Source organism: Streptomyces griseus subsp. griseus (genome assembly GCF_003610995.1).
Lineage (GTDB): Bacteria > Actinomycetota > Actinomycetes > Streptomycetales > Streptomycetaceae > Streptomyces.
Genome location: NZ_CP032543.1, coordinates 5,840,103 through 6,301,475, shown reverse-complemented (window position 1 = coordinate 6,301,475; position 461,373 = coordinate 5,840,103). Strand labels below are relative to the sequence as shown.

Annotated in this window: 353 protein-coding genes and 19 pseudogenes (1 of these 372 cut by a window edge); 173 read left to right on the top strand and 199 right to left on the bottom strand. The window is 72.1% G+C overall.

Annotation, left to right across the window (positions count from 1 at the left end):
- Nucleotides 1–123: 123 nt before the first annotated feature.
- The 7 genes from D6270_RS28270 to D6270_RS28240 all read right to left on the bottom strand — a co-directional run bounded on the left by D6270_RS28270 (nt 124) and on the right by D6270_RS28240 (nt 6,672).
- The gene (locus D6270_RS28270) at nt 124–588 is read right to left on the bottom strand and encodes an anthrone oxygenase family protein (RefSeq protein WP_225976967.1); all 465 of its coding nucleotides are present in this window, start codon (nt 586–588) and stop codon (nt 124–126) included.
- 115 nt (nt 589–703) lie between these two features.
- On the bottom strand, nt 704–1,300 hold the full coding sequence (locus D6270_RS28265) for a hypothetical protein (protein ID WP_109162868.1): 597 nt from the start codon (nt 1,298–1,300) through the stop codon (nt 704–706).
- A gap of 135 nt (nt 1,301–1,435) precedes the next feature.
- Nucleotides 1,436–2,602, bottom strand: coding sequence for an ROK family glucokinase (locus D6270_RS28260; protein ID WP_109162869.1), 1,167 nt, complete (start codon nt 2,600–2,602; stop codon nt 1,436–1,438).
- Nucleotides 2,603–2,735: 133 nt separating this feature from the next.
- Complete coding sequence (locus D6270_RS28255) at nt 2,736–3,599, bottom strand: ATP-binding cassette domain-containing protein (protein ID WP_109162870.1); 864 nt, start codon at nt 3,597–3,599, stop codon at nt 2,736–2,738.
- A complete protein-coding gene (locus D6270_RS28250) occupies nt 3,596–4,642 on the bottom strand; it encodes an ABC transporter permease (RefSeq protein WP_109162871.1) in 1,047 nt (348 codons plus the stop codon). Before D6270_RS28250 ends, D6270_RS28255 begins: the two co-directional genes overlap by 4 nt.
- Nucleotides 4,639–5,613: a sugar ABC transporter substrate-binding protein gene (locus D6270_RS28245; protein WP_109167243.1), complete on the bottom strand. Its 975-nt coding sequence runs from the start codon at nt 5,611–5,613 to the stop codon at nt 4,639–4,641. Before D6270_RS28245 ends, D6270_RS28250 begins: the two co-directional genes overlap by 4 nt.
- 294 nt (nt 5,614–5,907) lie before the next feature.
- The gene (locus tag D6270_RS28240; protein WP_109162872.1) at nt 5,908–6,672 is read right to left on the bottom strand and encodes a GntR family transcriptional regulator; all 765 of its coding nucleotides are present in this window, start codon (nt 6,670–6,672) and stop codon (nt 5,908–5,910) included.
- Nucleotides 6,673–6,795: 123 nt separating this feature from the next.
- Between D6270_RS28240 and D6270_RS28235 the strand changes: the two genes are divergently transcribed.
- Nucleotides 6,796–7,809, top strand: coding sequence for a Gfo/Idh/MocA family protein (locus tag D6270_RS28235; RefSeq protein ID WP_109162873.1), 1,014 nt, complete (start codon nt 6,796–6,798; stop codon nt 7,807–7,809).
- Between the two features lie 217 nt (nt 7,810–8,026).
- Here D6270_RS28235 and D6270_RS28230 read toward each other — a convergent pair whose 3' ends face one another.
- The 3 genes from D6270_RS28230 to D6270_RS28220 form a co-directional block, all read right to left on the bottom strand.
- On the bottom strand, nt 8,027–9,199 hold the full coding sequence (locus tag D6270_RS28230; RefSeq protein ID WP_109162874.1) for a cytochrome P450 family protein: 1,173 nt from the start codon (nt 9,197–9,199) through the stop codon (nt 8,027–8,029).
- Between the two features lie 32 nt (nt 9,200–9,231).
- Entirely contained in the window at nt 9,232–9,969 is a 738-nt protein-coding gene (locus tag D6270_RS28225; protein WP_109162875.1) for a response regulator transcription factor, read from the bottom strand.
- Between the two features lie 114 nt (nt 9,970–10,083).
- Nucleotides 10,084–11,304 (bottom strand): sensor histidine kinase, encoded by a 1,221-nt coding sequence (locus D6270_RS28220; protein ID WP_109162876.1) that lies wholly within the window; start codon nt 11,302–11,304, stop codon nt 10,084–10,086.
- Between the two features lie 145 nt (nt 11,305–11,449).
- Between D6270_RS28220 and D6270_RS28215 the strand changes: the two genes are divergently transcribed.
- Nucleotides 11,450–11,698: a hypothetical protein gene (locus tag D6270_RS28215; protein ID WP_109162877.1), complete on the top strand. Its 249-nt coding sequence runs from the start codon at nt 11,450–11,452 to the stop codon at nt 11,696–11,698.
- Between the two features lie 10 nt (nt 11,699–11,708).
- Here D6270_RS28215 and D6270_RS28210 read toward each other — a convergent pair whose 3' ends face one another.
- A complete protein-coding gene (locus tag D6270_RS28210; protein WP_109167244.1) occupies nt 11,709–12,638 on the bottom strand; it encodes a DMT family transporter in 930 nt (309 codons plus the stop codon).
- Nucleotides 12,639–12,943: 305 nt separating this feature from the next.
- Here D6270_RS28210 and D6270_RS28205 point away from each other — a divergent pair, with 305 nt between their 5' ends.
- Both D6270_RS28205 and D6270_RS28200 read left to right on the top strand, forming a co-directional pair.
- On the top strand, nt 12,944–13,585 hold the full coding sequence (locus tag D6270_RS28205; protein ID WP_109162878.1) for a TetR/AcrR family transcriptional regulator: 642 nt from the start codon (nt 12,944–12,946) through the stop codon (nt 13,583–13,585).
- Between the two features lie 93 nt (nt 13,586–13,678).
- Nucleotides 13,679–14,509 carry an aldo/keto reductase gene (locus tag D6270_RS28200; protein WP_109162879.1) on the top strand — a complete coding sequence of 277 codons (831 nt, stop codon included), beginning with the start codon at nt 13,679–13,681 and terminating at the stop codon, nt 14,507–14,509.
- 67 nt (nt 14,510–14,576) lie between these two features.
- Here the strand turns inward: D6270_RS28200 and alc are convergent, their stop codons facing one another.
- Nucleotides 14,577–15,698 carry an allantoicase gene (gene alc, locus D6270_RS28195; RefSeq protein WP_109162880.1) on the bottom strand — a complete coding sequence of 374 codons (1,122 nt, stop codon included), beginning with the start codon at nt 15,696–15,698 and terminating at the stop codon, nt 14,577–14,579.
- 64 nt (nt 15,699–15,762) lie between these two features.
- Nucleotides 15,763–17,106: an allantoinase AllB gene (gene allB / locus D6270_RS28190; RefSeq protein ID WP_109162881.1), complete on the bottom strand. Its 1,344-nt coding sequence runs from the start codon at nt 17,104–17,106 to the stop codon at nt 15,763–15,765.
- Nucleotides 17,107–17,442: 336 nt separating this feature from the next.
- Between allB and D6270_RS28185 the strand changes: the two genes are divergently transcribed.
- A complete protein-coding gene (locus D6270_RS28185) occupies nt 17,443–18,243 on the top strand; it encodes an IclR family transcriptional regulator (protein WP_109162882.1) in 801 nt (266 codons plus the stop codon).
- Between the two features lie 3 nt (nt 18,244–18,246).
- Here D6270_RS28185 and D6270_RS28180 read toward each other — a convergent pair whose 3' ends face one another.
- The gene (locus D6270_RS28180; protein ID WP_109162883.1) at nt 18,247–18,927 is read right to left on the bottom strand and encodes an ABC transporter ATP-binding protein; all 681 of its coding nucleotides are present in this window, start codon (nt 18,925–18,927) and stop codon (nt 18,247–18,249) included.
- A complete protein-coding gene (locus D6270_RS28175) occupies nt 18,924–20,006 on the bottom strand; it encodes an ABC transporter permease (protein WP_109162884.1) in 1,083 nt (360 codons plus the stop codon). The genes D6270_RS28180 and D6270_RS28175 overlap by 4 nt, the downstream gene beginning before the upstream one ends.
- Nucleotides 20,007–20,116: 110 nt before the next feature.
- Between D6270_RS28175 and D6270_RS28170 the strand changes: the two genes are divergently transcribed.
- Nucleotides 20,117–21,463 carry a sensor histidine kinase gene (locus D6270_RS28170; protein ID WP_109162885.1) on the top strand — a complete coding sequence of 449 codons (1,347 nt, stop codon included), beginning with the start codon at nt 20,117–20,119 and terminating at the stop codon, nt 21,461–21,463.
- The gene (locus D6270_RS28165) at nt 21,460–22,104 is read left to right on the top strand and encodes a response regulator (RefSeq protein WP_109162886.1); all 645 of its coding nucleotides are present in this window, start codon (nt 21,460–21,462) and stop codon (nt 22,102–22,104) included. The genes D6270_RS28170 and D6270_RS28165 overlap by 4 nt, the downstream gene beginning before the upstream one ends.
- A 22-nt stretch (nt 22,105–22,126) precedes the next feature.
- On the opposite strand, the gene D6270_RS28160 is transcribed toward D6270_RS28165, so the two are convergent.
- On the bottom strand, nt 22,127–22,429 hold the full coding sequence (locus D6270_RS28160) for a DUF5955 family protein (protein WP_204117183.1): 303 nt from the start codon (nt 22,427–22,429) through the stop codon (nt 22,127–22,129).
- 202 nt (nt 22,430–22,631) lie between these two features.
- On the opposite strand from D6270_RS28160, the gene D6270_RS28155 reads away from it, so the two are divergent.
- Together D6270_RS28155 and aceB are read left to right on the top strand one after the other, a co-directional pair.
- Nucleotides 22,632–23,237, top strand: coding sequence for a nucleotidyltransferase family protein (locus tag D6270_RS28155; protein ID WP_109162888.1), 606 nt, complete (start codon nt 22,632–22,634; stop codon nt 23,235–23,237).
- A gap of 280 nt (nt 23,238–23,517) precedes the next feature.
- Nucleotides 23,518–25,137 carry a malate synthase A gene (gene aceB, locus D6270_RS28150; RefSeq protein ID WP_109162889.1) on the top strand — a complete coding sequence of 540 codons (1,620 nt, stop codon included), beginning with the start codon at nt 23,518–23,520 and terminating at the stop codon, nt 25,135–25,137.
- A 171-nt stretch (nt 25,138–25,308) separates the two neighbouring features.
- On the opposite strand, the gene D6270_RS28145 is transcribed toward aceB, so the two are convergent.
- Entirely contained in the window at nt 25,309–26,847 is a 1,539-nt protein-coding gene (locus D6270_RS28145) for a YfcC family protein (RefSeq protein WP_109162890.1), read from the bottom strand.
- A 96-nt stretch (nt 26,848–26,943) separates the two neighbouring features.
- Nucleotides 26,944–27,936, bottom strand: coding sequence for a fibronectin type III domain-containing protein (locus D6270_RS28140; RefSeq protein WP_109162891.1), 993 nt, complete (start codon nt 27,934–27,936; stop codon nt 26,944–26,946).
- Between the two features lie 160 nt (nt 27,937–28,096).
- On the opposite strand from D6270_RS28140, the gene D6270_RS28135 reads away from it, so the two are divergent.
- Together D6270_RS28135 and D6270_RS28130 are read left to right on the top strand one after the other, a co-directional pair.
- Nucleotides 28,097–28,705, top strand: a complete 609-nt coding sequence (locus D6270_RS28135) for a TIGR03086 family metal-binding protein (protein ID WP_109162892.1) — start codon at nt 28,097–28,099, stop codon at nt 28,703–28,705.
- 207 nt (nt 28,706–28,912) lie between these two features.
- Nucleotides 28,913–29,290, top strand: coding sequence for a VOC family protein (locus D6270_RS28130; RefSeq protein ID WP_109162893.1), 378 nt, complete (start codon nt 28,913–28,915; stop codon nt 29,288–29,290).
- Here the strand turns inward: D6270_RS28130 and D6270_RS28125 are convergent.
- Nucleotides 29,277–31,475, bottom strand: coding sequence for a HEAT repeat domain-containing protein (locus tag D6270_RS28125; RefSeq protein WP_109162894.1), 2,199 nt, complete (start codon nt 31,473–31,475; stop codon nt 29,277–29,279). The genes D6270_RS28130 and D6270_RS28125 overlap by 14 nt on opposite strands.
- Nucleotides 31,476–31,528: 53 nt before the next feature.
- Nucleotides 31,529–32,212: an alpha/beta fold hydrolase gene (locus D6270_RS28120; RefSeq protein ID WP_109162895.1), complete on the bottom strand. Its 684-nt coding sequence runs from the start codon at nt 32,210–32,212 to the stop codon at nt 31,529–31,531.
- Nucleotides 32,213–32,277: 65 nt separating this feature from the next.
- On the opposite strand from D6270_RS28120, the gene D6270_RS28115 reads away from it, so the two are divergent.
- Nucleotides 32,278–33,105: a chitosanase gene (locus D6270_RS28115; RefSeq protein WP_109162896.1), complete on the top strand. Its 828-nt coding sequence runs from the start codon at nt 32,278–32,280 to the stop codon at nt 33,103–33,105.
- Between the two features lie 192 nt (nt 33,106–33,297).
- Here D6270_RS28115 and D6270_RS28110 read toward each other — a convergent pair whose 3' ends face one another.
- The 10 genes from D6270_RS28110 to D6270_RS28065 form a co-directional block, all read right to left on the bottom strand.
- A complete protein-coding gene (locus D6270_RS28110; protein WP_109162897.1) occupies nt 33,298–34,764 on the bottom strand; it encodes a nucleobase:cation symporter-2 family protein in 1,467 nt (488 codons plus the stop codon).
- Between the two features lie 328 nt (nt 34,765–35,092).
- Entirely contained in the window at nt 35,093–36,481 is a 1,389-nt protein-coding gene (locus D6270_RS28105; RefSeq protein WP_109162898.1) for an 8-oxoguanine deaminase, read from the bottom strand.
- A 45-nt stretch (nt 36,482–36,526) separates the two neighbouring features.
- A complete protein-coding gene (locus D6270_RS28100) occupies nt 36,527–37,915 on the bottom strand; it encodes a nucleobase:cation symporter-2 family protein (RefSeq protein ID WP_109162899.1) in 1,389 nt (462 codons plus the stop codon).
- Between the two features lie 68 nt (nt 37,916–37,983).
- The gene (pucL, locus tag D6270_RS28095) at nt 37,984–38,907 is read right to left on the bottom strand and encodes a factor-independent urate hydroxylase (protein ID WP_109162900.1); all 924 of its coding nucleotides are present in this window, start codon (nt 38,905–38,907) and stop codon (nt 37,984–37,986) included.
- A 7-nt stretch (nt 38,908–38,914) separates the two neighbouring features.
- Nucleotides 38,915–39,304, bottom strand: a complete 390-nt coding sequence (gene uraH, locus D6270_RS28090; protein ID WP_030710199.1) for a hydroxyisourate hydrolase — start codon at nt 39,302–39,304, stop codon at nt 38,915–38,917.
- Between the two features lie 20 nt (nt 39,305–39,324).
- The gene (gene uraD / locus D6270_RS28085; RefSeq protein ID WP_109162901.1) at nt 39,325–39,861 is read right to left on the bottom strand and encodes a 2-oxo-4-hydroxy-4-carboxy-5-ureidoimidazoline decarboxylase; all 537 of its coding nucleotides are present in this window, start codon (nt 39,859–39,861) and stop codon (nt 39,325–39,327) included.
- A 155-nt stretch (nt 39,862–40,016) separates the two neighbouring features.
- A complete protein-coding gene (locus tag D6270_RS28080) occupies nt 40,017–40,415 on the bottom strand; it encodes a helix-turn-helix domain-containing protein (protein WP_109162902.1) in 399 nt (132 codons plus the stop codon).
- On the bottom strand, nt 40,412–40,663 hold the full coding sequence (locus D6270_RS28075) for a YkoF family thiamine-binding protein (protein ID WP_109162903.1): 252 nt from the start codon (nt 40,661–40,663) through the stop codon (nt 40,412–40,414). Before D6270_RS28075 ends, D6270_RS28080 begins: the two co-directional genes overlap by 4 nt.
- Before the next feature lie 84 nt (nt 40,664–40,747).
- The gene (locus tag D6270_RS28070; RefSeq protein ID WP_109162904.1) at nt 40,748–41,926 is read right to left on the bottom strand and encodes a lactonase family protein; all 1,179 of its coding nucleotides are present in this window, start codon (nt 41,924–41,926) and stop codon (nt 40,748–40,750) included.
- A gap of 122 nt (nt 41,927–42,048) precedes the next feature.
- Complete coding sequence (locus D6270_RS28065) at nt 42,049–42,888, bottom strand: GntR family transcriptional regulator (protein ID WP_109162905.1); 840 nt, start codon at nt 42,886–42,888, stop codon at nt 42,049–42,051.
- A 279-nt stretch (nt 42,889–43,167) separates the two neighbouring features.
- On the opposite strand from D6270_RS28065, the gene D6270_RS28060 reads away from it, so the two are divergent.
- The 17 genes from D6270_RS28060 to D6270_RS27980 all read left to right on the top strand — a co-directional run bounded on the left by D6270_RS28060 (nt 43,168) and on the right by D6270_RS27980 (nt 66,641).
- Nucleotides 43,168–44,430, top strand: a complete 1,263-nt coding sequence (locus tag D6270_RS28060; protein ID WP_109162906.1) for an extracellular solute-binding protein — start codon at nt 43,168–43,170, stop codon at nt 44,428–44,430.
- 43 nt (nt 44,431–44,473) lie between these two features.
- A complete protein-coding gene (locus D6270_RS28055; protein WP_109162907.1) occupies nt 44,474–45,454 on the top strand; it encodes a carbohydrate ABC transporter permease in 981 nt (326 codons plus the stop codon).
- Entirely contained in the window at nt 45,451–46,296 is an 846-nt protein-coding gene (locus D6270_RS28050; protein ID WP_109162908.1) for a carbohydrate ABC transporter permease, read from the top strand. Before D6270_RS28055 ends, D6270_RS28050 begins: the two co-directional genes overlap by 4 nt.
- 51 nt (nt 46,297–46,347) lie before the next feature.
- Nucleotides 46,348–47,934: a beta-N-acetylhexosaminidase gene (locus D6270_RS28045; protein ID WP_109162909.1), complete on the top strand. Its 1,587-nt coding sequence runs from the start codon at nt 46,348–46,350 to the stop codon at nt 47,932–47,934.
- 62 nt (nt 47,935–47,996) lie between these two features.
- Nucleotides 47,997–49,445: a cellulose binding domain-containing protein gene (locus D6270_RS28040; protein ID WP_109162910.1), complete on the top strand. Its 1,449-nt coding sequence runs from the start codon at nt 47,997–47,999 to the stop codon at nt 49,443–49,445.
- A 216-nt stretch (nt 49,446–49,661) separates the two neighbouring features.
- Nucleotides 49,662–50,501, top strand: a complete 840-nt coding sequence (locus D6270_RS28035) for a TIM barrel protein (RefSeq protein WP_109162911.1) — start codon at nt 49,662–49,664, stop codon at nt 50,499–50,501.
- Nucleotides 50,502–50,568: 67 nt separating this feature from the next.
- A complete protein-coding gene (locus tag D6270_RS28030) occupies nt 50,569–51,462 on the top strand; it encodes a 2-hydroxy-3-oxopropionate reductase (RefSeq protein ID WP_109162912.1) in 894 nt (297 codons plus the stop codon).
- Nucleotides 51,463–51,651: 189 nt separating this feature from the next.
- Entirely contained in the window at nt 51,652–53,109 is a 1,458-nt protein-coding gene (locus tag D6270_RS28025; protein ID WP_109162913.1) for a catalase, read from the top strand.
- A 539-nt stretch (nt 53,110–53,648) separates the two neighbouring features.
- Nucleotides 53,649–54,695: an iron-containing redox enzyme family protein gene (locus tag D6270_RS28020; protein WP_109162914.1), complete on the top strand. Its 1,047-nt coding sequence runs from the start codon at nt 53,649–53,651 to the stop codon at nt 54,693–54,695.
- Nucleotides 54,696–54,729: 34 nt separating this feature from the next.
- Nucleotides 54,730–55,422: a 2OG-Fe dioxygenase family protein gene (locus tag D6270_RS28015; RefSeq protein WP_109162915.1), complete on the top strand. Its 693-nt coding sequence runs from the start codon at nt 54,730–54,732 to the stop codon at nt 55,420–55,422.
- 66 nt (nt 55,423–55,488) lie between these two features.
- Nucleotides 55,489–56,391 (top strand): diaminopimelate epimerase, encoded by a 903-nt coding sequence (gene dapF, locus D6270_RS28010; protein WP_109162916.1) that lies wholly within the window; start codon nt 55,489–55,491, stop codon nt 56,389–56,391.
- Entirely contained in the window at nt 56,388–57,518 is a 1,131-nt protein-coding gene (locus D6270_RS28005; protein WP_225976965.1) for a pyridoxal phosphate-dependent aminotransferase, read from the top strand. The genes dapF and D6270_RS28005 overlap by 4 nt, the downstream gene beginning before the upstream one ends.
- A gap of 2 nt (nt 57,519–57,520) precedes the next feature.
- Complete coding sequence (locus D6270_RS28000; RefSeq protein WP_109162917.1) at nt 57,521–60,700, top strand: non-ribosomal peptide synthetase; 3,180 nt, start codon at nt 57,521–57,523, stop codon at nt 60,698–60,700.
- On the top strand, nt 60,693–62,105 hold the full coding sequence (glyA, locus tag D6270_RS27995; RefSeq protein WP_109162918.1) for a serine hydroxymethyltransferase: 1,413 nt from the start codon (nt 60,693–60,695) through the stop codon (nt 62,103–62,105). The genes D6270_RS28000 and glyA overlap by 8 nt, the downstream gene beginning before the upstream one ends.
- Nucleotides 62,102–64,513, top strand: coding sequence for a non-ribosomal peptide synthetase (locus D6270_RS27990; RefSeq protein ID WP_109162919.1), 2,412 nt, complete (start codon nt 62,102–62,104; stop codon nt 64,511–64,513). Before glyA ends, D6270_RS27990 begins: the two co-directional genes overlap by 4 nt.
- Nucleotides 64,510–65,325: a thioesterase domain-containing protein gene (locus D6270_RS27985; protein ID WP_109162920.1), complete on the top strand. Its 816-nt coding sequence runs from the start codon at nt 64,510–64,512 to the stop codon at nt 65,323–65,325. The genes D6270_RS27990 and D6270_RS27985 overlap by 4 nt, the downstream gene beginning before the upstream one ends.
- Entirely contained in the window at nt 65,322–66,641 is a 1,320-nt protein-coding gene (locus D6270_RS27980) for an MFS transporter (protein WP_109162921.1), read from the top strand. The genes D6270_RS27985 and D6270_RS27980 overlap by 4 nt, the downstream gene beginning before the upstream one ends.
- Before the next feature lie 54 nt (nt 66,642–66,695).
- Here the strand turns inward: D6270_RS27980 and D6270_RS27975 are convergent, their stop codons facing one another.
- Complete coding sequence (locus D6270_RS27975; protein WP_239476848.1) at nt 66,696–68,315, bottom strand: AfsR/SARP family transcriptional regulator; 1,620 nt, start codon at nt 68,313–68,315, stop codon at nt 66,696–66,698.
- Nucleotides 68,316–69,202: 887 nt separating this feature from the next.
- On the opposite strand from D6270_RS27975, the gene D6270_RS27970 reads away from it, so the two are divergent.
- On the top strand, nt 69,203–69,919 hold the full coding sequence (locus D6270_RS27970; protein WP_109162923.1) for a TetR/AcrR family transcriptional regulator: 717 nt from the start codon (nt 69,203–69,205) through the stop codon (nt 69,917–69,919).
- Here the strand turns inward: D6270_RS27970 and D6270_RS27965 are convergent, their stop codons facing one another.
- Both D6270_RS27965 and gcl read right to left on the bottom strand, forming a co-directional pair.
- Nucleotides 69,920–70,837 (bottom strand): pyridoxamine 5'-phosphate oxidase family protein, encoded by a 918-nt coding sequence (locus D6270_RS27965; protein WP_109162924.1) that lies wholly within the window; start codon nt 70,835–70,837, stop codon nt 69,920–69,922.
- 125 nt (nt 70,838–70,962) lie between these two features.
- Nucleotides 70,963–72,746: pseudogene (gene gcl, locus D6270_RS27960) on the bottom strand (glyoxylate carboligase).
- A gap of 275 nt (nt 72,747–73,021) precedes the next feature.
- Here gcl and D6270_RS27955 point away from each other — a divergent pair.
- From D6270_RS27955 to D6270_RS27945, 3 genes are all read left to right on the top strand, one after another.
- The gene (locus tag D6270_RS27955; RefSeq protein ID WP_109162926.1) at nt 73,022–73,732 is read left to right on the top strand and encodes a hypothetical protein; all 711 of its coding nucleotides are present in this window, start codon (nt 73,022–73,024) and stop codon (nt 73,730–73,732) included.
- Nucleotides 73,733–73,823: 91 nt separating this feature from the next.
- Entirely contained in the window at nt 73,824–74,405 is a 582-nt protein-coding gene (locus tag D6270_RS27950; protein ID WP_109162927.1) for a GNAT family N-acetyltransferase, read from the top strand.
- A gap of 9 nt (nt 74,406–74,414) precedes the next feature.
- On the top strand, nt 74,415–74,612 hold the full coding sequence (locus tag D6270_RS27945; protein WP_109162928.1) for a hypothetical protein: 198 nt from the start codon (nt 74,415–74,417) through the stop codon (nt 74,610–74,612).
- Between the two features lie 18 nt (nt 74,613–74,630).
- Here the strand turns inward: D6270_RS27945 and D6270_RS27940 are convergent, their stop codons facing one another.
- Both D6270_RS27940 and D6270_RS27935 read right to left on the bottom strand, forming a co-directional pair.
- On the bottom strand, nt 74,631–76,274 hold the full coding sequence (locus D6270_RS27940; protein WP_109162929.1) for an AMP-binding protein: 1,644 nt from the start codon (nt 76,272–76,274) through the stop codon (nt 74,631–74,633).
- Nucleotides 76,271–77,953 (bottom strand): AMP-binding protein, encoded by a 1,683-nt coding sequence (locus tag D6270_RS27935; RefSeq protein WP_109162930.1) that lies wholly within the window; start codon nt 77,951–77,953, stop codon nt 76,271–76,273. The genes D6270_RS27940 and D6270_RS27935 overlap by 4 nt, the downstream gene beginning before the upstream one ends.
- Nucleotides 77,954–78,086: 133 nt before the next feature.
- Between D6270_RS27935 and D6270_RS27930 the strand changes: the two genes are divergently transcribed.
- Nucleotides 78,087–78,935, top strand: a complete 849-nt coding sequence (locus D6270_RS27930) for a helix-turn-helix transcriptional regulator (RefSeq protein WP_109162931.1) — start codon at nt 78,087–78,089, stop codon at nt 78,933–78,935.
- Between the two features lie 12 nt (nt 78,936–78,947).
- Here D6270_RS27930 and D6270_RS27925 read toward each other — a convergent pair whose 3' ends face one another.
- A complete protein-coding gene (locus D6270_RS27925; protein ID WP_109162932.1) occupies nt 78,948–80,069 on the bottom strand; it encodes a winged helix DNA-binding domain-containing protein in 1,122 nt (373 codons plus the stop codon).
- Nucleotides 80,070–80,190: 121 nt separating this feature from the next.
- Between D6270_RS27925 and D6270_RS27920 the strand changes: the two genes are divergently transcribed.
- Nucleotides 80,191–81,072 (top strand): DMT family transporter, encoded by an 882-nt coding sequence (locus D6270_RS27920; protein WP_109162933.1) that lies wholly within the window; start codon nt 80,191–80,193, stop codon nt 81,070–81,072.
- 12 nt (nt 81,073–81,084) lie between these two features.
- Here D6270_RS27920 and D6270_RS27915 read toward each other — a convergent pair whose 3' ends face one another.
- Both D6270_RS27915 and D6270_RS27910 read right to left on the bottom strand, forming a co-directional pair.
- The gene (locus D6270_RS27915) at nt 81,085–82,122 is read right to left on the bottom strand and encodes a glutathione S-transferase family protein (protein WP_109162934.1); all 1,038 of its coding nucleotides are present in this window, start codon (nt 82,120–82,122) and stop codon (nt 81,085–81,087) included.
- Nucleotides 82,119–83,621: an MFS transporter gene (locus D6270_RS27910; RefSeq protein WP_109162935.1), complete on the bottom strand. Its 1,503-nt coding sequence runs from the start codon at nt 83,619–83,621 to the stop codon at nt 82,119–82,121. The genes D6270_RS27915 and D6270_RS27910 overlap by 4 nt, the downstream gene beginning before the upstream one ends.
- A gap of 89 nt (nt 83,622–83,710) precedes the next feature.
- Here D6270_RS27910 and D6270_RS27905 point away from each other — a divergent pair, with 89 nt between their 5' ends.
- From D6270_RS27905 to D6270_RS27895, 3 genes and pseudogenes are all read left to right on the top strand, one after another.
- Nucleotides 83,711–84,106, top strand: coding sequence for a VOC family protein (locus D6270_RS27905; RefSeq protein WP_109162936.1), 396 nt, complete (start codon nt 83,711–83,713; stop codon nt 84,104–84,106).
- Between the two features lie 177 nt (nt 84,107–84,283).
- Complete coding sequence (locus D6270_RS27900; protein ID WP_109162937.1) at nt 84,284–85,372, top strand: glycoside hydrolase family 5 protein; 1,089 nt, start codon at nt 84,284–84,286, stop codon at nt 85,370–85,372.
- 191 nt (nt 85,373–85,563) lie between these two features.
- Nucleotides 85,564–87,971 (top strand): annotated as a pseudogene (locus D6270_RS27895) (endonuclease/exonuclease/phosphatase family protein).
- 24 nt (nt 87,972–87,995) lie between these two features.
- Here the strand turns inward: D6270_RS27895 and D6270_RS27890 are convergent.
- Genes D6270_RS27890 through D6270_RS27880 form a run of 3 tightly spaced genes read right to left on the bottom strand, consistent with a single transcriptional unit; the run spans nt 87,996 to nt 90,445 of the window.
- The gene (locus D6270_RS27890; RefSeq protein ID WP_109162938.1) at nt 87,996–88,922 is read right to left on the bottom strand and encodes an alpha/beta fold hydrolase; all 927 of its coding nucleotides are present in this window, start codon (nt 88,920–88,922) and stop codon (nt 87,996–87,998) included.
- 24 nt (nt 88,923–88,946) lie between these two features.
- Nucleotides 88,947–90,215, bottom strand: a complete 1,269-nt coding sequence (locus tag D6270_RS27885) for a beta-ketoacyl-[acyl-carrier-protein] synthase family protein (protein WP_109162939.1) — start codon at nt 90,213–90,215, stop codon at nt 88,947–88,949.
- The gene (locus tag D6270_RS27880; protein WP_093686543.1) at nt 90,212–90,445 is read right to left on the bottom strand and encodes an acyl carrier protein; all 234 of its coding nucleotides are present in this window, start codon (nt 90,443–90,445) and stop codon (nt 90,212–90,214) included. Before D6270_RS27880 ends, D6270_RS27885 begins: the two co-directional genes overlap by 4 nt.
- A gap of 237 nt (nt 90,446–90,682) precedes the next feature.
- Between D6270_RS27880 and D6270_RS27875 the strand changes: the two genes are divergently transcribed.
- The 4 genes from D6270_RS27875 to D6270_RS27860 all read left to right on the top strand — a co-directional run bounded on the left by D6270_RS27875 (nt 90,683) and on the right by D6270_RS27860 (nt 94,519).
- Nucleotides 90,683–91,129 (top strand): nitroreductase family deazaflavin-dependent oxidoreductase, encoded by a 447-nt coding sequence (locus D6270_RS27875; RefSeq protein WP_109162940.1) that lies wholly within the window; start codon nt 90,683–90,685, stop codon nt 91,127–91,129.
- A gap of 85 nt (nt 91,130–91,214) precedes the next feature.
- Nucleotides 91,215–91,862: a GOLPH3/VPS74 family protein gene (locus D6270_RS27870; RefSeq protein WP_109162941.1), complete on the top strand. Its 648-nt coding sequence runs from the start codon at nt 91,215–91,217 to the stop codon at nt 91,860–91,862.
- Nucleotides 91,863–91,972: 110 nt separating this feature from the next.
- Nucleotides 91,973–92,704, top strand: a complete 732-nt coding sequence (locus D6270_RS27865) for a nitroreductase family protein (RefSeq protein ID WP_109162942.1) — start codon at nt 91,973–91,975, stop codon at nt 92,702–92,704.
- Nucleotides 92,705–92,965: 261 nt separating this feature from the next.
- Entirely contained in the window at nt 92,966–94,519 is a 1,554-nt protein-coding gene (locus tag D6270_RS27860; protein WP_109162943.1) for a peptidoglycan-binding protein, read from the top strand.
- Nucleotides 94,520–94,581: 62 nt separating this feature from the next.
- Here D6270_RS27860 and D6270_RS27855 read toward each other — a convergent pair.
- The 6 genes and pseudogenes from D6270_RS27855 to D6270_RS27830 form a co-directional block, all read right to left on the bottom strand.
- A pseudogene (locus tag D6270_RS27855) lies at nt 94,582–95,255 on the bottom strand (hypothetical protein).
- 75 nt (nt 95,256–95,330) lie between these two features.
- The gene (locus D6270_RS27850) at nt 95,331–96,473 is read right to left on the bottom strand and encodes an XdhC family protein (RefSeq protein ID WP_109162945.1); all 1,143 of its coding nucleotides are present in this window, start codon (nt 96,471–96,473) and stop codon (nt 95,331–95,333) included.
- Nucleotides 96,474–96,514: 41 nt separating this feature from the next.
- A complete protein-coding gene (locus D6270_RS27845; RefSeq protein WP_109162946.1) occupies nt 96,515–97,972 on the bottom strand; it encodes an NCS2 family permease in 1,458 nt (485 codons plus the stop codon).
- A 353-nt stretch (nt 97,973–98,325) separates the two neighbouring features.
- Nucleotides 98,326–100,761, bottom strand: a complete 2,436-nt coding sequence (locus D6270_RS27840; protein WP_109162947.1) for a xanthine dehydrogenase family protein molybdopterin-binding subunit — start codon at nt 100,759–100,761, stop codon at nt 98,326–98,328.
- Complete coding sequence (locus D6270_RS27835; protein ID WP_109162948.1) at nt 100,758–101,357, bottom strand: (2Fe-2S)-binding protein; 600 nt, start codon at nt 101,355–101,357, stop codon at nt 100,758–100,760. Before D6270_RS27835 ends, D6270_RS27840 begins: the two co-directional genes overlap by 4 nt.
- 2 nt (nt 101,358–101,359) lie before the next feature.
- On the bottom strand, nt 101,360–102,250 hold the full coding sequence (locus tag D6270_RS27830) for an FAD binding domain-containing protein (RefSeq protein WP_109162949.1): 891 nt from the start codon (nt 102,248–102,250) through the stop codon (nt 101,360–101,362).
- A gap of 313 nt (nt 102,251–102,563) precedes the next feature.
- Between D6270_RS27830 and D6270_RS27825 the strand changes: the two genes are divergently transcribed.
- The gene (locus tag D6270_RS27825; RefSeq protein WP_109162950.1) at nt 102,564–104,327 is read left to right on the top strand and encodes a PucR family transcriptional regulator ligand-binding domain-containing protein; all 1,764 of its coding nucleotides are present in this window, start codon (nt 102,564–102,566) and stop codon (nt 104,325–104,327) included.
- Nucleotides 104,328–104,489: 162 nt separating this feature from the next.
- Nucleotides 104,490–105,275, top strand: a complete 786-nt coding sequence (locus D6270_RS27820; RefSeq protein WP_109162951.1) for a hypothetical protein — start codon at nt 104,490–104,492, stop codon at nt 105,273–105,275.
- A gap of 128 nt (nt 105,276–105,403) precedes the next feature.
- On the opposite strand, the gene D6270_RS27815 is transcribed toward D6270_RS27820, so the two are convergent.
- A complete protein-coding gene (locus tag D6270_RS27815) occupies nt 105,404–106,162 on the bottom strand; it encodes an SDR family NAD(P)-dependent oxidoreductase (protein ID WP_109162952.1) in 759 nt (252 codons plus the stop codon).
- A gap of 147 nt (nt 106,163–106,309) precedes the next feature.
- Here D6270_RS27815 and D6270_RS27810 point away from each other — a divergent pair, with 147 nt between their 5' ends.
- The gene (locus tag D6270_RS27810; RefSeq protein WP_109162953.1) at nt 106,310–106,945 is read left to right on the top strand and encodes a TetR/AcrR family transcriptional regulator; all 636 of its coding nucleotides are present in this window, start codon (nt 106,310–106,312) and stop codon (nt 106,943–106,945) included.
- A gap of 40 nt (nt 106,946–106,985) precedes the next feature.
- Here the strand turns inward: D6270_RS27810 and D6270_RS27805 are convergent, their stop codons facing one another.
- Complete coding sequence (locus tag D6270_RS27805; protein WP_109162954.1) at nt 106,986–107,774, bottom strand: GntR family transcriptional regulator; 789 nt, start codon at nt 107,772–107,774, stop codon at nt 106,986–106,988.
- A gap of 156 nt (nt 107,775–107,930) precedes the next feature.
- On the opposite strand from D6270_RS27805, the gene D6270_RS27800 reads away from it, so the two are divergent.
- The gene (locus D6270_RS27800) at nt 107,931–108,779 is read left to right on the top strand and encodes a (2Fe-2S)-binding protein (protein WP_109162955.1); all 849 of its coding nucleotides are present in this window, start codon (nt 107,931–107,933) and stop codon (nt 108,777–108,779) included.
- A gap of 192 nt (nt 108,780–108,971) precedes the next feature.
- Nucleotides 108,972–110,072 carry a DUF2637 domain-containing protein gene (locus tag D6270_RS27795; protein WP_109162956.1) on the top strand — a complete coding sequence of 367 codons (1,101 nt, stop codon included), beginning with the start codon at nt 108,972–108,974 and terminating at the stop codon, nt 110,070–110,072.
- Between the two features lie 34 nt (nt 110,073–110,106).
- On the opposite strand, the gene D6270_RS27790 is transcribed toward D6270_RS27795, so the two are convergent.
- Complete coding sequence (locus D6270_RS27790) at nt 110,107–110,469, bottom strand: ATP-binding protein (RefSeq protein ID WP_109167246.1); 363 nt, start codon at nt 110,467–110,469, stop codon at nt 110,107–110,109.
- Between the two features lie 348 nt (nt 110,470–110,817).
- Between D6270_RS27790 and D6270_RS27785 the strand changes: the two are divergent.
- Nucleotides 110,818–111,192, top strand: a pseudogene (locus D6270_RS27785) (glycoside hydrolase family 38 C-terminal domain-containing protein); the annotation flags it as partial.
- 99 nt (nt 111,193–111,291) lie between these two features.
- Here D6270_RS27785 and D6270_RS27780 read toward each other — a convergent pair.
- The 3 genes and pseudogenes from D6270_RS27780 to D6270_RS27770 form a co-directional block, all read right to left on the bottom strand.
- Nucleotides 111,292–113,034 carry a pyruvate dehydrogenase gene (locus tag D6270_RS27780; protein ID WP_109162957.1) on the bottom strand — a complete coding sequence of 581 codons (1,743 nt, stop codon included), beginning with the start codon at nt 113,032–113,034 and terminating at the stop codon, nt 111,292–111,294.
- Between the two features lie 111 nt (nt 113,035–113,145).
- Nucleotides 113,146–114,987 (bottom strand): protein phosphatase 2C domain-containing protein, encoded by a 1,842-nt coding sequence (locus D6270_RS27775; protein ID WP_109162958.1) that lies wholly within the window; start codon nt 114,985–114,987, stop codon nt 113,146–113,148.
- 165 nt (nt 114,988–115,152) lie between these two features.
- Nucleotides 115,153–117,550, bottom strand: a pseudogene (locus D6270_RS27770) (S8 family serine peptidase); the annotation flags it as partial.
- 385 nt (nt 117,551–117,935) lie between these two features.
- Between D6270_RS27770 and D6270_RS27765 the strand changes: the two are divergent.
- Together D6270_RS27765 and D6270_RS27760 are read left to right on the top strand one after the other, a co-directional pair.
- The gene (locus tag D6270_RS27765) at nt 117,936–118,961 is read left to right on the top strand and encodes a helix-turn-helix domain-containing protein (protein ID WP_109162959.1); all 1,026 of its coding nucleotides are present in this window, start codon (nt 117,936–117,938) and stop codon (nt 118,959–118,961) included.
- A 36-nt stretch (nt 118,962–118,997) separates the two neighbouring features.
- On the top strand, nt 118,998–119,480 hold the full coding sequence (locus D6270_RS27760; RefSeq protein ID WP_109162960.1) for a DUF456 domain-containing protein: 483 nt from the start codon (nt 118,998–119,000) through the stop codon (nt 119,478–119,480).
- On the opposite strand, the gene D6270_RS27755 is transcribed toward D6270_RS27760, so the two are convergent.
- Together D6270_RS27755 and rsgA are read right to left on the bottom strand one after the other, a co-directional pair.
- On the bottom strand, nt 119,405–120,862 hold the full coding sequence (locus D6270_RS27755; protein WP_109162961.1) for a DNA-3-methyladenine glycosylase 2 family protein: 1,458 nt from the start codon (nt 120,860–120,862) through the stop codon (nt 119,405–119,407). The genes D6270_RS27760 and D6270_RS27755 overlap by 76 nt on opposite strands.
- A gap of 76 nt (nt 120,863–120,938) precedes the next feature.
- A complete protein-coding gene (gene rsgA, locus D6270_RS27750; protein ID WP_109162962.1) occupies nt 120,939–122,096 on the bottom strand; it encodes a ribosome small subunit-dependent GTPase A in 1,158 nt (385 codons plus the stop codon).
- 332 nt (nt 122,097–122,428) lie between these two features.
- Between rsgA and D6270_RS27745 the strand changes: the two genes are divergently transcribed.
- Entirely contained in the window at nt 122,429–122,929 is a 501-nt protein-coding gene (locus tag D6270_RS27745) for a DUF5949 family protein (RefSeq protein WP_109162963.1), read from the top strand.
- A gap of 167 nt (nt 122,930–123,096) precedes the next feature.
- On the opposite strand, the gene D6270_RS27740 is transcribed toward D6270_RS27745, so the two are convergent.
- The 6 genes from D6270_RS27740 to D6270_RS27715 form a co-directional block, all read right to left on the bottom strand.
- Complete coding sequence (locus tag D6270_RS27740) at nt 123,097–123,504, bottom strand: rodlin (RefSeq protein ID WP_109162964.1); 408 nt, start codon at nt 123,502–123,504, stop codon at nt 123,097–123,099.
- A gap of 134 nt (nt 123,505–123,638) precedes the next feature.
- Nucleotides 123,639–123,845 carry a hypothetical protein gene (locus D6270_RS27735; protein ID WP_109162965.1) on the bottom strand — a complete coding sequence of 69 codons (207 nt, stop codon included), beginning with the start codon at nt 123,843–123,845 and terminating at the stop codon, nt 123,639–123,641.
- Nucleotides 123,846–124,031: 186 nt separating this feature from the next.
- Nucleotides 124,032–124,442, bottom strand: a complete 411-nt coding sequence (locus tag D6270_RS27730) for a rodlin (RefSeq protein WP_109162966.1) — start codon at nt 124,440–124,442, stop codon at nt 124,032–124,034.
- A gap of 67 nt (nt 124,443–124,509) precedes the next feature.
- Nucleotides 124,510–124,800 carry a hypothetical protein gene (locus tag D6270_RS27725; RefSeq protein ID WP_109162967.1) on the bottom strand — a complete coding sequence of 97 codons (291 nt, stop codon included), beginning with the start codon at nt 124,798–124,800 and terminating at the stop codon, nt 124,510–124,512.
- A 248-nt stretch (nt 124,801–125,048) separates the two neighbouring features.
- Nucleotides 125,049–125,282 carry a chaplin gene (locus D6270_RS27720; protein WP_109162968.1) on the bottom strand — a complete coding sequence of 78 codons (234 nt, stop codon included), beginning with the start codon at nt 125,280–125,282 and terminating at the stop codon, nt 125,049–125,051.
- A gap of 302 nt (nt 125,283–125,584) precedes the next feature.
- A complete protein-coding gene (locus D6270_RS27715) occupies nt 125,585–125,986 on the bottom strand; it encodes a rodlin (RefSeq protein WP_093686514.1) in 402 nt (133 codons plus the stop codon).
- A 585-nt stretch (nt 125,987–126,571) separates the two neighbouring features.
- Here D6270_RS27715 and D6270_RS33850 point away from each other — a divergent pair.
- The gene (locus D6270_RS33850; protein WP_413251958.1) at nt 126,572–127,483 is read left to right on the top strand and encodes a chaplin; all 912 of its coding nucleotides are present in this window, start codon (nt 126,572–126,574) and stop codon (nt 127,481–127,483) included.
- A 363-nt stretch (nt 127,484–127,846) separates the two neighbouring features.
- Here the strand turns inward: D6270_RS33850 and D6270_RS27700 are convergent, their stop codons facing one another.
- Entirely contained in the window at nt 127,847–129,067 is a 1,221-nt protein-coding gene (locus tag D6270_RS27700; protein ID WP_109162971.1) for an acetyl-CoA C-acetyltransferase, read from the bottom strand.
- A 125-nt stretch (nt 129,068–129,192) separates the two neighbouring features.
- Nucleotides 129,193–130,095 (bottom strand): LysR family transcriptional regulator, encoded by a 903-nt coding sequence (locus D6270_RS27695; protein WP_109162972.1) that lies wholly within the window; start codon nt 130,093–130,095, stop codon nt 129,193–129,195.
- A gap of 110 nt (nt 130,096–130,205) precedes the next feature.
- Here D6270_RS27695 and D6270_RS27690 point away from each other — a divergent pair, with 110 nt between their 5' ends.
- From D6270_RS27690 to D6270_RS27675, 4 genes are all read left to right on the top strand, one after another.
- Nucleotides 130,206–131,159, top strand: coding sequence for a CoA transferase subunit A (locus D6270_RS27690; protein ID WP_109162973.1), 954 nt, complete (start codon nt 130,206–130,208; stop codon nt 131,157–131,159).
- Nucleotides 131,156–131,968, top strand: coding sequence for a CoA-transferase subunit beta (locus tag D6270_RS27685; RefSeq protein WP_382772497.1), 813 nt, complete (start codon nt 131,156–131,158; stop codon nt 131,966–131,968). Before D6270_RS27690 ends, D6270_RS27685 begins: the two co-directional genes overlap by 4 nt.
- Nucleotides 131,969–132,011: 43 nt before the next feature.
- Nucleotides 132,012–133,559 carry a 3-hydroxyacyl-CoA dehydrogenase NAD-binding domain-containing protein gene (locus tag D6270_RS27680; protein WP_109162974.1) on the top strand — a complete coding sequence of 516 codons (1,548 nt, stop codon included), beginning with the start codon at nt 132,012–132,014 and terminating at the stop codon, nt 133,557–133,559.
- Between the two features lie 310 nt (nt 133,560–133,869).
- Nucleotides 133,870–134,262 (top strand): VOC family protein, encoded by a 393-nt coding sequence (locus tag D6270_RS27675; protein ID WP_109162975.1) that lies wholly within the window; start codon nt 133,870–133,872, stop codon nt 134,260–134,262.
- Here D6270_RS27675 and D6270_RS27670 read toward each other — a convergent pair.
- Nucleotides 134,202–134,960 (bottom strand): helix-turn-helix domain-containing protein, encoded by a 759-nt coding sequence (locus tag D6270_RS27670; protein WP_109162976.1) that lies wholly within the window; start codon nt 134,958–134,960, stop codon nt 134,202–134,204. The two genes, D6270_RS27675 and D6270_RS27670, sit on opposite strands and share 61 nt — an antisense overlap.
- 22 nt (nt 134,961–134,982) lie before the next feature.
- A complete protein-coding gene (locus D6270_RS27665; RefSeq protein ID WP_204117044.1) occupies nt 134,983–136,215 on the bottom strand; it encodes a YihY/virulence factor BrkB family protein in 1,233 nt (410 codons plus the stop codon).
- A 17-nt stretch (nt 136,216–136,232) separates the two neighbouring features.
- Between D6270_RS27665 and D6270_RS27660 the strand changes: the two genes are divergently transcribed.
- The 14 genes from D6270_RS27660 to D6270_RS27600 all read left to right on the top strand — a co-directional run bounded on the left by D6270_RS27660 (nt 136,233) and on the right by D6270_RS27600 (nt 149,911).
- Nucleotides 136,233–137,882 (top strand): acyl-CoA dehydrogenase family protein, encoded by a 1,650-nt coding sequence (locus D6270_RS27660; RefSeq protein WP_109162978.1) that lies wholly within the window; start codon nt 136,233–136,235, stop codon nt 137,880–137,882.
- Nucleotides 137,883–138,198: 316 nt separating this feature from the next.
- Nucleotides 138,199–139,539, top strand: coding sequence for a helix-turn-helix domain-containing protein (locus D6270_RS27655; protein ID WP_151414732.1), 1,341 nt, complete (start codon nt 138,199–138,201; stop codon nt 139,537–139,539).
- 48 nt (nt 139,540–139,587) lie between these two features.
- Nucleotides 139,588–140,220: a GNAT family N-acetyltransferase gene (locus D6270_RS27650; RefSeq protein ID WP_225976964.1), complete on the top strand. Its 633-nt coding sequence runs from the start codon at nt 139,588–139,590 to the stop codon at nt 140,218–140,220.
- A gap of 175 nt (nt 140,221–140,395) precedes the next feature.
- Nucleotides 140,396–140,479, top strand: a complete 84-nt coding sequence (locus D6270_RS34080; RefSeq protein ID WP_376199678.1) for a putative leader peptide — start codon at nt 140,396–140,398, stop codon at nt 140,477–140,479.
- A gap of 114 nt (nt 140,480–140,593) precedes the next feature.
- Entirely contained in the window at nt 140,594–142,291 is a 1,698-nt protein-coding gene (locus D6270_RS27645; protein WP_109162980.1) for a nitrite/sulfite reductase, read from the top strand.
- Nucleotides 142,288–142,467: a hypothetical protein gene (locus tag D6270_RS27640; RefSeq protein WP_109162981.1), complete on the top strand. Its 180-nt coding sequence runs from the start codon at nt 142,288–142,290 to the stop codon at nt 142,465–142,467. Before D6270_RS27645 ends, D6270_RS27640 begins: the two co-directional genes overlap by 4 nt.
- A complete protein-coding gene (locus tag D6270_RS27635) occupies nt 142,464–143,180 on the top strand; it encodes a phosphoadenylyl-sulfate reductase (RefSeq protein ID WP_109162982.1) in 717 nt (238 codons plus the stop codon). Before D6270_RS27640 ends, D6270_RS27635 begins: the two co-directional genes overlap by 4 nt.
- A gap of 23 nt (nt 143,181–143,203) precedes the next feature.
- Entirely contained in the window at nt 143,204–143,749 is a 546-nt protein-coding gene (gene cysC, locus D6270_RS27630; RefSeq protein WP_237492663.1) for an adenylyl-sulfate kinase, read from the top strand.
- The gene (gene cysD, locus D6270_RS27625) at nt 143,746–144,681 is read left to right on the top strand and encodes a sulfate adenylyltransferase subunit CysD (protein WP_109162984.1); all 936 of its coding nucleotides are present in this window, start codon (nt 143,746–143,748) and stop codon (nt 144,679–144,681) included. The genes cysC and cysD overlap by 4 nt, the downstream gene beginning before the upstream one ends.
- Nucleotides 144,682–144,683: 2 nt before the next feature.
- Entirely contained in the window at nt 144,684–146,036 is a 1,353-nt protein-coding gene (locus tag D6270_RS27620) for a sulfate adenylyltransferase subunit 1 (protein ID WP_109162985.1), read from the top strand.
- Between the two features lie 236 nt (nt 146,037–146,272).
- Nucleotides 146,273–147,388 (top strand): ABC transporter substrate-binding protein, encoded by a 1,116-nt coding sequence (locus D6270_RS27615; protein ID WP_109162986.1) that lies wholly within the window; start codon nt 146,273–146,275, stop codon nt 147,386–147,388.
- A 57-nt stretch (nt 147,389–147,445) separates the two neighbouring features.
- Nucleotides 147,446–148,237 carry an ABC transporter ATP-binding protein gene (locus D6270_RS27610; protein ID WP_109162987.1) on the top strand — a complete coding sequence of 264 codons (792 nt, stop codon included), beginning with the start codon at nt 147,446–147,448 and terminating at the stop codon, nt 148,235–148,237.
- Nucleotides 148,224–149,150 carry an ABC transporter permease gene (locus D6270_RS27605; RefSeq protein ID WP_109162988.1) on the top strand — a complete coding sequence of 309 codons (927 nt, stop codon included), beginning with the start codon at nt 148,224–148,226 and terminating at the stop codon, nt 149,148–149,150. Before D6270_RS27610 ends, D6270_RS27605 begins: the two co-directional genes overlap by 14 nt.
- A gap of 8 nt (nt 149,151–149,158) precedes the next feature.
- Nucleotides 149,159–149,911 carry a sirohydrochlorin chelatase gene (locus tag D6270_RS27600; protein WP_109162989.1) on the top strand — a complete coding sequence of 251 codons (753 nt, stop codon included), beginning with the start codon at nt 149,159–149,161 and terminating at the stop codon, nt 149,909–149,911.
- 6 nt (nt 149,912–149,917) lie between these two features.
- On the opposite strand, the gene D6270_RS27595 is transcribed toward D6270_RS27600, so the two are convergent.
- The 14 genes and pseudogenes from D6270_RS27595 to D6270_RS27525 form a co-directional block, all read right to left on the bottom strand.
- A complete protein-coding gene (locus tag D6270_RS27595) occupies nt 149,918–150,535 on the bottom strand; it encodes a mycothiol-dependent nitroreductase Rv2466c family protein (protein ID WP_109162990.1) in 618 nt (205 codons plus the stop codon).
- 314 nt (nt 150,536–150,849) lie between these two features.
- Nucleotides 150,850–151,683 (bottom strand): ABC transporter ATP-binding protein, encoded by an 834-nt coding sequence (locus D6270_RS27585; protein ID WP_109162992.1) that lies wholly within the window; start codon nt 151,681–151,683, stop codon nt 150,850–150,852.
- A 3-nt stretch (nt 151,684–151,686) separates the two neighbouring features.
- Nucleotides 151,687–152,790 carry a FecCD family ABC transporter permease gene (locus tag D6270_RS27580; RefSeq protein WP_204117045.1) on the bottom strand — a complete coding sequence of 368 codons (1,104 nt, stop codon included), beginning with the start codon at nt 152,788–152,790 and terminating at the stop codon, nt 151,687–151,689.
- Nucleotides 152,787–153,812, bottom strand: coding sequence for a FecCD family ABC transporter permease (locus tag D6270_RS27575; protein ID WP_109162994.1), 1,026 nt, complete (start codon nt 153,810–153,812; stop codon nt 152,787–152,789). Before D6270_RS27575 ends, D6270_RS27580 begins: the two co-directional genes overlap by 4 nt.
- Nucleotides 153,813–153,912: 100 nt before the next feature.
- Nucleotides 153,913–154,971, bottom strand: coding sequence for an iron-siderophore ABC transporter substrate-binding protein (locus tag D6270_RS27570; RefSeq protein WP_109162995.1), 1,059 nt, complete (start codon nt 154,969–154,971; stop codon nt 153,913–153,915).
- A gap of 51 nt (nt 154,972–155,022) precedes the next feature.
- Nucleotides 155,023–156,905, bottom strand: a pseudogene (locus tag D6270_RS27565) (ABC transporter ATP-binding protein).
- Complete coding sequence (locus tag D6270_RS27560) at nt 156,902–158,590, bottom strand: ABC transporter ATP-binding protein (RefSeq protein ID WP_109162997.1); 1,689 nt, start codon at nt 158,588–158,590, stop codon at nt 156,902–156,904. The pseudogene D6270_RS27565 and the gene D6270_RS27560 overlap by 4 nt, the downstream one beginning before the upstream one ends.
- A gap of 235 nt (nt 158,591–158,825) precedes the next feature.
- Nucleotides 158,826–159,209, bottom strand: a complete 384-nt coding sequence (locus D6270_RS27555; RefSeq protein WP_109162998.1) for a nuclear transport factor 2 family protein — start codon at nt 159,207–159,209, stop codon at nt 158,826–158,828.
- Nucleotides 159,202–159,750: a DUF1697 domain-containing protein gene (locus D6270_RS27550; protein WP_109162999.1), complete on the bottom strand. Its 549-nt coding sequence runs from the start codon at nt 159,748–159,750 to the stop codon at nt 159,202–159,204. The genes D6270_RS27555 and D6270_RS27550 overlap by 8 nt, the downstream gene beginning before the upstream one ends.
- 130 nt (nt 159,751–159,880) lie before the next feature.
- On the bottom strand, nt 159,881–161,086 hold the full coding sequence (locus tag D6270_RS27545) for a S8 family peptidase (RefSeq protein ID WP_109163000.1): 1,206 nt from the start codon (nt 161,084–161,086) through the stop codon (nt 159,881–159,883).
- Nucleotides 161,087–161,619: 533 nt separating this feature from the next.
- Nucleotides 161,620–162,844, bottom strand: a pseudogene (gene mgt, locus D6270_RS27540) (macrolide-inactivating glycosyltransferase).
- Between the two features lie 30 nt (nt 162,845–162,874).
- A complete protein-coding gene (locus D6270_RS27535) occupies nt 162,875–164,197 on the bottom strand; it encodes an ABC transporter substrate-binding protein (RefSeq protein WP_109163002.1) in 1,323 nt (440 codons plus the stop codon).
- The gene (locus tag D6270_RS27530) at nt 164,197–165,036 is read right to left on the bottom strand and encodes a carbohydrate ABC transporter permease (RefSeq protein ID WP_109163003.1); all 840 of its coding nucleotides are present in this window, start codon (nt 165,034–165,036) and stop codon (nt 164,197–164,199) included. The genes D6270_RS27535 and D6270_RS27530 overlap by 1 nt, the downstream gene beginning before the upstream one ends.
- A gap of 70 nt (nt 165,037–165,106) precedes the next feature.
- Nucleotides 165,107–166,045: a carbohydrate ABC transporter permease gene (locus tag D6270_RS27525; RefSeq protein ID WP_109163004.1), complete on the bottom strand. Its 939-nt coding sequence runs from the start codon at nt 166,043–166,045 to the stop codon at nt 165,107–165,109.
- 125 nt (nt 166,046–166,170) lie between these two features.
- Between D6270_RS27525 and D6270_RS27520 the strand changes: the two genes are divergently transcribed.
- Complete coding sequence (locus D6270_RS27520) at nt 166,171–167,037, top strand: phosphotransferase (protein WP_109167249.1); 867 nt, start codon at nt 166,171–166,173, stop codon at nt 167,035–167,037.
- A gap of 174 nt (nt 167,038–167,211) precedes the next feature.
- Here D6270_RS27520 and D6270_RS27515 read toward each other — a convergent pair whose 3' ends face one another.
- From D6270_RS27515 to D6270_RS27505, 3 genes are all read right to left on the bottom strand, one after another.
- On the bottom strand, nt 167,212–168,102 hold the full coding sequence (locus D6270_RS27515; protein ID WP_109163005.1) for a S1 family peptidase: 891 nt from the start codon (nt 168,100–168,102) through the stop codon (nt 167,212–167,214).
- A gap of 338 nt (nt 168,103–168,440) precedes the next feature.
- On the bottom strand, nt 168,441–169,154 hold the full coding sequence (locus D6270_RS27510) for a 3'-5' exonuclease (protein WP_109163006.1): 714 nt from the start codon (nt 169,152–169,154) through the stop codon (nt 168,441–168,443).
- A gap of 149 nt (nt 169,155–169,303) precedes the next feature.
- Nucleotides 169,304–170,539, bottom strand: coding sequence for a DUF5919 domain-containing protein (locus D6270_RS27505; RefSeq protein ID WP_109163007.1), 1,236 nt, complete (start codon nt 170,537–170,539; stop codon nt 169,304–169,306).
- 394 nt (nt 170,540–170,933) lie between these two features.
- On the opposite strand from D6270_RS27505, the gene glgX reads away from it, so the two are divergent.
- Complete coding sequence (gene glgX / locus D6270_RS27500; protein ID WP_109163008.1) at nt 170,934–173,063, top strand: glycogen debranching protein GlgX; 2,130 nt, start codon at nt 170,934–170,936, stop codon at nt 173,061–173,063.
- Between the two features lie 103 nt (nt 173,064–173,166).
- Nucleotides 173,167–175,761 (top strand): malto-oligosyltrehalose synthase, encoded by a 2,595-nt coding sequence (gene treY / locus D6270_RS27495; protein WP_225976963.1) that lies wholly within the window; start codon nt 173,167–173,169, stop codon nt 175,759–175,761.
- Here treY and D6270_RS27490 read toward each other — a convergent pair.
- Together D6270_RS27490 and D6270_RS27485 are read right to left on the bottom strand one after the other, a co-directional pair.
- Complete coding sequence (locus D6270_RS27490) at nt 175,721–176,746, bottom strand: cytochrome P450 (protein ID WP_109163009.1); 1,026 nt, start codon at nt 176,744–176,746, stop codon at nt 175,721–175,723. The two genes, treY and D6270_RS27490, sit on opposite strands and share 41 nt — an antisense overlap.
- A 130-nt stretch (nt 176,747–176,876) precedes the next feature.
- The gene (locus D6270_RS27485; protein WP_109163010.1) at nt 176,877–177,443 is read right to left on the bottom strand and encodes a DUF1707 and FHA domain-containing protein; all 567 of its coding nucleotides are present in this window, start codon (nt 177,441–177,443) and stop codon (nt 176,877–176,879) included.
- 338 nt (nt 177,444–177,781) lie between these two features.
- Here D6270_RS27485 and D6270_RS27480 point away from each other — a divergent pair, with 338 nt between their 5' ends.
- Nucleotides 177,782–178,705 (top strand): GNAT family N-acetyltransferase, encoded by a 924-nt coding sequence (locus D6270_RS27480; protein WP_109167250.1) that lies wholly within the window; start codon nt 177,782–177,784, stop codon nt 178,703–178,705.
- Here D6270_RS27480 and D6270_RS27475 read toward each other — a convergent pair.
- Entirely contained in the window at nt 178,665–179,813 is a 1,149-nt protein-coding gene (locus D6270_RS27475) for an alpha-L-fucosidase (RefSeq protein ID WP_109163011.1), read from the bottom strand. The two genes, D6270_RS27480 and D6270_RS27475, sit on opposite strands and share 41 nt — an antisense overlap.
- A gap of 14 nt (nt 179,814–179,827) precedes the next feature.
- Nucleotides 179,828–181,225 (bottom strand): GH1 family beta-glucosidase, encoded by a 1,398-nt coding sequence (locus D6270_RS27470; RefSeq protein WP_109163012.1) that lies wholly within the window; start codon nt 181,223–181,225, stop codon nt 179,828–179,830.
- 210 nt (nt 181,226–181,435) lie between these two features.
- Between D6270_RS27470 and treZ the strand changes: the two genes are divergently transcribed.
- Complete coding sequence (gene treZ / locus D6270_RS27465; RefSeq protein ID WP_109163013.1) at nt 181,436–183,196, top strand: malto-oligosyltrehalose trehalohydrolase; 1,761 nt, start codon at nt 181,436–181,438, stop codon at nt 183,194–183,196.
- A gap of 18 nt (nt 183,197–183,214) precedes the next feature.
- Here the strand turns inward: treZ and D6270_RS27460 are convergent, their stop codons facing one another.
- The 3 genes from D6270_RS27460 to D6270_RS27450 all read right to left on the bottom strand — a co-directional run bounded on the left by D6270_RS27460 (nt 183,215) and on the right by D6270_RS27450 (nt 185,552).
- Nucleotides 183,215–184,354: an aminopeptidase P family protein gene (locus tag D6270_RS27460; RefSeq protein ID WP_109163014.1), complete on the bottom strand. Its 1,140-nt coding sequence runs from the start codon at nt 184,352–184,354 to the stop codon at nt 183,215–183,217.
- Between the two features lie 121 nt (nt 184,355–184,475).
- Nucleotides 184,476–185,123, bottom strand: a complete 648-nt coding sequence (locus tag D6270_RS27455) for a nucleoside/nucleotide kinase family protein (RefSeq protein WP_385104098.1) — start codon at nt 185,121–185,123, stop codon at nt 184,476–184,478.
- A gap of 108 nt (nt 185,124–185,231) precedes the next feature.
- Nucleotides 185,232–185,552, bottom strand: a complete 321-nt coding sequence (locus tag D6270_RS27450; protein WP_225976962.1) for an STAS domain-containing protein — start codon at nt 185,550–185,552, stop codon at nt 185,232–185,234.
- A gap of 111 nt (nt 185,553–185,663) precedes the next feature.
- On the opposite strand from D6270_RS27450, the gene D6270_RS27445 reads away from it, so the two are divergent.
- Nucleotides 185,664–186,056 (top strand): VOC family protein, encoded by a 393-nt coding sequence (locus D6270_RS27445; protein WP_109163017.1) that lies wholly within the window; start codon nt 185,664–185,666, stop codon nt 186,054–186,056.
- An 87-nt stretch (nt 186,057–186,143) separates the two neighbouring features.
- A complete protein-coding gene (locus D6270_RS27440; protein ID WP_109163018.1) occupies nt 186,144–187,424 on the top strand; it encodes a low temperature requirement protein A in 1,281 nt (426 codons plus the stop codon).
- 148 nt (nt 187,425–187,572) lie between these two features.
- Here D6270_RS27440 and D6270_RS27435 read toward each other — a convergent pair whose 3' ends face one another.
- The 6 genes from D6270_RS27435 to D6270_RS27405 all read right to left on the bottom strand — a co-directional run bounded on the left by D6270_RS27435 (nt 187,573) and on the right by D6270_RS27405 (nt 196,804).
- Nucleotides 187,573–188,496, bottom strand: coding sequence for a LysR family transcriptional regulator (locus tag D6270_RS27435; protein ID WP_109163019.1), 924 nt, complete (start codon nt 188,494–188,496; stop codon nt 187,573–187,575).
- A gap of 47 nt (nt 188,497–188,543) precedes the next feature.
- The gene (locus D6270_RS27430) at nt 188,544–189,746 is read right to left on the bottom strand and encodes a glycine C-acetyltransferase (RefSeq protein WP_109163020.1); all 1,203 of its coding nucleotides are present in this window, start codon (nt 189,744–189,746) and stop codon (nt 188,544–188,546) included.
- 95 nt (nt 189,747–189,841) lie between these two features.
- Complete coding sequence (tdh, locus tag D6270_RS27425) at nt 189,842–190,870, bottom strand: L-threonine 3-dehydrogenase (RefSeq protein WP_109163021.1); 1,029 nt, start codon at nt 190,868–190,870, stop codon at nt 189,842–189,844.
- A 308-nt stretch (nt 190,871–191,178) separates the two neighbouring features.
- Entirely contained in the window at nt 191,179–193,815 is a 2,637-nt protein-coding gene (locus tag D6270_RS33415; RefSeq protein ID WP_225976961.1) for a bifunctional serine/threonine-protein kinase/ABC transporter substrate-binding protein, read from the bottom strand.
- A gap of 1 nt (nt 193,816) precedes the next feature.
- Nucleotides 193,817–196,021, bottom strand: coding sequence for a bifunctional serine/threonine-protein kinase/ABC transporter substrate-binding protein (locus D6270_RS27410; RefSeq protein ID WP_109163022.1), 2,205 nt, complete (start codon nt 196,019–196,021; stop codon nt 193,817–193,819).
- Between the two features lie 9 nt (nt 196,022–196,030).
- Nucleotides 196,031–196,804, bottom strand: coding sequence for a hypothetical protein (locus D6270_RS27405; RefSeq protein ID WP_204117185.1), 774 nt, complete (start codon nt 196,802–196,804; stop codon nt 196,031–196,033).
- A 487-nt stretch (nt 196,805–197,291) separates the two neighbouring features.
- Here D6270_RS27405 and D6270_RS27400 point away from each other — a divergent pair, with 487 nt between their 5' ends.
- On the top strand, nt 197,292–200,321 hold the full coding sequence (locus D6270_RS27400; RefSeq protein WP_109163024.1) for a 3-keto-alpha-glucoside-1,2-lyase-like domain-containing protein: 3,030 nt from the start codon (nt 197,292–197,294) through the stop codon (nt 200,319–200,321).
- Between the two features lie 305 nt (nt 200,322–200,626).
- Nucleotides 200,627–203,086, top strand: coding sequence for a GTPase-associated protein 1-related protein (locus D6270_RS27395; protein WP_109163025.1), 2,460 nt, complete (start codon nt 200,627–200,629; stop codon nt 203,084–203,086).
- A gap of 83 nt (nt 203,087–203,169) precedes the next feature.
- Here the strand turns inward: D6270_RS27395 and D6270_RS27390 are convergent, their stop codons facing one another.
- The 3 genes from D6270_RS27390 to D6270_RS27380 are packed head-to-tail and all read right to left on the bottom strand — an operon-like array spanning nt 203,170 to nt 205,516.
- Entirely contained in the window at nt 203,170–203,655 is a 486-nt protein-coding gene (locus tag D6270_RS27390) for a nuclear transport factor 2 family protein (RefSeq protein WP_109163026.1), read from the bottom strand.
- Entirely contained in the window at nt 203,652–204,596 is a 945-nt protein-coding gene (locus D6270_RS27385; RefSeq protein ID WP_109163027.1) for an SDR family oxidoreductase, read from the bottom strand. Before D6270_RS27385 ends, D6270_RS27390 begins: the two co-directional genes overlap by 4 nt.
- A 14-nt stretch (nt 204,597–204,610) precedes the next feature.
- Nucleotides 204,611–205,516 (bottom strand): oxidoreductase, encoded by a 906-nt coding sequence (locus D6270_RS27380; RefSeq protein WP_109163028.1) that lies wholly within the window; start codon nt 205,514–205,516, stop codon nt 204,611–204,613.
- 65 nt (nt 205,517–205,581) lie between these two features.
- Here D6270_RS27380 and D6270_RS27375 point away from each other — a divergent pair, with 65 nt between their 5' ends.
- Both D6270_RS27375 and D6270_RS27370 read left to right on the top strand, forming a co-directional pair.
- On the top strand, nt 205,582–206,199 hold the full coding sequence (locus D6270_RS27375; RefSeq protein ID WP_109163029.1) for a TetR/AcrR family transcriptional regulator: 618 nt from the start codon (nt 205,582–205,584) through the stop codon (nt 206,197–206,199).
- 98 nt (nt 206,200–206,297) lie between these two features.
- Nucleotides 206,298–206,657, top strand: a complete 360-nt coding sequence (locus tag D6270_RS27370; protein ID WP_109163030.1) for a GvpU-like protein — start codon at nt 206,298–206,300, stop codon at nt 206,655–206,657.
- A gap of 76 nt (nt 206,658–206,733) precedes the next feature.
- On the opposite strand, the gene D6270_RS27365 is transcribed toward D6270_RS27370, so the two are convergent.
- Nucleotides 206,734–207,102 (bottom strand): VOC family protein, encoded by a 369-nt coding sequence (locus D6270_RS27365; protein ID WP_109163031.1) that lies wholly within the window; start codon nt 207,100–207,102, stop codon nt 206,734–206,736.
- A 74-nt stretch (nt 207,103–207,176) separates the two neighbouring features.
- Here D6270_RS27365 and D6270_RS27360 point away from each other — a divergent pair, with 74 nt between their 5' ends.
- A complete protein-coding gene (locus D6270_RS27360) occupies nt 207,177–207,710 on the top strand; it encodes a MarR family winged helix-turn-helix transcriptional regulator (RefSeq protein ID WP_109163032.1) in 534 nt (177 codons plus the stop codon).
- A gap of 30 nt (nt 207,711–207,740) precedes the next feature.
- Here D6270_RS27360 and D6270_RS27355 read toward each other — a convergent pair whose 3' ends face one another.
- The gene (locus D6270_RS27355; protein ID WP_109163033.1) at nt 207,741–208,208 is read right to left on the bottom strand and encodes an ATP-binding protein; all 468 of its coding nucleotides are present in this window, start codon (nt 208,206–208,208) and stop codon (nt 207,741–207,743) included.
- A 153-nt stretch (nt 208,209–208,361) separates the two neighbouring features.
- Here D6270_RS27355 and D6270_RS27350 point away from each other — a divergent pair, with 153 nt between their 5' ends.
- From D6270_RS27350 to D6270_RS27340, 3 genes are all read left to right on the top strand, one after another.
- On the top strand, nt 208,362–209,240 hold the full coding sequence (locus D6270_RS27350; RefSeq protein ID WP_109163034.1) for a helix-turn-helix domain-containing protein: 879 nt from the start codon (nt 208,362–208,364) through the stop codon (nt 209,238–209,240).
- Nucleotides 209,237–209,482 (top strand): DUF397 domain-containing protein, encoded by a 246-nt coding sequence (locus D6270_RS27345; RefSeq protein ID WP_109163035.1) that lies wholly within the window; start codon nt 209,237–209,239, stop codon nt 209,480–209,482. The genes D6270_RS27350 and D6270_RS27345 overlap by 4 nt, the downstream gene beginning before the upstream one ends.
- A 64-nt stretch (nt 209,483–209,546) precedes the next feature.
- Nucleotides 209,547–210,011, top strand: coding sequence for a hypothetical protein (locus D6270_RS27340; RefSeq protein WP_225976960.1), 465 nt, complete (start codon nt 209,547–209,549; stop codon nt 210,009–210,011).
- A gap of 38 nt (nt 210,012–210,049) precedes the next feature.
- Here the strand turns inward: D6270_RS27340 and D6270_RS27335 are convergent, their stop codons facing one another.
- The 5 genes from D6270_RS27335 to D6270_RS27315 all read right to left on the bottom strand — a co-directional run bounded on the left by D6270_RS27335 (nt 210,050) and on the right by D6270_RS27315 (nt 217,365).
- Nucleotides 210,050–211,483, bottom strand: coding sequence for an extracellular solute-binding protein (locus D6270_RS27335; RefSeq protein ID WP_109163037.1), 1,434 nt, complete (start codon nt 211,481–211,483; stop codon nt 210,050–210,052).
- Nucleotides 211,480–214,182: a substrate-binding domain-containing protein gene (locus D6270_RS27330; RefSeq protein ID WP_225976959.1), complete on the bottom strand. Its 2,703-nt coding sequence runs from the start codon at nt 214,180–214,182 to the stop codon at nt 211,480–211,482. Before D6270_RS27330 ends, D6270_RS27335 begins: the two co-directional genes overlap by 4 nt.
- A gap of 59 nt (nt 214,183–214,241) precedes the next feature.
- Nucleotides 214,242–214,781 carry a hypothetical protein gene (locus D6270_RS27325; protein ID WP_109163039.1) on the bottom strand — a complete coding sequence of 180 codons (540 nt, stop codon included), beginning with the start codon at nt 214,779–214,781 and terminating at the stop codon, nt 214,242–214,244.
- Between the two features lie 157 nt (nt 214,782–214,938).
- Complete coding sequence (locus tag D6270_RS27320) at nt 214,939–216,324, bottom strand: mycothione reductase (RefSeq protein ID WP_109163040.1); 1,386 nt, start codon at nt 216,322–216,324, stop codon at nt 214,939–214,941.
- 78 nt (nt 216,325–216,402) lie between these two features.
- Nucleotides 216,403–217,365 carry a DUF3159 domain-containing protein gene (locus D6270_RS27315; protein WP_225976958.1) on the bottom strand — a complete coding sequence of 321 codons (963 nt, stop codon included), beginning with the start codon at nt 217,363–217,365 and terminating at the stop codon, nt 216,403–216,405.
- A 212-nt stretch (nt 217,366–217,577) separates the two neighbouring features.
- Between D6270_RS27315 and D6270_RS27310 the strand changes: the two genes are divergently transcribed.
- Complete coding sequence (locus tag D6270_RS27310) at nt 217,578–218,048, top strand: hypothetical protein (protein WP_109163041.1); 471 nt, start codon at nt 217,578–217,580, stop codon at nt 218,046–218,048.
- A gap of 88 nt (nt 218,049–218,136) precedes the next feature.
- Nucleotides 218,137–218,283, top strand: a complete 147-nt coding sequence (locus D6270_RS33410; protein ID WP_202419099.1) for a hypothetical protein — start codon at nt 218,137–218,139, stop codon at nt 218,281–218,283.
- Between the two features lie 106 nt (nt 218,284–218,389).
- On the opposite strand, the gene msrB is transcribed toward D6270_RS33410, so the two are convergent.
- From msrB to D6270_RS27285, 4 genes are all read right to left on the bottom strand, one after another.
- The gene (msrB, locus tag D6270_RS27300) at nt 218,390–218,797 is read right to left on the bottom strand and encodes a peptide-methionine (R)-S-oxide reductase MsrB (RefSeq protein ID WP_109163042.1); all 408 of its coding nucleotides are present in this window, start codon (nt 218,795–218,797) and stop codon (nt 218,390–218,392) included.
- An 83-nt stretch (nt 218,798–218,880) separates the two neighbouring features.
- Nucleotides 218,881–220,281: a UDP-N-acetylmuramate--L-alanine ligase gene (murC, locus tag D6270_RS27295; protein WP_109163043.1), complete on the bottom strand. Its 1,401-nt coding sequence runs from the start codon at nt 220,279–220,281 to the stop codon at nt 218,881–218,883.
- Between the two features lie 71 nt (nt 220,282–220,352).
- Nucleotides 220,353–220,805 (bottom strand): indole-3-glycerol phosphate synthase, encoded by a 453-nt coding sequence (locus D6270_RS27290; protein WP_202419098.1) that lies wholly within the window; start codon nt 220,803–220,805, stop codon nt 220,353–220,355.
- A gap of 248 nt (nt 220,806–221,053) precedes the next feature.
- Nucleotides 221,054–221,896, bottom strand: coding sequence for a pyrimidine reductase family protein (locus D6270_RS27285; protein ID WP_109163045.1), 843 nt, complete (start codon nt 221,894–221,896; stop codon nt 221,054–221,056).
- 37 nt (nt 221,897–221,933) lie between these two features.
- Between D6270_RS27285 and zapE the strand changes: the two genes are divergently transcribed.
- The 4 genes from zapE to D6270_RS27265 all read left to right on the top strand — a co-directional run bounded on the left by zapE (nt 221,934) and on the right by D6270_RS27265 (nt 226,240).
- Nucleotides 221,934–223,028 carry a cell division protein ZapE gene (zapE, locus tag D6270_RS27280; protein WP_109163046.1) on the top strand — a complete coding sequence of 365 codons (1,095 nt, stop codon included), beginning with the start codon at nt 221,934–221,936 and terminating at the stop codon, nt 223,026–223,028.
- An 89-nt stretch (nt 223,029–223,117) separates the two neighbouring features.
- Nucleotides 223,118–223,543 (top strand): OsmC family protein, encoded by a 426-nt coding sequence (locus tag D6270_RS27275; RefSeq protein WP_109163047.1) that lies wholly within the window; start codon nt 223,118–223,120, stop codon nt 223,541–223,543.
- Nucleotides 223,544–223,817: 274 nt separating this feature from the next.
- Nucleotides 223,818–225,221, top strand: coding sequence for an alkaline phosphatase PhoX (locus D6270_RS27270; RefSeq protein WP_109163048.1), 1,404 nt, complete (start codon nt 223,818–223,820; stop codon nt 225,219–225,221).
- 284 nt (nt 225,222–225,505) lie between these two features.
- Complete coding sequence (locus D6270_RS27265) at nt 225,506–226,240, top strand: polysaccharide deacetylase family protein (RefSeq protein ID WP_225977084.1); 735 nt, start codon at nt 225,506–225,508, stop codon at nt 226,238–226,240.
- Between the two features lie 442 nt (nt 226,241–226,682).
- On the opposite strand, the gene D6270_RS27260 is transcribed toward D6270_RS27265, so the two are convergent.
- Nucleotides 226,683–226,865, bottom strand: coding sequence for a hypothetical protein (locus D6270_RS27260; RefSeq protein WP_109163049.1), 183 nt, complete (start codon nt 226,863–226,865; stop codon nt 226,683–226,685).
- Between the two features lie 66 nt (nt 226,866–226,931).
- The gene (locus tag D6270_RS27255) at nt 226,932–227,606 is read right to left on the bottom strand and encodes an AIM24 family protein (protein WP_109163050.1); all 675 of its coding nucleotides are present in this window, start codon (nt 227,604–227,606) and stop codon (nt 226,932–226,934) included.
- Between the two features lie 72 nt (nt 227,607–227,678).
- Here D6270_RS27255 and D6270_RS27250 point away from each other — a divergent pair, with 72 nt between their 5' ends.
- From D6270_RS27250 to D6270_RS27230, 5 genes are all read left to right on the top strand, one after another.
- Nucleotides 227,679–228,446: a peptidyl-tRNA hydrolase gene (locus D6270_RS27250; RefSeq protein WP_109163051.1), complete on the top strand. Its 768-nt coding sequence runs from the start codon at nt 227,679–227,681 to the stop codon at nt 228,444–228,446.
- Between the two features lie 231 nt (nt 228,447–228,677).
- Nucleotides 228,678–229,424 (top strand): DUF4142 domain-containing protein, encoded by a 747-nt coding sequence (locus D6270_RS27245; RefSeq protein WP_202419124.1) that lies wholly within the window; start codon nt 228,678–228,680, stop codon nt 229,422–229,424.
- Nucleotides 229,425–229,601: 177 nt separating this feature from the next.
- Nucleotides 229,602–230,927, top strand: coding sequence for an MbnB/TglH/ChrH family RiPP precursor modification enzyme (locus D6270_RS27240; protein ID WP_109163053.1), 1,326 nt, complete (start codon nt 229,602–229,604; stop codon nt 230,925–230,927).
- A 5-nt stretch (nt 230,928–230,932) separates the two neighbouring features.
- Nucleotides 230,933–231,955 (top strand): TIGR04222 domain-containing membrane protein, encoded by a 1,023-nt coding sequence (locus D6270_RS27235; RefSeq protein ID WP_204117046.1) that lies wholly within the window; start codon nt 230,933–230,935, stop codon nt 231,953–231,955.
- A 122-nt stretch (nt 231,956–232,077) separates the two neighbouring features.
- Entirely contained in the window at nt 232,078–233,643 is a 1,566-nt protein-coding gene (locus D6270_RS27230) for an alpha/beta hydrolase (protein WP_109167254.1), read from the top strand.
- A gap of 69 nt (nt 233,644–233,712) precedes the next feature.
- Here D6270_RS27230 and D6270_RS27225 read toward each other — a convergent pair whose 3' ends face one another.
- Nucleotides 233,713–234,345, bottom strand: a complete 633-nt coding sequence (locus D6270_RS27225) for a TetR/AcrR family transcriptional regulator (protein ID WP_109163054.1) — start codon at nt 234,343–234,345, stop codon at nt 233,713–233,715.
- 60 nt (nt 234,346–234,405) lie between these two features.
- Between D6270_RS27225 and D6270_RS27220 the strand changes: the two genes are divergently transcribed.
- Entirely contained in the window at nt 234,406–235,278 is an 873-nt protein-coding gene (locus D6270_RS27220; RefSeq protein ID WP_109163055.1) for a ketopantoate reductase family protein, read from the top strand.
- 253 nt (nt 235,279–235,531) lie between these two features.
- Here the strand turns inward: D6270_RS27220 and hemQ are convergent, their stop codons facing one another.
- Together hemQ and hemG are read right to left on the bottom strand one after the other, a co-directional pair.
- Nucleotides 235,532–236,260, bottom strand: coding sequence for a hydrogen peroxide-dependent heme synthase (gene hemQ, locus D6270_RS27215; RefSeq protein ID WP_109163056.1), 729 nt, complete (start codon nt 236,258–236,260; stop codon nt 235,532–235,534).
- 4 nt (nt 236,261–236,264) lie between these two features.
- The gene (hemG, locus tag D6270_RS27210; RefSeq protein WP_109163057.1) at nt 236,265–237,752 is read right to left on the bottom strand and encodes a protoporphyrinogen oxidase; all 1,488 of its coding nucleotides are present in this window, start codon (nt 237,750–237,752) and stop codon (nt 236,265–236,267) included.
- Between the two features lie 125 nt (nt 237,753–237,877).
- Between hemG and D6270_RS27205 the strand changes: the two genes are divergently transcribed.
- Nucleotides 237,878–238,894, top strand: coding sequence for a DUF4349 domain-containing protein (locus D6270_RS27205; protein ID WP_109163058.1), 1,017 nt, complete (start codon nt 237,878–237,880; stop codon nt 238,892–238,894).
- Nucleotides 238,895–238,937: 43 nt separating this feature from the next.
- Nucleotides 238,938–240,326, top strand: a complete 1,389-nt coding sequence (locus tag D6270_RS27200; RefSeq protein WP_109163059.1) for an FAD-dependent oxidoreductase — start codon at nt 238,938–238,940, stop codon at nt 240,324–240,326.
- A gap of 45 nt (nt 240,327–240,371) precedes the next feature.
- Here D6270_RS27200 and hemE read toward each other — a convergent pair whose 3' ends face one another.
- Nucleotides 240,372–241,457 carry a uroporphyrinogen decarboxylase gene (gene hemE, locus D6270_RS27195; RefSeq protein ID WP_109163060.1) on the bottom strand — a complete coding sequence of 362 codons (1,086 nt, stop codon included), beginning with the start codon at nt 241,455–241,457 and terminating at the stop codon, nt 240,372–240,374.
- Between the two features lie 92 nt (nt 241,458–241,549).
- On the opposite strand from hemE, the gene D6270_RS27190 reads away from it, so the two are divergent.
- The 7 genes from D6270_RS27190 to D6270_RS27160 all read left to right on the top strand — a co-directional run bounded on the left by D6270_RS27190 (nt 241,550) and on the right by D6270_RS27160 (nt 249,914).
- Nucleotides 241,550–242,209, top strand: coding sequence for a DUF3000 domain-containing protein (locus tag D6270_RS27190; protein ID WP_109163061.1), 660 nt, complete (start codon nt 241,550–241,552; stop codon nt 242,207–242,209).
- A 212-nt stretch (nt 242,210–242,421) separates the two neighbouring features.
- Nucleotides 242,422–243,084 carry a response regulator transcription factor gene (locus tag D6270_RS27185; protein WP_003965521.1) on the top strand — a complete coding sequence of 221 codons (663 nt, stop codon included), beginning with the start codon at nt 242,422–242,424 and terminating at the stop codon, nt 243,082–243,084.
- Between the two features lie 116 nt (nt 243,085–243,200).
- On the top strand, nt 243,201–244,475 hold the full coding sequence (locus D6270_RS27180; protein WP_109163062.1) for an HRDC domain-containing protein: 1,275 nt from the start codon (nt 243,201–243,203) through the stop codon (nt 244,473–244,475).
- Nucleotides 244,476–244,752: 277 nt separating this feature from the next.
- Nucleotides 244,753–245,979, top strand: coding sequence for a thiolase family protein (locus D6270_RS27175; RefSeq protein WP_109163063.1), 1,227 nt, complete (start codon nt 244,753–244,755; stop codon nt 245,977–245,979).
- Entirely contained in the window at nt 245,976–248,105 is a 2,130-nt protein-coding gene (locus D6270_RS27170; protein WP_109163064.1) for a 3-hydroxyacyl-CoA dehydrogenase NAD-binding domain-containing protein, read from the top strand. The genes D6270_RS27175 and D6270_RS27170 overlap by 4 nt, the downstream gene beginning before the upstream one ends.
- Before the next feature lie 288 nt (nt 248,106–248,393).
- A complete protein-coding gene (locus tag D6270_RS27165; RefSeq protein WP_109163065.1) occupies nt 248,394–249,473 on the top strand; it encodes an LCP family protein in 1,080 nt (359 codons plus the stop codon).
- A 39-nt stretch (nt 249,474–249,512) separates the two neighbouring features.
- A complete protein-coding gene (locus tag D6270_RS27160; RefSeq protein WP_109163066.1) occupies nt 249,513–249,914 on the top strand; it encodes a PIN domain-containing protein in 402 nt (133 codons plus the stop codon).
- On the opposite strand, the gene D6270_RS27155 is transcribed toward D6270_RS27160, so the two are convergent.
- From D6270_RS27155 to ngcE, 9 genes are all read right to left on the bottom strand, one after another.
- Complete coding sequence (locus D6270_RS27155) at nt 249,911–251,377, bottom strand: amino acid permease (RefSeq protein WP_109163067.1); 1,467 nt, start codon at nt 251,375–251,377, stop codon at nt 249,911–249,913. The two genes, D6270_RS27160 and D6270_RS27155, sit on opposite strands and share 4 nt — an antisense overlap.
- A 181-nt stretch (nt 251,378–251,558) precedes the next feature.
- Complete coding sequence (gene dxs / locus D6270_RS27150) at nt 251,559–253,472, bottom strand: 1-deoxy-D-xylulose-5-phosphate synthase (RefSeq protein ID WP_109163068.1); 1,914 nt, start codon at nt 253,470–253,472, stop codon at nt 251,559–251,561.
- Between the two features lie 164 nt (nt 253,473–253,636).
- Nucleotides 253,637–254,947 carry a sugar ABC transporter permease gene (locus D6270_RS27145; RefSeq protein ID WP_204117047.1) on the bottom strand — a complete coding sequence of 437 codons (1,311 nt, stop codon included), beginning with the start codon at nt 254,945–254,947 and terminating at the stop codon, nt 253,637–253,639.
- On the bottom strand, nt 254,944–255,732 hold the full coding sequence (locus tag D6270_RS27140; RefSeq protein ID WP_109163069.1) for an ATP-binding cassette domain-containing protein: 789 nt from the start codon (nt 255,730–255,732) through the stop codon (nt 254,944–254,946). The genes D6270_RS27145 and D6270_RS27140 overlap by 4 nt, the downstream gene beginning before the upstream one ends.
- Nucleotides 255,733–256,011: 279 nt before the next feature.
- Nucleotides 256,012–257,124, bottom strand: coding sequence for a sugar ABC transporter substrate-binding protein (locus tag D6270_RS27135; RefSeq protein ID WP_109163070.1), 1,113 nt, complete (start codon nt 257,122–257,124; stop codon nt 256,012–256,014).
- 120 nt (nt 257,125–257,244) lie between these two features.
- Complete coding sequence (locus D6270_RS27130) at nt 257,245–258,444, bottom strand: ROK family transcriptional regulator (RefSeq protein WP_109163071.1); 1,200 nt, start codon at nt 258,442–258,444, stop codon at nt 257,245–257,247.
- Nucleotides 258,445–258,683: 239 nt separating this feature from the next.
- Nucleotides 258,684–259,613 carry a carbohydrate ABC transporter permease gene (locus tag D6270_RS27125; RefSeq protein WP_109163072.1) on the bottom strand — a complete coding sequence of 310 codons (930 nt, stop codon included), beginning with the start codon at nt 259,611–259,613 and terminating at the stop codon, nt 258,684–258,686.
- Nucleotides 259,613–260,533: a carbohydrate ABC transporter permease gene (locus D6270_RS27120; RefSeq protein ID WP_109163073.1), complete on the bottom strand. Its 921-nt coding sequence runs from the start codon at nt 260,531–260,533 to the stop codon at nt 259,613–259,615. Before D6270_RS27120 ends, D6270_RS27125 begins: the two co-directional genes overlap by 1 nt.
- A 49-nt stretch (nt 260,534–260,582) precedes the next feature.
- Complete coding sequence (ngcE, locus tag D6270_RS27115) at nt 260,583–262,028, bottom strand: N-acetylglucosamine/diacetylchitobiose ABC transporter substrate-binding protein (RefSeq protein ID WP_109163074.1); 1,446 nt, start codon at nt 262,026–262,028, stop codon at nt 260,583–260,585.
- A 507-nt stretch (nt 262,029–262,535) separates the two neighbouring features.
- Between ngcE and D6270_RS27110 the strand changes: the two genes are divergently transcribed.
- Nucleotides 262,536–266,408 (top strand): GH92 family glycosyl hydrolase, encoded by a 3,873-nt coding sequence (locus D6270_RS27110; RefSeq protein WP_109163075.1) that lies wholly within the window; start codon nt 262,536–262,538, stop codon nt 266,406–266,408.
- 60 nt (nt 266,409–266,468) lie between these two features.
- On the opposite strand, the gene D6270_RS27105 is transcribed toward D6270_RS27110, so the two are convergent.
- A complete protein-coding gene (locus tag D6270_RS27105) occupies nt 266,469–267,086 on the bottom strand; it encodes a histidine phosphatase family protein (RefSeq protein ID WP_109163076.1) in 618 nt (205 codons plus the stop codon).
- Between the two features lie 98 nt (nt 267,087–267,184).
- On the opposite strand from D6270_RS27105, the gene D6270_RS27100 reads away from it, so the two are divergent.
- Nucleotides 267,185–267,799, top strand: a complete 615-nt coding sequence (locus tag D6270_RS27100) for a hypothetical protein (RefSeq protein WP_109163077.1) — start codon at nt 267,185–267,187, stop codon at nt 267,797–267,799.
- A gap of 70 nt (nt 267,800–267,869) precedes the next feature.
- Here the strand turns inward: D6270_RS27100 and acnA are convergent, their stop codons facing one another.
- Both acnA and D6270_RS27090 read right to left on the bottom strand, forming a co-directional pair.
- Complete coding sequence (gene acnA, locus D6270_RS27095) at nt 267,870–270,590, bottom strand: aconitate hydratase AcnA (RefSeq protein WP_109163078.1); 2,721 nt, start codon at nt 270,588–270,590, stop codon at nt 267,870–267,872.
- Nucleotides 270,591–270,910: 320 nt separating this feature from the next.
- Nucleotides 270,911–273,700, bottom strand: coding sequence for a hypothetical protein (locus tag D6270_RS27090; RefSeq protein ID WP_109163079.1), 2,790 nt, complete (start codon nt 273,698–273,700; stop codon nt 270,911–270,913).
- A 195-nt stretch (nt 273,701–273,895) separates the two neighbouring features.
- On the opposite strand from D6270_RS27090, the gene D6270_RS27085 reads away from it, so the two are divergent.
- Complete coding sequence (locus tag D6270_RS27085) at nt 273,896–274,750, top strand: alpha/beta fold hydrolase (protein ID WP_109163080.1); 855 nt, start codon at nt 273,896–273,898, stop codon at nt 274,748–274,750.
- Nucleotides 274,751–275,007: 257 nt separating this feature from the next.
- On the top strand, nt 275,008–276,537 hold the full coding sequence (locus D6270_RS27080) for a helix-turn-helix domain-containing protein (RefSeq protein WP_093686159.1): 1,530 nt from the start codon (nt 275,008–275,010) through the stop codon (nt 276,535–276,537).
- Nucleotides 276,538–276,907: 370 nt separating this feature from the next.
- On the opposite strand, the gene D6270_RS27070 is transcribed toward D6270_RS27080, so the two are convergent.
- The 3 genes from D6270_RS27070 to D6270_RS27060 all read right to left on the bottom strand — a co-directional run bounded on the left by D6270_RS27070 (nt 276,908) and on the right by D6270_RS27060 (nt 280,532).
- A complete protein-coding gene (locus D6270_RS27070; protein WP_109167256.1) occupies nt 276,908–279,208 on the bottom strand; it encodes an ABC transporter permease in 2,301 nt (766 codons plus the stop codon).
- A 113-nt stretch (nt 279,209–279,321) separates the two neighbouring features.
- Nucleotides 279,322–280,008, bottom strand: coding sequence for an ABC transporter ATP-binding protein (locus tag D6270_RS27065; protein ID WP_109163081.1), 687 nt, complete (start codon nt 280,006–280,008; stop codon nt 279,322–279,324).
- Nucleotides 280,005–280,532 carry a PadR family transcriptional regulator gene (locus D6270_RS27060; protein WP_109163082.1) on the bottom strand — a complete coding sequence of 176 codons (528 nt, stop codon included), beginning with the start codon at nt 280,530–280,532 and terminating at the stop codon, nt 280,005–280,007. Before D6270_RS27060 ends, D6270_RS27065 begins: the two co-directional genes overlap by 4 nt.
- Before the next feature lie 81 nt (nt 280,533–280,613).
- Between D6270_RS27060 and D6270_RS27055 the strand changes: the two genes are divergently transcribed.
- The 8 genes from D6270_RS27055 to D6270_RS27015 all read left to right on the top strand — a co-directional run bounded on the left by D6270_RS27055 (nt 280,614) and on the right by D6270_RS27015 (nt 287,019).
- Nucleotides 280,614–281,042, top strand: a complete 429-nt coding sequence (locus D6270_RS27055; RefSeq protein ID WP_225976957.1) for a SpoIIE family protein phosphatase — start codon at nt 280,614–280,616, stop codon at nt 281,040–281,042.
- A 183-nt stretch (nt 281,043–281,225) separates the two neighbouring features.
- Nucleotides 281,226–282,386, top strand: a complete 1,161-nt coding sequence (locus D6270_RS27050) for an acyl-CoA dehydrogenase family protein (RefSeq protein WP_109163084.1) — start codon at nt 281,226–281,228, stop codon at nt 282,384–282,386.
- Entirely contained in the window at nt 282,383–283,156 is a 774-nt protein-coding gene (locus D6270_RS27045; RefSeq protein WP_109163085.1) for a PIG-L deacetylase family protein, read from the top strand. Before D6270_RS27050 ends, D6270_RS27045 begins: the two co-directional genes overlap by 4 nt.
- Entirely contained in the window at nt 283,153–283,779 is a 627-nt protein-coding gene (locus D6270_RS27040; RefSeq protein ID WP_109163086.1) for a class I SAM-dependent methyltransferase, read from the top strand. The genes D6270_RS27045 and D6270_RS27040 overlap by 4 nt, the downstream gene beginning before the upstream one ends.
- Nucleotides 283,776–284,483: a glycosyltransferase family 2 protein gene (locus tag D6270_RS27035; protein WP_109163087.1), complete on the top strand. Its 708-nt coding sequence runs from the start codon at nt 283,776–283,778 to the stop codon at nt 284,481–284,483. Before D6270_RS27040 ends, D6270_RS27035 begins: the two co-directional genes overlap by 4 nt.
- Before the next feature lie 579 nt (nt 284,484–285,062).
- Entirely contained in the window at nt 285,063–286,016 is a 954-nt protein-coding gene (locus D6270_RS27025) for a helix-turn-helix domain-containing protein (protein WP_109163089.1), read from the top strand.
- Between the two features lie 14 nt (nt 286,017–286,030).
- The gene (locus D6270_RS27020; protein WP_109163090.1) at nt 286,031–286,492 is read left to right on the top strand and encodes a cupin domain-containing protein; all 462 of its coding nucleotides are present in this window, start codon (nt 286,031–286,033) and stop codon (nt 286,490–286,492) included.
- A complete protein-coding gene (locus D6270_RS27015) occupies nt 286,489–287,019 on the top strand; it encodes a sigma-70 family RNA polymerase sigma factor (protein WP_109163091.1) in 531 nt (176 codons plus the stop codon). Before D6270_RS27020 ends, D6270_RS27015 begins: the two co-directional genes overlap by 4 nt.
- Before the next feature lie 53 nt (nt 287,020–287,072).
- Here D6270_RS27015 and D6270_RS27010 read toward each other — a convergent pair whose 3' ends face one another.
- The 3 genes from D6270_RS27010 to D6270_RS33405 all read right to left on the bottom strand — a co-directional run bounded on the left by D6270_RS27010 (nt 287,073) and on the right by D6270_RS33405 (nt 290,318).
- On the bottom strand, nt 287,073–288,269 hold the full coding sequence (locus D6270_RS27010) for an FAD-dependent monooxygenase (RefSeq protein ID WP_151414730.1): 1,197 nt from the start codon (nt 288,267–288,269) through the stop codon (nt 287,073–287,075).
- 736 nt (nt 288,270–289,005) lie between these two features.
- Nucleotides 289,006–289,866 (bottom strand): glycoside hydrolase family 16 protein, encoded by an 861-nt coding sequence (locus tag D6270_RS27005; protein ID WP_109163092.1) that lies wholly within the window; start codon nt 289,864–289,866, stop codon nt 289,006–289,008.
- 176 nt (nt 289,867–290,042) lie between these two features.
- A complete protein-coding gene (locus D6270_RS33405) occupies nt 290,043–290,318 on the bottom strand; it encodes a hypothetical protein (protein WP_162600259.1) in 276 nt (91 codons plus the stop codon).
- Here D6270_RS33405 and D6270_RS27000 point away from each other — a divergent pair.
- A pseudogene (locus D6270_RS27000) lies at nt 290,307–291,118 on the top strand (IS5 family transposase); the annotation flags it as partial. The gene D6270_RS33405 and the pseudogene D6270_RS27000 sit on opposite strands and share 12 nt — an antisense overlap.
- A 270-nt stretch (nt 291,119–291,388) precedes the next feature.
- On the opposite strand, the gene D6270_RS26995 reads toward D6270_RS27000, so the two are convergent.
- Nucleotides 291,389–292,036, bottom strand: a complete 648-nt coding sequence (locus tag D6270_RS26995; protein ID WP_109163093.1) for a class F sortase — start codon at nt 292,034–292,036, stop codon at nt 291,389–291,391.
- Nucleotides 292,037–292,088: 52 nt separating this feature from the next.
- Nucleotides 292,089–292,706, bottom strand: coding sequence for a hypothetical protein (locus D6270_RS26990; RefSeq protein WP_109163094.1), 618 nt, complete (start codon nt 292,704–292,706; stop codon nt 292,089–292,091).
- Between the two features lie 184 nt (nt 292,707–292,890).
- Between D6270_RS26990 and D6270_RS33400 the strand changes: the two are divergent.
- The 3 genes and pseudogenes from D6270_RS33400 to D6270_RS26965 all read left to right on the top strand — a co-directional run.
- A pseudogene (locus D6270_RS33400) lies at nt 292,891–293,076 on the top strand (transposase); the annotation flags it as partial.
- 814 nt (nt 293,077–293,890) lie between these two features.
- Nucleotides 293,891–295,999 carry an eCIS core domain-containing protein gene (locus D6270_RS32605; protein WP_158650552.1) on the top strand — a complete coding sequence of 703 codons (2,109 nt, stop codon included), beginning with the start codon at nt 293,891–293,893 and terminating at the stop codon, nt 295,997–295,999.
- 89 nt (nt 296,000–296,088) lie between these two features.
- Nucleotides 296,089–296,241 (top strand): annotated as a pseudogene (locus tag D6270_RS26965) (transposase); the annotation flags it as partial.
- 231 nt (nt 296,242–296,472) lie between these two features.
- Here D6270_RS26965 and D6270_RS26960 read toward each other — a convergent pair.
- Nucleotides 296,473–297,051 carry a TetR/AcrR family transcriptional regulator gene (locus tag D6270_RS26960; RefSeq protein WP_109167259.1) on the bottom strand — a complete coding sequence of 193 codons (579 nt, stop codon included), beginning with the start codon at nt 297,049–297,051 and terminating at the stop codon, nt 296,473–296,475.
- 80 nt (nt 297,052–297,131) lie between these two features.
- Between D6270_RS26960 and D6270_RS26955 the strand changes: the two genes are divergently transcribed.
- Nucleotides 297,132–297,905: an SDR family oxidoreductase gene (locus D6270_RS26955; protein ID WP_109163095.1), complete on the top strand. Its 774-nt coding sequence runs from the start codon at nt 297,132–297,134 to the stop codon at nt 297,903–297,905.
- A gap of 31 nt (nt 297,906–297,936) precedes the next feature.
- On the top strand, nt 297,937–298,305 hold the full coding sequence (locus D6270_RS26950; RefSeq protein ID WP_109163096.1) for a VOC family protein: 369 nt from the start codon (nt 297,937–297,939) through the stop codon (nt 298,303–298,305).
- Between the two features lie 158 nt (nt 298,306–298,463).
- Here the strand turns inward: D6270_RS26950 and D6270_RS26940 are convergent, their stop codons facing one another.
- The gene (locus D6270_RS26940; protein WP_109163097.1) at nt 298,464–298,796 is read right to left on the bottom strand and encodes an SCO4225 family membrane protein; all 333 of its coding nucleotides are present in this window, start codon (nt 298,794–298,796) and stop codon (nt 298,464–298,466) included.
- Nucleotides 298,797–299,304: 508 nt separating this feature from the next.
- Between D6270_RS26940 and D6270_RS26930 the strand changes: the two genes are divergently transcribed.
- From D6270_RS26930 to D6270_RS26885, 11 genes and pseudogenes are all read left to right on the top strand, one after another.
- A complete protein-coding gene (locus tag D6270_RS26930; RefSeq protein ID WP_158650551.1) occupies nt 299,305–299,499 on the top strand; it encodes an RNA polymerase sigma factor in 195 nt (64 codons plus the stop codon).
- Between the two features lie 155 nt (nt 299,500–299,654).
- Nucleotides 299,655–299,783, top strand: coding sequence for a hypothetical protein (locus D6270_RS33710; RefSeq protein WP_264081535.1), 129 nt, complete (start codon nt 299,655–299,657; stop codon nt 299,781–299,783).
- Between the two features lie 269 nt (nt 299,784–300,052).
- Nucleotides 300,053–300,346, top strand: coding sequence for a hypothetical protein (locus D6270_RS26925; RefSeq protein WP_225976956.1), 294 nt, complete (start codon nt 300,053–300,055; stop codon nt 300,344–300,346).
- Nucleotides 300,347–300,551: 205 nt separating this feature from the next.
- The gene (locus D6270_RS26920; protein WP_109163099.1) at nt 300,552–302,021 is read left to right on the top strand and encodes an aldehyde dehydrogenase family protein; all 1,470 of its coding nucleotides are present in this window, start codon (nt 300,552–300,554) and stop codon (nt 302,019–302,021) included.
- Nucleotides 302,009–303,592, top strand: a complete 1,584-nt coding sequence (locus tag D6270_RS26915; RefSeq protein WP_376199345.1) for an APC family permease — start codon at nt 302,009–302,011, stop codon at nt 303,590–303,592. The genes D6270_RS26920 and D6270_RS26915 overlap by 13 nt, the downstream gene beginning before the upstream one ends.
- A 14-nt stretch (nt 303,593–303,606) precedes the next feature.
- On the top strand, nt 303,607–305,166 hold the full coding sequence (locus D6270_RS26910) for a GMC family oxidoreductase (protein WP_109163101.1): 1,560 nt from the start codon (nt 303,607–303,609) through the stop codon (nt 305,164–305,166).
- A 164-nt stretch (nt 305,167–305,330) separates the two neighbouring features.
- Nucleotides 305,331–305,960, top strand: coding sequence for an alpha-ketoglutarate-dependent dioxygenase AlkB (locus tag D6270_RS26905; RefSeq protein ID WP_109163102.1), 630 nt, complete (start codon nt 305,331–305,333; stop codon nt 305,958–305,960).
- Nucleotides 305,961–306,100: 140 nt separating this feature from the next.
- On the top strand, nt 306,101–308,605 hold the full coding sequence (locus D6270_RS26900; RefSeq protein WP_109163103.1) for a SpoIIE family protein phosphatase: 2,505 nt from the start codon (nt 306,101–306,103) through the stop codon (nt 308,603–308,605).
- 132 nt (nt 308,606–308,737) lie between these two features.
- Nucleotides 308,738–309,277, top strand: coding sequence for a hypothetical protein (locus D6270_RS26895; protein WP_109163104.1), 540 nt, complete (start codon nt 308,738–308,740; stop codon nt 309,275–309,277).
- A 75-nt stretch (nt 309,278–309,352) separates the two neighbouring features.
- Nucleotides 309,353–311,620, top strand: a complete 2,268-nt coding sequence (locus tag D6270_RS26890) for a hypothetical protein (protein ID WP_109163105.1) — start codon at nt 309,353–309,355, stop codon at nt 311,618–311,620.
- Nucleotides 311,621–311,997: 377 nt separating this feature from the next.
- Nucleotides 311,998–313,547: pseudogene (locus tag D6270_RS26885) on the top strand (sugar transferase).
- A gap of 71 nt (nt 313,548–313,618) precedes the next feature.
- On the opposite strand, the gene D6270_RS26880 reads toward D6270_RS26885, so the two are convergent.
- A complete protein-coding gene (locus D6270_RS26880) occupies nt 313,619–314,602 on the bottom strand; it encodes a GDP-L-fucose synthase family protein (protein ID WP_109163107.1) in 984 nt (327 codons plus the stop codon).
- A gap of 116 nt (nt 314,603–314,718) precedes the next feature.
- Between D6270_RS26880 and gmd the strand changes: the two genes are divergently transcribed.
- Genes gmd through D6270_RS26855 form a run of 5 tightly spaced genes read left to right on the top strand, consistent with a single transcriptional unit; the run spans nt 314,719 to nt 320,238 of the window.
- Nucleotides 314,719–315,732, top strand: coding sequence for a GDP-mannose 4,6-dehydratase (gene gmd / locus D6270_RS26875; protein ID WP_109163108.1), 1,014 nt, complete (start codon nt 314,719–314,721; stop codon nt 315,730–315,732).
- Nucleotides 315,729–316,403: a hypothetical protein gene (locus D6270_RS33395; RefSeq protein WP_225976955.1), complete on the top strand. Its 675-nt coding sequence runs from the start codon at nt 315,729–315,731 to the stop codon at nt 316,401–316,403. Before gmd ends, D6270_RS33395 begins: the two co-directional genes overlap by 4 nt.
- The gene (locus D6270_RS26865; RefSeq protein ID WP_109163109.1) at nt 316,400–318,661 is read left to right on the top strand and encodes a LamG-like jellyroll fold domain-containing protein; all 2,262 of its coding nucleotides are present in this window, start codon (nt 316,400–316,402) and stop codon (nt 318,659–318,661) included. The genes D6270_RS33395 and D6270_RS26865 overlap by 4 nt, the downstream gene beginning before the upstream one ends.
- 3 nt (nt 318,662–318,664) lie before the next feature.
- Entirely contained in the window at nt 318,665–319,402 is a 738-nt protein-coding gene (locus D6270_RS26860; protein WP_109163110.1) for an Rv1352/Rv1906c domain-containing protein, read from the top strand.
- Nucleotides 319,399–320,238, top strand: coding sequence for a glycosyltransferase family 2 protein (locus D6270_RS26855; protein ID WP_109163111.1), 840 nt, complete (start codon nt 319,399–319,401; stop codon nt 320,236–320,238). Before D6270_RS26860 ends, D6270_RS26855 begins: the two co-directional genes overlap by 4 nt.
- Nucleotides 320,239–320,250: 12 nt before the next feature.
- Here D6270_RS26855 and D6270_RS26850 read toward each other — a convergent pair whose 3' ends face one another.
- Entirely contained in the window at nt 320,251–321,414 is a 1,164-nt protein-coding gene (locus D6270_RS26850; RefSeq protein ID WP_109163112.1) for a glycosyltransferase, read from the bottom strand.
- Nucleotides 321,415–321,522: 108 nt separating this feature from the next.
- On the opposite strand from D6270_RS26850, the pseudogene D6270_RS26845 reads away from it, so the two are divergent.
- A pseudogene (locus tag D6270_RS26845) lies at nt 321,523–323,066 on the top strand (hypothetical protein).
- Here D6270_RS26845 and D6270_RS26840 read toward each other — a convergent pair.
- The 3 genes and pseudogenes from D6270_RS26840 to D6270_RS26830 all read right to left on the bottom strand — a co-directional run bounded on the left by D6270_RS26840 (nt 323,035) and on the right by D6270_RS26830 (nt 327,219).
- Entirely contained in the window at nt 323,035–324,279 is a 1,245-nt protein-coding gene (locus D6270_RS26840; protein ID WP_109163114.1) for an MATE family efflux transporter, read from the bottom strand. The pseudogene D6270_RS26845 and the gene D6270_RS26840 sit on opposite strands and share 32 nt — an antisense overlap.
- Nucleotides 324,276–325,961, bottom strand: coding sequence for a tyrosine-protein kinase domain-containing protein (locus D6270_RS26835; RefSeq protein ID WP_109163115.1), 1,686 nt, complete (start codon nt 325,959–325,961; stop codon nt 324,276–324,278). The genes D6270_RS26840 and D6270_RS26835 overlap by 4 nt, the downstream gene beginning before the upstream one ends.
- A pseudogene (locus D6270_RS26830) lies at nt 325,958–327,219 on the bottom strand (glycosyltransferase). Before D6270_RS26830 ends, D6270_RS26835 begins: the two are co-directional and overlap by 4 nt.
- Before the next feature lie 151 nt (nt 327,220–327,370).
- Between D6270_RS26830 and D6270_RS26825 the strand changes: the two are divergent.
- Nucleotides 327,371–327,820, top strand: a complete 450-nt coding sequence (locus D6270_RS26825) for an FAD synthase family protein (protein ID WP_015612087.1) — start codon at nt 327,371–327,373, stop codon at nt 327,818–327,820.
- Here the strand turns inward: D6270_RS26825 and D6270_RS26820 are convergent.
- The 9 genes from D6270_RS26820 to D6270_RS26780 form a co-directional block, all read right to left on the bottom strand.
- Nucleotides 327,789–328,517 (bottom strand): CDP-alcohol phosphatidyltransferase family protein, encoded by a 729-nt coding sequence (locus tag D6270_RS26820; protein WP_109163117.1) that lies wholly within the window; start codon nt 328,515–328,517, stop codon nt 327,789–327,791. The two genes, D6270_RS26825 and D6270_RS26820, sit on opposite strands and share 32 nt — an antisense overlap.
- A gap of 114 nt (nt 328,518–328,631) precedes the next feature.
- A complete protein-coding gene (gene mnhG, locus D6270_RS26815) occupies nt 328,632–329,003 on the bottom strand; it encodes a monovalent cation/H(+) antiporter subunit G (RefSeq protein WP_109163118.1) in 372 nt (123 codons plus the stop codon).
- The gene (locus D6270_RS26810) at nt 329,000–329,347 is read right to left on the bottom strand and encodes an MrpF/PhaF family protein (protein ID WP_109163119.1); all 348 of its coding nucleotides are present in this window, start codon (nt 329,345–329,347) and stop codon (nt 329,000–329,002) included. The genes mnhG and D6270_RS26810 overlap by 4 nt, the downstream gene beginning before the upstream one ends.
- A complete protein-coding gene (locus D6270_RS26805) occupies nt 329,344–329,970 on the bottom strand; it encodes a Na+/H+ antiporter subunit E (protein WP_109163120.1) in 627 nt (208 codons plus the stop codon). The genes D6270_RS26810 and D6270_RS26805 overlap by 4 nt, the downstream gene beginning before the upstream one ends.
- Nucleotides 329,967–331,622, bottom strand: a complete 1,656-nt coding sequence (locus D6270_RS26800; RefSeq protein WP_109163121.1) for a Na+/H+ antiporter subunit D — start codon at nt 331,620–331,622, stop codon at nt 329,967–329,969. Before D6270_RS26800 ends, D6270_RS26805 begins: the two co-directional genes overlap by 4 nt.
- Entirely contained in the window at nt 331,619–332,239 is a 621-nt protein-coding gene (locus D6270_RS26795) for a Na(+)/H(+) antiporter subunit C (protein ID WP_109163122.1), read from the bottom strand. Before D6270_RS26795 ends, D6270_RS26800 begins: the two co-directional genes overlap by 4 nt.
- Nucleotides 332,236–335,139: a Na+/H+ antiporter subunit A gene (locus D6270_RS26790; RefSeq protein WP_109163123.1), complete on the bottom strand. Its 2,904-nt coding sequence runs from the start codon at nt 335,137–335,139 to the stop codon at nt 332,236–332,238. Before D6270_RS26790 ends, D6270_RS26795 begins: the two co-directional genes overlap by 4 nt.
- Nucleotides 335,140–335,428: 289 nt before the next feature.
- Nucleotides 335,429–335,830 (bottom strand): RidA family protein, encoded by a 402-nt coding sequence (locus D6270_RS26785; protein WP_109163124.1) that lies wholly within the window; start codon nt 335,828–335,830, stop codon nt 335,429–335,431.
- Nucleotides 335,827–337,029, bottom strand: a complete 1,203-nt coding sequence (locus D6270_RS26780) for an acyl-CoA dehydrogenase family protein (RefSeq protein ID WP_109163125.1) — start codon at nt 337,027–337,029, stop codon at nt 335,827–335,829. The genes D6270_RS26785 and D6270_RS26780 overlap by 4 nt, the downstream gene beginning before the upstream one ends.
- A gap of 97 nt (nt 337,030–337,126) precedes the next feature.
- Between D6270_RS26780 and D6270_RS26775 the strand changes: the two genes are divergently transcribed.
- Both D6270_RS26775 and D6270_RS26770 read left to right on the top strand, forming a co-directional pair.
- On the top strand, nt 337,127–338,857 hold the full coding sequence (locus tag D6270_RS26775; RefSeq protein ID WP_109163126.1) for an AMP-binding protein: 1,731 nt from the start codon (nt 337,127–337,129) through the stop codon (nt 338,855–338,857).
- 9 nt (nt 338,858–338,866) lie between these two features.
- Entirely contained in the window at nt 338,867–339,688 is an 822-nt protein-coding gene (locus D6270_RS26770) for a PaaX family transcriptional regulator (RefSeq protein ID WP_109163127.1), read from the top strand.
- Nucleotides 339,689–339,705: 17 nt separating this feature from the next.
- Here D6270_RS26770 and D6270_RS26765 read toward each other — a convergent pair whose 3' ends face one another.
- Both D6270_RS26765 and D6270_RS26760 read right to left on the bottom strand, forming a co-directional pair.
- Entirely contained in the window at nt 339,706–342,006 is a 2,301-nt protein-coding gene (locus D6270_RS26765) for a bifunctional salicylyl-CoA 5-hydroxylase/oxidoreductase (protein WP_109163128.1), read from the bottom strand.
- 29 nt (nt 342,007–342,035) lie between these two features.
- Entirely contained in the window at nt 342,036–342,863 is an 828-nt protein-coding gene (locus D6270_RS26760; RefSeq protein ID WP_109163129.1) for an enoyl-CoA hydratase family protein, read from the bottom strand.
- 364 nt (nt 342,864–343,227) lie between these two features.
- Between D6270_RS26760 and D6270_RS26755 the strand changes: the two genes are divergently transcribed.
- The gene (locus D6270_RS26755; RefSeq protein WP_109163130.1) at nt 343,228–343,677 is read left to right on the top strand and encodes an ATP-binding protein; all 450 of its coding nucleotides are present in this window, start codon (nt 343,228–343,230) and stop codon (nt 343,675–343,677) included.
- On the opposite strand, the gene D6270_RS26750 is transcribed toward D6270_RS26755, so the two are convergent.
- The 11 genes from D6270_RS26750 to D6270_RS26700 all read right to left on the bottom strand — a co-directional run bounded on the left by D6270_RS26750 (nt 343,628) and on the right by D6270_RS26700 (nt 356,273).
- A complete protein-coding gene (locus D6270_RS26750; RefSeq protein ID WP_109163131.1) occupies nt 343,628–345,115 on the bottom strand; it encodes an amino acid permease in 1,488 nt (495 codons plus the stop codon). The genes D6270_RS26755 and D6270_RS26750 overlap by 50 nt on opposite strands.
- Before the next feature lie 184 nt (nt 345,116–345,299).
- Complete coding sequence (argF, locus tag D6270_RS26745; protein WP_109163132.1) at nt 345,300–346,304, bottom strand: ornithine carbamoyltransferase; 1,005 nt, start codon at nt 346,302–346,304, stop codon at nt 345,300–345,302.
- Between the two features lie 139 nt (nt 346,305–346,443).
- Nucleotides 346,444–347,676 carry an arginine deiminase gene (locus tag D6270_RS26740; protein ID WP_109163133.1) on the bottom strand — a complete coding sequence of 411 codons (1,233 nt, stop codon included), beginning with the start codon at nt 347,674–347,676 and terminating at the stop codon, nt 346,444–346,446.
- A gap of 64 nt (nt 347,677–347,740) precedes the next feature.
- Nucleotides 347,741–350,317, bottom strand: coding sequence for a polynucleotide kinase-phosphatase (locus D6270_RS26735; protein WP_109163134.1), 2,577 nt, complete (start codon nt 350,315–350,317; stop codon nt 347,741–347,743).
- Entirely contained in the window at nt 350,314–351,801 is a 1,488-nt protein-coding gene (locus tag D6270_RS26730) for a 3' terminal RNA ribose 2'-O-methyltransferase Hen1 (protein WP_109163135.1), read from the bottom strand. The genes D6270_RS26735 and D6270_RS26730 overlap by 4 nt, the downstream gene beginning before the upstream one ends.
- Nucleotides 351,802–351,880: 79 nt before the next feature.
- The gene (gene mmuM, locus D6270_RS26725) at nt 351,881–352,804 is read right to left on the bottom strand and encodes a homocysteine S-methyltransferase (RefSeq protein ID WP_109163136.1); all 924 of its coding nucleotides are present in this window, start codon (nt 352,802–352,804) and stop codon (nt 351,881–351,883) included.
- Nucleotides 352,805–352,841: 37 nt separating this feature from the next.
- Nucleotides 352,842–353,765 (bottom strand): LLM class F420-dependent oxidoreductase, encoded by a 924-nt coding sequence (locus tag D6270_RS26720; RefSeq protein WP_109163137.1) that lies wholly within the window; start codon nt 353,763–353,765, stop codon nt 352,842–352,844.
- A 34-nt stretch (nt 353,766–353,799) separates the two neighbouring features.
- Complete coding sequence (locus tag D6270_RS26715; protein WP_109163138.1) at nt 353,800–354,300, bottom strand: DUF6099 family protein; 501 nt, start codon at nt 354,298–354,300, stop codon at nt 353,800–353,802.
- A 124-nt stretch (nt 354,301–354,424) separates the two neighbouring features.
- A complete protein-coding gene (locus tag D6270_RS26710) occupies nt 354,425–354,784 on the bottom strand; it encodes a nucleotide pyrophosphohydrolase (RefSeq protein WP_109163139.1) in 360 nt (119 codons plus the stop codon).
- Nucleotides 354,785–354,914: 130 nt separating this feature from the next.
- The gene (locus tag D6270_RS26705) at nt 354,915–355,319 is read right to left on the bottom strand and encodes a cell division protein SepF (RefSeq protein WP_030572629.1); all 405 of its coding nucleotides are present in this window, start codon (nt 355,317–355,319) and stop codon (nt 354,915–354,917) included.
- Between the two features lie 156 nt (nt 355,320–355,475).
- On the bottom strand, nt 355,476–356,273 hold the full coding sequence (locus D6270_RS26700; RefSeq protein WP_109163140.1) for a DeoR/GlpR family DNA-binding transcription regulator: 798 nt from the start codon (nt 356,271–356,273) through the stop codon (nt 355,476–355,478).
- A 206-nt stretch (nt 356,274–356,479) separates the two neighbouring features.
- Here D6270_RS26700 and D6270_RS26695 point away from each other — a divergent pair, with 206 nt between their 5' ends.
- Nucleotides 356,480–357,364, top strand: coding sequence for an SIS domain-containing protein (locus tag D6270_RS26695; protein ID WP_109163141.1), 885 nt, complete (start codon nt 356,480–356,482; stop codon nt 357,362–357,364).
- A gap of 70 nt (nt 357,365–357,434) precedes the next feature.
- A complete protein-coding gene (locus tag D6270_RS26690; protein ID WP_109163142.1) occupies nt 357,435–358,091 on the top strand; it encodes a DedA family protein in 657 nt (218 codons plus the stop codon).
- Between the two features lie 164 nt (nt 358,092–358,255).
- Here the strand turns inward: D6270_RS26690 and D6270_RS26685 are convergent, their stop codons facing one another.
- The 6 genes and pseudogenes from D6270_RS26685 to D6270_RS26660 form a co-directional block, all read right to left on the bottom strand.
- A complete protein-coding gene (locus tag D6270_RS26685; protein WP_109163143.1) occupies nt 358,256–358,777 on the bottom strand; it encodes a hypothetical protein in 522 nt (173 codons plus the stop codon).
- Between the two features lie 83 nt (nt 358,778–358,860).
- Entirely contained in the window at nt 358,861–359,928 is a 1,068-nt protein-coding gene (locus tag D6270_RS26680) for a FecCD family ABC transporter permease (RefSeq protein WP_109163144.1), read from the bottom strand.
- The gene (locus D6270_RS26675) at nt 359,925–360,962 is read right to left on the bottom strand and encodes a FecCD family ABC transporter permease (RefSeq protein WP_109163145.1); all 1,038 of its coding nucleotides are present in this window, start codon (nt 360,960–360,962) and stop codon (nt 359,925–359,927) included. Before D6270_RS26675 ends, D6270_RS26680 begins: the two co-directional genes overlap by 4 nt.
- A gap of 50 nt (nt 360,963–361,012) precedes the next feature.
- Nucleotides 361,013–362,059: an iron-siderophore ABC transporter substrate-binding protein gene (locus D6270_RS26670; protein WP_109163146.1), complete on the bottom strand. Its 1,047-nt coding sequence runs from the start codon at nt 362,057–362,059 to the stop codon at nt 361,013–361,015.
- A gap of 370 nt (nt 362,060–362,429) precedes the next feature.
- Nucleotides 362,430–365,203: pseudogene (locus tag D6270_RS26665) on the bottom strand (molybdopterin-dependent oxidoreductase).
- Nucleotides 365,200–366,024, bottom strand: coding sequence for an FAD binding domain-containing protein (locus D6270_RS26660; RefSeq protein WP_109163147.1), 825 nt, complete (start codon nt 366,022–366,024; stop codon nt 365,200–365,202). Before D6270_RS26660 ends, D6270_RS26665 begins: the two are co-directional and overlap by 4 nt.
- Nucleotides 366,025–366,228: 204 nt before the next feature.
- On the opposite strand from D6270_RS26660, the gene D6270_RS26655 reads away from it, so the two are divergent.
- Entirely contained in the window at nt 366,229–367,773 is a 1,545-nt protein-coding gene (locus tag D6270_RS26655) for a helix-turn-helix domain-containing protein (protein ID WP_109163148.1), read from the top strand.
- A 37-nt stretch (nt 367,774–367,810) separates the two neighbouring features.
- On the opposite strand, the gene D6270_RS26650 is transcribed toward D6270_RS26655, so the two are convergent.
- A complete protein-coding gene (locus D6270_RS26650) occupies nt 367,811–369,154 on the bottom strand; it encodes an aminotransferase-like domain-containing protein (RefSeq protein WP_109163149.1) in 1,344 nt (447 codons plus the stop codon).
- Between the two features lie 196 nt (nt 369,155–369,350).
- Between D6270_RS26650 and D6270_RS26645 the strand changes: the two genes are divergently transcribed.
- Nucleotides 369,351–369,998, top strand: a complete 648-nt coding sequence (locus D6270_RS26645; RefSeq protein ID WP_109163150.1) for a LysE family translocator — start codon at nt 369,351–369,353, stop codon at nt 369,996–369,998.
- 200 nt (nt 369,999–370,198) lie between these two features.
- On the opposite strand, the gene D6270_RS26640 is transcribed toward D6270_RS26645, so the two are convergent.
- Entirely contained in the window at nt 370,199–371,158 is a 960-nt protein-coding gene (locus D6270_RS26640) for a glycoside hydrolase family 43 protein (protein WP_109167260.1), read from the bottom strand.
- 1,007 nt (nt 371,159–372,165) lie between these two features.
- On the opposite strand from D6270_RS26640, the gene D6270_RS26635 reads away from it, so the two are divergent.
- The 3 genes from D6270_RS26635 to D6270_RS26625 all read left to right on the top strand — a co-directional run bounded on the left by D6270_RS26635 (nt 372,166) and on the right by D6270_RS26625 (nt 375,563).
- Nucleotides 372,166–373,599 carry an endo-1,4-beta-xylanase gene (locus tag D6270_RS26635; protein ID WP_109163151.1) on the top strand — a complete coding sequence of 478 codons (1,434 nt, stop codon included), beginning with the start codon at nt 372,166–372,168 and terminating at the stop codon, nt 373,597–373,599.
- A 606-nt stretch (nt 373,600–374,205) separates the two neighbouring features.
- The gene (locus tag D6270_RS26630) at nt 374,206–374,994 is read left to right on the top strand and encodes a hypothetical protein (RefSeq protein ID WP_109163152.1); all 789 of its coding nucleotides are present in this window, start codon (nt 374,206–374,208) and stop codon (nt 374,992–374,994) included.
- 197 nt (nt 374,995–375,191) lie between these two features.
- The gene (locus D6270_RS26625; RefSeq protein ID WP_158650550.1) at nt 375,192–375,563 is read left to right on the top strand and encodes a hypothetical protein; all 372 of its coding nucleotides are present in this window, start codon (nt 375,192–375,194) and stop codon (nt 375,561–375,563) included.
- Nucleotides 375,564–375,924: 361 nt separating this feature from the next.
- On the opposite strand, the gene D6270_RS26620 is transcribed toward D6270_RS26625, so the two are convergent.
- The 11 genes from D6270_RS26620 to eccD form a co-directional block, all read right to left on the bottom strand.
- Entirely contained in the window at nt 375,925–376,542 is a 618-nt protein-coding gene (locus tag D6270_RS26620; protein WP_109163154.1) for a type VII secretion system-associated protein, read from the bottom strand.
- A 104-nt stretch (nt 376,543–376,646) separates the two neighbouring features.
- Nucleotides 376,647–403,355, bottom strand: coding sequence for a lonely Cys domain-containing protein (locus D6270_RS26615; protein ID WP_413251967.1), 26,709 nt, complete (start codon nt 403,353–403,355; stop codon nt 376,647–376,649).
- A gap of 1,448 nt (nt 403,356–404,803) precedes the next feature.
- Nucleotides 404,804–408,457 (bottom strand): WXG100-like domain-containing protein, encoded by a 3,654-nt coding sequence (locus D6270_RS26610; RefSeq protein ID WP_413251966.1) that lies wholly within the window; start codon nt 408,455–408,457, stop codon nt 404,804–404,806.
- A gap of 114 nt (nt 408,458–408,571) precedes the next feature.
- Nucleotides 408,572–408,940 carry a hypothetical protein gene (locus D6270_RS26605; protein WP_109163156.1) on the bottom strand — a complete coding sequence of 123 codons (369 nt, stop codon included), beginning with the start codon at nt 408,938–408,940 and terminating at the stop codon, nt 408,572–408,574.
- A gap of 2 nt (nt 408,941–408,942) precedes the next feature.
- Nucleotides 408,943–409,398 carry a YbaB/EbfC family nucleoid-associated protein gene (locus D6270_RS26600; protein WP_109163157.1) on the bottom strand — a complete coding sequence of 152 codons (456 nt, stop codon included), beginning with the start codon at nt 409,396–409,398 and terminating at the stop codon, nt 408,943–408,945.
- Between the two features lie 109 nt (nt 409,399–409,507).
- Nucleotides 409,508–413,140 (bottom strand): AAWKG family protein, encoded by a 3,633-nt coding sequence (locus D6270_RS33705; RefSeq protein WP_151414726.1) that lies wholly within the window; start codon nt 413,138–413,140, stop codon nt 409,508–409,510.
- A 47-nt stretch (nt 413,141–413,187) separates the two neighbouring features.
- Complete coding sequence (locus D6270_RS26590; RefSeq protein ID WP_109163158.1) at nt 413,188–413,649, bottom strand: type VII secretion system-associated protein; 462 nt, start codon at nt 413,647–413,649, stop codon at nt 413,188–413,190.
- 146 nt (nt 413,650–413,795) lie between these two features.
- Nucleotides 413,796–414,104, bottom strand: a complete 309-nt coding sequence (locus D6270_RS26585; RefSeq protein WP_109163159.1) for a WXG100 family type VII secretion target — start codon at nt 414,102–414,104, stop codon at nt 413,796–413,798.
- 87 nt (nt 414,105–414,191) lie between these two features.
- A complete protein-coding gene (locus D6270_RS26580; RefSeq protein ID WP_030081476.1) occupies nt 414,192–414,527 on the bottom strand; it encodes a hypothetical protein in 336 nt (111 codons plus the stop codon).
- 385 nt (nt 414,528–414,912) lie between these two features.
- Nucleotides 414,913–416,514 carry a type VII secretion protein EccB gene (eccB, locus tag D6270_RS26575; protein WP_109163160.1) on the bottom strand — a complete coding sequence of 534 codons (1,602 nt, stop codon included), beginning with the start codon at nt 416,512–416,514 and terminating at the stop codon, nt 414,913–414,915.
- Between the two features lie 45 nt (nt 416,515–416,559).
- Nucleotides 416,560–417,966 carry a type VII secretion integral membrane protein EccD gene (eccD, locus tag D6270_RS26570; protein WP_109163161.1) on the bottom strand — a complete coding sequence of 469 codons (1,407 nt, stop codon included), beginning with the start codon at nt 417,964–417,966 and terminating at the stop codon, nt 416,560–416,562.
- A gap of 396 nt (nt 417,967–418,362) precedes the next feature.
- On the opposite strand from eccD, the gene eccCa reads away from it, so the two are divergent.
- Nucleotides 418,363–422,370, top strand: a complete 4,008-nt coding sequence (eccCa, locus tag D6270_RS26565; RefSeq protein WP_225976953.1) for a type VII secretion protein EccCa — start codon at nt 418,363–418,365, stop codon at nt 422,368–422,370.
- Between the two features lie 61 nt (nt 422,371–422,431).
- Here eccCa and D6270_RS26560 read toward each other — a convergent pair whose 3' ends face one another.
- From D6270_RS26560 to D6270_RS26545, 4 genes and pseudogenes are all read right to left on the bottom strand, one after another.
- Nucleotides 422,432–423,685 (bottom strand): S8 family serine peptidase, encoded by a 1,254-nt coding sequence (locus D6270_RS26560; protein ID WP_109163162.1) that lies wholly within the window; start codon nt 423,683–423,685, stop codon nt 422,432–422,434.
- Nucleotides 423,682–426,992, bottom strand: a pseudogene (locus D6270_RS26555) (right-handed parallel beta-helix repeat-containing protein). Before D6270_RS26555 ends, D6270_RS26560 begins: the two are co-directional and overlap by 4 nt.
- Nucleotides 426,993–427,140: 148 nt before the next feature.
- Nucleotides 427,141–428,403 carry a ricin-type beta-trefoil lectin domain protein gene (locus tag D6270_RS26550; RefSeq protein WP_109163164.1) on the bottom strand — a complete coding sequence of 421 codons (1,263 nt, stop codon included), beginning with the start codon at nt 428,401–428,403 and terminating at the stop codon, nt 427,141–427,143.
- Nucleotides 428,400–429,063 (bottom strand): annotated as a pseudogene (locus tag D6270_RS26545) (type VII secretion system-associated protein). Before D6270_RS26545 ends, D6270_RS26550 begins: the two are co-directional and overlap by 4 nt.
- A gap of 219 nt (nt 429,064–429,282) precedes the next feature.
- Between D6270_RS26545 and D6270_RS33375 the strand changes: the two are divergent.
- From D6270_RS33375 to D6270_RS26520, 5 genes are all read left to right on the top strand, one after another.
- The gene (locus tag D6270_RS33375) at nt 429,283–430,515 is read left to right on the top strand and encodes a mannose-binding protein (protein ID WP_225976952.1); all 1,233 of its coding nucleotides are present in this window, start codon (nt 429,283–429,285) and stop codon (nt 430,513–430,515) included.
- A 464-nt stretch (nt 430,516–430,979) separates the two neighbouring features.
- The gene (locus D6270_RS26535; RefSeq protein WP_109167262.1) at nt 430,980–431,435 is read left to right on the top strand and encodes a helix-turn-helix domain-containing protein; all 456 of its coding nucleotides are present in this window, start codon (nt 430,980–430,982) and stop codon (nt 431,433–431,435) included.
- 176 nt (nt 431,436–431,611) lie between these two features.
- Complete coding sequence (locus D6270_RS26530; protein ID WP_109163167.1) at nt 431,612–432,139, top strand: M48 family metalloprotease; 528 nt, start codon at nt 431,612–431,614, stop codon at nt 432,137–432,139.
- The gene (locus tag D6270_RS26525; RefSeq protein ID WP_109163168.1) at nt 432,136–433,326 is read left to right on the top strand and encodes an MAB_1171c family putative transporter; all 1,191 of its coding nucleotides are present in this window, start codon (nt 432,136–432,138) and stop codon (nt 433,324–433,326) included. Before D6270_RS26530 ends, D6270_RS26525 begins: the two co-directional genes overlap by 4 nt.
- Nucleotides 433,323–434,513, top strand: coding sequence for a cytochrome P450 family protein (locus tag D6270_RS26520; protein WP_109163169.1), 1,191 nt, complete (start codon nt 433,323–433,325; stop codon nt 434,511–434,513). Before D6270_RS26525 ends, D6270_RS26520 begins: the two co-directional genes overlap by 4 nt.
- An 82-nt stretch (nt 434,514–434,595) precedes the next feature.
- On the opposite strand, the gene D6270_RS26515 is transcribed toward D6270_RS26520, so the two are convergent.
- From D6270_RS26515 to D6270_RS26500, 4 genes are read right to left on the bottom strand one after another with little or no spacing between them, the layout of a single operon-like run.
- Nucleotides 434,596–437,058, bottom strand: coding sequence for a beta-xylosidase/alpha-l-arabinosidase (locus D6270_RS26515; RefSeq protein WP_204117050.1), 2,463 nt, complete (start codon nt 437,056–437,058; stop codon nt 434,596–434,598).
- Nucleotides 437,055–437,876: a carbohydrate ABC transporter permease gene (locus D6270_RS26510; protein WP_109163170.1), complete on the bottom strand. Its 822-nt coding sequence runs from the start codon at nt 437,874–437,876 to the stop codon at nt 437,055–437,057. Before D6270_RS26510 ends, D6270_RS26515 begins: the two co-directional genes overlap by 4 nt.
- Entirely contained in the window at nt 437,873–438,853 is a 981-nt protein-coding gene (locus D6270_RS26505) for a carbohydrate ABC transporter permease (RefSeq protein ID WP_225976951.1), read from the bottom strand. Before D6270_RS26505 ends, D6270_RS26510 begins: the two co-directional genes overlap by 4 nt.
- Before the next feature lie 50 nt (nt 438,854–438,903).
- Complete coding sequence (locus D6270_RS26500) at nt 438,904–440,205, bottom strand: ABC transporter substrate-binding protein (RefSeq protein WP_109163171.1); 1,302 nt, start codon at nt 440,203–440,205, stop codon at nt 438,904–438,906.
- Between the two features lie 151 nt (nt 440,206–440,356).
- Between D6270_RS26500 and D6270_RS26495 the strand changes: the two genes are divergently transcribed.
- The 7 genes from D6270_RS26495 (at nt 440,357) to D6270_RS26465 (ending at nt 447,252) form a co-directional block, all read left to right on the top strand.
- On the top strand, nt 440,357–441,376 hold the full coding sequence (locus D6270_RS26495; RefSeq protein WP_109163172.1) for a LacI family DNA-binding transcriptional regulator: 1,020 nt from the start codon (nt 440,357–440,359) through the stop codon (nt 441,374–441,376).
- A gap of 307 nt (nt 441,377–441,683) precedes the next feature.
- The gene (locus D6270_RS26490) at nt 441,684–443,162 is read left to right on the top strand and encodes an ATP-binding protein (RefSeq protein ID WP_225976950.1); all 1,479 of its coding nucleotides are present in this window, start codon (nt 441,684–441,686) and stop codon (nt 443,160–443,162) included.
- Nucleotides 443,159–443,602 carry a roadblock/LC7 domain-containing protein gene (locus D6270_RS26485; RefSeq protein ID WP_109163174.1) on the top strand — a complete coding sequence of 148 codons (444 nt, stop codon included), beginning with the start codon at nt 443,159–443,161 and terminating at the stop codon, nt 443,600–443,602. The genes D6270_RS26490 and D6270_RS26485 overlap by 4 nt, the downstream gene beginning before the upstream one ends.
- Entirely contained in the window at nt 443,602–443,961 is a 360-nt protein-coding gene (locus D6270_RS26480; protein WP_109163175.1) for a DUF742 domain-containing protein, read from the top strand. The genes D6270_RS26485 and D6270_RS26480 overlap by 1 nt, the downstream gene beginning before the upstream one ends.
- A 61-nt stretch (nt 443,962–444,022) precedes the next feature.
- A complete protein-coding gene (locus tag D6270_RS26475; protein WP_109167265.1) occupies nt 444,023–444,571 on the top strand; it encodes a GTP-binding protein in 549 nt (182 codons plus the stop codon).
- Nucleotides 444,568–445,917 (top strand): cytochrome P450, encoded by a 1,350-nt coding sequence (locus D6270_RS26470; RefSeq protein ID WP_109163176.1) that lies wholly within the window; start codon nt 444,568–444,570, stop codon nt 445,915–445,917. The genes D6270_RS26475 and D6270_RS26470 overlap by 4 nt, the downstream gene beginning before the upstream one ends.
- Before the next feature lie 87 nt (nt 445,918–446,004).
- Nucleotides 446,005–447,252: a cytochrome P450 family protein gene (locus tag D6270_RS26465; protein ID WP_202546741.1), complete on the top strand. Its 1,248-nt coding sequence runs from the start codon at nt 446,005–446,007 to the stop codon at nt 447,250–447,252.
- A 323-nt stretch (nt 447,253–447,575) separates the two neighbouring features.
- On the opposite strand, the gene D6270_RS26460 is transcribed toward D6270_RS26465, so the two are convergent.
- Entirely contained in the window at nt 447,576–447,944 is a 369-nt protein-coding gene (locus tag D6270_RS26460; protein WP_109163177.1) for a hypothetical protein, read from the bottom strand.
- Between the two features lie 25 nt (nt 447,945–447,969).
- Nucleotides 447,970–448,242: pseudogene (locus tag D6270_RS33370) on the bottom strand (helix-turn-helix domain-containing protein); the annotation flags it as partial.
- Nucleotides 448,243–448,334: 92 nt separating this feature from the next.
- Between D6270_RS33370 and D6270_RS26450 the strand changes: the two are divergent.
- Complete coding sequence (locus D6270_RS26450; protein WP_109163178.1) at nt 448,335–449,333, top strand: NAD(P)/FAD-dependent oxidoreductase; 999 nt, start codon at nt 448,335–448,337, stop codon at nt 449,331–449,333.
- A 137-nt stretch (nt 449,334–449,470) separates the two neighbouring features.
- On the top strand, nt 449,471–451,084 hold the full coding sequence (locus tag D6270_RS26445; RefSeq protein WP_109163179.1) for an MFS transporter: 1,614 nt from the start codon (nt 449,471–449,473) through the stop codon (nt 451,082–451,084).
- A 107-nt stretch (nt 451,085–451,191) separates the two neighbouring features.
- On the opposite strand, the pseudogene D6270_RS34075 reads toward D6270_RS26445, so the two are convergent.
- Both D6270_RS34075 and D6270_RS26435 read right to left on the bottom strand, forming a co-directional pair.
- A pseudogene (locus tag D6270_RS34075) lies at nt 451,192–451,521 on the bottom strand (TetR-like C-terminal domain-containing protein); the annotation flags it as partial.
- A 799-nt stretch (nt 451,522–452,320) separates the two neighbouring features.
- Complete coding sequence (locus tag D6270_RS26435) at nt 452,321–452,893, bottom strand: TetR/AcrR family transcriptional regulator (protein ID WP_109163181.1); 573 nt, start codon at nt 452,891–452,893, stop codon at nt 452,321–452,323.
- Between the two features lie 238 nt (nt 452,894–453,131).
- On the opposite strand from D6270_RS26435, the gene D6270_RS26430 reads away from it, so the two are divergent.
- Both D6270_RS26430 and D6270_RS26425 read left to right on the top strand, forming a co-directional pair.
- Nucleotides 453,132–453,491: a darcynin family protein gene (locus tag D6270_RS26430; protein WP_109163182.1), complete on the top strand. Its 360-nt coding sequence runs from the start codon at nt 453,132–453,134 to the stop codon at nt 453,489–453,491.
- Between the two features lie 434 nt (nt 453,492–453,925).
- Nucleotides 453,926–454,609, top strand: a complete 684-nt coding sequence (locus D6270_RS26425; RefSeq protein ID WP_109163183.1) for a siderophore-interacting protein — start codon at nt 453,926–453,928, stop codon at nt 454,607–454,609.
- Between the two features lie 368 nt (nt 454,610–454,977).
- Here the strand turns inward: D6270_RS26425 and D6270_RS26420 are convergent, their stop codons facing one another.
- Nucleotides 454,978–455,124: a DUF6207 family protein gene (locus D6270_RS26420; RefSeq protein WP_202419281.1), complete on the bottom strand. Its 147-nt coding sequence runs from the start codon at nt 455,122–455,124 to the stop codon at nt 454,978–454,980.
- Between the two features lie 80 nt (nt 455,125–455,204).
- A pseudogene (locus D6270_RS26415) lies at nt 455,205–456,002 on the bottom strand (IS5 family transposase).
- Between the two features lie 369 nt (nt 456,003–456,371).
- On the opposite strand from D6270_RS26415, the gene D6270_RS34070 reads away from it, so the two are divergent.
- The 4 genes from D6270_RS34070 to D6270_RS26390 all read left to right on the top strand — a co-directional run bounded on the left by D6270_RS34070 (nt 456,372) and on the right by D6270_RS26390 (nt 458,551).
- Nucleotides 456,372–456,557: a toxin glutamine deamidase domain-containing protein gene (locus D6270_RS34070; protein WP_109163184.1), complete on the top strand. Its 186-nt coding sequence runs from the start codon at nt 456,372–456,374 to the stop codon at nt 456,555–456,557.
- Between the two features lies 1 nt (nt 456,558).
- Entirely contained in the window at nt 456,559–456,840 is a 282-nt protein-coding gene (locus tag D6270_RS26400; RefSeq protein ID WP_109163185.1) for a hypothetical protein, read from the top strand.
- A gap of 680 nt (nt 456,841–457,520) precedes the next feature.
- Nucleotides 457,521–458,285, top strand: a complete 765-nt coding sequence (locus D6270_RS26395) for a toxin glutamine deamidase domain-containing protein (RefSeq protein WP_225976949.1) — start codon at nt 457,521–457,523, stop codon at nt 458,283–458,285.
- Complete coding sequence (locus D6270_RS26390) at nt 458,285–458,551, top strand: hypothetical protein (RefSeq protein ID WP_109163186.1); 267 nt, start codon at nt 458,285–458,287, stop codon at nt 458,549–458,551. The genes D6270_RS26395 and D6270_RS26390 overlap by 1 nt, the downstream gene beginning before the upstream one ends.
- A 667-nt stretch (nt 458,552–459,218) precedes the next feature.
- Here the strand turns inward: D6270_RS26390 and D6270_RS26385 are convergent.
- Entirely contained in the window at nt 459,219–460,547 is a 1,329-nt protein-coding gene (locus D6270_RS26385; protein WP_109163187.1) for a class I SAM-dependent RNA methyltransferase, read from the bottom strand.
- 114 nt (nt 460,548–460,661) lie between these two features.
- Nucleotides 460,662–461,373, bottom strand: partial view of an APC family permease gene (locus tag D6270_RS26380; RefSeq protein ID WP_109163188.1) — the 3' end only. The gene runs 1,340 nt beyond the window's last position; the window shows 712 of its 2,052 coding nt (coding positions 1,341–2,052); its start codon lies off the right edge, out of view — the gene reads right to left on this strand; it ends in the stop codon at nt 460,662–460,664.

Below are 461,373 nucleotides of genomic sequence, written 5' to 3'. Positions count from 1 at the left end.
TTCATTAAAGTCTTCGCATTGCAGACGGTGAATAGCTCACAGACTCAGTTTCATTCGCCATCGTCTCATTCTCATGAAGCTTCACGTAGGCAGCACGTTGCAGCGACGACACTCGGGGTCCGCTCAGCCGGTGACGGCCGACGCGACCAGGACGAAGGCCGCGGTCGCGAACAGGGTGCGCAGGGCGTGCAGAGCGGTCCACCGGCCCTCGAAGGCGGTACGGGCATCCCGGTCACCACCCCGCCCCTTCGACGCCTCCAGCGCGTTGTTCAGCGGGACGTTCCCACCCGAGGTGATCAGATGCCCCACCAGAGCGCACACGGCCGCGACGCCCACCAGGGTGGTGTCGCCGCCGGCCCTGCCGTCCGGCTGGACGAAGAACGAGGCCGCGGGGAACGCGAGCGATCCGAGGAAGAGGAGCAGGAAGAGCGGGCCGGGAACCTTACGGTTCACCGACCGCATGACCTGGGTGAACGACGCGTCGTCCACCTCTCTGAGCGCGGGCATGACACCCGACATGAAAGCGGCCATGTATCCGGCGTACAGACCGGTGCAGGCGAGGGCGAGGATCTCCAGAGCTTCGGGCATGGCGATCATCATCGTTGTCCGGGGCGGCCCTTCGCAGGACATCTTTGAGACGGGCCGGGGACAAGCGGCCGGTTCTCGGCCCCTCGGGGCGCGGCAGCACGGCCCAGGAGGCGGGTCAGGGGGTCGCCGCGGATACGACATAGACGACAGGACTGGCCGGATCGGTCATATTGACCGTGATGGTCTGGGTGGGGCGCGGCTTCTTGTTGGTGTGCGTGGTGCTCGCCCAGTTCTCGCTCGCCCCGAAGTACCAGCCGGTGATGTTGATGTCCCGGGCGCCGATGTTGACGGCCCCCGGCTCCAGGGCGGCGCGGCCGGTGCCGATGCCGGTCAGGAAGCGGTCGAGTCCGGCGGAGGTCGTGCGGAACTTCGTATACATCCGGCTGGCTTTCCAGTTGTTCGTCTCGTAGTACTGGACGCCTACGGCGTTGCCGGGGATCGGGATCTCGAAGATCCGGCGCTGCATCTTGGAGGGCCAGCCCTCGCGGAGGCCCTGGGCGGCCGCCTCGGTCTCCTTGTCCTTGCCCGAGCGGCGGCTCTGGCCGGCGGAGACCAGGAGGTAGCCCGCCGGGATGCCGATCAGCAGCACGATGATCGTGGCCGTGATGAACCGCCGCCTGAAGACCCGCCGGGGGCTTTCGGGAGGCTTGCCCTCGCCGTCGCCCGGCGACTCGGACTGGGGCGGCACCACGGGGTGGTCGGCTGCGATCATGATCAGGTGGTCCCTCGTGCTGCGGAGCGGGTACGAAAGGCGCGGACGCCGGTCGGGTACGGAGTCGGGTTCGGCTTCGAGCGTACGGAGTCGGCTGCGGTACGGAGACTGGGACGCCGTGCGGGTGGCCGCGGTTCAGTCGACCGTGCGGGTCGGACGCGTGTTGCGGATGGTGCTCGCCGCCTGGTCGTAGATCTGCGCGTACCGCTCGTACCGCTCGACGCGGCGCCGGTTGGCCCGGCGGAAGCGGCGGGCCACCAGCCGGGCGAGGTCCGCGGCGCCGACCATACCGGCCTCGGGGCCCAGCTGCGCCTTGGCGATCCGGGCCTCGGGGCGGTAGCCGCGGCCCGTGAGGTGGCGCTTGAAGGCGTCCCGGGCGGGGCCGATCAGAAGGTCGTCGGCGGCGCTGACCCCGCCTCCGATGACGAAGCAGGACGGGTCGAGTGCGGCGGCCAGGTTGGCGATGCCGACGCCGAGCCACTGGCCGATGTCCTGGAGGAGTTCGATGCACATGGCATCGCCCTCGCGGGCCAGCTCGGTGATGAGCGGGCCGGTGATGTCGGGGATGTTGCCCTTCACCCGGTCCAGCAGATAGTGCGCGACCGGGGAGTCGGCGGCGGCCAGCTCCTTGGCCTCGCGGACCAGGGCGTTGCCGGAGCTGTACTGCTCCCAGCAGCCCCGGTTGCCGCAGGGGCAGCGGTGGCCCGAGGGCACGACCTGCATATGGCCGAACTCACCGGCCACCCCGTACTTGCCGCGCTTGACCTGGCCGTCCTCCAGGATCGCGCCGCCGATCCCCGTACCGAGCGTGATCATGACGAGGTGGTCCTCGCCGCGCCCGGCGCCGAAGCGCCACTCCGCCCAGGCGGCGGTGTTGGCGTCGTTGTCGACCATGACCGGGACGACGAGGCGGGAGGCGATGGCGTCGCGCAGGGGTTCGTCGCGCCAGGCGAGGTGCGGGGCGAACAGGACCTTGGAGCGGTCGGCGTCGACCCAGCCCGCCGCGCCGATGCCCACCGCGTGGACGTCGTGCCGGTCGGAGAGGTCCAGGACCAGCTCCACGATCGTGTCCTCGACGACCTTGGGGCTCTTGGACTTGTCGGGCGTCTCGGTGCGCAGCTGTTCCAGGATGTTGCCGTCGGCGTCGACGACGCCCGCCATCACCTTCGTACCGCCGATGTCGATCCCGACCGTGGGGACGCGGGGGGCGGTGAGGTGCGAGCGGCGTTCCTTGGTGCCGACGGTCTTGAGGACGGTGGCGCGGGCGGAGCCGCGGTGTGCGAAGTCGCGGTACGTGCTCATCGTCCCTGCGGGGTCTGGGGGGCCGGGCCGCTGTCGCGGCCGGCGGCGGACGGCGCCCGCCGCGCCCGATTCTGCCACTGCCGGGCCCCGGGGGCCGTCGGCCGGGGTCGGCCGCGCCGGTGCGGGTCTCCGGTCAGGAGGCGTCGCCGGCCGCGGTGGAGCTGCCCGGGAGGGTGGGGGTGGGGGTGCGTTCCAGCTCGTGGCTGAGCTCCTCCAGCTCGCTGCCGCCGGCCATCTGACGGGTGAGTTCGTCCAGCGTGACGTCGTCCTTGGTGTGGCTGCCGGACATCGCCCCGCGCTTGAGCAGGATGAACCGGTCGCCGACGAGGTGGGCGTGGTGCGGGTTGTGCGTGATGAGGACCACGCCGAGCCCGGCGTCGCGGGCGGCCGCGACGTACTTGAGCACCACACCGGACTGCTTGACGCCGAGCGCCGCGGTCGGCTCGTCGAGGACGAGGACCTTGGCGCCGAAGTAGACGGCGCGGGCGATGGCCACGCACTGGCGCTCACCGCCGGAGAGGGTGCCGATGGGCTGGTCGACGTCGCGCAGGTCGATGCCCATGCGGAGCAGTTCCGTACGGGTCGTCTCGCGCATCCTGCGGACGTCGAGGCGTTTGAAGGGGCCGACGCCCACCGTGGGTTCGGAGCCGAGGAAGAAGTTCCGCCAGACCGGCATCAGCGGGACGACGGCGAGGTCCTGGTAGACGGTGGCGATGCCCCGGTCCAGGGCGTCGCGCGGGTTGGCGAGGGTGGTCTCCTCGCCGTCGATCAGGAAGCGGCCCGCGTCGTGCCGGTGCAGCCCTGCGATGATCTTGATGAGGGTGGACTTGCCGGCGCCGTTGTCGCCGAGGACGCAGGTGATCTCGCCCGCGTGGACCTCCAGCGAGACGTGTTCCAGGGCCTTGATGTTGCCGTAGAACTTCGATACGTCGTCCAGCTCGACCAGGGGGCCCGCGCTCTTCCCGGGCGTGGCCGTCTTCTCTGACGTGGACGTCATGCCGTCGCCTCCGCGCGCTTGCGCACCCACGCGTTGAGCAGGGTGGCCAGGAGCAGCATCGCTCCCAGGAAGAATTTGAACCAGTCCGGGTTCCACTCGGCGTACACGATGCCCTTGCTGGTCATGCCGAAGATGAAGGCACCGACCGCCGAGCCGATCGCGGAGCCGTAGCCGCCGGTGATCAGGCAGCCGCCGATGACGGCCGCGATGATGTACGTCAGCTCGTTGCCGACGCCCTCGCCGGACTGGACGACGTCGTAGCTGAAGAGCAGGTGCTGGCCGGAGATCCAGGCGGCGAAGGCGACACCGAGGTAGAGCCCGATCTTGGTACGGATGACGGGCACGCCGACCGCGCGGGCGGCGTCCGCCTCGCCGCCGACGGCGAAGATCCAGTTGCCGAAGCGGGTACGGAGCAGGATCCAGGTGGCGAGCGCGACGAGCGCCACCCACCACAGGATCGTCACCTTGAACTCGACGCCGCCGAGGGTGAGCGTCGAGGCGAACAGGGCGCGGGCGGACTCGAAGCCCTCCATGTCCCCGATGGCCTTGGTGGAGACCGTGCCGCTGATCAGCTTGGTGAAGCCGAGGTTCAGACCGGTGAGCATCAGGAACGTACCGAGCGTGATGATGAAGCTCGGCAGTTTGGTGCGGGTCAGCATGAAGCCGTTGAACGCCCCGATGGCGAGCGTGACCAGCAGCGACACGAAGACGCCGACCCAGACGTTGGCCGTCATCTGGTAGCTGAACATCGACGAGATCAGCGCGGAGCTGGTCACCAGCACACCGGCGGAGAGGTCGAACTCGCCGCCGATCATCAGCAGCGCGACCGGGGCGGCCATGATGCCGAGGACGGAGGCCGCGTACAGCACGGTTCCGAAGCTGGAGGCCTGGAGGAAGCTGTCGGCGACGATCGCGAAGAAGAGGAAGACCGCTGCCGCGCCGACGACCGAGCCGAGCTCGGGGCGGCCGAGCAGCTTGCGCAGCGGCGAGGTGCGTACGAGGCGCTCGTCCAGCTGGCCGGGGGCCGCGGTGGAGCCGCTCATCGGGTGCCGCGCTTGGTGTAGTCGGCCAGGGCGTCGGCGTCGCTCTTGGTGATGATCTGCGGGCCGGTGAGGACGGGGAGGCCGCCGCCGAGCACGTTGCGGTTGTAGCGGTAGAGCCAGAGCAGGTCGACGGCCTCGTACCCCTGGAGGTAGGGCTGCTGGTCGACGGCGAAGCCGAGCTTGTCGGTCTGGAGGCCGGTGGCGACCTTGGCGTTCAGGTCGAAGGTGTCGATCTCGGCCTTGCTGCCCGCCGTCTGCTTGGCCTGGACGGCGGCGTCGGCGAAGGGGGCACCGAGGGTGACGACCGCGTCGATGCTCTTGTCGGACTGGAGCTTGGCCTCGATGGACGCGGTGACGTCGGGCATGTTGGTGCCGTCGACGTACAGGTTCTGCATGGTGCCGTCGAAGCTCTTCTTCGCCCCGGCGCAGCGCTGCTCGTGGCCCACGTTGCCCTGCTCGTGCAGGACGCAGAGGACCTTCTTGCGGTCCCGCTCGTTCAGCTCGTCGCCGACGGCCTCACCGGCGATCGACTCGTCCTGGCCGATGTGGGTGAGCGCGCCGAACTCCTTGGACTCGGCGGAGCCGGAGTTCACCGTGACGACCGGGATGCCCGCCTTGACGGCCTTGGCGATCACGGCCTTCATGGCGTCGGGCTTGGCCAGCGAGACGATCAGCCCGTCGACCTTCTTGTCGATCGCGGTCTGGACGAGCTGGGCCTGCTGGTTGGCCTCGTCGTTGTGCGAGTAGAGGAAGTTGATGTTGTCCTTGACGGCCGCCTGCTCGGCGCCCTTCTGCACGATGTCCCAGAAGGTGTCGCCGTCGCCCGAGTGGGTGACCATGGCGAAGGTCCAGCGGGGCGTGTTCACCGCGGCCCGGCCCTCGGCGGCCTCGGCCGCGCGCTCCTCCGCCCGCTTGCCGCCGGTGCTGCTGCATCCTGCGGCTGCCAGCACCACTGCCAGCACGGCGCCCAGTGCGCGTACCCCTGTCCGAACCCTTGCCACGACGCCGTGCCCTTCTACTGCTGCTCGCTGTGCTCTTGACCGGCCGGGGAGTGTACGGGGCCCCGGGCCGGCTGCCCAGTATCCCCGAGCGGTGCGCGCCGCTGCCCCGGGGGGCGCCCCGCCCTCCAGCCCGTCCGGCTCCGAGGACGGAAGCGCCGATGTGGGCGGCGGTCGCCCTCGGGGAGCCCGGTGCTCAGGATCATCTGCCTGCGGGCCCAGCCACGCAAGGGTTCCGTCCGCGAACGCCGGACAAGCTGCCGGGGGTCAGGCGCGGACCAGGAGCTGGAACTCGAACGCGTAGCGTGACGCGCGGTAGACGTGGGAGCCGAACTCGACCGCGCGGCCCGTGGCGTCGTAGGTCGTGCGCTCCATCGTCAGCAGCGGCGCACCCGGCTCCTCGTCCAGGGCCCGGGCCTCCCCCGCCGTGGCGGCCCGGGCGCCGACGGACTGGCGGGCGCTGTGCAGCGTGATGCCCGAGGTCCGCATCATCCGGTAGAGCCCGGTGGACTCCAGCTCCTGCGCCGGGAGGGCGAGCAGCTCCGGGGGCAGGTGGTTGCGCAGGAGGGCCATCGGCTCGTCGTGGGCGTAGCGCAGCCTCTCGACCAGGTGCACCTCGGTGCCCTCGGCGACCCCCAGCGCGGCGGCGATCTCGGCGGTGGCCGGTTCCGTGGTGGTGCGCAGGACCTTGGTGGCGGGGCGCTGGCCGGCCGCCTCCAGGTCGTCGAAGAGCGAGCTGAGCTCCAGCGGGCGGCGGACCTGGCTGTGCACGACCTGGGTGCCGACGCCCCGGCGGCGGACCATCAGCCCCTTGTCGACGAGCGACTGGATGGCCTGGCGGACGGTGGGACGGGAGAGGCCCAGCCGGTGGGCGAGATCGATCTCGTTGCCGAGCAGGGTGCCGGGGGCCAGCCGGCCCTGCTCGACGGCGGCCTCCAGTTGCTGCGCCAGCTGGAAGTAGAGCGGCACCGGGCTGGTGCGGTCCACGCTCAGCGGCAGCGGCTGCGGCTGATCAGCTCCTTGTGCGGTCACGGGGCGAGCCTAGTTCGTTTGTCCGGACAAAACCATGGCCGCTGCGTCAGCCGGCTCATTCGTCAGTTCATTTGTCAGGACAAACGCTTGACATGATGACCGGGCGAAGGCCACCTTGGGGCCATGCGCATCGGACTCATCGGAACGGGACGTATCGGCACTTTCCATGCGGAGGTGCTGAGCCGTCATCCCGCCGTGGACTCCCTGCTGGTGGCGGACGCCGATCCGGAGCGTGCCGCCGTGGCGGCCACCCGTACCGGGGCCTCGGCCGTCCCGGTGGACGCGATGTTCACCGGCGGGGGCCGGGAGCTCCCCGACGCGCTGGTGATCTGCTCGGCGACCGCCGCCCACGCCTCGCTCATCGCGCGCGCCGCGCGGGCCGGGCTGCCCGCGTTCTGCGAGAAGCCGATCGCGCTGGACCTGCCCGGCACGCTGGGCGCCCTCGCGGAGGTCGAGGCGGCGGGCAGCGTCCTCCAGCTCGGCTTCATGCGCCGCTTCGACGCCGGGTACGCCGAGGCGAGGGCGGCGGTACGGGAGGGCAGGCTCGGGCGGCTGCACACCGTACGGGCCGTCACCTCCGACCCCGCTCCCCCGCCCGCCGACTACCTCCCGCTCTCCGGCGGGCTCTACCGGGACTGTCTGGTCCACGACTTCGACATCCTGCGGTGGGTGACGGGCCGCGAGGTCGGCGAGGTGTACGCCACCGGGTCGGACGCCGGGCCCGCGATGTTCCGGGAGGCGGGGGACGTGGACACCGCCGCCGCCCTGCTCACCCTGGACGACGGCACGCTGGCCACCGCCACCGCGACCCGCTGCAACGGCGCCGGGTACGACGTCCGCATGGAGCTGGCCGGCGAGCTGGACCAGCTCGCCGTCGGCCTCGACGACCGTACGCCGCTGACCTCGGCCGAGCCGGAGGGGCCGGGCGCCCCGCCGAAGCCGTGGCCGGGGTTCCTGGAGCGGTTCGCCCCGGCGTACGAGGCGGAGCTGGACGCCTTCCTCCGGGTCGCCCGGGGGGAGCTGACCAACCCGTGCGACGGGCGCGAGGCCCTGCACGCGCTGCGGATCGCCGAGGCCTGCGAGGTCTCCCGCCGCGAGCGCCGCCCGGTGGCGATGGAGGAGATCCCGGGCGGGTGAGGGCCGGGGCGTTCTCCCGAAGGCCGTCCGTCGCCCACCCGGCCGTCGGCAGCCTCGGCGGTCCCCGCATCGCGATGCCGTGCCCGCAGACGATCAGGGCGCGGGTTCCCGGGCACGCCCCTCGTCGGTTTCCCGGCTCGCTCCCCCGTCGGTTTCCGGGCTCGCTTCGGTGGTCAACGCGTCTCCCCTTTCGGAGAGTTATGCGGAGAAGGCGGCCTCACCAGCGCACCGGCAGCCGCCGCACCCCGCGCATCAGCAGGCCGGGCAGCCACTCCGGCTCGCCGCCCGCCGGATCGCGGGCCAGCTCCGGGCAGCGCTCCAGCAGCGCCCCGATCGCGATGCGCGCCTCCATGCGGGCGAGCGGGGCGCCGAGGCAGTAGTGCGCCCCGTGACCGAAGGCCAGATGCCCCTGGGGCGCGCGGCGGATGTCGAAGGTGTCCGGGTCCTCGAACCGCTCCGGGTCCCGGCCGCCCGAGGCGAGGGCCACCAGCACCGGCTCGTCGTCGGGGATCACGGTGGACCCGATCGTCACCTCCTCACGGGTGAAGCGGAGGGTGGCGGTCTCCACCGGGCCGTCGTACCGCAGCATCTCCTCCACCGCCCCGTCGAGGAGTCCGGGATCGGCGCGCAGCAGGGCGAGTTGGGCCGGATGGTCGAGGAGGGCCCGCACGCCGTTGGAGATCAGGTTGACGGTGGTCTCGTGTCCGGCGACGAGCAACAGGAAGGCCATGCCGACCAGTTCGTCGGCGGAGAGCCCGTCGCCGCCGTCGTCGCGGCTTCTGATCAGCGCGCTCAGGAGGTCCTCGCCGGGCGAACTCCTTTTGTCCTCGATGAGTTGGACCAGATAGGCGCTCATCGCGCCGACCGGGTCGGCCTCCCGCTGGGCCGGGGTGGGGGTGACGATGCCGTTCGACAGCGTACGGAAGGTGTCCCGGTCGATGTCGGGGACGCCGAGCAGTTCGCAGATGACGGTCATCGGGAGCGGGAAGGCCAGCGCGTCGACGAGGTCGGCGGAGCCGGCCGGGACCATCGCGTCGAGGAGCTCCGTGGTGATCTCGGTGACCCGGGGGCGCAGCGCCTCGATCCGGCGGGCGGTGAACTCGCGGACGACCAGCCTGCGCAACCGGGTGTGGCGCGGGGCGTCCAGCTCCAGCATGTTGTCGCTGATCGGGTTCACCTGGGCGGCCCAGCGCCCGGTGGTCCGCCAGTCCTTGCCGAACCGGGGGTCGGCGAGGGCCGAGCGGGCCTCCTCGTATCCGACGACCAGCCAGAGCCGCTCCATGTGCTCGGTGCGCACCGGGTGGACCGGCCCCTCGGCGCGCAGCTTGGCGTAGTACGGATAGGGATTGGCCGTGAAATCCGGCAGATCCCGCAGATCGAGCACAGCCATCGTGGTCAGCCCCCTCTTCCGGTTCGGACCACTCACCCTAGGCCGCCGCCCTCCTCCCCATCCGGGTCGAGGAGCCCGGCATCGTGGACCAACAGCGCGATCTGGACACGGTTGTTCAGGTCGAGTTTGGCGAGAATCCGCGAGACCTGGGTCTTGACGGTGGCGACGCTGAGGTAGAGCTCGCCCGCGATCTCGGCGTTGGAGTGGCCCCGCCCGACGGCGACGGCCACCTCCCTCTCCCGCCCCGCCAGCTCCGCGAACCGCCTGCGGGCCCGCTCGGTCCGGCTGGTGCGGTCGTCCGGCGCACCGCCCGCCGCACGGGCCATGAGCTGGCGGGTGACGGCGGGCGAGAGCACCGGGTCCCCGGCGGCGACCCGGCGGACCGAGTCGACGATCCGGGCGGGCGGGGTGTCTTTCAGGACGAATCCCGCAGCCCCGGCGCGGATGGCCCGCAGGACCTGTTCGTCGGCGTGGAAGGTGGTGAGGACGACGACCTCGGGCGCGTCGGGGCGGCGGCGCAGCTCCTCGGTCGCGGTGAGCCCGTCCATGCCGGGCATCCGGATGTCCATCAGGACGACGTCGGGGCGCAGCCGTTCGACCAGGGCGGCGACCTCGCTGCCGTCCGCGCCCTCGCCCACGATGTCGATGTCGTCGGCCCCGCCGAGCATCAGGGTGAGCCCGGCCCGCACGAGCGGGTCGTCGTCGACGATGAGCAGCCTGACGGGCGGGGAGGGCGAGGCGGATGGGGTCGGGGAGGCCGGGGTGTTCATGACGGCCACCGTAGCCAGCCGGGCGGCGGGGCGGTCACCGTACGGGAGCGGACGGCGCGCGGGCCGCGCCCTGTGGGTTCCACACGCCACCGGCCACGGCAGCCGGTGCGCGCCTCATCCCGCCGGCCACGGCAGCCGGGCCCGCACGGTGAAGCCGCCGTCCGCCGTGGGGCCGTACTCCAGGGAGCCCCCGGCGAGCGTCGCGCGTTCGGTGAGGCCGATGAGGCCCTGGCCGGAGCCGGGGACCCGTTCGAAGGGTTCGGTGGGGGCCGGGTTCGCCACCGCGACGGTGAGCCCGTCCCCGGGGCCGCCGGTCACGGTGACGGTGACCTCGGTGCCGGGTGCGTGTTTACGGGCGTTGGTCAGGCACTCCTGGGCGATCCGGTACACCGTGCGGCCGGTGGCGGCGGGGGCGTCCTCCGGGGCGGCGACGCGCTGGTGGACGGTCACCTTCATGCCCGCCCCGCGGGACTCGTCGATCAGCCCGTCCAGGGTGGCGAGGGTGGGCTGGGGCCGCTCGCCCTCGCCGGAGTCCCCGGGTCCGCGCAGCACGCCGATGATCTCCCGTAGGTCCTGGAGCGCCTCGTGGGCGCTGTCCCGGATGACTCCGGCGGCCCGGGCGATCTCGGCGGTGGGGGCGTCGGGCCGGAATTCGAGGGCCCCGGCGTGGACGCTGAGCAGGGTGAGCCGGTGGGCCAGGACGTCGTGCATCTCGCGGGCGATGGCCTCCCGGGCCAGCCGCTGGGCCTGTTCGGCGCGGAGTTCGGCCTCGGCCTCGGCGCGGCGGGCCCGTTCGCGGAGCGTGACGACGAGCCGGCGCCGGGACCGTACGCCCATGCCCCAGCTCAGCGCCAGCAGGATCAGCAGCACCCCGAAGACGACCGAGGCGAGGAAGCCGGTCTCCGGGTCGGGACGGAGCCAGGGCTGGAGGGGCACGGCGGCCAGCGCGACCGCGCCGACGATCGCCACCGGCTTGAAGGGGCGGTGCACGGCGAGGGTGAACAGGGCCACCAACTGGGCGCCGCCCGCGACGGGTTCCAGGACCGAGAGGGCCGTCAGGGCGGCGGCGAGCTGGACGGGCCAGCGCCGCCGGATCCAGACGGCGCAGCAGGCCGCGGCGCCGACCACCGAGTCGACGACCAGCACGGTGTCGGAGGTCGAGCCCTCCGCGTCGATGGTCGCGAGGGCGATGAGGGCGATGCCCGCCGCGATGAGGAAGGCGAGGATGTCGACCACCCAGTCGCGTACGGTCCGCCTGCGGCGGGCCCGGTCGGCGGGCAGCTCGGGGTCGGCCATCGCCGAGGGGAGCAGCCAGCGGTACTCGGTGCGCGTCATGTCGACAAACCTACGCAGCCGGACGGCCGGAGCGCCGCCCGCGCCGCGCCTGGGGGACCGAAGTCGTCCGGCCCGCTACTTTCGTCGCGGCGGAGAAGCCGGGTGGCCGACGCGGCGGGAGCGACGCGACCGCCAGGCTCGGCGCATGAAGAAATTCATCGAGGCGGTCGGGCTCATCATCCTGCTGCAGGGCGTCGGAGGGCTGATCCACGAGTGGACCGGATGGCTGCGGCTGTGGACGCTGGCCCAGCACATCGGCTTCTTCGGGGACCGCGCGCTCTTCGTCAGCATCGTGCTGATCGTGACGGGCTTCGCGATCATGATCGCACCGGACGCGGTGGGCGAGAAGCAGGACAGGGGCGGCGAGAAGCGGGGCGGGGCCGGCGAGAAGTAGGGCCGGCTTCTCAGTCCGCCGCCCGTTGCACGCTGCGGCGCCCCCACCCGGTACCCACCAGGACGAGGGCGGCACCGGCCACCCCGAGGGCGCCGAGCCGTTCGCCGCCGAGGCTGATGCCGACGGCGGCGGCCCACAGCGGTTCCGTACCGAGCAGCAGGCTGACCCGGGACGGTGAGGTGCGGCGTACGGCCCACATCTGTACGAAGAACGCGAACAGCGTGCAGAACACCGAGAGGAAGACCAGTCCCGCCCACTCCCGGGGCCCGAAGTCCGCCGCCGCGCTCCAGGGCGAGGCGCCCGTCCCCGGGAGCGCGGCCAGCACGGCGAAGACGGCGACCGCGCTGCCGAGCTGGACGGTGGTCAGGGAGAGCGAGTCGGCCGTCCGGACCGCCTTGATCCGGGCCATGGCCAGGACGTGGACGGTACGGGCGAGGGCGGCGAGCAGCATCAGCAGATCCCCGCCCGAGGGGCTGGTGAATCCGCCGCCCTGGGTCAGGAGGACCACCCCGGCGACGGAGAGCCCGGCGGCCGCGACGAAGGGGGCCGGGGGCCGGACCCGGGTGACGGCCGCCTCGGCGAGCGGCGTGAAGATCATGGTGAGGCTGATGATCAGCCCCGCGTTGGTGGCCGAGGTGTGGACCACCCCGTACGTCTCCAGCAGGAAGATCCCGCTGAGCACCAGGCCCAGCAGCCCGGCCCCCCGCCACTGGGCGCCGGTCAGCGCCCGCAGCTTGCGCCACCCGGCCGCCACCAGGACGGGCAGCACGATCGCGAAGCGCAGGACGAGGACGGCGATGACGGTGTGGGTGGTGGTGATCCCCTTGGCGGCGAGGTAGCTGGCGCCCCAGACGACGGCGACCACGAGGACGGGAAGGTCGGTGAGCCAGGCTCTGCGGGGTGGTGCGAGGGCGGGCGCGGGCGCGACGACAGCGGACACCTGGTGCTCCTGGTTCTCCACGGCGGGACAGGCGGCGGAGAGCTCACCGGGTTCTCCACAGCGGACAGAGGGTGGAGACCGCACCGGCTCACACACGGAAACGATCACGCTACCCGCCGGGCGCGGCGGAAAGGAACACCTGTCTCACCGGTCGGATCCCGCCCCTATCGCCGGCCGGTATCGCCCGTGGTCAGGGGCGGACGCGCAAGTCGACGGGCCGGCCGGCCGGGCGCCGGGTGGTCCGGTGGCGCCTCCGGCCGTCCCTAGAATGACGCCTCGATAACTCTGAGGTACGGAGTGGTCACATGGCGGCAGTACGGCTGGACGGGCGGGTCGAGCGGGGCAACCAGACGCGGCAGCTGATCCTGGGGCGTGCGGTGCAGATCGCCTCGGTGGAGGGGCTGGAAGGGCTCTCCCTGGGGCGGCTGGCGACCGAGCTGAAGCTCAGCAAGAGCGGGGTGTTCGCCCTCTTCGGGTCGAAGGAGGAGCTGCAGCTCGCCACCGTGCGCGCCGCGGTCGCGGTCTACGTCGACCATGTGCTGCGCCCGGCCCGCTCGGTCCCGCCGGGGGTCGGCCGGGTCTGGCGGATGTGCGAGGCGTGGATCACGTACTCCCGGGAGCGGGTCTTCCGGGGCGGCTGCTTCTTCTACGCGGCCACCGCCGAGTTCGACGCCCGCGGCGGCAAGGTGCACGACGCACTGGCCGCCGCCCAGACCGGCTGGGTCACCTTCGTGGAGCAGACCATCGAGGAGGCGCGGGAGGCGGGCGAGCTGGCCGGGGACACCGACGTACGGCAGCTGGCCTTCGAGGTGATCGCCTTCCTGGAGCTGGCCAACGCGGAGTCGGTGCTCCAGAACAACAGCCTCGGCTACGACAAGGCGGCGAGGGCGATCCTGGGGCGGCTGCGGTCGGCGGCGACGGGGAGCGCGCGGCTGCCGGTGGCGTAAGGGCTTGGGGCTGCCGCGCGCCTACGCCGGCCGGGACGGGGCAGGACGTGACGGGGGGCTATCCGGGGGGCTACCGGAAGGACAGCACGGACCATGGGCGACGTACCCGTTCATACGCTCAACGACTCCACCACCCTCCCGGCGGTGGGCCTCGGCACCTACCCGCTGGACGACGCGGAGGCGGAGGAGGCCGTCGCGGGAGCCCTGCGACTCGGTTACCGGCTCATCGACACGGCCCTGAACTACGGCAACGAGACCGGTACCGGCCGGGGCATCACCCGCAGCGGCGTCCCGCGCGAGGAGATCCGTCTGACCACGAAGGTGCCGGGGAGGCATCAGGGGTACGAGCGGACGCTGGCCTCCTTCGAGGAGTCGCGGGCCAGGCTGGGCGTCGAGTACGTCGACCTGTATCTGATCCACTGGCCTCTCCCCCACGTCGACAAGTACGTCGAGACGTGGAAGGCGATGATCCGGCTCCGCGAGGACGGTCTCGTCCGCTCCATCGGGGTCTCCAACTTCACCGCCGCCCATCTGGAGCGGCTGGAGCGGGAGACCGGCGTGCTGCCTTCGGTGAACCAGATCGAGATGCACCCGCTGCTCCCGCAGGAGGAGTTGCGGGCGGTGCACACGGCGAAGGGCATCGTCACGGAGGCCTGGAGCCCGCTGGCCCGGGGCCGTGAGGTGCTGGAGGACCCGTCCACAGTGGCCATCGCCGAGGACCACGGGGTGACCCCGGGGCAGGTGGTGCTGCGGTGGCACACGCAGGTCGGTGCGGTGCCGATCCCGAAGTCGGCGGACCCGGGGCGGCAGCGGGAGAACCTGGACCTGTTCGGCTTCGAACTGACGGCGCGGGAGCTGACCACGATCGCGTCGGGGCGGCAGCGGCGGTTCGGTGGGGACCCGGACACGCACGAGGAGTTCTGAGGTACGGCGGACAGGCCGGTGGGCCACCGCGATCCCCCTGCGATCGCGGTGGCCCACCGGCCTGAGGTCAGCCGCCCAGCTCCCGGTGACGGGCCGCCAGCGCGTCGGCGCCGCCCTCGGTGAGGGACCCGAACAGCCTCAGCCGGGAGATCCCGCCGTCCGGGAAGATGTCGATCCGTACGTGGGTGGCGCGCACCGGCCCGTCCAGGACGAAGCGGTGGTTGGTGTCGGGCTGGAGCCGGGTCCGGGGCAGGACCTCCGACCAGTCGCCGTCCTCGCCGTCCCGGACCGACAGGGCGGCCCAGCCCGCCGAGTTGCCCTTGAGGTAGGCGGTGTCGATCTCGACGGCCCGGATCTCGGACCGGGCGGCGAGGCGGTAGCGGATCCAGTCGTTGCCCCGGTCGCGCCTGCGGCGGGTCTCCCAGCCGTCGTCCATCTTGCGGGAGCGGCCGGGCTGGACGGTGTTGGTGGCCGGGGAGTAGAAGCGGTCGGAGGCGTCCTCGACCTGGCCGCCGTTCTCCAGCGCGGCGAGGTCGAAGGTACCGAGCGCGGTGAGCCACGCGGGGTCCGGGGCGACCTCTCCGTACACGCGCAGCCGGGCGATCCCGCCGTCCGGGTGCTGGTTGATCCTCAGGTGGGTGAAGCGCTGTTCGGCGTCGACGGCGAAGCCGTTGGCCGCGTGGCCGCCGACCGGGGTGCGCGGCACGAGGACCGTCCACTTCACGTCCGGGGCGAGGAGGTCGTCGGGGGACGGCGAGCCGGGGAGGGATGTGCCCTCCACGGAGACGGCCTGCGGGTAGTTGCCCCGGAAGTGGGCGGTGTCCAGGACGACGCCCCGGATGACACCGGGGGCGCCGAGGCGGACGAGGGCCCAGTCGTGGTCGTCGGGGGTGGGGTGCGGCTCGGCGGCGCTCACCCCGCGTCGGCGCCGGGTCTCCCAGCCGTCCATGATCTTGCCCTTGTGGCCGAAGTGCTCCGGGTCGAAGACGGCGGGCTCGGGCTTCAGCAGGTTCTCGCGCTCGGCGAAGAACTCGTCGTTGGCGGCGATGACCCCGGCCCCCAGGCGCCGGTCGGCCAGGTCGACGAGGTGGGTGAACGGGAAGTCGGCGGTGCGGTGGTCGGCGTACGGGTCGCCGCCCGCGTACGGGCTGGCGTCGCCGGTGAAGCGCGGTATCGCGGCGTCCGTCATGGTGAGGGGTCCTTTCGGGGACGGTCGGTGGTCGCGTACGAGGGCGGGCGGCCGGGAGACGCGGTCAGTGGTCGCGTTCCAGCAGGCGGCCGGCGGGCTCGGCCAGGACGCCGTCGGCGGCGATGCGGACGCCGCGCAGCCAGCTGGAGCGCACCACGCCGTGCAGGGTCTTCCCCGCGTACGCGGTGACCTGGTTGCGGTGGAAGAGCTCGGCGGGGTCGACGGTGAAGGTCGCCTCGGGGGCGAGGACCGCGAAGTCGGCGTCGCGCCCGGCCTCGATGGCGCCCTTGCGGGCCAGCCCGGCGAGTTCGGCGGGTGCGGCGGACATCCAGCGGGCGACGTCGTCCAGGGAGTGGCCGCGCCTGCGGGCCTCGGTCCAGATGGCGGGCAGGCCGAGCTGGAGGGAGGAGATGCCGCCCCAGGCGGAGGCGAAGTCCGGGGTCTTCAGGTCGGTGGTGCAGGGCGAGTGGTCGGAGACGATGCAGTCGATCGTGCCGTCGGCGAGCCCGGCCCACAGGGCGTCCTGGTTGGCGGCCTCGCGGATCGGCGGGCAGCACTTGAACTCGGTGGCCCCGTCCGGGACCTCCTCGGCGGTGAGCGTGAGGAAGTGCGGACAGGACTCGACGGTGACGCGGACGCCCTCGCGCTTCGCGGCGGCGATCAGCGGCAGGGCGTCGCTGGAGGAGAGGTGCAGGACGTGGACCCGGGCGTTCAGCCGCTTGGCGTGGGCGATGAGCCCCTCGATCGCGGTGTTCTCGGCGTCGCGCGGGCGGGAGGCGAGGAAGTCGGCGTAGGCGGGGCCGGGGCGCTGGGGGGCGTCGGCGAGGTGGTGCGGGTCCTCGGCGTGGACGATGAGCAGTCCGCCGAATCCGGCGATCTCCGCCATGGACCGGGCCAGCTGCTCCTGGTCCAGCTCGGGGAACTCCTCCACCCCGGAGGGCGACAGGAAGCACTTGAAGCCGAAGACCCCGGCCTCGTACAGCGGGCGCAGATCCTTGACGTTGGAGGGGAGCGCACCGCCCCAGAAGCCCGTGTCGACGTGCGCCTTGGGGGCGGCGACCTGCTGCTTGATCCGCAGGTTCTCGACGGTGGTGGTCGGCGGGAGGGAGTTGAGCGGCATGTCCAGGAGCGTGGTGATGCCGCCGGCCGCCGCCGCGCGGGTGGCGGTCCAGAAGCCCTCCCACTCGGTGCGGCCGGGGTCGTTCACATGGACGTGGGTGTCGACCAGCCCGGGGAGCAGGACATCGTCGCCGAAGTCCTCCAGCCGGGCGCCCCCGGGCACTTCGGTGTCGTACGGCAGGACCGCGTCGATGGTGCCGCCCGCCACGGCGACCGTGGCCGGGCGGGTGCCCTCGGGGGTGACGACGCGCGTCGAGCGCAGTACCAGGTTCACGTCCACACCGGACACCTGTGCTCCTTCACTCCAGGAATTCAACGAACTGTTGAAGCTTCGATGGAGTCTTCACTCGGGAATCGCCCTCGTCAAGACCCACCTTCCGGCAGGGAGCGGCGGTGGGCCAGCCCGGCGACGCCGACTGGAGCTTTCCACAAAGTAAAAGTGAGATTTCGAATTGCGGAACGTAGCATGGGCCAGAAGAGACAGCGCCGAACCGCCCGTACCGACCGTCGGCACCCGGACAAAACAGCCCCTGACCGGCACGGACGCCAAGCGGACAGCTGTGGGCCGATCGGGCGGCGCCCGGTAGGCTGCTGCCTTGCCTTCCGCTTCGAAAGGACCGTTGACGTGCCGCCGTCCCACGCCAGCACAGCCGACTCCAAGCCCTCCGGTGCCAGCGGTGGGGTGCAGTCGCTCGAGCGCGCCTTCGACCTGCTGGAGCGGATGGCCGACGCCGGGGGCGAGGTCGGGCTGAGCGAGCTGTCCGCGAGCAGCGGTCTGCCCCTGCCGACCATCCACCGGCTGATGCGGACACTGGTCGTCTGCGGTTACGTACGCCAGCAGCCCAACCGCCGCTACGCCCTGGGTCCCCGCCTGATCCGCCTCGGCGAGTCCGCCTCCCGGCTGCTCGGCACCTGGGCCCGCCCCTACCTCCAGCGGCTGGTGGAGGAGACGGGTGAGACGGCGAACATGGCGCTGCTGGACGGCGACGAGATCGTGTACGTCGCCCAGGTGCCGTCCAAGCACTCCATGCGGATGTTCACCGAGGTGGGCCGCCGGGTCCTTCCGCACTCCACCGGGGTGGGCAAGGCGCTCCTGGCCGATACCCCGGCCGACGAGGTCCGCGCGCTGCTCGCCCGGACCGGCATGCCCGCCGCCACCGAGAAGACGATCACCACACCCGAGGGCTTCCTCGACGCGCTGGAGCAGGTGCGCCGGGCGGGGTACGCGGTGGACGACAACGAGCAGGAGATCGGGGTCCGCTGCCTGGCGGTTTCCGTACCCAACTCCCCTACCTCGGCCGCGATCTCCATCTCGGGCCCGGCGGGCCGGGTGACGGAGAGCGCGACGGAGCGGATCGTGCCGATCCTCCAGCAGGTGGCGGGTGAGCTGTCGGACGCGCTGGCGAGCAACGGGACGGGTGGCTGACGCCTAGATCCGGGCGGGCACGGTCAGCCGCCCGTCGTCCATCGTCACCGTGCGGTCCATCCGGTCCAGGTGCGCCAGGTCGTGTGTGACCAGCACCGTCGCGGTGGCGCGCTCCCGGGTCAGGGTGACCAGCAGGTCCAGTACGGCGGCTCCGCGCTCGTGGTCGAGTGCGCTGGTCGGCTCGTCGACGAGGAGCACCTCGGGCTCGTTCATCAGGGCGCGGGCGATGTTGATCCGCTGGCGCTGACCGCCCGACAGCTGGTGCGGACGCCGGTCCGCCCGGTCGGCCAGCCCCACGGCGTCCAGCAGCTCCACCGCGCGGCGCCGGGCCTCCCGGGTCCGGCCGCCCGACAGGTGGGCCATCACCTGCAGCTGCTCGGCGGCCGTGAGCGAGGGCAGCAGGTTCGGCTGCTGGAACACGATCCCCAGGTGCTCCCTGCGCAGGGCCGCCCGCGCCGCCGGAGTGAGCGGGCCCGTCCGCGTACCGGCCACGACGACCTCGCCGGAGTCCGGGGTGACCAGGGTCGCGGCGGCGGCCAGCAGGCTGGACTTGCCGGAGCCGGACGGCCCGACGACGGCGGTGAGCGTGCCCGCCGGAACCTCCAGCGAGACCCGGTCCAGGGCGGTGAGCCGCCCCTCGCCGTCCGGATAGGTGAGGGTCACATCGGTGAGGGTCAGCGTCATCGGGCACTCCCGAGTGCGGTGAGGGGGTCGACGGCGGTGATCCGCCGGATGGAGAGGGCGGCCCCGAGCGCGCCGAGCGCGATCATGACCGCCGCCGGCACCAGGACGGTCGCCCCGTCCAGCACGAACGGCACCGGCCCGCCGCCGATCAGCACCCCGGCCCCGGCGGCCAGCGCGGTGCCGAGCCCCGTACCGATGACGAGCATCACCACGGCCTGCCCGAGGGCGTCCCGCAGGAGATACGGGGTGGAGGCGCCGAGCGCCTTCAGTACGGCGACGTCGCCGCTGCGCTGGATGGTCCAGACAGTGAAGAAGGCGCCGATGACGAGGGCGGAGATGGCGAAGAGGAAGCCGCGCATGAGTTGCAGCGAACCGTTCTCCGCCTGGTAGGAGCCGATCGCGGTGAGGGAGTCGTCGAGGGAGAGCGTGCGGGTCTTCGCCGCCTCGTCCCCGGCCGCCAGGTCGACGCCACCGGTGGTGGTCAGGGCGATGACGGTCGCCTGTTCGGCGGGGCCCGCGCCGTCGTGGCCGATCTGCTGCCAGTCGTCGAGGGTGGTCCAGACGACGGGCGTATGGCTGTACGAGGCGTCTCCCGCGACGGCGGCGACCTCGCGCTCCGCCCGGCCGAGCGCGATCTTGTCGCCGGGGGCGGCGCCGAGCTCCTCGGCGGCCTTCCCGGAGAGCACGACGCGGCCGGAGGCGAGGCCCCCGGGTGCGAGCGTCCCGTCCGGTTCGACGCCGAAGGCCGAGACGGGGGCCGTACGGTCACCGGGGGCGGTGGCGTTCAGGGTCCGGATGCCCAGCGGCTGGGCGGCCTCGACGCCGGGGCGGTCGGCCCAGGCCCGCCAGTCGTCCTCGCGGACGGTCGAGTTGGTGAAGGAGACCGACCGGTCCCCGCGCGGGGCGGCGAACGCGAGGTGGTCGGCGTCCAGACCGGTGACGGCCGAGACGTTCTCCCGGGCCAGGCCGGCCGTCAGCCCCGACAGCAGGCCCACGAGCAGCGTGATCAGGACCACGACCGACCCCATGAGCGCGAACCGGCCCTTGGCGAACCGGAGGTCTCTCCATGCGACGAACATGGCTCCATCGTCGGTGGTCCGGGGCGGGGAAACATCGCGCGGGGGACGGTCGGCAGATCAACCTTTCGATTGACCGCCGCCGCGAGACCCGCCGCTACGCTGGACGAACCATGGATTCGCGTTCGCACACCCCTGTCGCCGCTGCCCTGCGGCTCTGCCTGCACGCACTGCTGCTGGGCCTGCTGGCGCTGGTGGCGGTGCGCGCGGTGAGCGAGGGCGCACCGCACGCGGGGGCCGTGGTGACGCTGACGCTGGTGACGGCGGGGGCGTACGGGACGGGGGCGCTGGCGGGGACGGGGGTGCGCGCGACCTCCGTACGGCGGGACGGCCAGGCGGAGGCGGCCACGGAAACGGCGGCCCGCGCCATCCCCGTACGGCAGCGGGTGCGCGCGGGAACGGCAGCCCGGCCCATCCCCGTACGGCAGCGGATGCTCGCCGCCTCCGTGCGCCCGGGCACAGAGGCCGCCGCCACCTGGCTCACCGCCCTCTGCGTCCTCTGGCTCGCGTTGCTCGTCCTCTCCCCCGACGCCCTCTGGGTCGCCTTCCCGCTCTACTTCCTCCAGTTGCATCTGCTCCCCACCCGCTGGGGCGTGCCCGCCGTCGTCGTCACCGCCGCCGCCGCGATCACCAGCTTCGTCGTGCACCGGCAGGAGATCGCCCCGGGCGCGTTCATCGGCCCGCTGATCGGTGCGGCCGTCGCCATCGCCACGGTGCTGGGGTACGACGCGCTGTTCCGGGAGAGCGAGCGGCGCCGGGAGCTGATCGTGGAGCTGGTCGCCACCCGGGCGGAGCTGGCCGAGGCGGAGCGTACGGCGGGCACCCTCGCCGAGCGCGAACGCCTCGCCCGGGAGATCCACGACACCCTCGCCCAGGGCCTGTCCAGCATCCAGCTCCTGCTCCGCGCGGCCGAGCGCACGCTGCCCGCCGGCGCTCCGGCCACCGCGCACGTCCGCGCCGCCCGGGAGGCCGCGCAGGCCAACCTGGCCGAGGCGCGTTCCTTCGTACGGGCGCTGACTCCGCCGGATCTGGAGCACGGTTCGCTGGCGGGCGCGCTGGAGCGGCTCTGCGCCCGGACGACCGGGCCGGATCTCACCGTACGGTTCGCGGTCAGCGGTGCGCCGGTGGAGCTGCCGACGCCGTACGAGGTGGCGTTGCTGCGGACCGCCCAGTCGGCGCTGGCCAACACGGTGCGCCACGCGGCGGCGGGGCGCGCGGAGATCACGCTGAGCTTCATGGACACCTCCGTGGCGCTGGACGTCGTGGACGACGGCCGGGGCTTCGACCCGTCGGCGGTGCCGGTGGACGAGCGCGGTGACGGTGGTTTCGGGCTGCCCGCGATGCGGTCGCGGGCAGCCACGCTGGGCGGCACGCTGAGCGTGGAGTCGGCGCCGGGCCAGGGCACCGCGCTGGCGGTCACGCTGCCGGTGGCGGCTCCGGCCGAGGAGCGTGCCGCGTGAGCGAGGAGAACGCCATCCGGCTGCTGCTCGCCGACGACCACCCCGTCGTACGGGCGGGGCTGCGCGCGGTCCTGGACACCGAGCCGGACTTCCGCGTCGCGGGCGAGGCGGCCACCGCCGAGGAGGCCGTGGCGCTGGCGGCGGCGGGCGGCTTCGACGTCGTCCTGATGGACCTCCAGTTCGGCCCGGGCCCCGGCATGCACGGCTCCGAGGCCACGGCGGCGATCACCGCCCTCGCGGCCGGCCCCCGTGTGCTCATCCTCACCACGTACGACTCCGACGCGGACATCCTGGCGGCGGTCGAGGCGGGGGCCGGCGGCTACCTGCTGAAGGACGCGCCCCCGCAGGAGCTGGCCGCCGCCGTGCGCACGGCGGCGGCGGGCCGCTCCGCGCTCGCCCCTTCGGTGGCGCACCGGCTGATGGACCGCATGCGCACGCCCGCCGAGGCGCTGACGCGGCGGGAGCTGGAGGTGCTGCACCTGGTCGGGGAGGGCCTGTCGAACCTCCAGATCAGCAAGAAGCTGTTCCTGAGCCAGGCGACGGTCAAGTCCCACCTGGTGCACATCTACGCGAAGCTGGGCGTGGACTCCCGTACGTCGGCGGTCGCGGCGGCGACGGCCCGCAGGCTGATCCGCCGCTGAGCCGACCGGCCGACGTCCCGGCTCACCCGCGCGGTGGCTCCCCGAAGAGATCCACCGCGTTGCGTACGTCGCGCAGGGCGGCGGCGAGCGCGCTGACCGAGCCGACCGACCCCGCGATCAGGAGTAGCGAGCTGCGCATGCGGGGGATCTCCACGGCCCCGCCGACCGCCATGGCGTCAAGTGCCGCAAGCTCTTCCTCGGCGATGGGGCGGTCGGAGAATTCGTAGGAGAGCGAGGCCAGTTCGCGGCGGAGCCGGGAGACCGCTATCCGGAGCTCAGCCACCCTCGGGTCCTCGCCGCTGCCGGTGACCCGCTTCTGCCCCACGCTTCGCAACACAGCACTCCCCCTCGCACGCCTCGTGCCGGTGTGACCCCCGGACCCCCGGGCGATGGCCAAGTACCGGGGTCCGCCCGCAAGTTAACGCCATGACAGGCTGTGTGCGCCACTCCACGGACAGAAATCAGGGTGACCCCTGAGAGTGACATGCGTGTCGCGTGTGCGAACGGCTCGGTGGTATCCAGGGCTCATGGCTTCTCAAGCGAAGAATCCCAAGGTGGCGGGGGTGCTGCTCGCCGCCGGCGGCGGGCGGCGGCTCGGCGGCCGCCCCAAGGCCCTGCTGGAGCACCGCGGCCGCCCCTTGGTGGAGCACGCCCTGCGCGCCCTGCGCAACGGTGGCTGCGGCCCGCTCCACGTGGTGCTGGGCGCGGCGGCCGGGGAGGTGCGGGCGCGGGCCGATCTGACGGGTTCGGCGGTGACCGTGAACCCGGGATGGGAGGAGGGCATGGGCTCCTCGCTCCGGCTGGGACTCGCGGCCCTGAGCGGTACGGGGGCGGACGCGGCGCTCGTCCTGCTGGTGGACCAGCCCGGAATCGGCGCGGAAGCGGTGGCGCGGGTGCGGGTGGCGTACCGGTCACGGACGGGCCTGGTGGCCGCCGCGTACGACGGGGAGCGCGGCCATCCGGTCCTGTTCGGGGCTGGGCTGTGGGCGGACATCGCGGCGGGGGCGGTGGGCGACCAGGGGGCGCGGGCGTATCTGCGGGAGCACCGCGACGCGATCACGCTGGTGGAGTGTTCGGATGTGGCACAGGCGTACGACATCGACACCGCGCAGGACCTGACCCACCTGGAATGACCCGATACCCGCCCGGAACGGCCCGGTGAACGCTCCGTACCCACCCTGGCACGCTGCGCCGCCGCACCCCGTTTCCGTGGACGTTTCTGTCGACCCGGAGAATCTCGACATCAACAAACGATTGAACTTCCACTATGAGGAAACTACTATCCACTGGTCAGAAGCCCTCTGAACCTCAGACGGCACCCACGGCCGTATCTCGGAGCCCATGGCACGCCGTGCCGTCTCAGGCGACCCGGCGGCCATGAGACGCCGCCGCCCGCTGAAGGAGTGACAGCTCATGTCCGCACCAGCGCCGTCCACGCTGGCCATCGTCGATGCCGAGCCCCTGCCCCGGCAGGATGAGGTCCTGACCGACGCGGCCCTCGCGTTCGTGGCCGAGCTGCACCGGCAGTTCACACCGCGCCGCAATGAGCTGCTCGCCCGGCGCACCGAGCGCCGCGCCGAGATCGCCCGTACCTCCACGCTGGACTTCCTGCCGGAGACGGCGGCGGTCCGCGCGGACGACTCCTGGAAGGTCGCCCCGGCCCCGGCCGCGCTGAACGACCGCCGGGTGGAGATCACCGGTCCGACCGACCGCAAGATGACGATCAACGCGCTCAACTCGGGCGCCCGCATCTGGCTCGCCGACTTCGAGGACGCCTCCGCTCCCACCTGGGAGAACGTGATCCTCGGCCAGCTCAACCTGACCGACGCCTACGAGCGCCGCATCGACTTCACCGACCCGAAGTCCGGCAAGTCGTACGCGCTGAAGCCCGCCGACGAGCTGGCCACCGTCGTCACCCGCCCGCGCGGCTGGCACCTGGACGAGCGCCACCTCCAGCTGGACGGCGTCCCCGTGCCGGGCGCGCTGGTCGACTTCGGCCTGTACTTCTTCCACAACGCGCAGCGTCTGATCGACCTCGGCAAGGGCCCGTACTTCTACCTCCCCAAGACGGAGTCGCACCTGGAGGCCCGCCTCTGGAACGACATCTTCGTCTTCGCCCAGGAGTACGTCGGCATCCCGCGGGGCACGGTCCGCGCGACGGTCCTGATCGAGACGATCACCGCCGCGTACGAGATGGAGGAGATCCTCTACGAGCTGCGCGACCACGCCTCCGGGCTGAACGCGGGCCGCTGGGACTACCTGTTCTCCATCGTCAAGAACTTCCGCGACGGCGGAGCCAAGTTCGTCCTGCCGGACCGGAACGCGGTGACGATGACCGCCCCGTTCATGCGGGCGTACACCGAACTCCTGGTCCGCACCTGCCACAAGCGCGGCGCGCACGCGATCGGCGGCATGGCGGCCTTCATCCCCTCGCGCCGTGACGCCGAGGTCAACAAGGTGGCCTTCGAGAAGGTCAAGGCCGACAAGGACCGCGAGGCGAACGACGGCTTCGACGGCTCCTGGGTCGCCCACCCCGATCTGGTCCCGATCGCCCTGGCCTCCTTCGACGCGGTCCTCGGCGAGAAGCCCAACCAGAAGGACCGGCTGCGCGAGGACGTCTCGGTGGCGGCGAGCGACCTGATCGCCATCGACACCCTCGACGCCAAGCCCACGTACGAGGGCCTGCGCAACGCCGTCGCGGTCGGCATCCGCTACATCGAGGCCTGGCTGCGCGGCCTGGGCGCGGTCGCCATCTTCAACCTGATGGAGGACGCGGCCACCGCCGAGATCTCCCGCTCCCAGATCTGGCAGTGGATCAACGCGGACGTGGTCTTCGAGAACGGCGAGCACGCCACCGCGGAGCTGGCCCGCAAGGTCGCCGCCGAGGAACTGGCCGCGATCCGCGCGGAGATCGGCGACGAGGCCTTCACCGCCGGCACGTGGCAGCAGGCCCACGACCTCCTGCTCCAGGTCTCCCTGGACCAGGACTACGCGGACTTCCTGACGCTGCCGGCGTACGAGCAGCTGCGCTGACCCCGCCGCCCCCGCGCACCGCACCGCCCCCGGCGCCACACAGCGCCGGGGGCGGTGCGGTCCGTCCGGGCCCTCGCCCGAACCCGTGACGCCGGTTCCTCTCCGCCATGCCCCGGGCCGCGTCGCCGCCGCCCCGGGACGAGGCACGCCCCCCGGCCCGCCCGGCCGCCCTCACGTCCACACCGCCCCCAGCGCCACGAACCCGCAGATCAGCACGGCCAGGATCGCCAGCAGCGGCCAGACGAACCGCAGGTACCGGTCGTAGCCGACCTTCGCCAGCGCCACCCCGCCGATGGTGACCGCCGTCGTCGGGACCCAGAGGTTCATCCAGCCGCTCGCCGCCTGCCAAGACGTGACGACCACCGCGCGGGAGACGCCCGCGAAGTCGGCGAGCGGCGCCAGGATCGGCATCGCCAGGGTGGCGTGGCCGGAGGTGGAGGGGATGAGGAAGGCCAGCGGCAGGTTGACGAGGAAGACGATGACGGCGAAGAGCGCCGACGACGTGCCCGAGACCACGCCCTCGATGGAGTGCAGCACGGTGTCCGTGATCTGCGAGTTGTTCATGATGACGGTGACGCCTCGTGCGAGCACGATGACGAGCGCCGGGGAGATGAAGTCGGCCGCGCCCTGGATGATCGTGGCGGTGAGCCTCTGCTCGCCGAACCGGGCGACGATGCCCACCAGGACCGCCGCGACCAGGAACAGTGCGGCCAGCTGCGGGAAGGACCAGCCGAGTTCGAAGCCGTACGGGGTGGCGTCGGCGTCGCCCGTGAGGGCGCTGGACCACGGGACCACCGAGAAGATCATGAACGCGAAGACCAGGGTCACCAGGATGAGGACGGTCCGGTGGAGCCGGGTCAGCTGCGGGGGCTCCCCCGCGTCCGCCGCGTCGTGCTCGCGGTCGCCGGGGAGGAAGCCGGAGAGCGAGCGTCCGGGGTTCCCGCGGACACGGTTCGCGTACCGGATGACGTAGGTGATCGTCACGGCCGTGAGGACCACCCACATGATCGCGCGCAGCACGATGCCGTCGCCGAGCGAGATGTCGGCGGCGGAGGAGGCCACTCCGGTGGCGAAGGGGTTGACCGTGGAGCAGAGCACCCCGATGCCCGCGCCGAGGATGATCGTGCCGGTGGCCACCATCCGGTCGTAGCCGAGGGCCAGCATCAGCGGGATGATCAGGCCGTAGAAGCCGAGCGTCTCCTCCGCGAAGCCCTCCACCGTACCGAGCAGGGCGAAGACCAGCATCACCCCGGCGATCAGGAGCGCGCCCCGGTCGCGCAGGCGGTGGGCGAGGCGGCCGATGCCCCGGTCCAGGGCGCCGGTGGCGAAGACCACGGTGATGAACGCGCCGATGGCGAGGACGAAGAGGAAGACGCCCGCGCTGCCGTACAGCTCGCCCGCCAGGTCCGGGCCGACCACGCCCGTCTCCGCGTCCTGGATGCCGTAGAGGCCGTTGACCGGGGAGAGGAAGAGGTCGTCGAGCCGGTCGACGAAGCTCCGGTCGGAGTCGACGCGGTGGTACGTGCCCTGGACCGGGGCGCCGTCCTTGTCGCGGTCGTAGGCGCCGGGCGGGACGAGGAAGGCCAGGGCCCAGACGGCGAGTGTGACGACCGCCAGGATGGTGAGGGCGCTGGGGAAGGCGAACGTCTTCCCGCCCGGGGGCCGCTCCTCCGCGTCGGCCCGTGTGCTCAGGTCGTCTCCCGGTCCCATGGCGCAGCCCCTTCGCTCCCTCCGGCCCCTTCCGGGACCAAGGGATCACGAGGGGCGAGGGGCCGCACGCCTGGGAGGCGGATGGAGCAGAAGGCGTCAGTCCGCCAGGACGATCGTGGGCTGGGCCGAGAAGTCGCCCCACTTGCCGTCCGGAAGCTTGGCCCTGAGCTTCAGGGAGTACCGGGTGCCGGGCGGGTCCGCGAGGTTCAGCCGGTAGGTGGCCCGGCCCTTCGGGGGCGTACCGCCCCAGACGATGGTGGTCGTCAGCTTGCCGTTCAGATAGAGCTGGTAGGCGGGGATCACACCACCCGTGTCGGGCTGGTCCCAGGAGAGGTCGACCGTGAACTCCGCCCCCTCCTTGCCGATCTCCGTGCGCAGCCCGGTAGGGGCCGTGCTCGCGGGGGCGCCGGGGGCCGACCCGGTGGTGAGGTCGAGGGCGTTGCTGTCGGCGGAGGACTTGTCGGAGGCGTCGCGGGCCCGGACGGTGAAGGTGTAGACGGTCCCGGGGCGCAGGCCCGTGAGCTTCGCCGTGGTCTCCGAGGCCGGGACGCTGTGGATCCTGGAGTCCTCCTGGTAGATGTCGTACGAGGTCACGCCGACGTCGTCCTTGGCCGCGCCCCAGGTGAGGGTGGCGCCCCGGCTGCCGTCGGCGGTGCCCGTCAGCTTCGTGGGGACGGTGGGGGGCGTGTCGTCCTTGGGCGGGGTGGCCTGGGTGGTGACGGGGACGGCCTTGCTGGGCGCGGAGAGGTTCCCGGCCGCGTCCTTGGACCGGACGGTGAAGGTGTACTCCGTGGAGGCCGTCAGCCCGTCGACGTCGATCATGTGCTTGGTCGCCGGAACGCTCTTGACCTTGGCCTTGCCCCGGTAGACCTCGTAACCGGCGACGGTCTTGTTGTCGGTGGCGGCCTCCCACATGACGTGCACGGACGTGGAGCTGCTGGCCTGCGCGGTCACCCCGCCGGGGGTGCTGGGGGGCTGCGTGTCGGCTTCGGCGTCACCGCCGCAGGCCACGAGGAGGGGGGCGATGAGCAGGGCGGAACAGGCCAACGCGACAGATATGTGGGGGCGTTGCACGGTGGTGCCTTCCATCCGGACAGCAATGGTCCAGACCTGTATGACATGGCGCGGGGGTTGCCGACAAGAGGACGGCGAGGAACCTTCCGCTATGTGACGGTGTGCGCCGCGCGACCTGCGCCGGTCCGACGGGTCCGTACCGATGAGTTCCCGGCCGCCGACCGGTCCGCCCTGTATGAACTCCGACAGCGCGCATGCCTCTACCGCCCTCGACCTGGAGCCGGCCGCCCGGCGGATCACCGGCCTGCTCGGTGCGATCGACGACGCCCTGCTGGACGGTCCCACGCCCTGCCCGGACTATGCCGTACGGGAGCTGCTCGGCCATCTGACCGCGCTGGCCACCGCCTTCCGGGACGCCGCCCGCAAGGACCTCGGGCCGAGCACGGCCGTCTCCCCCGGCACCCTCCTGCCCGTCCTCCACGGCGACTGGCGCGAGGTGCTGCCCCGGCGGCTGGAGGAGGTGGCGGCGGCCTGGCGCTCGCCGGACGCCTGGACGGGCATGACCCGGGCGGGCGGGGTGGAGCTGCCCGGCGAGGTGGCGGGGCTCGTCGCACTCGACGAACTGGTCATCCACGGCTGGGACCTGGCCCGGGCCACGGGACAGCCGTACGAGGCCGGGGAGACCGAGCTGCGTTCCTGCGCGGCCCTGCTCACCCCGGTCGACGACGCCCCGGACCGCGGGGGCATCTTCGGCCCGCCGGTCCCGGTGCCGGAGGAGGCCCCGCTGCTGGACCGGGTGATCGGCCTCAGCGGCCGACTGCCGGAGTGGCGGCCGAGGGGCTGAGCGGCAGTCGGCCGCAGGAGCGCTGAGCCGGGGCCGACCGCTGGGGCGCCGAGTGCGGGACGGGAGCTGACGGGCGCGGCCCGTGCGGGCCCGCGCCCCATGGGTTCCCTTTCGGTGCCCCTCTCACCGAAAAGTGCGTTCTTCCAGGTCAGGCACGCACGCGCCTACCGTCTCCCTGTCACCGTTCGAGACCACGGGAGCGCCGCCATGACCATCCTCAAGACCTACGCACGCCTCTGGACCGACGACCTCGACCAGGCGTTGCCGCTGCTGGAGGAGCTCACCGGCGAGCGGCCCCACCTGCGGCTGGCGTTCCACGAGATCGCCCTCGCCGCCCTCGGGAACTTCCTGGTCATCGCGGGACCGGCCGAGGAACGCGCGCGGTACGCCCACGCCTCGGCCACCGTCGTCGTCGACGACCTCGACGCCCTCCAGGCCACGCTGGCCTCCGCCGGAGCCGCCATCACCACCCCGACGACCGGCGGACCGACGGGGCGGTTCCTCTACGCCCGTCATGCGGACGGGGCCGAGGTCGAGTACGTCGAGTGGACCCCCGACCTGGTCCAGCGGATCATCTCCGGCTGACCGCCGCGCGCACCCGGGCGCGCAGCCGTTCGTCGGCCGCCTCGATCGTGCCGTCCACCCCGGAACTCACCACTCTCCGGTCCCGCTCCCCCAGCTCCGTGAGCCGCGCCCGGTGCTCCTCGGAGAGCGTGTCCACGCCGAGCGCCACCAGCGTGTCCACGGCCTCGAAGGGGGCGGTGCCCGCTTCCGCCGCGTCCAGCAGAAGACCGGTGACACGGCCGGTGTCCAGCCCGTCGGGGGCGATGGCGTGCAGCGCGCGGACCGCCGACGGCACCTGTTCGGGGTCGGTGAGCAGTGCTTCCAGTACGGGGACGAGCCCCCGGGCCGCCGGGCCGAGGTCCGCGGCGGCCTGTGCCGCGCGGACCAGCGTCCAGCGGCGCCAGAGCCCCTCGCCGTCACCGAGCACCCCGGCCAGCACCGGCACCACGTCCGTCGCGTCGCCGGTGATGCGGTGCAGGGCGACGGCGACCGCGATGTCGTCGTCCATCTGCGGGTTGTTCCGCTCGGTGCCGGGAGGGTTGAGCGCGGCGCGCAGTGCGGGTACGAGCGGTACGGCGGCGGGCCCGACAGCTCCGGCGGCCGTCGCCGCCTCACGTATCCTCGCGTCGGCGCCCCCGCCACCCCCGGCACTCCCCGCCAGCCGCTCGGCGAGCAGGGGCAGCAACAGGCTGTGGTCGCCGGTCAGTTCATGGAGGGCACGGGCCGCCTCGATCCGGTCCTCCGCCGGGCCGGTCCCCGTCCGTGTCCGCAGCGCGTCCGCGACCTCGGCGCGGCGCTCGGGCGGGCAGACGGCCACCAGCACCCCGGGCAGCAGCCGGGGGTGTGCCGGCAGTGCGGCGAGCAGCTCGGGCACGGCGCCCGCCGCGTCCCGGCCCCAGGCCGTGAGCAGCGCCGCCAACCGGAACGGGGTGGGGACGCCGGGCCCCAGCGTGGAGAGCCGCCGCCGGACGGCCACCAGCAACGCGGCGTCGTACGGCACGACCGGGGAGGAACCGGTGGGCCCGCCGCACGCCGCTCCCAGCGCCCGAGGCCGGCTCTCCAGCTCCCGGGCGAGCAGGGGCGCGGCCCGTACCGGGTCGACGGCGACCAGCACTTCGAGGGCGCGGTCCGCCGCATCGCCCTCCCCCGCCGCGCGGGCCGCCAGCACCTCGGCGGCGGGGGCCCCGTACGGCCCGAGCTTCCCGAGCGCGGCCAGGGCGCCGGACACGTCGTCCGCCCCGGCGGCCGCCCCGCCGTCCGTGGCCACCGATATCAGCGCGGGGCCCAGCCGCGCGGGCGCACTGCGGGAGAGCTCGCACGCCGTCGCGGCCGCCCACACCGCCTCCGTACGGGCCTGGGAGTCCTCTCCGCGCAACGCGGCATCCAGCAGCGCGAAGACCGCCTCCCGGTCCGCCTCGCCGTCCCGGTCCAGCAGGGTCAGGGTGATGTGGTGCAGGGGCTCGGCGCGGGAGAGGTCGAACCGGTCGGCGACCAGGCGGTCCAGGGGAAGCAGGGCCAGCACCGCCTCCTGGTGGGCCGGGGTCCAGGACAGCCCGCCGTCCACGCAGGCCAGCACGGCCGCGATCCGCAGCTCCGGCGGGCTGTCCGGGCCGACGGCCTCCATCGCCGCCGAGGCGGTGCCCTCGGGGTCCAACTGAGCCATGGCGGTGAGGAGTTCGGCACGGACCAGCGGGTCGCTCTCGACGGCCGTCCGGTCGCGGAGCACCGGCACGGCGCGGCCGGCCCCGGCCGCCCCCGTCGCCCCCACCGCCCAGGCCGCAGCCTGACGTACGGCACGGTCCTCGTGGACCACCGAGGCCAGGAGCAGCGGGAGTTGAGCGACGACGGCCCGGCGGCAGGCCACCTCGTCGCTCTCCTCGGGCGCGCTCCCGCCCGGGTCCGCGCCGCCCTCCGCTATCCCGCCGATCAGCAGGAGCACATCCGGCGTACGGATGCCCGCCGCCGCGATCCGGGCCAGGAACGGCACCGCCTTCGCCGACGCCTCGTACACCGAACCCTGGTGCAGGATGGAGCCGTACAGCTCGCTCTGCGCCTCCTCGGCCGCCTCGTCGTCGTCCCCGGCGAGGGCGCGCAGGCAGTCGGGGACGTCCTCGGCGCTGCCGTAGGCGTGGGTGTACGACGCCCAGGGTTGGGCGTCCAGTTCGGCGAGGAACCGGGCGTGGTCGAAGTCCATGGTGCCGATCATGGCAGCCACCACTGACAACGCCCTCGGCACCGCAGCCCGCAGCGGCCCGGCCCTCAGCTGGTGAAGAACTCCGTGATGTGGGCGGCCACCTGATCCGCCCGGGTCTCGTGCATGCGGTGGCCGCCGGGGACCGTGATCAGCCGGCAGTCCGGGATCAGGGAGGCCATGTCGGCCTGGCGCTCCTGCGGCATCCGGCTCTCCGGGCCGCCGGTGATGATCATCGTGGGGGCGACGATCTCGCCGAGCCCTTCGGGCGCGTCCGGGCCGGGGCCGGCGAGCTGGTCGCGTACGGCGGGCACCGCGTTCTCGTCGTAGTCCACCGGGCCCTCGGGCCGCCCGGCCGGGCCGGGGTCGCCGGGGAACGGGGCCGGGGTCTCGATCAGCACCAGCCGCTCCACCCGGTCCGAGTGCTCGTGGGCCAGCAGCCGGGCGACGACACCGCCCATGCCGTGGCCCACCAGGCCCACCCGGTTCAGCTCCAGCTCGTCGAGGAAGCCGACGACGTCCTCGGCCATCAGCTCCAGGTCGTACTCGTCGGGCCAGTCGCTCTCGCCGTGGCCGCGCAGGTCCAGGGCGAAGACCCGCCACTCCTGGCCCAGCAGGGGGCCGGCCGCCTCCCAGTCCGCGGCGGAACCGCCGAGGCCGTGCAGCAGCACGACGGGCGAACCGAACGGATCGCCCCAGGTCCGGTACGCGAGGCGCACATCGCCGACATCCACAACTGACTGATCTTCCATACCCCCGACGCTACAGCCGCCGGGCGGCCGCCCGCTCCACGGCCCCGGCCTGGCAGGCTGGGCGGGTGAACCGCATCGTCCGCGTCCTGCGCCTTCCCCTCACCGCCGCCCTCCTCACGGCCGCCACCCTGACCGGCTGCTCCGGACCGGCCTCCGAGGCGGGCGGTACGGAGGCCGGGCTGGCCGACCCGGCGAAGAAGCGGATCGCCATGCGGCTGGTCTCCAGCGCGGAGAACTCCTCGCTGGACTGGGAGGCGCAGTACCCGTACATCGAGGACATCGGTGACGGCCGGGGGTACACGGCGGGCATCATCGGGTTCTGCTCCGGCACCGGTGACCTGCGGAAGGTCGTCGAACGGTACGGGAAGGCCCGCCCCGGCAACCCGCTGGAGCGGTTCCTGCCCGCCCTGCGCGCGGTGGAGGGCAGCGACTCGCACGCCGGGCTCGGCGAACCGTTCACGCGGGCGTGGGCGGAGGCGGCGGAGGACTCCGCCTTCCGTGCGGCCCAGGACGGGGAGCGGGACGCCGCCTACTTCGATCCGGCGGTGGGCCGGGCGGCGGAGGACGGGCTCGGGGCGCTGGGACAGTTCATCCACTACGACGCGTACGTGATGCACGGCCCGGGTGACACGGAGGGCTCGGTCGGCTTCCGGACGATACGCCGCGAGGCGATGGCGGCGGCCCGGACGCCCGCGCGGGGCGGCGACGAGGAGGCGTATCTGAACGCGTTCCTCGACGCCCGGGTGGCCGCGATCGGCCGGGAGCCGTCGCACACCGACACCAGCAGGGTGGAGAGCGCCCAGCGGGTCTTCGTACGGGAGGGGAAGCTCGGGCTGGAGACGCCGTTGCGGTGGAAGGTCTACGGGGACAGCTACCGCATCGACGAGGGCTGACGTACGGCGGAGGCCGCGTACCCGAAGCCGGGGCCACCGACCGGCGAGGCCCGCACACGGCCGAAGCCGAGGACACCCACCGCCAAGGGCCCGCACACGGCCGATGCCCGGGCCACCCACCGCCAGGGCCCGCACACGGCCGAAGCCCCGTGCGGGGCACGGGGCTTCACCGGACGGTGGGCAGACGGTACGTCAGTGGACGCCCACCCCCGAGGCCGCCGGGACCACGTGTTCGCCGTTCGCCCGCTCCTCGTCCTCCGCGTCCAGCTTGCGGCCGAAGTGGTTGAAGGCGAGGTTCAGCACGATGGCGACCACGCACCCGGTCGAGATGCCCGAGTCGAGGACGACCAGCAGGCTGTCCGGGAAGGCGTGGTAGAACTGCGGCGCCGCGATCGGGATCAGGCCGATACCGAGGGCCGCCGCCACGATCAGCGCGTTCTCGCCCTTCTCCATCGCGGCGGTGGCCAGGGTCTGGATGCCGCTGGCCGCGACCGTACCGAAGAGGACGATGCCCGCGCCGCCGAGCACCGGCAGCGGTACGAGGGCGATGACGGAGGCGGCGACCGGGACCAGGCCGAGCAGGATGAGGATGCCGCCGCCCGCCGCGACGACGAAGCGGCTGCGGATCTTCGTCATGGCGACGAGGCCGACGTTCTGGGCGAAGGCACTGCACATGAACCCGTTGAAGATCGGGCTGATCGCGCTGCCCAGGGTGTCGGCGCGCAGGCCGCCCTCGATGATCTTCTCGTCGGCCGGGCGGCCGACGATCTTGCCGAGGGCCAGCATGTCCGCGGTGGACTCGGTCATGCAGACCAGCATCACGATGCACATGGAGATGATGGCGGCGATCTCGAACTGCGGGGCGCCGAAGGCGAACGGCGTCGGGAAGCCGACGACGTCGGCGTTCTTGATGGCGCTGAAGTCGGTGATGCCGGCGGGGATGGCGATCAGGGTGCCGATGACCAGACCGAGCAGGATCGCGATCTGCTGGAGGAAGCCGCGCAGCAGTTTGCGCAGGGCCAGCACGATCACCAGGGTCACGGCGGCCATGGTGATGTTGGTCATCGAGCCGTAGTCGTCCGCCGTCGCGTTGCCGCCCTGGGACCAGTTGAAGGCGACCGGCAGGAGCGAGACACCGATCAGGGTGATGACGGTGCCGGTGACGACCGGGGGGAAGAACCGGACCAGTTTGCAGAAGTACGGGGCGAGGAGGAAGCCCAGCACGCTCGCGACGATGATCGCGCCGAAGATCACGGCGATCCCGTCGTGTCCCCGGTCCTTGCCTATCGCGATCATCGGCGCCACACCGGCGAACGAGACGCCGTTGACGAAGGGCAGCCGGGCGCCGACCTTCCAGAAGCCGATGGTCTGGAGCAGGGTGGCGATGCCCGCGGTGAAGAGGCTCGCCCCCATCAGGAAGGCGGTCTCCTTGGCGGTGAGACCGACGGCCGGCCCCACGATCAGGGGTGGTGCCACCACCCCGGCGTACATGGCGGCCACGTGCTGGAGGCCGCTGGTGAACATCTTCAGTGGGGGAAGGGTCTCGTCGACCGGATGCTTCCGGTCGGCACCTGCTGCTTCTGCTGCTGTGACGGCATCGTCCGTCACGTCGGGGGCGGCTGCATCTGCGTCTTTGCGAAACCTGGGCTCAGCGGCCACGGCGGTTCCTCCGGTCGGTTACACGTCGTCGGCGACGTGGGGTTCAGGGAGGTGGTGCGTAAGGGGTGCGGCAGTGCTTGCGGCTCTCTCAGGTGGTGCAGGTCGTGCAGAGGGGGGTGCGGAGGGGCGCGCGCACGGTGGGGGCGTGCGGGCAGGGTTCATCACCGGTCCGGCGGGCGCCCACCATCGGGTGCGCGTCCGCCGGACCGGCTGCCGTGGACCCCGCTCGGGTCCACGGCGGCCGGTCTCGGGCCGTCCCCCTCGACCGGCCGGTCGGGGATGCCGCCGGGATCAGTGGTTCTCCGGCGGTTCGGGGATGCCGCCGGGGTCAGGCCCCGGCGGCGATCTGCGCGAGGCGGCGGGCCTCGTCGCGGGTGGTGCGGGCGATGGCGTCCTCGTCCACCGTGGTGAGGTGGTTGCCCTCGACGACCGGCTTGCCGTCGACGAGGGAGAGGGTCACCGGGGCTGCCGCGCCGAAGATGAGCGCGGTCACCGGGTCGGCGATCGAGGAGTGGGCCAGGGTGTCCAGCTTCCACAGGACGAGGTCGGCGAGCTTGCCGGCCTCCAGGGAGCCGATCTGGTCGGCGCGGCCCAGGACCTGGGCCCCGCCGAAGGTCCCGAGGCGCAGGGCCTGACGGGCGTTGAGGGCGGCCTCACGGTGGGCGCCGAGGCGGTTGATGAGGAGCGCGTTGCGCAGCTCGGTGTGGAGTTCGCCGGACTCGTTGGAGGCGGTGCCGTCCACGCCGAGCCCGACCGGGACACCCGCGGCGAGCATGTCGGGGACCCGGGCGATGCCCGCGGCGAGTCGGGCGTTGGAGGAGGGGCAGTGGGCGACGCCGGTTCCCGTACGGGCGAAGGCGGCGATGTCGGAGTCGTTCATGTGGACGCAGTGCGCCATCCACACGTCGTCGCCGAGCCAGCCGGTCGACTCGAAGTAGTCGGTCGGGCCCATCCCGAACAGTTCCTTGCAGAACTGCTCCTCCTCGACGGTCTCCGAGCCGTGGGTGTGCAGCCGCACGTTCCTGCGCCGGGCCAGCTCCGCTCCCTGGCGCATCAGTTCGGTGGAGACGGAGAACGGCGAGCAGGGGGCGACGGCGACCTGGGTCATGGAGCCGAAGGAGGCGTCGTGGTGGGCGTCGATGGTGGCCTCGGTGGCGGCGAGCGCCCCTTCGAGGGTCTCGACGGCGAAGTCCGGGGGCAGGCCGCCGTCCTTCTCGCTGCGGTCCATGGAGCCCCGGGCGAGGGTGAACCGTACGCCCATCTCGCGCGCGGCCCCGATGATGGCGCCGGACAGGTCGCCGGAGCCCTTCGGGAAGACGTAGTGGTGGTCCATGGCGGTGGTGACGCCGCCACGGGCCATCATGGCGAGCGAGCCCTGCGCGGCGGCGCGGGCCATCGGCTCGTCGATGCGCGCCCAGGTCGGGTAGAGGGCGACCAGCCAGTTGAAGAGGTTGTGGTCGGTGGCCAGTCCCCGGGTGATCCACTGGTAGAAGTGGTGGTGGGTGTTGACCAGGCCCGGCGTCGCGAGGTGTCCGGTGGCGTCGATGCGCCGGACGACTCCGGTGAGGCCCTCCGGTGCCTTGCCGGCGCCGACGGACTCGATGCGGTTGTCCGCCACGACGATGTACCCGGAGGCGTACTCCGTGTCGTGGGCGTCGACGGTGGCGATCGAGCAGTTCTCGATGACGGTGCGCTGAGGGTCTGCCGAAGCTGCCATGGCGCTTCCTTCTTCTCTCTGTGGCGATGTGGGCACGGCAGGACCCTAGGAGGATTTGAGTGCCACAGCGGGGCGGCTGTGGGTGCCGAGATGGTGGAAGAACAGGTTGAGCACGACCGCGACCAGCGCTCCCGCACTGATCCCGGAGCCGAGGACGGTCTGCGCCCAGGCCGGGAATCCGGCGTAGAAGGTGGGCGCGGCGAGCGGGATGATGCCCGCGCCGAGCGCCACCGCGACGAGGATGATGTTGGAGCTGTCGTCGAGTCCGGCCTCGGAGAGCGTACGGATGCCGCTGACCGCGATGGAACCGAAGAGAACGATGCCGGCGCCGCCGAGGACGGGCATCGGGACGAGCGAGACGACCGCGCCGAGCACCGGGAAGGCGCCCAGGATCAGCAGGGCGCCGCCCGCCGCCGCGACGACGTACCGGCTGCGTACCCGGGTCAGCGAGACGACGCCGACGTTCTGGGCGAAGGCGCTGGTGGGGAAGCCTCCGAAGACCGGGCCGAGGAGGGTGGCGATGCCGTCCGTGCGCAGGCCCCGGGTGATCGTACGTCCGTCGGTGCGGCGGTCGCAGATCTCGCCCAGGGCCAGCATCCCGGCCGAGGACTCAGTCATCAGGACGAGCATCACGATGCAGAGGGAGAGGATCGCGGCCGGGTGGAACTCCGGTGCGCCGAAGGCGAAAGGGGTCGGCAGGGCGGCGAGCGGTGCGGACCTCAGCGCGGAGAAGTCGGCGAGTCCGAACGGAATCGCGGCCGTCGTGCCGACGAACATGCCGACCAGCAGGGCGACTTGCTTGAGGAAGCCGCGTCCGAAGCGCTGGATGAGCAGGATGACGACCAGGGTGAAGGCGGCCAGCGCCAGGTACTTCATGGCACCGAAGTCGGCGGCGGTGGCGTCGCCGCCCTGCGCCCAGGCGACCGGCACGGGCATGAGGGTGACGCCGATGAGGGTGATGACGACACCGGTGACGAGCGGCGGGAAGAAGCGCAGCAGTCTGCCGAAGAACGGTCCGACCGTCAGGCAGAAGGCCCCGGCGACGAGCACCGCACCGTAGATCGCGGGGAGTTGGTGGCCGGGGGCGCTGGTCTCGGCGATGGCGAGCATCGGGGCGATACCGGCGGAGGAGGCCGCGTTGACGAACGGCAGCCGGTTGCCGGCGAAGGCGCCGATGCCGATGGTCTGCACGATGGTGGCGAGCCCGGCGATCAGGAGGCTCGCGGCGATGAGCCGCGTCATCCCGGCGGTGTCCAGGCCGACTGCCTGGCCGATGATCAGCGGAGGGGTGACGACGCCCGCGTACATGGCGGCGATGTGCTGGAGGGCCGCGGGGACGAGTCGTGCGGGAGGGAGCTTCTCGTCGCACGGGTGAACTGCGTTGCCGATAAGAGGTTTCGGGCCTTCGGCCGGCCCCGTTGCAGGCTGTGCCATGGGTGTTTCCTCCGGGATGACCGGCCCCCGCCCGACTGCGGGCGGGCGGGGGCCGGTTCAGTGCCGCGTCAGAGGTTGGTCATGTCGACCGGGATCTTCGGCTCGACGCCGTCGCGGAGCACGGTGGCCTCGATCAGACCGTAGGGACGGTCCGCCGCGAAGTAGACCTCGTTGTCGTTCTTGAGTCCGAACGGTTCGAGGTCCACCAGGAAGTGGTGGTTGTTCGGCAGCGAGAAGCGGATCTCGTCGATCTCGCTGCGGCTGTTGATGATGCGCGAACCCATCTGGTAAAGGGTCTGCTGGAGCGAGAGGGAGTACGTCTCGGCGAAGGCCTGGAGCATGTGCTTGCGCGCCTGCTCGTAGGACTTCTCCCAGTTCGGCATGGGCTGCTCGTCGCTGGTCCAGTTGTAGCGCCAGCGCGCGGAGACGTCGGTCGCCAGGATGCGGTCGTACGCCTCCTTCAGCGTCGTGTACTTGTCCTTGACGTAGCCCCAGAACTCGGAGTTGGTCGAGTTCATCACGGTGAGGTCCTTGAGGCCCGAGATGACCTCCCAGCTCTCCCCGTCGTAGGTGATCTGGGAGACGCGGGTCTCCATGCCCTTGCGGGCGAAGGAGTGCTTGACCTCGTCGGCGCCGATGAACTTGGAGTTGCCGTCGGAGGTCGCGATGCGCTCCCAGGCGTACTCCTCGATCCGGATGCGGGCGCGGTGGATCGGCTCCTGCGAGGAGACGAAGTGCCGGGCGAGGTGGATGCCGAACTGCTCGGCGGACTCGATCCCGTGCTCCTTGGCGAACGCGAACACCGTGTTCTTGGTGGTGTCGGTCGGCAGGACGTTGGCGTTGGAGCCGGAGTAGTGCACGTCGTCCATGTCGCCGGAGAGGGCGACCGAGACGTTCAGGTCCTTGATGTGGTGGGTGTCGCCGTCCCGCGTGATCTTAACGACGCGGTTCTCTGCTTTGCCGTACTGGTTCTGGCCGAGAATCGTGGGCATGTCGGTGCTAGCTCCCTCGGTAAACGGAGTAGCCGAACGGGTTGAGCAGCAGCGGTACGTGATAGTGCTCGCCCGGCACGACCGCGAAGGCGATCGTCACTTCCGGGAAGAACGCGCCGCTGTCCCTTACGCGGGGGGCGTCCTGCTGCGCCTCGGCTTGCTTCTTGGAAAAGTACGTCTCGGTGTCGAAGGCGAGGCGTACATGGGTGGTTCCCTCCGGCAGCGCCGGCAGGTCCTTGCAGCGCCCGTCCGCATCGGTCGCGGAGGCTCCGAGCGTCACGTACGGCGCGTCGCTGCCGCTGCGGGCGGCGAGCGAGACGGCGACGGACGCGGCGGGGCGGCCGATGGAGGTGTCCAGGATGTGCGTGGACACCGACGCGGTCGTGTCGGTACTCAAGACCGTCACTCTCCTTGATCTCAGGACTCCTGTGCGGGAGCTTCCTCTGCGAGGGTCTCCCGTACGAGACGGGTCAGCCGGATGCGGTTGATCTTGCCCAGTTCGGTGCGCACGATCTCCTGCTCCTGCTCGGGCGAGTTCCCGATCCGGGACCTCACCGCGTCGCGCATCTGCTCACCGGTGGCACCGGTGGCACAGATCAGGAAGACATGTCCGAACCGCTCCTGGTAGGCCAGGTTCAGTTCGAGCATCTCGGTCTTGAGCTCCTCGGAGGCGCCGGCCATCCCCCGCTGCTCGCGGGAGGAGGTCGGGTCGCCCGGCTTCGGGCGGCCGATCGGCGGGTGGCCCGCCATCGCCTCGGCCAGGTCCTCCGCGGTCAGCTCGGCCATGGCGGCGTCGCTGGCGGAGAGCAGGGCTTCCTCGGTGGCGTACGGACGACCGGCGAGGACGGTCTCTCCCCAGGCCGCACTGGCACAGACCTCGTGCAGTGCGGGGGTGGAATCACCGTCCGCCAGGGTGTTGAACCGGGTGAGGCCCGGTGTGGAGCTCGAAGTCACGGGAGCCTCCGTGGCTGTTTTTCGCTGTGCGTTGTTCGGGCTGCGGATAGCTAACGCCCTCCGCAACACGACGTCAACACTTTGTTGAAATCTCGCGAACGGAGAAAGCCGCCGTCCCGGCATCCGGACAGCGGCTTTCCTGTGCGTTCGGCCAACTACTCACCCTTGGCCGAATGTTCCCGGTTCAGGTAGTTGTACACGGTGAACCGGGAGACGCCCAGGGCGCCGGCCACGGTCTCCACCCCGTGTCGTACGGAGAAGGCACCGCGTGCCTCCAGGGTCCGGACGACGGACTGCTTGGCCTTCCGGTCCAGGTCGGCGAGCGGCATCCCGTGCCGCCGCTCCAGCGCGGCGAGGATGTGGTCCAACGAGTCGGAGAGCTGGGGCAGCCGTACGGCTATGACGTCCCGGCCCTCCCACGCGAGCACCACATCGTCCGGCTGGGCCTGGTCGGGGCCGAGCAGCTCGGCGCCCATCGCGTCGACGAGCGGTTTGACGGCCGATACGAAGGGGTGGTCGACGGTGACCGGAGAGTGATCGGCGGATTCGGTCACCGTACCTCCTCCCCGATCACATTGACCTGGAGCGAGACCCGGGTGGCACCCGAGGCCAGGGCCCGGCGCAGCAGGGAGTCCACGGCGGTGAGCACCTCGCCCGCGCCCCCTTCCGCCGTGTTGCCGAACGGCCCGACGTCCACGGCGTCGAGTTCGGCGCTCTGGATCACCTCACGGGCCACCACCGCGTGGGCGGGCGCCTCGTCGAGATCGAAGGGCTCGGTGGTGAATTCCACCCTCAAGCGCACTGTGCCTCCCTGATGTCCTCGCCGCGGGTGCGGGCGCGCGGCCGGGGCACGACTGTAACCGCTGGAACGGACCCGCCCCGGGCGTCACGGCAGCGGCAGGACGCAGACCGCGACCGGCGCCGGGAGCGCGTCGCCCGCCGAGGCCAGGGAGCCGTCGTCGCCCACCCGGAAGGCGGTGACGGTGGCGGAGCGCTGGTTGGCGGCGAAGAGCAGGGAGCTGTCCGGGGACAGGGCGAGCTGGCGCGGCCAGTCCCCGCCGACGGGCACGGTGTCCAGCAGTCGCAGGGCCGCTCCGCCGTCCTCCACCGCGTAACGGGTGAGGCTGTTGGGGCCCCGGTTGGCGAGGTACGCGTACGAGCCGTCGCCGGTGACGACCAGCTGGGCCGGGTAGCCGGTCTCCGCCCCGGTGGACTGGCCGGGGCCGGGCGTGAGGGTTCCGTTCCCGGGGTCGTACGCGCAGACGACCGTGGTGTTGTCCAGCTCGCAGGCCAGATAGGCGGAGCGCCCGCCGGGGTGGAAGGTGAGGTGGCGCGGGCCGGAGCCGGGGGCCAGGGCGGCGCGGGAGACCTCGGTGAGCGTTCCGGCGGAGGTGTCGAGTCGGTACGTGTACACCGTGTCGGTGCCGAGGTCGACGGCGAGGACGTGGCCGCCGTCGGGCGAGGTGACGATCTGGTGGGCGTGCGGCCCGCTCTGGCCGGGACCGGGCGGCGGGGAGCTGTGCGTGACCAGGTCGGTGCGCTCGCCGAGCGAGCCGTCCGCCGCGATGGGGTGCACGGCGACGCTGCCGGAGGTGTAGTTCGCGCTGAGGAGCCAGTCCCCGGACGGGTGGACGGAGAGGTGGGTGGGGCCGGAGCCGCCGGTGGGGCGGGTGCCGAGCACGTCGTACGTCCCGTCCGGCGCGAGCGCCACGGCGGTGACCGCGCCGGCGTCCTGCTCGGCGACGGCGTAGACGGTGGAGCCGGAGGGGTGGAGGGCCAGGTAGGAGGGGTTCTCGACGCCGGTGATCACGGCCCCCGGGGTCATCGCTCCGGTGGCGGTGTCGTACGTGGCGGTGCCGATGCCGGTGCCGCCGCCCTCGGCGGAGGTGTAGGTGCCGAGGAGGAGGCGGCGGGTGGCGGCGGGGGCCGGCCGGGCGGCGGCGTGGGCCGACGCGGAGAGGGCGGGGGCGGCCACCAGGGCGGCGGCTCCCGCGAGCAGGCCGCCGAGGAGGCTTCGGCGGCCGACGCTCGGGCGCCCGGAGGCAGGGTTGGGTACGGCGTTCATGCGAGGCACCTCGTGGGGGGATCGGTCGCTTCGGATGTGCCGCCACCTTGGCCCGCCGAGCCGCCAACGGCAAGAGGTGCAACCAGAGTTGCACTCTGCGCAACGCTGTCCGGGGGTGCGGCTCAGGCCCCCGTCTGGATGTCTCCCCTGGTCGAGGAGGTGATCGCGTCGCCGTGCGCGAAGTCGCCCGGCGGGATGCCCGGGTGGTGACCCTCCCGGTCCGGGAAGACCTCGGCGGCCCGGCCGAGGGCGAGGCGGGAGACGATCCGGTAGCGGTCGCCCCGGTAGAGCGAGTGGACGTACTCCACCGGCCGCCCGGCCGTGTCGGAGGTCAGCCGTTCGAAGAGCAGGGCCGGGGAGAGCTCGGGGACGTCGAGGAGCTTCGCCTCGGCGCGGGTGACGACCGTGGGTTCGATCGCCTGGACCGCCTCGTGGACGTGTACGTCATGGGTGGTGCGCAGGTGCTCGTAGAGATCCCCGCTCTCCAGCTCCTGCGCGCTGAGGCCGGGCACCAGCCCGGCCCGGATGTGCAGGTGCTCGATGGCCATCGGCGCCCCGTCGACCAGCCGCAGCCGGGCCACGTAGACGATCTCGGCGGCGGGTGACATCCGCAGCTTGCGGCCGACCCGGGCCCCCGCCTGGAGGGTGGTGAACTCCAGCAGCCGACTCGACCAGGCGCCCGCCGCCTGCGGCACGGCCAGCGACCGGTCCCCCGCCACCAGCTCCTGGGTGATCTTGGCGGGCGCGACGAACATCCCCCGGCCGTGCTCGCGCACCAGGAGCCCGGCGGCGACCAGCTCGTCGACCGCCGCGCGCACGGTGGGCCGCGACACACCCAGCAGGGAGCACAGGGCCCGCTCCGAGGGGATCGCGTCGCCGGGGCTGCGCGACTCGATCAGCTCCAGGACCGCATCGCGCGTCCGCTCCCGTTTGAGCACCGTCCCCGGCACATCCGTGTCCATGCGCTCCCCTCCCGACGGATTCACCTTCCTTACCAGTTGACCGGACTGCCGGACCAACTGGCCTGCTGGTCAGGCCAAGTGTAGCGCCTACCGCGGTCGGCCAGAGCGAGCATGTTACGTACGGATCACCAAATCACCTTTGTACGCAGGGGGTTGACGACCTCATTGGTCTATGCCACCTTCAACCCCCATCGAGAGGTGAGCTGTCCAGTGGACATCACTGGTCAGGTGGTCAGGTCGGACTCAGGTCGGGCTCAGTTCTGCTTTCCGAGGTGAACCGTGAAGTACCGCTTGCTTGCCGGTGGGTCCGTGCTCGTTCTGGCCGCCGCGCTCAGTTCCTGTAGTTCGCCGTCCGGCTCCGCGAGCGGGGACGGGCGGACGAGGGTGGACGTCTGGCTGATGCGCGACAGCGTCTCGGACACCTTTCAGAAGGAGTTCACGGCCGACTTCGCGAAGCGCCACCCGGAGATCGATGTGAAGATCCAGATCCAGGAGTGGGACGGCATCGGCCAGAAGATCACCGCCGCCCTGGCCAGCAACGACGCCCCGGACGTCATCGAGGCGGGCAACACCCAGGTGGCGCAGTACGCCGAGAGCGGCGGGCTTCTCGACCTCAGCGACCGCAAGGACGAGCTGAACGGCGCGGACTGGCTGAGCGGCCTGGCGGAGCCCGGGGCGTACGAGGGGAAGCAGTACGGCATCCCGTACTACGCGGCCAACCGGGTGGTCATCCACCGCACCGACCTCTTCGAGAAGGCGGGCGTCGACGCGAAGGCGATCAAGACCCGCGAGCAGTGGATCGACGCCACGACCAAGCTCAACACGGGCGGTACACAGGGCATCTACCTGCCCGGCCAGATGTGGTACGCGCTGGCCGGCTTCATCTGGGACGAGGGCGGCGACCTCGCCACCGAGTCCGGGGGGAAGTGGTCCGGCGCGCTGGACACCCCCGAGGCCCTGCGCGGTATGGCGTTCTACGAGGAGCTCCAGGCGCTCGGCAAGGGGCCCAAGGACTCCGACGAGGACGATCCGCCGCAGGCCGAGGTGATGGCGCAGGGGCAGGTGGCCCAGGTCATCTCCACCCCCGGCGGGGCCAACGTCATCGTGGAGAAGAACCCCGGACTCAAGGGCAAGCTCGCCTTCTTCCCCATCCCGGGCAAGACGGCCGACACCCCCGGCGCGGTCTTCACCGGCGGCTCGGACCTCGTCGTACCGGCCGCCGCCGCCCACCCCGAGGAGGCGGTCACCTTCATCAAGGAGCTGACCGGCAACGCCTGGCAGAAGAAGCTCGCCGTCGCCATGAGCTACGTGCCGAACCGCACCTCGCTCGCCTCCGCCGTGGCCGGTGACCCGGGGGCGGCGGCGATGGCGGTCGGCGCCGCCAACGGCCATGCCACGCCCAACACCCCGGGATGGGCGGCGGTCGAGGCGGAGAACCCGATCAAGGACTACATGACCGCCGTGCTCACCGGGCGCGACCCGGTCAAGGAGGCGGCGAAGGCCTCGCAGGACATCAGCCGGGCCATGAACGCCGGTTCCTGACCCGGCCCGCACCCGATCACCAGCCACAGGAAGGAGGCGTACCGTGCCGGTCGTCGCCGAACGGACCCCCGTACCCCGCACCCCCCGGCGGCGGCCGGTCCCGCGCCCCGCCCCACGCACCGGGCCGGCGGGCCGGGCGCACGGCCTCTGGCCGTACGCGCTGATCGCCCCCGCCGTCGGCGGCATGCTCTATCTGCTGGTCTATCCGCTGGCGCGGGCCGTCCTGATCTCCTTCCAGGACTTCCGGCTGCGCCAGCTGATCAGCGGTGACGCGGAGTTCGTCGGGTTGCGGAACTACCGGACACTGCTGTCGGACCCGCGGTTCTGGGAGGTGGTCCGCCGCACCTTCCTGTTCATGGCCGTCAACGTCGTCCTGATCATGGTGATCGCCACGCTGGTCGCCCTGATGGTGGAGCGGCTGCGGCGGGTGGGCCGGACGGTGGTGCTCTGCTCGCTGGTGCTGGCCTGGGCGATGCCGGTGGTGGCGGCGACCACGGTGTTCCAGTGGCTGTTCCACTCGGAGTTCGGCATCGTCAACTGGGCGCTGACCTCGATCGGCCTCGACTCCTTCGACCGCTACCCGTGGTTCGCCAACGGGAGCGCCGCCTTCGCCATCCTGGTGACGCTGATCGTCTGGCAGTCGGTGCCGTTCGCCGCGATCACCCTGTACTCCGCGCTGACCACCGTGCCGCTGGAGCTGTACGAGTCGGCGCGGCTGGACGGGGCGGGGGCGGGGCGGATCTTCCGCTCGGTGACCTTCCCGATGCTCCGGCCGATCTTCCTGCTGGTCTTCTCGCTGGAGGTGATCTGGACGTTCAAGGCGTTCGTCCAGATCTGGGTGATGACCCGGGGCGGGCCGGGCGACGCCACCACGATCCTGCCGGTCTACGCGGTGCAGACGGCCCTCTCCAGCCAGCGGTACGACCTGGGTTCGGCCGCCTCGATGATCACCGTGGTCCTGATGTCCGGGGTGCTCGTCCTCTACTTCCGCCAGATGTTCCGCCAGGAGGACGAGACCCGGTGAACGCCCGTACCGCACGCCCCCGACTGCGCCGCCTGCCGCTGAACATCGCCGCCGCCGTGACCGTCGTCATCTGCCTCTTCCCGGTGTACTGGATGATCTCCACGGCGTTCAAGCCGTCCAAGGACATCCAGTCGGCCGACCCGCAGCTCCTCCCGCACACCTGGACCCTCACCCACTTCCAACGGGCCGTGGACGCCGACGGGTTCGCGCTGTTCTGGCGCAACAGCATCCTCGTCACGCTGGGCGCGGTCCTGCTCGCGCTGCTGGTGGCGCTGGGCGCGGCGTTCGCCGTGGCCCGGATGCGGTGGAAGGGCCGGCGGCAGTTCATGCTGATGGTCTTCATCGCGCAGATGGCGCCCTGGGAGTCGCTGATCATCCCGGTCTACATCATCTCCCGGGACACCGGCATGCTGGACCGGCTGCCGACGCTGACGCTGATCTACTTCATGATCACACTGCCGTTCACCATCGTGGTGCTGCGGGGCTTCATCGGGACGATCCCGCCGGAGCTGGAGGAGGCCGCCCAGGTCGACGGCTGCACCCGGACCGGGGCGTTCTGGCGGGTGGCGATGCCGCTGCTGGCGCCGGGGCTGATGGCGACCTCGCTGTTCGGCTTCATCACGGCGTGGAACGAGTTCGCCTACGCCAACTTCCTGATCATCAAGCAGCAGGACAACCGGACCCTGCCGGTCTGGCTGTCGTCCTTCCAGAACACCTTCGGCACCGACTGGGGCGCCACGATGGCCGCATCCACGCTCTTCGCGCTGCCCGCCCTGGTGATCTTCCTGCTGCTCCAGCGCCATGTGACCTCCGGCTTCGCCGCCGGTGCCGTCAAGGGCTGAGAGGCCGGACCGCCCACCCCCGTAAGCCCGCGAACCGAACCCGGAGACCCCGTGCCCGCATCGCGCCCCGACCTCGCCCTCCTTCCCCGGCCCAGCAGGATGTCCTCCCTGGGCGGCCGGCTCACCCTCGACCGCGACACCGCCGTCCGCGCTCTCCCGGGCGCCGAACCGGCGGCCGACCTGCTGCGCTCCCTGGTCGGCCCGGCCGCCGGGCTGCCGCTGGCCCCGTCGCCGGAGGGCCGGATCGTGCTCGCGCTGGACGAGCAGCTCGGCGGCCTCGGCGAGGAGGGGTACGGCCTGACGGTCGGCCCGCAGGCGCTCCTGCTGCGCGCCGCCCACCCGACGGGGCTGCTCCGGGGCGTCCAGACCGTCCGCCAACTCCTGCCCGCCGAGGCGCTGTCGGGCGGGGCGCGGGGTTCCGGCTCCTGGGAGCTGCCGTGCGTGGAGATCACCGACATACCGGAGCTGCCCTGGCGCGGTTCGCTGCTGGACGTGGCACGGCACTTCCGGCCGATGGACTATCTGCTCCGGTACGTGGACCTGTTGGCGCTGCACAAGCTGAACGTCCTGCACCTCCACCTGACCGACGACCAGGGCTGGCGGATGCCGGTCGACGCCTACCCCAGGCTGACCACGGTCGGAGCCCGGCGGGCCCGGTCGCAGCGGGGCCCCGAGGGCCCGGGCCGAACGCGGTTCGACTCGACACCTCACGAAGGGGCCTACACCAAGGCCGAGTTGCGCGGGCTCGTGCGGTACGCGGCGGAGCGCGGCATCACCGTCGTGCCGGAGATCGAGATGCCCGGCCATGTGCGGGCGGCCCTCGCGGCCTATCCGGAGCTGGGCAACCATCCGGAGCGCCGGCTGGAGGTGTGGGACCGCTGGGGCGTCTGCGAGACGATCCTCGGAGTGCACGAGGAGGTCTTCGCCTTCTGCCGGGCGGTGCTGGAGGAGGTCATGGACGTCTTCCCGTCCCCGTACATCCACATCGGCGGTGAGGAGTGCCCGACCTCCGAATGGGAGAGCAGCCCGGCCGCCCGGGAGCGGGCGGCGGCCGAGGGGCTGGCGGACCCGGCGGCGCTGCACGGCTGGTTCATGGGCCGGATCGGCGCGTTCCTCGTGGAGCACGGGCGGACACCGGTCGGCTGGGCGGTGTCCGGAACCGAACTCCCGCTGGACTTCACGGTGATGGCCTGGCGCGATGCCTCCCACGCCCGGGCCGCCGCACGGCGCGGGCACCGGGTGGTCGCCGCCTACCACCGGACGACCTACCTCGACTACGTCCAGTCCGAAGCCTCCTTCGAGCCCGTGGCCCAGCCGGGCGATCCCGTCACTCTCCGCACGGTCCACGACTACGAACCCGCCCCCGCGGAGTGGTCGCCGGAGGAGCGGGACCGGATCCTCGGGACGCAGGCCCAGCTGTGGACGGAGTACGTCCGCACGCCCGAGGAGATCGAGTACCTCAGCTACCCGCGGCTCTGCGCGCTGGCCGACCGCTCCTGGTCCGGCGGGCGCGGCGACTGGCCGGGGTTCGTCGGGCGGCTGCGCCACCACACCGCCCGACTGGACGCCCTGGGCGTCCCCTACCGCCCGCTGGACGCACGGTCGCTCGCGACGGCCGCGTACGCGTCCCCCTCCTGAGGAACAGCGCGACCCCGCTCGTCACCACTCCCCCACCACCGTTCCGGAGAGGAACCCACCCCGTGAACACATCACGCAGCAATCCGCGCAGGAGCAGCTCCAGGCTCCGCACCGCCGCCGCCTCGGCCGCCGCCGTGGCCCTGGCCGCCACCGGGCTGGCCGCCCTGCCGTCCTCGGCCAGCGCCGCGGCGGACGGGATCGTCGTCCAGTACCGCACGAGCGCGTCGGGCGCGAGCGCCGACCAGAGCGAGCCGTGGCTGAAGGTGCGCAACGCCGGCTCCACCTCCGTACCGCTGAGCAGTGTCAAGGTGCGGTACTACTTCAAGGCCGACTCGGCCTCCGCCGCCTACCGGTTCGCCTGTTCCTGGGCGGTGAAGGGGTGCGCGAACATCACCGGCACGTTCGGGACGCTCGCCAACCCGACGGCCACCGCCGACCGCTACCTGGAGATCGGCTTCACCCCGGGCGCGGGTTCGCTGGCGCCGGGCGCGGACACCGGGGACATGCAGCTCCGCTTCCACCAGGCGTCCTGGGCCTCGCTGATCCAGTCCGACGACTACTCCTTCGGCCCGGAGCGGACGACGTACGGCGACTGGTCCAAGGTGACGGCGCAGGTGAACGGCTCGCTCGTCTGGGGCCAGGCGCCCGGAGGCAACAAGCCCACCGACCCGCCCACGAACCCGCCCACCGACCCGCCGGGAGACGGGGCCCGGCTCTTCGACGACTTCAACTACAGCTCGCACACCGACCCGAAGATCAGCGCCAACGGCTGGTCCGTGCGGTCCAACTCCGGCGGTCCGGGCGTGCCGGGGGCGACCTGGGCGCCGGAGAACGTCACCTTCGCCTCGCAGAGCGGGAATTCGGTGATGAACCTGGAGACCTCCACGGCCGGGACGGGGGCCTCGACCAAGCACACCGAGATCCTGACGAAGTCGATGAAGTTCAAGAACGGGACGTACGCGTCCCGGGTGAAGTTCAGCGACGCGCCGCGCTCGGGACCGGACGGCGACCGGATCGTGCAGACGTTCTTCACGATCAACGACCTCAAGGCGCCGATGGCGAAGGACTACGCGGAGTACGACTTCGAGTACCTGCCCAACGGCGGCTGGGGCGAGCCCGCCAACATCCTCTACACCACCTCGTGGGACACCTACCGGCCCGACCCGTGGGAGGCGGTCAACGCGCACACCGAGTCCCGGCGCTCGTACGCGGGCTGGCACGACCTGGTGGTGACCATCGACAACAACCAGATCACGTACTACGTCGACGGTCAGCACTTCGGGACGCACGGGGCGGCCTTCCTGCCCGAGCGGCCGATGTCGATCAACTTCAACCAGTGGCTGATCGACCTGGAGGGGCAGCCGAGCACCACGCCGCGCGCCTACGACCAGCAGGTGGACTACGTCCTGCATGTGAAGGACCAGGTACTCACCCCGGCGCAGGTGAACGCGATGGTCGGGTCGTACCGCAGTGCGGGGAAGACCTTCGAGGACACGGTGCCGGGCAGCTAGGGGCGGCAGTTACGGCGTGAGAGCCGGGCGGGGCGAGGGTCGAAGGCGGCCCCCGCCCCGCTTTCGTATGCCGGGACGATCTCCTGCCACCGATTCCGTACGCCGCCGGCCGGGGCGAATTTCGCGGCACCCCCTTGACAGCCCCGCCACCCTCCAGGCAATCTTCCGTTAAGCAGAAACTAACTTCCGCAATACGGAAGGAGCGCCGACATCCTCATGGGATACCCGGACCAGCGCTTCGATGTGAACCTTTCGATCCTCTTCACGGAACTCCCGCTCCTGGAGCGTCCCGCGGCAGCCGCCGCGGCGGGCTTCACGGCGGTCGAGCTGTGGTGGCCCTGGATCGAGACCCCCACCCCGCCGCAGGCGGAACTCGACGCCCTCAAGAAGGCGCTCGACGACGCCGGCACCCAGCTGGTGGGGCTGAACTTCTACGCCGGACAGCTGCCCGGCCCCGACCGCGGCGCGCTCTCCGTGCCCGGCACGGAGTCGGACCGCTTCCGGGCCAACATCGAGGTGGCGGCCGACTTCGCCGCCTCGGTCGGCTGCACGGCGCTCAACGCGCTGTACGGCAACCGCGTCGAGGGCGCCGACCCGCAGGCGCAGGACGCGCTCGCCCTGGAGAACCTGGTGCTGGCCGCCCGTGCGGCGGACCGCGTCGGGGCGATCCTCCTCGTCGAGACCCTCAACAAGCCGGAGTCGCCGCTCTACCCGCTGGTCAGCGCACCGGCCGCGATCGAGGTCGTCGACAAGGTCAACGCGGCGACGGGCCTCGGGAACGCCAGGTTCCTGCTGGACCTGTACCACCTGTCGATGAACGGCGAGAACCTGAGCCAGGTGATCAAGGCGTACGCCGCGAAGACCGGCCACGTCCAGATCGCCGACAACCCGGGGCGCGGCGCGCCGGGCACCGGCACCCTCCCGCTGGAGCGGCTCCTCGACGAGCTGAAGGACGCCGGCTACGCCGGCTGGGTCGGCCTGGAGTACAAGCCGGGCGACCGGCCGAGCGCGGAGTCCTTCGACTGGCTCCCGGCGTCGGCCCGAGCGGCCGGCTGACCGGCCGGGTCCACCACGGGGTGAGCCCGCCCCCTTACGTACACACGTTTTTCAGGAAGGCACCCTCATGAGCAACAACCTCCCCAAGGTCGCCTGGATCGGTCTCGGCATCATGGGCTCCCCCATGTCGGAGAACCTGGTCAAGGCCGGTTACGCCGTCACCGGTTACACCCTGGAGCAGGACAAGATCGATCGGCTGGTCGCGGCAGGCGGCAGCGGCGCGTCCTCCATCGCGGACGCGGTCAAGGACGCGGATGTCGTCATCACGATGGTGCCCGCATCCCCGCAGGTCGAGGCCATCGCCTACGGCCCCGAGGGCATCCTGGAGAACGCGAAGCGCGGCGCGCTGCTGGTGGACATGTCCTCCATCACCCCGCAGACCTCCGTGGACCTCGCCGAGAAGGCGGCCGAGAAGGGCATCCGGGTCCTGGACGCGCCGGTCTCCGGCGGCGAGGCCGGGGCCATCGAGGCGGTGCTGTCCATCATGGTCGGCGGTGAGCAGGCGGACTTCGACACCGCGAAGCCGCTCCTGGAGGCGCTGGGCAAGACCATCGTGCTCTGCGGGCCGCACGGCTCCGGCCAGACGGTGAAGGCGGCCAACCAGCTGATCGTCGCGGTCAACATCCAGGCCTGCGCCGAGGCCGTGGTCTTCCTGGAGAAGTCCGGGGTGGACCTGGCCGCCGCGCTGGACGTCCTCAACGGCGGTCTCGCCGGGTCGACCGTGCTGACCCGCAAGAAGGACAACTTCCTCAAGCGGGACTTCGCCCCCGGCTTCCGGATCGACCTGCACCACAAGGACATGGGCATCGTGACCGACGCCGCCCGCAACGTCGGCGCGGCCCTGCCCGTCGGCGGCGTGGTCGCCCAGCTGGTCGCCTCGCTGCGCGCCCAGGGCGACGGCGGGCTGGACCACTCGGCGCTGCTGCGCTCGGTGGAGCGGCTCTCCGGTTCCCAGGTCTGACCTCCCCCGCCCCGCGAGGGGCCCCTGATCTCCGGGCCGCGGCGGCGCTGACACCTGTCCTGTCGCGCCCAGGCGCCGCCGCGGCCCGGAACCACACACTTCGTTTTCAACAAACTGTTGACGTTTTATCTGCGGCGAACCTACGCTCCTCAAGCCGTCAGCAGCTCGTACGAAAGGTCATCCCGCCACATGGCTAAGCGTGTGCTCACGACCGAGTCAGGCGCCCCGGTCGCCGACAACCAGAACTCCGCCACCGCCGGTGTCGGTGGACCGATCCTCCTCCAGGACCAGCACCTCCTGGAGAAGCTCGCCCGCTTCAACCGTGAGCGCATCCCGGAGCGCGTGGTCCACGCCCGCGGCTCCGGCGCGTACGGCTACTTCGAGGTGACCGACGACGTCACCGGCTTCACCCGCGCCGACTTCCTCTCCCAGGTGGGCAAGCGCACGGAGACGTTCATCCGCTTCTCCACCGTCGCCGACTCGCTCGGCGGCGCGGACGCGGTCCGCGACCCGCGCGGCTTCGCCCTGAAGTTCTACACGAACGAGGGCAATTACGACCTGGTCGGCAACAACACCCCGGTGTTCTTCATCAAGGACCCGATCAAGTTCCCCGACTTCATCCACTCGCAGAAGCGCGACCCGTTCACCGGCAAGCAGGAGCCGGACAACGTCTGGGACTTCTGGGCGCACGCCCCCGAGGCGACACACCAGGTCACCTGGCTGATGGGCGACCGTGGCATCCCCGCCTCGTACCGCCATATGAACGGCTACGGCTCGCACACCTACCAGTGGACGAACGCCGAAGGCGAGGCCTTCTTCGTCAAGTACCACTTCAAGACCAACCAGGGGGTGCGCTCCCTCTCCGCCGAGCAGGCCGCCGAGCAGGTCGGCAAGGACGCCAACTCGCACCAGACCGACCTCCTCCAGGCCATCGAGCGGGGCATCAACCCGTCCTGGACGCTGCATGTCCAGGTGATGCCGGCCGCCGACGCCGCCGACTACCGGTTCAACCCGTTCGACCTCACCAAGGTGTGGCCGCACAGCGACTACCCGCTCCAGCGGGTCGGCCGCCTGGTCCTGGACCGGAACCCGGACAACGTCTTCGCCGAGGTGGAGCAGGCCGCGTTCTCGCCGAACAACTTCGTGCCCGGCATCGGCCCGTCCCCGGACAAGATGCTCCAGGGCCGGCTGTTCGCCTACGCCGACGCGCACCGCTACCGCCTGGGCGTCAACCACACCCAGCTGCCGGTCAACGCCCCCAAGGCGGCCGAGGCCGACAACTACGGCCGCGACGGGCTGCACGCCACCCGCTACGGCTCGCGCCACGACAAGAACTACGAGCCCAACTCGTACGCCGGCCCGGCGCAGACCGGTGCGGCCCTCAGCTCCCCGCTGGCGATCCACGGCTGGACGGGCACCTACGAGACCGCCGCCCACGCCAAGGACGACGACTTCTTCCAGGCGGGCGAGCTCTTCCGGCTGATGTCGGAGGAGGAGAAGGGCCGTCTGGTCGCCAACATCGCCGGAGGCCTCTCGCAGGTCACCCGCGACGATGTGATCGAGAAGAACCTCGCCCACTTCCACGCCGCCGACGCCGACTACGGCAAGCGCGTCGAGGAGGCCGTCCGCGCCCTGCGCGAGGACTGAGCCTCCCCCACAGACCCTGCCCGCACCGCGCACCCGGATGAGGGGTGCCGCGCGGCGCGGGCAGGACGACGAGGCCGCGGCGGCTGTGCGATGCCAGTGCGGTGGTGAAGGATCCGGGGACCGTCTTCTGACCTGAAGGAGACGCCCTCACCCGGCTCCGATCGCCGCCGCCGCGGTCCCTGTCAGAGCGAGCACCACAACTGCATCACCCCTGAACGAGGGCGCGGAGTACGGATACGGTCCCGTACTGCGCGCCCTCTTTGCCGTGCCTTGACCGGGGTGCCGGACGCCTCCCCCCGCGCCCCGCCCGATGGCTCGAATCCGTATAGACCGCGTACAGAGTCTGCCCAGAGACCTGCGTGCAGTATGGGCGGCGCATTGACCGCGTCTGCCGTTCTGGCACACACCCTGCCCGGCACCTCGAAAGCCGTGTGCGGTGCGACCCCCTTCCTCCTCCCTCCCCCCTCAGCGCGACAGACGGCTACCCGCACGGCACGTACGGCACGTCACAGTCATCAGGTGAATACAAGGGGAAGCAGATGCTCGAAGTTGGCACCTCCCGGGCCGGGACCGAGCCCGCCACCGGCTATCTGGCCACCGTCGACGAGGTCACCGCGATCCTCGCGACCGCGGCCGACAAGGTCGACTCGCAGTTCGCGGGCGAAGCGCGCACCGCCCTGCTCGGCCGGGTGGCCGAGATCAACAAGGCCGCGGCCGCCGACGACCAACAGGCTCTGTACGCACAGCAGTTCCTTCTCGACCGGGTCTACCGGCTGCACACCAAGCTGACCGACCAGGAGACCGCCGAGGGCTCGGTCGTCGTCCACGAGATCGGCCGGCAGCTGGAGGCCGCGACCGCCGAGGCGCAGGACCGGCTGATCGAGCCGGGGCTGCTGGAGGAGGCGCCCACCGAGCCGCGGGCCTACCTCTCCTGGCTCAAGAAGACCGCGCGTGAGCACCGGGTGTACAAGCACCCCTACTACCACGAGTTCATCCGCAACCAGGCCGACGAGTCCGACCTGCGCAACTACGTGATGCAGGAGTCGGTGGTCGACGGCCGCTTCGACGATCTGCTGGCGATGATGCAGGTCGGCACGGCCGGTGCGGCGAAGATGGAGATCGCCTCCAACTTCTGGGACGAGATGGGCAACGGGGACCACGCCCAGGTCCACACCACCCTCTTCAACAAGATCTTCGAGGTCTTCGAGATCCCGGAGGAGGAGCTGGAGCGCTCGCTCACCGCCAACTCGCTCCTCAACGGCAACCTGGCCGTCCTGCTGTGCCGTTACCGCGCCCTGTACCCGGAGGCCGTCGGCTACCTCGGGATGACCGAGTGGATGGCGCCGGACCGGTTCGTCCAGGTCGTGCACGCCTGGGAGCGGCTCGGCCTGCCCGACGTCGGCATCGTCTACCACCGGCTGCACATCACCATCGACTCCCAGCACGCCCAGGGCTGGTTCCACAACGTGGTGCTGCCCGCCGCCGAGTCCCCCCGGATGCGCCGGGCCATCGCCCGCGGCATCCTGTGGCGCCTCAACTCCTCGGCGACGTACCTGGACGAGCGCATGCCGTCGGTCACCGCCTGACATTCCGCCACCACCCACCAGGAGGGGAGAGCACATGCCGCTCGGCGCCGAAGGATTCACCGTCATCGACCTGCCCGAGGTCGCGCCCGACATCCTGCCCAGCTACGACCGGTGCCCGGTCGACGACTACATGGGCAACGGGACCCGGTTCAAGCGGTTCTCGCAGTACAAACTCACGCCCGCCGAGGACGAGAACTGGTCGTTCAAGCGGCTGCCGCACCGGGACTACACCACGTACAAGAAGTTCAACCCGGTCGGGGGCGGGATCCGCCGCGTCTACGAGCCGATCGAGGTGGACTTCACCCCGCTGATCTCCGAGGGCATCCGCGAACTGGGCCTGGACCGGTCCGAGCCGTGGCAGATCAACGTCCACCAGAACCGGACCCGCGCCGAGGGTGGCAGGCCCGGCCCACTCACCCCGGAAGGCGTGCACCACGACGGGCACGAGTTCGTCATGATCGCCATCCTGAACAAGGTGAACGTGGCGGGCGGCACCACCCGGCTCTGGAAGCCGGAGGCGGACGCGCCGTTCTGGTCGGGGACCCTCGACGCCGGCCAGGCGGTGCTGCTGGACGACCGGGGGCTCGCCCATGACGTCACCGACGTCCTCTCGGCCGACGGCGGCCCCGGCCACCGCGACATCGTGATCATCGCCTTCTCCCGCTGGGCGGAGAAGTGGTACGGCGAGGAGCACGACGCGGCGGCGCTGGAGGAGCAGGACGCCTGATGTGCGGGGCCGCTCCCGGCCCGACCGGGAGCGGCCCTGTCCCCCGCCACCTACCTGAGACGAGTCATGACCGACTTCTTCAAGTATCAGGCACTGGGCAACGACTACGTGGTGATCGACCCCCGCTGCACCGACGTCCCCGTCTCGCCGGAGTCCGTACGGCTCGTCTGCGACCGGCACTTCGGCATCGGCGCGGACGGGGTCCTGCACGGCCCGCTGGAGGAGCCCCGCCCCGGGGTGCCGGTCCCGCTGGCCCTCTTCAACTCGGACGGCTCCGTCTGCGAGCGCAGCGGCAACGGGCTGCGGATGTTCGCCCTGCACCTGGCCGAGCGGGAGCCGGAGAGGTGGGCGGGCGGTGCGCCGTTCACACTCCGCACGGCCGCGGGCGACAGCCCCGTACAGATTCTGGACCGGGCGGCGGGCGTCGTCCGAGTCGGCCTGGGGAAGCCCACGTTCGACGCCGCCGCCCTGCCGCTACTCAACGAGGACGGCAGCCCTGCCGAGGGGCCGACGCTCTCCGTGCCGCTGACGGTCGGGGAGCGGAAGCTGACGGTGACCGCGCTCCACAACGGCAACCCGCACACGGTGGTGCCCGTGGCCGAGCCGACCGCCCAACTGGCCCGCACCCTGGGTCCGGAGATCGCCGGACACGCGCGCTTCCCGCTCCGCACCAATGTGCAGTTCCTGCGGGTGGTGAGCCGGGGCGTGCTGGAGATCGAGGTGTACGAGCGCGGCGCCGGTTATGCGCTGGCCTCGGGGAGCAGCGCCTGCGCCGCCGCCTCCGCAGCCCGCGAACTGGGGCTCTGCGACGACCAGATGGAGGTTCGTATGCCCGGCGGCAGTGTGACCGTCGCTCTCGCCCCGGACGGGTCCGTGACCCTGACCGGGGACGCCCACCAGGTGGCGAGCGGTGTGTTCGCCCCGCCGCTGCGCGCCCTGCTGGACCACGTCGGGGAGACCGGCCGGTGAGCCCCGCGGATGAGTACCCCATGCAGCGGTGGGTCTTCCAGGACGCCGCCGGACGCTTCGACATCGACCTCGGGGACAGCAACATGCTCCCCGGCCGCCTCGACCAGCTCTCCGTACCGCCGGACCTGGAGCTGGACTACGGGCACGACCGGGGCATCGGCCCGCTGCGCGACCGGGTCGCGGGCCTCTACGCCGGTGACCCCGCCAACGTATTGATCACGCAGGGGGCGCAGCAGGCCCTCTACCTCGTCTACGCCTCACTGCTCTCCCCCGGCGCGCAGGTGATCGTCTACCGCCCGGGGTGGCAGCAGTCCTGGGACATCACCGCCGATCTGGGCTGCCGGGTCGACTGCGCGCCCTACCGCGAGGACCTGACCTTCGACGTGGAGGCCGCCGCCGCGCTGGCCGGTCCCGGGCTGCGGCTGATCGTCGCCAACTCCCCCTGCAACCCGACCGGTCGGCGGATCGCCGACGCCGATCTGCGCGGGCTGCTGGAGCTGGCGGAGCGGCGGGACGCCTATCTGCTGCTGGACGAGGAGTACGCACTCGACCTGCGGGACTCCCCCGCGCGCTCCGGCGACCGGGCGATCTCGGTCTCCAGCCTCTCCAAGGTGTACGGGTTCCCCGGCCTGCGGGTCGGCTGGCTGTACGGGCCGCCGGAGGTCGTCGAGGGGTGCGCCCGGCGCAAGTTCCTCTCCACCATAGCCAACTCGGTGCTCTGCGAGACGCTGGCCTGCGATGTGCTGGACCACCGGGACCACTACCTGCGCCGGTACGCGGACATCACCGGTCAAGGGCTCAAGCTGGTCCGGGAGTTCGCTGAGCGCAACGCGGACGCCGTGCAGCTCGTGGAGCCGGAGAACACCCCCTTCGCCTGGCTCCGGCTGACCACCGGGGAGCAGCCGCTGACGCTCTGCCGCCGGGTGCTGGACGCCGGGGTGCTGCTGATGCCCGGCGAGACCCTCGGGGCCACCGACGGCTTCCGGATCTGCTTCGCCCGCGATCCCGAGGCCGTGACCGAGGGGCTGAGACGGATCGAACCGCTGCTCCGCCCCGCTCCCCACGTTCCCCCGTCCGCTGCCCACTCCAGCGGAGAGAACAGCAATCTGCCGAACGGAGTCCTGTGACCATGAGCGCGTCGGACGCTGACGAGTCCCGTATGCACCTGTCCTTCGGGCAGGAGCAGTTGTGGTTCCTGGACCAGATGAACCCCGGGGAGACCACCTACAACGTCCCCACCGCCTACCGGCTGCGCGGCCCGCTGGACCTGCCCGCGCTGGAAGGGGCGCTCAACCTGCTCGTCGCCCGCCACGACCAGCTGCGGGTGACCCTGCACGCGGTGGACGGCGTCCCGCACCAGGTCGTCGCCCCGGCCGAGGACACCCCGCTGCCGGTCACCGACCTGTCCGGGCTCACGCCCGAGGAGCGGGAGCAGGCGCTCGACAAGGCGCTGAAGGCCGAGGCCGACACCCCGTTCGACCTGGCGGCCGGGCCGGTGCGCCGGTTCCGGCTGTTCCAGCTGGCCGACGAGGAGCACGTCCTCTCCCTCAACTACCACCACATCGTCACCGACGGCTGGTCCGGCGGGGTGATCAGCCGGGACATCACCGAGGCGTACCGGCAGCTGCGGGCGGGGCTCACCCCCGAGCTGCCGGCCCCGGCCGCCACCTACGCCGACCATGTGGAGCGCCAGCGGGAGCAGCGTGCCTCGGGGCAGTGGGAGAGCGAGCTGGACTTCTGGCAGGAGCGGCTGGCCGGTCTGGAGGCGCTGGAGCTGCCCGCCGACCGGGTCCGCCCGGCGGAGCCCACCCGTAACGGCGAGACCTTCACCGTCAGCTTCCCGGCCGACCTGCTCGGCCAGGCCCGCTCGCTGGCGCAGGAGCAGGGGGCCTCGCTCTACATGGTGGTGGCCGCCGCGCTCAAGGTGGTGCTGGCCCGGTACAGCGGGCAGGACGACATCGCGATCGGGGTGCCGATGCTCGGCCGCACCGATCCCGAACTCGAAGACGTGGTCGGCCTGTTCATCAATATGACGGTGCTGCGCTCGGACCTCTCCGGCCAGCTCACCTTCGCCGAGCTGATCGAGCGGATCGCCGACAACAACCTCGATGTGTACGACAACCAGGACGTGCCCTTCGACCATGTCGTCGACCGGGTGCAGCCGGTACGGGACGCGGGCCGCAACCCGCTGTTCCAGATCGCCGTGCAGCTGCTCGGCGAGACGACGACCGGGGACGCGCTCCAGCTGGAGGGGCTGGAGACCGAGTCGATCCTGGTCTCCGGCGGGCGCTCCCGCTTCGACCTCTCCTTCAGCTTCATCGAGGGCCCGGACCGGCTGCGGCTCATCGTGGAGTACGCCACCGACCTGTACGACCGCCGCCGGGTGGAGGCGATGGTCCAGCACTTCCGGACCGTGCTGGGCGCGGCCGCCGCCGACCCGGACACCCCCGTCTCCAAACTGCCGCTGCTCTCCGATGAGGAGCGGCGCGAGCTGCTGGAGGCCGGGCGCGGGGCCGACTTCGACTACCCGGCCGAGCCGGTGCACGCCACCATCGCCCGGATCGCGCGGGAACACCCGGAGCTGGTCGCCGCCGTGTGCCGGGGCAAGGAGATGACGTACGCGGAGCTGATCGGGCGGTCCGGCAAGCTGGCCCGGCACATCCGCTCGCGGGGTGTGAAGCAGGAGCAGGTTGTCGCCATCGCGATGGACCGGGACCTGGACGCACTGGTCGCGATCGTCGGCGTGATGATCTCCGGGGCCGCCTACACGATCATCGACCCGTCGCACCCGAACGCGCGCCTGGACCACATGCTGCGGGACACCGCCGCACCCCTCGTCATCACCCGGGACGCGAACGTCGGTGATCTGCCGCCCTCCAGCGGGTGGGAGGTGCTGCGGATCGACACCGAGTGGGAGACGGTGGAGGCCGAGGACGACGACGTACCGCTGGAGGAGTGGGCGGAGCCGACCTCGCTCGTCTATGTCCTCTACACCTCCGGTTCGACCGGCAAGCCCAAGGGCGTGATGATCGAACAGCGCGGGCTGCGCATGTTCATCGAGGCCTACCGGCGTACCTTCGGCGAGTGGGGCCACACGGACCGGCTGCTCCAGCTGCCCGCGCTCACCTTCGACATGTCGCAGGGCGAGATCTTCGCCGGGCTGATCAGCGGGTCGGCGATGGTGCTGGTGGCGCCGGAGGACGCCTCGTCGCCGGAGTCGCTGGGGGCGCTGATGCGCGACCAGCGGGTGACGTACGCGGGACTGTCCCCGGCGATCCTGTCGCTGGTGGAGGCCGAGCCGTACCCGGACCTGAAATACATCATGGGCGGGGCGGAGGCGCTCCCGGCCGAGCTGGTCAACAAGTGGAACCTGCCGGGCCGCCAGTTCGTGAACCTGTACGGGCCGACCGAGGCGTCCGTGGCGACCACCGAGTACCTGTGTGAGCACCGCGAGTGGAAGTCCTCGCCGCCGATCGGGCGCCCGGAGTTCAGCCGGCTGCACTACGTGGTCGACAAGGAGTTCAACCTGGTGCCGGTCGGTGTCCCGGGTGAGCTGCTGATCGGCGGGGACGAGGGGCTGTCGCGCGGCTACCTCAACCTGCCGGAGCTGACCGACGAGAAGTTCGTGCCCGACCCGTTCCTCGGCGAGGGGCGCGTCTACCGCACGGGCGACCTGGTGCGGTGGACGCCCGACCTCCAGATCGACTTCATCGGACGCCTGGACAACCAGGTCAAGCTGCGCGGGCTGCGCATCGAACTCGGGGAGATCGAGTCGGGGCTGCTGACCCACCCCAAGGTCCGGATGGCGCTGGTGCTGCTGCGCGAGGACGACGGGGAGAAGCAGCTCGTCGGGTACTACACGGTCCTCGGCGACACCTCGCCGACGGTGGCGGAGCTGCGGGACCACCTGGGCCGGACCATGCCGGAGTACATGGTGCCGACCGCGTGGGTGGAGCTGGAGGAGTTCCCGCTGACCCCGGCCCGCAAGATCAACCGGGCGGCGCTCCCCGCACCGGTCGGCGCGGGCGGTGCGGTGGACTCGTACATCGCCCCGGTCACCCCGACCGAGGAGAAGGTCGTCGAGGTCTTCGGGACCGTGCTGGCGCGGGAGCGCGTCGGGACCGGTGCCAGCTTCTTCGAGCTGGGCGGCAACTCGCTCCAGGCGATGCGGGCGGTCAGCCGGCTCAACAAGCACTTCAAGGTGAAGGTCAACGTCCGGCTGCTGTACGGCGGTGCCACGGTCGGCGCGCTCGCCACGGCCATCGACGAGCTGGTGGCGAAAGCCGGAAAGGCGGCCACCCGTGCCTGAACCCGTCTTCTCACAGGCGGAGTTGGCCCAGCAGGGAGCGGCCGCGCTGAGCGCGGCCGACCCGGAGCTGGCACGGCTCCTGGACGCCGAGGTGGTGCAGCAGCACGCGACGCTCGCCATGGTGGCGTCCACCAGCATCGCGGACCCCTCGGTGCTGGCGGCCGCCGGATCGGCGCTCTCCAACGTCACGGCCGAGGGGTATCCCGGGGCCCGCTACCACCCCGGCGCCGCGCAGTTCGACCTGGTGGAACGGCTCGCGGTGGAGCGGGCCAAGCAGGCCTTCGGCGCGGTGTACGCCAATGTCCAGCCGCACTCCTGCTCCTCGGCCAACCAGGCGGTGCTGGCCGCGCTGGTCCGCCCGGGCGGGACCATCCTCGCCCTGGACCTGGACTCCGGCGGGCACCTCACCCACGGCTCCCCGGCCTCGGTGACCGGGATGCACTACCAGGCCGTGCACTACGGGCTGGACGGTGCGGGGCGGATCGACTACGAGCAGGTGGCGGCGCTGGCCGAGCTGCACCGGCCGAGCGTGCTCATCGCGGGGGCCAGTGCCCACCCCCGTACGCTGGACTTCGCGCGCTTCCGGGCGATCGCGGACTCGGTGGGGGCCTACCTGGTCGCGGACATCTCGCACATCGCGGGGCTGGTGGCGGCCGGGGAGCACCCCACGCCGGTGGACCTGGCGCACGCGACGACGACCAGTACGTACAAGCAGCTCGGCGGGCCGCGCGGCGGACTGATCCTGATCGGGCGGGAGCACGCCACGCCCGGCCCCGACGGCCGCACCCCGCTGTCGCGGCTGATGCAGCGGGCCGTCTTCCCGCTGTCGCAGGGCACGCCGAGCCCGGCGGCCATCGCGGCCAAGGCCCGGGCGCTCGCGCTGGTCGCGGAGCCCGCGTTCAAGGAGACGATGCGGCTGGTCGTCGACGACGCGGCGGCCCTCGCGGACGCGCTGTCGGCGCTGGGCCACCGCGTCCTGACCGGCGGCACCGACAACCACATGGTGCTGATCGACCTCACGGGCCGCCCCATGACCGGCGTGGTCGCGGAACGGGCCCTGGAGGAGTGCGGCATCCTCGCCAACCGGAACCGGGTCCCGGACGACACCCGGCCGCCGCTCGTCACCAGCGGGCTGCGCCTGGGCACCAACATCCTGGCCCAGCGCGGCATGGGCCCGGCCGGGATGCGCAGCTGTGCCGCGCTCCTGCACCGGGTGCTGGAGGCGACGACGGTCCGCGGCGAGCGGGAGTACGTCCTCGACGCCGGGGAACGGGACGCGGTCCGGGCGGGGGTGGCGGAGCTGTGCGAGCGCCATCCGCTGCCGCTGGGGACGGTGTCCGTGGTGCCGGGCGCAGGGGCTCCGGCTCCGGCGGCCTCCGGCGTGCGGGCGGGAGGAGTGGCGTGACGCTCGATGACCAGGGCGGCTCGGCGCCCCCGGCTCTGCTGCCCACCGACCGGCCGCGGCAGAGCGAGCCCGCCGGGTGCACCGCCCGGCAGCGGGTGGTGCTGGACAAGGCGGCCGGGGCGGCGCCGGAGGAGCTGCTGCTCGCCGGATTCGCCGCGCTGCTCCACCGGTACACCGGCCAGGAGGAGTTCGGCTTCCGCGTCCGCACCCCCGGTGCGGGCTCCTTCCGGCTGAGCTGCGCCATCGGCGAGGGGACGACACCGGCGGAGCTCGCCCGGTCCGTCCTGGAGCGGCGCGAGCCGGTGGCGGACGGCGAGGGGCCGGCGACCGACTTCGAGCTGGTGCTCCAGGAGCGCAGCGGCGGGGCCTACGCCCATCGCATCGTCCAACTCCGTTATGACGCGAGCCTGTTCGACCAGGCGACCGTTCTGCGGCTGCTCACCCACTTCCGCACGCTGGTGGAGGACGCCCTCGGCCGCCCGGACACCGCCGTCTCGCGGCTGCGGCTCCTCACCGACGGCGAGCTGCACCGCACGCTGGTGGAGTGGAACGACACGGCTGCCGAACTCCCCTACGAGCGTTGCCTGCACGAGGCGTTCGAGGAGCAGGCGGCCGCCGACCCCGGAGCCGTGGCGCTGATCCGTGGCTCCGAGGAGTGGACGTACGGCGAGGTCAACGCGGCGGCCAACCGGCTGGCCCGCCATCTGCGCGGGCTCGGTGCGGGCGTCGGGGGCCGGGTGGGGATCTGCCTGGACCGGTCGCCCGACCTGCTCGTGGCGGTGCTGGGTGTCCTCAAGTCGGGCTCCGCCTATGTGCCGTTGGACCCGGACTATCCGGAGCAGCGGATCGCGGCGATGGTCACCGGCACCTCGTGTGCGGCGATCGTCTCCCGGAGCGGGCTCGCCTCCCGGCTGACCGGGGCCGGGCCACGGATCGTGGAGCTGGACCGGGACGCGGAGCAGTGGGCCGGCGCCCCGGCCGGGAACGTGAGCAGCGGGGTGGCGCCCGGCGATCTCGCGTACGTCATCCACACCTCGGGGTCGACCGGCGCGCCCAAGCCGATCGCGCTGCGCCACCGCGGGGTGATGAACAACATCGCGGACCTCAACTCCCGCTACTCCGTGGGTCCCGGGGACCGCGTCCTCGCGCTGTCGTCGCCCAGCTTCGACATGTCCGTCTACGAGTTCCTGGGGCTGACGGCGGCCGGGGGCACGGTCGTGCTGCCGGAGCCCGCGCTCGCCAAGGACCCGCAGCACTGGGCCGATCTGCTGTCCACGCACCGGATCACGGTCTGGAACTCGGCACCCGCCCTCCTCGAACTGGTCGTGGAACAGCTGGAGCAGAGCGGCGCCCCGCCTCTCCACGCCCTGCGGCTGGCCCTGCTGGGCGGGGACTGGGTGCCGCTCTCGCTGCCGGACCGGACGCGCGGGGCCGCTCCCGGGCTCCGGTTCGTGGCGCTCGGCGGGGCCACCGAGTCCTCGATCCACTCCACGCTCTACGAGGTGGGGGAGGTCGATCCCGGGTGGACGAGCATCCCGTACGGGCGTCCGATGGCCAACCAGCGGACGTACATCCTGGACACCCGCCTCCAGCCGGTTCCGCCCGGCGTCGCGGGGGAACTGCACCTGGCGGGGACCGGGCTGGCGACCGGCTACCTCGACCGGCCCGAGCTGACCGGGGAGCGGTTCTTCGACTGGTCCCACGGCGAAGTGAGCGGGGAGCGGCTCTACCGGACGGGCGACGTGGCCCGGTACGGCCCGGACGGGCTGATCGAACTGCTCGGCCGCTCCGACTTCCAGGTCAAGGTGAACGGCCACCGCATCGAACTCGGTGAGATCGAGGCGGTGTTGCGGTCGCACGAGGCGGTCAAGGAGGCCGTCGTCGCCACCCGCAGGGACGCGGCCGGTGATCTCCGGCTGGTCGGGTACGTCGTACCGCGACCGGGCCGGACGGTCCGCCCCCGGGTGATCGGCGCCCATCTGGCGGGCGCGCTGCCGCAGTTCATGGTGCCGGGCGCGGTGCTCGTCCTGGACCGGCTGCCGCTCTCCGCCAACGGCAAGACCGACCGCACGGCGCTCCCCGCACCGCCTCCCCCGGAGGACGGGGAGACCTCCTACATCGCGCCGAACTCCCCCACGGAGAAGGCGGTTGCCGATATCTTCGCCACCGTGCTGTCGGCCCCGAAGATCGGGGCGAACAGCTCCTTCATCGCCGCCGGCGGGGATTCCCTCCAGGCCATGCGGGCGGTCAGCCGCCTCAGCAAACACTTCGGGATCAAGGTGAACGTACGTCTGCTCCACAGCGGTGGCACCGTCGGCGGTGTCGCCGCCGCCATCGACCAGCTGCTCGCTTCCGCCTCCCCCGACGACGGAGGCCACAAGCTGAACGACGGAGGCCGCGACCGGTGAGCGACATCCCTACCGACAGCCTCGTCCCGCTCCGCACGGGCGGCGACCTGCCGCCCGTGTACTGCGTCCACCCGGTCTCCGGCTCGCCCTACTGCTACACGGATCTGGCGGCGCGCCTCGATCCCGGCTCCCCGGTGTTCGGCTTCGAGGCCCCCGGGTTCGACGGGGTCGATGAACCGGCGGATTCGATAAGGGAGTTGGCCGAGGTGCATACGGCCACGCTCCGGGCGGCCCGCCCGCACGGGCCCTACCAGCTGCTCGGCTGGTCGCTCGGCGGGGTCGTGGCCTTCGAGATGGCCCGGCTGCTGGCCGCGGAGGGTGAGGAGGTACCGCTGCTGGTCGTCATCGACGCGGCGCTGCCCGGCACCCAGCCCTTCCCGCCGGGGCCCGCGCTGGTGCGGTACTTCCTCCATGACTTCCTGGGGCTGGTCAGCGGCGGGGCGCCGGAGCTGGACAGGGCGCTGGCGAAGCTGGGCCCGGAGGCGGGGCCGCAGGAGCGGCTGGAGGCCATCGCGGACTCGGGGACCGTACCGGAGGAGTTCGACGCGGAGTTCCTGCTCGAACGGTTCACCCTGTTCCGGGCGCACGCCCACGCGATGGTCGGCCATGTCATCGACGGGGTCCACGACGGCCCGACCACCCTGGTCAGGGCCGCGGAGTCGGAGCCGCACCTGCTGCTCTGGGAGCCGTACGCGAGCCGCCTGGACCAGCACACCGTGCCGGGCGACCACCACTCGATCTGGCGGGAGCCGGGGCTCGTGGCCATCGCGGAGATCGTCAACCAGGCACTGCGCAGGGGAGCTTCGGTGTGAGCGAGGACAGCAGCCGCAGGGACGCGGGCACCGCCACCGCGAAGGTGGCCGAGCCCCCGCCACCCCGGAGCCTGTGGCACAACCGGGACTTCATGGTGTTCTGGGTGGGCGAGGGCCTCTCCCTGTACGGCACCCAGATAGCCAACCTCGCCCTGCCGCTCACCGCGGTCCTGGTCTTCCAGGTCGGGCCCGAGCAGCTCGGCATGCTCCGCTTCGCCCAGCTGGTGCCGTTCCTGGCGCTCGCCCTCGTCTTCGGCGTCTGGGTGGACCGGGTGCGCAAACGCCCGGTGATGCTGGGCGCCAACATCGTACGGATGGTCCTCATCGGCCTGGTGCCGCTGCTGTACCACTTCGGGCTGCTGACCCTGCCCCTGCTGTACGTGCTGGCGTTCGGGGTCGGCACGGCCGCGGTGCTCTTCGACGTCAGCTGGATGAGCTACGTACCGGTGCTGGTGAAGGACAGGCGCAGCCTCCTCGAGGCCAACACCAAGCTCAACGCGACCCTGTCGTCGGCCGATGTGGCGGGTCCCGGGATCGCGGGCACGCTGGTCACCGCCTTCTCGGCGCCCGCCGCGATGGCCGCCAACGCCTTCTCGTACGCCCTGTCGGTGATCTCGCTGCTGCTGGTCCGGGCGCCGGAGCCGGATCCGCCCGCCCGCACCGAGAAGCGGCGGCTGCGCGCCGAGCTGGCCGAGGGGCTGCGCTGGGTGTTCGGCAACCGGTGGCTGCGCGCGATCGGGCTCGTCGGCTGCTCCTGCAACTTCTTCCTGACCATGGTGCAGTCGCTGTTCCTGCTGTACGCGGTGCGGGACAAGGAGCTGTCGGCGGCGACCGTCGGCTTCGTGATGGGCGCGGCGGCGGTGGGCGGCCTGCTCGGGGCGCTGATCGCCGGGATGGTGGTGCGCCGCCTCTCGGTGGGCACGGCCTACCGGGTGTCGGTCTCCATCATCTTCCTGGGCCCGCTGCTGATCCCGGCGGCGGGCGGCCCCTCGTGGCTGCTGGTGGGGCTGTTCGTCGCCTCGTTCTTCCTCGAATACTTCGGCTCCAGCATCTCCAACGTGATCATCGTGAGCCTGCGGCAGAGCATCACCCCGCAGCCGCTGATGGGCCGGATGACGGCCGCGATGCGCATGCTGCTGTACGGCGGCGGGGCGCTCGGCGGGCCGGTCGGCGGGCTGCTGGCCGGGGTGCTGGGGCTGCACGCGGCGCTGTGGGTGGCGGGGGTGCTGTCGGCGGCGATGCTCGTGCCGATCTTCCTGTCGCCGGTCGGGAAGCTGCGCACGATGCCGACGGGGCCGGAGGAGCTTCCGGCCTGACCTCGCTGTGGTGGGGCGGATGCGGTGGACCGTGTCCGCCCCCTCGGCCGCCGGCTAGCGCAGGACGACGGTGCGGACGTCGCCCATGTCCACCTGCACGTGCGCGGGGGCCTCCCCGCCGGTCCCGGACTCCCACTCGACCAGGCGGATCAGGGCCGCCTCCCGGTTCCTGGGCGACTCGCGCTCCGCACACGCGGCGGCGAACCTCTCGATGATGGAAGCGAGCGGGACGGTGGGGTTGGCCGACAGCTCCTCGGCCGCGATCCGCAGGGCCAGCGGGAGACCGCCGCACAGCCGCACCAGCCGCACCGCGGCCGCCTCCTGCCCCCGGAGCCGGCCCCCGCAGAGGCTGGTGAGCAGGGTCGCCGCGTCATGGTCGGCGAGGGGGCCCATCGTGAGCACATGGGCACCGTCGCGGGCGGCCAGCCCGCTGAACCGCTGCCGGCCGGTGGCCAGGACACAGGAGGATCCGCGCGGTATGAGCGGCCTCAACTGGTCGGCGCCGAGGGCCTCGTCGAGGACCACGAGCATGCGGCGGCCGTGCAGCAGACTGCGGTAGAGGGTGGTGCGGCCGGCCACATCGGCGGGCATCCGGGAGCTCTCGACCCCGAGGCTGGACAGGAGTTGTTCCAGGGCGTCCGAGGCGTTCAGCGGCCGGCCCTGACGGCCGGTGCCGCACAGGTCGACGTAGAGCTGGCCGTCGGGGAAGCGGCCCAGCAGCCGGTGGGCCAGCTCCAGCACGAACGCCGTCTTTCCGACGCCCGGGGGGCCGTCGACGACGGCGATGGGTGTGCTCGCCCCGTACCCGCCGCGCTCGTCGTCCAACAGCTCCTCCAGCCGTTCCAGTTCCTCGGTCCGGCCGACGAATCCCCGTGCCAATGGGGGAAGTTGCACGGGTCTTGAGAGGTCGGGGGCGCTGCTCGCCGGTCTCCGTAACGGACGGGGCGCCGCCCCCTCAGCCTCGGGGCGCAGCGTGGGGTGACCGGCCAGGATCCGCTGGTGCAGGCTGCGCAGTTCGGCGCCCGGTTCGATGCCCAGCTCCCGGTCGAGGAGCTGCCTCGTCTCGGTGTAGACGGCCAGCGCGTGCGCCTGGCGTCCGCTGCGGTAGAGGGTGAGCATCAGCAGCCAGCGCAGCTTCTCGCGCAGCGGCTCCTCGCCCACGGCGGTGGAGAGTTCGGCGACCGCCTCCGCGTGGCGCCCCGCCTCCAGCATGTCGGCCGCCCACTCCTCGACGGCGGTCAGGCGCAGATCCCGCAGCCGGGTCCGCTCCACGGCGGCGAACGGGCCCGGCACCCCGGAGTACGCGTCGCCGCGCCAGAGCGCGAGGGCCTCCTCGTACCACCGCACGGCCTCGTCCGGGCTCCCCCCGGTCCGCTCCCTGCGGGCCCGCGCGTGGCGGCGGGTGAAGAGCGTGGCGTCCACCTGCTCCGGGTCCATCCGCAGGCAGTAGCCGCCGGAGACCGAGGTGAGGATCGCCCCGGCCTCGCGTCGGCTGCGCCCGGGCTCCAGCGCGCGCCGCAGCCCGGCGACATAGGTGTGGACCCCGTTCGTCGCGGTCTGCGGGATGTCACCCGCCCAGAGCCCGTCGACGATGTTGTCGACCCCGACCACCTCGCCCGCCCGGCTGGCGAGCAGGGCGAGCACCGCGCGCTGCTTGGGCGGCCCCAGAGGCACCTCCTGCCCCTGCCGCCATACCCGTACCGGCCCTAAGAGCTGTATGCGCAACGGTTCCCCCGACATGGCCAACACTCGGTCGCCTCCTGTGATCGTGATGCGTGCGCACCGCACCGCTCCGGTACGGCGGCCCTGCTGATGGTGTCCGGGCACGGCTCGCGCCAGGTCCCGGTGGGGCGCCCCGGAAGGCGCCGCGAAGGTGCGCCGGAGCCACGGGGTGGCTCCGGGACCGGCCGGTCCGGCCCGTGCGCCCTCCGGGAGGGGCGGGCCGGGTGGTGGGGCCGGACGGCTCAGGTGGTCGCGCCCGGGACGCGGGCGCGCGCGGCTCAGGGCCAGTGGCCCGGACATCCCCGGGGGATCGCGCTCCGCGTGGTCGCCGCCCCGGCGATTCCCTGCCGGGGTGAATGACATCGGGTGGAATTCAGACACCCGACAGGATTGCAGGCTCCGCGTTTCCTTTCGGAGTCCGTACCTGCCTCAACGATCAACACGGCCTCGCCGTCGATGACCACCTCAGGCGCCTCTCTTCCGGCCATTCCTGTATCCATGAGACGTACGCGTAAGATAACAGTAGCGGGACGATAGTGGGTTGTCACTGGCCCCATTTCATACTGCCGCAACAGCCCAACTCGGCCTGGACGGCGGGCCCGTGGCGGTACGCGAGGTGATCCCGACGCGTCCGCGCACCTCACTGCGGTGGACCGCGCATTCCCCGGCCGTCCAGTTTATGTGCAGCACTCGTCTGTCAAGCTTTCCCTCTCCAAGAATTCACCCGGCGGCATATGCCGCCGCGTTCCCCTGCCCAGGACGCGGATTCGCCCGAGTGGCCGGAACAATAGGCACGACAAGGCCGGTTCGCAGGTTGCCTCGCGAAGAAAGAGGGATGTATGGAGTCCCGCGGACACCGCTCCGGCCGAACCGGCCGCCCGCCCCGCCTCTCGCAGGAGGCGATACTCGTGGCCGCGCAGCACATTCTCGACACGGAAGGTCCCGAGCGCCTCTCCATGCGCCGGCTGGCCCGGGAGATGTCCAGTACGGCCATGGCCCTCTACCACCACGTGCAGGACAAGGACGAGCTGCTTCTGCTGCTCCTCGACGCGCATGCCCGGCGCTATCCGCGCCCGGTGCTGCCGAGCGAGCCCCGTACCCGCCTCCTCGCCGCCGCCCAGGTGCTGCACGACCTCCTCGCGGACTGCCCGTGGATCGTGGAGGTGCTCTCCTTCGACGACTTCGTCAGCGAGTCCTCGCTCTGGGTCGTGGAGAGCATCGTCGACGCGGCGGTCGGGTGCGGGATGACGCTGGAGGACGCCGTGTACGCGTACCGCGTGATCTGGCACTACACCACGGGTGAACTCGCCATCCGGGTCAGCCGGGAGCGCGTGCGGGCCCGGCCGGAGCGCCCGGAGTACCGTGAACACGCCCTGGAATTCCTGGACTCGGTGGACTTCCCCCGCCTCAACGCGGTCGGCAGACGGTGGGCGCGGCTCACCTCCCGGGACGACCACCGCAGGGGCCTGGAAGCCGTGGTCGCCGGGCTGCTGGAGCAGGAGGCCGAGGTCGTGGACGTGATGACCGATGCCGTGCGGGCCTGCCCGTGCTGCTGACTACCCGGGCGCCACCGGCGGGTTGAACCGGGAGAAGTCCGGATCGCTCCAGCGCAGCCGTACCGCGTCCCGGGTCTCCTGGACGGCCTCGATCCGGAACTCCACGATGCGCTGCGCCCCCGGTACGGCCGCCGCCCGCCCCCCGTCCCAGTCGGTGTGGGCGGTGCCGGAGAGCTGGAGGAGGTCGCCGGTCTCCCAATCAGGCACCAAGAGACCTGCCTGCGGATGGAGTTCGAGGTTTCCCAGGGTGAGGAACATGGCGTTGCCCGGGTAGTCGGGCCAGCGCAGCCGGGTGGGCGAGAGCACCTGGAGGAAGCCGGGGTTGCCGCCCCGGTGCGAGGCGTCCGCGTCGCCGTCCGGGGAGGCGGTGGCGATGAAGAAGCTGTCGGAGGTGGCGAGGGTGAGCTGCTGGACGGTGGTCAGCGCGTCCCCCCGGCGGACCGCCGCGCGCCGGCCGGTCCGGTCCGGCGGCAGCAGGGCGTACTGCCGTTTCTGGAGGTACTTGGGGCAGTTGCCGATCACCTGGTCGAGAACGACCCGTACGCCCTCACCCTCGGGTACCGAGGTGCCGTTGAGGCGGATACGGCGCCGGGTGGCCGGTTCGATGGCGATCATGCCGACCCGGGTGCCGGGCTCCCGGAGCACCGCGCCGAGCGGGTCGTCGTCGGCGGGCAGGGCGGCGACGGTCAGGGTCCGCGGATCCGGTACGCCCAGGAGGCCGGGCTCACCGGTGAGCAGGGTGGACCAGAGCCGCCCGGAGGCGTCGGCGGCACCGACGACGATCATCGGCTGGCGGGCGAGGAAGACCGCGGCCGCGTCGGGCACCGCGTCGCGGATGGCGCGGAGCGAGCCGGCCGCCGGGTCGCGCAGTCCGGCCCGGTGCTGCACGGCGAGTTCGCCGCGGTGGTAGTCGGCCATGGTCCGCTCCCCGCCCTTCGGCCACCGGTGAGGCCCCGGGGTGAGCGTACCTCCGGACAGGGGGAGGCCCCCGCCCCGGAGAGGAATCCGGGACGGGGGCCTGAACCAGAGGAGTTGACGGAGGGTCAGGACACCGTCAGCGGGCGGATTGCGGTGGGGCGTGGGACGGGTCCGTGGCGATGTCCTCGAACTCGTTGACCGAGGCGATGTCGGTGCCGCTCATCGCGATGTTGGTGACCCGCTCCAGGATCGCCTCGACGACGACGGGGACCCGGAACTCGGCGGCGAGCTTCTTCGCCTCCTCGAAGGCGGGCAGCAGCTGGTCCGGCTCGGTGACCCGGATGGCCTTGCAGCCCAGGCCCTCGACGACCTTGACGTGGTCGACACCGTAGACGCCCAGCTCCGGGGAGTTGAGGTTCTCGAACTCCAGGTTGACCTGGAAGTCGATGTCGAAGTTGCGCTGCGCCTGGCGGATGAGGCCCAGGTAGGAGTTGTTCACCAGGACATGGACGTAGGGGATGCGGTGCTGCGCGCCGACGGCCAGCTCCTCCAGCATGAACTGGAAGTCGTAGTCGCCGGAGAGGGCCACGACCGTGCCCTCCGGGTCGGCGGTGGCGACGCCGAGGGCGGCCGGGATCGTCCAGCCGAGGGGGCCCGCCTGGCCGCAGTTGATCCAGTGGCGCGGCTTGTAGACGTGCAGCATCTGCGCGCCGGCGATCTGGGAGAGCCCGATGGTGGTGACGTAACGGGTCTCGGGGCCGAACGCCCGGTTCATCTCCTCGTAGACGCGCTGCGGCTTGAGCGGCACGTTGTCGAAGTGGGTGCGGCGCTGGAGCGTGGCCTTGCGCTCCTGGGTGGAGGCGGCCCAGGCCGAGCGGTCCTTCAGCTTGCCCGCGGCCTTCAGCTCGCGCGCCACCTCGACGAAGAGCTCCAGCGCGGCCCTGGCGTCGGAGGCGATGCCGAGGTCGGGGGCGAAGATCTTGCCGAGCTGGGTGGGCTCGATGTCGACGTGGACGAAGGTGCGGCCCCGGGTGTAGACGTCCAGCTTGCCGGTGTGGCGGTTGGCCCAGCGGTTGCCGATGCCGAGGACGAAGTCGGACTCCAGGAAGTTCGCGTTGCCGTAGCGGTGCGAGGTCTGGAGGCCCACCATGCCGGCGTTCAGCTCGTGGTCGTCGGGGAGGATGCCCCAGCCCATCAGGGTCGGGATGACGGGGACGCCGGTCAGCTCGGCGAACTCCACCAGCAGTTCGGAGGCGTCGGCGTTGATGATGCCGCCGCCCGCGACGAGCAGCGGGCGCTCCGAGGCGTTCAGCAGCTCCAGCGCCCGTTCGATCTGCTTGCGGGAGGCGGCGGGCTTCTGCACCGGGAGGGGCTCGTACAGCTCGGGGTCGAACTCGATCTCGGTGAGCTGGACGTCGATCGGCAGGTCGATGAGGACCGGGCCGGGGCGGCCGGTGCGCATCAGGTGGAAGGCCTGCTGGAAGACGCCGGGGACCTGCGCGGCCTCCAGGACGGTGGTCGCCGCCTTGGTGACCGGCTTGGCGATCGAGGCGATGTCGACGGCCTGGAAGTCCTCCTTGTGCAGGACGGCGGTCGGGGCCTGGCCGGTGATGCAGAGGATCGGGATGGAGTCGGCGATGGCGGAGTACAGCCCGGTGATCATGTCGGTGCCCGCCGGGCCCGACGTACCGATGCAGACGCCGATGTTGCCGGCCTTGGCCCGGGTGTAGCCCTCCGCCATGTGGGAGGCGCCCTCGACGTGCCGGGCCAGCGTGTGCTGCACCCCGCCGGAGGCCTTGAGGGCCGCGTAGAAGGGGTTGATCGCCGCACCCGGCACACCGAACGCGTTGCTGACGCCTTCGCGCTTGAGGATCTCGACTGCCGCACGGGCAGCGGTCATACGAGGCATTGAGTGCTCCTGCTCGGGATTGGTGGAGTCGGGCTCTGTCGCGCCACCTGAGAGCACCAATTCCGTATCGCGGAAATTCAGTTCTGCTATACGGAAGCAATCTAAAACGCGGCGCTGTCGCCGTCAAGAGCGCACGCCCGCACCGCCTCCCGGCACCGTCCGACAGGAAGTGCGCCGATTCCCTCCTCGGAACCTCGCTCCTGGTGGACGATGGGGTGACGAGGGAGGCACGGAGCGCAGCCGTTCCACGCGTGAGGTGCCGGAGGGAGACGATCGTGGAATCCGTGCCGGTCCGGTGCCCGCTCTGCAACCGGGACCACGCCTATGTCGCACCGGCCTACCCATGCCCGTGCGGAGCGCCGACCGTCCCGCCGCTGGTGCCCGGCGCCCCGGCCGTCCAGGTCACCCGGCGCAGCTGGGACGAGGACTGGGTCACCGTCCGGTGCACCGACTGCGACCGGCGCGACCAGTGGCCCCAGCCGGAGCTCTGCTGCCCGTGCGGGGCCCTGCTGCGGATACCGGTGCGGCCGGTGGACGAGCCCGCGCCGCCGCCCGGCCCGGTCGCCCCGGCACACATCCCGCTGCCGCGCACCGCGGCCCACCCCCGCCCCTCGTTCCGGCCGCGGACGATCCGTACCGGCCATGACGCGGTGAGCGCGGCCGCCCTCTACCTCACCTGGCTCGGCTACCGGGAGGTGGCCCGGCCCCGGGTGCGCACCGCCGGCGGGATCGATCTGCGGGCCACCGGGCTCGTCGCCCAGGTCGACGCCACGACCCGGCCGGTGGAGCTGCGCGCGGTGGAGTGCCTCTGGCTGAACGCCCTGGGTGCCTCGGCGGCCGGGGTGTTCTTCTCGCTCACGGGGTACGAGGCCGAGGCGCGGGCCCGGGCGGACGGTATCGGTCTTCCGCTCTTCGTCATGGACCTCTCCGGGGCTCCGCAGCCGGTGAACAGCCCGGCCGACGAGTTGGTCAGCACCGGCGCCTGAGCACCGGTGACCGGACGGCAGACCCTCCCCGGAGGGGGCGTTTTCGGGCCACCCCATACCGGTGCCCCGCCCGGCGCGGCACACTGAGTGCATGCGTATCCGCTCCGCCAGACGCTCCGATCTCCGCCTTCTCCAGGACATCGAGCGCGCCGCAGGGGAACCCTTCCGCACCCTCGGCATGACCTCCGTGGCCGACGACGATCCGCCCCCTCTCGACCTGCTGGAGAGCTACCGGCGGGCCGGACGGTGCTGGGTGGCCACCGACCCCCTCTCCGCCACCGGTGACCGGCCGCTCGGCTATGTGATCGCCGACCCCGTCGACGGGGCCCTGCACATCGAACAGATCTCGGTGGACCCGGTGGCGGCCCGCCGGGGCATCGGCCGCACCCTGATCGCCCACCTCGCCGGACTCGCCGCCGGACAGGGGCTCACCGCGCTCACCCTGACCACGTTCACCGATGTGCCGTGGAACGCCCCGTACTACACGCGCATCGGCTTCCGGGTGCTGCGCGAGGGCGAGCTCACCGAGGGGCTGCGCAGGATTCGCGGGGAGGAGGCGCAGCACGGTCTGGACCGCTGGCCCCGGGTCTGCATGCGGCGCGACCTCCCGCCCGCGCTGCCGTCGGGGGCGGCACCGGCGTCGACGTCGGTCGCTGTCAGTGGCGCCCCGTAAGCTAAGGGCATGGATTTAACTCCACGTCATACCGCTCAGCCCACCGCCGCGTCCGCCGCCCAGGCGAACGAGGCCATCCGTGCGCTCGTCGACTCCCGGGCGGGCCAGGACTGGTCCGCCATGGAGTCCGCGACGTACGAGGTGCTGCTCATCGAGTGGGCGGCGGCGACCCGGTCGGACGGCTCGGACATCATCGAGGCCGCCTGACCGGGTCACCGGTCCCGCTCATCCGGCGTACGTCTCGCGCAACTCGATCTTGCGGACCTTCCCGCTGACCGTCATCGGGAAGGCGTCCAGGACCCGCAGCCCGCGCGGGATCTTGTAGTGGGCGAGCCGCTCCCGGCAGTACGCGGTGATCTCCTCCAGGCTCGGCGGGTCGGCCGGGTCCCGGGGGATGACACAGGCCAGGATCTCCTCCCCGTACCGCGCGTCCGGCACGCCGACCACCTGGACGTCGGCGATCTTCGGGTGGCCGTGCAGGAACTCCTCGATCTCCCTCGGGTACACGTTCTCGCCGCCCCGGATGATCATGTCCTTGATCCGGCCGACGACCTGCACGTAGCCGTCCTCGCGCATCACCGCGAGGTCCCCGGTGTGCATCCAGCGGCCCGCGTCGATGACTTCGGCGGTGCGTTCGGGCTGGTCCCAGTAGCCGAGCATCACGCTGTAGCCCCGGGTGCAGAGTTCGCCCGCGCCGCCGCGCGGCAGCGTGGTGCCGGTAGCCGGGTCGACGACCTTGACCTCGATGTGCGGCAGCACCCGGCCCACCGTGCCGGTGCGGCGCTCCAGGTCGTCGTCGCGGCGGGTCTGGGTGGAGACGGGCGAGGTCTCCGTCATGCCGTAGCAGATGGACACCTCCTCCATGTGCATCTCGGCGACCACCCGCTTCATCACCTCGGCCGGGCAGGGTGATCCGGCCATGATCCCGGTGCGCAGCGAGGAGAGGTCGTAACGGGGGAAGTCCGGCAGGTTCAGCTCGGCGATGAACATGGTGGGGACGCCGTAGAGCGAGGTGCAGCGCTCCTGCTGGACGGCGGCCAGCACGGCGGCGGGCTCGAAGGACGGCCCCGGGATCACGATGCAGGCGCCGTGCGAGGTGATGGCGAGGTTGCCCATCACCATGCCGAAGCAGTGGTAGAAGGGGACCGGCAGACAGACCCGGTCGGCCTCCGTGTAGGCGATCATCTCCCCCACGAAGTAACCGTTGTTGAGGATGTTGTGGTGGGAGAGGGTGGCGCCCTTGGGGAAGCCGGTGGTGCCCGAGGTGTACTGGATGTTGATGGGGTCGTCGCAGGAGAGCTCGGCCTCACGCGCCGCCAGTTGTGCGGGGGTGACGGCCGGCGCGGTGGCGGTCAGCTCGCTCCAGGACGGGTCGCCGATGTAGTGGACGGCTTGCAGGGAGGGGCAGTTGGCGCGGACCTGGTCGACGAGGGCGCGGTAGTCGCTGGTGCGGTGGGCGAGGGAGGCGACCAGCAGGCGGATGCCGGCCTGGTTCAGGACGAACTCCAGCTCGTGCGCCCGGTAGGCGGGGTTGATGGTGACCATGACGGCCCCGATGCGGGCGGTGGCGTACTGGAGCAGCACCCACTCGGGGCAGTTGACCGCCCAGATGCCGACCCGGTCGCCCTTCTCCACCCCCGCCGCCATCAGGGCGCGGGCCAGTTCGTCGATGTCGGCGCCGAGCTCCGTGTACGTCCAGCGGCGGCCGGAGACCACATCGACCAGGGCCTCCCGGTCCCCGTGGGCGGCGACCGCCCGGTCCAGGTTGCGGCCGATGGTGTCGCCGAGCAGTGCGGTGGTGCCGGTGCCGTGCGCGTAGGAGAGGCCGGTCCTCTCCGCCGGGCCGTTCCGGTAGGTCCGCTCGCTCATTTCAGGTCTCCCTCGTCGAACTCGGTTGCGCCTCCGGTGCCTTGGGCGGTGCGTTCGCGCAGTTCGATGCGGCGGATCTTGCCGGAGACGGTCTTGGGCAGTTCGGCGAACTCCAGCCTGCGCAGGCGTTTGTAGGGGGCGAGGACCGCCCGCGAGTGCTCGAAGAGGGCCTTCGCGGTCTCCGGTCCCGGCTCCCAGCCCTCCGCCAGCACGACATACGCCTTCGGGACGGAGAGCCGCAGCGGGTCGGGCGCGGGCACGACGGCGGCCTCGGCGACCGCTTCGTGTTCCAGGAGGGCGCTCTCCAGCTCGAAGGGCGAGATCTTGTAGTCCGACGACTTGAAGACGTCGTCACTGCGCCCCACGTAGGTGATGTAGCCGTCCTCGTCGCGCGCCCCGATGTCGCCCGTGCGGTAGTAGCCGCCCGCCATCGCCTCGGCCGTGCGCTCGGGGTCGCCGTGGTAGCCGGTCATCAGGCCCACGGGGTGGTCGGCGAGGTCGAGGGAGATCTCGCCCTCGCTCGCCCCCGGCCGGCCCGTGACCGGGTCCAGCAGGACGACGGTGAAGCCGGGGCTCGGGCGTCCCATGGAGCCGGACTTGAGGAGCTGGCCGGGGGTGTTGGCGACCTGGACGGCGGTCTCCGTCTGGCCGAAGCCGTCCCGGATGGTGACGCCCCACTCCCGCCGGACCGTCTCGATGACCTCCGGGTTCAGCGGCTCCCCCGCCGCGACGACCTCGCGCGGCGGGACCTTCAGCTGCGACAGGTCGGCCTGGATGAGCATCCGCCAGACCGTGGGCGGGGCGCAGAAGCTGGTGATGCCCGAGCGGTCCATCTCGGCCATCAGCCGGGAGGCGTCGAAGCGGGTGTAGTTGAAGATGAAGACGGTGGCCTCGGCGGTCCACGGGGCGAAGAGATTGGACCAGGCGTGCTTGGCCCAGCCGGGCGAGGAGATGTTGAGGTGGACGTCGCCGGGGCGCAGCCCGATCCAGTACATCGTCGACAGGTGGCCGACGGGGTAGGACACATGGGTGTGCTCGACCAGCTTCGGCCGGGCGGTGGTGCCGGAGGTGAAGTAGAGCATCAGCGGCTCGTCGGCGTCCGTCTCCCGGTCGGGCGTGAAGCCGGCCGGGGCGTCGGCCACTTCGGCGTACGGCCGCCAGCCCGCCACCTCCTCGCCCACCGCGATCCTGGTGTACGAGCCCGGCACCTCGTCGAACTTCCCGGTGTCCGCGTCCCGTACCAGCACATGGCGCACCCGCCCGCGCTCCACCCGGTCGCGCAGGTCGGCGGGGCCGAGCAGCGGGGTGGCCGGGATGATGACGGCGCGCAGCTTCATCGCGGCGAGCGCGGTCTCCCAGAGCTCCACCTGGTTGCCGAGCATGACGAGGATGCGGTCGCCCTCCCGTACGCCCTGCTTCTTCAGCCAGTTGGCGGCCCGGTCGGAGCGCTCGGACATGGCGGCGAAGGAGACCTCGGTACGCCGGCCGTCCTCCTCCACGATGTGCAGGGCGGTGCGGTCGTTGTCCTCGGCGATGACGTCGAACCAGTCCAGCGCCCAGTTGAAGTGGGCGGCCCGGGGCCAGCGGAATCCGGCGTAGGCACGCTCGTACTCCTCGCGGTGCTCCAGCAGGAAGTCCCGGGCGGCCCGGAACGTCTCCGTCGCACTCGATGCCGGCATGTGCCCTCCTCGTCGCGGACCGGACAGGTCGCTTAACATGATGTAAACAGTGACCCAGGTCTCACCACCCCCGGATGGGGGTGGTCCGCTCCCCCGGACGGGGGCCGGCGCGACCGGGTGGGAAGGCGTCGGAGTGCCCGAACCGGTCGATGCGGTCGAGATGCGGACGGCGCTGGCGGGGCTGCGCCGCACGAGCGGGCTGCCGGTGGCGTTCGGCGGCCTGTTGTCGGACGCCCGCCACGCGCGGATCGCCGAGCTGAGCGGGGCGCAGACCAGCGCGCTGCGGGGGCTCGTCATCTCGGCCGGGAGCGGCCTCGGCGGCAAGGCCATCGCGCTCGCCCGGCCCTGCGCGGTGACGGACTACCCCGCCTCGCGCCACATCAGCCATGAGTACGACCCGGCGGTGGCGGCGGAGGGGCTGCGCTCGGTGGTCGCGGTGCCCGTCGTCGTGCGGCGGACGGTGCGGGGCGTGCTGTACGGGGCGCTGCGTACGCCGGTGAGCCTCGGGGACCGGACGTTCGACGCGGCGGTGGCGGCTGCCCGTGACGTGGAGCAGGCGCTCGCGGTCCGCGACGAGGTCCGGGAGCTGCTGGCCGTGACCCGGGAGCAGGTGGCGGCCGGTCCGGGTGCGGCCCCGGGTGCGTGGGAGGACGTACGCGAGGCCCATCGGGAGCTGCGCGCGCTGGTGCCGAGGGTGGTGGACCCGGCGCTCCGGGAGGAGTTGCTGGCCGTGTGCGGGCGCCTCGCCTCGGCGTCCGGGGCGCGGGCCCCGGCACCGGCCATGGAGGTGCGGCTCGCCCCGCGCGAGGTGGACGTCATGGCGTGTGTGGCGGCGGGCGCGACGAACGCGGCGGCCGCCCGTCAGCTGGGGCTGCGCCCCGAAACGGTGAAGGGGTATCTGCGTTCGGCCATGCGCAAGCTGGGGGCGCACACCAGGCTGGAGGCGGTGGTGGCGGCGCGGCGGGCGGGGCTGCTGCCCTAGAACCGCGGGCCGTCACTTCCCGAAGTCCAGGAACGTGCCGAACCGTACGTCGTACGAGGTCGCGTCCGTCAGCACCGACAGCATCCCCAGCGCCTCCTCGGTGATCCCCTCCCGCTCGCCCCGCCGCAGGGTCCGCAGCGGCTGCACGGTCAGGAGCGCCGCGTCCCCGTCCCTCCCGACCCGCCAGATCGCCTCGAAGAACCCGTCGACCAGGACGGTCCCGTACGACTGGTTGCCCACCCCGTTGCGGCCCTTGTCCACCTCCGCGATCACGCGCGAGCGGTCGTCGTGGCCGAGGAGCACATTGTCGAACTCGGGCAGGAAGCGCGGCGGGGCGGGGGTGTCCGGGTCGGGGCGCGGGGCGTCGGGGAGGTCGAAGAGCTCGGTACCGTTCTCGTCGCGGAAGGTGCGGAGCTGGGGCCGCAGCCGGTCGAAGACCTCGCGCAGCCGGGTCAGCCCCGCCCAGCGCTGCATGTCCTTGACCGAGGCGGGGCCGAAGGCGGCGAGGTAGCGCAGGACGGTGGCGTCCGGCGCCGGGACCGGCGCGGAGGGCCGGCCGAGCCAGTGCTCCGCCGTGGTCAGCGCGACCTGCCCGCTCCGCTCCCACAGCCCGCGCGGAGTGACCTGGACCAGCGGCAGCAGACAGCGGGCGGCCACGGTGAGCGCGAGCGGGTCGGCCTCGGGCCAGTGGCCGAGCAGCTCCTCGCGCAGCTCCTTGACCGGGCGGGGGCGCTCCTCCACCAGCTCCCTGCTGACAGCGGCGAGCCGGTCGAGATCCACCCCGGCCAGCCCGCGCCGGAACGCCTTCAGCTCCCGGTCGCGCGCAGCCTGCACCAGCGGACGCAGGGTCAGGGCGTCGTCCGCCGTATGGGTGTGGAGGGTGGAGCGGAGGGTGACGATCCGGACCACGTCACGCGACTCCATGAGCGCGGACAGCTCGCCCGGGTCGAACCCGGCCAGCCGTGCGTGGAGCTGGAAGTACGGCGGTCTGGTGTTCTGCGCCTGGAGCCCGACGAGATGGGCGACCGCGTCCTTGGCGGACATCGTGGAGCGGCGCAGCAGGAGCTGGCGGTCCAGGGTCGCCCGGTTGAGCGCCCGGGTGGAGAGGACGGCGGGGTGCGTCGTCGCGGCCATGGTCCGTACGGTAGCGGCGCTCGCGGACAGGTACGGTCCGCGGAGCCGGGCCGTACGGCGGTTACGCCCACCGGCCCCACGCCCCGCGCGCCCCTCCCCCGCCCCACCCCATGATGAACCGGTGATCAGTGTCCTCTTCGCCGTCCTGACCGCCCTGAGCAACGGCTCCGCCTCGGTGCTCCAGCGCCGGGCGGCGATGAAGGTGCCCGACGGCAAGGCCATGCGCCTCTCCCTCCTGGGCCATCTGGTGCGTCAGAAGGGGTGGCTGGCCGGAATCCTCCTGGTGATCGTGGCCGCCGTCTGCCAGGCGGTGGCGCTGGCAACCGGGCCGATCTCGGTGGTCCAGCCGATCTTCGTCATCGAACTGCCCGCGACGCTGCTGCTGGCCGGCTGGATGATGCGGGTCCGGGCGCCGCGCTCGGTCCGGTACGGCATCGCCGCGGTGACCGTCGGCCTCGCCGTCGGGCTCGCGTCGGCCGCGCCGACCGGCGGCAGTGACGCCGTGCGGGGTGCGGACTGGGTCCCGACGCTGCTGCTGACCGGAGCGTTCGAGGCGGGGCTGATCGTCGCCGCGCTGCGACTGCGCGGCAACGCCCGGGCCGCCCTGCTGGGGCTGGCCGCCGCCTGCGGGTACGCGCTGACGGCGGCGCTGATGAAGGACGCGATGGCGCACCTGGGCCCGGGCGGCGGGGCCGTCGCGCTGCTGACGTCCTGGCAGCTCTACGCGACGGCGGCGGCCGGGGTCGGTGCCCTCTTCCTGCTCCAGAACGCCCTCCAGGCGGGCAGCCTGGTGGCGGTCCAGCCGATGCTGACGATCGGTGACGCGCTGATCAGCATCCTGTACGGCGTGACGCTCTTCGGGGAGCAGCTGCGCACCGGGTGGTGGCTGCTGCCCGAGCTGGCCGGGCTGGGGCTGATCGGTGCCGGCTGTGTGGTGCTGGCCCGCTCGTCCCTGGCCACCGACACGCTCGGCCCGCGACCGTCCCCGCCCCGGGTGCGGTGAGCGGGCCGCAGGTCACACCTGGCCGGCCGGGGTGACCCGCTCGTCCTCCCGTACGGGTCCCGGCGGGGTGCCGTCGCCGAACGGGCGGCCGCCGAGCTGTTCGCGGTGGTGCGGGGTGGTCCAGCCGGAGAGGTCGGGGCCGAGGGGGACGATGCCGGTCGGGTTGATGCCCGTGTGCACCTGGTAGTAGTGGCGCTTGATGTGGTCGAAGTCGACCGTGTCCCCGAAGCCGGGCGTCTGGTAGAGGTCGCGGACGTACGCCCACAGGACGGGGTCCTCGGTGATCTTCGTACGGTTGCACTTGAAGTGGCCGTGGTAGACCGCGTCGAAGCGGACCAGGGTGGTGAAGAGGCGGATGTCGGCCTCGGTGATGGTGTCGCCGACCAGGTAGCGGCGGTCCGTCAGCCGGGCGGAGACCTGGTCGAGGCGGGCGAAGAGGGCCTCGTAGGCCTTCGCGTAGTCCTCCTGGGTGCTGGCGAAACCGGCTTTGTAGACACCGTTGTTGATGTCCCGGTAGATGCCCTCCATGACCTCGTCGATCTCCGCGCGCAGCGGTTCCGGGTAGAGGTCGGGGGCGCCGGGGCGGTGCAGGGCGGTCCACTCGGTGGCGAGGTCCAGGGTGATCTGCTGGTAGTCGTTGGTGACCAGCCGCCCGCTCGGTACGTCGACGATCGCGGGCACACTGACGCCGCCGGGGTAGTCGCGCTCCCGGGCGTCGTACGCCTCGCTCAGATAGCGGATGCCGAGCACCGGGTCCTTGCCGCCGGGGTCCAGGGTGAAGCGCCAGCTGCGGTCGTCCTGGATGGGGTCGGTGACGGCGAGGGGCAGGGCGTCCTCCAGGCCGAGGAGGCGCCGGGAGACCAGGGCGCGGCTGGCCCAGGGGCAGGCGCGGCTGACGACGAGCCGGTAGCGGCCCGCCTCGACGGGCCAGCCGTCCCGGCCGTCGGCGGTGATGCGGTCGGCGAAGTGGCTGCGGGACCGCTTGAACGGCTTGTGGCCGTAGGAGGTGTTGCCGTCGCTCCCGGCGCTGTCCGCTGATGTGTCGCTCATGCCGCGCTCCTCGGTGGGTCGGTGGACTTGCTCTCTGCACGTCGTCTGCCCCGCCGGTCGGCTCCGACGTCGGCCAGCGCCACGATCAGTGCGGCCAGCACGAAGGCGACCGAGACGATCAGCCCGTGGTCGTAGGCGTCCGCCCAGCCCTCGGGGCCGACCTGGGCGAAGAACACCGCGCCCACGGCGGCGATCCCGATCGCCGAGCCGACCCGCTGACCGGTCTGGAGGGTGCCCCCGGCGCTCCCGGCCCGGGGTACGGGGACCTCGGCGAGGGTCAGCGTCTGGTTCGGGGCGATCACCAGACCGCTGCCGAGCCCGGCGAGGAGCAGCGGCGCGGCCATCGCCCAGCCCGCGCCGCTGCCGGGGACCAGGTGGACGGCGAGCGCGGTGCCCGCGAGGCCGAGGGCGACCATCGTGAGTCCGGCCGCCACCAGCGGGCGGCCGAAGCGCCCGACGAGCCGGCCGCCGATCGACGCGGCGGCCCCCGAACCGAGGGCGAAGGGGGTGATGGCGAGTCCGGCCTGGAGGGCGGAGTAGTGGAGGCCGGACTGGAGGTAGAGGGTCGTGATGAAGAAGATCGAGGTGAACCCGGCGAAGTAGAGCAGGATCAGCAGGCACCCCAGCCAGTAGGAGCGCAGCCGGAACAGTGCGAGGTCCAGCACCGGGTGGGTGGGCCCGCCCGTGCACCGCGCTTCCCAGGCGACGAAGGCGCCGAGCAGCGCGGCGGCGAGCACGACCAGGAGCCACTTGCCGTTGCCGGGCCACTGCTGGGCCTGGACGAACGGCAGCAGCAGGGCCAGGACACCGGCGCCCAGGAGCAGGACGCCGACCGGGTCCAGGTCGCGGGGGCGGACCCGGCCGGCGGAGGGGGTGTCGGGGAGGAGGCGGCGGGCCAGCAGGAGGCAGACGACACCGAGCGGGAGGTTGACGTAGAAGACCCAGCGCCAGCCGTGGTCGGGGCCCGCCGCCTGGATGAGCAGACCACCGAGCAGCGGGCCCACGGCGGTGGAGATCCCGACGACCGTGCCGAACATACCGAAGGCGCGTCCGCGCTCGCGCCCGGAGAACATCTGCTGGATCAGCGCGGAGATCTGCGGCGAGATCAGACCACCCGCGATGCCCTGGACCAGTCGGGCGATGACCAGCCACATGCTGGACTGGGCGGCTCCGCAGGCGGCGGAGGCCAGGGTGAACAGGGCGAGGCCCGCCATGAAGACGGCCCGCCTGCCGCGCGCGTCGCCCAGGCGCCCGGCGGGGATCAGGAAGAGGCCGAAGGCGAGGGCGTAGCCGGAGAGCACCCATTGGAGGTCGGACTCCGGGGTGTTCAGTCCCTCCTTGATGGAGGGGAGGGCCACGTTGACGATGGAGACGTCCAGCAGGGTCATGAACCCCGCCACCAGGCAGACCGCCAGTGCCTTCCAGCGTCGGGGGTCCGGTTCGCCGCCGGGGGCGGCGCCGCGTCCGGCCGGGCCGCTTCGCGCCGCGCTCTCTGCCATGGTTCGCACCTTAGGCCGGGCCGGGGATTTCCTCATCCGGACGTCCGGGGTGCGGCGTGTCCGGGACGGCCGGGGGTACCAGTTCCCCCATGACTGTGGAGAAAACGAGCGTTCTCGTCCTCGACTGTGCCGAACCGATGGAGCTGGCCGAGTTCTACGCCGGTCTGCTGGATGCGGAGATACGGATCGGCTCCGACCCCGACTTCGTGGAGATCGTCGGCAACGACGGCGTCCGGCTGGCGATCCGCCGGGACCACGGCTACGCACCTCCGAGCTGGCCCCGGCCGGAGGACTCCCAACAGGCCCACCTGCGGATTCTGGTGAGCCGCGACGACATCGACGAGGCCGAACGCGAAGCGGTCTCCCTCGGGGCCCGGCCCGTCGACACCGGTGACAGCAACAGCGGTCCGCGCGATGTCCGCGTGTACGGGGATCCGGCGGGCCACTCGTTCTCGCTCGCGGTGTACCCACTGCCGCAGGACTGAGGGGCGGCCGGGGGCCGGCGGCAACAGGCAGGGAGCAAGGGGCTCTTCGGGGCCCCTTCACTCCTGCGCCCAATAGACAGGAAAGTTTCCCAACACTGTTGACGCGAATTGGAAGGAAGCTTTACTTTCAGTCCTGCCGCCATGGCGTCTCCCCCCCCATCCGAAGGGAGCACCACCATGTACCAGCGCCCCACTCCCCCCACCGAGCCCGCCCCCACGGCCGGCCGGCGCAGATTCACCCGGAAGGCCCTGCTCGCCGCCTCGGCGCTCGGCGTGGTCACCGCACTCCTGGCCCCCGTCCGCGCCGGGGCCGCCCCCGCCCCGGCCCCCGCCGCCGCCCCCACGGCAGCGACACCGCTCGCCGCCAACGGCCAGCTCAAGGTCTGCGGCCGGCAGCTCTGCAACGCCTCGGGCCAGGCCGTCGCCCTCAACGGCATGAGCACCCACGGCACCCAGTGGTACGCCCAGTGCGTCACCGACGGGTCGCTCAACGCCCTGGCCAACGACTGGCGCGCCGACGTGCTGCGCGTCTCCACCTACGTACAGGAGGGCGGGTACGAGACCGACCCGGCCGGGTTCACCGCCCGGGCGCAGAAGTTCATCGACGCGGCGCACGCGCGCGGCATGTACGCGGTCATCGACTGGCACATGCTCACCCCGGGCGACCCGAACGCGAACCTCGCGCGGGCCAAGACCTTCTTCACCGCGATGGCGAAGAAGTACAAGGACCACCCGGGCGTGCTCTACGAGATCGCCAACGAGCCCTCGGGGGTGAGCTGGTCGGCCATCAAGTCCTACTCCGAGCAGATCATCCCGGTCATCCGGGCGCAGGACCCCGACGCGGTGGTCCTGGTCGGGACGCGCGCCTGGTCCTCGTTCGGGGTCTCGGAGGGCTCCAACGAGTCCGAGGTGGTGAACAACCCGGTCCGCGCCTCGAACATCATGTACACCTTCCACTTCTACGCGGCGTCGCACCGCGAGGAGTACCTCAACACCCTGGACCGGGCCTCGGACAAACTCCCCGTCTTCGTCACGGAGTTCGGCACACAGAACTACGCGGGCGAGGGCGCCAACGACTTCACGATGTCGCAGCGCTACCTCGACCTGATGAAGCGCAAGAAGATCTCCTGGACCAACTGGAACTACTCCGACGACCACCGCTCCGGTGCCGTCTTCAAGACCGGCACCTGCAACGGCTCCAACTGGACCGGGACCGGGGTGCTCAAGGAGGCCGGGGTCTGGATCCGCGAGCGCATCCGCCAGTGAGCCGGGCCCGCCCCGTCCGCCGCCGATAGGGCGGGGCGGCCCTTCCGTACCGCGTCCGGTGCGGTGCACTCCCCCACCGCGCCGCACCGGGCGCTCATGCACACGATGCGGGGAATTAACCTCCAACGCCTTGTCATGTCCCATCTACGCGCATAGCTTTTGGCCCTCAGACCTACGTTGGGGGCACCTCCGTGCAGATATCCAGATCCGGTTCCGTCCTGCTGACGGGCGCCGTCGCCGTCACGCTCGCGGTGACGGCCCTGCCCGCCGCCCAGGCGGCCCCGTCCACCACCGCGGTGATATCCGAGGTGTACGGCGGCGGGGGCAACTCCGGCGCCACGCTGACCCGGGACTTCGTGGAGCTGGCCAACGCCGGCTCCACCCCGTTCGAGGTCGGCGGCTTCAGCGTGCAGTACCTGCCGGGCGCTCCGTCGGCCGGTTCGCAGTGGCAGGTATCCGCGCTCACCGGTGCGATCGCCCCCGGCGGCCGCTATCTGATCGCCCAGGCCGCGGGCACCGGCGGCACCGTCGCCCTGCCCACCCCGGACGCCACCGGATCCATCGCCATGGCCGCCGGGAGCGGCACCGTGGCACTGGTCTCCGGCACCACGCCGCTCACCTGCAGGACGGCCGCGGAGTGCGCCGCCGAGCCCCGGACGTTGACCTGGTCGGCTACGGCTCCGCCGTCGTACGGGAGGGTAGCGGCCCGGCCCCCACCCCCTCGGCCACCGCGTCCGTCCACCGGTCCGCCTCGCTCGCCGACACCGACGACAACGCGGCCGACTTCTCCACCGCTGCACCGACCCCCGTCAACACGGCGGGTGAGACGTCGGGCGGCGGTCAGGGGCCGGAGGAGCCCGGCCCGACCGAGCCCGGCACCGTCCGCATCCACGACATCCAGGGCACCACCCGCGTCTCCCCGCTGGACGGCACGGCGGTCACCGGAGTGCCGGGTGTCGTCACCGGCGTACGGACCACGGGTTCGCGCGGCTTCTGGATCCAGGACACCGCGCCCGACGACGACCCGCGCACCAGCGAGGGCCTGTTCGTCTACACCGGCTCCGCCGCACCCACCGTGAAGGCCGGGGACTCCGTGCTGGTCAGCGGCAAGGTGGGCGAGTACTACCCGGGCACCGGCACCCAGTCGGTCACCCAGATCACCGCGCCCCGCACCACCGTGCTCTCCTCCGGCAACGCGCTGCCCGCGCCGGTCGTCCTCGACGCGCGCTCGGTGCCCGGCCGCTACGTGCCCTCGGCGGGCGGCGGCTCCATCGACGCGCTGCCCCTGGAGCCGAAGCGCTACGCCCTGGACCTGTACGAGTCGCTGGAGGGCGTCCGCGTCCAGATCGCCGACACCCGCGTGACCGGGGCGACGACGGCGTACGACGAGATCTGGGTGACGGTCAAGCCGAAGGAGAACCCCACCCGGCGCGGCGGCACGCTCTACGCCTCGTACGAGGACCAGAACACCGGCCGCCTGAAGGTGATGTCGCTGGACCCGGCGCAGCCGGTCCCCACCGCCGACGTGGGTGACGTGATCAAGGGCCGCACCACCGGTGTGCTCGACTACGCCTCCTACGGCGGCTACAACCTCCAGGCCACCGAACTGGGCACGCACGTCGACAAGAAGCTGCGGCGCGAGGTGACCCGCAAGCAGAAGAAGGACGAGCTGGCCATCGCCACGTACAACGTGGAGAACCTGGACGCACTCGACCCGCAGGACAAGTTCGACACGCTGGCCGAGGGCATCGCGAAGAACCTCTCCTCCCCCGACATCGTCTCGCTGGAGGAGATCCAGGACGACAACGGGCCGGTCAACGACGGCACGGTGGGCTCCGAGGCGACGCTGAAGCGGTTCACGGACGCGATCGTCGCCCAGGGCGGCCCGCGCTACGCCTGGCGCTACATCGCCCCCGAGAACAACAAGGACGGCGGCGAGCCAGGCGGCAACATCCGCAACGTCTTCCTCTACAACGCCCAGCGGGTCTCCTTCGCCGACCGGCCGGGCGGCGACGCCACCACGCCGGTCGAGGCGGTGAAGACCTGGAAGGGCGCCAGGCTCTCCGTCTCGCCCGGGCGGATCAACCCGGCGAGCCCGGCGTGGGATTCCAGCCGCAAGCCGCTGGTGGGCGAGTTCACCTTCCGGGGCAAGCCGGTCTTCGTCATCGGCAACCACTTCGGCTCCAAGGGCGGCGACCAGCCGCTGCACGGCCGCTTCCAGGAGCCGAACCGCTCCTCGGAGGCCAAGCGGATCCAGCAGGCCACCGAGGTGAACGCCTTCGTCACCTCGCTGCTGAAGGCGGACAAGTCGGCGCAGGTGGTGGCTCTCGGAGACTTCAACGACTTCGAGTTCTCCCCGACGTTCACGGCGCTGACCAAGGGCAGGGTGCTGAAGCCGCTGATCACGACGCTGCCCGCCTCGGAGCGGTACAGCTACGTCTTCGACGGTAACGCGCAGACCCTGGACCACATCCTGACGAGCCCGGCGATCCGGCGCTTCGACTACGACGTGGTGCACATCAACGCGGAGTTCGCCGACCAGGCGAGCGACCACGACCCGCAGGTGGTGCGGGTGAGGACCGGCGGCTTCTGGTTCTGAGGCCGGGCCCGGTGGGCCGGATCGTCAGGTCCGGCCCACCGGGGCACCCGCCTGGCGCGGCAGACTGACGGGAGCGGCTCCGGGCCGCCCATGCGTCTCCGTCCCCGTCCGCGCTTCCGTGAAGAAGGCTGACACCAGCTCCGCCACCTCGATCGCCCGCTCCAGGACCACCCAGTGGTCGGACTCGTCGATCGTCAGGAACCGGCTGCCCTCGATCGTCGCAGCGAACTCCCGCTGCCGCTGCGGCGAGGTGACCGTGTCGTGCTCCCCGGCGAAGACCAGCGCCGGTACACCGCTGAGCCCGCCGGAGAAGTCCGGCCGGTCGGCCAGCGCCCGGTAGAGCGAATTGGTCGCGTGCGGCGAGTGGGTGAGCGCGTGCAGGAACGAGCGGCGCACATAGCGGCGGGCCAACTCCCGCCTGTGCACGACCCGTTCGGGGTCCAGGCACATCAGCGCATCGGCGGCCAGCGCCGCGAACCCCTCACGGTCCCCGCCCGCCAGCACCTCCCGCGCCCGCTCCCAGCGCGCCACCTGGGCGGCGTCGATATGGACCGGTACGCCGCCGAGGACGAGCCGCGCCACCCGCTCGGGGTGGCGCTGGGCGAAGCCGAAGGCGATGGCGGTGCCGTACGAGAAGCCGAAGAGGTTCAGCCGGGGGGCGCCCAGGTCGTCGGCGATTCCCAGGACGGCCCGGCGCAGGATGTCGGCGCTGGGGCCGGGCGGCAACGGGTCGGCGGAGCCCATGCCGGGCAGGTCGGCGGTGACCACGTCGGTGGCCGGGCCCAGGTGGTCGTCCATCTGGGGCCAGCCGTACATGCCCTGGAGGGCACCGCCGAGGACGAGCGCGGGTTCGGTGACGGGGGCCGCGCCACCGCTGCGGTCGTACGGCAGGACGCGGTAGCCGTAACGGACTCCGTCCACGGACAGCGTCCGGATGATCTCCTCGGGCATGGCTGTTCACCCACTCCCTTCCGGTCAGGCCCTGGTGAGGACGAGTGCCGCGTTGTGGCCGCCGAAGCCGAGCGAGGTCTTCACCGCGCAGTCGAAGGAGGCGCTACGGGCCTCCTTGGCGACGACGTCCATCGCGATCTGCGGGTCGGGGGCGTCCAAGTTGACCGTGGGCGGGACCAGTTGGTGCTGGAGGGCGAGCACGGTCAGCGCGGCCTCGATGCCGCCGGCCGCGCCGAGGGTGTGGCCGGTCATCGCCTTGGTGGAGGTGACCAGGGGGCTCTCGCCGAGGACGCGGCGGAGCATGGTCGCCTCGATGAGGTCGTTGGAGAGCGTCGAGGTGCCGTGGGCGTTGACGTGTCCGACGTCGGCCGGGGAGAGCCCGGCGTCCAGGAGGGCGGTGCGCAGGGCCCGTTCGATGCCGAGGCCTTCGGGGTCCGGGGCGACGGCGGAGTGGGCGTCGCTGGAGGCCCCGTAACCGTTCACCTGCGCGCGGACGGTGGCACCGCGGGCGCGGGCGTGCTCGGGGTGTTCCAGGACGAGGAGGCCCGCGCCCTCGCCGACGACGAAGCCGTCCCGGTGGGTGTCGAAGGGGCGGCAGGCGGCCGTGGGGTCCTCGCGGCGGGTGGAGACGGCCTTGAGGCTGCACGCGCTGGCGATCAGGAGGCGGGTGCAGGTGGATTCGGCGCCGCCCGCGATGACGATGTCGCAGGCCCCGGAGCGGAGCATCTGGTGGGCGGTGCCGATGGCGACGGTGCCGGAGGAGCAGGCGGTGGAGACGGCCTGGCTGGGGCCCTGGACGCCGAGGTCCAGACTGACGCTGCTGGCCGCGCCGTTGACCACGCTGAGGGGCGCGAGCTTCGGGGAGACCCGGCGGGCGCCGCGCCCGGCGAGGACCGCGTGCTGCTCGTCGTAGAAGGGCAGCCCGCCGTGGGCGGAGCCGATGACGATGCCGACGCGGCCGCCGTCCCAGACGGCCGGGTCCAGACCGGCGTCCGCGACCGCCTCACGGGCGGCGATGACGGCGAGCTGGGCGAAGCGGTCCATCAGCCGCTGGGCGGCCACCCCGAGCACCTCGCGCGGGTCGCAGTCGGTGACGGAGTAGAAGAAGTCGCAGGGCAGGCCGTCGAGTTCGGGCCGGGGGCCGACGGAGGGGGTGAGGCCCTCGGTGACGCCGCGCCAGGCCGCCCGGGCGCCCGTACCGGCCGCGGTGACCAGACCGACCCCGGTGACGGCGGCGGCGAACGGGGCGAGCGGCGTGCGGCGGTAGGGCGCGGGGGCCGCCGGCGCGCTCATGCGGTCGCCTTGACGTGGACGACCTCGATCAGCCGGCCGAGGGTGTCGCGCGAGGTGAGCGCGACGTCCTCCAGGTCGACGTCCAGCCGGTCCTCGATGAGCAGCCGCAGCTCCTCCAGGGCGAGGGAGTCCAGCCGCAGCCGGTGCAGCGGAACGTCGGGGCGCAGCGCCTCGGGGTCGGTTCCGAACTTCGCTACCAGCAGGGCGCTGATCTCTTCCGAGGTGGTCATTGGCGCTCCTGGGCTCAGTGACGCGGTGACGCCGGCCGCGCGGTCGGGGGTGAGGTGGGGAGGGTCCATCGGAGGACGCCGGCTGCTCCGGAAGGACCCTTTATACGCCTTCACCGAGGGGTTCCCGGTCCGCGTTCCCCCGTGCGGTGGGAGCTCTGTCCAGGTGTACGAATCCCCGGTGCGGCCGGGCGGGGGTGCAGGATGGAGGGACGGACCGTACGAGGTGAGGAGAGGCCCATGGCGGCGGAAGCGGACGGAGCGGCGGAGGCCGAGGTCAGCCCCACCGGCTGGGTGGCCCGGCAGGCGGAGCTGTACGAGTCGTCCGGCGGCACGAAGGGCACGACGCAGCTCGGGGTCCCCTGTCTGCTGATGGACTACGTGGGGCGGCGCAGCGGGGTCGTGCGGCGGACGGTGCTGATGTACGGGCGGGACGGTGAGGACTATCTGATCGTGGCCTCCAACGGCGGCTCGGACCGCCCGCCGCTCTGGTACCTGAACCTCCGGGCCGACCCCGAGGTCGGGCTCCGCGTGGGGACCGAGCGCTTCCCGGCCGTCGCGTCGACCCTCCCGGCCGAGGAGAAGGCCCGGGTCTGGCCGGGTCTGGTGGCGCTGTTCCCGCGCTACGCGCAGTACCAGGCGGGCACCGAGCGCGACATCCCGGTGGTCCGGCTGACCAGGACCTGACCGGGGCCCGGCCGCCCCGGGCGGCGTGATACTGATCGACCGACCCTTGTCGACGCTCTGTCGATGTGTCCGAGAGGAGCCGTTCATGACGACGGCGAAAGACCTGTTCATCATCGCCATGGATCCGAGGCCGGAGCGTTCCGTGGGGCAGGGCGACCTGTCGCTCGCACTCGCGGGGGCCGAGCTGATCGATCTGATCGACGCGGGCGCCCTCACCGTGGACGAGGACCGCATCGTGCCGGGCGGGCCGTCGACGCCGCGGGACGGGCTCCTGGGCGAGGCGGCGGCGCTGCTCACCCGGCAGCAGCCGTACGAGCGCATCGAGGACTGGCTGTGGCGCCGGGGCCGGGACCTCTCGGCCGCGTACCAGGCCGCATTGGAGGAAGCCGGTGAGCTGACCCGGGAGCGGAGCGGCCTGCTCTCCTTCGGCTCGAAGCGCGTGGCGCCGGCCGACACCCCCGCCCGTCGCGGGGCGGCCGAGCGCTGGGAGGCGCGGGAGCCCGTCCTGGCCGCCCTCGCCTCGGCGGTGGGCGTCGAAGGCGGACGGCCCGAGGAGGAGACCGGGACCGACGGAACCGGCACCGGCGAACCCGGCTTCGACGAACCCGGCTTCGACGACGCGGTGACGGCCGTGGTGACCGCCGTCCACGACGCGGTGATGGAGCTGGAGGCGGTCCGCCAGCGGCGGACCATCGAGAACTCGGCCTTCGCCAACCTGTGGCGCGGCCCCTGAGCCGGGGAACACGCGGCCTCCGAGGCCGAGGGAGGACCACGGCCCCGCCCGGACCGGAGGCGAGCACCCCCCCTGCCCCGAGCGGGGAGTTCTGCCTAGACTCCGCGATCATGACCATCGAAACGGTTCAGGCCGACCCGTCCGCCCTCGGCGGCCCCGCTCTCTTCGACACCATGTCCACCATGCGCGCCATGCGCCGCCTCAAGCCGGACGCGGTCCCGGACGAGACGATCCATCAGCTCATACAGGCCGCCGTCTGGGGGCCCAGCGGCGGCAACATGCAGTGTTACGAGTACGTCGTGGTGACGGACCGCCAGGTGATGGCCCGGCTCGCACCGCTGTGGAAGCGGTGCGTGGACTCCTACCTCGCGACGACCGGGAAGCACGCGCCCCAGGGCATGGACGAGGCGGCGTACGGGCGGATGGTGGCGGCGATCGAGTACCAGCGCGACCACTTCGCCGATACGCCGGTGCTGGTCGTGCCGTGCTACCGCTTCCCGGAGCCGCGCCTCGACGAGGAGGGGCTGGCTCTCTCCGCGCGGGCGCTGGGCCCGGAGGCGAGTGAGCGGATGATGGCCTCTCAGACCCGGTTCCAGGCGCTGGCGGAGGGCTCCTGCGTCTATCCGGGCGTCCAGAACCTGCTGCTCGCCGCCCGGGGGCTCGGGCTTGCGGCGAACATCACCATCTGGCACCTGTTCCTGGAGCAGGAGTGGAAGTCGGAGCTGGGCATCCCGGAGGACATGGCGACGTTCGCCGCTGTTCCGGTGGGGTGGCCGCAGGGCAACTTCGGTCCGGTGCGGCGCCGCCCGGTGGCGGACGTCATCCACCGCGACCGCTGGTAGCGAAGGCGGGGCCGATCGGCCCATCACACCCCCTGTCGGGTGATTCACCCCGTCACCCGACAGGCCCTAATTGCCCATCAACTTCCTTACTTCGCAAGGCAGTTGTTCGGCGCGCCGCGACCCGGCCGTCATTGTCATGCCCTTCTCACCTCGCTAGCCTGGGTGCGCTCGCAGCCCCTCGGTCCCACACCCAGGGCCGAAGGCTTCTCTCTTCTCCTCCCGCGGATTTCCCCACAGATTCCCCACAGAGCAGGAGCACCCATGCCCAGAAGCCCCGTCCCCCGTACCCGGGCGCGCGCGTCCGTCCTGGCAGCCCTCACGGTCACGGCCCTGGTCGCCGCCGGCCAGCCCGCGTCCGCAGCCCCCGCCCCGCCCGCAGCCGAACCGCTGAACCGGGCCTTCGACCGGGCGGCGCAGGAGTACGGCGTACCGCGCGATCTGCTCGCCGCCGTCGGTTACGGCGAGAGCCGCCTCGACGGCCACGCGGGGCGGCCCAGCCAGGCGAACGGCTACGGCGTGATGCACCTGGCGAGCAACCCGGAGAACCGCTCCCTGGAGAAGGCCGCCGCGCTGACCGGCGAACCGGCCGACCGGCTGCGCCGGGACACCGCGGCGAACATCCTCGGCGGCGCCGCCGTCCTGCGCGACCACGCCGACCGCCTCGGCCTGGACCGCGCGGAGCGGCGCGATGTGAACGCCTGGTACCCGGCGGTCGCCCGGTACAGCGAGGCCGAGGGCCCGGCGGCGGCGCTCTACGCGGACACGGTGTTCACGTTCCTCGCCCAGGGGCTGGACGCGACGGCGCCCGGCGGCGAGAAGGTCCGCGTCCCCTCCCGCCCGGTCGCCCCGGAGAAGGAGGGGGTCTCCGCCACCGGGGTCTACGCGCAGAGCCCCGACTACCCCTCGGGCCTCTGGGTCCCCGCGTACTCCGGGAACTTCGTCGTCGGCCGCAAGGCGACCGTCGACAAGGTGATCATCCACACGACGCAGGGTTCGTACGCCGGCTCCATCAGCTGGTACCAGAACCCGGCCTCCGAGGTCAGCGCGCACTACACGATCCGCTCCTCGGACGGCGAGGTCACCCAGTCGGTCCGGGAGAAGGACACCGCCTGGCACGCCGGCAGCGTCAACTCCTCGTCCGTGGGGATCGAGCACGAGGGATACGTCGACAACCCGGCCTGGTACACGGAGGCGATGTACCGCTCCTCCGCCGCGCTCACCAAGCACCTCGCCGCGCGGTACAGCATCCCGAAGGACCGTTCGCACATCATCGGCCACAGCGAGGCGCCGGGGGCCACGCACACCGACCCCGGGCCCAACTGGGACTGGAACTACTACATGCAGCTGGTCGGGGGCAGCCCCGGCACCGGCGGTGACAGCCTGACCTTCCCCTCGTACGCCGTCCAGCAGTCGGGCTCGTCCGGCCCGCAGGTGAAGGCGATCCAGCAGCTGCTCAACGCCCAGGGGTACACGGCCGGCACGGCGGACGGCATCTTCGGCCCGACCACCAGGAGCGCCACCCAGGCGTTCCAGCGGGCCCGCTCCCTGACCGCCGACGGCGCGGTCGGCCCGAAGACCTGGACGGCCCTGCTCTCCGCCGGCACCACCCCCGCCCTCGCGCGCGGCAGCTCCGGCGACGCGGTGAAGCGCCTCCAGCGCTCCCTGACGGCGGCGCTCGGCACCACGGTGGGCGTCGACGGCAGCTTCGGCCCGACGACGGAGACGGCCGTGCGCGACTACCAGACCGGCCGCGGCCTGAGCGTCGACGGCAAGGTGGGCCCGGCCACGTGGGGGGCGTTGCAGGCCGGGCGCTGAGCGGGCAGGAGGTGACCGCGTGCCGGTGCGGCTCGGGGGCGGCCCCGCGCACCGGCACCGGATCACTCGGTGCCGCCGCCGACCGGGTATCCGATCTCCTTGATGTCCTCGGCCAGCTCGGCCGCCACCCGCTCGGGGTGGAGCGCGGCGACGACCTCGTCGGTCAGCGGCCGGAGCGCGTAGACGTGGCGTACGGCTTCGAGGTCGACCGGGACCTCGAAGTAGTCCTCCGCCCACTCCTGGTACGACTCGGGCGTGCCCGTGACGAGCAGCTGGAAGAGCCAGTCGGCACCGTCGGAGTCCTCACCGTCCTCCGGGAACTCGATGGTCCCCGCCCGCCAGCGCTCGTCGGTGCTCTCGCGCCAGAGGCAGGCGGTGACCACCGGCAGGCCGGACTCGTCGGTGAAAGCGGGCTCGTCCACGTACGGCCGGAAGGCGTCCGGGACCTCGTCGAGGACGCCGGGCCAGGGCGCGTCGTCCACGTAGGGGCTCATCGGCGACTCGTGGTCGAAGCCACGGGCGTAGACCCCGGCGGCGGAGAAGACCAGGGAATATTCCCCGCCCGAACCGTCGCGCATCGAGGCCATGGCCTCCGTGGGTGACCAGTGCGCGTCGAAGCTGTGCCAGCGGTGGTCCCATTCGGGGCACAGCACGGCATCCAGCATCGCCAGGGAGCGGCAGAGGTCGCTGAGGGGGATATGCCCGGCAGCCTGCGGGCAACGTCGTGAACGCTCATACGCTCATCCAACCGCATCCGCACACACCGGTATTCATGTGCTCCCCCGGGCGGGGCGGGGAGCCCTCGGAGGTGTCAGGCCACCGATGCCAGCGGCTGGCCGCTGCTGTCGTGGTGGATGGGGGTGTGGGCCCCGGTGAGCGGTACGCCGCTGCCGCCGCGCCGGACCGCGACGATCTCGGCGGCGATGGACAGGGCCGTCTCCTCCGGCGTACGGGCTCCGAGGTCGAGGCCGATCGGCGAGTGGAGCCGGGAGAGTTCGCGGTCGGTGAGGCCGACCTCGCGGAGGCGCTCGTCGCGCTCCAGGTGGGTGCGGCGCGAGCCCATCGCGCCGACGTAGGCGACCGGGAGGCGCAGGGCGGCCTCCAGCAGGGGCACGTCGAACTTGGCGTCGTGGGTGAGGACGCAGAGCACCGTACGGGCATCGGTCCCGGTGTCCGCGAGGTAGCGGTGGGGCCAGTCGACGACGATCTCGTCGGCCTCGGGGAAGCGGGCGGCGGTGGCGAAGACGGGGCGGGCGTCGCAGACGGTGACCCGGTAGCCGAGGAACTTCCCGGCCCGGACGAGGGCGGAGGCGAAGTCGATCGCACCGAACACGATCATGCGGGGCGGCGGCACGCTGGACTCGACCAGGAGCTGGACCGGGCGGCCGCAGCGGGAGCCCTCCGCGCCGATGGCGAGCGGTCCGGTGCGGCCCGCGTCCAGCAGGGCCCGGGTCTCGGCCGCGGCGGTCCGGTCCAGCGCCGGGTGGCCGCCGAGCCCGCCCTCGTAACTCCCGTCGGGCCGGACCAGGAGCGGGAGGCCGAGCAGTTCGCCGGGGCCCTCCGTGACGCGGGCCAGGGCGGCCGCCGCCCCCTCCGCGGCGGCCGCGAGCGCCGCGGCGAACACCGGGCGGGCTGGGTCGTCCGCCCGTACCGGTGTGACCAGGATGTCGATGACGCCGCCGCAGGTCAGTCCGACCGCGAAGGCGTCCTCGTCGCTGTAGCCGAAGCGCTCGCGGACGGAGTGGCCGTCCTCCAGGGCCTGTCGGCACAGCTCGTAGACCGCCCCCTCCACACATCCGCCGGAGACGGAGCCGATGGCCGTTCCGTCGGCGTCGACCGCGAGGGCGGCACCCGGCTGCCGGGGCGCGCTGCCGCCGACCGCCACCACCGTGGCGACGGCGAACTCGCGTCCCTGCGAGACCCACCGGTGAAGCTCTTCGGCGATGTCCAGCATGGCGTGTCTCCTTGAGTGAGGGAGGGGAAGGTCGGCCGGCCTCAGTGGACGCCGAGCCAGCTCTCGATCGGGTTGAGGGCGAAGAAGACGAGGAAGATCACCGTCAGCCCCCACATGAAGGCCCCGACCTCGCGGGCCCGGCCCTGGGCGAGCTTGATCGCGGAGTAGGCGATGACACCCGCGGCGACACCGGTGGTGATGGTGTAGGTGAAGGGCATCAGGACCACGGTCAGGAAGACCGGGATGGCGACGGAACGGTCGCTCCAGTCCACGTGCCGGGCGTTCTGCATCATCATCGCGCCGATGACGACGAGGGCGGCGGAGGCCACCTCGGTCGGCACGATCGCGGTGAGCGGGGTGAAGAAGAGGCAGGCGGCGAAGAAGAGGCCGGTGACGGCGGAGGCGAGCCCGGTCCGGGCCCCCTCCCCGACGCCGGTGGCCGACTCGACGAAGACCGTCTGGCCGGAGCCCGAGGCGACACCGCCGATGACGCCGCCGGCGCCGTCGATGAACAGCGCCTTGGACAGGCCCGGCATACGGCCCTTCTCGTCGGCGAGCTTGGCCTCGGTGCCGACGCCGATGATGGTGGCCATCGCGTCGAAGAAGCCGGCCAGCACCAGGGTGAAGACGATCATGCCGACGGTCATCACGCCGACGTCGCCCCAGCCGCCGAACTCGACGTTGCCGAAGAGCGAGAAGTCGGGGGTGGCGACCGCGCTGCCCTCCAGGGCGGGCGGGCCGCTGCTCCAGGACTTCGCGTCGATGTCGACGATCGCGTTGATGACGATGGCGACCAGCGTGCCGACGATGATGCCGATCAGGATCGCGCCGGGGATGTTGCGCGCCTGGAGCATGAAGATGAGGAGCAGGGTCACGCAGAAGATCAGTACGGGCCAGCCGGCGAGTTCACCGGCCGGGCCGAGGGAGACGGGGGTGGCCGTGCCCTGGTGGACGAAGCCGGCCTTGTAGAGGCCGATGAGGGCGATGAAGAGCCCGATGCCCATGGTGATGCCGTGCTTGAGCGCGAGCGGGATCGCGTTCATGATCATCTCGCGGAGGCCGGTGACCACCAGGAGGCAGATCACCACACCGTAGATCACACACATGCCCATGGCCTGCGGCCAGGTCATGTTCGGCGCGACCTGCGAGGCGAGCACACCGGAGACGCTGAGTCCGGCGGCGAGCGCCAGGGGCACCTTGCCGACGAAGCCCATGAGCAGGGTGGTCGCGGCCGCCGCGAAGGCGGTCGCGGTGATCAGGCCCGGCTGGCTGAGGAGGTTGCCGTTGACGTCCTCCCCGCCGAGGATCAGCGGATTGAGCAGGAGGATGTACGCCATGGCCATGAAGGTCGTGACGCCGCCGCGCACCTCACGCGCGACCGTGGAGCCTCGTTCGGATATGTGGAAGTACCGGTCGAGCCATGATCTTCCGGCGGGGACGCGCGAGCCGGGGCCCGCGGCTTCCGGACTGGTCTTCGGTTCCACTGACTGCTGGGTCATGATGCCTGACTCCCAAGGTTCACAGGGGCACCCGCTTGGAGATTCCTGAATGCGGGATTTGGGATGACTGCGTCGGCTGCACGACCCGGGGACGGCCGGGACGAACTGTTGAAGCAGATACGGATGTGCCGGCGGCACGGATGATCCGTGAGGCGCTGCCGTGCTGGTCGGGCACGGCGAAGAACCGCGAGCGGTGCGGTACTTGGTGCCTCCGGGCGGTGCGGGATGCGGAGAAGTGTGACGTTCTCGGCTCAGCACACCGCCCGGAGAGTCCGGGGGGGGCCGCTCGGGGCGCCGGGGCCGGGGATGACCCGGCCCCGGTCTCTCGGGCACCGGTCCTCCGGTGCCCGCTCTCAGGTACCGGTGAGGTGCTCGGGGCGTACCGGGGTCCTGTTGAGCTCCAGTCCCGTCGCGTTCCGGATCGCCGCGAGGACGGCCGGGGTGGACGACAGGGTCGGGGCCTCGCCGATGCCGCGCAGCCCGTACGGGGCGTGCTCGTCGGCGAGTTCGAGCACGTCGACGGGGATGGTCGGCGTGTCGAGGATGGTGGGGAGCAGGTAGTCCGTGAAGGAGGGGTTGCGCACCTTCGCGGTCTTCGGGTCGACGATGATCTCCTCCATCACCGCGACGCCCATGCCCTGGAGGGTGCCGCCCTGGATCTGGCCGAGGACGGAGAGCGGGTTGAGCGCCTTGCCGACGTCCTGGGCGCAGGCCAGTTCGATGACCTTGACCAGGCCCAGTTCGGTGTCGACCTCGACGACCGCACGGTGGGCGGCGAACGAATACTGGACGTGGCCGTTGCCCTGCCCGGTACGGAGGTCGAACGCCTCGGTGGGCCGGTGGCGCCACTCCAGCTCGATGTCGATCGCCTCGTCCTCCAGGACGTCGGCCACGTCCGCGAGGACCTCGCCGCCGTCGGTGACGACCTTGCCGCCCTCCAGGAGGAGTTCGGCGGTGGCCCAGGCCGGGTGGTAGGTGCCGAACTTGGTGCGGCCCAGCTCCAGGACCTTCTCGCGTACGGCTTCGCAGGAGTTCTTGACCGCGCCGCCGGTGACGTACGTCTGGCGGGAGGCCGAGGTGGATCCGGCGGAGCCGACCCGGGTGTCGGCGGGGTGGATGGTGACCTGGTTGACCCCGAGCTCGGTACGGGCGATCTGGGCGTGCACGGTGACGCCGCCCTGGCCGACCTCGGCCATCGCGGTGTGCACGGTGGCGACCGGCTCGCCGTTGATGACCTCCATCCGGACGCGGGCGGTGGAGTAGTCGTCGAAGCCCTCGGAGAAGCCGACGTTCTTCAGACCCACCGCGTAGCCGACACCGCGGACGACACCCTCGCCGTGCGTGGTGTTGGAGAGCCCGCCGGGCAGCGCCCGGATGTCGACGGAGGTGCCTTCGCTGCCCGCCGACAGCCACTCCTGCTCGGGCGGCAGCGGCCGGGACTTGACCCGGCGCAGCAGCTCGGCGACCGGGGCCGGCGAGTCGCAGGACTGTCCGGTGGGCAGCAGGGTGCCCTGTTCCATGGCGTTGAGCTGGCGGAACTCCACCGGGTCCATGTCCAGCTTCGCGGCGAGCTTGTCCATCTGCGCCTCGTAGGCGAAGCACGCCTGGACCGCGCCGAAGCCGCGCATCGCGCCGCAGGGCGGGTTGTTGGTGTAGAGGGCGACCGCCTCGATGTCGACGTCCTCGATCTTGTACGGGCCGACCGAGAGCGAGGAGGCGTTGCCGACGACCGCCGGGGAGGCGGAGGCGTAGGCCCCGCCGTCCAGGACGATCCGGCACTTCATGTGCGTGAGCTTGCCGTCCTTGGTGGCGCCGTGCTCGTAGTGGAGCTTCGCCGGGTGGCGGTGGACATGGCCGAAGAAGGACTCGAACCGGTTGTAGACGATCTTGACCGGCTTGCCGGTGCGGAGCGCCAGCAGGCAGGCGTGGATCTGCATCGAGATGTCCTCGCGGCCGCCGAAGGCCCCGCCGACGCCGGAGAGCGTCATGCGGACCTTCTCCTCGGGCAGGCCGAGGACGGGCGCGATCTGGCCGAGGTCCGAGTGCAGCCACTGGGTGGCGACGTACAGCTCCACCCCGCCGTCCTCGGAGGGCACGGCGAGACCGGACTCCGGGCCGAGGAAGGCCTGGTCCTGCATGCCGAAGACGTACTCGCCCCGGACGATGACGTCGGCGCGCTTGGCGGCCTCGTCGGCGTCGCCCCGGATGATCGGCTGGCGGTGCACGATGTTGGGGTGCGGGACATGGCCGATGTGGTGGTCGTCGCGGCCCTCGTGCACGAGCACGGCGTCGGGAGCGGTCGCCGAGGCCTCGTCGGTGATGAGGGGCAGCTCGCGGTACTCGATCTTGATCTTGGCGGCGGCGCGGCGCGCGGTCTCCGGGTGGTCGGCGGCGACGATGGCGACCGGCTCGCCGTGGTGGCGGACCTTGCCGTGGGCGAGGACCGGGGTGTCCTGGATCTCCAGGCCGTAGTTCTTCATCTCGGCCGGGAGGTCGTCGTAGGTCAGCACCGCGTAGACGCCGGAGGTGGCCAGCGCCTCGGAGGTGTCGATGGAGACGATCTCGGCGTGGGCGACGGTGGAGCGCAGCGTCTGGCCCCAGAGCATGTCCTCGTGCCACATGTCGGAGGAGTACGCGAACTCCCCGGTGACCTTGAGGGTGCCGTCGGGGCGGAGCGTGGACTCGCCGATGCCGCCCTTGGTGGGCGAGCCCTGGGTGATCTTGGTGGGGGTTCCGGCCGGTACGGTCTGCGCCGTGACGGGCGTCGTGGCTTCGGGGTGCGTCGTCATGACTGGACCGCCTCTCCCTGGCGGGCGGCCGCGAGGCGGACCGCGTCGAGGATCTTCTCGTACCCCGTGCAGCGGCACAGGTTGCCGGAGAGCGCCTCGCGGATGTCCTGGTCGGACGGGGAGGGGGTGTTCTCCAGCAGTTCGTCGGCGGCGACCAGCAGGCCGGGGGTGCAGAAGCCGCACTGGACGGCTCCGGCGTCGATGAACGCCTGCTGGATCGGGGAGAGTTCGACGGCCTCGCCGGTCTGGCCGTCGGTGGGCTTGGACTGCCAGCGCTTGGCGGCGTCCAGGGTGGTGCCGCAGGCGCCGGAGGCGCAGCCACCGCCGGGGTGGGCGTCCTCGCGGTGCTTGGCGTAGTCGGCCAGGCCCTCGACGGTGACGACCTCGCGGCCCTCGACCTGGCCGGCGGCGACCAGACAGGAACAGACCGGGACGCCGTCCAGGCGGACCGTGCAGGACCCGCACTCGCCCTGTTCGCAGGCGTTCTTGGAACCGGGCAGCCCCATACGCTCACGCAGCACGTAGAGAAGGGACTCGCCCTCCCACACGTCGTCGGCTTCCTGCGGACGGCCGTTGACCGTGAAATTGACTCGCATGGTTACGCAGCTCCTTCCAGCGTGCGGCCCGCGCCGCGGTACTGCTCCCAGGTCCAGCCGAGCGTGCGGCGGGCCATGATGCCGACCGCGTGCCTGCGGTACTTCGCCGTGCCCCGTACGTCGTCGATCGGGTTGCAGGCGCCCGAGGCGAGCGCGGCGAACTGCTTGGCGATGGCGGGGGTGATGATCTTGCCGCTCTCCCAGAACCCGCCCTCTTCGAGCGCGGCGTTCAGGAAGGCCTCCGCCTCCTTGGCCCGGACGGGCGTCGGGGCGGCGGAGCCGATGCCGGTGCGCACGGTGCGGGTCTCGGGGTGCAGGGCGATACCGAAGGCGCAGACGGCGATGACCATCGCGTTGCGGGTGCCGACCTTCGAGTACTGCTGCGGTCCGTCGGCCTTCCTGATGTGTACGGCGCGGATCAGCTCGTCCGGCTCCAAGGCGTTGCGCTTGACGCCTGTGTAGAAAGCGTCGATGGGAATCAGCCGTGTTCCGCGTACGGATTCGGCCTCCACCTCGGCCCCCGCGGCGAGCAGCGCCGGGTGGGCGTCCCCGGCGGGCGACGCGGTGCCCAGGTTGCCTCCGACCCCGCCGCGGTTGCGGATCTGCGGGGACGCGACGGTGTGCGAGGCGAGCGCCAGGCCCGGCAGCTCGGTGCGCAGGTGCTCCATGATGGCGCTGTACGGGACGGAGGCGCCGAGCCGCACGCTCTCCTGGCCCACCTCCCACTCGGACAGCTCACCGATGCGGTTCAGGTCCAGGAGGTACTCGGGCCGCCGGTGGTCGAAGTTGATCTCGACCATCACATCCGTGCCGCCCGCGATGGGCACAGCCGTGGGGTGCTCGGCCTTGGCGGCGAGCGCCTCCTCCCAGCTGGCGGGGCGAAGGAAGTCCATGAGTGGCTCTCTTCTTCTCAATCGGGTCGTTCACCGGGGCTGGGGACGGCCGGCCCTCGACTGGCTCGTGTGGCTCGTTCATGTGGTGTTCACGTGGTGTGTGGCCCAGTACACAAGCCAGGACCTGGTGGGTGCAGTCACCGAAACACTGAAGGAGTTGGCTGGTCTCCGTCCTCGTCTTGTAGATTCGAACGAATGGCGGGGATCAGTAACCTCGCCGTAATTCACAGGTACCCGTCCACCCCTGTGGCCCCCCACCCGACGTACCCCTTCACCCACCTGTTCCCCCCCTACAGAGATCGGCGGCGACGAGATGCGGCTGCGCGCACTGCTGGAGACCGACGCGCTGGGCCTGCGGCTGCTCGGCGGCGAGGACGAGCTGGACCGCACCGTCCGGGGCGTCATGACGACCGACCTGCGCGACCCCAGCCGCTACCTCTCCGGCGGCGAGCTGGTGCTGACGGGTCTGGCCTGGCGCCGGGACGCGAGCGACTCCGAGCCGTTCGTCCGGATCCTGGCGGGCGCCGGGGTGGCCGGGCTCGCGGCGGGTGAGGCCGAGCTCGGCGACATCCCGGCGGACCTGGTGGAGGCGTGCGTCCAGCACCGCCTGCCGCTCTTCGCGGTGCACGAGACCGTCGCGTTCGCAACGATCACCGAACATGTCGTACGCCAGGTCTCCGGCGAGCGGGCGGGTGATCTGGCGGCCGTGGTGGACCGGCACCGGCGGCTGATGACCTCGGGCCCGGCGGGTGGCGGCCCCGAGGTGGTCCTCGATCTCCTCACCTCCGACCTGGACCTCCACGCCTGGGTCCTCTCGCCCACCGGCCGCCGGATCGCCGGGGCCGGCGCCCCCCTGCCCGGCCCGCTGGGGGCGGCCCTGGCCGGGCACCACCTGGCCGCGACCCGCACCGGGCGGCGGGGGCCGTACCGGGCGGCCGTCGCCGGTACGACGTATTCGCTCTTCCCGATCCGGAACACCGGCCGGGGCGCGGTTCCGGCCACCCGTGACGTCCGGGAGTCGGTGCTCTCCGACTGGCTGCTCGCCGTCGAGGCCGACGCCTCGGACTGGCCCGCCGCCCGGCTGGACCTGCTCCAGGGCGTCACCCAGCTGATCGCCGTCGAACGCGACCGCCGGGACGCGGCCCGTACGGTACGCCGACGGCTCGCCCAGGAGGTCCTGGAGCTGGTCCAGACGGGCGCCGCCCCGGCCGAGATCGCCGCCCGGCTCCGGGTCGCCGCCCCGGTCCTGCTGCCGGGCCTCGGCGCCGCCCCGCAGTGGCAGGTCGTGGTGGCCCGGGTCGACTGGGCGGCCGCCGACGCGGCGGGCCCGGCGGGTGTCCCGGCCGAGCTGGCGGGCGGCCCGGTCGCCCAGGCCCTGCTGGAGGAGATCCTGGTCGACCCGGCGGTCAGCGGCTCCGACTCGGCCGACCGCATCGCCGTCGCCCACACGGGCGACGAGGCCATCGCCCTCGTACCGCTCCCCGCCGTGCCCGCCCCCCTCCCCGAGACGGTGGACGCCCCTGCCGACAACACGGCCGGGCCGGAGACCGGGTCCGGAGAGGCCCGGGCGGCACAGGACCCCGCGCTGCACGCCGACGCGCTGCTCGCCGCCGTACGCGAACCGCTCTCGGCGGGGCTCGCCGACGACGGGCGGCTGACACTGGGTGTCAGCGCGGCCGTCCACTCGGCCGAGGGGCTGCGCGGCGCTCTGGAGGAGGCCCGGCACGCCCGCCGGGTGGCGGCGGCCCGGCCGGGGCGGGTCTGCGCGGCCGGTCACCACGAGCTGGCCTCGCACGTGCTGCTGCTGCCGTTCGTCCCCGACGACGTCCGCCGGGCCTTCACCGCCCGGCTGCTGGACCCGCTGCGCGACTACGACCGGCGCCACCGCGCCGAGCTCATCGAGACGCTGGAAGCCTTTCTGGACTGCGACGGCTCCTGGACGCGGTGCGCGGCCCGGCTGCACCTCCATGTCAACACACTGCGCTACCGCGTCGGCCGGATCGAGCAGTTGACGGGCCGTGACCTTTCGCGTCTTGAGGACAAACTCGACTTCTTCCTCGCCCTGCGTATGAGCTGACCCGTGCGCCCCGCCGAGCTCCGGTGAGCTCCCCCCGTTTGTGAATTCCTTCACCTGACATCGGTCGGACCCCTTGGCCCGGCGTGCCAATCCGTGCTGAGATGCGGCCAGACTCAACAGCACAATGGCGCGCTCGGGGAGGGCAATGTGGCGGATACCGCCATGTCTGGTTCCGGAACGACAGCAGATGGCGATCCGCCGCTCCAGACAGCGGTATGGCGGTTGCGGTCCCGCGCCTGCTGGACGGATGCGGCCGCCCTGCTGGAGCCGTACGCGGCGAGCGACCCGGCGGCGGCCATCCAGCGCACCGCCCTGCTGACCGAACGGTGCCTCTACACCGGCGAGGGCTGGACCGACGCCGAGGACGCGCTGCGGAGCACGGAGGCGCTGGCCCGCAGCGACGACGAGCGCGGCGGGGCCGCCTGCGAGCGGGGCCACCTCGCCTACGCCTCGACCCTGCTGGGCGTACGGGACCGGGCCGACGAGGCGAGCGTGGCGCTGAGCCGGGCGGCGGCGCTGCTGGCGCCCACCGCGCCCGGACGGCCGCTGCTGGACTTCCGGCGCGGGCTGATCGCCCAGAACATCGCGGACTCCCCGCAGTCGGCCCGCGCCGCGTACCGCCGGGCGCACGCCGGGGCGGCCGCGCGCGGAGACGAGCTGCTGCTCTCCTTCACCTGGCGCCATCTCGCCGCTCTGGCGCTCCAGGAGGGCGAGCTGGCCGAGGCGCGGCACGGGTTCGCGGAGTCGCTGCGGATCCGGGAGGAGCTGGGCTATCTGGTCGGTACGGCCCCGGCGCTGATCTCCCTCGCGGAGGCGGAGCCCGAACCGGAGGCGGCGGACCGGCTGCGCGCGGAGGCGGGGCGGCTGTTCCGGCTGCTCGGCGGCGTGCCGACCTGGCTGGCGCCGCACCTCGGAGTCCCGGGGCCACGGCCGGCGGCGGCGAGCTGAGGACCGGGGCGCGGGGCCGGCACCCCGCGCCCGCCCCGAGGCCGGGCGCATCGGCACGAGGCGAGGACGGGGCCGGCGCAGGGGGAATCCGTCCGCGCCTGCGGCGTGGGCCGGGCTCGCGCGCCCGGTCAGAGCAGAACGCCCCCGGAGACCTCGACGCGCTGGGCGGTCATCCAGCGCAGGCCCTCGGAGGCCAGCGTGGCGATGGCGTCGCCGATCTCCTCGGGTTCGCCGACGCGGCCGAGCGCCGTCTGCCCGGCCAGGCCCTCGCGCATACCGGCGTCGTCCCGCATGGCACCGCCGTTGAAGTCGGTGGCGGTCGGCCCCGGGGCGATGGAGTTGACCCGGATGCCCCGGGGGCCGAGTTCCGCGGCCAGGGTGCGGCTCATGGCCTCGACGGCGGCCTTCGAGGCCGAGTAGACCGAGGTCGCGGGACTGGTGTGGCGCGTCAACGACGACGAGACGTTGATGACGTGGGCGCCTTTCGCCAGCATCGGCACCAGCGCCTGGACGAGGAAGAACGTGCCCCGCACGTTCGTGCCGAACACCGTGTCGAAGTCGGCGGCCGTGACCGCTTCCAGCGGACCGAAGACGCCCACCCCCGCGTTGTTGACCACGATGTCCAGCCGCGAAGCCCCCCAGCGCTCCAGCAGTCCGCTCAGCTCGGAGGTGAAGGCCCCGAAAGAGGCGAGGTCGGCGAGGTCGAGACGCACGACGGCCGTGCTCCCGCCCGCGGCGCGCACGTCCCGCGCCGTCTCCTCGGCCCCGGCCGCATCACCGCGGTGCGTGACCACGACCCGCACCCCGCGCGCCGCCAGCGCAAGAGCCGTACTCCGGCCCAGACCACGGTTGGCACCGGTCACCAGAGCGATTCTTCCGGCTGTCATCGGCTACTCCCTCATCGCGCGGCACCGGAGTGGCGTCGGGCACCGCCGCCAGTTACGAGTCACTTGACTCGCCTTTCACTGGCAGCGTAGGCACGCACGGAGAGGCGAGTCAAGTGACTCGCCTCGGAGCCAGGGCATACTGGGCGCATGGCAGCAGAGCTCTCCGCACACCACCGCCGTCTGGCCCAGCAGAAGCGTGCGGCGATCATCTCCGCGGCGACGGACCTCTTCCTGAACCACGGTTACGACGGCACGTCCCTCGCCCGCATCGCGGAAGGGGCGGCGGTCTCGAAGTCCACCCTGTTCAAGCAGTTCCCCACCAAGGCGGCCCTCTTCGAGGCCATCGTGACCGAGTCCTGGCAGCGCGATGCCGCCGGCGCCGTAGCGCGGCCCGAGGCCGGAGACCTGCGTTCCGGCCTGACCTCCATCGGCCACCGCTACGCCGACCTGATGGGCCGGCCCGGCATGACAGCCCTGTTCCGCATCGTCATCGCCGAGCTGCCCCGCTTCCCCGAACTGGGACGGATGCAGTTCCAGCTCGGCAAGCTGCCCTACTTCACCTCGGTCCAGCGCTACCTGGAGGCGGAGCACAAGGCCGGCAACGCCGACGTTCCGGACGCCGAGAGCGCCGCCAACCAGTTCCTCGGGATGATCGCCAACTACGTCCTGTGGCCCCGCATGCTGCTGACCGACTGGAACCCCACGGCCTCCGACATCCGCTACTCCGTCGAGCAGGCGGTGGAGACCACGCTCGCCCGCTACGCCCCCGGCCGTCGGACCTGACCCGCGGCCGGAGCGCGTACGCCGGAGCGCGCCCGCCGGGTCAGCCTTCCGCGCCCGTGAAGTGCTCCCGTACGAGCGCCTGGACGACGGCCAGGTCCTGGGCGGTCAGGGCGTCCAGCAGCGCGGTGTGCTCGGCGGCGTCCGCCAGCAGGTCGGCGCGGCGGGTGGCCGGACCGGCGACCGGCGGCCACTGCGAGCGGCGGTGCAGCTCGTCGGCGACGGCCACCAGCTGCTCGTTGCCCGCCAGGGCGAGGACCGCGCGGTGGAAGGCCCGGTCGCACTCGGCGTAGCCCGCCCGGTCGCCCACGGCCGCCGCCGTGACCGTCGCGTCGGCCAGCGGCCGCAGCGCGCACCACCGGTCCGCCGGGACGGTGCGGGCCAGTCGCAGCATCACCGGTACCTCGATCAGGGCACGCACCTCGGCCAGCTCCGCCAGCTCACGGGGCCCGCGCTCACTGACCCGGAAGCCCCGGTTCGGCACCACCTCGACGGCGCCCTCGGTGGCCAGCTGCTGCATCGCCTCGCGCACCGGGGTGGCGGAGACCCCGAAGCGGCCGCCGAGGGCGGGGGCTGAGTAGACCTGGCCGGGGGTCAGCTCGCCGTCGACGAGAGCGGCGCGCAGGGCCTGGAGGATCTGGCCCCGGACGGAGTGACGGACCACACGCGGTGCGGGCGGCTCGCCGTGGGTGTGCTCGCCCCGGACCACCGCCATGTCCTGCGGACGGTCGCCGCGCACCTGTTCGGGCACCCGGCCGGCCGCCGAGGCGTCGGCGCACGCGCCGGGCGCGTACGGCGGCCGTACGTCCTCACGCGCGCTGCTCTGCTCCACCCGGACCTCCTAGGGGTGTCTTGCCTGCCGCGCCGGCCGGCTCGCGCGGGCCCGGCCCCCCGTGCACGATAGAGGGAGGAGGCCGCAGTTCAAACATCGATCGCGTCGGGTAAGGTAAGCCTTACCTGCAAACGATCCCGATTCGGTGGTCCCTGCATGACCCTCACTCCGCTGCTCACCGGCGCCGCGACGTCCCCTGTGACCGCCGCGTACGCCCGTCTGACCGAGGTCTTCCCCGGGCTGCGCGCCGAGGTGCTGGACGAGGGCGCGAGCGCCCCGTCCGGCGCCGGCTGGGTCGGCGCGGCCGAGCTGGCCGCCGGCGGACCGGCCGTGGACACCTTCCTCGCCTGGGACAACGCCCAGGTGCTCCGGGACTACGGACAGCAGGCCCGCCCCGACGTGGTGGCCAGCTTCGGCCTCCACCGGTACGCCTGGCCCGCCTGCCTGCTGGTGACCGTGCCCTGGTTCCTCCAGCGGCGGGTGCCGCGCGTCCCGGTGGGGGACGTCGCCTTCCAGCGGGCGCTGGGACACCTGACCGTACGGGTCCGCGAGTTCGCCTGCCTGCCGGACGACCCGGCGGCCGGGCTGCCCGGCGCCCGGGTGGTGGCCGACGAGGAGGCGCTGCGGGCCGAGGTCCTGGCCGCCCTCACCGAGCACCTGGAGCCGGTGCTGACGGGGTTCGCACCGCGCATGCGGCGGGGGAAGCGGGCGCTGTGGGGGATGGCGACGGACGAGATCGTCGAGGGCCTCTGGTACGTCGCGCATCTGCTCGGCGAGGAGCGCCGCGCGATGGCCGAGCTGGAGCTGCTGCTCCCCGGCACCACGAAGCCGTACGTCGGCACCGCGGGCTTCCGCGAGCTGACCGGACCGGAGGGGCAGTCGCTGCCGACCCGGGACCGGGCGAGCTGCTGCCTCTTCTACACCCTGCGCCCCGAGGACACCTGTGTGACCTGCCCGCGTACCTGTGACGCGGACCGGGTGCGGAAGCTCGCCGCGGCTTCCTGATCCACACCGCCCGTCCGGATGACGTGGAATCGAATGCGACTCGGTTGAACCGCGCGGCCGTTCGAGAAGATTCCACCCATCGATAGCCTCTCCCACCCCCATGGCGTGCTCTTGTCCCGAAACCCGCGGAGCGGCACGGGAATTCCGTCACGATGGCGCACGAAACGCCCTACGTGACGCAAGGGACCGCGCATGAGACTGACCGACATATCGCTTGACTGGCTGCTTCCGGGCGCCGTGCTGCTCGTGGGAGTCATGGCGGCGGTGACGGTGGTCGCACGCGGCAAGCGTGCCGCCGGCAAGGCCGCGGCCGACGACTCCTGGGAACGCAGCGAGGAGCGCCGCAGGCGCAAGGAAGCGCTGTACGCCACCGCCAGTTACGTCCTGCTGTTCTGCTGCGCGGCCGTCGCCGCCGCGCTCTCCTTCCACGGCCTCGTCGGCTTCGGGAAGCAGAACCTGAATCTGAGCGGAGGCTGGGAGTACCTGGTCCCGTTCGGGCTGGACGGGGCCGCGATGTTCTGTTCCGTGCTGGCCGTACGGGAGGCGAGCCACGGAGACGCGGCGCTCGGCTCCCGGCTGCTGGTGTGGACGTTCGCCGGGGCCGCCGCCTGGTTCAACTGGGTGCACGCCCCCCGGGGCATGGACCACGCGGGCGCCCCGCACTTCTTCGCGGGGATGTCGCTCTCGGCCGCGGTGCTCTTCGACCGCGCCCTGAAGCAGACCCGCCGGGCCGCGCTGCGCGAACAGGGCCTGGTGCCCCGTCCGTTGCCGCAGATCCGGATCGTCCGCTGGCTGCGGGCGCCCCGGGAGACCTTCGGCGCCTGGTCGCTGATGCTCCTGGAAGGCGTCCGCACGCTGGACGAGGCGGTGGACGAGGTGCGGGAGGACCGCAAGGAGCGGGAGCAGGACCGGCTGCGCCGACGGGACCAGGAGAAGCTGGACCGGGCCCGTATCAAGGCCCTGAACCGGCAGAACCGGGTCTGGGGACGCAGCCGGGTCGGCCACCAGGTCGACGTTCCGGCCCTGGCCCCGGCGGCGGGCGGCTCCGCGCCACCCGTCGCGGAGCCCGCCATAGCAGAGCCGGGTCAGCTGCCTCTGCGACCCCGGCCATCCCTGCAAGCCGTCGGCCCGAAACAACCGGCGGACGGTTCGAGCTCGAAGAGCCTCGGCCCTTCGAACCCGGGGAGTGACGCACGGACGGTCGACCTCACCGCCGAGGACGACACCCAGACACTCCCCCGGCTCGACTCGCTGGAGCAGAAACTGAAGGACCTGGAGCAGCAGTTCGGCTGAGGAAGCTGACCGGCCGCCCCTGAAGGGAGGCCGGTCAGCCCGTTCCGCCGCGCAGCTCGAACCAGACCACCTTGCCCAGGGCCCGCGCCTCGACCCCCCAGGCGTCGGCCATGCTCCGCACCAGGATCAGCCCCCTGCCGTGCGTACCGTCGTCGGCGTTCGGTACGTACGGCGCGGGCAGATCCGCTTCGAAGTCCTGGACCTCCACCCGCAGGGCCACCGGGGTCGCCGTCGCGGTGACCACGGCCCCGTGCCGGGTGTGGATCAGCGCGTTGGTCACCAGCTCGCTCAGCAGCAGCTCCGCCGCCTCGATCTGTTCCGGGCCGGAGCGATGCCGGAGGAACTCCCGCAGCTCGCGCCGGACTTCCCCCACCGCCGACCGTTCCGTATGACCCACCCTGCGGTGCATCCGGTCCGGCTGCTGCGGCGCGACGCCCGGTCTCCGCCCCCGTGGGCCGCGCCCCTCGCCGGCCTGGGCCCTCTTCTGACGCTTCACCATGTCCCCCGCCCGCACCGCGATCCGACCTCCTCCGTTCCGGCCGTCCGTCGAACGGCCTCACGGGATGCATGCCCCTGTACGCACACGGTCACGCTTGGCGGGGCCGGTGAGTGGAGCGCGGGCAGAGGCAGCGGGGGGCGCACGGGGAGACTCGCCCCGCACACGGATTCAGGGGTGCTCCGGGCCGTGCCAGGGGAATGATCCCGGGCCACAGCGGCAGCCGGGCGGAGCCCCGGAAGAGCCGAGATGCACGACGACCGCACCCTGGTGGAGGGCCGTCCGGAACGGTCCCGGCACCACTTCATCCGCCCCGCGCGGTACGGGGCGGGGCCGCTGGACGGGGCGGCGGTGCCGGAGCTGCCGGTGGCGGTGGCCGGGGGCGGCGACATCGTGCTGGACAACGGGCTGCTGAGGGTCACCGTCGACCGGGACGGGCTGGTGTCGGGGGTGCGGGACCTGGTGGCCGGGCGCGAGGTGCTGGCCCCCGGCGGACGGGCCAACCCTCTTGAGCTGCACCCGGACCACCCCGATCACTGGGACGCCCGGGACATCGACCGGCACCACCGCCGCAACCGCACCGATCCGACCGGCGCCGGTACGGTGGCGCTGGTCGAGGAGGGCCCGCTCCGGGCGGTCACCGACGAGCGGGGCCTGGCCCTGGAGCTGCGGCCGTCCCGGATCCTGACGCTGCGGCTCACCCGGGCTGAGCGCTCACGAGCCTCAAGGGCGAGGCACGTTACGGAGGTTGGAGCGGGCCATCTGGAGCATCCGGCCCACTCCGCCGTCCAGCACGACCTTGCTCGCCGAGAGCGCGAAGCCGGTGACCATGTCGGCCTTGATCTTCGGCGGGATGGAGAGCGCGTTGGGGTCGGTCACCACATCGACCAGGGCCGGACCCTTGTGCTTGAAGGCGTCCTTCAGTGCGCCCTCCAGCTGCTTGGGCTTCTCCACCCGCACCCCGTACGCCCCGCAGGCGCGGGCCACGGCGGCGAAGTCCGGGTTCTTGTTGGTGGTGCCGTAGGCCGGCAGTCCGCCGACCATCATCTCCAACTCGACCATTCCCAGGGAGGAGTTGTTGAACAGGACCACCTTCACCGGCAGGTCGTACTGGACGAGGGTGAGGAAGTCGCCCATCAGCATGGAGAAGCCGCCGTCGCCCGACATCGCCACGACCTGCCGGTTCCGGTCGGTGAACTGGGCACCGATCGCCTGCGGCAGCGCGTTGGCCATCGACCCGTGGGAGAACGAACCGATCACCCGTCGCTTGCCGTTGGGCGTCAGATAGCGTGCGGCCCAGACATTGTTCATCCCGGTGTCGACGGTGAACACGGCGTCCTCGTCGGCCATGTCGTCCAGCACGGAGGCGACGTACTCGGGGTGGATCGGGGTGTGCTTCTCGACCTTGCGGGTGTACGCCTTGACGACGCCCTCCAGCGCGTCGGCGTGCTTCTTCAGCATCCGGTCGAGGAACTTGCGGTCGCTCTTGGGCTGCACGCGGGGCGTCAGACAGCGCAGCGTCTCACGGACGTCGCCCCACACCGCCAGGTCCAACTTGGAGCGACGGCCGAGGCGTTCGGGACGGACGTCGACCTGGGCGATCTTCACGTCGTCCGGAAGGAACGCGTTGTACGGGAAGTCGGTGCCGAGCAGGATCAGCAGGTCGCACTCGTGGGTCGCCTCGTAGGCCGCGCCGTAGCCGAGCAGCCCGCTCATGCCGACGTCGTAGGGGTTGTCGTACTGGATCCACTCCTTGCCGCGCAGCGCGTGCCCGACCGGGGACTTCACCTTCTCGGCGAACTGCATCACCTCGGCGTGCGCACCCGCCGTGCCGCTGCCGCAGAACAGCGTCACCCGTTTGGCCTCGTCCACCATCCGGCAGAGCTTGTCGATCTCGTCGTCGCCAGGCCGGACGGTCGGCCGTGAGGTGACCAGAGCGTGTTCGACGGTCTTCTCGGGGGCGGCCTTGGAGGCGATGTCGCCCGGCATCGTCACGACGCTGACGCCACCCAGGCCGATCGCGTGCTGGATGGCCGTCTGGAGGAGGCGCGGCATCTGCTCCGGGTTGGAGATCATCTCGTTGTAGTGGCTGCACTCCTGGAAGAGCAGCTCCGGATGGGTCTCCTGGAAGTAGCCGAGCCCGATCTCGCTGGAGGGGATGTGCGAGGCGAGGGCGAGGACCGGGGCCATGGAGCGGTGCGCGTCGTACAGGCCGTTGATGAGGTGAAGATTGCCCGGCCCGCAGGAGCCGGCGCAGGCCGCCAGGTTCCCGGTGATCTGGGCCTCGGCACCAGCGGCGAAGGCGGCGGTCTCCTCGTGCCGGACGTGGATCCAGTCGATGGCCGAGTTACGCCGAATGGCGTCCACGACGGGGTTCAGGCTGTCGCCGACGACGCCGTACAGGCGCTTGACGCCCGCCCTGGCGAGGATGTCGACGAACTGCTCCGCCACGTTCTGCTTGGCCATGGGTGTGCGCCCTTCCCTTGCCCCGTGCACTGTCGGTTGTCCGGACTCCGGAGGCCGAAACATCAGCCGGACATGCGGCCTCCGGAGTCCATCAACCCATGGCGTGCGCGGTTACGCCTCCCAGACGGCCGCGCAGGTGCGGTCGTCGGCGTACCCCTTGATCCGGAGCTGGGTGTCGGCGAGGAAGGCGGGCAGCCCGGGCGGTCCCGGCGGGCCCCAGCGCTCGGCGAGCTCGTCGGGAAGCTCCGGCTCGCCGCGCATCGGCTCGGCCAGCCCGTTGCTGCAGAGCAGCAGTGTGTCGCCCGGGCGGGCCACGGAGGCCCGGAAGCGGAAGAGTTCGGCGGGCGGCGGGGCGGGGCCGTCGCTGTACGGGGACGGGGGCGTGGTGATCTGGAGGTCCATGGTCAGCCGGTCGCCGTCCGGCCCCTCCTCGCTCACGCCGTCGCCGGATGAGGCGGACGCCTGCGGAATCACCGGTTCCAGGTCCTGCCAGAGCCCGTCGCGGAGCCGGAAGAGGCCGCCCCTGCCGACGCCGAAGAAGACGCGCGTACGGCAGTCGGGGTCGGCGGAGAGCAGCAGGCACCGCAGGCTGGCGGTGTACTCCCCCGGTTCCAGGCCCAGTTCGGCGGCGCGGGCCCGCAGTTTGCCGTACGTGCGGTCGGTGAGCCGGTGCAGCCCCGACTTGAGGTCGGCGCGACGGCCCGCCCTTATGTCCTCGGAGAGCCGGGCGTGGCTGCGGGCCACAGCCCCGCCGATCCACCGGCAGGCGTCGGCCGCCGCGAGATGCGCCCCTTCCCCGGCCCGCACGCCCCCGGCCACGGCGACGAGCACGAGCGCGCTCTCGGCCGCCCCGAACCGGGCCGTGAGCAGCGCGTCCCGCCGGGGCTCGCCCCGGAACCGGGCGGAGTCGCCCCGCACGGAGGCGGCCCGCAGGGTGTACGTCCCGTACCGCGCACCGTCCAGCACGGTGTCGGGGACCAGGGCGTCCAGGTTCTCCGAGGTGGCGGCGGGCAGGGCGGCGGGCTCGGCGTCATAGGTGGGCGGCCGGTCCCCCAGATGGTCGACGAGGGGCCGGGCCCCGCCACCATCGGCCGGTGCGTCGCTCGCGGCCCAGTCCGGGGGCAGCTCGTGCAGGGCGCTGGGGTCGGGCGCGCCGGCGGGTCCGGCGGAAGGCGGGGCGGGCGGCGGCTCGGGCTCGGGCGGCTTCGGCGCGGCGAAGGTGCGGGGGCCGGGCGGGGCGGCGGGGGCTTCCCAGGGGGCAGGGAAGACGGTGTTACGGGGTCCGGGGACGGCGACGGGACGCACGCCCGCCTCCGGCCTCTTCTCCTGCTCCTCGTACGACCCCCGCCCCTGGTAGCGGTCCCAGGCCGTACGGGGGTCAGGTTTCCGCTCCGGCGTCGAGGTCGGCTGAGCGTTCGGCCTCGGGCCCGGCTGCGGGTCCGGCCGTGGGGTCGGCCGTGGGGCCGGCTGCGGGTTCGGCTGCGGGTTCGGCCGTGGGTTCGGCTTCAGCTCCGACGACAGCTCCGGCTGCGACTCCGGTCCCGGCTCCGCCCGCAGGTCCGGCTTCAGCCCCGAAGACAGCTCCGGCTGCGGGTCCGGCTCGGACCGCAACTCCGGCTGCGGGTCCAATCCCGGCTCCGCCCGCAAGTCCGGCTGCGAATCCGGTCTCAGCCCCGCCCGCGGGCCCTGCTTCGGCTCCTCCTCCGCCTGCGGCAACGGCACCCGCTCCGGTCTCAGCTCCGGGACCGGCCCCGCGTACGCCTCCCGGTCGGCGGTCCCAGCGGTCTCCCGCTGGTGGCCCACCGCCCGGCTCACCGTGTCCGACACGGAGTCGAAGCGGTCGTCGAGGCTGTCGGGCGCGCTGCTCGGACCGGTGTCCGGCGCGGTGTCGTCGTACAGCTTCCGCCACCAGTCGTCCTCGTGGGCGGCGGGCTTCTCCCCCTGCTGACTCATGCCCTTATTGTCCACCGCGGACCCTGCCCGAAAACGGGGCATCCGGAAAAAGTGGCCCGGAAATGAGATCCGCCGGGCGGCCCCACCCCCCACGGGAAGGACGCCCGGCGGACCGGTCGGCGTGATCAGCGGATCACCGGTTCGGCGGCTGATCGGATCGACAGATCACCGCACGGCGTAGGCGTCGTTCACGGTCTGCACGACGGAGTTGCCGTGCGCGTCCGTGAGTTCGGTCCTCAGCGTGACCGTCCGCCCCGCCGCCCCGGCGTGGTCCACGGTCGCCGTCCACCGGCCGCCGTGCTGGGCCGTGGTGGCGGCGTGCCAGATCTCGCCACCGTCGTACGAGAAGGAGACGGCGGCCTTGCTGAGCCTGCCGGGGGTGTACCCGGCGTGCCCGGTGGCGGTGAGGCCGATGCGCTGCCTGTCCTGCGCGGGAACGGTCCTCATCCCGTCAGCGGGGACGTCGTAGCGCGGGAAGAGCAGCGGGAGTCCCTGCGATGCCACATCCGGCTTCCGCTCGGAACGGAACTTCCAGGTGGTCTCCGTCGGTGTGGACCGCTTCCAGACGGCGGCGGGTGAGCCGGTCTTCCTGGTCGTCAGGGTGAGTTCGTACGCGGCGTCCTCGGCGGGCACGGTGAAGACGCCGAACGGGTAGCCGCTGCCTCCGACGAGTTCGCCGTTCCGGCTGAGCTGTACGTTGCCGATGTCGCCGAACGAGCCCTGCTGCCCGATGTGTTCGATGTCGGTCATGAAGGCGGGAGCGACGCCGATCCGGTTGTCCTGCCGCTCCCCGGCGAGCAGCTCCTGGCCTGCCGCGTCGCGCGGGGCGCCGGGGACGACGAGACCCCGGTACCAGGCCTCGGTGGTGGCCCGACCCGCCTGCTGGGTACGGGGGTTGCCGGTCATCAGCTCGCCCCCCGGACCTTGTAGGTACGGTCCGAGGTGACCGGCCCCTTCTCCGGAAAGGACAGGTTGAAGACGAACGGGCTGACGGCGGTGGCCTTACAGGAGACCTCCGCCTTCCCCTTGCCGAGCGCCTTCGTCAGTACGGCGGCCTCCTCGGCCCGCAGGCCGAGGACCGGCAGCGGTGCCGCCCCGTAGCCGACGCCGGGCTTCCAGTCACCGGCCGAGGGGCGGTGGACCAGGAGCGCGGTGGCTCCGGCCTCCTGGGCGGCCCGCGCCTGGGCCAGGGCGTTGGACGCCCCGTCGCCCACCTTCACCAGGGCGACCTTGCCCCGCGCCCCGGCGGCTGCCAGCTCGGCCGGGGTGCCCGTACCCGCGTCGACGGCGTCGGCCCTCCCCGTGCCGTCCAGGTTGACCGAGCCGGTCGTGGCGGGCCTCGGGTGCAGGCCAGCGCCGCCGACGAGGGAGAACTTCCGGATCTGCGGGGCGTAGGCGCGCCAGAAGGAGGCGAACTCGAACTCCCCGTCCTTCGCCTTGCCTTGGACGTCCGCCCGGTACTCCTTCACGATCTCGGAGCCGGAGATGGAACCCGAGTGGAGCCAGGTGCTTCAGGGAGAGCTTCACCGCCTTGCCGCCCGTGTTGGTGTACGGCACCGAGACGGTGGTGCGATCGCTCTTGTCCTGGGGCCAGTCGAAGGTGCCGCCCTGGAGGGCCGGGGCGCCGAGCACCGGCGTACGGATCGCGCGGTCGACGCCGAGACGGCCGCCTCCGGTCTCGCGTACGTCGCCGGGCACCGTGCTCTTCGCGGAGGAGACCAGCGCCGCCTTGACCTGCTGGGCGGTCCACTCCGGGTGGCGCTGCTCGACCACGGCGGCGGCACCGGCGACGTGCGGGGCCGCCATCGACGTACCGGACATGGCCCGGTACGCCTGGGAGCCGCGTCCCCCGGCGGTTGCGGCCGAGATGGCGACGCCGGGTGCGGTGATCTCGGGCTTGAGGGTGTGCGAGCCGATCGTGGGGCCCGGCTGGAGAAGTCCGCCGTGGTGTCGTCGCGGTCGACCGCGCCCACCGTGAGGACGCCGGGTGCGCAGCCGGGCGAGGAGACGGTGTTCAGGGAGGGGCCGAGGTTTCCGGCGGCGACCACGAACAGGGTGTCCTTGCTCCTGCCCAGCTCCTCCGCGGCCAGGCCCGGTCGGCGCCGATCTGCTTCGTCGACTTGTCGAGAGTGGCCTGAACCTTGCGGTCCAGCCAGAGCTTCTTGAGCCGGTACCCGGCCCGGGAGCGGGGTGCGGTGATGTCGGACCAGAAGGTGGCGGTGTGCTCCTTGTCCGCCTTCAGCGCGAGGCCGTCGATCGCGTCGAGGGCCTGGCCCCGCTCGGCGCCGCGCGGGGTGGCGGGGGCGGTGCGGGCGGTGTAGGTGGCGATCAGCGGGACCGCGTGGGTGCGGCTGTCGTCGTAGCCCTGGCGGATCAGTCCGGTGACGTTGAAGAGTTCCTCGTCGACGGTGCCCCGGGCGAGCGCGGCGACGGCGGTGTCCGGGTAGACGTACAGGTCGCGGCCGGACCGCCGGGTCTGGACGAGCGGCGTGGAGCCGTCGGGGCGGGGCAGGGCCGTGGCTGCGGAGGCGCCCGAGGCGTCCGTGGTCACCAGCACCTTGTCGCCGGTGACCAGGGTCAGCGTGACGGGCTCCGGGCCGGCCGGGGCCGCACGGCCGGTGAGCGGTCGTTCGGCGTCTCGCTCGTCCGGTGGCGCCGCCACGGACGGTGCGATCGCGGTGACGGCGAGGACGGCGGCGGTCGCCGCTCCGAGTGCCGTACGCGATATCGGGCGCATCGCTCTGCCCAGGTCGTTCCGGAACGAAGCAGCCGAAGAGGCCCCATTCCGGAAGTTGTTGGTGCTGTGGTGGCGCCACACTGGCAGAGGGGCCAGCGGGACAGGGGATGATGTGCGCGGCGGGTTTACGCCGTGGCCCTTTTCCGCCACGGCCGACCGGCCGGAACGGGCGCTGCGACGCGTGATCACGACACCCGGGGAGGGTCGGGGAATGCTGGGGGCGATAGGTCTCGACGAGAGGCAGGAAGCCGCGTACCGCGCGCTGGTGGCGGCGGGAGCGGCGGAACTCTCCGCTCTCGCGCACCGGCTGGGCCTCCCGGAGGCGGAGACCGAGCGGGCGCTGCGTCGGCTGGAGCAGCAGGGGCTGGCCGCGCGGTCCTCGGCGCGCCCGGGCCGCTGGGTGGCGGCCCCGCCGGGGGTGGCGCTGGGGGCCCTGCTGATCCAGCAGCGCCACGAGCTGGAGCAGGCGGAGCTGGCGTCGGCGCTGCTGGCGGAGGAGTACCGGGCGGAGGCGAGCGAGCCCGAGGTGCACGATCTGGTGGAGGTGGTGACCGGGGCGGCGGCGGTCGCCCAGCGGTTCCGCCAGTTGCAGCTGGGGGCCGCGTCCGAGGTGTGCGCCCTGGCCACCGGGAGGCCGATCACGGTGACCGGGACGGAGAACGAGTCCGAGGAGCGGGCGGCCTCGCGCGGCGTCGGCTACCGGGTGGTCGTGGAGCGCGAGGTGCTGTCGCTGCCGTCGGGGATCCTGGAGCTGTCGGCCGCGCTGAGCCGGGAGGAGCAGTGCCGGGTGGTCGACCGGGTGCCGACGAAGCTGATGATCGCCGACGGGACCACGGCGATGGTCCCGCTGACCGGGCGTGATGCCGAGCCCGCCGCCCTGGTCGTGCACGCCAGCGGGCTGCTGGAGTCGCTGATGGGCCTCTTCGAGGCGGTGTGGCGGGAGGCGATGCCGCTGCGGCTCGGCGAGGGCGGTCGCGGGGTACGCGAGGACGGTGCCGGGCCCGACGCCACCGATCTGGAGATCCTGTCGCTGCTGCTGGCCGGACTGACCGACGCCAGCGTGGCCAAGCAGCTGGAGCTGGGGCTGCGGACCGTGCAGCGCCGGGTCAAGGGGCTGATGGAGCTGACCGGGGTCTCCACCCGGCTCCAGCTGGGCTGGCATGCGTACGAGCGCGGCTGGGTCGCCCGCTCAGGGCCGCCCGGCTCGCCGTCGGCGCAGGTCGCGGGGGTGCGCTGACGGGCGGAGCGGTGCACTCTCCGGCAGTCTGGTCGGATGAGTGTGTGGCAGCTCGTCGCCGTGGGCCTGGTCATGCTGCTGGGCCTGGTCGGGGTCCTGGTGCCGGGTGTGCCGGGGCAGGCGATCGTCTGGGCGGCAGTCCTGTGGTGGGCGCTGACGGACATGTCGCCGACGGCCTGGGGGGTCCTGATCGGCGCAACGGCCCTGATGCTGTTGAACCAGGCCCTGAAGCCGCTGCTGCCGCCGCGCCGCCCGGGTGAGTCGGGCGCGCCCCGCCGGACGGTGATGCTCGGCGGGGTCGCGGGGATCGTGGGGTTCTTCGTGGTGCCCGTGGTGGGCGGGATCGCCGGGTTCGTGGGGGCGATCTACGGGGCGGAGCGGCTGCGGCTGGGCAGCCGGGGCGCGGGCTGGGTGTCGGTGCGCTCGGTGATGCGGGCGACGGGTTACGCGGTGCTGGTGGAGCTGTTCGCCTGCCTGCTGGTGGCGGGTGCCTGGCTGGGCGCGCTGCTCTGGGGCTGACGCCGCCCGGCGCGCGGGGCGGGCTTCCGTACGGCCGTCTCCAGATGGCGTACGGCGTACGAGCGCCACGGCCGCCACCGCTCGGCCCCCGGTGTCCCGCACGGGTCCACGTCCGGATCCCCGAGCGCCCGCATCCGGATCAGTGCGGCGGTCGGCCCGTCCACCCCCGGCAGCGTGGCCAGCGTCCGCCTCGCCTCCTCCCGGTCGGCGCCCGCGTCCAGCCGCAGCGCCCCGTCGGCGAGCGCGGCTGCCAGGGTCCGCAGGGCGGGCTCGGTGGCGGCCGCGGCCAGGACGCCCGGCTCGGGGAAGACATGGGTGAGCGCGCCGCACGGCACGTCCACCGCCTTCCCGTACCGCTCCACCAGCTCCTGCGCCCGCTCCCGCCCCACCAGCGCCCGTACGGCCTCCTCCTCCGGGTCCGCCGCCCCCGGCGAGCGCAGTCCGGGGCGGGCGGCGACCAGCGGGGCGAGCCGGGCGTCGGCGGCCAGGGCCTCGTCCACGGCGTACGGATCGGCGTCCAGGTCGAACAGGCGCCGCAGCCGCTGTACGGCGGTGGTCAGGTCGCGCAGATCGGTGAGGTGGATCCGGGCCTCCAGCCACGGTCCGGGGGACGCCTCGTCGACTGCGGCGATCCCGGTCCCGTACGGCAGCCGGAGCGTACGCCGGTAGGTGCGGCGCCCCGGCTCCCCGGCCAGCTCCTCGACCCGGGCCACGGCCCCCGCCCCCAGCAGGTCGAAGACAGCGCCGGTGGCGTACGGGCCCCGATGGGCGAGCCGCAGCGCGATCCCGGCCCGCAGCCCCTCACCCCGGCCCCCGCCGAGCCCGGTCCCGGCCTCGGCGCGCAGGGCGCTGGGGGTGCGGGCGTAGATCCGGCGGATGGTGTCGTTGAACTGCCGCACACTGGCGAACCCGGCAGCGAAGGCGATCTCGGTGACCGGCAGGCCGGTGGTCTGGAGGAGCACCCGGGCGGTGTGGGAGCGCTGGGCGCGGGCGAGTGCGACGGGTCCGGCGCCGAGCTCGGCGTTGAGCTGGCGCTGGACCTGCCGGGCGCTGTAGCCGAGCCGCCCGGCCAGCCCGGGTACGCCCTCGCGGTCCACCACCCCGTCGCCGATCAGCCGCATCGCCCGGCCGACGACATCGGCGCGGACGTTCCACTCGGCGGAGCCGGGCACGGCGTCGGGGCGGCAGCGGCGGCAGGCCCGGAAGCCGCCCGCCTGGGCAGCCGCCGCCGTCGGGTAGAAGCGCACGTTGGCGCGCCTGGGGGTGACAGCGGGGCAGCTCGGCCGGCAGTAGATGCCGGTGGTCACGACGGCGAAGAAGAAGGCGCCGTCGAACCGCGCGTCGCGGCTGCTCACCGCCTCGTACCTGCTCCGGTCGTCCATCACACCGTCCAGTGTGCGGCAGCCGCCGCTGCCGCACTCGCGGTTTTCGGACGTCGAACCGTACCCGCTCCGGCGGCTACCGCACCCGGCCGCCGCGCTTGGCCTGCATCGCCGCACGCCCCTCGGCGCCCTTGCGCTTCCAGTCCTTCACCATCTCCGAGCGTGTCCGGGCGTCGGTCTTGGCGACGATCCGCCGGTTCTCGCGGAGCAGCTTGCGGTAGCTCTCCAGCCGCCGGTCGGGCAGGGTGCCGTCCTCCAGCGCGCCGAGGACCGCGCACCCGGGCTCGCTGCGGTGGGCGCAGTCGTGGAACCGGCACCGGGCCGCCAGCTCCTCGATCTCCGCGAAGAGCTCACCGACCCCGGTCCCGGCGTCGAAGAGCCCCACCCCGCGCAGCCCGGGGGTGTCGATGAGGATGCCCCCTTGCGGCAGGACCAGGAGGTTGCGGGTCGTGGTGGTGTGCCGGCCCTTGCCGTCGACCTCGCGGGCGGCCCGCACCTCCATCTCGTCCCGGCCGAGCAGGGTGTTGGCGAGGGTGGACTTGCCGGCGCCGGAGATGCCGAGCAGCACACTCGTACCGCCGGAGACGACGGCGCCGAACACGTCCAGCCCCTCGCCGGTGGTGGAGCTGACGGGGAGCACCTGGACTCCGGGCGCGACGGCCTCGACGTCCTGGACGAGATGGGACCGGGTCACCGCGTCGGGCACCAGGTCGGCCTTGGTGAGCAGGACGACCGGCTCGGGCCGGTGCTCCCCGGGGCCGTGTCCGTCGCCCAGCAGCGCGGCGCCGTCGGAGCTGGACAGGGCCAGTGCGAGGAAGCGTTCGATCCGCCCGAGGTCCAGCTCCACGGCGAGCGAGACGCAGATGACGATGTGGTCGATGTTGGTGGCGAGCACCTGGCCCTCCGACCGCTCCGAGGAGGTGGAGCGGACGAAGGCGGTACGGCGCGGCAGCAGCGTACGGACGAACCGCGGGTCGCCGTCCGCGTCGAGTGCCGCCCAGTCGCCGGTGCAGACGATCCGCATCGGGTCGCGCGGCACGACGAACGCGGTGTCGGCCCGGACCGGGCCGTCGGAGGTGATCACGTCGCACCGACCGCGGTCCACACGCACGACGCGCCCCGGCACGAGACCCTGCTCGGCGTAGGGGGAGAAGGCCGCGGCCCAGCGGTCGTCCCAGCCGTACGGAGTCAGCGGGTGCGGGGAGGACGGAACCGGAGGAAACGAGAAAGACAAGGGAAACCCTTCACAGGGTGGCCCCGGCACCGCGCGCTCGGCGCGGAAGGTACGTGGTGTGGGTCAGCCGGGGGCCACAGGGGTGAGAACGGAGCTCTTCTGGTTGTGGGCAGTGCCCATCGCAACGACAGCCATCAATGTCCTCACCTCCTGATTCCTCGGGTCCCGTGTTCTTAGGTCCCTTACGTGGCCGAGCTTAGCCGCGCCGCTCCTGGCGGCGTCAACAGGTTTTCCGTCGCCCGCGCCGGAGTTACCCCGCGATCTCCGCGATCTCCCACGATCGGGTGATACGCATGCATACCGACCGGTCCGGGGCCGTTAGGGTGCCGGTCATGACCACACCTCAGACCTCCACCGGCACCTTCACACCGGCCCAGTTGGGCACCCAGATCCTGATCGGCTGGAGCAGCCGGCTGCCCGACGCCGACCAGGACACCGCCTACCTCCTCGCCTACTCGCTGGGCGACGGGCAGGACGGCCCGGTGGTCGGCCGGGAAGCGCTGCGCACCGCGCTGGAGCGGGCGGGCCTCCAGGTCGGCGGCCCGATCCAGGACGCGGCGGAGGCCCCCGGCATCCAGGCGAAGCTCCTGGTGCAGGCGGGCCAGGCCGTCCTGACGATGCCTCACCTCAAGGCGCAGTACCCGGCCCCCGACGAGTGGCTCGCGGCCGCGCTGGGACAGGGCCAGGTGTACGGCATGTTCGCCACCACCCCGTGGCCGGAGGCCGTTCCGGGGCAGCCGGTCAGCGAGGACCAGCTGCGGGCGTTCGCGGCGAACGAGGAGGTCGTCCGTACCGCCGCCCACTGCCTGCTCCCGGTCCGCTCGCTCGGCTGACGCACCCCCGGCCACCGGCCGTCGGGACACGGCGATGCCCACCACCCCCCGTGGAGTGGTGGGCATCGTCGCGTCTCCGGTGGAGCGCGGTGCCGGGGGAACGAGGGCGGGCGGCCCGGGGAGTGACCCCCGGACCGCCCGCGCTCGAAACGTCAGGCTGTGGTGCGTCAGTTGTTGCCGACGCCGTTGCCCGAGAGGACCGGGATGCCGTCCAGGATGTGCGACAGCGGCTCGTCGCCCTTGGCCTGGGTGGAGTTGTCGGTGCACTGCTGGTTCTGCGGGTTGGACAGGACGTTGATGTCCTGGACCGTGACCGGCACGAGGCCGACGAGCGAACCGACGTTGACCTTGGCGGGCAGGCCGACGCAGAGCTTGTTCAGGGTGCCCTGGACGAGCTGGTTCTGCGGGCTCCAGTCGCCCTTGGTCGTGGCGTTGCCGATCTCCGACTCGGCACCGTTGCCGTTGACGGTGGTGGTGCCACCGTCGTTGCCGATCGCCATGGCCGTGGGAGCCGCGACTGCGGACAGACCGAGCAGGGACACGGCCACTGCAGCGCCGGCCATCATCTTCTTCATCAACTTCACCTTTCGGAGCGTCCCGTTGTGGAACGTACTGATCAACTGCCGAGGGTCCCGATCGGTTGCGCAGTACCACTCAAATGGGTTCGATCCGGCGCAAGGTCGACGCCACCGCCCAGTTCCCCCAAGCCTCAGCAGCCGGGGGCCTCGTCCGAGGTGCGTGCCGCCGGTACGAATCCGCCGCTGCGGCGGGGGACGGGCTCCTGGTGCGGTTCGGCGGCCGGGTGGCTGTGCCCGGCGGCCCGCCACTCGGCGACGAGCCGGTCGTAGATCGGTGTGCCGCCCGGTGCGGGCCACGGCTCTCTGCTCTGCGAGGTCTGACTGTCGTACGGATCCATGGAACTGCCCTACCCGGCGGGGCCCGGGTCGTCAGCCGGGTCTACGGCATCCGGCCCAACGGGGTACCCCGGCCGGAGGCACCGCCGCACGACGAAGGGCCAGTCCTCCGGTCCGGCGAAGAACGGTCGCCGTACGGGTGGACTGGCCCTACGAGGTCACGCGGCGCGGACCGGAGCTACCCGGTCTCAGCGGTTGCCGGTGCCGTTGCCCGAGAGGATCGGGATGTCGTTCAGCAGGTGCGACAGGGCCTCGTCACCCTTGGCCTGGGTGGAGTTCTCGGTGCACTGCTGGTTCTGCGGCGACGACAGGACGTTGATGTCCTGGACCGAGATCGGCACGAGGCCCACGAGCGAACCGAGGTTCGCCTTGGCCGGCAGGGCGATGCAGGGCTTGTTCAGCGAGCCCTGGATCAGCGCGAACTGCGGGCTCCAGTCACCGTAGGTGGCGGAGTTGCCGTACGCCTGCGAGGCGCCGTTGCCGTTGACCGTGGTGGTGCCACCGTCGTTGGCGATCGCCATGGCCGACGGGGCGGCCGCTGCGGAGACACCGACGACCGAGACGGCGACAGCTGCCGAGGCCATGATCTTCTTGAACATGAAAGAGCCCTTCTGGGGAGTGATGCTGATCGGTGAAGGAACCAGGGGAACGACTGCCCCGCGGCGGTCAGCGGCCGAGAGGAACTCCGCCGAGCAGCGGAGCCGCGCTCTCGGCCACCTCGGTCGCCTCGCCCGTCAGCTTGCCGACCGTGTCGTCCTGGGCGACCGTCATGGCGGTCTCGGCGACCGTGCCCACCACCGGGTTCACGACCTGCGGGGCACTGGCCATCACCTGGTTGAGGCCGCCGTCGAGGCTGAAGCTGGGGGCCGTGGGGGTAGTGACGGCGAAGGCGGGAGCGGCCGTTCCCAGGGCAGCCACGGAACCGACAACGAGTGCGGCGGTCTTCGCGTACTTCACTTTTCTGGTTCCCTTCTGCGCGGCGTCTGCTTCGGTCACGTCTCCGTGCCGCACACAAGCTTTCTTTACCTGTGACTTCTGCCGCTTTCCCCCGGGATAACGATCAGCTCGCGTACGGGAAACTGCGCCCGTGCGACTTTCTCCCACCGATGGCGGGGAAATTGCTGCGGGTACGGCAAAGGCCCCGGGCGGCCGATGCCGTCCGGGGCCGACCGGTTCAGGGCGCGAGGGCCCGGCCGGTCAGATGCTCACGCGTTGACGCAGGTGTTACCGAAGGCCGGGTTCAGCAGGCCGATCACGTTGACGGTGTTACCGCAGATGTTGACCGGGATGTGCACCGGGACCTGCACGATGTTGCCGGACAGCACGCCCGGGGAACCCGCGGCGATGGCCTCGGCGCCCGAGTCGGCCATGGCCGGCGCAGCGGCACCCATCGCCATGAGCGTTCCGGCGGCGACTGCGGCAACCTTGGTGTACTTCACTTTTTATCCCTTTCCTCGGCGGAGCCATGTGCGGTCACGACTGTCGTGACCGCCCGAGCCGGATACTGATGACTCGCGACTCCGGCGCTGTCCTACGTAACGATGAACGCCCGGGATCGAAACTGTTCGACGGGAAGATTCCCGGATATCCGCCCGAATGCCGCAACGCCCGTGGGGTGTGCGGCGGGAAATGCGGCTGGAAACAGGTGGAGAAACGATGCCGCATTCCCGGGAGAGCGACGGGCCCGGGCCGCTCGGTGGAGGAACGCCGAGGGCCCGGGCCCGAGTTGTGCGGCTGCGGATCAGCGGTTGCCGACACCGTTGCCGGAGAGGATCGGGATGTCCTCCAGGATGTGCGACAGGGCCTCGTCACCCTTGGCCTGGGTGGAGTTCTCGGTGCACTGCTGGTTCTGCGGCGACGACAGGACGTTGATGTCCTGGACCGTGACCGGCACGAGGCCCACGAGCGAACCGAGGTTCGCCTTGGCCGGCAGGGCGATGCAGGGCTTGTTCAGCGAGCCCTGGATCAGCGCGAACTGCGGGCTCCAGTCACCGTGGGTCTCGGAGTTCCCGTACGACTGCGAAGCGCCGTTGCCGTTGACCGTCGTGGTGCCGCCGTCGTTGGCGATCGCCATGGCCTGCGTCGAGCCGAGCCCGAGGATGGAGGCGGCGACAGCGCCCGTAGCCAGAACCTTCTTGATCACGATTAACCCTTCTCGTACTGGTCGCCCCGTAGCGGAGCGACCTGATCAACTCGGCACCAGGTGTTTGGTTTCGCGCGTTCACCCGAATGCCGGGCTCGGGGGGCGCAGAGCGCGGGAGCGCGACCGGTCCGCGCCTGCGCGCACCTATAACACCGCCTCTGTTCGCACGGCCATCTGTTCGTGAAGGAATTGCGGACGCACGGCACGGCACGTTCGCCCGATCGGGTCACCGGGCCACGGACGGCCCCCCTTCCCGCAACCTCCGTCGCGGCGTCACGAGGGAGGTCAACACCGGCCACCGAAGGCAAAGTTGGGGGTGAATCGTTTCCCTTCAACGGCAGCGAGGCGAAGGGGAGGTCCACTCGATCCATCCGTTCGGGTGATTACACAATTTGCACGCCCCCCGGAGTTTCCCGCCCGTCCCTCGATCGTTATGGCAATCGTCCAGCGCGCATGTGTAACGACTTTCACCATGGCTTCCCGTGGGGATCCGGGAGGGCCGCCACAGCAGCGGCACCGCCCGACGGCTCCGCGCGCGAAGCACCCACGCGAATCTCTCGCGAATGTCCTAAGGAAGGGCAAGTAATGCGACAGGCCTTGAACAAGAGCATGATCGTCATGGCGGCCGCGTCGGGCCTCCTGGCCGCGGCCGGCGGCGCGGCGCACGCCGACTCCTCGGCCGAGGGCGCCGCCGTCGGTTCGCCGGGCGTCGGTTCGGGCAATGCCGTGCAGGTGCCGGTGCACGTCCCGGTCAACGCGTGCGGCAACACCGTCAATGTGATCGCCCTGTTGAACCCCGCGTTCGGAAACTCCTGCGCCAACGTGAGCTCCAGCGGCCACGACGACGGTTACGGCAATGGTCAGGGCGGCAACCACACGGGCGGTTCCAGTGCCGAGGGCGCGGCGGTCGGCTCCCCCGGGGTGCTCTCGGGCAACCTCGTCCAGGCCCCGGTCCACGTCCCGTTGAACGTGTGTGGCAACACCGTGAACGTGGTCGGTGCGCTCAACCCGGTCTTCGGCAACAAGTGCGCGAACGTGAGCGGCCCGAAGGACGACTACCCGCCCACGGAGCCGCCGGTCGAGGAGCCCCCGACCGAGGAGCCCCCCACCGAGGAGCCGCCCACGGAGGAGCCTCCGACCGAGGAGCCGCCCACCGAGGAGCCCCCACGCAGGAGCCCCCGACCGAGGAGCCCCCACCGAGGAGCCGCCGACCCAGGAGCCCCCGGTCGACGAGCCGCCCACGCAGGAGCCCCCGACCGAGGAGCCGCCGACCCAGGAGCCTCCCGTCGACGAGCCGCCCACGCAGGAGCCCCGACCGAGCAGCCGCCCACCGACACCCCCGGACCGAACACCCCGGGTACGCACACCCCCGGCTCCGAGACCCCGGGCCTGGCCGACACCGGTGCGGCCGGTCTCGGCCTGGCGGGAGGCGCGAGCGCCGCGCTGCTGCTCGGCGGAACGATGCTGATGCGCCGCACCCGTAACGCGCGGGACTGACCACCCACCCGCCGCAGGACGAGGTCCGGCCGGACAGCGGGGACTGTCCGGCCGGACCTTTCGCACGCCCTGATGCGGGATGCCGGAAGCGGGGTGTGCGGTCGACGGACACCCCTCGCGCACGCGGCAGTTCCTCGCTCCAGGGCTGACTCCGGGGCCGGCCGGCCATCTGGTCCGGGGCGGGGCGATCCTCATGAGCGTGCCCACACGGCACCCCCGGGAGTTGGGGCGCCGGGTGGGCCGGGCCCCGGTGGCGGAGATCCCCGGCTGGGCGGACATGGGGCAGGACGACGTGGACGCCTGGTTCCGCGGGGTGCCGGCGGGGCGCGCCGCACCATCTCTACGAGCGGCCGACGGCCGGGGTCACGGCGTGACGCGCTCGAAGACGGCGGCGAGGGCCTGGCCGCCGCCGATGCACATCGTCTCCAGGCCGTAGCGGCCCTCCCGGCGGTGGAGTTCGCGGGTGAGCGTGGCGAGGATGCGGGCTCCGGTGGCGCCGACCGGGTGGCCGAGCGAGATGCCCGATCCGTTGACGTTGATCCGCTGTTCGTGGTCCTTCTCGCCGAGGCCCAACTCCCTGGTGCAGGCGAGGACCTGGGCGGCGAACGCCTCGTTCAACTCGATCAGGTCGAGGTCGGCGAGGGTGAGTCCGGCGCGGTCCAGTACCGTGCGGGTCGCGGCGACGGGAGCGATGCCCATGGTGGCGGCGGGGACGCCCGCGCGGGCGCAGGAGACCAGGCGGACGAGCGGGGTGAGGCCGAGGCGTTCGGCGGTCTCGGCGCTGGTGACCAGGCAGGCGGCTGCCGCGTCGTTCTGGCCGCTGGCGTTGCCGGCCGTGACGGTGGCCTCCGGATCCGACTTCGCCATCACCGGTCGCAACGCGGCGAGTTGCTCGGCGGTGGTGTCGGGGCGGGGGTGCTCGTCGGCGGTGATGGTGGTCTCGCCCCTGCGGGTGCGTACGGTGACGGGGACGGTCTCCGCCGCGTACCGGCCCTCGGCTGTGGCGGTGGCCGCCCGCTGCTGGGAGCGCAGGGCCAGGGCGTCCTGGTCGGCGCGGCTGATCCCGTACTCACGGCGCAGGTTCTCCGCCGTCTCGATCATGCCGCCGGGGACCGGGTGATGGATGCCTCCGGCGGTGACCCGGCCGCGGACGAGGGAGTCGTGGAGCTGGAGGCCGGGGCCCTTGATGCCCCAGCGTCCGTCGTGGGTGTAGTACGGCGCGGCGCTCATGACGTCGACCCCGCCCGCGATCACGACCTCGCTGAAGCCGGTCCGGATCTGCATGGCCGCGTCCAGGACCGCCTGGAGCCCGGAGCCGCAGCGGCGGTCGATCTGGGTGCCGGTGACGGTGGTGGGCAGCCCGGCGTCCAGGGCGGCGACCCGGCCGATCGCGGGGGCCTCGCTGGACGGGTAGGCATGGCCGAGGATCACCTCGTCGACCCGGTCGGGAGCGATGCCCGTACGGGCGACGACCTCGGCGATGACGTGTGCGGCGAGCGAGGCCGGCGTCTGCTGCGCGAACGCTCCGCCGAAGCGGCCGATGGGGGTGCGCAGCGGTTCGCAGATGACGACTTCGAGCGGCACGGCGGGGCCTTCCTCGGGGTGGCGACGGGCTCCATGGGCGGATGGCGGTGGGATGACCTTCGCATCACGTCACTGAGTCGGTCCAATATTGAATGCGTACGGCATTGAGTGGTCACCCGTCTCAATCATGGGCCGCGCACGGGCGTCGGCAGGGCGTCCTCCGCCACGGCGAGCACCGCGCGCAGGGCGGCGGAGGGGTTGTCGGGGCGCCAGGCCAGGGCCGCCCGGAGGCGGGTGGGCGGCCCGGCGAGAGGGCGGTAGACGAGGCCGTTCTGCTGGATGTGCTGGACGGAGGTGACCGTGAGGGTGATGCCGACCCCGGCGGCGACCAGGGCGAGGATCGTGTACGAGTCGGGGGCCTCCTGGACGACGCGCGGGGTGAACCCGGCGCTCTCGCAGGCCTCGGTCATGGCGTCACGGACGGTGGAGCCGGAGTTGGCGGGGAAGGAGACGAACGGTTCGCCGGCGAGTACGGCGAGGGGGACGGTCTCCCGCCGGGCGAGCGGGTGGTCGGAGGGCAGGGCGCAGACGAGCTCCTCCTCGTCGATCACGCGGTGGGCGACGCCGGGCCGGGCCACCGGCAGCCGGACGAAGCCGAGGTCGAGTGAGCCGTCCGCGACCCGGGACAGGGCGGTGTTGGCGTACGTCTGGCCGGTCATGACGAGTTCGAGCCCGGGGTGGGCGGCGCGCACCGCCCGGGTGAGCTGGGGCAGCGTCTCGTGGCTGGAGGCCCCGGCGAAGCCGATGGTGACCCGGCCGTACTCCCCGATCCCCGCCGATCGGGCGGCCCGTACGGCGGTGTCCAGGTCATCGAGGACGGTCCGCACGGGTTCGATGAACGTCTCCCCCGCGCTGGTGAGCCGGACCGAGCGGGTGTTGCGGTGGAAGAGCTGGACGCCGAGCTCCCTCTCCAGCTGGCGGATCTGCTGGCTCAGCGGCGGCTGGGCCATCTGGAGGCGTTTGGCGGCCCGGCCGAAGTGCAGCTCCTCGGCCACGGCGAGGAAGGCGTTCAGATGGCGCAGCTCCATGGGGACACCCCTTCCTGCCATTGATACTCCTGGCGTCTCGATACGACCTTAATTCGGTATTGGACAGCCATCAATGGGCGCTGACACCGTGGGTGGGTCGTATACGGACGATGAGGAGAACCGTGGACCGGACGGCCGGCAAGGTCATGTCGATGAGGGAGGCCGTCGCCGCCTTCGTCCACGACGGGGACACCGTGAGCCTCGAAGGGTTCACCCATCTCATCCCGACCGCCGCCGGGCACGAGATCATCCGGCAGGGTCGCCGGGGTCTCACGGTCATCCGGATGACGGCGGACATCGTGGTGGACCAGATGCTGGCCGCCGGGTGCGTGACGGGGCTGGTCTCCTCCTTCGTGGGGAACTCCTCGGCCGGTTCGCTCGGTGAGCTGCGGCGGCGTATCGAACACGCCGATCCCGAGCCGCTGGCGTTCGAGGAGTACAGCCACTACGGGATGATCTGCCGCTATCTGGCCGGTGCGCAGCGGCTGCCGTTCTACCCGCTGCGCTCGTACGCGGGGAGCGACCTGCCGAAGGTCAACCCCGGTATCCGCAAGGTCACTTCGCCCTATCCGGCCGCCGACGGGACCACCGAGCAGATCTACGTCGTGCCGCCCGTCAACCCGGACGTGACGTTCATCCACGCCCAGCGCGCCGACCGCCGGGGCAACACCCAGATCTGGGGCCTCACGGGCGTCCAGGCCGAGGCGGTGTACGCGGCGCGGAAGGCGGTCGTGGTGGTGGAGGAGCTGGTGGCGGACGAGGTGGTCCGCGCGGACCCGAACCGCACGCTCGTCCCCGCACACGCGGTCGACGCGGTGGTGGTCTGCCCGCGCGGGGCGCATCCGTCGTTCGCGCAGGGCTACTACGACCGGGACAACGCCTTCTACCGGGCCTGGTCCGCGATCAGCAAGGATCCGGTGCGGCTGGCGGAGTGGCTGGCGGAGTGGGTGTACGGGACGGCCGACCATGCGGCGTACGTGGCGAAGCTCGGCGAGGAGTTCTGGGCCGGGCTGGCGGTCGGCGAGGCGCTGAGCGAGCCGGTGGACTACGGGAGGCGGCTGTGAGCGTGGAGCGCACGGAGGCGGTGGGCGCCTCGGAGGCGGTGGAGGCCGTGGAGGCCGTCACCTCGTCGGAGCTACTCTCCGTCGTCGCCGCGCGCGAACTCGTCGGCCGCCGGACCGTGTTCGCGGGGATCGGGCTGCCGACGCTCGCCGCCGAGCTGGCGCATCTGACCGTCGCGCCGGAGATCGAGGTGGTGTACGAGTCCGGGGTCTGCGGGGCCCACCCCTCGCACCTGCCGGAGACCATCGCGGACGCCGTGCTGATCACGGGCGCCGAGGCGGTGCTGTCGATGCCCGCGCTCTTCGGCTCCGTGCTCCAGGGCGGCCACATCGACGTCGGCTTCCTGGGCGCCGCGCAGATCGACCGGTGGGGCAACCTCAACACCTCGGTGATCGGGGAATGGGAGAACCCGGCGGTACGGCTGCCGGGCTCCGGGGGTGCGGTCGAGGTGATGGCCAACGCCCGGGAGGTCTTCGTCGTGATGCGCCGCCACACCCCGCGCTCCTTCGCCGACGCCCTCGACTTCTGCACCACGCCAGGACCGGACCGGGCGCTCGCGGACGGCGTCCGTCCACTCGGCACCGGCGTCACCCGGGTCATCACCGAGCTGGGCATCCTCGCCCGCGACGGCGTCGGCGACGAGCTGCGGCTGGTCGCCGTCCACCCCGGGGTCACCGTCGACCAGGTCAGGGCCGCGACCGGCTGGGAGCTGGAGGTGGCCGACACGGTCACGACGGTGGAGCCGCCCACGGATGCGGAGCTGCGGCTCCTGCGCGACGATGTCGACCCGCACCGCGTCTACCTCCGCTGACACCCTCTTCACCACCAACCCCCGCCGGAAGGGCTCAACTGCCATGCGTATCAGGATCGTCGGAGCCGGGGCCATGGGCCGCGGCATCGCCCAGTGGGCGGCGAGCGCGGGACACACCGTGGAGCTGGGCGACGTACGGGCGGAGGCGGTGACGGACGCCGTGGAGTTCGTCGTCTCGATGCTGGACCGGGCGGTGGCCAAGGGCCGGATGCCCGCCGCCGACCGGGACGCCTCCGTGGGGCGGCTGGTCGCGCTGGGCGACCCGTGGGCGGCCGGGCCGGAGGTGGAGCTGGTCATCGAGGCCGTACGGGAGGATCTGGAGACCAAGGCCGAGGTGTTCGGGAAGCTGGAGCGGGCGCTGCCCTCCTCCGCCGTCTTCGCGACCAACACCTCCTCCCTGTCGGTGACCCGGATCGCGGCGACCCTCCAGGACCCTTCGCGCCTGGCCGGGCTGCACTTCTTCAACCCGGTGCCGCTGATGCGGATCGTGGAGGTGGTGCCGGGGGCGGCGACCCGTCCGGAGATCCCGGCCCTGCTGACCGGGCTGGTGGAGGGGTGCGGGCACAAGGCGGTGACCGTGGCCGACTCCCCCGGGTTCCTGGTCAACCACGCGGGGCGCGGGCTGGTGACGGAGGCGCTGGCGCTGCTGGAGGAGTCGGTGGCGGGCCCCGCCGACATCGACCGGATCGCGCGGGACGTGCTGGGGCTGCGGATGGGCCCGTTCGAGCTGATGGACCTCACCGGACTCGACGTCACGGCCGCGGTGATCGACTCGATCTGGCAGGGCTTCCGCCACGAGGACCGGCTGCGCCCCTCCTACCTCACGCCGAACCGGGTGGTGGCGGGGCTGCACGGCCGCAAGACCGGGCGGGGCTGGTACGCGTACGGGGAGGGCGCCGAGGGTCCCGCTCCGGAGCCGGCGGTGACCGGGAACGGTGACCGGCCGGTGTTCCTGGCTGCGAACGGGTCCGTGGAGACGACCTCGTACGTGGAGGCACTCGCCGGTGCGCTGGATGCGGCCGGAGTCGGCGTCGAGAGGGGCGAAGGGCCCTCGGCCGAGGCGCTGGTGCTGGTGCCGGTCTGGGGGACGACGGTGTCCGGGGCGATCCGGGCCGGCGGGCTGCCGCCGGAGCGGACGCTGGGCGTGGAGGTGCTGCCCGCGGCCGGACTGCGGCGGGTCCTGGCGGTGACGGCCGCCACCGATCCGACGGCGGCCCGGGACGCGCGGGCGGTGCTGGCGCGGGCGGCGGCCGGTGAGCCGCACGCGGTGACGGTGGTGCGGGACACGGCGGGCTCGGTCGCGCAGCGGCTGCTGTCGTCGGTCGTCGCGGTCGGCGCATCGATCGCGGAGCGGTCGCTCGCCACCCCGGCCGACATCGACCTGGCGGTGACCACCGGGCTCGGCTATCCGGCCGGACCGCTGGCCTGGGGTGAGCGGATCGGGGCCGGGCGGCTGCTGGAGCTCCAGCGGGCCCTGCACACGGCGACGGGCGACCCGCGCCACCGTCCGACGCGGTGGGTGAGCGAGCGGGCGGACCTGGGGCTGCCGCTGACGGAGGCGGGAACGCCGGTGGGCGACTGCTGGGGATGACCTCCGGCGGACGACCGCCTGGGGGGGAGCCCCGGTGGCCGGCTGAGGGGTCCCCGGTGGTCCGCTGCCTGGGCGACCCCGGTGGGCGGTTGCCCCGGGTGGGGGGCTGCCTGGGCGTGACCTGGGCTGACAGACGCCCCGGGCGCGGGCCGGTGGGCGACTGACCGGGCGTGGGTCAGTGGGCGGCTGACCGGGCGTACGTCGGTGGGCGGCTGCCCGCAGGCGACCCCGGCGCGGCGGGGACGCGGGGGCGGCCCGCACGTCCGATTCGTACAAGACCGTGGGGACGGCGGGTGCGTACCGTCGTTCCATGACTCCACGACTCGACGCGATCAGCATCGTCACGGCCGACCTGGCGGCCTCGCTCGCCTTCTACCGCAGGCTCGGCATCGACATCCCGGCCGGGGCGGAGTCCGCCCCGCATGTGGAGGTGGTCCTGCCGGGCGGGCAGCGGCTGCTGTGGGACACCGAGGACGTCATCCTCTCCTTCGACCCGAGCTGGGAGCGCCCGGCCGGCGGGGAGCGGCTGGGGCTGGCGTTCCTGTGCGACGGTCCTGAAGAGGTGGACGCCCTGTACGCGGAGCTGACCGGTGCCGGTCACGCCGGGCACCTCAAGCCGTGGGACGCGGTGTGGGGGCAGCGCTACGCGGTGGTGCTGGACCCGGACGGCAGCGGGGTCTCGCTGTTCGCCGCCGCGAAGTAGGCCCCGAGGGTCGTTCCGGCCAGGTCCCGCATCTCCCGCGCGAGGTGGGCCTGATCGGTGCAGCCCGCCGCGCAGGCCGCATCGGCGTACGGGAGGCCGGTGCGGATGAGCTCCAGGGCGCGCTGGAGGCGGAGGACCCGGGCCAGCGTCTTGGGACCGTAGCCGAAGGCGGCCAGGGAGCGGCGGTGGAGCTGGCGGGCGCCGAGTCCGGCCTCCGCCGCCGTCGCCGCGACGGACCTGCCCCGGCGCAGCCCCTCGGCGACGGCCACCGTCCGCGGGTCCGGTGGTCCGGTGTCGGTGATGCGGTCCAGGGCGAACCGTTCGAGGGCCGCGGCGGGGTCGGGAGCCTCATCGATCCGCTCGGTGAGGCGGCGTACGGCTGCCGGGGGCCAGAGGTCGGCCAGCTCGGCCCGGTGGTCGCGCAGCTCGTACGCCGGTACGCCGAGGAGTACGGGTGCGGTGCCGGGGGCGCACCGGATCGCGGCACAGGAGGCCCGGTTCTGCGGCTCCACCTCGAAGGCGTGGGTGTCCGGCCCGGCGACGACGATCCGGCCGTCGCTCCAGATCAGGTCCATGCAGCCGTCGGGCAGCACGGACCGGGGCTCGCTCAGGGGGCGGTCGGGGGCGTCCCAGGTCCAGACGACGGCACCGGGCAGCCGGGAGGGGCGTTCCCGGTACCGCTGCTGTGGCTGGGGCATGTCTCCACGCTAGCGCGCAGGCTCAGGAGGACGGCGGTCCGGAGTTGTCCCGGGGCTGCCCCGGCTCCTCGGGCCTGGTCCCCCTCGACTCCGTGGGCTCCCTCGGCTCCCTGGATTCCTTCGGTTCCTTCTCCCGGGTCGACTGGAGCCGCGACTTGACGTCGTCCGGCGGCAGGAAGCGGGACCAGCGCTCGGGGAACTCCGAGGGCATGTACGCCGGGCCGTCGTCCTCGTCCTCGTCGTCGTCCGCGCCCTCGTAGACGGCCGGGCGGGTGCGGGCGACGAGCTCGGCGGCCTGCACCGCCCGGACGCGTTCGGAGGCCTCGCGGGCGGCCGCGGTGGCGACTGAGGGCCAGACGCGGTCGATGGCGGCGTTGACCGCCGCGCCGACCAGGACGGCGAAAGCCGAGATGCCGATCCAGAGCAGGACGGCGATCGGTGCCGCCAAGGAGCCGTAGATCGTGGGGCCTTCGACCGTGCTCGTGAGGTAGATCCGCAGCAGGAAGCTCCCGACCACCCACATCGCGAGCGCCACCAGCGCCCCCGGGACGTCCTCGATCCACGGCGAACGCACGGGGACGGACACGTGGTAGAGGGTGGTGAGGAACGCGATCGTCAGGAGTATCACCAGCGGCCAGTACAGGACGGCGACGACCTCGGTGCCCCCGGGCACGAACTCGACCACCCGGTCCGGGCCGACGACGAGCAGCGGCAGCACCACCGCGCCCAGCAGCAGGGCGACGACGTACAGCAGGAAGGCGAGCAGCCGGGTCTTGACGATCCCGCGGTGGCCGTCGAGGCCGTACATGACGGTGATGGTGTCGATGAAGACGTTCACCGCGCGGGAGCCGGACCACAGGGCGATGGCGAAGCCGATGGAGATGACATCGGGCCGGGCGCCCGTGGTGACGTCGGCGAGCAGCGGTTTGGCGAAGTCGTTGACCCCGCGCTCGGAGAGCACGGTCTGCGAGGCGGAGAGGATGTTGCGCTCGATGGAGGCGACCGTGGTGGTGGCCGTCCACTCGTCGACGTAACCGAGCAGTCCGATCATGCCGAGCAGCAGCGGTGGCAGGGAGAGCAGGGTGAAGAACGCCGCCTCGGCCGCCAGCCCGAGGATCCGGTACTCGATGCACGAGTTGACGGTGTCCTTGAGCAACTGCCATGCCATCCGCCGCTTGGAGACGTTGCGGTAGAGGACTCGGGCCCGGTGGAGCCGGCCCGGTGGCCGCTCGGGTGTTTCATTTGCTGCCTGCACCTCCTTACCGTATCGGCATGGCAGCCACCACCCACACAGTGACCAATCAGGTTCCGCCGCTGGTCGGCTATGACGTCTTCACCTCCGACCGGGCCCTGTCCGAGGCCGTGGAGCGGCACATCGACCCGGCCGTCCTGCCCGAGGCGAGGCAGGAACTGGGGACGCTCGGGCAGTCCGCGGGCTCCGCGCAGGCCCAGGCGTGGGGTGCGCAGGCCAACGAGCATCCGCCCGTTCTGCGCACCCATGACCGGTATGGGCACCGCATCGACGAAGTCGAGTTCCATCCGTCCTGGCACCGGCTCCTGGGGCACGCGGTCACCGCCGGGCTGACCGGCGCCTGGGGCCGTCCGGCCGGTCATGTCCGGCGCGCGGCCGGGTTCCTGGTCTGGACGCAGGCCGAGGCGGGGCACGGCTGCCCGCTCTCGATGACGCATGCCGCGGTGCCCGCGCTGCGGACCGACCCGGCGCTGGCCGCCGAGTGGGAGCCGAAGCTGACCTCGTCCGTGTACGAGGAGGGGCTGCGGCCCCCGCTGGAGAAGGCCGGTGTGCTCTTCGGGATGGGCATGACGGAGAAGCAGGGCGGCACCGACGTACGGTCCAACACGACCCGGGCGGAGCCGGTCGCGGAGCCGGTCTCCGGGGAGGGCGAGTATCTGCTCACGGGGCACAAGTGGTTCTGCTCGGCGCCCATGTCGGACGGGTTCCTCGTGCTGGCGCAGGCACCGGGCGGGCTGACCTGCTTCCTGGTGCCGCGTGTGCTGCCCGACGGGACGCGCAACGTGTTCGCGATCCAGCGGCTGAAGGACAAGCTGGGCAACAGGTCCAACGCGTCCGGCGAGGTCGAGTTCGACGGGACCTGGGCCCGCCGGGTCGGCGAGGAGGGGCGCGGGGTGCGCACCATCATCGAGATGGTGGCGGCCACCCGGCTGGACTGTGTGGTGGGTTCGGCGGCGCTGATGCGGCAGGCGGTGGCGCAGGCGATCCACCACGCCACCTACCGCAGCGCGTTCGGCGGGCTGCTGATCGACAAGCCGCTGATGCGCAACGTCCTGGCCGATCTGGCGCTGGAGTCGGAGGCGGCGACCGTGCTGGCGATGCGGCTGGCCTCGGCGTACGACACGGACACCGAGGAGGAGCGGGCGTTCCTGCGGCTCGCGGTGCCCGCCGCCAAGTACTGGGTCACCAAGCGGTGCACGCCGGTGGTGGGCGAGGCGCTGGAGTGCCTGGGCGGCAACGGGTACGTCGAGGAGTCGGGGATGCCCCGGCTGCTGCGGGAGGCGCCGCTCAACTCGATCTGGGAGGGCTCGGGGAACGTACAGGCGCTTGATGTGCTGCGGGCGCTCCAGCGGGAGCCGCAGTCGCTGGACGCGTTCCTGCGGGAGGTCGGGAAGGCGCGCGGGGCCGATCACCGGCTGGACGCGGCGATCAAGGACCTGCTGACCGAGCTGGCGGACCTGGAGGGGATCGAGGCGCGGGCGCGGCGGCTGGTGGAGCGGATGGCGCTGGTGCTCCAGGGATCGCTGCTGGTGCGGTGGGCACCGCCGGGGGTCTCCGACGCGTTCTGCGCCTCGCGGCTCGGCGGGGACTGGGGCTCGGCGTTCGGAACGCTGCCGCACAGTCTGGATCTGGCCTCGGTGGTGGACCGGGCCCGGCCGGTCGCCGACTAGGGCGTGTCCGGCGCGGTCCGTCCGGCCCTGATCCGCCGGACACTCCCCAGGGCCGGTCTCCGACCGGGCGACGAGGGGGAAGCGACGGAGGGTGGTGCTGCGCCGACACGGCACCACCCTCCATGCTTGCACCGCGCCGATCGCCGGGCACGGGCCCGGCGTACGGCACGCTGCCACTCTCGTACGGTCCGGTGAGGCATCGCCAGAGTTGCAAAGGGTTGCAACCATTGTGTGGACTGCGCGGTGGGCGTACACGGGCGGCGGCAGGATGGGGCCGGAGCAGCTCGGAGTGTTTCGGGGGGAACGGGTGGGGACCATGAGGAAGACGGGTTCTGCCGGAGTGGTGCGGGTGATCGGCCAGGAGGCAGACCGCGCGACCCGGCTGCTCCACCGGGCCAGGGAGGCCCGGCTGGCGGGTGAGCGGTCCTCCCTCGCCCCGCGCGCGGAGATCGACGCCTCCTGGGAGCGGGTGGTGCGCAGCGGCATGGACCCCGAGCAGTCGCCGCAGAGCGAGCTGTTACAGGCCGAGGAGATAGAACACCGGCGGCACACCACGGTGCTCGGCGAGGTGATGCCGCTGCTGCGGGCGGGGCTCGCCTCGATAGCCGACGCGGCGCAGCAGATCATGGTGGTCACCGACATGGAGGGCCGGGTGCTGTGGCGCCAGGGCAACTCCGGGGTGCTGCACCGGGCCCATGACATCTGCCTGGCGGAGGGGGCGGCCTGGGCGGAGGGGGCGACGGGGACGAACGCGATCGGTACGGCGCTGGCGGCCCGCGCGCCCATCCAGGTCCACTCGGCCGAGCACTTCATCCGGGCCCTGCACAACTGGACCTGCGCGGCGGCCCCGGTCCGTGATCCGCGCGACGGGCGGCTGGTGGGGATCGTCGACATCAGCGGACCGGCCTCCACCTTCCATCCGGCGACGCTGGCGCTGGTGGACTCGGTGGCGCGGCTCGCCGAGGGCGAGATCCGCACCCGGCATCTGGTGGCGATCGAACGGCTGCGCGCGGTGGCGGCGCCGATCCTGTGCCGGATCGGGGGCCGTGCGCTGGCCGTGGACACCCACGGGTGGCTGGCGGCGGTGACGGGGATGCCGCCGGTGGACCGGCTGCCGCTGCCGAAGTCGCTGGAGGCGGGGCGGGTGTGGCTGCCCTCGCTCGGGATGTGCCGGGTGGAGCCGCTGCCGGGGGGCTGGCTGGTGCAGGTGTCGGACGGTACGGCGGAGGGGGCGCCGCGCCGGGCGGTGCTGGATCTGAGCCGGCCGCGGGCGCTGGCCGTGCATCTGGTGGGTCCGCTGGGCACCTCGACGCAGCGGCTCTCGCCGCGCCACGCGGAGCTGCTGTACGCGCTGGCGGTGCACCGGGAGGGGCGCAGCGCCTCCGAGCTGGCGCAGGACATCTTCGGGGACGCGACCCGGACGGTGACGGTACGGGCCGAGATCTCGCGGCTCCGGCGCCATCTGGCGGAGGTGCTGGCGCACCGCCCGTACCGCTTCGGGGACGGCGTGGAGGTCGAGGTGGTCCACCCGGAGCACCCGGCGGACCTGCTGCCGCACTCGAAGGCGCCGGTGGTGAGGGGGCGCGGCGGGGGGCGGCACCGGCCTGACCGGGGGCGACGGGCGGGGCGGGGCCCGGGGCGCTGGGCGGGCCGATGAGCGGGCCCGCTGTGCGCCGGCCGGGGGCCGCATGGTTTTCTGGCCGCCATGAGCAACCCCGCACAGCCCCCCGTACCGGCCGCCGAGGCGACGGAGACGCAGGAGACGGCCGGGACCGTCGAGGTCACCATCTGGTCGCTGGAGCAGACCTCGCCGGGCGATCTGCGGCCCGCCGCCGTACCGGAGGGCGATCTGCGCATCGTCCGGTCCGAGGTGGTGCTGCCGGAGTTCAGCCGGTTCCTCTACTCCGCCGTGGGCGGCGACATCCACTGGACCGACCGGCTGGCGCTGACGTACGCACAGTGGCAGGAGCTCCTCGATCGGCCCGGCTCGGAGACCTGGGTGGCGTACGTGGACGGGACGCCGGCCGGATACGTCCAGCTGGACGCCCAGGACGGCGGCGTGGTCGAGATCCTGTACTTCGGGCTGATCCCGGCGTTCCGGGGGCGGCGGATCGGCGGCCATCTGCTGTCGTACGGGGTGGAGCGCGCCTGGGACCTGGCGGAGCGGTGGCCCGGGCGGCCGCCGACGGAGCGGGTGTGGCTGCACACGTGCTCGAAGGACGGTCCGTACGCGATGGACAACTATCTGCGCCGGGGCTTCCGGCTCTTCGACACGAAGACTGAAGTGGAGCCGGACGTGGCGACCCCGGGACCCTGGCCGGGAGCGTACGGCGCCTGACCCCCGTCCCGGCCCCCGCTCGGGGCCCTCACCGGCCTCGCCCGGGAGCGATTTGCCCCCCTTGCGACGGACGCGACGTGTGACCACCACCACAATGTCTCACCCTTCGAGACCATCTCGTCCACATCATGGATAGTGGTGGACTGCCCCGAGATCCGCGTGACACGCTTCCGTCATGCCTGGAACTGGAATTGCCTTGGTGAGTCGACGCCACGTCGACCTCGGCCGCATGTCCAGCGCCATCTGTCCGGTGGGCTGAGAGACCCAGCACCGCCGCACCCTCTTACCTCTGCCGAACCCAGCGCACCGCCGCGCCTCAGCGCGAGTGCGCCGTTCAGAGCCGCCCTCCTGCAGTCCCGAAGGACGTACTGTCATGGCCGCTACCCCGGAACAGCCTGCGACCACCACGCCCCGCCGCAAGGCCGGACGCCACCGTGGCGAGGGTCAGTGGGCCGTGGGCCACCACACCCCCCTCAACGGGAACGAGCAGTTCAAGAAGGACGACGACGGTCTCAACGTACGGACACGTATCGAGACGATCTACTCCAAGCGCGGTTTCGACTCCATCGACCCCAACGACTTGCGCGGACGCATGCGTTGGTGGGGTCTGTACACCCAGCGCAAGCCCGGCATCGACGGCGGCAAGACGGCCGTGCTGGAGCCGGAGGAGCTGGACGACAAGTTCTTCATGCTGCGCGTCCGGATCGACGGCGGCCGGCTGACCACCCAGCAGCTGCGGGTGATCGGGGAGATCTCCCAGGAGTTCGCGCGCGGCACCGCCGACCTCACCGACCGGCAGAACGTGCAGTACCACTGGATCCGGATCGAGGACGTGCCGGAGATCTGGCGGCGCCTCGAAGAGGTGGGGCTCTCCACCACCGAGGCCTGCGGCGACACCCCCCGCGTGATCCTCGGCTCCCCCGTGGCGGGCATCGCCGAGAACGAGATCATCGACGGCACGCCCGCGATCGACGAGATCCAGCGCCGGTTCATCGGCAACCCCGACTTCTCCAACCTGCCCCGCAAGTTCAAGTCCGCCGTCTCCGGCTCCCCGCAGCTGGACGTGGCGCACGAGATCAACGACATCGCGTTCGTCGGTGTGAACCACCCCGAGCACGGCCCCGGCTTCGACCTCTGGGTCGGCGGCGGGCTCTCCACCAACCCCAAGCTCGGGGTCCGGCTCGGCGCCTGGGTGCCGCTGGACGAGGTGGCCGACGTGTACGGCGGGGTCATCGGGATCTTCCGCGACTACGGCTACCGGCGGCTGCGCACCCGCGCCCGCCTGAAGTTCCTCGTCGCGGACTGGGGCGCCGAGAAGTTCCGCCAGGTCCTGGAGGACGACTACCTCCAGCGCAAGCTGATCGACGGCCCCGCGCCCGAGCAGCCCGTCCAGACCTGGCGCGACCACCTCGGGGTGCACCGGCAGAAGGACGGCCGCTTCTACGTCGGCTTCGCCGCGCGGGTGGGCCGCGTCGACGGGGCCACCCTCACCAAGATCGCCGAGGTGGCCGAGGCCCACGGTTCGGGCCGGGTGCGGACCACCGCCGAGCAGAAGATGATCGTGCTGGACGTGGCCGAGGAGCAGGTGGAGTCCCTGGTCGCCGGTCTGGAGGCGCTGGACCTCAAGGTCACACCGTCCCCGTTCCGGCGGGGCACGATGGCCTGCACCGGCATCGAGTTCTGCAAGCTGGCGATCGTCGAGACGAAGGCGCGCGGCGCCTCGCTCATCGACGAACTGGAGCGCCGCATCCCGGAGTTCGACCACCCGATCACCATCAACATCAACGGCTGCCCGAACGCCTGCGCCCGTATCCAGGTCGCGGACATCGGTCTCAAGGGCCAGCTGATGCTGGACGAGAACGGTCAGCAGGTCGAGGGCTACCAGGTGCACCTGGGCGGCGCGCTCGGCCTGGAGGCCGGGTTCGGCCGCAAGGTCCGCGGCCTGAAGGTCACGTCGGCCGAACTGCCGGACTACGTGGAGCGGGTGCTCGGCCGGTTCCAGGAGGAGCGCGAGGACGGCGAGCGCTTCGCGGCCTGGGCGGCGCGCGCCAGTGCGGAGTCGCTGTCATGAGCGAGCGAGCCGCCCCGTTCTACTGCCCGTACTGCGGCGACGAGGACCTGCGCCCCAACGAGAGTGGCCACGGCGCCTGGGAATGTGCCTCCTGCAACCGTGCGTTCCAGCTGAAGTTCCTGGGTCTGCTGACCCGGGGCGTACAGCGCAACGACGGTGAAGGGGACCGGATATGACGGACACTCTGACCAGCGGGGAGCTGACCGACCGCGAGCTCCAGGAGCTGGCCGAGCGCGCGGGCCGGGAGCTGGAGGACGCCTCCGCCACCGAGATCCTGAAGTGGGCCACCGACACCTTCGGGCCGCGCTTCTGCGTCACCTCCTCCATGGAGGACGCCGTGGTCGCGCACCTGGCCTCGCGGATGATGCCGGGCGTCGACGTGGTCTTCCTGGACACCGGCTACCACTTCCCCGAGACCATCGGGACCCGGGACGCCGTGGACGCGGTGATGGACGTCAACGTCATCACGATCACCCCCCGGCAGACGGTGGCCGAGCAGGACGCGGAGCACGGTGCGAAGCTGCACGACCGCGACCCCGACCTGTGCTGCGCGCTGCGCAAGGTCAAGCCGTTGGAGGACGGCCTGACCGCGTACGCCGCCTGGGCGACGGGGCTGCGCCGCGACGAGTCCCCGACCCGGGCGAACACCCCGGTCGTGGGCTGGGACGCCAAGCGCCGCAAGGTGAAGGTCTCCCCCGTCGCCCGCTGGACCCAGGACGACGTGGACGCCTACGTCTCGGAGCACGGGGTGCTCACCAACCCGCTGCTGATGGACGGTTACGCCTCCGTCGGCTGCGCGCCCTGCACCCGCCGGGTGCTGGAGGGCGAGGACGCACGGGCCGGCCGCTGGGCCGGCCGGGGCAAGACCGAATGCGGGCTGCACGGCTGATGACGACTGATCAGGAGAGTTCGATGAGCGTGACGGAGACGGGAGCCACGATCTGGCTGACCGGTCTGCCGAGCGCGGGCAAGACCACCATCGCCTACGAGCTGGCGGGCCGGCTGCGGACCGAGGGCCACCAGGTGGAGGTACTCGACGGCGACGAGATCCGGGAGTTCCTCTCCGCGGGCCTCGGCTTCTCCCGCGAGGACCGGCACACCAACGTGACCCGGATCGGCTTCGTCGCCGAACTCCTCGCCGCCAACGGCGTGAAGGTGCTGGTCCCCGTCATCGCCCCGTTCGCCGACAGCCGCGAGGCGGTCCGCAAGCGCCACGCCGCCGAGTCCACCACCTACCTGGAGGTGCACGTGGCGACGCCCGTCGAGGTGTGCTCCGTACGGGATGTGAAGGGTCTCTACGCCAAGCAGGCGGCGGGCGAGATCAGCGGTCTCACCGGGGTCGACGACCCTTACGAGGCGCCCGAATCGCCCGACCTGCGCATCGAGTCGCACCAGCAGACCGTGCAGGAGTCAGCGGCGGCGCTCCACGCGCTGCTCACCGAGAGGGGCCTGGCGTGAGCACCGTCACCAGCGTGCCGGAGGGCACGGTCAACCCGTACGCGCTCAACCACCTGGACTCCCTGGAGTCCGAGGCGGTCCACATCTTCCGTGAGGTGGCGGGCGAGTTCGAGCGGCCGGTGATCCTCTTCTCCGGGGGCAAGGACTCCATCGTGATGCTGCACCTGGCGCTCAAGGCGTTCGCGCCCGCGCCGGTGCCGTTCACGCTGCTGCACGTGGACACCGGGCACAACTTCCCCGAGGTCCTGGAGTACCGCGACCGCACGGTGGCGAAGCACGGGCTGCGGCTCCATGTCGCCTCCGTGCAGGAGTACATCGACGCCGGGAAGCTCCGCGAGCGCCCCGACGGCACCCGCAACCCGCTCCAGACCGTCCCGCTCACCGAGGCGATCCAGCAGCACCGCTTCGACGCGGTGTTCGGCGGCGGACGGCGCGACGAGGAGAAGGCGCGCGCCAAGGAGCGGGTCTTCTCGCTGCGCGACGAGTTCTCGCAGTGGGACCCGCGCCGCCAGCGCCCCGAGCTGTGGCAGCTGTACAACGGCCGGCACGCCCCCGGTGAGCATGTGCGGGTCTTCCCGATCTCCAACTGGACCGAGCTGGACGTCTGGCAGTACATCGAGCGCGAGGGGATCGAGCTGCCGGAGATCTACTTCGCCCATGAGCGCGAGGTCTTCTCCCGCAACGGCATGTGGCTGACGGCCGGCGGCTGGGGCGGCCCCAAGGAGCACGAGGCCACCGAGACCCGTCTGGTGCGCTACCGCACGGTGGGCGACATGTCCTGCACCGGTGCCGTCGACTCCGACGCCACCACCCTGGAGGCCGTGATCACCGAGATCGCCGCCTCCCGGCTCACCGAGCGGGGCGCGACCCGCGCCGACGACAAGATGTCCGAGGCCGCGATGGAAGACCGCAAGCGCGAGGGGTACTTCTAACCATGACCACACCCATCCTCCCGGCCCTCTCCGCCGAGCGGCTGTCGGCCACCACCCTGCTGCGGTTCGCCACCGCCGGGTCGGTCGACGACGGCAAGTCCACCCTCGTGGGACGTCTGCTGCACGACTCCAAGTCGATCCTCACGGACCAGCTGGAGGCCGTGGAGCAGGTGTCGCTGAGCCGGGGGCAGGAAGCGCCGGACCTGGCGCTGCTGACCGACGGGCTGCGGGCCGAGCGCGAGCAGGGCATCACCATCGATGTCGCCTACCGCTACTTCGCCACCACCCGCCGCCGGTTCATCCTCGCGGACACCCCGGGCCATGTGCAGTACACCCGCAACATGGTGACGGGCGCCTCCACCGCCGAGCTGGCCGTGGTCCTGGTCGACGCCCGCAACGGGGTCGTGGAGCAGACCCGTCGCCACGCCGCCGTCGCCGCGCTGCTGCGCGTCCCGCATGTGGTGCTGGCCGTCAACAAGATGGACCTGGTCGAGTACGCGGAGCCCGTGTTCGCCGCGATAGCCGAGGAGTTCACCGCGTACGCCGCTTCCCTCGGCGTCCCGGAGATCACCGCGATCCCCATCTCCGCGCTGGCCGGGGACAACGTGGTGGAGCCGTCCGCGCACATGGACTGGTACGGCGGGCCGACCGTCCTGGAGCACCTGGAGACGGTGCCGGTCAGCCATGACCTCACCGCCTGCCACGCGCGCTTCCCCGTGCAGTACGTGATCCGCCCGCAGACCGCCGAGCACCCGGACTACCGGGGGTACGCCGGTCAGATCGCCGCCGGGGTCTTCCGGGTCGGCGAGGCCGTCTCCGTTCTCCCCTCGGGGCGCACCACCACGATCACGGGGATCGACGCGCTCGGTGAGAGCGTGGACATCGCCTGGGCGCCGCAGTCGGTGACGCTCCGGCTGGCCGACGACATCGACATCTCGCGCGGCGACCTGATCGCCCCCGCCGACGACGCGCCGCCGGTCACCCAGGACGTCGAGGCGACCGTCTGCCATGTGGCGGACCAGCCGCTCTCGGTGGGCAAGCGGGTGCTGTTGAAGCACACCACCCGTACGGTCAAGGCGATCGTCAAGGACATCCCGTCCCGGCTCACCCTGGACGACCTCTCGCAGCACCCGGCGCCCGGGCAGCTGGTCGCCAACGACATCGGCCGGGTCGTCGTGCGGACCGCCGAGCCGCTCGCCCTCGACGCGTACGCCGACTCCCGGCGTACCGGATCGTTCCTGCTGATCGACCCGGCGGACGGTACGACGCTGACCGCCGGTATGGCGGGCACCGCGTTCGCCGCCGCCCCGGAACCGGTCGTCGCCGACGCCGACGACGCCGAATGGGACTTCTGATGACCGGTGACGTCTTCTCCACCTTCGCGAAGGAGGGCGGCCGGGTGGGCAGCGGCGCCCTCGGCAGCGGCCAGGGAGGCGTGGGGCGATGTGCGTGATGACGTACGCGCACCGCTTGCGCGCCCACCCGCACCACCCGCGCCGCCCGTACCGCCGAAGACCTGCCGATCTCCCGGCCGCGCCCCCCTGACCATCAGCGGGACGCGAGCACCGGGCCAACGAGAGGAAAGCCTCCCGTGCCTGCCCCCCGTTCCACCCTTCGCCGCTCCATAGCCGCTGTCGCGGCGCTGCCGCTGCTCGCCCTGGCCGCCACCGCCTGCGGTTACGGTTCCGACGCCAAGGACGACGACGCGAAGAAGGCGAACGTCTCCAGCGGAGAGAAGAGGCTCTCCGCGGACACCGTGAAGATCGGCTACTTCCCGAACCTCACGCACGCCACCGCCCTGGTCGGTATCCAGGAAGGCACCATCCAGAAGGAGCTGGGCGGCACCAAGGTCGAGTCCACGACCTTCAACGCCGGCCCCTCCGAGATCGAGGCGCTGAACGCCGGATCGATCGACATCGGCTTCATCGGCCCCTCCCCCACCATCAACGCCTACGTCAAGTCCCAGGGCAAGGGGCTGCGGATCGTGGCCGGTGCGGCCTCCGGCGGGGTGAAGCTGGTCGTCAACCCGGAGAAGATCAAGACCCTGGACGACCTCAAGGGCAAGAAGATCGCGACCCCGCAGATCGGCAACACGCAGGACGTGGCCTTCCTCAACTGGATCTCCGAGAAGGGCTGGAAGGTCGACCCGCAGAGCGGCAAGGGCGACGTCTCCGTGGTCCGCTCGGACAACAAGGTGACGCCCGACGCCTACAAGTCCGGTTCGCTGGACGGCGCGTGGGTCCCCGAGCCGACCGCGTCGAAGCTGGTCTCCGAGGGCGCGAAGGTGCTTCTCGACGAGAAGGACCTGTGGCCGGACAAGAAGTTCGTGATCACGCACATCATCGTGTCGCAGAAGTTCCTCGACCAGCATCCCGATGTCGTCGAGGCCGTGGTCAAGGGTTCGGTCTCCACCAACAAGTGGATCAACGCCAACCCCGAAGAGGCCAAGGCGTCCGCCAACAAGGCGCTGGAGAAGCTGAGCGGCAAGCCGCTGCCCCAGGAGATCCTCGACCCGGCGTGGGAGTCCATCGAGATCACCGACGACCCGCTGGCCACCACGCTCAAGACGCAGGCGGGGTACTCGGTGAAGGCCGGTCTGCTCCAGGACCCGAAGCTGGAGGGCATCTACGACCTGGGCCCGCTGAACAAGATCCTCAAGGCTGACGGCCGGCCCGAGGTCTCCGACGCCGGTCTCGGCGTCAAGTAGCCCGCCCGCCCGTATCCGGATCCATCGGATACCCAGGATTCCCAGGAGGTGACGACCATGGCGACCACCACCCTCACCAAGGCCGAGGACCGTAAGACGGTCGAGTACGCCGCCCGTCTCGCGCACGTCTCGAAGTCCTTCGCCGGACCCACGGGGCAGCAGCTCGTCCTGGACGACATCACCCTCGATGTCGCTCCGGGTGAGTTCGTCACCCTCCTGGGAGCCTCCGGGTGCGGTAAGTCGACGCTGCTCAACCTGGTGGCCGGACTCGACCGCCCGTCCGCGGGGTCCATCGAGACCCCCGGCGGGCGGCCGGCCCTGATGTTCCAGGAGCACGCCCTCTTCCCGTGGCTGACCGCGGGCAAGAACATCGAACTGGCCCTGCGGCTGCGCGGGGTCCCCAAGAGCGAGCGCCGTACCGAGGCCGAGCGGCTGCTCGAACTCGTCCGCCTCGGGGGTGCGTACGGCAAGCGGGTGCACGAGCTGTCCGGCGGTATGCGGCAGCGGGTCGCGATGGCCCGCGCGCTCGCCCAGGACAGCCAACTGCTGCTGATGGACGAGCCGTTCGCGGCGCTGGACGCCATCACCCGCGATGTGCTGCACGACGAGCTGACCCGGATCTGGCGCGAGACGAACGCCTCGGTCCTCTTCGTCACGCACAACGTGCGCGAGGCCGTACGGCTCGCGCAGCGCGTCGTGCTGCTGTCGTCCCGGCCGGGCCGGATCGCCCGCGAGTGGACGGTCGACATCGAGCAGCCGCGCCGCATCGAGGACACCGCCGTGGCGGAGCTGTCCGTCGAGATCACCGAAGAACTGCGTGGGGAGATCCGCCGACATGGCCAGCACTGACATCACGTCCGGCCGGAAACGGGCGGACGGGACGGCCGGGCCCGTCGACGCGAAGCCCGACGACCTGGCCGGTCTGGAGGCCGGTCTCGACGCCCTGGACGCGGTGCAGATCCGCCGCACCCCGGTGCGCGAGGTCCTGCGGGGCAAGGTGCTGCCGCCCGTGGTGGCGGTGGCGCTGGTCCTGATCGTCTGGGAGCTGCTGGTCCGGGCCGAGGTCACCGAGGTCTACAAGCTGCCGCCGCCGTCCGCGGTGTGGGACAGCGCCAAGGACATGTGGCTCAAGGGCACGCTGCTGGAGGTCGTCTGGACCAGCGTCTCGCGTGGTCTGCTCGGCTTCCTCCTGGCGGTGGCCATCGGTACGCCGCTGGGGCTGCTGGTCGCCCGGGTGAAGCTGGTCCGGGCCGCGATCGGACCGATCCTGTCCGGGCTCCAGTCGCTGCCGTCGGTCGCGTGGGTGGCCCCGGCGGTGATCTGGCTCGGGCTGAACGACAGCATGATGTACGCGGTGATCCTGCTGGGCGCGGTGCCCTCGATCGCCAACGGGCTGGTCTCGGGCGTCGACCAGGTGCCGCCGCTCTTCCTGCGGGCGGGCCGTACGCTGGGCGCGACCGGCATCCGGGGCACCTGGCACATCGTTCTGCCGGCCGCGCTGCCCGGCTACCTGGCGGGCCTCAAGCAGGGCTGGGCATTCTCCTGGCGCTCGCTGATGGCCGCCGAGATCATCGCCTCCTCCCCCGAACTTGGTCTGGGTCTCGGGCAGTTGCTGGAGAACGGCCGCAGCAACTTCGACATGCCCGGGGTCTTCCTCTCGATCCTGCTCATCCTGTTCGTCGGCATCGCGATCGACCTGCTGATCTTCAGTCCGCTGGAGCGGTGGGTGCTGCGCAGCCGAGGCCTTCTCGTCAAGAACTGAGTCACGCCATGTCCCACCCCGTCCTCCTGGTCATCGCCCACGGCAGCCGCGACCCCCGGCACGCCGCGACCGTGCACGCCCTCACCGAGCGGGTGCGGGCGCAGCGGCCGGGGCTGCGCGTGGAGACCGGGTTCCTGGAGTTCAACGCCCCCTCCGTGCCCCGGGTGCTGGAGCGCCTGGCCGCGGAGGGGGTGGATGAGGTCATCGCCCTGCCGCTCCTGCTCACCCGGGCGTTCCATGCCAAGACCGACATCCCCTCGGTCCTGCGCGAGGCCCGCGCCCGGCTGCCGAGGCCGCACATCCGGCAGGCCGACGTCCTCGGCCCGTCCCCGCTGCTCAACGCCACCCTGGGGCGGCGGCTGCGGGAGGCCGGGGTCCACCCCGGCGACCTCCCCCGGACCGGGCTCGTCCTGGCCTCGGCGGGATCCTCCGACCCGGAGGCGATCGCAGTGATCGCTGAAATCGCGCGGGAGCTGCGGCACACCGGTTGGTGCGCCGTGCGGCCTGCGTTCGCCTCCGCATATCTCCCCCGCACCGAGGACGCGATACGTTCCCTGCGCGCCGAGGGCGTGGAGCGGGTGGCGGTGGCGCCGTACGTCATCGCTCCCGGCCGGCTCCCGGACCGTATCGCGGCGGGGGCCGAGGCGGGCGGTGCGGATGTGCTGGCCGATGTGCTGGGCCCGGCACCGGAGTTGGCCCGGCTGCTGCTGGACCGTTACGACGAGGCGCGGGTGCCGGTGGGGGCGTCGCTGTCGGCGTGAGGCTCGCTACTCGTAGGACAGGCCGCCCGACCGTGCGCGCTTGAGCTCGAAGAAGCCCTCGTGGTTGGCGAGCACCCGGAAGCTGTCGAAGAGTTCGGCCGCCTTCTCGCCGCGCGGGATCGCGTTCAGGACCGGGCCGAACCAGACCGTGCCGTCGACGTGGATCGTCGGGGTGCCCACGTACGCGTCCTGCTCCGGATCCTTGCCGGCATCGTGGCCGCGGGCCACCGCCTCGTCGTACGCCGTCGAGTGCGCGGCCTCCGACAGCGCGGCGGGCAGGCCCAGTTCGGCGAGGGAGGCGGCGATCACCGCGTCGAAGTCCTCCTCCTTGCCCTGGTGGATGCGGGTGCCGAGTGCGGTGTAGAGGTCCCGCAGGACTTCGTCGCCGTGGGCGGCGGCCGCGGCGACGGCCACCCGGACCGGGCCGATCGACTTGTCGACCAGCTCGCGGTACCAGGGGGCCAGTTCGTTGTCCTGGTTGTGCAGGTACAGGCTCATGGGGCGGAAGCGGAGGTCGAGGTCGCGCAGCTGCTCCACCTCCAGGATCCAGCGGGAGGCGATCCAGGCGAACGGGCAGGCGGGGTCGAAGAAGAAGTCGACGGTCGTACGGTCGTGGGTGCTCATGGATGCGAGCCTAGGCGGCGATTGGCGCGGACTCCCGGGCCAATCGTGGTCCGGTGCGGTGGGCCATTCCGGGCGATCCACCGGACGCCGCCGGAGGACGGGTCCCGCGGATCCAGGCCGATCCGAGGCCCGGGGAGCAGGAGCGGCTGAGGGAGGTCGCGGGCACGATCCGGACGCCCCGGCCGGCCGCCGGCCGGAACACGAACGCGTGCGCGGTCTCGACGGTGGCGTACCACCGCTCCATCATCGAGATGGCGTCGGCCGGCATCCGGGCCGGGACGGGCTGCCGTACGTGCGCGAGGTGCGGCGGCCCGTCAGGCGAGGGTCTTCCCGGGCCCGTCCGGCTCCGGGGTGTGGTGGCGGCCGACCGGGATCACCAGCGGGGTGCGGCTCACCGGGTCCGTGGCCACCTGGCAGCGGAGGCCGAAGACGTCCTCGACGGTTCCGGCCGTGATGACGTCGGCGGGGGCGCCCTCGGCGACGATGGCGCCCTTCTTCATCGCGATGACGTGATCGGCGTACCGGCAGGCCTGGTTGAGGTCGTGCAGGACCATGACGATCGTGCGCCCCTCGCGGCGGTTGAGGTCGACGACGAGGTCCAGGACGTCGATCTGATGGGCGAGGTCGAGGTACGTCGTCGGCTCGTCCAGGAGGAGGACCGGGGTGCCCTGGGCGACGGCCATGGCGATCCAGGCGCGCTGGCGCTGGCCGCCGGAGAGTTCGTCCACCGCACGGTCGGCCAGGTCGGTGGTGCCGGTGGCGGCGAGCGCGTCGTGCACCGCCTGCTCGTCGGCCTTGGTCCACTGCCGCCACCACGTCTGGTGCGGGGAGCGGCCCCGGTTCACCAGGTCGATGACGGTGAGGCCCTCGGGGGCGACCGGCGACTGCGGCAGGATGCCCAGCCGCTGGGCCAGCTCCCGGGTGGGGATGGAGTGCAGGGCGCGGCCGTCCAGGCTGACCGCCCCTTCGCGAGGCGCCAGCAGCCTGGCCAGGGCGCGCAACAGGGTGGACTTCCCGCAGGCGTTGGCGCCGACGATGGCGGTGATCCGGCCCGGCGGAACGGCGAGGTCGAGGCCGGAGACGACGGCCCGGTCGTCGTAGCCGAGGTGCAGGTCCTGGGCCCTCAGGTCGGGTTCGGCGGTGGACATCGGTCAGCCTCCTGAGCCCGCGCGGTTGACGCGGATGAGCAGCCAGAGCAGCACCGGGGCGCCGAGCACTCCGGTGACGATCCCGACGGGCAGTTCGGTACCGGGGATCAGTTCGCGTGCCAGGACGTCGGACGCGAGGACGATGACGGCGCCGGTGAGCCCGCCGGCGAGCGGGGGCGGCCAGGCCGTCCGGCAGAGCCGCTGCGCGATCTGCGGGGCGGCGAGCGCCACGAACGCGACGGGTCCGGCGGCCGCCGTGGCGAAGGCGACCAAGCCGACGCCGGTGAGCAGGACGGTGAGGCGGACGGCCTGGACGCGGGTGCCGAGCCCCTTGGCGACGTCGTCGCCGAGTTGCAGCGTACGCATCAGCCGGCCGATCAGCAGGGCGGCCGGCACCAGCACGACGAGCGAGGCGGCGAGGGGCGCGGCCTGTTGCCAGTCGCGGCCGTTGAGGTTGCCGACGAGCCAGCCGAGTGCGGCCTGCGCCTGGAAGCGGCCGCCCCGGGCGAGCAGGAAGTCGGTCATGCTGAGGCAGACCCAGGAGACGCCGATGCCGACGAGGATGATGCGGTAGCCGGTGGTGCCGCGCCGCCAGGCGAGCCCGTAGACGAGGAGTGCGCTGGCGAGGGCGCCGAGCAGGCCGAGGGCCTGGGTGCCGAGGCCGAAGTCCCAGCCGAGCACGATGCCCGCGACCACCGCGGTCCCGGCGCCCTGGGTGAGGCCGATCATGTCGGGGCTGGCGAGCGGGTTGCGGGTCATCGTCTGGAACAGGGCCCCGGACATGCCGAACGCGATGCCCGCGAGCAGCCCGGTCATGGCGCGGGGCAGCCGCAGTTCCTGGACGACGAGGAGGGTGCCGGGGTCGCCGGAGCCGGTCAGCGCGCGGGCGACGTCGGTGAGGGGGATGCCGTACTCGCCGATGGAGACGTTCCAGCACAGCGCCACGAACACGGCGACGACGAGCCCCGCGCAGACGGCGAGCTGGCGGGGGCGCAGGGTGCCGGAGACCGGCGGGAAGGCCAGGCGGAAGGGGCGGGCGGCGGTCTTTCCGGCCGGATCACCGGCCCCGGTGCTCTTCGGGTTCAGGGAGTGCGTGGTCACGGTCATACCTCCGCGAGCCGGCGTCGGCGGACCAGGGCGATGAAGAAGGGTCCGCCGATGAAGGCGACGATGATCCCGGCCTGGACCTCCACGGGCCGGGCGATCACCCGGCCGAGGATGTCCGCGCCGAGCAGCAGCCCGGCGGCCAGCGCGGCGGAGAGCGGCAGCAGCCAGCGGTGGTCCGGGCCGAGGCCGGCGGACTGGGCGAGGGCCCGGGCGACATGCGGGACGACCAGGCCGATGAAGACGACCGGGCCGATCACCGCGACCGCCGCCCCGGTGAGCAGGGTGACGGCGACGACGCCTTGGAGACGGACGAGGCCGAGCTTGCGGCCGAGCGAGGCGGCCACGTCGTCGCCGAGGGCGAGGCTGTTGAGGGCGGGCGCGCTCGCCACCGCGAGGAGGGCGCCGAGGCCGAGGAAGGGCAGGATGCGCAGCACGGTTGAGGCGTCCTGGTTGGCGAGCGAGCCCGCCGACCAGAAGCGGAAGCGGTCCAGCGCGGCCGGGTCGGTGAGGACGACGGCGCTGGTCAGCGAGGAGAGTACGGCCGTGACGGCGACCCCGGCGAGGGCCAGCTTCACCGGTGTCGACCCCGAACGCCCCATCCGCCCCAGCAGATAGACGACGATGCTCGCCGCCATCGCCCCGGCGAACGCGAACCAGATGTAGCCGAGCAGCGAGCCGATCCCGGCGACCCCGGCGGCCAGCACGATGGCGAAGGCGGCACCGGCGCTCACCCCGAGGATGCCCGGATCGGCCAGCGGGTTGCGGGTCAGCGCCTGCATCACACAGCCGGAGAGCCCCAATGCGGCACCGGCGGCCAGCCCCAGGGCCGTACGCGGGACGCGCACCGACCAGATGACGTCCTCGACGCGGGGCCCGGTCGGGCGGCCGGCGAGCGCCTTGAGGACCTCGCCGGGCGGGATCTGGAGGGCGCCGAGACCGAGCGAGAGCAGGCAGAGCACCACCAGCACGGCGGCGAGCACGGCCACGAGCAGGGCGGGGCGCCATCGGGCGGGGCGGGTCACGGGGCTAGCTCCACGGTCCGGTTCCTCAGGGGCGGTGGGGGGGGTGGTGCGGTCCGGCCCGCCGCGCGGCGGGCCGGACCGGGGGTATCGAGGAGAGGCGTCAGGACGCGGGCTGGACGACCTTCGTCTCCGGCTTGCCGTCGACGGCGGCCGACAGCATCGGGACCAGGCGGTCGACGGTGTACGGGATGCTCAGCGGGGTCACGAAGGAGATGGCGCTGCCGAAGTGGCTGCTCTCCTTGATCATGACCTCGCGCCCCTCCTTGACCGCGTCCAGCTTTCCGTAGAGCGGGTCGGCGTGGAGCTTCTTGGTGTCCTTGGCCGGGTCGGCGAGAAGCCAGGCGACGGCGTCCGTGTCGAGGAGGTCGGTGCGCTCCTTGCTGATGTTGGCGCCGAACGACTCACCGACGACCTGGTCGAGGCCGGCCGGCAGCTCGAAGCCGAGGCCGGTCAGCATGCGCGAGCGGTTGTCCTGCGGGCCGTAGACGTACATGCCCTCGTACGGGGTGGCCATGACGGCCGTCTTCCCCTTGAACTCCGGGTGCGCGGCGGCGGCGTCGGCGATGTGCTTCTCGGTCTTGGCGACCAGCGCCTTCGCCTCGTCGCTCCTGCCGAGCGCCTTGCCGACCTGGGTGGTCTGGTCCTGCCAGGAGATCCCCCAGTCCGCGCCTTCCTTCGGCTGGGCGACGACCGGAGCGATCTTGGAGAGGGTGCGGTACTGGTCCTTGGTGAGGCCCGAGTACAGCGCGAGGATCAGGTCGGGGCGGAGGGAGGCGATCTTCTCTACCTGGGGGCCGGTGCCGTCGTCGTGCAGGACGGTGGGGCGCGCCTTGTCGCCGAGCGCCTTCTCGGCCCACGGGCCGATGGCGCCCTTGAACTCGCCGAACCACTCGGTGGTGCCGACCGGAACCTTGCCGAGGGCGAGCACCGCGTCCTGGTCGGAGAGGCCGACGGTGACGATGCGCTGCGGGTCGTTCTTGACGGTGGTGGTGCCGTACTTGTGGTCGAGGGTGACCGGGAAGGCCCCCTTCGGCGCGCTGTCGCCGGACGGCGCGGCCTTGTCGTCGCTCTCGCCGGACCCGCAGGCGGCGGCTCCGAACAGCAGCAGGGCGGACGCGGCCACGGCGGTCAGCCGGGTGCGCTGGGACATGCGGGACATGGCGGGATTCCTTAGGGAGGGTGGGCGTGGCGGGGGACGGGGGCGTGGGGGTCAGAGGTGGGGTGCGGCGCGGCTGCCGGACCAGGCGTGCCAGAGGACCGCGTACGGGCCGTCGGCGGTGCGCAGTTCGTCGTGGGTGCCGCTCTCGACGACCCGGCCGGCCTCCAGCACCACGATCCGGTCGGCGGCGACGGCCTGGGTGAGGCGGTGGGCGACGACCAGCGCGGTGCGGCCGGAGAGGGCGGACTCGGCGGAACGCTCCAGGGTCCGGGCGCCCGCACTGCCCGCCTCGGCGGTCGCCTCGTCGAGAACGGCGACCGGGGGGTCGGCCAGGACGAGCCGGGCGAGGGCGAGTTGCTGGGCGCGGGCGGGGTCGAGGCGGTGACCGCCCTCCCCTACGACGGTGGCGAGCCCGTCGGGCAGGGCCTCGGCCCACTCCAGCGCGTGCACGGTGGCGAGGGCGGTGCGCAGGTCGTCGTCGGTGGCGCCGGGGCGGGCGAGGCGGAGATCCTCGGCGAGGGTGCCGGTGAAGACGTGGACCTCCTGGGTGACCAGGACGACGGAGGGGGCGGGCGGGGTCGGGGTGTTCGGTGCGCCAGGTGCGCTCGGTGCGCTCGGTGCACCAGATCCGCTCGGTGCGCCCCCTGGGCCCGCTGGGCCTGATGCGCCCACTGGCTCCTCTGTGCTCGCCGCCACGGTGACCGTGCCGCCGGTGGGTTGCTGGACGCCCGCGACGAGCCGGGCCAGGGTGGACTTCCCGGCCCCGCTGGTCCCGACGAGCGCCACGTGCTCGCCCGCGCGGAGGGTGAGGGAGACCTCATGGAGGACAGTGCGGCCGGGGCCGTACGCGTGGCTCACGGCATCGACGGTGACGGCCGCCTCGGACGTGCTCCCGGTCCGCTGATGCGGCAGCCGTACCGCGCTCTCCTCCAGATCGGTCACCCCGACCAGCCGCGCCAGTCCGGCCGCCGCCGACTGCGCGTCGTCCAGCAGTACGAGGGCGGCGTTGACGGGTCCGAAGAGGCTGTGGAAGTAGAGCGCGGCGGCCGTCGCCGTACCGATGGAGACCGACCCGTCGCGGACCAGGAAGAACCCGGTGACCAGGACGGCGGCCAGCCCGATGTACTCCGCGATGTGCAGCCGCGCGTAGAAGCCCAGCACCAGGTGCACGCTGCGCATGGTCAGGTCGACGGCCCGGCGCGAGCGCGCCGCGGTCTTCTCGGTGTGCTGCTCCTCCAGCCGGTGGCCGCGTACGGTGACCGCTCCCCCGATGGTCTCCAGGAGCTGTTGCTGCTGGGCTCCGTTGGCTACCCGCTGGTCGGCGTAGACCGTGGTGGCCCGGCGTACGTACCAACGTGCCGTGAGCGCCTGGACCGGTACGGCGAGGAGCGCGGCGAGGAGGAACCGTACGTCCAGCAGGGCCATCGCCCCGAGGGTCAGCAGGATCGCGAGGACCGAGCGGGCCATCTCGGGAGGGCGGAGCGGACGGCCTCCGCGACCCGGGCGACGTCTCCGGTGACCCGGGCGGTGAGGTCGCCCGCGCCGGCGCGCTCCAGGCGGTCGGCGGGGAGTCGGAGGGCGCGTTCGACGAACCGCTCGCGCAGCCGGGCCAGTACGGTCTCGCCGAGCCGGGCGATCTGGGTCAGGCCGAGCGTGGTGGTGAGGCCCTGGACGACGGCGACCGCGAGGAGGAGGACGACGGGCAGGGTGAGGGCGTCGGCGGGGCGGCCGTCGGCGACGATGTCGACGATACGGCCTAGCAACGGCTGGACCAGAAGCCCGACGGCGGTGGCGCCGACCAGGACGCCGAGGCCCAGGATCGCGCGGCCCCGGTCGGGGCGGATCAGGGTGCGCAGGGCGGCCCGGGTACGGGCTCCCGTGGCGATGGGCAGCAGCTCGGCGCTGTCGTCGGCTGTACCCGTGGGGGTCGTCATGTGAGCACCGCCGTGCGGTAGACGGGATGGTCGCGTACGAGGTCCTCGTGCGGGGCCTCGGCGGTGATGGTGCCACCGTCGATGAGGACGACGCGGTCGGTGGCGGCGAGGAGCGCGGGGCTGCTGGTGACCAGGACCGTGGTGCGGCCGGTGCGGGCGCGGCGGATGCCGGTGGCGATCCGGGCCTCGGTGGCGGCGTCGACGGCGGTGGTCGGGTCGTGGACGACCAGGACCGGGCGGTCGGCGGCGAGCGCGCGGGCCAGGGCGACGCGCTGGCGCTGGCCGCCGGAGAGGGAGCTGCCGCGCTCGCCGATCCGCCCGGCGGTGCCGCCGGGCAGGGTGGCGGCGACCTCGTCGACGGCAGCGGCGGCCATGGCCGGCTGCGGGTCGGCTCCGGCGGGGGCGGCGGCCGTGACGTTGTCGAGGAGGGTGCCGTCGAAGAGCTGGGCGTCGTGCTCGGCCACCAGCAGCGCGGAGCGCAGGGCGGCGGGGGCGAGTTCGGTGACGGGTGTGCCGTCGAGTTCGACGCGTCCCCGGTCGGGGTCGCAGCGGCGGGCGAGGCAGCGGAGCAGGGTGGCCGCGTCGGCGGTGTCGGTGACGACGATGCCGAGGTGTTCGCCGGGCCGGACTATGAGGTCGATCCCGTGGAGCCCGGCGTGGCCGAGGCCGTGCAGGCGCAGCTCCCCGGAGGAGGGGCCCGGCTCCGTGGTGCCGCCGGTGGTCTCGCCGGGCGCGGCCAGCACGTCGGCGATGCGGGCGGCGGAGGCCCGGGCCTTGGCGAGTTCGGCGCCGACCCAGGCCAGTACGGCGATCGGTCCGGGCAGGAAGAGGGCGAGGCCGACGGCTGAGACGAGAGCGCCGAGGCCGATGGAGCCGCTGAGCACCAGGCGGCCGCCGACGAGGGCGACCAGGGCGATGAAGGCGCCGGTGAGGGTGAGCATCAGGCCGGTCTGGAGGGCGGCGGCACGGGCGGCGCGCACGTTGGCCTCGCGGGATGCCTGGCTGGTGGAGCGGTACCGGGCGACGGCGGCGCTTTCGGCCCGGAGCCCCTTGAGTACGCGGACCCCGGCGACCAGGTCGGCCGCGACCCCGGAGGCGTGGGCGGCGCGCTCCTGTTCGGCCTGGCTGCGGTGTTCCAGGGGGCGGGCGAGGTAGTGGCCGAGCGCCATGAGGACGGGGGCGCCGATCAGGACGAGGAGCCCGAGGGGGACGGAGGCGCGGAGCAGGAGGACCGCGCCCGCGACGACTCCGACGACGGCGGCGATGCCGAGGGTGAGGGCCATGTTGAAGGCCCCGACCCGCCGGGCGTCCTCGGTGGCCACGTTGACCAGGGCGCCGGGCGGCCGTCCGGCCTCGGCGCCGCCGTGCGGGGCGAGGACCCGGCGTACGACATCCAGGCGCAGCCGGTGCGCGGCCTGTTCGGCGGCGCGCTCACCGGCCCGGGCGCCGAAGCGGAAGCCGTACGAGAGCATCGCGTAGACGACGGCGAGGACGACCAGCCACAGGGCGAGCGCTCCCCCGTCGGGGCGGACCACGGCCCGGTCGACGATCAGGCCGATGAGTACGGGGACGAGCGCTTCGCCTGTCTGGTGGGCGGCGCCCAGCAGCGAACCGACGACGACGTCCCGGCGCTGCCCCGCGACGGCGCGGCGGATGACACCGCGCCCGGACCTGTCAGCCCCCACTCACCTACTCCTCAGCGTGTACCGGACAAGAGCGGAGAGGCGACTTCCAGCCACCGTTCTCCAGCCAAACGAAGGCAAGGCTAACCTGCATCCGCTGCGCCCGGGACCCCCGCCCCCTGCAAAGTCCCCGGCCACGGGTCCCACGGCCCGGGGCAGGCCCGTGGGACCGGGCGGGTCAGACGGTGCCGGTGCGGCGGCTCTTGAGGAACCACCGCAGACCGCCGCCCGGGAAGGCTCAGTCCTCGGCGAACGGGTCGTCGACGAACGGGGTCGCCTGGTGGAAGTAGAGCCGCCACCCCGACCCGGTCAGCCGCCACAGGGAGCTGCGGTGCGAGCACAGCCCCCTGGACTCGGTGTCGAAGGTGAGGTGCACCAGGTCCGAGCCGAGCTCCGCGCCCCGCATCCGGGACGCCGTCAGCGGGCCGGGGCGCGGGCCGTCGGGCGCGGTGAGCGCCTCGATGATCGACTCCCGGGTCCAGGACCGTCCGCTGGTGCCGATCTCCCGGTACTCGGGGTGGAGCAGAGCGGCGAGGAGATCCACCGAGGCGCGTACCAGCGGGTCCAGCAGGCGGAGTTCGCCTTCGATGGCTGCGGCCACGGCGGGCGACGGCTCAGACACGGGTCATCTCCACGAGCTTCGCCACGGTGTTCCAGTTGCGGGTGGTGGCGGTGCGGCCCTCGGTCAGCCGGGGGCGCGCCAGCGCTTCGGCCAGCTTGGAGCGGCCCAGCCCGTCAGGGGCGTACAGGTAGAGGCAGCGGTCCCCGAGTTCGAAGGCCTCCGGCCGATAGGCCTGGGCGTCGAGTGCGGCGAAGCGCCCGGCGTCCACGGCCCGGTCGAAGTAGGTGACGTGGAGCTGCTTGCCCTCCAGCTCGGCGGCCGGGTAGGGGCAGGCCTCGGCGACGGCGGCGAGATAGGCGTGGCCGCGGACGACGCAGCCGACGGGGAATCCGAACCGCTCCTCGATGGCTTCCTCCAGGGCGGTGGCCAGCGCGTCCTCGTCCTGGTCGGCGGTGCGGAAGACGGCGTTGCCGCTCTGCAGGTGGGTGGCGATGTCGGTGTGGCCCAGCTCGCCGAGCACGGTGCGCAGTTCCGGCATCGGGACCCTCTTGTGGCCGCTCACGTTGATCCCGCGCAGCAGCGCCGCGTACTTCGTCGTCATGGCCCTACACACTAGAGCGATCCCTCCTCCGGCGCGCAGCCGCCGCGCCCCGTGGGGGAGGACGCGGCGGCTGCTGTGCGCGAGGGAGTCCGGACGGTGACGGTGGGGCGCCACCGTCCGGCAGCGGGTCCTACTCGACGATCTTGAGGAGCTTGTTCGCCGTGCCCTCGGTCGCGTCGGAGATGGCGTCCGGGGTGGCTCCCTCGGTGAGCGCCTTGGCGACCTCCTCCGGGGTGGCGTCCTGGTTGCCGGCCAGGTAGACGGCCGCCGCGCCGACGACGTGCGGGGTCGCCATGGACGTACCGGAGATGGTGTTGGTGCCGGTGTCGCTGTCGTTCCAGGTCGACGTGATGTCCGAGCCCGGGGCGTAGATGTCCACGATGGAGCCGTAGTTGGAGAACGAGGACTGCTTGTCGTCCTCCGTGGACGAGGCGACGGTGATCGCCTCGGGGACGCGGGCGGGCGAGACCTGCCCGGCGTCGCTGGACTCGTTGCCCGCGGCCACACCGAAGGTGACACCCGCGGCGATGGCCTTCTGGACGGCCGCGTCGAGGGCCGGGTCGGCACCGCCGCCGAGGCTCATGTTGGCGACGGAGGGGCCGGACGCGTTGGCGGCGACCCAGTCGATCCCGGCGACGACCTGCTCGGTGGTGCCCGAGCCGTTGTCGTCCAGGACGCGGACGGCGACGATCTTGGCCTTCTTGGCGACGCCGTGCTCGGCCCCGGCTATGGTGCCCGCCACGTGGGTGCCGTGCCCGTTGCCGTCGTCGGCGTCGTCGTCGTTGTCGACGGCGTCGAAGCCCGAGGTGGCGCGCCCCTCGAAGTCCTCGTGGGTGACGCGGACACCGGTGTCGATGACGTACGCCGTGACGCCCTCACCGGCGGTGTCGGGGTAGGTGTACGCGTTGTCGCCCGCGGTCTCGGTCTGGTCGATGCGGTCCAGACCCCACGACGGGGGGTTCTCCTGGGTGGCGTTGATGCTGAACTTCTTGTTCTGCACCACCTTGGAGACGGCCGGGTCAGCGGCGAGGCGCTTGGCTTCGGTCTCCGAAAGGCCGCTGGCGGAGAAGCCGTTGATGCTGGAGGAGTAGTTGCGCTGGAGCTTGCCGCCGTACTCCTTGGCGAGCTTCGACTTGTCCGCCTTCTCGCCCAGCATGACGATGTAGCTGCCGGAGACGGCGGTCGCGGCGTCCGCGCCGTAGACCGTGCCCATGGGAGCCGGCGCGGCTCCGGCGAACGAGGTTCCGAACAGCGTTACTCCGGCGGCGGCTGCCACGGCGGTGATCGCGGCGGTCAGCTTGGTCCGGCGGGTGGTGGTGCGCTGGTGCTTGGCCATGAAGAGGGGCCTCCTCGTCAATCTCTGTGGGGGGATTGACCTCCGGCCGGAAGATCTCCGGGGGTTGGCTCGAAACCCTGACCGATTGACGAGCACAGATCAAGACCCCCTTGCATCTGTGACTTACTCAACAAGGTTTCGGAATACGAAATCGGCCACGACGGCTCACTGCGGACGGCAGGCGCCGACACACCGTCAACGACGGCGGATCGGCGGTCCGGTAAGCAGCTCCCGCTCAAGAAAATGCCAGCTCACAGCGGTTCACGACCCTGAACGCCACCGCCCGGCTCACCCCCGGACGCCCGAGTTCCGGCACCACGGGGTGCACCTGGGCATGCGTGAAGACATGTGAACGTGCGTGAAGAAGTGCGCGAGAGGGGTGAAGTCCCTGCGGACATGTGGAGTCACCCAGGGGTGCGTGCAGATGCAACGACCACCGGCAGCGCACGGACGAACGCCCCGCCGCGGGCACCGCGCTGTACGGCGGGGCGAGGAGGGCGGACAACGTCCGGATACCAGTCCGACCGATCCGCTCAGAGCGACAGTTCGGCCTCGATGAGATCGGCCGCCCGGAGCGTGCCGCCCTCTTCACGCATCTGTTCGCGCAGCCGGGCGGACCGTTCCGCCACCTCCGGATCGCCGACCAGGGCGAGCACCGCCTCGCGCAGCGTCGCCGCGTCGGCCTCCTCCATCGGGACATGCCGGGCCACACCGAGCGCCTGGAGCATGTCGGCGTTGCCGAACTGGTCGACGGCCTGTGGCACCGCCACCATCGGCGTCCCCGTGGCGAGCCCCTCCTGGCTGCCGCCCGCCCCGGCATGGGTGATGAAGGCATCCGCCTGCCGCAGCACCGCCAACTGCGGCACCCACGCGTGCACTTCCACATGCTCCGGTACGTCACCGAGCTCGGCCGGGTCGACATGCGCACCGATCTGGAGCACCACGTGCCAGCCGGGCAGATCCCGGAAGGCGGCGACACACTCCCGGTAGAAGGCGGGCTGCTTGGTGAACGAGGAGCCGAGCGAGACCAGGAGCACTTTCTCGGCCCCGGCCGGCCGCACCCACTCCCCCTGGTCGGCGCGGTCGCCCTGGCAGGCGCCGACGAAGGTGTACCTCGCGCGGTCCACCCGGTCCGCGTGGGGCTGGAGCGCCTCGGGGATCAGCACGAGGCCGCGGCGCGGCCGGGCCACGAAGTCGTCGCTGGAGACATGGCCGAGGCCGTTGGCGGTGAGCCAGTCCGCGAACCGCTCGTAGTACGCCTTGCCGCGCCCGGTCTGCCGCAGATCAGCGGCCATCGGCTCGCCGACCTCCTCCGCGTACCCCTCCCAGGGCACCAGGTTGGGCCAGAGGGAGATGGCGGGCACGCCCCAGCGATGGGCGAGGACGCGGGCGGGATAGGAGGTGATGTCGTGCAGGACAAGGGCGGGTTCGTCACCGTCGAAGGCGGCGATCAGCTGCGGGAGGGCCTGGATGGCGTCGTCGAGGAAGGGTTCGATGTTGTCGATCAGCTCGGTGCCCCAGGCCTCGGGGTCGTCGTCCGTCGGCAGGGTCGAGGTGTAGATCACCGGCTCGGCGCCGGTGGCCGCGACCTTGCCGGCGAACGGGGCGGGGATGGCGTAGCTGACGCGGTACCCACGGCCGACGAGCTCTCGGATGACATCGAGGCTCGGGTTCACATGCCCGTGGGCGGCGATGGAGAACATGGCGATGTGGGCACGCGGCGATTCGGTCATGTCTCTCACCGTAAGCGAGACGCAACGTCTCGTCTAGTCTTTTGCGGTCTCCCCGTCAGCGCCGGTTCGATTCCCTCCACCGGCGCTGATAGCGGGCCAGGACCCGGTTCCCGTCATCGACCAGCCGTTTGCGCAGCTCATCGGTGGTGATCGCGCCGCTGTAAAACCCCTGGAGGGCCGGGGTCGCCACCTTGTCCTTCCACTCGGGGTAGCCGCGGACGGTCTGCGCGGGCGCCGGGCGCAGGTGCTGCGCGAGCGCCGTCCCGGTGGCCCAGCCGTGGTCGGCGGTGTGCAGGGAGGGGTGGGCCAGGGCGGTGGTGCCGGTGGGGAGCATCCAGTCGCCCCGGGCCAGGCGGACCATGTTCGGTGGCCGCAGCAGGAAGTCGATGAAGGCGACGGCCTCTTGCTTGTGCGGGCTGTCCTCGGCGACGGAGAGGGTCTGCGGGCTCACCCCCTGGGTCAGCCCTCCGCTGCCCGCCGGGGCGGGCAGGACCGTCCACGCGAACCCTTCGGGGGCCTGTTCGACGATCTGCTGGCGGTAGGCGAAGCCGAGCGGGAGCATGGCGTACCGGCCGCCGAAGAAGCCGGGCAGGGCGTCCGAGCCGCCCATCCCCAGCGCCGTACGGGCCGCGCTGCGGTCGGAGTTGACCTGGTCGCGGATGGTGCCGGCCACCACCCGGTCGCCCTCCTCGAAGCGCAGCTCGGCCTTGCCGTCCGGGTCGCGGTGGAAGAGCTGCCCGCCGCCGGAGAGGCCCAGGTTGAGGGTGACGGAGACGGGTTCCTTGAGCGGCCAGGCGACCCCGTAACGCCCTGTGCCCGTCAGCTCCTTGCTGACCTGGCGGAACTCCGCCCAGCTCCAGGGCCGCTCCGGCGTCGGGATCCGCACGCCCGAGGCCTTCAACAGCTTCGTGTTGGCGATCAGCACGCGGGGCTCCTGGAGGAACGGAACTCCGTAGACCCCGCCGTCGAAGGTGGTGGTGCGCCAGGACTGCTCGGGGATGTCGGCCTTCAGCCGCTCGGGCAGGAGGGGGCGGAGATCGGTGAGGTAGCCGCCGTACGCGAAGTCGGCGAGGTCGTCGGAGGCGTCGTGGATGATGTCGGGCGCCTCGCCGCCCTCGAAGGAGGTGAGCAGCTGGTCGTGGACGTTGTCCCAGCTGCCCTGGACATAGTCCACCTGTACGCCGGGATGGGCGGCGTTCCACTCCTCCACCAGCTGCTTGTTGGCGTCCACGGACTCCTTCTGCCAGGCCAGCGACTGGAACCTGAGCCGGATGGTGCCGTCGGCGTCGCGCCCGTCATCGGCGGACGAGCAACCGGTGAGGAGGAGGGCGAGGACGGTGGCGGCCGCTGCGGCCCGCCGGGTCAGGGCGCGGCGCATCAGCCCCTCACCGCCCCGGCTGTCATCCCGCCGGTGATCCGCCGCTGGATGAAGGCGAAGAGGAGGAGAGAGGGCAGCGTGGCGAGAAACGCGGCGGCGGCCAGCGGCCCGAGGTCGGCCACGCCCTCCGCGCCGAGGAAGTGGGTGAGGATGACCGGCAAGGTCTGCTTCTCCGGGGTCTTGAGGAGAACGAGCGCGAAGAAGAACTCGTTCCACGCGGTGATGAACGCGAAGAGTGCGGTGGCGACGATTCCGGGGGCGAGCAGCGGGGCGACGACCGAGACGAGCGTCCGCACGCGGCCCGCCCCATCGACGGCGGCGGCCTCCTCCAGCTCGGCCGGCACGGCCCGGACATACCCGGCGAGCATCCACAGCGCGAAGGGCAGCGACCAGACGACATAGACCAGGATCAGCCCCCACAGCGTGTTGATCAGCTGCAGGTTCTTCAGCACCAGGAAGAGCGGAATGATCACCAGCACGAACGGGAACGCCTGGCTGACCACGACCCACCCGGTGGCGGCGGTGGCGAGCCGGCCCCGGTGGCGGGCCATCACATAGGCCATCGGGGTCGCGATGACGACCGCGATCAGGGCGGCTGAGACGGCGGCGATCAGCGAGTTGGCGGCCGCCTGGAGCAGCGGCTGCTCGTCGAAGGCCTGGCGGAAGTTGCCGAGGGTGGGGTGCTCGGGGATCCAGGTGGGGTGCAGCGAGCCCAGTTCGCGGGCGGGCTTGAAGGCGGTGGAGAGCAGCCAGAGGAAGGGGAAGGCCAGGAACACCAGGTACGCGAGGAGCGCGAGGTACTGGCCGGTGCGGGCTGCCCTGCTGGTGGGAAGACTCATCGCGTGCCGCCTTTCCTGAGGAAGCCTCTCCTGGGGACGCCTCTCCTGGGGACACCGCCCCTGAGGATGCTCATCGCTCCTCGCCTCCTCCTCTGATGCGGCCGACGAGGTAGCAGGCGAGGATCACGGAGATCACCGCGACCATCACACAGCCCATGGCGGCGGCGTACCCGAACTGTCCGTAACGGAAGGCCTCCTCGTACGCGAAGAGCATCGGCAGCCGGGTCCGCCCGCCGGGCCCGCCGCTGGTCAGCACGTAGACGAGGGCGAAGGAGTTGAAGTTCCAGATCAGATTGAGCGCGCTGATGGCGAGCGCGATGGGTTTGATCGCGGGCCAGGTGACCGTGCGGAACCGGCGCCAGGCGCCCGCCCCGTCCAGAGCCGCCGCCTCGTGGAGTTCGTGCGGGGTGTTCTGGAGTCCGGCGAGCAGGGCGACGGTGGTCTGGGGCATGCCCGCCCAGATGCCGACGAGGATGACCGCGGGGAGCGCGGTGACCAGGCCGGTGAGCCAGTCCCGGCCGTCGCCGAGGCCGAGGTCGCGGATGGTCTCGTTGAGGATGCCCGCGTCGGGGTTGTAGACCAGACGCCACATGATGCCGACGACCACCTCGGGCATCGCCCAGGGGATGATCGCCAGCGCCCGGGCCAGCCAGCGCATCCGCAGCCTCTGGTTGAGGAGCAGGGCGAGGCCGAGGGCCAGGAGGAACTGCGGGACGGTGACACCGAACGCCCACAGGAGCCCGATCCGGAACGAGTCCCAGAACAGGGTGTCGTGCAGGAGGTCCTGGAAGTTGAGGGTGCCGATCCACCGGGTGGGGCGGGTGCGGCCGGACTGGGCGTCGGTGAAGGCGAGGGCGATGCCGTAGAGGAGCGGGCCGGCGCTGAGGATCAGGATGGGGAGGAGGGCGGGCAGGACGAGGAACCAGGCCGCCCGGTCCCGGGCGGCGTCCGCCGGTCCGTTACGTGGGTGCTTCGGCCCGGACCGCCTCTTCGCGGTCACCGATGTCACGAATAACCCTTCTTCATCACCTAGGAGGCTTTCATCCCGTTCTGGCCGTCCGGTCGGCCTTGGTCATCGTGCTGACGGGCCGCCGGTTCGTCAAGGTGGCCTGCGCGGATGCGAAAATCGCACCCATGGACGAGATGCGTGCGCGTGAGGTGCTGACGGTCGCCGGATTTCCGGGCGCGGCGGAGCTGCTGGCGCTGGGCGAGAACGCGGTCTTCGCGGCCGGCGGTCTGGTGGTGAAGGTCGGCCGGGACGCGACCGGCCATCCGGAGCTGACGGCCCGGGCGGAGCGGGAGGTGGCGGTCGCCGAGTGGCTCGCCGCGTCGGGCGTCCCGGCCGTGCGGGCCGCCGAGAACCGGGTGCGCCTGGTGGAGGGCCACCCGGTGACGGTGTGGCAGCGCCTGCCCGACCCCGTACGCCCCGCCGAACCGCGCGACCTGGCGCCTCTGCTCTCCCGGGTGCACGCGCTCCCGGCCCCGGCGGGCTTCACGCTCCCGCGCCGGGAGCTGCTCGGCGGGGTGGAGCGCTGGCTGACCCTGGCGGGCGACACGATCGACCCGGTCGACGCCGACTACCTCCGGGCCCGCCGCGACGGGTTCGCGGTCGCGGCCGCTGCCCTGACCCCGCACCTGCCGCCGGGTCCGATCCACGGCGACGCGCTCCCCCGCAACGTGCATGTCGGCCCCGAGGGACCGGTCCTGGTCGACCTGGAGACCTTCTCCACGGACCTGCGGGAACACGACCTGGTCGTCCTGGCCCTCTCCCGCGACCGCTACGGCCTGCCCGCCGCGGCCTACGACGCGTTCACGGCCGCGTACGGCTGGGACGTACGGGAGTGGGAGGGGTGCGCGGTCCTGCGCGGCGCCCGCGAAACGGCCAGCTGCGCCTGGGTCGCCCAGCACGCCCCGGCCAACCCGAAGGCGCTCACGGAGTTCCGCCGCCGGGTGGCCTCACTGCGCGAGGGGGACGCGGAGGTCCGGTGGTACCCCTTCTGAGCGAGGCGTGCGGGCAGGACTCCGGGCGAGGCTTCGGCGCAAAGCTCCCAGCGAGGCCTCCCTGGACGAGGCCGGGCCGGGCGTGTCCGACAACGCACACTGTCCCCGCCGGCGGACCGGGCGGGGACAGTGCTCAGGGCCGATGGCGCAAGACCCTGGCCGGTGCGGAGGTGATCAGATGATGCTCACACCGTAGGCGCTGAGCGCCTCGGTGACGGGCTGGAAGAACGTGGTGCCGCCGGAGGAGCAGTTGCCGCTGCCGCCGGAGGTGAGACCGAGCGCGGTGCTCCCGGAGAAGAGCGCGCCGCCGCTGTCGCCGGGCTCGGCGCAGACGTTGGTCTGGATCAGACCGGAGACGATGCCGTCGGCACCGTAGTTGACGGTGGCGTTGAGGCCGGTGACCGAGCCGCCGTGCAGGCCGGTGGTGCTGCCGCTGCGCTGGACGGACTGGCCGACCGAGGGGTCACCGGCGCCGGTGATCTCCTGGTAGCTGCCGTTGTAGAGGTAGACACGGCCGTCGGCCGCGCCGGGGTCGGAGTGCTGGATGATGCCGTAGTCGTTGCCGGGGAAGCTGGATCCGGCGGTGGTGCCGATCGACCACGAGCTGCCGATGTTGGTGCAGTGACCGGCGGTCAGGGCGTACTTGGTGCCGGCGCCGTCCTGCACGTTGAAGCCCAGGGAGCACCGGGCCCCACCCGTGGTGATGGCCTCGCCACCCGCGATGAGCTTGGAGAACTTACCGGGGGTGTGCTTGACCACGAGAGCGTCGGCGTTCCCGCCGGCCTCGTTCTCGATCTTGGCGATCTCGGCCTTGGTCACCGTGCTGTCGACGGTGACGACGACCTTGCCCGACTCGGCATCGACGTACCAGGCGGTGCCGCCGATGTCGGCGGTGCGCACGGAGTCGGCCGTCCGGTTGAGCTCGGTGGCGCTGAACGTCTTCGGGGCGGGCTGGGCGGACGCGGTGGCGGCGGGGATGACCAGTGCCGCCGCGGCGGCGAGGCCGGTCGCCCCGGCGATGAGTCGTGCTCGTCTCGACATGCTGTGGGGGTGAGAGAGTCGCACTGCAAGTCCTCCAGATCGTGGGGGGAACTCGGGGGCGTTTGGGTGGACGCCCATGACACGCCATCGGGAACACGATCAAGCCGACGTGTCCCTGACAACGTTATTCATGCTGGGTAGATGAGCGCGCCCACACAAGCCCCCGGGACGGTCGTGGCCGAGAAGTGGTTGCCTCGCGCGATCCAGACACCACCAAACTGGCGGATTAGCGACCACAGAAGGAGGGGAGATGGCGGAAAACGATCGGTGGAGTTCCGCCGGACCAGAAGATCGGCTTGGACATCAGGGCCGGAGAAACGGTCTCCCCCGCCGCGAGCCGACGTCGGGCCACCGCCCGCCGTTCACCTGCTCCGCGGGATCATCGGCCACGCCTGCTCCACCACCGCTGCCGGGTTGGCCGTGCGGCGGAGGTAGGCCTGGAGCGAGGCGGACTGTTCGGCGGCCGCGCGGACCTGGAGGGCGTGCAGCTCGGCCGGGGGCAGGGCGCTGACCGGGCGGTGGCGCTCGCCCATCCGCCGGACCACACGGACCGCCGCCACCGCGTCGGCGGTCGCGTCATGGGCGTCGGAGAGGGTCACGCCGTAGTGCTCGCACAGGGCTTGGAGGGCCCTCTTGCCCTTGCGGTACCTGTCCACGTGCTTGTCGATGACCAGGGGATCGATGACCGGCGAGGGCACCCCGCCGATCCGCTCGTCGACCGACTCCACCCCGTACCTCGCGCATTCGCGGTCCAGGAGCGAGAGGTCGTAGCGCGCGTTCATCACCACCAGCGGCACCCCGGAGCGGAGCACCTCGGCGACCGCGTGGGCGATCTCCTCGACGGCCGAGGCCGCCCGGGCGCCGTGCTTGCGGGCGTGGTCGGTGCCGATGCCGTGGATCGCGGACGCCTGCTCGGGTATCGCCACCCCCGGGTCCAGCAGCCAGCTCCGCTGCTCGGCGACCATGCCGTCCGGCTCCAGCCGGACCAGCGCGGCGGTGACGATCCGGTCGGTCTCGACGTCGGTCCCCGTCGTCTCCAGGTCGAAGCCGACCAGCGGTCCCTGATGCCAGCTCATCCCGATACCTCCTTCGTGGCGCTCCCCCGTGGTGCTCTCCCCCGAGTGATGACCACCTTCGCACGCAGCACTGACAACGGCGGGGACGGGTGGCGGGAGCCCCGCGACACCGGGACGTCAGCCCTCTGCCACCGGGCGCGAGTCCGCCCCTATGACACCGGGCGCGAGTCCGTCCAGACCGACTCGAACTCCTCACGGTAGGTCTCGAAGAGGCCGTGCTCGCTGTCCTGCCCGGCCCGCACCACCGTGCGCCGCCCGCCGCCGCGCAGCACCAGCACCGGCGCCTCCATGCCCCGGGCCCGCCGCAGATAGGGCTGGACGACACCGACCGCGTCCGACCCGTCGCCGTCCACCAGGTAGGCGGTGAAGCGCGGGGTCTCGTCGAAGACCTGGATCTCGAAGGCGCCCGGGTCGCGGAGCTTGGAGCGGACCCGGCGCATATGGAGGATGTTCATCTCCACCGAGCGGCTCAGCTCGCCCTTCTTGAGGCCCAGTTCCCGCTCCCGGCGCTTGACCGCGCTGCTGGCCGGGTTGATGAAGAGCAGCCTGACCCGGCACCCCGACTCGGCGAGCCGGACGAGCCGGCGGCCGGAGAAGTTCTGGACGAGCAGGTTAAGACCTATACCGATGGCGTCCAGCCGCCGCGCCCCGCCGAACAGGTCCTCGGCGGGCAGCTGGCGCTGGAGCCGGACCCGGTCGGGGTGGACGGAGACCACGTCCGCGTACCGGTCGCCGACCAGCTCCTCCACCGCGTCCACCGGCAGCCGGTCGGCGGACGGCACGCCCGCCCCGCTGCCCAGGATGTCCAGGAGCCGGGCCGAGGCCCGCTCCGCCTGCGCGAGCACCGCCTCGTTCAGCGCCCGGTTCCGGGAGACGACGTTACGGGCCACCTCCAGCTCGTCCAGGGCCAGCTCGACATCCCGCCGGTCGTCGAAGTACGGCTCGAAGCACGGCCAGTGCTGGACCATCAGCTCCCGCAGCTGCGGGAGCGTGAGGAAGCTGAGGACGTTGTCGTCGGCGGGGTCCAGCAGATAGCCCTTGCGGCGCGACACCTCGCGTACGGCGACGGCGCGCTGCACCCACTCCTGGCCGGCCGGTCCGGCCGCGGCCACCACCCAGTCCTCGCCGTGCACCGGCTCGTAGATCGGCCGGAGCACCGCGGCGACGACCGCGCGCAGTCTCTGTTCGACCAGATTCAGCCAGATATAGGCGCGCCCGGCCCGCTGCGCCCGAGTGCGTACCTCGCTCCAGGCCTCGGCGCCCCAGTCCAGCTCCGCGCCGATCTCCATGGGCTGCGCAAGGGACACCGCCCCGGGCGGCGCATCGGTCGGTTCCCCCTCGTGACCTGCGTCACCTGGGGGTAGCTCGAACCCTCCCGAGCTCACCCGCGTACCGCCTTCCACTCCCCCACCCAACGATCAAGGAAGGGTACTCCGGGAGCGGGATCCGGTGCAGCCCGATGGCCGGGCCGGTTTCTCAACTCCCCCTTCTCAGCGGCCTGTTCCTTGCGGCGAGATCGGGTGGAGTGAGCGGATTCATAGTGATTAGGCACCCTGACGAAGGCCGCGTTCCGGACGCCGGCCGGGCGGGCGCGTCCGCAATCGCGTCCGGGGCGGCACCCCGGTGTCCGAAGTTGACCGGAGTGGCCGGAGCCGGACGACGGGACCCGGCCGCACCGCGTGACCTACTAGGTGCGCGCCCCACTTTCGGGGAGTATTCGAGGAGTAATGGGCCGAGGAAAGCCACCGCACCCGGATCAGAAGTGGAAGAGTCTCATCTATGCAGGTCTGGCCGGGACACGCTTATCCCCTCGGCGCCACCTATGACGGCGCCGGAACCAACTTCGCGGTCTTCTCCGAGGCCGCCCAACGGATCGAGTTGTGCCTGTTGCACGACGACGGTTCAGAAACGGCGGTGGAACTCCGCGAGACCGACGCCTTCGTGCGCCACGCGTACCTGCCCGGGATCATGCCGGGGCAGCGGTACGGCTTCAGGGTGCACGGGCCCTACGAACCGCAGAACGGGCAGCGGTGCAACTCCGCGAAGCTGCTCCTGGACCCGTACGCGCGTGCGGTCGCCGGGCAGATCGAATGGGGCGAGGCGGTGTACGGCTACCCGTTCGGGAAGCCCGACGCCCGCAACGACCTCGACTCCGCGCCGCACACCATGAGTTCGGTGGTGGTGAACCCGTACTTCGACTGGGGCGACGACCGCCGTCCCCGTACGGACTACCACCGCACCGTGATCTACGAGGCCCATGTGAAGGGCCTGACGATGCTCCATCCGGGGCTCCCGCCCGAGCTGCGCGGTACGTACGCGGGGCTCGCGCATCCGGAGGTGATCGCCCACCTCACCGAACTGGGCGTCACGGCGATCGAACTGATGCCCGTCCACCAGTTCGTCCAGGACCACCGCCTGGCCGACATGGGACTCGCCAACTACTGGGGCTACAACACCATCGGCTTCTTCGCCCCGCACAACACCTACGCCTCCTGGGGCGACCGGGGCGAGCAGGTGCTGGAGTTCAAGCAGGCGGTGAAGGCCCTGCACCAAGCGGGGATCGAGGTCATCCTCGACGTCGTCTACAACCACACCGCCGAGGGCAACCACCTGGGCCCCACGCTCTCCTTCCGGGGCCTCGACAACGCCTCGTACTACCGCCTGACCGACGATCAGCGGTACTACATGGACACCACGGGCACCGGGAACTCCCTGCTCATGCGGTCCCCGCACGTGCTTCAGATGATCATGGACTCGCTGCGGTACTGGGTCACCGAGATGCACGTCGACGGCTTCCGCTTCGACCTGGCGGCGACCCTCGCCCGCCAGTTCCACGAGGTGGACCGGCTCTCCTCGTTCTTCGACCTGGTCCAGCAGGACCCGGTGGTCAGCCAGGTGAAGCTGATCGCCGAGCCGTGGGACGTCGGCGAGGGCGGCTACCAGGTGGGCAACTTCCCGCCGCTGTGGACCGAGTGGAACGGCAAGTACCGCGACACGGTCCGCGACCTGTGGCGGGGCGAGCCGCGCACGCTCGCCGAGTTCGCCGGTCGGCTGACGGGCTCGTCCGACCTCTACCAGGACGACGGGCGCCGCCCGCTCGCCTCGATCAACTTCACCACCTGCCACGACGGCTTCACGCTGCACGACATGGTGTCGTACAACGACAAGCGGAACGACGCCAACGGCGAGGACAACCGGGACGGCGAGAGCCACAACCGCTCCTGGAACTGCGGTGCGGAAGGCGAGACGGACGATCCGGAGGTCCTGGAGCTGCGGGGCCGGCAGATGCGGAACTTCATCGCCACGCTGATGCTGTCGCAGGGCGTGCCGATGCTGAGCCACGGGGACGAGTTCGCCCGGACCCAGAAGGGCAACAACAACGCCTACTGCCAGGACAACGAGCTGGCCTGGATCCACTGGCCCGACCCGGACGCCCCGGAGGACGAGTTCCGCCGGAACCTGCTGGAGTTCACCCGGGCCATGGTCTGGCTCCGCCGCGACCACCCGGTCTTCCGGCGCCGCCGGTTCTTCCACGGGCGGCCGGTGGAGGGCACGCACGACGAGCTCTCCGACATCGCCTGGTTCACCCCCGAGGGTGAGGAGATGGCCCAGGAGGACTGGCAGGCGGCCCACGCCAAGGCCATGACGGTGTTCCTCAACGGTCAGGCGATCTCGGAGCCCGGGCCGCGCGGGGAACGGATCTCCGACGATTCGTTCCTGCTCATGTTCAACGCGAGCGCCGAGACGCTGGAGTTCGCCGTTCCGGTGGACCACGGGGAGCAGTGGCAGGTCGTCGTGGACACCGCACGTGCGGAAGGGGTGCCTCCGGGGACGGGGCCGAAGGTGGCCGAGGGCGAACAGGTGACGCTGATCGGACGCAGCCTCACGGTCCTGAGGCGCCCCGGCTGAAACGTGCCGCGACTGCCCGCCCGACCCCCCGCCCGGAACCGGCAGGGGTGAGGGTCCCGCCCGGGGTGACACAGTTCGCCCCGGGCGGGGTACGTAGAAGTCCATGACGCCCACCGCCACGTACCGCCTTCAGATCCAGCCCGACTTCCCCTTCCCGGCGGCCGAGAAGGCGGTGCCCTATCTGGCCGCGCTCGGTGTCTCCCATCTGCACCTCTCGCCCGTCCTGGAGGCCGTCCCCGGCTCCACGCACGGCTACGACGTGGTCGACCACAGCCGCGTACGGGAGGAGCTGGGCGGTGAGGAGGGGCTGCGGAGCCTCGCCGCGACCGCCCGGGAGCACGGGCTCGGGCTGGTCCTCGACATCGTGCCGAACCACATGGCGGCGGTGCCCCGGCACAACCGGCAGCTCTGGGAGGTGCTCCGCGAGGGCCGGTCCTCCCCGTACGCCCGCTGGTTCGACATCGACTGGGCGGCGGGCGGCGACAAGGTGCTGCTCCCGGTCCTGGCCGGTCCGCTCGGCGGCGAGGTGGACGGCCTCTCCGTGGACGTCGGCGCGGAGGTGCTGCGCTACGGCGAGCAGGAGTTCCCGCTGCGGGCGGGCACGGCGGACCTTCCGCTTCCGGAACTTCTCGACGCCCAGCACTACCGGCTCGCCTGGTGGCGGCTGGCCCGCACCGAGCTGAACTACCGCCGCTTCTTCACCGTCTCCGAGCTGATCGGGGTCCGCGTCGAACACCCCGAGGTCTTCGACGCCACCCACGCCAAGGTCCTCGAACTGCTCCGCGACGGGGTGGTGGACGGCCTGCGCATCGACCACCCGGACGGCCTCGCCGACCCGGCCGCGTACCTGCGGCAGCTGGACGAGGCCACCGGCGGCCGGTGGACGGTGGTGGAGAAGATCCTCACCGGCGACGAGTCCCTCCCGGCCGGGTGGGCGGTGGCCGGGACGACGGGGTACGACGCGCTGCACCGGATCGACGGGCTGTTCACGGACCCGGCGGGCGCCGCGGAGCTGCTGGGCCACTACCGGGAGTTCGCCGGCCCGACCGGCGACCGGGGCGGCTACTGGAAGGCGACCGTCCGCCGCGCCGCGTACCGGGTGGCCACCCACGAACTGGCCTCCGAGACGGCCTGGCTGACCCGGCTGGCGGCCACCGTCTGCGCCGCCGACCCCGCCCTGCGCGACCACGCCCCCTGGGCGCTGCGGACGGCGATCCGGGAGCTGCTGGTACGGGTGCCGGTCTACCGGCCGTACGTCACGGCGGGCGTTCCGCCGACCCGGATCGCGGAGGAGACCCTTCCGGACGACGCCGTACGGGACGCGAAGGCGGTGTTCTCCGTGCCGGAGGAGGCGGCCGCCGTCGATGTCGTACGGGATCTGGCGCTCGGGCGGCTGGGCGACGGCGAGGAACAGGCCTCCTTCTGCGCCCGGTTCGCGCAGACCGCGTCCGCGCTGCACGCGAAGTCGGTGGAGGACACGGCGTTCTACCGGTATGTGCCGCTGATCTCGGCGACTGAAGTGGGTGGGGATCCGGGCCGGCCGGCGGTGGCGGTGGACGCGTTCCATGCCTTCGCCACCCGTATCGCCCGCGACTGGCCCGCCACGGGGACGGTCCTGACCACGCACGACACCAAGCGGAGTGGAGATGTGCGGGCCCGGATCGCGGTCCTGTCGGAGTGTCCGGAGCGGTGGGCGGGCCTGGTGGCCGAGCTGACGGACGCCACGCCCGTCGCCGCCCCGGACCCGCAGCTCGCCTGGCAGGCCTGGCAGTCCTCGTACGGCTGCGCGCCCCTGCCCGCCGAGGAGCTGGGCGGCCGGCTGGAGCCCGCGCTGCTGAAGGCGGTGCGGGAGGCGGGGCTGTTCACGAGCTGGACGGAGCCGGACGAGGCGTACGAGAGGGCGGTGACGGACTTCGTGGCGGCGGGGCCGGGCAGCGGTTCCGGTACGGCCCGGAGGCTGGTGACCGCTTTCGCCGAGTCGCTGGCCCCGCAGGTACGGGCCAATGTGCTGGGGGCGGCGCTGGTGCAGCTGACGATGCCGGGGGTGCCGGACCTGTACCAGGGCACGGAGAGCGAGTATCTGGCGCTGGTCGACCCGGACAACCGGAGCCCGTTCCGGCGGCCGGAGGAGGCGGCGGAGAAGCAGGAGATCACGGCGGCGGCGCTGCGGCTGCGGCGGGAGCTGCCGGAGGTGTTCGGGGAGACGGGGACGTACGTACCGCTGGAGGCGCGGGGCGCGGCGGCCGACCATGTGGTGGCGTTCTCCCGGTCGGACGAGGTGGCGGTGGCGGCGACCCGGCTGTCGCTGCGGCTCGCGGAGGCCGGGGGGTGGCGGGACACGGTGGTGGAGCTGCCGGACGGGGGGCCGTGGCGCGATGTGCTGGCGCCCTCGTCCGCACCGGGGCGGGAGTTCGCGGGGGCGGTGGCGGCGGGCGAGCTGTTCGGGGAGCGGCCGGTGGTGTTGCTGCGGCGGGTGCGGGGGGGAGGGGGCGGTGCCCGGTCAGGGCCGGACACGGTCGTCCGAGCGTCCGGGCAGGAGAGGGCGGGCGGGCGCGTGTCCGGGCATGACCGCGCACGGGCATCCGGTCAGGAGCGAAAGGCGGCCGAGAACCCGGGCATGACGGGCAGGCACGACGGTCAGGCGCACCTGCCCCCGGTCAGGACGGCCGGACCAGCAAGGCCCGTGGCCCCCTTGTGAGCACCCCGCTGGACGCCGGGCGGAAACCGTCGGCCCAGCGGATGCTCGGCATCGCCTCCAGCAGGGCGCGCAGGCCGTGTTCGGCCTCCAGCCGGCCGAGCAGGGCGGCGGGGCAGCCGGCCGGGCCAGGAAGCAGCGGGTCGGCGTCGGCGCGCAGCGGGTCGAAGCGGTCGGGGGCGGCGAACCGGGCCGGGTCCCGGCCCGCCGCGCCGATCAGACAGGCGACGGGCGCCCCACCGGGCAGCGTGCCGCCGCTGACGCGGACCTCGGTGCGGGTGCGGCGCAGCACGATCTGGACGGGCGGGTCGCGGCGCAGCGTCTCCGTCCAGGCCCGGCCGAGCAGCATCCCGGTCCCGGCCTCCGCTCCTGGCCCCGCTCCGCCCGCCACGGCGGCCAGCAGGTCGGGGTCGTCCAGCATGTTCGCGAGGAACGAGGCGAGGGCTCGTTCCCGGAGCCCGGTGTGCCGGGCGCAGTCGGCGGCTCCCCGGCCGGTCCGGACCGGGGCGTTCAGCTTCGGGAAGGAGAGCCCGGCGGGCAGCCACCGGCAGAACTCGGCGACCAGATCGGCCTGGTCGCGCCCGGCTATCCGGCAGGCCAGGACATAGGCGGCGCGCTCCACGGCGGCGGCGGGGGCCGGGTTGCTGCCGAGGGCCTGGGCCGTTCCGGTGCCGGGCAGCGGCGTACAGACGAGGCTGCCCCGGCAGAGCCCGAGCGGGGCGGGGACCGGGCCGCGCGGGGCCCCGTCGTGCGGGTAGCCGGTGAAGCGCGGGTCGGTGAGGGCCAGGGCCACGTCCGCGTACCGGCTCAGCAGCCAGGCGCCGAGGCCCGGGTCGTAACCGAGCGGGAAGTCGGTGCGCAGGGTCCGGTAGAGGCGCAGGCGGTACGGGTCGGTCGAGGCGCCCGGCTCCAGCAGTCCCGGTTGTCCGCCCGCGAGCCGGTGCGGGCGGCGGGCGGCGGGCAGGGCCTCGGAGCGGTCGGCCGGCATCCCTCGTCGCCCCCTGCGGTCGTGGCGTCGCCTGTCGACGCGCCTGCCTCTCAGCGGACCACTGCGGGGCGCTCACCGCAGCAGGCATACGCCCGTTCGGGTGAGGGGGTGCCGTGGCGCGGGGGCCGGATCAGGCGGGCGGGCGCAGTGACGGGGTGGTCAGGCGGAAGCTCATCCGGCCGAAGCTCACCTGGTCCCCGTCGCGCACCGGGATGGAGCCGACGAGCCGCTGGCCGTTGACGCAGGTGCCGTTGGTGGAGCCGAGGTCGCGCAGGATCCAGCGGCCGTGCTGGACGGTGAGTTCGGCGTGCAGCCGGGAGACCGTCTCGTGGTTAAGGCGCAGTCCGTTGCCCGGGTCGCGGCCGATGAGCAGCGGATACGGGCCCGGAGCGGGCAGCAGCAGCTTCGGGAGCCGCTCGGTCTGCCAGGCCCGGCGCAGCCGTCCGGGGAAGGCGGATATCCCGCCGACGGCCCGGACGAGCCCCTGCGAGAAGCGGCTGCCGGTGTCCAGGTCCGAGGTGAGGGCCGCCAGCTCCTCGGGACGGCGGGCGACGAGGGCGAGCTCCATGCGCCGCATGAAGGTGTCGTGCGACAGCTTGCCCTGTGCGGCACCCTCTCTGAGCACGCCGAGGACACGGTCGCGCTGGGCGTCCGACAGCCGCGCGGGATACGTGTGGAACTCGGAGGAGGACGTCACATCGACGATTGTCGGGCCGAGGGGGCCGACGTGTCCAGAACGGCCCCACTCCCCGCCCGTGCTGACCTGCACCAGGGCTCGGTGCGTTAATCGTTGGACAGGGTCTCCGGGCCGCGGCTACGGTCGCTACCGACATCGGCCCCGGCTCATGGAGGCCGAGGAAGTCGTGGAGGGAGGCGGGACCGTGCGTGACGACACCACCGGCGTGACCGGCATCCGCAGTTTCTCGTCCCCGCGCCCCCGCCCCGTCCACCGGGCGGTGCCGGACCCCGTCTGACGTCTTGGAACGTCCGACGTCCGGCCGGGAGCGCGGTCTCTCGTCCCCGGAGGACACCTTCATGACCGATCTGGTCATTCGCGCGCTCACCCCGAGCGACGCCGATCTCTTCCTTTCCCTGCACGACACCGCTCTCGTCGGCCGTGGCGCCTTCGGCCACCGTTACGCCACCGTGGCGGACGGCGGCGACTACCGCCCCGACTGGACCTGGGCCGCCCTGCGCGACGGCACGTTGGTGGCCAGGGCGGCCTGGTGGGGCGCCCCCGACGACACCGCGCCCATCGCCCTCGACTGGTTCGACTTCGCGCCGGGCGAGGAGGCGGCGGGCGCCGAACTCCTGCGCCGGGCCCCCTTCCGTAGCGAATACTCCCTGCTGGTGCCGCCCGGCTGGCGGGAGGCGCCCGACGTCCGGGCCGCCGCCGAGGCGCGGATCGACGCGGCGCGGGCGGCCGGGATGGAGGTGCTCGTGGAGCGCTACCGCTACACGTGGACGCCCGAGTGCCCGCTGCCCGAGCGGCCGGGCCGGCTCACCTTCCGCCCCGAGCCGGACGACGGCGTGATCCTCGACGTACTGCGCCGGGTCCACTCGGTCACCCTGGACGCCCACGCCCGGCGGGCGATCGAGGGGCCGGGCGGGCTGGAGGCGGCGGCCCAGGAGGAGTTGGACTTCTTCCGCTGGTGCCCCTCGCCCCGGGAGTGGTGGCAGCTCGCGTACACGCCGGACGGCGAGGTGGCGGGCATCCATGTCCCGGCGCACAACCCGTCCGGGCCGTGCATCGGCTTCATCGGGGTCGTCCCCGAGGCGCGCGGTCACGGCTACGGCTACGACCTGCTGGTGGAGTGCACCCGTTCTCTGGTCGAACGGGGCGCGGAGTCCATCGCGGGCGCGACCGACCGGGGGAACGCGCCGATGGCGGCCGCGTTCGCCCGCGCCGGTCATCCCGTCACTCAGGAGCGGATCGACCTGGTGTTCCCTCAGGGCTGAGTGATCCGCTCGCCGACTCCTCGGCGAGCCAGTCCAGGCGGAGTTGCTGCTCGGCGGGGATGGTCGCGTCCTCGCCGCGCGGTCCCACGTTGAGCAGCAGGTTCCCGCCGTCGGCCGCCGTGTCGCGGACCAGTGAGGTCAGCGCGCGGCGGTCGATGAAGGCGTCCGGGCCGGAGTTGCGGTTGTAGCCGAAGCTGTGGTCGATACCCCGGGTGATCTCGTACGGGTCGGAGCCGGTGTACCGGGCGTACTCCGGCGTACGGAAGTCGAAGTCCGGCGGGGTGCGCGGCACGAAGCCCTCGCCCTGCGCCACCGTGCGCCGGTCCCACCAGTTGTAGAGGGACTTGGCGCCCGGCAGGTTCAGTGCCCGCCAGTGCGGGGCGTACGGGAGCAGGCGGTCGTTGACGACGCCGTGCGGGACGGTGAAGCGGTAGAAGTCGGTGAGGGAGCGGATCTCGGTGGCGGAGGCCGGCCAGGCTATGTCGTTCCAGAGGATGTCGGGGCGGTAGCGCCGGATCAGCTCCCTCAGCTGGGCGTCGGCGTACGCCGGGTAGCGGCCGCGCGGGACGGCGGAGAACATGTCGGCGGCGGTGCCGATGGGCCGGTCGTCGAAGGTCCAGTCGAGTCCGCCGGAGTAGTAGACGCCGAACCGCAGGCCCTCGGCCCGGACGGCTTCGGCGAACTCGCCGACCACGTCCCGGGTGGTGTGCCAGCCGGTGCGGTGCGGGTTGCGGGTCTCGGAGGGCCAGAGGCAGAAGCCGTCGTGGTGCTTGGTGACCAGCACCGCGTACCCGGCGCCCGCCTCCCGGAAGGAGCGCGCCCAGGCGGCCGGGTCCCAGCCGCTCAGCCCGTCCTCGAAGTCGCGGCCGAAGCCGGTGTAGGGGCGGGTGCCGTAGGTGGCGCGGTGGTGGGCGGCGGCCGGGGAGCCGGGGAAGCGGAGGGAGTTCTCGTACCACTCGGCGTACGAGGTCCAGCCCAGCGGCGCACGCCGGCCCGCCGCCGGGAGTTCGCCCGGCGGGACGTAGGGCGGGGCCCAGCCGGGGACGGAGGCGGGTGTCCAGTGGACGAAGATCCCCAGTCGGGCCTGGGACCACCATGAAGCGACCATGGCGGGAGTATTGATCATTCGGGGGGCTGTGCGTAAGCCCCTTCGACCTCCCGGATTCCCGGATTCCGCTGCTTCTGGGCGCGGATCAGCTCGCGGTACCAGGCGTACGAGGCCTTCGGCGTACGCGTGAGGGTCTCGTAGTCGATATGGACCAGGCCGAACCGCTGCGAGGCTCCCTCCGTCCACTCCACGTTGTCGGTGAGCGACCAGGTGAAGTAGCCGCGTACGTCGACCCCGGCGTCCATCGCCGCGCGCAGGGCGGTGAGGTGGCTCTCCAGGTAGGCGATCCGGCGGTCGTCGGCGAGCGGCTCGTCCAGGGCGCAGCCGTTCTCGGTGATGTGGAGCGGCGGGAGGCGGTCGCCGTAGCGACGGTGCAGCAGGGTGAGGATCTCGGTGAACCCCTCGGGGACCACGGGCCAGCCGAAGCCGGTCTTCTCGTACCCCTCGATCTCGCGTATCCCGAAGGGGAGTTCGGCGGGCATCGCGAAGCCGGAGAAGGTCTCCAGGGCCTCCGGCCGGGGGGCGCCGACGAGGGTGGGGTTGTAGTAGTTGACGCCGTACCAGTCGAGCGGGGTGGAGATGATCTTGAGGTCGTCGGCGACCTGGCCGGGCATCAGGGCGGCGACGGCCTCGTCGGGGTAGCGGCCGGTGAGGACGGGGTCGGCGAAGAGCCAGTTGGTGAGGAGGTCGTACAGTCCGGCTCCGGCGCGGTCCTCGTCGGAGTCCCCGGCCGCCCACACCGGGGCGTGGGAGAGCGCGATGCCGATGTTGTCGGCGCCCGCCGCGCGCAGGGCCCGGACCGCGAGGCCGTGGGCGAGGAGCTGGTGGTGGGCGGCGGGCAGGGCGTCGAAGAGGAGGGTGCGGCCGGGGGCGTGCTCGCCCAGCGCGTAGCCGAGCATGGTGACCTCGGCGGGTTCGTTGATGGTGATCCACATCGGGACCCGGTCCGCGAGCCGTTCGGCGACGATTCCGGCGTACTCGGCGAAGCGGTAGGCGGTGTCCCGGTCCAGCCAGCCGCCGGCCTCCTCCAGCGGGAGCGGGGTGTCCCAGTGGTAGAGGGTGGGGGCGGGGGTGATGCCGTGGGCGCAGAGCTCGTCGACGAGCCGGTCGTAGAAGCCGAGGCCGTCGGCGTTGACGGCGCCGCTGCCGCCCGGGACGACACGGGGCCAGCTGATGGAGAACCGGAAGGCGTCGGCGCCGAGCCCGGAGAGCAGGGCGACGTCCTCGCGGTAGCGGGCGTGGAAGCCGGTGGCGCGGGTGGTGTCGGTGCCGTCCTTGATCCGGCCGGGCTGCGCGGCGAACGCGTCCCACCCCGAGGGCCCCTTGCCGTCGGCGTCCACCGCCCCTTCGGTCTGGAAGGCGGAGGCGGAGGCTCCCCAGAGGAAGCCGGGCGGGAACTGCGGTACGGGCATCGGGGCCTCCATGAGCCGTACGGATGAACGGAGCCTGTATGAGCGGGGAGCAGGCCGGGCAATGATCAGGACCAGACCTTAATGGCCGGTGACGGGCCGGTTCCAGGGGTGCGCGGTCGCGGGCCGGGTGCGCCGGTCGCGGGGCTGGCCCCGGGGCCGTGCGGGCCGCCGTCCGGCGGTCCGACGATCCGTTACGACGAGGAGTGGTGGATGCGGTTCGAGGTGTGGGCCCCCGAGGCGGACACGGTCGTGCTGGAGGCGGCGGAGGTCCGGTATCCGATGGAGCGCGATTCGGAGCGGGAGGGGTGGTGGAGCGCCGAGGCGGAGGCGGCGGACGGGGAGCGTTACGGGTTCCGCGTGGACGACGGGCCGCTGCTGCCGGACCCCCGTTCGCGGCGCCAGCCGGACGGGCCGGACGGCCCGAGCGCGGTCGTCGACCAGGAGGCGTACGCCTGGCGCAACGGCTGGGCGGGGCGGCGACTGAACCGCGCGGTCCTGTACGAGCTGCACGTGGGGACGTACACCCCGGAGGGCACGTTCGACGCGGCGGCCGCCCGGCTGGGCCATCTGGCGGAGCTGGGGATCACCCATGTGTCGCTGATGCCGGTCTGCCCGTTCCCCGGCACCAACGGGTGGGGGTACGAGGGGGTCTCGCTCTGGGCGGTGCACGAGCCGTACGGCGGGCCCGAGGGACTTAAGCGCTTTGTCGATACGGCGCACGGGCTGGGGCTCGGCGTGGTCCTGGACGTGGTCCACAACCACCTGGGCCCCTCCGGCAACTACCTGCCCGCCTTCGGCCCGTACTTCACCGACACCCACCACACCCCGTGGGGCGCGGCGGTCAACCTGGACGCCCCGGGCTCGGACGAGGTGCGGGCGTTCCTGCTGGGCAGCGCGCTGGCCTGGCTGCGGGACTACCGGCTGGACGGACTGCGGCTGGACGCGGTGCACGCGCTCGCCGACACCCGGGCGCTCACCTTCCTGGAGGAGCTGTCGACGGCGGTCGACGCGCTCGCGGTGGAGGCGGGGCGGCCGCTGGGGCTGATCGCCGAGTCCGACCTCTGCGACCCGCGCACCACCACCCCGCGCCCGGCGGGCGGCCTCGGGCTGCACGCCCAGTGGAACGACGACTTCCACCACGCCCTGCACACCGCGCTCACCGGCGAGTCCCAGGGCTACTACGCGGACTTCGCCCGGGCCCCGCTCGCCGCCCTGGCCAAGACGGTGACCTCTGCCTTCTTCCACAACGGGACGTACTCCAGCTTCCGGGGCCGCACCCACGGCCGCCCGGTCGACGTCTCCCGCTCCCCCGCCCACCGTTTCGTCGGCTACGCCCAGACCCACGACCAGATCGGCAACCGGGCCCTGGGCGACCGCCTCGCCGCCTCCCTCTCCCCCGGGCTCCAGGCGTGCGCCGCCACCCTCGTGCTGACCGGTCCCTTCACACCGATGCTGTTCATGGGCGAGGAGTGGGGGGCGCGTACGCCGTGGCAGTTCTTCACCGACCACACCGATCCGGAGCTGGCGGAGGCCGTACGCAACGGCAGGCGGCGGGAGTTCGGCGCGCACGGCTGGGCGGAGGAGGAGATCCCCGACCCGCAGGACCCTGCCACCCGTGACCGCTCCTGTCTGGACTGGTCCGAACCGGAGCGCGAGCCGCACGCCCGGCTGCTCGCCTGGTACCGCCAACTGATCGCGCTGCGGCGGACGCTGCCCGACCTCCACGACCCCGACCTGGCCTCGGTGAAGACCGCGTTCGACGAGGACGCCCGCTGGATCGCGTACCGGCGGGGTGATCTGCGGGTCGCGGTCAACCTGGCGGACCGGCCGGCCGCGATCCCGCTCGGCTCCGGCCGCCACCGCCGGGTCGGCGGACGGGTGGTGGCGGCCTGGGAGCCGGTCGAGGCGCCGGGGCCGGACGGGGTGCTGCATCTGCCGCCGGAGTCGTGCGTGGTGCTGGCGGACGACTGAACTGCCCGGCTCCGTCGGCTACTCGACGATCGCCAGCTCGCGCGCGGTGGCGTTGAGGCGGCGGCCGCCGTCCTCGGTGACGGTCACGATGTCCTCGATGCGGACCCCGAAGCGGCCGGGGAGATAGATGCCCGGCTCCACGGAGAAGCACATGCCGGGGACGAGCGGCTGCTCCTCGCCCTCGATCATGTACGGGGGTTCGTGGGTGGTGACACCGATGCCGTGGCCGGTGCGGTGGATGAACCGGTCGCCGTAGCCGGACTCGGTGATCACCGCGCGGGCGGCGCGGTCGATCTCCTGGCAGGCGACGCCGGGCCGGACGGCGGCGCACCCCGCCTGCTGGGCCTCGCGGACGATGTCGTGGACGCGCTGCTCCTCGGCGGTGGGCTCGCCGACATGGACCGTACGGGAGGTGTCGGAGCCGTAACCGTGCTTCAGGCCGCCGAAGTCCAGGACGACCATGTCGCCGCGCTCGATGGTGCGTTCACCCGCCTCGTGGTGCGGGTTGGCGCCGTTGGGGCCGGAGCCGACGACGGTGAAGTCGACCTGGGAATGGCCGAAGTGCCGCAGCAGGGCGGCGAGATCGGCGGCCACATCAGTCTCCCGGCGGCCGGAGAACCGCACCTTCAGGATCTCCTCGTACGTGGCGTCCGCCGCCGCCCCCGCCGCCGTCAGGCGCTCCAGCTCGGCGCCGTCCTTCACCGCCCGGAGCATCGGGAGCGCCTCGGTGAGGGCGGTGTACGTGGTGTCGGGGAGGGCCCGTTGGAGGCCGAGGAGGTGCATGGCCCAGGCGTTGTCGCTGACGCCGAAGCGGCCCTGGGCCGCGAGCAGCGGGGAGGCCACCGCGTACGGGTCCACGCCGTCGGTCCAGTCCCGCAGGGCGAGCGCGGGAGCCCCGGCGGCGGCCGCCGCGTCGGGCGCCTCCAGGGTCGGGACGACCAGGACGGGCTCCTCGCCGGCCCGCAGCACGAGGAGGCTGAGGCGTTCGGTGGAGACGGGCCGGTAGCCGGTGAGGTGGACGAGGTCGGGCCCGGGCGCGACGATCACCCCGGCCAGCCCGGCCGCGGCGGCGGACTCGGCCGCCTTCGCCATCCGGGCCCGGTAGACCTCGGCGGTGAAGGGCACGGGGGGCGGCGCGGGCGGGTTCGGGCTGGACATCGGGGCCTCCTGGCGGTGAGGGGGTGCGGGGCGCGACAGGGCACGGCTCCCTGCATCCTGCCCGCCGGGCGGGACGTATGCGAACGGGTTCGCACCCGTACGCCCTTGGCGGGCGGCGCGGTCACGACGGCAGCCGCACCACCACGTCGGCCCGCTCCCGGCCGCTCTCCACCAGGCGGGCGTTCGCCTCGTCGGAGCGCTCCACCCACGCCCGCGCGTACGCCGGAGGCTTCCCGTACCGCACATGGCGCTCCACGAGCCGGCGCACCCGGACCTCCGGGTCGAGGTCCAGGAACCAGACCTCGTCCAGCAGCCCGCGCACCTCCGCCCACGGCCCGTCTTCCAGCAGCAGGTAGTTGCCCTCGGTGATGACGAGCGGCACGTCGGGCGGCACGGCCAGGGCCCCGGCGACCGGCTCCTCCAGGGCCCGGTCGAAGGCGGGGGCGTACACCGGGTGGGCCGGGTCCGGGTCACGCAGCCGCCGCAGGAGTGCCGCGTACCCGGCGGCGTCGAAGGTGTCCGGGGCACCCTTCCGGCCGGCCCGGCCCAGCCGGTCCAGCTCGGCACCGGCCAGGTGGAAGCCGTCCATGGGAACGAGGGCGGCGCGCCCCTCCAGCCCCTCGGCCAGCCGCTGCGCCACGGTGGACTTCCCGGCCCCGGGAGGCCCCGCGATCCCGAGGATGCGCCGCCGCCCGGTCTCCGCGAGGCGGCGGGCCCGGTCGGCCGCGTCGGCGAGGCCGCGGGTGGTCGTGGCGTCGAGGATGTCCATGCGGGGCATTGTGCGGGGGCGGGGGCTCGTCCTCAAAGGCGCGGGGGCGTGGGAGGTTCACACCGCCACCGCGTTGAGCAGCCTGCGGATGCTCGTGGGTGCGTCATGTCAGGGCGTGCGGGCGGTATCCAGGGTCGGGTAGATCCGCAGGTAGGTGTCGACGCCCGCCAGGTCGAACAGCCGGGCGACCCGCTGGGTGGGGGCCGCGATGCGCAGGTCGGTGCGCTGGTGGACGTCGAGGATCATGCGCAGGAAGGAGGAGTCGGCGAACGTGATGTTGCTGGCGTCCAGGACCAGCCCGCCGTGGACGGCGGCCACCGTCTCGATCTCCGCTCCCAGCGAGGTGACGTTGTCCATGTCGAACTCTCCGCGCGGGGAGATCACGGGCAGGGGCTCGGGTCTGGAGCCCCGGGGGTCTGAAATCCTCATCGCGCGATTATCGCCAAGCGCCCGGGGCGCGCTGACGCCGGTGCCCGTCCTCATCGACGGCGCCGACGGTAGTGTTACGTATAACCACGTCTCGATCCCCTGGAGAGCCCCATGTCCCACATCGCCCTGGTCACCCTGGTCGTCCGCGACTACGACGAGGCCGTCGCCTTCTACCGCGACGCGCTCGGCTTCGAGCTGGCGGAGGACACCGACCGGGGTGACGGCTCCCGCTGGGTGGTGGTGCGCCCGCGTGGGGCGGCGGCCGGTACGGGGCTGCTGCTGGCCCGCGCGAAGGACGGGGCGCAGGTGGCGAGCGTGGGGGCGCAGACCGGCGGGCGGGTCGGCTTCTTCCTGCACACCGAGGACTTCGCGGGGGACCATGCCCGGATGAGCGCGGCAGGGGTGCGCTTCCTGGAGGAGCCCCGGCACGAGACGTACGGCTCGGTCGCGGTCTTCGAGGACCTGTACGGCAACCGGTGGGATCTGCTCCAGCCGGCGGGCTGACCCCACCGGAGCCCGGGCGGGGTGCGGGTCGCCATTCGGCCTACACTCGGCGCGCTTCGCGGGGCCGCCCGCAGTGACCATGGGCCCATGGAGCAGCCCGCGGACCCGAGCGCCTCCTCCGTGGCGGCCCAGCCCGAGCGGCACGCCGGGTGGAACGAGCTGTTCTTCGACCTGGTGGTCGTCGCCGGGGCCGGGCAGCTGGCCCACCTCCTGCACGACGGGCCGCACCTGGCGGACCTCGCCCTGTACGGGGTCCTCTACCTCGCCTTCTGGACCGTCTGGGCCGGGTTCGCCGTCTACGGGGACATCGCCGCCTCCGCCACCCGCGTCCGCACCCTGCTGATCGCGATGCTCGGCATGGCCGTGATGGCGGCCTCCGTCCACGCGGTCCTCACCCACCACGCGATCACCTTCGTCCTCGCCTATGTCGCCCTGCGCTGGCAGGCGGGCCGCGTCTGGCAGCGGGGCAGCGTCGTCGTGGACTGGCCACTGGCCCAGTTCGGCTCGGGGGCGCTGCCCTGGCTCGTCTCGCTCCTCGTTCCGACGCCGTGGCGCTACTGGCTCTGGGCGCTCGGCATCGCCGTCGACATCGTCACCCTGCTGGTCGCCACCCGCGGCCGCACTCTCCGGCGCGTGACCGAGCGGGCCGCCGCACACCGGGGTGACCGGCCGCCGCCGGGCCCGCCGCACACCGCCTCGCCCGGGCCCGCGCAGCCTCAGCTCAGCGAGTCGCGCATCGACACCGCGCACATGGGCGAACGGCTCGGGCTGTACGTGATCATCGTGCTGGGCGAAGGGGTCATCCAGATCATCGACGCCGCGTCGGAGCGCGACGACTGGGACCTGCCGCTGGCCGCCACCGGGCTCGGGGCGTTCGGGCTGCTGGCCGGGATCTGCACGCTGAGCCTGCTGTACGGCACCAACGGCATCCCGCACCTGCGCAAGGACGCGCTCCCGCCTCGGCTGGCGATGCTCCTGCACGCGGTGATGACCGGTTTCCTGGTCGCCCTGGCCACCGCCCTCGGCTCGGCGGTCGCCCACTTCGACGACGTACTGCCGAAGGGGCAGCACTGGCTGCTGTGCGGGGCGATGGCGGGGTATTTCGCGGCGGGCGTGGTCGCGACGCTGCCGTTGGCGGAGCGGGCCGACCGGGTGTGGGTGCTGGGCTGGGGAGTGCCGTGCGTGGCGGTGGCCGTGGCGCTCGCCCCGCTGGGCGTACGGCTGCCCGCGTGGGCGACGATCGGGATCCTGGTGGCGCTGGTGTGCTGGCAGATCCTCTACGACCCGGGGCGGGCGGAGGCGCCTGTGCCCGGCGGGCGGCGATGGGGCGCAAGAATCCGGCGCACGAGCCGAGCCGACGGGCCCTGAGCACCGCTCACGTCCGCGTCCCCCGCCCCCCGTCCTGAGCACCGCCCACCCCCATGAGCCCCGCCCGCGATGCTGAGCACCGCTCACACCTGCGCTCCCCGCCCGCAATGCTGAGCACCGCTCACAGCCGACGAGCGCTGAGCACCGCTCACACCCGCGCCAGCCCCGCCTCCCGTACCGCCACCGCCTCCATCGCGTCCAGCACCGGCCGGATCAGCGGATGGCCCTCGGCTCCCTGGCGTACGGCCGCGAAGACGCGGCGGGTGGGGGCGCTGCCCTCCACCGGGCGGACGACCACCCCGGTCAGCTCCATCCCGCGCAGCGCCGACCTCGGCACCAGGGCCACCCCCGCGTCCGCCCCGGCCAGCGCCACCACCGCCCGGAAGTCGTCCGACGAGTGCTCCAGACGGGGCGCGAAACCGGCATGCTCGCAGGCCAGGACCACCACGTCATGGCAGGGGTTCCCCGGGTACGGCCCGATCCACGGGTCCTTGGCGAGGTCCGCGACCGCCACGTGGTCCTGGTCCGCGAGGCGGTGGGCCACCGGGAGCACCGCGTCGAACGGCTCCGAGTAGAGGGGTACGCGAGTGAGGCGGCGGTCATCCTCGGCAGGGGCGCCCCGGTACTCCACCGCCACCGCCACATCCACCTGCCGGTCCAGCACCATCGGCACGCTCGCGTCGCCCTCCGCGTCCTGCACCTTGACCCGGATGCCGGGTGCGGTGCGGGCCAGCTCGGTGAGGGCGGGGGCGAGGACGAGGCCGATGCCGGTGGCGAACGCGGCGACCGTGACCGTACCGGCGACGCCCGCGCTGTAGTCCGCCAGCTCCGCCTCCGCCCGCTCCAGCTGGGCCAGGACCACGTTGGCGTGGCTGAGCAGGATCTCCCCGGCGGCGGTGAGCCGGGCGCCGCGCGCACCGCGTTCGACGAGGCGGTGGCCGGTCTCCTGCTCCAGGGCGGCGAGCTGCTGGGAGACGGCGGAGGGGGTCAGGTACACCGCGGCGGCGGCCGCGGTCACCGTGCGGTGGTCGGCCACCGCACGGAGGATTCGCAGCCGCCGCGCATCGATCATGTGCCCATTGTCCCAGGTCGCGGCGAGTCCCCGACCCGGTCGGCAGGTCAGGCGGTCTCCGCCTCCAGGGCCGCCCGCGCGTCCACGAACGCGTCCACGGCGCGGTTGACGTCGGCGGTGGAGTGCGCGGCCGAGAGCTGGACGCGGATGCGCGCGGCCCCCTGCGGGACGACGGGGTACGAGAACCCGATCACGTACACACCGCGCTCCAGCAGCAGCTCCGCCATCCGGCCTGCCTTCGCCGCGTCCCCGATCATGACGGGGGCGATGGCGTGGTCGCCGGGCAGGATGTCGAAGCCCTCCTCGGTCATCCGGGTGCGGAAGAGCGCGGTGTTGGCGTTGAGCTGGTCGCGCAGGTCGCCCGCGGACTCCAGCAGGTCGATGACCTTGAGGGACGCGGCGGCGATGACCGGGGCGAGGGAGTTGGAGAAGAGGTACGGGCGCGAGCGCTGGCGCAGCAGGGCGACGATCTCGGCGCGGGCGGCGACGTAACCGCCGGAAGCGCCGCCGAGCGCCTTGCCGAGGGTGCCGGTGATGATGTCGACGCGGTCCATGACGCCGTGCAGCTCGGGGGTGCCGCGGCCGCCGGGGCCGACGAAGCCGACGGCGTGCGAGTCGTCGACCATGACCATGGCGTCGTAGCGGTCGGCCAGGTCGCAGATCTCCTGGAGCGGGGCCACGTACCCGTCCATGGAGAAGACGCCGTCGGTGACGATCAGCCGGCGGCGGGCGCCGGACGCCTCCTTGAGCTGCTTCTCCAGGTCGGCCAGGTCGCGGTTGGCATAACGGTAGCGCCGGGCCTTGGAGAGGCGGATGCCGTCGATGATCGAGGCGTGGTTGAGGGCGTCGGAGATGACCGCGTCCTCGGGGCCGAGAATCGTCTCGAAGACACCGCCGTTGGCGTCGAAGCAGGAGGAGTAGAGGATCGTGTCCTCCTGGCCGAGGAAGGCCGAAAGCCGCGCCTCCAGCTCCTTGTGGACCTCCTGGGTTCCGCAGATGAAGCGGACCGAGGCGAGTCCGTAGCCCCAGCGGTCCAGCGCCTCGTGGGCGGCGGCGATGACCTCGGGATGGTCGGCGAGGCCCAGGTAGTTGTTGGCGCAGAAGTTGAGGACCTCACCGGCGCGGCCGCCGGAGGTGACGGCCACGGTCGCGGACTGCGGGGTGCCGATCACACGCTCGGGCTTGTGCAGCCCGGCGGCGCGGATCTCGTCGAGGGTGGTGCGCAGATCGTCGCGTACGGATTCGAACATGCTGGATTCCTTAAAAGGGACGCGAGAAGAGGTTCGAGGCGTTCGGGAGGTTCGAGAAGGCGAGAGGACGGTATTGCGAGAAGAGGCTCGGCGGTTCAGACGGTCCAGTCGAGGATGACCTTGCCGCCGAGTCCGCTCGCCGCGTCGTCGAAGGCCGCCTCGAAGTCGCGGAAGCCGTACCGGCCGGTGATCACGGGGGCGAGGTCGAGGCCGCCCTCCAGCAGGACGGACATGGCGTACCAGGTCTCGTACATCTCGCGGCCGTAGATCCCCTTGATCGTGATCATCGAGGTGACGATCCGGGACCAGTCGACGGCGAACTCCTCGGCGGGCAGGCCGAGCATCGCGATGCGGCCGCCGTGCGTCATGTTCGCGACCATGTCGCGCATCGCCTCGGGGCGGCCGGACATCTCCAGACCGATGTCGAAGCCCTCGCGCAGGCCCAGCTCACGCTGGCCGTCCGCGATGGTGCGGTCCGCGACGTCGAGGGCGAGGCTGACGCCGACCTTGCGGGCGAGGGCGAGGCGGGCCTCGCTGACGTCGGTGATGACGACGTTGCGGGCGCCAGCGTGCTTGGCGACGGCGGCGGCCATGATGCCGATCGGCCCGGCGCCGGTGATCAGGACGTCCTCGCCGACCAGCGGGAAGGAGAGCGCGGTGTGCACGGCGTTGCCGAACGGGTCGAAGATCGCCGCGATGTCGAGGTCGACGGGGACCCGGTGCACCCACACGTTGGAGGCGGGCAGGACCACGTACTCCGCGAACGCCCCGTCCCGGCCGACGCCCAGGCCGACGGTGGAGCGGCAGAGGTGGCGGCGGCCGGCGAGGCAGTTGCGGCACTTGCCGCAGACGAGGTGGCCCTCGCCGCTGACCAGGTCGCCCACCGCGATGTCCGCGACGTCCGAGCCGAGGGCCGCGACCTCGCCGACGAACTCGTGGCCGAGGATCAGCGGGGTGGTGACCGCCTGCTGGGCCCAGCCGTCGTAGGCGCGGATGTGCAGGTCGGTGCCGCAGATCCCGGTACGCAGGACCTTGATCAGGACGTCGGTGGGGCCGTACTCCGGCTCCGGCACGTCCATCAGCCACAGTCCCGGTTCGGCCTTCTGCTTGACGAGTGCCTTCACGGCTGCGGCTCCCTGCACGTGGTACGCGGGTGGTGGATACCCCGGGCCTTGGGGCCTGTCGGAGGAGCCCTGCGGCCCGGGGTGGTCTTCGGGGGTTCTCCACCCCCATGGTGGGGGCGGGGGTACGGCGGGACGGGACGGAACACGCCCGTGCGGCTCCACGTGCCGTCTCCGGCCGTCACCCAGAAGGCTGCCGTACGGCGGTGCCCCGGGTCCATCGAGGATTTCTTAAGCACGGCCGCAGGAGATCTTCACGCCTGGGCAACGGTTCACTTGCCGGTGCCCTCCGCAGGCCTTCGTTTCCGCGGTCACAGCTCGCCGTACGGCCCGAGAAAGCGGGGCCGGCCCTTCTCGATCCGGTAGAGGTGGATCCCGCCCGCATGCCGGACCTGGCGTGTCGAGGTCTGGAACGCCAGGGTGCGGACGATGCCCCGGTGCTCGGTCCGGATCAGCCGCTGTGCCAGCCCGCCGCGCTCCTCGCCGCCCGCGCTCGTCGCCGCCGAGGCCCGGGCGATCAGGCCGACCGCGTCGTACGCCTCGGCGGCCCAGGTGGCGGGCGGGACGCCGAAGCGCCTGCGGTGGGCGGCGGTGAACTTCGCGGCCGTCGGGAGCACCGCCGCGTCCGCGTACGCCTCGGCGAAGACCCAGCCTTCGGCCGCCCTCCCGGCGCCCCGGAGGAAAGCGGGCCCGAGGGCGGGTCCGGCTCCGGCCCTTGTACCGGTGAAGCCCTCGGCGGCGAGCGCGGTGGCGAGGCGGGCGGCCCGGGGTGCGGAGCCGCCCGTGTAGACCACGGCGTCGGCCCGGACGGCGGTGGCTCGGCGGGCCGCCGGGCGGAACCCCGACTCGCCGTCGGGAAGGGGGTGTTCGGTGAGGGTGGTACCGGTGAGGTTCGCGTCCCGGAAGGCTGAGCCGGTCTTCCAGCTCCGGTCGGGGTCGGCCTCGTCGACGACGAGGAGGATGCGTTCGGCGGGACGGGTGTGGACCAGATAGCTGACGAGGCCGGGGGCGAGGCTGTCGTCGTAGGGGCGGGTCACACAGAGCTGGAGGCCCGCGTCCCACGCCCCGGTGGCGGACCCGGCCGCGACGACGACCGTGGCGAGCCGCGCCTCTCCGTACCGCAGGACGACCGCCTCGGGCAGCACGTCACCGGTCGGCCCGAGGACGGCGATGACTTGGGGGTCGGCCACCAGCCGGTCGGCCGTGCGCACCGCCCGCGCCGCGTCCCCGGCGTCATCCTCGACGCGTAGGGCCAGGCGGAAGGCTTTGCCGGTACGGGAGTTGTGGTCGTCGACGGCGAGTTGCGCGCCACGCCGGTGGGCCAGGCCGGTGGCGCGACCGGGTCCGGTGAGATCGGCATGGAGGCCGATGGTGCGGGTGGGGAGGTCGTCCTGCGGTCCGGATGCGCTTCCGTCTCGCCGGCGCATGGCGATCCAGGCCGCCGTGGAGCCACCCGTCAGGAGCACGGCCCCGGCGGTGAGGAGCCTGCGGCGGGTGAGGGAGGGGGGCGGGCCGGCGTCCGGTGTGACGGTGGCGGGGAGGAGGGGCTCGGGGTCGGGCAGCGCGAGGGCGGCGGCCGAACGTTCGGCGATCAGGGCAGAGAGGCCGGGGAGCTGCCAGGGGGCCGGGGGTGTCGGGGCGGTGGCGGGGGTCAGGGCGGCGGGGTCGGAGGGCGTACGGAGGTGGGACGCGGGGTCGGAGGGAGTACGGGGGTGGAGTGCGGGGGCGGAGGGCCTGCGGGGGTGGGGAGGCGTACGGGGAGCGGGGTCGTCGGGCGTACGGGAGTGGGGAGGCGCACCGGAGACGGGATCGTCGGGCGTACGGGAGCCGCGAGCCCCACCGGAGACGGGGCCGTCGGGCCCACGCGAGCCGCGAGCCGTACCGGAGACGGGATCGTCGGGCCCACGCGAGCCGCGAGCCCCACCGGAGACGGGATCGTCGGGCCCACGCGAGCCGCGAGGCGCACCGGACGGGGAGGGCCTGGCCAGTGCCTCGCGCGGGTCGGGGCCCCGGGCGCCCTCCGCCGGCGCCTCGCGCGGGTCCCCTCCTCCGGCGCCGCCCGCCAGCGCCTCGCGCGGGTCCCGCCCCCCGCCTCCGCCCACCGACGCCTCGCCCCCGGCACCCCCCACCGGCTCGTCGCGCGCACCCCCTCCCCCCAACGCGTCCCGCACCTCCCCCGCCCCCGGCCGGGCCGCCGGGTCCTTGGTCAGGCAGGCCGTGACCAGGGGCAGCAGTGCGCGCGGTACGTCGTCGAGGTCCGGCTCCTCGTGGATCGTCCGGAACAGGACGCCCGCCGGGCTGCCGTCACCGAACGGGCGCCGCCCCGTCGCCGCGTACACCAGGACACAGCCCAGTGAGAAGACGTCGCACGCCGGGCCCACCACCGGTCCGGCTGAGGCCTGTTCGGGTGCGAGGTAGCCCGGGGTGCCGATCAGCGCGTCGGTGGCGGTGAGGGCGGTCGCGCCCTCGTGCCGGGCGATCCCGAAGTCGATGAGCCGGGGCCCGTCCAGGGCGAGGAGCACGTTTCCGGGCTTCACGTCGCGGTGGATCAGCCCGCCCTCGTGCACGGTGACCAGGGCCGCCGCGAGCCGCGCCCCGAGCGCGCGTACGGTCCCGGCGGGCAGTGCGCCCCCGGCCCCGACGAGCTCGCCCAGGGACGGACCGGGGACGAAGGCGGTCGCCAGCCATGGTTCCCGCGCCTCCGTGTCCGCGCCGAGCACCGGGACCACCCAGGGCCCGGTGATCCGCCCGGCGGCCTCCGCCTCGCGCCGGAACCGGGCCCGGAAGCCGGGGTCGGCGGCGTGCTCGGCGCGGATCACCTTCACGGCGGCGAGGGCCCCGCCCGCCGAACGTGCCAGGTAGACCACGCCCATGCCCCCCGCGCCGAGCCTGGCCAGCGTGCGGTACGGGCCGACCGTGCGGGGGTCCTGGGAGGTGAGGGGCCGCACGTCAGCTCTTCGGCTTCGGGGCCGGGCCGAGATAGCGGAAGCGGCCGCGCTCCACCCGGTGGAGGTGGGCGTCCTGGCCCACCAGTGTCTGCCGCTTGTCGAAGGCGTAGGTGCGGAAGGCGCCCTTGTACGTGGACGTGGTGACAGCGGCGGCGAGCGCGGAACGGGTGGGGCGGCCGTCGCCGGTGGGCCCGGATGGCGTGGCGCCCGGTGAAGTGGTGGGCCCCGCACCGCCCTTCGTGGCCGAGTCCACCAAGGCGGCCACCCGCTGGGCTACGAGCCCGGTGACGTCGTACGCCTCGGCCGACCAGGCGGCGGGGGCGCTGCCGAAGCGCTTGCGGTGCGCGGCCGCGAAGTCGGCGGCACCCGCTGCCGCACCGGCGTCCGTGAACGGCGTGACGAACTCCCACCCCTCGGCCGCCTCCCCCGCCCGCTCCAGGAACTCCGGTCTCATGGCGATGTGTTGGGCCACGCGCGGCCCCTTGAAGGGCGTGGCCGCCAAGGCATGGGCCGCCCCGGCGGCCCCCGCCGCGTCGCCCGCGTAGAAGAGTGCGTCGCTGCTATGGGCGAGGAGGTCCGCGATCACCGGCGCGAGGTCGGACGTCCCGGCCGGGACCACGCGTGGATGGGTGGTGCCGGTGGTGAGGCTGGGGGTCATCAGGTTGGCCGCGTACCCCGCCTGGTACGCCGCCTGCCCGCCGGACCGGTCGATCAGCACGCCGAGGCGCTCCACGTCGGGGCGCAGGAGGAGATGGTTGACGATGGGGACGGAGAGGGCCGCATAGGACGGGCAGGCCTGGAAGAAGGCGGAGTTGACGCGGGCCGGGTAGGCGATCTGGAGCGACGACACCGTCAGGAGGGGCAGCGCCGCCTCGTCGTACGCGGGCAGTGCGGCCGTGGTCGTCGCGTCGCCGGTCGGGCCGATGACCGCGAGCACATCCCCGTCGCGGGCGAACTCCTCGGCGACCCGCACGGCACGCGCCGGCTCGCCCCGGTCGTCGAGAACCTTCACGGTGAGCGTGAAGGGCTTGTCCGTACGGGAGTTGAACCTGTCGACGGCGAGTCGCGCCCCGCGCTCCTGCGCCCGCCCGGCCGCTTCCTGCGGACCTGTCAGGTCGGCGTGTACGCCAATTGTCCAGCGCCGCCCGGTAGGTGGGCCGCTACGAACCTCGGGCTCGTCGCCCATCAGCTGTACCGCGGCGAAGGCGCCCGCCCCGAGCGCCACCGCGCCGCCCGCCGCGAGCGCCAGGAACCGCCGCCGGGCCGGTGCGGGTTCCGTCGGGGGATCGCTCACCGTGGCGTCGATGTCGGGCAGTTCCAGCATCGCGGCGGACCGTTGTGCGATCATGCGGACGACACCCTCGGGCAGCCAGTCGACGCTCGCGCCGTCGCTCGGTACGTCCTCGGTGATCCTGGTGTCCAGGTCGGCGGCGGTGGGGCGGGCGGCCGGGGCCTTGGCCAGACAGCAGGACAGCAGGGTGCGGAGGCCGGGGTCGTCGATCCCGTCGAGGTCGGGCGCGTCATGGACCGTGCGGTAGAGCAGGGCGTCGACGGCCCCGCCGCCGAAGGGTGGCCGCCCCCTGGCCGCGTACGCCAGGAGGCAGCCGAGTGAGAAGACGTCCCCGGCCGGTCCGGCCACCGCCCCGCCCCCGGCGGCCTGTTCGGGCGGGAGGAAGCCCGGGGTCCCGACGAGGAGGCCGGTGGCGGTCAGTGCGGTGGCGTCGGCGGCGCGGGCGATCCCGAAGTCGATGAGCCGGGGGCCGTCGGCCGTGAGGAGGACGTTGCCCGGCTTGACGTCCCGGTGGACGAGTCCCGCCCCGTGTACGGCGGTCAGGGCGCGGGCGAGCAGTCGGCCGAGCACACGGACGCTGCGGGCGGGCAGCGGGCCGCATCGGGCGACGGCCTCCGACAGCGTGGGTCCGGGCACGAACTCCGTTGCCAGCCAAGGCGTTTCGGACTCGGTGTCGGCGTCGGTGACCGGGACGGCCCAGGGGCTGTCCACCCGGCGGGCGGCCTCGGCCTCGCGGCGGAAGCGGGTCCGGAAATCCGCGTCTCCGGCGTACTCGGGGAGGATCACCTTGAGGGCGGCGAGCGCTCCGGCGTCGGTGCGTCCGAGGTAGACGACGCCCATGCCTCCCGTCCCGAGGCGGCCCAGGAGCCGGTGTCCGCCGATGCGCGCGGGATCGTTCGGTCGCAGTGCGTCCATCGCCCGGCCTCAGCTCTGCTTCTCGACGGCGGATTCCAGCCGGACCAGCATCGTGGCCTGCGCCTGGGTGACCAGGGCGCCGATCTCCTTCTCCGTGCGCCCCTTCGCCCCTTTGCCGGTCACGGCGACGGTGACCTGGTGCGTCTGCGCCTGCTGCCAGGTGTAGGGGTGCGGCCCGCCCAGCTCGGTGGAGCGGTACTCGCCGAACTCCGTCAGCGCGTCGTCGGAGTTGCGCTGGACCTCCTCTTCCCCGAGGAGCGCGGCCGCGACCATGGAGCCGACCTGCTCGTCGGCGGTGAGCTGTTGCGTGGGGCAGCGCATGGTCTCCTCGATGGACTCCGCCATCTCCCACTCGGCGTCCTCGCGGCTGCGGTGGACGGTGACGACGGCGGCCAGCCGGACCGGCCCCTTGCCCGCGGCGGCGGGCACCTCGAAGTACCGGGTGCGGGTGGCCAGGACGGTGCCGGCCGGCCTGCCCCGCTTCCAGACGCAGTCGGCGCCGAGCACCGGCCAGGTGGCCGGATCACTCTCGTACGGGCTCCGCTTCACCACCCCGGGGCCGAAGCTGTCGGGACCGGCGATGACCTGGCCGATGAGGTCGAGAGCGGCAGCCCGGGTCCGGGGCAGGCGGGCGGGGTCGGGCTCGGCCGGTCCACCGGACCCGGCGGTGGCCCCCGCGCTCGGGCCGGCGCGGCCGGTGGCCTCGCGGTCCTCCGTACGAGGGCTGTCGGCGCCCCCGCCCGAGCAGCCGGCGAGCAGCACAGGGACGATCACGAGACCCAGAGCACGCCGCCCCCGTGCGCCCGACCACCCGGCATCTAATGGTCCTTGACTGCCCACAGCGCTCTCCCCCGCTCGCCCTCGATGCCATGGCCGATCATAGGTTCACCGGGTGTGTCCGCAGCGGCACGGTCAGAGACTGTTGCCCCATCGGGACGTAGGCAACTGATCGGCGCACCAGGGCAGTTCGGCCCGGTCCGGCGCCCCGGGCACCCACGTCCGCGGATCGCGGCGGATCTCCTCGGAGGCCCACAGCGGCGGGAGCACCGCGTTCAGACCTTTGCACGAAGACCGGCGAACTTTGAACACAGTGGTGACGAAGTATGGACGGAGTCAGCAGAAGCCTCCTACTGTTTCGGTCGCGACCCGCCGGAGTTACGCCGGGGTCACGCAGCCTGACCCGCACGAGCCGAACCGTTCACCCCCGGGCGACGGGTGGCCCCACCCACCGCCGCGACGTGCCTCTCGCTGCGAGGGGCCAGGAGGAAGAATGCATCCACGGCCGTTCCACCCCTTCCGCAGACCATCCGCATCGCGGCACCGACCGCTCCGCAGGCACCTGACCGGCCTGGTGGCCGCCTCGTTCCTCATCGGCGCCTTCACCGCCGTCCCGGCCACCGCCGCACCGGCGGCTCCGGCCGACCTCCCCCCGCAGGAACCGGGGGTGACCCTGCGCGTCTTCGATGTGCAGGTGCCCCTGGACGAGCTGTGCGACATCAAGGCGGGCCAGACGCCCAACGTCGACAAGCTGATGCCGCAGATCGACTGGGACTCGACGGACGACTTCGGCTTCAACGACCACTTCGTCTCGCAGGTGACGGGCAACATCGACGTGCCCGAGGACGGTTCGTACACGTTCCGCCTGACCAGCGACGACGGGTCGCGGCTGCTCATCGACGACCAACTCGTCATCGACCACGACGGGTTGCACGGCGCCGAGCCGAAGGACGGCACGGTCACCCTCACGGCGGGCTACCACTCCCTCCGGATCGACCACTTCGACCGCACCGGCGGCCAGCAGATCACGCTCGCCTGGCAGCCGCCGGGCTCCGGAGACTTCGCCGTCGTACCGAACTCCGTGCTGTCCACGGACGCCGATGTCGTACGGGTGACGGCGCCGGGCCGCAAGGAGTGCGAAGGCGCCCTCGACTCCCCCGGCGACGGGCTGCCGCTGACCGAGACGCACCCGGACTACGCGCTCACCGATCTGCGCCCGGCGGGCTTCGAGCCGCAGGTCTCCGCGATGGACTGGCTGCCCGACGGCCGCCTCGCGGTGACGACCTGGGGCGGCACGGACAACGAGACCGGCGAGGTCTACCTCCTCGACGACGTCCAGGGCGAGACCGGCCCGGACCGGGTGAAGGCGAAGAAGGTGGCCGAGGGGCTCAAGGAGCCCATGGGCATCAAGGCCGTCGACGGCAAGCTCTATGTCTCGCAGAAGCACGAGCTGACCGAGCTGACCGACACGGACGGCGACGACGTCATCGACGAGCGGCGGACCGTGGCCACCTGGCCCTACGGCGGCAACTTCCACGAGTTCGCCTTCGGCCTGCTCTACCGGGACGGGTTCTTCTACCTCAACCTGTCGGTGGCGATCGACTACGGCGGCGCGACGACGAATCCGCAGCCGGCCCAGAACCGGGGCACGACCATCAAGGTGAACAAGGAGACCGGCAAGGTCGACTACATCGCCGGTGGCCTGCGTACACCCAACGGCATCGGCTGGGGCCCGGACGACGACCTGTTCGTCCTGGACAACCAGGGCGGCTGGCTGCCGTCCTCGAAGCTGGTCCACGTGAAGCAGGACCGCTTCTTCAATCACTACACCAACCCGTCGGGCCCCTTCGACACGAAGCCGGTCACCAAGCCGGTGCTGTGGCTGCCGCAGAACGAGATAGCCAACTCACCCAGCACACCTCTTCAGTTGACCGAGGGGCGGTTCGCCGGGCAGATGCTGTTCGGGGACGTGACGTACGGCGGGATCCAACGTGCCTACCTGGAGAAGGTCGACGGCGAGTACCAGGGCGCGGTCTTCCGCTTCACCCAGGGCCTGGAGGCGGGCGTCAACCGGATCAGCATGGGACCGGACGGCGCGATCTACGCCGGCGGGCTCGGCGCGGGCGGCAACTGGGGCCAGGAGGGCAAGCTGACGTACGGGCTCCAGAAGCTCTCCCCCAGCGGGGACAAGGCGTTCGACATCCTGGCGATGCGGGCCAAGCCCGGTGGCTTCGAGCTGGAGTACACCGAGCCGCTCTCGGAGGAGACGGCGGCGAAGCTCGCCGAGAGCTACCAGGTCGAGCAGTGGACATACGCGCCCACCCCCGCCTACGGCGGCCCCAAGATCGACGAGGAGACCCTGAAGGTCGGCTCGGCGACGCTCTCCGAGGACGGCAGGAAGGTCATGCTCGCCCTGCCCGGCCTCAAGCCGAACCGGGTCGTGCACGTCCGCTCCCCGCGCCCCTTCTCCTCCGCGAGCGGCACGGAGCTGTGGTCCACGGAAGCCTGGTACACGCTCAATTCCCTCCCCGGTGACCAGCCTTCGCCGACCCTGTACGAGGCGGAGGAGGCGGCCCTCACCGGCGGCGCGGGCGTCGACACCGAGCACGCGGGCTACTCGGGCGGCGGCTTCGTCGACAACTTCGGCAACGAGGGCGCGGCCGTCACCTTCGACGTGCGGACGGAGAAGGCGGGGACGTACGACGTCGGCCTGCGCTACTCCAACGGGCCGAACCCGGCCCCCGGCACCAAGACGATCAGCGTCCACGTCAACGGCACGAAGGTCCGGCAGACGAGCCTGGCCTCCACCACGGACTGGAAGACCTGGGCGACGAAGAACGAGCAGCTGGAGCTGGAGGAAGGCCGCAACACCATCACGTACTCCTACGACAGCGGCGACACCGGTCATGTGAACCTCGACATGATCGCCGTCCACCCGAAGGGCGCCCGCATCCCGCTCTTCGACGGCACGAGCCAGGCGGCCTGGCAGCACCCGGACGGCCGCACCCCCGAATGGCCGGTGAGCGACGGGGAGATGGAGATCAAGAACGGCGATCTGCGCACGAAGCAGGGGTTCGGGGACTTCCGCGTGCACGTGGAGTTCTGGCTGCCGAACCTGCCGCCGGACGTGACCGGCCAGGACCGCGCCAACAGCGGGGTCTACCTCCAGGACCGGTACGAGGTGCAGATCCTGGACTCCTACGGTGACGACACGCTCGCCGACGACGAGGCTGGGGCGATCTACACGAAGAAGGCCCCGGACGTGAACGCGGCCACCGCGCCGGAGACCTGGCAGACGTACGACATCACCTTCCGCGCCGCCCGCTTCGACTCCTCCGGCAACAAGACGGAGGACGCCAGGATCAGCGTCGTCTGGAACGGTGTCACCGTCCACGACGACGTGGCGGTCGACGGCCCGACCGGCGGCGGAGCGGCCGAGGCCGCGACGGCGGGGGCGATCAGGCTCCAGGACCACGGCAGCAAGATCCGCTACCGGAACGTGTGGGTGGAGCAGCTGACGTAGGGCGATGGACCCAGGAGAGGGGCGGTGGCCGTTCCGGGCCGCCGCCCCTCGGGCGTGTGTCCGCCACCGCTGCTGCGGCACGTTCACGATCCACGCCACGGCCGCCGGGCCCGCGGCTCCGGCGCTGCCTTTGCGCAGGCAGCCGCGACTTCGGCGCGGTCTTCGGGCCAGTACCTGACGCAGCGTAGGGACAGCGCCCCGCTCCTTGATAACGTCGCCCCCGCGGCCGTGGACTTCTCCCCCGACCCGGTCGCGTGTGGGTGGGAACGGGGATCCGGTCGCGGCAGGACGAAGAGGGCCGACAGATGAGCCTTGCACAGGTGCACCACATCTCCGCCGCGCCGGAGGAAGAGTCGACGGGCCGGTTCACGGCGGTCGGGCCGGGAGTCTCGGCGGCGCTGCTCGCCGAGATGGAACCGCTGGTCGGATACACGCTCCCCGACGGGGCCTCGCACCGGCCCACGGACGCCGAACTGCGCTCCCTGCCGCAGGCGTTCACGTATGCCGTGCTCTCCGACGGCAGTCGCCTGGTCGGGCGTACGGCTCCGGCGCGTGGCGAGGGCACGGCGCCGGTCCGCTTCCACGCGCACGCGGTGCACATACCCGCCGGTGTGCCGCTGCCGGGCGACCGGCTGCCGGTGGAGGCGTGGCGGTCGCCGCACTGGGTCGCCGCCACTCCGGTCGGCGGTGCGCTGCCCGACCCGCTCGGCACGTTGCCGCCGGGCCCCGCTCCGGTACGGGAGGGTCTCGACGACTTCGCCGTCTCGCGCGGCCCGTGGCTGGCGGCCGTCCTCGCCGATCTGCGCCGGGCGAGCGAGGAGGCGGCGCCTGCGGGCGGGCCGGTGGTGCTGGTGGAGAGGCGGAGCGCGGATGTGGCGCGCTGGCTGGGGCTGGCGGCGGTCGCGCTGCCGAGGGAGAGCGTGGAGCGGCTGACGTTCACCACGTACACGCGGCGGCCGGGGAGTTCGGCGCTGCGGGTGGTGGGGGTGCCGCCCGAGGACGCGGCGGCGGCGCGGGAGGCGGGACTGCGGGTCCATGTGTGCGCGGACCGGCCCCCGGTGGACGGCGCGGCGGACGTGTGGGCGCGGACGGCGGCACGGGTGTGGCGGAGCCGGGCGCCGGAGCTGTTCGAGGAGGCGCGCGGGCTGCCCGGGGATCCCTTCGCCGCGGGGCCGTTGGCGGTGATCGCGCTGTGTGCCGGGGTGACGCTCGGGCCCGAGGAGCGCGCGGCGGGCGCCGGTTGGGCGGCGGAGCGGCCGTACGCGCTGGACGCGAAGCGGATCGGCCAGCTGGTGGAGGCGCTGACCTCACCGGGGATCGATGACCGTACGGGCTCCGAGTTCGACGCGGCGGGGCGGCTGTTCGGCGCGCTGGACGGGCGGTGCCCGGCCTCGGTCACCGCGCCGCTCGCCGCGATGCTGGTGACGGAGGCGGTGCGGGGCGGCAACGGTTCGCTGGAACTCCCGCGCCGGGACGCGTTCGTGGGCCCGGACGGGGAGGCGATCGCCGGGGTGCTCGGCCCGGAGATCCTGGCCGAGCTGGAGAGCGGTGCGGGCAGGGCGCGGCCGGTGGCACGCACCGTACAACTGCTGCGGGTCGCACGGCTGTTGGGTGTGAACGGTACGGAGGTGCTGCCGGAGGTCGTGGACCGGCTGGCCCGGACGATCCTGGCGGAGGCGACGGCGGGCGGAGAGGCGGAAGCGGACAGGGCCGCGGGGGCGCCTGCCTTCGCCCCGGCGCTGCTGGAGCTGCTGGACGAGCAGTTCGACGTGCGGACGGCGCTGCTGGGCTCGCTGGACCGGATCGCGCCCGAGGACCCCGGGGCGGTGGCCCGGTTCCTGGAGCGGGTCGCGCTGCCGTTCACCGGGACGCAGGCCCTGCCGCATCTGCGGATGTGCGCCGAGGTGCCGGGCGCGATGACCACGCTCGGCCGGGACCGGACGGCGGTCTGGCACCGGGTCCTGCGCGCGGCCGGCCTCTCCCCCTTCGCCGAGCCCCTGGTCCTGCGTACGGCGGTGGGCCTGGTCTGGGAGGACCGGGCGCCCACCATGGAGGAGGCCCGGCTGCTGCTGGAGGCGGCGACCTCGGACGCGCACCGGGCGGCCGGGACGTGGGCGCGCCTGGTCGACGCGGCGCTCGGCGCCCCGGCGGACGCGGAGGACGCCACCGCGCTCGCCCACGACCTGCTGCGGGGCTTCCCGCAGGAGATCGGCGGCCGGGAGCGGGCCGCGCTCCAGCTCCTGGACCTCTGCCGCGACCTGCGCACGGGGGCCCCGGAGCCCGGCTGGGCGGAGCAGGTCCGCACACTGCGTGACCGGGCCGAACCCCTCGAACCAGCGGTCCAGGAGCGGGCGTTCACGAGCCTGGTGGAACGCCTGCTGGCCCCGGACCGGCCGGGAGCTGAGCTGTACGACTTCGTCCGGAGCGACGACGCCGCCCTGATCGCCGCCTACGACCGGGCGGCCCGCGCCGAGCCGACCCGCGCGCGGCTGCGCACCCACCCCGCCTACGCGGCCGACTGCTTCACCCACTGGACCGCCCACCCGCACGCGGGCCCCGCCTGGACGACCACGGCCGCCGCCCTCCTGGAGGAGGTACTGCGCCCGGCGGTGCGCGGGATGACGGCGGAGGCCGTGGCGGAGGTCGAGGAGACGGTGGGCCGCACGGGCAGCAGCGGCCGGGCCAACGCCTTCCGCGACTGGAACCGGTCGCGCGCGCTGGGCCGGCTGGGGCGGCGGATCGCGGGGCGGGTGCGGCGGGGCTGAGGGCCGGACCCACCCGTCATCGACACCGCCGTGAGCAGCCAGGGGCCGTGGGCCGTCCACGGCCTCCTGACCGGTCGGGGGCCCTATTCACCCTGCTCGACGGCGTGCCCGTAGGACGGGGCAGGCCCTGGCAGCTGGGCGTTCTCCTGGTGCGTGGCGGTGAGCTTGACGCTGCTGAGGCGCCAGCCCCGCGGCGTCCGGACGGCCTCGTTGTCGTAGAAGCCGACGACCAGCCATCGGTCCGGGCCGCCGCCCGCCTGTTCTTCCGGCACCCAGTGTTCGGCGCGGACGTGTGCGTGGAGGGTGGCGCGGTCACCGTCGATCTCGACGACGTGCCCGGTGATGGCGTGGTGGGTGGCGGAGAAGGGGGCGAACGCCTGGTCCAGCACGTGGACGTACTCGTCGAGGGGCACGGTCATGGGCGGCAGACCGACGACCGAGGAGAAGTCGAGGGTCACGGAGTCCGTGTAGACGAGGGCGGGAAGCCTGTCGAACTCCTTGAGGTCGGCGATGTCGGCGTAGCGGCCCATCAACTCGATCAGTTCGATGCGATCGGCGAGCGTCGTCATGAGGAACTCCCGGTGGACTCAGGTGCGGGCGTGGGCGCGGATCTCGGGCTCCGGGACCGGTGGCTCAAGGCGAGGACGGCGTCCATCAGCCGGGCCGGCAGGAACCGCGCGAGGGGGATGATGAAGGCGGCGTCCGTGCCGAGGGTGTACCGGGCGCGCGGACGGGGCGTGGTCGCCACCCTGGCGATCCTGGCCCCCGCCTTCGCCGCAGGCAGGGCGCGCTCCAGGAAGGCCGTGTTGGACGCCACCGTCGCGTCGATGAGGTGACCGTAGAGCTGCTGGTGTTCGGTGCTCATCGCGGCGGCGAGTTCGAGGGAGAGGTCACCGCTGCGGGCGGCCATCTCGGTCCGGACACCGCCGGGCTGGACGATGACCACCTGCACGCCGTGCGCCGCGACCTCGCGGCGCAGGGAGTCGTTGGCCGCTTCGAGGGCGAACTTGGTTCCCGCGTAGGCCCCGAAGACGGGCAGCGCGGCCACTCCGCCCACCGAGCTGATGTTGACGATTCTGCCCCGGCTCTGCCGCAGGAAGGGCAGGAGCTCCTGGATGACGGCGATGTGTCCGAAGAGGTTCACCTCGAACTGCTCGCGCCACAGAGCCAGGGGGAGCACCTCGACCGGGGCGTTGATCTCGATCCCCGCGTTGTTGACCAGGACGCGCAGGGCGCGCCGCTCGGGGTCGTCGGCGATCCGCCGGGCCAAGGCCTCGATGTGTTCCGGGACGGTGATGTCCAGGGTGACCGGTTCGATGCCGTCGGCCCGGACGGCGTCCGCCTCGCTGTCGGTGCGTACCCCGGCGAGAACGTGGTAGCCCATCGAGGCGAGGGCGCGGGCCGTCGCCGCTCCGATGCCCGACGAGGCGCCGGAGACGACGACGAGTTCGTCGGGCTTCCGAGGGTTCTTCCGTCGGTCTTGCCGGGAGTCTCCGGGTGGACGGATCACAGCGGTGGGTCCTTTCACGAGGCGGGGGTCGCGAGCGCGTCCAGGGGGAAGCGCGTGCCGGTCAGGTCCTCCGACACCTCCCAGAGCCGCCGGGCCGCCGAGCCGTCACGTGCTCGGGCGGACCGTCCGACCAGCGCCGGTGCGCCGCGCATGCCCCAGAGCCGGCCGGGGCCGGCATAGCTGTCGCCGGGAAGGTCAGCGGTGGCGGCGTACAGGGTGGGCAGGGCGCCCTCCTCGGCGCTCTGGGCGACGAGCCCGACCAGGAACTTCTCGACGCGAAAGCCGAGGGAGGGCTTCCGCTCCGCTCGCATGAGGTTCGTCGAGGAGATGCCGGGATGCGCGGCCGTGGAGATGACGGGTGACCCCGCGCGGGTGAGTCTGCGCTGGAGTTCGGCGGCGAACAGGAGGTTGGCCAGCTTGGACTGCGTATAGGCGGCGTTGGGACGGTAGGGCCTGCGCTGCCACTGGAGGTCGGTGAAGTCCAGGGAGCCGATCCGGTGCCCGAGGGAGGCCACCGTGACGACCCGCTCCCTGATGCGCGGGAGGAGCAGGTTCGTCAGGGCGAAGTGGCCCAGGTGGTTGGTCCCGAACTGCAACTCGAATCCGTCCGCGGTCCGGGAGAGCGGCCCCAACGAGAGACCCGCGTTGTTGATCAGCAGATCGACCTGACCGGGGAGGTCACGGGCGAAGGCCCGTACGGAGGAGAGGTCGGCGAGATCGAGGGGGCGGACCTGGGCCGGTCCCGCCATGGTCGCCGCCGCTGCCTCCCCCTTCTCCGGATCGCGTACGGCCAGGACCACCCGCGCTCCACGCTCGGCGAGGGCACGGGCCGTGACGAGCCCGATCCCGCTGTTCGAGCCGGTGACGACGGCGGTGCGGCCGGTCAGGTCGGGCAGGTCGGCAAGAGAGAATCTGGACATACCGAGAGAGTAGACACTGCCAACATTGTTGTCAATGGAAACATTGGGTTGGGTAGGCTGCTCCCATGCCTGACACCACCGAGCGGCGGCCCTACCACCACGGGAATCTCCGCACGGATCTCCTCGCCGCGGCCGAGCGCAGCCTGAGGGCGCACGGGGCCGAGCAGCTCTCCCTGCGGGACCTGGCACGGGACGTCGGCGTGAGTCACGCGGCGCCCCGACGCCACTTCGCGGACCGCCGCGCGCTGCTCGATGCCCTCGCCGAGTCGGGCTTCATGCGCCTGGGCGCGGAGCTGCGGGCCGCGGTGGACGAGATCGGCGACGAGAGCGACCTGCCCGCCCGTCTGCACGCGTTCGCGTCGGCCTATGTCCGGTTCGCGACCGAGAACGCCGCGCTGACCGGGCTGATGAACACCAGCAAGCACCGCCCGGGGGCGACTGCGGTCGCCGAGGCCGCCGCGGCCGCGTTCGGCCAGATCAGCGACCTGATCGAAGAGGGCCAGGAGCGCGGCGAACTGGAGGGGGACGACCCGGAGGAGATCGGACTCGTCCTCTACGCAACCGTCCTGGGGATCACCACCATGCTCAACAGCGGCATGATCGAGCCCGCACGGCTCGAAGGCCTCGTGGGCACCGCGGTGACACAGTTCCTGCGAGGCGCCCGCCCGGCGGAGCCGCGCTGACCCATGGCGCGAAGGCGACCACCTCCGTCCGGCTGCCGGAGGGGGCCACTCCGCGCCCGCCTCCAACAGCCGGCCGCCGCCGACTAGACTCGGTTGCCATGTCGAAGCCTGACGCGTTGCTTGTCGATGTCGCTGCCCTGGTGGAGTCCGGGCACAGCAACCAGATGTCGCTGACCGTGGTCGCCGGAGGCGCCGTGATCACCGGCCGCCTGGCCCCCGAGGCCGTCTGGCGGCAGCGGGTGTCGGAGGTGCTGGCGGACTCGGACCGACTGAGCGAGTTCGCCGCCGCCTTCACCGCCGCCCCCCGCGAGGACGGCCCACCCACGCATCTGCACTTCCACGTGGCCCGCATCCTCCAGGGCTCGGTGGGAATCCCGGAGACGGGCGGCATGTACCGCGTGGCCATCGAGGATGTCAGCGCCTGGACCATGGGCGACTTCAGCTACTCCGACCACTGACCACCCCGCCCGGGCGGGACCGCGGAGAGCCTCAGGCGCGACTACGGAGACCGTCAGGCGCGGCCACGGAGACCCTTCAGGCCCGGTCGTGGAGCGTGACCTGGTAGCCGTCGGGGTCGGCGAAGGTGAACGTCCGGCCGAAGGGGCCGTCGGTGGGCGCGGAGACAATCGCGTGGCCGTCGGCGGCGAGGGCATCGTGGATGGCCTGGACGTCGGTGGCGTGCAGCCAGATCGCGGCGCCGATGCCGGGCTGCGGGATCGACGCCAGGTCGGTGCCGGGCAGGGCTTCGCGGACGGCGAACGCGATCGGCTTCGTCGCGAAGACCACGGCGTGCGGCGGCCCGGACTGTGAGCGGACCAGGCCGAGGTAACGCTCGTAGAAGGCCTGCGAGACGTCCAGGTCGCGCACCTGGAAGGAGATGAAGTCGGGGCCGGTGGCGGGCATGGTGGTGCTCCTTCACTTGACGTGAGTTTCATGTCAGCTTCCTGACACACACCACCGTATGTCAGAATCCTGACATGAGCCAACCGGGCGACGGCATCGACCTGACCACATCACTGGGCTACCTCCTGAAGGAGGCTTCGAGTGCCCTGCGCGCCGCCATGGAGGAGGTCCTGCGCCCCCTCGGCATGAGCGTGACGCACTACTCCTGCCTCGAACTGCTGGCCCAGCGTCCGGGCATGTCCAACTCCGAGCTGGCGCGGGGCGCGTTCGTGACCCGCCAGACGATGAACGTGCTGCTCCAGAACCTGGAACGCGAGGGCTACGTGACCCGGCCGACGGAGGCGCGGGTCGGAAAGGCCCTCCCCGCGCAGCTCACGCCCAGCGGGCGGCAGAGCCTGGAGCAGGCGACCGCCGCCGTCCGGTCCGTCGAGATCAGGATGCTGTCCGGCATGACCGAGACCGAGCAGTCCGACGCGTTCCGGTCCCTGAAAAGCATGATCCGCTCCCTGCGCGAGGACGGGAACGCGGGAGAGGACGGGAACGCCGGAGAGCGCGGGAACGCCGGAGACCACAGCGACACCGGAGACGACAGCGACACCGGCGGCTGACGGAGCTGCCGCCGAACAGTCCCGGCCCGCTCAGTACAGCAGGTCCAGCTCCGCGCGGACCGTCTTGCCCGGCGGTCGTTCTCGGTCGAGAACCGCCCAGCGGTCCGCCAGCGCGTCCACGATCAGCATCCCGCGCCCGCTGTCGAGGCCGTCCGCCGGTGCGGTGATCTCCCCCGGCCCCGGCGGCCGGCACTCGCCCCGGGTGTCGGACACCTCGATCCGCAGCACACCGGGGACCTGGCGATCCCCGGGTGCGTGCGTCAGCCGCAGCTCGAAGTCCCGCCCGGGGATGCGTCCATGCGTCGCCGCGTTGGCCGTCAGCTCCCCGATGATCAGGGCTGCCGACTCCGAGGCGTCACTGAGGTACGGGATGCCCCAGGCGTGCAGCCGGTAGAGGCCGACGCGGCGGGCGAGCCGGGCACCGCGCGGATTCGAGCTGAACTGCCGCCTGAACACACGTACGGTTACATCAGGTTGGGTCTTCGCAGGTGCTTCCATGCCCCCAGATTCCGGTCCTGGCGACCTCTCCACCAGGTCAGCGACCCGTACGCTGAGTCAGCGTACGGGCGCAAAGGGTAGACAGTACGAATCACGTTCCGTGAGCATGGACGGGTTGCGGACCAGGACAGGCGCACGGGGAGGTGGCCGTACATGACGCACGGCACGGATGACATCGACAGCACGACGTACGGGACCTTCGGCAACGGCGGCACGAGCCGCACCGAATCCGAACCGCACTACAACCTCAAGATGTTCGGGGAAATCGTCAAGACCTTCCGCAAGCGGGCGCGGCTCACGCAGGAACAGTTCGCACCGCTCGTCGGCTACTCCCTGGAGACCGTCGCCTCCATCGAACAGGGCCGCCGCCTCCCGCCTCCGGACTTCGCGGAACGCGCGGACAGTCTCCTCGACGCGTTCGGGGTGATCCTGGCCGCGGCGAAGCATCTGACGCGGCGGAAGGGGCTGGCGAGTTGGTTCCGGCAGTGGGCGCTGCTGGAGTTGGGGGCGCTGAGTCTGTACACGTACGAGTGCCGGTTGATTCCGGGGCTGTTGCAGACGCCTGAGTACGCGCGAACGCTGTTCACTGACCAGCTGCCGCCACTCGGGGACGAGCAGATCGAGGCACAGCTCGCGGCTCGGCTGGAACGTCAGGAGCTCCTGCGGAACCGGCCCAACACCGCGTTCACCTTCATCCTCGAAGAGCACCTGTTCCTAAGGGAATTGGGCGGCGAGGAGGTCACCAGGGAGTTGATCGACCACATCCTCGACCTGTCCGAGCTGCGCAACGTGGACATCCAGATCATGCCGCTCGTACGGCATCACCACGCGGGGCTGGACGGGCCGATGCGGCTGCTGGAGACCCCGGACCACCGGTGGCTGGGCTACTTGGAGGGACAGGAGCACGGGCAGTTCATCTCCGACCCCAAAGTGGTCAGCGCACTTCAGATGCGGTGTGCCAGTATGCGTTCACAGGCTCTCTCGTTGGACGACTCCAAGAGCCTGATGCGGCGTATGCGAGGAGCGAGATGAGCACCACAGACCTGGCCTGGTTCAAGAGCAGCTACAGCAGCGCTGAAGGCGACTCCTGTGTGGAGGTCGCGCTGGAGTGGCACAAGTCGAGCTACAGCGGCGGCTCCGGCGACGACTGCGTCGAGGTCGCCGCCTGCCCCTCCACCGTCCACGTACGCGACTCGAAGATCGAGGAGAGCCCGCAGCTCGCGCTCGCCCCGACCGCCTGGACGCGCTTCCTCTCGTACGCCGTCCAGGGCTGATCCCTGCGGCTCCCGGACAGGGAAGCATGACACGGGCACGCCGGGGCAGCCGTCATGCATGGGTATGGTCGGGAACCGTCGGTTCGAAGCTGTTCGGCGACGCTGGGCGCGCAGGCGGGGCCGCGCGCGTCTGCTGGATCGTCTGGAGTGGACGGCCTGTCCGCCCTCGGCCGGGACCAGCGAGCACCATCTCCTCCTGGTCCACCACCGCAAAGTGGTCGGTGAGTTCTCCTACCGGCTCTGCGACCGCTGCCCGGCCGGTCAGATGACCACCACACGCGTTCCCCTGTCCCTGTCCGAGGGACGCGTGGTGCGCCGGGCCATGTCGCACCTGCGCTTCCGGCACCCCGACCGGTCCTGGCTGCCCCAGCCCGCCGTCGCCGGGACCGGCACGGCACGGCGTCGGTATCTGGCGGACAGCCGCTTCTGCGAAGGCCACGATTCGGCGGGCTACTCCCTCCCCGCCTCCACCACCTTCGCCTCGGAGCCGTCCTCCAAGGCCGCCGCGCAGGTCACCGCGACGGCGTAGCTCCCGCGCGGTGACGCCACCGCGCCGCCCGGCGGCGGCTAGCGGCCTGCGAACGCCTCCCTCAAGGCTTCGTCCAGTCGCTCCGCCGCGTCATCCAGATCGGGCGATTCGTCCGTCAGGAGCCCGTACACCGCCGATTGCAGGGCCCGGGTGAACGCTCCGTAGTACGGCGTGCGCGGACGCTGCACCGCCTCCTCCAGTGCCAGCCGTACGCTCTCGATGTACTCCGACCGCTCCCGCGCGGACGGCGTGCGGGCGCTGCCCTCCCGTGGCCCCGGGTCCGTGGAGGCCGTGCCGGGCCGCAGCGCCTCGGTGACCGCCTCCCAGCAGGTCGGTGACCCGGTCTTCCCGGAGGTGTAGGACGAAAGACGCGTCGCGGCGAAACCCGCGTCCAGGAGGCAGCGTTCGCTGCGCGGCCCGGTGAGGAAGGCGAGCAGCTTCCGGGCGGCGTCGGATCGGGGGGACGCGGCGGAGACGGCGAGGTTCTGGCCGCCGAGCACCGAGCGGCCGGGCAGCGGGACGGCGGCGTACCGCTCCGGTGCCAGCCGGCTCTGGAGAGCACCGAACGCATAGGGCCAGTTCCGCATGTAGGCCACCCGTCCCTCCGCGAAGTCGTCCAGGGTGGCGTCCTCGTCGGAGGTCAGCGCCCTGGGCCGCAGTGTGCGGTTGTCGTCGACATGCGTGAGGAATTCCTGGAGGCCGTCCTTCAGGGTGTCCGGCGTGGCGGTGTACTCGCCGTCGGCGCTCGCGATCTCCACGTCGGCGGCGGCGAAGGCGTCCATCACATTGACCGTCAGCCCCTCGTAGGGGGCGAGCTGTGTGGTCCAGCCCTTCTCCGGGGCGTCGGCTTCCGGCACCCCGCCGCCGAGCGTGGCGATGGAGTCGTAGAGGTTCTGCCAGGACCAGTCGCCGGCCGGCCGGCGGTTCTCGTTGATGCCGCTCTGCTCGATCAGGTCCTTGCGGTAGTAGAGCAGGCCCACGTCGGTGTTGAAGGGGAGGGCGTAGGTGCGGCCCTTCCACCGGGTGGTGCTCAGTACCTCGGGGATGACGTCGGGGTCCTCGACATCGGAACCAGGCAGGGCCTGGATCAGTCCCGCCTCGGCGAACTCCGGTATCCAGGTGACGTCGAGGTTGACGATGTCGTACGCGGCGCTGCCGGACTGGAGTGCGCCGAGCAACTGGCTGCGTTGCTGGTCGGCGCCGCCGGGCAGCTCGACGATCTGGGCCCGCAGGCCGGGTTCGTCCTCGTGCCGGCGGTTCCACTCCGCGATCAGCTGTTGGCGTACCCCGCCGGAACCTGTCACGTCGAGGCCGCTGGCCACGATGATCGGTCCCGGCCCCGGTGCCGGCCCGCCGGCCGTCGGCGAGGGGCCGTCCGCGCCTTTCCCCGTACAGGCGGCCGACAGGGTGAGCAGCAGGCAGCCCAGCGCGACGCCGTGAGGAAGGCGACGGGCCCGCGTCGCGCCGCTCACCGGGCGTCCCCCGTCCCGGTCCTGGCGACCTCGGCGGTCAACTCGGTGGCCAGGTCGTCCGAGACGTCCAGGCAGCGGCCTCCGGTCGCCTCGGCGAGCCGCTGGTTCAGCTGGTCGGGCGCACAGCCGCCGCCGCGCAGCGAGACCGTGACCACGCGGACCGGCGGTCCCTCGGTCGCGGACTCCTCGAGCGCGAGGACGTCCTCGCGCTGGAGGTCGGCGGAGTCCTCGTCGTCGGTGACGAGCACGAGCAGCCGGGGCACGGGGCCCTGCGGGCCCGACCGGAGCTCGGAGAGTCCGTCGCGCAGGCCGTCCAGGACGCGCGCGTTCTTGTTCACGGCGGGAGCCCGGCCGACCGCCGCCCGGGCCGGGCCCGGTTCGGGGCGTCCGAAGGGGACCAGTTCCGTGTGGTTCGCCGCGCTTCCGGGTGAGAGCCCCCACACCCCGAACGAGTCCTCGGGGCCGATCGGGGCGGTGGACCGTGCCACCAGGTCCTTGGCGCGTCCCGGTCCCGACCAGACCCGGTTGTCCTCCATCGAGGTCGAGTCGTCCAGCAGGTAGAGGACGCGGCCGGGGCCGAGTGCCTGGCGGTAGTCGCGAAGCGTCGCGGTGACCTGTTCCGGCCGTGTCGCCGGGTTCGCGGGCGGCAGGAGAAGGCTCACCGCCCCTTCGTTGGCCTTCGCCTTGAGCGGCGAGGCGGCGGGGGGAAGCGACGGTTTCCCGCTCGGTCCGGTACGGAAGCCGTCGCGCACGAAGACCGTGCGGGCCTCGGGGGCCTTGACCAGCCAGTCGTAGAAGCCCCGCACCGCCCGCTCGCGCGCGGTCGCGTCCCGTTCGGCACCGGCCCAGGTGACGCGCAGGAAGGGAAGGTCGAGTACGGGAACGTCGGTGGGGTAGCGGGCCGTGCGGTGTTCCAGTATGTCGCTGGCGCAGGCGGGTCGTCCCACGGCGTCGGCCTCCCGGTCCGCGGAAGGCAGGTTGAACAGGGCCATGGTCTGCTCGGGGATCAGAACCGCGGCCTCGTCCTCCAGTTCGTTACGAGACCCGTCGGCGAGCCCGCACATCAGATCGCGCGCCGTGGGCTGCGCGGGAAGCCGGTCATCGGCCAGGGCGGCTTCGACGGCGGTGGGGCGGCGGTCGTCGGTCCCGTACAGCGCGGTGGTCGCCAGCAGGGCGCCGTCCCCGTCCTCGGGGTCGGGACGTAACACCTGGTGGTGCTCCGCGCCGCCGTCCCGGGCCCCGGCTACCAGGTCGGCCAGCGGTGCGGGGCGAACGGCGGGGGACGGCTCCCGGCCCGCGCCGGTGGGGACGGCGAGAACCATCGGGGTGTACGCCACGGAGCCCAGCCGTTCGAGCTCCGCGACCGCTCCGGCCGCCTCGCTCTGCCCGGCGAGCACGCGGCGCCAGGTGGCCGATGCGGCCGGGATCCAGACATCGGGCTGAGCTCCGAGATCACGTTGCGGCAGCAGGCAGTCGCCCGAGGGCGGGCACGAGGCGGGCGGGACCTGCCAGAGCGGGGCGGCCTGGAGCGCGTCGACGACATCGGTGGAACTGCCGGTGTACACGCTGACCCCCACGGCCCGGCAGCCGCCGGTACTCCGGCCCAGATAGGAGTCGGCGGCCTTCTGCACGGTGGGCAGGATGTCGGGATCCACCAGCACCCGCAATTCCAGAGGCGGCGCGCAGCCGCGATCCGGACCGCCGCCGAGGCTCAGCAGAACTCCGGCGCCGGCGAAGCAGGCGACCGCGATGGCGGCGCACAGCGCCCGGTAGCGCCGGGACGGCGGAGGCCGCTTCGGCGTCGCGCCGACGGTCCGGGCCGGGTGACCCTCGGCTGCGCTCCCCGTCCCGGACCCGGTCTCGCCCTCCAGGGGACGCGCCGGTGCCGCGGACGCGCCCTCCCCTACGGCGGACGGGAGCGCCGGAGGACCGGTCCCGTGTGCTGTTCCGGCCGGCTCCGACGGCTCGGGCTCCCGCCCGTGCTTCCTGCCGGGGACGGCGAGCAGCACGTCGTCGCCGTGCCGGCGCTCCCCCGGTACCCAGCGGTGATCGTGGACCGCTTTCAGCGGGGCCATCGCCTCGCGGATCTCCCCCACCAGCCGGGTGAAGGTGGCGGGTTTGGAGGCCCATGTCCGTGCGGTGAGCAGGCGGTGGAGTCCGACGGTGAAGTCGGTCCCGGTCGCGGGATCGCCCGGTGGGATCTCCACGCCCTGCTCGGCCGCCATCAGGAGCGCGAAGTTCTGCTGCTCCTCCGGGTGGAAGTCCAGCCGTGCGTTCCCGGCGAAACAGCAGTCGAGAACAACCACCACCCAGTCGGCCCGCGCACGCCGCAGCTCGGCCATGACCTGCTCGCGCCACGAGAGCGCGTCGACGAAGGGGTGGTGCGGATCGGCGATGACCTGTGAGGGGCTGAAGAGCAGGTGCAGATCTGTTCCGTCGGCCCGCACCATGCCGTGCCCGGCGAAGTAGACGATGAGGAGCCCGTCGACCTGTTCGCGGGCGTCCCGTAACGCACGGACCACCTCCAGCGAGTCGACCGTGCCCGGGCCGTTCCCGTTCGGGCCCGGCAGGACGACCAGCTCTCCGGGGGCCATGACGCCCGTGCCTTCGGCGGTCAGCGCCTCCGCCATGAGCCGGAGGCTGCGCGCGACCGCGGGCAGGTCGGCTTCATGGGTGTAGGAGTCGACGCCGATGAGCACCGCGCGATGGGTCTTCGACCGGTTCTGCGGACTACGCGCGTTGTACGGCGGCACAACGCCTAGCCCCGTCCGTCCGCGTCCCGTCCGGTGGTGTTCGGCCCGTCCGTGTCCGGCCCGTCCGCCTCGTCCGCCGGACGCCGCTCCGCCTCCCCGGAGCCGGGTTCGTCCCCGGCACCGGGCCCCGTCGCGGTGTCCCGTCGGAGCGTGGGGTCGCCGTCCCCGTCGCCGTCGTCCGCGTCGAGCGTGACCCGGGGAAGCTCTTCGGAGTTCGCGAGCCTGCGCCGGTTGCGGTGCCAGGCGAGGACCGCCCGCCAGACGTTCTCGATCACCGACCGGGCCACCTCGGCGGTGACGACGAGCAGGATGTCCTGCACCAACTCGCCGCCCATGGAGGGGCTCTGCCGGCGCGAGTCCACCAGCCTCAGGTCGAGCCCGCCCCCGTCCCGGGCCTCCGTCAGGATCGGAGCGTCCTCCAGCCACTGGTGCAGCGCCGCGAGGTCCTCCCGCCGCCGGTGCGTACCGCTGACCTCGACCCGGAACACGAGCTGCTCGCCCGAAGCCCCCTGCTCCCCCGCCGCCGCTTCGCTGCCGTCCGCCACGAAACCCGCCCCCTCCCGCCGCGAAACATCCGCTCGCGCCTGTAACTCACAAGTATTTCACGGGGATTGCGCCCGGGCATGGGTTCGGTGCCAGATCCACGCCCGTCCGCGTGCACAGCGTTCCGGTGCCCCGGGAACAGCCCCGGGCCCCGCCACGTCACGTCCCGGCGCCCTCCAGGTCCAGGTCCTTCAGCGCGTTCTCCACGACCTCGGTGAGCGCCGGGTGGATCCACAGGGGCTGCTGGGCCAGCTCCCGTACGGTCATGCCGGTGGCCAGCGCGATGACCAGGGGCTGTACCAGGGTGGCCGCCTGCGGGCCGAGGATGTGTCCGCCCAACAGGCGGCCGGTGCGCCGGTCGGCCAGCACCTTGCAGAAGCCTTCGGTCTCCTCCAGCGCCCAGCCGTAGGCGACGTCCGCGTACCGGTGGACCGCCACCGTGAAGTCGCCGCCCTGCTCTCGGGCCTCCTGCTCGGTGAGCCCGACCTGGGCGATCTGCGGGTGGGTGAAGACGGCCGACGGCACGGCGTCGTAAGCCATGGTGCGCGGATCGTCGGGGTGGAGGAGGTTGTGGGCGACGATCTCCGCCTCACGGTTGGCGACGTGTTTGAGCGGGACCTGGGTGGAGATGTCGCCGAGGGCCCAGACCCCGTCGGCGGTCGTCCTCAGGTGCTCGTCGACGGTGATCCGTCCGTCGTCACCGGTCTCGATGCCCGCGGCGGCCGCCTCCAGCCGATCGCTGTTGGGCCGGCGCCCCACCGCGACCAGCAAGGTGTCGGCGGCCAGTTCGGTGCCGTCGTCCAGCGTGATGCGCAGGTCGCCGGGGCGGCCGGAGACGTCGGTCAGCTCACGTCCGAGCCGCAGGTCCCACCGGTCGCGCACGGCCTCGGTGAAGGTGCGGGAGACCAGCTCGTCCTGCTGCTGTGCCAGCAGCCGGTCCGCCTGCTCGATGACGGTGACCCGGCTGCCGAGGGAGTGGAAGACGTGGGCGAGCTCGGCGGCGATGTATCCGCCCCCGAGCACGACGAGCCGCCGCGGCACCTCGTCCAGGCGCATGACCGTGTCGGACGTCTCGTACGGCAGTCCGGACTCGGCGACCGGCGGCGGGACGACGGGCCGGCCGCCCGCGGCGACCACGATCCGCTCCGCCTCGATCTCGACCGGCCCGTCATCGGTCTCCACCATGAGCCGACGCGGGCCCGTGAAGCGGGCCGTGCCCCGGTACACGGTGATGTGCTCGGAGTCGCGACGGCCCTTCTCGCCCTCCTCGGCCGCCGCGTCGAGCCGGCCGAAGACCCGGGTGCGGATGTCCCGCCAGCGGACACCCCGCAGTTCGGCGTCGATGTCGTGGCGTCCGGACTCCCGGACGGTGTCCACCACTTCGGCGGTGGCGGCGAGCATCTTGCTCGGGATGCAGCCCGCGTTCAGACAGGTACCGCCGAAGGGTCCGGCGGAGACCAGGGCGATGTCGAGGTCGGCGAAGCGGTCGTCGATGAGTGCGTTGCCGGTACCGGCGCCCAGAACGATCAGGTCATGTCGTCGCATAGCGGGAAGGTAACCGCTTTGGCCGGACGTACACCTGCCGCGCGCGGCAGGTGTACGCAGCGTGCCTCTCCCCCGGTCCTAGGGCTGCCGCGTGGTGGGCTCGGCGGCCTCGGAGGACCGGCGCGAGGCGGCGCGAGCGGCCCAGGCGACGGCCAGCACGCCCACGGCCAGCAGCGGATACCCCATGAGGATCTTCGCGGTGCCCAGCGAACCGACCTCGTCGGCCTGGTACAGGTACTGCTGGACGACGAAGCGGGCGGCGAAGATGACCGCGAGCACGATCGTCGCGGCGCCGAAGTACCGGCGCGCACGCCGGTCGTCCCGCCAGGTCGACTTCTTGCCCCTCATCGAGAACCACAGCACGCCGGCCAGCGGGCGGCCCGCGAGGACGGAGATGCCGAAGACCAGGGCGAGAGCGAGGTTCGACCAGATCCCGATGAGGAAGTAGTCCTTGGCCGACCCGGTCCACCAGGAGATACCGGCGGCGACGGCCACCCCGAAGACCCCGCCGACGGCGGGCACGACCGACTCCTTGCGGATCAGCCGTTCGGCGGCGATCACCACCGCGAGGGCGAGAGCGGCGATGATCGCCGTCGTGAGTCCGCCGATGGCGTTGCCGATGACGAAGGCGAGGACCGGCAGAGCGGAGTAGATCACGCCACGGACTCCGCCCGCCTGTTCCAGGGCCGACGGCCGCTGTCCCGGGGCGTGTCCGGGCTGTCCCGGCAGCCCGGTCCCCGCCTCGGCCGGGCCCTGGGGATCGATCGCGGACCGCCTCTCGGCGGGGTCCGGTACCGGCCGCCCGTCGTCCAGCGGTTGCTGCGTCTGGTTGATCGCCACGGTGACCTTCTTTCGGACGTGGGACGTGGTGAGGACCCGCCCGTCGGGCGACGTGGGAGGGACGGCGGTGATGCCCGCCGCACCCGGCCCGTTGCCGTAGGGCGCTCTGGGCCACCTGCTGTCCCGGAATCCGGGCACCATGTCGAAAAGACCGGACCAGGTCGGCGACTCGTCCGTCAGCTGCCCGGTCAGGCGCGGCAACGCTCCGGATTGCCGCCGCCCGGGCCCGGGTCGGGCCCGTTCCGGACGGCCGGGCGGGCGGGACGCGCACCACCCGGCCCCGTGGGCTCCGGAGCCCACGGCCGGACGCCGGGCCGCCCGGCCCTCGTACCGGTACCGGACAGGTACGGTAACGAGGTACCGATGTCACTCGTGGGCCTCCTGGCGGGCTGCGTGAACCCAGGAGGAGCCGCATGACGACCAACCGTGGACGCAAGGACGTCATCCGTGACCGGATGGCCGCCACCGGCGAGTCGTACAACGTCGCCGCCCGCAACCTCAAGGCCATGAAGGACACCGCCGCCACCCGCGACGCCGTCCTCGTGCAGCGCTGGACGCCCGCCGACTCCCTCGGCGTGCCCTGCCCGTGCGGCGGGACCTGCGAGCCCGGTGAGACCTGTGACCACTGCCACGCCCGCCACCGCCATGTGAAGCGCTACCCGGGCTCCACCACCGAGGTCGAGACCTGGGCCGACCGCTACGAGTGCACCGGCTGCTCCTCCTCGTACACCCTGACCATCCACCTGGCCGGGCGGCCCTGGGGCGTCGCGGAGACGGTCGTGCAGGGCGGGTCGGGCGAGGAGGTCGTGCAGGCGACCGTCTTCCCCGGGGTCATCCACCCGCTGCTGCGGTCCGAGGCGGCCAAGGACCCCGGCCAGGAGTGAGGTGCCCCTCGGTGAAGACGCGGTCACCGAGGGCGTGCGGCTGGGCGATTACGGGGTAGGCGGGAGGCAGGCCCCGCGAGGAGGAATCATGTCCCGTCTGCTCGATCGCATCACCCGCTTCACCCGCAGCCCCCAGGGGCGGCGGACCATCGATTCGGCCCGGCGCGCCGCGGCCGACCCCCGTAAGCGCGCCCAGGCCCGCAGCCTCTTCGGACGGCTTCGCGGACGCCGGTGACCCCGGCCGCTCCGGTCCACGGCCGGAGTGGTGCCGGTAGGAGAACGCGAAGATGCCCGCACAGGTCCCCCTGTGCGGGCATCTTCGCGTTCCGTCCGCGTGCGGCTCAGCTCTCGTCCGGCGCCAGGGTCAGCGAGATCGAGTTGATGCAGTAGCGCTGGTCCGTCGGGGTCGGATAGCCCTCGCCCTCGAAGACATGGCCCAGGTGCGAGCCGCAGCGGGCGCAGCGCACCTCGGTACGGACCATGCCGTGGGTGCGGTCCTCGATCAGCTCGACCGCGTCGGTGTCCTTCGGGTCGTAGAAGGACGGCCAGCCGCAGTGCGACTCGAACTTGGTGTCGGAGCGGAACAGCTCCGCCCCGCAGGCGCGGCAGGAGTAGACGCCCGCCGTCCTGGTGTCGGTGTACTCCCCACGGAAGGCGGGCTCGGTGCCGGCCTGGCGCAGGACCTGGTACTCGGCGGGGGACAGCTCCGCCCGCCACTGCTCGTCCGGCTTCTCGACGTCGTACGGCACGGCTCGCTCCCTCGGTTCGACGGGTCGTCGTTCGATCGGTCGTCGTTCGACGACCGGTTGCCGTTCGATCGGTGGTCGCTCGACTACCGGTCGTTCGACAGGTGGTCCAGGATGCGCGGGCCGAGGTCGGTGACATCGCCCGCTCCCATGGTGAGAACGAGATCGCCCGGCTTCGCCATTCCCGCGACGGCGGCGGGCACGTCCCCCTGGTCGTGGACGGCGGTGACCTCGGCGCCCGCCGCCTTCGCCGCGTCGATGATCAGGGCGCTGGTGATGCCCGGGATCGGGTCCTCGCGGGCCGGGTAGATGTCCAGGACCACGGAGGCGTCGGCCAGCGCGAGGGCCTGGCCCATCTCGGTGCCCAGCTCCTGCGTACGGGAGAACAGGTGCGGCTGGAAGACGACCAGGATGCGGGCGTCGGCGGCGGCGCCGCGCATGGCCTCCAGGTCGGCGGTCATCTCGGTGGGGTGGTGCGCGTACGAGTCGATGACCTGCACACCCGCCGCCTCGCCCTTGAGCTGGAGGCGGCGCTTGACCCCGGTGTAGCTGCCGAGCGCCGAGGCGAGGTTGTGCGCCGGGATACCGAGGGCGACCCCGGCGGCGAGGGCGGCGACCGCGTTGTGGGCGTAGTGGGCGCCGGGGACCGAGACGGTGAACGTGAGGAACCTACCGTTCAGCAGGACCGTGACCTCGCTGGTCAGGCCGCGCGGGGTGACCTTGTGCACGCGTACGTCGGCGTCCTCGGCGGAGCCGTATGTGACGACCTTGAGGTCGGCGAGGTCGCGCACCCGGCGGGTCAGCTCCACCGCGCCGGGCTGGTCGGCGGAGATGACCAGGGTGCCGCCGGGGACGACCTTGCCGACGAAGGTCTCGAAGGAGTCGTAGATCTCGTCCATCGAGGCGTAGTTCGCGTGGTGGTCCAGCTCCACGTTGAGGACGATCGCGACCTCGGGGTCGTACTTCTGGAAGCTGCGGTCGCTCTCGTCCGCCTCCGCGACGAAGATGTCGCCTTCGCCGTGCGTGGCGTTGGTGCCGGGGCCCTCCAGGTCGCCGCCGATGGCGTACGAGGGGGCCAGGCTCAGCGAGGAGAGGGCGACGGCGAGCATGGAGGTGGTGGTGGTCTTGCCGTGGGTGCCGGCCACCGCGATGGCGCGCAGGCCGTTCATCAGGGAGGCGAGCGCGTCGGAGCGGTGGACCACCGGGGCGGCCAGCTCGTTCGCCCGGAGCAGCTCCGGGTTGTCGGCGCGGATGGCACTGGAGACGACCACACAGGACGCGTCGTCGGCCAGGTGCCGGGCGTCGTGCCCGATGTGCACGGTCGCCCCCAGCGCCCGCAGCGACTCGGCGGTGGCGGACTCCTTGGCGTCGCTGCCCGCCACCTTCGCCCCGCGCTGGGCGAGGATCTTCGCGATGCCCGACATTCCGGCGCCGCCGATGCCGATGAAGTGCGGTCGTTCCATGGCGGCGGGAATGCCGGGTGCCATCTGTGATCCTCCGTGCTCGTGGTCGTGGTGGCGCGGTCCCGGCTTGCCTCCGGCGGCCGCGCGGCTTCAGCCTATTCGCTGTGCGCGAAGAGCTTGAGCACCGGGACGCCGACCTTGTGCCGGGCGCGGGAGGCCCAGTCGCGGTGGAAGAACTCCTCCACGTAGTGGGGGGCGGTCAGGACGATGACCTCGTCCGCACCCGCGTCGCCGACGACGGCCTTCAGCTTGTCCAGGGGGTGGTCCTCGATCACCTGTCCGACCGCTTCGGCACCTGCCTCGCGCAGCGCCCGTAGCGAGTATTCGAGGCCGATCTCGGCCGGTTCGCGGGCCTCCTTGCCCTCCGGTTCCTCTCCCTCGCGGACGGCTTCCTTGAGCTCCCCCATCGCCACGTCGTCGATCGCGCGCAGCAGGACATCGGCCTGGTCTCCGCGCGGCTGCAACAGAACGACGAACGAGATCCGCTCCTCGCCGTGGAGGGTGGTGACGAAGTCCACGTCCTCGGGAGTGAGCGGCTTCTCGATCATCAAAACGCTTGTGAACACGACAGGCGCCCTTCCGCTTCTGCGTCTCGCCGACAGCCGGCTCGGCCGTCGGCGGTCGTTTGCTGAAACCATCCTTCCCCGTGCTTCCACGGGGACTGCAGAGGTAAGTGTGCCCAGCCGAAGCTAACCGGAACGGGTAATTCCGCTAAGTGTCCCCACACTGGTGACACCGCGTCTACGTCGCCCTGCGCCGGGGAATCACCGGCTCCGCGCTCCGGCGCCCGCCGGGCTCACCGCCGGTAGCGGCCGAAGAGGAACCCGTCCTCCTCCAGCAGCGATGCCAAGGTGAAACGTTCCGGCACGGCGACCCCGGGGCCCCCGGCGATCCGCTGCGCGTCCCCGGCCGTGAGCATCGGGGAGAGCGTCAGGCAGAGCTCGTCCAGCGCCCCCGCCGCCACGAACTGGCCCAGCAGCCGGGGCCCGCCCTCGGTCAGCTGCCGCCGCAGCCCCCGGTCCGCCAGCTCCCGCACCGCGCGCGCCGGGTCCACCCGGGTGGCATCGCCCGCGATCACCACCTCCGCGCCCGCCTCCCGGGCCGCCGCGATCCGGTCGGCCGGAGCCCCGGCCGCGGTCACCACGAGGGTCGGGACCAGCGGCTCGGTGAAGAGCGGCAGCGAGAAGTCCAGGTCCAGCGAACCGCTGACCACCGCGATGGCCGGCGCCGCGCCCTGCCCGGCCGCCGCCCGCCGCGCCGCGAAGGCCTCCCGGGCGCGAGCCGGACGGTACCCCTCCTGGCGTACGGTCTCGGCCCCGGCGATCACGACATCGGCCAAGGCCCGCAGGGTGCCGAAGATCCGCATGTCGACGGCGCAGGAGATGGGCTGCGAGCGGCCGTCGTGCTGGGCGGCGCCGTCCAGGGTGGAGACCATGTTGGCGCGCAGCCAGGAGTTGCCGGGGCCCTCGACGGGGAGGTCGGTGGGGTAGGCGTACGCCTCGGCCAGCTCGTCGAAGCTCCACTCGCGGTCGGCGCGGCCCGGGTGGCCGGGGAGCGGCCCGGACGGTTCGGAGGCGGTCGGCGGAGCTGGGGCGGTGGCCGCTGTTGTCAGGTCCGTCACAGGGAACAGGCTTCGCATGGGTTGCAGTCTGGCACGGGCCTTAGGGTGGAGAGTTGTGTCGTCCTCCACCGCGTTTCCGGGGCAGAGCCCCCTTGCCGAAACGGCCCCGCTGTCCCTGTGCGCCCGCGAGCCGCGCGTCCCCGCCGACCGTCTGGTCGCCGAGATGGTGCCGCCGCCGCGCTTCGATTCGGTGCGCTTCGACACCTACGTACCCGACCCGAACCAGCCCAGCCAGAGCGAGGCCGTGACCGTGCTGTCCGGCTTCGCCGCCGGGCTCGGCGGGTCGCACGCGACGGGTTCCGGGCGCCGGAAGTGGTTCGGGAGCAAGAAGCCCGCCGCGCCGGCCGGTCCGCGCGGGGTGTATCTCGACGGCGGCTACGGCGTCGGCAAGACCCACCTGCTCGCCTCCCTCTGGCACGCCACGCCCGCCGAGCCGCCGCTGAAGGCGTTCGGTACGTTCGTGGAGCTGACCAACCTGGTGGGCGCACTGGGGTTCCAGCAGACCGTGCAGACGCTGAGCGGCCACCGGCTGCTCTGCATCGACGAGTTCGAGCTGGACGACCCGGGCGACACCGTCCTGGTCTCGTCGCTGCTCAGCCGGCTGGTGGAGCACGGGGTGGCGCTCGCCGCGACCTCGAACACGCTGCCGGGCAAGCTCGGCGAGGGCCGGTTCGCCGCCGCCGACTTCCTGCGCGAGATCCAGGGCCTGTCCGCGCACTTCCGCCCGCTGCGCATCGACGGTGAGGACTACCGGCACCGCGGACTGCCCGAGGCCCCGCCGCCGTACAGCGACGAGCAGGTGACCCGCGCCGCGTACGCCACAGCGGGCGCGTCCCTGGACGACTTCCCGGGGCTGCTCGAACACCTGGCGAAGGTGCACCCGAGCCGGTACGGGGCACTGACCGACGAGCTCGGTGCGGTCTGCCTGACCGGGGTGACGGCCGTGCCCGACCAGTCGACCGCGCTCCGGCTGGTGGTGCTGGCCGACCGGCTGTACGACCGCGAGGTGCCGGTGCTCGCCTCCGGGGTGCCGTTCGATCAGCTGTTCAGCGACGAGATGCTGAACGGCGGGTACCGGAAGAAATACTTCCGGGCCATCTCGCGGCTGACCGCCCTGGCGCGTGACGCGAAGGGTCTGGTGGCGCAGTAGGTTCAGGGGGTGGCACCGGGTGCCCGTTCGGCGGCGTACCCGTAACTCCACTTCCGTACAACCGCGTACACCGTTTGAAGGGATCCAGCATGGCTACCACGCGTCAGGCGCACACGGTCTGGGAAGGCAACCTGATCGAGGGCAAGGGTGTCGTCACCTTCGACTCCTCCGGCATCGGTGACTACCCCGTCTCCTGGCCGGCCCGCTCGGAGGCGGCGAACGGCAAGACCAGCCCGGAGGAGCTGATCGCGGCCGCGCACTCCAGCTGCTTCTCGATGGCGCTCTCGCACGGCCTCGCCGGGGCCGGCACGCCGCCCGCCAAGCTGGAGACGAAGGCCGACGTCACCTTCCAGCCCGGCACCGGCATCACCGGCATCCACATCACCGTCGTCGGCGACGTCCCCGGTCTCGACGAGGCGGGCTTCGTGAAGGCGGCCGAGGACGCCAAGGCGAACTGCCCGGTCAGCCAGGCGCTGTCGGGTACGTCCATCACGCTGTCGGCCTCGCTGGCCTGACGGGTCCCGATGGCCGGGCCTGAGGCCTGACCCGCCGCGCGGCCGGCCAGAGCCCAGAGCGGCGACCGGCCCCCTGGCGGCCTCCCCAGGAGCCATCCGGGCACTCCGGCGGCCGGCACCGGACCGACCGGCAGCGCGGCGGCCCGGCGGCCCGGCTCGGTGGGCCGTCCCAGCAGCAACACGAGGCGCGGGGGCGCGTATGGTTCCCCCGCGCCTCTGTGCGTGCTACACACATGCGGGTCACGTCACCTGTCCGCCAACAGGGAGTTGCCTCATGTCATCCGAGACCCGGAACACAGCGACCGCAGCGACCGACCCCCGGCACACCACGACACGACGACAGGTCCTGGCCGGCAGCGGCGCGGCGGCCGCGATCGCCTTCACCGGGGCCTTCTCCGAACTCTTCGCGGGTACGGCCGCCGCCCGCGGGCACAGCGGCTACGGCCCCCTCGTCCCCGACCCGGACGGCCTGCTCGACCTCCCGAGGGGCTTCCGCTACCGGGTGCTGTCCCGGGAGGGTGACCCGCTGCTCTCCGGCGAGGGCAAGGTGCCCAGCAACCACGACGGCATGGCCGCGTTCCCCGGCCGCCACGGCCGCGTCCACCTCGTCCGCAACCACGAGAACCGGGTCACGGCGAAGATCGGCGTCCCGACGGTCGACGGGCTGACCTACGACCCGGCTGCCAAGGGCGGCTGTACGTCCCTGGAGCTGGACGGCCGGAACAAGGTACTCGGCGAGCGGGTCGCCATCGCCGGTACGGCGGTGAACTGCGCGGGCGGGCCCACCCCCTGGCGCACCTGGCTGACCTGCGAGGAGACCGAGGACAAGGCCGGGACCAACGGGTACACCAAGGACCACGGCTTCATCTTCGAGGTGGACGGCGCCGACCCGCGCCGCACCGGGGCGGTCCCGCTGACCGCGATGGGCCGCTTCCAGCACGAGGCGATCGCGGTCGACCCGAAGACCGGGATCGTGTACGAGACGGAGGACGCGTTCGACAGGCCGTTCGGCCTCTTCTACCGCTTCCTCCCCGCCAAGCCGCTCGGCGGCACCGGTTCGCTGCGGGCGGGCGGGGCGCTGGAGGCGATGCGGGTGCCGGGGCTGCCGGACCTCTCCGTGGTCCAGGAGACCGGGGCGAGCTTCGACCGGGTGGAGTGGGTACCCGTACCGGACCCGCTGGCGGCCGAGACCCCGATCCGGCTCCAGGACTTCGGCCCCAAGGGCATCACGCACGCCCAGAAGCTGGAGGGCTGCTACTGGGGCGGCTCGTGCGTCTACTTCGTCTCCAGCTTCGCCCGCAGCGACGAGGGCTCGGCGGCCGACCACTTCGGGCAGATCTGGCGGTACGAGCCGAAGAAGCGCCGGCTGACCCTGGTCGTGGTCTTCGGCCCGGACACCGACATCCAGCTCCCCGGCGAGTCCCCGGACAACATCTGCCTGGCGGCCGACGGCGGGCTGATGGTCTGCGAGGACGGCGGCGGCGCGCAGCACGTGCTGGGGGTGACGCGGCGGGGCGAGGTGTACGCGATGGCGCGCGGGCGGCAGAACATCGGGACGCCCGAGGAGCCGGAGTGGGGCGAGTTCGCGGGGGTCACCTTCTCGCCGGACGGCGCGACGATGTACGTGAACTGCTACACGCCGGGGACGACGTTCGCGGTGACGGGGCCGTGGCGCTGAGAGCCGCACCGTCGGCACCGCACCACTGACGCCGCACCGGAGTGCCGCTATAACCATATAAGCGGGATGTCGGATATTTTCCGTGAGTGATCACTACTGCACGGAAGTGGAAGACAACTGCCCTGACGGTCGCGGCGGTGCTGCTCGGCGGTGTGCTGGCCGGGTGCGGGGACACCACCCCCGCACCCACCGCCCTCGCCCCCTCCTCCCCCGCTCCGTCCTCCCCCACGACCCCCGCCCCCTCCGCCGCCACCACCTCTCCCGCCCCGAAGAAGCCACCCACCATGGCCCCCGGCCCGGCGGGGCGCACCCCGGTCTTCGAGCGGCGGCCGGCGGGCGGGGCTGCGGCGGCCGGAGGCGGGGGTACGGCGGGAGGGGCCGCGGCGGAGAAGGTCGTCGCGCTCACGTTCGACGCCGACATGACGGCCGATCAGGGCCCCCGGGCGGCGGCGGGCGAGCGCTTCGACAACCCGGAGCTGATCGCCCTGCTGCGGCGGCTGAAGGTGCCCTCGACCGTGTTCATGACCGGGCGGTGGGCGGAGGAGTACCCGGCGCAGGCGAAGGGCATCGGAACGGACGACCTGTTCGAGGTCGCCAACCACTCGTACAGCCACCACGCCTTCACCGCCGACTGCTACGGCCTGCCGGTGGTCGCGAAGGAGTCGATGGCCCGCGACGTGGAGCGGGCCTTCTCCGCCTTCCGCGAGGCCGGTGTACGGAACGTGGTGCCGTACTTCCGTTTCCCCGGCGGCTGCTACGACGACGCGGCGCTGGGCGCGCTGGCCCCGGCGAACGTGACGGCGGTGCAGTGGGACGTGGTGAGCGGCGACGCGTTCGCGACGGACGCGGGGGCGGTGGCCGAACAGGTGCTGGACGGGGTGCGGCCGGGGTCGCTGGTGGTACTGCACTGCACGCGCAGCGCGGCGCCGGTCACGGCGGAGGCGATCAGCAGAATCGTTCCGGAGCTGCGGAAGCGGGGTTACCGGTTCGTGAAGGTGTCGGAGCTGATGGAGGGCTGACGGGTCGGTTGTGGCGGCTCCACAGCCGTCGGACAGGGGCCGGCCGGAGTGCCCGCTACCCGTCCCCGGGTCAGGACAGCGGACCCGGACTGCGCGGAGGCGGCACCGCACGCAGGAGTTCCCGGCGGGGCCGACCGCCACCGGCCCGGAGGGCCGGCGTCGCGGTCCACCAGAACGACGACGGTCGGAAACACGGCAACGTGGATGGTCGGCATCCCCCGCGCCTCTCCCCCGATCACCGGCATCGCGTGTCGCACGCGTGCGGAGCGGCGCCGTGCCGGGGTTGCCGGGAGTCGGCGCCATCCGGTGGTGCCCTGGCCGGAGATGCCTCGGCATGAAGGGCGACGGTGCGCTGCGGCGCCCTCCCGTCCCCCGATCCCCCCGTCCACGCCGAACGGAACGGGCCCTGGCGGAGTCCTCCGAGGGGGAGGCCGGACCGGACTCAGCCGGAGCAGGCCGAGCGCCCCGCCTCCTGCCAGGCGCAGACCGGGCAGAGCGTGGCGCCCTTGGCCGACTCCGGGTACTCGGTCGGCTCGCGGCAGAGCACGCACTCCGCGAACGGCGGGCCCGCGTCCGCCTCCGTGGTCACGGGTGCGGGCGTTTCGCAGTACGCGGCGGCGTCCATGCCCACAAGCGTACGTAACGGGGTCGCCGGACCGGGCCGTCGGATCGGGTCGGCAGAACCGGACTGTCAGTTGGCGGTCCGCTCCGGCCTGGCCTCGCTCGGCCGCACGATGACGAACCCCTCGCCCTGGAGCATCAGCTGCACGGCCTCGCCCGAGCCGCCGCGCACCATCGATCCGACGCTCTGGGAGCGGTGCAGGGACGTCGTGAGCTGCTGGCTCCAGCCGACGACCGCGTCCGTGTCGACGTACACCGGCTGGGCGCCCGTCACCGGGATCACGATGGGCGTGCCCTCACACATCAGGCCGAGCTTGCCGTAGCCGGAGAAGACGCTGTTGAACAGGCCGCCGCCGACCATCCCGGCGCCCTTCACCGTCTTGATCTCGTACGAGAGGGTGGCGTCGAAACAGAGGACGTTACGGCCGTTGATGGTGATCTGGTCGCCCTGGTCCATCTCCAGGATGAAGCAGTTGGCGGCCTCGTGCGCGAACCACGCCTCGCCCTGCCCGCGTACGGCCATGAGCGCGAGGCCCTCGCCGGTGACCGCGCGCTTGAGCAGGCCGCCGATGCCCTGGCCCTTGCGTTCGAACTGGAGATTGCCGCGGAAGGCGATCATCGACCCCTGGCGGGCGTGCATCTCGCCGTTGACGGCGTACTTGATCGACTTCGGGTTCTGCAGGGTCATGCCGGGGGCGGTGGCCGGCTGGGCCATGTGCTCGCTGGAGAAAAGGTCGCTCTTCATGTGGAGCATCCTCACCCGGGGCGGCCCGTCAAGCCAAGGAGCCGGCGAATCTCCGCCTGGCAGACTGGGACCGTGAGCAGCGACGACACCTCCCAGAACACCTCCTCCCGGACCACTGTCTCCCCGAGCCCCTTCCACAACGGTCCGACCGACCGGGACGAAGCCCCGCAGTACGTGCTCCCGCTCGTGGTGCACCTGGAGAAGACGGCCCCGCCCGCCCGTACGGACGCCCTGCGCACCGCCGCCCGCGCGGTGCTGACGATCCTGTCCGACGAGCGGTCCCTCGGCGAGGGCGAGTGGGCGGGGGCGATGCGGGACTGGGAGGACGCCCGGATCCGCAAGGTGGTGCGCCGGGCACGTGGGGCGGAGTGGCGCAAGGCGGCCGCGCTGCCCGGGATCACGGTGACGGGCACCGGCGCGGAGGTCCGGGTCTACCCGCCGATCCCGCTGGACGGCTGGCCCAAGGAGCTGGCCAAGCTCCAGGTGTCGGGCACCGACCTGGACGACCCCGAGCCGCCCGCCGCCCCCGACCCGGAGGGGCCGGTGCTGTGGCTCAACCCGGAGCTGGAGATGTCGGCGGGCAAGACGATGGCCCAGGTCGGCCACGGCGCCCAGCTCGCCTGGTGGGAGCTGTCACAGACCGAGCGCAAGGCCTGGCGCGAGGCGGGGTTCCCGCTCTCCGTGGCCACGGCCACCCCGGCGCGCTGGCGCGAGCTGACCACGAGCGGCCTGCCGGTGGTGCGCGACGCGGGGTTCACGGAGATCGCCCCCGGGCCCACCGTCGCCGTGGAGGGCGGCCGGCGGTTCTGTCCCCTCCCGGGCGTACGCCTCCGCCGCTGAACGCACGCCCCCTCGGAGATCCGCCGGCCGCCCTCCACGGCGCGGCGCCCCCGTAGGCCGGGACCGGCCCGCCCGCGGCTGAGTATTCCTGCGCCCGACTACGTATCTCCCGATACTGCCCCACCGGCATTACCGACAAGTAGCCTGCGCGGCGAGCCGGTCGGCGGTTGATTGACGCCTGATCGACTGACCGGCGCTGTCACGCCTCGCCTCGTCCCGGGAGACACCTTGTTGCGACGCATCAACGGAACGGCCCTCATCATCGCGGCACTGGTCGCCACAGTGGGCGCGCTCGCCTTCCCCGTCTGGTCCTACGCGGACCGTTCGGGCACCGGCGAGGCGAACCTGAACGCGTCCAGCGTCGCCACCCAGTGGGGCCCGCTCTCCGCGACCGACCGGGACTTCCTGGTCAAGGTGCGTCTCGCCGGGCTGTGGGAGCTGCCCGCCGGTCAGCAGGCGATCGAACGGGCGCCCAGCGAGGCGACGAAGGCGGCCGGGGACCATCTGGTGGTCGGCCACACGGACCTGGACCGGCGGGCCCGGGACGTGGCCGCGAAGCTCGGGGTGGAGCTGCCCAACCAGCCGACCGAGCAGCAGCGGGCGTGGCTCGCGGAGCTGACGGCGGCGAGCGGGGACGAGTACGAGCGGAAGTTCGCCAACATCCTGCGGGCCGCGCACGGCAAGGTGTTCGGGCTGATAGGCCAGGTCCGGCACACCACCCGCAACACCCTGATCCGGCAGCTCGCCAGCGACGCGAACCAGACCGTGCTGGACCACATCACCATGCTGGAGGGCACCGGCTTCGTCGACTTCGACGCCCTGGCGCGTGAGGCGGCCGGCGGGTCCACGGCCAGCCCCTCGGGCCCGTCGATGCCGCAGGGCGGGCAGGTGCCGCAGGTTCCGGTGCCGGTGACACCGACCGGCGACCAGTCGTTCACCTCGCGCCCGGTACCGCCGACGATGCCGCCGCTGCCGTAGGGCCTTCCACCCTGACGCGGCCTCCGAAGCCGCTCCCGCAGGACAGCCCTCCAAGCCGATGCCGTAACGAGACCCGCCCGCCCGGAACCTCAAATCCTCCTCTGAACGTCCCCTGTTCGGGTTGGGCACCGCTTCCCGGGGCCATCACCCGGACAGGGAGCGGAGGAGGGGGACACCATGAAGCTGGGCATCGGGATCGGCTGGCGGCCGGAGATCGCGGCCGAGGTGGAGGCGCTCACGGGGATCGACTGGGTGGAGGCGGTGGCGGAGAACCTCTGCGCCGACCACCTCCCGGACTCCCTAGTGCGCCTGCGGGAACGGGGGGTGACAGTCGTCCCGCACGGCGTCTCGCTCGGCCTGGGCGGCGCGGACCGCCCGGACGCCGGGCGGCTCGCGGGGCTGGCGGCGCGGGCCGAGCTGCTGGGTACACCGCTGGTGACCGAGCACATCGCGTTCGTACGGGCCGGGGGGCCGCTCACCGCGTCCGCGCGGCTGGAGGCGGGCCACCTGCTGCCCGTACCGCGCACCTGGGACGCGCTGGAGGTGCTCTGCGAGAACGTGCGCATCGCCCAGGACTCGCTGCCCGTGCCGCTGGCCCTGGAGAACATCGCGGCGCTGGTCTCCTGGCCGGACGAGGAGCTGACCGAGGGGCAGTTCCTGGCGGAGCTGGTCGACCGGACCGGCGTGCGGCTGCTGATCGACGTGGCCAACCTGCACACCAACCACGTCAACCTCGGCCAGGACCCGGCGAAGGCGCTGGACGAGCTGCCGGTGGAGGCCATCGCGTACGTCCATGTGGCGGGCGGGGTCGAGAAGGACGGCGTCTGGCACGACACGCACGCCCACCCGGTGACCGCCCCGGTCCTCGACGTACTGGCCGAGCTGCGCTCGCGGGTCGACCCGCCGGGCGTGCTGCTGGAGCGCGACGACGCCTTCCCGCCCGGCGCGGAGCTGGCGGGCGAGCTGGACACGATCCGGGAGACGCTGCGGTCCGCGGCGACCGGCTCACGCCGGGCCGTCCCCCGCACGGCGACGTCCCTGGCGTGCGAAGCCGCCCCTCGTACGGAGACGCCCTCGGCGCCCACCGCCGCCCCCGGAGCCCGCGACCGTACCGCCGTCGCCCAGACCGTACTGCTCTCCGCGCTCGTCGCGGGCACCCCGGCGCCCGAGGGCTTCGACCACCGGCGGCTGCGGGTGCAGAGCCGGGCGCTGGCCGCCAAGCGCGCCGATGTCGTCGCGAAGGTGGCGCCCGAGCTGCCGGAGATCCTCGGCGACGGCTACCGCGCCGCGTTCCTCGACTACGCCGAGGGCCGCCCGATGAGCGCCGGTTACCGGCGCGACGCCCTCGGTTTCGTGGAGCGGATCCTGGTCTCGGGCGGCCTTCCCGACCCCGTGGCTCAGCGCAGGCTGACGCACTGGTGGGAGGACCGCTCCGGGCCCCGGCCACCGAGCCGGACCACCCGTATCGTCCGGGCGGCCCGTGCCGTCCTCGCGGGGAAGTGACCGCCGTGAACACGCTCGCCCTGGTAATGAACCTCGTGGCCGCCCTCTCCACCGTGCTGCTCCTGGCGAAGGTGGCCGTCTCCCGGTCCCGCCGCCCGTCCGCCGACCCCTCCGCCACCGTCCACGACCTCTACGAGGCGGCGTTCCTGAACGGCGGTCCGGCCAGGGTCGCGGACACCGCGCTCACCGCCCTGTACACCGACGGCCGGATCCTCATCGGCGGCCCCGGCATCATCTCCGTACAGCGTGCGCAGGCGAACGACCCGGTCGAACGCGCCGTGTTCCAGGCGCTGTCGACCTCACCGAGCGGGGCTCTGCACGCGGTTCGGGAGGCGGTGATGCACCACCCGGCGGTGCAGGAGATCGGCGACGGGCTGGCTCAGCGCGGGCTGCTCGTCCGGCCCGCCGACGGCCGTCCCGTGCGGCGGTGGGGACTGATCCAGGGGGTGAGCTGCTTCGTCGCGTTCCCGCTCTCCATCCTGCTCACGGTCCTTCAGTACATCGCACACGACTCCCCGTTCGACATGCCGTTCCCCTTCGTCGTGAAGGTGCTGCCCGGCATCCTGCTGGGCGGGATCAGCGGGCTCGTCGTGGCCGCGTCCGGCGCCAAGCGGATCACCCGGGCGGGCCGCCGGGCCGCGCAGGCCTTTCGAGCCGCGAACGCCTACCTGCTGACCCCGCCGTACCTCGTCGCCAACCGGGGGCTGCACGCTCTCCCCGACCCGGTGCTCCAGGCCCAGCTGATCGCGGCGGCCCAGCAGCACCTGCGGACCCGGCGCTCACGGTCCGGCTTCTCGGGGGGCCGGTCGGCGGGGTACGTGGGAGGTGCGGCGGCGTCGGGCTTCGCGGCGACCACGGTGTGGTGCGCCGACTCGGGCCCGGGGCATACGAGTTGCGGGGGCGGAGGCGGCTGCGGCGGTGGGTCCGGGTGCGGCGGTTCGGGGTCCGGCTGCGGGAGCTCGGGGTCCAGCTGCGGGGGGTCAAGCTCCAGTTGTGGTGGCGGCTCCAGCTGCGGCAGCAGTTCCTGAACCGCCACCGGGAGAAGGAGTGCGGCAACCGGGTCGTTCCCCGCAACACACCGGCCCGGTGCTGGACTTCACCCGCTCCGCACCTCACCATCCCCTCTCCGCATCCGCAGAGAGGTCCCGCCGTGAGAGCAGTACCGCTGTACGCAACGATCGGCTCCCTGGTCCTGTCCGCCCTGGTGGCCGCCCCTGCCACCGCCTCGGACGGCCCCGCTCCGGCCTCCGCCGAGGAGCGCGGTACGACGGTGGCGGCGGTCCGCGCGGCAGCCGCCGGGATCTCCTTCGGCGCCTGCCCGGAGGAGGAGCAGCTGCCGGACACCCTGGAGTGCGGCACCGTCGGCGTCCCCCTGGACTACGCGGAGCCCGACGGCCGGACCATCGAACTCACCGTCAGCCGCGCCCTGGCCACCGGCGATGCGGCCGGCCGGCAGGGCTCCCTCGTCTACAACCCGGGCGGCCCCGGCGCCTCCAGCGTCACCTTCCCGCTGATGGGCGAGATGTCCGAGTGGAAGGAGATCGCCGAGGCGTACGACATGGTCGGCTACGCCCCGCGCGGTGTCGGCGCCTCCGCCCCGCTCTCCTGCCAGGACCCCGCGGCCTTCGCGCAGAGCCCCACCGACTCCCCCGTGCACCCCACGGCCGCGTACAAGAAGCAGCGGATCGCGCAGGCGCGGGCGTACGCGCGGGGGTGCGAGAAGCACGCGGGCGAGGCCCTGCGCCACTACACCTCGCTCAACAACGCGCGTGACCTGGAGGTGGTGCGGGCGGCGCTCGGGGACGAGCGGCTGACGTTCATGGGTGCCTCGTACGGCACGTATCTGGGTTCCTTGTACGCGACCCTCTTTCCCTCACGCGTGCGCCGTATGGTCTTCGATTCCGCGGTCGACCCGGACCCGGAGCAGATCTGGTACCGCTCCAACCTCGACCAGTCGCTGGCCTTCGAGTCCCGCTGGGAGGACTTCCGGCGCTGGGTCGCCAGGCACGACGACGTCTACCGGCTCGGCACCACTCCCGAGGCCGTGCAGCGTCATTACGACGACGTGCGCACCCGCCTCGCGGCCGAACCGGCGGGCGGGAAGGTGGGGCCCGGCCAGTTCCACGCGGCGTTCCTCCAGGCCGGTTACTACGACGACTACTGGGCGATGCGGGCGACCGCCCTCTCCGAGTACGTCCGGGGGAACCCGGAGCCGCTGATCACCCAGATGTCGCCGCGCGCGATCACGGCCAAGGGGGACGAGAACGCGCGGGCCGTCTACACCGCGATCGAGTGCAACGACGCCCCATGGCCCGAGGAGTGGGAGGTCTGGGACCGCGACCACAGCGACCTCGCGACCGTCGCCCCCTTCCAGACCTGGGACAACGCCTTCACCAACCTGCCGTGCGCCTTCTGGCCCGCGCCCCGGCAGCAGCCGCTGGACGTCTCCACCGGGTGGGGCGAGCTGCCGCCGGTGCTGATCCTGGCGGCGGAGCGCGATGCGGCGACCCCGTACAAGGGGGCGCTGGAACTTCAGCGGCGGCTGCGCGGCGCGGTGCTCGTGACCGAGCGGGACGCGGGGACGCACGGCATCGGCGGGGCCGGGAACACCTGCGTGGACGACCATCTGCGGCGCTACCTGCTGACGGGGGCGACACCGGACGGGGACGCGGAGTGCGCCCCGCACGCGGAGCCGAACCCCCTCTCGCTGGACTAGCCGTACCGGCGGCGAGGGCGTGCGCCGTGTCCGGCCCGCCGTGGCCCGGAACGCGGGCGGCGAAACGGCCTAGCGAACGGTTTCGGTCGCCGGGGCGCTCATCGCCGCCGTCAGGAACGTGATCGCCCAGCGCTTGGCATCCTCCCCCGCTGCCGTGGAGCAGCCGGGGGTCGGCTGGTTGTGGACCTCGACGCGGTCCACGGCCGTCACGGCGAGGACTCCCCGCAGCCGGAACCACAGCTCCTGCGGGGCAACGCCCGGCAGTGCGCGGGTGAAGGCCGACAGGAACCGCTCACGGACGGCGGCTTCGTCCGGTCCGGTCCAGCTGCGGGCCTCTTCGGCCGGATCGCTGAGGATCGTCATGATCAGCCGGGACGTGCGGGCTCCGTCGGCGTCGTCGGCGGGCATCTCGTCGAACAGGGGGCCGACGAAGGCTTCCACGAGGTCGGCGACGTCCGGGTCCGCGTTCTTCGCGAGAGCCTCGTCGAGCCGGGCGTGCTGGGCCCTGTTGATGGGCCCGGCGACGCGGCGGGCCACCGCCGCCATGAGTTCCGCCTTCGACCCGAAGTGATAGGCCACAGCGGCCAGGTTGGCCCCGGCGAGGTTGGTGATCGCGCGGACCGAGGTCCCGCGGTAGCCGTTCTCGGCGAAGAGGCGTTCGGCAGCGTCGAGAACGTTGCTCCGGGTATCGGGAAGCACCATGTGCCGTACTGTACAGACGACTGATTGAAACGAACGTTTGACTTAGGCGGATGTGATCGCATGAAACTGCTCGTCCATGGCGCCGGGGTGTGCGGCAGCCTGCTCGCGGCCCAGCTCCACGAGGCCGGGGCCGACGTCTCGCTGCTGGCCAGGGGCCGACGGCTGGAGTCCCTGCGGCGGCACGGTGTGCGACTCGCCGAGGAGGACAGCCCCGTCGTCCGGCAGGTGCCGGTCCCGGTGGTCGAGCACGCGGCGGACGGGTACGACCTGGCCGCCGTCACCGTCCGCACCCATCAGGTGGACGCGGTGCTGGAGTCACTGGCCGGCTTCGGCGGCGATGTGCTGTTCCTGCACAACTGGGCGGCCGGCGCACAGCCGCTGGAAGAGGTGGTCGGCCGGGGGCGCGTGCTGCTCGGCTTCCCTGCCGTCGGCGGCACCATGGACGGCGACGTGGTCCGCCACCGCGCGAGCAACCCCGTGACCGACCGGGTCGCCATGCCGATCGGTGAGCCCGACGGGCGCACCACCCCGCGGCTGGAACGGATCGTCCGCGTCTTCCGGGCCGCCGGCGTCAATACGAAGGCCGAGCCCCGGATGGACGCCTGGCTCAAGACCCACGCCGCGTTCTCGGTGCCGCTCGGCCGGGCCGCGTACACGGCGGGCGGCCCGGCGGCTCTGGCCGAGGATTCCGACGCCGTGCGCGCGATGCTCCGCCTCATGCGCCAGAACCTGGCCGCCCTGCCGACACCGCCGGTCCCGCGACCGTTCGGCGCACTGGACAAAGTGCCGGAAGGGGTGCTCGTGCCCCTGCTGAGGCGCTTCCTGCGCAGCCGGACCGCCGTCCGCAGCGGACTCAGCGACACCTCTCCCGCGACGGCCGCCGAGCTGGACCGGCTGGCCGGACAACTGCGCGCGCTCACGCAAGCCGGCTAGGCCCCGAGCCACCGGGCCGTTCCGGTTCCTTCGCCCCGCGACCGTCACCGGCGCACGGCCTCGACGGCCGGCCACCCGTCGGCCGCGTCGACAACCGAACCTGGAGCGCGGACGGGCCCTGTCGGAGTGCAGCGGGTGCACTCCGACAGGGCCCGAAGCCGAACCCGGTGTCGCTGGAACGGCGGGCGGCACGGTCGGTGCCTGGTGCCCGTCTTCTGATCTTCCGGGTTGGGGTGGTGCGGGAACTCGCTGGCTATGCGAGCCCGGCCACCAGGTCTGCGACGCTCCTCCTGCGGCCCGTGTAGAACGGGACCTCCTCGCGCACGTGGAGCCGTGCCTCGGAGGCGCGCAGGTGGCGCATCAGGTCGACGATGCGGTACAGCTCGTCCGCCTCGAAGGCGAGGACCCACTCGTAGTCGCCGAGCGAGAACGAGGCGACGGTGTTGGCGCGGACGTCGGGGTAGCCCCGGGCCATCTTGCCGTGGTCCGCGAGCATGCGGCGGCGGTCCTCGTCGGGCAGCAGGTACCAGTCGTAGGACCGTACGAAGGGGTAGACGCTGATGTAGTCGCGGGGCGTCTCGTCGGCGAGGAACGCCGGAACGTGCGACTTGTTGAACTCGGCGGGCCGGTGCAGGGCCATGTTCGACCAGACCGGTTCCAGAGCGCGCCCGAGCTTGGTGCGGCGGAAGAGGTTGTACGCCTCCTGGAGCTCGTCCGAGGTCTCCGCGTGCCACCAGATCATCAGGTCCGCGTCCGCGCGCAGACCGGAGACGTCGTAGGTGCCGCGCACGGTGATGTCCTCCGCCGCGAGCTGGTCGAACAGCTCCTGGACCTCGTCCGCGTATCCCGTCCGGTCCAGCGGCAGTACGTCGCGCAGTTTGAAGACCGACCAGAGCGTGTAGCGGATGACCTCGTTGAGGTCCTTGGCCTTCTTTCCGGCGTTCGGACTCTTGCTGGATGTCACAGTCTCAGGAGCACTCATACGGCTATTGTCCCGCCTCGCTCCCGGTGCCCTGAACCAGGGTGGGCGTGGCGATGATCTCCCCCGCGATCCTCTCCTCGAACTCGCCCGCGATCTCGTCGGCCGCCCGCTGGGCGCTCGCGATGCAGGCGGGGATGCCGACCCCGTCGTAGACGGCGCCGCAGACCCGCAGGGCGGGCAGTTTCGCCACCTCGTCGCGGATGCGGGCGACGCGGGTGTGGTGGCCGACCGGGTACTGCGGCAGTCCGCCGATCCAGCGGGTCACCTCGCTGTCGACCGGGCGTGCGGCCAGTCCGGTGGCCGCCGCGAGATCTCGCAGGGATACGGCGACGAGTTCGCCGTCCTCGCGGTGCAGGTGGTCCTCCTCGCCGTAGCGGCCGACGGAGGTGCGGAGCACGAAGAGGCCGGGGGCGGCGTCGGCCACCCACTGCCACTTGTTGCTGGAGAAGGTGGAGGCCTTGATGGTGCGGCCGTCGACCGGCGGGACGAGGAAGCCGGAGCGGCCGCGCAGGGCTTCGTACGCCTCGATGTCGGTACGCCGGAAGGCCAGGGTGACCAGGGCCATCGACGCGTACTCGACACCGGCCAACTCGGCGGAGGCCGCCGGGGACTCGGCGGTGAGCAGGGAGGCGGCGGACCAGGCCGGGGTGGCCAGGACGATGCCGTCGGCGGTGATCAGGCCGGTGTCGGTGCGGACCGCCCAGCCCGCCTCCGTACAAGTCAGGCCGAGGACCGGGGTCTCGGTGAGGATCTGCCCGCCGGAGGCCCGTACGGCCGCGGCCACGGCGGCCGGGAGGGTGCCGATGCCGCCCTCGATGCCCTGGAAGACGGGCCCGGTCTGCTGGCGGGCCGCGGCCCGCTCCTGGATGCGGCGGACGGCCTCCAGCAGCGGGCCGCCCTCCTTCACCGCTTCGAAGAGCTGGGGTACGGCGGCGCGCAGCGAGATCCGGTAGGCGTCGCCCGCGTAGACCCCGCCGAGGAGGGGCTCCACCAGCCGGTCGACGACCTCGCGGCCGAGCCGGTCGGCGACGTACGCGCCGACCGCCACGTCGTCGCCGACGGGCGTCGGGGTGAGGTCGCGCTCCTCGGCGATCCGGGCGAGGCCTTCGGGCGAGAGCACCCCGTCGAGGGCGGCCGGGTCGCCGGGGACGCCCATCACGTGCCCCTTGGGCATCGGGCGCAGCGCGTCGCGGGTCCAGAGGGAGGCGGTCGCGGTGGCGGGCGGCTGGAGGCGGTCGCCGAGGCCCACCGCCTCGGCCAGGCCGACGGCCTCGGGGCGGCGGGCCAGCACCGACTCGGCGCCGAGGTCGACCTGGACGCCCGCGACCTCGCCGGTCATGAGCTTGCCGCCGAGCCGGTCGGTGGCCTCCAGGAGCGTGACCCGCAGGCCGGTGGCGACCAGGCGGTGGGCGGCGGCCAGTCCGGCGATGCCGCCGCCGATGACGACGACATGGCGCACGGGCGGGTCCGCATCCTGATGTGAACGCTGCATGGGTCCACTCTCTCAAACGCCTGCCGGGTCCCGGCCGTGACCACTTCGAAACCCGCGCCCGGAAACCGGTTCGGGAGGGCCCACGTCGAACCGGCAGTACCGACAAGCGTCCTGGGGGACCTGCTGTGAACAGCGATATCGACGCTCGCTTCCTCGCCCGTCCGCCGCGTGCGGCACACCACCGCCGCTCCCGTCTCCGTGCCGCTCTGGCGGCGGGTGCGCTCGGCGCGGTGCTGCTCGTCGGCGGGTGCGGGGCCTCCGGCGACGCCGCGTCCGACGCGGGCGGGGGGCGGGACCTCAAGGCGGGCGCCGCGCAGAGGGGGATCGTGGGCGAGCAGTACGCCCCGGGCGACTCGGCGGCCTCCGCCGCTCCCGAGGTGGCGAAGAGCGGCGAGCGGCAGGACAAGGCGCCGAAACCGGGGGCCGCGGGGAGCCAGGTCATCCGGACCACCGAGCTCTCCGTCGAGGTGAGGAGCGCGCCCAAGGCGGCCGCGGCGGCCCGGAGCGCGGTGGAGGCGAGCGGGGGTCTGGTGGCCACCGAGAACACCGAGCGGATCGACGACGAGCACGAGTCATCGCACCTCGTGCTGCGTGTGCCGCAGGACAGCTACCATGAGGTGCTGCGCGAGCTCACCGGCGCCGGGAAGCTGCTCTCCCGCTCCTCGAACGCGAAGGACGTCACCGACCAGGTCGTCGACGTGGAGAGCCGGATCGCCACCCAGCGCGCGAGCGTGACCCGGGTACGGGAGCTGATGGACAAAGCGGAGAAGCTCACCGATGTCGTGGCCCTGGAAGGCGAGCTGAGCAACCGTCAGGCCGATCTGGAGTCGCTGCTGACCCGGCAGGCGAGCCTGAAGGACCGCACCTCGCTGGCGACGATCACGCTGGACCTGAACGAGCCGGACGCCCCGCGCACGGGCGGGGAGGACGACGACCCGGGGTTCCTGGACGCGCTGGGCGGCGGCTGGGACGCGTTCGTGACGATGTTCCGGTGGATCGCGGTGGCGATCGGCGCGAGCGCCCCGTTCCTGGTGACGGCGGCGCTGCTGGTGGTGGTGTGGCGGGTGCTGCGTGCCCGGCGCACGGCCCGGACGGCCCCGCCGGCCCCGAAGCCGGAGCCGGAGACCGCGCCCACTCCCTGAGCGCCGTAGCGTGGGCTCCCTGATACGGCGAAGGGGACCCGGAATGGCAGCGGAGCGACTCGTGGTCATCGGCGGCGACGCGGCGGGCATGTCCGCCGCGTCGCAGGCCCGCAGGCTCAGGAAGCCGGACGAGCTGGAGATCATCGCCTTCGAGCGCGGCGAGTTCACCTCGTACTCCGCGTGCGGCATCCCGTACTGGGTGAGCGGGGACGTGGCGGGGCCCGACGACCTCATCGCCCGTACGCCCGAGGAGCACCGCGAGCGGGACATCGATCTGCGCATGCGCACCGAGGTCACGGAGATCGACGTGGCGGGGCAGCGGGTGCGGGCGGTGGACCGGGAGAGCGGGGAGGCGTACTGGACGGGGTTCGACAAGCTGGTGATCGCCACCGGCGCCCGTCCGGTCCGCCCGGCGCTGCCCGGCATCGACGCGCCGGGCGTGCACGGGGTGCAGACCCTGGGCGACGGGCAGGCGCTGCTGGACTCGCTGGACGCCGTGGGCTCCGGGGGGCGCCGGCGGGCGGTCGTGGTGGGCGCCGGGTACATCGGCGTCGAGATGGCCGAGGCCATGCTGAAGCGCGGCTTCGAGGTGACGGTCCTCAACCGGGGCGAGCAGCCGATGGCGACCCTCGACCCGGACATGGGCGCGCTGGTCCACGAGGCGATGGACGGGCTCGGCATCACCACGGTCAACGGCGCCTCCGTCACGGAGATCCTCACCGGTCCGGACGGCCGGGCGAGCGAGGTGGTGACCGAGGGGCGGAGCTACCCGGCGGACGTGGTGGTCCTCGGGATCGGCGTGGAGCCGGAGGCGGAGCTGGCCCGGGAGGCGGGTCTCACGGTCGGGTCGCACGGCGGCCTGCTCACCGACCTGGCGATGCGGGCGGTGGGCCACGAGAACATCTGGGCGGGCGGCGACTGCGTGGAGGTCATGGACCTGGTGGCGGGCCGCACCCGCCACATCGCCCTGGGCACGCACGCCAACAAGCACGGCCAGGTCATCGGCTCGAACGCCGGCGGCGGCTACGGGACGTTCCCGGGTGTGGTCGGTACGGCGGTGAGCAAGGTCTGCGACCTGGAGATCGCCCGGACCGGGCTGCGGGAGAAGGACGCCCGGGCGGTCGGGCTGCGCTATGTCACGGCGACCGTGGAGTCGACGCAGCGGGCGGGGTACTACCCGGGGGCGAAGCCCATGACGGTGAAGATGATCGCGGAGCTGCGTACGGGGCGGCTGCTCGGGGTGCAGATCGTGGGCCGGGAGGGGTCGGCCAAGCGCGTGGACGTGGCGGCGGTGGCGCTGACCGCCGGGATGACGGTGGAGCAGATGACGGCGCTGGACCTGGGCTATGCGCCGCCGTTCTCACCGGTGTGGGACCCGGTGCTGGTGGCGGCCCGCAAGACGGTGGCCGCGGTGCGGGGCGCGGGGAGCTGACGGGTGGTCCCCGGGGGGCTCGGAAGCCCCCGGGGACCGGTGTCCTCAGCGCGCGGTCTGCTCCTGCACGTACCGGACGAGCCGGGTCAGCGCGTCGGGGTCCATCGACGGCATCACGCCGTGGCCCAGGTTGAAGATGTGGCCCTCCAGACCGGCGGCCTGGTCCAGCACCTCGCGGGTCTTCTCCTCGACCGCCGGGGTGGGGGCGAACAGCACGGCCGGGTCCAGGTTGCCCTGGAGCGCCTTGCCGGGACCGACGCGGCGGGCGGCCTCGTCCAGCGGGACCCGCCAGTCGACGCCGACGACGTCCGCCCCGGCCTCGCCCATCAGCCCGAGCAGCTCGCCGGTGCCGACGCCGAAGTGGATGCGGGGCACGCCGTACGGGGCGACGGCGTCGAAGACCTTGGCGGAGGCGGGGAGCACGGCGCGGCGGTAGTCGGCGGGGGCGAGTGCGCCGACCCAGGAGTCGAAGAGCTGCACGGCAGAGGCGCCGGCCTCGATCTGGACCTTGAGGAAGGCGCCGGTGATCTCGGCGAGCCGGTCCACGAGGTCGGCCCAGAGCTGCGGGTCGCCGTACATCATGGCCTTGGTGCGCTCGTGGTTGCGCGAGGGGCCGCCCTCCACGAGGTAGCTGGCGAGCGTGAACGGGGCTCCGGCGAAGCCGATGAGCGGGGTGGCGCCCAGCTCGGCGGTGAGCATCCCGATGGCCTCGGTGACGTACGGGACGTCCTCGGGGGTCAGGTCACGCAGCCGGGCCAGGTCGGCGCGGGTGCGGATCGGCTCGGCGATGACCGGGCCGACGCCGGGCTTGATGTCGAGGTCGATGCCGATGGCCTTCAGGGGGACGACGATGTCGCTGAAGTAGATCGCGGCGTCGACCTTGTGGCGGCGCACGGGCTGGAGGGTGATCTCGGTGACCAGCTCCGGGATCATGCAGGAGTCCAGCATCGCGATGCCCTCGCGGACCTTCAGGTACTCGGGCAGCGAGCGCCCCGCCTGCCGCATGAACCAGACCGGCGTGTGCGGCACGGGTTCGCGCCGGCAGGCCTTGAGGAACGCCGAGTCGCGGGTGGCGTCGTTGCTGGCGGCGGTCGTCGTCTGCTGGCCCGAGGGGCTGGTGTTGGCACTCACGCACCAAATCTTCGCACGCATGGCGAAGGAGCCCGGCGCCGCACGGGTGTCTCTCCCTGCACGAGGCCCGCGTTCCGCCTACTCTTCCCGGCATGGCTCCGGCTCAGGGACAATTTTCCGATCATTCCGATGGCGCTGACGGCAAGGACAGTGCGGAGGGTCCTCCCGTCCCGCCCGCGTTCCGGTCGGCGGTCGACGCGCTGCGCTCGGCCCGGCTCCGCCCGGAGCTGGAGGTGGAGGCCACGCGGCCCCCGCAGCGCCTGGCGCCCCACGCGTTCGCCCTGGAGGCGGCCGTGGTCGACGGCGAGGACGATCTCGCGGACGGCCGGCTCGTCCTGCTGCACGATCCGGCGGGGCACGACGCCTGGCAGGGCGCCTTCCGGCTGGTGACGCTGGTGCGCGCGGAGCTGGAGCCGGAGATGGCCGCCGACCCGCTGCTGCCGGAGGTGTGCTGGTCCTGGCTGACCGGGGCGCTGGACGCGCGCGGATTGTCGTACGGGGAAGCCGGCGGGACGGTGACACGCGCCGGATCGCACTACTTCGGAGCGCTGGGCGCGCGCCGTCCGGCGACGCAGATCGAGATCCGGGCCTCGTGGACGCCGCGCGAGGGCCGGGGCGGGGTGCCGGACGCGGCGTCGCACCTGATGGCCTGGGGTGATCTGCTCTGCCAGATCGCGGGGCTGCCGCCGTCGGACCCGACGGACGCGGCGGTGGTGACGCTGCCGCAGCGGCGCGGGCCACAGGTTTCGTAACACCCCGTCACCCATTTCGCACACATGCCGACTCTCTTTTCGTACAATCGATCGCGCGTCCTATTTGCCCGAATTGTTACTCACCAAATCGTGATCTTCCTCTAAAGGAGGACGGGTCTGCTGCCGAAGAGGTCAATGACCCTTCAAGCACGGTTCGCCCCGGCTTCATCCCCCGAGCCGGCCCCCGTCCCGCCACTCCCCCAGGAGGCCTGGTGTCCGTTCTCCTTGAGCAGCCCGCAAGCCTGGTCGCCTACCGCCCGAACAAGCCGACGGCCATGGTCGTCGTGGCCGACCCCCGCGTCCGTTCCACCGTCACCCGCCATCTGTGGGCCCTCGGAGTACGTGACGTCATCGAGGCGTCGTCCATCGCGGAGGCACGTCCCCGCGTCGGCAACCCGCGCGACATCTGCATTGCCGACGTCCACCTGCCCGACGGTTCCGGGCTGACCCTGCTGTCCGAGACCCGAGCCGCAGGCTGGCCCAACGGTCTCGCCCTCTCCGCCGCCGACGACATCGGCGCCGTTCGCAACGCCCTCGCGGGCGGTGTGAAGGGTTACGTCGTCACCGGCACCCGAACCAACATCGGCCACCCCACCCGCCCCGGCGTCGCCCCCATCGGCGCCAATGCCGCCCGTATGCACCGCCGGCCCCCCGGATCCCCGAGCCACCCAGGCGGCTACCGCGAACTGTCCGGCCGTGAGGTGGAGGTGCTCCGCCTGGTCGCCGAAGGCCAGTCCAACAAGGCCATCGGCGTCTCGATGGGCCTCTCCGCCCTGACCGTCAAGTCCCACCTCGCCCGCATCGCCCGCAAGCTCGGCACCGGAGACCGCGCGGGCATGGTCGCCGTCGCCCTGCGGACGGGCATCATCCACTGACCCCCACCCCCGCCGGGACGTGCACCGATGCGTCTCCGGCTGGAATACGCGCATGGCCACCCGTCGACGGAACGTTCCGTCGACGGGTGGCGCGTATACACAGATACCCTTGACGCGTGACCGACGCCCAAGAGACCGCAGCAGACAGTTCACTGCGAACCACCGGGGGCGCTCCCCCGGACGACGTCGCCCCGGCGCCGATCCCCTTGCTCGAACCGCGCGAGGGCATTCCCCCGGTGGTGGCCTCCGACGACGCCCTCGCCCGGGTGGTCGCGGCCTTCGCCGCGGGGACCGGACCGGTGGCCGTCGACGCCGAGCGCGCCTCCGGCTACCGCTACGGCCAGCGCGCCTACCTGGTGCAGCTGCGCCGCGACGGCGCGGGCAGCGCCCTGGTCGACCCGGTCGGCTGCCCCGACCTCTCCGGCCTCTCCACCGCCCTGACCGGCTCCGAGTGGATTCTGCACGCCGCCACCCAGGACCTGCCCTGCCTGCGGGACATAGGTATGGCTCCCACCTCGCTCTTCGACACCGAGCTGGCCGGCCGGCTGGCGGGCTTCCCGCGCGTCGGCCTCGGGGCCATGGTGGAGAACGTCCTCGGTTACGCCCTGGAGAAGGGCCACTCCGCCGTCGACTGGTCCACCCGCCCGCTGCCCGAGCCCTGGCTGCGGTACGCCGCGCTGGACGTGGAGCTCCTGATCGACCTGCGCGACGCGCTGGAGGACGAGCTGGAGCGGCAGGGGAAGCTGGAGTGGGCGCGGGAGGAGTTCGACGCCATCGCCTCGGCGCCGCCCGCCCCGCCCCGCAAGGACCCCTGGCGCCGCACCTCGGGCATGCACAAGGTCCGCCGCCGCCGTCAGATGGCGGTCGTGCGCGAGCTGTGGAACGCCCGGGACCAGGTGGCCCAGCGCCGCGACATCTCCCCCGGCAAGGTGCTCGGCGACGCCGCGATCGTGGAGGCCGCCCTCGCGCTGCCCGCCAACGTCCAGGCGCTCACCGCACTGCCGGGATTCGGCCACCGCATGGGCCGCCGTCAGCTGGAGCAGTGGCAGGCGGCCGTGGAGCGGGCGAAGGCGCTTCCGGAGTCGGAGCTGCCGCAGCCCGGCCAGCAGCCGGCCGGACCGCCGCCCCCGCGCTCCTGGGCCGACAAGGACCCGGCGGCCGCCGCCCGGCTCTCGGCGGCCCGCACGGCCGTCTCCGAGCTGGCCGAGCGGCTCCACATGCCCCAGGAGAACCTGATCACCCCGGACACCGTGCGCCGGGTCTGCTGGGAGCCGCCGAAGGTCGTGACGCCGAGCGCCGTGGAGGACACGCTCGCCGGGTACGGGGCCCGGCACTGGCAGATCGAGCAGGTCGGCCCGCTCCTGGTCCAGGCGCTCGCCGCCACCGCCTGACCCGCTCGCGCGGACGCCGCCCCCGGTCACCGGCCGGGGGTTCTCCGTTGTCCGAGCCCTGTTCAGGCGCCGAACCGATGGTCGAAATCACGCCAGGTTCTCCGGCCCCTCCCCCGTCTCACCGGCGCTCGGGCGGGTACCCGGGCGGTGTGACCTTCGACGCTCCGGCCATGAGGGGTGGGCAGTCTGGTTACCCGCAAGTAGCATGAAGGCAGGCGGTGCGCCCCACGGGCGTGCCCCGCAGCAGTGCCATCCCGCACCCTGGAGGAGAGCCATCGTGCCTCGTACCATCCGGGACGTCGTCTTCGTCGACGGCGTCCGCACCCCGTTCGGCAAAGCGGGCCCGAAGGGCATCTACCACGAGACCCGCGCCGACGATCTCGTCGTGAAGGCCATCCGGGAGCTGCTGCGCCGCAACCCGGACCTGGACCCGAAGAAGATCGACGAGGTCGCCATCGCCGCGACCACCCAGATCGGCGACCAGGGCCTGACCCTCGGCCGTACCGCCGGAATCCTGGCCGGTCTGCCGCAGTCCGTCCCCGGCTACTCGATCGACCGCATGTGCGCGGGCGCCCTGACCGCCGTCACCTCGACGGCCGGTTCCATCGCCTTCGGCGCGTACGACGTCGTCGTGGCCGGTGGCGTGGAGCACATGGGCCGCCACCCGATGGGCGAGGGCGTCGACCCGAACCCGCGGTTCGTGTCGGAGAAGCTGGTCGACGAGTCCGCCCTCTTCATGGGCATGACCGCGGAGAACCTGCACGACCGCTACCCCACGATCACCAAGCAGCGCGCCGACGCGTACGCGGTCCGTTCGCAGGAGAAGGCCGCCAAGGCGTACGCCAACGGCAAGATCCAGCAGGACCTCGTACCGGTCTCCGTGCGCCGCACCAACGCCGAGGCCGGTGAGACGGGCTGGGGTCTGGTCACCGCCGACGAGCCGATGCGTCCGGGCACCACGCTGGAGTCCCTGGCGGGCCTGAAGACCCCCTTCCGCGCCCACGGCCGCGTGACGGCCGGTAACGCCGCGGGGCTCAACGACGGCGCCACCGCCTCCCTGCTCGCCGCCGAGGACGTCGCCCGCGAGCTGGGCCTCCCGGTCAAGATGCGCCTCGTGTCGTACGCCTTCGCGGGCGTCGAGCCGGAGGTCATGGGCTACGGCCCGATCCCGGCGACCGAGAAGGCGCTGGCCCAGGCCGGCCTCTCGATCTCCGACATCGGTCTCTTCGAGATCAACGAGGCGTTCGCCGTGCAGGTGCTCGCCTTCCTGGAGCACTACGGCATCGCCGACGACGACGCCCGCGTCAACCAGTACGGCGGCGCCATCGCGTACGGCCACCCGCTCGCCTCCTCCGGTGTCCGGCTCATGACGCAGCTGGCCCGGCAGTTCGAGGAGCAGCCCGAGGTCCGCTACGGCCTGACGACGATGTGCGTCGGCTTCGGCATGGGCGCCACCGTCGTCTGGGAGAACCCGCACTTCAACGCTGACGGAGGCAACAAGTGAGCTCCACCACTGAGCTTCTGAAGGGCGCGGCCGAGCTGTTCCCGGGCGAGGTCGTCACGCAGGCGCACGTACGCCACCTGGATCTGCCGTCCGGCGCCGGGCGGTTCGCGCTCATCACGCTGGACAACGGCCTGGACCACACCAAGCCGACCACCTTCGGACCGCAGTCGCTGGCGAACCTGGACGCCGCGATCGACCAGGTCGAGAAGGAGGCCGCCGACGGCACCATCACCGGCGTCGGCATCACCGGCAAACCGTTCATCTTCGCCGTCGGCGCCGACCTCAAGGGTGTGGAGCTGCTCGGCCGCCACGAGGACGCGCTGGCCATCGGCAAGGGCGGCCACGACGTCTTCCGCCGCCTCTCCGGCCTCGCGGTCCCGACGTTCGCGTACTACAACGGCGCGGCGATGGGCGGCGGTGTCGAGGTCGGTCTGCACTGCGCCTACCGCACCGTCTCCACCGCCATCCCGGCGTTCTCGCTGCCCGAGGTCTTCCTCGGCCTGGTCCCCGGCTGGGGCGGCTGCGCGCTGCTCCCGAACCTGATCGGCGCGGACCGCGCGGTCTCGGTGATCATCGAGAACTCGCTCAACCAGAACCGTCAGCTCAAGGGCGTGCAGGTCTACGAGCTCGGGATCGCCGACGCGATCTTCGAGGGCGCGGACTTCCTGGAGCAGTCGCTGATCTGGACCGCGGCCGTCCTCAAGGGCGAACTGGCCGTGGAGCGCCCCGAGATCGACCGCGGCGAGGGCTGGGACGCGGCCGTCGCCCGCGGCCGGGCCATCGCGGACTCCAAGGTGCACGGCGCGGCCCCGGCCGCGTACCGGGCGCTGGACATCATCGCGGCGGCCAAGGACGGCGACCTGTCCGCCGGCTTCGACGCCGAGGACCAGGCGCTCGCGGACCTGATCATGGGCGGCGAGCTGCGCAGCGGCATCTACGCCTTCAACCTGGTCCAGAAGCGCGCCAAGCGCCCGGCCGGCGCCCCGGACAAGAACCTGGCCCGCCCGGTCACCAAGGTCGGCGTCGTCGGCGCCGGTCTGATGGCCAGCCAGCTGGCGCTGCTCTTCCTGCGCCGCCTGGAGGTCCCGGTCGTCCTCACCGACATCGACCAGGAGCGCGTCGACAAGGGTGTGGGCTACGTCCACGCCGAGATCGAGAAGCTCCTCGGCAAGGGCCGCATCAACCAGGACAAGGCCAACCGCCTCAAGGGCCTGGTCTCCGGTGTCCTCGACAAGGCCGAGGGCTTCGCGGACGCGGACTTCATCATCGAGGCCGTCTTCGAGGAGATCGGCGTCAAGCAGCAGGTGTTCGCGGAGGTCGAGGCGGTCGCCCCGGCGCACGCGATCCTCGCCACCAACACCTCCTCGCTCTCGGTGACCGAGATGGCGTCGAAGCTGAAGAACCCCGAGCGGGTCGTCGGCTTCCACTTCTTCAACCCGGTCGCGATCCTTCCGCTCCTGGAGATCGTGCGCGGCGAGCAGACGGACGACGCCTCGCTGGCGACCGCGTTCGGTGTGGCCCGCAAGCTGAAGAAGACCGCGGTCCTGGTGAAGGACGCCCCGGCGTTCGTCGTCAACCGCATCCTCACCCGCTTCATGGGCGAGATCCAGAACGTCATCGACGAGGGCACCCCGGTCGAGGTCGCGGAGAAGGCCGTGGAGCCGCTCGGCCTGCCGATGTCCCCGCTGGTCCTCCTGGAGCTGGTCGGCCCGGCCATCGGCCTGCACGTCTCCGAGACCCTGAACCGCGCCTTCCCGGAGCGCTTCACGGTCTCCGAGAACCTGGCGGCGGTCGTGAAGGCCGGCAAGCGCGGCTTCTACGTCTACGACTCCGGTGCGCCGGTCCTCGACCCCGAGGTCGCCGCCCTCCTCAAGCAGGGCGACACCGTCCTCACCGAGGAGCAGGTCCGCGACCGCGTCCTGGACGCGGTGGCGCAGGAGATCGGCCTGATGCTGGACGAGGGCGTCGTCGCCGAGGCCCAGGACGTCGACCTGTGCCTGATCACCGGCGCGGGCTGGCCCTTCCACCTGGGCGGCATCACGCCGTACCTGGACCGCGAGGGCGTCTCCCAGCGGGTGAACGGGAAGCCGTTCCTGGCGCGGGGTGTGGCGAGCGTTCCGGCGTAACCACCGATGTGGGAACGGCCCGGCGCACCGAGCGGTGCGCCGGGCCGTTCTGCGTTCCGCGTTCCGCGGGGCGGGGAGCCCGGAAGTCCGGAGGGGGGGCGGTCACCACCGTCCGTCGAACGGCGGGTGGTCGCACTTGTCCGGGCAGGCTTCGGCCCATCCACCCCAGGGGCCATCTGTTCTATAGTGCTCGGTCAGTCGAACATTCACGGACCGGCCACACCCCCCACCCGAGTCCCCCGCACTCCCCCGGTCCGCCGGGCGAAGAGATTTGAGGACTCGAGCACGATGACCCACGACGAGACGACATCCGAGTCCCGCGCCTCCCGCCGCGCCCCCAAGCCCCGCAAACGCCGCCGCGGCCTCAAGATCACGCTCGGCGTGATCCTCGTCCTGCTGCTCGCGGGCGGTGGCACCGTCTACTGGCTCTACAGCCGGCTCGACGGGAACATCAAGGGCGTCGACATCGACAAGGCGCTCGGTGAGGACCGCCCGGAGAAGCTGCCCACCAGCGGCCAGAACCTGCTGGTCCTGGGGTCGGACTCGCGGGCCGGGGCGGAGAACAAGGCGCTGGGCGGGGGCGGGAGTGTCGGTGGGGCCCGCTCCGACACCGCGCTGGTGGTCCACATAGCCGAGGGCCGTTCCAAGGCCGTCGCCGTCTCCATACCGCGCGACACCCTGGTGACCCGGCCCGAGTGCGCCAAGGACGGCGGGGCGACCGTGCCCTCCAAGGAGCGTGTGATGTTCAACTCCGTCTACGCGCAGGTCGGTCCGGCCTGTGTGGTGAAGACGGTGGAGAAGATGTCCGGCGTCCGCATCGACCACTACCTGGAGATCAACTTCGCCGGGTTCAAGGACCTGGTCGACGCCATCGGCGGCGTCACCGTGGACGTACCGCAGGACATCGACGACAAGGCGTCGGGGCTCAACCTCACCGCGGGTCCGCAGAAGCTGGACGGGACCGAGTCCCTCGCGTACGTACGGACCCGGCACGGCATCGGTGACGGCAGCGACCTCGGTCGTATCGGGCTCCAGCAGCAGTTCCTGATCGCCCTGCTGAGCGAGGTCAAGTCGCAGGACCTGCTGGGCAGTCCGGCCAGTTCGTACAGGATCGCCGACTCGGCCACCAAGTCGCTCACCACCGACTCGGGGCTCGCCTCGCTCACCTCGCTGGCGGAGTTCGGCCGTTCCGTGAACGGTCTCGACCCGGCCACGATGGAGACGATCATGCTCCCGGTGGCGTACGACAAGGTCGACCCGAACCGGGTGGTCGCCGCCGAGCCGCAGGCCGGTCAGCTGTGGAAGGCGCTCCGCGAGGGCACCGCGATCCCCGAGGAAGCGAAGAAGTCACCCGCCACCGGCGGCTGACGGTACGCCGGGCCGCGCGCCCCGTGACACCCTGCCGGGATGGATGACGGCGCGGTGGTACTGGTGATCGTGGACGGGGCCAATGTGGTCGGGTCCGTGCCCGACGGGTGGTGGCGGGACCGGCGCGGGGCGGCCGAGCGGCTGCGGGACGCGCTGGTCCCGTACGCCGCGCACGGGGTGCCGGGGGCGCCCGGCCCCGTCGAGATCCTGCTCGTCGTGGAAGGGGCCGCCCGGGGTGTCGCGTCCGTGCCGGGCGTCGAGGTCGCCTCGGCCCCCGGCAGCGGTGACGATCTGATCGCCGGACTGGCGGCGGCCGCCGCCCCGGAGCGCGGCTGCGTCGTCGTCACCGCCGACCGGGGGCTGAGGCAGCGCGTCGAGGCGCACGGGGCCCGGTGCGTCGGGCCCCGTACCGTACGGCCCGGTCCGGAAGGACAGCCCTAGCCGGCCTTCTTGCCGAGCAGGCTGTGGCGACGGCCGTACACGAAGTAGATGATCACGCCGAGCACCATCCAGGCACCGAACCGGACCCAGGTCTCCACCGGCAGGTTGAGCATCAGCCAGACCGAGGCGGCGACCGAGACGATCGGCAGTACCGGCACCCACGGGGTGCGGAAGGCGCGGGGCAGGTCCGGGCGGGTGCGGCGCAGGACCAGCACGCCGAGCGCGACGACGACGAACGCGAAGAGCGTGCCGATGTTCACCAGCGTGGCCAGCTCGTCGATGCTCGTGAACCCGGCGATGATCGCGATCAGCACACCGAGCAGGATCGTCGGGCGGTACGGGGTGCGGAAGCGCGGGTGCGTCTTGGAGAAGAAGCGCGGCAGCAGTCCGTCCCGGCTCATCGCGAAGAAGACACGGGTCTGGCCGAGCAGCAGGATCATGCAGACCGTGGTGAGGCCGACCGCCGCGCCGAAGCTGATCAGCCCGGCGTAGAACGGGTGCCCGGTGGCCTTGAAGGCGTCGGCGAGCGGGGCGCTGACGGAGAGTTCGCTGTAGTGCTGCATGCCGGTGACGACGATCGAGACCGCCACGTAGAGCACCGTGCAGATGACGAGCGAGCCGAGGATGCCGCGCGGCATGTCGCGCTGGGGCAGCTTGGTCTCCTCGGCGGCGGTGGCCACCACGTCGAAGCCGATGAAGGCGAAGAAGACGATGGAGGAGGCGGTGAAGATGCCCATGACGCCGAAGTTGGTGGGCTCGTAGCCGAAGATCAGCTGGACCAGCGGGGCGTCCCAGCCGGAGCCGGCGGACTGCTTCTCGGACGGGGGGATGAAGGGCTTGTAGTTCTCGGCCTTGATGAAGAACAGTCCGGCGATGATCACCATGAGGACCACGCCGACCTTGACCGCCACCACGACCGAGGTGACCCGGGCCGAGAGCTTCATGCCGATGACCAGGATGACGGTCAGGATCAGCACGAGGGCGAAGGCGAGGATGTCGAAGCCGAACCCCTCCGCCACGTCCGTTCCCGAGAGGACTTCGGGCATCGTCCAGTTGACGTTGTCCATCAGCGAGCGGACGTAGCCGGACCAGCCGACCGCGACCACCGCCGTGCCCAGCGCGAACTCCAGCACCAGGTCCCAGCCGATGATCCAGGCCACCAGCTCGCCGAGCGAGGCGTAGGAGAACGTGTACGCGGAGCCGGCCACCGGGACGGTGGAGGCGAATTCGGCATAGCAGAGCGCGGCCAGGGCGCAGACGACGCCCGCGACCACGAAGGCGAGGGCGGTCGCCGGGCCGGCCGTCTCCTTCGCGACCTTGCCGGTGAGGACGAAGATACCGGTACCGATGATGACGCCCACGCCGAAGACCGTGAGGTCCAGGGCGGAGAGGGACTTCTTGAGCGCGTGCTCCGGCTCCTCGGTGTCACGGATCGACTCTTCGACGGTCTTGGTGCGGAACATGCCGTTTCCGCGGGGTGGTGTGACCTGCGCGCTCACCTGCGTACCTCCACGCACTCGTTGTGAACGCCATGATGGGGACCGGCAAGCACGCGATCGCGCCATCTGGCCCGTTTCATGCGAATGGGCCGGGAGAACCACCCGTACAGGGGTCGTCTTCCCGGCCCAACGGCCCGAAAACAGGTCAGTCGCGGGCGGGCTCCACCGCGCGGCTCTCGAAGCGGCCGTCCAGCTTCGCGACCAGGCCGGTGACCTGGCGGGCGATGTCCGGGGCGGTCAGTCCGATCTCGGTCATGACCTCGCCGCGCGAGGCGTGGTCGAGGAAGACCGGCGGGATGCCGAAGTCGCGCAGCGGTACGTCGACACCGGCGTCGCGCAGCGCCTGGGCGACGGCGGAGCCGACCCCTCCGGCGCGGCTGTTGTCCTCGACGGTGACGACGACGCGGTGGCGCTCGGCGAGCGGGGCGAGCGCCTCGTCGACCGGTTTGACCCAGCGCGGGTCGACGACGGTGGAGGAGATGCCCTGGGCGTCCAGCAGATCGGCGATCTCCAGGCACATCGGGGCGAGCGCACCGACGGAGACGATCAGGACGTCCGGGCGGGCCGCCTTCGGCTCACGCAGGATGTCCATGCCGCCGGCCCGCCCGACGGCCTTGACCGCCGGGCCGACCGCGCCCTTGGAGAAGCGGACCACGGTGGGCGCGTCGTCGACGGCGACGGCCTCGCGCAGCTGGGCGCGGACCTGGTCGGCGTCGCGCGGGGCGGCGATGCGGAGGGTGGGTACGCACTGGAGGATCGACATGTCCCACATGCCGTTGTGCGAGGCGCCGTCGGTGCCGGTGACACCGGCCCGGTCCAGCACGAAGGTGACGCCGCACTTGTGCAGGGCCACGTCCATCAGGACCTGGTCGAAGGCGCGGTTGAGGAAGGTGGCGTAGACCGCGAAGACCGGGTGGAGGCCGCCGGTGGCCAGGCCCGCCGCGGAGACCGCGCCGTGCTGCTCGGCGATGCCGACGTCGTAGATCCGGTCCGGGAAGGCGTCCTGGAACTTGCCGAGGCCGACCGGCTGGAGCATGGCCGCGGTGATCGCGACGATGTCCTCGCGCTCCTCGCCGAGCTTGACCATCTCCTCACCGAAGACCGAGGTCCAGTCGAGGCCGGAGGTGGAGATCGGCAGACCGGTGTCCGGGTGGATCTTGCCCACCGCGTGGAAGCGGTCGGCCTCGTCCTGGAGGGCCGGGGTGTAGCCGCGGCCCTTCTCGGTGAGGCAGTGCACGATGACCGGGCCGCCGAAGCGCTTGGCGCGCTGGAGCGCGGACTCCAGGGCCTCGATGTCGTGGCCGTCGATGGGGCCGACGTACTTCAGGCCGAGGTCCTCGAACATGCCCTGCGGCGCGATGAAGTCCTTCAGGCCCTTCTTGGCGCCGTGCAGGGTCTCGTAGAGCGGGCGGCCGACGACGGGCGTGCGCTCCAGGATGTCCTTGCCGCGGGCCAGGAACCGCTCGTAACCGTCGGTCGTACGGAGCGTGGCGAGGTGGTTGGCGAGGCCGCCGATCGTGGGAGCGTACGAGCGCTCGTTGTCGTTCACCACGATGACCAGCGGGCGGTCCTTGGCGGCGGCGATGTTGTTCAGCGCCTCCCAGGCCATACCGCCGGTGAGCGCGCCGTCACCGATGACCGCGACGACGTGGTCGTCCTTCTTCAGGACCTCGTTCGCCTTGGCCAGGCCGTCGGCCCAGCCGAGGACCGTGGAGGCGTGGCTGTTCTCGATGACGTCGTGCTCGGACTCGGCCTGCGAGGGGTAGCCGGAGAGGCCGCCCTTCATCTTGAGGCGGGAGAAGTCCTGGCGGCCGGTGAGCAGCTTGTGCACGTAGCTCTGGTGGCCGGTGTCCCAGAGCACCTTGTCGCGGGGCGACTCGAAGACCCGGTGCAGGGCGATCGTGAGCTCCACCACGCCCAGGTTGGGGCCGAGGTGTCCGCCGGTCTTGGACACGGCGTCGACGAGGAAGGTGCGGATCTCCTCCGCGAGCTGGTCCAGCTCGTCGAGGCCGAGCCGGTCCAGGTCGCGCGGTCCCTTGATGCGGGTCAGCAGATCCACCCGTGCCTCCTTGCGTTTGAGCTGATCGAGCGTGCCGATCCGATGAGTCTAATGTTCCACCGCCGGACGTGGGCAGCGGGAGCCTGTGTTCGAGGGCGGGCGGACCGGGACGCGCAGGTGCCCGGCACCCCTGTGGGGCGCCGGGCACCTGCGCGGATCCGCGGTCAGGCGCGGCCCGCGGTCTTCTGGGTCTTCCGGGTGACGGAGTCGATGACGACCGTGGCGAGCAGCACGGCGCCGGTCACCATGTACTGGATCGGCGTGGCGATGCCCTCCAGCGACAGTCCGTACTGGATCGAGACGATCACCATGACACCGAGCAGCGCGTTCCAGGTACGGCCGCGGCCGCCGAAGAGGCTGGTGCCGCCGATGACGGCCGCCGCGATGACGTTCATCAGCAGGTCGCCGGTGCCGGAGCCCTGGTTGGCCGCCGCGATCTTGGAGGCCCAGAACAGGCCGCCGATGGCCGCGAACGTCCCCGCGATGGAGAAGACGGAGATCCGGATCGCGGTGACGTTGATACCGGCGCGCCGGGAGGCCTCGACGCTGCCGCCGAGCGCGAAGATCTTCCGCCCGTACGCCGTGCGGCGCAGCACGAAGTCCGTGCCGACCAGGACGACCAGGAAGAGGACCAGGGCGAGCGGCAGGCCGCGGTACTGGTTGAACATGTACGCCGCGGCGAACGCGAACACCGCGAGGACGCCGGTGCGCAGGGCGATGTCGGCGATCGGCCGGGACGGGATGCCCGCGGCCTCGCGGCGGCGGGTGTCCAGGAAGGCGGCGGCGAAGTAGGCGATCACCGCGACGGCGGCGAGCCCGTAGGCGGCGGCGACATCGGTGAAGTAGTACGTGGTCAGCTGGCCGACCACCCCGTCGCCGTCCAGGTTGATGGTGCCGGAGTCGCCGAGCAGCTGGAGCATGAAGCCGAGCCAGAACAGCAGACCGGCCAGGGTGACGGCGAAGGCCGGGGCGCCGATCCGGGCGAAGAAGAAGCCGTGGATCGCGCCGATCACCGCGCCGCTGACGATGGCGACGACGATCGCCAGCCACTCGTTCATGCCCTGGGTGACGCTGAGCACCGCGACGAGGGCGCCGGAGACACCGGAGACCGAGCCGACCGAGAGGTCGATCTCGCCGAGCAGCAGGACGAAGATGATGCCGACGGCCATCATGCCGGTGGCGACCATCGTGGTGGCGATGTCGCTGATGTTCTTCGCGGAGAGGAACTCGGAGTTCATGCTCTGGAAGACGATGGCGATGATCGCGAGGCCGACGACCACCGGGATGGAGCCCAGGTCACCGCCGCTGATCTTGCGCTTGAACTCGGTGATGTAGCCGCCGAAGCCCTGCTCACGGATGAGCAGGCGGGGGTCGACGACCGTGGCCGCGCCCTCGGCCGCGTCGGGGTTGCCGACCGGCGCGTCCGCCGGGGCGGGGGTCTTGTCCAGCGAGGCCGCGGACTTGTCGGTGGTCACTTGGAAACCTCCGCGTTGCGCGCCGCACGTCGGGTCACGGCGTTGTCCGTGGCGCCCGTGATGGCGGAGATGATCTCTTCCTGCGATGTGGTCTTCACATCGAAGACACCGTTGTTCCGGCCCAGCCGGAGCACGGCGACCTTGTCGGCCACGGCCTTCACATCGGCCATGTTGTGGCTGATGAGGATGACCGCGTGACCGCGCTCGCGGAGCCTCTCGACGAGGTCGAGGACCTGGGCGGTCTGCTCCACGCCGAGGGCGGCGGTCGGCTCGTCGAGGATGACGAGCTTGGGCTCACCGAGCATCGACCGGGCGATGGCCACGGTCTGGCGCTGGCCGCCGGAGAGCGAGGCGATCGGGATGCGGACGCTCGGGATCCGGATGGAGAGCGTGGAGAGCAGCTCGCGGGAGCGGCGCTCCATCTCCACCTCGTCCAGGATGCCGAACCTGCGCAGCTCCCGGCCCAGGTAGAGGTTGCCGACGACATCGATGTTGTCGCACAGCGCGAGGTCCTGATAGACGGTCGCGACGCCGAGGTTCTGGGCGTCGTGCGGCTTGTCGATCGCGACCGGCCGGCCCTCCCACTCGATGACTCCCTCATCGATGGGGTGCACTCCGGCGATCGTCTTGACCAGCGTTGATTTACCGGCGCCGTTGTCGCCCACCAGGGCGACCACCTCGCCGGCGTGGACCTCAAGCTCTACATCGGTGAGTACCTGGACGGCACCGAATCGCTTGGAGACCCCTCGCAACGCCAACACGGGCGTAGCGGTCACGTGAACCATCTCCTTCGCCGCCTGACCGGCGGGGATGCCGCGCCCGGGGGAAGGCGCGGCGGTCGAGCAGAAGAACAGAAAAAGGGGGGAAGCGTTCCGTCCGGCGCCCCGCCCGGTAGCGGGACGGTTGGTGGGCGGGGCACCGGACAGGCTTCGTGGCGCGCGCGGGCCGCCGTGCGGCGGGCCCGTGCGCGGGCGGTGATGCCGTGGCGCCTTCGCGAGGACGCGGCGGGCGTACGGCGGCGGGGGCGTCCGGTCGGCCGTGACCGGCGGGACGCCCCCGGGGGCCTACTTCAGGCCGATCTTGTCGCAGGAGGCCTTGTACTTGCCCGAGCAGATCTCGTCGAGCGTCCAGATGCCGTCCTTGACCACGGTGTCCTTGATGTTGTCCTTGGTCAGCGAGATGACCGGGACGAGGACCGTGGGGATGTCCTTCTGGCTGGCGTTGTCGACCTTCGAGGTGGCGATCGAGTCCAGCTTGTCGCCCTTGGCGAGCGCGACGGCCATCTCGGCGGCGACGATGCCCTCGGCCGGGTAGGACTTGTAGACGCTCATGAACTGCTCACCGGTGACGATGCGCTGCACGCCCGCCAGCTCGGCGTCCTGGCCGGTGACCGGCGGGAGCGGGGAGAGGCCGGCGCCCTTGAGGGCGGTGATGATGCCGCCCGCCATGCCGTCGTTGGCGGAGTAGACGCCGTCGATCTTGTCCTTGCCGAGCGCGGTGATGGCCGCTTCCATGTTGGCGTTGGCGTTCTCCGGCTTCCACTCCTTGGTGTCGTACTCCTTGCCGTACTTCACCTTGCCGTCGAGGACGGACTTGGCGCCCTTCTTGAAGAGCGCGGCGTTCGGGTCGGTGATGGCACCGTTCATCATCACGATCTGGGCGCCGTCGGCCTCGTCGCCCAGGGCCTCCAGGAGCGCGGTGCCCTGTGCGCGGCCGACCTCCTCGTTGTCGAACGAGGTGTAGGCGTCGATCGGGCCCTCGGCGAGGCGGTCGAAGGCGACGACCGGGATGCCGGCGTCCTTGGCCTTCTTGACGCTGTTCGCGATCGCCTTGGCGTCCACCGCGCCGACGATCAGCGCGTCGACCTTGTTGGTGATCATCGTGTCGATCTGCTGCGCCTGAAGGGTGGCGTCCTGCTTGGCGTTGTTGTACGTGACCTTCGCCTTGCCGCCCGTGAGCTCGTCGATCTTCTTCTCGATGATCGGACGGTCGAACTTCTCGTAACGGGCCGTCTGGTTCTCGGGGAGGAGCAGACCTATCTTCAGGTCGTCGCCCTTCTTCTCCGAGCCCTGTTCGGCCTTGTCGCCGGACTCCTTGGCGCTCCCGCAAGCGGCCAGCGAGATCGCCATCGTGGTGGCGGCAACGGCAACGGCGGCACGACGCATACGCGTGTTCATTCTCGAACCTCCCTGACGAGGCCGCGACGTTGCGGCCGAGGTGGCTGGAAGTCAACTCGGCCGCAGCGCCAGCGTCAAGGAGTAAATCCTTAACGAGATGACAACGGTGCCATTCGTTATCTAAGTGAAGGCAGGAGTCGCTGCGGGGAGAGTGCTCTCCAAAAGGGTTGAATCCCCCATCTCGCTCAGCACCAGGGCGAGGGCGCCCAGCACCTCGGCACGGCCGCCCAGGGCCCCGGGGAGCACCGAGAGCTGCCGGGCCGCACTGGGGATCGCGTAACGCGACACGGAGTCCCGTATGGGCCCCAGGACCAGCTCCCCGGCCTCCGCCAGCGAGCCGCCGAGGACGACCCGGCTGGGGTTGAGCAGGTTGCACAGGTTGGCGACACCGCTGCCTATGTGGCGGCCGACGTCCCCGATCACCCGGCGGCACCCCGGATCGCCCTCACGGGCCAGCTGGACCACCCGCTCCATGGTGAGCCCGGCGCCGTGGCTGGGCTGGAGCAGCGGCAGCACGTACCGGGCGGCGGTGAAGGTCTCCAGGCAGCCGCGGTTGCCGCAGCGGCAGACCGGGCCGGACTCGTCGAGGGTGATGTGCCCGATCTCGCCGGCCGTGCCGCCGGGGCCCCGGTAGATGGTCCCGTCGATCACCAGACCGGCGCCGACCCCGCTGGCGACCTTGATGTACGCGAGGTCCTTGACGCCCCGCCCGCTCCCCCAGACCAGCTCGCCCAGGGCTCCGAGGTTGGCGTCGTTGTCGACGTAGACCGGGACGCCGAGGCGGCCGGAGAGCTCCTCGCTGGGGTTGATGCCCGTCCACCCCGGCAGGATCGAGGTGGAGCCCAGCGTTCCGGACTCGACGTCGATGGGGCCCGGCACCCCGAGACCGATCCCGATGATCTTCTCCGGGCCTATCCCGGTGGCCTCGATCAGCCGGTTGACCAGCACTTCGGCCCGGTCGAACCCCTCCGCGGACGAGGCGTCGACATCCAGCGGCTCGGACTCCTCGGCCAGCACCTGGTGGGCCAGGTTGCCCACGGCGACCCGCAGGTGGGTGTGGCCGAAGTCGACCCCGATGACGATGCCCGCGTCCCCGCTGAGCGAGACGCTGCGGGCCCGCCGGCCGCCCGCCGAGGTGGGCGTCACCTCGACCGTTCCGCCGTCCTTCAGCTCCCGGACGATATTGGAGACCGTGGCCGCGGAGAGGCCGGTGCTCCGGGCGATCTCCGCCTGGGTGAGCGACCCCGCCATCCGTACGGCGCGTACGACCCGCTCCAGATTGGCCCTGTGCAGCGATGTCTGCGACCCGGGAGTCTCCATCGACTCATCCACTCCTGCCCTTGGCGGGCGGCCCAGAGGACCACCCCGGCCGGGGCAGCAGCGATGACACCCCGGCTTCCTCCAACATGTGAACTCTAAGCTGACCGTTCGGGGGTGCCTTCCGTCAAGACCTGAGCACCGGCGCGCACCGCGCAACGGCCCGGTGCCCCGGCGGAGACGATCTCCGCCGGGGCACCGGGCCGTTGTGGATATGTGGCCTTCCCCAGCCGGCCCGTGGCCTACTTGAGCGCACCCGCCGTCAGACCGGAGACGACCTGGCGCTGGAAGATGATGTACGCCGCCAGCACCGGCAGCATCGCGATCACCAGCCCCGCGAAGAGACCGGAGTAGTCGCCCTTGTACCCCTGGCTGGAGGCCAGCTCCACCAGCCCCTGGGCGAGCACCCGCTTCTCCGGGTCGGTGTTGAGCACCGTCGGCAGCATGTACTGGTTCCACTGCCCCAGGAAGTTGAAGATGCCGACGCTGATCAGGCCGGGCTTGGCCATCGGCAGCATCACCTGGAAGAACGTCCGGGTGTGCGAGGCCCCGTCGATGATCGACGCCTCCGCCACCGAGGTCGGCAGCGTACGGAAGAACGAGGTCAGGAAGAACACGGTGAACGGCAGCGAGTACGCGATGTACACGAGGATCAGGCCGTGGATCGTGTTCAGCAGCCCCATGTTGTCCATGACGAAGAACAGCGGGACCAGCGCCAGCATCACCGGGAAGCTCATGCCGCCGACGAACAAGAAGTAAATGAAGCGGTTGCCCGGGAACTCGAACCGCGCGAGCACGTAGGCGGCCATCGAGCCGAGAACCAGGGTGCCGGTGAGCGACCCGCCCACCACCAGGATGGTGTTGAGGAAGTACTCGCTCATGTGGGCCTGGCTCCAGGCCCGGCCCCAGGCGTCGAAGCTCAGGGAACTCGGGAGCGACCAGGGGGTGTTGAAGATGTCCGCGTCGGTCTTGAACGAGGACATCACCGCCCAGAACAGCGGCAGGACGACCATGATCGCCCACAGGATGAGCATCCCGTGCGAGAAGACGTTGAGGACCTGGCCCTCGCTGCTCTTCGCGGGGGCGGAGGAGCCCTTGGGGTCCGTGCCGGTGCGCTGGGCGGGCACCTTGGACACGCCGGGGCCGGATGCGGGGGTGTCAGTGGTCTTCATCAGAACTCCAGCCGCTCGCGCCGGCCCACCCGCATGACGATGGCGGCGAACGCCAGGGTCACGATGAGCAGGGCGACACCGATCGTGGTCGCGTAGCCCGCCTGTCCGTCACGGAACGCCGACTGGTAGACGTACAGCGGCAGGACGGTGGTCGAGTAGTCGGGCCCGCCGGGGCCGACGCTCATGATGTGGACGATGGCGAAGCCCTCTGCGCCGAGCGCCAGGATGCCCATGTAGACCCAGCCGGACTGGACCGTGTCCCACAGCAGGGGCAGCGTGATCCGGAAGAAGGTCGTGAAGCGGCTCGCCCCGTCCAGCAGGGCGGCTTCGTAGAAGTCCTTGGGGATGGAGGCCATACCCGCGGAGAACAGCACCACGAAGAAGCCGGTGGTGCACCAGACGAGGACCGCCATGATGACCCACAGCGCCAGGTTCGGATCGCCCAGCCAGTCCGGTACGTCGTCGAAGCCCACGGCCTTGAGCGTGCCGTTGATCATGCCCTGGGCCGGGTCGAAGGCGAACTGGAACAGGATCGCCACGATCGCGATCGAGAGCACCTGCGGGAAGAAGTAGGCGATCTTGTAGAAGCCGGAGCCCCGTACGCCGGTGACGGCGGCGCCCTTGCGGCGCCGGCCGCCCACGTTGAGCATGAAGGCGAAGAAGAGCGCGAGGCCCAGCGTCACCAGCGGCAGCAGAACCGCCAGCAGCACACTGTGCTGGAGCGATTTCCAGAAGATGTCGTCGTCGAGCATCTTGGTGTAGTTGTCGAACCCGACCATCCTGAAGTCGGGGCTCAGACCTGTCCAGTCCGTGAACGAGTAGTAGATGGACTGGATGAACGGCCAGATGACGAAGATGACATACAACGACATCGGGGCCACCAAGAACCCGACTATGAACCGGTATTTACCGTGTTGCATCGTTACCGACTCCGACCTTCCCCGAGCTGCTGCCGCTGGTGACGCGTGATCACTGGTGCCTGAAGTGCTTGATGGACTGGTCCTTGGCGGCCGCGTCGGCGAACGCCTGGATCTTCTTGATGGTCTCGGCCGGGGTGGCGCGGCCTGCCATCATCTCGCCGAGCGCGGCGACACCGATCTGCTCCTTCTGGAGCTTCACGTACCAGTCCTGGAGGCGCGGGTTGACCACGTTGGTGCCCGCCTTCTCCAGCGCGGCCACACCGGACTTCAGACCGTCCGACAACTCGATGCCGTCGGTGCCGCCGTTGAAGGCGGAGAGCGACTTGGTGTTGGTGGTGAAGGATTTGGAGGAGGCCTCGCTGAGCATGATGCGCAGCTGCTCCATGCCGCCCGCCGGGTTCTTCGCCTTGGCCGGGACGATGAACGGCTCGCCGCCGGACGCCCAGATGGTGCCGAAGGGCAGCTTGTCCGAGGAGTCGAGGGAGGAGGGGGCGCCCACGGACAGCTTGAAGTCCTTGGGGATGATGGCCGCTTCCTCGTTCTCGACCCAGGAGCCGTTCGGGATGAACAGCGCCTTGCCGCGGGCCCAGGCGCCCTGCGAACCGCGGTGGTCCAGGCCGGGGGTGCCCTTGAGGATGTAGCCCTTGGCGTAGAGCTCGTAGTACGCCTCGAAGGCGGCCTTGACCGCGGGGTGCTCCCAGGCCTTCGGCTCCAGGTTGTCGATGGCGTCCAGGACCTCGACGCCGCCGATCTTCCCGATGAACGGGTAGAGCGAGAAGGGGATGTAGTACGGGTGCTTGCCGGGGTAGGTCCAGCCGGCGATGCCCTGCTTCTTCGCCTTCGCGCAGAGCGCGAGCATGTCGTCCCAGTTCTCCGGGTACGTGGCGTCCAGCTTGTCCAGCGCGGTCTGGGAGTACCAGACGCCGTAGACCGTGTACGCGTAGTACATGATCCAGACCGGGTCGCCGTCGAACTGGCCCATCTCGACGATGCCGGGCCGCAGGGTGTCGCGGACCGTCTTGGCCGGGTCGTCGATGGACGGGGCGTCCAGCAGCGGGGTGAGGTCGGTGAGCTGCTTCTTGCCGACCAGGACGCCCATGTCCATCTGCTGGGCACCGGAGTTGTCGATCAGGTCCGGCGGGGTGCCGCCGTTGAAGCGCGGCTGGAGGACCGACTGGATCTTCTGCGTCGCGGAGAACTTGACCTGTGCCTCGGGGTAGGTCTTCTTGTAGACGTCCCGGGCCTCCTCCGCGTACTTGGTACCGAACCCGCCGTCGAAGATGACGATCTCCAGCGGGGCGCTGCCGTTGACGGCCAGCGGGTTCTTGTCGCTCTTCTCGCCCTTGGCGACCTTGTCGTCACTGCCGCTGTCGCCGCTCGCGCAGGCGGACAGGAAGCTCATCGTCGGAACAGCGATCAGGCCGAGTGCGGCAGAACGCTTGATCAGATCGCGACGGCCAAGGCCCTCTTTGTTCTGAGCGGAGGTGGATCCCATGCTCAAGTCCTCGCCTTCTCCAGGACTCAGGCGGTGTACCGGTCACCCGTCGAAAATTCGCCTCAGGCGAAGGGCCCCGCCACCGCGGTCGGTTGCGCTTGGGTGGTGCAGATATGCAGATGTACCGGAGATCAAGAACCGGCGGATCGGGGGTGGTCGGGGAACCGTACCGCCCGTGCGCGCACGACGCGCTCGCGGGCCACCCCTCTTTCCCCTTCGCGCCTCCGTCGAAACGACTGCGCGGATGGCGACAGGTATAGTCCACTCGTCACCAACTCAGCAAGATCGAATGCACGTTGGGACACCAGTCTTTCCCGAGTTGAGACCTCACGGACTCCTCGGCACCGTGCGCCCTGATCCAGGGGCGGCTTTCTCCCCTTACGGCCGATTCGCGCTCGGCGCCTGCGGCAACACCCTTGACACGTCCTGTCACTTGCATCCCTACTGGACCTTGCATCCCGCTATGACAACGTTGTCCAAGCACGCTCCGGGGAGGAATGGCTCGGTATGCAGCCACCACGAGGTCTCCACCATGGCGCTGGGAAGGTCTTCAGCAGCGCCACCCGTACGAGACGGAGCCGCACGGCCGCCGTCCTCGCGGCATCACTCGCCCTGGCCCTCGCGGCCCCTACGGCAGCCGTCGCCGGCCCGTCCGAGGGGCCCCGGAAGCCGTCCGGCGAACGGACGTTCCGCTCCTCCTTCGAGGCGGACGAGAAGCAGCCGGACTGGCGCAACACGGCCGAGGAAGGGCCGGACGGGACCGAGCGCTCGTCGGGTGTCGACGGCGGCTTCTCCTCCGGCATACCGGGCAATGTCACCGACCGGGTGACCGACGTCCGCGCCAGTGCCGAGAACACCGCCGGCGGCGAGGTCAAGGAGAACCTGGTCGACGTCGAACCGGCCTCCAAGTGGCTGGCGTTCGCGACGACCGGCTGGGTCGAGTTCGACCTGGACGAGCCGGTGAAGGTGGTGACGTACGCGCTCACCTCCGCCAACGACCACGCCCCGCGCGACCCGAAGGACTGGACGCTCAAGGGCTCGGCGGACGGCAAGGAGTGGACCGACCTCGACACCCGTAAGGGTGAGAAGTTCGAGAAGCGCCAGGAGACGAAGTCGTACGATTTCACCTCCGACACCGCCTACCGGCACTTCCGGCTGGAGATCACCGCCAACAACGGCGCATCCGACATCCTCCAGCTCGCCGACGTTCAGTTCTCGAACGGTGACACCTCCGCGCCCGTCCCCGACGAGATGCGCAGCCAGCCCGACCGGGGCCCCTCCGGCTCCCCCACCGCCAAGTCCGGCGCGGGGTTCACCGGAAAGAAGGCGCTGCGTTACGCGGGTACGCACAAGCCGGACGGCCGGGCGTACGCGTACAACAAGGTCTTCGACGTGAACACGGCCGTCACCAAGGACACCGAGCTCTCCTACCTCGTCTATCCGCAGATGGGCGAGACGGACCTCAACTACCCCGCGACCCACATCGCGGTGGACCTGGCCTTCACCGACGGCACCTACCTGAGCGAGCTGAAGGCCACCGACAGCCACGGCGGGCTGCTGACCCCGCAGGGCCAGGGCGACGCCAAGCGGCTCTACGTCAACCAGTGGAACAAGGTCGCCTCCCGCATCGGCACGGTCGCCGCGGGCAAGACGGTCGACCGGGTGCTGGTGGCGTACGACTCCGACAAGGGCCCGGCCAAGTTCCAGGGCTGGGTCGACGACATCGTGATCGAGCCGAAGAAGCCGGCGAAGCGCAAGGCGCACCTGTCGGACTACGCGCTGACCACGCGCGGCACCAACTCCTCCGGCGGCTACTCGCGCGGCAACAACATCCCGGCCACCGCCGTCCCGCACGGCTTCAACTTCTGGACGCCGGTCACCAACGCCGGTTCGCTGAGCTGGCTGTACGACTACCACCGGGGCAACAACGAGGAGAACCTCCCCACGCTCCAGGCCTTCAGCGCCAGCCATGAGCCGAGCCCGTGGATGGGCGACCGGCAGACCTTCCAGGTGATGCCGTCGGCGGCGAAGGGCACCCCGGACGCCGCCCGGACCGCCCGTGCGCTGCCGTTCCGGCACGAGAACGAGACCGCGAAGCCGCACTACTACGGCGTCACGTTCGAGAACGGCCTCAAGACCGAGATCGCGCCGACCGACCACGCGGCGCGGATGCGGTTCACCTATCCGGGCAAGGACGCCAGCCTGGTCTTCGACAACGTGTCGAACGCCGGCGGCCTGACCCTGGACCCGAAGACCAGCTCCTTCTCCGGCTACACGGACGTGAAGAGCGGCCTCTCCACCGGCGCGACCCGCATGTTCGTGTACGGCGTCTTCGACGCGCCGGTGACGGACAGCGGCAAGCTGAAGGGCGGGGGCGGCGACGATGTCACCGGCTTCTTCCGCTTCGACGCGGGCAAGGACCGCACGGTCAACCTGCGGCTGGCCACCTCGCTGATCGGCGTCGACCAGGCGAAGAAGAACCTGGCGATGGAGATCCCGGCGTCCACCTCCTTCGAGAAGGTGCAGCGCACCGCGCAGAAGGCCTGGGACAAGGTCCTCGGGACGATCGAGGTGGAGGGGGCCAACGAGGACCAGCTGACCACGCTCTACTCCAGCCTCTACCGCCTCTACCTCTACCCGAACTCCGGCCACGAGAAGGTCGACGGGAAGAACAAGTACGCGAGCCCCTTGTCCAAGCCGACCGGCACGGACACCCCCACGCGGACCGGGGCGAAGATCGTCGACGGCAAGGTGTACGTCAACAACGGCTTCTGGGACACCTACCGCACGACCTGGCCCGCCTACTCCTTCTTCTCCCCGAAGAAGGCCGGCGAGCTGGTGGACGGCTTCGTCCAGCACTACAAGGACGGCGGCTGGACCTCCCGCTGGTCCTCCCCCGGCTACGCGGACCTGATGACGGGCACCAGCTCGGACGTGGCCTTCGCTGACGCATACGTCAAGGGCGTGAAGTTCGACGCGGAGGCGGCGTACGACGCGGCGGTCAAGAACGCCACGGTGGCCCCGCCGTCCTCGGGCGTCGGCCGCAAGGGCATGGAGACCTCGGTCTTCACCGGTTACGCCAACACCGCGACGCACGAGGGCCTCTCCTGGTCGCTGGAGGGCTACCTCAACGACTACGGCATCGCGCGGATGGGTGAGGAGCTCTACAAGAAGACGAAGAAGGCGCGGTACAAGGAGGAGTCGGCCTACTTCCTCAACCGGGCGCAGAAGTACGTCAAGCTCTTCGACGAGAAGGCGGGCTTCTTCCAGGGCAAGAAGCCGAACGGCGACTGGCGCCTGCCCTCGGACCAGTACGACCCCCGCGTCTGGGGCTACGACTACACCGAGACCAACGGCTGGGGCTACGCCTTCACCGCCCCGCAGGACAGCAGGGGCCTGGCCAACCTGTACGGCGGCCGCGCGGGGCTCGGGAAGAAGCTGGACACGTACTTCTCGACGCCGGAGACGGCGGGCCCGGAGTTCGTCGGCAGCTACGGCGGGGTCATCCACGAGATGACCGAGGCGCGTGACGTGCGGATGGGCCAGTACGGGCACAGCAACCAGGTCGCCCACCACGCCACGTACATGTACAACGCGGCCTCGCAGCCGTACAAGACGCAGGAGAAGGTCCGCGAGGTGCTGAGCCGCCTCTACGTCGGCAGCGAGATCGGGCAGGGCATCCACGGCGACGAGGACAACGGCGAGCAGTCGGCCTGGTACCTCTTCTCCTCGCTCGGCTTCTACCCGCTGGTGATGGGCAGCGGGGAGTACGCGATCGGCTCGCCGCTCTTCAAGAAGGTCACCGTCCGCATGGACAACGGCCGCAAGCTGACCGTGAAGGCCCCGAAGAACAGCGAGACGAACATCTACGTGCAGGGCGTGAAGGTCAACGGCAAGAAGTGGACCTCCACCGCGCTCCCGCACGACCTGCTGGCCAAGGGCGGCACCCTGGAGTTCGACATGGGCCCGAAGCCGTCGGCCTGGGGCACGGGCAAGGACGCGGCCCCGGTCTCCATCCAGCAGGACGACAAGGCGCCGACGCCCAAGGGCGATGTGCTGAAGGGTGCCGGGGCGCTGTTCGACAACACCTCGGCGACCTCGGCGGAGGTCGAGTCGGTGGAGCTGCCGGTCGACTCGTCCACCAAGGCGCTCCAGTACACGCTGACGTCGGCTGCGGCGGACAAGGCCCCGAAGGGCTGGACGCTCCAGGGCTCGTCCGACGGCAAGAAGTGGACGGACCTCGACCGCCGCTCCGGCGAGTCCTTCGCCTGGGACAAGCAGACCCGGGCGTTCTCGGTGGGCAAGCCCGGCGCGTACGCGAAGTACCGCCTGGTGCTGACCGGTCCGGCGACGCTGGCGGAGGTGGAACTGCTCTCCTGATCCGTACGTGACGCAGGCTGGCGGCCGGTACCCCGAGGCGGGGTGCCGGCCGTCGGCGTCTCAGCCCTCCTGGAGGCTCTCGGGCAGGGCCACGTTGAGGGCGGCGATCACCGGTCGGCCGTGTTCGGTGCCGAGCCGGGAGACGGCGCCGGTGGCGAGCTGGAAGAGGCGCCCCTCGGCCGGGGTCAGCTCCAGGTAGCGGGCGGTGAGGACGCGCAGGAAGTGCGAGTGGGCGACGAGTGCGACGTCCGCGCTGCCGATCCCCTCGGCGGCCGACCGGACGCCCGCGAGCACCTGGTCGGCGCGCTGCCCGACCTCGGCGGGGCTCTCGCCGGGGTGCTCGTCGGAGCCGGGGTCGACGCCGTCGGTCCACAGGTTCCAGAAGGGGCGGGTGCGGCGGATCGCCTGGGTGGTGATGCCCTCGTACCCGCCGTAGTCCCACTCCCGCAGCTCGGGGGTGACCCGGGGGGCGTGGAGCCCGGCCAGCTCGGCGGTGCGGCGGGCCCGGACCGAGGGGCTGACGAGGGTGAGCCCGATGTTCCGGTCGGCGAGCAGGGGGACGAGGGCGCGGGCCTGGCGCTCGCCGGTGGCGGTCAGGGGAAGGTCGGTCCAGCTCGTGTGCTGCCCGGAGCGGGACCACTCGGTCTCGCCGTGCCGGATGAGGATCAGCTCGCCCATGGTGGTCCGTTCACTTTCTGTACGCGCGGTGCGGGTGGTGCGGTTGGGGCCACGTACCGTAAGTCCCTCACCTGGCCGACTTCCCGTGGGGGGACCGCATGTCCGACAACTTTCCGCCTCCGCCGCCCGAACAGCCGCAGCCGGAGCACCGGGTTCCGGTGGGGGCGCCGCACCCTTCGCCCTGGGCGGCGCCTCCGGTGCCGCCCGGCAAGCAGCGTACGGGGGTGGTCGTGACGCTCGCCGTGGGGGGCGGGCTGGTCGTGGCGGGGGCGATGGTGACGACCGTCTACCTTCTTCTGGATTCCGTCTCGGAGGCGATGGAGCGGCCGCCGGCACGGTCAAAGGCGCCTCACTCCGCCCCGTACGAGTACGAGGAGGAGCCGGGTGACGAGGAGCCGGTGGAGGAGCCCGTCGCGCCTGAGCCGGACGTGAAGAGGGACGTCACGATCACGGCGTGCACACGGGATCCGCGGATCGGGTGGCAGTCGGCCGATGTGACGGTCGTGAACGGGTCGTCCAGCCCGGCGGACTACTACATCGGCGTGGAGTTCCTGGACAGGGACGGCGCCACGGTTTCGGAGGGGGTGACCGGGGTGGCCGGCCTCGCTCCCGGCAAGACCTCCAGGAAGAAGGTCCAGGGCCTGGACGAGGTGCCGCAGGGCACGACGTGCCGGATCAACGACCTCTCGCGGACGCCCTCCTCGGAGGAGTGAGGGCCGGCGGGCAACGCGGAAGGGCCGCACCCCGGGTCTCCCCGGGGCGCGGCCCTTCCGCCTCTGCGGCCTACTTGCGGATCAGGCTGCGGAGCACGTACTGCAGGATGCCGCCGTTGCGGTAGTAGTCGGCCTCGCCGGGGGTGTCGATGCGGACGACCGCGTCGAACTCCACACCGGTGTCGGTGGTGACCTTGACCGTACGGGGGGTGGTGCCGTTGTTCAGCTCGGTGACGCCGGAGAAGGAGAAGGCCTCCTCGCCGGTGAGGCCGAGGGTCTCGGCCGTCTGGCCCTCGGGGAACTGGAGCGGGAGGACGCCCATGCCGATGAGGTTCGAGCGGTGGATGCGCTCGTAGGACTCGGCGATGACGGCCTTGACGCCCAGGAGCGCGGTGCCCTTGGCGGCCCAGTCGCGGGACGAGCCGGAGCCGTACTCCTTGCCCGCGAGGATCGCGAGGGGGGTGCCGGCGGCCTGGTAGTTCTGCGAGGCGTCGTAGATGAACGACACCGGGCCGTCATCCTTGGTGAAGTCGCGGGTGTAGCCGCCCTCGGTGCCCGGCGCGATCTGGTTGCGCAGGCGGATGTTGGCGAACGTGCCGCGGATCATGACCTCGTGGTTGCCTCGGCGCGAGCCGTAGGAGTTGAAGTCGCGGCGCTCGATGCCGTGCTCCGTGAGGTACTTGCCGGCCGGGGTGTCGGCCTTGATGGCACCGGCCGGGGAGATGTGGTCGGTGGTGACCGAGTCGCCGAGCTTGGCGAGGACCCGGGCGCCGGTGATGTCCTCGACCGGGGACGGGTCCATCGCCATGCCCTCGAAGTACGGGGGCTTGCGCACGTAGGTGGACTCGGCGTCCCACTCGAAGGTGTTGCCGGTCGGGATCGGGAGCGCCTGCCACTGGGCGTCGCCCGCGAAGACGTCCTGGTAGGACTTGTTGAACATGTCCTCGCCGATGGCGTTGGCCACGACGTCGTTGACCTCGGCCTCGGTCGGCCAGATGTCGGTCAGGAAGACCGGCTTGCCGTCCTGGTCGGTGCCGAGGGCGTCCTTGGTGATGTCGACCTTCATCGAACCGGCGATGGCGTACGCGACGACCAGCGGGGGCGACGCCAGGTAGTTCATCTTGACGTCGGGGTTGATCCGGCCCTCGAAGTTGCGGTTGCCGGAGAGCACCGAGGTGACGGCGAGGTCGTTGTCGTTGACCGCCTTGGAGACCTCGTCCGGCAGCGGGCCGGAGTTGCCGATGCAGGTGGTGCAGCCGTAGCCGACGAGGTTGAAGCCGACCTTGTCGAGGTAGGGGGTCAGCCCCGCCTTGTCGAAGTAGTCGGTGACGACCTTCGAGCCCGGGGCGAGGGTGGTCTTGACCCACGGCTTGCGGGTCAGGCCCTTCTCGACCGCCTTCTTCGCCACGAGCGCGGCGGCGACCATGACGTAGGGGTTCGAGGTGTTGGTGCAGGAGGTGATCGCGGCGACCGTGACGGCGCCGTGGTCGATCTCGTACGTGGAGCCGTCGGGGGCCGTGACGGTGGTCGGGTTCGACGGGATGCCGTTGGAGACGGCCGGGGCGTCGGAGGCCGGGAAGGACTCCTTGCCCGCCTCGTCGACACCGGTGTCGGAGACGTAGTTGCGCACGTCCGAGGCGAACTGCTGCGCGGCGTTGGCGAGGACGATGCGGTCCTGCGGGCGCTTCGGGCCGGCGATGGAGGGGACGACCGTGGAGAGGTCCAGCTCCAGCTTCTCGGAGAAGTCCGGCTCGGCGGCCGGGTCCAGCCAGAGGCCCTGCTCCTTGGCGTACGCCTCGACGAGGGCGACCTGCTGCTCGTCGCGGCCGGTCAGGCGCAGGTACTTCAGCGTCTCGTCGTCGATCGGGAAGATCGCGGCGGTGGAGCCGAACTCCGGCGACATGTTGCCGATGGTGGCGCGGTTGGCGAGCGAGGTGGCGGCGACGCCCTCACCGTAGAACTCGACGAACTTGCCGACGACGCCGTGCTTGCGGAGCATCTCGGTGATGGTCAGCACCAGGTCGGTGGCGGTGGTGCCGGCCGGGAGCTCGCCGGTCAGCTTGAAGCCGACGACGCGCGGGATGAGCATGGAGACCGGCTGGCCGAGCATCGCGGCCTCGGCCTCGATGCCGCCGACGCCCCAGCCCAGCACGCCGAGGCCGTTGACCATGGTGGTGTGCGAGTCGGTGCCGACGAGGGTGTCGGGGTAGGCCTGGCCGTTGCGGACCATGACCGTGCGCGCCAGGTGCTCGATGTTGACCTGGTGGACGATGCCGGTGCCCGGGGGGACGACCTTGAACTCGTCGAAGGCGGTCTGGCCCCAGCGCAGGAACTGGTAGCGCTCCTTGTTGCGGCCGTACTCCAGCTCCACGTTCTGGGCGAACGCCTCGTTGGTGCCGAACTTGTCGGCGATGACGGAGTGGTCGATGACCAGCTCGGCCGGGGCCAGCGGGTTGATCTTCGCCGGGTCACCGCCGAGCTCCTTGACGGCCTCACGCATGGTGGCGAGGTCCACGACACACGGCACGCCGGTGAAGTCCTGCATGATCACGCGGGCCGGCGTGAACTGGATCTCCTGGCTGGGCTGCGCCTGGGAGTCCCAGCCGCCGATGGCCCGGATGTGGTCGGCGGTGATGTTCGCGCCGTCCTCGGTACGGAGCAGGTTCTCCAGCAGGACCTTCAGGCTGTACGGGAGGCGCGCGGAGCCCTCTACCTTGTCCAGCTTGAAGATCTCGTACGACTCGTCGCCCACGCGCAGTGTGCTGCGGGCGTCGAAGCTGTTCGCCGACACGACAGTCTCCTTCTTCAATGTGCGCGTCTACCGCGCCGCGCCTCATTGGCAGCGGGCACCGCGTTGTGCCGCCTACGGCCCCGACCATCCGCTAAGGTAAGGCTTAGTTAGGCTTGCCTTACCGGGCGGCGGCTGTGGTGCGCCTCGGCACATATCTCGATGTCGAGATAACTCTAGTACATAGCCGCCGCTCGGTCATGCCCAGGTGCCCCTGTGCGCTCCTACCCGCGCTGCCGCAAAGGATGGGTACGCCCACCGCGGACAGAGCTCCGGCCCCACCGCACGGTCGCGGAGGGGCCGGAGCCGGTGCAGGGGACGGGTTACGGCGTGTCGCGAACCGTGCCCTCGAAGGGCGGGCCCAGCGGCGCGTCCTCCTCGTCCGTCAGCTGGAGGCGGACGTACTCGGTCGGCTCCTTCACCTGGTCACGGATGGTCGGAACGGTGAGGTCAGCGGAGGTCCGGCCTGCCTCGACCGTCGTCCACAGCGTCCCGTACTCGACCTTCGAGAGCGGGATCGCGGGGTTCGGGACCTCCTCGACGAGCTGCGACAGCCACTCCTGGTCGACGTCGGCCGTGGACAGCTCCGGGCGGCCGTCGGGGACGGGGATCAGCTGGGCAACGGTCCAGATGTCGACGTCCGCCTTCTCCGAGAGGGAGATCCGCCACGTCAGCGGCGAGCCCTCGGTGACGTCGTCGGCCACCGGCGTGACGGTCACCTTCGGCATCGGGTCGTCGTTCTCGGCGAGTACGCCACCGGCGTCGGCGCCGATGACCGTGCCGCGGACGGCCTTGACGAGGATGTCGTAGGCCTTGTCCCAGCCGTAACGCTTGTTGCCCTCGACCTTCACCCTGACGTTGATCCCGGCGGTACCGGGGCCGACCTTGACCAGGCGGCCGACCGACTTGCCGGTGTCGGGGTCGACGACGTACAGCCGGACCGCTCCGGCGTTCTTGCCGGTGGTACGGACCGGCACCTGGTACGTACGGAAGCCGGAGTCGCCCTCCTTGACCGTGAGGCGGCCGATGTCGACGCGGGCGAGCGGAGCGGCCTTCACCGCGGGGGTGCCCGGCTTCCACGACCAGGCGTCCATCAGCAGCGCCTTGCCGGAGGCGGACTTCGGGGTCAGCTCCAGGGACGCGATCCTGCCCAGGTCGAGCTTGGCGCGGACGGCGGCGGTCAGCGGGACACGGACCTCCTGGGCCCAGTACGAGCTGGTGCGGTCGGTGCCGGGCAGCCCGTCGATCTTGACGCTGCCCAGCTTGGCCCGCTTGCCCTTGGCGTCCTTGACGTGGACGTCGAAGCGGGTGCCGCCGGTGTTCGGCGGTACGGCGACGCGGAGCGCGAGGCTCTTCGCGCCCTTGACCGAGACCGGCTTCTTCGGGGTGACACGGGCGATGGTGCCCGGCTTCTTCCAGTCCAGGGCGACCGCGCGGCGGCCGGCCTCGTGCTCGGGGCGCCACTGGGCGAAGTGCGGCGAGGAGCCGGGGTCCTTCTCGCCCAGGCAGGCGGAGCGGCCGGGGGCGACGGCGTCGCACAGCCGGGCGCCGCCGACCTTGGGCCCGCCCTGCGGGTCGTCGGGAAGGAAGCCGGCGCCCCGGTTGCCGCCGACCGCGTGGGTCAGCACCCGGGCGGGGTCGGCGGAGGGGGCGCGGCGGCCGGTGCCGTCGACGAGCTGGCGTACGCGGTCGTCACCGCCGACGAACAGCCGTGCGGCGGCGGCGATGTAGGTCGCGCCCGCCTTGTGCTGCTGGTTGGCCGAGAGCCGTCCGGCGGCGCCGGGCGAGCAGAGCGGGTCGGGCGACTCGGGCTCGTGCCAGAAGTCGTCGTCGGCCGGGGCCTCGGCCTGGCCGGGCGTCCACTCGGTGTTGAAGTAGTTGTGGTTGGCACCGACCATGTAGACCGAGCTGTGCAGGGCCTTGCCCCGGCTGACACCCCGGGTGCCGTCCGTGAACACCTGGCCCTGGAGGTCGGAGACGTCACCGTCGCAGCCGGGCAGGATCGTCAGTGAGGGGACGTCCGGCACCGGGTTCTGGCCGAAGATGGTGGGGCCGATGTGGACGGTGCCGCGGATGTTCCAGCGGGCCTTGGAGCGGTAGCCGTCCTGGGCGGCCGGCGGCTTGTACAGGCTGTCCATCACCGCGCGGTTGACGCCCTCACCGCCGCGCGAGTGCCCGACGAGGAGCACCCGGGACAGGTCGGCCTTCGGGCCCTTGCGTACGGCGGCGGGCGCGGAGGCGGGCTTGGCGGCCCAGTCGGCCCAGCGGCCGAGGTGGTTGCGGATCAGCGAGGAGCGGGCCTGCGCACCGCCGTCCTCGGCGTTCCAGTCCTGGCCGTTGATGCCGTTGGCGGAGATGGAGACGGTCACGTACCCCTGCGAGGCCAGCAGCTTCTGGTCGCGCAGATAGCCCCGGTGGCTGGGGATCGGCTTGCTGCCCTTGGCGCAGGGCCAGTCGCCGGAGACCTCCCCGCTCTTGCCGGGGACGTAGCAGGTGGAGTGGCGGCCGTGCAGGAAGAGGGCGATGGGGCGCTTGCCGGGCGCCTTCTTCGGGGCGACGACGACTCCGCGCATCTCGACCGGTGCGGGAAAGCCGGGGAGCCTGACGGAGGCGAGGCTGTACTCGCCGGTGGTGGTGGCGTACGTGCCGGGCTTGCCCGGGTCGACGGCCCCCGCGGGCAGCTTGGGCGGGAGCTTCGGGGCGGGCGGCTTGGCCTTGCGGTGCGCGCCCGCGCCCGGGGCCTGGTCGAGTCGGCGCCCGGCCGCCTCGACCGCGAGGTCACCGAGGTCGGCGGTGCGGACCTCGTCGATGGGGAGCCGGAAGGTCCGGCCGTCGTCCTGCGGTTCGGGTACGCCCACGAGTTCGCCGTTCGCGCGGAACTCCACGCGGGCGTCGCCCATGGGGACCGGCTCGGGCGCACGCCACTCCAGGTGGCTGCGCCCGTTCTCACCGGCGATGCGCCAGCCGGGCGGCAGCGCGTCGCCCGCATGGGGTGTCGCGGTGGCGCCGGGTATCTCCGGCGGCGCCGGGGCGGCGTACGCCCCCGTAGGCGCCACCCCCGCCACCGTCAGCACCGCTATCGCGGTGGCCCATGCTCTCCGGCCACGTATCAAAGCTCCTCCTCAACCCTGGTCACCCGCGCGCCCGTTCCGGTGGTCTGCTCCGGGTCGAACGCGCTCTCGGACATCGAGACGGGGAGTCGAACCTCTGGGTTGCCTCCGAGAGCGGAGTGATCGCCGGGGCCTCTGTCGGAGGCGGTCGGTAGGGTCGTGCGGCGGATACGTGCTGCGTGGTGGAGGGGTGGCGGAGTGAGGGTCGAGGAGAGCGATCTGCGGCTGGAGGACGGCCGGGGGCTCCATGTGTACGACACGGGCGGCGAAGGCGGCTCCTCCGGCGACGGACTCGTGGTGCTCTGGCACCACGGCACGCCGAACATCGGCTCGCCGCCCGCGCCGCTCTTCGCCGCCGCCGAGGGGCTGGGCATCCGCTGGGTCTCGTACGACCGTCCCGGCTACGGCGGTTCGTCCCCGCTGCCCGGCCGGGATGTGGCGTCGGCCGCCGCCGACGCGGGGGCGGTCGCCGACGCGCTCGGCATCGACCGCTTCGCCGTCCTCGGCCACTCCGGCGGCGGCCCGCACGCGCTGGCCTGCGGTGCGCTGCTGCCCGACCGGGTCGTGGGGGTGGTGACGGCCGCGGGACTCGCGCCGTACGGCGCCGAGGGACTCGACTGGTACGCGGGCATGGTGCCGTCCTCGGCGGCCTCGCTGCGGGCGGCCGCCGCGGGGCGGGAGGCGAAGAGGGCGTACGAGGCGGGCGCCGGGTACGACCCGGAGATGTTCACCGACGCCGACCGCGATGCGCTGGCCGGCGACTGGTCCTGGTTCGACCAGGTGGTGGGGCCCGCCCTGGAGGCCGGTCCGGACGCCCTGATCGCCGACGACCTCGCGTACGTCGCACCGTGGGGCTTCGACCCCGTACGGATCACCGCGCCCCTGCTCCTGCTCCACGGCGGCCAGGACCGGATAGCCCCGGCAGCCCACAGCCGCTGGCTCGCCGACCGCTGCCCGACGGCCGAACTGCGGGTGCGCCCGGGCGACGGCCACATCTCCGTGCTCGGCGCGGGCGCGGAGGCGCTGGAGTGGCTGGCGGGACGGGCGGTCTGACGCCCGCCACGGCCCTGGCCCGGGCCCGTCCGGCCGGCGTCGGACGACGCGCGGGCCTCCCGGCCGAGCCGGGCCACGCCCCGTACGGCGGCGCGCTCCGTGCCCGGTCGCCCCACTCGGGGGACGATGGCGGCGCGGGCACGTCGCACGTTCCGCGAGCGGAGCGGTGCGAAGCCCTCCCGAACGGTTGCACGGCCGTCACTCGAATGGCACATCCCCACATCAGCCTCATCTCATATCTGAGATAACCTGCCGTCATGTCAGACGACTACCTCGCACGCATCGGCAAGCTCATCCGTGACGCCCGGCAGCACCGGGGCTGGACACAGACACAGCTGGCCGAGGCTCTCGGCACCAGCCAGAGCGCCGTCAACCGCATCGAGCGCGGCAACCAGAACATCAGCCTTGAGATGATCGCCCGTATCGGCGAAGCTCTCGACAGCGAGATCGTGTCGCTCGGTTACTCCGGGCCCATGCATCTGCGGGTCGTCGGCGGCCGTCGCCTCTCCGGCGCCATCGACGTCAAGACCAGCAAGAACGCCTGCGTCGCGCTGCTGTGCGCCTCGCTGCTCAACAAGGGCCGTACGGTCCTGCGCCGGGTGGCCCGGATCGAGGAGGTCTTCCGCCTCCTGGAGGTGCTGAACTCCATCGGGGTGCGCACCCGCTGGGTCAACGACGGCGTGGACCTGGAGATCGTGCCGCCCGCGCAGCTGGAGATGGAGGCGATCGACGCCGACGCCGCGCGCCGCACCCGCTCCATCATCATGTTCCTGGGCCCGCTGCTGCACCGGATGGAGCAGTTCACGCTGCCGTACGCGGGCGGCTGCGACCTGGGCACCCGCACGATCGAGCCGCACATGATCGCGCTGCGCCGGTTCGGCCTGGAGATCGCCGCCACGGAGGGGCTGTACCACGCCCAGGTGGACCGCTCGGTCTCCCCCGGCCGCCCCATCGTGCTGACCGAGCGCGGCGACACCGTGACCGAGAACGCCCTGCTGGCCGCCGCCCGCCACGACGGCACGACGGTCATCCGCAACGCCTCCTCCAACTACATGGTCCAGGACCTCTGCTTCTTCCTGGAGGCGCTGGGCGTACGGGTCGACGGCATCGGCACGACGACCCTCACCGTGCACGGGGTCCCGCAGATCGACGTGGACGTGGACTACTCCCCCTCCGAGGACCCGGTCGAGGCGATGAGCCTGCTGGCCGCCGCGGTGGTCACCGAGTCCGAACTCACCATCCGCCGGGTGCCGATCGAGTTCCTGGAGATCGAACTCGCGGTCCTGGAGGAGATGGGCGTCGACTGCGACCGCACCCCGGAGTACGCGGCCGACAACGCCCGCACCCGGCTGGTGGACCTGACGGTCCGGCCCTCCAAGCTGGAGGCCCCGATCGACAAGATCCACCCGATGCCGTTCCCCGGCCTCAACATCGACAACGTGCCGTTCTTCGCGGCGATCGCGGCCTCCGCGCACGGCCAGACCCTGATCCACGACTGGGTCTACGACAACCGCGCGATCTACCTCACCGACCTCAACCGCCTCGGCGGCCGCCTCCAACTCCTCGACCCCCACCGCGTCCTGGTCGAGGGCCCCACCCGCTGGCGCGCCGCCGAAATGATGTGCCCACCCGCTCTGCGGCCCGCCGTGGTGGTGCTGCTGGCGATGATGGCGGCCGAGGGCACCTCCGTACTGCGCAACGTCTATGTCATCAACCGGGGTTACGAGGAGCTGGCGGAGCGGCTCAACTCGGTGGGGGCGCAGATCGAGATCTTCCGGGACATCTGATACGAGGATGCTGCCGCACCCCGTCTGACCTGCCCTTCAGCGGGTCAGGGTGGGGTGCGGCGGCATGTCTGGGACGTCTCTGGGACTTTGGGCCTGCGGCGGGCTACGAGCCACGGGCCCGGCGGACGGTCGCGGCCACACGAAGATCGCGTCGATGGTGGCGCTTCCCCGTGCGCGCAGGGCAGCGTGACCGGCACCGGCGCGAACTGCTCCATATGCTGTCGGACGGCTCGGGCCACGCCGGCCGGCAGCGGCACGTCCCGGACCTTGCGGCCCTTCGGAAGCGCGAAGCACAGTTTCGCTCGCACCGTCCTGATCTGCCGTCGAGCATGGACGACTTCCTTCTCGAAGTCGACGTCGTCCGCCTGGGTTACTCCGTGCGCAGGCCGTCCGGGCGCATCAGGCGGAGTAGCGGGGGGATACTGAGAGCTGTTACGGCCAGGACCGCTGCTGCGCCGATGGCTGTCATGGCCAGCACGCTCGTCCAGTCCACGCTGATCGCGGTGTCCGTCATCTTGAGAAGGACGCTGCCCAGGGTGAGGCCCATGATCAGGGCCAGGGCCAGGCCCAGGGCGACCGGGATCGCGGTCTGCCAGAGCACCGACAGGCTCAGCGTGCGGCGCCGGGTGCCGAAGGCGACCAGCGCCGACAGCAGTTTCCTCCGCTCGCGCAGTTGTTCCAGCTGGGAGACCAGCAGGCTCGCCCCGATCAGCGCGAGGACGCAGGCCGCGCCGACGAAGAGGCCGGTGCGAAGGGAGTCGTAGCTCTGCGATCGTTCGTTCTGCGCGTAGATCGTGGGGCTGGCGAGCGGGTGTATCTCCGCGACTGCGTTGCGCACCACCTCGTGCACCTCCGGGGCCGACCGGTCGAGTCTGACGTAAATCACTCCGCTGATGTCGGAGGCGACTGCGGTGGGCAACGCCTTCGTGGTCATCAGGAAGCCGGTCCGCTCCCAGCCCGTCGGGCCCTTGTACGGGACGGCCCTCTTGATGTCCCGCGGTACCGTCCATGCCGCCTCGGTGCCCTTCCCGGAGCCTTCGATGGTCGGGTTGACGAAGAGTTCGCGGCCGGGTTCGGCGAGCTTCACGGTCTCACCGTCGGGCCAGGATCCGTGCAGGGTAAATGCGTCTCCCTCGCGGCATGATGGCAGTTTCGCCACCTCGCGCAGGGCGGCGCAGTCGCCGACGGTGAGTCCCACGGACGACTCGGGGTTCTCCCGGCCGGCACCGAGCGAGGTGGTGGACACCGCGACGGCGCCGCGCACACCAGGGGTGCCGGCGAGCTTGCGCTGTGCCTCCGCGAGGGCGGCGCCCTTCGGTATGGAGACCTCCATCTGGGCGCGCGAGACATCCTGGCCGGTGGGCTCCGTGAAGTTGTCCTGGACGCCGGAGAACAGCATCTGCAGAGCGATGGCTCCGGCCACCGCCACCGCGATGCCGTTGACCATGCGGGCCGCGGTGCCACTGCTCAGCTGGAGCCTGCGTACGGCCAGCTGCCAGGAGACCGGACCCGAGTTCAGGCGGCCCACGACATTTTCCACGACCCAGGGAAGCAGCGCGGTGACACCGACGAGGAGCAGGATGACACCACCGGCGACCATGTACTCGTTGAATGTGCCGTTGCCGCCGCCCTGGCCGATCATCGGGGCGAGCAGGCCGAGGCCGCCCAGCGGCAGCAGCAACCGCCACCACAGCCGGCGTCGCGCCGGCTTGGTCGTGCGCACCACGCCGAGCGGCTCGATGACCACTCCGCGCAGGGCCAGCAGCGTCACCGCGACCGCCGCCGCCGGGACCGCGACGGCGATCAGGACGGCGAGCGCGGGCGCCGGGTCGAGGTAGCTCGGGAAGACGCTGACCCCGAAGAGCTCGACGGAGCCGGCGACCTGGCGACCGATCAGGAAGAACCCGATGCCGAAAGCCAGCCCGAGAAGGGCGCCGCCGAGTGCCTCGCCCGCCGCGATCCGGCGGGTCATCCGGCTGTCGGCGCCGACGAGCCTGAGCGCGGCGAGCCTCCGGTCGCGCCGCTCGCCGCCTAAGCGCACGGCCGTGGCGATGAAGACGCCGACCGGCATCAGCAGCACCACGAAGACGAGGAGGACGAGCAGGAGCAGGACCGGATCCGTCTCCTGCGAGGGCGCCTTCGTCGCCCGGAAGGTGTCGATGCGTGAGATGGCGGAGTCATCGACGAACTCGGCCAGGCTCTGGCCGCCCGTGTAGTAGGCGAGTTCGGCCGAGCCGATCAGACCGCTCTCACCGATGCTGCCGGTGATGCGGTAAGGGATCCGTTCGCGCAGCAGTTCGGCGTCCTTGGAGTCCAGCAGTTCCTTGAGCGCGGGGGATACGAACATCTCGCCGGGTGCGGGGAATCTCTTGATCCCGGGCGGCAGCGGTGCCCGCAGGCCCTCGGGTTCCAGCTGGCGGCCGCGTACGTCCAGGCCGCGAAACTCGGTGTCGACGTTCGCGACCAGCACCGTGCTGTCGGACTTGGCCGGCTCGGCGTCGCCTATCGCCACGTCCATGCGCGCGTACTCGCGGTCCTCCCGCGCCTGCATCGCGTTCGGGATCGCGGTGGTGAGCAGCAGTAGCGCCACCCCGAGCCCCACGCCGACACCGGTGAGCAGGGCGCGTACCCAGCCCTCGCGGCCGCCGGTGAACGCGAACTTGAGGCCCATGGCCAGGTCTCCCGGCCACTGCCGGAGCTTGGAGGGCTTTTCCTCGGGATCTTCCCCGGCGTACCAGTCCGAGGGGCCCTCGGTCGGGGGAACCGTGGGCGATGCGGGGAGGCTCATACGGCGTGCTCCATGTCCCGGGACTTCCCGTCCCGCACGACGATCTCGCGGTCGGAGTACGCGGCCACCCGGGTCTCGTGCGTGACGAGGACGACGGCCGCGTTGGTGGACCGGGCGGCCTCCGTGAGCAGTTCCATCACGCGTTCGCCGTTGAGGGAGTCGAGGGCGCCGGTGGGCTCGTCCGCGAACAGCACCCGCGGGCTGGTGACCAGGGAGCGGGCCACAGCGACGCGCTGGCCCTGGCCGCCGGAGACCTCGCCGGGCCGCTTGCCCGCCAGATCGTCGACCTCCAGGCGCTCCATCCAGGCCAGGGCGGCGCCCTCGGCCTCCTTGCGCCGGACGCCGTTCAGCCGCAGCGGCAGGGCCACATTCTCGGCACAGGTCAGCTCGGGCACCAACTGGCCGAACTGGAAGACGAACCCGAACTCCGAGCGCCTCAACGCGCTGCGCTGGGAGTCGTTCATGGCTGCCATCTCCCGACCGCCGTAGGTGATCGAGCCCGAGTCGGGCGTCACGATGCCGGCGAGACAGTGCAGGAGGGTCGACTTGCCGGACCCCGAGGGGCCCATCACGGCGACGACCTCGCCCGGGTGGATGGAGAAGCCGGCGCCGTCGAGGGCATTGGTGGGGCCGTACGCCTTGCGCAGGTCGTGGGCCACGAGCAGGGAGCCTGCGGGCGTCATCGGGTCGTCACCGCCTCGGCGAGTCCACCCAGGCGCGCGGCGGTGAGTTGGAGCCATCGTAGGACGGCTTCGAGATGGAAGAGAGCGTGGTCGCAGATCAGCTGATCGGCGAGATCGCCCTTGAGTTTGCGGTCGGTGAGGATGCGCATCATGCGCAGGTGTTCGGAGCGCTGGGTGTCGAGGATCTCCGACGCGTTGCGGTGCGTCAGGAGGGCGAGGACAACCTTCGTGTAAAGGGTCGACTGGAGGTAGGGCTCGGGCTTCTCCGGTGTGGCGAGCCACCGCTGGACGTCGGTGACGCCCTCCTCAGTGATCGCGTACCGCTTGCGTTCGGGGCCTGTGCCCGTCTCTGTACCGTCGACCTCCACGAGGCCGTTCTTCAACAGCCGGGACATCGTCGAATAGACCTGGCCGTAGTGGAGCGGCCGGTCGTGACCGAACTTCTCGTCGAAGGCCCGCTTCAGGTCGTAACCGTGTCGGGGACCGGACTCCAGGAGCCCTAAGAGGGTGTGACCGATGGACATGCGGAGCACTATACACCGCGTGTATACGTGGCGCGTATACGTGAGGTGCATAGATTCTTCCCGACGGCCCGTTCCTGCAGGTTGGAGCTCAAGCTGGCCCGCCGGCCCTGCCGCCACTTCAGTACCTCATGGCAGCTGGTGGCGGTGGAGGCGCCCGCCCTCTTCCGCCGGGCCGACGTACGCGTGCACCAGGTCGGCACCCCGGGGACCCCTCTCGGGGTCCTGGACCGCGTCGGACTCGTCGACGTCCGCTTCCGGCCGGCCCTCGGCGATCTGCTGCCGCTCCGCACCGACGGCGCCTGCGAGGCACGTCCCCGCCCCGGCACACCGTCCGGCCGGTGGCAGCGGGTGTTCGGTGACGCCGAGCTCGCCGCCGCGCTGTCCGGCACGTGCGGACGGGACGCGGAAGCGACCGTGAAAGGCGTCGGTAAGGCCTTGGCCGACCACCATGACGGCTGGACCAGCGACGACACCGCCCTGCTCGCCTTGCGCGTACTCGCGTCCTCCTGACTCCCGGGTTCCGGGCGGTCCGCCACCGCCATCAGGTGTGGTGCCGCCATCCAGGGGCACCCAGAAGCGCGGGCCGCCGGAAAAGGTGAACGTGGAAACGCACACACTGCCGCCGACTTGCCCAGGGGCAGTGGGTCCCTGGCGGCCGATGGCCGGTGAGCGATGGAGCAAGGAGTGCCGCCGATGAATGATGCGATCCCTCTTACGGCAGGCGTCGAGACCTCCGAGGGCGGAGGTTCGGCCGCCCTCCCGGTCCGCCGTGCGGCGGACCGGTTCACCCGGTTCGTCGACGCCGTGACGGCAGGCACCGTCGAGGCGCCGTTGCCGGGCGGTGGCCGGACCTCCGCCCGGTTCGATGTGCTGTCCGCGGTGGCGGAGGACGACCTGTGCGCCGCCCGGCTGGTGGAGGGCCACCTCGACGCCGTGGCGATCCTGGCCGAGCTGGACGACGATCCGGTGGCGCCCGGCCAGTACTGGGCGGTGTGGGCCGCCGAACCGCCGGGCTCCGGGCTGACCGCGACCCGCGGCCCGGACGGCTGGGTGCTCAACGGTCTCAAGTCGTACTGCTCCGGAGCGCACAGCTGCACCCACGCCCTGGTCACCGCCACGGCGGAGGACGGCCGGCGGCTCTTCGCCGTCCGCACCGGCATCCCGGAGGCCGTCCGTACGGGCGTCCCGGAAAACGTCGGTACCGGCGCCCCGGAGGCCGTCCGTACGGGCGTCCCTGAAACCGTCGGTACCGGCGCCCCGGAAGCGGAAGCGGAGGCGGGTGAGAGAGGCCCAGGATGCACGCCGGTCCCCGGCACCTGGCGGGCCATCGGCATGGCCGGCAGCGACAGCCCCGACGTCCGCTTCACCGACGTTCCGGCCACCCCGGTCGGCGGGGTGGAGGCGTATCTGCGCCGCCCCGGCTTCCACCACGGCGGGGTCGGCGTGGCCGCGTGCTGGTACGGCGGGGCACGGGCGGTGGCCCGGGTGTTGTTCACCCGGGCGGAGCGGCGCGCTGACCCGTTCACCGATGCCCACGTCGGCGCGGTGGACCTGCGGCTGTACACGGCCGGTACGGTGCTGCGCCGGGCGGCCGAGGAGATCGACCTCGACCCGCTCGACAAGGCCGGAGCGGCCGGACTGCGTGCGCTGCGGGTACGGGCCCTGGTGGCGGAGGTGTGCTCCGAGGTCCTGGACCACGTGGGCCGGGCGACCGGCGCGGGGCCGCTGTGCCATGACGAGCGGCACGCGCGGGCCGTGACCGACCTCGGCGTCTACGTGCGCCAGCACCATGCGGAACGGGACCTGGCGGCTCTGGGCGGGCTGGTCGCCCGCGGACCGGAGGAGGGCCGATGAGCACGGTGGAGGGCAGGAGCCCCGAGGGCCACGCGGACGCGATCCAGGCGCCCGGCACGGACGAGGCGCTCTGGCGCGCGTGGCACGGCTGGGACCGGCTCCCGGACTACGCGCTGCCGGAGGAGGGGCGGGTGGTGGTGGTCGCCGCCCATCCCGACGACGAGGTGCTGGGTGTGGGCGGCACCATCGCCCGGCTGGTGGCGGCCGGTCTCGCCGTGACCGTGGTGTCGGTCACCGACGGCGAGGGCTCCCACCCGGACTCGCTCGTCCTCTCCCCCGCCGAGCTCGCCGAACTGCGGGCCCGGGAGCTGGAGGAGGCACTGGCCGAGCTGGGCGCGGCAGGGGCCGAGATCGTACGGCTGAGGCTGCCCGACACGGGGGTGGGCGATCACGAGGATGTACTCGCCCGCGAACTGGCCGCCCTGCTGCCCGGTGCGGCACTCTGCCTGGCACCGTGGACCGAGGACGTGCACGGCGACCACGAGGCGGCCGGCCGCGCCGCCCTGGCCGCCGCCCGGACGACAGGCGTGCCGTGCGCGCTGTATCCGGTCTGGATGTGGCACTGGGCCGAACCCGGTGACAGCAGGGTTCCGTGGGAGCGGGCCGCCCGGATCGTCCTGCCGTCTGCGGCGCAGGCCCTCAAGCGGGCCGCCGTCAGCCGGTTCGCCACGCAGATCCGGCCGCTGGGCCCGGCGCCGCAGGACGCGGCCGTACTGCCTCCGGAGGAGCTGACGCACCATCTGCGCGGCTGGGAGGTGGTCTTCGTATGAACCGCCCCGGCACGCCGGCCACGTACTTCGACGCCATGTACGGCTCCGCGGAGGACCCGTGGAGCCTGACCGAGCGGTGGTACGAGCGCCGCAAGTACGACCTGACCGTCGCGGCCCTGCCGCTGCCGCGCTACCGCCGGGCGTTCGAACCCGGTTGCTCCGTCGGGGAACTCACCCGCCGGCTGGCGGACCGCTGCGCCACCGTGCTCGCCTGTGACCGGGTGGAGTCCGCAGTCAGGACCGCACGCCGTCGCACCGCTGCTCTCCCCAACGTGTCGGTGCACCACATGCTGCTGCCCGAGGAGTGGCCCGAGGGCTCCTTCGACCTGATCGTGCTCTCCGAACTGCTCTACTACCTGGACGAGTTGACGCTCGGCACGGTGCTGGAGCGGACGGTGTCGTCCCTGGAACCGGAGGGCACTCTGGTCACCGTCCACTGGAACCATCCGGTGGAGGAGCATCTGACCACCGGCGCCGGGATCGCGCGACGCGTCGCGGACCAGCCCGGCCTCGCCCTCCTCGCCGACCACCGCGAGGAGGACTTCGTCCTCCAGGTCCACCGGCGGACCTCCGCGGACGGCGGACGGCCCGCCGGGGTCGCCGCGCGCGAGGGGCTGGTGTGAGCGCGAGGACCGTCGTCGTGGTCGTTCCCGCCCACGACGAGGAGGCGTTGCTGCCGGCGGCGCTCGCCGCGATCGGCCGGGCGGCCCGCCACCCCGCTCTCGGCGCGACGCGGGTCCTGACCGTCGTGGTGGCGGACGCCTGCCGGGACCGTACGGCAGCGGTGGCCAGGGACGCCGGGGCGCTCGTGGTCGACGCCGCCTTCCGCAATCCCGGCCGGGCCAGGGCGGTCGGCGTCCGCCACGCCCTGGCCCGGGCCGATGCCGCGGCGCCCGTCACCTGGATCACGACGACCGACGCCGACAGCGTGGTCCCGCGCAACTGGCTGGCCCACCAGTTGGCCGAGGCCCGCGAAGGCTGGCAGGCGGTCGTCGGAACCATCGCCCTGCCGTCCACCTCACCGCTGGCCACGCCCCACCGCATCCGGTACGAGGCCACCCGGCCGCCGGCCGGAACCCCCTGGGCGCACCCGCACGTCCACGGCGCCAACCTCGGGGTCGCCACCGCCGCCTACCTGGACGTGGGCGGCTTCCCCTCGCTGGCCACCGGCGAGGACCACGCCTTGGTCGAGGCCCTCGAACGCCGGGGCCACCGTGTGCTGCGGACCGCCCACTGCCCTGTCCTCACCTCGCCCCGGCTCCAGGCCCGCGCCCACGGCGGCTTCGGCGACTACCTCGCCGCGATGCCCCGCCCAGCGGAGGCGTGAGGGGCGGGCGGCACGGGTGCCCGGCCCCTCCGGCCTCCGGGCCACCTCTTGATCCCGTGCTCCGCCGCCCAGTCGTACACGACGTCCTCGGGGCCCTTCCGGTCCTTGTCCACCAGACGGTTGCCCTGGAGTGGGCGGCCGGGGCGGCCGTCCGGCGTTGCGGTGGATGATCTCCACCGCCGGCGCTGGGTGTCGGGAAGCGGGTGGTGTTCGTCGGCCAGGGCGTCTTCTGGAGAACCGTCGTCACCCCTCTCAGTGCCTAGGGCGCCTCCTGCAGGTCCGCACGCAGCCCTAGCACGGTGGCGCCGATCGCGCGGAACAGACCCGGCCCGCACAGCCGCGTCCACCAGCCGACTCCAGTCGATCGCCAACGAGCGTGAACACAGCTCGAAGTCCATCAAGGCGGTTAGCGCGATCTCGATACCGGTGCTGCGCCCAGCGTTCGGCCGTCGCACGCCGGCGCGACCGATCCGTCCATCGCGTGCACCGGCGCCCGGCCGGTCAGGTGTGGGCCGTGCGTCGTTGCGGCACCCGCCGAACACCGTGCCCGAACAGAAGTGTCCCCGTTACCATCGACCAGTGATCGGCAACCTTGAGTCGTTCCAGGACGAGCTGGCCTCCAGCGGGTTTCCGCCGCTGGTCAACAAGCTGGCCGGGGCCGGCTTCCGGGGCAGGGCCGCCATCCGTGACCTCGGGCCGCTGCGGCTGGTCTCCCTCGACACGCCCGAGAGCGCCTGCATCGGGCGGGAGCGCGACGCCTGCGGCGGCGAGAACCTGGCGGTCAAGGTGATGGCCCGGGGCCGGACGCGGATCGAGCAAGGGCGCGGCGACGCCGAACTCGGGCCGACCGACTTGGTGCTGCTCGATCCCACGCGTGCGCTCCGGTTCGAGAGCACCGCCGCGGCACACGTCACCATCCTGGTTCCGCGCCGTGAGCTTCGGATCCGGCCCGCGCAGATCGACCGGCTCATCGGCGTACGCATCGACGGCACCCATGGCCCGGGCGCCCTCGTCTCCGTGCTGGCCCGGGAGTCGGCGCGGTGGGCGACCGAGTTCCGCGAGGCGGAGGCGCTGAGGTCGGCGGCGGCCGTCGTCGAACTGATCGCGGTCGCGCTGGAGGCCCGGCTCGGCGACGATCAACCGGCCCCGGACGGACGGCTGCGGAGCCGGATCGCCGGCTACATCGAGGCCCGGCTGGCCGATCCCGACCTGTCCCCGCCCAGCATCGCCGCCGCCCACAACATGTCCGTACGCCGGCTGCACAAGCTGTTCGAGGACCAGCCGCTCACCGTCGCGGCCCTGATCCGCCACCGACGCCTGGAGCGCTGCCGGGCCGAGCTGACCGAAAGCGGACGTACGGTCACCGCCGTGGCCGCCCGATGGGGATTCTCCGATCCCACCCATTTCAGCAAGCTCTTCAAGGCGACTTACGGCTACAACGCCCGTGCACTGGTAACCAGCAACCGTGCACGGACGGCCAGGACGCGCACAGCCGGCCCGGATGAGGATGGTGGTGACCAAGGCAGGCACTAGCAAGAGGAGAGACCGTGGCTAAGGTGAACATCGTCCGACCCGGTGAGGGCGAGATCCTCGGCAGCGGGGCGCAGCAGATCCGCATCCTGGAGAGCGGCGAGCACACCGACCACCGGCTGGGGTTCGCCGAGGTCACCATCCCGCCGGGCACCCCAAGCCCGTTGCAGCATCGCCATGCCCAGCATGACGAGGGCTTCTACGTGCTGGCGGGAACCTTCCGGTTCACCGTCGGCGAGGACCAGTACGACGCCGGGCCGGGCACCTGGGTCATCGTGCCGACCGGGGCGCCGCACACGTTCGCCAACGTCGGCGACGAGAACGCGGTCATGCTGAACACCTTCACGCCGGACCTGTACGTGCAGTACTTCCGCGACTTCAAGGCCATGATCGATTCCGGGCAGCCGGTCAACGCCGAGACCATGCAACCGCTCTGGAAGAACTACGCCACCGAGATCTCGAAAGAGTACGCCCCGTGAAGCGCCTTCCGAACGACCGCTACGGCGGTCCGGAGGTGATGCGGCTCGCTGAGTTCGAGCCACCATGGCCGGGTCCGGATGAGGTACTCGTCGGCGTCGGAGCGGCGGCCGCCAACTCGCTGGGCTGGAAGATGCGCAACCGCCAGATGAAGCTGATGACCGGCCGCTCCTTTCCCCGGGCGATGGGGCACGACTCCGCCGGAGTCGTCGCGGCGGTCGGCACCGGCGTCACCCGCCTGAAGGCCGGCGACGCGGTACCCGGCCGGGCCCGTTTCCGCCAGGCGGGGACATTCGCCGGGATGGTGACGGCGCCGGAGAAGACGGTCGTGCTCAGACCGGTGGACCTCTCGTGCGCACAAGCCGCCGCCCTGGACGAACGCGAGCGCACCATCACCTCACTGCGCTTCGGACAGGGCATGACCCGGTCCGAGATCGGCAACCACCTCGGCATCTCCCAGATGCAGGTCTCCCGCATCCTCAACCGAACCCTCACCGGGCTCCGCACCAGCATGCTCACCGAAAGCTGAGGCACACGCCGGTAGATGGCCATGATGCGTACTGCCGGCGTCTCGTGCCGGTGTCATCGGCTGGCATCGGGGAAGGCAGGGAGCTGGCGCTCGGTGGCGGCGACCTGTGTGAGCTTCGCGGTCAGGGGCTTGAGCGGCGCAGAGGTCAGGAGTTTGTCGGCGAGGCGGCGTAGAGCCAGGCCGGTTTGGGTCTGTGGATAGGCGAAGTGCTTGATCCCGTGCGGCAGATGCTGAACACCGTCGACCAGAGGGCGCATCCAGGCTTGGTAGGCCAACAGGGCGGCCTCGGTGTCCCCGGGGTGTGCGGCGATCTGCGCGGCCAGGACGTATCCGCTGGTGAGAGCGAGTGATGCACCTCCCCCGCCCATCGGTGTGACACACCATCCGGCATCCCCCGCCACGACGATGTGCCCGCGGTGCCAGGTCGGCATCCTGATCTGGGTCAGCTGGTCGATGTAGAGGTCCTCGGCGGTATCGAAAGCGTCGAGGACACGGGGTGCCTGCCAGCCCGCGCCGGCATACCGTTCTCGAAGCCGGGCCAGAGCAGTTGTGCGGTCCAGGCCGGTGAGGTCGTCCCCCGGGCTGAACGAGAGGACTGCACGGGTGGTGCCGTGGCGGTCGGGCCGCAGATGGATCTGCCGTCCCCGGGTGGTGGTGTGCCAGCGCCACCGGTCGTCGTCATCCTCCGTGCGGGGGATCGTACCGAAGACCATGGTCACGTCGAGGTCGGTCCTGGTCACCTCCCCGGATGTGAAGACGCGGTCGCGCGTCGCCGAGCGCACTCCCTCGGCGACCACCAGGAGATCGCAGTCGATCTGTCGTCCGGCGGACGTGACGATGCGGACGCCTTCGGCGGAGTCCGTCACGGTCTCGATGCTGTCACCGTGAACGGAGACGACACCGGGCGGCAGGTGGTCGTGGACGGTACGGGCCAGGTCACCGCGCAGCACCTCCAGCTCGGCCGTCGCACCGTCCGGACCCACGGAAGGCAGCTCGGCCGTCACCCGGCCATCCGCATCGACGAAGACCGTCCCCCTCTCCGTCGTGTTCTGCCTCTTCACCGCCTCGAACAGCCCCATGCGGTCCAAGACCTCACGGGCAACGCCCCGCACGTCGACATTCTGCCCCCCGTCCCGGAAAGCGGGCGCCCGCTCGATCACCGTGACCTGCCACCCGAGCCGCCGCATCCAGAAAGCGACCGACAACCCGGCAATACTCCCCCCGGACACCACCACACGACGCTCGCCCATGACGCCACTCCTCTCCATCGGTGGGCCCCGGCGCGTACGCAGTACCCGCGCCCATGAACGGTCACCCGGGGACCCATGATCAACTACCCCGCAATCCCACCCGCTCAACGGCCGATCTGCCAGCGAGAGGGTGAGGCGGCGTCACGACACCCGGAGTGCGAGTCCCGCCGCAGGTGACCCATCTCTGGCACTGGGGCCAACACACCAGTTCCGCAACCGCCGCGCGTGTCGCTGTGGCGCGCGAGCGCCCAAATCCCCCCGCGGCCCAGGAATCTGGCCTCAGCCCCATCAGTAGACGGCGCTGCCTCTCGTCCGAGTGTGGCAACAACATCGCGAACTTCGGACGGGATCGATCTCGGCCCTCGCCAGATATGCGGACACCACACCAAGGAGCCGAACCGTTGGAAGCCACACGTTGATTCTCCGCGAGCTCCAAGGAGGGGACCACCTGTCGCCCCACTTTCACTACCGGTACGTCAGGCCCCCGGCCTGACGGAGCCCCCCGGGGCCAAGGTGAATCGGCGGCACAAGTCAGGGTCGACACAGCCGCGACTGGGTGAGCTGCTTGGTACCACTGCGGACCGCGTAGCCGTCCTCCCCCTGCCAGGTGCCGTTCCACAGCAGGAGGCCGCGGCCGCGCAGCGCCGGTACTTGGGAGCCGTCATGGGCGCTGGGGTCGAGTTCCGGTCCGGCGTGGTTGATGTCTCGTCCTGCCGGTGCTTGGCGCGGGTCGCGGTCAGTCGCGTCCTGTGCCGTAGAGGCGTACGTAATCGACGGTCATGGTCGCCGGGAAGCGCGTGGTGCTGTCGGGCGGTCCCGGCCAGTCGCCGCCGACCGCGACGTTCAGCAGGAGGTGCATGTCCTGCTCGAAGACCCAGTCGTGCTCGGCCGGGAGCTTGTCCGGGGTCAGGGTGAAGTAAGGTTCCCCGTCGACGGACCAGGTGACGCGTTCGGGCTCTTTGTCCACGGCGTAGGTGTGGAACGTCAGGGAGGCGTCTGCGGGGAGGGTCGTGGAACCGCCGATGCCCTTCTCGTTGTAGTACGTCGGACCGTGCGCGGTTCCGTGGACGGTGCGCGGTTCGTCACCGACGACCTCGCTGATGTCGATCTCGCCCTGGGCGGGCCACTGCGCGCCGTTGTCGCCGAGCAGCCAGATGGCCGGGAGCAGCCCGGTGCCGGTGGGCAACTTCGCCCGGACCTCCACGCGTCCGTGGTGGAGCGAGACTTTCCCGGCAGTGGTCAGGCGCGCGGAGGTCCACGGGCAGGAGTCCTGGGTGTAGCACGGCAGTTCCGCACCCTCGGGAGCGCGTCGTGCGGTGATCACCAGGTGGCCCGAGCCGTCGAGTGCCGAGTTGGCGGCATCGTCGGTGTAGTACTGCAACTCGTTGTTCCCCCACCCCTCCTCGTCCAGGTTGCCGGTCTCGGTGTTCCAGTCCTCGGCTGACGGGCGCGTCCCCGCGGGCCCGTCGAACTCTGCCTGCCAGAAGGGAGCGTCACCCTCGGCGGCTGGCCGGCCCGCGTCGGCCGGAGCGGACACACATCCGGCCAGGAGCACGCCGATGGCGCACATGATGGCGGTGCGGACATGAAGCTTCACGACGGGACTCCGTAAGCCAGGGGTGCGCGGGGTGCGGGGTTGCAGCACCCGTCGCGGATCTCCGGAAGCCTAGTGCTCCAGTGCGACTTCGTGATCCATGTGTGCGAGTGGCCGGTGAGTCGTCGTCGGTAGTGGGCGCGTCCGGCCTGTGCCTGGTGGAGTCTGCGCCAGATTGATCAGGCCAGAAGGCAGCGCGGCGTGGTCGATGGTCTGCGGAGTCTACCGATGATGTGACGGATCTCCGGGATGGTCAGGTCGCTCGGATCGCTGCTGCGGACCGGACGGTTCGGGTCGGTGCTCCGGTCAGGCGTCGCGCTGACGGCGACGGCGGTGAGGAGGGCCAGCGCGAGCATCGCCGGGTGATGTGGCGGTACCAGGACGTCCAGTGGCGGACCTGCCAGGGCGTGTCCGTATGCCGGTGGGTCGTTGGTCCGTTCGTGGTGCGTCGTCATGAAGTGACTGATCAGGCCTGGGCGGTGATCTGGCCGTTGCTGGCTCCGCCTCGGACGGGGCGGCCGGTGCGTGACCGGCGGCAGGTCCTCAACGGGATTCTGTGAAAGCTCTCCACCGGTGCCGCCTGGTGGGATCTGCCGGAACGGTACGGGCCGTGAGAGACGGTCTACGAGCGGTCCCGCCGGTGGTCGGCGGACGGGACGTGGGACCGGCCCCTGGCCCACGTCCAGCAGCACTCCGACGCGGTCGGCGAGGTCGACTGGACACTTGTGTGTGTCGACTCGACGGTCGTGCGGGCCCACCAGCACGCGGCCGGGGCCCGAAAAGGGGGCTCGGGAAAGGTGAGGCACTGGGCCGGCCCCGCGGCGGGCTGAGCACGAAGATCCACCTCGCCTGCGACGGGCAGGGCCGGCCGCTCGCCTTCACGACCACGGGCGGAAACGTGAATGACTGCGCGCAGTTCGAGCCGGTCACGGCCCGCGTCGGCGTGAAGGGGCCCGGGCCCGGCCGGCCCCGCTCCCGGCCCGACCGGGTGGCCGGCGACAAGGGCTACTCGTCCCGCAAGATCCGCGTCCACCTGCGAAAACGCGGCATCGGGTGTGTCACCCCCGAACGAACCGCCCAGATCGACGGACCCCGACGACGTAGCGAGACGCACTGCCGCCTCGACCGCGCCGCCTACCGCCGCCGCAACGTCGTCGAACGCTGCTTCGACAGACTCAAGTGGAACAGAGCCCTCGCCACCCGCTACGACAAACGAGCCCGCCACCACCAAGCCCTGGTCACCCTCGCCTGCCTACGGGCTCTGGCTCCCCACCGACATTGCGGACACGCCCTGGTGATCCAGGCAGACCTGGCCTTCTGCGGCTTGGAAGCACTCTTCTACGCACCACCTGGTCCCGGCGACGCGCACCAGCGCGGACAGAGCCACCTCGCCTGGTGACCGGCACAGGTGGAAGGCGAATTCATCGGTCACGAGGTTGCGGCGGATCGACAGGCACCGGTTCTTGTCGGCTCCGGTCCGCACCCATGCCCAGCCGAGGTAGCGGCCCGGCGTTGAACGCGGTGTTCAGGCTGTCTTCTTGAGTGAGGTGAGGTGGGCGAAGACCACCACGTTCGCCGAGTAGCCTGCCTTCTCATTGAATTGGCCGCCGCAGGTCAGGAGTCGGAGTTCGGGCCGGCCGGTGTCCCCGTACACCTTGTCGTCGGGGAACTTGTCCTTCGTGTACGTCTTCACCGCGTCCACCGTGAAGACCGCGGTTCTGCGGTCCGCCCGCACCACGTTGACCTTGTCGCCCCGGCGCAGTGCGTTGAGGTTGAGGAAGATGGCGGGACCTGTTCTGGTGTCGCGGTGGCCCACGATCAGGGCCGTTCCGTTCTCGCCGGGCGAGGGTCCCTTCTCGTACCAGCCCGTCAGCTTGGGCTTGCTCAACGGCGGGGCGCCGAGCCGTCCCTTCGCGTCGAGACTGAGCCCGGTGACCGCCGCCTCGATATAGATGGCCGGGATGGCGACCTTCAAGGGTCGGGACGGCACCAGGGGTGCGTGCGAGGCGGGCACGTGCTGGTCTGGCTGGTGCACGGCCCGCCGGAACGGTTCCCGCCCGCCGCCAACTGAGTCACCGCCACGGGCGGCGGTGGCCGGCACCGTGTCCTCGGACGAGTCCGAGGACACCCAGACGATGCCGGCCACCAGCGAGAACGTCACGCTCAGCGTCATCGTGAGACGGCACGCGCGCGTGGGCCCTCGTCGTCGCCGTCGGCGGTGAGAACTACGCCTCACCACGAGCACGGCGGCGTGCGGACCGGCGCATCATGACCAGACCCGCGGCGCCGGCAGCCCCTGCGGCCAGTACGGCCCCGGTGGTTGTGGCGTTGGAGTCGCTCTCGGAGCTGACCGATGCCATGTCCGGGACACCGCCGCCGCCCGCGGGGACGCCGCCGATGGGCTTGTGCGGCTTGCTGCCGTAGTTACCGCGGTCGCACTCGACCTTGAAGCTCCGCTGCTTCGGGCCTGCGGGGACGACCCACACCAGCTGGTAGGTGCCCTCCGGGAGCAGGTACGCCTCGCTGCGCGCACTGCCGTTGATGAGCGGAAGCCGGTCCATCAGGGTGGTACCGGGCGGCACGGTCGGAGGCTGCTCGGTGATCGTCCAGGGGACCGAGGGGAACGACTCGAAGTTGCTGGCCGACAGTACGAACTTGCAGACCTCGACCCCGCCGCGGTTCGAGTGCCAGCTGACCGAGCGGACGTCGATGTTGCCGCTGTCGCCGGGGACGGCGTAGGCAGCGGGTGCCCCGGCCAGGGAGACGCCGGCGACCGCAACGGCGACGGCGACCTTGGCCCCCGTGCGGGCGCGGCGGGAACGGACGGAACGGGAGATGCGCATGGAGGCTCCTTCAAGCCGAGATGATTGTCGTACTGATCACCTGATCGCCTAAGAAGTGCCATAAAAGTTATCTAAAGTCATATAAGACACGGGCATATGCAGAATGTCCCCTGATCGGCCCATAGCATCCAGTAGCGCTTCGTTACGTAGAGTGATCATTCCTGGTGGTGGGCATCTTCCGGCCATGAAGCTTGGGGAGGTGGAACGGCTCCGGGGTGAGTTGTCGGAGTTCGCTGCCGATGTGTTCGCCTCCTCGCCGCGACGGGATCAGCGGCGGTGGGGCGGCTGCTATCTGCCAGGTCTGATGCCGGACGGGCGGTGCAAGTCGATCCAGCCGATGGCCGAGCGACTGCCGGACGGGAACATGCAGGCGGCCCCGCGGCAGGGCGACCGCCTTCGTCGCGCGCCGGACGGCGACCTGTTGTCTGTTCCCCTTCCGCCTGTCGTATTCGGGAATGCGGCCCACCGGGTCTTCGCCTCCACGGGACAGGAAGCCTTCTTCGAGGAGCACGTGCGCTCACTCCGGATACGGGTCTGGCTACGGCAGCTTCAAGGCCGTCGTCGCCAAGTGCTGGGGCTCAGGTGGGTGTGGGTGGAAAACGACCGGTGGATAGCCTTCAGATCGCACGTCGGCATGGAGAGTTTTTACTGCCGCCCCGGCACCAACGACGCCCACAGGAAGGGCGTCTCGAGGGGCGGAGTCGATGCCTCGCCGGCTACGGCCCCAGGCCCGTCAGGCAGTCGTCACGTGAGAGGGACGCGCCCTGAGAGCGAGGGTCCGGAGCTCCCGGGCGCCGACGAAGCTGTTGCTCAGGATGCCCAGCCTGCAGCGTCCCTACGGCGCCCACGCACAGTCGATGAGAGCCTCGCCCGGCGTCCCCGACCTGCGGCCAGACACCTGGCCGAGACGGGTGATGAACAACATCATCCGTGAGGTATAGGCGGCTTGCCTGCCAGGGGCAGGACTGTCGGTGAAAGTTTGCCCTAAGGGGCCAACTCCGTTGTCATCGCGTTCAGAAGGCGTGCGTGATGGTCGGCCCGTGGTTTCTGATAGGACCACGGCACCTATACCTCAAAGCTGAGTTGGTAGTTGAGGAGCACGCATGAGGTCTCACGACAATGGGCGCGCGGACGAACGGGGCAGCTCGCAGAGAGTCGTGCGCCCAGCGTCCGCCGGCGGATTCATGGCGCTGCAGGCCAGCGTGGGCAACCGGGCAGTGCTGGAGCTGATGCGCCGACAGCGCGTAGCGGATGCGGAGCCGAGCTCAGCCGAAGGGACCTCCTTCGATGAGGTGACGTCACCTGCACCGGACCGGGCGGCTGTTGAGGCCGGACTTCGCGCGCCAGGCCGCCCTCTTGACCGTGCGACTCTGGCCCGGAAGGAAACCCAGTTCCAGGCCGATCTCACTGGTGTGCGCCTCCATACGGGGCCCTCCGCAGAGTTCGCGGCGGCCGCAGTACAGGCCCGGGCGTTCACGGTCGGCCAGGACATCGTCATCGGCAAGGACGGACGCGACTTCAAGACGCTGGACCACGAACTGACCCATACCGTCCGCAACCGTCAGGGTGCCTCGACCGGTCATGCCACGGGCAGTGGTTTCACCATGACTCATCCGGCGGACCGCGAGGAGCGGGAGGCGGAATCGAACGCTTCGCGGATGAACGCGGGTGGCCCCAGTACCGTCGTGGGCGAAGGAATACGAGCACAGCGCCCTGTTCCCGGCAGCGCCACCGTCGCCCGTCGGCTCGCGGCGGCAGCGGTCCAGCGTGCAGGCACAGAAGAGCCCCCCACGGCTGGGGAGGCGGGGCTTGAGGAAGAGGCGCCCAAGGGCAAGGAGATCATTTCTCGTCTGAGCCAGTCGATCGAGCAGCACACCGTACAGAAGAAGTCCAAGAGCAACGTCTTCGCTCCCGGCACGTGGTGGCCCGAACAGTGGATGGTCAGGGGACCGGCCCGGCTGCGGAAAACTCTGGACCGGCGGGTGATGCGTGGGGAGACATTCGGCGACGAGGAGTTGGCCGACATCAGGAGGCTGTCCGAGATCAATCCGCAGTGGCTGACCGATGTCGGGATCGGGACGTACTCAGAGGCTGAGAAGTACACCGAAGGGCCGTTCGACAACTGGCTGAAGCTGCCTGCGGGTAAGCGCGTCCTCACCGCCACGCTGGCCGTCCGTGGAAACCACCCCATCCTGAGAAACCCGGAAGTGCTCACTCCGACCGACCCCGCCTACACGCTCGGCCGGTTCATGGAGACCCGAGCCCCCGGCACTGCCCCAGCGGTGCGGCAGGTCCTGGAGCAAGAGCGCGACCAGCAGATCCGCGACACGGCGGTCGACACCCTCCACCCGGAAGGCATGGCACCCGGACGCCGCCATGAAGGCTCCGTCCCCGCGGAGGGCACTCCGCTCGGTGGGGGAGGCGCGAAAGCCCCGGATTATGCCGCGAGGGACGTCCAGGGCCGCGAAATGCTCACCAAGATACTTCTCGTCCTGCGTCACGGTCTTCAGCTCTACAATCCCGAGGGTGGCGGCCACGCGGTGGATTACGAGAAGGACGTCATTCGCGCGCTCGCGCACGGCGGACGCGTCAACGTGCGGATTCCCGCACTGAGTGAAAAGGACGAACCTGATCACTGGCTGCCCCACTTCCTGGGGGTGACCAAGGACGACACCAAGGGAGAGACCGCAGAAGGTTTCACCGAGCGGCCGTTCGCCACCCACCGCACCTCCATCAGCGCCAACAAGTCCGACGCGCGCGGCACGTTCAAGGAGAAGGGAGGCATCCTGGCATCGGTCACCAACAAGCTCGCCGTCGGAGCCGCCAGCCCCAAGCTCTGGGGCAAGGACATCTCCGGCGGCGGAATCGGCTCCAAGGACTGGAACGGCAACATGGTCCTGCCGAACGGCTCCTACGGCCATGTCCTGCTGGTCTACCACCGTCCCACGGCGGAGAGGGACGGATCCCTCCAGATCGGCATTGAGACCATCGCCCCACACGCCGCCAGCCCCGTCGGATACCAGCACGACTTCCGCTCCACCGAAGCCACCTCGAACCCTGAATCAATCCTGCACGGGCACAAGGCCGACAAAACCGGCTCCGGGGGGCTGGGCAAGAACGAACGCTACGTCGATCTCCAGCAAATGGGCGCCGCACATCAGAGCGGGGACTGGCGAACCTATCTGGAGGAAATCCAGCGCGACTGGGAAGAACAACTCGCACACACCGAGGACGACCCCGAGTCACGCCGCGCCCTCTACCAGCAACTGGTCGGGCCGCGGGCCCGGCCGTGAACACCGGGGAGGCGACACACTCCACGGCTTCGGACTGAAGGACGGATCACCTCAAGGGCGGCCCGTCCCCACGATCGAGACGGTGGGACGAGCAGCTGCTGGAGGCCCACCCTCTTTCCCGAGTCCTGATCTCGATGCCCGGAGTCGGGATCAGGACCGAAGCCAGGACCCTCATCGAGGTCGGCGACGGCAGCGACTTCCCCTCCGCCGCCCACCTCGCCGCCTACGCCGGACTCGCCCCGGCGCCCCTTCGACTTCCTCGACGACCACGTCGGGATCACCGGGATCCTGATCTCCTCCCTCCGGTCTGCTGCCGCTCACACCGGATGGGGTCCATGGCGCTCTTGCCGCTGTCCGTCGGGGGAACCCCCGCGCGGTGTACGACGCCGGTCAGGCGGCGATACCGGCACTGCGGGAAGTGCATCGTCGCAGGTGGCACCTGACGGCCGGTCTCTGCGCCGGGTGCAGCCGTTTCACCGTGGCCCGGTGGCGCTGTAGCGAAGGCCGTCGAAGATGAGGGAGGCGATCTGGCGGGCTTCATCGATCCATCCCGGCGTCGCGCGCAGGGTGCACACGCCTCCCAGAGCCCGCAGCAGGGTGGGACCGGTGACGTCACCGCGCAGCGTGCCTTGCGCATGGCCGGCGTCCAGGAGGCGGGTCAGGGCGTCGGACATGCGAGTGCGGGCGTCGTCGAATACCGGTGAGTCGGTGGCCATGATGCTCTCCAGGGCAACGGACATGCCCTTGCCCACAGCGGCATGGTCCACGAGCAGCAGCAGGAACCGACGCAGCGCCTCTGGCGGGGTGTGCTCATCGAGTAGTACGTCGGCGGAGTCGCACAGGTCGTCGACCTCGGAGCGCCAGACCTCCTCGATCAGCGCCTCCCGGGTCTCGAAGTGGCGGTAGAGCGTGCCCACGGCGACCCCCGCCTTGCGGGCGATGTCCTCCACGTGGGTGCCGGTGTCGCCGTCGAGGAACGCCTGGCGGGCAGTGGTCAGCAGCGCCTCGCGGTTGCGGCGCGCGTCAGCGCGCATCGGGCGTGCTGTCGGCATGACGACCTCCATAAGGTGAGTCTGGTTCCGTTTAGGTGTACCGTTTCCGGAGTCGGGTTCACTTTACTGGGGAGTCTTCCATGCCGGACATTGACGAGGGCCTGAAGGGCCTGCGCGTACTGGTCACCGGCGGCAGCCGCGGGCTGGGCGAGGCGACCGTGCGTCGTTTCGTGTCGGCCGGGGCGACCGTGCTGACCGCCTCACGCAGCAGGCCCGGGCGGGACAGCGGAGCGGCGTTCATCGCAGCGGATCTGTCCACGCCCGAGGGGGTGGCGGACCTCGGCCGCCGCGTCATCGATGAGGTCGGCGGGGTAGACGTACTGGTGAACAACGCCGGTGCCGCGAGCGCCCCCGCGCCGACCCTGAGCCGCTCGGACGACTCGTGGAGGGCGGACCTGGAGATGAATCTCCTCAGCGCCGTACGTCTGGACCGTGCCCTGGTGCCCGGGATGGTCGAGCAGGGGTCCGGTGTCGTTGTGCACGTCTCCTCCATCGCCAGCCAGCTGCCCCAGCGCTCCGAGGCGTCCTACGCCGCGGCCAAGGCCGCGCTCAACGTCTACAGCCGCGAGCTGGCCACCGAGGTCGGCGCGAACGGGGTACGTGTGGTGTGCGTGCTCCCCGGCTTCGTCCTCACCGACGGCGCCGACGCCCACCTGCAGCGGATGGCCGAGCAGCAGGGCGTGAGCACCGAGCAGGTCACCCAGCAGATCGTGGACCACCTGAACCTGCCCATGGGCCGCCCCGGGGAGCCCGAGGACGTCGCCGAGATGATCGCCTTCCTCGCCTCCGGCCGCGCCAAGTGGCTCACCGGAGCCCAGTTCCGCGTCGATGGCGGCATCATCCCGACCGTCTGAGCGTCAACCGATCCGAGAACAGGACTTTCCCATGCCCATGACCCTGAGTTCCGTGATCATCGATGCTGCCGAGATCGAGCCCGAGAGCGCGTTCTGGCACCAGCTGCTCGGCGGCTCGATCCATCGCACACCGTCCCACCACTTCATCCAGGCCCCCGGCCTGCCCGTCATCGTCATCCAGTCGGCCCCCGGCAGCATCGCCCCCAACTGGCCCGACGGCAGCCCCCAGCAGATGCACCTCGACTTTGCCGTCGAGGACCTCGTGAGCGCCGACCGCGCGGCCACCGACGCCGGCGCCTCCCGCCTGCGCCCCACCGGCGACATCACCGAGGGGACCCGGACCGGCAGCCGGGTCTACGCCAGCCCGGCCGGACACCCGTTCTGCCTACGCGCGGGGTGATACCGGGCAGGAGCTTCACCCAGCCGGGGTTCAACCCGCTCCCCTCGGTCCAGGGCCTCCAGCTGATCGTCGTTCAGGAGATCGGCCAGCCGCCCCTGACTCGGACACGACGGATGGCGCCGGCCTCTCTACGCTGGACCTGGAGAACTTCCGGGAGGTCAGGCGTTGCTGACGCCGTTCTCGGGGCTGTGGTCCCGCCGTTCGGTGAGGTGGCGGTACAGGGCACCGAGCACGGCGGCCTGGACAACGGCACCGATGGGAATGCCTATCAGCCCGACGGGACCGGCGACGAGGAACGGCATCGAGGTCGGTGCGGTGACCAGGATGGCCCACATTCCGGCGAAGCTGGCATCTCCGGAAGAGGAGTGGGAGATGGCGTCCACAGTCACCCACAGGCACACCGCGAGGACGACGCCCAGATAGCCCAGTGCCAGAGGGTTGATCAGGTAGTGGCGGAGAGCCTGGGGCAGCGAGCGGGACTTCTTGTCCATGGCGGTTCTCCCGGGGATGCCGGAATGCCCGGCGTGGTGACTGATCTGCTGACGATCTGAACAATGCCGTCCGCGGGTATCAGTCGCATGAGTAGCCCTACTCATGTCCGCCTCCGTACGCCGCCGGCCTGATGGTCCGGATTACGGCGCTGCCGGGGCATGCGTGTCGGGCCGGGCTGGTCGGGCGAGGCATGAAAGCTGCTGGCATATACGAGTTGGGGAGGCGGAGGCCCTGCGGGTGCTGGATCTGCCCGGGACTCAGGCAGATCCTGGTGAGGTCCGTGTCCGGGTGCGCGCGGCCGCGGTGAGTCCCACGGACGTCCTGCCGCGTACGGGCGGGCACGCGGTGCGGATGCCCTGCCGCGGACTCGGATGATTCTTCTCCGGGGACTGTAAGGAAGTGCAGGCCCCCACGGCACGTACGGGCGTGGAGACCATGCAGACCGGAAGCGAGCGTGAACACACCGCGCGGTTCACGGCTTTGTGTGTGCAGGACCACCCACGTGTGATGACCTCCGTACACCGGCGCCTGGGCGATCGCGCCGCCGCGGAGGAGTTCACCGCCGAGGTGTTCCGGATCGCCTGGGAGCACGTCCTCAAGGTCGGCGCGGACGTCACCGGTGGCTGGCCGTTCATCACCGCGCGGAACCTGCTGGGCAGTCACTGCCGTGCCATGGCCCGCCTGTCCGAGGAGTCGGCATGATGCGAGTGAGGCCTCCGGCCCGAACCGCCACCCCCGTCCCGGCTCTGGAGACGGAACAGAAGTCGAACGAGTTGTCGGCCCGGGCGCGCACCGAGCCGCCACGGCGGCGGTAACGGCGACCGCGAGGGGGGGCGGATCCGGGCCGTACGGTCGAGGTGTCCTATGCGACGCCCGGGGCAGGCCCGGAGACCGCCGCCCTGACCGAGGGCAAGGAGTACGTCCTCCTGCTCGACGCCCAGGACGACGGCCGCTTCACCCTGGTGAACACCACACAGAGGGTGTAGGAGGTGAACGGGGGCCGGGCGGTCGCGGGCCCGGACAATGAGGTGGCGCTGAGCGCGGGTGCGCTCAAGGCGCTCCGCCTGGCCTCCTCGACGGTTGATGCGTCTCTGCACGCCGGTCGCGCGGCGGGGTGGTCGTAGGGGATCAGCGACCGCCGGAAGGGGCTCCGTGTCGATGATCCGGCCGGAGGCCTGCTGCGCATCCCGTCGGGCCGGCCGGGTGCACCCTGGGGTACGCCCTGGCCGGGGACCACCTCCAGCAGGGGCTGTCCGTGATCGCGGAGTCGGTGAACCCCCTAGCCGTCACCCGTGGCGCCCGGCCGGAGGTGGGCATCGGAGGGGGCGTCCCGGTCGTCGAGGTCGAGGTGGTCTGCTCGGATGCGGCTGAGCGCCGACGCCGCATCGCCACCCGCCCCTCCGACATCCCCGGCCCGCCGCAGCCCGACCGGGAGCGGATCCTCGACCGCGACTACCGGCCCCGGGACCGGGAGCACGTCATCCTCGACACGGCGGGGCGGGAGCCGCAGGAGTCCCTCGCACCGCCCCTCCGCCGACGGCACGCATAGTCACGCGTAGCACCGAGGGCACGCGCAGGAGCGAGGACACGCGCAGTACCGCCCGAGCCACAGCACCGCCCGCCCGCGCCCCGGCACCGCCCGGCCGCGCCCGCGCTGCGCGCATACCCCTACGCCCTTACTCTCTGTCCTGGAGTCGACACAGGAGGTGTCGGCCGACCGCCCCACCCGTGCAGGACCCGTACAGGAGGAGCCCATGCCGGAGCTGTTCATCGGCGGCCGGTGGACCACTGCCGCCGACGCGGGCACGCGGGAGATCCGCTGCCCGGCCGACGGCACGCTGGTCGCCACCGTCGACGAGGGCGGGCGCAAGGACGCCGACGCTGCCGTCGCCGCCGCTCGGGCCGCATTCGACGACGGGCCCTGGCCCGGTACGCCGGCCGCCGAGCGGGGGCGGCTGCTGCTGCGGGTCGCGGAGCTGCTGGAGCGCGACAAGGATCTCTTCGCGCGGGCGGAGTCGCTGGACACCGGCAAGCGGCTGGTCGAGAGCGCGTACGACATGGACGACATCGCCAACTGCTTCCGGTACTTCGGCGATCTCGTGGCCGCCGGGGACGGGGGCCGGGTCGTCGACACCGGGATCGCGGACGTCGACAGCCGGATCGTGTACGAACCGGTCGGGGTCTGCGCGCTCATCACGCCGTGGAACTATCCGCTGCTCCAGACCGCGTGGAAGGTCGCCCCGGCGCTCGCCGCCGGCAACACCTTCGTCCTCAAGCCCAGCGAACTGACCCCGCACACCGCCGTCCTGCTCATGGGGCTGCTCGTGGAGGCCGAGCTGCCGGAGGGGGTCGCCAATCTGGTGCTCGGGGCGGGGGCGGCCGTGGGCGCGCCGCTCACCGGGGATCCGCGGGTGGACATGGTCTCGTTCACCGGGGGGCTGGCCACCGGGCGGGCCATCATGGCGGCCGCCGCGCCGACCGTGAAGAAGGTCGCCCTGGAGCTGGGCGGCAAGAACCCGAACATCGTCTTCGCCGACGCCGACTTCGAGACCGCCGTCGACTACGGGCTGATGGCGGTCTTCCTGCACTCGGGGCAGGTCTGTTCCGCCGGGGCGCGGCTCCTTGTGCAGGACGAGCTGCACGACCGGTTCGTGGACGAGCTGGTGGCCGGGGCCCGCCGGATCAGGCTCGGCGGCCCCTTCGACGAGGACGCCCGCAGCGGTCCGCTGATCTCCGCCGCCCACCGCGACAAGGTCGAGGCGTACGTGGCCGAGGGCATCGCCGAAGGCGCCGTACTGCGCTGCGGCGGGGCGCGACCCGACGATCCCGCGCTGGCGGACGGCTTCTACTACCCGCCGACCGTGCTGGACGAGTGCCGCTCGTCCATGTCCGTGGTGCGGGACGAGTCGTTCGGGCCGGTGCTCACGGTGGAGCGGTTCCGGGACGAGGACGAGGCGGTGCGGCTCGCCAACGACACGGTGTACGGGCTGGCGGGCGCGGTCTGGACGCAGGACGGCGGGCGCGCCCACCGGGTGGCCTCGCGGCTGCGCGCCGGCACCGTATGGATCAACGACTTCCACCCCTACGTACCGCAGGCGGAGTGGGGCGGTATGAAGCAGTCCGGTTTCGGCCGTGAGCTGGGACCGGCGGGGCTGGCCGAGTACCAGGAGGCCAAGCACATCTGGCGCAATGTCGCCGCGGTCCCGCAGCGGTGGTTCGAGTGAGCACGGACGGCGGTTCGGAGCCAGGGCCCGCGGCGAGGACCCAGACGCAGCACGACGACGACGCGCTCGGGGAGATGGGGTATCGCCCCGAACTCAAGCGCACCCTGGGCAACTTCCACACCTTCGCCGCCGGGATCAGCTACATCTCGATCCTCACCGGCACCTTCCAGCTGTTCTACTTCGGCGTCAGCTTCGGCGGTCCCGCCTACTGGTGGTCCTGGCCGATGGTCTTCTGCGGGCAGCTGATGGTGGCCCTGTGCTTCTGCGAGCTGGCGGCCCGCTATCCGGTGGCCGGTTCGGTCTACAACTGGGCCAAGAAGATGGGCGGCCCGCATGTGGGGTGGCTCGGCGGCTGGATGATGATGACGGCCACCATGGTCACGCTCTCGGCGGTGGCGCTGGCATACCAGATCACGCTGCCGCAGATCGACGGCTGGTTCCAGTTCATCGGCGACGGCAGCGGCCGGAACGACCAGGCGGCCAACGCCGTTCTCCTGGGCACGGTGCTCATCCTCTTCTCCACGCTGGTGAACGCGTTCGGCATCAAGCTGATGGCCCGGATCAACTCCGCGGGCGTCTTCATCGAGCTGGTCGCCGCCGTCGCCCTGATCATCTTCCTGGCCGCGCACATCACTCGGGGCCCCAGCACCGCGCTGACGGAGACGTACGGCCTCGGCAGTGGCCAGTCGCTCGGCTACTTCGGGGCGTTCCTCACCGCGTCGCTCGCCTCCGCGTACGTCATGTACGGCTTCGACACCGCCTCCTCCCTCGGCGAGGAGTCGCACAACCCGGGCCGCAACGCGCCCCGCGCCATCCTGCGGGCGCTCATCGCGTCGTTCCTGATCGGCGCGTTCATCCTGCTCTTCGCGCTGCTCTCGGTGCCGGACCTCCAGGCCGAGGAGCTGTCCACGGGCGGACTCCAGTACGTGGTGCTGGCGACGCTCGGCGAGACCGTCGGGGAGGTCTTCCTCTGGGCGGTGGTCGTCGCGATCACGGTCTGCGTGCTGGCGGTGCAGGCGGCCGGTATCCGGCTGATGTTCGCGATGGCCCGGGACAACAACCTGCCCGCCGGCTCGAAGCTGGCCCGGGTCAGCCCCCGTTTCCGGACGCCGGTGGTGCCCGCCGTGCTGATCGGGGTGGTCGGCGTGGTGATCCTGGTGGTCAACATCAACCAGCCGCAGATCTTCTCGGTGATCACCAGCATCGCGATCATCATGATCTACGTGGCCTATCTGCTGGTCACCGTGCCCATGCTGCTCCAGCGGCTGCGCGGCACCTGGCAGCCGCGCGAGGGCGCGTTCTCGCTGGGCAGGTGGGGGCTGCCGGTCAACGTCCTCGCGGTGCTCTGGGGGACGGCGATGTCCCTCAACCTGGCCTGGCCGCGCGCCGAGGTCTACAACGCGACGGGCCCGCAGCACTGGTACCTGCGGTGGGGCGCGTTCCTCTTCATCGGCGTCGTCGCCCTCGGCGGCTTCGCCTACTACTGGTTCGTCCAGCGGCACCGTACGGGCGTGCTCGCCGAGCACCGCTTCCTGGCCGAGGACCCCACCGTTCCGCCGCCGAACCCTTGAGCCCTGGAGACGCGATGCCCGAGGAGAGCCCTGTGCCCGTGTACGACTACGTCGTGGTCGGCGGCGGTACGGCCGGTGCCGTCGTCGCCGCCCGGCTCACCGAGGACCCGGACGTCACCGTCTGCGTACTCGAAGCCGGACCTTCGGACGTCGGGGACGACAGCATCCTGCGGCTGGACCGGTGGATGGCGCTGCTGGAGTCCGGTTACGACTGGGACTATCCGGTGGAGCCGCAGGAGTACGGCAACAGCTTCATGCGGCACGCCCGTGCCAAGGTGCTCGGCGGCTGCTCCTCGCACAACTCCTGCATCGCCTTCTGGGCCCCGGCCGAGGATCTCGACGAGTGGGGCGCGCTGGGCTGCACCGGGTGGAGCGCGGCGGAGTGCTTCCCGCTCTACAAGCGGCTGGAGACCAACGACGCGCCCGGCGACCACCACGGCCGCTCCGGCCCGGTCACCCTCCGCACGATCCCGGCCGACGACCCGTGCGGTACGGCGCTGCTGGAGGCGTGCGCGGAGGCCGGCATCCCCACCACCCCGTTCAACACGGGCACCACCGTCCTGCGGGGTGCGCACTGGTTCCAGATCAACGCCCGCGAGGACGGGACCCGCTCCTCGGCCTCGGTCTCGTACCTCCATCCCGTTCTCGGCAAGCGGCCCAACCTGGAGCTGCGGACCGGGCTCCAGGCGAAGCGGCTCCTCTTCGAGGGTGAGCGGTGCACCGGAGTGGAGTACCTGGAGCCCGACACCGTCCACAGCGGCAGGGTGCACGCCCGGCGCGAAGTGGTCGTGGCCTGCGGTGCGATCGACTCCCCCAAGCTGCTGATGCTCTCCGGGATCGGCCCGGCCGGCCATCTCCGGGAGACCGGGGTCGACGTCCGGGTCGACTCCCCCGGCGTCGGCTCGCACCTCCAGGACCACCCGGAGGGCGTGATCATGTGGGAGGCGAAGCAGCCCATGGTCACCACCTCGACCCAGTGGTGGGAGATCGGGATCTTCGCCGACACGGAGCCGGGCCTGGACCGGCCGGACCTGATGTTCCACTACGGCTCGGTCCCGTTCGACCTGAACACCTACCGGCGCGGCTACCCCACCTCGGAGAACGCGTTCTGCCTCACCCCGAACGTCACCCGTGCCCGCTCCCGGGGAACGGTCCGGCTGCGCACCCGGGACTTCCGGGACAAGCCCCGGGTCGATCCGCGCTACTTCACCGACGAGCACGATGTACGGGTGATGACGTACGGGCTCCGTCTCGCCCGGGAGATCGTGGCGAAGCAGCCGATGGCCGCCTGGGCGGGCACCGAGCTGGCACCGGGGGCGGGCGCGACCACGGACGCGGAGCTGTTCGACTACATCCGCGAGACCCACAACACCGTCTACCACCCGGCGGGGACGGTACGGATGGGCCCGGTGGACGACCCGGACTCGCCCCTTGACCCGCAGCTGCGGGTCAAGGGGGTCACCGGGCTGCGGGTGGCCGACGCTTCGGTGATGCCGGTGCTGACCACGGCCAATCCCTGCATCACGACCATGATGATCGGCGAGAAGTGCGCCGACCTCATCAAGGAGGCCTGATCACGAAGGCCTGACCGGAGAGGCCGATCGGGAAGGCCCGACCGAGGGGCCCCGATCAAGGCGGCCCCGATCACGGCGGCCTCATCGAGGCGGCCGGATCGACGAGAGCTGAGCCACTCGGCGACCTATTCGCACACACGTACGAATAGCGTTACGCTGATGCCATGGCCGTACACCTTCAGACCTCGCTCTTCGACCAGGGGAACGACATCGCCGTCCGCCCCCTGGACGGGCTGCGGCGTGAGCATCTCGGCCACGGCGCCTGGATCGACGTACTCCCGCAGTGGCTCCAGGGGGCCGACGCCCTGTTCGAGACGCTGGCCGGTGGTGTGGCCTGGCGGGCGGAGCAGCGGGTCATGTACGAGCGGGTGGTGGCGGTCCCGCGGCTGCTGGCCTTCTTCGGCGGGAGCGATCCCCTGCCGCACCCCGCGCTGGACGCCGCCCGTACGGCGCTGAGCGCGCACTACGGGAGCGAGCTCGGCGAGCCGTTCACCACGGCTGGGCTCTGCTACTACCGCGACGGCCGGGACGGGGTCGCCTGGCACGGAGACACGGTCGGCCGAGGCTCCACCGAGGACACCATGGTCGCGATCCTCTCCCTCGGGGCACCGCGCCATCTGGCGCTGCGGCCCCGCCGGCCTGGCCCCGTGCCCGTACGCCGGGCGCTCGGGCACGGTGACCTGATCGTCATGGGCGGCAGCTGCCAGCGCACCTGGGAGCACGCGATCCCGAAGACGGCACGGGCGGCGGGGCCGAGGATCAGCGTCCAGTTCCGGCCCGACGGCGTGCGCTGACCGCACCGCCGGGCGCACCGCGGAGCACACCGGTGGCGGCCGGAATCCGCCCCGATCGGCCGTGGCGCGGGCCTACCGCAGTTGTGCCCGCCGGGACCAGGGCGGATTCTGAAGACCATGGACCAGGCCGGTGTGGCGCGGTGAGCGCGACCAGAGCGGCGGATGCCGCCGACTTCCGGGGCCCCCTGGACATCGCCAGGGCGGCCACGGTGGTCCTGGACGGCCGGGAGACGGTCGTGGGGTGGAGCCCCGCCGCCGCCGAGCTGCTCGGTTACGGACCGCACGAGGCCGTCGGGCGGCCTCTGGGCGTTTTCCTCTCGCCGCTGCCCGCCGACGGCTCCCTCCCGGCCGCGTCGGACGGCCCGGGCCCGGCCGAGCGCCCGGGGCCGGGACCGCCCGACGGCGGCGAGATCCGCCTCGCGCGCCACCGGGACGGCCGGGAGCTGCTGGTGGCGACCACCGTGTGCCCGCTGGCGGGGGCGGGCGGCGGTCCCGGAGCCGAGACCCCGGGCCGGGTGCTGGTCGCCGCCGAGCTCGGGGCGCTGCGGCAGTGGGAGTCCCAGCTCGCCCTGCTCCAGGGGCTCGCCACCCAGTCGCCCGTCGGCCTGGCGATCTACGACACCGACCTCCGGCTGACCTGGGGCAACACCGCCTACGAGCGCGAGATCGGCAAGCCGCTCGCCGAGTTCCGGGGCATGCGGGCCGACGAGCTGTACTCCGGGGGCCGCTTCGTCACACCCGGCTACCCGCAGAGTCTCGACGCCGTGATGCACCACGTGATCGACACCGGCGAACCCATCCTGGACCTGCACTTCCAGGGGATTCCGCCGAGCGACCCCGGCACGGAACACCTGTGGTCGTGCTCCTACTACCGGCTGCAGGACGCGCACGGGCACGTGTTCGGGGTCTGCGAGGACGCCTTCGACATCTCGGACCGTCAGCGCGCCCAGCAGCGCCTGGCCCTGCTGGTGGAGGCAGGCCGCCGGATCGGCACGGTCCTGGACGTGGTCACCACCGCCGAGGAGGTCGCCGAGGTGACCGTGCCGGAGTTCGCCGCCGCCGTACGGGTCGACATCGCGCGGGCGACGGTGATGAGCGGGGAGCTTCCGGCGACCGGGAGTTCGGCGGCCATGGACCTGCTGCGGGTCGGTGAGCACTCCGCGGGGGCGGGGATCGCCGATCCGGGCGAGCCGCTCCAGCCGGGGAGCCCGGCGCACCGCTACCCACCGGTCTCCTATCCCCCGGGCTCGCCGCAGGACCGCTCGCTGGCCTCCGGCGGTCTCGTACTCGACGACAACGTCCTGGTCGTCCCGTTGCGCGTCGGCGGCAGCGTGCTGGGGCTCGTCACCTTCGTACGGAGTCCGCGTCCCGAGACGTCCGGCCGGACGGTCGCCCACGGTCCGGCGAACACCTTCGACAACGGCGAGGTCGCCCTGGCGGACGAGCTGGCGGCCCGGGCGGCGGTCTGCATCGACAACGCCCGCCGCTTCACCCGTGAGCGCTCGGCCTCCCTCGCCCTCCAGCGCCAGCTGCTGCCCCATCACGTGCCGCCGCAGTCGGCCGTCGAGATCGCCTACCGCTATCTGCCGTCGGACGATGTGACGGGGGTCGGCGGTGACTGGTTCGACGTGATCCCCCTCTCCGGGACCCGGGTCGGCCTGGTGGTCGGGGACGTGGTCGGCCACGGCCTCCAGGCGGCCGCCACCATGGGGCGGCTCCGCACCAGCGTCCGCGCCTTCGCCCAGCTGGACATGGCCCCGGACGAGCTGCTGACCCGGCTGGACGACCTGGTGGGGCAGCCGCTGGACGAGCGGCCGGGCGCGCGGGACGGCACGGCCTGCGACGCGTACGACGAGCTGACCACCGGGGCGACCTGTCTGTACGCGGTGTACGACCCGGTCTCGCGGCGCTGCGTCATGGCCCGGGCCGGGCATCTGCCGCCGGCCGTGGTGCACCCCGACGGGCACGTCACGTTCCCGGATCTGCCGGCCGGGCCGCCGCTGGGCCTGGGCGGTCTGCCCTTCGAGTCCATGGAGATCGAGCTGCCGGTGGGGAGCCTGCTGGCGCTGTTCACGGACGGTCTGGTGGAGGCCCGCGGCCACGACATCGACCAGGGCCTCGACGCGCTGGGCCGGGTGCTCGGCGCCCCCGCCGCCTCGCTGGAGGAGCTGTGCGACCGGGCCGTCTCCACGCTGGTGCCGGACGCCACGACCGCCGACGACACCGCCCTTCTGCTGGCCAGGACCCGGCAGCTGGACGAGAGCCGGGTCGCCGAGTGGGAGCTGCCCGCGGAGGCGGTGACGGTGGGGCGGGCGCGTGAGCTGGCCACCCGTCAGCTGAGCGGCTGGGGGCTCGATGAGCTCTCCTTCGCCACCGAACTGGTCGTCAGCGAGCTGGTCACCAACGCGGTCCGGTACGGCGGCGGGCCGCTGCGGCTGCGGCTCATCCGGGACCGCACGCTGCTCTGCGAGGTCGCGGACACCGGCCACACCTCGCCGCATCTGCGCCACAGCGCGGAGGACGACGAGGGCGGGCGCGGGCTGTTCATCGTCGCCCAGCTCGTCCAGCGGTGGGGGACGCGCTACACCCCGGCCGGCAAGACCATCTGGACGGAACAGGCCTTTCCGTCGGTCGACTTCGGCTGAATCTGATCGTTTTCCGGACCCTCACGGGCCCTTTCGTTGACAACATCAACATCTTTCGACTTAGGTGTGCCTTACCTAAGTCGACTGGGTGTCCGTGGTTCTGGTTCCGATGCCGAGAAAGGTGCTCGTTCGATGAGTGCTGTCCCCTCCACCCGTACCGTCGCCCGCACGGGCCTCGCCCTCCTCTCCGCCGCCGCCCTGGCGTTCTCGCTCGCCTCCCCCGCCGCAGCGGCGACCGGGACCCGCACGGTCACCGACGGGGGCACCACCTACAACCTGTCGCTGGCCGCCCCCGACACGGCGAACGCCGGCGGGCAGAACATCACCGTCACCGGCAGCGGCTACAACCCGGGGCAGGGCGTCTACGTCAGCCTCTGCGTGGTCGACGGGGCGCAGGGCGCCAACAAGCCCTCCCCCTGTCTCGGCGGCCAGGACGAGTCCGGCACGACCGGCGCCTCCCACTGGGTCTCCAGCCTGGGCGGCGGCACGCTCCCCAACAGCTCCGCCTTCGGCGCGGGCGGCACCTTCAGCGTGCGGATACACGTCAAGGCCGATCTCGGCGGCGGCAACATCTGCGGCGACACCGTCGAGTGCGCTGTCGTGACCCGCGCCGACCACACCGACACCAACGACCGCAAGTACGACGTCCACACGCCGATCGACTTCGTGTAGGACGCCCCCAGCCATCGGCCCGGCCCCGGCGCTCCTCGCCGGGGCCGGGCTCCCCGCGTCGTGACGAGGAATGACATGACACCCACTCCGGGCACCCCGCCGGCCGGCCCCGGCGGATCCCGCAGACCCGGCCGACGCCTCTCCGCGGCCGCCGTCGCCGCCCTGCTCCTCGCGGCGGTCCCCGCGGGCACCGCGGTCAGCGCCGACGCCTCCACCCCGAAGAGCGCCACGGGTCCCCAGGGCCAGAAGCTCACCGTCTCGGCCACCACCGGTCTCGACCCGGCGGGGCAGAAGATCCGCGTCACCGGCGAGGGGTACGGACTCACGGCCGGCATCTACGTCGCGCTCTGCAAGGACAACGGGGCGAACCGGGTCCCCTCCCCCTGCCTCGGCGGCGCCGACATGAGCGGCGGCTCGAAGAACTCGCAGTGGATCGTGCCTCCCGGCGATCCGTACGAGGGTGAACTCGCCCTGCCCTTCGGCTCGGGCGGCTCCTTCGACGTGGAGATCGAGATCCGGTCCGAGGGCGACGGGCTGGACTGCGCCGACGTGCCGTGCTCCGTCGTCACCCGGGCCGACCACCGCGCCGGCGGCGACCGTACGCAGGATGTGCGCATCCCCGTGGTCTTCGCGGACCAGGAGCCCGGCGTACCGGGCGGCGAGGGTGTCGGCGTACCCGCCGGAACCGTCTCGTACAAGCCGGTCGCCGACTTCACCTCGGCGGGCAAGCCGCTGGACCTGCTGCTCCACCCCGGCTCCGGAAAGCTGTACGTCGGCGCGGACAACCTCCCCGACACGGCCGACGTCGACGAGCGCGGGCTGTACGTACTGGACCCCGAGGACGGGAAGGCCGAGAGCTGGATAAGCCAGGCCCCCGGGCCGAACGGTGAGCCGCGCGCCTCGACGGCGGCACGGATCGCCGGACCGCTGCCGGGCGACGGCGTGGTCTACCACTACCCGCTGCGGGGCGTCGGAAGAGCCAAGGCGGGCGACGCGGCCGCCTCGGGCGTCTGGCTGGCCGGGTCGACGGTCACGGACATCGCGCCCGGTACGGCTGCGGGCACGGTGCTGGTCGCCCAGGGCGCGAAGCTCTCCGAGATCGGGACGGCGACCGGTGCGGTCATCCGCAGCGTCACGCTGCCGGGCGGCAACCGGTTCGCCGCCGACCCCGCCAGGGGCGCGGTCTGGTTCGGCGACTTCGCGGCCGGGAAGCTGCACCGGGTCGACCTGGTCTCCTTCTCGGTCACCGACTCGTTCGACCTGCCGGGGCCCGGCGGCATGGCGGGCTTCATCCAGGCCGACCCGGCGAGCGGCGCGGTGTGGGTGGGCGTCGACCGGTCCGTGCTGGTCCTCGACGCGACGGGCAAGCTGATGAAGACGCTGGTGGGCAAGGACCTGGCCCGGGACGCCGCCTTCGACGTCGGGAGCGGCCGCGCCTTCGTGGTCTGGCAGGACGGCGGGGACCTCTCGGACCCGGCCAACGACAACAACGGCACGCTCACGGTGTACGACAGCACCGGCCTCACCCCGGCGGCGAAGGACCTCTCGCTGCCCGGCAACCAGTCGCAGCTCGGCGCCGCCTCGCTCGCCGTCGCACCGGGCGGGGCCACGGTCTACGTGACCAGCCCCGCCGAGGGGAAGATCACCCGCCTCACCCGGCAGATCTCGCCCCTGGTCACCCAGGCACCCGCCGACCGCTCGGTGGAGGCCGGGGAGGAGGTGGCCCTCACGGCGCGCGCGGAGGGCACCCCCGAGCCCTCGGTCCGCTGGCAGGTGAGCACCGACGGATCGCAGAGCTGGCGGGAGCTGGACGGGGCCACCGAGCACGTGCTGACGTTCACCGCGAGGGGCGCCCAGGACGGTCACCGCTACCGCGCCGAGTTCCGCAACGAGGCCGGCACCACGCGTACGGCCCCGGTCACGCTGACGGTCACCGAGGCCACCGGCGGCGCGGACAGCGGTGGTTCGGGTGACAGCGGTGGATCGGGTGACTCCGGCGACCCGGATGGGCGGACCGGTGGCTCCGACGGCACCGCAACCGGTGTTTCGGGTACCGGTGGTGACGCTTCGACAGGTAGTGGCGGCACCGGCGGCGGCACCGGCGGCGGCTCATCCGCCGGCGCGTCCGGTTCCTCCGGATCCGCCGGCTCATCGGCCGGGGGCGCAGGTTCCACGGTCGGCGGCGGCGTCGGAGGCTCCTCCGGTACGGAGACGACGTCCGGCGGCAGCCTCGCGGCGACCGGGCTCACTGTGATCTCGGTAACTCTCCTTGCGGCAGGGCTCCTTGGCGTCGGGCTGCTGATCCACCGCCGGGCCAGGAGGCGTATGGCCGGCCTCGCCTGATCTCGTGGGCGCCCCCTTCCACCCCGGGCGGGCCGCCCACGGACCACGAACCCCCTGGACGCGCAGGTCGCTGCCAGGGGGTTCGTGCGTTCACTCCGGCGTGCGCCCGGAGTGCGCGCCTCCGCGTCCGGCCGTCGGCGGCCTCGCCCCACAAGCGCTTGCGGACCCGTTCATTCGTCAACTACCAGCTCTGGCAGGCGAGATCAGCGGGTTGAGCCGGATCGCGGGAGTCTGGACCGAGCCGTCTGAACTTCACGGGAACTCCAGCGAAATGGCACGTGTGTGGATATCGTGCACCGAGCGAGGGCGCATCCGTCAGTCCATGGGATCGGCGGATGCGTCGCGTTTGTGGGGGTGCGACTGTGACTGGGGGGTTCATGGGGCATGTCGAAATACCGGAAACTGACATATCCGGACCGGTGGGGGTCCGGGGCGCGCCGCGCCCCCGCACCGCCGCCTCGCGGAATCGTACGGCGGCCCTGGAGCAGCTGTGGAGGGCCCCGACAGCGGAGCGCGGCCCGGCCGGGCGGGCTCCGGCCCGCCGGAAGCCGGGGCACCACCCGTCGGTCGGTGCGCTGACCGATCTGCTGGCCATGGCCGGGCCCGCCTGGCTGCTGCTGCACCTGGGCGAACAGCCCCGCCCGTGGCTCGCCGCCACGGTCGCGGGTCTGCTGTGGACCGGGCTGCGCGGTACGCGCGGCCGGTACGCCGACCCGGCGCACGCCGAGCCGGGCGGTGCGTCCGGTGCCCTCGGGGACTGGCTGGTGTTCGTCGGGGTGCTGGCCGTCCTGCACGCGGCGGCGGGGGGTTCCGTGGACCCGGCGACGGCTGTCGTGGCCGTGGCGCCGGGGCTGCTGGTGGCCACCACCGTGGAGTGGCTGCGGCGCTGGCCGCGGACCGCGCGGCGGGGGCGGGCGGTGCGCCGGGTGCTGCTGGTGGGTGAGGCGGCGGGACTGGACCGGGCGGCCGAGCTTCTCAACTCCCGTACCGACCACGCCTATCGGCTGGTGGCCGCGATTCCGGTGGGACCGGACCGGCCGGGGTTCGAGGGCGTACAGGTGCCGGGGCGGCTCGCCTCCTGCCCGGCGGACGACGACGTGACGACGGTGCTCGGCGGGGCCTACGCCCATGACGCGGACCTGGTGCTGGTGGCTCCCGGGCCCCAGCTGACCGGGGACCGGCTGCGGCGGCTCGGCTGGGGGCTCCAGGACGCGGGCGTCGCCCTGTGCGTGGCCTCCGAGCTCTCCGGCATCGCGGCCGGCCGGGTCCGCCCGGTGACGGCGGCGGGGCTCACCCTGCTGCACATCGCGCCGCCGCTGCGCGGTGGCCCGCAGGGGGCGCTCAAGGCCGTACTGGACCGCGGCGGCGCCCTGTTCGGCCTGCTGGTGCTCTCACCGCTGCTGCTCGCGGTGGCGCTGAGTGTGCGGCTCTCCTCGCGCGGCCCGGTCTTCCACCGGCAGGTCCGCCAGGGCCAGCACAACCGGCCGTTCACCATGTGGAAGTTCCGCACGATGGTGGCGGACGCGGAGGCGCTCAAATCACAGCTGACCGAGGCCAACGAGGTCGACGGGCCCCTCTTCAAGATGCGCCAGGACCCCGGGTGACGCCGGTGGGACGGACGCTGCGCCGGACATCGATCGACGAACTTCCGCAGCTGTTCAATGTGTTGCTGGGCCAGATGTCCCTGGTGGGACCTCGGCCCCCGCTGCCCGAGGAGGCGTCCGGGTACGACGAGCGGGAGGGCCGCAGGCTCGCCGTGAAACCGGGGCTGACCGGGCTGTGGCAGGTCAGCGGCCGCTCCGACCTGTCCTGGCAGGAGACCGTCTCGCTGGACCTCTGGTACGTCGACAACTGGTCGGTGGCCACGGACATGGGGCTCCTCGCCCGTACGGTGCGCGCCGTCACCGACGGCCGCGGGGCCTACTGAGAACGGCGGGCGCGGCGATGCGAGGAACCCCGGTGCGCCACCGCGCGTCCGGCCAGCGCGGTGGGGAACGGTCAGGCGGTGGGGGCGAGCTGGCCCAGCCACCAGGCGTAGGTGCGGGCGATGCCGTCACGCAGCGGGATCTGCGGCTTGAAGCCGAGGGAGGTCAGCCGGGAGACGTCGAGGAGCTTGCGGGGGGTCCCGTCGGGCTTCGAGGTGTCCCAGCCGATCCGTCCCTGATAGCCAGTCACCTCGGCGATGGCCTCCGCGAGTTCGCGGATGGTGAGGTCCTCGCCGCAGCCGATGTTGACGGGCGCGTCACCGTCGTACGCCTCCAGCAGGCGGACACACGCGGCGGCCAGGTCGTCGACGTGGAGGAACTCGCGGCGCGGCGAGCCGGAGCCCCAGAGGGTGACCTCTTCGGCCCCGTCGCGCTGCGCCTCGTGGAAGCGGCGGATCAGCGCGGGCAGGACGTGCGAGGTCTCCAGGTCGAAGTTGTCGCCGGGCCCGTAGAGATTGGTGGGCATGGCGCTGATGTAGGAGGCGCCGTACTGCCGGCGGTAGGACTGGGTCTGGACGATTCCGGCGATCTTGGCGAGCGCGTACGCCTCATTGGTGGGCTCCAGCTCGCCGGTGAGCAGCGACTCCTCGCGGATCGGCTGGGGTGCGAGCCGGGGGTAGATGCACGACGAGCCGAGGAAGAGCAGCCGTTCGGTCCCCGCCGCGTGCGCCCCGGCGATCACGCTGAGCTGGATGCGCAGGTTGTCCTCCAGGAACTGCACCGGGTAGGTGCTGTTGGCCATGATGCCGCCCACCTTGGCGGCGGCCAGTACCACGGCGTCCGGGCGGATGTCCCGCAGATACGTCTCGGTCCGCGCGGCGTCGCGCAGGTCGAGGAGGCCGCGGCCGCGGGTGAGGACCTCGTGGCCGTCGTCGGCGAGGCGGCGGGCCACCGCCGAACCGACCAGTCCGCGGTGGCCCGCGACGAATATGCGGGAGCCGGGGCGCAGTAGGGGACGGGCGGATTCCTGGGGTGGGACGGGGAGTTCGGTCGTCATGGCTCGGATTGTGCCAGCAGTGAGGGACTGCGGAGATGTTTTGCCGCAGAACGCTCCAATTCCGATATGTCGGTGACCTGTTCGTCGCACAGACGGACAGCAGAGAAGGGGGAATCGTGGCGAAGACCGCGCTCATCACGGGAGTGACCGGCCAGGACGGCTCGTACCTGGCGGAGTTGCTTCTCGACAAGGGGTACACGGTCCACGGCCTGATACGTCGCTCGTCGAGTTTCAACACCGAGCGGATCGACCACATCTACCAGGGTCCTGAGGAGCCGGAGCGCTCCTTCGTCCTGCACCACGCGGACCTGACCGACGGCGTGGCGCTGGTGAACCTGTTGCGCGACATCCAGCCCGACGAGGTCTACAACCTGGGCGCCCAGTCCCATGTGCGGGTCTCGTTCGACGCCCCGCTCTACACCGGTGACGTCACCGGGCTCGGCACCATCCGGCTGCTCGAGGCGGTCCGGGCCAGCGGCGTCCAGACCCGGATCTACCAGGCCTCGTCCTCCGAGATGTTCGGCGCCAGTCCGCCGCCGCAGAACGAGAAGACCCCGTTCCACCCGCGCAGCCCGTACAGCGTGGCGAAGGTCTACTCGTACTGGGCGACGGTCAACTACCGCGAGGCCTACGACATGTTCGCCGTCAACGGGATTCTCTTCAACCACGAGTCGCCGCGCCGCGGTGAGACCTTCGTGACCCGGAAGATCACCCGTGGGGTGGCCCGGATCAAGGCCGGGCTCCAGGACCGGCTGCACCTGGGCAACCTGGACGCGGTCCGGGACTGGGGGTACGCGCCGGAGTACGTGGACGCCATGTGGCGGATGCTCCAGTGCGACACCCCGGACGACTACGTGGTGGCGACCGGTGAAGGGGTCAGCGTCCGGCAGTTCCTGGAGTTCGCCTTCGAGCACGCGGGCCTCGACTGGGCCGAGCATGTGCGGTACGACCCGAAGTACGAACGTCCCAGCGAGGTCGACGCGTTGATCGGTGACGCCTCCAAGGCGGAGGAGCTGCTGGGCTGGAAGCCCGAGGTCAAGTCCCGTGAGCTGGCCCGGATCATGGTCGACGCGGACATCCGCCTGCTCTCGGACCAGCTGACCGGGGCCGCCGTCCGGGTGGACAGATGAGGGGGGCAGGCGGTCGAGGACGCCCCCGGCGCGGCCGGGTCCTCACCGCCGTCCTCGCGCTGGCCGCCGGGGTGCTCGCCCCGGTGGCCGCCGCGCCCTCGGCGGTGGCGCTCACCGGCCCGGCCGGCTGCACCGCCGACCACCTGCCCGCCTACCCGGCCAAAGGGATCGCGTGGTCGCTGGCGGAGGCGAACGGGGTCGTCCACCCGGGCGGCGGATTCCAGTCGGTCAGCGGGCAGGCCCGGCGCTCTTTCGGGGCGCTGACCGCCGCCCAGGTCGCCGCCCACCACCGGCTGGCCCAGGCCCCCGCCCCGGCCGGGCAGGTCCTCAAGGGGGCCCGGCTCCAGTTCCGTACGTCGTCGGATCCGACGGCGGGCTCCACCGACAGCCACACCGTGGTGCCGGCCACCGGCGCCCGGACCGAGTCGGCGGTCACCTACAACTCCCGGCTGGCGCTCTCCGCGTCCGTGCTGGGGAGCATCACCGGCGCAACCGGCGTCTCCACCGAACACTCGGTGGAGCTCACCGCGCCGGCACTGGGCGGGGCCCTCGGCTCCGCCTACTCACTCGCCCTGACCAGCAGCGGGACCGACAGTCCGCGCATCTGGTCGAGCGAGGCAGCATCGGCGGCCGCCAGGCCGCAGCTCGTTCTCACCTTCGGAGCTGAATGATGAACGGAAGTACGGGGCAAAGAACCGGAGGACGTGGCCGTATTCGGGCCGCTGCCGCCGCTCTCTGCCTGCTGGCCGGAGTCCTGACCGCCACGGCGGTCGGGAGTTCCCCGGCAGCGGCGCTGACCCCTCCGGTGGCCATCACCGCGGACGACCTCTCCACCTGGCAGACCAACGGCATCGTCTGGTCGATGGCGGCCGGCGACGGCGTCGTCTACGCGGGCGGCACCTTCTCCACCCTGCGGCCGCCCAAGGCGGCGGCCGGCACCAATGAGCAGTCCGCGGTGAACTTCGCCGCCTTCGACGCGGCGACAGGGGCGCCCACCGGCTGCTCGCTGGCGTTCACCGTCTCCTCGGGGACCGCGACCGTACGCTCGCTGGCGCTCTCCCCCGACGGGGCGACGCTGTACGCGGGAGGCCAGTTCGGGGCGGTGAACGGGATCGGGGTCAGCAACATCGCGGCGATCGACACCGCCACCTGCACCGTCCGCAACAACTTCAAGATCGCCGTCTCGGCCACCGTGCGCGGTCTCGCCGTCACGTCCGACACGGTCTATCTGGCCGGCGACTTCACCAGCGTGGGCGGCCAGAGCCGGGGCCACTTCGCGGCCGTCTCCACCGCCGGAGCCTCACTCCTGCCGTTCACGGCCAACGCCGACGAGGTGGCCCGGGCCATCGAGGTGACCCCGGACGGGCAGAACGTCCTGCTCGGCGGGGACTTCTTCCAGATCAACGGCACCAACACCCACGCGCTGGCCGTGGTGAACGCCACCACCGGACAACTCACCAAGTCCTACGCGGGTTTCATCCACAACAACTCCACCGTGCAGGACATCACCACCGACGCCAGCGGCTTCTACACCGCCAACGAGGGCACCGGCGGCGGGGTGTTCGACGGCCGGATCGCCCTGAACCTGAGCGACTTCCAGCAGCGCTGGCGCGACACCTGCCTGGGCGCCACCCAGGCCGTGGCGGTCTACTCCGGTGTGCTCTACAGCGGAAGCCACGCCCACGACTGCTCCTCCATGGGCGCCTTCCCCGACCAGCCGCGCAAGCACCTGCTGGCCCAGTCGGTCGACGACCCTCAGCTGCTGCCCTGGTTCCCGGACACCAATGACGGCATCGGGGAGCCGGTCGGTCCGCGGGTGATGACCCAGACCGGCAAGGGCGACCGTCACTACCTGTGGGTCGGCGGCGAGTTCACCACCGTCAACGGCGCACCGCAGCAGGGGCTGACCCGGTTCGCGGACGGACCCGACACCGGGGCGCCCTGGGTTCCCAACGTCAGCCTGTCCACGCTGAATCCGGGGAAGATCGAGGTCAACTGGCAGACCAGCTTCGACACCGACGACGGTGAGCTGACCTACCGGATCTACAAGGACGGGTCGAACACCCCCATCCACACCACGACCGGCTACTCCGTCTTCTGGAACCGGCCGCAGCTGACCTGGACGGACACCGACGTCGTGCCGGGCCAGACCTACTCGTACCGGATCACCGCGAGCGACGGCATCAACACCAGCGCCAAGTCCCCCGCCCAGTCCGCCACCGTGGTGACCACGACCGAGGCGTACCCCGCCCGGGTCAAGGCCGACGGGGCCTCCCTCTACTGGCGCTACGACGAGGGCACCTCCACCTTCGCCCACGACAGCAGCGGCAACCTCAACAACGGGTTCCTGCGCAACGCCCCCGCCTACCGGCAGACCCCCGCGGCCGTCGCCGGCCCGTCCACCGCGATCGGGTTCAACGGCACCAACCAGTACGCGTACAGCAACCGGCAGCACCCCCAGCCGACCCGGTTCTCGGTGGAGACCTGGATCAGGACGACCACCAGCCAGGGCGGGAAGATCATCGGCTTCGGGAACCTGAACCAGCAGAACAGCACCCGCCACGACAAGCACGTCTACATGCGCAACGACGGACGTCTGGTGTTCGGCGTCAACAGCGGCGGCACACGCACGGTCACCACCTCGGCCGCCTACAACGACGGCCAGTGGCACCACGTCGTCGCCACCCAGGGGCCCCTGGGCCAGGGGATGTCGCTGTACGTCGACGGACAGCTGCGCGCGTCGAACATCCTGTACTCCTCCAACGAGAACTACCCCGGGTACTGGCGGGTCGGCGGGGACAACCTGTCCGGCTGGCCGAACCGTCCGACGAGCAACTTCTTCGCCGGACAGATCGACGAGACCGCCGTCTATCCGACCGCGCTCACCGCCTCCCAGGTCAGCGCGCACTACGCCCTGAGGAATGGCTGATCGATGAGGAATCCGTTCCTGGCCGGCGCCGCCGTCGTCATGACGGTGGCGGCGCTGGCCGCCTGCGGCTCGTCCGCGGACGGGAACGGGCCGGAGGCCGCGGGCGTCCAGCGCCCCGCGGCCTCCGGGCCCTCCGTCCCCGGCCCGTCCGCCGCCACACCCACACCCGCCGCGCCCACGGCACCCGCCATCGAGGAGCCGGCGGTCCCAGGACCGTCCGCTCCCCCCGCGAAGGCCGAGGGCCCCCGGACACCCTCCGGCGAGATCACCCCGGCCACCGGGACCTTCACCAAGAGGCAGAAGGAGTATCTGGCCGACCGGGTGCCCAAGGGCATGGACCCGGCCGCCGTGCTCCAGACCGGCCAGGAGACCTGCGACAAGCTGCGCTACCTGGTCAAGGCCGACCGGGACACCGCCGTGGGCGCGATCGCCACCCAGGAGATCCCTGACGTACCGGCCGCCGTGGCGGGCCTCTGCCCGCAGCACCAGGACCTGGTCGACGAGGCCGCGTACACCTATGTGGACGGCACCCACACCGGGAAGGCGCTGCGGCCCGGCGTCTACCGCTCCGCCTCCCCCACCACGCACTGCTCGTGGCAGATCGAGGGGGCGGGCGGCAAGGAGCTGGCCTCCGGCACCTCCGGCACGGGGAAGTCCCGGAAGATCACCATCCCGAAGTCCGCCCGTACGTTCACCTCCACAGGCTGCTACGCCTGGCTGCCCGAAGGAGTCAAGGGATGACCGCAGGCAAGACGAAGCTCCCCATAGCCGTGGCGATCCCCACGAAGAACGAGGGCCTGAACATCGCCGAGGCGGTGAAGTCGGTGCTCGGCCACTTCGAGGCGGTCGTCGTGGTGGACTCACACAGCTCCGACGACACGGTGAAGATCGCCGAGGAGTGCGGGGCCGAGGTGGTCACGTACACCTGGGACGGGGGTCATCCGCGGAAGAAGCAGTGGTGCCTGGAGAACGTCCGTACCGATCTGGACTGGATCCTGCTGCTGGACGGCGACGAGCGGCTCAGCCCCGGACTGCTGGCCGAGCTGCGGGAGACCTTCCGGGATCCGGCGGCGCCGAAGCCCGCCGCGTACGACATCCCGCTCGGGTACTGGTTCTCGGGGAAGCGGCTGCGGCACGGATACACCATCCGCAAGCGGTCGTTGACCGACCGCACCCGCTCCTACTACCCCGAGGTCGGGGACCTGGACGCGCCCGGCATCGGGGAGGTCGAGGGGCACTACCAGCCGGTCGCGGCGACCGCCGGAACGTTGAAGAACCCCATCGAGCACCAGGATCTGGACCCGGTCACCGCCTGGTTCGAGCGGCACAACCGGTACTCGGACTGGGAGGCGTGGCTGGAGCACCACCCCCAGGTGAAGGAGCAGGTGCGCCAGGTCAAGTCACGCCAGGGGCAGTTGTTCCACAAGGCCCCGTTCAAGCCGGTGGTGTCGTTCGCCTACATGTACCTCTACCGGCGGGGCTTCCTGGACGGCCGCGCCGGGTTCGACTTCGCACTGGCGATGAGCTTCTACCGCTGGCAGATCGCTCTCAAGTCCCGTGAGAAGCCTGTACGTTGACGCACGGGCCCTTCACCCTCGCCTCCGGCGGACCACGTCCTCGTAGGTCCGCCGGAGGGTGGCGGTGACGGCTTCGATGGTGAACTGCTCGTTGACCAGCTCCCAGGCGGCCTTGCCCGCCCGCTCGGCGGCCTCCGGCTCCAGCAGCTCCAGGATCGCGTCGGCGACCTTGCGGGCGTTGGCCGCGTCCTCGCCGACCCGGCTGTCGATGACCCGGCCCGAACCGGCCTCCGCCACATCGGGCGCCTGGCCGCAGGTGCGGGTGATGATCACCGGAGTGCCGACCGACATCGCCTCCAGGACCGAGACCGGGAACGGCTCCTCGATGGCGGGGAGCACATACACATCGGCGTCGCGGTCGGCGGCGAGCACCTCGTCGTGCTCCAGCGGGCCCACATGGTCCAGGGAGTCCGTGACGCCCAGCTTCCGGGCGAGGGCGAGAGTGCCGGCCAGCGCGCCGGTGTCCGGCCCGGCCAGCACGAAGCGGGCGTCCGGGTGGCGGGCCAGGACGTGCGGCATCGCGGAGACGAAGTCCTCGGGCCGCTTGCGCTCCTGGATGCGGGCGAGGTACAGGATGGTGGGCGGGCGGCCGGGGTCGCGGGCGGGCTTGCGCGCCTGCGGGCGGACACCGTTGACCAGCCGTACGGTACGGGTGAGCGGGACGGGGGCCGCGACGGCGTTCACATCGACCCGCTCCATCTCGGTGAGGTGCAGGACGGCATCGGCCTCGCGCAGCACCTTGCGGACCCCGAGGACGTCGGTGAGCTGGGCGACCTTCTTCTCGGTGGGGTCGATCATGCCGTGGGTCTGGACGACCAGCGGCGTACGGGTCGCGAGCGCGAGGAGCGCCGCGGGCAGGGTCACCAGGTCCCGCATCAGGTGGACGTGTACGAGGTCGGCGCCGCGCATCATGCGGCGGGCGGTGCGCAGCAGCGCGGCGGAGGTGATCCCGCTGACCTCGAACATCGGAAGCAGATGCCGGGCCTGGAAGAGATGGACCGGAACTCCCTCCACATGACTGGGGAGTTCACCGTCGGGGAAGCCGTCGCCGAGGGCCATGACACGGGCGTCGTCACCGGCGGCCCGCTGGACCTTGGACAGGTTGAACGCCACCCGGGTCGGACCGCCGAAGGCGTGGTCCGGAGTGTGGAGCGTGACAACGTGCAGGATTTTCACCAGAGTTCCCCTCGACCATGGCCACTTGTTCACAGCCTAGTCATCGGCCCTCCCCAAGTGGGCTGATTCGTTAGAGTGTTCAGCGGTTCACGGATCTCTGGGGGGCGCATGACGTCGGTGCACACGTCGGCGCGGGGAGAGGCCGACGGCGCGGTCGCGCGGCCCGCGCGGCCGGGGCCCGGGGCGGTGTCCTGGAGCCGGCCGAGCGGCCGATCGCCTGGTCGATGCTGTCGCGGGCGCTGTCGGTGCCGCTCATCCTGGGGCTCGTCTGCTTCCTGCCCGCGGTGATCGCAGCCCAGCCCGGCAACGGGGTCCGGGACGCGGCGTACTGGCTCCAACTGGTGCTGACCTGCTACGCGGGGGCCCGGCTGGCGACGATGATCCTCTCCACCCGGCGGCGGCTGCTCCAGGGCGTCTTCTGGATGTTCGTGTACATCGCGATGGGCGTGGCGCCGTTCGCCCAGGTGGTGATCGGGCAGACGCCGACGCCGATGGTGGGTCCGCGCCAGGACCTGATCACGGCCACGGCGATGGTCCTGTTGGGGTGCGCGGCCTACGACCTGGGGGCGCTGCTGGCCTCGCGCCGGCCGCTGCGGCGGCGTACGGCCTCCCCGCGCGGCTCGGGCGGGGGCGGGCCGGCCGTGGCGCATCCGCTGCGGCTGCGGCTGCTGGTGCTGGTGGCGTTCGTGGCGAGCGCGTTCTACGTGATGAAGCTGGGCGGGCCCGCGGTCTTCTTCACCAGCCGGCAGGAGATCAACGAGACCGTCGCGGCGAGCGGGGTGGTGACGGAAGGGTCCAATGTGGGCTCGGCCTTCATCAAGGGCTTCGGCCAGGTCCCGGCGCTGCTGGCGATGCTCTTCTACACCCGCCGTCTGGCGACCTCCTACCGGGCCCGGCGGACGCCTTCGACGGTGCTGGTGTGGGTGGCGCTGGTGGCGCTGAACCTGGTGGTGAACAACCCGATCTCCAACGCCCGTTACTGGTTCCTGACGGTGCTGATGGCGTTCGTGTTCACCGCGATGCCGAGCAGTGCGGCGGTCTACCGCACGGTGCTGGCGACGGGGGTGGTGGGGGCGCTGGTGGTGTTCCCGTACGCGGACAAGTTCCGCTACGACGACGAAGCACAGCGGCCCGCGCAGTCGGCCTCGGTCTTCGAGCCGCTGGTGACCAAGGACTACGACCAGATGGTGATGTTCGCCAACACCATCTCGTGGGTCGACACCCGGGGCCACACGTACGGCCGCCAACTGACGGGCTCCGCCCTGTTCTTCGTGCCGCGCGCGGTGTGGAGCGGGAAGCCGGAGGACACCGGGGTCCGGGTCGGGCAGTGGATGGGGCTGCGGATGACCAACCTCTCGGCCCCGCTGTGGACCGAATTCTGGGTCGACTTCGGCCCGGCCGGAATGGCCGGGGGGATGGCGCTCATCGGGTACGCGGCGGCCCGTACCGACCGCCGGTACGCACTGGCCGTCACCCGGGCGGGGCCCGGTCCCGGGAGTGCGCTGGCCATCGCCGCGCCGCTGATCGCCGGATACACCTTCATCCTGCTGCGCGGACCGCTGCTCCAGGCGGCGGGGAAGCTGGCCATCGCGGCGCTGTGTCTGCTGCTGATCAGCACGTTCAGGGAGCAGAGGGCAGCGCGTCGGCGGTGACGGCCCCCTCGGGCGCCGGCGTGCGGCGGCGGATGCGGGCCACCCGGATCCAGGTGGCAACGGCCTTGCAGAGCGAGCCCAGGAACAGCCCCCAGGCGGCGCCCAGGACGCCCCCGACGACGTAGCCGCCCGCGAGGAACGCCACGGTGGTGAGCGAGAAGACCACCTGGATGGCGAGCGTGGTGCGCGGGTCCAGCATCCGCAGGGCGAGCAGCCCGCAGGTGCCGACGGCCATCGCCGCGTACTGGCTGCCGGTCGCGGGCAGCAGCCCGGCGGCCACGGACCAGGTGTCGCCGAGGAGTTGGCGTCCGGCGCGGTCCGGGAGGAGGGCCAGAGCGGTGGCCCAGAGTCCGGCGGTGGTGGCGAGGACGGCGGCGAGGGCTGCGGTGGCCCGGACGCGGCTCCGCTCGTCGTCGATGCGGCCGAGCAGCGGGGGGCCGAAGGAGGTGGCGGAGGTGAAGAGCACGTTCAGCGGCCCGAACAGGGTGGTGGCCCCGCGCAGGGCGCCGACCAGGAGCGGGTTGCCGACGGCGCCGAGGCCGAGGACGGAGAGCTGGCTGGTCGCGTTGCCCACGCCGAACTCGACGGTGAACCGCTGCCCCAGGTGCCCGCGCCGGAGCATCGGCCGCAGCACCAGCGGGGCCCCGGCGGTGGAGCGGTGGAGCAGGGCGGCGGAGAGCAGCAGCGCGGGCAGGGCGGAGAGGCCCCAGAGCGTGACCAGGCGGGCGGGCGAAACCCCGTACGCCTGCGTCCCGAGCGCACCCAGGACGCAGGTGAGCCGCAACAGGTCGCAGAGCAGGGCGAGATGGGGCTGCTGGAGGGTGGAGAAGGCATACCGTACGGCGTCCTGGCCGAGCACCACCGGCAGGACCAGGCCGAGCATCACCAGCGCCCGGGCGGTGTCCCCGGGGACGAGGAGGCAGACGGCGGCCAGGAGCGCTCCGAGCGTCGCCGCGGCGAGCACGGTGAAGACGACGGCCGAGCGGCAGGCGCCGCGGGTCTCTGTCCCCGCCCCGCGCTTGAGGACCAGCGGCTGCCCGGTGTACGCGCCCGAGATGCCGAGCAGCACCGTGAAGACCAGGTAGACGGCGGAGAAGCGGGCGAAGTCGGCGACGGTGGAGAGCCGGGCGGCGGCCACCAGCACGAGGATGTTGGTGAGCGCCGCCACGCCCTGGTCCGCGACCGAGCAGAGCACGGCCGTACGGGCTCTCACCGCCGCGCCGCCGGAAGCGTCAAGGAGCGCAGACCGAGGGTCTCGGTGGGGTCGCCGGTGATCTCGGGCCCGTCCGGCTCGGTGGTGGCGGTGGGGCCGCCACCGCCCCGGCGCCGGGTGGACTTCGGGTGGCGCTCGGAGCGGGTCAGCCGCCGCCGGGGCGGGTGGAGCAGGGCGCCGAGGACGGAGCCGCCGGAGGCGCCGATGATCTCGCGGATGCGCTCCAGGTCGCTGCGGTGCACATCGCGCGGGTCGCAGACGATCATCACGCCCTCCACCCGGTCGACCAGGGCGACCGCGTCCGCGTAGGAGAGGACGGGCGGGGCCAGGACGATGACGACGTTGCCGGGCCGGTCGGCCTCGGCGACGATGCGGCCGACCGGGGTGGAGGTCAGGGCGCGCGGCACGTTGTCGACGGTGGTGCCGGGGATCAGGGCGAAGGCGCCGGACCCGGGGACGTCCACGTTGGAGCGGCCGCCGGTGGGCCAGCTGCCGTCGCCCTCCTCGGCGGCCCAGCGCGGCGGGCGGACCTCGTGCGCGGCGGAGCCCAGGGACCGGGCGAGGGAGGGTGTACGCAGGTCGGCCTCGACCAGCAGGACGTCACGGCCCATCTCGGCGAAGGCGGCTGCCAGGTTGGCGGCGGCGGCCGCGGCTTCCTCGTTGTCGCCGCGCGGGGCGGTGACCAGCAGGCGGCGGCTCTCGGCGAACGAGGGGTCGTAGGCGAGCCGGAAGGCGACCGCGCGGTACTCCTCGGCGAGCCGGGAGCCGCTGCGGCCGATGGCGAGGACCGCCCCGGCGGCGGCGCGCTCGCGGGGCAGGGTGCCGAGCAGCGGGGCGCCGAGCGAGCGGACCAGCTCGCGGGTGGAGCGTACGGCGGGGTCGAAGACGAGCCGCACCCAGGAGAGCAGCAGCCCGAGGGCGAGGCCGACGACACCGCCGAGGCCGAGCAGCAGCGGCAGGCCGGGGCCGGTGGGTGAGGTGGGGGCGACCGGCTTCTTGTTGAGGTAGCCGGGGGTGGTGTCCAGGGCCTTGAGCTCGGAGATCTTCCGGCTGAGCTCGGAGATGGAGACGATGATGTTGGCCCGGGCGCTGGTGACGTCGTCGGCCGCGCCCGAGCCGACCTGCTTCTCCAGCATGTCGCGCTTCTCCTCCAGCGGGTCCAGCTGGGCGCGGTAGCCGTCGGACATGTTCTTGATGGAGTCCTCGGTGCGCGCCTTGCGGTGGGCCAGATACGCGTTGGCGAGGGCCTCGGCGCGGGCCCGGGACTGCTCGGGGGTGGCGCCGGTGTAGGCGAAGCGGAGGGTGAGGGTGTTGGGCGGGTTGGTGACCTGGAGGCCGGCGAGCAGCTCCCGGGCGGTGACGTCGTCGCCCTTCTTGAGCAGCGTGCCGGCGGCCAGGGTGCCGACGGTGTCGCTGACGGCGGTCTGGCGCTCGGAGCCGATGTTGATGCCCTTGTCGGCGGTGGCGCCGCTGGCGAAGGGGTCGGAGATGGCTGAGCGGACCAGCACCTCGCCGGTGGCGGTGTAGACATCCTCACCGCTGAGGGCGAGGTAGCCGCCGCCCAGCAGCCCGATGACGACACCGACCGCCAGCAGCGCGCGGTAGCGCAGGAGTTGGCGGAACTGATCGCGCAGCAGTGCCGGTTCGTCCTGGTCGTCCAGGACACGGTTCACGGGGGTCATCGACGGGGGCTCCCTTGTCCGTCCTGCAAGGCCTCGGCGAGCAGATCGTCGAAGCGGGCGAGGCCCGCCTCCCGGCTCAGATGGCGCGCCACGTACTCCGGGCCCCGGCCCCCAGCGCGTCGGCGGCGGCCGGGTCGGCGGCCAGCTTCCGTACCGTCGCCAGCAGGGCGGCCGGGTCCTCGGGGGCGACGAGCAGCCCGGCCCCCGAGCGGCGCACCTCGTCGGCGGTGCCGCCCTCGTCGGCGACGGAGGCGATGACGGGGCGGCCTGAGGTGAAGTACGAGGTGAGCTTGGAGGGGACGCTCATGTCGAGGACGGAGGCCCGCTGGGTGACCGCGAGGACATCGGCGGCGGCGAGGATGTCGGTGAACTCCCCGGCCCCCGCCGGCTCCAGGAAGTCCACGTTGGGCAGTCCTTCGGCGCGGGCGCGCAGGGCGTCGCGCTGGTTGCCGTCGCCCATCAGGACGACCCGGACGTCCGGGGCGAGCCGGGCGGTGTCCACGAGGACTTCGAGGCCCTGTTTGAGGCCCATGTTGCCGGAGTGCAGCAGGACGGGGGTGGCCGGGTCCCAGCCGAGCCGGGCCCGGGTGACGGTCCGGTCGGCGGTGGGCCCTTGCACATGGGTCCAGTTGGGGACGAGCCGGATGCGGCCCGGGTCGACGCCGAGGGCGGTGACGCCGGGGACGAAGCTCTCGTGGATGACGCCGACGAGGGCGGCGCCGCTCAGCGCGTACCGCTCGGCCGCCGCGGCGACCACGGCCGCCCTGCCGCCGCCCCGGATGCCGCTCTGCGCGGCGGCGGCGCCCATCAGGTCCTGGACGACGGGGAGGTACGGGACGCGGTGGTGGCGGGCGAGCCGGGCGCCGATGACGCCGCCGGCGAGGCTGGGCATCTGTGCGATCACGGCGTCGGGTCGGCCCGGCGGCGGTGCGAACAGCCCGGTGGCGAGGACGGACGCCTCGAACGCGGCTCGCTTGAGGGCGGTCTGACGGGACGGCACATAGTGCCTGCGCCGGTGCACTCCGACGCCGCCGCGTACCTCCACCGTCCGCCACACACTGCGGTACGCCTCGTCCAGCTGCCAGGACGGGTAGTGCGGCATACCGGTGAGCGCCCGCACCCGGGCGCCCGACGCGGCCCAGTGCTCGGCGAGTTGAGTGGCGTACGGGCCGATGCCCGTGACCTCTGGTGCGTAGTTCGTCGAGACCACCAGAAGGCGGCGGTTCAGAAACGGCCTGTGCCGTTCGACATCGGACATCGGACGATCGCCTTCCCCCCACAACAGCCGCTGCTCCCTGCGGGAACAGCCCCCTGCCGAGCTTATCCGTTCACGGCCTGCACAAGTGTTCTTCACAGTAAGGTCGTTGGAACATCACCGGATCAGATCGACCGTGGGGGGAGAGATACGGATGGTGCAGCACAGGGTGGGGTACGCGCCCGGGGTGTACGACCTGTTCCATGTGGGACACCTCAACATCCTGCGGCATGCCCGCAGTCAGTGCGACTACCTCGTCGCGGGGGTCGTCTCGGACGAGATGGCCGCCCTCGCCAAGGGCCACACGCCCGTCATCCCGTTGCGCGAACGGCTGGAGATCGTCCGCAGCGTGCGGTTCGTCGACGCCGCGTTCGTGGAGACCGTGCCGGACAAGGTCGAGACCTGGCAACAGGTCCGGTTCGACGTGATCTTCAAGGGCGACGACTGGCGGGGCACGGAGAAGGGGAAGAAGCTGGAGCGCGACTTCGCCGAGGTCGGCGTGGAGGTCGTCTACTTCCCGTACACCGTGCACACGTCCAGCACCCAGCTGCGCCGGGCGCTGGACGTGCTGGTCAGCCGGGACGGAGCGCTCTCAGCTCCCTGAACCACTTGGTGAGGAAGGCCGCCAGGAAGAGCGTGTGGACCACCGCGAGCACGGCGTACCCGGCCCGGAAGGCCCCGGGTGCGCCGAGCAGCAGGAACACCAGGCAGAACACCCCGTAGTCGGCGGGGAGCAGGCCCACGGCGCGCACCCTTGACATGGGAGCGGGCGGAGAGCCCTCGGGTGCGCCGGTCGCCGCCGCTTTACCGAGGTGTTCGCGCAGCAGCCCCGCGCAGAAGGTCACCACAGCGGCCAGCTGGAAGCCCAGCGGCAGCAACAGCCACGCGTCCGAAGGCAGTTCGCCGAAGCGGTAGAAGGAGATCAGCACGGCGGTGTGGACGAGCACCAGCTTGCCGCAGTCCACGACATGGTCCAGCCACTCCCCGTCGGGCCCGCCCCGGCCGGTGAGCCGGGCGAGCTGGCCGTCGGCGGAGTCGAAGGCGAAGCCGATCGCGAGCGCCGCCCAGACGACCGGCCCCAGCGTCCAGGACGGCTCCACGAGCGCTACCGCCGCGAGCGCGGCAAAGGTGAACAGTGCGCTGAACAGCGTCACTTGATTGGGCGTCAGCCCCGCCCGGTACGCGCCCGCCGCGAGCACCCGCCCGGCCGGGCGGTTCACGTACCGCGAGTAGAGCGAGACGCCCTTGGCGCTCTTCTGTGCGCCGCGCAGTTCGCGCAGCACTGTGCCCGTGCTTCCCATACGCCCCCCAGCGTCCGGCATTGCCCGCATCATGGCATGCGGGCACCCGGGCCGGAGGGTGATTGACCGGGCCGGAACAGTTCCGTGATCATGCCGGGCCGGGGGCCGCCTCGGTCATGCCTGGCCGGGCGGCTGACGTCCGTCGGTGAGCTGCTCGTCCAGCTCGTCGAAGAGCAGTTCCTCGTGCTGGACCTGTCCGGTGCGGTACGCGGAGCGGGCGACCAGGTGCGAGGCGACCGGGCCCGTGAGCATCTGGAAGAAGCCGATGAGCGCGAGGGTGGCGAGGTCCATCCCGGTGCGGAGCCGCAGCGCGACCCCGGCCAGCACCAGGAGCATGCCGAGGGTCTGGGGCTTGGTCGCGGCGTGGCTGCGGGAGAGGACGTCGGGCAGCCGGAGCATGCCGATCACCCCGAGCAGGCAGATCGCGGCGCCGAGGAGGACGAGCAGGGCCCCGGCCGTGTCGAGGATCTGGAGCCAGTCGTTCACTGCGGACCTTCCTTGGTCTCGTCGGCCTCCGGAGCCGGTGCCCGGGACGGGACCGTGACGGCGGGCCGGTCGCGTACGGCGATGAAGCGGGCGATGCCCACCGAGCCGGTGAAGCCGAGGAAGGCGAGCACCAGCATGACCGGGAAGTAGAAGGAGTCCAGCGCGACAGCGGACTTGGCTCCGAGGCCGGCGATGATCAGGGCCGCGATCACGTCCAGCGAGATGGCCCGGTCCAGCATGGACGGGCCGCGCCAGATGCGGACCAGCAGCAGCAGTCCGGCCACCAGGATCAGGACGATGGCGGCGGTCAGCAGAATGCGGTCGACCTGTTCGAGAACGCTCATGGTGCGGGCCTTCCGGCGGCGAGCTGCGGCGGTGGGGGCGGTTCGGCGACGCGGGCGATCTCGTCCCGGGTGCCGAAGGCCCGTACGGTCAGTTCCTCCAGTCGCCAGACCTGGCGCCGGGCGGCTTCGAGCTCCTCGGGCCGGTCCGCATCCAGGACGTGCAGGAAGACGGTGGCGGTGGCCCGGCGCACCTCGATGACGGAGCCGCCCGGCACGTTGGAGACGGCCACCGCGACGGCGGCGAGCATCAGGTCGCCGCGGCAGCGCAGGGGCACGCCGATGACGGCGGCCCGGTGCGGAGTGCTGCTGAAGATCTGCCGGGTGACCCGTACGCCGGAGGTGTACATGTCGTAGAGCAGATAGCCGGCGAGGCGGATGATGCCCCACGGGTGGAGCCGGAGCCCCAGGTCGACCGGCGGCAGCGGGAAGGCCAGGCAGACGGCGCTCGCGACGATCACGCCCGTGATGATGTTGGCCAGGTTGAAGGTGGACCAGAGCAGCACCCAGATGAAGGTGAGCCAGGCGATCAGCGGCAGGTCCAGCACCCGCCCGCGCTTGCCGACCTTGCAGCTCATCGGCGGCAGGTCGGCGTCGCGGAAGGAGAACCGCAGGAAACGGCTCACTTGCCCAGCACCTCCTCGATGTAGGGCGTGCGCTTCAGCAGTTCGACCGCGGAGCGGTCGGTGAAGGCGGTGAGCGGTCCGGCGAACACCGTGAAGGAGAGGGCCAGTGCGATGGTCGCCGCGGTCGCCGCCATCATGGGCCGGGGCAGCCGGCTGGTCGTGATGACCGACGTCTGCCGAGGCTTGGCCGCCACGACGGCTCCGCCGGCCGGCCGGGGCACGGGCGTGACGCCCTCGTCACCGGTGCCGGGCACGCCGTCGGGGCCCTCGTCGGTGTCGTCGTCGCTGTCGTCCTCGGACTCCAGGACCGTGCCCGCCTCGGCCTGTCCGGGCGGGGCGGCCCGCCAGAAGGCCAGGTTCCACACCTTGGCCATCACGTACAGCGACAGCAGGCTGGTGACGACCGATCCGGCGACCAGGATCCAGGCCCAGGTGGATCCGTCGTCGACGCCCGCGCGCATCAGTCCGAGCTTGCCGATGAATCCGGAGAGCGGCGGGATGCCGGCCAGGTTCATCGCGGGGACGAAGAAGAGGAGGGCCAGTATCGGCGCGGCCTTGGCCAGTCCGCCGAGCCGGGTCAGCTCGGTGGTGCCGCCCCGGCGTTCGATCAGCCCGGCGACCAGGAACAGCGAGGTCTGGACGGTGATGTGGTGGACGACGTAGACGATGGCGCCGCCGTACGCCTCGCGGGTGGCGAGGCCGATCCCGAAGACCATGAAGCCCATGTGGCTGATCAGGGTGAAGGAGAGCAGCCGTTTGAGGTCGGTCTGGGCGACCGCGCCGAGGATGCCGATGAGCATCGAGGCCAGCGCCACCGCCATCAGCAGGTCGCCGATCCGGTTGCCGGGGAAGAGCAGCGTCTCGGTCCGCATCATGCAGTAGACGCCGACCTTGGTGAGCAGTCCGGCGAAGACCGCGGTGACCGGTGCGGGTGCCGTCGGATAGGAGTCGGGCAGCCAGGCGGCGACCGGGAAGACGGCGGCCTTGATGGCGAAGACGGTGATCAGCATGGCCTGGATCAGGGTCTGCACGCCGAGCGACAGTCCGGGCAGCCGCTCGGCGAGCTGCGCGAAGTTGACGGTGCCGAGGGCCGCGTACGTCATGGCGATGGCGATGAGGAAGACCATCGACGAGAACAGCGAGATGATCACGTAGGTGGAGCCGGCCCGCATCCGGGGACCGGTGCCGCCGAGGGTGAGCAGCACGAAGCTGGCCACCAGCATGATCTCGAAGCTGACGAAGAGGTTGACCAGGTCGCCCGCGAGGAAGGTGGAGGAGACTCCGGCGACGAGGATGAGATAGGCCGGGTGGAAGACCGCCAGCGGCGTCTCCTTGTCCCGGTCCGTCATGCCCTGCCCGAGGGAGTAGATCAGCACGCAGAGGGTGACGGCCGAGGAGACGGTGAGCATCAGCCCGGAGAGGCGGTCGGCGACCAGGGTGATGCCGAGCGGCGGGGCGAAGTCGCCGAGGTGGACGGAGAGCGGGCCCTGCCGGTCGGCGGCGATCATCAGGATGATCGACAGCGCCAGGACGGCGGTGAGTACGGCGACGCTGATGAAGCGCTGGAAGCGCTGCATCCGGGTGCCGAAGGTGAGGCTGAGTCCGGTGGCGCAGAGCGGCAGGAGTACCGGCAGCGGGACGAGCGCGTTCATCCGGTGGCTCCTCTTCCGTCTCGGGGGTAGCGGTCGTCGGTCTTGGCGTCGCCGTCGCGTTCGTAGTCCTCGGGGTCGGCGCCGATGACGTCGTTCCAGAGGTCGCCGGAGGCGTCACGGCCGCGGGCCTGGCGGGCCCGGTCGGCGCGCAGCCGGTCGCGGAGTCTGCGGCGCTCCTCCCGGTAGCGTTCGCGCTCGTCCGGCGTCGGCTCGGCGCCGGAGCGGAACTCCTCCCGCAGCTGGGCGCGTTCCGAGAGCACTTCGGCGCGGAGCACGATGCGCCGGTCCTCCAGGTCGTCGTGCACCTCGTCGGTGCCGGTGATCTGGTGGCTGCGGTAGGCCATGGCCAGGAGGAAGGCGGTGGTGCCGAGGGTGATGACGATGGCGGTCAGCGCGATGGCCTGCGGCAGCGGGTCGGTGACCCGGCGCAGGTCGACCCCGTAGAGGAGGGGGGCGGCGCCCGCCGTGCCGGTCGAGGCGAGGATCAGCAGGTTGACGCCGTTGCTCATGATGACGGCGCCGAGCAGGATGCGGGTCAGCGGCCGGGTCAGCATGAGGATGGCGCCCACGGCGCAGAGCACCACGGCCGTGAGGAGGAGTGAGGCGCTGACGGTCATCGGGGGTTCCCTTCCGCCGTCGTGCTGTTGGAGGCGGCGAGGGCGCCGGCGGCCCGTTCGATCTGCCGGTCGATCTTGGCGCCGAGGGCCCGGACGATGTCCAGGACGACGCCGAGGACCAGGAGGTACACGCCGAAGTCGAAGAGGATCGGCGTACTCATGTGGAAATCGCCGAAGACCGGCAGGTGCCCGTGGTAGGTGAAGGCGTGCAGCACGGTGCCGTCGATCAGGCCGAGGAATCCCACCGCGGTGGAGATGAACAGGCCCAGTCCGGTGAAGAGGCCCGGTTGCAGGGGTGCGGCCTGGGCCAGCTCGAACCGGCCGCCGGCCAGGTAGCGGGTGATCAGGGCGACCCCGGCGACGAGCCCCGCGACGAAGCCGCCGCCGGGCATGTTCTCGGCGCAGAACAGCAGGTAGACCGAGAGGATCAGGATCGGGTGGAAGAGCAGCCGGGCGATCACTTCGAAGACGATCGAGCGGTGCTCGGGTGCGAGCGTGGAGCCGGCGGCGAGCCAGCCGCGCTCGGGCGCCACCTCGTCGCCCTGCGGCAGCCGCGCGGTGTGCTGGGCCGCGATGGACCAGGCGGTCCGGCCCTTCAGCTCGTCCGGAACCATCGATCCGTCGCTGCGGCGGTGCAGGTAGATGAGACTGGTGACACCGATGGCGGCGGCGGCCAGCACGGCGGACTCGCCCAAGGTGTCCCAGGCGCGCAGGTCGACGAGGATGGTGGCGACGACATCCTTGTACCCGTGGTCGTCGACCTCCTTGACCATGGCGGCACCCGCGGGTTCGGCGGTCCGCGCGGCGGCGGCCACCCAGAGGGAGACACCGATCACCCCGGCCGCGACGAGGGCCACCGGAATGCGGATCGCGCGCCGCCAGGGGGAGACCGTCTCCTCGAAGTGGACCGGCATCCGGCGCAGCACCAGGACGAACACGATCATCGCCACGGTCTCGACGCAGAACTGGGTGAGCGCCAGGTCCGGCGCGCCCTGGACGACGAAGAGCAGCGCGGTGCCGTAGCCGATGATGCCGCTGAGGACGACCGCCTTCATCCGGCGGCGTACGGTCAGGCAGAGCAGCGCCGCGATACAGGTGAGGGCCGCCACGCCGCCCTGGAGTTCGTTGTCCCAGACCCGGGGGGCCGGAGCCCCCTGCCAGGGCTGGTCGACCGCGAACACGGCGAGCTGTCCACCCGCCATGACGAGCAGGGTGGTCGCCAGGTAGACCGAGAGGGAGCCTCGTTGGACGGTGCCGGTGACCTGGAGGGCGAGCCGTTCCTGGCCCAGCAGCAGATGGCCGAAGACGCTGTCGCCGGTGGGCCAGGCGATGCGGCGGGAGACCTTGGTGACCGTGTCGCGCGCCAGGAACAGGGCGGTACCGGCGGCCCAGGCGACGGCGGACAGGAGCAGCGCGATGCCGAACCCGTGCCAGAGGGCGAGGTGGTAGGGATCCTCGGCGGCCGGATAGGTGTCGGCGTAGGCGCTGAAGAGCCGGTCGGTCAGGCCGACGCCGGGGCCGAGCACCAGGCCGAGGAGGGCGAGCAGGGCGGGCGGGGCGAGGAAGGCCCAGCCCACGCGGTGTACGGGGGTGTCGGGGACGCCCGGCTTGCGGGCGAAGGCGCCCCAGACGAAACGCAGGGTGTACGCGGTGGTCAGCGCCGAGCCCAGCACGACGACGGCCAGCGCCCAGCGGTCGGCGGCCGAGCCGTGCAGCAGCGCCTCGAACGCGGCCTCCTTGGCGGCGAAGCCGAGCAGCGGCGGCAGGGCGGCCATGGAGGCGGCGGCGAGGACGGCGACTCCGGCGACGTACGGCAGGGAGCGGCCGACCCCGGAGAGTTTCCGCAGGTCGCGGGTGCCGGTGGAGTGGTCGACGATGCCGGTCACGAGGAAGAGCGGCGCCTTGAACAGGGCGTGCCCGAGGATCATCGCGACGGCGGCGAGGGCCGCGTTCCGGTTGCCGGTACCGGCGAGCAGGGTGAGGAAGCCGAGCTGGCTGACGGTCCCGTAGGCGAGGACGAGCTTGAGGTCGTTGAGGCGCAGCGCACGCCAGCCGCCGAGCAGCATGGTCGCGCCGCCGAGGACCAGGATGACGGGCTTCCACACGGGTACGTCGGCGAAGGCCGGGGAGAGCCGGGCGACCAGGTAGACACCGGCCTTGACCATCGCGGCGGCGTGCAGATAGGCGCTGACCGGGGTGGGCGCGGCCATGGCGTTGGGCAGCCACATGGAGAACGGCCAGATCGCGGACTTCGACAGCGCGCCGGAGAGGATCAGCACGAGGGCGACGGAGATGGCGAGGCTCGTCTCCGGCGGATCGGCGACGATCGCGGAGATCTGGTACGTACCGGCGGCGTGACCGACGATCAGGAAGCCGACCAGCATGGCGAGGCCGCCGAGCGTGGTGACCGTGAGCGCCTGGAGGGCGGAGCGCCTGCTGTGGCGGTGTTCGCTGCCGTGGCCGATCAGCAGGAAGGAGAAGACCGTGGTCAGCTCCCAGAAGACGTACAGCGTGATCAGGTCGTCGGCGAGGACCAGGGCGAGCATCGCCCCCGCGAAGGCGAGCAGGTTCCCGGCGAACCGGGCCAGCTGCGGGGTGTTGTCGCGGAAGTACGAGGCACAGTAGACGAGGACGAGGGCGCCGACCCCGGCGGCCATCAGGACCATCAGCTCGGAGAGCGCGTCCAGGCGGAGGTCGAGCGCGACGTCGTAGTCCGGGATCCACTGCCAGGACCAGGTGACGGCCTCACCGGAGGCGGCGGTGCTCCACTGGGTGAACGCCCAGACGGTGGCGGCGACGGGGGGCAGCGCCAGCACGAGGAAGGCGCGCCGGCCGAGGCGGTGGACCAGTGGGCCCGCGAAGGCGGCCAGGACGAAGTGGCCGATGATGAGCCCGATCACAGCGTGGCGTCCGGGTCGAGCGGAGAGACAACCGAGATAGAGGGCACCAAATACAGATATATCGGCCCGGTGGATTCATCGGACCGGCACGCCGCGCGTGCCCCGGCCCGCTGAGGCCCCCGACGGGCCTGAGGAAGCGTCAGCTGGGGACGCGGAGGCCGCTGCGAACGCAGGTGAAGGTGTTCCATGTGGTGCCGCACCCGGAGAGCCTAACGCGAGTCTCTTGACGAATTCTTTACGGGGGGTGCGTTTCGGGTTCTCCGCGCGAATGCGGCATGCGCCGGCCCGCTCAGGGCAGCACGGCGATCCCGTCGATCTCCACCATCGCCTGCTCGTCCCAGAGCCTGGCCACCCCGATGACCGCCATCGCCGGGTAGTCACGCCCGGCCAGCCGGCGCCAGATCCGGCCGAGCTCGGCGGCGTGGGAGCGGTAGTCGGCCACGTCCGTGGCGTACACCGTGACGCGGGCCAGGTCGGCGGGGGCGCCGCCCGCCGCGTGCAGGGCGGTGAGCAGGTTGGTCAGCGCGGTGGCGAACTGTTCGGGCAGGGTGGCGCCGACCACCTTGCCGTCCGGGTCGAGGGCGGTCTGCCCGGCCAGGAAGACCAGATGGCCGCCGGTGGCGACGACGGCGTGCGAGAAGCCGGTGGGCGGCGAGAGTTCGGCCGGGTTGATGCGGTGGGACGGGCTCATACGGGCGGCTCCTGGGACTCTCGGGGCTCTCGGGGCTCATGTGCTGCGGCGGGCTGCTGGGCGGCGGGCGTCGCCCGGGCGGCGGCAGCGGACGCGTACAGCTCCTTGGCGATGATGGCGCGCTGCACCTCGCTGGCGCCCTCGTAGATCCGGGGCGCGCGGACCTCGCGGTAGAGGTGTTCGAGCAGATGGCCGCGGCGCAGGGCCCGGGCACCGTGCAGCTGGACGGCGGTGTCGACGACGTACTGCGCGGTCTCGGTGGCGTACAGCTTGGCCATGGCGGCGCGGCGGGGCACGCCGCTCTCCCTCGCGTCGTACGCCGCGGCCGCCGCGTACACCAGGAGGCGGGCGGCCTCGGTGCGGGTGGCCATCTCGGCGACCTGGTGGGAGACGGCCTGGAGGTCGCTCAAGGGGCCGCCGAACGCGGTGCGGGTGGCGGTGTGGGCCACGGTGGCGTCGAGGGCGGCGCGGGCCATCCCGACGGCGAAGGCGCCGACGCTGGGCCGGAAGAGGTTGAGGGTGTCCATCGCGACCCGGAAGCCCCGGTCGGGTTCGCCGAGGATGTCGTCGGCGCTGACCGGTACGCCGTCGAACTCCAGGGTGCCGATGGGGTGCGGGGAGAGCATGTCGAGGGCGGAACCGGTGAGTCCGGGGCGGTCGGAGGGGACCAGGAAGGCGGTGATCCCGCGCGATCCGGCGCCGGGGGTGGTGCGGGCGAAGACGGTGGCGAAGTCGGCCTCGGGGGCGTTGGAGATCCAGCACTTCTCGCCGGTGAGCCGCCAGCCGCCGGGGGTGGGTTCGGCGGCCAGGGAGAGGGCCGCGGCGTCGGACCCGGCGCCCGGCTCGCTCAGCGCGAAGGCCGCGACCGCCCGGCCGGCCCGGACCTCGGGGAGCCAGCGTTCGCGGTGGGCGGGGGTGCCGGCCCGGACGAGGGGGGTGGTGCCGAGCCCCTGGAGGGCGAGCGCGGTCTCGGCCTCGGTGCAGCCCCGGGCCAGGGACTCCCGCAGCAGGCAGAGGTCCAGCGCGCCGGAGGCGAACATCCGCTCCAGCAGGCCCCGCTCGCCGAGGGCGGCCAGCAGCGGCCGGTTGACGCGCCCGGCCTCTCCCTTCGCCGCCAGGGGGCGCAGCTCCTGCTCGGCGAGGGTGCGCAGCTCCTCGCACCAGGCGGTTTGTTCCGGTTCGAGGGAGAATGCCGTCATGGCGGCGCCTCTCTTGTCGCGTCTCTGCCTTATCGCGGACTGTTGACTACCGTCACCCGAACGATACGCTCCGAAGGCGACAAGGGGGCGATCCTTCATGGAGCCGAATTCCTCGCCGAACACGCCCACAGCCGCCGACGACGCGTCCGTACGCGTCCCCGGTGCGCATCCCGAGCGATCCGAGCGCGTCCCCGGTGCGCACACCGACACGTTCACGCGCGACCACCTCCCACCGCCGGAGCAGTGGCCCGGGCTCCTCCTCGACACACCCGGGCCGCACTACCCCGACCGGCTGAACTGCGGTCACGAGCTGCTGGACCGCACGGTGGAGGAGCGGGGCCCCGGCCGTCCCGCGCTGCTCTCCGGCGACGGGACGGTGTGGAGCTACGGCGAGCTGCGCGAGACGGTGGACCGCATCGCCCATGTGCTCACCGACGACCTGGCCGTGGTGCCCGGCAACCGGGTGCTGCTCCGCGGCCCCACCACGCCCTGGCTGGCCGCCTGCTGGCTCGCCGTCATGAAGGCGGGCGCGGTAGCCGTGACCGTACTGGCGCAGGCGCGGGCGGGTGAACTGGCCGCCATCTGCTCACTCGCCCGGGTGAACCACGCGCTGTGCGACGCCCGTTCGGCCGGGGATCTGGCGGAGGCGGCGGAGCTGGTGGAGGCGGAGAGCCCGGCCGGGGCGGACGCGGGTGGCCTGCGGACGGTCCTCTTCGGCGGCGACGGCCCCGACGACCTGACCCGCCGGGCGGCCGCGCACGCCGCCTCCGGCCCGTACCGCGCGGTCGACACGGCCGCCGACGAGGTCGCGCTGATCGCGTTCACCTCGGGCACCACCGGACGCCCCAAGGGCTGTATGCACCTCCACCGGGACCTGCTCGCCATCGCGGACACCTTCTCCCGCGAGGTGCTGCGCCCGCTCCCCGACGACGTGTTCGCGGGCAGCCCGCCGCTCGGCTTCACCTTCGGCCTCGGCGGCCTGCTGGTCTTCCCGCTGCGCGCCGGGGCTTCGACCCTCCTGCTGGAGCAGGCGGGCCCGCACCATCTGCTGCCCGCGCTGGTACGCCACCGGGTCTCGGTCCTCTTCACCGCGCCGACCGCCTACCGCACGATGCTCGGCCAGCTGGACGGCCAGGACCTCTCGGCGCTGCGGCGCTGTGTGTCGGCCGGGGAGAACCTGCCCGCGGCGACCTGGCAGGCCTGGTTCGAGGCGACCGGGCTGCGCATCATCAACGGCATCGGGGCCACCGAACTGCTGCACATCTTCATCTCCGCCGCCGACGACGCCATCCGCCCCGGCACCGTCGGCGTCCCCGTGCCGGGCTGGCAGGCCAAGGTGGTCGACGAGCACGGCGACGAGCTGCCCGACGGCGAGGCGGGGCTGCTCGCCGTACGCGGCCCGGTCGGCTGCCGCTACCTCGCCGACCCCCGGCAGACGGAGTACGTGCGCCACGGCTGGAACATGACCGGTGACACCTTCGTCCGCGAACCGGACGGCTACTTCCGTTACGTGGCCCGCGCCGACGACATGATCATCTCCTCCGGCTACAACATCGCGGGCCCCGAGGTGGAGGACGCCCTGCTACGCCATCCGGAGGTCGCGGAGGCGGCCGTGGTGGGCCGGCCGGACGAACTGCGCGGGGAGATCGTGGTGGCGCACGTGGTGCTGACGAAGGGCTCGGAACAGACGGCCGACTCCCTGCGGGCCCATATGAAAGCCGTGCTGGCGCCGCACAAGTGCCCGCGCGTCTTCGTCTTCGAACACTCCCTGCCGCGCACCGCGACCGGCAAGCTCCAGCGGTTCCTGCTCCGGGACCGGCACCTCTAAAGTGATCACGTGGCCGAGCTGCGCACCCCCCGTTCCCTGATCATCACGCTCTACGGCGCCTACGGCCGTCCGGCGGACGGCTCTCCCTTCGCCGTGGCCGAGCTGATCCGCCTGCTGCACGCCGTGGGCGTCGACGCCCCTTCCGTACGCTCCTGCGTCTCCCGCCTGAAGCGGCGCGGCCTGCTGGTCGCCGCGCGGGCGGCGGACGGCTCGGCCGGTTACGCCCTGTCGCCGGACGCCCGCCAGCTCCTCGACGACGGCGACGCGCGCATCTACCGCCGCCCCTCGCACCGGCTGGAGGACGGCTGGGTCCTCGCGGTCTTCTCCGTCCCCGAGGCCGAACGCGCCAAGCGCCACCTGCTGCGCTCGCGCCTGGCCCGCCTCGGCTTCGGCACGGCGGCCCCCGGGGTCTGGATCGCCCCCGCCGGGCTCTACGAGGAGACCCGGCACACCCTGGAGCGGCTCGAACTCGCCCCGTACGTCGACCTGTTCCGCGGCGACCACCTGGGCTTCGCCGCGACCCGCGAGTCGGTGGCCCGCTGGTGGGACCTGGACGCGGTGGCCCGCCTCCACCGCGACTTCCTGGAACTCCACGAGCCGGTCCTCCGCGAGTGGGAGGCCACACCGCAGACCGAGCAGGGCCCCCGCCCCCAGGAGGCCTACCGGGACTACCTCCTGGCCCTGGACTCCTGGCGCCAACTCCCCTACGCGGACCCGGGGCTGCCGGAGGAACTGCTCCCCCGGAGCTGGCCGGGCGCCCGCTCGGCCGAGGTCTTCGACAGGCTGCACGAGCGGTTGCGGGACGCCGGGGAGCGGTTCGTGCGGGGGTGAGGTGAGGGCGCGCCGCGTCAGCTCAGGGTGAGCCGCGGCTTCGGTGCGTCCGCGCGGCCCGTGGGTGGGGGACGGCTGCCCGCGCCGTACGGGAGGGGCCAGGGGGCGGCCGGACCGGTGTAGCCCTGTTCGGCTGCCGCGTGGAGCGTCCAGTGCGGGTCGTACAGGTGCGGGCGGGCCAGGGCGCAGAGGTCGGCGCGGCCGGCCAGGAGCAGGGAGTTCACGTCGTCCCAGGAGGAGATGGCGCCGACCGCGATGACGGGGACGTCCACGGTGTTGCGGATCCGGTCCGCGTACGGGGTCTGGTAGGAGCGGCCGAACTCCGGGCGCTCCTCGGGGACCACCTGGCCGGTGGAGACGTCGATGGCGTCGGCCCCGTGGGCGGCGAAGGCGCGGGCGATCTCGACGGCGTCCTCGGCGTCGGTGCCGCCCTCGGCCCAGTCGGTGGCGGAGATCCGGACGGTCATCGGGCGTTCTGCGGGCCAGACTTCGCGGACGGCGTCGAAGACCTCGAGGGGGAAGCGGAGCCGGTTCTCCAGCGGGCCGCCGTAGGCGTCGGTGCGGTGGTTGGTGAGCGGGGAGAGGAAGCCGGAGAGCAAGTAGCCGTGGGCACAGTGGAGTTCGAGGAGATCGAAGCCGGATTCCGCGGCACGGCGGGCTGCCTGCGTGAACTGATCACGGATGGTGCCCAGTTGGGTCGCGTCCAGCTCCTGCGGGACCTGGCTGACGCCTGGTGCGTACGGGAGCGGGGAGGCGGCCGACACGGGCCAGTTGCCGGTCTCCAGAGGCTGGTCGATGCCCTCCCACATCAGGCGGGTGGACCCCTTGCGGCCGGAGTGGCCGAGCTGGACGCCGATGGCCGCGCCTTGGGCCGAGGTGTGGACGAAGTCGGTGATCCGGCGCCAGGCGGTGGCCTGTTCACCGGTCCACAGGCCCGTGCAGCCGGGGGTGATGCGGCCCTCGGGGCTGACGCAGACCATCTCGGTCATGGTGAGCCCGGCCCCGCCGAGCGCGCGGGCGCCGAGGTGGACGAGGTGGAAGTCGCCGGGGAGCCCGTCGGTGGCCGAGTACATGTCCATCGGTGAGACGACGACCCGGTTGCGCAGTTCGAGACCGCGCAGCCGGAGCGGGGTGAACATGGGCGGGGTCTCCGGCGGGCAGCCGAACTCCTCCTCGACGGCGGCGGTGAAGGACGCGTCGCGCAGCCGCAGGTTGTCGTGGGTGACCCGGCGGCTGCGGGTGAGCAGGTTGAACGCGAAGCGGCGGGGCGGCTGGTCGACGTAGGTGGCCAGCTCCTCGAACCAGCGCAGACTGGCCGCCGCCGCCCGCTGGGTGGAGGCGACGACCGGGCGGCGCTCGGCCTCGTACGCCGTCAACGCGGAGGCGAGGTCGGGCTGTTCCTCGATGGAGGCGGCGAGCGCGAGGGCGTCCTCGACCGCGAGCTTGGTGCCGGAGCCGATGGAGAAGTGCGCGGTGTGCGCGGCGTCCCCGATGAGGACCGTGTTCCCGTGCGACCAACGGGAGTTGGTGACCGTACGGAAGGTGAGCCAGCTGGACCGGTTGGCGCGCAGGGGGCGGCCGCCCAGGGCCTCGGTGAAGAACTTGGCGCAGCGGGCGGTGGATTCGGCCGGGTCGCAGCTGTCGAGTCCGGCGGCGCGCCACACCTCCTCGCGCATCTCCACGATGACGGTGGAGGCATCGGGGGCGTACGGGTAGCCGTGCAGTTGCATGACGCCGTACGGGGTCTCGGCGATCTCGAAGCGGAAGGCGTCGAGTGCGAAGTCGGCGGCGAGCCAGATGTAGCGGTTGCGGTGCGCGGTGAGGGACGGGCCGAAGGCGTCCGCGCGTGCCTCGCGGGTCGTGCTGTGCACCCCGTCGGCGGCGATGACCAGGTCGTGGTCTGCGGCCAGCTCGGCGGCGGGCGGGGCCTTCGCCCGGAAGCGGAGGTCGACGCCGAGGGCGGTGCAGCGCTCGTGCAGGATCTCCAGCAGCCGGCGGCGCCCGAGGGCGGCGAAGCCGTGGCCGCCGGAGGTGTGGGTGCGGCCGCGGTGGACGATGTCGATGGTGTCCCAGCGGACGAACTCGGCCCTCAGCGCGCGGTAGACCTCCGGGTCGGCGTGTTCGATGCCGCCGAGGGTCTCGTCGGAGAGGACGACACCGAAGCCGAAGGTGTCGTCGGGGGCGTTGCGCTCGTAGACGGTGATCTCGCGGGCCGGGCGGAGCCGCTTGAGGAGGGCGGCGGCGTAGAGGCCGCCGGGACCGCCGCCGATGACCGCGATACGCCGTACGGGTGGGGGTGCGGCGGCCTGTTCCGGCACCCCGGCCGCTTCCGCTGCGCGTGTCACCGCTACCGCCCCCGCCACTTCGGCGGCCGCTTCTCGGTGAAGGCGGCATGGAACTCCGCGTAGTCCTCGCCGTGCATCAGGAGCGCCTGGGTGTTGGCGTCCAGCTCCACGGAGGCGGCGAGCGGCATGTCCAGCTCGGCGGTGAGCAGCGCCTTGGTCTGGGCGAGGGCGAGCGCGGGGCCGTCGGCGAGGCGGCGGGCCAGCTCGGCGGCGCGGGCATCGGCCTGCCCCTCCTCGGCCAGCTCGCTGATCAGCCCGATCCGCTCCGCCTCCAGGGCGCGGACGGGGTCGCCGAGCATCAGCAGCCGGGTGGCGTGGCCGAGGCCGACGACCCGGGGCAGCAGATAGGCCGCGCCCATGTCGCCGCCGGAGAGGCCGACCCGGGTGAAGAGGAAGGCGAAGCGGGCGGAGGGATCGGCGACCCGGAAGTCGGCGGCGAGGGCGAGGACGGCTCCGGCTCCGGCGGCGACCCCGTGGACGGCGGCGACCACCGGGAAGGGGCACTCGCGCAGGGCCCGTACGACCTGGCCGGTCATCCGGTTGAATTCCAGGACGGCGGCGGTGTCCATCGCGAGGGTGGCACCGATGATCTCGTCCACGTCGCCGCCGGAGCAGAAGCCGCGCCCCTCACCGGCCAGCACCAGGGCGCGGGCGGAGCGTTCCCGGGTCAGCTCGGCGAGCAGGTCGCGGAGATCGGCGTAACCACCGAAGGTGAGGGCGTTGAGTTTTTCGGGGCGGTCCAGTGTGACGGTCACCACACCGTCGTCCCAGGTGATCCGGAGATGGCGCCACTCCTCCACGCGCGGGGCGGAGCTGGGAAACGAGCTCATGAAGGGGTTCCCTTCAGCATTCGGGCGGGTTGCCGGCCGTGCGCGGGTCGCGTTCCACCACCGAATTTATCACTCGTACGTGACTGTCGTCACGAGGTCGCGATACGCCGACCGTGAGACTGTTGTGGCGAAAGTCCTGTTTGCACCGGTCGACCGCCTCTATGGCGAGGGCCGTGCGGTTCGTAAGGTTGACCCCAGGAAGTCTCGAAACGCGATGCCGATGAGTCGAGTGAGTCGAGAAACCCCGACGCCGAGTCGGGAGAGCCCGGCCACAGGTCGGGAGAGCCCGATGACGGGTCGAGAGACCCCGATGAGTCGAGAAGTCCCGCTACAAGGAAGTCCCGCTCCCGAACGGAACCCCGCCGTGCCGCCCGATGTCCCTGTTCCCGCCTCCTGGCGTATCGCCCTGCCGCACTCCACGGCAGCCGTGCCGATCGCCCGCGCTCTCGTCCGTACCGCCCTGGCGGACATCCACGCCCCGGCGGACAGCGACACCGCCGAGCTGCTCACCGCGGAGCTGGTCGCGAACGCGGTGGAGCACACGGTGAGCAGCGAGCCGATCGAGCTGGTCGTGGAGCTGCTGCCCACCGGCTGCCAGGTCGAGGTGCACGACCACGACCCCGCTCCGCCCGGCGACCTCTCCCGGCCGCAGCCCGGCTACGAGGTCGACCCCTGGCAGGAGCACGGCCGCGGCCTGCTGCTGATCCGGACCCTCAGCTCCGCCTGCGGTCACCGCACCACGGAGCACGGCAAGGCGGTCTGGTTCACGCTTCCGGCGATACCGGCCCAGCCGGGTCCGTCGCCGGAGAGCTGACCAGCCGGGACCGCTTGCGCCCGTAGCAGGCGTAGAGCAGCGAACCGGCGGCGAGGAAGACCGCGAACTGGAGCCAGGTCGTCCAGCCGGTCCCGTACATCAGATACAGGCAGAACACGACGCCGAGCACCGGGCTCACCGGATACAGCGGCACCCGGAAGGTGCGCTCCAGCTCCGGGTTGCGGCGGCGGAGCACCACGACGGCCACGTTGACCGCGACCATGGTGGCGAGCGTGCCGATGGTCGTCAGGTTGACGACGACGTCCAGCGAGGCGAAGGCGGCCGGGACGGCGAAGACGCAGGCCACGATCCAGGTGTTGGCGACCGGGGTGTGGGTCTTGGGCGAGACGCGCTCGAAGACGCGCGGGATCAGCCCGTCCCGGGACATCGACATCAGGATGCGGGTCTGCCCGTACATCACGGCGAGCACCACGGACGCGATGGCGACGACCGCGCCGAAGGCGATGATGCCGCCGCCGACCGCGGAGTCGGTGACCTGGTTGACGACGAGCGAGAGGGCCGCGGGCTTGTCGGAGACGGCGTCCGCACCGAGCGCGCCGATGGCCGAGAGCGCCACCGCGCAGTAGAGCAGCGTGACGACGCCGATGCAGATCAGGATGGCGACGGGGATGTTCCGCCGGGGGTTCTTGACCTCCTCGCCGGCGGTGGTGATGGCGTCGAAGCCGATGTAGGAGAAGAACGCCAGCGAGGCGCCGGCCGTGATCCCGCCGAGCCCGTGGCCCGCGAACGGCACGAGGTTGTCGTCCTGGTAGGCCGTGAAGGCGATCGCGCAGAACGCCAGCAGGATGCCGATCTTCAGGACCGCCATGGTGGCGGTCGCGCCCGCGCTCTCCCGGACGCCGCGCACCAGCAGGGTGGCGGCCATCGCGATCACGACGATCGCCGGGAGGTTGATCACTCCGCCGTCGCCCGGTCCGGCGGAGACGGCGGCGGGCAGCTGCCAGCCGACCAGGCTGTTCAGCAGCTCGTTGACGTACTGGCTCCACCCCACGGCGACCGCGGAGACCGAGACGCCGTACTCCAGCATCAGGCACCAGCCGACGAGGAACGCCGTGCGCTCGCCGAGGGCGGCGTACGCGAAGGAGTACGAGCTGCCCGAGACCGGGATCGCGCTGCCCAGCTCCGCGAAGGAGAAGGCGGTGAAGATGCAGGTGATCGCGGCCAGGACGAACGAGATGACGACGGCGGGCCCGGCCTCGGCGACGGTGTCGGAGAGGCCGACGAAGATGCCGGTACCCACGATGGCCCCGACGCCGAAGCAGACGAGCTGGAAGAGCCCCATCGTCCGCTTGAGGCCGTGGCCCTCCAGGTCACCACCGGACTCGGCGATGAGCGTCTCGGGGCTCTTGCGGCGCAGCCCGGGCCGGGAGGGGCCGGGACGCTTCGGGGTGCCGGAGGACGGCAGGCCGGGGCTCATACGGGACGTTCTCTTCTCTGGTGGTGCAGTGGGGGGACGGCCCCGTGCGCGCGCTGGGCGGCACGGGAAAGGGGCCCGGGCGCGTCAGAGCCCGAACCCCACCAGAGGCGACATGCTAGCCATCACCTCGCATGTTCACCCAATCGGGCGAATGGCCATGCGAACCCCCTGTCCGCAGGGGCGGCTACTCCCCCGCCAGCGTCGCCACCAGTACGGCCTTGATCGTGTGCATCCGGTTCTCCGCCTGGTCGAAGACCACCGAGTGCGCCGACTCGAAGACCTCGTCGGTGACCTCCAGCTCGGTGAGGCCGTGGGCGGCATGGACGTCCCGGCCGACCTGGGTGCCGAGGTCGTGGAAGGCGGGCAGGCAGTGCAGGAACTTCACGTCCGGGTCGCCGGTGGCGCGCAGGACGTCCATCGTCACGGCGTACGGCGCAAGCGCGGCGATGCGCTCGTCCCAGACCTCCTTGGGCTCCCCCATCGAGACCCACACGTCCGTGGCGACGAAGGCGGCGCCGCGCACGCCCTCGGTGACGTCCGAGGTGAGCGTGACCTTCGCGCCGCTGAGGGCGGCGAGCTGCTGCGCCTGCTGTACGACGGAGGGGGCCGGCCAGTACATCTCGGGGGCGACGATCCGGATGTCCAGGCCGAGGAGGGCGCCGGTGATCAGGTAGGAGTTGCCCATGTTGAAGCGGGCGTCGCCGAGGTAGGCGAAGGCCGTCCCGGGGACGGGCCGGTCGCTGTGCTCCGTGATGGTCAGGACGTCTGCGAGCATCTGCGTGGGGTGCCAGTCGTCGGTGAGCCCGTTGAAGACGGGGACACCGCCGAACGCGGCCAGCTCCTCGACGACCTGCTGGCTGTCACCCCGGTACTCGATGCCGTCGAACATCCGGCCGAGCACCCGGGCGGTGTCCTTCACCGACTCCTTGTGACCCATCTGGGAGCCGGCGGGGTCCAGATAGGTGGTGGAGGCGCCCTGGTCGGCGGCGGCGACCTCGAACGCACAGCGCGTACGGGTCGAGGTCTTCTCGAAGATCAGCGCGATGTTCTTGCCGCGCAGCCGCTGGACCTCGGCGCCCGCCTTCTTGGCCGCCTTGAGCTCACCGGCCAGCGCGACCAGGCCGAGGAACTCCTCGGCGGTGAAGTCCAGCTCCTTGAGGAAGGGGCGGCCGGTGAGGTTGATGGCCATGGTGACGGCTCCAGGGTGGGACGGGGCGGATCGGACCAGCGATCGGCGTGCAGTTCCTGGAAGTCTATACGACCATACGCATTCCTATACAGCCCCTTAGACCGAAAACCTGCTGGTCCCTGTCTCGAAAGCGCTGGTACTACACAGGGTCCCGCACCACCGGACAGCTCATGCAGCGCGGTCCGCCCCTCCCCCGGCCCAGCTCGCTGCCCCGGATCTCGATGACCTCGATGCCCTCCTTGCGCAGATAGGTGTTGGTGGTCGCGTTCCGCTCGTACGCGACGACGACGCCCGGCTCCACCGCCAGCACGTTGCAGCCGTCGTCCCACTGCTCACGCTCGGCCGCGTGCACGTCCTGGGTGGCGGTGAGCACCCGGATCGAGTCCAGGCCGAGGGCGGCGGCGATGGCCCGGTGCATGTGCTCCGGCGGATGGTCGGTCACCTTCAGCTCGCGCGGCCCGCTGCCCGGCTCGATCGTGTACGAGCGGAGCATCCCGAGCCCGGCGTACTGGGTGAACGTGTCGCCGTCGACCATCGTCATCACCGTGTCCAGGTGCATGAACGCACGGGCCTTCGGCATGTCCAGCGCCACGATCGTCCGCGCGGAACCGGCGTCGAAGAGGCCCCGGGCCAGCATCTCCACCGCCTGCGGCGTGGTGCGCTCGCTCATCCCGATCAGGACCGCACCCTGCCCGATGACCAGGACGTCACCGCCCTCGATCGTGGAGGGGTAGTCGTCCTGCCCCTCGGACCAGTGGTGGAAGACGCCCGCGTCCGGTCCGGTGAAGAGCGGGTGGTGGCGGTAGATCGCCTCGAAGTGGACGGTCTCGCGCTGCCGGGCGGGCCAGCGCATCGCGTTGATGGAGACGCCGTCGTAGATCCAGGCGGAGGTGTCCCGGGTGAAGAGGTGGTTGGGCAGCGGGCCGAGCAGGAAGTCGTCCAGCTCCATCACATGGAAGCGGACCGAGGTCGGCTCGCTGTGCCGCTCCAGGAACTCGCGCTTGGTCATCCCGCCGACCAGCGCCTCCGCCAGCTCGGCCGAGGGCAGCTCCTCGAAGGCGGCGCGCAGGTGCTCGGTGGCGAGCGGGCCGTACTCCTTCTCGTCGAAGACCCGGTCCAGTACGAGCCGGCGTGCGACAGGGATGTCCAGGGACTCCTGGAGGAGGTCGCCGAAGAGATGCACCTCCACGCCCCGGTCGCGCAGGACGTCGGCGAACCCGTCGTGCTCCTGCCGGGCCCGCCGCACCCAGAGCACGTCGTCGAAGAGGAGCGCGTCCTTGTTGCGGGGGGTGAGCCGCTTCAGTTCCAGATCGGGGCGGTGCAGTATGACGCGGCGCAGCCGCCCGGCTTCGGAGTCGACATGGAATCCCATGCCTTCATCCTCACCGGGCGGAGCACCGTTCACCCCGCGAATCGCCCATGGGTTGGACCGGGCGTCAGAGCCGGGGGTCAACCGGCTCCGACTCCAGGGCCAGGACGGCGAAGACCGCCTCATGGACCCGCCACAGCGGCTCGCCGTCCGCCAGCCGGTCCAGCGCCTCCAGACCGAGCGCGTACTCCCGCAGCGCGAGCGAGCGCTTGTGGCCGAGGAAGCGGGAGCGCAGGCGCTCCAGGTTCTCCGGGCGGGTGTACTCAGGGCCGTAGATGATGCGGAGATACTCCCGGCCGCGCACCTTGATGCCGGGCTGCACCAGACGCCCCCCGGCGTCCCGGACCAGGGCGCCGAGCGGCTTGACGACCATGCCCTCGCCGCCGCGCCCGGTCATCTCCAGCCACCAGTCGGTGCCCGCGCGGGCGGACGCCTCGTCGGCGGGGTCCACGACAAGCCGGCGGGTGACCTGGAGCAGCCCGGTCGGGTCGTGCTCCACGAGCCGGTCCAGCCAGGCCAGCTGCTCGTCGTGGGGGACGGCGGCGAGCGAGCGGCCCTGGACGGCGAGGATCTGGAACGGGGCGATCCGCATCCCGTCCAGCCCCTCGGTGGACCAGCAGTAGCGCCGGTACGCCTCGGTGAACGCGGCCGCGTCCGTCGCCCGGCCCTGCTGCCGCACGGAGAGGTCGCCGACGTCGACACCACGGGCGGCAGCCGTCTCCAGGGCGGCGAGCGCGGAGGGGAACACCGCGCCGGAGGCCGCGCCGACGGCGGCGTACTGCGAGCGCAGCAGTCCACCGGCCTTGAGCGACCACGGCATCAGCTCGGCGTCCAGGAGCACCCAGTCGGTGTCCCACTCCTCCCAGAGCCCGGCCGCGGTGACGGCCGTACGCAGCCGGCCGAGGAGCTCTTCCGTCAGCGCCCGGTCGTCGAGGAAGGGGCGGCCGGTACGGGTGTGGAGGGCGCCGGTCGGGCCGTCCGTGCCGAAGCGGGCGGTGGCGGCCGCCACGTCCTTGCAGACCAGGGCGACGGCCCGGGAGCCCATGTGCTTCTCCTCGCACACCACCCGCTCCACGCCGTCCGCCCGGTACTGCGCGAACGCCTCGGCCGGGTGCTCCAGGAAGCCCTCCTCCTTCGAGGTGGCGGTGGGCGCCATGGTCGGCGGGAGGTAGGCGAGGAGCCGCGGGTCGACGGCGAACCGGCTCATCACTTCGAGCGCGGCCGCCGCGTTCTCCTCGCGCACGGCGACCCGGCCCATGTGCCGGGTCTCCACGACCCGGCGGCCCTGCACATCGGCGAGGTCCAGCGGCCTGCCCTCCCGGCCCCCGGGGGCCTCGGAGGTCAGCGGCCTGGTGGGCTCGTACCAGACCTTCTCGGCCGGTACGTCGACGCGTTCGCGCTCCGGCCAGCGCAGCGCGGTCATCTTCCCGCCGAAGACGGCGCCGGTGTCCAGGCAGATGGTGTTGTTGATCCAGGAGGTGGTGGGCACGGGGGTGTGGCCGTAGACCACGGCGGCGCGGCCCCGGTACTCCTCGGCCCACGGGTAGCGCACGGGCAGCCCGAACTCGTCGGTCTCGCCGGTGGTGTCCCCGTACAGCGCGTGCGAGCGGACCCGGCCCGACGTGCGGCCGTGGTATTTCTCCGGCAGACCCGCGTGGCAGACCACCAGATTGCCGCCGTCCAGCACGTAGTGGCTGACCAGGCCGTCGATGAACTCCCGCACCTGCTGCCGGAACTCGGGGTGCTCGGCGTCCTCGCGCTCCAGCTGTTCGATCGTCTCGGCCAGGCCGTGGGTCGGCTGGACCTTGCGGCCCGCGAGATAGCGGCCGAGCTTGTTCTCATGGTTGCCCGGCACGCACAGCGCGTTGCCCGACGCGACCATGGACATGACGCGGCGCAGCACACCGGGGCTGTCGGGGCCACGGTCGACGAGGTCGCCGACGAAGACGGCCGTGCGCCCTCCGGGGTGTGCGCCGTCCACGTAACCGAGCTTGCCGAGCAGGGTGTCCAGCTCGGAGCGGCAGCCGTGGATGTCCCCGATGATGTCGAACGGGCCGGTGAGGTGGCGCAGGTCGTTGTAGCGGCGCTCCAGCACCACTTCGGCGCGCTCGGCCTCCTCCTCGGTGCGCAGGATGTGCACCTTGCGGAAGCCCTCGCGCTCCAGGCCACGCAGCGAACGGCGCAGCTCGCGGCGGTGGCGCTGGATGACGTGGCGGGGCATGGAGGCGCGGTCGGGGCGGGCGGCGTTGCGCCGGGCGCAGACCTCTTCGGGGAGGTCCAGCACGATGGCGATGGGCAGCACGTCGTGCTCGCGGGCCAGCCGGACGAGCTGCTTGCGGCTCTCGGGCTGGACGCTGGTGGCGTCGACGACGGTGAGCCGTCCGGCGGCCAGACGCTTGCCGGCGATGTGGTGGAGCACGTCGAAGGCGTCGCCGCTGGCGCTCTGGTCGTTCTCGTCGTCGGCGACGAGGCCCCGGCAGACGTCCGAGGAGACGATCTCGGTGGGCTTGAAGTGCTTGCGGGCGAAGGTGGACTTGCCCGATCCGCTGGCGCCGATGAGGACGACGAGGGAGAGGTCGGTCACCGGCAGGGTGCGGGAGGCGCCGCCGGTGGTGGTGTCGGTGCTGCTGTCGTCGTTCGTCATGCGGCTTCCTCCTTCTTCCTCTCGCTCGTGTGCTCGGTGGATTCCGTGGTCAGGGTGAAGACGGCAAGCTGGGTGGGCGGACCGACCTCGGGGTCGTCCGGGCCGACGGGCAGGTGCGCGACGGTGTACCCGTGGCGCTCGGCGACCTTCCCCGCCCAGGCGCGGAATTCGGCCCGGGTCCACTCGAAGCGGTGGTCCCCGTGGCGCACCTGCCCGGCCGGGAGCGTCTCCCAGCGGACGTTGTACTCCACGTTCGGCGTGGTCACGAGGACCGTGCGCGGGCGCGCCGAGCCGAAGACCGCGTACTCCAGCGCGGGCAGCCGGTCCAGGTCCACGTGCTCGACGACCTCGCTGAGCACGGCGGCGTCGTACCCCTTGAGCCGCTTGTCCGTGTAGGTGAGGGAGCTCTGGCGGAGGGCGACCCGGTCCGACTGCCGCTCCCCCATCCGGTCCAGCTTCAGTCGGCGCGAGGCGATGGTGAGGGCGCGCATCGACACATCGACGCCGACGATCTCGGTGAAGCGCACGTCCTTGAGGAGCGCCTGCACCAACTGGCCCTGGCCGCAACCGAGGTCGAGGACCCGGTGGGCACCGGCTCCGCGCAGCGCTTCGAGGATCGCGGTGCGCCGGTGCTCGGCGAGCGGGACCGGCTTCTCCTCGGTGTCGGTGCTCTCGTCCACCGCGTTGTCGACGCTCTCCACGTCCAGGTCGTCCGACTCCGCGAGCCGGACCAGCTCCAGGGCCTGGTCGGCCTGGCGGGTCAGCCCCCAGCGGTGGGAGAGATAGCGCCGGGTGATGAGGGGGCGCTCGGGGTGGTCGGCCAGCCAGCCCTCACCGGCCCGCAGCAGCTTGTCCACCTCGTCGGGCGCGACCCAGTAGTGCTTGGCGTCGTCGAGGACCGGGAGCAGGACGTAGAGCTGGCGCAGGGCGTCGGCGAGCCGCAACTCCCCGTCCAGCACCAGGCGTACGTAGCGTGATGCGCCCCAGGCGGGGAACTTCTCGTCCAGCGCCACCTCCGTCACCTCGACCCGCTCCCAGCCGAGCGGCACGAACAGCTTGCGCACCAGCTCCGCACCGCCCCGGGCGGGCAGCGCGGGCACCTCGATCCGCAGCGGCAGAGGAGCCTCGGCCCGCTCGGGCTGGGCCCGGCAGACGCCGCCGAGCGCGGACTTGAACACCGCGGCAAGGGCGACCGAGAGCAGCGAGGAGGCCGCGTAGGGGCGGTCGTTGACGTACTGCGCGAGCGCCGCGTCGGGCGCACCGCCCCGGCCCTTGCCCTTGCCGCGCCGGACCAGCGCCACCGGATCCACCTCCAGCAGGAGTGCGGCCGTGCAGCGCTCGGCGGACGCCTCGGGGTAGAAGACGTGCGCGGTGCCGTGCGAGGTGGAGAACGCCTGCGCCCGGTCGGGATGCTTGTGCAGCAGGAAGCCGAGGTCCGTGGCGGGGCGTTCAGGGGTGCCGGTCGTACTGATCGTCAGGAACACCTGTCCGAGTATGGTCTCCGCCCCCGGCTCCCACCAGGCATTTTCACCACTCCGGCGGTGACCCCGCCGGCTCCTCGGCTCAGCGCTCCAGCAGCCCCGCCAGCGCCTTGATCCGCTCCGGCCCCACCCGGCAGCACCCGCCGACGAGCCGCGCCCCGGCCCCCGTCCAGGCCCGCACCCGCCCCGGGTCGAAGGTGCTCGTCCCGGTCCACCTCCTCGCCTCCGCGTCCCAGCCCTCCCCGCTGTTGGGGTAGACCACGGCCGGCTTGCCCGTGACCTCCACCGCCACCCGCACCGCCTCCTCCGCCTCGGCCGGATCGCAGCAGTTGACCCCGACGGCCACCACCGTCTGCCGCCCGGCGGCCACCGCGAACGCCTCCTCCAAGGGCTGCCCGGCCCGGGTCCGGCCGCCCGCGACGCTGTACGAGAGCCAGACCGGCAGCCCGGCCTCCTCGGCCACCCGCACCACCGCCTCGGCCTCGTCCACGTCCGGCACCGTCTCCAGCGCCAGGACGTCGGGCCCCGCCTCGGCGAGTGCCGCCACCCGGGGGCGGTGGAAACGCTCCAGCTCCCGGACCGTGAGTCCGTACCGCCCCCGGTACTCACTGCCGTCCGCGAGCATCGCACCGTACGGGCCGACCGAGGCGGCGACCCAGACCTCCCGCCCGGGGCCGGCCCGGCGGGCCGCTCCGGCCGCCCGCCGGGCCAGCTCCACGCTGCGGGCGAGCAGCGCCCCGGTCCGCTCGGGACCGATCCCGTGGCGCGCGAACCCTTCGAACGTGGCCTGGTAGCCGGCGGTGATGAGCACCTGTGCTCCGGCGCGCAGATACGCCAGGTGGGCGGCCTCGATCTGCTCCGGCGCGTCGGCCAGCAGCCGGGCCGACCAGAGCGCGTCGGAGAGGTCGCACCCCTGTGCCTCCAGCTGGTTGGAGAGCCCGCCGTCCAGCAGGACGGGCCCTTCCGCCAGCGCTTCGGCGAGCGTACGGCCGGAGTCCACTGCCATCTCCTCCTCGTCCGGCTCTCCTGTCGGGAGGCGCGGGTCAGGTCAGCTGGGACTGGATCTGCGAGGAGATCAGCTCCAGATGGTCCAGGTCGCCCAGGTCGAGGACCTGGAGGTAGATCCGGGACGAGCCGATCGCCGCGTACCGGCCGATCTTGTCGACCACCTCGGCGGGCGAACCGGCCAGCCCGTTGGCCTTCAGCTCCTCCACGTCCCGGCCGATGGCCGCCGCCCGCCGGGCCACCTCGGCGTCGTCCTTGCCGGTGCAGACGATCAGGGCGTTGGAGTACACCAGGTCGTCCGGGTCGCGCCCGAACGTCTTGGCCGCTTCCCGGACCCGGCCGAACTGCTTCTCGCTGTCCTCCAGGGAGGCGAAGGGGATGTTGAACTCGTCCGCATACTGCGCGGCGAGGCGCGGGGTGCGGGTCGCGCCGTGGCCGCCGATCAGGACGGGCACCTTGGCCTGGGCCGGCTTCGGCAGCGCGGGCGAGTCGGTGAGCTGGTAATAGGTGCCGTCGTAGCTGAAGGTCTTGCCGACCTCGGTCGCCCACAGGCCGGTGACGATCGCCAGCTGCTCCTCCAGCCGGCCGAACTTCTCCTTGGGGAACGGGATGCCGTAGGCCTTGTGCTCCTCCTCGAACCAGCCCGCGCCCAGGCCCAGTTCGACCCGGCCGCCGGACATCTGGTCGACCTGGGCCACCTGGATGGCGAGCACGCCGGGCAGCCGGAACGTGCCTGCTGTCATGAGCGTGCCGAGCCGGATCCGCTTGGTCTCGCGGGCGAGGCCGGCCAGGGTGATCCAGGCGTCGGTAGGGCCGGGCAGTCCGTCGCCGGAGCCCATACGGAGGTAGTGGTCGGAGCGGTAGAAGGCGTCGAAGCCGAGGTCCTCGGTGGCCTTGGCGACGGTGAGCAGGGTGTCGTAGCTCGCCCCTTGCTGGGGCTCGGTGAAGATTCGAAGATCCATGCACCCATCCTGCCTCTTCGGCGGCCTCTCTTCCTCAGGGCCCCGCCGCCGAGGGTGCGGTGCCGCGTATCCCGCCGTAGGGGCCGTCCCGCTCCCTCTCCCGCTCCCCCAGCCGTCTCAGCAGCCCGTGCACCCGGTCCAGCGACTCGTCTGCGGCGTCCATGGCTTCGATGCACTGCCAGTAGAGCCCGTCCTCCCCGGTGTCGCAGGCCACCGAGACCAGCGCTATCCCGGCCTCGCCCAGGAGCAGCGCCAGGCTCGTCAGGGCCGCCCGCACATCGGCGATCCCGGAGAGCTGCGTGGCCCGTGTGCCCCGGGAGAGGACCGCCGGGTGGTCCGGCGGTGCGCATCCGACACCGATCTCACCGAGGGCCCGCGCCTCGCCCCGTAACTCCATCGGGCCGAACAGCGCCAGCCGGCTGCCGACCGTCCGCGCGAGGGCCTGCGCCTGCCAGGCCTCCGCCATCACCTCCAGCGCGCCCCGGCTCTCGGCCAGCGCCCGCCGCCCGGACTGGATGAGTCGCTCCGCTTCCATGTGTCTCCCCCGTCCTCACGAAAACCCGCTCATCTCTTTCATTACCCACAGTGAGGTAGTTGGCACCGTAAGGCCAGAGGAAATCGGAAATCTGTGGACACAAAATCGATTGTGGATAACTCGATCACTCCGAAGAGTGACGATCCTGGGGTTCCGGCGGGTTCGGGACGGGGAAGCGCTTCTCGTTCCGGTCCATCTTGGCCGCCAGCGCCCGCAGCGGGTCGATGCCCAGTACCTCGCAGAACTGGAGGAGGTAGGCGAGCACATCGGCGACCTCGTCGGCCACGCGATGGGCGGCCTCGGGCTCGTCCATGATCCGGGCGGACTGTTCGGGCGTCAGCCACTGGAAGATCTCGACCAGTTCGGAGGCCTCGACGCTGAGGGCGGAGGCCAGGTTCTTCGGGGTGTGGTACTGCCCCCAGTCCCGCGCCGCCGCGAACGCGGCCAGTCGGCGCTGGAGTTCTGCCACATCGAGTTCTGTCACGGCCCCAGGTCTACCACCGCCCTCGGACACCGCCGCCCCGGACGCCCACGAGAGGCGTCCGGCGGCGAGGCCGGTGAGGAGGGGTACGTGAGGAGGGGCGGGAAGGCGAGGCCCCACGGCGGCCAGGGCCCTACGACTGGGCGAGCCCCGCCGGTGTGACCCCTTCGACCTCCATGCCCTCCGGGGCGAGCAGGAAGACGTTCCGGTCGACGCGGTGCATACCGCTGCCGAGCCCGAAGACCACGCCGCTGCTGAAGTCGAGGATGCGCTTGGCCACGTCCGTCTCCGCCGCCGTCAGGTCCAGCAGCACCGGGACCTGGGCGACCAGGTACTCCGCGACCTCGCGGGCGTCCGCGAAGACCTGCACCCGCAGCACGACCAGGCGGCGCTGCTCGGCCACGCGCTCGTCCGGGACGGTGCGGTGGTCGATCCGGGACGGCCACTCGTCGCGGCCGCGCAGGGGTACGACCTGGGCGAGCCCCTCCCACTGTTCGTCGGTGGCGTCATATCTGTCGTACCTGTCGTACCTGCTCACAGGGCCACCCCGTCGTCAAGCCGGTCGCATGCGCGCCGGCTGCGCTCACTGTTCATCGGGCAATCCTCTCGCCCCTCACCCGTTCGGCGTACCAACGACACGGCGAACGGCCGGATCGAGTCACTCACACCGGGCTCCCGCACCGCACCTGGGCCCTCACACCGTGATGACCTGGACGCCCGCCTCGCCGAACCGGTCCTTCGCCTCCGCCGTGATGTGCGCGTCGGTGACCAGCACGTCCACCAGACCGAGGTCGCAGACCCGGGCGAAGGCCCGCTTGCCGATCTTCGAGGAGTCGGCGGCGACCACCACCCGCTGCGCCCGCTCCGCGAGGAGCCGGTTGACGCTGGCCTCGCCCTCGTGGTGGACGTAGGCGCCGCGTTCGATGTCGATGGCGTTGACCCCGAGGACGGCGACGTCGAGGGTGATCTCGTTCATCACGCCGACGGCCAGCGGTCCGGTCAGTTCGTACGACTGCGGCCTGGCGACGCCGCCGGTGACGACCATCTTGATCTGCGGCCGGATCGCCAGCTCGCTCGCGATGTTGAGCGCGTTGGTCACGACGGTGAGCGTCGGCTGCCCGCCCGCCACCGTGGTCTCGCCGACGATGTCGGGCCGCACCGCCAGTGCGCGGGCCACCTCGGTCACCGTCGTGCCGCCGGTCAGGCCGACCACCTCGCCGACGGCGACCAGTCCGGAGACCGCGCGGCCGATGGCCTGCTTCTCGGGGGCGTGGCGGCCGGTCTTGTAGCGGAGCGCCAGCTCGTAGGAGACACCGTGCGCGACGGCTCCGCCCCGGGTGCGGGTGAGCAGGTGCTGTTCGGCGAGCTGGTCCAGGTCGCGGCGGATGGTCGCGGCCGACACCTCCAGCGCGGCCGCCGCCTCCTCGACCTCCACCCTGCCGTGTTTGCCGACCAGTTCCAGCAGCGCGTCCCACCGGGCGTCCCTGGCCACGTGCGTCTCCTTCACCGTCCGGTGCCGGGCTCCGCGCTTCCCGGGAACGCGGTCGCCGGTGGCCGGACCGCCGCAAGCGTCGCACAGGAGCCGGGCGTTCGACTCCGCACCCCGCGCACCGTGCTTGTTCCTGCTTGTTACCTGCATGTAATGTGCAGGATTCAACATCGAGGCTCCATCCGCCCTTCGTCCCGTGGAGTGCAGACGTGTCGTACGCCGAGACCGAGATCGCCGGTCAGCCCGCCTGCTGGCGCCGCGCCGCCGCACTGGCCGACGAGCACCGGGCCGTCCTGCCCGCCGCCGGTGAGCGGATCGCCGTCGTCGGCTGCGGCACCTCCTTCTACATGGCGCAGGCCTACGCGGCGCTCCGCGAGGGCTCGGGCCAGGGTGAGTCGGACGCCTTCGCCGCCTCCGAGTTCCCGTACGGGCGCGCGTACGACCGGGTCGTCGCGCTGACCCGCTCGGGGACCACGACCGAGGTGCTGGAGCTGCTGGAGCGCGTGCGCCCGGACTCGCGCACGGTGGCGGTCACGGCCGATCCGCACACGCCCGTGCGGGAGGCCGCCGACGGTCTTGTCGTCCTCGACTTCGCCGATGAACGGTCGGTCGTGCAGACCCGGTTCGCCACGTCCGCGCTCACCCTGCTCCGCGCCCACCTGGGCCTGCACACCGAGGAGGCGGTACGGGACGCGGAGACGGCGCTCGCCGAGCCGCTGCCGGAAGGGCTGCTGGAGCGCACCCAGTTCTCCTTCCTCGGCCGGGGGTGGACGGTCGGCCTGGCCCATGAGGCGGCGCTGAAGATGAAGGAGGCGTCGCTGGCCTGGACGGAGTCCTACCCGGCGATGGAGTACCGCCACGGGCCCGTCAGCATCTCCACGTCCGGTACCGCGACCTGGATGTTCGGCGCCGCCCCCGAGGGCCTGGCCGAGCAGGTCCGCGCCACGGGCGCCCAATGGGTGGAGAGCGGACTCGACCCGCTGGCCGACCTCGTACGCGTACAGCGCCTGGCGATCGCCCGGGCGGCGGCGCGGGGGCTCGACCCGGACGCGCCCCGCCATCTGACCCGGTCGGTGGTGCTGGACCAGGCCTGAGGGAGGATGGGCGGCAGGAGGCGGCCGACGCCCCTCCGCGCACCCGACACCCCTACGCCGGAGAGCCTTCATGCACCTCGCACTGCCCGTCGCCGCCGAGGAGCCGAAGGGCGGCATAGCGGGGTGGGCCACCGGCCTGGTGGAGACGTTCGGCGGGCCGGGCGCCGGTTTCGCCATCGCCGTGGAGAACCTGTTCCCGCCGCTGCCGAGCGAGATCATCCTCCCGCTGACCGGGTTCGCCGCTTCGCAGGGCGTGCTCAGCCTGGCCTCCGCGCTGTTCTGGACGACGCTCGGCTCGGTGGTCGGGGCGTTGGCGCTGTACGGGCTCGGGGCCGTCTTCGGTCGGGAGCGGATGCACGCCCTGTGGGCGAGGCTGCCGCTGGTCAAGCCCGCCGACCTGGTGCGTACGGAGGAGTGGTTCGCCCGGCACGGCACCAAGGCGGTCCTGCTGGGCCGTATGGTGCCGGTCTTCCGGAGCCTGATCTCGGTGCCCGCGGGTGTGGAGCGCATGCCGCTGCCGGTGTTCGTCGGGCTGACGACGGCGGGCAGCCTGGTGTGGAACAGCGTGCTGGTGCTGGCGGGTTACTGGCTGGGCGACAGCTGGGACGTGGTCGGGGAGTACGTCGGCATCCTGTCGAAGGTCGTGCTCGGGCTGGCCGTGCTGGCGGTGGGCTGGTACGTCGTGATGCGCGTCCGGGGCCGTAAGGACGCCTCGCGCGGCGAGTGACGGGCGGCTCCGGCCCGTACGGAACCGCCCGCCTCCGGACACTTTTCGGCGCCCTCCGCCCTCGGACACCCTCCGGGACCGCCCGCCCCGGACACCGCCGACCGCCCCCGGACGCCAAGGCGCCGGGAGGGCCGCTCAGCGGTGTCCGGGGCGCGGCCGCCCGCTCAGGACTCCTCGAAGTAGGCGTCCAGGACGGCGTCCAGCTCGGCCGGCCACTCCTTGAGCCGCGCCCGGCTCTCCGCCTCGACCTCGGCGTTGAACCAGCGGCGGGTAGACAGGTGCACGGTCACGGTGAACCGGCGGCCGAAGCGGGCCGGGTGCATCTCCACCGCGCCGATCTCGGACCAGTCGAAGTCGGCCTCCTGGTCGTCCAGGGTGAACCGGATGCCTTCCCGGGCCACCCGGATCGACCCGCGGCGGTCGCTGACCTCGAAGACCGGGCCGTCCTCGGGAGCCTCCGCTTCCGCTTCCGCATCGGCCGTAGCGTCGGCCTCAGGCTCAGGAGCCTCCTCGGCCGCCGCTTCGGGCGCTTCGTCGAGTTCCGGGTCCGCCTGAGGGCCGTCCTCCGGTTCCGCTTCGGTCTTCCGGGCCCCGGCGGGCGCCGCCAGGCCGGGGAGGGGGATGAACGCCGGGTCGGTGCCTGCGGCGAACTCGGGCTTCTTGTTCGAATCTATGCTCTGCTCCACGGCGGGCAGTATGGTCGACGAACCTGTACGTGACCAGTCGTCATCGTTCCGGGCGCCTTCGCGGCGCGGACCGGGCCGGGCTGTCACAGCGCCCCCCGGCGCCACTCACGTATCAGCAGACAGCCGAGGTACGCGCCCCCGATCGCCATGGTGTAGATCCCGACCGGCAGGTCCTCGAAGAGCGGCAACTGCTGGGCGCAGAGGTCGGCGGCGACCAGCAGCAGCCCGCCGGTGAGGCCGGAGAGCAGCAGGTGGGGGCCGGATCCGCGGGTGAGGCGCTTGGCGATCTGCGGGGCCGTCAGGGCGATGAAGGCGATGGGTCCCGAGACGCTGACGGCGGCCGCCGAGAGGGCGATGGCGAGGACCACGGCGAGGGTCTTGGCCTTCCTCGGCTCCGAGCCGAGCCCTTCGGCGATGTCGTCGCCCATCTCACCGATGTCGAGGCGCCGGGAGATCAGCGCGGTCAGCGGGGCCGCGGTGAGCAGGACCAGCCAGATGGTGGTGGCGTCGGTCCAGGAGCGGGCGGTGAGGCTGCCGTTGACGTAGGCGGTGAGGACGGAGGCCTTGTCACGCTCCAGGGCGTAGACGACGTACTGGGTGACGGCGGCGCCCATCGCGGCGACCCCGATACCGGCGATGACGAGCCGGGCGGGATTGCGGAAGCCGGTCCCGGTGGAGATGTACACCAGGGCCATCGCGGCGACCGCGCCGATGAGCGCGCCGACGGCGACCGGGACCGTGCCGGGGAACATCAGCGCGCAGATCGCGGCGCCCGCCCCGGCCCCGGCGGAGAGGCCGATGACGTCGGGGCTGCCGAGCGGGTTGCGGGTGACGGACTGGAAGAGCGCGCCCGAGAGGCCGAGCGCGGCGCCGACCCCGACGGCGACGGTGAGGCGGGGGCCGCGCAGCCGGTTGAAGACGAAGCGGTCCTTGCCCTCGGCGTCCCCGAGGAGGGCGGCGGGCAGGTCGGCGAGGTCGAGGCCCAGGCGCCCCCAGGTCAGCGTCGCCACGGCGGTCCCGAGGAGGAGCACGAAGAGCCCGGCGCCCGCGAGGACGGAGGCCCGGCGCATCGGTATCGCCACGGTACGGCCGATGACCAGATGGCCGCGCGGGGCCTTGAGGGGCTCGCGGAGGGGTTCGGTGACGGTCATGGGGTGCCCCGCATCCTGCGTACGGCGATGAGCAGCGCGGGTGCGCCGATGAACGCGGTGACGACGCCGACCATGAGTTCGGTGGGCCGCATGACGACCCGGCCCACGACGTCCGCGAGGAGGAGCAGGGTGGGGCCCAGCAGCGCGGCGAAGAGGAGCTGGACCCGGAAGTCGACACCGACCAGGGCCCGTACGATATGCGGTACGGCCAGGCCGACGAAGGCGATCGGGCCGACGGCGGCGGTCGCGGCGGCGCTGAGCAGGGTGGCGGCGAGCAGCCCGCCGCCCCGGGTACGCGCCGGGTCCGAGCCGAGGGCCACGGCGGTCGCGTCGCCCAGGGCGAGGGCGTTGAGGCCGGGGCCGAGGGCGAGCGCGAGGAGGAAGCCGACGGCGGCGAAGGGCAGCACGGACCAGAACACGTCGAAGTCCCGGCCGCCGAGGGCCCCCACGACCCAGTAGCGGTAGCTGTCGAAGACCTGCGGCTTGCTGAGCGTCACCGCCTGGATGAACGCCATCAGCACGGCGGTGAGCACGGCCCCGGCGAGCACCAGGCGCACCACGCTCGTGCCCGTACCGGCGGAGCCGATGACATGGACGAGCACCCCGGCGACCAGCGCGCCGGGCAGCGCCCACCACATGGTGTCGGTGGCCCCGGAGGCCCCGAACCAGGCGGTCGCGGCGACGATGCTCGCGGAGGCGCCCGCGTTGATGCCGAGGAGGCCCGGTTCGGCCAGCGGGTTGCGCGAGACGCCCTGCATGAGGGTGCCGGCGACCGCGAGGCAGAGTCCGGCGAGGACGCCGAGGGCGGTACGGGGGTAGCGGCTCTCGATGATCGCGGTGACGTTCTCGTCGGCGCTGCCTGCGAGCACACCGAGGACGTCGCCGAACGAGGTGGAGCGGCTGCCGAACATGACGCTCGCGCAGAGCGCGAGGGCCAGCGCGGCGACCGCCCCGAGCAGGAGGAACGCCGTCCGGGCGGCGCCGGTGCGGGAAGTGCCGGCGCCGCTCGGCGGTGCGACCGTGGTGGTTGCCATGGGAGTGAGGTGTGCCTGGTGGCTTCGGCGGTTCGGATACCGGGCCGGGACTACTTGCCGGCCTTCTTGACGGCCTCGTCGATGATCGGCAGGTAGCGCTCGATCGTCCACGGCACGGTCAGCGGGTTGATGATCGAGGAGGCGGTGACGAAGGAGTTGTCGTTGCTCGCGACGACGGCACCCTTCTTGATCGCGGGGATCGCGCCGTACAGCTTCTGGCCCTCGATCTCCTTGCGGTTCTTCGCGTCCGTGTAGAACGTGAAGATCAGGTCGCTGTCCTTCAGCTTCTCGGCGTTCTCCAGGCCGATGAGGGCCGAGTCGGTGCCGGGGGTCTCCTTGAAGCCGTTGACGACGGGGTCGACCTTCAGGCCGAGCGAGGAGACCATCTTGACGCGCTGCTCCTCGGGCTTGAAGACGCCGAGGGTGCCGGGGCCGGAGTTGTAGATGTAGGAGAAGGTGACCTTCTGGTAGTCCGGCCGGGTGGCCGCGGCGTCGGCGAGCTGCTTCTCGATCTCCGTCTTGAGGACGTCGGTGTCCTTCGTCCGGCCGAGCGCCTTGCCGATGATGTCGATCTGCTGGTCCCAGTCGGTGCTCCACGCCTGGTCCGGGTAGGCGACCGTGGGGGCGATGTCCTTGAGGACGTCGTACTGCTTCTGCGTGATGCCCGACCAGGGGGCGAGGATGACGTCCGGCTCCAGCTCGGTGATGGCCTCGAAGTCGATCTCCTCGCCGCCCGCGAACTGCTTGGGCAGCTTGTCGCCGGACTTCTTCACGGCCTCGTCGATCCACGGGAGGTAGCCGGACTTGTCGCTGCCCCACGGGTAGCTCTCGATGCCGACCGGGGTCTGGCCGAGGGCTATCGCGGTCTCGGCGGAGCCCTGGCCGAGGGTGACGATGCGCTGCGGCTGCTCGTCGATCTTCGCGGTGCCGAGGGAGCTCTTGATCGAGACGGGGAAGGCGCCTCCGCTCTGCGCCGTGTCCTTCGCCGCGCCCTTGCTGTCACCGTCCGAGGAGCAGCCGGCCAGGACGACGGCGAGGGCGACGGCGGTGGCCGAAGCAGCAAGGGTGTGACGGCGCAGACGGGTGAAGCCGAGCATGGGTGTTCCTCATGGTTGGACGAGCGAGTGAGACTAAGGCAAGCCTAAGCTAACCGTACATAGGGGTCTGCCGCCCTCTGCCCCCGCCCTCCCGTGCCGCCCGGTCACACGCGGCGGGCAGGGCGCCGCTTCCCACGCCCCGCCCGCCGCGTGGGGCGCCTGAGCCGGGGCCGTGGCCCATCCCCCTGCCGCTCGGCTCCGAACAACCTTGGGAGCCCGTCCGGACTCCTCACGGCGAGGCAGGTGGGACCCATGGCCCAGGCACGTTCACTGCTCACCCCCGACCTTCCGCCCCGCTTCGCGACGCCGGACCTTCCGGGAGCGCGGGTTCCGGCCGACCGGCCGTCGGCCCGCCGTCCGGAAGTGATCGTCAGCCCGTTCCCTTCTCGTGGAGCGCCAGCCACACCCGGTCGCGCGTCAGCGGCAGTTCGGTGAACCTGATGCCCGTCGCATCGCGCAGCGCGTTGGCGAAGGCCGGGGCGACCGGGTTGAACGGGCTCTCGCTCATCGACTTCGCGCCCAGCGGGCCGATCGCGTCCGAGGTCTCCATGAAGTGCACCTCGGTACGCGGCACATCGGCGTACTGCGTCAGCCGGTAGCGGCGGAACGCGGCCGTGACGACCTGGCCGCGCTCGTCGAGGCGTACGTTCTCGAAGAGGGTCGCGCCGAGCGCCTGCGCCACCCCGCCCTCGACCTGGCCCCGGCACTGCATCGGGTTCATCACCTTGCCCGCGTCGGCGGCGTGGACGGAGCGCAGGATGCGGATCTCGCCGGTGCCCGGGTCCACGGCGAGCCGGAACCACTGGGCGTTGAACGCCACCGAACGCGGCGATCCGCCCCAGTGCCCGTCCGCCGACAGTTCGCGCCCGGCTGCGCGGGCTGCCTGGTACAGCTCCTTGAGGCTGACCGCGCGCCCGGCGTACTCCACGGCATCCGCGGTGAGCCTGCACTCCCCCGGAGCCGCCCCCACATACCGGGCGGCGAACTCCAGCAGTTGTACGGCGAGGGCGTCGGCGGCCTTCATCACGCCTTGCCCGCCACCACCGTCCCGGCCGAACCGAAGGCGCCCGTGTCGTGCCGGACCACATCGGTGTCCGACTGGCGGATCGTGATCCGGTCGACGGTCGTGGAGAGAGCGCCCGCGGTGATCTGTTGGTGGACGGTCGTGGTGCCGTTGCCGAACTCGGCGGTGCCGACGGCGATGTCGTACGTTCCGTCCTGGAGCAGCTTCACCCTGGCGTCCGCGAAGTGGCCGCCGGGCGGGCCGGTGGCGATCATCGACATCCCGGCGCCCTGGCCGACGAGCCACCCCTCGGGGACGTCGTCGCCGGGCCCGGAACCGGAGGGGGAAGCGGAACCGTCCCCGTACTCCCCGATCGCGTCCCGTACGACCTGGAGGCACTGGTCGAGACCGTAGCCGGCGATCTCCAGGTCCTCCTCCTCGCCGCCGGGGCTGATCATGTGCTCGCCGGGGCCGATGATGTTCAACTCCCGGAAGACCAGCGGGTCGACGCCGGTGCGCCGGGCCAGCTCGTCCATCACCGACTCGACCGCGAAGACGACCTGGCCGAGGCCGTAGCCCCGGAAGGCGCCCGCGGGAACGGAGTTGGTGTAGACGGAGTAGGCGTCCACCTTCTTGTGCGGGGCGCGGTAGACGGCCATGGACTCGCCAACGCTGTGGAACATGACGGCGGGGCCGTGGTTGCCGTACGCCCCGGTGTCCGACACCACCCGCACCTGGAGGGCGGTGAGTGTGCCGTCCGCCCGGGCGCCCGCGCGGACCCCGATGGTGAAGGGGTGGCGGGTGGTGGCACCGTAGAACTGCTCGGCGCGCGTGTACTCCAGCTTGACCGGGCGGCGCAGCCGCATCACGGCGAGCGCCACGATGTCCTCGACGATCATCTCCTGCTTTCCGCCGAGACCGCCGCCGACCCGGCCCGCCAGCACCCGCACCCGCACCCGCTTCAACTCCAGGCCGAACAGGGCGCACAGGGCCCGCCGGGTGAGGAAGGGGGTCTGGGTGCTGGAGCGCACGGTGAGCCGTTCCTCACCGTCCTCCCCGCTCTCGTACCAGGCGACCGCGCCGTGCGTCTCCAGGCTGGCGTGCTGGACCCGTTGGGTGCGGAAGGTCTCCTCGTGGACGACGTCGGCCTCGGCGAACCCCACCTCCACCGAGCCGATCTCGCCGTGCACTTCACCGACGACGTTGTTCTCGGGGCGGGCGATGCGCGACTCGGGGCCCTTGGCGTGGACGACCGGGGCGCCGGGGGCCATCGCCTCCTCCGGGTCGGTGACGTACGGGAGTTGCTCGTACGTCACCTCGATCCGGCGGCACCCCTCCTCGGCCGCCGCCTCGCTGTCGGCGACCACGGCGGCGACGCGCTGGCCGATGTAGCGGACGGTGTCGTCCAGCAGCCGGGTGTCGTCGGGATCTTCGGTGGGGTGCTCGTGGCGGGCGGTGGAGTAGAGCCGTTCCGGGGCGTCGTGGTGGGTGAGGACCAGGTGGACGCCGGGGACGCGCAGGGCGGCGGCCGTGTCGATGGCGACGATGCGGGCGTGCGGGTGCGGGGAGCGCAGGAGCTTCATATGGAGGAGGCCGGGGACGTCGAGGTCGAAGGTGTACCGCGCGGTGCCCGTCACCACCTGGGGCCCGGCCGGGGCGCCCAGGTTGCGGCCGACGGCCCGCCCGGCGCCCGGCTCCTCGGTGTGCCGTACGCCGCGCACCGCGTCCTCGATGGCCCGGTAGCCGGTACAGCGGCAGATGTTGCCCTTGAACGCCCGGGGCAGGTCGGTGAGTTGCTCCTCGTCGAGGGCGGCCGTCGTCATCAGGTACCCGGCGGTGCAGAAGCCGCACTGGAACCCCTGCGCGTCGAGGAACTGCTGTTGTACGGGGTGGAGTTCACCGCCCTCGCCCGCCAGCCCCTCCACCGTGGTGACGGTCCGCCCCTCGGCTCGCAGGGCGGGGTAGAGGCAGCTGTGCACCGGCTCCCCGTCCACGTGCACCGTGCACGCCCCGCAGTCCCCGGCGTCGCAGCCCTTCTTGACGCCGAACCAGCCGCGCTCGCGGAGGTAGGTGCGCAGGCACTGCCCGGCGCGCGGCTCGTCCTCGAAGGGCCGGCCGTTGATGCGGATCCCGTAGCTCATGCCGCTCCCCCTGAAGTCAGTTCCCGGCGGATCTCCTCGGCGAAGCGCAGCGCCATGTGCCGCCGCCACGCGGGCAGTCCGTGGATGTCGTCGAACCAGTCGTCGGCGCCGGCCGTGGAGTCGATCGCGTCCCGCAGCGTGTCCCGGTCCGGCGGCAAGGGGAACCAGAAGCGGAACGGCCGGACCGTCGCGGCGCTCACCGTCACGGCCAGCGACCCGTCGACCGGGTCCAGGACCCCGATGACCAGCGCCCCCGAGCGCCCGAGCCCGTAGAGGGAGGCCTGGCGGAACGCCGTACGGGAGGCGAGGGCGCGGGCGGGCAGGGTGACCGAGCGCAGCAGCTCGCCCTCGGCCAGGTCCTTGCGGCCCGCGCCGGTGACGAAGTCCGCCACCTTCACGCGGCGCAGCGAACCGTCCTGGGCGCGGAGCAGGCAGGTGCCGTCCAGCGCGGCGGTGAGCGAGATCATCGGCCCGGCGGGCAGGGCGTTGCAGAGGTTGCCGCCGACGGTCGCCATGTTCCAGATCTTGAACGAGGCGAGGAAGGCCCGGCAGCACTGCTCCACGAGCGGAGCCGCCGGGGCGCCCCAGGCCCTCCCGAACCGCGAGAGCCGCGCGATCGTGCAGGTCGCCGCCAGCTCCAGCGAACCGTCCGGCAGCTCGCGCACCGGCTCCCAGCCCATCCGGCTCAGGTCCACCAGCCGGCGCAGATGCGGCTGCGGCTCGGAGAAGAGGTAGGTGCCGCCGCCGAGCCAGGCGTCGCCCGGCCGCCAGGGGGCGGGGCTGCGGGCGTCCCGCACGTCGAGCACCGTGTTGAGGTCCATGACCGCCAGTGAAACCCCGCGCCGGGGGCCCGCACGACTGGTTCACCGTACGGAAATACACCAGGCCGAGGACGTAGCGCTGGAGGATCGACCAAGAGGTGTTTGCCTCCCTTGGCCTGGCATTTACGATGCGGAGACTCGCATTGGCCTCGTGAATGTGAGATGCCGGGTGCGGTGCCCGGCAGCCCCGCAAGGAGACCGCCCATGCACGTCGAAGACCTCCTCCGGCTGGAGTCCCTGGACCTCACCCTGCTCTGGGGCGGCCCTCCGCTCCTCGCGCGGGAGATCAGCGGGGTCACCGCGACCGATCTGGAGGACCCGGGGCGGTTCCTCCAGCGGGGCGAGATCGTGCTGAGCGGCCTGGTGTGGTGGAGCGCGGCGGACGAGGAGGGGACGGCGGACCGGTTCGTCACGGCCCTGCGGGACGCCGGCGCGGCCGCGCTGCTGGCAGGCGAGGAGACGCACGGGAGGGTGCCGGAGGTGCTGGTCGACGTGTGCCGCCGGCACGGGATCGCGCTGTTCTCCGTGCCGGTGCACACCTCGTTCCGGGCGATCACCGACACCGTGTACCTGCGGCAGTGGGGCGACCTCAGCAGGCGGCCCGCCGCCCTCTACGCGCTGCCGGAGAACGTACGGGGCGAGCTGGGCCGGCTCCTCACGGACGGCGCGGACCCGGACACGCTGCTCACCCGGGCGGTGGCGCATCTGGGGACCCCGCCCTGCCACGTGCTCAGCGCCACCGGCCGCACGATCGCCCGTACGCCGACGGCCCGGGCCCTCACCGCCGCCCAGGCGGCCGAGCGGCTGAAGGCCGCCTTGCCCGTGGACCCGGACGCGTCGGCGTACGGGCAGTGGTTCCTGCATCTGGCCGGGGCGGTGGACGTCCCGCCGCGGATGCTGCACGAGATAGCCGAGGTGTTCGCCCAGCTCCGGCAAGGGGTGGTGCGCCGCGAGGCCGCGGCGCGCGGTCCCGCCACGGAGCTGCTGCCCCTCCTCGACACACCGGGCTCCGGCTCCGGCTCAGGTGCCGCGCCGCTCGCGGCGGCCCTGCGCGCCTGCGGCCTCCCGGACCACGGCCCGTTCACGGTGGTCGCGGTCTCCGTGGGGGCGGCGGAGGGCGGCGATGCGGCGGAGGCGCTGGGGGAGGTTCTGCGCCATCTGCCGGGGCAGCGGTTCGCCGTGGGGCGGGTGGCCGGGGGCGGGACGGCGGCGGTGATCGCCGCGGATTCCGGCGCCGGGGACGCCGACGCCCCCGATGCCGTGGTCTCCGCCCTCAAAGGCCTCTGGCCCACCCTGCCCGCCTGCGGTGAGATCGTCTTCCCGTACGGAGGTGTCAGCGCCCCGGCAGCCACCACGGCCGGACTCAACGGCGCTCTGGCGCAGGCCCGTTACGCGCTGACGGCCACGTCACGGATGGCAACGGCGGAGGGCGCCCGCCTCACCGCGATCGAGGACCTCACGACCCTCGGCGCCCTGCTCGCGGGCGTCCCCACCGACGTACGGGCGGCCTTCGGCAGCCATGCCCTGGGCCCGCTCGCCGATGCGACGAACCCCTCCCACCGGATGCTCCTGGAGACCCTCGACACCTTCCTTGCGCACAACGGGTCCTGGGCGCGGACGGCCGAGGCCCTGCATCTGCACGTCAACACCGTGCATTACCGCATCCGGCGCGTGGAGTTGCTGACCGGCCGCGACCTGGGCCGCCTCGACCACAAGCTGGACCTGAAGGCGGCGCTGCTCTGCCGCTGACCTCAACGGCCCCGGAAGCCCGACCGTGGCCCCGGCCTCAGTCCTGGGCCAGATCGTCCGGGGCGGACCTGGCCAGGTCCGCCAGCGTCGCGAGGGCCCGCGAGAGGGTCTCCTCTGCCGGTGAGGCGAGGCCGAGCCGGATGGCGTGCGGCCCGCGGTGCCGGCCGGCGGAGAACGCGGCGGCCGGGGTGACCGCGATGCCGTGCCGGGCCGCCGCGGCGACGAAGGTGTCGGCACGCCACGGGCTCGGCAGCTCCCACCAGCGGTAGTACGACCCCGGCGCGGAGCGGGTCGCGAAGTCACCGAGGTGGCGCTGCGCGATCGACTGCCGCTCCCGTGCCTGCCGTTGCTTGGCCCGTACGAGCGTTTCCACGGCGCCGTCCGCCTGCCACTGGGCCATCGCCTCCAAGGGGAAACCCATGGGGGTCCAGCCCCCGGAGCGCAGAGCGGCCGCGACCCCGCCCGACACGGCGGCGGGGGCGACGGCGAACCCGAGGGAGAGCCCCGGAGCCAGCCGCTTGGACAGGCTGTCGACGAGGACGGTCCGCTCGGGCGCACGGGACGCGAGAGGCGGCAGATCGTCCCGGAGGAAGGCCCAGACGGCGTCCTCGATCGCATGGATCCCGCACGTCAGCAGCACATCGGCCAGGCGGTCCAGCCGGTCGGCGGGCATGGTCAGCGACAGCGGATTGTGCAGGACCGGCTGTACGTAGACGGCGTGCAGCGGCCCCGCCCGGTGCGCCTCCTCCACCGCCTCCGGGATGAGCCCGGCCTCGTCCATCGCGAGCGGCACGAGGGTGACGCCCAGCCGGGCGGCGATCGCCTTGAGCACCGGGTACGTCAGCTCCTCGACGCCCAGCCGCGCGCCGGGCCGGGTCACGGCGGCGACGACCGCCGAGATCGCCTGGCGCCCGCTCCCGGCGAACAGGATGCGCGCCGGATCGGGGCGCCAGCCGCCCCGCGCGAGCAGGTCGGCCGCGGCATGGCGCACCACCGGGGTCCCGGCCGCCCCGACCGGGCGCAGGGCCGACTCCAGCCGGCCGGGCGTCAGCAGCCTGCCGATCCCGGCGGCGAGCAACTCGGCCTGCTCGGGCACCACAGGGTGGTTCAGCTCCAGGTCGACCCGGCGGTCGGCGGGTTCGGACAGCGCGGGCGCCATGGCCGCCGCACGCGTGGCGTCACAGACGAAGGTGCCGCGGCCGACATGCCCTTCGGTGAGACCCCGGCGCGCGAGCTCCTGGTAGACACGGGTGGCGGTGGAATTGGCGATGCCGTGCTTCCGGGCGAACTCCCTCTGGGTGGGCAGTCGTTCGCCTGCCTTGAGCCGACCCGCCCCGATCTCCGCCGCCACCGCGTCGGCGACACCCCGGAAATCCGTCATGGGCCCCACCCTCCCGTACTCACCGACATCGAAGCACATCATTGCACCGAGATCAACGATCCCTATTGAACCGAGCAAAGAACCGATATTAAACTCACATTGCTCCGATGCTCCTCTGACACACGAGGCCGGAAACGCGGGGGTCGAGCAGAGCGAGCGACGGAACTGGCCACGGGACCGAAGGCGGCGTACAGGAATGGTCGAGCTGACCGGAGTGCTCGGGGTCGCGATGGTCGCCCTGGGGATGGTGCTCACCCCCGGCCCGAACATGGTCTATCTCGTCTCCCGCACCATCACCCAGGGCCGACGGGCGGGAATCGTCTCCCTCGGCGGTGTCGCCGCCGGGTTCCTGGTCTACCTGCTGGCGACGAACCTCGGCCTCTCGGTGGTCTTCGTCGCGGTGCCCGAGTTGTTCGTCGCGGTGAAGCTGGCCGGTGCGGCGTATCTGGCGTACCTCGCCTGGACCGCTCTCAAGCCCGGGGGCGTCTCGGTCTTCGCACCCCGGGACATGCCGCACGACTCCCCGCACAGGCTGTTCACGATGGGCCTGATGACGAATCTGCTCAACCCGAAGATCGCCATCATGTACCTCTCCCTCATCCCGCAGTTCATCGACCTGGATTCGGGGAATGTGCTGCTCCAGGGGTTCGTGCTCGGCTCCGTCCAGATCGCGGTGGCCCTCACGGTCAACCTGGGCATCGTCCTGGCCGCCGGATCCATCGCCGTGTTCCTGGCCCGGCGGCCCTCCTGGCTCAAGGTGCAGCGCCACATGATGGGGACGGCCCTCGGGCTGCTGGCCGTCTCGGTCGCCCTGGACACCTCGGTGCCGGCCGGTTCGAGCTGACTCGGGGGCCGGCCTCGCGTCCCCGTCCTGATCCCGGTTCAGGGCCCGCTCGCCCGAGGGGCGCATCTCAGCACCGTACGTGCCGGGCGATCTCCGCCGGACGTCCCGACCGGCGGGCCGCCGGTGGCCGGAACGCGCGACGTGAGCGCACGAGGGACGGCAGGGGCGGCCAGGCCTTCCTGCCCGCGAACGCCCTTCGCCTACTCGAAGAACTTCAGGCCGTAGCCCACGTCGGTCGTGCTCCCGGGGACGTTGGCGCGCCGGTAGGTGGTGCTGCCCCACCAGACCGCGGTGCCGGAATACCAGTAGCGGTTGGACCACGAGTACGGGGTGCCCTTGGCCACCGCGTGGTAGAGGGTGGGGAAGCGGTTCCCGGAGGGCGGGGCGGCGTTGACGTCGCCCCGGGGCAGGACGAACGAGTGGTGGCCGGGGCCGTTGACGTTCACGGTCGGAGTCCAGCCGGACATCATGGACGGCGCGTGCGAACCGAAGAGGCAGCCGTTGCTCTTGTACCAGTCCCAGACGTACGTGGGGTCACCGCCCGCCCGCAGCCGCAGATCGGCGATGCAGTACTTGTCGCTCCAACTGCCGTTCGCGGAGTAGACGATGTGCAGGCGCCCGGAGGGGTCGACGACCGGCTGGGGAGCCTCGTTGATGTACGGGTTCCCCACGACCCGCTCCCAGGACTCACGCGGCTGCGAGATGACGTACCGTCCGCCGGTGGCCGCGGTGGGGCTGCCCATCCGGGCGATGTAGAGGTTCTGCTCCACGTTGGTGTCGCCGGACCAGCCCGACCACACGAACCAGCGCTGTCCGTTGAAGGTGAAGGGCGCCCCGTCGATGGCCCATTTGTCGCCGGGCAGAGCCACCTTGACAGCCGCGGAGTAGCCGGACGTCGGTTGGGCGGAGCCGATGTGGTACATCCGGTGCGCCGCGCCCTTGCCGGCGGCGAAGTAGATCCGGTACTGGCCGTCGTGATGCACGATCTCCGGCGCCCACACCTCGCCCAGACCGGCCGTGTCCCGCCAGACCTGATGCTTGGGCGCAGTGGCGACGGCCTCCAGGGTCGCGGCGGTACGCACCGCGATGCCACCGTCCACGGCCTTGGCCGAGACATACAGGTCACCCACCTTGATCACGGTCGGATCCGCCCCGCCCACCAGGGAGCGGCCGAGCGTGGAAGGCTGATCGGCCGCGGTCGCCCCCGGCTCCGTCGCGCCTCTGTCCGCCTCCTGGGCGCGGCGGTCGCCGGGCCGCTGGTCAGCCTGGGCTGCCGTCGCGGCCTGACCGAGTGCGAGGAGGCCGACGAGCCCCAGCGGAAGCGCACCGGCGAGCCAGCGGGAAGAGCGCATCAGTTCTCCTCGTGTACATGACGTATGTGAGAGCGCTCTCAAAGGTTCCCTCGCCGTTGCGCCCTGTCAAGACAGGGGGCGGAGTTGCCGAGCGGCGGCGGATGGTCCCCTTCCCCACCGGACCGTCGCGGGTGCGGCGGCACCGGGAGGAGGCCGTCCAGCCGTAGGAGCACATCGGATCACCTCCCGGGAGGGGCAGGGCGCCCCATGGATTGCAGCACGGTCATGACGGCACGACTCACCGAAAATGTTTCGACTTCTTCTCGAACCCTTGGCCTCCACAAGCTAGGAACGAGGAGGGCAACCGTCAAGACGCGCCGCCGATCTGATGCCGCAAAGCGGCGGACACGGAGGGTTGGAGAGCCTGCGACTGCGGATGTCATCCCTGGTGGGCGCCATTTCGGAGCAGCCTTCCACGGCTCTCCGAGGGAGCAGGCCATCCCGGCGACGCTTCGAAACTTTCGAAAGCATTGCGAAATTTTCTGCTACCCAGGCTATTGACGAGCACCGTCAGCGCCTCAATCATCCCTGTCTAGGACGCCGGGACCGGTTCCCGCCGTCCCGTCGCGCCGGGCCGGAGCGATCCGTTCCGTCCTGCGGCAGATCCACCGCACTCGCACTCGCACGGCTGACCCGCGCAGCCGAGCACCCGTACCGGCCACTTCCTGACAGCGAGGTCCGGACCCCACCGCTGTCCGGTACGTACGCCCACGATCGGCACGGTGCCCGTGCGGCCGCCCTGCCGGTAGGGGCGGCCGGAGCAACTCCGCGCTGCGCTTCAGCCCTTCCGTGACATCCACCCTGGAGGCACACTCATGGGCTCGTACGCTCTTCCCGGAACCGCCGTGAGACGGAAATTCCGCACTCTGGCGCTGACGTTCGCCGTCAGCATCCCCCTGGTGGCCACCGCGCTGGTCGCGCCGCCGAACGCACAGGCCGCCGAGAGCACGCTGGGTGCCGCGGCGGCGCAGAGCGGCCGGTACTTCGGTACCGCCATCGCCTCCGGCAAGCTCGGTGAATCCGCCTATACCTCGATCGCCAACCGTGAGTTCACCATGGTGACGGCCGAGAACGAGATGAAGCCGGACGCCACCCAGCCGCAGCGGGGCCAGTTCAACTTCACGGCCGGCGACCGCGTCTACAACTGGGCGGTCCAGAACGGCAAGCAGGTGCGCGGCCACACCCTCGCCTGGCACTCCCAGCAACCCGGCTGGATGCAGAGCCTGAGCGGCAGCACGCTGCGTCAGGCGATGATCGAGCACATCAACGGGGTGATGGCCCACTACAAGGGCAAGATCGTCCAGTGGGACGTCGTGAACGAGGCGTTCGCCGACGGCAACTCGGGGGCCCGTAGGGACTCCAACCTGCAGCGGACCGGCAACGACTGGATCGAGGTCGCCTTCCGCACCGCACGCGCCGCCGACCCGAACGCCAAGCTCTGCTACAACGACTACAACGTCGAGGACTGGAACTGGGCCAAGACCCAGGCCATGTACACCATGGTCAGGGACTTCAAGCAGCGAGGCGTGCCCATCGACTGTGTCGGCTTCCAGGCGCACTTCAACAGCGGCAGCCCCTACAACAGCAATTTCCGCACCACGCTCCAGAGCTTCGCCGCTCTCGGCGTGGACGTGGCTGTCACCGAACTCGACATCCAGGGTGCCTCGTCGACGACCTACGCCAACGTGACCAACGACTGCCTGGCCGTCCCCCGCTGCCTCGGCATCACCGTCTGGGGCGTGCGCGACACCGACTCCTGGCGGGCGGGTGACACGCCGCTGCTGTTCAACGGTGACGGCAGCAAGAAGGCCGCCTACTCCGCCGTCCTCAACGCGCTCAACGGCGGCTCCACCACGCCGCCCACCGGAGGCGGCGGCACGATCAAGGGCGTGGAATCGGGCCGGTGCCTGGACGTACCCAACTCCGGCACGGCCGACGGCACTCAGGTCCAGCTCTGGGACTGCGGAAGTGGCGCCAACCAGAAGTGGACCCGCACCGACGCCGGTGAGCTGAGGGTCTACGACGGCAAGTGCCTGGATGCCGCCGGCACGGGCAACGGCGCCAAGGTCCAGATCTACAGCTGCTGGGGTGGCGACAACCAGAAGTGGCGTCTCAACTCCGACGGGAGCATCGTCGGCGTCCAGTCCGGCCTCTGCCTCGACGCCGTCGGGAGGGGCACCGCCAACGGCACCGCGATCCAGCTCTACTCCTGCTCGAACGGCAACAACCAACGCTGGAACCGGGCCTGACACAGGCGCCGCCCAGACCGGGGGCAGGCGGCGCTCCCTTCGGGGGGCGCCGCCCTGGACGTGGAGTCGCGGCATGGAGACCAGCGGCGGGCGGCGAGAGGCGGGGCGCCGAGAGCCTCGGACGCCGTGCCCTGGGGGCCGACGTCCGGAATGTGCCGATGGGGCGTACCGGTGGCCGGGCGCCGGCTCTGGCGCGGATCACCTCCACCGGCGGGCGTCGGCGGAGCCGCCCTGGGGCTGTGCGGCCTGCTGCCGGATCTGCCGTTCGGCCCCGGCCCGGCCCCGGGCGGGCAGGAGTTGGGGACCGCTGCGGCCCTGCTTTGCCCGCCCAGGACCTCTGGGCCTACAATTCCTTTCGTTTCAGGGCCAGTTGACCGTCAACAGAGTCGCCGGCGGTCCCGCGGAGAGGAGAGTCCGGTGCCTGGGAGATCAAGGTCCGGTTGGCGTCCGGCCCTCCCCCGGCGGCGGGGCCGGCCTACCACGCGGGCCGCACGGCTCCGGCGGACACGGGACCGGACCGACACCCCGGGTCCGACCGGTTTCGTCGGGCGCCTGCTCCAGGCGCGGGGGTGGCTCGCGGCGCTTCTCGGGGGAACGCTGGCGCTGATGATCACCGGCGGGATCATGGCGCTCCCGGGTCAGCTCTTCAACGTCCCCTCACTCAAGGACGACATCCGCTCGGGCCCTGACGTCTCGGTGGCCGTGGCGAAGGTTCAGCTCGATGACGAGGGCATGAGCAGGGTCACCCGGAAGGACCACCGGCCGAGCACGTCGTTACGGCGGTTCCTCGCCCAGCGGGGAGCGGCGTCTTCGCCGGATTTCGATCAGCGACTCCAGTCGGTCGGTGCGGTGAATCTGGAACGCCTCACGCTTCGGGTCGTCTTCACCGGCCACCGGAACCAGACGGTCAACATCGTCAACATCCAACCGGAGATCGTCGAGCGCGGTGCACCGTGGTCGGGAACGCTCTTCAGCGTCCCGTCTCAGGCCGGCAGTCCCACCATGAACATGATGTTCGACCTGGACCGCCCTCGCCCGGTCGCCAGAAAGGCGACGTTCGACGAGGAGAAGGGTGGGATCGCACCGGGCGGCCCATTCTTCGGCGAACAGACGATCACCCTCAAGGACACCGGGCAGCAAGTGGTCCTGGTACGAGCCGAGACCGCCCGCCACTATGTGGCCTTCCGGCTCAAGGCGACCTACATGCTGGGCGACAGGACGAGGAGCGTCACCATCGACGACCACGGAGAGCCCTTCCAGGTCAGCGCCGTCAGTGGTGGACCGGACCGGCTGAAGGACGCGAAGTACCGCCGCATCTTCGTACTGGAGAACGACTTCTCGCTCTGTCAGATCGTCCCGGTCACCGCTTCGGCCTGCGAGTACCAGGGGTCATGACCGCCCGCCGACCGGGGTGGCCGCCTGCCGTTCTTCTGGCCGTCGTAGGTGTGGCCGCCCTGCTGCTGTCGTGTGAGCAGGGCACCGGTATGACGGCACCCCACTCATCCGCACCCCGCGCGCCGGCTCCGGCGCGTTGCTCGGGGACCGACCTGGACGGCCTCAAGCCGACGGCGCCCGATGCGGATCATGAGAGGGTGTTGCGGTTCTGGCGGGGCGTCATCGGCCCCACCTACCGGGCGGCCTGCGCCGAGGACTACCGCCGCCTCGCTCGGCTGCTGGAGTTCGAGGGGTCGCCCGAGCACTTCGTGACCACGGCCTGCTCGGGCTGCACGTCCCTGGAGATCGTCGCCATGTGGCGCGAGGAGTTCGGATTCCGGGGCACCGATCTGGCGCAGCTGCTGGAGTCCCGCCCGGTCCAGGACCAGGGTGGGCTGATGTTCCGGCGGGGGAACGCGGTGGCGTGGTTCGGCCGGGGGACTCAGGAGGTCCCCGGTCAGTGGACGAGCTTCTACCCCCGGTGCGATCTGGAGCCGGTCTGTGTCACGTACGCCGCGGACACCCCCTGAACTCGCCGTTCGGCGTTGGTCCGTCCTCGCATCGCCTCATGGGGAGCGGGGCGTGCCCGTCGACGTTCGACGCCGCCGGCGGTACGACGGCCCGGGCGTCGTGCCCGTGGGCTCCCTTCGAGCCACGGTCGTCCGGGCCCACCAGCATGCGCCGGGCGGACCTGAACGCGGGCTCCGCGACCAGGCGCGGCGGGGCCGCCACGGTGGTTGCCCGGCCGGCCTTCGACCGTGAGGTCCACAAGCGCCGCACCGTCGTGGAACGGTGCTTCAACCGCCTGGAGCAGTGGCACGGTGTTGCTCCCCGAAGCAGCCGTCACCCTCGCGTCACTCCTGATGTGGGCGTGACATCTGACGACAGAACCTAGGGTGTCGGGCCCGCGCTCCCCTCCCCCGACGCCTCTCCCAGCGCGTCCGCGAGTCCTTCCGTCGTCAGCACCATGCTGACCGGGGCCGAGCTGTTGAGGCAGAGGCTGTGTCCGGAGGGGATACGGGCGAGCAGATCGGTGAGCGGAAGGGTTACGGAGCCCAGTTGTCCGAGGCCACGGAGGTAGCGCGGGGAGGTGTAGACGGGGACCACCGGCGTGCCGTCGGGTGCGGACGCGCTCACCGGTTCGCCGTCCGCCGTGACCGGCACCGCGACCTCCGCCCGGGCCAGGGCGGCGGTGACGTCCTCGGCGGGGCCGTAGCCGGTGGTGGCGAGCTGGACCGCCCGGTCCACCTCGTCGGCGGGCTCGGGCCAGCCCATCGCCTCCGGCGACGGGCGGTACTCCGGGTTGTCCTCCCACTCGACGATCTCGCCCTCATGGTCCGAGCGCCACTGGCCGATGACGGCCCACTCCGGCGGCGGGCCCTCCCCGCGCCAGGCGGGATCGGCAAGGTAGAGCCAGTGGTCGGGCGCGAGCCGGGCGGCCTCGATGAACTCCTCCGGAGGAGCCGGCTCCAGAGGGGAGGTGGCGGGCCGGGCGTCGGACTCACTCATCGTGTCCTCGTTCTGGGTGTGCTGGGGCCTGGGATCAGGCATGGGGTGGGCGGGGAGAGAGCCGCCCGGGAGAGGGCGCGGGCCTCTCAGCCGGTCCGGCCGCGTCATGTGCCGTCCCCGGTCCGCCGGTCCGTGGCCGGCCCGCCGTCCGCCGTGTCAGCGGCTTCGGTGCCGGTCGGCGGCGCGAAGCGCGGGTTGGGGATGAAGGACCCCACCGGATTGCCGTCCAGTATCGGCTGGACGCCCCGGATGTGACGGCCGGCCACGCCACCGGGGAAGAGCACCTCCTCCTGGTCGGGGAAGGGGGAGGCCGGGCCGAGGGTGGCGTTCACGTCGATCCCGCCGGGGGCCACGATGTCGTAGCGCCAGCGGTAGCGGCGGAAGAGGGCAGGCGCCCCGGCGGGGTTGGCGCGCGCGCTGTCGCGCACATAGTGCTGATTGGCCGTCGTGCTGGAGAAGAGCGTCCTCGGGGTCAGGTTGCTGTTGTAGACGTGGTCGATCAGGTGGACCATCTCGGGGCCGTAGGGCTTCAGACCCTCGGCGAAGACCCGGTCGGGCCCGTCGGGGCTGAAGCGGTACAGCGGGCCGTCGTGGTCCCGCCACAGCGCCTCGGGCAGCTTGCCGCCCGCCAGGACGGCGGGGTCCGCCGCGACGGACGCCGGATCGACCGGTGGAGTCGGACTGACCGGCCCCGTGGCGGGCCAGTTCGCCGGAATCTCCATGAGCTCCTCCTGGCCCTCGACCCGCCCGGTCACCGCCCGTAGGCGGGAGGAGGCGACGAGGCCCCGGCCGGGGAGGTACCAGTCCCAGGACGGGCCGCTGTCGTAGAGCCGGCCGTTCATGTCGGTGACGCGCCCGGCGGTCGGGCCGTCGGGGTTGTACTCGCCGCGCAGCCCGAGGGAGGCGATCTCGGCCACGAAGACGTGGAACTCGGCGTCGTCCTGCCCGAATCCCCATACCCGCTGCCATCCGTCGTCGATGAGCAGGGGGAACTCGGCCGTCGTGTCCGCGAACCGCCCGTCGAACCGGCCGTCCGCCGAGTACCGGACGGGCGCACCGGACGTGTCGCCTCCCGGCCGGCCGGGAGGAGCGGTGGACGGCGGGGCGGAGGTGGGGGCGGCGGCCGTGGGCGCGGAAGGCGCTCGCTGTGCCGTCGTGCCCGAAGCCCTGGGCACGGACCGCTGGTGCTGCGCGGGAGCGGACGTCCGCTCCTGCCCGGCCGGTTCTGGCGCGCCACCGCCTCGCGCGGAACGGGACAGCGGGGCCGGGACCGGGCGCGGCGCGTCCTCGGCCGAGGCCGGGTGCGCGGGACGGGTCCGCTGCCAGGCGGTGGCCCCCGGGTCGGTGCCGTCGGCCGTCGGACGCAGGGTGAGCACCGGGTCACCGGTGCCGGAGAGGTCCACCGGGAAGCCGGTCCACCACACGGTGCGGCCCAGTCTGCGGGCGACCCGGTCCGCGAGGGCGGCGGCGTCGGCGGCCGGGCCGGGAAGGGCCAGGACCACCGGCACGGTCAGCTCCGCACGCAGCAACGCCGGGTCCGCTGCCACGAGTTCGGCGAACTCGCCGGCAGTCGCCGCGTAGGTGTCACCGCCCCAGGAGACCTCGACAAGATCCGAGTCGTCCGCGTCGGCCCCGGCCCACACGAGATACGGGACAGGCCGGTCCTCCCCGTTCGCACCCTGGGCCCAGGGCGTGTCCACGAGACCGGCCGGGGTGCGGAACCGGGTCAGGTCCACACCGGTCGCCCCGCCGCCGGTGAAGTCGCGGCCGGTGCCGTCCGACGCGCCCTGCACCGTGTCGAACGCGGTGTCCTCGTACGCCCCGGCCTCCTTCAGCGCGTACGCCGCCGCGGTGTCGGGGACGGACGCCTCCCGGCCCACCGCGAAGGCCCGGGTCAGCACGTCGAGTGCCTCAGCGCGGCGGGCGTGGGCGGCGCTCGGGCCCGGGTCCCGGTGAAGGACCCGGGCGGCGAACTCCTGCGCGTCCGGACCGGTTCCCGGCAGCGTCTCCTCGGCCTTGACCCGGGCCCAGAACATCCGGGACAGCTCCGCCTCGCCCACCTCGTCATCACTGAGCCGCAGAACGGCGGCGGCCTCGGCCTCCACATCCTCCTGGGCCAGCCACTGGGCCGCGGCCTCCACCGCGGGCAGGTCGACGAAGCCGGCGACCCCCTCGCCCGGGTAGCGGCTCCAGTGCTCCGCGGCGGCGGCCAGCACCCGGCGGGTGGTCGGCCCGTCCACCCCGGCGGCGGCCTCCGGGTGTGCGGCGACGACCCGGTGGAGCAGGTCCAGCGTGAACGGACCCGCCTCCTGGAAGTCGGAGTCGCTGCGCCACATCTGGTCCACCGCCGCCGCGCCGCGCAACAGTTCGTCGAAGCCGGGGTCGTCGTCGATGTCATGGCCGAGGGTGAACCGCAGCGCCCGCACCAGGCGCAGCGTCGCCGTACGCATCTCGTCCGACACCTCGCCGTCGCCGGGGCTCACCCCGGCCACCTCCGCCAGCCGGTCCAGCTCGTCCTCGTCCGGTTCGGGCCGGGCCAGGGCCCAGGCCCGGCGGCGCCCCTGGGCGTCGGCGAACAGGGTGCGCTGGTAGCGGCCGTTGCTCTCCCGGGTCCCCTGGGGTCCGTAGGCCAGGCGTACTGCCCGCCCGGTGGCGTTGGCCACGTGCTGACCCATGGAGACCGTGGCCAGCGGGTCGGCCACGAAGGGGCCGCCGTAGGCGTCGGAGGCCATGCTCGGCCTCGGCACGGCGCTGTCACCCGGCGCCCCGCTCCAGCAGACGACGAGGTCGACCCAGTGGTCCTTCGGCAGGGTCGTCAGGCTCTTGCGGCGGCGGAGCCACGGCCCGGCCTCACGCTCGTCGATGTCGCGGGTGGTGCCGTCGCGCAGGGCCAGGGTGAGACCGCCGGGAGAGCCGTGCATGTCCAGCCGGTACGCGCGGTCCTCGGGGCCCGGCCTGGGCATCTCGTACTCGCCGGAGACCCGGTCGGTGGCCGGGTGGTCGTGGACGAACGTACCCATCCGGTCCAGGTGGCGGTCGTCGTCCTCGAAGTCCCGCGCGAACTCGGCGGGATGGTGGGAGGCCCGGCCGATCTGCCGGCCGCTGAGCGCGCTGACGAGGGCCCGGGTCACCACGTCGTGGTGCCAGTCGGGCACGTCGTCGTCGGGGTCCGGACCGAGCCCCGGATCGCTGGCGATCCAGTCGCCCCGGGGGGTCTTGGGGGTGCGGACGACGTCGATGGTGCTGGACTCCCCCGGCGCGGACTCGACGGTGACGCGGCCGCTGTGCGCCCACACCGTCCGGCCGGTGCGGTCGGCGAGCCTGCGGGGCAGATCGAGGTAGCCGTCGGCGGTGAAGGGGACGGCGAGCACGATCGGCGTGTCCGGCGGCAACGCCTCCCGGGCCACGTCCTCCGCGACCAGCTCCACGAACACCTCGACGCCCAACTCCCGCACCGTGCCGTCGGGGAGCCGAGCCTCCACCCGGTCGCGCCCGCCCTCTGCGGCCACCACGTACGGGGTCGTGGTGCTCGGCCAGGGGGTCGGTGAGGTGCTGAGGACGTCGTAGCCGCCTGCCGGGTCCGCCTCCAGCAGGTCGCTCCGGGTGGTGTCCAGCGCGATGACGTCGCTGGTGCCCCAGTTGAGGCCCGGTACGCGGCTGCCGCCCACGGTGAAGTGGTGGGCGCGGCCCGGCGCGGTCACGCCCAGCTCGGAGAGGTGGTACGCGGCCAGCGCGGCGAACCCGGTCGCCCGCCCGGCCGCCGTGGCCCGGCCCACCAGGTCGAACAGCTCCTGCCTGTCGTCCTGTTGGACGGCGGCACCGGGGTCCAGGTGCAGGACGCGGCGGGCGATGGCGTCCACGTCCAGCGGGCGGGTCCGCAGCGCGCGGTCGCGGCGGCGCAGGGTGTCGAGTCGCTGCACCGCCACCGCGTCCGGCGGCAGACGGAGGGCGATGACCGCCTGGCGGCCCAACTCGGCCCGGCTCACCTGGGCGAGAACGCCGGTGCCCACCCAGTCGGCGGGCACGCGCGCCATGGCGCGGACCGCGAAGGGGAAGTCCTGAGCGGTCAGGCGGGTTTCGCCGGTCGGCAGATCCCGTTGCAGCCGCTGCAGTTCGCTCTCCAGCAGCCGGGTGAAGCGCTGACGCGCGGTGAAGGCCCGCCGCCTTCCGGGCGAACCGGTGGACGCCCGGTCGGGGCCGACCTCGGCACCGTAGCCGGTGACCTCGACCCGGGGCAGGGCCGCGCCCGCCCGCCGGTTGCGCAGACCGGTGGCCGCCACCTGGGCCGCGAGCAGCTCCAGGGTCCGGTCCCCCTGAGCCGAGGGGCTCATCTCGTCCCGCCCGTACGCCACCAGGGTCCGGGGCGGCAGCGGCTGGAGGGCATGCACCGAGGCGGGGGCGACGGGGACGGCGGGAAGCGCGGGCGCCGTCGGTACGGAGGTGGCCTCGACTCCCTCCATGGGGTCGCCGACGGAGCTGCGGGGGTTTCGGGGGGAGCCGGTGGCGGGGGCATCGCTCCGGGAAGTGCCCGTGGACGGGTCGCCGTTCCGGGCGGGAGCGGTGGCCGTATCGCTGTCACGGGAGGAGTCGGCGGACAGGACGCCACTCCGGGCGGACGCAGGGGACGGGGCGTCGTCCCGGGCCAGGTCAACGGACCTGTCGCCGTCCCGGGCGGAGTCGGCGGCCACGTCGCTGTGGGTAGCCGGGTCGCTGTTGGTGGCCGGTGTCGGCGCACCCGGACCCGGTGCCGGGGTGGCGGGTACCGTCGGCACGCCCAGATCCGGGGCGGCGGGCGCCGTGAACCGCCAGTCCGTGGCGCTGGGCTGGCCCAGTGTGGAGAAGTCGGGCACCAGCAAAGGGAGTTCGCCCTCGGCCGCGTCCGGGGCGGAAAGCTCCACCGGGGACGTGCTCCACCACACCGGACGGCCCAGCCTCCGGGAGACGGTCTCCGCGACCGCCGGGCTGGGGCCGCCGAGCCCGTCGAGCAGCAGCAGGACCGGCGCCGACGGCTGGAGCCCCCGCAAGTCGGCGTCCGCGGACAGCAGTTCGGCGAACTCGGCGGCCGTCAGCCGGTAGGACTCCGTGCCCAGGGTCACCTGGACGTGGCCGCTGTCCTCCAGGTCGACCGAGGCCCGTACGGCGTAGGGCGCCGGCCGGTCCTTGCCGTCCGCGTCCTGTCCGGCCCACGGCGCGTCCACCGTCGTGTCCGCGACCCGGAAGCTGTCCAGCCGGGGCAGCAGGGTCGCGAGGCCGCGCCAGTCCCGGCCGGAGCCGATCGCAGCGCCCACGGTGGTGATGAGCGCCGGGGCCGTGAGGGCTCCGGCCGCCTCGACGGCGTACGCGCCCACCACGTCCGGGTCGGCCATGTTCCGGCCCGCCGCGAAGCCCCGGGTGAGCAGGGCGCGGGCGCGGGCACGCAGGGCGTCGTCCAGCTGGGTGGCCGGGTCGAGGCGGAGGGCGCGTACGGTCAGCGCGTCGGCGGCCGGGCCGGGGCCGGGCAGCGTCTCCTCGGCGCGGACCCGAGCCCAGAACATACGGGGCCGGTGCGCGGGCGCGTCGGCGGGGTCGGCCAGCCGCAGCGCGTCGACGGCCGCCCGGTCCACCGCAGCCGGGTCGGTGAGCCAGTCCGCCGCCGTGCGCAGCTGCGGGAGCGGGACGAAGCCGCTCACCGGCAGCGCGCCGCCCGCGTCCCGCCACGCCTTCGCCGCCTCGGCCAGCACCTGGCGGGTGACGTCCCCGTCCACGCCGCCCGCGGCGAGGGGGTGGGCCGCGATCACCCGGCTCAGCAGCTGCGGCCAGAACGGGCCGGTGGGCTGGAGGTCCGGGTCGGCGAACCACATGTTGACGACCGCCGCGGCCCCGGCGACCAGCGCCGGGAAGTCGTCGGCCACCACCACATCCGGGCCCATGACCAGCTTCAGCGCACGGACGACGCGCAGCAGTTCGGAGCGGACACGCGGGGACGGCCCGCCCTGGAATCCGGCCTGCTCCGCCAGCCGGTCGAGTTCCGCGTCGTCCGGTTCCGGACGGCTGGTCTCCCACCACCAGGGGCGTCCCTGGGCGTCGGTGGCCAGTACGCGCACCGGGCCGTCGCCGAAGCGGACCACGCCCTGGGAGGAGTACGACAGCCGTGTCGTGCGCCGCAGCCGGTTCGCCAGGTGCTGGCCGAGGGAGAGGGCGTCGTCGCCGAGCGGATCGGTGGTGAAGGCGGCGGGCAGGGCGTCCTCGAGCTGGGAGACGTCCTGCGCCGAGCCCTGTGCCGGGGCGCCCGAGTGGCAGATCACCAGGTCGACCCAGTGGTCCTCGGGCAGACTCACCAGGCTCTTGCGCCGCCGCAGCCAGCCGGTCGCCTCGTCCCGGTCCACGATGCGGCTGGAGCCGTCGTCCAACGGCAGGGAGAGCCCGCCCGGCAGCCCGTGGCCCGCCAGCCGGTACGCCTTGTCCGCCGGGCCGGGATCTTCCATCGGCCGCTTGTCGGAGTACGTGTTGGTCGCGGCGTCCCAGTGGACGTAGAAGGACATGTGGTCGAGGTCGCGGTAGCTCTCGCGCTCCCCGACAAGTTCGAAGAGCTCGTGGAAGCTGCGTCCGATCTGCTCACCGGTCCGGGAGCTGACGATGGGCTGGGTCAGCACCCTGTGGTGCCAGGCCGGGGCGTCGTCGTGCGGGTCCGGCGCCAGTCCGGGGCGGACCGGGAGCCAGGTGCCGTCCGGCAGGCCGTCCCGGTGGAGCACGGCGAGGGTGTTCGTCGCGGCCGGATCGGGGTTGCGCCGGGCCAGTCCGCTGTGGACCCAGACGGTGCGGCCGGTGCGCTCGGCGAGCTTGCGGGGCAGCTCCAGGTAGCGGTCGCCCGCCGACGGCACGGCCAGCACGATCGGCGTCCGCCCGGGCAGCGGGTGGCGGGTCAGGTCGGCGGCGACCAGCTCGGCGAACTCGTCGGCGTCCAGCTGCCACGTGGTGCCGTCCGGCAGCTGCGCCGTCACCCGGTCGTGGCTGCCCTCGGCCAGCACCGGGTACGGCGTCGTGTCCCACGGCCACGGCGCGACGTCCGCGTTCCCCGCGCGGACGGGGGTGCCTGCCGGGCCGGTGGTGAGCCGGTCCACGAAGAGGGTGTCGAGGGCGGCGGTGTCGGTGCCGGTCCAGTTCAGGCCGGGCACCCGGGTGCCACCGGCCGAGACATGGCGGGCCCGGTCGTCCGCGAGCAGGCCCTGCTCCTCCAGGTGGAAGGCGGTGAGCGCGGCCAGGCTGTTCGCCCGGCCGGCGGCGATGGCCCGGCCGGTCAGCGTGTACAGGTCGCGCCGCATCTCCGGGTCGACGAACACCGACGGCTCCAGGTGCCAGATCCGGCGGGCGACGGCATCCACGTCCAGGGGTCCGGTGCGGAGGTCGCGGTCCGTGCGGCGCAGCGCGTCCAGGGCGTCCAGGGCGGCTGCGTGACGCGGTGACGTGACGCCGATGGTGGCCTGGCGGCCCAGCTCCTCCCGGCCGATCCGCCCGGCCAGGGCCACGGCGGCGCCCTGGCCCGGCACCCGGCTCCGGCCTCGCGCGGTGATCGTGAGGTCCTGCGGCCGCAGGGGCGTCGCGCCGGTGGGCAGCCCCGCCTGGAGGGTGCGCAGGGCGTGGTCGAGATGGCGGACGAACAGGTCGCGGGTGGTCCGCGCCCGCAGGTCGCCCTGGGCCTGGGCGGCCTGGTCCCGATCGCGTGCGGTTCCGGCGCCGCGCGCGTCAGCGCCGTATCCCGCGATGTCGATCCTGGGCAGCGGCACCCGGTTACGCCGGTTGCGCAGCGCGGTCCGGGCCACCTGGTGGGCCAGCCGTTCCGTGGTGCCGTCGGCGCTGTCGGCGGTCCCGGTGGAGTTCGGGGCGAACGGTACGAGGGTCAGCGCGGGCAGCGTGGTGAGCGGCCGGGCGGGCGGTGCGGCGGGCACGGCGTACACGGGCTGTCCGTCCCCCTCGCCCGGTCCGACGGGCACGGGGGCGGGCGGGTCGAAGGTGAAGCCGAGGTCCGGGAGTTCACCCAGGTCGCCCAGGTCGCCGAGGTCGCCCAGATCCCCGAGGTCGCCCAGGTCGCCGAGGTCACCCCAGGTGTCCATGTCTCCGAGGGCGCCCCAGACGGCCAGGTCGAGGCCGTCCGGGACGGAGAGGAAAGCGTCGGGCAGACCGGAGCCGTCCAGATCCATGGCCATGCCCAGGTCCGTGGCCGGGTCCGGAAGGTGGCCCTGGCCGGGGTCCGCGTCGGGCATGTCCAGGTCGGGCAGTTCGCCGCCCTGACCGGACTGGAGCGCGGGCGTTCCCGGCGCAGCGCGTCCCGTCGTGGGACCCTCCGGCGGTACGGACCAGCGCGGTGCCAGTCCGAGGCCTTCGCGCAGGGTGTCGGCCAGCTTCGCGGCGGATTCCCGGACGCCCTCGGCGCCCGGCTCCGCGGTGAGCAGGTGACCGGCGATCCGGCGCACCGCGTCGCGGAAGCCGTCGCCCGCGAACCGTGCGTCGGACAGGACCGGGTGGGGCTGGGGAGGGAGCACCAGGACGACGGCGGCCGCCCAGGCGCGGGCGGTCTCCTCATCGCTCCGGGCCCCGGGGGCCGTGGCCCGGAGGGCGGCGTACGTCCGGGCCCAGAGGCGGCGCGCCACCTCGGCGGCGACCGCCGCCGTCACCCCGGTGGTGTCATCGGTCCGGGCGAGGCGTACCCGGGTGAGATCGGGTGCGGAGAGCCTTTTCGCGGGCAACCGGTCCCCGAGCAGCGCCATCTCGGCGTGCGTCCCCGGGGAGAGGGTGACGCCCGCGGCGCGCAGGTCGGCCCCGGTCACGGTCTCACCGTCGTCCGGCGGAACCGGCGTGGGGGGCAGGTCGGCCTCGGTCACCTGGTCCAGGAGCCATGTCCGGTGCTCGGTCTCCAGGGGAACGGCGGGGGCCGGTTCGCGGGGCGCGTCGGTGTCACCCGGTGCCGGGGCGGAGGGGGTGCGTGTGTCGGCCAGGGTCTCGGGTGCCGCCCCGAGCGCCCAGAGCCGCTCCTCGGCCCGCTCCACCAAGGCCCGCGCGTCGTCGATGGCGGACCGGCCCGCAGGGGCTGTCCGGTCCGGCCCGGTGGTGCCGGCCGCCGCGCGGAACACCTCCCGGGCCTGGTCGTACGCGGTCCGGGCCGCGGCCGACTCGGCGTCGGAGGCCGGAGGTGCGGTGCGTCCTCCCGGCGGAGCGACGTCGGCCGACGGGTCGGCGGTGGACGGGGCCGTCCGGGCGGTGGGGCCGGTGGCGCGCGGGGCGTCGGGCCCGTCGGCCGCCGGGTCCAGGGCCAGCGGGATGCTCAGGGCGGCTCCGCCGCTCTCCGGGGCCAGGTGGAGGTGCGTGGCGTCGGCCGTGATCCGGTACGGCGCGGCGTCCGGGTCGAGTTCGCCGAGCGCCGGAAGGAGGCTGTCGAGGTTGGCGACCCGGCCGAGCCAGCCGTTGTCGCCCCGCAGGAGCGCCCCGGTCTCGGGGTGGACGAAGTCGTCGCCGAAGCGCGTCCACCCCGTGGGCGGGACCTCTTGGCCGTCGGGGAGCCGGAGGTGGCCGGAGTCCGCCACCTCGTAACGCAGCTGCTCCATCCGGGATGTGGTGGACCGGGTGTAGGCGAACCAGCGGTGCGGGCGGGGCTCCGGCTCCTTGCCCTTGCCGGTGGACGGGGTGCCGTCGGACGGCAGGCCGGTGGAGAGGGCCGCCGTCGCCGCCAGACCGCCGAACCGGGGCCGCATGAGGGTGACCGGCCGGCCGATCGGCCACTGCTCGGCGAGCGGGTCGCGGCCGTCGTCGGGCGAACCGCCCCGCAGGCCGCGCAGGGCGATCTGCCGGGGGCCACCGCGTCGGTCGTCGACCGTGATCTCCACGGTGGCGACCCGGTCGGCGCGTGCCTTCTCCACGCGTACGGAGGTGGCCTCGACGAGGAACCGGTCAGCGTCCAGGTGGGGCCCGGGGGTGCCGTCCTGGAGGCGGTGGAGGGCGTCGGCCAGCTCGCGCCGGAAGGCCGCGGCGACCGCGTTCGCACGCACCCGGCCGATGTCCCGGCTCAGCCGGGAGGTCCGTCCGCCGGCCATCGTGACCTGCGGCAGCGGCAGGTCGTGAGCGGCGTTCCAGAGCCCGGTCCGGGCGACCCGGGCGGCGACGTGACGGATCGTGCTCGCCGCGGCGGCGGGCGCCTGTTCCGCATCGGGATCGAAGTGGACCGTCTGCGTCCGCTCCTCCTGGCCGTGCAGGATGACCGTGGTGAGCGGGTTGGCCTCGGCCGCGCCGTCCTCCAGGAGGCGCGCGTTGACGTCGTGGGCCGACTCGCCCGGCCGTCGGCTGAACATCCTCATGTACCAGAGCTGCTTGCCGGGGACGGTCTTTTCCAGGCGCTCCAGGTGCTTGGACGCGGTCCTGACGACGCCATCGAAGGTGCGTCGCGCCTCGTTGCGTTCGGGCGAGCCCGCGGCGGTGCTCGCCACTTCCTGCTGGGCCAGGGCCGCCCGGGTCAGCAGGATGGTCAGGTCGAGGTGACCGCGTACCTCCTTGAGGCCCTCGTCGACGCCGGCGTCCTCCTGGCGGGCGATCTCCCGGCGCAGGGTGTCGGCCTGTTCCCGCAGCTCCGCCACGTCGTGGGCGCGCAGGTTGCTGAGCACCATCCGGCGCAGCCGTTCCTCGCGTGAGCCGGCGCGGGCGTGGTTCTCCAGGGAGACCTGGTGGGTGCCGTCCTCACTGGCGAGGACCACGGTGATGAAGTGGTAGCCGAAGTAGGACTCGCCGGACTCCGTCGAGGGCTTGGCGTAGTTCGTCTCCAGACTCGGGCCGTGCTCGCCCGGGGCCGCGACGGACTGGACGAGATAGGCCTCGCCCACGTCCGCCCAGGCGAACTCGTTGACGCCGATCCTTTGGGCCGCCTCCGTCATCGCGGTACGCCGGGGGTCCTCGGGGCGCTCCAGACTCAGCGCGCTGCCGTACGCGGCGGCGGGCAGCGGTCCGGTGCCGTCCCCACCGATGGGCCGGCCGTCCTTGCGGACCTGCGAGGCCGCCCAGTCGGTGCCGACTGAGCCCGGGCTCAGCACACCGTCGGCGACCTGGCCCAGGGCCTCGGCAAGGTGGTGCGTCCCGGTGACCTCGGCGCCGTCGGAGGCGTTGGCGGGCGCGGTGGCCGGCGGGCCGCCCGCCGGGTCCCGGAAGACCAGGTGGGAGGTGCGGCCGTCGTCGGCGAGCATGATGGCGAAGTCCCGGCAGACCTCCTCGGTGGACTGGCCGGTGGAGTTCAGGAAGACCGGGGTCACCCGGAACAGCTGCCGGTTGCCTCCGTCGGGCGTGGGCAGGACGATGCCCCGCTCCTCGTCGAGTCGGAGGCGTACGGCCAGGCCCGCCCGGGTGAGCTTGGCCGTGGCGTCGGCGACGGCCTGACGGGTGGCGTAGACCTGCTGGCCGTCGTAGCCGTCCAGGGTCGCGAGGGTGCGGTCGGCGGAGATCCGGAGGGCCGGGTGGCCGTGGACGCTCTGCGTGTCCCAGGTCTGTTCGGCCAGGAGCAGCGTGGGCGGGTCGTCGGTGCCGGCCAGGGCCTGGGGCGGCCGCCAGTCGTTGAGCGGTTCGCCGGGGTTACGGAACAGTTCGCCGTCCCCGTGGCCGTCCGCGAAGCCGTACTGCCGGGTGGTCAGCGGGCGGGCCCGGCGCGCCTCGGCGACTGGGGCGTCCGGGACGAAGGAGCGCTCCTCCGCCGGTACGTCGGTGGGCGGGCCGCCGGCGACGGGGTCCTGTCCCGGGAGCAGGGATGCCCAGGGGTGTGCCCCGGCGTGCGGCGAGGGGCCGGTGGTCAGGTGTTCGGCACCGCTGCGCCAGTCCGTGGCCACCCGGGGGGCCGCCTCGGAGTACCAGACGCGGCTGCCGGTGAGGTCCGCGACCTGGCGGGCGAGCGTCTCGATGTCCTCGTGCCCCAGGGCGAGCACCACGTCGTGGCCCGCGGGCCGGTGCGGGTCGCGGGCGATCAGCCGGGCCAGGTCCGCCGTGTCCTCGATCCGCAGCGTGCCGTCCGGGGTGTGCAGGTGCACGGCGGACGGGGCGGACTGGGCCAGCACGACGTACGACTTCGGCCAGGGCGCCGGCCAGAGTGTCAGCGCGCCGTCCCCGTCCTGGGCCGCGTAGGTGTCGAGCGGGGGCGTCTGCCCGCCGGTGCCGGTCCAGTCGCGTCCGGGGCCGCGGTCCGGGGCGAGCCTGCTCTGCTCACCGAGCGCGGCGTCCTGGTGCGTCAGCAGGCGGGCCAGCGCGCCGGTGTCGGCCAGTTGGCGCGGGGTGGCGCTGAGCGCCAGCGAGCCCAGCATCATCAGCTCCCGTGCGCCGATCCGGGCCCGGCCGCCGAGGCCGAGCACCTGCCGGGTCAGCTCACGGAGCTCGGCCAGGACGTCGGTCGCCTCCGCCCGCGACGCGGTCGCGCGGTGCGCCAGGTCCCGTACGGCACGGGCGGTATCGAGCAGCGCCTCGGCCTCGTACTCGCCCCGGGAGGCCGGGCCGAACAGCAGCCCGGCCCAGGTCCGGGGATCGTCCGCCGGATCGCTCTCGGTGCTCTCGTGGTCACTGTCGCTCTCGTCGGTGAACCGGAAGCGGGCCAGCGCCTCGGACTCGGGGGCGGAGGCGATGAGGAGCCGGTCCAGTTCGGCCGTCAGGTCCTGGGGGAACTCGGCCCAGCCGCTGCGCCGGTCGGCCGACGTGGGCGGTGGCGGCGGGAGCGGTGTCTCGGTGCTCCCGTCCGTGGCCGGGCGCGGGCCGGCGGTGCCGGCGTCCCGGAGCTGCGAGGGCGGGGTCACCGGCGGGTGCGGCTGGGCGCGGTGGATGCCCTCCGCCCGGTCCCATACGGCGCGGAAGCCCTCGTACATCTCGTTCTCGGCGCGGACCGCGTCCACCGGGTTGGCCGGGCCGGGGGCATCCTGTTCCGGCGTGGTCCCGAAGAGCCGTTCCAGGACGGGCAGCAGAGCGGGCTCGTTCTCCCGCACCCAGGCGGGGCCGTTGTTGCGGGGCTGTCCGGTGAACGGGTCGTGGCCGGTGTTCGTGCCCAGGTAGGCGTTGACGGCCTGGGCGAAGTACTCGAACTCGTCCCTGGAGGCGTAGTTGTCGACCGGCTGTCCGTCGTTCGCACTCCGGCGGGGGCCGTCCGGCCACTCCACGTCGGCCGGGTCCTGGCCGGCGGGCGGGCTGAGCTTGCCCCGGTAGGCGGCCGCGATGGTCCGCCGGTCGGCGTCGTCCAGCCCGTACCGGTGGATGGCGTGGGCGAACTCGTGGGTGGTGGTGGAGTATCCGTCGGCGTAGCCCTGCGCACCGGCCACGCCGGTGGTCTCGCCGAGCAGGTTCTCCTCGGTGACGGCGGTGTTCAGCCGCCCGAGACCGCGCACGGTGTCCCAGGTCCGCCGGTCGGTCCCGGACAGCTCACGGCCCGCGAGGTCGCGGAACGGGCCGAGCTCGGTCAGGGCCTCGTTCCTCGGCGCCACCAGGACCCGGGCGCCACGCTCCAGCAGCCGCGTCGCCACGTCGGGATCGCGCAGCATGGCCGTGATCCGCGCCCGCGCCTCACGTCCGGCGGAGACGGGCTGCTCGACCCCGGGGGCCACCTGTACCAGCAGGTTGGCCACGGTTTCGGCGAAGTCGCGGTCGCTCAGCTTCGAGCGGAGCGCCGCCGCGAGGCCGGGCCGGGCGGCCAGGTACTCGCGGTCGGCCGGCGAAAGCAGCGCCAGCCGGGTCGCGCGGTCGGCCGCCGACAGCTCCGGGAGCAGCCGTGCCAGCTCGGTGAGCGGCCCGGCCTGTGCGCCCAGGCCCGCCGCGTCCTCCACGTCCTGGGCGTGCTCGTCGGGGAACCGTCCGCCACCGGCGACGTGCCGGCGCAGCTCCTGTTCCGTGAGCGGGTGGACGTTCCAGTAGCGGCCCCAGTTGTCCCGGTAGTCCAGCGCGGGATCGTGGCCGGGGATCGAGTCGAGCGCCAACTGGGCGCCGCGCATGACCTCGTGGAACGAATGGTGGTCCGCCGAGAGGGACATGGCGATCATGCCGGCCCGGATCAGCCCGAGGTCCAGGTCGAGGCCCCACTGGTCCCGCATCCGGGCGGCGTGCACCAGGAAGCGGTACGTCGAACCCGCCGTACCGGTGAGGACCAGGCCGCCCGTCTCCTCGGAGGTCTGCTGGAGTCCGGAGCTCATCGCGAGGTCGTACACGGAGGAGGCGGGCATCCAGGTGAGGCCGAGGTCGTTCACGGCGAAGGGGCGCTCGGCCCGGCTGAGCGGCGGCCGGACGTCGTCGGGGTCGACGGGAAGCGTGTGCTCCCTGGTGGCGCGGGCGAGCGCGGCCTGCTTCTCCGGGGCGGAGAGGGTGTCGTCCAACCGCAGCTGTTCGGCGAGGCGCTCCAGCTGGGTGCGGCCCTCCGCCTGACGGCGGCTGGGGCGCTCCGCCTCGATCTCCGGGTTCGGCTCCTCCCTGCCGCCCAGCATCTCCGGCACCAGGTCGCTGGAGATGCCCTGGAAGAGGAAGGTCACCAGCTCGCGCAGGTTGCCGGCCCGCAGCACCTGCTGGAGGGCGGGCCGGCCGGCCCCCACGCTGCCGGGCATGCTCGGGTTCTCGCTGCCGAACGTGGCGAGGGCCCGCGGATACTGCTGCCGCGCCCGCTCCCACGCGGCACGCGCCATCTTCCGGAACTCCTCGGTCACCGCCTCGTTCTCGGCGAGGTGTTCGGCCAGCCGCCGCTCGAAGGCGACGGACTCCTCGGCGTACCGGATGCGGGCCTGGACCCACGCGGGCACCGGCGCGCCCCGGTCGGGGCTGGGCGTCGCGGACCGGCGGCCCGGCCGGGAGCCGTCCCGGCCGGAGGGCGTGGTGGTGCCGGGCCGGGTGGCCGGGTCCGCACCGCCGGAGAGAGAGCTGCCGGGCGCGGCCTCGGTGGTCGGGCGGCGCAGGGCGGACGGCTCGGTGGCGGGCGGCCCGCCGACGGGGGCGGGGCGGCCGGGTGCCGTCGGGGAGGGGTGCCGGTGGTCGTCGATGTCGACGGTCACCATCCGCCCCCGGTCCGGGTCGGTGGCACGGCGGACCCGCTGGGCGTCCAGGGTGAGCGTGAGGTCGGAGAGCCGGACGTGCGGGCCCGGGGCGCCTTGCTGGAGCGTCCTGAGCAGGCGGACCAGCCGGTCCCCGAGCGCCTTGCCGACCGCCTGAGCCCGCTTCTCGCCGCTCGCCTGGGACCGGTTGCCGTGCCCGGTGACGGTGACCGCGGGCAGGGGCAGGCCGTTGGCGCGGTTCCACAGGGCGGCGCGGGCCAGCGACAGGGCCAGGGCGTCCAGGTTCTCGCCCGCTTCGGGCGAGAGGGTGTGCTGCTGCTCGGCGAAGCGTACGGTCCGCTGGTCCGGGCGGAGTGTGTGGCCGTGCAGGGCGACCGTGGTGAGCGGATTGGAGACGGCGGGCGAACGCTCCGACAGCAGCGCCGCGTTGACGGCGTGCGCCGATTCGCCGGGCCGTTTGCTGTAGGCCCGGAAGAACCACTGGTCCTTGTCGTCCAGGACCGGTGCGGCGGACCGTACGGCGTCCCGGGCGCGGGCCCGGGCCTGGTCCACCTCGCGCTGGGCCAGGGCGTGTTCGGGGCGGTCCTCGGTGAAGTGCCACCGGACGTGCTCGGCCTCGTGCACGGCGGCCAGGGCCCGGGCGGTGCGCGCGAACCCGTCCAGCCGGGCGGTGTACGCGGGGTCGGAGCCGTCACGCCGGGCCGTCTCGGCGCGCCGCTCGGTCTCGTCGGCCAGCATGTCCAACTGGCCCTCGTCGTAGCGGTCGAGGTTCTCGTCGACGATCGCGTCGAGCCGGTCGGCCGGGATGGGGGTGCGGGAGTGGGTCTCGTTCTCCAGGGTGATCTGGTGGGTGCCGTCCTCACTGGCCAGCACCACCTGGGCGAAGTGGTACGGGGCGTGCGGGCCCACCGGGTCGCCGGGCTTGGCGTGGTTGTGGGTGAAGAGCTGGGCGCCGCCGTCGCTGGTGGTGCTGACCGACTGGATCAGGTAGCCCTCGCCGACCTGCGCCCAGGCGTGCTCGTTGACTCCGGTACGCGCGGCGGCCTGGGCCAACGGCCCGCGCAGCGCGTTGTCCTGGGTGTGGCTGAGGGCCTGGCCGTACGCCTCGCCGGGAGTCGGCGCGCCCACGACGCCGCCGGTGAAGCGCGGGTCCCGGCCCGCCTGCCGGGCGGCCCAGTCGGGGGTGACGCCGGTCGCGGGGCGGGTGCCGTCGGCGACCTCCGTCAGTGCCTGGGCCAGGTGGTGGGTGCCGGTGACCTCCCGGCCGTGCAGCCCGTTGGCGGGCGCGGTGGCGACGGTGCCGTCGGGGGTGCGGAAGGCGAGGTGGGAGAGCGGAGCGGCGTCCGTACCCGCGACCATCCGGGCGAAGTCCCGGGTGAAGGCGTGCTCGGAGGTCCCGGAGCCGGTGAGGAAGCGGGGTTCCACCCGGAACAGCGGTTCGCCGGGGGTGCCGTCCTCGCCCTTGAGGATGACGCGCACCGACGGGTCGGCCTCCAGCCGCACCCCGGCTCCGGCGGCGGCGAGCCGGGCCGAGGAGGACTCGATGGCCGCACGGGTCGCGTACACCTGCCGGCCCCGGCCGGTGGTGTCGTTCCCGGCCGAGTGCAGCGCCACCGTCCGGTCCGCGGAGATGTGCAGCGGGGGTCGGTCGGCGGCGGGAACGACGTCCTGGCCCTGGTGGGGCAGGACCAGGGCCAGACCCTCGGTCCCCTCCCGCGCGCGGACTACGCCGACCGCGCGGGGGCCGGGCTCGGTGAACAGCACCCCGGTGCCGCCGTCGTCGACGACCTCGTAGTCCCGGGTGATCAGCGGCCTGGGGCGCAGGGCGTCGATCCGGCGCTCGAACTGGGCCTCGTCGGCCAGCCGGTCGAACTCCGCGTCACCGTCGCTGGTGGAGTCGCTGTCGCTGCTGCGGCCGTCGTCGCTGTCGCTGTCGCTGCTGAGGTCGCGGGCGCCGGGCAGGCCGGGCAGCTGCGGGGGCGGGGGCGTGCTCCAGTCCGGCCCGGTCTCCCCGTCCCTCCGGTGCACCACCAGGTGGGCGGCTCCGGTGGTGGGGTGGGTGGCGACCTCGGCCGGTCCCAGCGGGTACCAGACGGGGCGGGCCGTCGTTCCGGCCACCAGGTTGGCGACCCGCGCGGCGAAGGCCGGGGGCAGGGCGAGGACGATGTCGGCGCCGCCCGGCCGCCGGGTGTCGTAGGAGATGATCCGCGCCATCTCCTCGGCGTCACGGACCACGAAGGTGCGCCACGGTGTGACGATCTCGACGCCGCCGCCCTCCGCCGCCTGACCGACGATCAGGTACGGGTTGCGCCACTGCGCGTTCTGCTCGGCCACCCGGCCGGAACGTTCGGTGAGGTACGAGTCCGGCTGCGGCAGCCCTCGCCCCGTCCCGGTGAGGTCCCGGCCCGCCGGGGTCCGGTCGGCGGTGTGCAGCAGGGTCTCCTCGGCGAGGGCGTCCCGCCGGGTCTCGATCTGCCGGTCGACGAAGTACACGGCCAGGTCCTCGGCGCCGGCCAGGTCGTCCGAGGACGCCTCCAGGGCCAGCGATCCCAGGTCCAGCACGTCCTGGTTGGTCACCCGGGCCCGGTCGGGGAGGTGCATGACCTCCCGCACGAGGTCGGCCAGGCCGTCGCGGACCGGACGGCCGTCCGCCGCCTCCTCGACCAGGGCGTACAGCGCCTCGGATGTCTCCTGGAGCCGGGCGCGCGGCGCCCTGTTCCACTGGGAGCCGAAGAGCGCCGTCAGCCACTCGGGGTCGGCCCAGACCGGGGTGGTCCCCACGCTCTCGGAATCGGAGTCGGAGTCGGAGTCGGTGTCCGGGCTGTCCTGCGGCCGGGGCTCCGCGCCGGAGAGGGTGCTGAGTCCGTACGCCTCCTCCTCGCCGTGCGGACCGGGCGGGTCGCCGGCGGTGGGCGGCTCCGGCGCGCTCGTCCCGGACGTGACAGGCGCCTCGGACACCTTCGTCGTGGGTACGGGGGCCGGGGTCTCCGGCGTCGGTGCCACTGGCGGCGTCGGCGCCGGGGTGCGGAGAAGCAGCGGCACGAAGTCGCCGCCCCGGCGGCGGAGTCGGAGCGTCGGCGAGTCGGCGGAGGGACCGGCGTACGTGTGGGTGGTGCCGTTCTCCTCGACCAGGGTGACGGTGGCACCGGTCGCCTTCGCCGCCCACTCGGCCACCGCCCGGTCGGCGTCCGGGCCCCACGGGGCGTTGGCGAGGTGGCGGCGCAGGTGGCCGTCGCGGGCGTCCTGGCTCGGCGCGGGCACGCCCGGCCCGGTCCGGAGCGGCGGGGGCGAGAACAGCGCGTCGCGGTCCGCCCGGTCGCCGGGGAGGCCGTTGAGCCGCATCAGCTGGGCGGGCGACGCCCCGGCGCGGCTGCGGAGCCGGGTCGCCGCCTTCGGGTCACGGCCGGGCTCCACGGCGGCGTGGCGCAGGGCTGTGGAGAGTGCGGCGAAGAAGCCGTTGCCACGGCCGGCGGGAGGGCCCTGGGTGAAGGTCGCGCCGTCGGGTGCGGTGAGGACGCCGTCGCGGTCCAGGCGGTAGCGCGGGGCACCGGTGTCGTCGGCGGGCGGCAGCCAGGGCGGGGTGGGGTGGCTGCGGTGGGCGGGCGGCTTCGGGGCGGTCTCCGTGCCGGAGGAGGGCGCGCTGGTGGCGGGCAGCGCCGTGGCGGCAGGCGGCGTGGTGCCGGGCGGGAGGGCGGCGGAGAAGAAGCCGTCCGCGGCGAAGAGCACCGGGCCCGAGGAGGTGTCGGCCACCGCCGGGTCGGCACCGCGCGGGACGAACACCTGCTGCCGCCCCTCCCCCGTGATCACCGTCACCGGAGTGTCCAGGACGCGGGCCGCGAGGGCGGGCAGCAGGTCGGCGCCGCCGTGGTCGCCGGCCCTGCGCTCGGGCTGAGCCGGGTCCCCGGCGTCCGGGCCCACCGCGGCCGGCTCGGCCGTGAAGGGCCGTGACAGCGCCGCCATCGCCAGCGCCACCCGCTGCTCGGGGCTCGGCCAGAAGGTCAGCGGGAGCCGGCCGAACGCGTCGAACTCCGCCTGCTGGGCCGGGGTGAGCTCCACCTCCGCGAAGTCCAGTTCGACCTGGCTGAAGGTGTCCGCCGTGTCCAGGGCCAGGCCGTCCAGCAGGTCCCCGTTCCGGTCGTCGCCCAGCGCCCACGCGAGCCGGTTGCGCACCGCCCCGACGGCCTCCGCGGTGACCGCGGGATCGCCGGGCGCGGCGGTGAAGCGGTCGGCGAGGTCCGCGTCGAGCAGGAAGGCCAGCCGCCCCCGGTCCTGGGCCGTCGTGAGGAGCGCGTGGAAGAACGAGGCGCCGTCGTGCGGCACTTCGTGGACCTCGTGCACCGTGCGGCCGTCCGGCGAGGTGAGCGTGCGCGGGGTGGAGCCGCCGGCCTCGGTGACCTTGTACGGTTCCGGCGCCTCGGAGCGCCAGTCGGGCGCGGTGTACTCCTGCGGCGCGTCCTTCACCGGCACCGAGCCCGAGCCCTGGTGGTGGGCGGTGAGCCGGGCGGCGGCCAGCTGGAGGCGGTGGTGGTCCTTCGCGGCGGCGTCGAGGCGCTGCTGCCAGGTGCGTACCTCCTCGCGGGCCGCCTGCCAGGCGGTGACGGCCGGGGACTCGGCGACGGCGCGCGGCAGGACCGTCACCCGGTCGTCGTCCCCGAGCGCCGCCTGCTGCTCGGGACTCAGGCCGAGCCAGGTCTCCCGGGCCTTCGCGCGGGCGTCGTAGTAGTTCTTCTCGGCGGTGGCGAGGTCGGCCGTCGCCTTGGCCTGGGCGTCCCAGGCCGCGCGGGCCTCGTCGGGGAAGGTGGTGTCGTCGAGCAGGCCGTAGTCGCGGGCGATGTCCTCGCGGAGCCAGACCAGGGCGGTGGTCTCGGCCTCGGCGGCGCGCGGGCCGCGCTTCGGCTTGCCGAGCGCCTGCATCGGGCGGCTGTCGGTGACCCGGTGGTCCACCTCGGCCACCGCCAGCCAGCTGACGGGGACCGCGAAGAGCATGCTGCGGTCGGTGACGACCTTGATGTGGGTGCCGAGGGTCGTGTCGGTGGCGCTCCTGAGGGCGGTGGAGTCGTTGGCACCGCCGATCGGGACCGTGGCACCGGGGTTGGTCACGCCCGCGTTGCTGTTGCCCGCCAGCGGCGACGTACTGACCGCGCCCTCGATGTTGTCGGTGATGCCCGCGTCCAGCGCGTCGCCGGTCTTGCGCCGCTGCATGGCCTCCATGCGCGGCTTGTTCTCCACGGCCAGCAGCCGGGCGCCGTCGCGGTGCATCTTGGCGTAGAGGCGGGAGTCGGCGGTGTGGGACTGCTTCAGGAGGCGGGCGGAGGACTGGGTGGGCAGCGGCGAGCCGTCGGGGCCGAGCGCCTCGCGGAAGCCCGCGGTCAGTCCGACCTGGGAGGTGGCCTCCTGCTGGGCCTGGGCCGGGGCGGTGCCGAGGCCGGTGAGCGGGGTGTGGCGGGCCATCCGGACGCGTTCGGCGAGGGTGGTGCCGGTATGCCGCTCGCCGAGGTCCAGGTCGCCGGGGGAGCCGTCGGCGCGGGCGGTGGCGAGGGTCAGGGCGTCCTGCACGTTGGCCGCGCCGCGTATGTCCACGGCGAGGATGCCGGAGCCGATCACATCGTCGAAGGGCAGGATGTCCGGGTCCCGCTCACCGGTCTCCCCGTCCGTGGTACGCCACTGGGCGACGGACTCCGCCCGCGCCTGATCGGCCGTCAGCAGCGTGACCGCACGCGGCGGCTCCGGCACGTCCTGCTCGGTCAGCGCGCCGTCGGTGCCCTCACCGTCCGGGGTGAGCAGACTCGCGGGGAGGATCTCGTTGAGCGTGCCGACGGGGGCGGTGGCGGTGGGGCCGAGCGGCTGGCCGGAGGCGTCCACCAGGGTGGCCGTCAGGGTGTACGTGGTCACGATCTCGGCGTGCGCCTGGGTGGTGGCGATGTTGGGCATCGCGGTGGCGCCGGCCGACTCGGTCACGTTGCTGGACCGCTGCTTGGCGGCCGTGCCCTGGATCGCCGGGTTGGCGGCGAGCAGGCCGCCGTCCGCGACGCGTTCGCTCCCGCTGAGGGTCGCGTCGGCGCCGCGGTCCTGGGACCGGCCGCCGACGTCGTCGCGGGCGGTGGTGCGGTAGTCCTCCAGCTCGTAGCCGGTACGCAGCCGCTCGACGGTGGTGGTGACCGGGGTCAGTGTGAGCTTCAGCTGACCGGGGCTACCGCCCACCGGCAGCTGGTGCGGGCTGGACCAGCTGCGGTAGCGGACCGGCAGGGTCACCCCGTCGGTGGTCAGCTCGTGCACATGGGAGCGGAGGAAGTCCGGCGAGAGGCGCTGGAGCACCTGCTCCCGGTCGTGCGAGGGCACGCCCATCCGCGCCAGCTGCCCCATCAGCTGCTGCGCCGCCCGGCTCGCGTCCAGTTGGCCGCTGGGGTGGGAGGGGAAGTGGCGGCGTTGCAGGAACGGGGGCAGCCGGTAGCCGCCGCCGAGGTTGTCCGGCGTGCGGGTGCCCAGGCCGTCCGGGGCGAGCCCGGCCTCGATCGCGTCCTGCATCGGCAGGTGGAACATGACGGCGTCGCGGATGCGCTGGAGCGCGCCGGCGGCCCGGCGCGGGTCGAGGCCGCGCCCCAGGCGCTCGGAGATCCGCCCGGCGGCGGAGCTGATCCCGCCGCCGGACCGGGTGCCGACCGCTCCCATCACGGCTGTCCAGCGGTCCCGTACCGCGACGGTCTCGGCGGCGTCCGCGACCACCAGGTACATCCGGCCGGCGTAGCTGAGGGTGGTGTTGCGGCCCCGGGTGAGGGTCTGCGAGACGCTGCGGCCCTTGCCCCAGGCGTACTGGAGCGCGGAGGTGTACGCCCCCACCAGCGCCTGTTGGCCGGGGGCCTGCTGCACCGGTGTCACGCCCCCCTGGAGCCCGAGGGTGGTGCGGGAGCCGCTGCCGGAGGACCCGGCGACGCGGTGTTCGTTGCCGATGGTGGCTTCGAGGCTGCCCGGCTTCGGGTCGCTCCTGACGCGCAGGTTGTCGAGTTCGCCCCGGACCGCCGCCTTGAGGTAGTGCGTCGAGAAGGGGCCCGCACCGGTGAGCCCGGTGATGCGGGAACCGAACGGGCCGAGGTACTGGCCGAGTTGGCCGGCGACGCCGAGGTTGGCCATGGCCCGGCGCAGGGCCGTGCGGATCGGGGTGCCGGGCGCGCTGACGTGCCAGGAGGAGCCGGTGGCGCGGTCGGCGGTGTCCTGGACGAGCCGCTGGCGCTGCTCGCCGCCCTCGGCGCTGAGGACCACGTGCGGGGCGCTGAGCAGCTTGTTGACGAGCTGCCGGTCGGCCGCGGTGGTCCGGGGCAGGGGCCGTGTGCCGTCGAGCAGCTGGTCGGCCTCGGTGGAGGTGAGGGGACGCGGGGCGGGGGTGGGCGCGGGTGTCGGCGCGGGACCGGTGGGCGGCGGGTCGGCGGGGGCGTGGCGCTCGGAGCCGTGGGCCGCGGGGACGGCCAGCTCCACCCGGCCCACGGTCTCGGTGCCCCCGGAGAACAGCGGCCGCTCCGCGACCTTGCTGACGAAGACACCCGCGCCGAGCAGCCCCGCCGAGACCAGCCGGGTCCAGCCGCGCGGACGGCGGTGGCCCTCGAAGGTGGCGCCCAGCTCCACCTGGTAGCTGTAGAGATCGGCACCGTTCTGGAAGGCCAGCTGGTCGTGGGTGACCGCGACGGTGTTCTTCGTGGCGCGCGTCCACGACAGGGCCTGGCGGGCGCCCAGGGAGACGTTGCCCGCCTGGCGGGGCAGCCCGGTACCGGGGTCCTTGTCGTGGTCGCGCGGTGAGATGCCCAGCTCGACGCCGGCGGAGAGGGTGGTGGACTCCTGCTGCCCCTGGCCGGAGATCTCGGTGCCGACGACGGCGTTGCGCAGTGAGCGCTCGCTCATGGTCGTCTCGAACCGCCGGTCGGTGAGGCGGGCGCGCAGGATGAGCGTGTGGTGGCCCCGGCGGACCTTGCCGTCCTCGGTGAGGGTGACCGGCACCCCGGTGGTGGTCAGGTCGTCCAGGCTCTGCGCGAGGGTGGGCCGGTTCAGCGCCTCGCGGACCTGGCGCTCGTTGTGGAGGGCGGTCCTCATACGCCCGTCCCCGTACCAGAGCTTGGCCAGGTGGGGGTGGCGCAGCATCAGCGGCGGCACGAAGAGTGACGGGTAGGCGCGGTGGAGCGTGTCCAGGACGGTGTCGCCGAAGGCCTTCAGCGGGTCCTGGGGCGGGACGGGGGCGGGGGCCGGAGTGGTCGTCGAGGTCGTCGCCGGAGCGGGGGTGGTGGTGTTCGTGGCGGGCGCGGGGGTCGTGGCCGGGACCGGGGCAGGCCGGCGGTCCGGCACGAATCCCTCGGCGCGCACCTGGCCGCCGAGGTGCACCGGGTCCTCCCGGTTGAGGTACCACGGCACCGGCGGCTCGGCGTCCGGGTTCGGGCCGGTCGCTCCGGGCGTGCGGCTGTCCCAGCCCGCGAGGCGGCGCGCGTCCTGGGTGGAGTACCAGTCGAGGCTGACCACCCGGACCGGCCGGGCGGCGGAGGCCGGCTGCCCGGCGCCCCGCACCATCAGGGTGCGCTCCACCCGGTAGAGCGCCACCGGGTGGTTGCGGACGCGGCCGGTCACCTTGCGGGCGGCGTCGGCGCCCAGGTAGTGGCCCCGGCCGGCGCCGAGGTCCGTGCGGACCAGGGGGCCGCCCTGGAGGCGCACGTCGGTCTCGGGGCCGATGAGGGTGTAGTTCGGTCCGGCGGTGACCTGGACGCCCAGGCGGGTGTCGCGGACGTGGGCGCGCTGGTTCTGGTAGGTGGTCTGGGTGAGGTCGCGGATCTCCGACTTGACCGACTCCGTGACCAGGGTGGCCCGGTGCGGGATCGACCGCTCCACGATCAGGTGGCCGAGCGGGTGCTGTCCGCTCCCCCGGGTCAGCTCGGGGCCGGTGACCGGTCCGGAGAGCCGCCCGAAGAGTCCGAGCAACCGTCCGGGCCGTACGTAGGAGACCAGTGTGCGGTGGGCCGAACTGCCCGGCCGGGCGCCGGAGATGGCGAGCGCCACGTTCTCCGGCGGGTCCGTCAGGTGGAGGGCGGTCGTGTCGGTGATCCGCGGTTCGGCGCCGTTGGGGAAGGTGAGCGTCTCCGGCGCCCGCTTCGGCCCGTTGAAGGGCACGGTGAGGTCGTCGGGCAGCCGCCAGCTCAGTCCGTCCCGCATGGCGAAGGACGCGGAGTGCACCTCGCTGCGCTGCCAGTGCGGAGCGGTGGGCGGGGTGCCGGGCGCGGGCGTCCGCGGCGCCTCGGTGACCCGCTCCACGCGCACCCGGTAGTGGACGTCGTCGAGATGCAGGTGCGAGCCCTCCCAGGCCCGGTACTCGCTCTGGTGGTACGCCTGCGTGCCCTGGGTGTAGTCGGTCTTACGGTTCCAGCCGAGCGAGACGCCGATCTTGAGCAGCCAGTTGAGCGGCGGCCCCATGCCCAGTCCCGCGGCGATCCGGCGCCCGACCCCGACGCTGCGCCCGCCGCCCGTACCGGACTGGCCGCGCCGCACGGTGTCCACCCGGACGGTGGCGCCGCCCGGCTCGGAGAACCGCTCCCAGCGGTGGTACGGGACGGCCTCGACGACCATCTCGTGGCCGACCCCGGACTTCTCCCGGCCCACGAAGCGCGCGCCGCGCGGGGCGGTGAAGGCGCCGGGCTGGTCCTTCAGCAGGCGCAGCAGCTCCGCCTCGTCGAACTGCGAACGGAGCTTCTTCGGCAGCTGGTCGAAGACCTCCTTCGCCACCTGCTCGGGCGAGCGCAGGTTGAGGACGCCCAGGCCGTTGAGGAGGCCGGTCCTCGGCGCCCCGTCGGTCCGGGTGCCCGGACCCGTACCGCCGTCGTCCGGATCGGCGTCCGGGCTGATCAGGACGGTGGGCAGGCGGCTGCCGTCGTCGAAGGTGACGGTGCGGGGTGCGGGGCCCGGCGGCCGGGCGTCCTCGCCGGTGAGCAGCCTGGCCGGGCGGTGCCGCTCCAGCTGGGTCTCCAGCGGTACGCCGTCACCCCGGTCCGGGGTCTCCGCGACCGGAGCGTCCAGGTCGGTGATGCCGCCCATGCTCCGCAGCCACTCCCCGAACACGTCGGAGCCGGCCGGGTCGGGGGTGGCCGGGGCGGTGGCGGGAGCGGGGATGGCCGGGGTGGGGGCGGGCAGGGAGGTGGCCGGGATCAGGGCGTCGTAATGGTCGGAGCCGTTGTAGGCCAGGTGCACGGTGCCGCCGTTCCCGCCCGGGTTGAGCGGGGTGACGAAGGTGCTCGCCGGTGCCGACGGAGCCGTCCCGACGAGCCGGAGGTCCAGGTCGAGGGTGTGCGCCAGGGCGAGCGGGAGGGCGTCGGCGAAGGGCGAGGACCACAGGGCCGTGGACTCGGCCGCCGCGAGGATCAGCCCGTCGGTGCCGAGCCGGCGGGCGTCGGCGGGGGTCGGTGCCACCTCGGCGAGGTGGGGGTAGCCGCTGTCCCGGAGGATCCTGCGCCACTGCCGCCCGTCGCCCTCGGTGACGACCGCCTGCTGGATACGGTCCCAGCGCTGCCCGATCCGCTCCCGCGCCTCCGGGTTCCCCACCCCGGCCAAGGCGGTCATCCGCAGATCGTCGACGACGGCGAGCACCGGGTCCGGTGTGGCCTCGACGTCCGGGGTGAGCAGTTCGGAGCCGGTGAGCCGGTCGCGCAGCAGCGTGCGGAGCCCGGCGACGTTGAGTGCGGCCCACGCGGGCGGCACGGCGCGGCTGCGCGCGGTGTCCAGGAGCGAGCGGAAGAGGCAGTCCCCGTCGCCCGGAGTGTGCAGCCGGTGGAGCACCTGCCCGTCCGCGTGGACGGTTCCCCCGAGGTCCGGCGTCCCGGTGTCCCTGCTGAACAGGTTCACGTCCTCGGCGATGCTCTCGGGGCGGCCGGACGGGGAGGGCCGGGAGGCCGGTCGGGGCTCGGCGTGCATGAGTTCGGCGTGGTCGCTGTTGGGGCTGAAGCGGAGCAGCGGTTCGCCGGACGGGCCCTGGTGCGAGCTGACGATCTTGTCGAACACGGACTTGTCGAAAGCCGTCGGCGGATTCCAGAACATGTGCGCACCGTGCGCCACAGCCATGTCCTTGGCCCGCATCTCGTCGATCAACGCATCATGCTCAGGATGCGAAAGCCGCGAACCGTCCGGCGACGACACATCGAACACATCATGATCCCCGGTGATCGGACGGCGCCCACCATCACCATCGACACCGAATACGATCCCGTCGTGAACCGTGAACCGGCCCTCGGCCTCGTACCGGGCCATCGCCCCGGCCAACTCATGGAACTCCGTGGACCGCTGATTGAACCGCGAAACCACCCGATCCCACGCATCCACCGGAACAGAACCCTGATCCGGCAACACCGGCTTGAAATAACCGACCAGACCGACATTCCCCGCATCCGCGCCCAGCAGGACATCGACCCCGCCGACCGTCTTCGCCTTGATCTCCGGCGGCTTCGGCAACGCCCCCGCATCCAGCCACTTCGGCGCCGAAGGATTCGTCGGCCGCACATCCACGACGACATTCCGATTCCGCGCCACATCACGGAACTTGTCGAAATTCTTTTCCGGAATACCGTACGTATGCCGCGCCGTATAGGAGTCGACCTGCCCGGGCTTGGGCTTCTGCACCCAGGTGAGGACGGCGTGGTCGCTGTTGGGGCTGAAGCGGAGCAGCGGTTCGCCGGACGGGCCCTGGTGCGAGCTGACGATCTTGTCGAACACGGACTTGTCGAAAGCCGTCGGCGGATTCCAGAACATGTGCGCACCGTGCGCCACAGCCATGTCCTTGGCCCGCATCTCGTCGATCAACGCATCATGCTCAGGATGCGAAAGCCGCGAACCGTCCGGCGACGACACATCGAACACATCATGATCCCCGGTGATCGGACGGCGCCCACCATCACCATCGACACCGAACACGATCCCGTCGTGAACCGTGAACCGGCCCTCGGCCTCGTACCGGGCCATCGCCCCGGCCAACTCATGGAACTCCGTGGACCGCTGATTGAACCGCGAAACCACCCGATCCCACGCATCCACCGGAACAGAACCCTGATCCGGCAACACCGGCTTGAAATAACCGACCAGACCGACATTCCCCGCATCCGCGCCCAGCAGGACATCGACCCCGCCGACCGTCTTCGCCTTGATCTCCGGCGGCTTCGGCAACGCCCCCGCATCCAGCCACTTCGGCGCCGAAGGATTCGTCGGCCGCACATCCACGACGACATTCCGATTCCGCGCCACATCACGGAACTTGTCGAAATTCTTTTCCGGAATACCGTACGTATGCCGCGCCGTATAGGCGTTGACGACGAGGGAGTTCGTCGGAGGCGCTTCCTGCGGGACGGACGGGGCGGGTGGGACGGACGGCTCCGTGGGCTCCGGACGGTGCAGGCGGCGGGCCAGTTCGGCGGTGTCGTCGGGGCCGAGGTCCAGGTCGGACAGGGGCAGCGGGGCGTCGGAGAGCGACCAGGCGATCTGCGCGGACCGCGCGTAGGAGAGACCGAGCACATCGGACTGCGAGACCAGGGTGCCGGGTGCCGGCGCGGGCGGCGGGGGCGGCAGCAGGCTGTCGAGGGTGGTCGCGGGGGTCGCGGCGGCACGCAGTCCGGCGGCGGCCTCCAGGAACGCGGTGTACTGCCCGCGGGTCGGGCCCGTGCCCGGGTCGACCCGCGGCCGCCCGCCGTCGGCGTGCCAGTCGGTGACCATCCGGTCCAGCAGGCCGGGTGTCATCCGGCCGTCGCCGTACCGTGCCGCACTGCCCGGGCCGCGCCAGCGCAGCCCGTCCACGTACGCGAGGCCCGCCAGCAACTCCCGGTGGCCCGGCCGCTGTTCGGCGTCGGGGCCGAGGACGTCGCGCAGGGTGCGGATCTGCTGGAGGGTCCGTGCGCGGGCGAAGGCGTCGGCCGGGTCCGGGCCCGCGTGCAGTCCGGCGTCGCGCGCCAGGTCGTCCAGTTCGGTTCCGGTGGGCTCCGGGGTGAACAGCCGCCAGCGGCCCGGGCCGTCGGGTCCTTCGGCGAGTACCGCGCGTACGTTTCCGTCCCGGTCCTTTGCCGTGCCCGCCTCGGTGGTCGGCGCGTACACCGGGCGCCCGGTCCGGTTCGCCACGTGCTGGGCGACCGGCAGGCCCGCGATCCTCGGCTGCTGCCCGGTCTCGCAGGAGAACAGCACCAGCGGCCGGTCCTGGTCCCCTTCCCTCGCCCAGTGCTTGAGCAACTCGCCCAGCTGGACCCCGCTGACCTTCACCGTCGGGCGGCCGACGATGTCCGTGCCGAGGGTGACGGTGCGGGGGTGCCGTGACCCACGAAGTAGTCGGCGCCGCGTGCGGTGCCGGAGCCGGGGAGCGCGGTCGGCGGACCGGTGAAGACCGTACGGGGCGCGGCGGGCGGGGCTTCGGAGGACTCGGAGGGCGGCGGCTCGGCCGAGGTGGTGCGGACCCCGCGGAAGGTGTCCTGGCCGAGCAGCGCCTCACGGCCCGCGCTCCGCTCCGTACCGTCCTCGGCCGGGCTCTGCGAGATCGCCAACGTCCGTACGGCGACGCCGGGTTGCGGCGTGACGGCGGTCTGCGGCACAAAGCGCCGGAGCTGGTCGAAGGGGACCGGCTCGCCGGTGAGCGGGGTGATCGAGGGCCCGGTCGCGGGGAGTGACGGGGTGCCGTCCGCGTCGGTGGTGCTGGTGGTGGCCGGGCCCGGTGTCTCTCCTCCCGCCTCCATGACGCTGTCCCGCCTCGACTGCGGGTCGGGGTCGCTGGGGGTCTCTCCCCGCGTCGGGCGCGGGCCCTCGCTCTCCGGGGCCACGTCGCCGACCGGGGAGTCGGCCGACGGACGTGCCGGGGTTCCGCCTTGGCCTCCCGCCGGGCCGACGGGGCGCACGATGATCTGTCCGGGCGGGGGCACCACGGGCGGAGGGGTGGCGGTGAGGCTCCCCTCCCCACGGCCCGATTCCAGGTGCACATCGGTGGCCGTCCCGGTCCAGGGCCGGGCGTCGGCGGCGTGCTTGGAGACGACGGGGGCCTCGGTGGTGGTCGTGACGGCCGGCGGCTTGGCGTCCGGGGTGGTCGTGACGGCCGGCGGCTTGGCGTCCGGGGTGGTCGTGACGGTGGGCGGCTTGGCGTCCGGAGCGGCCTCGGGGGTGGTGTCGAGAGGCGGAGGCTTGACGTCGGGGCCGGGCGTGGAGCCGGTGGTGGTGATCACCGTCGGCTTGACGTCCAGGTCCCGCAGATCACCGGTGAGGGGAGCCGGTTCGCCCGACACCACCTTCACCGAGGAGGGGTCGACGACGGGTGGCCCGGACTCGGTACGGCGCGGGCCGGTCCCGGACTCGACGGTCCCGGACTCGGTGTCGGTGGAGGTCTCCGGGGTCCCGGTGGAGGTCTCCGGCGGCGCCTCGGTGGTGGTCTCCGCCGCCTGGTCGCGCGGCGGGGGCTGGACCGCTCCGTTGTCACCGGTCGGGCCGCCCTGAGCGACGGAACGCGGCGGCGGGGTCGCCGGGTTGGCCGACGAGGCGGGCGGTGCGGTGGGCGGGGCGGTGGGCGGTGGAGCGGCCGGCATGACGGGGGGCACGCCCAGGGCGTCCGCGAGCGGCAGGAGCACGTTCGCGCCCGGGAACGCCGTGTCGGCGCCGCTGTCGGGCAGGGGGCTGGAGCCGGGGCCGGTGAGCGGGCGCACCTCCACGGGCGCGCCGGGTCCCTCCCGGGTCAGCTCGACCGCGTCGCGTACCGGCTGGCCCGTCGCGTCGGTCCCGGTCGGCGGACCGAGCACCACGGCCCGGTCCACCCCGGCGCCGTCCAGGAGCGCGGCCGCCTCCGGCGATGCGGCGAGCGGCGGCGGCCCCTCGGAGACGACCACGGTCAGCGGGGGCGCCTGGGTGCCGGGGCCCTCGGCGGTGACCGGCGCGTCGCCACCCAGGTCGCGCGTCCCGGGCCCGCCGTCGGCCTCTCCGGGAGCACGCGTGTCCCCGTACGAACCGCTGGTGTCCACCTGGGGAGGAGCGGTGGTGCGGCCGTCCGGGCCGGGCTGGTTCTGCCGGTCGGGAACGGAAGGGGGCTCGGTGACCGGCGACTCGGCCGTGCCCGCCCCGCCGGGCGTTCCGGTGGTGGGCGACCCCACCGGGCCCTGCACCCCGCCGGGTGAGCCGGCGTCCGACGGCTGGGCTCCCGGCCCCGGGATCGGCGTGTCCACCGTCACCGGCGTGCCGAAGCTCTCCAGGGCGCGGCGCACCGCGTCGGTGTCGACCTGGCCGGCCGGGGTGTTCCCGGTGGGCACCACCCGTATCTCGGGCAGCTGCGACAGCCGCTCGTGCACCCCGTCGCGTACGCCGATCTCGGCGGGACCCGGCGTCTGGGTGCCCCGGAGGGCCGCGAGCTCCCGCAGCGCCTGCTCGCGCACCTCGGCGGGGCCCTGGTGGACCTGCTGCCACAGCGCGTTCTCGGCGGCGGTCACCGGCAGCGGGCCGGGGGTGTACGGCGGCGGGTCGGCCGAGAAGTAGGGCGGCGGGTCCTGCGAGACGTAGGGGGGCGGCGACTGGCTGCCGCTGAAGTCGCCCTGGCCCGTGGTCTGCTGGACGACGGGAGGGGGCGAGGACAGGCCGGCGTCTCCCCCGCCGCCGGTGCCGTCGGTACGCGGCGGTCCCTCGGCACGGTCGGGGCCGTTGCCCGCGCCACGGGTCGCGGAGTCGCTCGCGCCGCCGGAGACGGTGGGCGGCTGCTGGAGACGCATCTTGTCGATGACGTGGCGCAGTTCGGCGGCGCTGTTCAGCGCGGTCCCCATGAGGGTGGACTCCACACGGCTGCTGACGCCCGCGCCGACGAAGGTGGTCCAGCTGGAGGACCAGTCGCCCTCGAAGGCCCCCTTGATCAGGATCTCCCCGACCACCTCGCCCGCTCCGGCGGCGATGAAGTCCACCGTCCCCTTGATCCCGTAGCGCCCGGCCAGCACGCCCGGCCGGTCGAGGTTGAAGCGCAGGATGTTGCTGTTGCGCCACAGCTCGGGATTGTTCCGGAAGGCGAGCGGGCCGTCCCGGAAGGTGACGGGCACCGGGTTGGGCGAGGGGCCGGGGCCGTTGCCGGGCGGGTTCAGCTCGGGGCCGGGGCGGTCCTTGGGGAGGTCGACCTCGGGGCCCGGCTTGGGGTTCGGGGTCGGGCCGTTGCCCTTGATGTCGATGTTCGGCGTGTCACGCCAGTTGGGGTTCTTGAAGTCGAGATCCGGGCCGTTCTTCAGGAACTTGCCGTCGAAGCTGCGGACGATGTTCCTGGCGACGTTCTCGAAGATGCTGGTGAAGAAGCCCGCCGCGGCACCGAACGCGGCGGCCTTGCCGATGTCGCTCCAGTCGATGGAGTCGGGGCGGCGGCCGTTGGGGGCGAAGTTCATCATCGCGAGCCGCACGGCGAAGGTGGTGAACGCCTCGGCGAACGCCTCGGTCAGCGAGGGCGTCAGGTGCAGCCGCTGGAGCAGGTGGCTGAGGGTGGTGAGGATGAAGAAGCGGCTGCGCATCTTGGCCAGCATGATCTGGCTGGCCGAGGCGCCACCGGTGAAGAAGGACATGGCCAGGTAGATGGCGATCTCGATCAGCAGCCGGATGATCTCGGCGATGACCTGCCACTTGGACTCCATGATGTCCATGGAGGTCTTGCGGCGGCCCTCCGCGATCTTGTCGAGCTGCCCGGCGAAGTCCTTCAGGTAGTTCTTGCCGCCGTCGTCGATGAGCGTGCCCATCGCCTTGCGGTACGACTCGGCGAGGTCGTCCGGCATGGACTCGCCGATGTCGTGGACCGACTTGTCGATCAGCGCGGACAGCTGCTTCACCTTGCGCCCGAGGCGGGAGTAGGGTCCACGGCTCTCGAAGGCGAGGTCCTCGTCGGCGTCCATGAGCTTCTCCCCGGTGAGGATGAAGATCATGGCGTTGACCTCGGGCGATACCTGGATGCTCACCGGCGGCCGCCCCGGGGGCCGCGCGGGCAGCACTGACCGGCCGCTCCCGTGTGCGCACGGGAGCGGCCTGCGGTGCGGAGGTCAGCGCCGGCCATACCTGCCCGGGCCGCCGAGTCCGTCCGCGTCCAGACGGTTGTTGTTGCGGTCGATCTCCTCGATGTTGCGGTCGCGGGTCTCCTGCATCATCCGGACGTTGCTGAGCGTGGCGTCGGTGATGGCCATCACCGCGTCCTGGACGGCCATCACGGTGTCCTTGGTGATCTGCCGCTCCTTCTGCTCCTGCGGCCGGGCCTTCTCCGAGAACTCGCTGTTGGTGCCGGGCCAGCTGATCGTGGGGGCCAGGTCGTCGAGGAACTCCTCGGTCATGGACCGGGCCAGCTTCCCGATCTCCTCCAGCTGCCGCGTCTCGGACTCGATGCGCTGCGGGTCGACGTAGTAGCGCTGCCCCATCGTCAGTCCTCTCCCTCTTCGCCGAGTGCGTCGCGCCAGGCCGGGGTGGCCGGTCCGCCGCGTGCCTTGTCGTCATCGTCCTCGCGCAGCACCTCGGGGCCGAAGATGCGCTCCCAGTCCATCTCGAAGCCCTTCAGCTCCGGCACCTCGCTGCTGGGCTCGGTGAAGGGCGCCATCGCCTTCATCACGTGCCGGTTCATCTTCACCCGGGCCGCGCTCGCCGCCTCCAGGACGCTGGCGGCCAGCTCCTGGGGCGACATGTCCCGGTACTTGTGGTCCAGGAACTCGATGCCCGACAACTCGCCCTGCGGGCCGGCGGTGGCCCGTACCGCACGGTCGGAGGAGACCACGGCGAACGACGCGGACCGCAGCTCGCGCTCGGTGCGGGCGACCGCCTCCTGAGCTGCGTGCAGTTCGGCCATGGCCTTCTCCAGGCGCTTCTCCATCGGTTCCGTCATGCCCGCCCGCCCTCTCCTGCCGTTCCGGTCCCGCCGTCCCCGGACACGACCGTACGTCCACCGTGTCCGCCCTCCGCACCCGCCCCCGCACCGGAGGGCTGAAAGGCCGTCACCGGCCGATCACGGCCGGGGTGCCGCCTTCCTCGGTGCCCCAGACGTCCACGTCCTCCTCCAGGTAGTCGGCCGAGGTCGCGGGCCGGCGGCTCTGCTCCTGTTCCTCCTCGGCGGAGTCGCCACCGGTGGTGGCGACGCGGGAGGCGGGGGTGAGGAAGGTGTCGCTGTCCTCCTGCCGGTTCCACGAGCTACGGCGGCGGCGGTTGCGCCGCTCGCTCTCCTCCGCGGCGTCCACGAGGACGGAGCGCACGCGCTCTCCGTTGCCCTTGTCGCCGCCGCCCGCACCCATACCGCCCATGCCGCCGCCCATCGGCATCCCGGGGGTGCCGGGCGCGCCCGGGGCGCCGGGTGCTCCCGGGCCGTTGCCGCCGGCTCCGGGGCCGGGGCCCGCCGCGTTGCTCGCGGGGCTGTCGGAGAGCGGGGAGACCTGGCCGAGCGTCTCCGACGAGGGGAGGTTCGCACCGGGACCACCGCCCCCGGGCCCGCCACCGGAGCCGCCCGCTCCGAGCCCCAGCTCCGAGAGGTTGACGTCGCGGGTGCTGATGCCGTCGCCGCCGCCCCCACCGCCGCCGCCTCCGCCGAGCCCCTTGAGGGCGTCGAGGTCCAGGTTGCGCTGGGTGTTGAGACCGTCCAGGTCCAGGTTCCGCTGGGTGTTGAGACCGTCGAGGTCGCGGTTCAGGTTCCCGAGGTTGTCGAGATCGCGGTTGCCGTTCAGGTTCCCGGGGTTGTCGAGGTCACGGTTCTGGCCGAGATCCCGCAGCTGGTCGAGGAGGTCCTGCCGGCTGTTGTTGCCGCCGCGCGAGTTGAGCTCGTCCAGGGTGACCGTCTCGGTCTTGCCCTGGGGGTCGGTGACGGTGGTGGTGCCGGTGTCCGGGTCGATGGAGTGACTGGATCCGTCGGGGAAGGAGTTGAGGAACCGGCCGTTGTCCAGCTTGGAGACGGAGCCGTCCGGGTTGGTCACCTCGGCACCGTGGGTGAGGTCCGTGGTGACCTTGGATCCGTCCGGAGCGATGCTGGTGAGCTGCCCCGTGTCCGGGTCGAAGACGGCCTTGGACCCGTCGGGGAACGTGGTGGCGAAGTCGCCGTTCTCCAGCCCGGTGAGGCTGCCGGTCGGGGACTTCAGCCCCGTGGTGTCGGAGTTCAGGTTCCCGAGGTCGCCCAGGTTGTCCACGGTCTCCCGGTCACCCGGGCCGTTCAGGTCCCCGATGGAGTCCCGGTCGCCACGGGACTCGGTGGGCAGATCGGCGTTGATGTTGCCCAGGTCGCTCAGGTCCGGGATGTTGTTGCGGCCGTTGAGCCCGCCGAGGTTGCCGAGGTTCTCCGTCGTGACGGTGCCGTCGGGGGCGGTGGAGGTGGCCTGGCCGGTCGCGGGGTCGATCTCCTGCTTCGTGCCGTCCGGGAACGTCGTCGTCAGCTTGCCGTCGTCGCCGAGGGAGGTGACCGAGCCGTCCGGGTTGGTCACCCGGGCGCCGTCGTTCAGGTTCTGCGTCGTGACGCTGCCGTCCGGGTGGGTGGTGGTGAGCACCCCGGTGTCCTTGTCGAAGGAACTGCTGCTGCCGTCCGGGAAGCCGGTGGTGAGCTGGTTGCCGTCGAGCTGGGTGCTGCCGCCGGTCGGGGTACCGAGGGTGCCGCCCCCGTCCTTGTTGAGCCCGCCGAGGTTGCCCAGGTTCTCGGTGATCGCCTGGTTGGCCGCGTCGTTGGGGTTCCGGCTGGTGACAGGGCCGTTGATGTTCGCGCCGAGGTTGTTGAGGTTCGGAGCCACGGGGAGCGGGCCGCCGCCGGGGTTGTTGACGTCGCCGAGGTTGCCGAGTTTCTCGGTGACCACGCCGCTGACATCGTCGAGGCTCGGGGCGTTCGTCCCGCCGCCGGGGCCTCCGGGGTTGTTGATGCCACCGAGGTCGCCGATGCTCTCGGTGACCGGGATGTCCGCCTTGAGGTTCAGCAGATCGTCCAGGTTGCCAGGGTTGTTCCCCCCGTTGCCGCCACCCGGCCCGTTGATGTTGCCGAGGCTCTCCTCCATCTGCTTGGCCTGCTCCTCGGCCTCCCGCTTGGCCTCTTCCTGCTCACGACGCTGCTCCTCGCGGAGCTCGTCCTGGTACTTCTTGTCCTCCTCGCGCTGGAGGCGCTGCTCCTCCCGCAGCTCGTCCTGGAGCTTCTTGTCCTCCTCACGCTGGAGGCGCTGCTCCTCCCGCAGCTCGTCCTGGTACTCCTTGTCCTCCTCGCGCTGCTTCTCCTGCTCCTTGCGCAGATCCTCCTGGAGCTTCTTGTCCTCCTCGCGCTGCTTGCGCTGCTCCTCCCTCATCTCCTCCTGGAGCAGGCGGTTCTTCTCGTTCTCCTCCTTGATCTTGTCCTGCTCCTCCTTGAGCTTGTTCTTCTCGTACTCCTCGCCGGCCGTGCTGGTCGACTTGGGCTTGGGTACGTTCTCGGAGAAGTCCTTGGAGAGGTCCAGGAACTGGTTGTTGAGCCTGGACTGCACCTCGCGGGCGGGCTTCACCAGCATCTCGTCGACGGCCCGGCCCCAGATGTCGACCGCCTTGTCGCCGACCTTCGCCCAGTTGGCGATGTCGGTGAGGTCTCCGTAGTCGGGGTGGACCTGGGAGAAGTCGCCCTTCGGGCTGTGCCTGACGGTCGAGCCGTAACGGGTCGTGGTGGAGGTGATGTCCGTCTTGGCCACGTTGTTGGCGTCGACCCACTGGGCGAGGTCGTCCAGGACGTAGCGGAGCACCCGGAGCGGGTCGTAGTAGTCCGACTGGGCCCACTTCAGCCAGTGCCCCAGCAGGTCCCGGGCCGCCTGCTCCAGGTGGGAGCGGCCCAGCGACAGGGCGCGGGAGTACACGGTGTTGCCGGTGCCGGTCGCGTCGCCGCTGCCCGCCGTGCTGTTGAAGGTCTCCACGTAGCTGTCGTAGTTCTCGCGGATCTTCTTGATGAGGCTGCGGAACACGTCCGCCGCCTCGCCCTTCCAGCTCGCGTCCTCCCGGCCGAAGCGGTCCTCCCAGTCCTTCAGGAGGGGTGCGTGGTCCTTGAAGAACTTGGCCGCGTAGTCGAAGGACTGGCCCGTCTCGGTGAAGGAGCTGAGGTCGACGACATCGGCCTCCTTGGCGACGAGGCCGCTGAAGCGGCCGTCGCCGCTGTTGCCCTTGAGCAGGGCGAGGAGAGCAGCCCGGGGCCCGTTCATGTACTGGGCCAGCGGGATGGTGCTCATCTTGTCCTTGTTGTAGTCCGTGAACTCGTTGCCCTCACGGACGTTCACGTTCTCCACGTCGGTGGAGTCGGTGCCAGCGAAGATGATCTCGTCACCGGACTTGACCCGCCCCTCGAAGACGATCCGGGCCTGCATGATGGAGCTCTTCTTGCCGCTGTTGAAGAACCAGATGTCGTAGTCCTGGCCCGTGCTCTGCAGGAAGCCGGAGTCCTTGACCAGGACGCTGAGGCTGCGCTCCTTGATGTCCATCCGGAACAGCTTGCCGCCGTGGTCGGAGCGGAGGGTGTCGAAGACCTTGGCACGGTCGGGCACCGGGTAGCCGGTGATATGGGTGACCAGCTGGGCCCAGTTGTCGGAGGACGCAGCGTCCGTCTTCCTGTACTCGTCGACGTTGGACACCGAGTCCTTGTCGTACTGATCGGCCACCGGGCACCCTTTCCTCTCTGTCGCCGCCCACGCCGGTGCGGGGGGGGTTAGTTCTCTTCCGTGCCCGAGGATCCGCTGGTGAGCGTGTCGACCTCGTCGAAGGTCTGGAGCAGCGTCTGGGCGTCGATCGCGTCCAGATTCTTGTTCTTGGTCTTGTTGGCTTCCTCGATGGTGTCGGTGAGGGCCTCCTTGAGCTCCTTGAAGAGCTCCATCTGGTCACCGAGCAGCTTGTCGACGGAGCCCGCCACCGTCTTGACGCTCTCGACGAGCGCGGGGCCGGAGACCAGCTTCTCCTTGTTCATCAGCCCGATGCGCAGGAGCTGGCGGTCCTGGTCGAGGTTGTCCGCCGTGGTGTGGCCGTCGATCAGCTCGCCGAGGGGCCGGATGTCTCCGCTGCCCTCCTCCCGGTGCTGCTTCGCCTTCGTGTAGACCGGGTGCACCTCGTTGTCCCGGAAGTTCTCCATCTGCTTGAGGTCGAAGTGCTTGACGTCGGCCTTCTCACCGGCCATGGGGCTTCCTCCTGCGATCGGAGCGGAACAGGGTTACGGGACTGGGGCCCGGGGGGACCGGATCGGCATCCCCCCGGTCGGGCGCACACGCGAACGCCGGGGTCCGCCCTCCGTACCGTACGGCTGGAGGGGAACCCCGGCGGGGACTAGCGAGCCCGCACGCCACCCCAGTTGTCGGCGCTGCGGCGCTCGTCACGGGAGTGGTTGTCGTGGATGCTCTGGACCAGGTCACCGCTGTCGCCCAGGAGCAGGGCCATGTTCTTGGTCGCCTGGTCCCACTCGGCCTGGACCCCGCGGTACATCGCCTGGTCGTCACCCTCCCAGGAGGTGATGAGCGGCTTCAGCTCGTCCTCCAGGTTGTTGAGGGTGGTGATGATCTGCTGGGTCTGCTGCTTCAGCTCCTCGATCGCGTTGCGGACCGTGGAGTACTGCACATCGATGATGCCGTCGGCCATGACATCTCCTCTCGGTGGCCGGGCGCCAAGGCCCGGGGGTGCTCATGGTCCGGCCTCCGCACGGGGGCCGGTGGAGCGAGGGTGGGGTCAGCGCAGCGCTTCGAAGACGCCCTGGCTGGTCTTGCTGTTCAGCACCTCGGTGAGGTCCTGGTTCTCCTTGGCCAGCCGGTTGGCCGACGTGACGTTCTCCTGGAGCGCGTCGATCATCTTGCTGATCTGGACGACGACCTTCTGGGCCTCGCCGTTCCAGCTGCGGAAGAGCTTCAGCAGGGCCTGGCCCTCGTCACCGCCCACGCCCGAACGCGCGGCGATCTCGGCGACGTTGTTCTGCGTCTTCTCTACCGAGGCACGGGCCGACTCAAGTGAGGAGACACCTCCCAAGCCCTTGGCATAATCCGCCCTCCTCTGGCCACTGTCCGCCATGTCACGCTCCCTTCGTCGAGGCAACTCTGCACGCACCGTTGCCCGCTGAGGTTATGGAGAACTCCTCGTCCGGCGCAACGTATGCAAGGAAGATTTGAGCATAGGCCAGTTGCGGGGATTCCTTGCGGGGCAAGGGAGTTACCGAAGGTTTCCGGGAAATGAACACACACCGCCGCCGGACGCCCACACAGCGGGATACGGACAAGAAACGGGCAGCGATGGAATCTGAACGGTCATCGAGGGGCCTCATTTTCTGAGCTTTATCTGAGGCTTCTCCCGTGCACGTCCACACGAAATCTCCCCGACCCGGGGACGCGCCGAAGGCCGAGTACGCCCCCGCTCCCCGTTTTCTTTTGTTAGGCACCATTGGGGGCGTTTGTCTGGATCATGGCCGGGAGTCGGCTGCGGAGGCGGCCGCGCCGCCGGCCTTCCCGGCGTCGGCCGCAGCCGCCGCCCGGCCCGTCTCCCCGCCCTTGTCGGAGGCGCACCTGGGTGCCGTGACCTTGGGCTCCGCGATGCCGGAGGCGGCGGCCGGGTCCAGGTCGGCGCCGGTCGGCAGGGCCGCGAGCAGCGGTGCGGGTACCGAGCCGATGTCCCCCTCCCCGTAGCCGAGGGCGCCCAGGGACTCCTTGGCCGGGACGCGGTACTTCACGCCGTTCTCGGCCACCAGGTAGGTCGTCCCGGCGTGGGCCGCACCGCTGGCGTGCAGGGCCCGGACCAGGGCGCCACGTCCCGGGCGTACGACGGTGGCGTCCGTCCGGGCGCAGGCCTCGGCCACCGGCTGGGCGGCGCCCTGCGAGAACGCGACCGGGGTGAGCTCGGTCAGCGGGACCAGCACCGACCGGATCCGGGCGCCGCCGCTGCCGCCGTCCACCTGGGCGCAGAGCGCGGTGCCGCGGGGTGCGGAGTGCGGGATCGGCGGCGTACGGGGCAACTCGGCGCCCGCTGATCCCGCGGCGGCCGTCTCCTTGGCCCGGTGCGTACGGAGCGCGTCGGCGCCGACCGCGCGGGCCTCCGGCGAGCGGCCCTCGTAGGCGTCCTTCTGCGTGGCCGGGTCGCCCAGGACGAGGGCGGCCTCCAGCCGGGACAGCGGCACCAGGCCGTCCTTGCGCAGCAGGTGGTACGTGCTGCCGCCGCCGGGCACGCTCACCTCGAACAGCTGGCCCACCCTGCTCTCCTCGCCACCGAGGACCGGTCCCTTCTCCCCTCGCCCCGTGACCTCCGGCGGCTTCAGGGCGGGGCCGGGGGCCAGGGCGTCGAGGAAGGCGGCGGAGACGGGCATGGCCCGCTCGGAGCCGTAACCGAGGGCGTTACGGGCGTCGGACGGCCGGTCCAGGGGCAGCCGGCTGCCCCGCCACACCAGATACTCGGTGCGGTCGGGGCCGCGTACGAGCACTCCTCGGTCGGCGCCGACGTCCTGGGTCTCCAGCGGCGCGCCGGCGACCAGGGTGGTGGCCCCCGCCTGGTCGACCCCGACGCCCGTGATGCCGCCGGAGGTGCTGGGCAGCGCGCCGTCCGGTCCGGTGACGCACATGTGCCAGGCACCGGGGTCGAGCTGGGCGGGGCCGGGAAGGGTGTCGGGGGCGCCGGGGATGCCGGCCGGGGAGCCGACGGGGACGTCCCGCAGCGAGGCGGTGGAGACGTCCACGGCCTTGAGCTGCGCGCCTCCGATCAGCCGGGCCGAGGTGTAGTTGCGGACCGGGTGGAGTACACCGTCGGTGCCGGTCCACAGATAGCGGGCGCCGGTCTCGCGGTTGACCACCAGGTTCTCGCCCTTGCGCCAGGTCTCGTTGCCACCGGGGCGCAGCAGCCCGTAGACGGTGGTGCCTGCCCCGATCAGGACGGTCACCAGGATGCCGAAGACGACGCCCCGGGTCGTCCGGCCCAGCGGGCTCTCCGGGGCGTCGGGGTCGGCCGTCAGCAGGCCCGAGCTGAGCCTGCCCATCATGAATCCGTGGGCCTGCACCTGGTCGCGCTTGGACTGCACGGCCTCTCCTCAACTCTTCTTCGACGGAACGGCGTACGGGGGGACTCAGCCGAACAGGCCGCGCAGCCAGCCGAAGAGGCCCGCCACCCACAGGGTGAACGGCAGCAGCGCGACCGCGAGGCCGGTGTGGGCCAGCTCGGCCGCCCGGCCCCAGTACGGCAGCACCCGGCGGCCGGGGACGATCCAGGACGCGGTCACCAGGCCGGCCGCGACGGCGAGCAGCACCGCGAAGACGACCACGCGGCCGTCGGCGTCGCTGTCCACCGCCCAGGCGCGGGCGAGCAGCAGCAGCCCCCAGATCCCGGGCACCGCCAGGGTGAGCCGCTGGCCGATGTGGACCAGGCCCCGGGAGTGCAGGAGCAGCAGGAGGGAGAGGGCGAGCGCGGTGAGCGTCTCGGGGAGGTCCGGGGTGTGGGTGAGGACGGTCAGAGCGGCGGCGGCGACGGTGCCGGTGGCGGCGAAGAGGGCGGTGACCCAGCGTCCGGCGAGTTCGGTGCGTTCGGCGACCTCGTCGCCCGCGTACGGGTCGATGCCCTCCTGGAGCTGCCCCGCGGAGGAAGGCAGGGAGGGCATCCGCATCCCGGCCAGTTTGAAGGCGAAGGGGGCCACCGCACCGGCGGCGAGCGCGACCACGGTGGCCACCAGCGCCACGGCGGCGGACGCGTCCAGGCCGCTGTAGCCCATCAGCGCCCCGGAGATCGCGGTGGCGACCGCGACCACGGCGGTGGCGAGCAGGGCGGGGGCGCCGACGGCGGTCGCGGCGAGGGCGAGGACCGCACCGCCCGCCGCCGCCGCGCCTGCCGCGAGCAGCCGGGCGCCCGCCACCTGGGTCGCGTCGGGGCCGGACAGGTCGCCGCCGGGCAGCACCCAGCCGACCAGGGCGAAGCAGGGGGCGACCAGCAGGCCGAGCGCGGTCGCGGAGAGCCGGTCGCCGACCGCGCGGCTGGCGGAGCCGGCGCCCGCGAGGAGCAGCACCCCGGCCACGGCGGCGCAGGCGGCCCGGACGGCGGTGGATTCGGCCACTCCGGGCCGGAACACCAGCACCAGGGCGGCTGCCACGGTCGCCACGGCGGTGCCCACCAGCAGGCTCCGGGCCGCCCCGGCGTGCCAGGTGTGCAGCCGGCGGCCCACCGTCTCGGCGATCCCGTCGACCAGGTCGTCCAGCCGGGCCTCGGGCAGCGCCTCGGTGTGCGGGCGCAGATGGAGGACGGCACCGTCGGCGAGACCTGCCTGGGCCAGGGTGGTCTCCTCGTCGAGGGGGGCGTCGCCGAGCCGCTGGAGCACCCAGCCGGCGTGGTCGAGTCCGGCCTCCTCGGCCTCCTCGCCGACGTACCGCAGGAGGGTGGGGAGGAGGTCGGCGACCGGTACGTCGGCGGGCACGGCCAGATCGATGGTGACGCTCGGCGCACGTACGGTCAGGCGGCACGATTCGGCCACCGCACTGTCGGTCATCAGCAGAACTCTCGTCTTCCGTGCAGGCTCTGACAGGAGGCTTCCCCGCGAGAGGGAATGTGCGAACAGTACGGATAAGTCCGCGTGCCTGTGAACCGGGGTGCCGGGCAGGAGAATTGTGCCCGCGCACCTGGCGACCACGACTCCCGCGTGGACAGGGCGCGTTCCGTGAATGCAGACTACTGCCTGCGGCCACCGGCCGTACTGCGGGCCGGGGTGAGGAATCCGGCAAAGGGCACCGGTCTTCGCAGAAGTCGGCCGCCCCCGCTATCTGCTCGAAACATTCACCCGGCGTTCGTCGAGTGCACTCGCGCCCGAGGAATCCGTCGGGCGGTCTTTCCGGGTGCGCCAGTATTCGGAGCGGTCGGAAAGTCAGTGAACCGGAGGTTCTCTTCCTTGAGTGTCGTGCTGTTTCGCCGCCCGGCCCGCAGGCGCGGGCCGGAGATGCCCGAGGGGCAGTTGACCCTCCAGGAGCCGCCGGTCCTCGCCGAGTCGGTGCCCGACACCTCGGCGGTGTGGACCTATCTGCCGATGGCGCTGATGTCGGTGTCGATGATGCTGATGTTCCTACGCCCCGGCGGCGGGAACGGCGTCTTCATGTACCTGGCGATGGGCGTGATGGCGCTCTCCGCCGGTGCCATGCTGCTGGGGCAGCTGATGCGCCGCTCCAGCGAGCGCAAGCAGCGGCTGAAGGGGGAGCGCCGGGACTATCTGCGCTATCTGGCGCAGACCCGGAAGCGGGTGCGGACCACCATCGCGGAGCAGCAGCGGGCACTGGCCTGGCGCCACCCCGAGCCGGCGTCGCTCCGCTCGCTGGCCCGCACCTCGCGGCTGTGGGAACGGCGCCCGGCCGACGAGGACTTCGGCGAGGTCCGGCTGGCCGTCGGTGAACAGCAGCTCGCCCTCACCCTGAACCCGGTCTCCACCCGCCCGGTCGAGGACCTCGAACCCCTCTGCGCGCACGCCCTGCGCCGCTTCATCCGCGCCTACTCCACCATCCCCGAGCAGCCGCTGGGTCTCTATCTGCGCTCCTCGGCCCGGATCCTGCTGCGCCCGGAGGAGGCGCCCGAGGGGGAGGCGGCCGAGACGCAGGCCCCGGAGCAGGACGACGTACGCGCCCTGGTGCGGGCGATGCTCGGGCAGCTGGCCGTGTTCCACGCGCCCGAGGAGCTGTGGATCGCCCTCTGCGTCAGTGACGAGCGGCGGCCCGACTGGGAGTGGGTCAAGTGGCTGCCGCACGTGCTGGACCCGCACGAGGAGGACGGCGCGGGCCAGGCCCGCCGGATCACCGCCGACCTGACCGAGCTGGACGATCTGCTGGGCGCCGAGTTCGCCGAGCGCCCCGGCTTCGACCCGGACGCCCGCCCCGGGCGTGACGAGCCGTACACGGTGATCGTGCTGGACGGCGTCAACGTCCCCGAGGGCCACCGCTGGGAGGGCCACGGCTACCGCAACGCCCTGATCCTCGATGTGTCGGGAGCGCTGCGCTGGCGGCCCGGCCGCAACACGCTGCGGCTGACGGTCGGCCCCGACCAGGTGAACCTGGTCCGCACCGACCGCAGCCGCAAGGAGCGCTCGGTGCCGCTGGGCCGCCCCGACCGGCTCGGCCCGCTCAGCGCGGAGTCGCTGGCCCGGCTGCTCACCCCGCGCCGGATGAGCCTGGGCACCGACATCGCGCAGCCTCTGGACACCGACGTCGAGTTGACCACCCTGCTCGGCATCCCCGACCTGCACCGGCACGACCCGCAGACCCTGTTCGACCGGCACTCCGGTTCCGGCCGGCTGCGGGTGCCGATCGCGGTCGGCGTGGACGGCCGTCCGGTGGAGCTGGACATCAAGGAGTCCGCGCAGGGCGGCATGGGCCCGCACGGCATGCTCATCGGCGCCACCGGCTCCGGCAAGAGCGAGCTGCTGCGCACCCTGGTCCTGGGCCTCGCACTGACCAACTCCTCCGAGACCCTCAACTTCGTCCTGGTCGACTTCAAGGGCGGCGCCACCTTCCTCGGCCTGGAGGAGCTGCCGCACACCTCCGCCGTCATCACCAACCTGGCCGACGAGGTCGCCCTGGTGGAACGTATGCAGGACGCCCTGCACGGCGAACTCATCCGCCGCCAGGAGCTGCTGCGGTCGGCGGGCAACTACACCTCGGCCCTGGAGTACGAGCGGGCCCGCGCCGCCGGGACCGACCTCGCGCCGCTGCCCAGCCTCTTCGTGGTGGTCGACGAGTTCAGCGAACTGCTCTCCACTCACCGCGAGTTCATGGAACTCTTCGTGATGATCGGGCGTCTGGGCCGTTCGCTCGGCGTTCATCTGCTGCTCGCCTCGCAGCGCCTGGACGAGGGGCGCATGCACCAGCTGGAGAGCCACCTCTCGTACCGGATAGGCCTGCGCACCTTCTCCGCGATGGAGAGCCGGGGTGTGCTCGGCGTGCCCGATGCCTACGAGCTTCCGGCCGCGCCCGGCAGCGGGTTCCTGAAGTCCGGGGTGGAGGCCCTGACCCGGTTCCGTGCCGCGTACTCCTCGGGGACGTACCGGCGTCGGACCGGTGCGGTGGTGCAGGCCCGGGTGGCGAGCCAGGTGGTGCCGTGGACCAGCGGCTGGGTGGTGCCGCGCACGCTGGAGGCGGCGCCCGAACCGGAGCCGGAGACGGAGGAGGCCGAGGACGAGGAGGCGTTGCTCGATGTGGCGCTGGAGCGGCTCCAGGGCTCCGGTCCCGACGCCCACCAGGTGTGGCTGCCGCCGCTGGACGAGCCGTCCCCGCTGGACGCGCTGCTGCCCGGGATCGCGCCGGACAAGGTGCGCGGCCTGACCGCCACGAGCTGGCCGGGGACCGGGAAGCTGCGGGTCCCGGTCGGTCTGGTGGACAAGCCGTTCGAGCAGCGCCGCGACCCGCTGGTCGTGGACCTGTCCGGGGCGGGCGGCCACGTCGCCGTCGCGGGTGGTTCGCAGAGCGGCAAGTCGACGCTGGCCCGGACGCTGATCGCCGCCCTGGCGCTCACCCACACCCCGGCCGAGGTGCAGTTCTACTGCCTGGACTTCGGTGGCGGCGGCCTCTCCCAGCTGGCGGCGCTCCCCCATGTCGGCGGGGTCGCGGCCCGGCTCAACCCGGAGCGGGTCAACCGGGCGGTCGCCGAGGTGATGGCGCTGCTCGCCCGCCGTGAGCAGTTCTTCGTGGACCACACGCTGGACTCCATGCAGTCCTACCGGCGCCGCCGGGCCGCCGGGGAGTTCCCCGACGAGCCGTTCGGCGATGTGTTCATGGTGGTCGACGGCTGGTCCACCGTCCGCCAGGACTACGACGACCTGATCCCCAAGTTCAACGAACTGGCCGCCCGGGGGCTCAACTACGGCATCCACCTGATCATCACCACCACCCGCTGGGTGGAGCTGTCCGCACAGGTCCGCGACCAGGCCGCCACCCGGCTTGAGCTGCGGATGGGTGACCCGATGGACTCCGAGATCGACACCCGTAAGGCCCGTTCGGTGCCGCGCACCGGCGGCCGGGGCATCACCGCCGACAGCAAGATGCACTTCCTCGCGGGCCTGCCCCGCCTGGACGGCAGCGGCTCCCTGGAGGATCTCGGCGAGGGCGTCGCGCACCTGGTGGCGGAGATCGGCCGGCACTGGTACGGACCGTCCGCACCGCAGGTACGGATGCTCCCGCACCGCCTTCCGCTCTCCGAGCTCCCGGCGCCCGAGGCCACCGAGGGCGGCGGTATGCGCATCGCGCTCGGCCTCGACCAGGACGCGCTGGAGCCGGTCTGGCACGACTTCAGCCGGACGCCGCACCTGATCGCGGTCGGCGACACCGAGAGCGGCAAGACGAACCTGCTGCGGCTGATCACCAAGGGCATCACCACCCGGTACGCCCCCTCGGAGGCGAAGATCATCGCGGTGGACTACCGCCGTACCCTGGTCGACGCCATCCCGGAGGAGTACCGCATCGGGCACGTCATCTCCCTGGACAACCTCAACGAGACCATCGAGGGCGCGGCCCGCGCGATGAAGACCCGCGTGCCCGGGGCGGACATCTCGCCCGCCCGGATGCGTAGGTGCGACTGGTGGACGGGCCCGCGCCTGTTCGTCCTGGTCGACGACTACGACATGGTCTCCGGCAACTCCTTCCAGAGCCCCTTCGAGCCGGTCTTCGAGAATCTGACCCTGGGCTTCGAGATGGGCCTGCACCTGGTCGTCGCCCGCAGCGCCATGGGGGCGGGACGCGGGCTGAGCGACGGGCTGATCCGCCGCCTGGACGAGGCCAACAACCCGGCGGTCCTGCTCTCCTGCCCGCCCACGGAGGGCCGCCTCTTCGGCAACGCGAAGCCGCTCAACCTGCCGCCGGGCCGGGCCCTGCACATCCAGCGCCGCAAGCCGCGACTGGTGCAGACGGCGCTGGTGGAGTAGGACGACGCGGAGTCACGGCGCTGAGGCGCCCTCCCCCGACGGGGGAGGGCGCCTCTCGCGTTCAGCCCTTGTCGGACGTGCCGGCCCCGGCCGGGCGCCAGCCCCGGGCTCGGGCCCGGGTGAGCGCGAAGCCGGCCCAAAGGAGGGAGCCGACGCCGGCCGCCCCGAGGAGGACGAAGAGGGTGGCCCGGCCGGTGGCGCGGTCGGTGTCGGAGGTGTCGCGTACGGCCACGGGCTCGGCGGCCCGCTGCGCACCTGCGGCGGGCGGCGCGGCGGCGTCGCCGAGGACCGTGGTGACGGCGGCGTAGGCGTCCAGCTGGGGCATGTCGGCCGGGTACGCGGTGGCGGTGAGCCGCCGGGTGACCGCGGCGGCCTTGTCGTCGGGGTGGGTGGCGCGGACGGCCGCCGCCGCCCCGGCCGCGTAGGCGGTGGCCACCGCCACGCCGCCGCCCAGGTAGTGCCCCTTGCCGCGCGGCCCGCCGGAGACCACCCCGGCGCCCGGGGCGGCCAGATCGACGTCACCTGTGGACAGGGCACCGTCCGGGCGGGCTCCGGAGGGCAGCATGTCGGCGACCGCGAGGACCCCGGGCTCACCGGCGGGCCAGTAGGTACGGGTGGGGATCTCGTCGGCCGAGCCCCGCGACGGGGGCTCCGGGGTCGCCGCCGCGACCACCACCGCTCCGGCCTTGCGGGCCTCGGCGACGGCCTTGGTGAGCTCGGTGTCCTTGCGCGGGAGCGCCACCGTGACGGCGATCACGTCGGCCTTGGCGGTGGTCGCGGCCCGTACCGCCGCCGCGACGAGCGCCGCGTCCGGCTGCCCGCGCCGGTCGGTGCCGCGCAGGGCGAGGATCTTGGCGTCCGGGACGACTCCGGCCAGACGGGAGGTGGAGCCGCCGGTCCCGCCGATCAGCCCGGCCAGGAACGTGCCCTGCCCGACACAGTCGTCCGCCGCCTCGCCGTCGGCCGTGACGCGCCCGTCGAGCCCTTCGGCCCCGGGGTCGACGCCGGTGGAGATCAGCGCGACGGTCACGCCCGCCCCGGTGGTGTGCCGGTGCAGCCGGTCCAGGTCGAGGCGCTGGCGCGACCAGTCCTGCTTCTTCGCCCGCTCCTTGGAGGCGGGGGTGCAGGTGACGGCCTCGGCCCGGGGGTCGAGTGCGGTGGGCATCCCGGGCAGTTCCTGGCCCTTCGCCCCGTCGGCGGCGGGGAAGGCCGCCGGTGTACGGGAGAGGGACCCGGCCTGAGCCGGGGCGGCGGCCACGGGCACCACCAGGGCGGCGGCGAGGGAGGCCCCGCACAGCAGACGGGTCGGCCTCACTGCGGGACCACCTTCGGGGCTGCGGCCGTGACATCGGCCGGGAGGAGGATGCGCAGGTCGTCCAGGGTGGGCGCGGCCAGCGAACTGAGCCTGCCCGCCTGGCGGGTGACCATCGACTCGACCACCTGGCGGGCGAGGCGGGCGTTGCCGAAGGAGCGGTCGCGGGGCACCGCGTCGAAGTACTCCTTGAGCAGCGGTCCGGTGCCGGGCCCGCATTCGTACCCCATGGCGGAGGCCTGGGCGCGGACGATGGTGACCAGCTCCTCGGAGGAGTAGTCGGCGAAGGAGATCCGGCGCGGGAAGCGGGAGGAGAGGCCGGGGTTGGAGGCGAGGAAGCGTTCCATCTCGTCGGTGTATCCGGCCACGATGACGACCACTTCGTCGCGGTGGTCCTCCATCAGCTTCAGCAGGGTGTCCACCGCCTCCTGGCCGAAGTCGGCGCCGCCGCCGCGCGGGGTGAGGGTGTAGGCCTCGTCGATGAACAGCACACCGCCACGGGCCTTCTCGAAGACCTCGCGGGTCAACTGGGCGGTGTGGCCGATGTACCGGCCGACGAGGTCGGCACGGGCCGCCTCGATCAGCTGGCCGCGCTCCAGGACGCCGAGCTGGGTGAGCACCTCGCCGTAGAGACGGGCGACGGTGGTCTTGCCGGTGCCGGGCGGGCCGGTGAAGACCAGGTGGTTGGAGAGCGAGGGGACGGGCAGCCCGGCGGCTGCGCGGTGGCGGGCGGTGGTGATGAGGTTGACCAGGTCGGCGACCTCACGCTTCACGTCGGCCAGCCCGATCATGTCGCCGAGGCGGGTGAGCGGGTCGTCCGCCGGTGCGGCGGTCTCGGACGCCGAGGCGGCGGCGGTGGCGGAGACGTCATCGGGGAGCAGCAGCCGCAGATCGTGCTCGCTGACCTGGGCCTGGGAGGAGAGCCGGATCGCCTGCCGGTCGACCATCTCCTCGAACACCCCGCGCGCGGCACGGCCGTTGCCGAATCCGGCGTCCCGGTCCATCGCACCGAAGTGGGCGGCGAGCGCCTCCGCGGTCCCCTCCCCCAGCTCGTACTGGTGCTGGGCGCACATGCTCTCCATGATGGCGACCAGGTCGTCGACGGCGTAGTTCTCGAACTCGACGGTCCGCGAGAACCTGGACGCCAGGCCCGGGTTGGAGCTGAGGAAGGACTCCATCTCGCGGGAGTACCCGGCCGCGACCACCACCACGTCGTCGCGGTGGTCCTCCATGAGCTTGAGCAGCGTGTCCACGGCCTCGCGGCCGAAGTCGGCGCCGCCGTTGCCGCTGTCGGCGGTGAGCGTGTACGCCTCGTCGATGAACAGGACTCCGCCGAGGGCCCGCTGGAAGGTCTCGGAGGTCTTGATCGCGGTGCCGCCGACGACCTGGGCGACCAGATCGGCGCGGGAGACCTCGACCAGGTGGCCGCTGCGCAGCGAACCCAGCTCGGCCAGGATCGCCCCGTAGAGGCGGGCGACGGTGGTCTTGCCGGTGCCGGGCGGGCCCGCGAAGATCAGGTGCCTGCTCATCGGCGGCGCGGGCATGCCGAGTTGCTCGCGGCGCTGGGCGAGCTGGGTGAGGTTGACCAGCGTACGCACCTGCTGCTTGACGTTCTCCAGGCCGATCAGCGCGTTGAGGGCGCCGAGCGGGCCGTCCGCGCGGTCCGGCGGGGGCGCGTCGGCGGCGCCGGACCCCGCCGGGTCGGTGTTCTCGGCGCTGCCGCTGCCCCAGGCGTCGCGCTTGCCGTTGGAGACGCTGTTCAGGCCGTCCACGGCGAGGCGTTCGCCGGGCGCGGTCTGCACCAGGCCGCCGCCCTCGTTCTCCCGGGCGGTGCAGTTGACGAGCGAGACGGGGGCGGTGGACTCCACCCGGAACCCGTCCTGGGCACCACCGTTGGCCTCGCAGCCGCTGAGCGAGGCGAGCGCGCCCTCGCGGAGCAGGAAGCCGTGGCCCTTGGGGGCGTGGACGGTGGTGCGGTTGGCGGTCAGTTCACCGCCCGCGGCGACGACCACCCCTCCTCGCCGGAGATCTCGACGCGGAAGTCGCGGACGGTGACGTTGCCGCCGTCCTCCACGACCAGGCCGCTGGTGTCGGTGTCGGAGACCCCGCCACCGGCCAGGTAGAGGGTGGAGCCGGAGGCCACCCGGACACCGGCGCCCTTCGGCCGGACGATCTCGCAGTCCTCGACCCGGCCCCGGGCCTCCTTGGTGGCCGCGATGCCGTCACCGGCGGGCTCCACCAGCCGGGCCCGGCGCAGCAGCGGGTTGGCACCGCCCTGGAAGGCGACGGCGGGCGAGGAGCCGATCACCTCCAGGCGGTCCAGCTCCGGGGCCGAGTCCTCCTCCAGGAGCAGCCCGATCCCCTCGCAGTCGCGGACGGTCAGCCCGGTCAGCGCCGGGGAGGACGCCCCGGCGACCCGCAGGGCCGCGCCCTGGGCGCCGTCGACCCAGCAGTCCTCGAAGGTGCCGCGCGCCCGGTCGGTGACGAACAGCCCGTGTCCGCGGGCGCGCGAGACCCGGCAGCGGCGCAGTACGGGGTCGGTGCCCGCGGCCAGGACGATGCCGTTGCCGGAGGCGCCGGTGACGCGGACGTCCTCCAGGGTGGTGCGGCCCGCGGTGCTCAGGTGCACACCGGTGCTGGTGTCGTGCACGACGGTGCGGACGACGGAGAGCGCGGAGTTCTCCTCCAGGGCGATGGAGGGCTTGTCGGTGGAGGAGATGTCGCAGTCCTCGACGGTGCCGCGGGTCTCGCCGTTGGCGAGGAGGCCGTTGCCGCGGGCCCCGCGTACCGTGCAGTCGCGGACACGGGCCTCGCCCTGCTCGGCGAGGACGATGCCGCTGGTGCCGAGGTGTTCGAGGGTGCAGGACTCCACGGTGGTGGGCGTGGTCGAGGTCACGACGACACCCGCGCCCTGCGGGTTGCTCACCCGGCAGTTCCGCAGCGCGAGGGAGCCGGTCCCGCCGGCCAGCATCGCGGTCCAGGCGGCGCCGATGATCTCGCAGCCGTCGAACGCGGCCTGGCCGCGCCGGACGTCGACGGCCGGCAGCTCGGCGTCACCGCCGCGCAGCGTGAGTTCGGAGAGCATCACGGCGTCGGCGCGCAGCGCGAGCACGCTGCCCGTGCGCGGCCGGATCTCCACCGTGCCCCGCCCCTCGGCGGCGGTGAGGGTGACCCGGGTGTGGATCACCAGGTTCTCGGCGTACGTTCCGGGCCGGACGCTGATGAGCGCACCGGTGCGGGCGGCGGCGAGCGCCTCGCCGATCGTCGAAAAGCGGTCCCCGGGGCCGACCGACAGTACCTGGCGCGACACGCACCAACCTCCTCGCTACGGCGGCGTCCTGTCCGGACGCCCCTCTTCGCCCGGGACGCGGTTGGGCGTCCCCGGCGATGCCATCATGCCTGGCCCGGGGTGGCGTACGGAGGCCGGGAGCGGGACTCCCGGCCTCCGGGCCCTCGGGTCAGGTGCTCCACTTCTGGTTGTCGTTGCCCGTGCACTGCCAGAGGACCAGGTACGTGGACGGGCCCCTGCTCTTGCTGTGGTTCGGGATGTCCACGCACATGCCGACGACCGTGTTGACCAGGTCATGGGCGCCGTTCAGGGTGAACTTCTGGGCGGCGGAGCCGTTGCACCAGGCGAGCTGGATGGGGGTGCCGTTGCGGAACACCGCGTTGGCCACGTCCAGGCACTTGTCCCTGGCCCGGATGGTGCCGTCGGAGCCGAAGCGCCACTTCTGGGCGTCGGCGCCGTTGCAGTCCCACATGAACAGCGGCTGGCCGTCGTTGAAGTTGTGGCCGGGCACGTCGAGGCAGCGGCCGGACAGGTGGCTGCGGAAGGAGACGGACCCGCTGAAGGTGACGGCGGACTTGGCCTGGGCGGGCTGGTTCTTGGCGGCGCTCTCCTTCTTGGGCTGTGCCTTGGGCGGATCGGCCTTCTTGGGCGGGTCCTTGGGGGTGTCGTCCTTCTTCACCTCCTCCGTGGCGGAGGGCGCCGGCGGAGGCGGGGCCGGCACGGGGTTGCGGACCTTCTCCTCGACCTTCTTCTCCTCGGCGGGCGCGCTGGTCTCGGGCGCGGTGACGGCGAACTCGCCCGGCGCCTCCGGCCCGCTCCCGTCGAGGACGGTCCCGGCCGCCGCGACGTTGGTCTGCTGGGGCCCGTCGTCGTTGTTCCCGGCGAGGACGAGGAAGGGCACCGACACGAGCAGCGCCCCCGCGACCGCCGCCCCGGCGAGGGCGGCCTTGCCGGGCCGTCCCACGGGACCGCCTTCCGCCTGCGGCTGGCCGATGGCGGTGGCGGACATGGTCCGTACGAGGGCGGGGAGCCTGCTCTGGGCAGCGGCGGCGGCGCTGGGGTCGGGATCGGCTTCGGAGGCGGTGTCGGGGGTTCCGGCCTCGGTGCCGGGGGCCGGGGTGTCGGGGCTCTCGCCCTTCACCGCCTTCCCGGACTCCGCTGCCTTCTCGGCCTCCTCGGACTTCTCGGGCTTCGCGGCCGCCCCGGGCTTCTCCGGCATCCCGGTCTGCGGGGCTTCGGCGGTCGCGGCTTCGGTCTTCGTCAGTACGGGTGCGGAGTCGGGCGCGGCAGCCGCGTCCGGGGCGTCGGGCTCGCCGGGAGCGACGGGGGCGGCGGCCGCTGGAGCGTTCACGGCCGCCTCCTCGCTCTCGGTGGCGGACTCCGTGTGAGCCTCCGGGGAGGCGGGGGTCTGCTGGGACGACGAACGCGTCACGGGATCCTCCCTGTGGTGTGGGGCCAGGGTTCGGTCGAGTCGGGGCCGTCCGGCGTGCTGTCGGGCCCGGAAGGCTGTCGGCGGGGACGAGCAGGGGAGCCGCAGCACCGGAGTTGACCGACAGCAGGGCGCCGGCGGTCGCCACCGAATCGGCCAGCTCCCTGGCGGACACGGTGTCATGGTGAAGTGCCGCGGACATGAATGCGTGTGTGGGCGAGGTGAACAGGAGCACCACCGGCGCCCCGTCCCGCCCCGCGGCCATGAGCGGCCCGCCGTCCGGCGCGCGTACGACGGTGACGTCAGCCTCCGCGAGCGCGGCCAGCGCCTCGTCCACCGTGCCGTATCCGGTGGCGGCCCGCTGGGCCGCCGCGTCCACCGGATCGGTGGGCTCGGGCCAGCCGAGGGCACGGGCGGAGGGACGGTAGCCGGGGTTGGCGCGGTACTCGCCCACGCCCCCGCTCGCGTCCGACTGCCACTCCCCAGCACGGCCCACTCCGGCGGCGTCAGCGCCTGCGTCCACTCCGGATCGACGATCCCGATCCAGTGGCCCGGCGCACGACGGGCAGCGTCCTTCACGGCTTCCGGCACCAGGGAGGCATCCGGAAGGGCCAACGGGACGCTCTGTCCATCCTGCTGCCGCTCTCCGAGCGGTATCTCCACCTGAACTCTTGGCTCCGTACGAGTTTTGAATGCCGGACGGCCTAGGCCCACCGTCGGCAGTGATCAGATCGGGAAGTCAACAGGATGTCATACGAGCTCTGTTCACGGGGCACGGCGAGGTGCCCGTATCGGCCCTCCACGTGCCCGTTCGCTGCCCGAGCGGGGAACTTTCCGGGAGCAGTGAGGCGTGGGGTGACAAAGCGACGGAGGCGTATCCCGGTGAGACGTCTCCATCGCTCCCCCGACGGGCTACGTTGGGCACGCCCCCGAGGAGGAGTCAGCGCATGTCCCCCGAGCCCCCGCCCCGGCACCAACTCCGCGGCCGCCGCCGAGAAGCCCGGCCCCACACCTTCGCAGCCCGCCGAACCGGCCGAGGCACAGGAGTCCGGAACCGGCCCCGGCTCAGCGGCCGGGACGGACGAGTCCCGGACTCCGGCCGCCCCAGCCGCGACGGCCGGCGCCGGGGAACCCCCGGCCGGTCCCGCCGCGACGGCCGACACCGGCGAGCCCCGGGCTCCGGGCGAGGCCACGACCGGGGCGGAGGAGCCCCAGGCTTCGGCGCGGCCCACCCCCGGCACCGGGGAGACCCGGACATCGGCCGAGCCCACCCCCGGCACCGGGGAACCCCCGACGGCCGCCGCCCCCTCCGAGCCCACCTCCACGGCGAAGACCGACGAAGAGACACCCCATGGCCGCACGGAGGGCATCGCACTGGCAACGGCCGTCGCAGCGAAGCCGGCCACCAAGACCGTCACCGCGGCTGACAAGGGCCGCCCCCGCACACCGGTCCTGGCGGGAGCTGTGTTCGTCGGCGCCGCCCTGGTCGCGATACCCGTGCTCCTGATGGGCAGTGCGAACGACGAGGAGCCCCGTAACACCAACACGGCTCCGGTCGCGGGCAGCGCCGACACGGTCCTCAACCCGGAATCGGCTCCGGCCGCCCTGGACGACTACGTGGCGGTGAAGCCCACACCGTCCCCGACCGAGCAGAAGAAGATCGCCCCTCCGAAGGCCGCCCCCGTCCCCGTGGCACCCGCGCCCGAGCCCAGGACGAGCGCCCCCGCCGAGAAGCCGAAGGCCTCACCCACACCGAAGCCGAAGGCCAAGCCCAAGGCGGCCCCGAAGCCGAACTGGGGCACCCAGAGGGTCAGCGCGACCAGTTCCATCGGGGTGGGTCAGTCCTGGGCCACCAACCGCATCCGCATGACCATGCAGCAGGACGGCAACCTCGTCGTCTACAACGAGCAGAACAAGCCCATCTGGGCCGCGATGACCTTCGGCGCGAACCACCGGGCGATCTTCCAGCCCGATGGCAACCTGGTCATCCACAACGGCGACGACCGCCCGATCTGGGCCTCCAAGACCCACGACTTCGGCGGCGCCCAGCTGGTCCTGCGTCCCGACGCCAAGGTGGTCATCGTGCACAACGGCAGGGTGGTCTGGTCGACCTGACCCGCTGTTGACCGGGGACGGAGCGGACAACCATCGAGTTCGCCCGTGGCCGGACCGTCCGCCTCGGCTTCGGCCCCTCTTCGACGGTCGGCCCTGTGCTCGGTCCGGGCGGGCGGCCGGGGCTCGCGCCCTCTCCGGGAGCCGGTCGTGCCGGGAGCGGCCTTCGGCCACATGGTGATCGACAGCGGCGGGCTCGTGCGGCCGGGCGACCGCGTGCGGATTTCCACAGCTGGCGCGGCGACGGTGCCCCGGGCCGGAGGCCGAGCTCACCCCCGTGAAGTTCGACCCCCGGCCCGGCTGCCACCATGCCCCACCCTCAACACTTCAGTGGCGACGAAGCATTGGTAACGTACACCAGAGTGGCCGCCCCTCGTCAACCAAAGTGCTGCCGGGGCCGACCCGATGAGCTTCGGGAAACACTGTGGTGGGCGAAGGCTCGGCATCACACCAAGGAGGTCGTGTACGTGGAGGATGACCAGTCACCCAGCTTCGCCCAGCTCCTGGACCACCTCTTCCGCGAGGTGCACCCCCCTTCCCGGGGGCCCTACACCTACGCGGAGGTCGCCGAGGGAATCCGTAAGGCTTCGACCGGCGAGGGGCGCGGGGTGACGGCGAGCGCCATCCAGCAGCTGCGCACCGGTGCCAAGCGGAACCCCACGCGGCACACCATCAAGGCCCTGGCCGACTTCTTCGGCGTACCGGCGGGCTACTTCGTCGACAGCGCGGCGGCCGAGCGCACCAAGGCGGAGATAGGCCTCATCGCCGCCATGCGTGACCAGGACGTCCGCAAGGTCGCCCTGCGCGCCAACGGCCTGAGCGTCGACAGCCTGAAGATGCTCTCCACCGTGATCGAACAGGCCCGGAGGCTCGAAGGGCTCACCACCGACGACAGCGCGCAGGATCTGAACCTGGACGACTGAACCGCGCGCCGGGTGCCGGGCGCCGGGTGGGGACCCCCCAGACGACACCCCCGCGGCCGCACCCCGCCTTCGGAGCAGGGGCGCGAACATGTCAGCATTGAGGCGCTCGCAGCGGGCCTCCAGGGGGAGATTCGCCCCGGCCGACCAGCTCCGACCGGCGTCACCAGAGTGAGGACATGGACCTTGAGCAGCTTCGCGCCGCGTGTGAGGCACGCGTCGAGGCTCTTGGGCTCCCGCACCGCTTCACCACCCGCGACCTCCGCGACGCCGTGGCCCGACAGCGCGGACGCCCCGTCATCCTGCGCCCCCTGAGCACCCTGGGCGCCACGGACGCCCCGTGCGGCATCCGCCTGGAGACCCCGGACGCCGACCTGTTGTTCTACGAGGAGGCCACCTCCCCCCTCCACCAGAACCACATTCTCGCCCACGAGATCAGCCACATCATCTGCGACCACCCCGGCAGCCTCGAACTCGACCTGGACACCCTGCGCGCGATCGGGTTCGACCCCACCCTGGTACAGCGCATGTCCGGCCGGACCAGCTACACGAGCGAGGACGAGCGCGAGGCCGAGGTGATGGCCAGCGTGATCCGGCAGCTCATGTACCGGGGACGCGAAGGCCCGTCGCACCGGCCCGCCAGCGGGGCCGAGAGCTGGGACGCGCTGTTCGCCGAGCCACACAGGAAGAAACGCCACCGGAAATGATCAACATCGTGTTCACGGGCACGGCCGTCGTGCTGCTGTGCTTCGCCGCCTACTGGGTACGAGGGCGCGGCGGACACCGCCCCACGGGCACCTGGGCGATGGTGGCGCTGCTGACCTCGTTCGCCCTGGCCTTCGCCTCCTACGCCCCCGCCGTGGAGCGCGCGGTCGAATCGGTGGTCCCCCACGTCGCCCGGCTCCTCAGCAACACCTTCACCCTGGCGGCGGCCACCTCGATCCTCGCCTTCCTCTTCCAGCTCAATCTGGACCGCGAACGGGCCGACCGGCAGATCCGGCTGCGCGTCATCGCGCTCGCGATCGCCGTCACCGGTATGACCTCCTTCTTCGTCGCCGAGCAGCTCACCGGACGTAACCCGGTGTTGTACGCGTGCTACGTCCTCGTCTACATCTCCTACCTGGGGTACACGGCCAAGGACTTCCTGCTGCAGACCTGGGCCCAGTCCAAGCGGTCGACCCGCCGCAGCCAGCGCTGGGGCCTGCGTACGACCTCGGTCGGCTGTGGCTTCGCCCTCCTGTACGCCGCGTACAAGCTGTTCGCCCTGATCTCCATCGGCCTCGGCCTGGGGCTCGTTCCCGACCATGCCCGGTGCTCCGGCCCGCTGACCCCCTTCCGCTGCGCGTTCAGCGTGACCGCGCCCGCCGTCGCCGTCCTCCTCATCACCGCCGGGCTCACCCTCCCCGCCCTGCTGTGGCCGCTCAGCCGGCTGCGCCGCCGGCGCTGGGAACGGGAGTCGTTCACCGCGCTGGAACCCCTGTGGCGGGAGGTCACCTCGGCGGTCCCCGAGGTCGTACTCGACCCGGGCGGCACCGAGGTCGACGCCCACGACCTCGACTTCCACCTGCACCGCCGGGTCATCGAGATCAACGACTGCGTGCTGGCCCTGCGCCCGTACCGTCCGGCGTCGGTGGGAGACGCCGCCGCGGCCGAGGTCGCGCGCCGGGGCGCGGCCGAAACCCCCGAGGGCGAGGCCGAGGTGGAGGCGGCGGTCATCGCCGCGGCCGTCGAGGCGAAGCGCACCGGACGCCCCCTCGAAGGCGACGAGGCCCCGCCCGCCGCCGGCACCGGCTCCCGCCGGGGCGACCTCCCGGCGGAGACCGCCTGGCTGCTGCTCGTGGCGCGGGCCCACGCGCGGCGCCCGGCGCCCGAGAAGGTGGGAGCGGCCTCGTGACCTCCCCCGGGCAGGACCCCTTGCGCGACCCGCGCTTCTTCGCCGACCCGTATCCCACCTACGACCGGCTGCGCGAGCGCTGCCCGGTCCAGCGCGTCCCCACCGGCTCCGGCGGGCACCAGGCCTATCTGATCACCGGCCATGCCGAGGCCCGTACGGCGTTCACCGATCCCCGGCTGTCCAAGGACACCGCGCGCTTCTTCGCCGGCCGGCCCTCCGACCGCGACCTGCACCCGGCGATCTCCCGCCACATGCTGGCGAGCGATCCGCCCGTGCACACCCGCCACCGGCGGGTGGCGACACCGCTGTTCACCACCGGACGCGTCCGGGAACTGCGCCCGTTCATCACCCGCGTCGTCGACGGCCTCATGGCCGCGTGGCGCCCGGGCACGGAGGTCGACCTGGTGGCGGAGCTGGCGATTCCGCTGCCGGTCACCGTGGTCTGCGAGCTGCTGGGGGTGCCGGAAGCCGACCGCGCCACACTCGCCGGCTGGTCCCACGACCTCTTCGACGCGAAGGACACCGACCTCGTCGACGCATCGTCGCACCGGATCGGCGGCTACCTGACCCACCTCGTCGACACGGCCCGTGAGACCCCTGGCGACGGCCCGCTCCACTCCCTCCTGCGCGACTGCGAGGAGGGCGGCCTCGACCGGGACGAGGCCGTCTCCCTGGCCGCCCTCCTCCTGGTCGCCGGGCACGAGACCACCACCCACTTCATCGGCAACGCCGTCCTGGCCCTGCTCCGGCACCCGGAGGCGTTCGACCGGCTCCGCCGGGACCCGGACCTGATCCCCGGCGCCCTCGACGAACTGCTCCGCCACGACTGCCCGGTGAGCGTGGCCACCTTCCGCCACAGCACTCAGGAGCTCAGCGTCGGCGGGGTCGACATCCCGGCGGGCTTCCCGGTGCTCATCGCCCCCGGGGCCGCCAACCGCGACCCGGGGCGGTTCCCGCACCCGGACCGCCTGGACCTCGACCGCGATGCCACCGGCCACCTCTCCTTCGGCCACGGCATCCACCGCTGCCCGGGCGCCCCGCTGGCCCGGGCCGAGGCGGAGATCGCCCTGCGCACCCTGCTGGCCCGCTTCCCGGGCCTGCGCCTGGCCGTCCCGGCAGAGTCCCTGACCTGGCGCCGGACCCGTCTCACCCGGGGCCTGGCCGCCCTGCCCCTCGTCCTCGGCTGAGACCCGCCCCGGCCCCTTCGCCGGAGCGGGGAAAGGGCCTTCGCGGCTGGACGTCCCACCCGCGAAGGCCCCTCCCGCCGGGCTACGGCGCGTCCGTGAGGATCTCGGTCGCGATGCCCATGTGCAGCCGACGGGTGTGGTCGACCGTGCGTACGGGGCCGGTCAGCGTGACCCGGGCCGTGAGGCGCGTGTCGGTACTCGACGCGCTCAGCCGGAGTTCGAGATCGCCCGGCTCGACGATCCGGTGGCCCTCGCGCCCCGTGAAGGAGGCGAGGTCCGCCGGGACCGTCATCCGTACCCTGGCCGTCCGTCCGGGATCCAGCCCGAGGCGTACGTACCCGATGAGGCGCTGCACCGGCTGGACCACCGAGGCGACCGGGTCGTGCAGATACACCTGGACCACCTCGGTCCCCTCCCGCGCACCCGTGTTGCGGACGGTGCAGGAGAGCGTGAACTCCCCTTCCGTAGAAGCGCGTCCGCCCTCCACGACGAGATCGCTCCACTCGAAGGCGGTGTACGTCAGACCGTGGCCGAATCCGTACGCCGGGGTCGGATCCACGCTGGACACATCGCTGGAGTGCCCCAGCCGCGCCGCCAGGTAGGTGGCGGGCTGGGAGCCCGGGTGGCGCGGCACGCCGACCGGCAGCCGGCCGGAGGGTGCGGTGCGTCCGCTGAGCACCGAGGCGATGGCCGTCGTCCCCTCCTCGCCGGGGAAGAACGACTGCACGATCGCGGCCGCCTCGTCCACCGCACGCCCGAGGGCGTAGGGGCGTCCGGCGAGCAGGGTGACGACGACGGGGGTACCCGTGTCGAGGAGGGCGTCGAGGAGCTGCTGCTGGACACCGGGGAGCGCCAGGCTCTCCGCGTCGCAGCCCTCCCCGCTCGTACCGCGCCCGAAGAGGCCGGCCCGGTCGCCGAGGGCGAGGATCACGAGGTCGGCGCCTCGGGCCAGATCGACGGCCTCACCGAAGCCGCCGGTCTCCGGGCCGTCGATGTCCGCACCCCGCGCGGTGACGATCTCGCTGTGCGGGAACTCCGCCGCACAGGCCTCGCGGAGGGTGGGCAGTTCGATGCCGAGCGGGGTGTCGGGATGCTGCCCCCCGACGTGGACGGGGAAGGCGTAGCAGCCGAGGACGGCCGTCGGGGTGTCGGCGTTGGGTCCGACGAGTGCGATACGGGCCGGGGCTCCGGCGCCCGCCGCGAGGGGCAGGGTGCCGTCGTTGCGCAGGAGTACGACGGCCTGTTCGGCGACGCGGCGGGCGAGCGCGCGGTTCTCCTCGGTGTCGAGACGGACGGTGCCGCGCAGCGCCTCCGAGTCTGCGCCCGTGGAGCCGTCCGCAACTCCGTCCAGCACCAGCGGCTTTGGCCTCCACCCCGCGTCCAACAGCCCCAACTGGGCTTTCTGGACGAGGACTCGGCGTACCGCGCGATCCACCAGCGCCTCGGGTACGCGCCCCTCGGCGATCGCCTCGGCCAGCGGGCCGCCGAACGTCTTGACGGTCGGCAGCTCCACGTCCACCCCCGCCCAGAGTGCCGCACCGGCCGCTTCCCCGAAGGTTCCCGCCACACCGTGCAGCGTCTTCAGGAACGCGATACCGAAGTAGTCGGCGACCACGGTCCCTGCGAAGCCCCAGGTGTCGCGGAGCAGACCGGTCAGCAGCTGTCCGTCGGCGGCGGAGGGGATGCCGTCGGTGTCGGTGTAGGCGTGCATGACCGACCGCACGCCGCTTTCGCGTACGGCCATCTCGAACGGGGGCAGGATGATGTCGGCCCGCTCCCGCGCACCCATGCCGACGGGTGCGAGGTTGCGTCCCGCCCGTGAGGCGGAGTACCCGGCGAAGTGCTTGAGCGTGGCGACGACTCCGGCCGACTCCAGTCCCCGTACGTAGGCGGTGGCGACCGTACCCACCAGGTACGGGTCCTCGCCGATCGTCTCCTCGACGCGGCCCCAGCGTGCGTCGCGTACGACATCGAGTACCGGGGCGAGCCCCTGGTGCACGCCGACGGAGCGCATGTCGCGGCCGATCGCGGCGGCCATCTCACGTACCAGCTCCGGATGGAAGGTGGCGCCCCAGGACAGCGGCACCGGATAGGCGGTGGCGCCCCAGGTGGCGAAGCCTGCGAGGCACTCCTCGTGGGCGAGCGCCGGGATGCCGAACCGATTGGCTCCGGCGATCCGCTCCTGGGTGCGCGCCAGCGAGAGGGCGCCCACGGCCGGGTCGACGGGAGCCGTCCCGAACGGGCGGGTCAGCTGGCCGAGGCCGTGGGGAAGAAGGTCGTCGAGGGCGACGGCCTCCTCCATGTCGTGCTGGAACGGGGCGACTTCGCCTCCCTCGTCGGATGCGCCCACCCAGACGCCGACGAGCTGGGCGGTCTTCTCCTGGAGGGTCATGGCGGCGATCAGGGCGTCGGCCCTGGCCTCGGGGGTGAGGGCGGGGTCGTGCCAGGGCCCGGTGCGGTGGTCCGTGGCGCCGGAGACCGGCACCACGGAATCGGTGGTCCCGGCGGCCGTCGGCGCGCCGGCGTTGTCGATGTTGGTGGTCACTTTCCTCCGACCCCCATCAGCCCCTGTACCAGGGCACGACGAGCGAACAGGTAGACGATCAGGATGGGGAGCATGGACAGGACGACGGCGGCGAGCAGCCCCGGGGTGTCGACACCGTGCTCCGTCTGGAATTCGTAGAGGCCCAGGGTGATGACCTTGGTCTCCGCGGACTGCGTCAGGACGAGGGGGAAGAGGAAGCCGTTCCACGCCTGGAGGGCGGAGAAGACGATGATCGTCGCGACCCCGCTCCTGGACAGCGGCAGCACCAGCTGGAAGAAGACGCGCCGGGACGAGGCACCGTCCATCGTCATCGCCTCGTAGAGATCGGGGGTGATGTCCCGCATCACGCCGGTGAGGATCAGGGCGCACACCGGCATGGCGAAGGCCGCCGTCGGCAGGATGACGCCGATGAGGTTGTCGTAGAGGCCGGCCTGGCTGATGACGAAGAACATCGGGACGATGACCGCCTGCGAGGGGATGGCCAGCCCCAGGAGGAACAGCCGGAAGACCGTGGTGGTGGCCCGGCCCCGGCTCCTGACGATGGTGTACGCCAGCGGCGGGACGAGGAGGACGACGATGCCCACCACGCACACGGTGACGATGACCGTGTTGAGGAAATACTGTGCGAAGCCGCTGTTGAGGTCCTTGATGTAGTTGTCGAGTGTGAAGTGCGCGGGGAAGGCCAGCGGGCCGTTCGCCGCGTAGTCGGGGCGCGACTGGAACGTGGCGATGAGCATCACGTACAGCGGCAGCCCCACCACGAGGAGCCAGACCACCGAGCCGAAACCGGCGAGGAGGTTGGGGCGGCTCTTGCTCACAGTCCCTCCATGGTGCTGCGCATCTTGTCGTAGCCCGAGAGCCGCACCACGATCAGCGAGATGAGCGTGGAGACGAGGACCAGGAGGAGGGCGATGGCGGACGCCGATCCGTAGTCGAAGCTCTTGAACGCCTTCTGGTACATGTAGAACGCGCTGATGGTGGTGTCGCTGCCCGGCCCGCCCTGGGTCAGGATGAGCACGGTGTCGAAGGTCGTGAGCCCACCGACCACCATCAGGATCATCGAGGTGATGATCGCGTTGCGCAGCTGCGGCAGCGTGATGTGGAAGAACTGCCGCACCCGGCCCGCGCCGTCGATCTGCGCCGCCTGGTAGAGGACCGGTGGCACCGCGCGCGCCGCGCCCTGGTAGATCAGCGTGTGCAGGGGGGTGAACTGCCAGGTGCTGACGAAGACCAGGACCCCGATCGCACTGGCCTGCATCCCGAAGAGGTTGCCGTCGCCGAACAGCCAGGTGGCCTGCGCGGGGACCCCGAGGTTGGGGTCGAGGAGGGCCCGCCACAGCACGGAGACGGCGGCGATGGAGAGCAGCATCGGGACGAAGTAGATGGCGGAGAGGACGGCCCGGTTGCGCTGGTGCCCCGCCGCCCAGACCCCGAGCAGGATGCTCAGCGGGGTCTGGACGAGAACCCCGAGCGCGGTGAGCAGGACGCTCAGCCAGAGGCTCTTGATCATGACGGGGTCGTCGAGGAGCTTCTTCCAGTTGGCGAGGCCGGCGAACTCCGGATCGCTCAGACCGTCCCAGCTGGCGAAGGAGAGTACGGCGACCATGATCAGCGGGACGATGGCGAAGAGGCCGAAGAAGAGGGCGGCGGGGGCCGCCCAGAGGAACCCCGGGCGGCCCACCGCGATGCCGGCCGGGCCGGGCTTCCTCACCGCCTCCCTGCCCTCGGAGTCCTTGGAGCCCTTTGAACCCTTTGAGCCCTTGGAGCTCTTGGCGATGGCGGAAGTTCGGTTCATGTCATGCGTTCCGGTCATGTCCTGAGTTCCGGGTCCGGATGTCGGTGAGCTCACGAGGTCGGCAGCGCCTGCATGGCCTTGATGAAGGCGTCCTCGTCCATCGAGCCGTTGAAGAACTGCTGGAGGGCCTGGTACATCGCGGTGGCCGCGGACTGCGGGTACGCCTGGTCCCAGGAGAGCTGGAACGCCGGGGCCTCCTTGACCATGTCGTACTGGAACTTCGCGAACTCGGGGCTGGCGGCGGTGTCCAGGAGCCCTTCCGTGTTGGTCGTGGTCGGCAGGTTACCGATGGAGAGCTGCGCCTTGACGAACTGGTCCGAGTACATGAGCTTCAGGAACTCGGCGACGGCCTCCGGGCGCTTCGTCTTCTTCAGCACGGAGTAGAAGTTGTTGGTGTTGCCGACGAGGTTCGCCCGGTCGCCCTTGCCTCCCTCGACGGAGGGGAAGGCGCTGTAGCCGAGGTCGCTCTCGGCGAACTCCGGGTGCGCGTCCTGCTGGGTCGAGTACTCCCACGAGCCCATCAGCTCGAAGCCGGCCCGGCCGGTCGCCAGGAGCGTGGGGGAACCCTGGTCGGTGAACTTCACCGAGTCGTAGTTGGTGCCGAAGGCACCGGCGTCCACCAGCTCCCTGATCTTGCCCAGCGCCTGCCGGCTGTCGGGGCTCGCCCAGGCGTCCTTGTCGCCGTCCAGCGCCTTCTGGAAGAGCTCGGGCCCGGCGATTCGGTCGTAGAGGTACTCGAACCACATCAGTGTCGGCCACCGGTCGCCGCCGCCCAGCGCGATCGGGGTGACGCCGTCGGCCTTGAGCGCCTTGACCGCCGCCAGCAGGTCGTCCCAGGTCTGCGGGGGTTCGACGCCCGCCTTCTTGAGGACCTTGCCGTTGTTGAAGAGCAGCACGGGCTGGGTGCCGCGCATGGGGATTCCGTAGGACGTGCCGTCCACCGCCGCGCTGTTGAACACGGAGGGCAGGAACTTCGCCTTGAGGTCCGGGTCCTTGTCGATGAAGGGGTCCAGCGGGAGCAGCAGCCCGGCGTCGACGAACGGCTTGATGCTGCCGCCGCCCCAGTTGAAGAAGACGTCCGGCGCCTGCTTGCTGTTGATGATCGTCTGTAGCTTCGCCTGGTAGTCGGCGCCCGGGATCGTATCCAGGACGGCCTTCACCTTCGACGTCTTGTTGAAGGTGGCGACGAGCTCCTTCTCCACCTTGTTCGCCGCGTCCCCGTAGACCAGGACGTGGATGGTGTCGCCGTCGGCCGCGTCGGAGCCCCCTCCGCACCCGGACAGGGACAGCACCAGGGCCAGCGCCGCACCACCGACGACAGCGGTCCGCGAGAACCGTGCGCGTTGTTTCATCGACTCGCCTCTCGAAACTGTTTCGGAATAATTGCCGAAACTTCTGAGTCGGGACGCTAGGACTCCCCCTCTGAGGGGTCAACCCTCGGTCACTGCGTAATCAAAGCGTTACGTCTCGGTGGGGGCCGGGCCGTGCTCTAAGCTCCTCGACATGCGCGATGACCAGGAGATGGGCCGGATCACGCTGGCCCAGGTGGCCCAGCAGGCCGGCGTCTCGATTTCGACAGTTTCGAAGGTCCTCAACGGACGGCAGGACGTGGCAGCCCCCACGAGGGTCAAGGTGGAGCGCCTGCTGGAGGCCCACGCCTACCGGCGCACCACACGGTCGGCGGGCGAGGCGCCACTCATCGAGATCGTGTTCCACGAGCTGGAGAGCATCTGGGCGATGGAGCTGATCCGGGGGGTGGAGAACATCGCCAAGGCCCACAACGCGGGGGTCGTCCTCACCGAGAGCGGAACCCGCCACGCGCCCGGACCGGAGTGGATGGAGGCGATGCTCCAGCGCCGGCCGCTCGGTGTCGTGCTGGTCTTCTCCACCTTGCCCGGCGAGGTGAAACAGCAGCTCAGGGCGCGTTCGATCCCGTTCGTCATCGTGGACCCGGCGGGCGACCCCGACCCGGACGTCCCCTCGGTCGGCTCGGCCAACTGGAACGGCGGCCTGGCCGCCACCCGCCACCTCATCGAGTGCGGGCACCGGCGCATCGGGGTCATCACCGGCCCCGAGGACATGCTCTGCTCCCGCGCCCGGCTCGACGGCTACCGGTCGGCGATGACCATGGCGGGGCTGGAGGTGGACCCGGGACTCGTCCTGTTCGGCGACTTCCATGTGGAGGGCGGCTACGACCGCGCCACCGAGATGCTGTCCCACCCCGAGCGCCCCACGGCGATCTTCGCGGGCAGCGACCTCCAGGCACTCGGCGTGCTGGAGGCCGCCCGGGTGCACGGACTGCGCGTCCCCCACGATCTCTCGGTGGTCGGCTACGACGACGTGTCCATCGCCCGCTGGGCGAGCCCGGCACTGACCACGGTCCACCAGCCGCTGCGCCAGATGGCGGAGGAGGCCACGCAGATGCTGATGCGGCTGCGGGCCCAGGAACCGGTCTCCACCCGGCTGGAGCTGGCGACGACCCTGGTCGTACGCAAGAGCACGGCGCCACCGCCCGCGAACTGAGCGCCGCGCGGGGCCGGGGCCGAAACCGAGCGCCGCGCGGGATGGGGCCGTGGCGTGTACATGCGCGGCACGTGCGGGCCGGCGGCACACCGGAACGGGCGGCACAGGGGCGTCAACACGCCATTCCCAGCCACCCGGTGTGACCGAAACGGATCAACACCTCAACAATTCGAGCCACTTGGCCTAGGCTTTGCATGCTCCCACCCCCCGAACGGGGATTCGACGTGTCGTGAAAGGTTTCGCTTCTCGTGGCTGACAACGGTGTCCGCAGGGTCGTCAGGTCGGGGCCCCTGCGGTGAGTCGGCCGTTGAAGCAGCCAGGACGCGCCCCCGGTCCCAGCGCGGCCGTCGCCGGATGGGTCATCACCCTCTTGGCGGCCGCCGGTGCGGGGTGGGCCGCCGTCATCGCGGACGCCGGGTGGCACCAGGTCCTCGCGGGAGCCGGTGCCGCGGCCGTCGTCCTGCTGATCGCCTGGGTGCTGTTCCTCTTCCGGCGGCTCTCCGCCGAACGCGCACACCGCGCCCAGGAGGCCGAGGTGGCCGCCGCCCGGGGCGCCGAAGTGGTGCATCTGGCCGCCGTACGCGTCCCGGCCATCGCCGAACGACTGCACACCGGACAGCGGCTGGACGGCGTGCCGGGGCCGATGGCGCCGCCCGAGCAGACCGGTGAGGAGTTCGCCCGGGCACTGGACTCGGTCGTCGTCGCGCTCGGCTCGGACACCGCCGTACACCGCGAGCGCACCCTGCGCGACTCGGTGCAGGCCGCCTTCGAATCCGTGGCGCGCACCATGCACGTGATGGCGACCGTGCAGCAGCAGGTCCTGGACGAGGTCGAGCGCTCCATCGAAGACCCGCTCCTGATGGCGAACGTGATGAAGGCCGACCACGCGGCCTCGCAGATGACCCGCAAGGCGCAGACACTTCTGGTGATGTGCGGCATCTGGCCCGCCCGCCGGGAGACCAGGCCGGTCTCGCTCTACGACTGCGTACGGGGCGCCCAGTCCCGGATCGTGGAGTTCGGGCGGATCGAGGTGCACGGCGGACAGACCCTGTACGCGGTGCCCCCGGCCGCCGAGGGGCTGATGCACTCCATCGCCGAACTGCTGGAGAACGCGACGGTGTTCTCACCGTCCAGCTCCCCCGTGGTCGTCAGCGTGCGGGAGGTGGGCTCCGGTGCGGTCATCGAGATCGACGACGCCGGGCTCGGGATGCCGCCGGACGTGATGCACCAGGCCCTCGGCCACCTCCGTGACGACCTGGACCTGACCCGCCTGGGCGCGGTGCCGCGGCTCGGCCTGGCGTGTGTCGGGCGCTGGAGCCGGGAGCTGGGCTTCAACGTGGAGCTGAGCGGGTCTTCGGCGTACGGCGGCACCCGGGCGGTGATGTTCGTACCGTTCCGGCTGCTCACCGACCCGCTGCCGAGGCCCGCCGCACACCGCCGCCCGTCGATCGAACCGGCCGAGCACGCCGCACCCGCCGTGCCCCCGGCAGCCGTACGCGACGACGCCCCCGAGCCGGCCGGCCTGCCGCGGCGGCGCAGCCGGCGCGGTGCCGCCCCGTCCACGGCCCCCGCACGGCACTCGGCGCCCGACCCGCTGCCCGGCAACGCGCCCGCCGAACCCTGGACACCGGAGGCGGCACGCGCCTCGATCGCCAGTGTGGTGTCCGGGACGCTGCGCGGCCGGGCGGCCGTCGACGCGGACGGCGACACCGGGCCCACGTCGCCCCCGTACGGCGGACAGTCCCTGCCCAGTACCCCGCACGAGCAAGCCGGAGGCCGACCGTGACCGGAACCATCACCCGACTCCCCGATCTGGGATGGATGCTCCGCCCCCTCACCGAGATTCCCGGCGTCCGGCACGCCGTGGTGGTGTCGGAGGACGGGCTGCGTCTCGGGCACGCCTCCGCCGAGAACCTCTCGGGTCCGGTGGCCGCCCTGAGCGTCGCCGACGCGGAGTCGCTCTCGGCGGCCTGCGCGGCGATGACCATGACGGGCCGGTCCACCAGCGCGCTGCTGTTCGGACGGGGTGCCACAACACGCCAGTTGATGCTGGAGACCGACCAGGGGTTCGTGCTGTTCACCCACGCCGGGGTGGGCGCGCACCTGGGGGTCGCCACCGATCTGGACGCCGACGTGGGCCTGGTGGCCCAGCAGATGCAGATGCTGGTGGCGAAGATCGGCGCCCACCTGACCAGTCTGCCCCGGGACGAGGCCGCCGCGACGTGATGGCGGAGCGGCCCGAGGTGCCGAGGGCATCGGCGATCCGACCGTACGTCATCACACGCGGCCGCACGGAGTCCGAGGGCGAACCGCTGTCCTGGGAGTCCCTGGTGATGACGGCGGAGGTGGCGTTCCCCGCCACCCTCCAGCCGGAGCACTTCGCCATCCTGAAGCACTGCGAGGGGCTCATCTCGGTCGCGGAGGTGGCCGCCCACCTCGGCCAGCCGCCGTCGGTCGCGCAAGTGCTGCTCTCCGACCTCCTCCGATGGGGGCTGATCGTGACCCGGCCGCCCATCCCGCCGGCCGAACGCGCCGATGTGACCATGCTCAGAAAGGTCCTCCATGGTCTCGAAAGCTGCCTCTGAAACCCTGGCCGAGACCGGCACGCCGCCCGCCGCGACCGACGGGAAGTACCTCGACTCGAACGTGTCGGGCGCGGCGAAGATCCTGGTCGTCGGCCCACTGGGGGTGGGCAAGACGACGCTGATCGGCACGGTGTCGGAGATCGAACCGCTCTCCACCGAGGCATCGATGACCCAGGCGGGCGTCCGGGTCGACGCGGACGTGGACAGCGGCAAGAGGACCACCACGGTCGCCCTCGACTTCGGCCGGCTGACCATCGACGGCGACCTGGTGCTGTACCTGTTCGGCACGCCCGGCCAGCAGCGGTTCCTGCCGGCCTGGCAGGACCTGGCCAAGGGGGCACTGGGCGCGCTCGCACTGGTGGACACCCGGGACCTGGCGGCCTCCTTCGACGCACTGGGCAATCTGGAGGACCTGGACCTCCCCTTCGCGGTCGCCGTCAACGTCTTCCCGTCCGGCCCCCGGTACGACGCCGACGACATCCGTACGGCCCTCGACCTGCTGCCCGGCACCCCGCTGGTGATCTGTGACGCCCGGGACCGGGCCTCATCGATCCGGGCGCTGATCGCCCTGGTCCGTCACCTCATCCACGTCGCCACGGAGTCCTCATGAGCACGCCGCACCCCCCGGCCGGCCCGGCTGTCAGCTGCCCCGTGACCGGCGCCCCCGCCAAGGCGGCCGCACTGTACGGGCCCGGCCTCGACGGCAATACGATGCCCGCGCTGTACGAGGAACTGCGCGGCACGCACGGCCCGGTGGCACCGGTCGCCCTCGCCCCCGGCATCGACGCCTGGCTGGTCCTGGGCCACCGCGAACTGCTCCGGCTCACCCGCGAGGAGCAGGACTTCTCCCACGACCCGCGCCGGTGGAGCCTGCTGCGCGAAGGCCGGGTGCCGGCCGACTCGCCGATCCTGCCGATGGTCGGCTGGCGCCCCGCGCTGCTCTTCGCGGACGGACAGCAGCACCGCAGGATGCGCGGCGCCGTCTCCGACGCGCTGGCCGGGATCAACGGGCACGAGCTGCGCCGCAGCGTACGCACCACCGCCGAGGCCCTGATCGCCGGATTCGCTGACCACGGCGAGGCCGATCTCGTCGCCTCGTACGCACGCATGCTGCCGCTGCGGGTGATCGCCGGGCTGCTCGGGGTGGACGACCGGACCGGCCGGGAGCTGGTGGAGGCGGTGGGCGGCCTGGCGTCCGGCACCAGCGGGGCGGCGGACGCCAGTCGCCGGATGGGGGCGATCCTCCTGTCACTGATCGAGGAGAAGCGGCGGGTGAGGGGCGACGACATCGTCTCGGCGCTGCTGCACCACCCGGCGCGGCTCACCGACGAGGAGGTGCTGCACAACCTCGTGGTGATGTTCGTCGCGGGCAACCAGACCACGGTGAACTGGATCGCCACCTCGCTGCGCATCCTGCTCTGCGACCCCGCGCTGCGCTCCTCGCTGAGCGGCGGCCACCTCAGCGTCGACGACGCCCTCGACCTGGTCCTGTGGCGCTTCCCGCCCACCCAGAACTTCCCGGCCCGCTACGCCACGCGCGACATGAGGTTCGGCGGCCAGGACATCCGGGCGGGCGACATGCTGATCCTCGGCCTGGCGGCGGCCAACGCGGATCCGGCGATCCTGCCGCCCGACGGCGCCCCCGTGGTCGGCAACCGCTCCCATCTGGCATTCGGCGCGGGCCCGCACACCTGCCCCGCCCAGGACCCGGCCAGACTGATCACCCGGACCGCCGTCGACACGATCCGGCACCGCCTGCCCGACCTGGATCTGGCGGTCCCGGAAGACGAGTTGAAGTGGGTCAACTCGCCGTGGAGCAAGGGCCTGGGCACACTGCCCGTGCGCTTCACCTCGCCGCAGTTGCCGCAGGGCCCGGTGCCCTCCTACGCAGCCGAGGCCCCCACCACCCCATGGCCGCACCGCAACGGGGCGCGGCCACAAGCCGGTCCCCGCTGACCCGTTCGAAGCCCATCGGCACTCCTCCGGTCGGATCCCGTCCGCCCCCGCGTCCTGTCTCCCTTCCTCAGAAGACCTGGAGCCCTGTTGAACACGTCACCGCAGAACCCCACGGCCGACAGCCCGCACCGCCTGGACCCGGCGGGGGGCTGCCCGCACGCGGCCAACGCCCGGCTGCTGGCTCAAGGGGCGGTGACCCCGGTGGTTCTCCCCGGCGAGGTGCAGGGGATGGCCGTGCTGGGCCACGACGCGCTGAAGGAGTTCCTCGCACACCCCGATGTCGCCAAGAACGCGCGGCACTTCACGGCGCTCCAGGCCGGGGAGATCGCCGACGGCTGGCCGCTGAAGACCTTCGCCACGGTGCAGGGGATGACGACCGCGGACGGCGACGACCACCGGCGGCTGCGTTCGCTGATGGGCAAGGCGTTCACGGCCCGCCGGGTCGAGGAACTCCGCCCCTCCGTGGTGGAGCTGACCTCCCGTCTGCTGAACGGCCTGGAGGCGGCCGCCACCGAGGACGGCGTCGTCGATCTGCGCGCCCACTTCGCGCTGCCGCTGCCGATGGGCGTGATCTGCGAACTGCTGGGCGTGGACGAGGCCCACCAGGACCGGCTGCACGACCTCTCCAACAAGATCGTGGCCACGGACATCGGTCCGGCCGAGGCGATGGCGGCCAACCGGGAGATGGTGGAGGTGCTGAGCGCGGTCGCGGCCGCCCGTACGGCCGACCCGGGCGACGACCTCACCAGCGCGATGATCGCGGCCCGTGAGGAGAGCGGCGACCGGTTCAGCCCGCAGGAGCTGATCGGCACGCTGATGCTGACCATCATCGCGGGCCACGAGACGACGCTGAACCTGATCACGAACGCCGTACGGGCCCTGTGCACCCACCGGGACCAGCTCGACCTGGTCCTCTCCGGCGGGGCGAGCTGGGCGGACGTGGTGGAGGAGACCCTGCGCTGGGACAGCCCGGTCAGCTACTTCCCCTTCCGCTACCCCACCCGCGACCTGACCCTGGACGGCACCGTGATCCCCCAGGGCACCCCGGTCCTCGCGGGCTACTCGGCAGCCGGCCGCGACCCCCAGGCCCACGGCCCGGACGCGACCCGCTTCGACATCACCCGCGCCACCACGTCCCGCCACCTCTCCCTGGGCCACGGCGCGCACTACTGCATGGGCGCTCCCCTGGCCCGTCTGGAGAGCACCACAGCCCTGGAACAGCTCTTCACCCGCTTCCCCGCCTTGGACCTCGCGGTCCCGGAGCGGGAACTGCCGCGCCACGCCTCGTTCGTGGGGAACAGCGTGCGGAGGTTGCCGGTGCGGCTGAAGGGGTGAGGAACACGGACCGGGCGCATCCGGACGGCCGTGGGCAGCCTGAGGGACGGGACCGGCGCCGCCCGCGCCGACCTAAGGCGGGGAGGCCCGGCACTTCCCCGGCAGCCCCACGCCTGTCCGAGCGCCGAGTCCGGCCGGCTCGTCCTGGATCAGCGGCTGCTCCGGGACCCATTTGTGCCCCGACGCCGGAACTCTGATGGGGCCCGGGCACAGACACGCTTCGCTGAACGGCCTGGTGCCCCGCACGCTCGCCTGGGCGGCAGGGCCTCTCATCACCTCCCGCTTGCGGCGTGACAGCCGGGGGGTGCTGATGGCTGTCGCCGTCAGCTGTCCTGGGCGCCGGCCGGGACGAAGTCGGCGTACTGCTCCCTGCGTTCGATCTGTCCGGCGTCGTCGGAGCCGAAGTGGACGGCGGCGTGGACCTCGCCGTGGGCGGTGGCGACGTGGCCCACGTGCTGCTGGAGGACTTCGCCCGGCTGGGAGAGCCGGCGCAGGATGCCGTAGCGCATCGATTCGATGGATGCGCTCTGCCCTTCCACTCCGGCGATGTTCTCCTCGGTGGACTGCTCCCCCTTGCCCTCGTCGTGCCAGACGGTGGCCGTCTCGGCGCACGGGGTTCGGGCGCTCTGCCGGTCGCGGTTCTCCAGTGCGGGGATATAGGTGACGGCCTTGTCCTTGAGTTCCTGGCTCAAGCGGGTCTTCCTTCGACACGCGTGACCAGCGCGTCAGACCGTGTGTGCCGTCGGTCATCGGGCTGACGACGTCGGCGGCGTTCTCCACGAGCTGGTCCGACGTGGTGTCCAGGGCGCGGGCGGGGGTGACGGGCTGGTCCAGGGCGAGGCGGCGCCGACCGTTCTCGATGCGGTTCCGTGAGGACTGGCCGAGGTTGGCCCGGGTGGCGAGTTCCTCCAGGGACCGGCCCTGCGCGACGGGCAGGGCGCGGATCCGTTTGCGTACGAGGCTGTCCAGCTGACCATCTTCTTGCGTCATAGGCAACTCGGTATGCCCTTGATGCAAAGCGGGCTTAACGTCGACGACAGATGGCCCAGCACCGGGAGCCACGCACGACGAAAGGCCGCGACATGTCCGCACCGACTTCCCCCTACGAGAGCGACCCACTGCCCACCGAGGCCGTGGACGTCGTGGTGATCGGCGGCGGTAGCGCGGGCCTGAACGGCGCGCTGATGCTGGCCCGCTCACTCCGCTCGGTCGTCGTCATCGACAGCGGCACCCCGCGCAACGCCCCCGCAACCGCCATGCACGGCTTCATCGTCCTCGACGGCACCCCGCCACCCGAGATCCTCCGGCGCGGACGCGAGCAGGTACGCCGGTACGGCGGCCGGATCGTCTTCGGGGATGTGGCCGCGGCCGAACCCGTCGCTCCTTTGGCAGACGGTGACCTGCGGTTCACCGTCACCCTGGCCGACGGCCGGACGCTGACGGCGCGTCGTGTGCTGGTGGCCACCGGACTGCGCGACGTGCTGCCCGAGGTGCCCGGCCTGGCCGAGCACTGGGGCCACAGCGTGGTGCACTGCCCGTACTGCCACGGCTACGAGGTGCGCGACGAGCCGATCGGCATTCTCGCCACCGGCCCGGCCTCCATCCACCACGCCTGGCTGTTCCGCCAACTCACTGATGACCTCGTCTACTTCACCCGCGGCACCGGCCTGGACTCCGAGACCCGCGCCCGCTTCGCCGCCCGCGACATCCGCGTCATCGAGACCGACGTCAAGGAAGTCGTCAACGGCGACGACGACACCCTCGCCGGCGTCCGCCTGACCGACGACACCGTCGTGGGGCGGCGGGTCCTGGCAGTCGCCACGCGGATGGAAGCCCGTACCGAGGGCCTGGACGGGCTGCTGCTGCCGATGGAGGAGCTGCCCGACGACATGGGCCGCCGTTTCGCCTCCGCCATGGCCGGCGCCACCGGGATCCCGGGCGTATGGGTGGCCGGCAACGCCACCGACCTCACCGCCCAGGTCGGCGCCGCCGCCGCGGCCGGAGCCCTGGCCGGCGCCCACATCAACGCCGTGCTGGCCGCCGCGGACACCGACGCCGCGCTCGCCGGCTCCACCGGCTGACGCCCTAGCCCCGCCGCTGAACAACCGCGCGGACCGCCATCCAGCGGTCCGCGCGGTGAGCAAGTCCCCTGTCTCACCAACCTGGCGACCGGTCCTGGCCCGGCGCTGATTCCGCATGCCCTTTCGGGAAGGAAACCATGAGTATCAACCAGCCTCGTCGGACGACGGCCGCGCCGGCCGGCACCGGGGGTGCGCCGGATGCGCGTCAGCTGCGCGCGATCCTGATCACCGTCTCGATCGCGCTGATGGCCGTCATCGCCTCCGTCTCCGGGCTGAACGTCGCCCAGACCCACATGGCGGTCGAGTTCGGCGCCTCGCAGACCACCGTCCTGTGGATCATCAACATCTACACCCTCACCCTGGCCGCTCTGCTGCTGCCGCTCGGAGCGATGGGTGACCGGCTCGGCCGCAAGCCCATGCTCATCACCGGTCTGGTGATCTTTGGCGCGGCCAGTGTGGTCGCGGGGCTCGCCCCGTCGGCCGGGGTGATCATCGCCGCCCGTGTGGCCGCCGGCATCAGCGCCGCGATGATCATGCCGATCACGCTGGCCGTGATCACTTCCACCTTCCCCGAGGAGAAGCGGGGCAAGGCGATCGGCGTGTGGACCGGTGTCGCCGGAGGCGGCGGCATCCTGGGCATGTTCCTGTCCGCCCTGCTGGTCGACGTCGCCGACTGGCGCTGGCTGTTCGTGCTGCCCGTGGCCCTGGTCGTCGTCGCGCTGGCGATGACGGTGAAGTCGGTGCCCAACTCCCGCGAACGCTCCGCCCACTCCTTCGACACCATCGGCGCGCTGGTCTCCACCATCGCCGTGATCGGTCTCATCTTCGTCCTTCAGGAAGGCCCCGAGCGCGGCTGGACCGCCCCCGTCACCCTGGTCAGCCTGGCCGTCGGGGTGGTCGCGGCCCTCGCCTTCGTGGCCTGGGAACTGCACCGCCGCGACGCCTCACTGCTTGACGTACGCCTCTTCCGTGAGCGGGGCCTGGCCTCCGGCTCGATCACCTTGCTCGTCGTGTTCGGCGTCCAGGCCGGTATCGCCGTGGTCCTCTTCCCGTTCTTCCAGGCTGTGCTCGGCTGGTCGGGACTGCTGTCGACAGTGGCGATGATGCCGATGGCCGTCATGATGATGATGGCCTCCGGCCTGGCCCCGAAGATGGCCGCCAAGGTCGGTGCCCGCTCCACCATGACCGTCGGCGTCGCCCTGGCCACCCTCGGCCTGGCGCTCATGGCGCTGTTCGTCTCCGTCGACGGCGGCTACCTGTCCATCCTGGCCGGCATGCTCGCCATGGGCATCGGCATGGGTCTGTCGATGACACCCTCCACCGAGGCCATCACCAGCTCACTGCCCCGCGCCAAGCAAGGCGTTGCCTCCGCGCTGAACGACGTCACCCGCGAATTCGGCACCGCTCTCGGTGTCGCGATGCTCGGCGCGCTCCTGGCCGGCGGCTACCGCAGGGCCATCGACGCCAGACTCGACGGCATCCCCACGGACGCCGCCGACACCGCGCGGGAAGGCATCGCCAACGCCATCGAGGTCGCGCCCCGAACCGGCAGCCATGCCCATGACCTCATCCACGCCGCACAGCAGTCCTTCGTCGACGGCTGGCAGCAAGCCATGTGGATCGGCGCCGCCGTGATGGGCCTCCTGCTCGTCCACGTCGCGGTGCGCGGCCCGAAGAACACCGCCCCCGTACACACCGAGGAGGAGACGTCCCCGGGTGCCGGGGCTGCGGAAAGGGTCGCCGCCCGCTGACGCGCCGACGCACAGGAGTCGCCTGCGAGAGATCCTGGTGGAGACAGTCCATCTCCACCAGGAAGACCTCCTCCCGGGTGGACGCCGATGAACGAGGTGTGTCCGAACACCTCCAGGGCGACCAGCCCGTGCAGGCGGCCCCAGGCTCCCATGAACAGCGCGGTCGCCGACGCCGGCGGCCCGGTCTGTCCCTGCGGGGCCCACCCCCGCCCGAACTCGCTGAATCCGTCGGACGGTTCGGGAAGATCCGCCGCGGCGAAGTGCTCCGCCGTGTACCCGTGGAGCAGAGCCTCCTGGAAGAGCGCCCCGATCCGGCGGACCGTCTGGGTGGTCGGCCCCTCCGCGGGGACCGCGTAGTGCCGTGGCGGCGCCCCGTACAGCAGCTGGAACAGTTCGGGATGCTCGACGGCCCGGCGACGGTAGCTCGCGGCGACCACCAGCAAGCGCGGCGTGGCAGCGTCCTCGGAGGCGGGGTCGACGGCCGAGTTCCCGTACCGCGGCGTGGTGGCGGGCGGCGTCGCTCGTACTGAACCTCCGCGCGGTCCATCGCTCCCCGCAAGGCGCGGTCCCGACCCGGCAGCGCGGGGAGAAGCTCCTCGGGACCGCCTGGGCCACCGGGTTCACCGCCCTGTTCCTGGGGTGACCAGGCTGGCCACCGCCTCCGGCCGGCCTGAACTCCAGGACGCGCTCCGGCCCGCCGGCGCGGGGCTGGTGATCGGCCTGATGGAGATCGCCGAAGGCGCCGTCCAGCACAACACCCTGGGTTCGTGGCTCGCCCTCGTCTCAGGAGCCGCCCTCTTCCTCGGCACCATGGGCGTCCACGCACCGGAGAGCGGAACGGGCGGCCTGGAGTGGAAGTCCGCCGGTCTCCTCGACGACATCAGAGACGCCCTCGAACGGATGAGGGTTTCCCGGGCCTCCCGGGCCTCCCGGGCCTCCCGGTGGCATGACAGCTACCTCGATGGGGGGCATGGCACCTGTCTCGGGCAGCGGGGAGACCACCACGGCGCCCCGCCACCCCGACCTGACCCGACCGGGAACGGTCGCGCCGACCGGGTGCTCGTCCCCTCCGACGGCCTGGTGGAGGTGGGACAGAGCGCGGGACTCCAGGGCTTCGGGCACCCCGGCGAAGGCCTGGCGGGCAAGGACATGCGGTTCGCGGCGGACATCACGGGCGACGGCCGTGCTGATCCGCTACTGGTCGGCCTCGTCCCCGGTGGCACGGAGGGCTCACCTTCAGGACTCCTCAGACCCGAAACCGTGGAAGAAGCTTCGTGCCAGCTCGTGGATGTCGAGTTGCGCCGGGTCGCGCCCGCTCATGATCCAGAAGAAGGTGGGCCCGATCAGCAGGTCGATCGCATGATCGTCGGTCGGCCGGTGCGGGTCGACGCGATGCAGGACAGCCCTCGCGCTGTCCCTGAGAACGTCCTTGGTCGCGATCAACCGTTTCACCGCCGGATCATGCTGCGCGGCCGCGAGCAGGGCGCGGTAGCCGGCTCCAGCCGGTGAGTAGGCGAGGAAGGACATCAGCGCGTCGAGGTAGGACGTGACCTCGGCGAGCCGGGTACGCGCCGGCGCGACGGCGAGTTCCTCCTCGGCGTCGTCCACACACGCCTCGAAGAGGATCTCCGCCTTCGTCGACCACCAGCGGTAGACCGTCTGTCGCCCGACGCCCGCCCGTACAGCGATGCCCTTCATGGTCATCGCCGCGTAGCCGACCTCGAGCAGCAGATCGTCGACGGCATGCAGGACGGCCTCGCGCGCCTGCTCGCTGCGGGGTCGGCCACCGCGGCGTTTCGTCTCGATCATCCCGCCATGGTAGCGAGGCCACCTGTCGGGATCAGCGCCCCACCAAATAACTAGACGCCGTGCATCGAAACCCTTAATGTTTCGGTACACGGTGAACCGAAACCGGTAGGCGAAGGCCACACCCACCCCCGCCGCAGGGGTAACGGGCACCCGCAGACCCTCCAGCCGGCATCCGGCCTTCCCCGCCCGGTCGGGACTCATCGTGACCACCACCCTGCACCCCGCGAGGAGATCGCCCATGTCCGACTTCGAGCCCGCCGTAACGGCGTTCATCCTCCTCAAGACCAAGCGAGCCTGGCTGGAGCTGTCCGTACCGGAGCGCGTCGCCGCCTTCCAGGAAAGCGTTCTGCCCGCCGTCAAGGACAAGGCCCAGGACGTACGTTGGCGCTACTTCGACACCGAGTTCTACACGGCCCGCGTCACCGACGTCTGGGTCTGGGAGGCACGCGACCACCAGTCCTTCCAGTTGGTCGTCGAGGCGTTGCGCGAGACGCCGTTCTGGGACCACTACTTCGAGGTCGTCGAAATTCTCGTAGGCGTCGAGAACGCGTATGCCAAGAACTACGACCCCGGGATTCTGGCGACCGTCAACGCCTGAGCGTCCGCCTGCCGGTGCGGCGCGGCAGGCGACCGTCCGGCGAACCGTGATGCGATGCCGGGCGAACCCCACACCGGAAGGACGCCTGCCGACTCCCGGCCGCCCTGGTCGGCACCCATCCGGCCGCGCCGACATTCGCCAACGGCGCGGCACCCTCACCCTCGTCGCACCAAGCGGCCTGGGCACCGGCCCGGGCATCACGACCCTGGACACCCTCACCGCCCTCGGCGCCGTGGCCCGCCGACTCCATCCCGCCCGCCCGCGCCGGCCGGACCCCCGGCATGCGCGGGCCACTCCGCCCGTGGCGCCACCGGCCGCGTTTCACCGATCACAGGGACGCAGCCCAACGCGCACTATCGCGAACCCTCGCAGACGCGTAATATCGCGTTCTGCCTCCCGTCGAGTACGACACCACGCCCCGTTGAGGAGCCTCAATGCCCGCCGTCCTGAACCCCGTCCTCGATCTTCTGACCGTACGCGGCACCGTCACCGAGGCCGAGCAGCTCACCGCCCGGATACGTCGGCTGCGCATCGAGAGCGGACAACTGGCCGGCCTGGATGTCCAGCCGGGCCAGCAGGTGCGCGTCCTGGTCGGCGGACTGACCCTCCGTACGTACTCGATCTGGCACTACGACCCGTCCGGCGGCGTCGAGTTGTGCGTCCTGGACCACGCCGCGGGTGGACCGGGCGCCCGATGGGGCCACACCGTCGCACCGGGCGAACAGGTGCGGCTGCGGCGCCCCGAGGGGACCTTCACGCTGCGCCCCGACGCTGCCCACCACTTCTTCGTCGGCGACGAGACGGCCTCGGTCGCGTTCGGTGCGATGCTCGCGGCACTGCCCGGGGACGCCGCGGTCTCCGGGTGCATCGAGACAGCAACAGCCACGGACCGGCTGCCCCTGCCGGGCGGCGACCGACTGGACTGGATACTCCGGGGCGAGACCTCCCTGCCGGACGCGGTACGACGACTCGCCCCCGCACCCGGCGGGATCGCCTATGTCGCCGGAGAGGCACGAGACGTGCAAGCAGTGCGGCAGGTGCTCAGGGAAGCGGGCTGGGACCGGCGCGCGGTCCTGACCAAGCCGTTCTGGACACCGGGCAAGAAGGGCATGGAATGACGGCCGGGGCGCGCTCCTCCGCCCGCCGCTCGACCAGCACTTGTCCGGCCGGTCAGGTGACTGCTTCGCAGTCGTGTCGTTGATGTGCGCATGGGGCGGGAAGATCTGACGGATGCCGCCCGGACCCGAGCCGGACGACTCCGCCACCCCTCATGGCACCGGCTGAGACCAGACCTCAGCCCCGACGGCCTGCCTTGAACATGGCCCCCAGGAGGACGGGGGAATCCGTCGGCCGGCGCCTCCCGAACAGCCCAGCCGGATCAGGCCGGATCGCCGGCCGCCGCCCAGCGGACCACCTGTCTGCCTCCTCGGCACCAGCCCGTCGAGTCTCCGCGTACAAGCGTCCTTCAACGCCGAGGGCGCCGGGATCACGCCCCAGGGCCGTCACCCCCGGACGTTGCCCAGCGCCGGCCAAGCTCCGCCATCACCTGGTGAGCGGTCTCCTCGTCAGCCGCAACGATGTCGAACACCACCAGCCCCGACTCGCCGAGATGCAACTCGTCGATCTCCTTCACGTCTGCTCGTGACTCCCGACAGGGGCTTCCAACCTCCAGGCCGGTCCTCCGACGAGGGCGGGCTTTACTGAGAAGTCATCTCATTTGGTGAGTCTGCGGTAGCAGATGAGGGTGCAGGCGATGCTGGTGAAGGCGAGGAAGTGGTCGGCTTCGCGTTCGTAGCGTCGGTGGAGGCGGCGGCAGCCGGCGAGCCAGGCCATGGCGCGTTCGACGGTCCAGCGGTGGCGGCGGCCCAGCCGTTGCGAGGGCTCGACTCCTTTGCGGGCGATGCGGTGGGTGATGCCGCGTTCGCGTAACCATCGTCGCAGGTGGGCGTAGTCGTAGCCTTTGTCGGCGTGGAGTTTGCCGGGCTTACGCCGTCGTCGGCCGCGGCACGAGCGGATCGGCGGGATGCCCTTCACGAGCGGGATCAGGGCCTGGCTGTCGTGCAGATTCGCAGCCGAGATCCCGACGGATATGGGCAGACCTGACCGTTCCGTGATCAGGTGCATCTCCGAGCCGTACTTGCCCCGGTCGACAGGATTCGGACCTGTCAGATCCCCCTTTTCAGAGCCCGCATGTTCACCGAGCCGATCGCGCACCGCGACCAGTCCAGCTCACCGCGGACACCGAACTCGTCGAGGACCAGGCGGTGGAGCTTGGCCCACACCCTGACCTTCGGCCACTCCGAGAACCGCCGGTGGGCAGTCGCTCCGGACGGGCCGACGACGCCGAAGGCAGCTACTGCCAGGTACAACCGACGTGGACACCAACACGATCGCGGCCAGCACCTCCCGGTCACCGTGCCGACGCCGACCACCCTGCGGCCGCGACGGCGCCTCCGGCACCACCCGCTCGAACAACTCCCACAACTCGTCCGGCACCAGCCGCTCAACGATCCCCACCACGACTCACAGAATACCGAGTCACCCAAATGAGATGATCTATTACCAGCATCGGCTCGAACGTGCGGGCGTCGTGTTCCTGGACGGTCAGACCGGACATGCCGGCCTCTCGCCATGCCGGAACTTCTCTCCCCTGAGGACAGACTGACGCTGAGCGTCAAAGACCCTGCCGTGCTGACCCAGAACTTCCTGGAGCAGCAGGCCAGCCACGAAGGCATGGCCCTCGCGCGTCGAAGGGGAACGCGCCCAAGTGGGAGGCGACTTCTCTTTCGACTGCCAGTCAGCTACCCACCTCCGTGATGGAGATCCCCGGGACATAGCTGTAGGTACGGGCTACCTGCGCGTTGACGGAAATACCGGAGAATGCCGACTCTGCGCTGGGGCCCGGGAGCTCGTGTAATCGTGGGGGCCTGGCCACAGAAGGGCATCGGTCACTACTTCAACGTCGCCAATAACGATGGCGAGGTGGTATTCCTCGACTTCCAGTCAGGCAAGGCCAACCCAGCCGAGAATAGATACCGCAACTACTACCTCATGAGGACCAACTGAAATGCTTGACAGGGAACAGGCCGAGCGCAGAGCCGAGGAGTTCCTCGCAGGCGAAAGCCGGTCCTGGGGACCGTCCTCATCTGTCCGGATCATCTCCGAGTACTGCTTCACTGACGGGGGGCAGTTCATCGCTCCTTACGACCACATCGACTACCTCGACCACGGACGCGAGGACATGCAGCTAGGCGGAAACCTACCGGTCACGGTCGACCTGACCACCGGATCCTGCCGATTCATCGACTGGGACGAGGCGGACGCCTTCATGGAACGCAACCTACTCTGAACAGGAGCCGCCCCGAACACGCACAGCGGGCCTCACCGAAAGCACCCTGGCGAGGAGGCCCGCTCTCGTGGATTCAACATCAGGGATCAAGGCCCGCCAATGAAGTAGGGCCAAGATGGCAGCTCGCGCCGCCGCTGGGAAGTGCAGCGGGACCCCCTACCGGAGTTGCTTGCCCTGTACCAATGGCCCGGTCCGCACGGCCCAGCCGGAGAGGTCCGTGATGTTGAGACTCCCGATTCAAGCGTCATACGAGCGTCAAGAATCTCCGAACGAGACTCTGAAGGCATCGCCGACGCAAGCGCCTACCTGCTGAATTCGCAGCTCAGAAGGTTACGAGGGGCAAGTCGTCCGCGTGACCCGCCGCATGAAAGCAAACAGGTCGAGCGACCCACTCGAACAACGAAGGCGCAGGTCAGGCGCCCTTGTAGCAGGCTCCAGAATCGCCACGCACTCCACATGATGCGTCATCGAAAAGATGTCGGCCTGAGCATGTGATGGAAATGAGCAGGTCAGATACCCTTTCTGGGCTCGGCGGCTGCGTGGGGCCGCCTGGAGCGTCAAACAAGCGTCACTGCTGGCAGCCGGTACGCAGGCCGCCAGAGCAACGTCACCTATCGGGTCCATCCGCCAGCGGCCGAACCCCCGAAGACCCGAACGACAGCGTCGACAGCATCGGCGACGTGCTGGGCATCTTCGGGAACGCCTTCGTCGACGTCGTCAAGTCACCGTTCGTGTTCCTCGGGGACGCACAGGACGCCTTCACCGGCCAGAACGGCGGCGCCGGCGCCTTCCTCGACAAGTACCTCCCCGTCCGACCCGCCTACCGCCTCTACCGCGCCGAGTACATGCTCCGCCAACAAGGCTGCGACGCACTCGCCGACCTCTACGCCGAAGCAGCCGACGAACTCACCCAACAGCTCGCCGTCACCGGACTCGGCGGACTGACCGGGTGGCGGCGAGCAGCCGTCATTCCCGAGGCAACCCCGTTCAAGGTGGGGAATCTGAGATTCGGCCCCGGCGGCGGCGGCGTGACCTTGGGGCATGGGGGCATTCCCTACAAGACTCCCCTCACCCCGCAGCTCAAGGCGTTGGTCAATCCTCAGGGCGGCGAGACGAACTGCCGTGCCTGCGCGGTGGCAGTCGATCGTCTGCTCGCCGACGGCGCTCCCTCCTCGGCTCCGGGCAAGCTGGAGGCCGGCTCGACCGCGCCGCTCGAAGCCCTGTACGGAGGGAGACAGTTCAAGTCGTCAACCATCTCCGGCATCGTCAATGAGATCAAAACCGCTGGGAACGGCGCCAGAGGTATCGTCATGGGTCAGAAGGGCAGACGCGCCCATGTCTTCAACGTGGTAAACGTCAAGGGAGAGGTCGTGTTCCTGGACGGCCAGTCGGGACATGCCAGCCTCTCGCTGTGGCGGAACTTCTCTCTCCTGAGGACAGACTGATGCTGGACATCGAGGACGCTGCCGTGCTGGCCCAGAGCTTTCTGGACCAGCAGGTCAGCCACGAAGGCATGACCTTCGCGCTTGTCGAAGGGGAACGCGCCCAAGTGGGGAACGACTTCTATTTCGACTGCCAGTCAGCTGCCTACCTCCGTGACGGAGATCCCCGGGACATGGCGGTCGGCACGGGCTACCTGCGCGTTGACGGGAAGACCGGAGAATGCCGACTACTGGGTGCAGTCGAGTCTGCAGAGCTCGACCTCTTCTGAACTGACAAGTCAGGCACCCGCAGAGCGACGTCAAGCGACAGGCCCGTGGCCTGCGGCCATCATGTGCCGCAGGCCACGGGTCGGTGTCTTCGACCCATCTTTCAGGGTGATCCCGGGCCCGCGCGCTCGCACAGCCGAAGGGGTGCCCAGTCCAAAACCACGCTCGTTTGCCTCGGCGTCTGGGGCATGGCCTTCATACTCACGCAGGCGAAGCAGGCCGCGCCGGGATGGAGACCTCCGTGCATCCCCTTGGGCCGACTGCCGGTTCCCCGAACAGTCGCAGCCGACCGCGCGTTCCCAGGGAGCACACCCAGACAGCCGATGCACCCGACGACTCAGAACAGGTGGACACCTCCGCCAAGATCTGCTGCACCTCTCCACAGCACGCTTCGGTGCAGCGAGACGCCCACACCGGGCGGCCTCGCCCCCTGTCGATGGTCCGGTCCGCAGGACCCCAGCCAGAGAAAGCTCCGGGCGGTCAAGACTTCGTGTACGAGCGTCATATGAGCGTCAAGACTCTCCGATCGAGACCCTGAAGACGTCGCCGACGCAAGCGCTTCTCTGATGAATTCGCGGGTCAGGAGGGCACGAAGGGCGATCCGTCCCCTCGACCCGCCGCACGGAGGGAAACAGGTCGAGCAACCTACCCGGACCACAGAACAGCAGGTCAGGCACCCTTTGCTACGGGCTCCAAGATGGCCACGCACTCAACGTGCGAAGTCATCGGAAACAGATCGAACGCCCGCAGCGTCCGCACCCTGTACCCGCCCTCCGCGAAGTACGCCAGGTCCCGGGCCAGGGCCGCCGGGTCGCAGGCCACGTAGGCGATCTTGCGGGCGCCCAGGCCCGACAGGTGTTTGACCACCTGCTTGCCCGCGCCCGCGCGCGGGGGGTCCAGGACGATCAGGTCGCACTCCGTGATGCCCGTGCGGGGCAGGACCTGGTCGACCTTGCCCTGTTCGATGCGGACGCGGTCCAGGTCCTTGAGGTTGTGGCGGGCGTCCTCGACCGCGCGCTTGCCGGACTCGATGCCGAGCACCGCGCCCTTCTCGCCGATGCGCTGGCCGATGGCGCCGGCGAAGAGGCCGACGCCGCAGTAGAGGTCGAGGGCCGTGTCGTTCTTGCGGGGCAGCAGGCCCTGCATGACCGCGCGGACCAGGGTGTTGGCCGCCTGCGGGTGGACCTGCCAGAAGCCGCCGGAACCGACCCGGTAGGTGCGGTCGTCGGCGCGTTCGCGGACGAAGGCGCGGCCGTGGACGCGGTGGACGCCGCCGTCGTGCTCCTCCACGCGGAGTACGGAGACCGGCTTGTCCAGCTCCACCAGGGGGAGCCGGCCGCCGGGCTTCGGGGTGAGGATGACCTGGCGGTCGTTGGAGCCGGTGGCGGTGATGGCCTCGACCGCGGCGATCTGCGGCCATTCGCGCTTCTCGACGCCGAGTTCGGAGACGCCGGGGGCGGCGATCAGGCAGCGGTCGATCGGCTGGACGTCGTGCGAGCGGTGCTTGCGCAGGCCCGCCCGGCCCTCCGCGTCCACCGTGTACTGGACGCGGGTGCGCCAGGCCGGGACCTCGCCCGGCGGGAGCTTGTCGCCCTCGGCGGGCATGACCGTGCCGTCCCAGCCGGCCTCCTCGGGCGTCAGGCCCGCCAGGCGCTTCAGCTGCTCGGCGATCACCTCGCCCTTGAGGCGGCGCTGCGCGCCGGGCTTGGCGTGCTGCCAGTCGCAGCCGCCGCACATGCCGGGGCCCGCGTACGGGCACGGGGCCTCGACGCGGTCCTTGGACGGCTCCAGGATGCGTACGGCGTCGGCCCGCAGGAAGCGGGAGTCCGTGTCGCCGTCGGTGACCTTGGCGATGATCTTCTCGCCGGGGAGCGTGTGGCGGACGAAGAGGACCTGGTTCTCGGCCGTACGGGCGATGCAGTGGCCGCCGTGTGCGACGGGCCCGACCTCGACCTCGTACTCCTCCCCGACCAGCGACGACGTGGGTTCGTTCTGCATGAGGAGAGGCTCCAGAAGGGGGAGGGGGAAGGCGGGTTCGCGCGGCCGGACAACAGCCCACCAGTCTACGTGGGTGCCGCCAGGGTGCTTACCACGCGAGGCGCGCCGCCCCACTCAGCCCTTCCGGCCCGGCTCCTTGTGGTGCCGGCGTTCCACCGGGCCCCGCCGTACCGAACCCGGAGCGCTCCAGTTCGCTCGCCTGCGCGCCCGCTTCTTCGCCGCCTCGGAGGACTGGAGCTGGTACGGGACCGAGGTGACCATGACACCCGGGGTGAAGAGCAGGCGGCCCTTGAGGCGCAGGGCGCTCTGGTTGTGCAGCAGGTGCTCGTACCAGTGGCCGACCACGTACTCCGGGATGTAGACGCTGACCACATCGCGTGGGCTCTGCCGGCGCAGGCCCTTCACGTACTCGATGACCGGGCGGGTCACCTCGCGGTAGGGCGAGTCCAGGATCTTGAGCGGTACGTCGATGTTGCGCCGCTCCCACTCCTGGCGCAGCGCCTTCGTCTCGTCCGGGTCGACGCTGATGGAGAGCGCCTCCAGGTGGTCGGCGCGGATCAGCTTGGCGTAGGCGAGGGCGCGCAGGGTCGGGCGGTGGAGCTTGGAGACCAGGACGATCGCGTGGACGCGGGAGGGGCGCATGGCCGCGTCGGGGGCGGCGTCGTCCGCGGCGATCTCGGCGGCCACCCGGTCGTAGTGCTTCCGGATCGCGGTCATCGTGCCGTAGAAGATCACCATGCCGAGCAGCGCGACCCAGGCGCCGTGCGTGAACTTGGTGGCCAGGACCACGACCAGGACCAGACCGGTGAAGAAGGCCCCGAAGGCG

Coding starts and splice junctions, on each gene's coding strand:
- D6270_RS28270 (WP_225976967.1), bottom strand. CDS start 588: ATGCCCGAAGCTCTGGAGATCCTCGCCCTCGCCTGCACCGGTCTGTAC.
- D6270_RS28265 (WP_109162868.1), bottom strand. CDS start 1,300: ATGATCGCAGCCGACCACCCCGTGGTGCCGCCCCAGTCCGAGTCGCCG.
- D6270_RS28260 (WP_109162869.1), bottom strand. CDS start 2,602: ATGAGCACGTACCGCGACTTCGCACACCGCGGCTCCGCCCGCGCCACC.
- D6270_RS28255 (WP_109162870.1), bottom strand. CDS start 3,599: ATGACGTCCACGTCAGAGAAGACGGCCACGCCCGGGAAGAGCGCGGGC.
- D6270_RS28250 (WP_109162871.1), bottom strand. CDS start 4,642: ATGAGCGGCTCCACCGCGGCCCCCGGCCAGCTGGACGAGCGCCTCGTA.
- D6270_RS28235 (WP_109162873.1), top strand. CDS start 6,796: ATGCGCATCGGACTCATCGGAACGGGACGTATCGGCACTTTCCATGCG.
- D6270_RS28230 (WP_109162874.1), bottom strand. CDS start 9,199: ATGGCTGTGCTCGATCTGCGGGATCTGCCGGATTTCACGGCCAATCCC.
- D6270_RS28225 (WP_109162875.1), bottom strand. CDS start 9,969: ATGAACACCCCGGCCTCCCCGACCCCATCCGCCTCGCCCTCCCCGCCC.
- D6270_RS28220 (WP_109162876.1), bottom strand. CDS start 11,304: ATGACGCGCACCGAGTACCGCTGGCTGCTCCCCTCGGCGATGGCCGAC.
- D6270_RS28215 (WP_109162877.1), top strand. CDS start 11,450: ATGAAGAAATTCATCGAGGCGGTCGGGCTCATCATCCTGCTGCAGGGC.
- D6270_RS28205 (WP_109162878.1), top strand. CDS start 12,944: ATGGCGGCAGTACGGCTGGACGGGCGGGTCGAGCGGGGCAACCAGACG.
- D6270_RS28200 (WP_109162879.1), top strand. CDS start 13,679: ATGGGCGACGTACCCGTTCATACGCTCAACGACTCCACCACCCTCCCG.
- alc (WP_109162880.1), bottom strand. CDS start 15,698: ATGACGGACGCCGCGATACCGCGCTTCACCGGCGACGCCAGCCCGTAC.
- D6270_RS28180 (WP_109162883.1), bottom strand. CDS start 18,927: ATGACGCTGACCCTCACCGATGTGACCCTCACCTATCCGGACGGCGAG.
- D6270_RS28175 (WP_109162884.1), bottom strand. CDS start 20,006: ATGTTCGTCGCATGGAGAGACCTCCGGTTCGCCAAGGGCCGGTTCGCG.
- D6270_RS28170 (WP_109162885.1), top strand. CDS start 20,117: ATGGATTCGCGTTCGCACACCCCTGTCGCCGCTGCCCTGCGGCTCTGC.
- D6270_RS28155 (WP_109162888.1), top strand. CDS start 22,632: ATGGCTTCTCAAGCGAAGAATCCCAAGGTGGCGGGGGTGCTGCTCGCC.
- aceB (WP_109162889.1), top strand. CDS start 23,518: ATGTCCGCACCAGCGCCGTCCACGCTGGCCATCGTCGATGCCGAGCCC.
- D6270_RS28145 (WP_109162890.1), bottom strand. CDS start 26,847: ATGGGACCGGGAGACGACCTGAGCACACGGGCCGACGCGGAGGAGCGG.
- D6270_RS28140 (WP_109162891.1), bottom strand. CDS start 27,936: ATGGAAGGCACCACCGTGCAACGCCCCCACATATCTGTCGCGTTGGCC.
- D6270_RS28135 (WP_109162892.1), top strand. CDS start 28,097: ATGAACTCCGACAGCGCGCATGCCTCTACCGCCCTCGACCTGGAGCCG.
- D6270_RS28130 (WP_109162893.1), top strand. CDS start 28,913: ATGACCATCCTCAAGACCTACGCACGCCTCTGGACCGACGACCTCGAC.
- D6270_RS28125 (WP_109162894.1), bottom strand. CDS start 31,475: ATGATCGGCACCATGGACTTCGACCACGCCCGGTTCCTCGCCGAACTG.
- D6270_RS28120 (WP_109162895.1), bottom strand. CDS start 32,212: ATGGAAGATCAGTCAGTTGTGGATGTCGGCGATGTGCGCCTCGCGTAC.
- D6270_RS28105 (WP_109162898.1), bottom strand. CDS start 36,481: ATGGCAGCTTCGGCAGACCCTCAGCGCACCGTCATCGAGAACTGCTCG.
- D6270_RS28100 (WP_109162899.1), bottom strand. CDS start 37,915: ATGGCACAGCCTGCAACGGGGCCGGCCGAAGGCCCGAAACCTCTTATC.
- pucL (WP_109162900.1), bottom strand. CDS start 38,907: ATGCCCACGATTCTCGGCCAGAACCAGTACGGCAAAGCAGAGAACCGC.
- D6270_RS28070 (WP_109162904.1), bottom strand. CDS start 41,926: ATGAACGCCGTACCCAACCCTGCCTCCGGGCGCCCGAGCGTCGGCCGC.
- D6270_RS28065 (WP_109162905.1), bottom strand. CDS start 42,888: ATGGACACGGATGTGCCGGGGACGGTGCTCAAACGGGAGCGGACGCGC.
- D6270_RS28035 (WP_109162911.1), top strand. CDS start 49,662: ATGGGATACCCGGACCAGCGCTTCGATGTGAACCTTTCGATCCTCTTC.
- D6270_RS28030 (WP_109162912.1), top strand. CDS start 50,569: ATGAGCAACAACCTCCCCAAGGTCGCCTGGATCGGTCTCGGCATCATG.
- D6270_RS28025 (WP_109162913.1), top strand. CDS start 51,652: ATGGCTAAGCGTGTGCTCACGACCGAGTCAGGCGCCCCGGTCGCCGAC.
- D6270_RS28020 (WP_109162914.1), top strand. CDS start 53,649: ATGCTCGAAGTTGGCACCTCCCGGGCCGGGACCGAGCCCGCCACCGGC.
- D6270_RS28015 (WP_109162915.1), top strand. CDS start 54,730: ATGCCGCTCGGCGCCGAAGGATTCACCGTCATCGACCTGCCCGAGGTC.
- dapF (WP_109162916.1), top strand. CDS start 55,489: ATGACCGACTTCTTCAAGTATCAGGCACTGGGCAACGACTACGTGGTG.
- D6270_RS28000 (WP_109162917.1), top strand. CDS start 57,521: ATGAGCGCGTCGGACGCTGACGAGTCCCGTATGCACCTGTCCTTCGGG.
- D6270_RS27970 (WP_109162923.1), top strand. CDS start 69,203: ATGGAGTCCCGCGGACACCGCTCCGGCCGAACCGGCCGCCCGCCCCGC.
- D6270_RS27965 (WP_109162924.1), bottom strand. CDS start 70,837: ATGGCCGACTACCACCGCGGCGAACTCGCCGTGCAGCACCGGGCCGGA.
- D6270_RS27950 (WP_109162927.1), top strand. CDS start 73,824: ATGCGTATCCGCTCCGCCAGACGCTCCGATCTCCGCCTTCTCCAGGAC.
- D6270_RS27945 (WP_109162928.1), top strand. CDS start 74,415: ATGGATTTAACTCCACGTCATACCGCTCAGCCCACCGCCGCGTCCGCC.
- D6270_RS27940 (WP_109162929.1), bottom strand. CDS start 76,274: ATGAGCGAGCGGACCTACCGGAACGGCCCGGCGGAGAGGACCGGCCTC.
- D6270_RS27935 (WP_109162930.1), bottom strand. CDS start 77,953: ATGCCGGCATCGAGTGCGACGGAGACGTTCCGGGCCGCCCGGGACTTC.
- D6270_RS27925 (WP_109162932.1), bottom strand. CDS start 80,069: ATGGCCGCGACGACGCACCCCGCCGTCCTCTCCACCCGGGCGCTCAAC.
- D6270_RS27915 (WP_109162934.1), bottom strand. CDS start 82,122: ATGAGCGACACATCAGCGGACAGCGCCGGGAGCGACGGCAACACCTCC.
- D6270_RS27910 (WP_109162935.1), bottom strand. CDS start 83,621: ATGGCAGAGAGCGCGGCGCGAAGCGGCCCGGCCGGACGCGGCGCCGCC.
- D6270_RS27905 (WP_109162936.1), top strand. CDS start 83,711: ATGACTGTGGAGAAAACGAGCGTTCTCGTCCTCGACTGTGCCGAACCG.
- D6270_RS27900 (WP_109162937.1), top strand. CDS start 84,284: ATGTACCAGCGCCCCACTCCCCCCACCGAGCCCGCCCCCACGGCCGGC.
- D6270_RS27890 (WP_109162938.1), bottom strand. CDS start 88,922: ATGCCCGAGGAGATCATCCGGACGCTGTCCGTGGACGGAGTCCGTTAC.
- D6270_RS27885 (WP_109162939.1), bottom strand. CDS start 90,215: ATGAGCGCGCCGGCGGCCCCCGCGCCCTACCGCCGCACGCCGCTCGCC.
- D6270_RS27880 (WP_093686543.1), bottom strand. CDS start 90,445: ATGACCACCTCGGAAGAGATCAGCGCCCTGCTGGTAGCGAAGTTCGGA.
- D6270_RS27875 (WP_109162940.1), top strand. CDS start 90,683: ATGGCGGCGGAAGCGGACGGAGCGGCGGAGGCCGAGGTCAGCCCCACC.
- D6270_RS27870 (WP_109162941.1), top strand. CDS start 91,215: ATGACGACGGCGAAAGACCTGTTCATCATCGCCATGGATCCGAGGCCG.
- D6270_RS27865 (WP_109162942.1), top strand. CDS start 91,973: ATGACCATCGAAACGGTTCAGGCCGACCCGTCCGCCCTCGGCGGCCCC.
- D6270_RS27860 (WP_109162943.1), top strand. CDS start 92,966: ATGCCCAGAAGCCCCGTCCCCCGTACCCGGGCGCGCGCGTCCGTCCTG.
- D6270_RS27850 (WP_109162945.1), bottom strand. CDS start 96,473: ATGCTGGACATCGCCGAAGAGCTTCACCGGTGGGTCTCGCAGGGACGC.
- D6270_RS27845 (WP_109162946.1), bottom strand. CDS start 97,972: ATGACCCAGCAGTCAGTGGAACCGAAGACCAGTCCGGAAGCCGCGGGC.
- D6270_RS27840 (WP_109162947.1), bottom strand. CDS start 100,761: ATGACGACGCACCCCGAAGCCACGACGCCCGTCACGGCGCAGACCGTA.
- D6270_RS27835 (WP_109162948.1), bottom strand. CDS start 101,357: ATGCGAGTCAATTTCACGGTCAACGGCCGTCCGCAGGAAGCCGACGAC.
- D6270_RS27830 (WP_109162949.1), bottom strand. CDS start 102,250: ATGGACTTCCTTCGCCCCGCCAGCTGGGAGGAGGCGCTCGCCGCCAAG.
- D6270_RS27825 (WP_109162950.1), top strand. CDS start 102,564: ATGCGGCTGCGCGCACTGCTGGAGACCGACGCGCTGGGCCTGCGGCTG.
- D6270_RS27820 (WP_109162951.1), top strand. CDS start 104,490: ATGTCTGGTTCCGGAACGACAGCAGATGGCGATCCGCCGCTCCAGACA.
- D6270_RS27815 (WP_109162952.1), bottom strand. CDS start 106,162: ATGACAGCCGGAAGAATCGCTCTGGTGACCGGTGCCAACCGTGGTCTG.
- D6270_RS27810 (WP_109162953.1), top strand. CDS start 106,310: ATGGCAGCAGAGCTCTCCGCACACCACCGCCGTCTGGCCCAGCAGAAG.
- D6270_RS27800 (WP_109162955.1), top strand. CDS start 107,931: ATGACCCTCACTCCGCTGCTCACCGGCGCCGCGACGTCCCCTGTGACC.
- D6270_RS27795 (WP_109162956.1), top strand. CDS start 108,972: ATGAGACTGACCGACATATCGCTTGACTGGCTGCTTCCGGGCGCCGTG.
- D6270_RS27780 (WP_109162957.1), bottom strand. CDS start 113,034: ATGGCCAAGCAGAACGTGGCGGAGCAGTTCGTCGACATCCTCGCCAGG.
- D6270_RS27775 (WP_109162958.1), bottom strand. CDS start 114,987: ATGAGTCAGCAGGGGGAGAAGCCCGCCGCCCACGAGGACGACTGGTGG.
- D6270_RS27765 (WP_109162959.1), top strand. CDS start 117,936: ATGCTGGGGGCGATAGGTCTCGACGAGAGGCAGGAAGCCGCGTACCGC.
- D6270_RS27760 (WP_109162960.1), top strand. CDS start 118,998: ATGAGTGTGTGGCAGCTCGTCGCCGTGGGCCTGGTCATGCTGCTGGGC.
- D6270_RS27755 (WP_109162961.1), bottom strand. CDS start 120,862: ATGGACGACCGGAGCAGGTACGAGGCGGTGAGCAGCCGCGACGCGCGG.
- D6270_RS27745 (WP_109162963.1), top strand. CDS start 122,429: ATGACCACACCTCAGACCTCCACCGGCACCTTCACACCGGCCCAGTTG.
- D6270_RS27740 (WP_109162964.1), bottom strand. CDS start 123,504: ATGAAGAAGATGATGGCCGGCGCTGCAGTGGCCGTGTCCCTGCTCGGT.
- D6270_RS27735 (WP_109162965.1), bottom strand. CDS start 123,845: ATGGATCCGTACGACAGTCAGACCTCGCAGAGCAGAGAGCCGTGGCCC.
- D6270_RS27730 (WP_109162966.1), bottom strand. CDS start 124,442: ATGTTCAAGAAGATCATGGCCTCGGCAGCTGTCGCCGTCTCGGTCGTC.
- D6270_RS33850 (WP_413251958.1), top strand. CDS start 126,572: ATGCGACAGGCCTTGAACAAGAGCATGATCGTCATGGCGGCCGCGTCG.
- D6270_RS27695 (WP_109162972.1), bottom strand. CDS start 130,095: ATGGAGCTGCGCCATCTGAACGCCTTCCTCGCCGTGGCCGAGGAGCTG.
- D6270_RS27690 (WP_109162973.1), top strand. CDS start 130,206: ATGAGGAGAACCGTGGACCGGACGGCCGGCAAGGTCATGTCGATGAGG.
- D6270_RS27680 (WP_109162974.1), top strand. CDS start 132,012: ATGCGTATCAGGATCGTCGGAGCCGGGGCCATGGGCCGCGGCATCGCC.
- D6270_RS27675 (WP_109162975.1), top strand. CDS start 133,870: ATGACTCCACGACTCGACGCGATCAGCATCGTCACGGCCGACCTGGCG.
- D6270_RS27670 (WP_109162976.1), bottom strand. CDS start 134,960: ATGCCCCAGCCACAGCAGCGGTACCGGGAACGCCCCTCCCGGCTGCCC.
- D6270_RS27660 (WP_109162978.1), top strand. CDS start 136,233: ATGGCAGCCACCACCCACACAGTGACCAATCAGGTTCCGCCGCTGGTC.
- D6270_RS27655 (WP_151414732.1), top strand. CDS start 138,199: ATGAGGAAGACGGGTTCTGCCGGAGTGGTGCGGGTGATCGGCCAGGAG.
- D6270_RS27650 (WP_225976964.1), top strand. CDS start 139,588: ATGAGCAACCCCGCACAGCCCCCCGTACCGGCCGCCGAGGCGACGGAG.
- D6270_RS34080 (WP_376199678.1), top strand. CDS start 140,396: ATGCCTGGAACTGGAATTGCCTTGGTGAGTCGACGCCACGTCGACCTC.
- D6270_RS27645 (WP_109162980.1), top strand. CDS start 140,594: ATGGCCGCTACCCCGGAACAGCCTGCGACCACCACGCCCCGCCGCAAG.
- D6270_RS27640 (WP_109162981.1), top strand. CDS start 142,288: ATGAGCGAGCGAGCCGCCCCGTTCTACTGCCCGTACTGCGGCGACGAG.
- D6270_RS27635 (WP_109162982.1), top strand. CDS start 142,464: ATGACGGACACTCTGACCAGCGGGGAGCTGACCGACCGCGAGCTCCAG.
- cysC (WP_237492663.1), top strand. CDS start 143,204: ATGAGCGTGACGGAGACGGGAGCCACGATCTGGCTGACCGGTCTGCCG.
- D6270_RS27620 (WP_109162985.1), top strand. CDS start 144,684: ATGACCACACCCATCCTCCCGGCCCTCTCCGCCGAGCGGCTGTCGGCC.
- D6270_RS27610 (WP_109162987.1), top strand. CDS start 147,446: ATGGCGACCACCACCCTCACCAAGGCCGAGGACCGTAAGACGGTCGAG.
- D6270_RS27605 (WP_109162988.1), top strand. CDS start 148,224: ATGGCCAGCACTGACATCACGTCCGGCCGGAAACGGGCGGACGGGACG.
- D6270_RS27600 (WP_109162989.1), top strand. CDS start 149,159: ATGTCCCACCCCGTCCTCCTGGTCATCGCCCACGGCAGCCGCGACCCC.
- D6270_RS27595 (WP_109162990.1), bottom strand. CDS start 150,535: ATGAGCACCCACGACCGTACGACCGTCGACTTCTTCTTCGACCCCGCC.
- D6270_RS27585 (WP_109162992.1), bottom strand. CDS start 151,683: ATGTCCACCGCCGAACCCGACCTGAGGGCCCAGGACCTGCACCTCGGC.
- D6270_RS27580 (WP_204117045.1), bottom strand. CDS start 152,790: ATGACCGTGACCACGCACTCCCTGAACCCGAAGAGCACCGGGGCCGGT.
- D6270_RS27570 (WP_109162995.1), bottom strand. CDS start 154,971: ATGTCCCGCATGTCCCAGCGCACCCGGCTGACCGCCGTGGCCGCGTCC.
- D6270_RS27550 (WP_109162999.1), bottom strand. CDS start 159,750: ATGACGACGAAGTACGCGGCGCTGCTGCGCGGGATCAACGTGAGCGGC.
- D6270_RS27545 (WP_109163000.1), bottom strand. CDS start 161,086: ATGGCCAAGCACCAGCGCACCACCACCCGCCGGACCAAGCTGACCGCC.
- D6270_RS27535 (WP_109163002.1), bottom strand. CDS start 164,197: ATGCGCCGCGCCCTGACCCGGCGGGCCGCAGCGGCCGCCACCGTCCTC.
- D6270_RS27530 (WP_109163003.1), bottom strand. CDS start 165,036: ATGAGTCTTCCCACCAGCAGGGCAGCCCGCACCGGCCAGTACCTCGCG.
- D6270_RS27520 (WP_109167249.1), top strand. CDS start 166,171: ATGGACGAGATGCGTGCGCGTGAGGTGCTGACGGTCGCCGGATTTCCG.
- D6270_RS27510 (WP_109163006.1), bottom strand. CDS start 169,154: ATGAGCTGGCATCAGGGACCGCTGGTCGGCTTCGACCTGGAGACGACG.
- glgX (WP_109163008.1), top strand. CDS start 170,934: ATGCAGGTCTGGCCGGGACACGCTTATCCCCTCGGCGCCACCTATGAC.
- treY (WP_225976963.1), top strand. CDS start 173,167: ATGACGCCCACCGCCACGTACCGCCTTCAGATCCAGCCCGACTTCCCC.
- D6270_RS27490 (WP_109163009.1), bottom strand. CDS start 176,746: ATGCCGGCCGACCGCTCCGAGGCCCTGCCCGCCGCCCGCCGCCCGCAC.
- D6270_RS27480 (WP_109167250.1), top strand. CDS start 177,782: ATGACCGATCTGGTCATTCGCGCGCTCACCCCGAGCGACGCCGATCTC.
- D6270_RS27475 (WP_109163011.1), bottom strand. CDS start 179,813: ATGGTCGCTTCATGGTGGTCCCAGGCCCGACTGGGGATCTTCGTCCAC.
- D6270_RS27470 (WP_109163012.1), bottom strand. CDS start 181,225: ATGCCCGTACCGCAGTTCCCGCCCGGCTTCCTCTGGGGAGCCTCCGCC.
- treZ (WP_109163013.1), top strand. CDS start 181,436: ATGCGGTTCGAGGTGTGGGCCCCCGAGGCGGACACGGTCGTGCTGGAG.
- D6270_RS27460 (WP_109163014.1), bottom strand. CDS start 184,354: ATGTCCAGCCCGAACCCGCCCGCGCCGCCCCCCGTGCCCTTCACCGCC.
- D6270_RS27455 (WP_385104098.1), bottom strand. CDS start 185,123: ATGGACATCCTCGACGCCACGACCACCCGCGGCCTCGCCGACGCGGCC.
- D6270_RS27450 (WP_225976962.1), bottom strand. CDS start 185,552: ATGAGGATTTCAGACCCCCGGGGCTCCAGACCCGAGCCCCTGCCCGTG.
- D6270_RS27445 (WP_109163017.1), top strand. CDS start 185,664: ATGTCCCACATCGCCCTGGTCACCCTGGTCGTCCGCGACTACGACGAG.
- D6270_RS27440 (WP_109163018.1), top strand. CDS start 186,144: ATGGAGCAGCCCGCGGACCCGAGCGCCTCCTCCGTGGCGGCCCAGCCC.
- D6270_RS27435 (WP_109163019.1), bottom strand. CDS start 188,496: ATGATCGATGCGCGGCGGCTGCGAATCCTCCGTGCGGTGGCCGACCAC.
- D6270_RS27430 (WP_109163020.1), bottom strand. CDS start 189,746: ATGTTCGAATCCGTACGCGACGATCTGCGCACCACCCTCGACGAGATC.
- D6270_RS27410 (WP_109163022.1), bottom strand. CDS start 196,021: ATGGACGCACTGCGACCGAACGATCCCGCGCGCATCGGCGGACACCGG.
- D6270_RS27400 (WP_109163024.1), top strand. CDS start 197,292: ATGCATCCACGGCCGTTCCACCCCTTCCGCAGACCATCCGCATCGCGG.
- D6270_RS27395 (WP_109163025.1), top strand. CDS start 200,627: ATGAGCCTTGCACAGGTGCACCACATCTCCGCCGCGCCGGAGGAAGAG.
- D6270_RS27390 (WP_109163026.1), bottom strand. CDS start 203,655: ATGACGACGCTCGCCGATCGCATCGAACTGATCGAGTTGATGGGCCGC.
- D6270_RS27380 (WP_109163028.1), bottom strand. CDS start 205,516: ATGTCCAGATTCTCTCTTGCCGACCTGCCCGACCTGACCGGCCGCACC.
- D6270_RS27375 (WP_109163029.1), top strand. CDS start 205,582: ATGCCTGACACCACCGAGCGGCGGCCCTACCACCACGGGAATCTCCGC.
- D6270_RS27370 (WP_109163030.1), top strand. CDS start 206,298: ATGTCGAAGCCTGACGCGTTGCTTGTCGATGTCGCTGCCCTGGTGGAG.
- D6270_RS27365 (WP_109163031.1), bottom strand. CDS start 207,102: ATGCCCGCCACCGGCCCCGACTTCATCTCCTTCCAGGTGCGCGACCTG.
- D6270_RS27360 (WP_109163032.1), top strand. CDS start 207,177: ATGAGCCAACCGGGCGACGGCATCGACCTGACCACATCACTGGGCTAC.
- D6270_RS27355 (WP_109163033.1), bottom strand. CDS start 208,208: ATGGAAGCACCTGCGAAGACCCAACCTGATGTAACCGTACGTGTGTTC.
- D6270_RS27350 (WP_109163034.1), top strand. CDS start 208,362: ATGACGCACGGCACGGATGACATCGACAGCACGACGTACGGGACCTTC.
- D6270_RS27345 (WP_109163035.1), top strand. CDS start 209,237: ATGAGCACCACAGACCTGGCCTGGTTCAAGAGCAGCTACAGCAGCGCT.
- D6270_RS27340 (WP_225976960.1), top strand. CDS start 209,547: ATGGTCGGGAACCGTCGGTTCGAAGCTGTTCGGCGACGCTGGGCGCGC.
- D6270_RS27320 (WP_109163040.1), bottom strand. CDS start 216,324: ATGCGACGACATGACCTGATCGTTCTGGGCGCCGGTACCGGCAACGCA.
- D6270_RS27310 (WP_109163041.1), top strand. CDS start 217,578: ATGACGACCAACCGTGGACGCAAGGACGTCATCCGTGACCGGATGGCC.
- D6270_RS33410 (WP_202419099.1), top strand. CDS start 218,137: ATGTCCCGTCTGCTCGATCGCATCACCCGCTTCACCCGCAGCCCCCAG.
- murC (WP_109163043.1), bottom strand. CDS start 220,281: ATGGCACCCGGCATTCCCGCCGCCATGGAACGACCGCACTTCATCGGC.
- D6270_RS27290 (WP_202419098.1), bottom strand. CDS start 220,805: ATGATCGAGAAGCCGCTCACTCCCGAGGACGTGGACTTCGTCACCACC.
- D6270_RS27285 (WP_109163045.1), bottom strand. CDS start 221,896: ATGCGAAGCCTGTTCCCTGTGACGGACCTGACAACAGCGGCCACCGCC.
- D6270_RS27275 (WP_109163047.1), top strand. CDS start 223,118: ATGGCTACCACGCGTCAGGCGCACACGGTCTGGGAAGGCAACCTGATC.
- D6270_RS27270 (WP_109163048.1), top strand. CDS start 223,818: ATGTCATCCGAGACCCGGAACACAGCGACCGCAGCGACCGACCCCCGG.
- D6270_RS27265 (WP_225977084.1), top strand. CDS start 225,506: ATGGCCCCCGGCCCGGCGGGGCGCACCCCGGTCTTCGAGCGGCGGCCG.
- D6270_RS27260 (WP_109163049.1), bottom strand. CDS start 226,865: ATGGACGCCGCCGCGTACTGCGAAACGCCCGCACCCGTGACCACGGAG.
- D6270_RS27255 (WP_109163050.1), bottom strand. CDS start 227,606: ATGAAGAGCGACCTTTTCTCCAGCGAGCACATGGCCCAGCCGGCCACC.
- D6270_RS27240 (WP_109163053.1), top strand. CDS start 229,602: ATGAAGCTGGGCATCGGGATCGGCTGGCGGCCGGAGATCGCGGCCGAG.
- D6270_RS27225 (WP_109163054.1), bottom strand. CDS start 234,345: ATGGTGCTTCCCGATACCCGGAGCAACGTTCTCGACGCTGCCGAACGC.
- D6270_RS27220 (WP_109163055.1), top strand. CDS start 234,406: ATGAAACTGCTCGTCCATGGCGCCGGGGTGTGCGGCAGCCTGCTCGCG.
- hemQ (WP_109163056.1), bottom strand. CDS start 236,260: ATGAGTGCTCCTGAGACTGTGACATCCAGCAAGAGTCCGAACGCCGGA.
- hemG (WP_109163057.1), bottom strand. CDS start 237,752: ATGCAGCGTTCACATCAGGATGCGGACCCGCCCGTGCGCCATGTCGTC.
- D6270_RS27200 (WP_109163059.1), top strand. CDS start 238,938: ATGGCAGCGGAGCGACTCGTGGTCATCGGCGGCGACGCGGCGGGCATG.
- D6270_RS27190 (WP_109163061.1), top strand. CDS start 241,550: ATGGCTCCGGCTCAGGGACAATTTTCCGATCATTCCGATGGCGCTGAC.
- D6270_RS27165 (WP_109163065.1), top strand. CDS start 248,394: ATGACCCACGACGAGACGACATCCGAGTCCCGCGCCTCCCGCCGCGCC.
- D6270_RS27160 (WP_109163066.1), top strand. CDS start 249,513: ATGGATGACGGCGCGGTGGTACTGGTGATCGTGGACGGGGCCAATGTG.
- D6270_RS27155 (WP_109163067.1), bottom strand. CDS start 251,377: ATGTTCCGCACCAAGACCGTCGAAGAGTCGATCCGTGACACCGAGGAG.
- D6270_RS27140 (WP_109163069.1), bottom strand. CDS start 255,732: ATGGTTCACGTGACCGCTACGCCCGTGTTGGCGTTGCGAGGGGTCTCC.
- D6270_RS27135 (WP_109163070.1), bottom strand. CDS start 257,124: ATGAACACGCGTATGCGTCGTGCCGCCGTTGCCGTTGCCGCCACCACG.
- D6270_RS27130 (WP_109163071.1), bottom strand. CDS start 258,444: ATGGAGACTCCCGGGTCGCAGACATCGCTGCACAGGGCCAATCTGGAG.
- D6270_RS27125 (WP_109163072.1), bottom strand. CDS start 259,613: ATGAAGACCACTGACACCCCCGCATCCGGCCCCGGCGTGTCCAAGGTG.
- D6270_RS27120 (WP_109163073.1), bottom strand. CDS start 260,533: ATGCAACACGGTAAATACCGGTTCATAGTCGGGTTCTTGGTGGCCCCG.
- ngcE (WP_109163074.1), bottom strand. CDS start 262,028: ATGGGATCCACCTCCGCTCAGAACAAAGAGGGCCTTGGCCGTCGCGAT.
- D6270_RS27110 (WP_109163075.1), top strand. CDS start 262,536: ATGCAGCCACCACGAGGTCTCCACCATGGCGCTGGGAAGGTCTTCAGC.
- D6270_RS27105 (WP_109163076.1), bottom strand. CDS start 267,086: ATGGGCGAGCTGATCCTCATCCGGCACGGCGAGACCGAGTGGTCCCGC.
- D6270_RS27100 (WP_109163077.1), top strand. CDS start 267,185: ATGTCCGACAACTTTCCGCCTCCGCCGCCCGAACAGCCGCAGCCGGAG.
- D6270_RS27080 (WP_093686159.1), top strand. CDS start 275,008: ATGTCAGACGACTACCTCGCACGCATCGGCAAGCTCATCCGTGACGCC.
- D6270_RS27070 (WP_109167256.1), bottom strand. CDS start 279,208: ATGGGCCTCAAGTTCGCGTTCACCGGCGGCCGCGAGGGCTGGGTACGC.
- D6270_RS27065 (WP_109163081.1), bottom strand. CDS start 280,008: ATGACGCCCGCAGGCTCCCTGCTCGTGGCCCACGACCTGCGCAAGGCG.
- D6270_RS27060 (WP_109163082.1), bottom strand. CDS start 280,532: ATGTCCATCGGTCACACCCTCTTAGGGCTCCTGGAGTCCGGTCCCCGA.
- D6270_RS27050 (WP_109163084.1), top strand. CDS start 281,226: ATGAATGATGCGATCCCTCTTACGGCAGGCGTCGAGACCTCCGAGGGC.
- D6270_RS27045 (WP_109163085.1), top strand. CDS start 282,383: ATGAGCACGGTGGAGGGCAGGAGCCCCGAGGGCCACGCGGACGCGATC.
- D6270_RS27040 (WP_109163086.1), top strand. CDS start 283,153: ATGAACCGCCCCGGCACGCCGGCCACGTACTTCGACGCCATGTACGGC.
- D6270_RS27010 (WP_151414730.1), bottom strand. CDS start 288,269: ATGGGCGAGCGTCGTGTGGTGGTGTCCGGGGGGAGTATTGCCGGGTTG.
- D6270_RS33405 (WP_162600259.1), bottom strand. CDS start 290,318: ATGACGACGCACCACGAACGGACCAACGACCCACCGGCATACGGACAC.
- D6270_RS26995 (WP_109163093.1), bottom strand. CDS start 292,036: ATGACGCTGAGCGTGACGTTCTCGCTGGTGGCCGGCATCGTCTGGGTG.
- D6270_RS26990 (WP_109163094.1), bottom strand. CDS start 292,706: ATGCGCATCTCCCGTTCCGTCCGTTCCCGCCGCGCCCGCACGGGGGCC.
- D6270_RS32605 (WP_158650552.1), top strand. CDS start 293,891: ATGGCGCTGCAGGCCAGCGTGGGCAACCGGGCAGTGCTGGAGCTGATG.
- D6270_RS26960 (WP_109167259.1), bottom strand. CDS start 297,051: ATGCCGACAGCACGCCCGATGCGCGCTGACGCGCGCCGCAACCGCGAG.
- D6270_RS26955 (WP_109163095.1), top strand. CDS start 297,132: ATGCCGGACATTGACGAGGGCCTGAAGGGCCTGCGCGTACTGGTCACC.
- D6270_RS26950 (WP_109163096.1), top strand. CDS start 297,937: ATGCCCATGACCCTGAGTTCCGTGATCATCGATGCTGCCGAGATCGAG.
- D6270_RS26940 (WP_109163097.1), bottom strand. CDS start 298,796: ATGGACAAGAAGTCCCGCTCGCTGCCCCAGGCTCTCCGCCACTACCTG.
- D6270_RS26930 (WP_158650551.1), top strand. CDS start 299,305: ATGACCTCCGTACACCGGCGCCTGGGCGATCGCGCCGCCGCGGAGGAG.
- D6270_RS26920 (WP_109163099.1), top strand. CDS start 300,552: ATGCCGGAGCTGTTCATCGGCGGCCGGTGGACCACTGCCGCCGACGCG.
- D6270_RS26910 (WP_109163101.1), top strand. CDS start 303,607: ATGCCCGAGGAGAGCCCTGTGCCCGTGTACGACTACGTCGTGGTCGGC.
- D6270_RS26905 (WP_109163102.1), top strand. CDS start 305,331: ATGGCCGTACACCTTCAGACCTCGCTCTTCGACCAGGGGAACGACATC.
- D6270_RS26895 (WP_109163104.1), top strand. CDS start 308,738: ATGAGTGCTGTCCCCTCCACCCGTACCGTCGCCCGCACGGGCCTCGCC.
- D6270_RS26890 (WP_109163105.1), top strand. CDS start 309,353: ATGACACCCACTCCGGGCACCCCGCCGGCCGGCCCCGGCGGATCCCGC.
- D6270_RS26880 (WP_109163107.1), bottom strand. CDS start 314,602: ATGACGACCGAACTCCCCGTCCCACCCCAGGAATCCGCCCGTCCCCTA.
- D6270_RS33395 (WP_225976955.1), top strand. CDS start 315,729: ATGAGGGGGGCAGGCGGTCGAGGACGCCCCCGGCGCGGCCGGGTCCTC.
- D6270_RS26865 (WP_109163109.1), top strand. CDS start 316,400: ATGATGAACGGAAGTACGGGGCAAAGAACCGGAGGACGTGGCCGTATT.
- D6270_RS26860 (WP_109163110.1), top strand. CDS start 318,665: ATGAGGAATCCGTTCCTGGCCGGCGCCGCCGTCGTCATGACGGTGGCG.
- D6270_RS26855 (WP_109163111.1), top strand. CDS start 319,399: ATGACCGCAGGCAAGACGAAGCTCCCCATAGCCGTGGCGATCCCCACG.
- D6270_RS26835 (WP_109163115.1), bottom strand. CDS start 325,961: ATGACCCCCGTGAACCGTGTCCTGGACGACCAGGACGAACCGGCACTG.
- D6270_RS26825 (WP_015612087.1), top strand. CDS start 327,371: ATGGTGCAGCACAGGGTGGGGTACGCGCCCGGGGTGTACGACCTGTTC.
- D6270_RS26820 (WP_109163117.1), bottom strand. CDS start 328,517: ATGGGAAGCACGGGCACAGTGCTGCGCGAACTGCGCGGCGCACAGAAG.
- D6270_RS26810 (WP_109163119.1), bottom strand. CDS start 329,347: ATGAGCGTTCTCGAACAGGTCGACCGCATTCTGCTGACCGCCGCCATC.
- D6270_RS26800 (WP_109163121.1), bottom strand. CDS start 331,622: ATGAACGCGCTCGTCCCGCTGCCGGTACTCCTGCCGCTCTGCGCCACC.
- D6270_RS26795 (WP_109163122.1), bottom strand. CDS start 332,239: ATGACCGTCAGCGCCTCACTCCTCCTCACGGCCGTGGTGCTCTGCGCC.
- D6270_RS26785 (WP_109163124.1), bottom strand. CDS start 335,830: ATGAGCCCGTCCCACCGCATCAACCCGGCCGAACTCTCGCCGCCCACC.
- D6270_RS26780 (WP_109163125.1), bottom strand. CDS start 337,029: ATGACGGCATTCTCCCTCGAACCGGAACAAACCGCCTGGTGCGAGGAG.
- D6270_RS26775 (WP_109163126.1), top strand. CDS start 337,127: ATGGAGCCGAATTCCTCGCCGAACACGCCCACAGCCGCCGACGACGCG.
- D6270_RS26760 (WP_109163129.1), bottom strand. CDS start 342,863: ATGAGCTCGTTTCCCAGCTCCGCCCCGCGCGTGGAGGAGTGGCGCCAT.
- D6270_RS26750 (WP_109163131.1), bottom strand. CDS start 345,115: ATGAGCCCCGGCCTGCCGTCCTCCGGCACCCCGAAGCGTCCCGGCCCC.
- argF (WP_109163132.1), bottom strand. CDS start 346,304: ATGGCCATCAACCTCACCGGCCGCCCCTTCCTCAAGGAGCTGGACTTC.
- D6270_RS26740 (WP_109163133.1), bottom strand. CDS start 347,676: ATGGGATTCCATGTCGACTCCGAAGCCGGGCGGCTGCGCCGCGTCATA.
- D6270_RS26735 (WP_109163134.1), bottom strand. CDS start 350,317: ATGACGAACGACGACAGCAGCACCGACACCACCACCGGCGGCGCCTCC.
- mmuM (WP_109163136.1), bottom strand. CDS start 352,804: ATGGCAGTGGACTCCGGCCGTACGCTCGCCGAAGCGCTGGCGGAAGGG.
- D6270_RS26720 (WP_109163137.1), bottom strand. CDS start 353,765: ATGGATCTTCGAATCTTCACCGAGCCCCAGCAAGGGGCGAGCTACGAC.
- D6270_RS26715 (WP_109163138.1), bottom strand. CDS start 354,300: ATGGAAGCGGAGCGACTCATCCAGTCCGGGCGGCGGGCGCTGGCCGAG.
- D6270_RS26690 (WP_109163142.1), top strand. CDS start 357,435: ATGCACCTCGCACTGCCCGTCGCCGCCGAGGAGCCGAAGGGCGGCATA.
- D6270_RS26680 (WP_109163144.1), bottom strand. CDS start 359,928: ATGACCGTCACCGAACCCCTCCGCGAGCCCCTCAAGGCCCCGCGCGGC.
- D6270_RS26675 (WP_109163145.1), bottom strand. CDS start 360,962: ATGGCAACCACCACGGTCGCACCGCCGAGCGGCGCCGGCACTTCCCGC.
- D6270_RS26670 (WP_109163146.1), bottom strand. CDS start 362,059: ATGCTCGGCTTCACCCGTCTGCGCCGTCACACCCTTGCTGCTTCGGCC.
- D6270_RS26660 (WP_109163147.1), bottom strand. CDS start 366,024: ATGGACCTCAACACGGTGCTCGACGTGCGGGACGCCCGCAGCCCCGCC.
- D6270_RS26655 (WP_109163148.1), top strand. CDS start 366,229: ATGCACGTCGAAGACCTCCTCCGGCTGGAGTCCCTGGACCTCACCCTG.
- D6270_RS26650 (WP_109163149.1), bottom strand. CDS start 369,154: ATGACGGATTTCCGGGGTGTCGCCGACGCGGTGGCGGCGGAGATCGGG.
- D6270_RS26645 (WP_109163150.1), top strand. CDS start 369,351: ATGGTCGAGCTGACCGGAGTGCTCGGGGTCGCGATGGTCGCCCTGGGG.
- D6270_RS26635 (WP_109163151.1), top strand. CDS start 372,166: ATGGGCTCGTACGCTCTTCCCGGAACCGCCGTGAGACGGAAATTCCGC.
- D6270_RS26630 (WP_109163152.1), top strand. CDS start 374,206: ATGATCACCGGCGGGATCATGGCGCTCCCGGGTCAGCTCTTCAACGTC.
- D6270_RS26620 (WP_109163154.1), bottom strand. CDS start 376,542: ATGAGTGAGTCCGACGCCCGGCCCGCCACCTCCCCTCTGGAGCCGGCT.
- D6270_RS26615 (WP_413251967.1), bottom strand. CDS start 403,355: ATGCGGGCCAAGGACATGGCTGTGGCGCACGGTGCGCACATGTTCTGG.
- D6270_RS26610 (WP_413251966.1), bottom strand. CDS start 408,457: ATGATCTTCATCCTCACCGGGGAGAAGCTCATGGACGCCGACGAGGAC.
- D6270_RS26605 (WP_109163156.1), bottom strand. CDS start 408,940: ATGGGGCAGCGCTACTACGTCGACCCGCAGCGCATCGAGTCCGAGACG.
- D6270_RS26600 (WP_109163157.1), bottom strand. CDS start 409,398: ATGACGGAACCGATGGAGAAGCGCCTGGAGAAGGCCATGGCCGAACTG.
- D6270_RS26590 (WP_109163158.1), bottom strand. CDS start 413,649: ATGGCCGGTGAGAAGGCCGACGTCAAGCACTTCGACCTCAAGCAGATG.
- D6270_RS26585 (WP_109163159.1), bottom strand. CDS start 414,104: ATGGCCGACGGCATCATCGATGTGCAGTACTCCACGGTCCGCAACGCG.
- D6270_RS26580 (WP_030081476.1), bottom strand. CDS start 414,527: ATGGCGGACAGTGGCCAGAGGAGGGCGGATTATGCCAAGGGCTTGGGA.
- eccD (WP_109163161.1), bottom strand. CDS start 417,966: ATGACCGACAGTGCGGTGGCCGAATCGTGCCGCCTGACCGTACGTGCG.
- D6270_RS26530 (WP_109163167.1), top strand. CDS start 431,612: ATGGACCTTGAGCAGCTTCGCGCCGCGTGTGAGGCACGCGTCGAGGCT.
- D6270_RS26525 (WP_109163168.1), top strand. CDS start 432,136: ATGATCAACATCGTGTTCACGGGCACGGCCGTCGTGCTGCTGTGCTTC.
- D6270_RS26505 (WP_225976951.1), bottom strand. CDS start 438,853: ATGAACCGAACTTCCGCCATCGCCAAGAGCTCCAAGGGCTCAAAGGGT.
- D6270_RS26500 (WP_109163171.1), bottom strand. CDS start 440,205: ATGAAACAACGCGCACGGTTCTCGCGGACCGCTGTCGTCGGTGGTGCG.
- D6270_RS26495 (WP_109163172.1), top strand. CDS start 440,357: ATGCGCGATGACCAGGAGATGGGCCGGATCACGCTGGCCCAGGTGGCC.
- D6270_RS26480 (WP_109163175.1), top strand. CDS start 443,602: ATGGCGGAGCGGCCCGAGGTGCCGAGGGCATCGGCGATCCGACCGTAC.
- D6270_RS26470 (WP_109163176.1), top strand. CDS start 444,568: ATGAGCACGCCGCACCCCCCGGCCGGCCCGGCTGTCAGCTGCCCCGTG.
- D6270_RS26450 (WP_109163178.1), top strand. CDS start 448,335: ATGTCCGCACCGACTTCCCCCTACGAGAGCGACCCACTGCCCACCGAG.
- D6270_RS26445 (WP_109163179.1), top strand. CDS start 449,471: ATGAGTATCAACCAGCCTCGTCGGACGACGGCCGCGCCGGCCGGCACC.
- D6270_RS26435 (WP_109163181.1), bottom strand. CDS start 452,893: ATGATCGAGACGAAACGCCGCGGTGGCCGACCCCGCAGCGAGCAGGCG.
- D6270_RS26430 (WP_109163182.1), top strand. CDS start 453,132: ATGTCCGACTTCGAGCCCGCCGTAACGGCGTTCATCCTCCTCAAGACC.
- D6270_RS26425 (WP_109163183.1), top strand. CDS start 453,926: ATGCCCGCCGTCCTGAACCCCGTCCTCGATCTTCTGACCGTACGCGGC.
- D6270_RS34070 (WP_109163184.1), top strand. CDS start 456,372: ATGCCGACTCTGCGCTGGGGCCCGGGAGCTCGTGTAATCGTGGGGGCC.
- D6270_RS26400 (WP_109163185.1), top strand. CDS start 456,559: ATGCTTGACAGGGAACAGGCCGAGCGCAGAGCCGAGGAGTTCCTCGCA.
- D6270_RS26390 (WP_109163186.1), top strand. CDS start 458,285: ATGCTGGACATCGAGGACGCTGCCGTGCTGGCCCAGAGCTTTCTGGAC.
- D6270_RS26385 (WP_109163187.1), bottom strand. CDS start 460,547: ATGCAGAACGAACCCACGTCGTCGCTGGTCGGGGAGGAGTACGAGGTC.